382 protein-coding genes, 9 tRNA genes, 3 pseudogenes and 1 riboswitch (2 of these 395 running past the window's edge) are annotated in these 461,373 nt (G+C 63.8%); of the genes and pseudogenes, 148 read left to right on the top strand and 246 right to left on the bottom strand.

Translation table 11 applies throughout. From position 1 onward, the window contains the following. The 4 genes from P3T42_RS07200 to P3T42_RS07185 form a co-directional block, all read left to right on the top strand. Nucleotides 1-466, top strand: partial view of a XylR family transcriptional regulator gene (locus P3T42_RS07200; protein ID WP_074299709.1) — the end only. 758 nt of this gene lie to the left of the window's left edge; 466 of the gene's 1,224 nt are visible here — the last part of the coding sequence; its start codon lies off the left edge, out of view; the stop codon is at nucleotides 464-466. A gap of 64 nt (nucleotides 467-530) precedes the next feature. Next, nucleotides 531-1,610: an aldose epimerase family protein gene (locus tag P3T42_RS07195; protein ID WP_074299711.1), complete on the top strand. Its 1,080-nt coding sequence runs from the start codon at nucleotides 531-533 to the stop codon at nucleotides 1,608-1,610. A gap of 211 nt (nucleotides 1,611-1,821) precedes the next feature. Then, nucleotides 1,822-2,277, top strand: coding sequence for a hypothetical protein (locus P3T42_RS07190; RefSeq protein WP_429305551.1), 456 nt, complete (start codon nucleotides 1,822-1,824; stop codon nucleotides 2,275-2,277). Between the two features lie 215 nt (nucleotides 2,278-2,492). After that, a complete protein-coding gene (locus tag P3T42_RS07185; protein WP_074301661.1) occupies nucleotides 2,493-4,214 on the top strand; it encodes a fibronectin type III domain-containing protein in 1,722 nt (573 codons plus the stop codon). A gap of 119 nt (nucleotides 4,215-4,333) precedes the next feature. Here P3T42_RS07185 and P3T42_RS07180 read toward each other — a convergent pair whose 3' ends face one another. The 11 genes from P3T42_RS07180 to gltX form a co-directional block, all read right to left on the bottom strand. Further along, on the bottom strand, nucleotides 4,334-5,278 hold the full coding sequence (locus tag P3T42_RS07180; protein WP_074299716.1) for an AEC family transporter: 945 nt from the start codon (nucleotides 5,276-5,278) through the stop codon (nucleotides 4,334-4,336). A 128-nt stretch (nucleotides 5,279-5,406) separates the two neighbouring features. Next, a complete protein-coding gene (locus P3T42_RS07175; RefSeq protein WP_074299718.1) occupies nucleotides 5,407-7,125 on the bottom strand; it encodes an NAD-dependent malic enzyme in 1,719 nt (572 codons plus the stop codon). A 282-nt stretch (nucleotides 7,126-7,407) separates the two neighbouring features. Further along, complete coding sequence (locus P3T42_RS07170) at nucleotides 7,408-8,562, bottom strand: GGDEF domain-containing protein (protein WP_143788437.1); 1,155 nt, start codon at nucleotides 8,560-8,562, stop codon at nucleotides 7,408-7,410. Continuing rightward, nucleotides 8,528-9,238, bottom strand: a complete 711-nt coding sequence (locus tag P3T42_RS07165; RefSeq protein ID WP_143788438.1) for a hypothetical protein — start codon at nucleotides 9,236-9,238, stop codon at nucleotides 8,528-8,530. Before P3T42_RS07165 ends, P3T42_RS07170 begins: the two co-directional genes overlap by 35 nt. Nucleotides 9,239-9,473: 235 nt before the next feature. Next, nucleotides 9,474-10,199, bottom strand: coding sequence for a methyltransferase domain-containing protein (locus P3T42_RS07160; RefSeq protein WP_429305550.1), 726 nt, complete (start codon nucleotides 10,197-10,199; stop codon nucleotides 9,474-9,476). Between the two features lie 294 nt (nucleotides 10,200-10,493). Next, nucleotides 10,494-10,570, bottom strand: a tRNA-Asp gene (locus P3T42_RS07155). Between the two features lie 87 nt (nucleotides 10,571-10,657). Next, a tRNA-Glu gene (locus tag P3T42_RS07150) sits at nucleotides 10,658-10,733 on the bottom strand. Nucleotides 10,734-10,793: 60 nt separating this feature from the next. Next, nucleotides 10,794-10,870 (bottom strand) — tRNA-Asp (locus P3T42_RS07145). 90 nt (nucleotides 10,871-10,960) lie between these two features. Further along, a tRNA-Glu gene (locus P3T42_RS07140) sits at nucleotides 10,961-11,036 on the bottom strand. Nucleotides 11,037-11,202: 166 nt separating this feature from the next. Continuing rightward, nucleotides 11,203-11,278: transfer RNA gene (locus P3T42_RS07135), tRNA-Ala, on the bottom strand. A gap of 109 nt (nucleotides 11,279-11,387) precedes the next feature. Then, on the bottom strand, nucleotides 11,388-12,797 hold the full coding sequence (gene gltX, locus P3T42_RS07130; protein WP_429305549.1) for a glutamate--tRNA ligase: 1,410 nt from the start codon (nucleotides 12,795-12,797) through the stop codon (nucleotides 11,388-11,390). Nucleotides 12,798-13,286: 489 nt separating this feature from the next. Between gltX and P3T42_RS07125 the strand changes: the two genes are divergently transcribed. Next, entirely contained in the window at nucleotides 13,287-14,255 is a 969-nt protein-coding gene (locus P3T42_RS07125) for a patatin-like phospholipase family protein (protein WP_429305548.1), read from the top strand. Between the two features lie 116 nt (nucleotides 14,256-14,371). Here P3T42_RS07125 and P3T42_RS07120 read toward each other — a convergent pair whose 3' ends face one another. From P3T42_RS07120 to P3T42_RS07100, 5 genes are all read right to left on the bottom strand, one after another. Continuing rightward, complete coding sequence (locus tag P3T42_RS07120; RefSeq protein WP_074299727.1) at nucleotides 14,372-15,046, bottom strand: C40 family peptidase; 675 nt, start codon at nucleotides 15,044-15,046, stop codon at nucleotides 14,372-14,374. Between the two features lie 128 nt (nucleotides 15,047-15,174). Then, the gene (locus P3T42_RS07115; protein WP_074299729.1) at nucleotides 15,175-16,797 is read right to left on the bottom strand and encodes an ABC transporter ATP-binding protein; all 1,623 of its coding nucleotides are present in this window, start codon (nucleotides 16,795-16,797) and stop codon (nucleotides 15,175-15,177) included. After that, nucleotides 16,794-17,900 (bottom strand): ABC transporter permease, encoded by a 1,107-nt coding sequence (locus P3T42_RS07110; protein WP_429305547.1) that lies wholly within the window; start codon nucleotides 17,898-17,900, stop codon nucleotides 16,794-16,796. The genes P3T42_RS07115 and P3T42_RS07110 overlap by 4 nt, the downstream gene beginning before the upstream one ends. A gap of 1 nt (nucleotide 17,901) precedes the next feature. Beyond that, complete coding sequence (locus P3T42_RS07105) at nucleotides 17,902-18,939, bottom strand: microcin C ABC transporter permease YejB (protein WP_074299733.1); 1,038 nt, start codon at nucleotides 18,937-18,939, stop codon at nucleotides 17,902-17,904. Between the two features lie 73 nt (nucleotides 18,940-19,012). Continuing rightward, on the bottom strand, nucleotides 19,013-20,947 hold the full coding sequence (locus P3T42_RS07100) for an extracellular solute-binding protein (RefSeq protein WP_429305546.1): 1,935 nt from the start codon (nucleotides 20,945-20,947) through the stop codon (nucleotides 19,013-19,015). A gap of 111 nt (nucleotides 20,948-21,058) precedes the next feature. Between P3T42_RS07100 and fabI the strand changes: the two genes are divergently transcribed. Next, on the top strand, nucleotides 21,059-21,850 hold the full coding sequence (fabI, locus tag P3T42_RS07095; protein ID WP_074299737.1) for an enoyl-ACP reductase FabI: 792 nt from the start codon (nucleotides 21,059-21,061) through the stop codon (nucleotides 21,848-21,850). A gap of 120 nt (nucleotides 21,851-21,970) precedes the next feature. On the opposite strand, the gene P3T42_RS07090 is transcribed toward fabI, so the two are convergent. From P3T42_RS07090 to cysS, 7 genes are all read right to left on the bottom strand, one after another. Further along, entirely contained in the window at nucleotides 21,971-22,315 is a 345-nt protein-coding gene (locus tag P3T42_RS07090; protein WP_074299739.1) for a hypothetical protein, read from the bottom strand. 445 nt (nucleotides 22,316-22,760) lie between these two features. Further along, nucleotides 22,761-22,854, bottom strand: a tRNA-Ser gene (locus P3T42_RS07085). Nucleotides 22,855-23,081: 227 nt separating this feature from the next. Continuing rightward, nucleotides 23,082-24,332, bottom strand: coding sequence for an aspartate kinase (locus P3T42_RS07080; protein ID WP_074299741.1), 1,251 nt, complete (start codon nucleotides 24,330-24,332; stop codon nucleotides 23,082-23,084). A gap of 433 nt (nucleotides 24,333-24,765) precedes the next feature. Next, nucleotides 24,766-26,238, bottom strand: a complete 1,473-nt coding sequence (tilS, locus tag P3T42_RS07075; RefSeq protein ID WP_429305545.1) for a tRNA lysidine(34) synthetase TilS — start codon at nucleotides 26,236-26,238, stop codon at nucleotides 24,766-24,768. Nucleotides 26,239-26,282: 44 nt separating this feature from the next. Then, on the bottom strand, nucleotides 26,283-27,254 hold the full coding sequence (locus P3T42_RS07070) for an acetyl-CoA carboxylase carboxyltransferase subunit alpha (protein ID WP_429305544.1): 972 nt from the start codon (nucleotides 27,252-27,254) through the stop codon (nucleotides 26,283-26,285). A gap of 207 nt (nucleotides 27,255-27,461) precedes the next feature. Next, nucleotides 27,462-28,496, bottom strand: a complete 1,035-nt coding sequence (locus tag P3T42_RS07065; RefSeq protein ID WP_074299747.1) for a DNA-3-methyladenine glycosylase family protein — start codon at nucleotides 28,494-28,496, stop codon at nucleotides 27,462-27,464. Between the two features lie 47 nt (nucleotides 28,497-28,543). Continuing rightward, nucleotides 28,544-29,941, bottom strand: a complete 1,398-nt coding sequence (gene cysS, locus P3T42_RS07060; protein ID WP_429305543.1) for a cysteine--tRNA ligase — start codon at nucleotides 29,939-29,941, stop codon at nucleotides 28,544-28,546. A 249-nt stretch (nucleotides 29,942-30,190) separates the two neighbouring features. On the opposite strand from cysS, the gene P3T42_RS07055 reads away from it, so the two are divergent. From P3T42_RS07055 to P3T42_RS07040, 4 genes are all read left to right on the top strand, one after another. Further along, complete coding sequence (locus P3T42_RS07055; protein WP_074299751.1) at nucleotides 30,191-30,919, top strand: tetratricopeptide repeat protein; 729 nt, start codon at nucleotides 30,191-30,193, stop codon at nucleotides 30,917-30,919. 42 nt (nucleotides 30,920-30,961) lie between these two features. Next, on the top strand, nucleotides 30,962-31,543 hold the full coding sequence (locus tag P3T42_RS07050; RefSeq protein ID WP_074299753.1) for a peptidylprolyl isomerase: 582 nt from the start codon (nucleotides 30,962-30,964) through the stop codon (nucleotides 31,541-31,543). Between the two features lie 130 nt (nucleotides 31,544-31,673). Further along, nucleotides 31,674-32,168: a peptidylprolyl isomerase gene (locus tag P3T42_RS07045; RefSeq protein WP_074264214.1), complete on the top strand. Its 495-nt coding sequence runs from the start codon at nucleotides 31,674-31,676 to the stop codon at nucleotides 32,166-32,168. Between the two features lie 186 nt (nucleotides 32,169-32,354). Beyond that, nucleotides 32,355-33,152 (top strand): UDP-2,3-diacylglucosamine diphosphatase, encoded by a 798-nt coding sequence (locus P3T42_RS07040; protein WP_429305542.1) that lies wholly within the window; start codon nucleotides 32,355-32,357, stop codon nucleotides 33,150-33,152. Between the two features lie 58 nt (nucleotides 33,153-33,210). Here P3T42_RS07040 and cysE read toward each other — a convergent pair whose 3' ends face one another. Then, nucleotides 33,211-34,020, bottom strand: a complete 810-nt coding sequence (gene cysE / locus P3T42_RS07035; protein ID WP_074299757.1) for a serine O-acetyltransferase — start codon at nucleotides 34,018-34,020, stop codon at nucleotides 33,211-33,213. Nucleotides 34,021-34,211: 191 nt separating this feature from the next. Next, the gene (locus P3T42_RS07030) at nucleotides 34,212-35,006 is read right to left on the bottom strand and encodes an RNA methyltransferase (RefSeq protein WP_429305627.1); all 795 of its coding nucleotides are present in this window, start codon (nucleotides 35,004-35,006) and stop codon (nucleotides 34,212-34,214) included. Between the two features lie 356 nt (nucleotides 35,007-35,362). Here P3T42_RS07030 and P3T42_RS07025 point away from each other — a divergent pair, with 356 nt between their 5' ends. Continuing rightward, complete coding sequence (locus P3T42_RS07025; protein WP_074299761.1) at nucleotides 35,363-36,166, top strand: inositol monophosphatase family protein; 804 nt, start codon at nucleotides 35,363-35,365, stop codon at nucleotides 36,164-36,166. Nucleotides 36,167-36,427: 261 nt separating this feature from the next. Continuing rightward, the gene (lplT, locus tag P3T42_RS07020) at nucleotides 36,428-37,726 is read left to right on the top strand and encodes a lysophospholipid transporter LplT (protein WP_429305541.1); all 1,299 of its coding nucleotides are present in this window, start codon (nucleotides 36,428-36,430) and stop codon (nucleotides 37,724-37,726) included. A 123-nt stretch (nucleotides 37,727-37,849) separates the two neighbouring features. Here lplT and P3T42_RS07015 read toward each other — a convergent pair whose 3' ends face one another. Next, nucleotides 37,850-38,701: a ketopantoate reductase family protein gene (locus P3T42_RS07015; protein ID WP_429305540.1), complete on the bottom strand. Its 852-nt coding sequence runs from the start codon at nucleotides 38,699-38,701 to the stop codon at nucleotides 37,850-37,852. A 65-nt stretch (nucleotides 38,702-38,766) separates the two neighbouring features. Between P3T42_RS07015 and P3T42_RS07010 the strand changes: the two genes are divergently transcribed. Beyond that, nucleotides 38,767-39,633 carry a LysR family transcriptional regulator gene (locus tag P3T42_RS07010; protein WP_429305539.1) on the top strand — a complete coding sequence of 289 codons (867 nt, stop codon included), beginning with the start codon at nucleotides 38,767-38,769 and terminating at the stop codon, nucleotides 39,631-39,633. Between the two features lie 203 nt (nucleotides 39,634-39,836). On the opposite strand, the gene P3T42_RS07005 is transcribed toward P3T42_RS07010, so the two are convergent. The 4 genes from P3T42_RS07005 to P3T42_RS06990 all read right to left on the bottom strand — a co-directional run bounded on the left by P3T42_RS07005 (nucleotide 39,837) and on the right by P3T42_RS06990 (nucleotide 42,492). After that, nucleotides 39,837-41,228 (bottom strand): FAD-binding oxidoreductase, encoded by a 1,392-nt coding sequence (locus tag P3T42_RS07005; protein ID WP_429305538.1) that lies wholly within the window; start codon nucleotides 41,226-41,228, stop codon nucleotides 39,837-39,839. 95 nt (nucleotides 41,229-41,323) lie between these two features. Next, nucleotides 41,324-41,536, bottom strand: a complete 213-nt coding sequence (locus tag P3T42_RS07000; protein ID WP_074299772.1) for a DUF1059 domain-containing protein — start codon at nucleotides 41,534-41,536, stop codon at nucleotides 41,324-41,326. Between the two features lie 126 nt (nucleotides 41,537-41,662). After that, on the bottom strand, nucleotides 41,663-42,013 hold the full coding sequence (locus tag P3T42_RS06995) for a transposase (protein WP_429305537.1): 351 nt from the start codon (nucleotides 42,011-42,013) through the stop codon (nucleotides 41,663-41,665). 140 nt (nucleotides 42,014-42,153) lie between these two features. Further along, entirely contained in the window at nucleotides 42,154-42,492 is a 339-nt protein-coding gene (locus P3T42_RS06990) for a YciI family protein (RefSeq protein ID WP_429305536.1), read from the bottom strand. A gap of 248 nt (nucleotides 42,493-42,740) precedes the next feature. Here P3T42_RS06990 and mutS point away from each other — a divergent pair, with 248 nt between their 5' ends. Together mutS and P3T42_RS06980 are read left to right on the top strand one after the other, a co-directional pair. Then, nucleotides 42,741-45,425: a DNA mismatch repair protein MutS gene (gene mutS, locus P3T42_RS06985; protein WP_429305535.1), complete on the top strand. Its 2,685-nt coding sequence runs from the start codon at nucleotides 42,741-42,743 to the stop codon at nucleotides 45,423-45,425. Next, nucleotides 45,412-46,749 carry a hypothetical protein gene (locus tag P3T42_RS06980; RefSeq protein ID WP_429305626.1) on the top strand — a complete coding sequence of 446 codons (1,338 nt, stop codon included), beginning with the start codon at nucleotides 45,412-45,414 and terminating at the stop codon, nucleotides 46,747-46,749. Before mutS ends, P3T42_RS06980 begins: the two co-directional genes overlap by 14 nt. Here P3T42_RS06980 and P3T42_RS06975 read toward each other — a convergent pair. Next, on the bottom strand, nucleotides 46,729-47,271 hold the full coding sequence (locus P3T42_RS06975) for an FKBP-type peptidyl-prolyl cis-trans isomerase (protein WP_074299780.1): 543 nt from the start codon (nucleotides 47,269-47,271) through the stop codon (nucleotides 46,729-46,731). The genes P3T42_RS06980 and P3T42_RS06975 overlap by 21 nt on opposite strands. A 32-nt stretch (nucleotides 47,272-47,303) precedes the next feature. On the opposite strand from P3T42_RS06975, the gene P3T42_RS06970 reads away from it, so the two are divergent. After that, entirely contained in the window at nucleotides 47,304-48,542 is a 1,239-nt protein-coding gene (locus P3T42_RS06970; RefSeq protein WP_429305534.1) for a JmjC domain-containing protein, read from the top strand. A gap of 232 nt (nucleotides 48,543-48,774) precedes the next feature. Then, nucleotides 48,775-49,044, top strand: a complete 270-nt coding sequence (locus tag P3T42_RS06965; RefSeq protein WP_074299784.1) for a hypothetical protein — start codon at nucleotides 48,775-48,777, stop codon at nucleotides 49,042-49,044. A 271-nt stretch (nucleotides 49,045-49,315) separates the two neighbouring features. Here P3T42_RS06965 and P3T42_RS06960 read toward each other — a convergent pair whose 3' ends face one another. The 3 genes from P3T42_RS06960 to P3T42_RS06950 form a co-directional block, all read right to left on the bottom strand. Further along, the gene (locus tag P3T42_RS06960; RefSeq protein WP_429305533.1) at nucleotides 49,316-51,574 is read right to left on the bottom strand and encodes an ATP-dependent DNA helicase; all 2,259 of its coding nucleotides are present in this window, start codon (nucleotides 51,572-51,574) and stop codon (nucleotides 49,316-49,318) included. Between the two features lie 63 nt (nucleotides 51,575-51,637). After that, nucleotides 51,638-51,856, bottom strand: coding sequence for a DUF465 domain-containing protein (locus P3T42_RS06955; protein ID WP_074264202.1), 219 nt, complete (start codon nucleotides 51,854-51,856; stop codon nucleotides 51,638-51,640). Nucleotides 51,857-51,935: 79 nt separating this feature from the next. Further along, nucleotides 51,936-52,973, bottom strand: coding sequence for a hypothetical protein (locus tag P3T42_RS06950; RefSeq protein WP_429305532.1), 1,038 nt, complete (start codon nucleotides 52,971-52,973; stop codon nucleotides 51,936-51,938). Nucleotides 52,974-53,118: 145 nt separating this feature from the next. Here P3T42_RS06950 and P3T42_RS06945 point away from each other — a divergent pair, with 145 nt between their 5' ends. Next, nucleotides 53,119-55,467 (top strand): Tex family protein, encoded by a 2,349-nt coding sequence (locus P3T42_RS06945; protein WP_074299787.1) that lies wholly within the window; start codon nucleotides 53,119-53,121, stop codon nucleotides 55,465-55,467. A 155-nt stretch (nucleotides 55,468-55,622) separates the two neighbouring features. Here the strand turns inward: P3T42_RS06945 and P3T42_RS06940 are convergent, their stop codons facing one another. The 17 genes from P3T42_RS06940 to ndk all read right to left on the bottom strand — a co-directional run bounded on the left by P3T42_RS06940 (nucleotide 55,623) and on the right by ndk (nucleotide 74,937). Next, nucleotides 55,623-57,509 (bottom strand): potassium transporter Kup, encoded by a 1,887-nt coding sequence (locus tag P3T42_RS06940; protein WP_429305531.1) that lies wholly within the window; start codon nucleotides 57,507-57,509, stop codon nucleotides 55,623-55,625. Between the two features lie 192 nt (nucleotides 57,510-57,701). After that, the gene (locus P3T42_RS06935; protein WP_074299792.1) at nucleotides 57,702-58,286 is read right to left on the bottom strand and encodes a phosphoribosyltransferase; all 585 of its coding nucleotides are present in this window, start codon (nucleotides 58,284-58,286) and stop codon (nucleotides 57,702-57,704) included. A gap of 3 nt (nucleotides 58,287-58,289) precedes the next feature. Further along, complete coding sequence (locus P3T42_RS06930; protein WP_074299794.1) at nucleotides 58,290-59,636, bottom strand: adenylosuccinate synthase; 1,347 nt, start codon at nucleotides 59,634-59,636, stop codon at nucleotides 58,290-58,292. Between the two features lie 166 nt (nucleotides 59,637-59,802). Continuing rightward, nucleotides 59,803-60,954, bottom strand: a complete 1,152-nt coding sequence (locus tag P3T42_RS06925; protein WP_429305530.1) for an ATP phosphoribosyltransferase regulatory subunit — start codon at nucleotides 60,952-60,954, stop codon at nucleotides 59,803-59,805. A gap of 250 nt (nucleotides 60,955-61,204) precedes the next feature. Further along, nucleotides 61,205-61,396, bottom strand: coding sequence for a DUF2065 domain-containing protein (locus P3T42_RS06920; protein ID WP_074301666.1), 192 nt, complete (start codon nucleotides 61,394-61,396; stop codon nucleotides 61,205-61,207). Nucleotides 61,397-61,440: 44 nt separating this feature from the next. Continuing rightward, a complete protein-coding gene (gene hflC, locus P3T42_RS06915; RefSeq protein ID WP_429305529.1) occupies nucleotides 61,441-62,343 on the bottom strand; it encodes a protease modulator HflC in 903 nt (300 codons plus the stop codon). 11 nt (nucleotides 62,344-62,354) lie between these two features. Further along, a complete protein-coding gene (hflK, locus tag P3T42_RS06910; protein ID WP_429305528.1) occupies nucleotides 62,355-63,737 on the bottom strand; it encodes an FtsH protease activity modulator HflK in 1,383 nt (460 codons plus the stop codon). A gap of 55 nt (nucleotides 63,738-63,792) precedes the next feature. Next, on the bottom strand, nucleotides 63,793-64,998 hold the full coding sequence (hflX, locus tag P3T42_RS06905; protein WP_429305527.1) for a GTPase HflX: 1,206 nt from the start codon (nucleotides 64,996-64,998) through the stop codon (nucleotides 63,793-63,795). Nucleotides 64,999-65,029: 31 nt separating this feature from the next. Next, nucleotides 65,030-65,266, bottom strand: a complete 237-nt coding sequence (gene hfq / locus P3T42_RS06900) for an RNA chaperone Hfq (RefSeq protein WP_006051315.1) — start codon at nucleotides 65,264-65,266, stop codon at nucleotides 65,030-65,032. Between the two features lie 142 nt (nucleotides 65,267-65,408). Continuing rightward, the gene (der, locus tag P3T42_RS06895; RefSeq protein WP_074301667.1) at nucleotides 65,409-66,746 is read right to left on the bottom strand and encodes a ribosome biogenesis GTPase Der; all 1,338 of its coding nucleotides are present in this window, start codon (nucleotides 66,744-66,746) and stop codon (nucleotides 65,409-65,411) included. A 464-nt stretch (nucleotides 66,747-67,210) separates the two neighbouring features. Further along, nucleotides 67,211-68,356: an outer membrane protein assembly factor BamB gene (gene bamB, locus P3T42_RS06890; protein WP_074299802.1), complete on the bottom strand. Its 1,146-nt coding sequence runs from the start codon at nucleotides 68,354-68,356 to the stop codon at nucleotides 67,211-67,213. A 60-nt stretch (nucleotides 68,357-68,416) separates the two neighbouring features. Further along, the gene (locus tag P3T42_RS06885; RefSeq protein WP_074299804.1) at nucleotides 68,417-69,046 is read right to left on the bottom strand and encodes a tetratricopeptide repeat protein; all 630 of its coding nucleotides are present in this window, start codon (nucleotides 69,044-69,046) and stop codon (nucleotides 68,417-68,419) included. Nucleotides 69,047-69,112: 66 nt separating this feature from the next. Continuing rightward, on the bottom strand, nucleotides 69,113-70,453 hold the full coding sequence (gene hisS / locus P3T42_RS06880) for a histidine--tRNA ligase (protein WP_074299805.1): 1,341 nt from the start codon (nucleotides 70,451-70,453) through the stop codon (nucleotides 69,113-69,115). Nucleotides 70,454-70,473: 20 nt separating this feature from the next. Further along, nucleotides 70,474-71,802 (bottom strand): flavodoxin-dependent (E)-4-hydroxy-3-methylbut-2-enyl-diphosphate synthase, encoded by a 1,329-nt coding sequence (gene ispG / locus P3T42_RS06875; protein WP_074299807.1) that lies wholly within the window; start codon nucleotides 71,800-71,802, stop codon nucleotides 70,474-70,476. Between the two features lie 84 nt (nucleotides 71,803-71,886). Continuing rightward, nucleotides 71,887-73,041: a helix-turn-helix domain-containing protein gene (locus P3T42_RS06870; protein WP_429305526.1), complete on the bottom strand. Its 1,155-nt coding sequence runs from the start codon at nucleotides 73,039-73,041 to the stop codon at nucleotides 71,887-71,889. A gap of 207 nt (nucleotides 73,042-73,248) precedes the next feature. After that, nucleotides 73,249-74,400, bottom strand: a complete 1,152-nt coding sequence (gene rlmN, locus P3T42_RS06865; RefSeq protein WP_074301668.1) for a 23S rRNA (adenine(2503)-C(2))-methyltransferase RlmN — start codon at nucleotides 74,398-74,400, stop codon at nucleotides 73,249-73,251. 111 nt (nucleotides 74,401-74,511) lie between these two features. Beyond that, nucleotides 74,512-74,937, bottom strand: coding sequence for a nucleoside-diphosphate kinase (gene ndk, locus P3T42_RS06860; protein WP_074299811.1), 426 nt, complete (start codon nucleotides 74,935-74,937; stop codon nucleotides 74,512-74,514). A 273-nt stretch (nucleotides 74,938-75,210) separates the two neighbouring features. Between ndk and P3T42_RS06855 the strand changes: the two genes are divergently transcribed. Continuing rightward, the gene (locus P3T42_RS06855; protein WP_074299813.1) at nucleotides 75,211-75,909 is read left to right on the top strand and encodes a Bax inhibitor-1/YccA family protein; all 699 of its coding nucleotides are present in this window, start codon (nucleotides 75,211-75,213) and stop codon (nucleotides 75,907-75,909) included. Between the two features lie 189 nt (nucleotides 75,910-76,098). Here the strand turns inward: P3T42_RS06855 and P3T42_RS06850 are convergent, their stop codons facing one another. The 10 genes from P3T42_RS06850 to P3T42_RS06805 form a co-directional block, all read right to left on the bottom strand. Further along, nucleotides 76,099-76,872, bottom strand: a complete 774-nt coding sequence (locus P3T42_RS06850) for an MBL fold metallo-hydrolase (protein ID WP_429305525.1) — start codon at nucleotides 76,870-76,872, stop codon at nucleotides 76,099-76,101. A gap of 8 nt (nucleotides 76,873-76,880) precedes the next feature. Continuing rightward, nucleotides 76,881-78,017: an outer membrane protein assembly factor BamC gene (bamC, locus tag P3T42_RS06845; RefSeq protein ID WP_429305524.1), complete on the bottom strand. Its 1,137-nt coding sequence runs from the start codon at nucleotides 78,015-78,017 to the stop codon at nucleotides 76,881-76,883. Nucleotides 78,018-78,128: 111 nt separating this feature from the next. Further along, complete coding sequence (gene dapA, locus P3T42_RS06840; RefSeq protein WP_074299819.1) at nucleotides 78,129-79,049, bottom strand: 4-hydroxy-tetrahydrodipicolinate synthase; 921 nt, start codon at nucleotides 79,047-79,049, stop codon at nucleotides 78,129-78,131. Nucleotides 79,050-79,091: 42 nt separating this feature from the next. Then, entirely contained in the window at nucleotides 79,092-79,721 is a 630-nt protein-coding gene (locus P3T42_RS06835; RefSeq protein WP_429305523.1) for a class I SAM-dependent methyltransferase, read from the bottom strand. Nucleotides 79,722-79,779: 58 nt separating this feature from the next. Then, on the bottom strand, nucleotides 79,780-80,982 hold the full coding sequence (locus P3T42_RS06830; RefSeq protein WP_074299823.1) for a tryptophan--tRNA ligase: 1,203 nt from the start codon (nucleotides 80,980-80,982) through the stop codon (nucleotides 79,780-79,782). A 4-nt stretch (nucleotides 80,983-80,986) separates the two neighbouring features. Next, complete coding sequence (locus P3T42_RS06825) at nucleotides 80,987-81,652, bottom strand: site-2 protease family protein (RefSeq protein WP_074299825.1); 666 nt, start codon at nucleotides 81,650-81,652, stop codon at nucleotides 80,987-80,989. 86 nt (nucleotides 81,653-81,738) lie between these two features. After that, the gene (locus P3T42_RS06820; protein ID WP_074299827.1) at nucleotides 81,739-82,374 is read right to left on the bottom strand and encodes an L-threonylcarbamoyladenylate synthase; all 636 of its coding nucleotides are present in this window, start codon (nucleotides 82,372-82,374) and stop codon (nucleotides 81,739-81,741) included. Nucleotides 82,375-82,492: 118 nt separating this feature from the next. Further along, nucleotides 82,493-83,323, bottom strand: coding sequence for a 3',5'-nucleoside bisphosphate phosphatase (locus P3T42_RS06815; protein WP_074299829.1), 831 nt, complete (start codon nucleotides 83,321-83,323; stop codon nucleotides 82,493-82,495). Between the two features lie 106 nt (nucleotides 83,324-83,429). After that, on the bottom strand, nucleotides 83,430-84,314 hold the full coding sequence (locus tag P3T42_RS06810; protein ID WP_074299831.1) for an alpha/beta fold hydrolase: 885 nt from the start codon (nucleotides 84,312-84,314) through the stop codon (nucleotides 83,430-83,432). A 153-nt stretch (nucleotides 84,315-84,467) separates the two neighbouring features. Next, nucleotides 84,468-85,364, bottom strand: coding sequence for a ferritin-like domain-containing protein (locus tag P3T42_RS06805; RefSeq protein WP_429305522.1), 897 nt, complete (start codon nucleotides 85,362-85,364; stop codon nucleotides 84,468-84,470). Between the two features lie 205 nt (nucleotides 85,365-85,569). Here P3T42_RS06805 and P3T42_RS06800 point away from each other — a divergent pair, with 205 nt between their 5' ends. The 3 genes from P3T42_RS06800 to P3T42_RS06790 all read left to right on the top strand — a co-directional run bounded on the left by P3T42_RS06800 (nucleotide 85,570) and on the right by P3T42_RS06790 (nucleotide 87,595). Beyond that, a complete protein-coding gene (locus tag P3T42_RS06800; protein ID WP_429305521.1) occupies nucleotides 85,570-86,094 on the top strand; it encodes a gamma carbonic anhydrase family protein in 525 nt (174 codons plus the stop codon). Between the two features lie 50 nt (nucleotides 86,095-86,144). Then, nucleotides 86,145-87,095 carry an Hsp33 family molecular chaperone HslO gene (gene hslO / locus P3T42_RS06795; RefSeq protein ID WP_074299837.1) on the top strand — a complete coding sequence of 317 codons (951 nt, stop codon included), beginning with the start codon at nucleotides 86,145-86,147 and terminating at the stop codon, nucleotides 87,093-87,095. A 113-nt stretch (nucleotides 87,096-87,208) separates the two neighbouring features. Then, nucleotides 87,209-87,595 carry a hypothetical protein gene (locus P3T42_RS06790; RefSeq protein WP_074299840.1) on the top strand — a complete coding sequence of 129 codons (387 nt, stop codon included), beginning with the start codon at nucleotides 87,209-87,211 and terminating at the stop codon, nucleotides 87,593-87,595. A gap of 41 nt (nucleotides 87,596-87,636) precedes the next feature. On the opposite strand, the gene ftsB is transcribed toward P3T42_RS06790, so the two are convergent. The 11 genes from ftsB to P3T42_RS06735 all read right to left on the bottom strand — a co-directional run bounded on the left by ftsB (nucleotide 87,637) and on the right by P3T42_RS06735 (nucleotide 100,059). After that, nucleotides 87,637-88,083, bottom strand: coding sequence for a cell division protein FtsB (ftsB, locus tag P3T42_RS06785; RefSeq protein ID WP_429305520.1), 447 nt, complete (start codon nucleotides 88,081-88,083; stop codon nucleotides 87,637-87,639). Between the two features lie 125 nt (nucleotides 88,084-88,208). Beyond that, entirely contained in the window at nucleotides 88,209-89,492 is a 1,284-nt protein-coding gene (eno, locus tag P3T42_RS06780) for a phosphopyruvate hydratase (RefSeq protein ID WP_074299844.1), read from the bottom strand. 168 nt (nucleotides 89,493-89,660) lie between these two features. Then, complete coding sequence (kdsA, locus tag P3T42_RS06775; RefSeq protein WP_074299846.1) at nucleotides 89,661-90,515, bottom strand: 3-deoxy-8-phosphooctulonate synthase; 855 nt, start codon at nucleotides 90,513-90,515, stop codon at nucleotides 89,661-89,663. After that, a complete protein-coding gene (locus P3T42_RS06770; RefSeq protein WP_074299848.1) occupies nucleotides 90,512-92,173 on the bottom strand; it encodes a CTP synthase in 1,662 nt (553 codons plus the stop codon). Before P3T42_RS06770 ends, kdsA begins: the two co-directional genes overlap by 4 nt. 406 nt (nucleotides 92,174-92,579) lie before the next feature. Further along, nucleotides 92,580-93,383: an alpha/beta fold hydrolase gene (locus P3T42_RS06765; protein ID WP_074299850.1), complete on the bottom strand. Its 804-nt coding sequence runs from the start codon at nucleotides 93,381-93,383 to the stop codon at nucleotides 92,580-92,582. Nucleotides 93,384-93,449: 66 nt separating this feature from the next. Continuing rightward, nucleotides 93,450-96,221 (bottom strand): ComEC/Rec2 family competence protein, encoded by a 2,772-nt coding sequence (locus tag P3T42_RS06760; RefSeq protein WP_429305519.1) that lies wholly within the window; start codon nucleotides 96,219-96,221, stop codon nucleotides 93,450-93,452. A 153-nt stretch (nucleotides 96,222-96,374) separates the two neighbouring features. Further along, on the bottom strand, nucleotides 96,375-97,163 hold the full coding sequence (locus P3T42_RS06755; protein WP_074299854.1) for a TatD family hydrolase: 789 nt from the start codon (nucleotides 97,161-97,163) through the stop codon (nucleotides 96,375-96,377). 26 nt (nucleotides 97,164-97,189) lie between these two features. Then, entirely contained in the window at nucleotides 97,190-97,930 is a 741-nt protein-coding gene (gene lolD / locus P3T42_RS06750; protein ID WP_074299856.1) for a lipoprotein-releasing ABC transporter ATP-binding protein LolD, read from the bottom strand. Continuing rightward, the gene (locus P3T42_RS06745; protein ID WP_074299858.1) at nucleotides 97,923-99,179 is read right to left on the bottom strand and encodes a lipoprotein-releasing ABC transporter permease subunit; all 1,257 of its coding nucleotides are present in this window, start codon (nucleotides 99,177-99,179) and stop codon (nucleotides 97,923-97,925) included. Before P3T42_RS06745 ends, lolD begins: the two co-directional genes overlap by 8 nt. 271 nt (nucleotides 99,180-99,450) lie before the next feature. Next, nucleotides 99,451-99,750 carry an addiction module antidote protein gene (locus P3T42_RS06740; RefSeq protein WP_429305518.1) on the bottom strand — a complete coding sequence of 100 codons (300 nt, stop codon included), beginning with the start codon at nucleotides 99,748-99,750 and terminating at the stop codon, nucleotides 99,451-99,453. A 3-nt stretch (nucleotides 99,751-99,753) separates the two neighbouring features. Beyond that, entirely contained in the window at nucleotides 99,754-100,059 is a 306-nt protein-coding gene (locus P3T42_RS06735) for a type II toxin-antitoxin system RelE/ParE family toxin (RefSeq protein ID WP_429305517.1), read from the bottom strand. 318 nt (nucleotides 100,060-100,377) lie between these two features. Between P3T42_RS06735 and P3T42_RS06730 the strand changes: the two genes are divergently transcribed. From P3T42_RS06730 to P3T42_RS06710, 5 genes are all read left to right on the top strand, one after another. After that, nucleotides 100,378-101,535 (top strand): regulator, encoded by a 1,158-nt coding sequence (locus tag P3T42_RS06730; RefSeq protein ID WP_074299862.1) that lies wholly within the window; start codon nucleotides 100,378-100,380, stop codon nucleotides 101,533-101,535. 75 nt (nucleotides 101,536-101,610) lie between these two features. Next, a complete protein-coding gene (recJ, locus tag P3T42_RS06725) occupies nucleotides 101,611-103,317 on the top strand; it encodes a single-stranded-DNA-specific exonuclease RecJ (RefSeq protein WP_429305516.1) in 1,707 nt (568 codons plus the stop codon). 149 nt (nucleotides 103,318-103,466) lie between these two features. Continuing rightward, nucleotides 103,467-104,571, top strand: a protein-coding gene (gene prfB, locus P3T42_RS06720; protein ID WP_143788440.1) for a peptide chain release factor 2 whose coding sequence is annotated in 2 segments (ribosomal slippage) — nucleotides 103,467-103,547 and nucleotides 103,549-104,571 — 1,104 coding nt in all. Because the reading frame shifts where the segments join, the coding sequence is not laid out codon by codon here. Between the two features lie 140 nt (nucleotides 104,572-104,711). Next, a complete protein-coding gene (lysS, locus tag P3T42_RS06715; protein WP_074299866.1) occupies nucleotides 104,712-106,238 on the top strand; it encodes a lysine--tRNA ligase in 1,527 nt (508 codons plus the stop codon). Between the two features lie 368 nt (nucleotides 106,239-106,606). Continuing rightward, nucleotides 106,607-107,359 carry a glycine zipper 2TM domain-containing protein gene (locus P3T42_RS06710; RefSeq protein WP_429305515.1) on the top strand — a complete coding sequence of 251 codons (753 nt, stop codon included), beginning with the start codon at nucleotides 106,607-106,609 and terminating at the stop codon, nucleotides 107,357-107,359. Between the two features lie 192 nt (nucleotides 107,360-107,551). On the opposite strand, the gene iscX is transcribed toward P3T42_RS06710, so the two are convergent. From iscX to P3T42_RS06650, 12 genes are all read right to left on the bottom strand, one after another. Continuing rightward, nucleotides 107,552-107,749 carry a Fe-S cluster assembly protein IscX gene (gene iscX / locus P3T42_RS06705; RefSeq protein ID WP_074299870.1) on the bottom strand — a complete coding sequence of 66 codons (198 nt, stop codon included), beginning with the start codon at nucleotides 107,747-107,749 and terminating at the stop codon, nucleotides 107,552-107,554. A 15-nt stretch (nucleotides 107,750-107,764) separates the two neighbouring features. Then, nucleotides 107,765-108,106, bottom strand: a complete 342-nt coding sequence (gene fdx, locus P3T42_RS06700; RefSeq protein WP_074299872.1) for an ISC system 2Fe-2S type ferredoxin — start codon at nucleotides 108,104-108,106, stop codon at nucleotides 107,765-107,767. 182 nt (nucleotides 108,107-108,288) lie between these two features. Then, nucleotides 108,289-110,160: a Fe-S protein assembly chaperone HscA gene (gene hscA / locus P3T42_RS06695; RefSeq protein WP_429305514.1), complete on the bottom strand. Its 1,872-nt coding sequence runs from the start codon at nucleotides 110,158-110,160 to the stop codon at nucleotides 108,289-108,291. 87 nt (nucleotides 110,161-110,247) lie between these two features. Then, nucleotides 110,248-110,775 carry a Fe-S protein assembly co-chaperone HscB gene (hscB, locus tag P3T42_RS06690; protein WP_074299876.1) on the bottom strand — a complete coding sequence of 176 codons (528 nt, stop codon included), beginning with the start codon at nucleotides 110,773-110,775 and terminating at the stop codon, nucleotides 110,248-110,250. Between the two features lie 113 nt (nucleotides 110,776-110,888). Beyond that, entirely contained in the window at nucleotides 110,889-111,212 is a 324-nt protein-coding gene (gene iscA / locus P3T42_RS06685) for an iron-sulfur cluster assembly protein IscA (protein WP_074299878.1), read from the bottom strand. A 19-nt stretch (nucleotides 111,213-111,231) separates the two neighbouring features. After that, a complete protein-coding gene (gene iscU / locus P3T42_RS06680; RefSeq protein ID WP_074299881.1) occupies nucleotides 111,232-111,648 on the bottom strand; it encodes a Fe-S cluster assembly scaffold IscU in 417 nt (138 codons plus the stop codon). 74 nt (nucleotides 111,649-111,722) lie between these two features. Next, nucleotides 111,723-112,946 carry an IscS subfamily cysteine desulfurase gene (locus tag P3T42_RS06675; RefSeq protein WP_074299884.1) on the bottom strand — a complete coding sequence of 408 codons (1,224 nt, stop codon included), beginning with the start codon at nucleotides 112,944-112,946 and terminating at the stop codon, nucleotides 111,723-111,725. A gap of 64 nt (nucleotides 112,947-113,010) precedes the next feature. Next, the gene (iscR, locus tag P3T42_RS06670; protein ID WP_074299886.1) at nucleotides 113,011-113,541 is read right to left on the bottom strand and encodes a Fe-S cluster assembly transcriptional regulator IscR; all 531 of its coding nucleotides are present in this window, start codon (nucleotides 113,539-113,541) and stop codon (nucleotides 113,011-113,013) included. 182 nt (nucleotides 113,542-113,723) lie between these two features. Continuing rightward, nucleotides 113,724-114,218, bottom strand: coding sequence for a low molecular weight protein-tyrosine-phosphatase (locus tag P3T42_RS06665; RefSeq protein ID WP_429305513.1), 495 nt, complete (start codon nucleotides 114,216-114,218; stop codon nucleotides 113,724-113,726). A 184-nt stretch (nucleotides 114,219-114,402) separates the two neighbouring features. Continuing rightward, entirely contained in the window at nucleotides 114,403-114,642 is a 240-nt protein-coding gene (locus P3T42_RS06660) for a hypothetical protein (protein WP_074299890.1), read from the bottom strand. Between the two features lie 161 nt (nucleotides 114,643-114,803). Next, nucleotides 114,804-116,216 (bottom strand): lactate utilization protein B, encoded by a 1,413-nt coding sequence (locus P3T42_RS06655; protein WP_429305512.1) that lies wholly within the window; start codon nucleotides 116,214-116,216, stop codon nucleotides 114,804-114,806. A gap of 103 nt (nucleotides 116,217-116,319) precedes the next feature. Then, nucleotides 116,320-117,042: a (Fe-S)-binding protein gene (locus P3T42_RS06650; protein ID WP_074299894.1), complete on the bottom strand. Its 723-nt coding sequence runs from the start codon at nucleotides 117,040-117,042 to the stop codon at nucleotides 116,320-116,322. A gap of 192 nt (nucleotides 117,043-117,234) precedes the next feature. Here P3T42_RS06650 and P3T42_RS06645 point away from each other — a divergent pair, with 192 nt between their 5' ends. After that, nucleotides 117,235-118,041 carry an IclR family transcriptional regulator gene (locus tag P3T42_RS06645; protein ID WP_171991705.1) on the top strand — a complete coding sequence of 269 codons (807 nt, stop codon included), beginning with the start codon at nucleotides 117,235-117,237 and terminating at the stop codon, nucleotides 118,039-118,041. Between the two features lie 147 nt (nucleotides 118,042-118,188). On the opposite strand, the gene pbpG is transcribed toward P3T42_RS06645, so the two are convergent. After that, a complete protein-coding gene (gene pbpG, locus P3T42_RS06640; RefSeq protein WP_074299898.1) occupies nucleotides 118,189-119,370 on the bottom strand; it encodes a D-alanyl-D-alanine endopeptidase in 1,182 nt (393 codons plus the stop codon). Between the two features lie 793 nt (nucleotides 119,371-120,163). On the opposite strand from pbpG, the gene P3T42_RS06635 reads away from it, so the two are divergent. Further along, the gene (locus P3T42_RS06635) at nucleotides 120,164-120,736 is read left to right on the top strand and encodes a phasin family protein (protein ID WP_074299900.1); all 573 of its coding nucleotides are present in this window, start codon (nucleotides 120,164-120,166) and stop codon (nucleotides 120,734-120,736) included. Between the two features lie 224 nt (nucleotides 120,737-120,960). On the opposite strand, the gene lpdA is transcribed toward P3T42_RS06635, so the two are convergent. The 3 genes from lpdA to aceE all read right to left on the bottom strand — a co-directional run bounded on the left by lpdA (nucleotide 120,961) and on the right by aceE (nucleotide 127,511). After that, the gene (gene lpdA / locus P3T42_RS06630) at nucleotides 120,961-122,760 is read right to left on the bottom strand and encodes a dihydrolipoyl dehydrogenase (protein ID WP_429305511.1); all 1,800 of its coding nucleotides are present in this window, start codon (nucleotides 122,758-122,760) and stop codon (nucleotides 120,961-120,963) included. A gap of 276 nt (nucleotides 122,761-123,036) precedes the next feature. Next, nucleotides 123,037-124,728 carry a dihydrolipoyllysine-residue acetyltransferase gene (aceF, locus tag P3T42_RS06625; RefSeq protein ID WP_429305510.1) on the bottom strand — a complete coding sequence of 564 codons (1,692 nt, stop codon included), beginning with the start codon at nucleotides 124,726-124,728 and terminating at the stop codon, nucleotides 123,037-123,039. 86 nt (nucleotides 124,729-124,814) lie between these two features. After that, a complete protein-coding gene (gene aceE / locus P3T42_RS06620) occupies nucleotides 124,815-127,511 on the bottom strand; it encodes a pyruvate dehydrogenase (acetyl-transferring), homodimeric type (RefSeq protein WP_074299906.1) in 2,697 nt (898 codons plus the stop codon). A gap of 275 nt (nucleotides 127,512-127,786) precedes the next feature. Between aceE and fixL the strand changes: the two genes are divergently transcribed. The 3 genes from fixL to folD all read left to right on the top strand — a co-directional run bounded on the left by fixL (nucleotide 127,787) and on the right by folD (nucleotide 132,302). Beyond that, entirely contained in the window at nucleotides 127,787-130,300 is a 2,514-nt protein-coding gene (gene fixL, locus P3T42_RS06615; RefSeq protein ID WP_074299908.1) for an oxygen sensor histidine kinase FixL, read from the top strand. Continuing rightward, entirely contained in the window at nucleotides 130,297-130,941 is a 645-nt protein-coding gene (fixJ, locus tag P3T42_RS06610) for an oxygen response regulator transcription factor FixJ (RefSeq protein WP_074299910.1), read from the top strand. The genes fixL and fixJ overlap by 4 nt, the downstream gene beginning before the upstream one ends. A 503-nt stretch (nucleotides 130,942-131,444) precedes the next feature. Next, nucleotides 131,445-132,302, top strand: a complete 858-nt coding sequence (gene folD / locus P3T42_RS06605) for a bifunctional methylenetetrahydrofolate dehydrogenase/methenyltetrahydrofolate cyclohydrolase FolD (RefSeq protein ID WP_429305509.1) — start codon at nucleotides 131,445-131,447, stop codon at nucleotides 132,300-132,302. A 131-nt stretch (nucleotides 132,303-132,433) separates the two neighbouring features. On the opposite strand, the gene P3T42_RS06600 is transcribed toward folD, so the two are convergent. Then, on the bottom strand, nucleotides 132,434-133,534 hold the full coding sequence (locus P3T42_RS06600; RefSeq protein WP_429305508.1) for an acyltransferase family protein: 1,101 nt from the start codon (nucleotides 133,532-133,534) through the stop codon (nucleotides 132,434-132,436). A 407-nt stretch (nucleotides 133,535-133,941) separates the two neighbouring features. On the opposite strand from P3T42_RS06600, the gene P3T42_RS06595 reads away from it, so the two are divergent. Further along, complete coding sequence (locus tag P3T42_RS06595; protein WP_429305507.1) at nucleotides 133,942-136,044, top strand: M3 family metallopeptidase; 2,103 nt, start codon at nucleotides 133,942-133,944, stop codon at nucleotides 136,042-136,044. A gap of 105 nt (nucleotides 136,045-136,149) precedes the next feature. Here the strand turns inward: P3T42_RS06595 and P3T42_RS06590 are convergent, their stop codons facing one another. Next, a complete protein-coding gene (locus P3T42_RS06590; RefSeq protein ID WP_074299916.1) occupies nucleotides 136,150-137,439 on the bottom strand; it encodes an amidohydrolase family protein in 1,290 nt (429 codons plus the stop codon). A gap of 130 nt (nucleotides 137,440-137,569) precedes the next feature. Then, nucleotides 137,570-138,742: a DNA polymerase IV gene (dinB, locus tag P3T42_RS06585; protein WP_429305506.1), complete on the bottom strand. Its 1,173-nt coding sequence runs from the start codon at nucleotides 138,740-138,742 to the stop codon at nucleotides 137,570-137,572. A gap of 60 nt (nucleotides 138,743-138,802) precedes the next feature. Here dinB and P3T42_RS06580 point away from each other — a divergent pair, with 60 nt between their 5' ends. Continuing rightward, entirely contained in the window at nucleotides 138,803-139,186 is a 384-nt protein-coding gene (locus P3T42_RS06580) for a hypothetical protein (RefSeq protein WP_074299918.1), read from the top strand. Between the two features lie 202 nt (nucleotides 139,187-139,388). Next, complete coding sequence (locus tag P3T42_RS06575) at nucleotides 139,389-140,108, top strand: aspartate/glutamate racemase family protein (RefSeq protein ID WP_429305505.1); 720 nt, start codon at nucleotides 139,389-139,391, stop codon at nucleotides 140,106-140,108. 62 nt (nucleotides 140,109-140,170) lie between these two features. Here the strand turns inward: P3T42_RS06575 and P3T42_RS06570 are convergent, their stop codons facing one another. From P3T42_RS06570 to P3T42_RS06540, 7 genes are all read right to left on the bottom strand, one after another. Then, complete coding sequence (locus P3T42_RS06570; protein WP_429305504.1) at nucleotides 140,171-141,526, bottom strand: AAA-associated domain-containing protein; 1,356 nt, start codon at nucleotides 141,524-141,526, stop codon at nucleotides 140,171-140,173. A gap of 12 nt (nucleotides 141,527-141,538) precedes the next feature. Further along, the gene (locus tag P3T42_RS06565) at nucleotides 141,539-143,293 is read right to left on the bottom strand and encodes an ABC transporter permease (RefSeq protein WP_074299922.1); all 1,755 of its coding nucleotides are present in this window, start codon (nucleotides 143,291-143,293) and stop codon (nucleotides 141,539-141,541) included. Between the two features lie 209 nt (nucleotides 143,294-143,502). After that, on the bottom strand, nucleotides 143,503-143,643 hold the full coding sequence (locus tag P3T42_RS06560; protein WP_429305503.1) for a hypothetical protein: 141 nt from the start codon (nucleotides 143,641-143,643) through the stop codon (nucleotides 143,503-143,505). A gap of 656 nt (nucleotides 143,644-144,299) precedes the next feature. Next, entirely contained in the window at nucleotides 144,300-146,198 is a 1,899-nt protein-coding gene (locus tag P3T42_RS06555; RefSeq protein WP_074299924.1) for a potassium transporter Kup, read from the bottom strand. 517 nt (nucleotides 146,199-146,715) lie between these two features. Then, nucleotides 146,716-146,792: transfer RNA gene (locus P3T42_RS06550), tRNA-Met, on the bottom strand. Between the two features lie 69 nt (nucleotides 146,793-146,861). Next, nucleotides 146,862-147,149: a hypothetical protein gene (locus P3T42_RS06545; RefSeq protein WP_074299926.1), complete on the bottom strand. Its 288-nt coding sequence runs from the start codon at nucleotides 147,147-147,149 to the stop codon at nucleotides 146,862-146,864. Nucleotides 147,150-147,260: 111 nt separating this feature from the next. Beyond that, complete coding sequence (locus tag P3T42_RS06540) at nucleotides 147,261-149,102, bottom strand: diguanylate cyclase domain-containing protein (protein WP_429305502.1); 1,842 nt, start codon at nucleotides 149,100-149,102, stop codon at nucleotides 147,261-147,263. 607 nt (nucleotides 149,103-149,709) lie between these two features. Here P3T42_RS06540 and P3T42_RS06535 point away from each other — a divergent pair. The 4 genes and pseudogenes from P3T42_RS06535 (at nucleotide 149,710) to P3T42_RS06520 (ending at nucleotide 155,480) form a co-directional block, all read left to right on the top strand. Beyond that, nucleotides 149,710-151,419 (top strand): methyl-accepting chemotaxis protein, encoded by a 1,710-nt coding sequence (locus tag P3T42_RS06535; RefSeq protein WP_429305625.1) that lies wholly within the window; start codon nucleotides 149,710-149,712, stop codon nucleotides 151,417-151,419. A gap of 86 nt (nucleotides 151,420-151,505) precedes the next feature. Next, nucleotides 151,506-152,708, top strand: coding sequence for an EAL domain-containing protein (locus P3T42_RS06530; protein WP_429305501.1), 1,203 nt, complete (start codon nucleotides 151,506-151,508; stop codon nucleotides 152,706-152,708). A gap of 1,492 nt (nucleotides 152,709-154,200) precedes the next feature. Then, nucleotides 154,201-154,416, top strand: a pseudogene (locus P3T42_RS06525) (ATP-binding protein); the annotation flags it as partial. 143 nt (nucleotides 154,417-154,559) lie between these two features. Then, nucleotides 154,560-155,480 carry a class I SAM-dependent methyltransferase gene (locus P3T42_RS06520; protein ID WP_429305500.1) on the top strand — a complete coding sequence of 307 codons (921 nt, stop codon included), beginning with the start codon at nucleotides 154,560-154,562 and terminating at the stop codon, nucleotides 155,478-155,480. Nucleotides 155,481-155,508: 28 nt separating this feature from the next. On the opposite strand, the gene P3T42_RS06515 is transcribed toward P3T42_RS06520, so the two are convergent. Both P3T42_RS06515 and P3T42_RS06510 read right to left on the bottom strand, forming a co-directional pair. Next, nucleotides 155,509-156,192 carry a class I SAM-dependent methyltransferase gene (locus tag P3T42_RS06515; RefSeq protein WP_074299937.1) on the bottom strand — a complete coding sequence of 228 codons (684 nt, stop codon included), beginning with the start codon at nucleotides 156,190-156,192 and terminating at the stop codon, nucleotides 155,509-155,511. Between the two features lie 111 nt (nucleotides 156,193-156,303). Further along, a complete protein-coding gene (locus tag P3T42_RS06510; protein ID WP_429305499.1) occupies nucleotides 156,304-157,278 on the bottom strand; it encodes a LysR family transcriptional regulator in 975 nt (324 codons plus the stop codon). 1,087 nt (nucleotides 157,279-158,365) lie between these two features. Here P3T42_RS06510 and xth point away from each other — a divergent pair. Continuing rightward, the gene (xth, locus tag P3T42_RS06505) at nucleotides 158,366-159,142 is read left to right on the top strand and encodes an exodeoxyribonuclease III (protein WP_429305498.1); all 777 of its coding nucleotides are present in this window, start codon (nucleotides 158,366-158,368) and stop codon (nucleotides 159,140-159,142) included. Between the two features lie 23 nt (nucleotides 159,143-159,165). Here xth and P3T42_RS06500 read toward each other — a convergent pair whose 3' ends face one another. From P3T42_RS06500 to glnA, 4 genes are all read right to left on the bottom strand, one after another. Further along, nucleotides 159,166-161,298, bottom strand: a complete 2,133-nt coding sequence (locus P3T42_RS06500) for a prolyl oligopeptidase family serine peptidase (RefSeq protein WP_429305497.1) — start codon at nucleotides 161,296-161,298, stop codon at nucleotides 159,166-159,168. 99 nt (nucleotides 161,299-161,397) lie between these two features. After that, on the bottom strand, nucleotides 161,398-162,909 hold the full coding sequence (gene ntrC / locus P3T42_RS06495) for a nitrogen regulation protein NR(I) (protein WP_429305496.1): 1,512 nt from the start codon (nucleotides 162,907-162,909) through the stop codon (nucleotides 161,398-161,400). Between the two features lie 34 nt (nucleotides 162,910-162,943). Next, nucleotides 162,944-164,086 carry a nitrogen regulation protein NR(II) gene (glnL, locus tag P3T42_RS06490; RefSeq protein WP_074299961.1) on the bottom strand — a complete coding sequence of 381 codons (1,143 nt, stop codon included), beginning with the start codon at nucleotides 164,084-164,086 and terminating at the stop codon, nucleotides 162,944-162,946. Nucleotides 164,087-164,279: 193 nt separating this feature from the next. After that, the gene (gene glnA / locus P3T42_RS06485) at nucleotides 164,280-165,695 is read right to left on the bottom strand and encodes a type I glutamate--ammonia ligase (protein WP_074299962.1); all 1,416 of its coding nucleotides are present in this window, start codon (nucleotides 165,693-165,695) and stop codon (nucleotides 164,280-164,282) included. Nucleotides 165,696-166,152: 457 nt separating this feature from the next. Here glnA and P3T42_RS06480 point away from each other — a divergent pair, with 457 nt between their 5' ends. Further along, entirely contained in the window at nucleotides 166,153-166,617 is a 465-nt protein-coding gene (locus P3T42_RS06480) for a rhodanese-like domain-containing protein (protein ID WP_074299963.1), read from the top strand. A gap of 181 nt (nucleotides 166,618-166,798) precedes the next feature. Here the strand turns inward: P3T42_RS06480 and P3T42_RS06475 are convergent, their stop codons facing one another. The 4 genes from P3T42_RS06475 to P3T42_RS06460 all read right to left on the bottom strand — a co-directional run bounded on the left by P3T42_RS06475 (nucleotide 166,799) and on the right by P3T42_RS06460 (nucleotide 173,054). Then, complete coding sequence (locus P3T42_RS06475) at nucleotides 166,799-169,750, bottom strand: GH92 family glycosyl hydrolase (protein ID WP_429305495.1); 2,952 nt, start codon at nucleotides 169,748-169,750, stop codon at nucleotides 166,799-166,801. Nucleotides 169,751-170,077: 327 nt separating this feature from the next. Then, the gene (locus P3T42_RS06470) at nucleotides 170,078-170,923 is read right to left on the bottom strand and encodes a competence/damage-inducible protein A (RefSeq protein WP_074299965.1); all 846 of its coding nucleotides are present in this window, start codon (nucleotides 170,921-170,923) and stop codon (nucleotides 170,078-170,080) included. A 19-nt stretch (nucleotides 170,924-170,942) separates the two neighbouring features. After that, the gene (locus P3T42_RS06465; protein WP_429305494.1) at nucleotides 170,943-171,776 is read right to left on the bottom strand and encodes an EI24 domain-containing protein; all 834 of its coding nucleotides are present in this window, start codon (nucleotides 171,774-171,776) and stop codon (nucleotides 170,943-170,945) included. 264 nt (nucleotides 171,777-172,040) lie between these two features. After that, nucleotides 172,041-173,054 (bottom strand): beta-propeller fold lactonase family protein, encoded by a 1,014-nt coding sequence (locus P3T42_RS06460; protein WP_429305493.1) that lies wholly within the window; start codon nucleotides 173,052-173,054, stop codon nucleotides 172,041-172,043. 574 nt (nucleotides 173,055-173,628) lie between these two features. On the opposite strand from P3T42_RS06460, the gene P3T42_RS06455 reads away from it, so the two are divergent. After that, nucleotides 173,629-176,349, top strand: a complete 2,721-nt coding sequence (locus P3T42_RS06455; RefSeq protein WP_429305492.1) for a YadA-like family protein — start codon at nucleotides 173,629-173,631, stop codon at nucleotides 176,347-176,349. Nucleotides 176,350-176,478: 129 nt separating this feature from the next. Here P3T42_RS06455 and hrpA read toward each other — a convergent pair whose 3' ends face one another. Next, nucleotides 176,479-180,900, bottom strand: coding sequence for an ATP-dependent RNA helicase HrpA (hrpA, locus tag P3T42_RS06450; protein ID WP_429305491.1), 4,422 nt, complete (start codon nucleotides 180,898-180,900; stop codon nucleotides 176,479-176,481). A gap of 23 nt (nucleotides 180,901-180,923) precedes the next feature. On the opposite strand from hrpA, the gene argA reads away from it, so the two are divergent. The 3 genes from argA (at nucleotide 180,924) to proP (ending at nucleotide 184,881) form a co-directional block, all read left to right on the top strand. Then, nucleotides 180,924-182,312, top strand: coding sequence for an amino-acid N-acetyltransferase (argA, locus tag P3T42_RS06445; protein ID WP_074299970.1), 1,389 nt, complete (start codon nucleotides 180,924-180,926; stop codon nucleotides 182,310-182,312). A 100-nt stretch (nucleotides 182,313-182,412) separates the two neighbouring features. Next, nucleotides 182,413-182,688: an oxidative damage protection protein gene (locus tag P3T42_RS06440; protein WP_074299971.1), complete on the top strand. Its 276-nt coding sequence runs from the start codon at nucleotides 182,413-182,415 to the stop codon at nucleotides 182,686-182,688. Between the two features lie 690 nt (nucleotides 182,689-183,378). After that, nucleotides 183,379-184,881, top strand: a complete 1,503-nt coding sequence (gene proP, locus P3T42_RS06435; protein WP_253190198.1) for a glycine betaine/L-proline transporter ProP — start codon at nucleotides 183,379-183,381, stop codon at nucleotides 184,879-184,881. A gap of 84 nt (nucleotides 184,882-184,965) precedes the next feature. Here the strand turns inward: proP and P3T42_RS06430 are convergent, their stop codons facing one another. From P3T42_RS06430 to P3T42_RS06395, 8 genes are all read right to left on the bottom strand, one after another. Further along, a complete protein-coding gene (locus P3T42_RS06430; protein WP_074299972.1) occupies nucleotides 184,966-185,463 on the bottom strand; it encodes a metallophosphoesterase family protein in 498 nt (165 codons plus the stop codon). Continuing rightward, nucleotides 185,460-185,795: a cupin domain-containing protein gene (locus P3T42_RS06425; protein ID WP_429305624.1), complete on the bottom strand. Its 336-nt coding sequence runs from the start codon at nucleotides 185,793-185,795 to the stop codon at nucleotides 185,460-185,462. The genes P3T42_RS06430 and P3T42_RS06425 overlap by 4 nt, the downstream gene beginning before the upstream one ends. A 66-nt stretch (nucleotides 185,796-185,861) precedes the next feature. Continuing rightward, the gene (locus tag P3T42_RS06420; protein ID WP_429305490.1) at nucleotides 185,862-187,256 is read right to left on the bottom strand and encodes an FAD-containing oxidoreductase; all 1,395 of its coding nucleotides are present in this window, start codon (nucleotides 187,254-187,256) and stop codon (nucleotides 185,862-185,864) included. A gap of 77 nt (nucleotides 187,257-187,333) precedes the next feature. Further along, a complete protein-coding gene (locus P3T42_RS06415; protein WP_429305489.1) occupies nucleotides 187,334-187,522 on the bottom strand; it encodes a hypothetical protein in 189 nt (62 codons plus the stop codon). Nucleotides 187,523-187,726: 204 nt separating this feature from the next. Beyond that, nucleotides 187,727-188,341: a glutathione S-transferase family protein gene (locus P3T42_RS06410; RefSeq protein ID WP_074299975.1), complete on the bottom strand. Its 615-nt coding sequence runs from the start codon at nucleotides 188,339-188,341 to the stop codon at nucleotides 187,727-187,729. A gap of 87 nt (nucleotides 188,342-188,428) precedes the next feature. Then, complete coding sequence (locus tag P3T42_RS06405) at nucleotides 188,429-190,750, bottom strand: putative bifunctional diguanylate cyclase/phosphodiesterase (protein ID WP_429305488.1); 2,322 nt, start codon at nucleotides 190,748-190,750, stop codon at nucleotides 188,429-188,431. 109 nt (nucleotides 190,751-190,859) lie between these two features. Beyond that, the gene (dapD, locus tag P3T42_RS06400; protein ID WP_074299977.1) at nucleotides 190,860-191,846 is read right to left on the bottom strand and encodes a 2,3,4,5-tetrahydropyridine-2,6-dicarboxylate N-succinyltransferase; all 987 of its coding nucleotides are present in this window, start codon (nucleotides 191,844-191,846) and stop codon (nucleotides 190,860-190,862) included. Nucleotides 191,847-191,881: 35 nt separating this feature from the next. Beyond that, a complete protein-coding gene (locus tag P3T42_RS06395) occupies nucleotides 191,882-192,592 on the bottom strand; it encodes an SH3 domain-containing protein (RefSeq protein ID WP_429305487.1) in 711 nt (236 codons plus the stop codon). Nucleotides 192,593-192,826: 234 nt separating this feature from the next. Between P3T42_RS06395 and P3T42_RS06390 the strand changes: the two genes are divergently transcribed. Further along, nucleotides 192,827-193,510 (top strand): lysozyme inhibitor LprI family protein, encoded by a 684-nt coding sequence (locus P3T42_RS06390; protein ID WP_074299979.1) that lies wholly within the window; start codon nucleotides 192,827-192,829, stop codon nucleotides 193,508-193,510. Nucleotides 193,511-193,573: 63 nt separating this feature from the next. On the opposite strand, the gene P3T42_RS06385 is transcribed toward P3T42_RS06390, so the two are convergent. The 11 genes from P3T42_RS06385 to P3T42_RS06335 form a co-directional block, all read right to left on the bottom strand. Continuing rightward, a complete protein-coding gene (locus P3T42_RS06385) occupies nucleotides 193,574-195,067 on the bottom strand; it encodes a chemotaxis protein CheW (RefSeq protein WP_429305486.1) in 1,494 nt (497 codons plus the stop codon). A gap of 14 nt (nucleotides 195,068-195,081) precedes the next feature. Next, nucleotides 195,082-195,561, bottom strand: coding sequence for a chemotaxis protein CheD (locus P3T42_RS06380; RefSeq protein WP_429305485.1), 480 nt, complete (start codon nucleotides 195,559-195,561; stop codon nucleotides 195,082-195,084). Next, on the bottom strand, nucleotides 195,558-196,385 hold the full coding sequence (locus tag P3T42_RS06375) for a CheR family methyltransferase (protein WP_429305484.1): 828 nt from the start codon (nucleotides 196,383-196,385) through the stop codon (nucleotides 195,558-195,560). The genes P3T42_RS06380 and P3T42_RS06375 overlap by 4 nt, the downstream gene beginning before the upstream one ends. A 13-nt stretch (nucleotides 196,386-196,398) precedes the next feature. Further along, complete coding sequence (locus P3T42_RS06370) at nucleotides 196,399-198,096, bottom strand: methyl-accepting chemotaxis protein (RefSeq protein ID WP_429305483.1); 1,698 nt, start codon at nucleotides 198,094-198,096, stop codon at nucleotides 196,399-196,401. A gap of 355 nt (nucleotides 198,097-198,451) precedes the next feature. Then, a complete protein-coding gene (locus P3T42_RS06365; protein WP_429305482.1) occupies nucleotides 198,452-199,552 on the bottom strand; it encodes an aminotransferase class I/II-fold pyridoxal phosphate-dependent enzyme in 1,101 nt (366 codons plus the stop codon). Between the two features lie 83 nt (nucleotides 199,553-199,635). Further along, on the bottom strand, nucleotides 199,636-200,400 hold the full coding sequence (locus tag P3T42_RS06360) for a helix-turn-helix transcriptional regulator (RefSeq protein ID WP_429305481.1): 765 nt from the start codon (nucleotides 200,398-200,400) through the stop codon (nucleotides 199,636-199,638). Nucleotides 200,401-200,471: 71 nt separating this feature from the next. After that, nucleotides 200,472-201,974, bottom strand: coding sequence for a serine hydrolase domain-containing protein (locus P3T42_RS06355; protein ID WP_429305480.1), 1,503 nt, complete (start codon nucleotides 201,972-201,974; stop codon nucleotides 200,472-200,474). Nucleotides 201,975-202,070: 96 nt separating this feature from the next. Next, the gene (locus P3T42_RS06350; RefSeq protein WP_429305479.1) at nucleotides 202,071-203,627 is read right to left on the bottom strand and encodes a methyl-accepting chemotaxis protein; all 1,557 of its coding nucleotides are present in this window, start codon (nucleotides 203,625-203,627) and stop codon (nucleotides 202,071-202,073) included. A 61-nt stretch (nucleotides 203,628-203,688) separates the two neighbouring features. Further along, nucleotides 203,689-204,792 (bottom strand): ornithine cyclodeaminase, encoded by a 1,104-nt coding sequence (locus P3T42_RS06345; RefSeq protein ID WP_074299987.1) that lies wholly within the window; start codon nucleotides 204,790-204,792, stop codon nucleotides 203,689-203,691. A 33-nt stretch (nucleotides 204,793-204,825) separates the two neighbouring features. Beyond that, a complete protein-coding gene (locus P3T42_RS06340; RefSeq protein ID WP_429305478.1) occupies nucleotides 204,826-205,944 on the bottom strand; it encodes a succinylglutamate desuccinylase/aspartoacylase family protein in 1,119 nt (372 codons plus the stop codon). 260 nt (nucleotides 205,945-206,204) lie between these two features. Continuing rightward, nucleotides 206,205-207,128, bottom strand: a complete 924-nt coding sequence (locus P3T42_RS06335; RefSeq protein ID WP_429305477.1) for a LysR family transcriptional regulator — start codon at nucleotides 207,126-207,128, stop codon at nucleotides 206,205-206,207. 237 nt (nucleotides 207,129-207,365) lie between these two features. On the opposite strand from P3T42_RS06335, the gene P3T42_RS06330 reads away from it, so the two are divergent. Then, nucleotides 207,366-208,565 carry a porin gene (locus tag P3T42_RS06330; protein WP_074299990.1) on the top strand — a complete coding sequence of 400 codons (1,200 nt, stop codon included), beginning with the start codon at nucleotides 207,366-207,368 and terminating at the stop codon, nucleotides 208,563-208,565. Between the two features lie 102 nt (nucleotides 208,566-208,667). On the opposite strand, the gene P3T42_RS06325 is transcribed toward P3T42_RS06330, so the two are convergent. The 7 genes from P3T42_RS06325 to acnA form a co-directional block, all read right to left on the bottom strand. Next, nucleotides 208,668-210,584 (bottom strand): dipeptide ABC transporter ATP-binding protein, encoded by a 1,917-nt coding sequence (locus P3T42_RS06325; protein ID WP_429305476.1) that lies wholly within the window; start codon nucleotides 210,582-210,584, stop codon nucleotides 208,668-208,670. After that, nucleotides 210,581-211,411, bottom strand: a complete 831-nt coding sequence (locus tag P3T42_RS06320; protein WP_429305475.1) for an ABC transporter permease — start codon at nucleotides 211,409-211,411, stop codon at nucleotides 210,581-210,583. Before P3T42_RS06320 ends, P3T42_RS06325 begins: the two co-directional genes overlap by 4 nt. Next, nucleotides 211,412-212,353 carry an ABC transporter permease gene (locus P3T42_RS06315; protein ID WP_074299992.1) on the bottom strand — a complete coding sequence of 314 codons (942 nt, stop codon included), beginning with the start codon at nucleotides 212,351-212,353 and terminating at the stop codon, nucleotides 211,412-211,414. 8 nt (nucleotides 212,354-212,361) lie between these two features. Continuing rightward, nucleotides 212,362-213,945 carry an ABC transporter substrate-binding protein gene (locus P3T42_RS06310; protein WP_429305474.1) on the bottom strand — a complete coding sequence of 528 codons (1,584 nt, stop codon included), beginning with the start codon at nucleotides 213,943-213,945 and terminating at the stop codon, nucleotides 212,362-212,364. Nucleotides 213,946-214,219: 274 nt separating this feature from the next. After that, nucleotides 214,220-214,954 carry an ABC transporter substrate-binding protein gene (locus P3T42_RS06305; protein WP_429305473.1) on the bottom strand — a complete coding sequence of 245 codons (735 nt, stop codon included), beginning with the start codon at nucleotides 214,952-214,954 and terminating at the stop codon, nucleotides 214,220-214,222. A gap of 50 nt (nucleotides 214,955-215,004) precedes the next feature. Further along, nucleotides 215,005-215,901, bottom strand: a complete 897-nt coding sequence (locus tag P3T42_RS06300) for an FCD domain-containing protein (RefSeq protein ID WP_429305472.1) — start codon at nucleotides 215,899-215,901, stop codon at nucleotides 215,005-215,007. 29 nt (nucleotides 215,902-215,930) lie between these two features. Next, nucleotides 215,931-218,564 (bottom strand): aconitate hydratase AcnA, encoded by a 2,634-nt coding sequence (acnA, locus tag P3T42_RS06295; protein WP_429305471.1) that lies wholly within the window; start codon nucleotides 218,562-218,564, stop codon nucleotides 215,931-215,933. 393 nt (nucleotides 218,565-218,957) lie between these two features. Here acnA and P3T42_RS06290 point away from each other — a divergent pair, with 393 nt between their 5' ends. The 5 genes from P3T42_RS06290 to P3T42_RS06270 all read left to right on the top strand — a co-directional run bounded on the left by P3T42_RS06290 (nucleotide 218,958) and on the right by P3T42_RS06270 (nucleotide 229,270). Continuing rightward, nucleotides 218,958-220,103 carry a porin gene (locus P3T42_RS06290; protein WP_429305470.1) on the top strand — a complete coding sequence of 382 codons (1,146 nt, stop codon included), beginning with the start codon at nucleotides 218,958-218,960 and terminating at the stop codon, nucleotides 220,101-220,103. A 706-nt stretch (nucleotides 220,104-220,809) separates the two neighbouring features. After that, complete coding sequence (locus P3T42_RS06285; protein WP_429305469.1) at nucleotides 220,810-224,001, top strand: efflux RND transporter permease subunit; 3,192 nt, start codon at nucleotides 220,810-220,812, stop codon at nucleotides 223,999-224,001. After that, on the top strand, nucleotides 223,991-225,178 hold the full coding sequence (locus P3T42_RS06280) for an efflux RND transporter periplasmic adaptor subunit (protein ID WP_429305468.1): 1,188 nt from the start codon (nucleotides 223,991-223,993) through the stop codon (nucleotides 225,176-225,178). Before P3T42_RS06285 ends, P3T42_RS06280 begins: the two co-directional genes overlap by 11 nt. Further along, nucleotides 225,171-226,640 (top strand): efflux transporter outer membrane subunit, encoded by a 1,470-nt coding sequence (locus P3T42_RS06275; protein ID WP_429305467.1) that lies wholly within the window; start codon nucleotides 225,171-225,173, stop codon nucleotides 226,638-226,640. The genes P3T42_RS06280 and P3T42_RS06275 overlap by 8 nt, the downstream gene beginning before the upstream one ends. A gap of 362 nt (nucleotides 226,641-227,002) precedes the next feature. After that, complete coding sequence (locus tag P3T42_RS06270; RefSeq protein ID WP_429305466.1) at nucleotides 227,003-229,270, top strand: TonB-dependent receptor; 2,268 nt, start codon at nucleotides 227,003-227,005, stop codon at nucleotides 229,268-229,270. 114 nt (nucleotides 229,271-229,384) lie between these two features. Here the strand turns inward: P3T42_RS06270 and P3T42_RS06265 are convergent, their stop codons facing one another. The 3 genes from P3T42_RS06265 to P3T42_RS06255 all read right to left on the bottom strand — a co-directional run bounded on the left by P3T42_RS06265 (nucleotide 229,385) and on the right by P3T42_RS06255 (nucleotide 231,737). Further along, complete coding sequence (locus P3T42_RS06265) at nucleotides 229,385-229,546, bottom strand: hypothetical protein (protein WP_253190202.1); 162 nt, start codon at nucleotides 229,544-229,546, stop codon at nucleotides 229,385-229,387. 219 nt (nucleotides 229,547-229,765) lie between these two features. Then, nucleotides 229,766-230,740 carry a 2-dehydropantoate 2-reductase gene (locus P3T42_RS06260; protein WP_074300003.1) on the bottom strand — a complete coding sequence of 325 codons (975 nt, stop codon included), beginning with the start codon at nucleotides 230,738-230,740 and terminating at the stop codon, nucleotides 229,766-229,768. A gap of 28 nt (nucleotides 230,741-230,768) precedes the next feature. Beyond that, nucleotides 230,769-231,737, bottom strand: coding sequence for an AraC family transcriptional regulator (locus P3T42_RS06255; protein ID WP_429305465.1), 969 nt, complete (start codon nucleotides 231,735-231,737; stop codon nucleotides 230,769-230,771). A gap of 323 nt (nucleotides 231,738-232,060) precedes the next feature. Here P3T42_RS06255 and P3T42_RS06250 point away from each other — a divergent pair, with 323 nt between their 5' ends. Then, nucleotides 232,061-232,885, top strand: coding sequence for an alpha/beta fold hydrolase (locus tag P3T42_RS06250; RefSeq protein WP_429305464.1), 825 nt, complete (start codon nucleotides 232,061-232,063; stop codon nucleotides 232,883-232,885). A gap of 204 nt (nucleotides 232,886-233,089) precedes the next feature. Here the strand turns inward: P3T42_RS06250 and P3T42_RS06245 are convergent, their stop codons facing one another. The 9 genes from P3T42_RS06245 to P3T42_RS06205 form a co-directional block, all read right to left on the bottom strand. Next, nucleotides 233,090-234,124: a class 1 fructose-bisphosphatase gene (locus P3T42_RS06245; protein WP_429305463.1), complete on the bottom strand. Its 1,035-nt coding sequence runs from the start codon at nucleotides 234,122-234,124 to the stop codon at nucleotides 233,090-233,092. Nucleotides 234,125-234,267: 143 nt separating this feature from the next. Beyond that, on the bottom strand, nucleotides 234,268-235,320 hold the full coding sequence (fba, locus tag P3T42_RS06240; RefSeq protein WP_074300007.1) for a class II fructose-bisphosphate aldolase: 1,053 nt from the start codon (nucleotides 235,318-235,320) through the stop codon (nucleotides 234,268-234,270). Then, complete coding sequence (gene tkt, locus P3T42_RS06235) at nucleotides 235,311-237,344, bottom strand: transketolase (protein ID WP_429305462.1); 2,034 nt, start codon at nucleotides 237,342-237,344, stop codon at nucleotides 235,311-235,313. The genes fba and tkt overlap by 10 nt, the downstream gene beginning before the upstream one ends. 98 nt (nucleotides 237,345-237,442) lie before the next feature. Further along, nucleotides 237,443-238,114 (bottom strand): dihydroxyacetone kinase subunit DhaL, encoded by a 672-nt coding sequence (gene dhaL, locus P3T42_RS06230; protein WP_074300009.1) that lies wholly within the window; start codon nucleotides 238,112-238,114, stop codon nucleotides 237,443-237,445. Beyond that, nucleotides 238,111-239,118 (bottom strand): dihydroxyacetone kinase subunit DhaK, encoded by a 1,008-nt coding sequence (locus P3T42_RS06225; RefSeq protein WP_429305461.1) that lies wholly within the window; start codon nucleotides 239,116-239,118, stop codon nucleotides 238,111-238,113. Before P3T42_RS06225 ends, dhaL begins: the two co-directional genes overlap by 4 nt. A 26-nt stretch (nucleotides 239,119-239,144) precedes the next feature. Further along, nucleotides 239,145-239,915, bottom strand: coding sequence for a GolD/DthD family dehydrogenase (locus P3T42_RS06220; protein ID WP_429305460.1), 771 nt, complete (start codon nucleotides 239,913-239,915; stop codon nucleotides 239,145-239,147). A 15-nt stretch (nucleotides 239,916-239,930) separates the two neighbouring features. Then, on the bottom strand, nucleotides 239,931-240,932 hold the full coding sequence (locus tag P3T42_RS06215; protein WP_074300012.1) for a substrate-binding domain-containing protein: 1,002 nt from the start codon (nucleotides 240,930-240,932) through the stop codon (nucleotides 239,931-239,933). 44 nt (nucleotides 240,933-240,976) lie between these two features. Beyond that, entirely contained in the window at nucleotides 240,977-241,963 is a 987-nt protein-coding gene (locus tag P3T42_RS06210; protein ID WP_074300013.1) for an ABC transporter permease, read from the bottom strand. After that, nucleotides 241,960-243,471 carry a sugar ABC transporter ATP-binding protein gene (locus P3T42_RS06205; RefSeq protein ID WP_429305459.1) on the bottom strand — a complete coding sequence of 504 codons (1,512 nt, stop codon included), beginning with the start codon at nucleotides 243,469-243,471 and terminating at the stop codon, nucleotides 241,960-241,962. The genes P3T42_RS06210 and P3T42_RS06205 overlap by 4 nt, the downstream gene beginning before the upstream one ends. Before the next feature lie 253 nt (nucleotides 243,472-243,724). Here P3T42_RS06205 and rpiB point away from each other — a divergent pair, with 253 nt between their 5' ends. Both rpiB and P3T42_RS06195 read left to right on the top strand, forming a co-directional pair. Next, on the top strand, nucleotides 243,725-244,195 hold the full coding sequence (rpiB, locus tag P3T42_RS06200) for a ribose 5-phosphate isomerase B (RefSeq protein WP_429305623.1): 471 nt from the start codon (nucleotides 243,725-243,727) through the stop codon (nucleotides 244,193-244,195). An 87-nt stretch (nucleotides 244,196-244,282) separates the two neighbouring features. Further along, nucleotides 244,283-245,269: a sugar-binding transcriptional regulator gene (locus P3T42_RS06195; RefSeq protein ID WP_074300015.1), complete on the top strand. Its 987-nt coding sequence runs from the start codon at nucleotides 244,283-244,285 to the stop codon at nucleotides 245,267-245,269. A 42-nt stretch (nucleotides 245,270-245,311) separates the two neighbouring features. On the opposite strand, the gene P3T42_RS06190 is transcribed toward P3T42_RS06195, so the two are convergent. Further along, on the bottom strand, nucleotides 245,312-246,331 hold the full coding sequence (locus P3T42_RS06190) for a zinc-dependent alcohol dehydrogenase family protein (RefSeq protein ID WP_429305458.1): 1,020 nt from the start codon (nucleotides 246,329-246,331) through the stop codon (nucleotides 245,312-245,314). Further along, complete coding sequence (locus P3T42_RS06185; protein WP_429305622.1) at nucleotides 246,331-247,476, bottom strand: serine hydrolase domain-containing protein; 1,146 nt, start codon at nucleotides 247,474-247,476, stop codon at nucleotides 246,331-246,333. Before P3T42_RS06185 ends, P3T42_RS06190 begins: the two co-directional genes overlap by 1 nt. 256 nt (nucleotides 247,477-247,732) lie before the next feature. On the opposite strand from P3T42_RS06185, the gene P3T42_RS06180 reads away from it, so the two are divergent. From P3T42_RS06180 to P3T42_RS06170, 3 genes are all read left to right on the top strand, one after another. Next, nucleotides 247,733-248,647, top strand: a complete 915-nt coding sequence (locus tag P3T42_RS06180) for a LysR substrate-binding domain-containing protein (RefSeq protein ID WP_429305457.1) — start codon at nucleotides 247,733-247,735, stop codon at nucleotides 248,645-248,647. Nucleotides 248,648-248,825: 178 nt separating this feature from the next. Then, a complete protein-coding gene (locus P3T42_RS06175) occupies nucleotides 248,826-249,968 on the top strand; it encodes a hypothetical protein (protein ID WP_429305456.1) in 1,143 nt (380 codons plus the stop codon). A gap of 221 nt (nucleotides 249,969-250,189) precedes the next feature. Beyond that, a complete protein-coding gene (locus P3T42_RS06170) occupies nucleotides 250,190-251,641 on the top strand; it encodes an aldehyde dehydrogenase family protein (RefSeq protein ID WP_429305455.1) in 1,452 nt (483 codons plus the stop codon). A gap of 178 nt (nucleotides 251,642-251,819) precedes the next feature. On the opposite strand, the gene P3T42_RS06165 is transcribed toward P3T42_RS06170, so the two are convergent. From P3T42_RS06165 to P3T42_RS06140, 6 genes are all read right to left on the bottom strand, one after another. Beyond that, nucleotides 251,820-252,476, bottom strand: a complete 657-nt coding sequence (locus P3T42_RS06165) for a hypothetical protein (protein ID WP_429305454.1) — start codon at nucleotides 252,474-252,476, stop codon at nucleotides 251,820-251,822. An 87-nt stretch (nucleotides 252,477-252,563) separates the two neighbouring features. After that, nucleotides 252,564-252,788 (bottom strand): hypothetical protein, encoded by a 225-nt coding sequence (locus P3T42_RS06160; protein ID WP_074300021.1) that lies wholly within the window; start codon nucleotides 252,786-252,788, stop codon nucleotides 252,564-252,566. Between the two features lie 409 nt (nucleotides 252,789-253,197). Continuing rightward, nucleotides 253,198-253,647 (bottom strand): hypothetical protein, encoded by a 450-nt coding sequence (locus P3T42_RS06155; protein ID WP_143788444.1) that lies wholly within the window; start codon nucleotides 253,645-253,647, stop codon nucleotides 253,198-253,200. Next, nucleotides 253,625-254,089 carry a helix-turn-helix domain-containing protein gene (locus tag P3T42_RS06150; RefSeq protein ID WP_429305453.1) on the bottom strand — a complete coding sequence of 155 codons (465 nt, stop codon included), beginning with the start codon at nucleotides 254,087-254,089 and terminating at the stop codon, nucleotides 253,625-253,627. The genes P3T42_RS06155 and P3T42_RS06150 overlap by 23 nt, the downstream gene beginning before the upstream one ends. Continuing rightward, nucleotides 254,028-254,438, bottom strand: coding sequence for a hypothetical protein (locus P3T42_RS06145; RefSeq protein WP_074300024.1), 411 nt, complete (start codon nucleotides 254,436-254,438; stop codon nucleotides 254,028-254,030). The genes P3T42_RS06150 and P3T42_RS06145 overlap by 62 nt, the downstream gene beginning before the upstream one ends. Before the next feature lie 237 nt (nucleotides 254,439-254,675). Further along, nucleotides 254,676-254,807 carry an ECF-type sigma factor gene (locus P3T42_RS06140; protein WP_429305621.1) on the bottom strand — a complete coding sequence of 44 codons (132 nt, stop codon included), beginning with the start codon at nucleotides 254,805-254,807 and terminating at the stop codon, nucleotides 254,676-254,678. 570 nt (nucleotides 254,808-255,377) lie between these two features. Here P3T42_RS06140 and P3T42_RS06135 point away from each other — a divergent pair. The 6 genes from P3T42_RS06135 (at nucleotide 255,378) to P3T42_RS06110 (ending at nucleotide 261,490) form a co-directional block, all read left to right on the top strand. After that, a complete protein-coding gene (locus P3T42_RS06135; protein ID WP_074300025.1) occupies nucleotides 255,378-256,427 on the top strand; it encodes a LacI family DNA-binding transcriptional regulator in 1,050 nt (349 codons plus the stop codon). Between the two features lie 165 nt (nucleotides 256,428-256,592). Further along, entirely contained in the window at nucleotides 256,593-257,660 is a 1,068-nt protein-coding gene (locus tag P3T42_RS06130; RefSeq protein ID WP_429305620.1) for an ABC transporter substrate-binding protein, read from the top strand. Next, the gene (locus P3T42_RS06125; protein WP_429305452.1) at nucleotides 257,657-258,481 is read left to right on the top strand and encodes an ABC transporter permease; all 825 of its coding nucleotides are present in this window, start codon (nucleotides 257,657-257,659) and stop codon (nucleotides 258,479-258,481) included. Before P3T42_RS06130 ends, P3T42_RS06125 begins: the two co-directional genes overlap by 4 nt. Nucleotides 258,482-258,531: 50 nt before the next feature. Next, a complete protein-coding gene (locus tag P3T42_RS06120) occupies nucleotides 258,532-259,515 on the top strand; it encodes an ABC transporter permease (RefSeq protein WP_429305451.1) in 984 nt (327 codons plus the stop codon). Beyond that, on the top strand, nucleotides 259,512-260,582 hold the full coding sequence (locus P3T42_RS06115; protein ID WP_429305450.1) for an ABC transporter ATP-binding protein: 1,071 nt from the start codon (nucleotides 259,512-259,514) through the stop codon (nucleotides 260,580-260,582). The genes P3T42_RS06120 and P3T42_RS06115 overlap by 4 nt, the downstream gene beginning before the upstream one ends. 80 nt (nucleotides 260,583-260,662) lie before the next feature. Next, on the top strand, nucleotides 260,663-261,490 hold the full coding sequence (locus P3T42_RS06110; protein ID WP_429305449.1) for a phosphodiesterase: 828 nt from the start codon (nucleotides 260,663-260,665) through the stop codon (nucleotides 261,488-261,490). Nucleotides 261,491-261,537: 47 nt separating this feature from the next. Here the strand turns inward: P3T42_RS06110 and P3T42_RS06105 are convergent, their stop codons facing one another. Further along, nucleotides 261,538-262,023, bottom strand: a complete 486-nt coding sequence (locus P3T42_RS06105) for a DUF2569 domain-containing protein (RefSeq protein WP_429305448.1) — start codon at nucleotides 262,021-262,023, stop codon at nucleotides 261,538-261,540. A gap of 247 nt (nucleotides 262,024-262,270) precedes the next feature. Here P3T42_RS06105 and P3T42_RS06100 point away from each other — a divergent pair, with 247 nt between their 5' ends. Beyond that, a complete protein-coding gene (locus tag P3T42_RS06100; protein ID WP_429305447.1) occupies nucleotides 262,271-263,476 on the top strand; it encodes an MFS transporter in 1,206 nt (401 codons plus the stop codon). Nucleotides 263,477-263,542: 66 nt separating this feature from the next. Here P3T42_RS06100 and P3T42_RS06095 read toward each other — a convergent pair whose 3' ends face one another. From P3T42_RS06095 to P3T42_RS06080, 4 genes are all read right to left on the bottom strand, one after another. Continuing rightward, nucleotides 263,543-263,980: a response regulator gene (locus P3T42_RS06095; RefSeq protein WP_074300032.1), complete on the bottom strand. Its 438-nt coding sequence runs from the start codon at nucleotides 263,978-263,980 to the stop codon at nucleotides 263,543-263,545. Nucleotides 263,981-263,997: 17 nt separating this feature from the next. Continuing rightward, nucleotides 263,998-264,630, bottom strand: a complete 633-nt coding sequence (locus P3T42_RS06090; RefSeq protein ID WP_429305446.1) for a response regulator — start codon at nucleotides 264,628-264,630, stop codon at nucleotides 263,998-264,000. 103 nt (nucleotides 264,631-264,733) lie between these two features. Beyond that, the gene (locus P3T42_RS06085; RefSeq protein WP_074300034.1) at nucleotides 264,734-265,291 is read right to left on the bottom strand and encodes a ferritin-like domain-containing protein; all 558 of its coding nucleotides are present in this window, start codon (nucleotides 265,289-265,291) and stop codon (nucleotides 264,734-264,736) included. Between the two features lie 84 nt (nucleotides 265,292-265,375). Further along, nucleotides 265,376-265,537, bottom strand: coding sequence for a DUF1328 domain-containing protein (locus P3T42_RS06080; RefSeq protein ID WP_006052455.1), 162 nt, complete (start codon nucleotides 265,535-265,537; stop codon nucleotides 265,376-265,378). A gap of 230 nt (nucleotides 265,538-265,767) precedes the next feature. Between P3T42_RS06080 and P3T42_RS06075 the strand changes: the two genes are divergently transcribed. Next, nucleotides 265,768-267,213, top strand: coding sequence for a sensor histidine kinase (locus P3T42_RS06075; RefSeq protein WP_429305445.1), 1,446 nt, complete (start codon nucleotides 265,768-265,770; stop codon nucleotides 267,211-267,213). Nucleotides 267,214-267,401: 188 nt separating this feature from the next. Next, on the top strand, nucleotides 267,402-267,536 hold the full coding sequence (locus P3T42_RS06070) for an entericidin A/B family lipoprotein (protein WP_074300036.1): 135 nt from the start codon (nucleotides 267,402-267,404) through the stop codon (nucleotides 267,534-267,536). A gap of 321 nt (nucleotides 267,537-267,857) precedes the next feature. Here P3T42_RS06070 and P3T42_RS06065 read toward each other — a convergent pair whose 3' ends face one another. Further along, nucleotides 267,858-268,649 (bottom strand): DUF4397 domain-containing protein, encoded by a 792-nt coding sequence (locus tag P3T42_RS06065; protein ID WP_074300037.1) that lies wholly within the window; start codon nucleotides 268,647-268,649, stop codon nucleotides 267,858-267,860. A 415-nt stretch (nucleotides 268,650-269,064) separates the two neighbouring features. Between P3T42_RS06065 and P3T42_RS06060 the strand changes: the two genes are divergently transcribed. Beyond that, nucleotides 269,065-271,095: an FAD-dependent oxidoreductase gene (locus tag P3T42_RS06060; protein ID WP_429305444.1), complete on the top strand. Its 2,031-nt coding sequence runs from the start codon at nucleotides 269,065-269,067 to the stop codon at nucleotides 271,093-271,095. A 79-nt stretch (nucleotides 271,096-271,174) separates the two neighbouring features. On the opposite strand, the gene P3T42_RS06055 is transcribed toward P3T42_RS06060, so the two are convergent. The 4 genes from P3T42_RS06055 to P3T42_RS06040 form a co-directional block, all read right to left on the bottom strand. Next, on the bottom strand, nucleotides 271,175-272,092 hold the full coding sequence (locus P3T42_RS06055; RefSeq protein WP_429305443.1) for an EamA family transporter: 918 nt from the start codon (nucleotides 272,090-272,092) through the stop codon (nucleotides 271,175-271,177). Nucleotides 272,093-272,500: 408 nt separating this feature from the next. Beyond that, on the bottom strand, nucleotides 272,501-272,764 hold the full coding sequence (locus P3T42_RS06050; RefSeq protein ID WP_074300040.1) for a pentapeptide MXKDX repeat protein: 264 nt from the start codon (nucleotides 272,762-272,764) through the stop codon (nucleotides 272,501-272,503). A gap of 95 nt (nucleotides 272,765-272,859) precedes the next feature. Next, nucleotides 272,860-273,654 carry a molybdopterin-dependent oxidoreductase gene (locus tag P3T42_RS06045; RefSeq protein ID WP_429305442.1) on the bottom strand — a complete coding sequence of 265 codons (795 nt, stop codon included), beginning with the start codon at nucleotides 273,652-273,654 and terminating at the stop codon, nucleotides 272,860-272,862. A gap of 11 nt (nucleotides 273,655-273,665) precedes the next feature. Next, complete coding sequence (locus P3T42_RS06040) at nucleotides 273,666-274,316, bottom strand: cytochrome b/b6 domain-containing protein (RefSeq protein ID WP_429305441.1); 651 nt, start codon at nucleotides 274,314-274,316, stop codon at nucleotides 273,666-273,668. A gap of 350 nt (nucleotides 274,317-274,666) precedes the next feature. Next, nucleotides 274,667-274,785, top strand: a riboswitch (TPP riboswitch). Nucleotides 274,786-274,875: 90 nt separating this feature from the next. Here P3T42_RS06040 and thiC point away from each other — a divergent pair. The 4 genes from thiC (at nucleotide 274,876) to P3T42_RS06020 (ending at nucleotide 280,795) form a co-directional block, all read left to right on the top strand. Further along, complete coding sequence (thiC, locus tag P3T42_RS06035; protein WP_429305440.1) at nucleotides 274,876-276,807, top strand: phosphomethylpyrimidine synthase ThiC; 1,932 nt, start codon at nucleotides 274,876-274,878, stop codon at nucleotides 276,805-276,807. A gap of 317 nt (nucleotides 276,808-277,124) precedes the next feature. Further along, nucleotides 277,125-277,646, top strand: a complete 522-nt coding sequence (locus P3T42_RS06030; protein ID WP_074300044.1) for a hypothetical protein — start codon at nucleotides 277,125-277,127, stop codon at nucleotides 277,644-277,646. A gap of 349 nt (nucleotides 277,647-277,995) precedes the next feature. Beyond that, the gene (locus P3T42_RS06025; protein WP_074300045.1) at nucleotides 277,996-279,594 is read left to right on the top strand and encodes an L-lactate permease; all 1,599 of its coding nucleotides are present in this window, start codon (nucleotides 277,996-277,998) and stop codon (nucleotides 279,592-279,594) included. Nucleotides 279,595-279,859: 265 nt separating this feature from the next. Further along, entirely contained in the window at nucleotides 279,860-280,795 is a 936-nt protein-coding gene (locus P3T42_RS06020; RefSeq protein WP_429305439.1) for a DMT family transporter, read from the top strand. A gap of 489 nt (nucleotides 280,796-281,284) precedes the next feature. Here P3T42_RS06020 and P3T42_RS06015 read toward each other — a convergent pair whose 3' ends face one another. Beyond that, nucleotides 281,285-281,434 carry a hypothetical protein gene (locus P3T42_RS06015; RefSeq protein ID WP_171991711.1) on the bottom strand — a complete coding sequence of 50 codons (150 nt, stop codon included), beginning with the start codon at nucleotides 281,432-281,434 and terminating at the stop codon, nucleotides 281,285-281,287. 144 nt (nucleotides 281,435-281,578) lie between these two features. Next, a complete protein-coding gene (gene bamC, locus P3T42_RS06010; protein ID WP_429305438.1) occupies nucleotides 281,579-282,811 on the bottom strand; it encodes an outer membrane protein assembly factor BamC in 1,233 nt (410 codons plus the stop codon). Nucleotides 282,812-283,335: 524 nt separating this feature from the next. On the opposite strand from bamC (P3T42_RS06010), the gene P3T42_RS06005 reads away from it, so the two are divergent. The 3 genes from P3T42_RS06005 (at nucleotide 283,336) to P3T42_RS05995 (ending at nucleotide 287,184) form a co-directional block, all read left to right on the top strand. Next, nucleotides 283,336-283,743, top strand: a complete 408-nt coding sequence (locus P3T42_RS06005; protein ID WP_290439578.1) for a DUF2844 domain-containing protein — start codon at nucleotides 283,336-283,338, stop codon at nucleotides 283,741-283,743. 12 nt (nucleotides 283,744-283,755) lie between these two features. Continuing rightward, a complete protein-coding gene (locus tag P3T42_RS06000) occupies nucleotides 283,756-285,030 on the top strand; it encodes a DUF3443 domain-containing protein (RefSeq protein WP_429305437.1) in 1,275 nt (424 codons plus the stop codon). Nucleotides 285,031-285,297: 267 nt separating this feature from the next. Beyond that, a complete protein-coding gene (locus P3T42_RS05995) occupies nucleotides 285,298-287,184 on the top strand; it encodes a glycosyl transferase family 1 (RefSeq protein ID WP_429305436.1) in 1,887 nt (628 codons plus the stop codon). Nucleotides 287,185-287,264: 80 nt separating this feature from the next. Here the strand turns inward: P3T42_RS05995 and P3T42_RS05990 are convergent, their stop codons facing one another. Further along, entirely contained in the window at nucleotides 287,265-287,765 is a 501-nt protein-coding gene (locus P3T42_RS05990) for a hypothetical protein (RefSeq protein ID WP_429305435.1), read from the bottom strand. A 146-nt stretch (nucleotides 287,766-287,911) separates the two neighbouring features. On the opposite strand from P3T42_RS05990, the gene P3T42_RS05985 reads away from it, so the two are divergent. Next, a complete protein-coding gene (locus tag P3T42_RS05985; protein ID WP_429305434.1) occupies nucleotides 287,912-288,520 on the top strand; it encodes a cadmium resistance transporter in 609 nt (202 codons plus the stop codon). A gap of 143 nt (nucleotides 288,521-288,663) precedes the next feature. On the opposite strand, the gene P3T42_RS05980 is transcribed toward P3T42_RS05985, so the two are convergent. Continuing rightward, nucleotides 288,664-288,981, bottom strand: coding sequence for a hypothetical protein (locus P3T42_RS05980; RefSeq protein ID WP_143788448.1), 318 nt, complete (start codon nucleotides 288,979-288,981; stop codon nucleotides 288,664-288,666). Nucleotides 288,982-289,236: 255 nt separating this feature from the next. Further along, complete coding sequence (locus P3T42_RS05975; protein ID WP_074300053.1) at nucleotides 289,237-290,568, bottom strand: LLM class flavin-dependent oxidoreductase; 1,332 nt, start codon at nucleotides 290,566-290,568, stop codon at nucleotides 289,237-289,239. A gap of 287 nt (nucleotides 290,569-290,855) precedes the next feature. On the opposite strand from P3T42_RS05975, the gene P3T42_RS05970 reads away from it, so the two are divergent. The 8 genes from P3T42_RS05970 to P3T42_RS05935 all read left to right on the top strand — a co-directional run bounded on the left by P3T42_RS05970 (nucleotide 290,856) and on the right by P3T42_RS05935 (nucleotide 298,146). After that, nucleotides 290,856-291,704 carry a class I SAM-dependent methyltransferase gene (locus tag P3T42_RS05970; protein ID WP_429305433.1) on the top strand — a complete coding sequence of 283 codons (849 nt, stop codon included), beginning with the start codon at nucleotides 290,856-290,858 and terminating at the stop codon, nucleotides 291,702-291,704. A 182-nt stretch (nucleotides 291,705-291,886) separates the two neighbouring features. Further along, nucleotides 291,887-292,879, top strand: a complete 993-nt coding sequence (locus P3T42_RS05965; RefSeq protein ID WP_429305432.1) for an aliphatic sulfonate ABC transporter substrate-binding protein — start codon at nucleotides 291,887-291,889, stop codon at nucleotides 292,877-292,879. An 8-nt stretch (nucleotides 292,880-292,887) separates the two neighbouring features. Then, nucleotides 292,888-293,829, top strand: a complete 942-nt coding sequence (locus P3T42_RS05960; RefSeq protein WP_429305431.1) for an ABC transporter permease — start codon at nucleotides 292,888-292,890, stop codon at nucleotides 293,827-293,829. Beyond that, nucleotides 293,826-294,575 (top strand): ABC transporter ATP-binding protein, encoded by a 750-nt coding sequence (locus P3T42_RS05955; RefSeq protein WP_429305430.1) that lies wholly within the window; start codon nucleotides 293,826-293,828, stop codon nucleotides 294,573-294,575. Before P3T42_RS05960 ends, P3T42_RS05955 begins: the two co-directional genes overlap by 4 nt. Before the next feature lie 312 nt (nucleotides 294,576-294,887). Next, the gene (locus tag P3T42_RS05950) at nucleotides 294,888-295,763 is read left to right on the top strand and encodes a transporter substrate-binding domain-containing protein (RefSeq protein WP_074300056.1); all 876 of its coding nucleotides are present in this window, start codon (nucleotides 294,888-294,890) and stop codon (nucleotides 295,761-295,763) included. Further along, nucleotides 295,760-296,503 carry an amino acid ABC transporter permease gene (locus P3T42_RS05945; protein WP_429305429.1) on the top strand — a complete coding sequence of 248 codons (744 nt, stop codon included), beginning with the start codon at nucleotides 295,760-295,762 and terminating at the stop codon, nucleotides 296,501-296,503. The genes P3T42_RS05950 and P3T42_RS05945 overlap by 4 nt, the downstream gene beginning before the upstream one ends. Continuing rightward, a complete protein-coding gene (locus P3T42_RS05940) occupies nucleotides 296,493-297,299 on the top strand; it encodes an amino acid ABC transporter permease (protein ID WP_429305428.1) in 807 nt (268 codons plus the stop codon). The genes P3T42_RS05945 and P3T42_RS05940 overlap by 11 nt, the downstream gene beginning before the upstream one ends. After that, a complete protein-coding gene (locus P3T42_RS05935) occupies nucleotides 297,286-298,146 on the top strand; it encodes an amino acid ABC transporter ATP-binding protein (RefSeq protein WP_074300059.1) in 861 nt (286 codons plus the stop codon). The genes P3T42_RS05940 and P3T42_RS05935 overlap by 14 nt, the downstream gene beginning before the upstream one ends. 140 nt (nucleotides 298,147-298,286) lie before the next feature. Here the strand turns inward: P3T42_RS05935 and P3T42_RS05930 are convergent, their stop codons facing one another. Together P3T42_RS05930 and P3T42_RS05925 are read right to left on the bottom strand one after the other, a co-directional pair. Continuing rightward, a complete protein-coding gene (locus tag P3T42_RS05930) occupies nucleotides 298,287-299,627 on the bottom strand; it encodes an LLM class flavin-dependent oxidoreductase (protein ID WP_074300060.1) in 1,341 nt (446 codons plus the stop codon). After that, nucleotides 299,624-300,997: an MmgE/PrpD family protein gene (locus P3T42_RS05925; RefSeq protein ID WP_429305427.1), complete on the bottom strand. Its 1,374-nt coding sequence runs from the start codon at nucleotides 300,995-300,997 to the stop codon at nucleotides 299,624-299,626. The genes P3T42_RS05930 and P3T42_RS05925 overlap by 4 nt, the downstream gene beginning before the upstream one ends. Before the next feature lie 472 nt (nucleotides 300,998-301,469). On the opposite strand from P3T42_RS05925, the gene P3T42_RS05920 reads away from it, so the two are divergent. Continuing rightward, nucleotides 301,470-302,972 (top strand): FAD/NAD(P)-binding protein, encoded by a 1,503-nt coding sequence (locus P3T42_RS05920; RefSeq protein ID WP_429305426.1) that lies wholly within the window; start codon nucleotides 301,470-301,472, stop codon nucleotides 302,970-302,972. A 106-nt stretch (nucleotides 302,973-303,078) separates the two neighbouring features. On the opposite strand, the gene P3T42_RS05915 is transcribed toward P3T42_RS05920, so the two are convergent. The 6 genes from P3T42_RS05915 to P3T42_RS05890 all read right to left on the bottom strand — a co-directional run bounded on the left by P3T42_RS05915 (nucleotide 303,079) and on the right by P3T42_RS05890 (nucleotide 309,455). Further along, on the bottom strand, nucleotides 303,079-305,154 hold the full coding sequence (locus P3T42_RS05915) for a family 2A encapsulin nanocompartment cargo protein cysteine desulfurase (RefSeq protein ID WP_429305425.1): 2,076 nt from the start codon (nucleotides 305,152-305,154) through the stop codon (nucleotides 303,079-303,081). Further along, complete coding sequence (locus P3T42_RS05910) at nucleotides 305,129-306,061, bottom strand: family 2A encapsulin nanocompartment shell protein (protein WP_074300064.1); 933 nt, start codon at nucleotides 306,059-306,061, stop codon at nucleotides 305,129-305,131. The genes P3T42_RS05915 and P3T42_RS05910 overlap by 26 nt, the downstream gene beginning before the upstream one ends. 97 nt (nucleotides 306,062-306,158) lie before the next feature. Next, nucleotides 306,159-306,455, bottom strand: coding sequence for a helix-turn-helix domain-containing protein (locus tag P3T42_RS05905; protein WP_074300065.1), 297 nt, complete (start codon nucleotides 306,453-306,455; stop codon nucleotides 306,159-306,161). Then, complete coding sequence (gene epsC, locus P3T42_RS05900) at nucleotides 306,452-307,492, bottom strand: serine O-acetyltransferase EpsC (protein ID WP_429305424.1); 1,041 nt, start codon at nucleotides 307,490-307,492, stop codon at nucleotides 306,452-306,454. The genes P3T42_RS05905 and epsC overlap by 4 nt, the downstream gene beginning before the upstream one ends. Before the next feature lie 33 nt (nucleotides 307,493-307,525). Then, nucleotides 307,526-307,993 (bottom strand): rhodanese-like domain-containing protein, encoded by a 468-nt coding sequence (locus P3T42_RS05895; protein ID WP_074300066.1) that lies wholly within the window; start codon nucleotides 307,991-307,993, stop codon nucleotides 307,526-307,528. 178 nt (nucleotides 307,994-308,171) lie between these two features. Continuing rightward, a complete protein-coding gene (locus tag P3T42_RS05890) occupies nucleotides 308,172-309,455 on the bottom strand; it encodes an acyl-CoA dehydrogenase family protein (protein WP_429305423.1) in 1,284 nt (427 codons plus the stop codon). A 369-nt stretch (nucleotides 309,456-309,824) separates the two neighbouring features. On the opposite strand from P3T42_RS05890, the gene P3T42_RS05885 reads away from it, so the two are divergent. Genes P3T42_RS05885 through P3T42_RS05865 form a run of 5 tightly spaced genes read left to right on the top strand, consistent with a single transcriptional unit; the run spans nucleotide 309,825 to nucleotide 315,017 of the window. Further along, nucleotides 309,825-310,892, top strand: a complete 1,068-nt coding sequence (locus tag P3T42_RS05885; protein WP_074300068.1) for an ABC transporter substrate-binding protein — start codon at nucleotides 309,825-309,827, stop codon at nucleotides 310,890-310,892. A 15-nt stretch (nucleotides 310,893-310,907) separates the two neighbouring features. Beyond that, the gene (locus tag P3T42_RS05880) at nucleotides 310,908-311,786 is read left to right on the top strand and encodes an ABC transporter permease (protein ID WP_429305422.1); all 879 of its coding nucleotides are present in this window, start codon (nucleotides 310,908-310,910) and stop codon (nucleotides 311,784-311,786) included. A gap of 58 nt (nucleotides 311,787-311,844) precedes the next feature. Then, complete coding sequence (locus P3T42_RS05875; RefSeq protein WP_429305421.1) at nucleotides 311,845-312,735, top strand: ABC transporter permease; 891 nt, start codon at nucleotides 311,845-311,847, stop codon at nucleotides 312,733-312,735. A 34-nt stretch (nucleotides 312,736-312,769) separates the two neighbouring features. Continuing rightward, on the top strand, nucleotides 312,770-313,618 hold the full coding sequence (locus P3T42_RS05870; RefSeq protein WP_429305420.1) for an ABC transporter ATP-binding protein: 849 nt from the start codon (nucleotides 312,770-312,772) through the stop codon (nucleotides 313,616-313,618). 46 nt (nucleotides 313,619-313,664) lie between these two features. Further along, on the top strand, nucleotides 313,665-315,017 hold the full coding sequence (locus P3T42_RS05865) for an LLM class flavin-dependent oxidoreductase (RefSeq protein ID WP_429305419.1): 1,353 nt from the start codon (nucleotides 313,665-313,667) through the stop codon (nucleotides 315,015-315,017). Between the two features lie 34 nt (nucleotides 315,018-315,051). On the opposite strand, the gene P3T42_RS05860 is transcribed toward P3T42_RS05865, so the two are convergent. From P3T42_RS05860 to P3T42_RS05850, 3 genes are read right to left on the bottom strand one after another with little or no spacing between them, the layout of a single operon-like run. Next, nucleotides 315,052-315,819, bottom strand: a complete 768-nt coding sequence (locus P3T42_RS05860; protein WP_429305418.1) for an amino acid ABC transporter ATP-binding protein — start codon at nucleotides 315,817-315,819, stop codon at nucleotides 315,052-315,054. Next, entirely contained in the window at nucleotides 315,819-316,496 is a 678-nt protein-coding gene (locus P3T42_RS05855; RefSeq protein ID WP_074300072.1) for an amino acid ABC transporter permease, read from the bottom strand. The genes P3T42_RS05860 and P3T42_RS05855 overlap by 1 nt, the downstream gene beginning before the upstream one ends. 29 nt (nucleotides 316,497-316,525) lie before the next feature. After that, a complete protein-coding gene (locus tag P3T42_RS05850; RefSeq protein WP_074300073.1) occupies nucleotides 316,526-317,305 on the bottom strand; it encodes an amino acid ABC transporter substrate-binding protein in 780 nt (259 codons plus the stop codon). Nucleotides 317,306-317,541: 236 nt separating this feature from the next. Between P3T42_RS05850 and P3T42_RS05845 the strand changes: the two genes are divergently transcribed. Continuing rightward, complete coding sequence (locus P3T42_RS05845) at nucleotides 317,542-318,738, top strand: mechanosensitive ion channel family protein (RefSeq protein WP_429305417.1); 1,197 nt, start codon at nucleotides 317,542-317,544, stop codon at nucleotides 318,736-318,738. Here the strand turns inward: P3T42_RS05845 and P3T42_RS05840 are convergent. From P3T42_RS05840 to P3T42_RS05815, 6 genes are all read right to left on the bottom strand, one after another. After that, nucleotides 318,735-320,138, bottom strand: a complete 1,404-nt coding sequence (locus P3T42_RS05840) for a dienelactone hydrolase family protein (RefSeq protein WP_429305416.1) — start codon at nucleotides 320,136-320,138, stop codon at nucleotides 318,735-318,737. The genes P3T42_RS05845 and P3T42_RS05840 overlap by 4 nt on opposite strands. A 252-nt stretch (nucleotides 320,139-320,390) precedes the next feature. Beyond that, nucleotides 320,391-321,842, bottom strand: a complete 1,452-nt coding sequence (gene hydA, locus P3T42_RS05835; RefSeq protein WP_074300074.1) for a dihydropyrimidinase — start codon at nucleotides 321,840-321,842, stop codon at nucleotides 320,391-320,393. 92 nt (nucleotides 321,843-321,934) lie between these two features. Next, nucleotides 321,935-323,446 carry an NCS1 family nucleobase:cation symporter-1 gene (locus tag P3T42_RS05830; protein ID WP_074300075.1) on the bottom strand — a complete coding sequence of 504 codons (1,512 nt, stop codon included), beginning with the start codon at nucleotides 323,444-323,446 and terminating at the stop codon, nucleotides 321,935-321,937. A 58-nt stretch (nucleotides 323,447-323,504) separates the two neighbouring features. Continuing rightward, on the bottom strand, nucleotides 323,505-324,812 hold the full coding sequence (gene preA / locus P3T42_RS05825; protein WP_429305415.1) for an NAD-dependent dihydropyrimidine dehydrogenase subunit PreA: 1,308 nt from the start codon (nucleotides 324,810-324,812) through the stop codon (nucleotides 323,505-323,507). Between the two features lie 71 nt (nucleotides 324,813-324,883). Further along, a complete protein-coding gene (locus tag P3T42_RS05820; RefSeq protein ID WP_429305414.1) occupies nucleotides 324,884-326,230 on the bottom strand; it encodes an NAD(P)-dependent oxidoreductase in 1,347 nt (448 codons plus the stop codon). A 190-nt stretch (nucleotides 326,231-326,420) separates the two neighbouring features. Further along, nucleotides 326,421-327,701, bottom strand: a complete 1,281-nt coding sequence (locus P3T42_RS05815; RefSeq protein WP_074300078.1) for a Zn-dependent hydrolase — start codon at nucleotides 327,699-327,701, stop codon at nucleotides 326,421-326,423. A 319-nt stretch (nucleotides 327,702-328,020) separates the two neighbouring features. Between P3T42_RS05815 and P3T42_RS05810 the strand changes: the two are divergent. Both P3T42_RS05810 and P3T42_RS05805 read left to right on the top strand, forming a co-directional pair. Next, a pseudogene (locus tag P3T42_RS05810) lies at nucleotides 328,021-328,750 on the top strand (TetR/AcrR family transcriptional regulator). A gap of 86 nt (nucleotides 328,751-328,836) precedes the next feature. Continuing rightward, the gene (locus P3T42_RS05805; RefSeq protein WP_429305413.1) at nucleotides 328,837-329,706 is read left to right on the top strand and encodes an alpha/beta fold hydrolase; all 870 of its coding nucleotides are present in this window, start codon (nucleotides 328,837-328,839) and stop codon (nucleotides 329,704-329,706) included. Nucleotides 329,707-329,786: 80 nt separating this feature from the next. On the opposite strand, the gene P3T42_RS05800 is transcribed toward P3T42_RS05805, so the two are convergent. From P3T42_RS05800 to P3T42_RS05790, 3 genes are all read right to left on the bottom strand, one after another. Next, nucleotides 329,787-331,154, bottom strand: a complete 1,368-nt coding sequence (locus P3T42_RS05800) for a gluconate:H+ symporter (RefSeq protein WP_074300081.1) — start codon at nucleotides 331,152-331,154, stop codon at nucleotides 329,787-329,789. A 132-nt stretch (nucleotides 331,155-331,286) separates the two neighbouring features. Then, complete coding sequence (locus tag P3T42_RS05795; protein WP_429305412.1) at nucleotides 331,287-332,405, bottom strand: porin; 1,119 nt, start codon at nucleotides 332,403-332,405, stop codon at nucleotides 331,287-331,289. A 147-nt stretch (nucleotides 332,406-332,552) separates the two neighbouring features. Further along, nucleotides 332,553-333,752 carry an aminotransferase class V-fold PLP-dependent enzyme gene (locus P3T42_RS05790; protein WP_429305411.1) on the bottom strand — a complete coding sequence of 400 codons (1,200 nt, stop codon included), beginning with the start codon at nucleotides 333,750-333,752 and terminating at the stop codon, nucleotides 332,553-332,555. A gap of 121 nt (nucleotides 333,753-333,873) precedes the next feature. Between P3T42_RS05790 and P3T42_RS05785 the strand changes: the two genes are divergently transcribed. The 4 genes from P3T42_RS05785 (at nucleotide 333,874) to P3T42_RS05770 (ending at nucleotide 338,072) form a co-directional block, all read left to right on the top strand. Continuing rightward, on the top strand, nucleotides 333,874-334,743 hold the full coding sequence (locus P3T42_RS05785; protein WP_074300084.1) for an IclR family transcriptional regulator: 870 nt from the start codon (nucleotides 333,874-333,876) through the stop codon (nucleotides 334,741-334,743). Between the two features lie 47 nt (nucleotides 334,744-334,790). Then, entirely contained in the window at nucleotides 334,791-335,252 is a 462-nt protein-coding gene (locus P3T42_RS05780) for a RidA family protein (protein WP_074300085.1), read from the top strand. Between the two features lie 317 nt (nucleotides 335,253-335,569). Then, the gene (locus tag P3T42_RS05775; RefSeq protein ID WP_074300086.1) at nucleotides 335,570-335,848 is read left to right on the top strand and encodes a hypothetical protein; all 279 of its coding nucleotides are present in this window, start codon (nucleotides 335,570-335,572) and stop codon (nucleotides 335,846-335,848) included. An 82-nt stretch (nucleotides 335,849-335,930) separates the two neighbouring features. Beyond that, nucleotides 335,931-338,072, top strand: coding sequence for a phosphocholine-specific phospholipase C (locus P3T42_RS05770; protein WP_429305410.1), 2,142 nt, complete (start codon nucleotides 335,931-335,933; stop codon nucleotides 338,070-338,072). A 70-nt stretch (nucleotides 338,073-338,142) separates the two neighbouring features. On the opposite strand, the gene P3T42_RS05765 is transcribed toward P3T42_RS05770, so the two are convergent. The 7 genes from P3T42_RS05765 to P3T42_RS05735 all read right to left on the bottom strand — a co-directional run bounded on the left by P3T42_RS05765 (nucleotide 338,143) and on the right by P3T42_RS05735 (nucleotide 344,194). Then, the gene (locus P3T42_RS05765; RefSeq protein WP_429305409.1) at nucleotides 338,143-339,456 is read right to left on the bottom strand and encodes an MSMEG_0569 family flavin-dependent oxidoreductase; all 1,314 of its coding nucleotides are present in this window, start codon (nucleotides 339,454-339,456) and stop codon (nucleotides 338,143-338,145) included. A gap of 105 nt (nucleotides 339,457-339,561) precedes the next feature. After that, the gene (locus P3T42_RS05760) at nucleotides 339,562-339,846 is read right to left on the bottom strand and encodes an MSMEG_0570 family nitrogen starvation response protein (RefSeq protein ID WP_074300089.1); all 285 of its coding nucleotides are present in this window, start codon (nucleotides 339,844-339,846) and stop codon (nucleotides 339,562-339,564) included. A 143-nt stretch (nucleotides 339,847-339,989) separates the two neighbouring features. Further along, nucleotides 339,990-340,976 carry a sll0787 family AIR synthase-like protein gene (locus P3T42_RS05755; RefSeq protein WP_429305408.1) on the bottom strand — a complete coding sequence of 329 codons (987 nt, stop codon included), beginning with the start codon at nucleotides 340,974-340,976 and terminating at the stop codon, nucleotides 339,990-339,992. Beyond that, nucleotides 340,973-341,548: an MSMEG_0567/Sll0786 family nitrogen starvation N-acetyltransferase gene (locus tag P3T42_RS05750; RefSeq protein WP_074300091.1), complete on the bottom strand. Its 576-nt coding sequence runs from the start codon at nucleotides 341,546-341,548 to the stop codon at nucleotides 340,973-340,975. Before P3T42_RS05750 ends, P3T42_RS05755 begins: the two co-directional genes overlap by 4 nt. A gap of 2 nt (nucleotides 341,549-341,550) precedes the next feature. Further along, a complete protein-coding gene (locus P3T42_RS05745; protein ID WP_429305619.1) occupies nucleotides 341,551-342,621 on the bottom strand; it encodes an MSMEG_0568 family radical SAM protein in 1,071 nt (356 codons plus the stop codon). 10 nt (nucleotides 342,622-342,631) lie between these two features. Continuing rightward, entirely contained in the window at nucleotides 342,632-343,693 is a 1,062-nt protein-coding gene (locus P3T42_RS05740) for a Nit6803 family nitrilase (protein ID WP_074300093.1), read from the bottom strand. 18 nt (nucleotides 343,694-343,711) lie between these two features. Next, the gene (locus P3T42_RS05735) at nucleotides 343,712-344,194 is read right to left on the bottom strand and encodes an MSMEG_0572/Sll0783 family nitrogen starvation response protein (RefSeq protein WP_074300094.1); all 483 of its coding nucleotides are present in this window, start codon (nucleotides 344,192-344,194) and stop codon (nucleotides 343,712-343,714) included. A 390-nt stretch (nucleotides 344,195-344,584) separates the two neighbouring features. Here P3T42_RS05735 and P3T42_RS05730 point away from each other — a divergent pair, with 390 nt between their 5' ends. The 4 genes from P3T42_RS05730 (at nucleotide 344,585) to P3T42_RS05715 (ending at nucleotide 351,629) form a co-directional block, all read left to right on the top strand. Further along, entirely contained in the window at nucleotides 344,585-345,976 is a 1,392-nt protein-coding gene (locus P3T42_RS05730; protein WP_429305407.1) for a PLP-dependent aminotransferase family protein, read from the top strand. 261 nt (nucleotides 345,977-346,237) lie between these two features. Beyond that, a complete protein-coding gene (locus P3T42_RS05725; RefSeq protein ID WP_429305406.1) occupies nucleotides 346,238-348,037 on the top strand; it encodes a methyl-accepting chemotaxis protein in 1,800 nt (599 codons plus the stop codon). Between the two features lie 173 nt (nucleotides 348,038-348,210). After that, a complete protein-coding gene (locus P3T42_RS05720) occupies nucleotides 348,211-349,791 on the top strand; it encodes a methyl-accepting chemotaxis protein (protein ID WP_429305405.1) in 1,581 nt (526 codons plus the stop codon). A 110-nt stretch (nucleotides 349,792-349,901) separates the two neighbouring features. Further along, complete coding sequence (locus P3T42_RS05715) at nucleotides 349,902-351,629, top strand: hypothetical protein (protein ID WP_429305404.1); 1,728 nt, start codon at nucleotides 349,902-349,904, stop codon at nucleotides 351,627-351,629. A gap of 62 nt (nucleotides 351,630-351,691) precedes the next feature. Here the strand turns inward: P3T42_RS05715 and P3T42_RS05710 are convergent, their stop codons facing one another. Beyond that, complete coding sequence (locus P3T42_RS05710; RefSeq protein ID WP_429305403.1) at nucleotides 351,692-353,587, bottom strand: methyl-accepting chemotaxis protein; 1,896 nt, start codon at nucleotides 353,585-353,587, stop codon at nucleotides 351,692-351,694. A 242-nt stretch (nucleotides 353,588-353,829) separates the two neighbouring features. Beyond that, on the bottom strand, nucleotides 353,830-354,210 hold the full coding sequence (locus tag P3T42_RS05705; RefSeq protein ID WP_429305402.1) for a DUF5594 family protein: 381 nt from the start codon (nucleotides 354,208-354,210) through the stop codon (nucleotides 353,830-353,832). 214 nt (nucleotides 354,211-354,424) lie between these two features. On the opposite strand from P3T42_RS05705, the gene P3T42_RS05700 reads away from it, so the two are divergent. Next, nucleotides 354,425-355,606 carry a hypothetical protein gene (locus P3T42_RS05700; RefSeq protein WP_429305401.1) on the top strand — a complete coding sequence of 394 codons (1,182 nt, stop codon included), beginning with the start codon at nucleotides 354,425-354,427 and terminating at the stop codon, nucleotides 355,604-355,606. Between the two features lie 61 nt (nucleotides 355,607-355,667). Here the strand turns inward: P3T42_RS05700 and P3T42_RS05695 are convergent, their stop codons facing one another. After that, the gene (locus P3T42_RS05695; RefSeq protein ID WP_429305400.1) at nucleotides 355,668-356,906 is read right to left on the bottom strand and encodes an alpha/beta hydrolase family protein; all 1,239 of its coding nucleotides are present in this window, start codon (nucleotides 356,904-356,906) and stop codon (nucleotides 355,668-355,670) included. Nucleotides 356,907-357,239: 333 nt separating this feature from the next. After that, nucleotides 357,240-358,409 (bottom strand): porin, encoded by a 1,170-nt coding sequence (locus tag P3T42_RS05690; RefSeq protein WP_429305399.1) that lies wholly within the window; start codon nucleotides 358,407-358,409, stop codon nucleotides 357,240-357,242. Nucleotides 358,410-358,793: 384 nt separating this feature from the next. Here P3T42_RS05690 and P3T42_RS05685 point away from each other — a divergent pair, with 384 nt between their 5' ends. The 4 genes from P3T42_RS05685 to P3T42_RS05670 are packed head-to-tail and all read left to right on the top strand — an operon-like array spanning nucleotide 358,794 to nucleotide 363,706. Then, the gene (locus P3T42_RS05685) at nucleotides 358,794-360,965 is read left to right on the top strand and encodes an FUSC family protein (RefSeq protein WP_429305398.1); all 2,172 of its coding nucleotides are present in this window, start codon (nucleotides 358,794-358,796) and stop codon (nucleotides 360,963-360,965) included. Nucleotides 360,966-360,999: 34 nt separating this feature from the next. Further along, the gene (locus P3T42_RS05680) at nucleotides 361,000-361,209 is read left to right on the top strand and encodes a DUF1656 domain-containing protein (protein ID WP_429305397.1); all 210 of its coding nucleotides are present in this window, start codon (nucleotides 361,000-361,002) and stop codon (nucleotides 361,207-361,209) included. Beyond that, nucleotides 361,206-362,240 (top strand): efflux RND transporter periplasmic adaptor subunit, encoded by a 1,035-nt coding sequence (locus tag P3T42_RS05675; protein ID WP_429305396.1) that lies wholly within the window; start codon nucleotides 361,206-361,208, stop codon nucleotides 362,238-362,240. The genes P3T42_RS05680 and P3T42_RS05675 overlap by 4 nt, the downstream gene beginning before the upstream one ends. Further along, nucleotides 362,237-363,706 carry an efflux transporter outer membrane subunit gene (locus tag P3T42_RS05670; RefSeq protein ID WP_083640612.1) on the top strand — a complete coding sequence of 490 codons (1,470 nt, stop codon included), beginning with the start codon at nucleotides 362,237-362,239 and terminating at the stop codon, nucleotides 363,704-363,706. Before P3T42_RS05675 ends, P3T42_RS05670 begins: the two co-directional genes overlap by 4 nt. Nucleotides 363,707-363,785: 79 nt before the next feature. Here the strand turns inward: P3T42_RS05670 and poxB are convergent, their stop codons facing one another. The 5 genes from poxB to ansP form a co-directional block, all read right to left on the bottom strand. Next, entirely contained in the window at nucleotides 363,786-365,507 is a 1,722-nt protein-coding gene (poxB, locus tag P3T42_RS05665; RefSeq protein ID WP_429305395.1) for a ubiquinone-dependent pyruvate dehydrogenase, read from the bottom strand. Between the two features lie 297 nt (nucleotides 365,508-365,804). Continuing rightward, nucleotides 365,805-366,635 (bottom strand): transglutaminase family protein, encoded by an 831-nt coding sequence (locus tag P3T42_RS05660; RefSeq protein WP_074300104.1) that lies wholly within the window; start codon nucleotides 366,633-366,635, stop codon nucleotides 365,805-365,807. Between the two features lie 8 nt (nucleotides 366,636-366,643). Further along, nucleotides 366,644-367,585, bottom strand: coding sequence for an alpha-E domain-containing protein (locus tag P3T42_RS05655; protein WP_074300105.1), 942 nt, complete (start codon nucleotides 367,583-367,585; stop codon nucleotides 366,644-366,646). Nucleotides 367,586-367,670: 85 nt separating this feature from the next. Then, complete coding sequence (locus P3T42_RS05650) at nucleotides 367,671-369,083, bottom strand: circularly permuted type 2 ATP-grasp protein (RefSeq protein ID WP_429305394.1); 1,413 nt, start codon at nucleotides 369,081-369,083, stop codon at nucleotides 367,671-367,673. Nucleotides 369,084-369,175: 92 nt separating this feature from the next. Beyond that, complete coding sequence (gene ansP, locus P3T42_RS05645) at nucleotides 369,176-370,669, bottom strand: L-asparagine permease (RefSeq protein WP_074300107.1); 1,494 nt, start codon at nucleotides 370,667-370,669, stop codon at nucleotides 369,176-369,178. Nucleotides 370,670-370,885: 216 nt separating this feature from the next. Between ansP and P3T42_RS05640 the strand changes: the two genes are divergently transcribed. Next, nucleotides 370,886-371,839: a LysR substrate-binding domain-containing protein gene (locus P3T42_RS05640; RefSeq protein WP_074300108.1), complete on the top strand. Its 954-nt coding sequence runs from the start codon at nucleotides 370,886-370,888 to the stop codon at nucleotides 371,837-371,839. Between the two features lie 79 nt (nucleotides 371,840-371,918). Then, on the top strand, nucleotides 371,919-372,881 hold the full coding sequence (locus tag P3T42_RS05635; protein ID WP_429305393.1) for a substrate-binding domain-containing protein: 963 nt from the start codon (nucleotides 371,919-371,921) through the stop codon (nucleotides 372,879-372,881). On the opposite strand, the gene P3T42_RS05630 is transcribed toward P3T42_RS05635, so the two are convergent. Together P3T42_RS05630 and P3T42_RS05625 are read right to left on the bottom strand one after the other, a co-directional pair. Next, nucleotides 372,862-375,003 carry an FUSC family protein gene (locus P3T42_RS05630; protein ID WP_429305392.1) on the bottom strand — a complete coding sequence of 714 codons (2,142 nt, stop codon included), beginning with the start codon at nucleotides 375,001-375,003 and terminating at the stop codon, nucleotides 372,862-372,864. The genes P3T42_RS05635 and P3T42_RS05630 overlap by 20 nt on opposite strands. Before the next feature lie 38 nt (nucleotides 375,004-375,041). Further along, entirely contained in the window at nucleotides 375,042-375,272 is a 231-nt protein-coding gene (locus P3T42_RS05625) for a hypothetical protein (protein WP_143788451.1), read from the bottom strand. Nucleotides 375,273-375,359: 87 nt separating this feature from the next. On the opposite strand from P3T42_RS05625, the gene P3T42_RS05620 reads away from it, so the two are divergent. From P3T42_RS05620 to P3T42_RS05610, 3 genes are read left to right on the top strand one after another with little or no spacing between them, the layout of a single operon-like run. Beyond that, on the top strand, nucleotides 375,360-375,878 hold the full coding sequence (locus tag P3T42_RS05620; RefSeq protein WP_429305391.1) for a sugar dehydrogenase complex small subunit: 519 nt from the start codon (nucleotides 375,360-375,362) through the stop codon (nucleotides 375,876-375,878). Between the two features lies 1 nt (nucleotide 375,879). Continuing rightward, a complete protein-coding gene (locus P3T42_RS05615) occupies nucleotides 375,880-377,502 on the top strand; it encodes a GMC family oxidoreductase (protein ID WP_429305390.1) in 1,623 nt (540 codons plus the stop codon). 1 nt (nucleotide 377,503) lies between these two features. Further along, on the top strand, nucleotides 377,504-378,784 hold the full coding sequence (locus P3T42_RS05610) for a c-type cytochrome (RefSeq protein ID WP_429305389.1): 1,281 nt from the start codon (nucleotides 377,504-377,506) through the stop codon (nucleotides 378,782-378,784). A 102-nt stretch (nucleotides 378,785-378,886) separates the two neighbouring features. Here the strand turns inward: P3T42_RS05610 and P3T42_RS05605 are convergent, their stop codons facing one another. Together P3T42_RS05605 and P3T42_RS05600 are read right to left on the bottom strand one after the other, a co-directional pair. Then, on the bottom strand, nucleotides 378,887-379,597 hold the full coding sequence (locus P3T42_RS05605; RefSeq protein ID WP_429305388.1) for an HAD family hydrolase: 711 nt from the start codon (nucleotides 379,595-379,597) through the stop codon (nucleotides 378,887-378,889). A 101-nt stretch (nucleotides 379,598-379,698) separates the two neighbouring features. Then, complete coding sequence (locus P3T42_RS05600; RefSeq protein WP_429305387.1) at nucleotides 379,699-380,511, bottom strand: hypothetical protein; 813 nt, start codon at nucleotides 380,509-380,511, stop codon at nucleotides 379,699-379,701. Nucleotides 380,512-380,621: 110 nt separating this feature from the next. Here P3T42_RS05600 and P3T42_RS05595 point away from each other — a divergent pair, with 110 nt between their 5' ends. After that, nucleotides 380,622-382,313: an ABC transporter substrate-binding protein gene (locus P3T42_RS05595; protein ID WP_429305386.1), complete on the top strand. Its 1,692-nt coding sequence runs from the start codon at nucleotides 380,622-380,624 to the stop codon at nucleotides 382,311-382,313. Between the two features lie 27 nt (nucleotides 382,314-382,340). Here P3T42_RS05595 and catC read toward each other — a convergent pair whose 3' ends face one another. The 3 genes from catC to P3T42_RS05580 form a co-directional block, all read right to left on the bottom strand. Next, nucleotides 382,341-382,631: a muconolactone Delta-isomerase gene (catC, locus tag P3T42_RS05590; RefSeq protein WP_074300117.1), complete on the bottom strand. Its 291-nt coding sequence runs from the start codon at nucleotides 382,629-382,631 to the stop codon at nucleotides 382,341-382,343. A gap of 87 nt (nucleotides 382,632-382,718) precedes the next feature. Continuing rightward, nucleotides 382,719-383,627 carry a catechol 1,2-dioxygenase gene (catA, locus tag P3T42_RS05585; protein ID WP_429305385.1) on the bottom strand — a complete coding sequence of 303 codons (909 nt, stop codon included), beginning with the start codon at nucleotides 383,625-383,627 and terminating at the stop codon, nucleotides 382,719-382,721. A gap of 60 nt (nucleotides 383,628-383,687) precedes the next feature. After that, nucleotides 383,688-384,845: a muconate/chloromuconate family cycloisomerase gene (locus P3T42_RS05580; protein ID WP_429305384.1), complete on the bottom strand. Its 1,158-nt coding sequence runs from the start codon at nucleotides 384,843-384,845 to the stop codon at nucleotides 383,688-383,690. Between the two features lie 103 nt (nucleotides 384,846-384,948). Between P3T42_RS05580 and P3T42_RS05575 the strand changes: the two genes are divergently transcribed. Further along, entirely contained in the window at nucleotides 384,949-385,836 is an 888-nt protein-coding gene (locus tag P3T42_RS05575) for a LysR family transcriptional regulator (RefSeq protein WP_074300120.1), read from the top strand. 85 nt (nucleotides 385,837-385,921) lie between these two features. Here the strand turns inward: P3T42_RS05575 and P3T42_RS05570 are convergent, their stop codons facing one another. Beyond that, on the bottom strand, nucleotides 385,922-387,043 hold the full coding sequence (locus tag P3T42_RS05570; protein WP_429305383.1) for a porin: 1,122 nt from the start codon (nucleotides 387,041-387,043) through the stop codon (nucleotides 385,922-385,924). Between the two features lie 359 nt (nucleotides 387,044-387,402). On the opposite strand from P3T42_RS05570, the gene P3T42_RS05565 reads away from it, so the two are divergent. From P3T42_RS05565 to P3T42_RS05535, 7 genes are all read left to right on the top strand, one after another. Then, a complete protein-coding gene (locus P3T42_RS05565) occupies nucleotides 387,403-388,755 on the top strand; it encodes an MFS transporter (RefSeq protein ID WP_429305618.1) in 1,353 nt (450 codons plus the stop codon). A 59-nt stretch (nucleotides 388,756-388,814) separates the two neighbouring features. After that, on the top strand, nucleotides 388,815-390,032 hold the full coding sequence (locus P3T42_RS05560; protein WP_074300123.1) for an acyl-CoA dehydrogenase family protein: 1,218 nt from the start codon (nucleotides 388,815-388,817) through the stop codon (nucleotides 390,030-390,032). Nucleotides 390,033-390,064: 32 nt separating this feature from the next. Next, a complete protein-coding gene (gene hpaC / locus P3T42_RS05555) occupies nucleotides 390,065-390,601 on the top strand; it encodes a 4-hydroxyphenylacetate 3-monooxygenase, reductase component (RefSeq protein WP_074300124.1) in 537 nt (178 codons plus the stop codon). Nucleotides 390,602-390,603: 2 nt separating this feature from the next. Continuing rightward, complete coding sequence (locus P3T42_RS05550; RefSeq protein WP_429305382.1) at nucleotides 390,604-391,338, top strand: ethyl tert-butyl ether degradation protein EthD; 735 nt, start codon at nucleotides 390,604-390,606, stop codon at nucleotides 391,336-391,338. Then, nucleotides 391,335-392,255: a LysR family transcriptional regulator gene (locus P3T42_RS05545; protein WP_074300126.1), complete on the top strand. Its 921-nt coding sequence runs from the start codon at nucleotides 391,335-391,337 to the stop codon at nucleotides 392,253-392,255. Before P3T42_RS05550 ends, P3T42_RS05545 begins: the two co-directional genes overlap by 4 nt. Nucleotides 392,256-392,389: 134 nt before the next feature. Next, on the top strand, nucleotides 392,390-393,706 hold the full coding sequence (locus P3T42_RS05540) for an MFS transporter (RefSeq protein ID WP_429305381.1): 1,317 nt from the start codon (nucleotides 392,390-392,392) through the stop codon (nucleotides 393,704-393,706). Between the two features lie 55 nt (nucleotides 393,707-393,761). Continuing rightward, nucleotides 393,762-394,742, top strand: coding sequence for a PDR/VanB family oxidoreductase (locus tag P3T42_RS05535; protein ID WP_429305380.1), 981 nt, complete (start codon nucleotides 393,762-393,764; stop codon nucleotides 394,740-394,742). Between the two features lie 28 nt (nucleotides 394,743-394,770). Here P3T42_RS05535 and P3T42_RS05530 read toward each other — a convergent pair whose 3' ends face one another. Next, the gene (locus P3T42_RS05530) at nucleotides 394,771-395,691 is read right to left on the bottom strand and encodes a LysR family transcriptional regulator (RefSeq protein WP_429305379.1); all 921 of its coding nucleotides are present in this window, start codon (nucleotides 395,689-395,691) and stop codon (nucleotides 394,771-394,773) included. A 164-nt stretch (nucleotides 395,692-395,855) separates the two neighbouring features. Between P3T42_RS05530 and P3T42_RS05525 the strand changes: the two genes are divergently transcribed. The 7 genes from P3T42_RS05525 to P3T42_RS05495 all read left to right on the top strand — a co-directional run bounded on the left by P3T42_RS05525 (nucleotide 395,856) and on the right by P3T42_RS05495 (nucleotide 400,948). Continuing rightward, nucleotides 395,856-397,139: an aromatic ring-hydroxylating oxygenase subunit alpha gene (locus tag P3T42_RS05525; RefSeq protein ID WP_074300130.1), complete on the top strand. Its 1,284-nt coding sequence runs from the start codon at nucleotides 395,856-395,858 to the stop codon at nucleotides 397,137-397,139. Then, nucleotides 397,136-397,636: an aromatic-ring-hydroxylating dioxygenase subunit beta gene (locus P3T42_RS05520; protein WP_429305378.1), complete on the top strand. Its 501-nt coding sequence runs from the start codon at nucleotides 397,136-397,138 to the stop codon at nucleotides 397,634-397,636. The genes P3T42_RS05525 and P3T42_RS05520 overlap by 4 nt, the downstream gene beginning before the upstream one ends. Nucleotides 397,637-397,698: 62 nt before the next feature. Further along, nucleotides 397,699-398,085 (top strand): tautomerase family protein, encoded by a 387-nt coding sequence (locus tag P3T42_RS05515; RefSeq protein ID WP_429305377.1) that lies wholly within the window; start codon nucleotides 397,699-397,701, stop codon nucleotides 398,083-398,085. Between the two features lie 11 nt (nucleotides 398,086-398,096). Then, on the top strand, nucleotides 398,097-398,474 hold the full coding sequence (locus P3T42_RS05510; RefSeq protein ID WP_074300133.1) for a hypothetical protein: 378 nt from the start codon (nucleotides 398,097-398,099) through the stop codon (nucleotides 398,472-398,474). Between the two features lie 6 nt (nucleotides 398,475-398,480). Further along, a complete protein-coding gene (locus P3T42_RS05505) occupies nucleotides 398,481-399,014 on the top strand; it encodes a nuclear transport factor 2 family protein (protein ID WP_074300134.1) in 534 nt (177 codons plus the stop codon). Beyond that, nucleotides 399,011-400,147: an amidase gene (locus P3T42_RS05500; RefSeq protein ID WP_429305376.1), complete on the top strand. Its 1,137-nt coding sequence runs from the start codon at nucleotides 399,011-399,013 to the stop codon at nucleotides 400,145-400,147. The genes P3T42_RS05505 and P3T42_RS05500 overlap by 4 nt, the downstream gene beginning before the upstream one ends. 57 nt (nucleotides 400,148-400,204) lie before the next feature. Next, a complete protein-coding gene (locus P3T42_RS05495; RefSeq protein WP_429305375.1) occupies nucleotides 400,205-400,948 on the top strand; it encodes an SDR family NAD(P)-dependent oxidoreductase in 744 nt (247 codons plus the stop codon). Nucleotides 400,949-401,050: 102 nt separating this feature from the next. Here P3T42_RS05495 and P3T42_RS05490 read toward each other — a convergent pair whose 3' ends face one another. Further along, nucleotides 401,051-402,256 (bottom strand): multidrug effflux MFS transporter, encoded by a 1,206-nt coding sequence (locus P3T42_RS05490; protein ID WP_074300136.1) that lies wholly within the window; start codon nucleotides 402,254-402,256, stop codon nucleotides 401,051-401,053. A 363-nt stretch (nucleotides 402,257-402,619) separates the two neighbouring features. On the opposite strand from P3T42_RS05490, the pseudogene P3T42_RS05485 reads away from it, so the two are divergent. Together P3T42_RS05485 and P3T42_RS05480 are read left to right on the top strand one after the other, a co-directional pair. Further along, nucleotides 402,620-402,994: pseudogene (locus P3T42_RS05485) on the top strand (thiamine pyrophosphate-binding protein); the annotation flags it as partial. A 59-nt stretch (nucleotides 402,995-403,053) separates the two neighbouring features. Then, nucleotides 403,054-403,431, top strand: coding sequence for a hypothetical protein (locus P3T42_RS05480; protein ID WP_429305374.1), 378 nt, complete (start codon nucleotides 403,054-403,056; stop codon nucleotides 403,429-403,431). A gap of 70 nt (nucleotides 403,432-403,501) precedes the next feature. Here P3T42_RS05480 and P3T42_RS05475 read toward each other — a convergent pair whose 3' ends face one another. Continuing rightward, nucleotides 403,502-404,401 (bottom strand): hypothetical protein, encoded by a 900-nt coding sequence (locus tag P3T42_RS05475; RefSeq protein ID WP_429305373.1) that lies wholly within the window; start codon nucleotides 404,399-404,401, stop codon nucleotides 403,502-403,504. 153 nt (nucleotides 404,402-404,554) lie between these two features. Between P3T42_RS05475 and P3T42_RS05470 the strand changes: the two genes are divergently transcribed. Then, complete coding sequence (locus tag P3T42_RS05470; RefSeq protein WP_429305372.1) at nucleotides 404,555-405,403, top strand: metallophosphoesterase; 849 nt, start codon at nucleotides 404,555-404,557, stop codon at nucleotides 405,401-405,403. 76 nt (nucleotides 405,404-405,479) lie between these two features. Here the strand turns inward: P3T42_RS05470 and P3T42_RS05465 are convergent. The 15 genes from P3T42_RS05465 to P3T42_RS05395 form a co-directional block, all read right to left on the bottom strand. Continuing rightward, a tRNA-Pro gene (locus P3T42_RS05465) sits at nucleotides 405,480-405,556 on the bottom strand. Between the two features lie 71 nt (nucleotides 405,557-405,627). Beyond that, nucleotides 405,628-406,035: a MerR family transcriptional regulator gene (locus P3T42_RS05460; protein WP_429305371.1), complete on the bottom strand. Its 408-nt coding sequence runs from the start codon at nucleotides 406,033-406,035 to the stop codon at nucleotides 405,628-405,630. A gap of 45 nt (nucleotides 406,036-406,080) precedes the next feature. Beyond that, nucleotides 406,081-406,491, bottom strand: a complete 411-nt coding sequence (locus tag P3T42_RS05455) for an integration host factor subunit alpha (protein WP_074300147.1) — start codon at nucleotides 406,489-406,491, stop codon at nucleotides 406,081-406,083. Nucleotides 406,492-406,560: 69 nt separating this feature from the next. Beyond that, nucleotides 406,561-408,996: a phenylalanine--tRNA ligase subunit beta gene (gene pheT / locus P3T42_RS05450; protein WP_429305370.1), complete on the bottom strand. Its 2,436-nt coding sequence runs from the start codon at nucleotides 408,994-408,996 to the stop codon at nucleotides 406,561-406,563. Between the two features lie 260 nt (nucleotides 408,997-409,256). Beyond that, nucleotides 409,257-410,270 (bottom strand): phenylalanine--tRNA ligase subunit alpha, encoded by a 1,014-nt coding sequence (pheS, locus tag P3T42_RS05445; protein WP_074300149.1) that lies wholly within the window; start codon nucleotides 410,268-410,270, stop codon nucleotides 409,257-409,259. A 157-nt stretch (nucleotides 410,271-410,427) separates the two neighbouring features. Further along, nucleotides 410,428-410,787: a 50S ribosomal protein L20 gene (rplT, locus tag P3T42_RS05440; RefSeq protein WP_006052502.1), complete on the bottom strand. Its 360-nt coding sequence runs from the start codon at nucleotides 410,785-410,787 to the stop codon at nucleotides 410,428-410,430. A 29-nt stretch (nucleotides 410,788-410,816) separates the two neighbouring features. Further along, nucleotides 410,817-411,014: a 50S ribosomal protein L35 gene (gene rpmI / locus P3T42_RS05435; protein WP_074282768.1), complete on the bottom strand. Its 198-nt coding sequence runs from the start codon at nucleotides 411,012-411,014 to the stop codon at nucleotides 410,817-410,819. 282 nt (nucleotides 411,015-411,296) lie between these two features. Next, nucleotides 411,297-411,821 carry a translation initiation factor IF-3 gene (gene infC, locus P3T42_RS05430; RefSeq protein WP_074263967.1) on the bottom strand — a complete coding sequence of 175 codons (525 nt, stop codon included), beginning with the start codon at nucleotides 411,819-411,821 and terminating at the stop codon, nucleotides 411,297-411,299. A gap of 49 nt (nucleotides 411,822-411,870) precedes the next feature. After that, nucleotides 411,871-413,778, bottom strand: coding sequence for a threonine--tRNA ligase (thrS, locus tag P3T42_RS05425; protein ID WP_429305369.1), 1,908 nt, complete (start codon nucleotides 413,776-413,778; stop codon nucleotides 411,871-411,873). Nucleotides 413,779-414,027: 249 nt separating this feature from the next. Further along, a tRNA-Val gene (locus P3T42_RS05420) sits at nucleotides 414,028-414,104 on the bottom strand. Between the two features lie 106 nt (nucleotides 414,105-414,210). Then, entirely contained in the window at nucleotides 414,211-416,454 is a 2,244-nt protein-coding gene (locus P3T42_RS05415) for a RelA/SpoT family protein (RefSeq protein ID WP_074300150.1), read from the bottom strand. A 63-nt stretch (nucleotides 416,455-416,517) separates the two neighbouring features. Continuing rightward, nucleotides 416,518-416,871 (bottom strand): RidA family protein, encoded by a 354-nt coding sequence (locus tag P3T42_RS05410; protein ID WP_074300151.1) that lies wholly within the window; start codon nucleotides 416,869-416,871, stop codon nucleotides 416,518-416,520. A gap of 83 nt (nucleotides 416,872-416,954) precedes the next feature. Beyond that, nucleotides 416,955-417,893 carry an alpha/beta fold hydrolase gene (locus tag P3T42_RS05405; RefSeq protein ID WP_429305368.1) on the bottom strand — a complete coding sequence of 313 codons (939 nt, stop codon included), beginning with the start codon at nucleotides 417,891-417,893 and terminating at the stop codon, nucleotides 416,955-416,957. A gap of 270 nt (nucleotides 417,894-418,163) precedes the next feature. Then, nucleotides 418,164-418,805 carry a CoA transferase subunit B gene (locus P3T42_RS05400; protein ID WP_429305367.1) on the bottom strand — a complete coding sequence of 214 codons (642 nt, stop codon included), beginning with the start codon at nucleotides 418,803-418,805 and terminating at the stop codon, nucleotides 418,164-418,166. 2 nt (nucleotides 418,806-418,807) lie between these two features. Further along, nucleotides 418,808-419,512: a CoA transferase subunit A gene (locus P3T42_RS05395; protein WP_074301697.1), complete on the bottom strand. Its 705-nt coding sequence runs from the start codon at nucleotides 419,510-419,512 to the stop codon at nucleotides 418,808-418,810. Nucleotides 419,513-419,831: 319 nt separating this feature from the next. On the opposite strand from P3T42_RS05395, the gene P3T42_RS05390 reads away from it, so the two are divergent. Further along, nucleotides 419,832-420,377 (top strand): PAS and helix-turn-helix domain-containing protein, encoded by a 546-nt coding sequence (locus tag P3T42_RS05390; protein ID WP_074300154.1) that lies wholly within the window; start codon nucleotides 419,832-419,834, stop codon nucleotides 420,375-420,377. Between the two features lie 24 nt (nucleotides 420,378-420,401). Here P3T42_RS05390 and P3T42_RS05385 read toward each other — a convergent pair whose 3' ends face one another. Then, entirely contained in the window at nucleotides 420,402-420,833 is a 432-nt protein-coding gene (locus tag P3T42_RS05385) for an acyl-CoA thioesterase (RefSeq protein WP_074300155.1), read from the bottom strand. Nucleotides 420,834-420,877: 44 nt separating this feature from the next. After that, nucleotides 420,878-421,654, bottom strand: coding sequence for an SDR family oxidoreductase (locus P3T42_RS05380; RefSeq protein WP_074300156.1), 777 nt, complete (start codon nucleotides 421,652-421,654; stop codon nucleotides 420,878-420,880). A 197-nt stretch (nucleotides 421,655-421,851) separates the two neighbouring features. On the opposite strand from P3T42_RS05380, the gene P3T42_RS05375 reads away from it, so the two are divergent. Then, nucleotides 421,852-423,525, top strand: a complete 1,674-nt coding sequence (locus tag P3T42_RS05375; protein ID WP_429305366.1) for an electron transfer flavoprotein-ubiquinone oxidoreductase — start codon at nucleotides 421,852-421,854, stop codon at nucleotides 423,523-423,525. Here P3T42_RS05375 and P3T42_RS05370 read toward each other — a convergent pair. The 4 genes from P3T42_RS05370 to P3T42_RS05355 form a co-directional block, all read right to left on the bottom strand. After that, nucleotides 423,510-424,988, bottom strand: a complete 1,479-nt coding sequence (locus P3T42_RS05370; RefSeq protein WP_429305365.1) for a tetratricopeptide repeat protein — start codon at nucleotides 424,986-424,988, stop codon at nucleotides 423,510-423,512. The two genes, P3T42_RS05375 and P3T42_RS05370, sit on opposite strands and share 16 nt — an antisense overlap. A 52-nt stretch (nucleotides 424,989-425,040) precedes the next feature. Further along, the gene (aroC, locus tag P3T42_RS05365) at nucleotides 425,041-426,141 is read right to left on the bottom strand and encodes a chorismate synthase (RefSeq protein ID WP_074300159.1); all 1,101 of its coding nucleotides are present in this window, start codon (nucleotides 426,139-426,141) and stop codon (nucleotides 425,041-425,043) included. A gap of 100 nt (nucleotides 426,142-426,241) precedes the next feature. Beyond that, a complete protein-coding gene (locus P3T42_RS05360) occupies nucleotides 426,242-428,179 on the bottom strand; it encodes an MFS transporter (RefSeq protein WP_429305364.1) in 1,938 nt (645 codons plus the stop codon). Between the two features lie 301 nt (nucleotides 428,180-428,480). Next, the gene (locus P3T42_RS05355) at nucleotides 428,481-428,939 is read right to left on the bottom strand and encodes a CBS domain-containing protein (RefSeq protein WP_074300161.1); all 459 of its coding nucleotides are present in this window, start codon (nucleotides 428,937-428,939) and stop codon (nucleotides 428,481-428,483) included. A gap of 261 nt (nucleotides 428,940-429,200) precedes the next feature. On the opposite strand from P3T42_RS05355, the gene P3T42_RS05350 reads away from it, so the two are divergent. The 3 genes from P3T42_RS05350 (at nucleotide 429,201) to P3T42_RS05340 (ending at nucleotide 431,907) form a co-directional block, all read left to right on the top strand. Beyond that, nucleotides 429,201-430,568 carry an O-acetylhomoserine aminocarboxypropyltransferase gene (locus P3T42_RS05350; RefSeq protein ID WP_429305617.1) on the top strand — a complete coding sequence of 456 codons (1,368 nt, stop codon included), beginning with the start codon at nucleotides 429,201-429,203 and terminating at the stop codon, nucleotides 430,566-430,568. Beyond that, nucleotides 430,565-431,386, top strand: coding sequence for an alpha/beta fold hydrolase (locus tag P3T42_RS05345; protein WP_074300163.1), 822 nt, complete (start codon nucleotides 430,565-430,567; stop codon nucleotides 431,384-431,386). Before P3T42_RS05350 ends, P3T42_RS05345 begins: the two co-directional genes overlap by 4 nt. Before the next feature lie 200 nt (nucleotides 431,387-431,586). Further along, the gene (locus P3T42_RS05340) at nucleotides 431,587-431,907 is read left to right on the top strand and encodes an Mpo1-like protein (protein WP_074300164.1); all 321 of its coding nucleotides are present in this window, start codon (nucleotides 431,587-431,589) and stop codon (nucleotides 431,905-431,907) included. Between the two features lie 85 nt (nucleotides 431,908-431,992). Here the strand turns inward: P3T42_RS05340 and P3T42_RS05335 are convergent, their stop codons facing one another. Next, nucleotides 431,993-433,309 carry a YihY family inner membrane protein gene (locus P3T42_RS05335; RefSeq protein ID WP_074300165.1) on the bottom strand — a complete coding sequence of 439 codons (1,317 nt, stop codon included), beginning with the start codon at nucleotides 433,307-433,309 and terminating at the stop codon, nucleotides 431,993-431,995. A 110-nt stretch (nucleotides 433,310-433,419) separates the two neighbouring features. Between P3T42_RS05335 and wrbA the strand changes: the two genes are divergently transcribed. Genes wrbA through P3T42_RS05315 form a run of 4 tightly spaced genes read left to right on the top strand, consistent with a single transcriptional unit; the run spans nucleotide 433,420 to nucleotide 436,920 of the window. Further along, nucleotides 433,420-434,022 (top strand): NAD(P)H:quinone oxidoreductase, encoded by a 603-nt coding sequence (gene wrbA / locus P3T42_RS05330; RefSeq protein ID WP_429305363.1) that lies wholly within the window; start codon nucleotides 433,420-433,422, stop codon nucleotides 434,020-434,022. Next, nucleotides 434,019-434,495 (top strand): DUF2069 domain-containing protein, encoded by a 477-nt coding sequence (locus P3T42_RS05325; RefSeq protein WP_429305362.1) that lies wholly within the window; start codon nucleotides 434,019-434,021, stop codon nucleotides 434,493-434,495. Before wrbA ends, P3T42_RS05325 begins: the two co-directional genes overlap by 4 nt. A 38-nt stretch (nucleotides 434,496-434,533) precedes the next feature. Then, the gene (locus P3T42_RS05320) at nucleotides 434,534-436,042 is read left to right on the top strand and encodes an FAD-binding oxidoreductase (protein WP_429305361.1); all 1,509 of its coding nucleotides are present in this window, start codon (nucleotides 434,534-434,536) and stop codon (nucleotides 436,040-436,042) included. Nucleotides 436,043-436,080: 38 nt separating this feature from the next. Beyond that, complete coding sequence (locus tag P3T42_RS05315; protein ID WP_429305360.1) at nucleotides 436,081-436,920, top strand: metallophosphoesterase; 840 nt, start codon at nucleotides 436,081-436,083, stop codon at nucleotides 436,918-436,920. A 61-nt stretch (nucleotides 436,921-436,981) separates the two neighbouring features. On the opposite strand, the gene P3T42_RS05310 is transcribed toward P3T42_RS05315, so the two are convergent. Then, nucleotides 436,982-437,137 (bottom strand): hypothetical protein, encoded by a 156-nt coding sequence (locus P3T42_RS05310; RefSeq protein ID WP_171991713.1) that lies wholly within the window; start codon nucleotides 437,135-437,137, stop codon nucleotides 436,982-436,984. Nucleotides 437,138-437,288: 151 nt separating this feature from the next. Beyond that, nucleotides 437,289-438,227: a LysR family transcriptional regulator gene (locus tag P3T42_RS05305; RefSeq protein ID WP_074300168.1), complete on the bottom strand. Its 939-nt coding sequence runs from the start codon at nucleotides 438,225-438,227 to the stop codon at nucleotides 437,289-437,291. 155 nt (nucleotides 438,228-438,382) lie between these two features. Between P3T42_RS05305 and P3T42_RS05300 the strand changes: the two genes are divergently transcribed. The 4 genes from P3T42_RS05300 to P3T42_RS05285 are packed head-to-tail and all read left to right on the top strand — an operon-like array spanning nucleotide 438,383 to nucleotide 443,280. Beyond that, nucleotides 438,383-439,990 carry an efflux transporter outer membrane subunit gene (locus P3T42_RS05300; protein WP_429305359.1) on the top strand — a complete coding sequence of 536 codons (1,608 nt, stop codon included), beginning with the start codon at nucleotides 438,383-438,385 and terminating at the stop codon, nucleotides 439,988-439,990. 15 nt (nucleotides 439,991-440,005) lie between these two features. Next, a complete protein-coding gene (locus P3T42_RS05295; RefSeq protein ID WP_429305358.1) occupies nucleotides 440,006-442,216 on the top strand; it encodes an FUSC family protein in 2,211 nt (736 codons plus the stop codon). Then, complete coding sequence (locus tag P3T42_RS05290) at nucleotides 442,206-442,406, top strand: DUF1656 domain-containing protein (RefSeq protein WP_074300171.1); 201 nt, start codon at nucleotides 442,206-442,208, stop codon at nucleotides 442,404-442,406. Before P3T42_RS05295 ends, P3T42_RS05290 begins: the two co-directional genes overlap by 11 nt. 13 nt (nucleotides 442,407-442,419) lie before the next feature. Continuing rightward, nucleotides 442,420-443,280 (top strand): efflux RND transporter periplasmic adaptor subunit, encoded by an 861-nt coding sequence (locus P3T42_RS05285; RefSeq protein WP_074300172.1) that lies wholly within the window; start codon nucleotides 442,420-442,422, stop codon nucleotides 443,278-443,280. A 572-nt stretch (nucleotides 443,281-443,852) separates the two neighbouring features. Here the strand turns inward: P3T42_RS05285 and P3T42_RS05280 are convergent. From P3T42_RS05280 to P3T42_RS05270, 3 genes are all read right to left on the bottom strand, one after another. Next, nucleotides 443,853-444,095 carry a hypothetical protein gene (locus P3T42_RS05280; RefSeq protein ID WP_429305357.1) on the bottom strand — a complete coding sequence of 81 codons (243 nt, stop codon included), beginning with the start codon at nucleotides 444,093-444,095 and terminating at the stop codon, nucleotides 443,853-443,855. A 37-nt stretch (nucleotides 444,096-444,132) separates the two neighbouring features. Beyond that, the gene (locus P3T42_RS05275; RefSeq protein ID WP_429305356.1) at nucleotides 444,133-446,514 is read right to left on the bottom strand and encodes a DUF6531 domain-containing protein; all 2,382 of its coding nucleotides are present in this window, start codon (nucleotides 446,512-446,514) and stop codon (nucleotides 444,133-444,135) included. Between the two features lie 341 nt (nucleotides 446,515-446,855). Continuing rightward, nucleotides 446,856-448,526, bottom strand: coding sequence for a methyl-accepting chemotaxis protein (locus P3T42_RS05270; RefSeq protein WP_074300175.1), 1,671 nt, complete (start codon nucleotides 448,524-448,526; stop codon nucleotides 446,856-446,858). 424 nt (nucleotides 448,527-448,950) lie between these two features. On the opposite strand from P3T42_RS05270, the gene P3T42_RS05265 reads away from it, so the two are divergent. Both P3T42_RS05265 and P3T42_RS05260 read left to right on the top strand, forming a co-directional pair. Continuing rightward, complete coding sequence (locus P3T42_RS05265) at nucleotides 448,951-450,201, top strand: MFS transporter (protein WP_429305355.1); 1,251 nt, start codon at nucleotides 448,951-448,953, stop codon at nucleotides 450,199-450,201. A 290-nt stretch (nucleotides 450,202-450,491) separates the two neighbouring features. Then, entirely contained in the window at nucleotides 450,492-452,396 is a 1,905-nt protein-coding gene (locus tag P3T42_RS05260) for a propionate--CoA ligase (RefSeq protein WP_253190210.1), read from the top strand. On the opposite strand, the gene P3T42_RS05255 is transcribed toward P3T42_RS05260, so the two are convergent. Further along, on the bottom strand, nucleotides 452,393-453,187 hold the full coding sequence (locus P3T42_RS05255; RefSeq protein ID WP_429305354.1) for a 5'-methylthioadenosine/adenosylhomocysteine nucleosidase: 795 nt from the start codon (nucleotides 453,185-453,187) through the stop codon (nucleotides 452,393-452,395). The genes P3T42_RS05260 and P3T42_RS05255 overlap by 4 nt on opposite strands. Further along, nucleotides 453,184-455,535 (bottom strand): UvrD-helicase domain-containing protein, encoded by a 2,352-nt coding sequence (locus tag P3T42_RS05250; protein WP_429305616.1) that lies wholly within the window; start codon nucleotides 455,533-455,535, stop codon nucleotides 453,184-453,186. The genes P3T42_RS05255 and P3T42_RS05250 overlap by 4 nt, the downstream gene beginning before the upstream one ends. 822 nt (nucleotides 455,536-456,357) lie before the next feature. Here P3T42_RS05250 and P3T42_RS05245 point away from each other — a divergent pair. The 3 genes from P3T42_RS05245 to P3T42_RS05235 form a co-directional block, all read left to right on the top strand. After that, on the top strand, nucleotides 456,358-459,237 hold the full coding sequence (locus P3T42_RS05245) for a valine--tRNA ligase (protein WP_429305353.1): 2,880 nt from the start codon (nucleotides 456,358-456,360) through the stop codon (nucleotides 459,235-459,237). 63 nt (nucleotides 459,238-459,300) lie between these two features. Beyond that, on the top strand, nucleotides 459,301-460,182 hold the full coding sequence (gene galU, locus P3T42_RS05240; protein WP_074263933.1) for a UTP--glucose-1-phosphate uridylyltransferase GalU: 882 nt from the start codon (nucleotides 459,301-459,303) through the stop codon (nucleotides 460,180-460,182). 297 nt (nucleotides 460,183-460,479) lie between these two features. Continuing rightward, nucleotides 460,480-461,373: the beginning of a PAS domain S-box protein gene (locus P3T42_RS05235; RefSeq protein WP_429305352.1), read on the top strand. Its footprint extends 1,455 nt past the window's final position; 894 of the gene's 2,349 nt are visible here — the first part of the coding sequence; it begins with the start codon at nucleotides 460,480-460,482; the stop codon falls past the right edge of the window.

Genomic DNA, 461,373 nt, shown 5'->3' with positions numbered 1-461,373 from the left:
GGGCCGCACCGCCGCGCACCTGCTGCATCAGATGCTGCACGGCGCGCGTTTCCCAGGCCGGCGCATTCGCGTGCCGCCGGTCGGCATCAACGTGCTCGAATCGACCCGGCATCAGCCGCTCGCCAGCCCCTATGTGATGCGCGCGCGGCACTTCATCCGCCAGTACGCCTGCCAGGGCATCCGCACCGAACAGGTGGCCGACTACGTCGGCGTGTCGCGTTCGTCGCTGGAAGAATATTTTCGGCGCGAATTGCAATGTACAGTGCATCAGGAGATCCTGCGTCACAAGCTCGATGCGGCCAAAGCGCTGCTCGCGAAACGCGATGCATCGAGTGCGGAGGTCGCCATCCGTTGCGGCTTCACGTCCTTGCAGTACATGTATGCGGTGTTTCGCCGTGAACTCGGCTGCACGCCGCGCGAATATCAGGAACGCACGAAGTCCACGGCCGCACCCGGCCAGGCATGACCGGGCACGGCACAATCCGGCGTATCCCCGGTGCGCTTTGGGAATCCTTTACTCTCCTGCCGATATGATCAGTCACGCGCAATTTTCTTCCGAGCCCTGGGGCGTCGCACCCGGTGGCGACCCGGTCCAGCTTTTCACGTTGCGCAACGCGCATGGCATGAAGGTCGGCATCAGCGATCTGGGCGCCACGCTGGTGTCGTGGCATGCGCCGGATCGCGCCGGCCGGCTCGGCGACATCCTGCTCGGCCACGACACGCCGGCCGACTACCTCGCCGCGACCACCTACATGGGCGGCCTGATCGGGCGCTGGGCCAACCGCATTGCCGGCGCGCGCTTCACACTCGACGGCATCGAGTACACGCTCGATCGCAACGAGGGCAACAATCTGCTGCATGGCGGCAGCATCGGCTTCAACCGCCTGCAGTGGGACGCCGCGGAGGACAACGGCGCACTCGTGATGCGGCTGGAATCGCCCGAAGGCGACGCGGGCTTTCCCGGCCACGTGTCCGTGCAGGTGCGCTACACGCTCGACGACGACGGCACCTTGACGATCGCCTATGAGGCCATCACCGACGCGCCGACACCGCTCAACCTCACGAGTCATCCGTACTTCAACCTGAGCGGACAGGCGGCGAGCGATGTGCGCGGACACGTAGTCTCCATCGACGCGGAGTCGTTCTTCGAAGTCGACGCGGGCATGATTCCCTGCCGGCGCGCGGAGGTCGCGGGCAACGCGTTCGATTTCCGCCAGAGCGCCCCGCTCGGCGCGCGGCTCGACTGGCCGAATGCGCAGCTCGCACTCGCGCAAGGATTCGATCATTGCTATGTGCTGCCCGAGGCGGCGGATGCGGCGGCGGGCGCGCGGCCGGTACGCGAAGTGGCGCGCGTCTACGAACCCGGCAGCGGCCGCGAGCTGAGCGTGCTGACCGATCAATGGGGCCTGCAGTTCTACACGGGCAATCATCTGGAAGGCGAGAAGGGTCGCGGTGGGCTCACGTATGCGAAATACGCCGGGCTGTGCCTCGAGGCAGGCGGCTTTCCCGACCAGATCAATATGGCCGATCACACGCAAGTGGTGCTTCGACCCGGTGAAGAATACAGGCAGGTCACGCAGTATCGCGTCGGGGTAAGAACCGGTGTCTGAGTTCGATCACACGCTTAACGTTTGTCAAGTTTGTCAAAGGAGACATCTCGTCAGCGGCACCTGATTTCAGGCGTAAATCGGCGTGATAGAGTCCTGCGGTGCCGCTCACGAGGCGGCAACCGATCAACGGCCTAACTCACCCTGCCGCGTAAGCCAAAGGAGAAACAAAATTAACAAGACCCTAACCGCCATTGTTGCCGCGACGCTTTCGTTGTCCTCGATCCACGCATTCGCCGGCAACGTCGGGAATGCCGATACCGCCTTGCAATCCGCCAACACCGTGAACGTCACCGGCGCGTCGAATTCGAACAACGGCGGCGCCAGGAAGGACCGTGAGACCCTGGCGATCGCCGTGGTCGATAGCAACGGCCCGGTCGCCGATGCGAAATGCGCATTGACTAACTCCAAGGGCGACTGGTCGCTCACGGCGCCCGATAGCGTCGAAGTGCGCCGCTCGGACTCGGACCTGCAGATCAAATGCGAGAAGGCCGGCTATGACCCGGTGACGACGACGATCAAGGCGTCGAAGACCGAGATTCCGCGTCCGCAATTCCACTTTGCCGCAGGCGGCAGCGATGACGACGATCAGGACGCCATGATCACGGTGCCGCAATATGCGCCGTCCATCACGGTGACCTTCGGCAGCAAGCAAGCCAACGCCAATTAAGTCGTGATTCGCCGGGCATAAGTCTCAGCGGAAGGCGGCCTGGATCGCGTGCGCCAGCGCGCGAATCTGCCGGTGGTCGGTGTTGTCACAACACGGAAAGACAGTTGTGCGAATAATGCAGGCGCGGTTGCGCGCGTCGGGCGGCAGATCGTGCCGGCCCGCCGAGGCAGCCAGCCGTGCGCCTTCTTCCCAACCTTCCGGCCGAGAACACCGATATGTCGAACGAGAACACGCCCGCGTCCGCCTCCGATTCTGCCTCCGCATCTGCGTCCCCTTCCCGCCCCACCGATGTCCTCGCCGCCGTCTCGCGCCGCGGCTTTCTGAAGCTCGCCGGCGTGTCCGGACTGGCCACCGCCGCCGGCAGCCTCGCGGCCGTGAGCAAGGCGGCCACCACCAGCCCCGACGGCACGCCCGAACAGATCCATCTGACATGGGGCGGCGATCCCACCGCCGAGGTGGTGATCTCGTGGGCATCGCTCGCAACCGCCGTCAATCCGCGCGTGCAGTTCAGCACCACGGGCGAACAGCAGCACACGGTGCATGGCGTGCAACGCATCTATACCGACGGCATCAACGGCGCCACGTTGTTCACCTATCACGCGCGCCTGCGCGGCCTGAAGCCGGCGAACACGTATCAGTACACCGTCACGGCCGACAACGACAGCAACGCCGCCCAGCCCTTCAGCTCGAGCTTCCAGACCGCGCCGCGCGGCCGCGCGCCGTTTCGCTGGACCACCTACGGCGATCTGGCCACGCCGAATACCGAGTGGGTACTCTCGTATCCGCAAAGCCGTTTTGCCGTGCAGGCGGTCGAGCGCTTCGAGCCGTTGTTTCATTTGCTGAACGGCGACCTCTGCTACGCGAACCTGAACCCGACGCATCAGCCGGATGTATGGCGCGACTTCGGCAACAACGTGCAGAACTCGGCGGCCAATCGTCCGTGGATGCCGTGTCCCGGCAACCACGAAATCGAATTCAACAACGGGCCGCAAGGTCTCGCGTCCTATCTGACGCGCTACACGCTGCCGGAGAACGGCACGCACTTCTCCGGGCTCTGGTATAGCTTCCGCGTGAGCTCGGTGCTGTTCATTTCGCTCGATGCCGACGACGTGGTCTACCAGGATGCGGCGGCTTTCGTGGCCGGCCCGAGCCCACTGGTCCCGGCGAACAGCACCGGCAATCCGCCGATCGAGCCGGGTACCTCGTTCTATGTGCGCGGCTACAGCGCAGGCCTGCAGACCCGCTGGCTCGAACAGACGCTGCGCCATGCCGCCGACGACCGTGAGATCGACTGGATCGTGGTGCAGATGCACCAGGACGCGCTGACCTCGTCGAAGACCGGCAACGGCTCGGACAAGGGGATTCGCGAGGCGTGGTTGCCGCTCTTCGACCGCTACGGCGTCGACCTCGTGGTGTGCGGGCACGACCACGACTACGAGCGCAGCCATCCGGTGCGCGGCTGCAATCATCATGCGGGCGTGGATGCCGCCACCGGCGCCGTCGTGGATACGCTGCAACCGCGCCCCGTGCTCCCCACCGATCCGGACAGCACCACCTTCGACACCAGCCACGGCACCATCCATCTGATCCTCGGCGGCGGCGGCACGAGCGCACCGCTCGACGTCTACGGCGAAGATCAGAGCACCGGCTTGCCGCAGGCGAAGGTGTTCACCAGACCGAATCGGCCGGTGCCCGGCACGGCGGCGAACACCTTCGTGCGCAATCCTGCCGACGCGCTCGAAGATGCGATCTGGTCGGCGAAGCGCGATACCGGCACCGGCTACGGCATCGCGGTGTTCGATCACGATCCGGGCGAGCATGGCGGCACCACCACCATCACGATGAACTACTATCACGCGCCGGGCGCGGATCAGACGCCCACGTCCAACTACGAGCTGTTCGAAACCATCGTGTTGAGCAAGAAGCGCCGGAGTTAGGCACGTCGCTACGCCGCGCATTCGTTATGCGCCGGCGCAGTTGATGGATGACGGGCGCGCCTGGCCGGAAATCACGGCCGGGCGCCTTGATGAGCGCAAGCTCCAGACTACCCGCGTGATCAGAAGAAATAAGCGATCAGCAGTCCTTCGGTTATCACGCCCAGAATCGTACTGATCAGGATCGTCGCGGTCGCATCGGCCGTGTACGTTTTCGTCTTGAGCGCGAACATCGCCGCCGCGGTCGCCGTCGGCACGGCGCCGGTAATCACGGCCTGGTGCGCGGGCGCCCCCACCACCCCGAACAGAACGGCGCCCAGCGCCATGATCGCCGGCTGCAGGAAGTTCTTGATGGCCAGGTTGGTCAGCACGTTGCTGTTGATCATGAAGCGCTCGCCGTAGAGCATCAGTCCGAGCGCGAACAGCGAAGTGCCGCCCGCGGCTTTGGCGATCAGATCCACGGAGGTGAGCACCGGCTCGGGCAGCGTGACGTGGGCGAAGCTCAGCACCATGCCGGAGATCGGCAGCCAGACGATCGGATTGATCACCGCGCGTGCGACGCTCTGCCCGAAGATGCGCAGGATGTCAGGCCGATCGCTTCCCGGCTGGTCCGTGCCGCCGAGATTGGTCAGCACAATGGTCAGCGGCAACATGAAGATGCTGGTGATGAGATTGCCGACCAGCACCGCCAGAAACCCTTCCGGTCCGAACACCGAGGCGAGGATGGGGGCGCCGAAGTACGCCATATCGGGAAAAGCACACACCAGTGCCTGCATGGTGGCCGTGCGCAGGTCGTGCCGGAATACGAAGCGGCCTACGATAAGCGCAAGCACGTAAGTGCCCATCAGCCCGAGCGTCAGGCACAGCGCGAAACCCACATTGTGCAGCTTGTCCGGCGAGGTCTTGACCGCGCCTTCGAACAGCGCGAAGGGCAGCGCAAAACGGATCACCAGGGTCGCCAGCACGCCGGCATCGTCGTGCTTCAGCAGGCCGATGCGCCCCGAGAGCCAGCCAAGGATGATGACAAACGCGACCGGCAGCAGCCCGTTCAGGATGGTGTTGAGCACAGGAAATCTCCCGTTTTTTTATCGGTCAGCGTGGTGGGCCCGGCTCACGGGCCCACCCGGTCGGTCGGTTTGAACAGCCCGCTTCGGCGGTGCTGCGTCGGTCTGCTTCGTCAATCTGTCTGGCCGGCTTATGAGGTGCTGGCCTCGACCCGTTCGTAGGGTACGTAGTGCGGCGTCCACACCTTGCTGCGAATCAGGCCTTCGATCTGGTCGGTGTCGATCCCCTGGGTCAGACCTTCCTTGTGTGCCTGCAGCGCCACCGCGAGAGCGACCGTGATCGACACCTCGCGCAGGGCCGTGACCGGCGGCAGCAGGTTGCGCGTCACGTCGCCGCGCGCCGGCGACGCCGCGGCAAGCGCTTTCGCGGCCGCCATGAACATCGTGTCGGTCACGCGGGACGCCTTGACCGCGATCGCACCGAGACCCACGCCCGGGAAGATGTAGGAGTTGTTGGTCTGATCGACCTTGAACTTCGCGCCGTTGCGCTCGAGCGCTGGAAACGGACTGCCTGTGCCGATCACCGCCCTGCCCTCGCTCCATGCTTCCAGGTCCGTAGGCGTAGCTTCCGCGCGCGAGGTCGGATTGGAGAGCGGGAAGATCACGGGACGCTTGTTATGCTCGGCCATCGCGCGCACCACCGGTTCGGAGAAAGCACCGGCCTGCCCCGACACGCCGATCAGCACCGTGGGCTTCGCATTGCGGACCACGTCGAGCAGCGCGACCCGGTCCGGATGATCGAGCGTCCAGCCGGCGATCGCCGCCTTGTCCTGCAGGAACGGCTGCTGAAACGACGCGATGCCGTCCATGCCGTCCACCAGCAGCCCGTCGCGATCGACCATGAAAAAGCGTTTGCCCGCCTCGCTATCCGCCAGGCCCGCGTCGGTCATCGCCTTGCGGATCAGGCTCGCGATGCCGCAACCGGCCGAGCCCGCGCCCATCACGGCAATGCGCTGCTCCGTGAGCGGCACGCCCGTCACGTTGATGGCCGACAACAGCGTGCCGGTCGCCACCGCAGCCGTGCCTTGCACGTCGTCGTTGAAGGTACAGAGACGGTCGCGATACCGTTCGAGCATGCGCGTCGCATTGTTCTTGGCGAAGTCCTCCCACTGCAGCAGCACGTGCGGCCAACGCTTCGCGACGGCGCTCACGAAGGCTTCGATGAAGTCGTCGTATTCCTCGCCGCGCACGCGCTCATGACGCCAGCCGATGTACAGCGGATCGCTCAGGCAATCGGGATTGTCGGTACCGACATCGAGCATGATGGGCAGCGTCGTCGCCGGATGCAGGCCGCCACAGCCTGTGTAGAGCGCCAGCTTGCCGATCGGGATGCCCATGCCGCCGGCACCTTGATCGCCCAGCCCGAGGATGCGCTCGCCGTCCGTCACGACGATGGCCTCGACCTTGTCGAAGCGCGGGTGCGCCAGGATCGACTCGATGCGGTTCTTGTGCGGCAGGCTCAGAAACAGGCCGCGCGGCTTGCGGAACAGACGGCTGAACTGCTGGCAGCCGGCGCCGACCGTCGGCGTGTAGACAACCGGCAGCAGCTCTTCGAGATTCTGCACCAGCAAGGCGAAAAACAGCGTCTCGTTGGTGTCCTGCAGATCGCGCAGAAAGGCGTAGCGCTCGATGTCGGTTGCGAAGCTGCGCAGCACCTGAAGACGGCGCGACACCTGTTCCTCGAGGGTGCCGATGTTAGGCGGCAAGAGCCCATGCAGATCGAACGCGTCGCGCTCCGACTCGGCGAACGCGGTTCCCTTGTTCAGCAGCGGGTCGGCGAGCAGTTCATAACCGGACCGCGACGTTTCGATGCACGTCGTGGTCGCCTCGGTCGTCGATACCTGGGACATGGGGACTCTCCTCAAAAGCGAATGGGGGTGATGAGCGACGATCCATCTGCGGTGCATGCCACGTTGCATAGCCAGATGTCGTCTAAGCACGAGGTCGCGATGGGACAGACTCGCCCCTCGCAAGCTTGGCGACCGTAATCAGTCTAGGTGGCAAATTCGCCGGCGTCTGTCAATTTCATGCGGAAATTGTGATTCCGCACGGCCGTCTCGCCGGGCGGCGTTGTCATCGTCTGTACACATTCGCGATGTGGCCGTGCGGTGCGGTCTGCGTCTGCGTCTGCGTCAAGACACGCCCGCTCGCTGAACCGCCGTCGCGAACGCGTAGCCGTTCTTGCCGCTTCGCTTGACCTGGTACATCGTCTCGTCCGCGGCGGCGAGCAAGTGCCGGTAGTCCTCGATGGGGTGCGGAAAGCTGGCGATACCAATGCTGGCGCCGACAAAGCCGACACGCATCTGTTCGCCTGTCTCGACAACACACGCGATCAGACGCTCCGCTATCGTACGGAGTTCGGTATCCATGGAAAATCCGCGCACCAGCACGGCGAACTCGTCCCCGCCGATGCGCGCCACCACATCGACCAGACGCACCGACTCGCGAAAGCGCCGCGCGACGGCGATCAGGAATTCATCGCCGATGCGATGACCGAGCGAATCGTTGACCTGTTTGAAGCCGTCCAGATCGATATACAGAACGGCCAGCGTGTGAGCCAGCGGATCGCCTCGCGCGCCAGGCGGGGTTTGCGCCAGCATGGCAAACAGTTGCCGCCGGTTTGGCAGCCCCGTCAGCGCATCGTGCAACGCGGCGAACTCGAAGCGGTGCGACTCGCGCGCCAGTTGGCGGGTGCGCTTCGCGTACATGCCGAGCGCGGTGACCAGGGCGGTGAAGATCAGCGCCGACAACACCATCAGCGTTTTCGCGACACGCGCGATGCGACTGCGCAGATCCGCACTGACGAGATCGCGCCGCGTGCGCCAATAGGTCGACTCCGAGCGCAGCAACGCATCCGTCTCCTCGAAATCGACCGCGGGCGACAGCGCGCGCTGAGCGATATGGGGTGCTGCTGCGGGATCCGCGTTCACCAGCGCGGCGACGGATGCAAGACGGGCCGCGAGCGCGATGCGCGCACTCCGATAGTCCTGCGGCTCGGCGTCGTTATCTCCGGTTAGAGGCTGGCGGGCGCTGGCCAGATCGCGGGCGCTTTCGGCACGACCGATCGCGTCGAGAACGAGGCCCGTGTATTCCTGCTTCAACTGGTCCGAGAAGATCGCCTTGATCTGCAACGCGAAGACGAGGAGTCCCGCCAGCAGACAGAGCAAGCCCGCTCCAGCCAGCGCGGCCGGTCCCCAGCCGAAGCGCACCGTAAAGGCCGGCTTGCGCGCGGCGTGTGCGGGCCGATGCCGCTCATGAGTGAGCGTAGAGGTCTCGCTGGCTTCCATTGCCATGCTGCCGATAGCTGACGCGATGAAAGAACGATTGCATGCGCGCAAACAGCCCGTTATCGGGCTTGAGGCGCGGTGGCGGATGGTGGCGAGCCTGCTTCGCACTGCCACTCAGCGGCGCGGATTGCGCCGCGCTCGAATGGGCCGCGAATGCATCCGGCGGAGCACCATCCGTCGACTCGGGCTGGGCAAACGAAGCCGAGGTGGTCAGATCCGCATCGGCGAGCGTGGCAGGAGAGGCGGGAGAAGCTGAAGCTGCTGGAGGTGTCTGAGGCGGCGCGGCCGCCGCCACATGACCCGACCACGCTGTCTGTTGCGCCGGCACGGTGGCGACGCCGACCGCCGGCGACGGTTGCTCCGGCACGACGGCAACACCCGCCGAGAGCGTCTGTTGCGCCACGGTCATGGCTTTCGCGTAGGCCCGCTGATCCTGGTCGAACCAGACGCCATACGCGAGCGTGGCCGCGACGCCGACGGTCAGCGCACTCGCCGACGCAACCCAAAGCGCGAGGCGCCCAAACCGCGCAGGCGGTGCGACAGACGCCGGATCGACGTCAGCATCGAAGCCTTGACTGAAATCTTGAGCCGAATCGCTGTGGGGACGATCCGCGGAATGACCCGCAGACGCAGAGTGATCCACCTGCGATTCCGGCGGTCCGGTGTGCTTGGCCATGGCGATATACTCCGAACCCGTCTTATGACATCGCGACAGATTGTGTTCCGACGATCGCGCAACATGGGTACTGTAGACCTTCAGCGCATGAATTTCATCCACTGAGCGGCGGCTGCGTCGGCGATATTCTGTCACGCAGCAGTTTGTGTGCCCGCCAGCGCAGTCCGCGCGGACTCGAACTGGACCCTGGCGTGCGAACCGGGCAACAGCTCGCGGCCCGTTCAACGCGCGCGCCTTATTGCGCCTCGCGCTTCCGGCAAAGCACGATGCGGCGGGAATTGAACCAGCGGGGCAGATGCGGCCGCGGCTGATTCACCGATTGTTCGATCTCAAAGCTTTCAGCCAGCAAGCGGCGAAACGGCTTGAATCTGAAGCGCGCGCCCGTCGCCTCGCGGGACAACTTCGCGACTCTCCCCGAATCCGCCACGCCCTGCTCCACGGCGCGGCTGCGGGCCGGCTCACGCTCACGCTTGCGCGAAACGGTCGCGCGCCCATAGCCAACCGGGACTCGCACGATGAAATGCCCACCCGGCTTCAGCACCCGGTTCGCTTCGGCGAACAGATCGGCGATCTCCCGTTCGGTGAGGTGATCGCAGGTGTCGATCACGGTCAACGTATCGAGCGAGGCGTCCTCGAGCAACTGGCTGGAGCGAACATATCGGCGCCCCGCAAACTCCGGCGAACCATACAGGTCGCGACCGAAGGCGCGCAGGTCCGGCCGCCGCTGCGGGGAGTCGTCCGTATAGCCGAGCTGCTGACCGCAGCCCACCATCATTGCATCGTGACAGTCGAGAAAGCTGGTGATCCGGAGTGCGAAATCGATTCCCCGAAAGACGTAGCCTTCTTCAGTCAACCAGTCATGAAACGTTACCCGCTCACGATCCACGGAGGCCTGCTCGGCCAGATCGATCGACAGCGGTTCCGCCATTGCGTCTTTGAGCACCGTTTGCACTTCCGACATATCGCACGCTCCCTTTCCGGACACAGTCCATACTCGTTCGGGCGCCCGGCTAATGCAACCGTGTACACCAGGCCGTAGCCGTCAAGACGCAGCGCATCTCGACGTAACGGTAATGTGTTCCTGCGATCGCGCAGGGAGGGTAAAAAACGTCGCGCCAATCGGGTGCATGGTTGCGCAAAACACCGGGGCCGGATGGCCCCGGCAAGGCAAGGAAGAAATCGCTATGCAGTGGATAGGCCAGAAAAACAAAAAGCCGTTGAATCCCTATAGATTCAACGGCTGATCGTGCATTTCTGGCGGAGCGGACGGGACTCGAACCCGCGACCCCCGGCGTGACAGGCCGGTATTCTAACCAACTGAACTACCGCTCCAGATTTTTGCACCGCTCACTTGCGAGCGTTGGTCACTCTCACAAGCTGCATCGCCTCATACTGCGTTACCGCGCGATGCCGATGTCTTGGCGTCCCCTAGGGGATTCGAACCCCTGTACTCACCGTGAAAGGGTGATGTCCTAGGCCTCTAGACGAAGGGGACAACGTACGCTTACACCTTTAATGAAAAAGCCCGTTCAAGTTCATATGAACGGGCTTTGTCTGGCGGAGTGGACGGGACTCGAACCCGCGACCCCCGGCGTGACAGGCCGGTATTCTAACCGACTGAACTACCACTCCAGTCTTTACACCCTAGCTTGCGAGCGTCGGTTTTTTCTCTGCAAGCTGCACCGCTTTACTTCTTTCGAAAACTAAAGCGACGCTGATGTTTGGCGTCCCCTAGGGGATTCGAACCCCTGTACTCACCGTGAAAGGGTGATGTCCTAGGCCTCTAGACGAAGGGGACATAATCTTTTCAGATCTGTCTTTATCTTGCTGCTAACTCACGCTAACTTTGACATTAATTCGTTTCGTCAGCAGCGAAGACCAGTATTCTAACTACATTGTTACTGCTTGTGAAGTCTTTTTTGCTACAGGATCCAGACATCGGAAAAGACTTCGTTCTGCTCTGATGGTGGAGGTAAGCGGGATCGAACCGCTGACCTCTTGCATGCCATGCAAGCGCTCTCCCAGCTGAGCTATACCCCCTTGCAGAACAGAAACGAGATTTTAGAGAGCAAACCGCGCTTTGTAAATACCCTTTGAGTGATTACATGCGACTTTTTTTGAGAGCCGCATGCAATCCCTCTCAGAGGTCTCAGGCGAGCCCTTTTTCAAGGCGGCTCACTACGACGTCGCGGCCGAACAGCATCAACACCGCATCGATCGACGGCGTGTGGGTCGTGCCCGCCACCAGCAGACGCACCGGCATCGCGAGCTGCGGCATCTTCAGCTTGTGCGCGCCGAGCGTCGCCTTCAACGCGGCGGAGATGCTTTCCTTGGTCCACTCCGCGCTCTTCAGCGCGCTCGCGAGATCGGCGATGGCCGGGCGCACCGCATCGGTCACGTGTTGCGCGAGCGCGTCTGCTTCCGGCGCCGGCGTGCGGTAGAACATCGCGGCGTTCTCCGCGATCTCCTTGACCGTCGAGGCGCGGTCCTTCAACAGCCCCACCACGGCGACGAGGTCCGCGCCCTGGGCCAGCGTAGCGTCTTCGATGCCCAGTTCCGCGAAGAACGGCCGCGTCAGTTCGGCCAGACGCGCGTTGTCCGCTTCCTTGATGTAGTGCGCGTTGAGCCACGTGAGCTTGTCGTGATCGTACTGAGCCGGCGACTTGCCGAGATGCTCGAGGTCGAACCATTCGACAAACTGCTCGCGCGAGAAAATTTCCGCGTCGCCATGCGACCAGCCCAGACGCGCGAGGTAGTTAAGCACCGCTTCCGGCAGAAAGCCCACGTCGCGATAGCCGGTCACGCTCATCGCGCCATGACGCTTGCTCATCTTTTCGCCCTGCTCGTTGAGCACGGTCGGCAAATGCGCGTAAACCGGCGGCTCGCCACCCAGCGCGCGCAGGATGTTGATCTGACGCGGCGTGTTGTTGACGTGGTCGTCGCCACGGATCACGTGGGTGATCTGCATGTCGAGATCGTCGACCACGACGCAGAAGTTGTAGGTCGGCGTGCCGTCCGGACGCGCGATCACAAGATCGTCCAGCTCTTCGTTCGAGATCTCGATACGGCCCTTCACGGCATCGTCCCACGCCACCACGCCGGAGAGCGGATTGCGAAAGCGCGTGACGGGCTGCACGCCGGCCGGCGGCGTCGGCAGTACCTTGCCGGGTTCCGGGCGCCACGTGCCGTCGTAGCGCGGCTTTTCGCCCGCTTCGCGTTGACGTTCGCGCAGTGCGTCGAGCTCTTCCGTCGACATGTAGCACGGGTACACCAGCCCCTGCTCCTGCATCTGCTTGAGCACTTCGCGATAACGGTCCATGCGCTGCATCTGGTAGAACGGACCCTCGTCGTAATCGAGACCGAGCCACGCCATGCCTTCGAGAATCGCGTCGACGGATTGCGAGGTCGAGCGTTCCACGTCGGTGTCCTCGATCCGCAGCACGAAGGTGCCCTTCATCTTGCGCGCGAACGCCCACGGATACAGCGCAGAACGGATGTTGCCGAGGTGGATGAAGCCGGTGGGACTCGGTGCGAAACGGGTGCGAACGGAGGTGGTCATAAACGGTTACTCGGAAGACAGGCGCCGGCGCGCGGCAATGAAACGCCAGCAAGCGCGGCAGCGGACCGCGTCCATGCGGCAACAGGCGCCGGGCATGGAAGCGAATGGAAAATGCGAGAGTCGAATTATACCTGCCGGCAGCCGCTTGGCTTGCCGCTTGGCTTGCCGCTTGCCTTGCCGCTTGCGTGCCGCTTGCCCAACCGCTTACGTCACCGCGTCATGCAGCGCTTCGGGGCCTCGCACGTCCGCTACGCACGTCCGCCACGCACGCGACTGACAGCACTGCCGCCCACCTGAACGACGGATCTGTAACGTTTCCTCACTCGCACGACGTCCCGGCCAGGCTTTGATTTATGATGTGCGCGCGCCGCCATTCCGCTCGACCGCGGCGCCGTTAGATCGCCGCCGGCGATCCTGTTTGCCTGCTCGCGGCAGCAAGGTCATCCTCGGTCACGCTCGCAGGAACCCGCGCCGTTGTTGGAGAAATCGTTGACACAGTCCACCTCACGTCTGAGCCGCCGCGCCTTCTCGCTGGCTGCGGCGTCCGCTGTTCTCACCGCCTGCACGACCACCGGCAGCCAGTCGGAGAACGCCTCGCGGCCCGCCACCAGCACCGCGGCCACCACGCCGCCACCTGCCGTCACGCCGCCGCTCGACAAGCCGCAGCGCCCCATTCGCGTCGCCCTCGCACTGGGCGGCGGCGCCGCGCGCGGCTTCGCGCATATCGGCGTGATCAAGGCGCTCGAGGCGCGCAACATCCAGATCGACCTGGTCGCCGGCACCAGCGCGGGCTCCGTCGTCGGTGCGCTGTATGCCTCGGGCATGAACGGTTTCGCGCTCAACAAGCTTGCGCTGAACATGGACGAAGCGTCGATCAGCGACTGGGCCATGCCGTTTCGCGCGCGCGGTTTCCTGCAGGGCGTCGCGCTGCAGAACTACCTGAATACGACGCTGAACAATCGTCCGATCGAAAAGATGGTCAAGCCGCTAGGCGTGGTGGCCACCGATCTGAACAGCGGCCAGCCGATCCTGTTCCAGCGCGGCAACACGGGGATCGCCGTGCGCGCGTCGTGCAGCGTGCCGTCGATTTTCGAGCCGGTGAAAATTGGCGGTCACGAGTATGTGGACGGCGGCCTGGTGAGTCCGGTGCCGGCCTCGTTCGCGCGCAAGATGGGCGCGGATTTCGTGATTGCGGTCGACATCTCGCAGCGCCCGGAAGCGGGTGTCACGTCGAGCTCGTTCGACGTGCTGCTGCAGACCTTCACGATCATGGGCCAGACCATCAAGGCCTACGAACTGGACAAGTACGCGGATATCGTGATCCGTCCGAATCTGGCGGCCATGAGCGGCAGCGACTTCTCCCAGCGCAACGCGGCGATCCTTGCCGGCGAGGAAGCGGCGGCCAGGATCATGCCGGAGTTGCAACGCAAGCTGGCGGCGAGCCGCGTCGCGGTGTAACCCGGTTCCACCTGGGTCTTAAACGGTTCCACCTGAGCCGCAAAAAACCCAGGACGAAAAAAAGCCTGCTTCGTATGAAGCAGGCTTTTTTACATCGCGGGCAAAGACCTTGGGGCTTAGTTGTTACCGCCACCGATCGCAGCATTGACGCGCTGCTTCAGATCTTCCGAACCCTGATACGACGTTTCGACCCGGCGTGCACCCGTGAAGCGCTTTTCCCAGTAGCCGTCGTCCAGATCGTCGACGCGGATCGTGCTGCCGGTAGAAGGCGAGTGCACAAACTTGTTGTCGCCGATATAGATGCCAACGTGCGAGAACGTACGGCGCATGGTATTGAAAAAGACCAGATCGCCCGGCTTCAGGTTGCTCATGCTGACCTTTTCGCCGACCCGGCTCATTTCCTCAGCGCGGCGCGGCAGGGCCATGCCCAGCGTGTCCTGGAACACGTAACGGACGAAACCGCTGCAATCGAGGCCCGAGTCCGGCGTATTACCGCCCCAGCGGTAACGCACGCCGATCATATTGAGCGCGCCGACCACCACGTCGCCCGCTTTGCCGGCCATGCCGGACAAAAACGACCGGGCGCTGCTGCCGTTATCGGCTGCAGTACTGGGTGTTTGCGAAGTGGGAGCGGACAGGGGATTCGACCCGTCCTGGGTCGAAAATGAAGCATTCTGATTCAAACTGCTTACTTCGTCGGCGAACGCGCCGGGAGCTGCTGCCATCAGTACGCCAATGAACATCCCGGCGACGACGCGCGTGCAAGCCTGGGTTAAGTTTCGGTGCTGCATTGGTCGGTAGTTTTTGCCTAAAAATCAGTGGGATACGGAAAAAAGTTTGGTCGATACTAGCTAGTAAGTATTCGTGTGTCAAAACAAATAGAAAAATACAATCGGGACACGCACCCAATTGGTGAAAATCAGTCCACGAGCGCAGCTTTCAGAAGCTTTCGAGTGTAAGGATGGGCCGGCGTCGCAAAAATCTTCTCCACCTCGCCGGTTTCCACGATCGAACCGTTCTGCATGACCGCCACCCGGTGCGCCATCGCGCCGATCACGGCCAGGTCGTGACTGATAAAGACGAAGCCGAGGTTGTACTTATGTTGCAACCCGGCCAGCAGTTTGAGCACTTGCTGCTGGATCGACACGTCGAGTGCGCTGGTCGGCTCGTCGAGAATCAGGATGCGCGGTTCGAGCACCAGAGCCCGGGCAATCGCGATCCGCTGCCGCTGCCCGCCGGAAAATTCGTGCGGATAGCGGTACAGCACCGTGCGGTCGAGTCCCACCTCGCGCAGCACGGCAATCACCTTGTCGCGCCGGGCTGCGGCATCGAGTTGCGGACGATGCAGCGCGAGTCCCTCGCCGACGATCCGCTCGATGGTCTGGCGCGGAGACAGCGAGCTGAACGGATCCTGGAAGACCACCTGCATATTCGAGCGCAACACGGTCTGTTCGCGGCCGCGATAGCTCGCGAGCGCCCTGCCCTGAAATTCGATCTCGCCGTGCGCGGTGCCCTGCAGGCCGAGCAGCGCCATGGCGAGCGTCGATTTACCCGAGCCCGATTCGCCGACGATGCCAAGCGTCTCCCCTTGCCGCACCGACACGCTCGCATCGGCGACGGCGCGAAACCGTCCCGAGCGGAACCAGCCGGCGAAACCCGGCAATTTCGTTTTGAATTCGACCGAGACGTCGCGCGCTTCGAGCAGCACCGGTGAGATCGGCAGCACCGGCACCACGGCGCGCTCAGGCCGGCTTTGCAGCAGACGTTGTGTGTAGGGATGCTGCGGCGATGCGAAGACCTGCTCGACGGGTCCGCTTTCGACCAGCACGCCGCGCTCCATCACCGCCACGCGCTGCGCAAAGTGACGCACGAGATTCAGGTCATGCGTAATCAGCAGCACGGCCATACCGCGCTTTTCCGCTTCGTCGCGTTGCAGTTCGAGCAGCAGCTCGACGATCTGCGCGCGGATCGTCACGTCGAGCGCGGTGGTCGGTTCGTCGGCGAGCAACAGACGCGGCCGGCAGGCCAGCGCCATGGCGATCATCGCGCGCTGCCGTTGACCGCCGGAGAGCTGATGCGGATAGCTATTGACCCGTTTGCCCGGCTCCGCGATGCCCGTGCGCGCAAGCAGCGCAACGGCACGCTTGCGCGCTTCCTTGGCGGGCACGCCATCATGCACGACGATCGTTTCGGCAATCTGCTCGCCCACTGTGTAGAGCGGGTTGAGCGCCGACATCGGCTCCTGGAAGATCATCGCGATGGCCGAGCCGCGCAGGCCGCGCATCTCGCGCTCGCTCTTCGCCAGCAGGTCCTCGCCGTTGAAGCGGATCGTGCCGCTCACGTCGGCATCGCTTAACAGGCGCAGGATCGATAACGCGGTCACGCTTTTGCCCGAACCCGATTCGCCCACCAGCGCCACGCGCTCGCCGCGTTGAATCGCGAGCGTGACGTCTTGCACCGCGACGGTCTCGCCGAACGTGACGCGCAGACGATCGAGTTCCAGCAGCGGTCCTGCCGGCGTGTGTTGCATCGGCTCGCTCATTGATTGCCTCCGGCGCGCATGGCATCGGAGATGCGGGTGTCGAGCGCGTTACGCAGCGCATCGCCCATGAAGGTCAGCAGCAACAGCAAGGAGACCAGCACGCCGAACGTGAAGAGCGAGATCCACCAGGCGTCGAGATTGTCCTTGCCCTGCGAGAGCAGCTCGCCGAGGCTCGGCGTCGGCGACGGCACCCCCAGGCTGAGGAAGTCGAGGCTCGTCAGCGCCAGGATCGCCCCGCTCATGCGAAACGGCAGAAACGTGATGACCGGTGTCAAACTGTTCGGCAGGACATGGCGCCACATGATCTGCCAGTTCGACAGCCCCATGGCCCGCGCCGCACGTACGTAGTCCTGCGTACGATTGCGCAGGAACTCCGCGCGCACATAATCGGACAGGCCGATCCAGCCGAACAGCGAGAGCAGCACAATCAAAAGAATGAAACCCGGTTCGAAGATCGAGGCGAAGATGATCAGCAGATACAGCTCCGGCATTGCACTCCAGATTTCGATCAGCCGCTGGCCGATGATGTCGGTCCTGCCGCCGAAGAAGCCCTGCACCGCACCCGCGAAGATGCCGAGCACCGTGCCGATCAGCGTCAACACCAGGGCAAACTCAACCGACACGCGAAAGCCGTAGACCAGCCGCGCAAACAGATCGCGGCCGCGGTCATCGGTGCCGAGCCAGTTGTCGCGCGAAGGCGGTGCGGGATTGGGCACTTTCGAGAAGTAGTTGAGCGTGTCGTAGTAGTACGGATTCGGCGGATAGAGCGCGAAATTGCCCGGCTTGCTGAAACGGTCGCGCACGTAGGGGTCGAGGTAATCGGCCGGCGTTGGAAAATCGCCGCCGAAGGTCGTCTCCGCATACGTCTTGAACAGCGGGAAATACAGTTGCCCGTCGTAGCGGACCACCACCGGCTTGTCGTTCGACCAGAGCGGCGCAGCCACGCTCGCAGCAAACGCGACGATAAAGACGATCAGACTCCAGTAGCCGAGGCGTTGCTTGCGAAAGCGCTGCCAGACGCGGCGGGCTGGCGACGGCGACACAAACGCGCGGACGGGCTCGGTGCTCGGCGTCAGATCGGCTCGGGTGCGGGCTCGACTCAAGTCAGCGCTCCAGTTGTTCGAATTGAATGCGGGGATCGACCCAGACGTAGCACAGGTCGGAGATCAGCTTGGTGGCGAGGCCGATCAGCGTGAACAGATATAGCGTGCCGAGCACTACCGGGTAATCGCGCTGCATGACGGACTGATACGAGAGCAAGCCGAGGCCGTCGAGCGAGAACAGTGTTTCGATCAGCAGACTGCCCGTAAAAAACGCGCCAATGAACGCGCCCGGAAAACCGACGACCAGCGGCAGCGAAGCATTGCGGAACACATGCTTCCAGAGCACGCGCCGCTCGGAGAGTCCCTTGGCCCGCGCAGTCAGCACATATTGCTTGCGGATCTCATCGAGGAAGGCGTTCTTCGTCAGCATCGTGATGACCGCGAAACTGCCCACCACCGACGCCACGATCGGCAAGGTGATGTGCCACAGGTAATCGAGGACCTTGGCGCCGAAACTTAGCTGGGCCCAGTTATCCGAAGTGAGGCCGCGCAGCGGAAACAGTTGCAGGAACGAGCCGCCGCCGAACAGCACAAGCAGCAGCACCCCGAGCACGAAGCCCGGAATGGCATAGCCGATCAGCACGATCAGACTGGTGACGAGATCGAAGTGCGAGCCGTTGCGTATCGCCTTGGCGATGCCGAGCGGCACCGATATCAGATACGTCAGGAAGAAGGTCCACAGGCCGATACTGATCGACACCGGCAATTTGGATAACACCAGCGACCAGACGCTCTGGTGACGGAAATAGCTCTGCCCCAGGTCGAAGGTCGCAAAGCGCTTGAGCATCAGCCCGTAGCGCACCAGCGGCGGCTTGTCGAAGCCATACAGCACCTTGAGCTGCGCAATCTGCTGCGCGTCGACGCCGCTATGCGCGCGCAGCCCGAACGGCACACCGCCTTCGGAGCCTCGGCGCAATTCATGCGCCGCCTGCTCGACCGGGCCGCCGGGCACGAACTGGATCACCGCAAAGGTCAGCGTCAATACGCCGAGCACAGTCGGGATCATCAACAGCAGGCGTTTGAGGATGTAGCTCCACATGGCGGCGTTTCCAATGCACGAGTGCAAAACATTGAGATGACGGACGGGACGGGCAACGAACCGCCACGCGACGTCAGGACTTCCCCGCCTGTGGCGTGAACCACCAGCTCGACGGGATCCAGTCACCCGGGTCATAGTACAGCGGCAAGGTCTTGGGCCAGGCCATGCCGCGCTTGAACGCCACCCGCCACACCGAGCTATACCATTGCGGGACCACATAATAGCCATGCATCAGCACACGGTCGAGCGCGTGGGTCGCATCGGTCAGTTGCTCGAGCGTTTGTGCGCCAACCAGCGCGTGCAAAATGGCGTCGACGGCCGGCGACCTGATTCCCCCCAGATTGCCTGAGCCGGAGATATCCGCTGACTTGCTGCCGAACTGTTCCAGCACGTCGGTGCCAGGCACCTGTGAATCGGGCACCTTGATGATCGTTGCGTCGAACTCAAATGCATCGAGGCGCTTCTGATACACCGCGAAATCCGTGGTGCGGTAGTTCAAGGTAATCCCGAGCTTCGCGAGATTGCGCTGGTAGGTTGCCATCACGGGCGGCCACACCGCGGCACCCGAAGAGTCGTCCAGCATTTCGAACTCGAACTTCTCTCCCTTCGCATTGCGCAGCGCGCCGTCGCGATACACCCAGCCGGCCTCGGCGAGCAGCGCCCGCGCTTGCAGCAGGTTCGCGCGCAGCGAGTTGGGGGGATCGGTGTCGGGCTGTTTCGGCAGCGGACCGAACACCGCCGGGTCAAGCTGTTGGCGCCACGGGTTCAACAAGGCCAGCTCGCCCGCGCTGGGCATGCCGGTGGCCTGCCACTGGGTATTCACGAAATAACTGTCGATCCGCGTGTACTGGTTGTAAAACAGTTGCCGGTCGAGCCACTGGAAGTCCAGCGCGAGATCGAGCGCCTTGCGCACGCGCACATCCTGGAACATCGGCCGGCGCAGGTTCAGCACGAAACCCTGCATGCCGTTGCCGTTGTGCTGCGGAAACTCGCGCTTGATCAGCTCGCCATTGTCGAACGGCTTGCCGACATCGCGCCGTACCCAGTTGCGCGCGACCATTTCCGTCATGGCGTCGTACTCCCCCGCCTTGAAGGCCTCGCGACGCGCGGTGTCGTCGGAGTACAGCTTGTAGGTAATGCGATCGAAGTTGTTCATGCCGACCCGCACCGGCAACGCCGCGCCCCAGTAATTCGGATTGCGCCGGTAAGTGATCGTGCGGCCGTTGCTATAGCTGTCGATCAGATAGGGGCCGCTGCCGATTGGCGGTTCGAACGTGAGTTGATCGAACGGAATACGCGTGCCATCGGGCTTCACACCCCACTTGTGCGAGAACACGGGAATGCCACCCGCCAGCAACGGCAACTCGCGGTTGCGTTGACGAAACTCGAAGCGGATGGTCTGCGCGTCGACCACCACGGCGCGCGTGATATCGGCGAAATACGAGGCGTAGGCCGGCGCGGCCTGCGGACTCTTGAGCGTGTCGAAGGAGAACTTGACGTCGGCGGCGGTCACCGGATCGCCGTTCGAAAAATGCGCGAGCGGATTGATGTGGAAGGTGGTCGAGAGGCCGTCCGGCGCGATGCGGATGTCGTCGGCCAACAGGCCGTACTCGGTGGCGACTTCGTCGGAACTCCCGGTTGCGAGACTCTCGAACAGAAAGTCCATACCCGGCGCCGCGTTGCCGCGCAGCGTGAACGGATTAAATTTGTCGAAGCTCGTTTGCCGGTTTGGATTGGCCAGCACCAGCGTACCGCCCTTCGGTGCATCCGGATTGACGTAATCGAAGTGCTTGAAACCTGGGGGATACTTCGGTTCGCCGTACTGTGCAATGGCATAGCTGGCATTGGCGGATTGCGCCGCCAGCAAGCCCACGCCGGCCCCGAAGAAGACAAGCAGCGTTGCCGCCAGCGAACCCGGCACACCCGGCGAACGGACTCGCGAGATCCTTTCCATCATGATGCGCCAGCCTGCCTGAAGCGCTTGAACCCGTCGCGAGCCAGTTGTCATAGAGGCCTTGTTGGTCAGTGGGCGGTTGCAATGTGAGAGAATTCTACCCAATAATCCCGCGCGATCCCGCACATCTGAGCTCGCGGCGCGTTGACTTCATTAGGAGAATTCATGGGCTTCCTCGCTGGTAAACGAATCTTGCTGACCGGCCTGCTGTCGAACCGTTCGATCGCATACGGCATTGCGCAGGCTTGCAAGCGCGAAGGCGCAGAACTGGCGTTCACGTATGTCGGCGACCGTTTCAAGGACCGCATCACCGAGTTTGCAACGGAATTCGGCAGCGATCTGGTCTTCCCGTGCGACGTCGCTGACGACGCGCAAATCGAAGCGCTGTTTGCTTCGCTGAAGGAACGCTGGGACAGCCTCGACGGCCTCGTCCACTCCATCGGCTTTGCACCGCGTGAAGCGATTGCCGGCGACTTCCTCGACGGCATGACGCGCGAAAATTTCCGCATCGCGCACGACATCTCCGCCTACAGCTTCCCCGCGCTCGCTAAAGCCGCCCTGCCGATGCTGTCGCCGGACGCAGCGCTTCTGACCTTGAGCTACCTCGGCGCCGAACGGGCGATTCCGAACTACAACACCATGGGCCTCGCCAAAGCCTCGCTCGAAGCCAGCGTGCGTTATCTGGCCGTGTCGCTCGGCGCGAAAGGCGTGCGCGTGAATGGCATCTCGGCGGGTCCGATCAAGACGCTGGCGGCAAGCGGCATCAAGGGCTTCGGCAAGATTCTCGATTTCGTCGAAGGCAATGCGCCGCTCAAGCGCAATGTGACGATCGAACAGGTCGGTAATTCGGCAGCGTTCCTGCTGTCCGATCTCGCGGCCGGCGTGACGGCGGAAATTCTGCACGTCGATAGCGGCTTTAACGCGGTGGTCGGCGGCATGGCTGCGGTTGCGGAGTAACGTAACCGCTTTTCGCTGCCCGCGCCTCCGTGCGTGCGTGTTCAACCTGACGCACGACAACAAAAAACCGCCCTTCAGGCGGTTTTTTGCTTTGCGCGCTAGAAACAGGCGCTGTACAGCTTAATTCCAGTGACCATGGTCGTGATAACCGCCGCCGCCATGGTAACCGCCACCATAGCCACCATGATGACGATTCCAGTCGTCACGTGCCCAGTAGCGACGACCGTCCCAGTAGCGGTCACCGTGCCAGCCGATCACGATCGACGGGCCGCCGTAATACACAGGAGCCGGTTGATAGACGACGGGCGGCGGCGGGGGCGGCGGTGCGTAGTACGGAGCAGGCGCGACATACACCGGCGCCGGAATGCCGATATTGACACCCACGCTCACGCCGGCCATTGCTGCACCTGACGCACCCAGCGCGAGGACCCCGATCAGAAGCGGAACAAGACGAGCGGACTTCATGGAATTCACCTTTTAACAAGTGTGTGTTGTTGGCTGAAATATAGCGCAAGGCGAAGGTCTGCGTATTTCAAACTTGTAAGAACTGATGCATAACGTCGTACTCTGAAGCGCTACGTAACGTCTGGTTACAAGGGACCATGTTTCGGTGAAAAGCGCCCTCGCCGGTAACACCTGGGGTGAGGATTTTAGGCGCCGGATCGTGCGCAGCCCCTATGCGACAAGGTTTGCGTCCTCACGGCTGGATGCGTTGCGCAGACCTCCAACCGTTGCTCGCGATGCATTTGCTTCGGCATCCGAAACATATTCGCGCTTACCCTATGCGAAGACATTTCGTCCGCGCCTCAACCTGAATTTAAAGCTGACGCGACTCACCCGAATCAAAAACGGTCGCGGAAAAAACAAAACCCCAAGAGACCGCGATCTCTTGGGGTTCCGCCGCCATTGCTGGCGGAGACGGAGGGATTCGAACCCTCGATCCAGGTTTTGGCCCAGATGCTCCCTTAGCAGGGGAGTGCCTTCGACCTCTCGGCCACGTCTCCCAAACTTTCGGTCGCGCAGGGAGTCAGCGCGACGAAGCCAAGATAATAGCGGCCCGAACCGCGAAGGTCAATGTCTGTGGCACATTTTTTGTGCCAGATTCCTCATCGTCGACGCAATTTGTTCACATACGCCGCAACGAAGGCATGAAGCAGCGCCTGAAGCGCAAACAGGACGGTGTCGTGCACACCGTTGACACCCCGTTATGCGCCCCGCTTTTCAAGGCAAATTACGCGTGATCCAGTTCGAATGCCTTGTGAAGCGCGCGCACGGCGAGCTCCATATACTTCTCGTCGATCAGCACCGAGATCTTGATTTCGGAGGTGGAGATCATCTGGATGTTGATGCCCTCTTCCGACAGCGTGCGGAACATCGTGCTCGCGATGCCCACGTGCGAACGCATGCCGACGCCGACCACCGAGACCTTCGACACCTTCGGATCGCCCAGCACCTGCTCGGCCTTCACATGGTCCTTCACCTGGCCCGAGAGGATATCCATGGCGCGCTGATAGTCACCGCGGCCCACCGTGAACGTGAAGGCCGTCTTGCCCTCGACGCTCTGGTTCTGGATGATCATGTCGACGTCGATGTTCGCATCCGCCACCGGCCCGAGGATCTGGTAGGCGATGCCCGGCTTGTCGGGTACACCCATCACGGCGATACGTGCTTCGTCGCGCTGAAACGCGATGCCCGAGATGACTGCTTTTTCCATGGTCTCGTCTTCTTCAAAAGTAATCAGGGTGCCCGAAGTCATTTCGGCTTCGAGCGGGATCAGCGGATCGGTCAGGCTCGACAGGACACGCGTCTTCACCTGATATTTGCCGGCGAATTCCACCGAGCGGATCTGCAACACTTTCGACCCCAGGCTGGCCATCTCCAGCATTTCTTCGAACGTCACGCGGTCGAGCCGGCGCGCTTCTTCAACCACGCGCGGGTCGGTGGTGTAGACACCGTCCACGTCCGTATAGATCAGGCACTCGTCCGCTTTCAGCGCGGCCGCGACGGCCACTGCCGAAGTGTCCGAACCGCCGCGGCCGAGCGTGGTGATATGGCCTTCCGGGTCGATCCCCTGGAAGCCGGTAATCACCACCACCTTGCCCGCTTCGAGATCGCGCAGTACGCGCTCGCCGTCGATTTCGCTAATGCGTGCCTTGGTGAAGGCGCTGTCGGTTTTGACCGGCACTTGCCAGCCGGCGTAGCTGACCGCGTCGACGCCCGCTTCCTGCAGCGCGATGGCGAGCAGGCCCGAGCTGACCTGCTCGCCGGTGGCGGCAATCATGTCGAGCTCGCGTGGGCTCGGCTGGGCCGAAATGTCTTTCGCGAGGCCGAGCAAGCGGTTGGTTTCGCCGGACATCGCCGAGGGCACGACGACCATCTTGTGACCGGCCTTGTGCCATTTCGCGACCCGCTTCGCGACGTTCTTGATGCGCTCGACCGAGCCCATCGAAGTACCGCCGTATTTATGTACGATGAGTGCCATTGTCGTTCTGAACTGGAGAAGTAACCGCGCTGCCGCGCTGGAGACGACCGCACCAAGGCACAAGAGCTCAACGTTTCAGGAACGACGGCGAAGTGTGAAGGATAGCGGCGTAGATGCAGCGCACGTGCAGCACGCGCGGATTTGCCCGCGAGGAATCGCCAAAGGCCGCTGGCTGGCGGCTCCCCGGTGGCTTATGGTCGCCGGGAAACACAGAAAACGGCCGGAAAACAGCAAAAGCGCATCAAAATGACGGCAATAGCGGCTTCGGGCAAACAAGTTAACGTACCCGATCGGGCGCAAAAAGACAAGCCAAAAACCCGGCAATGAGCGTTGCAAAGGCTTGTGCGCCAAGGGGTTGCGCCCTGCTCCGAGGCACCGTGGATCGTCTTGCGACGCGGTTTCGGAGCTTCGCCGCAAGTGCCCGACCGGTCGGTCAGGCGATCAGCAGATCGTCGCGCCAGTCGATCCGCACGTAGCGTGCTTTCGCATCGGGAGTGCCGGTGCCGGCGTCTGCGCCGGCGGCGTCCGGCGTAGGCCAGGCCGCGCGGTTCACGCCGAGCAGCGGCACGAACAGCAGCGTGTCGCCCGCGAACAGCAGCGGCACGTCGCGCTTCCACGCCGGCACGCCGCGCTCCCGGAACAGGTTCTTGAGCGTGCGGCCCGGGCCCTGCGCACTGCTGCGCATGCGCTCGCCGCCGCTGCGCGAGCGCGCCGTGAGCGGCGCCGCGCTGAGGAGCGCAACTGGCACGGCGTCAGGGTCGTGAGCGGCGGCCTCGGCAAACACGAAGGTGCCGCGCCATTGCGGCAAACGCCAGATTGTTTCGCCCTGCCAGGCAAGCTCGCTCACGGCACGCGCAACGAATGCGGTCTCGTCGGCGGCCTCGGCGCTGTCGCCCGCTTCCCAGTAAATCTGCCCGCGATAGCTGCGCAACGCCTGCCCCGCATGATCGACGCGCAGGCTGTGGCCCTCGCCGGCTTCGCGCAGTTGCCGCAAGGCATCCGTGAGACGCGCGGTGGATGGCGCCGGCAACCCTACTGAGCGCATCCAGAAACGCAGGAGGTTCAGCGCGCGATCGTCGTCGAGTGCGAGCAGTGCGTCGCGTGAAAGCGCGTGGCTCACGTCGTCCGCGACGGTCTGCATGTCGAGACGCGCCAGTTCGTCGAGCAGACGTTGCGCGGACGCCGCATGGCCCGCCGTCCGCGCCAGCGCATCGCGAAAGCCCGGAAAATGGACGGACAGCGTGGGCAGCACGTCATGGCGCAAGGCATTGCGCGCATAGCGGGTATCCGCATTCGATTCGTCGTCGACCCACTTCAGCCCTCGCCCCGCCGCGTACTGCTCTAGTTGCGCGCGCAACAATCGCAGCAGCGGCCGCACGCGCGTCACCGTGGCGCCGGCGGGCAAGTACTCGTGGGCCATCGCGGCAAGACCGGCCAGCCCGGCTCCGCGCAGCAACTGCAGCAGCACCGTTTCGGCCTGATCGTCGGCATGCTGCGCGAGCCACAGCGTGCTCGCGCCGTGCTGCGCACACAGCGCGTCGAGCGCACGATAACGCGCCTCGCGCGCAGCCGCCTCGACGCTCACGCCCGCCTCGCACACAACCTCGACACGCTCTGCCGCAAACGCGATGCCACGCTCGCGCGCGAACGCCTCGCAGTGCGCGAGCCAGTGATCGGCGTGAGGACTGAGACCGTGATGAACATGCAGCGCGATGCAACGCGCCGGGCCGGCGACGCGCACCGCGGCGTCGAGCAATACGCTGGAGTCGATACCGCCGCTGAATGCGATCGCCACGCGTGCGTCTGCCGCATGCCCGGAGCGAGCAGACGGAGACAGCGCAGAAAGCGCTGCGCCGACCGCCTCGAGAACGAGGCGGTCGGCGGGAGAGTCAGCGGGGTGGGTCACGGCGCGGCGGCGCTAAGCGCCCTGGAGTGTGGAGTACGGCCGGCTTATGCGCCCGGCGTCGTTTCCTTGAACTTGCCGTACGACATCAGCCGGTCGAAGCGGCGTTGACGCAGGTCCGGAACGCTCATGCCCTGGAACTGACGCAGCGAATCGGCCAGCGCGCGGCGCAACATGGCGGCCATGCCCTTCGGATCGCGATGCGCGCCGCCGAGCGGCTCGTTGACGATCTTGTCGATCAGGCCGAGCGCCTTCAGACGATGCGCGGTGAGGCCCAGCGCTTCGGCCGCTTCCGGCGCCTTCGCCGCGCTCTTCCACAGAATCGACGCGCAGCCTTCCGGCGAGATCACCGAGTAGGTCGAGAATTGCAGCATCAGCACACTGTCGCCCACGGCGATAGCCAGCGCGCCGCCCGAACCGCCTTCACCGATGATCGTCGAGATGATCGGCGTTTTCAGTTCGGCCATCACGTACAGATTGCGGCCAATGGCTTCCGACTGGCCGCGCTCTTCCGCGCCGATGCCGGGATAAGCGCCCGGCGTGTCGATAAACGTGAAGAGCGGCAAGCCGAATTTTTCGGCGAGACGCATCAAACGTTCGGCCTTGCGATAGCCTTCCGGACGCGGCATGCCGAAGTTGCGCAGCGAGCGCTCCTTGGTGTCGCGCCCCTTCTGGTGGCCGATCACCATGCACGCCTGACCGTTGAAACGCGCAAAGCCGCCGACAATCGCCAGATCGTCCGCGAACGCACGGTCGCCGTGCAGTTCGTGGAAATCGGTGAACAGTTCGGCCACGTAATCGAACGTGTATGGGCGCTGCGGATGACGGGCAATTTGCGAAACCTGCCACGGGGACAGGTTGGCGTAGAGATCCTTGGTGAGCTGCTGACTCTTCTTGGACAGCCGCTCGATTTCTTCCGAAATATCGACGGCCGAATCGTCCTGCACGAAGCGCAATTCTTCGATCTTCGCTTCGAGTTCCGCGATCGGCTGCTCGAAATCCAGAAAAGTGGTCTTCATTGGTTTTAATCCTTGGACTTACCAGGCAGCGCGTATTCTAACCGCGACCGCCGCTGTCAAAACTACCTCGAAACTATCGACTCATAAAAATCGATAGCATAGAGGCAGCATCACATCAAACTAGATTCCGCAAGAAAACACCGGGCCGCCCCAAGTTCGCTTGCCGCCCCCTTGTGGGGCCTGGCGCGAAGCGTCAGGCTTGGGCACTCAATAATCCACCGGCAACGGATCCAGACTACGCCACATATACCAGGTTGCGACCGTACGCCACGGTTCCCAGTTCGCGGCCACCTCACGCGCTTCGCTGCGCGTCACCGGTTCGCCGCTGAAATAGTTGAGGCTGATTGCGCGGATCAGGCCGAGGTCGTCGAGCGGCAGAACGTCCGGGCGCGACAGATTGAAGATCAGAAACATCTCCGCGGTCCAGCGGCCGATGCCGCGGATCTGCGTGAGCTCGGCGATCACCGCCTCGTCTTCCATCGAGGTCCACTTGCCCACGTGCAACGCACCGGAAACGAAGTGCTCGGCCAGATCGAGAATGTATTCCGCCTTGCGCTTCGACAGGCCGCATGCCATCAGCTTGTCCTGGCCGAGCTTGATGAACTGTTGCGGCACGAGCTTCGGACAGGCGCTTTCGACACGCTGCCACGCAGCCTGCGCCGAGGCCACCGAGATTTGCTGCCCCACGACGGAACGCGCGAGCGTGACGAACGGATCACCGCGGCTCAGCAGATGCACCGGACCGAATTTCGGAATCAGTTTCTTGAGGATGCGGTCGCGCTTGACGAGATCGGCGCAGGCCTTGTCCCAGTACGCGGGGCGCGTAACTTCCGGCGTCAGGCCGCCCACCTGCACCGCCACGGCGACATCCGCGTCGTCGAGGACACGCGTCTTGCGGACAACTTCGCCTTCATGCAGGTCGTCGCGCGCGAGTTCCTGCGCGTCGTCGACGCGTTCGGCCGGCACGGCGCCGTTACCGCCATGATGTTTCGCACGCGACACGCGCGGCGCTTTCGCCCCCTTGGCGAGCTTCGGCGCATGCGCAGACGCACCGTTGAGCGCGCGCTTCACGGCGGTCTTTTTTGCGGTACTGCCTGTCTTGCCGGCGACCTTAGCCAATGCCGGCGATGCCGACGCTGCTTTCGCCGCGCTGCCGCTGCGCGTGCGCGTCGATTTCACTGCGGCTGCCGCGCCTGTTTGAGACGCAGCCCGTTTAGCCAGCGTCTTCGTGGCCGTTGCCATCCTGCCTCCTGCCTGGCGAGTCGATCAAAGGGAAGTACGAGGTGCGCTCACACGCGCCGCCACTCGGTCAACCCGCCGGGTTTGTCTTCAAGTGCAACGCCGGCTTCGAGCAATTCGGCCCGAATCCGGTCTGCTGCCGCATAGTCCTTCGCCTGCTTGGCGGCCACGCGCGCGGCGATCTTTGCTTCGATCGCGGCGGCGCCGAGCGCGCCTTCACTCGCGCTGCCCGCAGCCTGCTGCAGGAACGCACGCGGCTCACGGCCGAGCAGTCCGACGATGCGCGCAAGCGCACGCAGTTGTCGGGCCAGCGCGGCATCGCGCGTGCGATTGACCTCACTTGCCAACTCGAACAGCACCGACACTGCCACCGGCGTGTTGAAGTCGTCGTTCATTGCCGCGCGAAAACGCTGCGCGTGCGCTTCGTTCCAGTCGAGTTCGGCCTCGTCCGGCGTCACATGCTTCAACGACGTGTACAGGCGCGTGAGAGCGTTGCGCGCGTCGTCGATATGCGTGTCGCTATAGTTCAGCGACGAACGGTAGTGCGCTCGCGCAATGAAAAAGCGCACGACTTCGGCATCGTACTGCGCCAGCACTTCGCGGATCGTAAAGAAGTTGCCGAGCGACTTCGACATCTTCTCATTGTCGATCTGAACGTAGCCGTTGTGCATCCAGTAATTGACAAACGTTTGACCTGTCGCGCCTTCGCTTTGCGCGATTTCGTTTTCGTGGTGCGGAAACTGCAGGTCCTGCCCGCCGCCATGAATGTCGAAATGGTCGCCGAGCAACGTGCAGCCCATCGCCGAGCATTCAATGTGCCAACCTGGACGGCCGCGCCCGTATTTCGAATCCCAACCCGTGTCCGCCGGCTCCTCGGGCTTGGCCTGTTTCCACAGGACAAAATCCAGCGGGTCCAGCTTCGCGTCGTTAGCCGCGACACGCTCGCCGGCCCGCAGGTCTTCGAGCGATTTGCCCGATAGCTTGCCGTAACCAGAAAATTTGCGCACGGCGTAATTCACGTCGCCGTCACCGGCCTGATACGCGTAGCCGTTGGCCTCGAGCTTTTCAATCATGCCGAGCATCTGCGGAATATAGTCCGTGGCGCGCGGTTCGCGGTCGGGCCGCTCGATGCCGAGTGCGTCCGCATCTTCATGCAGCGCCGCGATGAAGCGATCGGTCAGCGACTTGATCGTCTCGCCGTTCTCGACCGCGCGGCGGATGATCTTGTCGTCGATATCGGTAATATTGCGCACGTAGGTCACGTTGTAGCCGAGCGTACGCAGCCAACGCTGCACGATGTCGAACACAACCATCACGCGTGCGTGACCGATATGACAGTAGTCATACACCGTCATCCCGCAGACGTACATCCGTACGACGCCCTCTTGCAGCGGCACGAAAGTTTGCTTGTCACGCGCGAGCGTGTTGTAGATGCGCAGTGATTCCATAGAGACGATGCGTGGGCCGAAAGAAATCCGCAATGTGTTTCGTGCGCGCCGTGCCCGCTCCAGACAAAACAGGCATGGCGGGTATGGCACATACAACAGCAGCAAAGCAAACCGGTGCACCTAATGCGGCGGTCAGGCTGCGATCAAGGCGGAGACGACCACGAGTGGCGAAAAGACAGTCTGTGGTTCGACGGAACGCGCAGACCTTTTGTTAGAATGGGTCGGAGTATAACATCCAGACCTGAGCCTATGAAACCTTCCAGCGGCCGCGCGCGAAGCGCCGCGACCCTCGCCGCGACGGCCCTGTGCGGCCTCGCCGTCATGCTATTGCCGGGCGCCTCCGCGTATGCGCAGAAGACGCCCGTCACGGCGCAAGGCCCGGCCGTGCGCGACGGCACACCGGAAATCGACACCTCGATCGAGCAAAAAAACTGGAACGCCGCGCTCACGCAACTCGACGCACGCATTGCCTCGAATCCGCGCGACGCACAGGCGCAGTTCAAGCGCGCCACCATCCTGGCTCACCTGAACCGCGACGACGAAGCGATCAACGCTTTCATCGCGCTGACGCAGACTTACCCGGAATTGCCTGAGCCGTACAACAACCTGGCTGCGCTGTACGCGAAGCACGGCCGCTATACGGAAGCCCGCGAAGCACTCGAAACCGCGACCAAGGCAAACCCCAACTACGGTCTCGCCTACGAAAATCTCGGCGACCTGTACCTGCGCCTCGCCGACTCGGCCTACCAGCGCGCGCACGACCTCGGCCAGGCCACCGGTCCGACGCAGCAGCGCCTCGCGGATATCCAGAAGATCATCTCGCCGCCGAAGAGCAGCGAGAAGCCGGTCAAGAAGGTTGCCGCGCCGGACGACTACACGAACCGCGCCACCTCGAACATTACGGAATCGCCGAGCTTCCAGTTCGGCGGCCCGAACGGTTCGCTCGCCCAGCCGCCGTATATGGCGCCGTCGCAATAAGCCCACTGATCGCCAACGTTTTTTTCCACCCTGAGGATCTTCATGAAATGGTTGATGCTGGCGCTCGGTAGCGCCGCCCTGATCGCGAACGCACCCGCTTTTGCCCAGTCCGCTACGCCGGCTGCGCATCCGTCCGTCCTCTTCAAGACCACGGACGGCGACATCCGCGTCGAGCTGTACCCCGAGAAGGCACCGAAGACGGTCGCGAACTTCCTCGACTATGTGAAGGCCGGCCAGTACAGCGGCACGATTTTCCACCGCGTGATTCCCGGCTTCATGATCCAGGGCGGTGGCTTCACGCAGAGCTACGCGGAAAAGCCGACGCGCGCGCCGATCCCGCTTGAGAGCCGCAACGGCCTGAAGAACGCAGTCGGCACGATCGCGATGGCGCGCACCAGCGACCCGGATTCGGCCACGGCGCAATTCTTCATCAACACCGCGGATAACGCCGGCCTCGACTATCCGGGCCAGGACGGCAACGGTTACGCCGTGTTCGGCAAGGTGACCGCCGGCATGGATGTCGTGAAGAAGATCGAAGGCACGCCCACCACCACGCGCGGCCCGATGGCCGACGTGCCGCAAACGCCGATCGTGATCGAATCGGCGACCGTCGTCAGCAAGTAAACTAGCAGGTGCACGCCCCGGCGATCCTGGCGATCGCCGCCCCCTGCGCCATGCATGCCCCGGCGCGGCCCCATCCACTCCATGCGATGCGCCGCGCCTTTCACCCACCTGTTCATCAAAGGATTCCATCATGGTCGAACTGCACACGAATCACGGCGTCATCAAACTCGAACTGGACGCCGAGAAAGCACCGAAGTCGGTTGAGAACTTCCTCAACTACGTGAAGGCCGGTCACTACGACAACACGGTGTTCCACCGCGTGATCGACGGCTTCATGATCCAGGGCGGCGGTTTCGAACCCGGCATGAAGCAAAAGCCGACCGAAGCGCCGATCACCAACGAAGCGAACAACGGTCTGAAGAACGTCAACGGCTCGATCGCGATGGCACGCACCAACGACCCGCATTCGGCGACGGCGCAATTCTTCATCAACGTCAACGACAACGACTTCCTGAACCACTCGTCGCCGACGCCGCAAGGCTGGGGTTACGCGGTGTTCGGCAAGGTGGTGGACGGTCTCGACATCGTCGAAAAGATCAAGAAGGTGAAGACCGGTTCGAAGGGCTTCCATCAGGACGTGCCGGCCGACGACGTGATCATCGAGAAAGCGGTTATCGTCGAGTAAGTCGCGTAGGCATTGGGCTGTGCGCCGGCCGTGCTGTCGGCGCTAAGGCACCGCATGACTCGCTGGGTTGGGTCCGGCGCGAGCCGGGCCAACCTGCGCGTGGTACGGTCTTTTGATCCGGCCGGCGCTTGCCTCGCCGGATCAAAAGACCGCGCACTCACAGCAATTCAAATCAGGCACCCTTCAATGCTGCAAGAAACGCCGCTGCGAAGCGTCGCCGCGGGCGTGCCTGGCGAGGGCAAACGCCCGCATGGCGCACGCCCGCTGTTCTTCATTTCGGATTTGCATCTGAGCGAGGCGATCCCGCACACGGTCGCCGCGTTCGAACACTTCGTGCGCGTCACCGCGGAAGAAGCCGATTCCGTTTTCATTCTCGGCGACCTGTTCGAGTACTGGATCGGCGACGACATGCTGAGCGAGCCGTTCGTCGCGCGCATGGCGGCATTGATGCACACGCTGTCCGAGCGCGGCATCGCGCTCTACATCATGCACGGCAATCGCGATTTCCTGCTCGGCAAGCGCTTCATGAAAGCGGCCGGTGCAATCTGGTTGCCCGATCCGTTCGTGATCACCGCGTTCGGCACGCGCATCACGCTCGCGCACGGCGACGCACTCTGCACGGCGGATCGCGCCTATCTGCGGTTTCGCCGTTTCGCGCGCTGCCGTTTCGCCCAGATGCTGTTTCTCGCCTCGCCGTTCAGATGGCGCCGGGCGCTCGCGGAACGGATGCGTTCGGCGAGCCAGGAAGGCCGCTCGCGGCCGGTGTCGCCCAAGTATGACGTGACGCCCGAAGGCGTGGCCGCGCTGTTCAAGGAGAGCGGGACGACAACCCTCGTGCATGGCCACACGCACCGGCCGGCTCGCCATCGCGAGCCCGGCGGCACGCGCTGGGTGCTGCCCGACTGGGATTTCGACCACGGCGAGCACCGTGGCGGCTATCTGCGCATCGACGCCGACGGACTCCGGGCATTGCCGCTCGATTGACGGCGGCGGCGCGCGTTGACCTGTTCATTGCGCTAACGGACGGGTACCGCCCACGCCCTCAGCGTTCGAGCGCCACACCCTCTGCTTTCCCTGCAATCGCCGCGGACAAACGCCGCAAATCGAGCAGCGCCGCGTCCGCGCCTTGCAGCGCCTCGAGGCGGGTGCCGAGCCGCTCCAGCGCGGCGACGATCTCGTCGATGCGTTGCGACTGGTTCGCTGCCTGATCGATCAGGCCGTGGATGGCGAGCGACACCGGATCGTCCGCGTTCGGCGTGATGCCATACGCGCAGAATGCGGCGCGTTCGGGCGCGGGCTTTGCATCACAGCCGGCCGTGGCCGTCACCGGCACCGCCGCCGGCACGATCACGCGCGCCGGATTGCCCACCGCCGTGCCGCCTGCCGGCACCGGCTTGACGACCACCGCGTTCGAACCGATTTTTGCCTCCGCGCCGATCGTAAAGCCGCCGAGCACCTTGGCGCCCGCACCGACAATCACGCCGCGCTCGAGCGTCGGATGCCGTTTGGCCCCGCGCGTCAGCGAGGTGCCGCCGAGCGTCACGCCCTGATAGATCGTGCAGTCGTCGCCGATTTCCGCCGTCTCGCCGACCACCACGCCCATACCGTGATCGATAAACACGCGGCGGCCGACTGTCGCGCCCGGGTGGATCTCGATGCCCGTCAGAAAACGCGCCGTCTGCGACACGCAGCGCGCCAGCCAGCGGCGTTTGCCCCGCCACAAGGCGTGCGCCAGCCGGTGCAGCACGAGCGCATGCAGGCCCGGATAACACGTGAGCACTTCCCAGGCGCTGCGGGCGGCGGGATCGCGCTCGCGGATCGTGGCAATGTCTTCGCGAAGTCTCGTGAACATGGCAGTGACGCTTTCGTAGGGACGGGAAACCGTCGCCGCCTGACGGCGCACGACGGAACACTGCCGGTTAGCAGACCGGCAGCTTTGCTTATAGGATTTCGAGGATTGTAGGGCGATTGCGCGAAAGCTGCCGGATGCCCCCGTTGCCGGCAAGGTCGGCAACGGCGCATCCGCACGAACCCAAGCCGGCTTCAGGGCGTGCCGTCTTCCGGCTGCTTCACCTTCAGCAGGATGTGCTTGGCGATCCCGCGCACGATGTTGACCTCTTCGCGTTCGAGCCCGGAGCGGGCGAACAGGCGCCGCAGACGCGACATCAGCTTCTTCGGATTGGCCGGATCGAGAAACTCGAGCGCGACGAGTGCGTCTTCCAGGTGCGCGTACATGCCTTCGATGTCGTCGCTCTGCGCGAGCGAAGCGGCCGCCGCGCCCTGCCCTTCAACGCCGCGGCCGTTGCCTGCAGGCGCGCCAGTACCACCGCCCAGACCGAGATACGCGAGGCGCAACTCGTACGCCAGCACCTGCACGGCCTGCGCCAGATTGAGCGAGCTGTAGGCCGGATTGGCCGGAATATGCGCGAGCGCGCTGCACCGCTCGACGTCCTCGTTCGACAAACCGGTCCGCTCATTGCCGAACACCAGCGCAATCTCGCCATGCACCGCGTGCTCGCGCGCGTGCGCGGCGGCCGCGCGCGGCACGAGCTGGGGCGGCCCGTATTCGCGCGAGCGCGCCGTCAGTGCCACCGACCAGGAGACGCCATTGAGCGCATCCGCCAGCGTCGGCACGATATGCGCGCCGGCCAGCACGTCGTCCGCGCCGCTGGCCATGGCGATCGCCTCGGGATCGGACTGCACATGCGGCACGCGCGGCGCGACCAGCACGAGGCGTGAAAAACCCATTGTTTTCAGCGCCCGCGCCGCCGCCCCTACGTTGCCGGGATGGCTGGGCTCGACGAGCACGAAGCGGGTCGAGGTAAAACCGCCGCGCACGGGCGCGGCGCTGTCCGGCGCGCAGAGTTCGGACGAAGGCGGAGTGTGGGGCGTGTGGGTGTTGGCCACGATGAAAATGGGGAGCTAAAGACCGTATGGTAGCGCCAACCGGCTCGCGAACCTACCGGCATCGCGCGGCGTGCTGCCGGAGAACCCCGGAGTCGGGTAAAATCACGGCTATTCGCGCCAGTTTCGTACCAGCGCCTCGTTCTTATCCAATTCGTCTCCGTCGACGGAACGCCTGTCCAGCGGTCGTTCCGTGTTGTTTCAGCTGCGCTGTTTCAACTGATATCCAGTTCATTTTCAGCTCATTACCGGTAAGCAGCCGCGCTGCCCCGGCACAAGGATCCAGGCTCATGCATCCCATGCTCAACATCGCCGTCAAGGCCGCCCGCCGCGCCGCGCAGATCATCAACCGGGCCTCGCTCGATCTCGACCTGGTCCAGGTCAGCAAGAAACAACACAACGATTTCGTCACGGAGGTCGACAAGGCATCGGAAGCGGCAATCATCGACACGCTGAAGACCGCCTACCCCGATCACGCCATCCTCGCCGAAGAATCCGGCAAGTCGGACAACGAGTCCGAGTACCAGTGGATCATCGACCCGCTCGACGGCACCACGAACTTCATCCACGGCTTCCAGTACTACTGCGTGTCGATCGCTCTGGCGCATAAGGGCATCGTGACGCAAGCCGTCGTCTACGATCCGAACCGCAACGACCTGTTCACCGCCTCGCGCGGCCGCGGCGCGTTCCTGAACGACCGCCGCATCCGTGTGGGCCGTCGCGACCGTCTGGCCGACGGCCTGATCGGCACGGGCTTCCCGTTCCGCGAAACCGACGGCCTCGACGCCTACGGCCGCCTCTTCAAGGAAATGACCGAAGCCTGCGCCGGCCTGCGCCGCCCGGGCGCGGCTGCGCTGGATCTGGCGAACGTCGCCGCGGGCCGCCTGGACGGCTTCTTCGAACAGGGCCTGCACGCATGGGACATGGCTGCCGGCAGCCTGCTGATCACCGAAGCGGGCGGTCTGGTGGGTAACTACACGGGCGATTCGGACTTCCTGCACATCGGCGAAATCGTCGCGGGCAATCCGAAGCTGTACGCCCAGATGGTGCCGATCCTCTCGCGCTACAGCCGTACCAGGCAGCAAGCGGCGTAAGGCTGCAACGGGTGCAAAGCGGCTTCGGCCGCTTTTTTGTTGGCGCCTGGCACCGGCGGCCGGTAACCGGTAGCCGGTAGCGCCTGGCAACGGTACCGGCCTAAACCCTTGCATGCAGCGGTGCCTGCGCGGCGCCCCTGCATGCAACGCCGCTTCATGCTACAAAGCCACAGGCCGCGCCGGACTCGATTTTCGTCGCACCGTCGTACACGCTGTCATCCAATCCGGCGCGAGATCCCGCGCAGCATCCCGAACTGCTTAATGAAAAAAGGCTTCTATACGATCATCGCGGCGCAGTTCGTGTCGTCGCTCGCCGACAATGCGCTGCTGATCGCGGCGATTGCACTGCTCTCGGTGATCCGCTCGTCGGCCTGGGTCACGCCCATGCTGCAGATTTTCTTCACAGTGTCGTACGTGCTGCTGGCGCCGTTCGTCGGTGCGTTCGCCGATGCGCTGCAAAAACGCCATGTGATGTTCGTCTCGAACGCGCTCAAGGCGAGCGGCTGCCTGATGATGATCGCCGGCGTGCATCCGATGATCGCCTATGGCGTGGTCGGCTTCGGCGCGGCGGCCTACTCCCCCGCCAAATACGGCATCCTGACTGAATTGCTGCCCGCCGACCGGCTGGTCGCGGCGAACGCGTGGCTCGAGTCCGCCACCGTGCTGTCGACGATCGTCGGCACCATGCTCGGCGGCGCGCTGATCAGCACCTATGCGACTCACTTTGTCGCGCACGCGCACCTGCCGCTGATCCGTTCCGCGGCCGACCTGGCGATGCTCGCCGTCATGCTGACCTATGCGATCGCCGCCGTCATCAACGTGGGCATCCCCGATACGGGCGCGCGCTATCCGAACCGCCTCAAGGAACCGAAGAAGCTGGTCGGCGATTTCACGCACTGCTTCAACGTGCTGTGGGCCGACAAGCTCGCGCAGATCGCGCTGTGGGTGACCACGCTGATGTGGGGCGGCGCGGTGACGCTGCAGTTGCTGGTGCTGAAGTGGGCCGACGTGAACCTTGGGTTGTCGCTCTCGAAGGCGGCCGTCATGCAGGGCATCACGGGACTCGGCATCGCCGTCGGCGCGGTCGCCGCCGCGACGCTGGTGCCGCTGCGCAGTTCGCTGAAGGTGCTGCCGGTCGGCATCATTACCGGCGCGGTCGCAATCGCCATGGCGTTCTACAGCAAGGGACTGTTTCCACCGGGCATGGGCATTCGCGTCGGTCCGTTTGTGGCGCCGATCTATATCGTGCTCGCCTATCCGCTGATGATCCTGCTCGGCGCGCTGTCGGGATTTTTCATTGTGCCGATGAATGCCCTGCTGCAGCATCGCGGCGCGACGTTGCTGTCCGCGGGGCATTCCATCGCCGTGCAGAATTTCAACCAGAATCTGGCGGTGCTGCTAATGCTGGGTCTCTATGCGATTCTGCTCACGGCGAAGCTGCCGGTGCCCTGGATCATCGTGGTGTTCGGCAGCTTCATCACCTTCATGATGTGGATGGCGAAACGCCGTAGCAACACGAATGCGCGCACCGTCGATATGCGGGCGATGCTCGAGGAATGAGGATGCATCGGAGTACGCGCTAACACCTCGCCCTGAACAGCTAGCGCGAGACGACCTTCAAGGGACATTCGCCCACTCCGTTCATCGATGGCGCGTTGAGAATGGCTAGCCGCCCTTCGCAAGCTAAGGTCGAAGCGCCAGCAAGCGCGGGGTTTTGCCGGGCGCGGCTGCCGCCATCGCATCGATCAGCGCGCGCGTCTCCGTTGGGCCGAACTCACCGAGATCCTTGACGGGCCGCGAGCGACTCAGAAGCCACAACACACCCGTGCGCGCGAACGACGGCATATGCAAAAGCGTCGCGAGCAGGCGAGGCTTCGGCGTGTGGCCCAGGCCGCGGACCAGTTCGAAACCTTCCGTCCATGCAACCTCAAGCTGTCTTGCCTCGGACCATGTGAGCTGGGTAGCTCGCCGCCACGTGAGCAATGCCGCGAGAAAAAGCGGCACCACAAGCGCGACGTGACTTCGGAGGAATGCGTCCATGTCTTCCTCCACCTCGCACGGCATCCCGGCCTCCTTGAAGCGTTTCGCCAGCACGGCGTTTGACATCGTCGTCACCATGCCGGGGCCATCCACCCGAAAGCGTAGCCGCTGGTCCACCAGATAAGCCGACATATTCGGGAACCCGAAGGCGAAGCGTTCGGCGCCTACGAGGGTCCGATAGGGTTCGGTGCCTTGAAACGTATTGAACATCAGCAGGATGGTGTTCGCGCGGCTCGCCGATAACGCCGGCAGAAGCGGGGCGAGCTGGTGTTCGGGGACGGTGACGATCGCCAGATCGTAGGGGATGGCCGGATCGAACGCCGCCTCGACCTTGACCGGCATGCGTTGCCCGTCAACGGCGACGATTGCGCCGTCACGACTCAGCGTGGCGAGACGCGCACCTCGCGCCACGACTGCGACGTCATGGCCGGCTTTGGCTAGGCAGAAGGCCACGGCGCTGCCGATCCGCCCCGCACCAATCAGAATGATTTTCATGGGTCGAGTGTGCGCATCCCGGATGTTCCTGTATACGGAATATCACGGTAAGCTGATGCCCATATATGGAAACACTCTCCTGGGACGATCTGCGTATTCTTCTGGCGGTGCATCGAGCCGGGAGCCTGCTCGCCGCGGGCAAGGCGCTAGGCCTTTCGACCTCCACGACCGCACGCCGGCTGGATGCGCTGGAAGCTGCGATGGGCTGCCAGTTGGTGTATCGCAGCCAGTCGGGCACGGAGTTGAAGCCGGAGGCGTTGCGGATGGTGCGGCTCGCCGAAGGGCTGGCGCACGGACTCGATGCGCTGCGCCGCGATCAAACCATGCTGGCCGGGACGCTGCGGATCAGCGTCCCGGATGGCATGGCCCACACGCTCGCCCGCTCGCTGCTCGCGTTCCGCGAGGCGTATCCCCTGGTCGATCTGGAACTGGTGGGAGAGAACCGGATGGCCGATGTGGCCGCGCGTGAGGCCGACATCGCCGTTCGCCTCACGCGCTCCACGTCGAATGTGCTGGTGGAAAAGCACCTGGCCAGTTTCCGGTTCGCGCTGTTCGCGTCCTCAGACTATGTGCGGCGCCATCTGCCTACGCGTCGGCTCGGCAAGGGTGAGGCGTCGGTGCATCCGTTTGTCGGACTCGACGAGCGCTGGAAAGGACTGCCGCACGAGCAATGGATGCGCACGCTTGGCGCGACGCGGTTCGCGTTCCGCTCAGGTTCGATGGAAGCCATCGTGGAAGCGGTTCGTCAAGGCGCGGGCCTTGCTGCATTCCTCGAGAAAGACCCACGAAACACCGACCTCATTCGCGTCGAAACGGATATCGTGGGCCCCACTCAGCCGTTCTATCTGGTCTATCACCGCGATCTGCGCAAGCAGCCGCACGTTCGCGCGGCCGTGACGGCAATCGAGGCCTACATGCGCGCGCATCGCTGATCGGGTTCGCGCAGGCCCGGCGCCCCACGCCCTGGCGCGAGCTGCGATCCCGTTCTGCATGAATAGACGCATTCAATGCGATTTTTCGTTTTCATGGGTAGGCGCATCTTTCCCCGTAACGCCGGCAGGAAACGCGCGCGTTTCGGTGACGACGCGCGCCTGGCATGCCGGATCGGTGACGACGGGTGCGCACCAGGCGCCCGCTATGACGCAGAAGGCTTGATGTTCTGGTTATGACGGAACAGGTTGTGCGGGTCGTACCGGGTCTTCACCGCGACCAGACGGTCGTAGTTCGGACCATAGGCCGCACCGATCCGCTCGCTCTCGTCCTGCGTCAGGAAGTTGACGTACACGCTGCCCAGCGCAAAAGGCGCAGCCGCCTCGAAGAAATCGCGCGCCCAGCCGATACACCGCTCGTCTTCCCTCGCGTCGCTCCAGCGTCCGTGCACGTTCATGACGTATTTCGTGTTACGACTCGGATAGGCCGTGGCCTCAACCGGAACAGAGGCTGTTTGCCCCCCGATCAGACCGAAGAAGATTTCGCATTGCGGCGACGGCAGCTTGCCAATGGCGTCAATCAGCACGTCCAGCAAGCCGTCCGGCAACTCCGCCAGATTGTGCGATTTCCAGTAGTTGCGTGCACCGGGTGTCAGCAGTGGGTCGAATGCCTGCTGCCACATCGCATACGGCATCGGGCCGAGATGCTCGCCGTACGGGGTGCCGAAGCGCCGCACGACCTCGAGCGCGCCAGGACCGTCGGCAACTGCGCCGACGTAGCAGCTTGCAAAAGCGATGATCGGTTTGCCATGGACCTCCGGCGGCAGGAACGGCAGCGGTGGCGCGAGGCGCAGCACCGCCCATACGGAGAGTTCGTCCGGCATATCGGCGGTTGCCGCGCGATATTTCCTGAGCGCCTCTTTCGCCTGTTCCAACGGCAATACGACGAGACCGCCGTACACCTCCGGCCCGACCGGATGCAGTCCGAATTCGAACATCGTGACGACGCCGAAATTGCCGCCGCCGCCGCGAATCGCCCAGAACAGGTCCTCATGCGCATCGGCAGCGGCACGGACCCGTTCCCCGTCCGCCGTGACGACATCCGCCGAGACGAGATTATCGACCGTCATCCCGTATTTGCGGCTGAGCCAACCGAATCCACCGCCGAGCGTCAAGCCCGAGACGCCGGTCGTCGAATTGATCCCGAGCGGTGTCGCCAGACCGAAAGCCTGCGCTTCGTGGTCGAAATCGGCCAGCGTGGCGCCCGGTTCGACATAGGCGCGACGCGCAAGGGGATCGATCCGGACTGATTTCATCGGCGACAGGTCGATCACCAGCCCGTCGTCGCAGACGGCGCTGCCCGCGATGTTATGCGCGCCGCCGCGCACCGCCAGCAGCAGGTCGTTATCGCGCGCGAAGGCCACCGCGCGTCGGACATCGGCCACGCCCGCACAGCGCACGATCATTGCCGGGCAACGATCGATCATCGCATTCCAGATATGGCGTGCTTCGTCGAAACCGGCATCGGCAGGCAGCAGCACCTGCCCTCTCGTCGCAACTTTCAGTTCTTCAATCGCATTGCTGGACAACTTGGCCATGAAACACCTCCTGGTACGCCGCCAATATTTGCTCCAATTCTCAGGGGAATTTCGACATCCTGAAGACTTCGTCTTCGTCCAGGGGGCCGACAAAATTACGCTTGACGGGGTGCGTCCACGGGCGCTGTGCCGTCATGAAATAGCGTCTTCAGTTGTGAACGCAGTTCCGGCGAATCGGCATGCTTGTGAACCGTAACCGCATGCTGTACGGCCGCCTCCAGCAACTCGCTTTCGGAATCCGCGGATAGCGCGATAGAACAGTTCATTTCGCTCGGGAATTCCCGGCAATCGATGTACTTGCGCGTCATGATGTTCTCCTCATACGAAAGTAATCAGGGGTCCTGCGATTGCGCCTCCTTGTCGCTAACGAAATGACTGTGAAAGTATAGGTCGCGTGGCGTGAATGTGAGGTCGCGCAGCGAAATTCGTGACGCTCAGGGGCGAGCGCCCGCGCGGGTGGAAGCGACAGCCGAACAGCCGCTATCGCCTCGGTCGAACCCTTCGGACGAAGCCGGCGATGCATCCTGTTCCGCCGCATCGAGTAAAGCGGCGACCTGAAGCAGGATGCCCAGCTTTTTCCATAAGATGTAACGCTGATAGCAGGTTTGTTGAGGCGGAAAGGTGCCGGGCAGTCGATGCCATTTTTCGCCGGTCTGCTGCAACCATAGAATTGCGTTGAGAATATCGCGCTCATTACGCCTCGGCCGACCACGACCAGCCGATACGTCGGGGAACAGATGTTCGACGCGACTCCATGCGGAGTCGGAAAGCGGAAGAGAGATCATGTTGATTGCGTGGCGGATTCGAACCGGGCGAAGACCAGCGCAATTGTTTCAGGCTTTGCTCGATGCGCTTGACCGTCCGTCTCAGTTTGGCCGTCACTTTCGATGCGGACAGGTGCCGTCTGTCCACAAGCCACTCTCCGTCAGTGAAGCGGGCGTACCTCGACCGACGCCCGACAGGCGACGGCGGCCTTGCGCCCCCAGGCCAGCGCCTCGTCCAGGTCCGCGGCTTCCAGAACCCAAAAACCGCCCACGAGTTCCTTGGTCTCCAGGTACGGGCCGTCGGTGATGCGCAGCTCGCCATCGGGCTGTACGCGCAGCGACCTCGCGCTGCCCGGCGGGCGCAGGCCGCCCACGAAGGTCCTGACACCGGCAGCCTTCATCTCGTCGTTGAGCGCGTCGATCTCGCGGGACATCGCTTCGTCCTCGACGGACGGGTCGTAGTCGTCGGGACGGTAAATCGCAACCAGATACCGTGTCATGACTTCTCTCCTGTAAGGGTCGTTGGGCGGGCCAGCTGGTTGCCCGGTTTTCACCATGTCGACGAACGGTCAAAGCGGAATTCGACAAAACGTCCCAAAAGTTTTGGTTGGGTGGACGCTGAAGTACACAGACGTGCCGAACCGACGGGCGACCGCTCCGCGCCGATTGGCCATCCGGCCAGGGTTCATTCGGCGCGGCAACGGGTTAAACTCACGCCCTGAACAGCTAACGCAAGAAGACACTCAGGATGGGCATTCAAACCGCAGCGGCCAATGACGTCGCACAACATACGCCGATGATGCAGCAATACCTGCGCATCAAGGCGGATCATCCGGGCACGCTCGTGTTCTACCGGATGGGCGATTTCTACGAGCTGTTTTTCGACGATGCGGAGAAAGCCGCACGTCTGCTCGATCTCACGCTGACGCAGCGTGGCGCGTCGGCGGGTAACCCGATCAAGATGGCCGGCGTGCCGCATCACGCCGTCGAACAGTATCTGGCCAAGCTGGTGAAGCTTGGCGAATCGGTCGCCATCTGCGAACAGATCGGCGATCCGGCCACCTCGAAAGGGCCGGTCGAACGTAAAGTCGTGCGCGTCGTCACGCCCGGCACGCTGACCGACGCCGCGCTGCTGTCCGACAAGAACGACGTCTATCTGCTCGCCGTCTGCGTCGGCCACAACCGGCGCGGCGTGGCCACCAACGTGGGCCTCGCGTGGCTGAACCTGGCAAGCGGCGCATTGCGCCTCGCGGAAGTGGCTCCCGACCAGGCCGCCGCCGCGCTCGAACGGATTCGCCCCGCGGAAATTCTGATCGCCGACGTGACGTCCGAAGCCAGCACGTGGTCGCCGCCCACCGGTTCCGGCGCGCTGACTCGCGTACCCGTGTGGCACTTCGACGTCGCCTCGGGTACGCAGCGCCTGTGCGATCAGATGGACGTGGCGAGCCTCGACGGCTTCGGCGCGCACTCGCTGTCGAGCGCCTGCGGCGCCGCCGGCGCCTTGCTGCTCTACGCGGCCGCGACCCAGGGCCAGCAACTGCGCCATGTGCGCAGCCTCAAGGTGGAATACGAGTCCGAATATATTGGGCTCGACCCCGCCACGCGCCGCAACCTCGAACTGACCGAAACGCTGCGCGGCACCGAAAGCCCCACGCTGTGTTCGCTGCTCGACACCTGCTGCACGACAATGGGCAGCCGCCTGCTGCGTCACTGGCTGCATCATCCGCCACGCCAGGCCGCGCTTGCCCAGGCGCGCCAGCAAGCCATCGGCGCGCTGCTCGATGCACCGCCGGCGGCGAGCGTCGACACCTTGCGCAGCGCCCTGCGGCAGATCTCCGATATCGAACGGATCACCGGGCGTCTCGCCTTGCTGTCCGCCCGTCCGCGCGACCTGTCGAGCCTGCGCGATACCTTCATCGCCCTGCCCGAGTTGCGCACGCTGCTGGCCGCCGTGACGGGCGCCGCGGACTCGCTCGCGCGCATCGATGCCGCGCTCGAACCGCCGGCGCCTTGCGTCGACCTGCTGAAGCTGGCGGTCGCGCCGGAACCGGCTGCGATGGTGCGCGACGGCGGCGTGATCGCACGCGGCTACGATGCCGAACTGGACGAACTGCGCGACATCTCCGAGAACTGCGGGCAGTTCCTGATCGACCTCGAGACGCGCGAGCGGGCCCGCACCGGCATCGGCAATCTGCGCGTCGAATACAACAAGGTGCATGGCTTCTACATCGAAGTCACGCGCGGCCAGACCGACAAGGTGCCGGACGACTATCGCCGGCGCCAGACGCTGAAGAACGCCGAACGCTACATCACGCCGGAACTGAAGACCTTCGAGGACAAAGCCCTGTCGGCCCAGGAACGCGCACTCGCACGCGAACGCTCGCTCTACGACGGCTTGCTGCAGGCCCTGCTGCCCTTCATCGCGGATTGCCAGCGGGTCGCCTCGGCGCTCGCGGAGCTGGACCTGCTGGCGGCGTTCGCCGAGCGGGCCCGCGCGCTCGACTGGGTCGCGCCGTCGTTTTCGGCGAATGGCGGCATCGAGATCGAACAGGGGCGGCACCCGGTCGTCGAGGCACAGGTCGAGCAATTCATCGCCAACGACTGCACGCTGAACCCCGAACGCAAGCTGCTGCTGATCACCGGCCCGAACATGGGCGGTAAGTCGACCTTCATGCGCCAGACCGCGCTGATCGCGTTGATGGCTTACGTGGGCAGCTACGTGCCGGCGCGGCGCGCTTCGTTCGGCCCGATCGATCGCATCTTCACGCGTATCGGCGCCGCCGACGACCTGGCCGGCGGCCGCTCCACGTTCATGGTCGAAATGACGGAGGCCGCCGCGATCCTCAACGACGCGACGCCGCAAAGCCTCGTGCTGATGGACGAAATCGGCCGCGGCACCTCGACCTTCGACGGTCTCGCCCTTGCGTGGGCCATCGCCCGGCATCTGCTGGCGCACAACGGCTGCCACACGCTATTCGCCACGCATTACTTTGAGCTGACGCAACTGCCCGCGGAATTTCCGCAAGCGGCCAACGTCCATCTCTCGGCGGTCGAGCATGGCCACGGCATCGTGTTCCTGCATGCGGTAAGCGATGGTCCGGCGAATCAGAGCTACGGTCTGCAGGTGGCCCAACTCGCCGGCGTGCCGGCCGCGGTGATCCGCGCGGCACGCAAGCATCTGGCGCACCTCGAGCAGCAATCGGCGGCACAACCGGCGCCGCAACTGGATCTGTTCTCAGCGCCCCTGATGCTCCAGGACGCCGATGACGATCGCGAAGATGCCGCCCCGCCCGCCCCCGCGCTCACCGCCGCGGAGCAAGCGCTGCTCGCGCGTTTGCGGGCCATCGATCCGAACGAGTTACGCCCGCGCGACGCGTTGGACCTGCTCTATGAACTGTACGACCTGGCCGCTGCGCCGGATGCCGATCATTGATCGGCGCCGCGACCGGCAGCCGCCGCGCACCCTGTGCGCGGCGCTGGCTGTCGCCCTGATCCTGGCGGGCGGCATGTCGCCGCGGGTGCGGGCGGCGCCGGTTCGCTATACCTTCGCCGTCATCGCCGGCACGCTGCAAAGCCCGGCGGACGAAGCGCCGACCCAGCGGCTAATCGACGCAATCGGCCGCGACCGCGACATGTCGTTCATCGTCTACGACGGCAATCTGAAGGGCGCGAAGGAAGCCTGCCGCGACTCGCTATACGAGCGGCGCCAGACCCTGCTGGAAGCGTCACGTCCGGCGCTGATCTTTATTCCGGGCCAGCACGACTGGACCGATTGCGGCACGACTGAGGCGGGTGGGTTCGATCCGGTTGAACGGCTCGACCAGTTGCGCCAGACAGTGTTCGCGGACGCCTCCTCGATGGGGCAGAACCCGCTCGCGCTCACACGCGAGAGCGAAGTCTCGCGCTTTCGGCCCTATCGCGAGAACGTGCGCTGGCAACTCGGCGACACGGTATTCATCGGCCTGAACGCGCCCGATCCGAACAATCACTATCTGACCGCCGGCGGGCGCAATGGCGAGTTCGAAGATCGTGTAGTCGCCAATGCATTCTGGCTGGAGCACGCGGCCGAATATGCGAAACGGCGTGATGCGCGTGCGATCGTGGTGTTCATTCAAGGTGATCTGGACCCCGAACGATATGAGCGGCCGGACCGTTTCGCCTGGTTGCGCTTCGCCCGCAACTCGCATCGCGACGGCTTTCTGGAACTCAAGCGCAGCCTCGTCAAGGCGGCCGAGATTTTCCGCGGGCCTGTCCTGCTGATCCATTGCGACGACCAGCGCGCAGCCGGCGGCTTTGTGATCGACCAGCCGTTACGCAACGACAAAGGGGAGGTGGTGACGAATCTCACGCGCATCGCCATTGCGCCGCGTAACCGTCTTGACCAGTGGATTCAGATTGAAGCCGATATGGCGCGCCGGCCGCCGTTCCGCGTGAGTGTGCGCGACGTGCCGAAAAACCTGCCGCTGCTGCCGGTTCAGTCCACACAGGTGGCACCGGCCGTGCAGCCCGCGCCGCCGGCCGACGAGACCGCGCCCGCCTTGCCCACACCGCCCGCGCTGAATCAGTCGTTGAACCCGGCGTCGAATCTGCCGCCGCTGCTGCCCAGTTCGCCGCCATCGGAGCAGCCTGGTCCGCCGCTTCAAGGCGGCGAGGCGCCGGCCATGAATGGCGCACCCGGCATGCCCGGCACACCCAGCGCGCCCACCAGTCCGGGCGCCCCAGGCATGGCCGCCAGCTCAGTGCAGCGTGGGCCCTGACGGCTCTTCGTCGCCTTCGTCGTCATCCTCGTCGAGTACTTCCAGGCCATCCGCGCCGTGGGCGTGCTCGTGCTGGATTTCGTCTTCGGTTGCAGGGCGCACGTCCTTGACCGTCAGCGCAAAACGCAGCGCCATGCCGGCGAGCGGATGGTTGCCGTCGAGCACCACCTTGTCTTCCGCGACGTCGGTCACGACGTAGACCAGCGAGTCGATATCCTCGTCACCTTCTTCCGGCGTGCCTTCGAATTGCATACCGACTTCGAGCGGTTCGGGGAAGCGATTGCGCGGCTCGATCTTCACCAGATCGGGATCGTATTCGCCAAACGCGTCTTGCGGCTCCAGCTGGATCTGGGTCTCGAAACCAGCCTCATGGCCGTCGAGCTCTTCCTCGATCTTGGGGAACGTGCCATCATAGCCGCCGTGCAGATAGACCATCGGCTCGTCGCTTTCTTCAATCAGGTTGCCCTGCGCATCCGACAGCTTGTAAGCGACCGACACGACGGTGTTCTTTGCAATTTTCATTCGATTCTCCAGAATACAACTCACATTATACGATGCCCAAGCGGCCCCTTGACCACCCGGCGCACGCAGCTTCTACGCGGATTTCTTCGCCGGTTCTGCCGCCCTCGCCCGACCTGCCGACGCCGCTGCTCGGCAATCTCACTCCGTCGCAATTCATGCGCCGGTACTGGCAAAAGAAGCCGCTGCTGATCCGTCAGGCGATCCCGAACGTCGCCGCGCCGCTCTCGCGCGACGAGCTATTCGAGCTGGCCGATCAGGACGAAGTGGAAGCGCGTCTGATCACGCACTTTCGCAACAAATGGCAACTGGAACACGGCCCGTTTGCGGCTGACGAATTGCCTTCGCTCAAGCAGCGCGCATGGACCCTGCTGGTCCAGGGTGTCGACCTGCATGACGACCGCGCCCGCGCCCTGCTCGACCGCTTCCGCTTCGTGCCGGACGCGCGTCTCGACGACCTGATGATTTCGTATGCAAGCGACGGCGGCGGGGTCGGCCCGCACTTCGATTCGTACGACGTATTCCTGCTGCAGGTGCACGGCAAGCGTCGCTGGCGAATCAGCGCGCAGCGCGATCTGTCGTTGCGTCCCGGCGTGCCCTTGAAAGTTTTACAAAACTTCGAGCCGGAAGAGGAATGGGTGCTCGAACCGGGCGACATGCTGTATCTGCCGCCACACATCGCCCATGACGGCGTGGCCGAGGGCGAGTGCATGACCTGCTCGATCGGCTTTCGTGCGCCCTCCTCGAGCGAGCTCACCGCGCAGTTTCTGTATCATCTCGCCGAGCGCGGAGAAAGCGACGACCGCCAGGAGCGCGCGCCGAAGCTGTACCGCGACCCGCAGCAGCCCGCCGTGGCCCATCCGGCCGAGCTTCCTGCCGCGCTGGTCGAACGGGTGGGCGCGATCCTTGCTCAGGTCAGATGGAACGAGAAGGACATCGCGGCGTTCCTCGGCGCCTATCTGAGCGAACCGAAGCCGAGCGTCGTCTTCGATCCGCCCGAACAGCCGCTTAACGAAGCGCGTTTTATTCAACGCGCTTCAAACTTCGGTCTTCGACTCGACCGGAAGTCGGTTTTGCTGTACAACAGCCGCTTTTTCTTCTTGAATGGAGAAGAAAATCGGCTCGCAGGTCTGAAAAAGTGGTTGATTGAATTCGCTGATAGCCGGTGTCTGAGTGCGAAACGCTTTGTAACACTCTCAGACGATTCATCGGTGACAGCATTGCTGCACGAGTGGTATCGTGCGGGCTGGATACAAGTGGACGAGCCTGTCTAAGCTTCGTCTGCCTGTTATGAAGTACTGTGAAATTTTGTATGAGAAAGACAACGTATTGACCCCGGATTTGTCGACGGTCGATACGAAAGTGCATATAATTTCCGCCCAAGCCGTAGGGAAGATTCACGCTCTTGTGAAGTGCGTCTCCACCAGCGGCCCAGGTCGGTGTTGGAGCACATTACCGGTATTATTTTGCGCTGTTGCTTACCTTTAACCATAAAAGGACGTGATCATGAAGAAATCCCTCCTCGTAGCATCCCTGTTGGCAGCTGTGGCACTGGCTGCATGCAACAAGAGCAGCGACCAAGCAGCTGCCCCGGCTAGCGATGCATCGGCTGCTTCGGCACCTGCTGCTGCTTCGGATGCAGGCGCTGCTGCTTCGAGCGCTGCTGCTGCGAGCGACGCTGCTGCTTCGGCTACTACCGCTGCTTCGGACGCAGGCGCTGCAGCTTCGGATGCTGCTGCTTCGGCTGCTGCTCCGGCTTCGGGCGCAAGCCAGTAAGCTGTCGTACAGGGTTCGCCTCTGGGCGAAAACTGCACCGGCGGATCAACCCGATCTGCTGGTGCAGTAAAGCAAAACGCCACGGATTCACATCCGTGGCGTTTTGCCTTTCTGAGGCCCTTTCTGAGGCCGATTCTTTCTAAGTCCGATTCTGTCTGAGGCCGATTATTACAGACTGATTATTGCAAGCCAGCTCTTTCAGTTCAGTTGATTCAGGTCAGCGTTTTCGCGCCGACCTTCTTAACCTGACACATTCCCTTCAATCTGATTTTCAATCCGCAGACGGCGCCGTCCGCTCTTCGAAGAACTCGCGCACCACGTCGATCTCCCGGGTCCGCTTAAAAGGCGGCAGGCTCTGCCATATACGGCGCCCATAGGGTTTGTCGACAAGACGCGTGTCGCAGATCATCAGCACGCCGCGATCGGTCTCTGCGCGAATCAGACGCCCTGCGCCCTGCTTGAGCGTAATCACCGCCTGCGGCAACTGGTGAACCGCAAACGGGCTCAAGCCCTTCTTGGTCAATGCATCGAGCCGGGCGGCCAGCACCGGGTCGTCGGGCGGCGCAAACGGCAGCTTGTCGATCACCACGAGCGACAGCGCGTCGCCACGCACGTCCACGCCTTCCCAGAAGCTCTGGCTGCCCACCAGGATGGCGTTGCCATAGGAGCGGAAACGATCCAGCAATTCCGTGCGGCTCGCGTCGCCCTGCACCAGCAGCGGGTAATTCCAGCCGCGCTTCTCGATCGTATCGCGTAGCTTCGTCGCGATCTTGTCGACGGCGCGCAAGGTCGTGCACAGCATGAACACGCCGCCGCCCGACGCCTCGATAGCCGGCAACGCGGCTTCGAACACCGCGTCGGTGAACATCGGCGAGGACGGCTGCGGCAGATTGCGCGGCACGTACAGCAGACCCTGAGTCGGATAGTCGAAGGGGCTCGGCAGCGTCATCGAGCGGCGCGCGTTCAGGCCCATCTGCGCCGCATAGTGCGTGAAATCGCCGCGCACCGAGAGCGTCGCCGACGTGAAGATCCACGCGCGCGGCACGCCGGCGCGCTGCTTGGCGAAGATCGGCGCCACCGACAGCGGCGTTTCGTGCAACTGCACGGTATGCGCGAACACTTCGATCCAGCGCACCTTTTCGTTCGGATCGGCCGCGGCGGCCTTGGCGTCTGTGGCACCCGCAGCGGCGTCGCGTTCGGTTTCCGTAGGCGGCGTGGTCCAGCCCGCCAGGATGCCCTGCAACTCGCGGGCGCGCCGCAGACAGGCGCCAATCGACTCGGCGCGCTCCGCCTGGCTCGACAGCGCATCGGCGAGCGCGGTCAGTTCCGTCTCAAGCGTTTCGAGCGCGGGGAACAGCGGATGATCGTCGGGCAACTGGCCGATCGAGAGCCGCACCGAGTCCTCCCTGAAAGCCAGGCGCACGTCGCGCGCCGAGCGTTCGAGCGCCGCGCCGAGCTTCACCCAGTCGACCACCTCACGCGCATGGCCGAGACCCTCGGCTACCGAATCGCGGGCGAGTTCGAGAAACTGCGCGGTGGAGAGCGTCTCGCCGAAGAACAGCGTGGCGGTTTCCGGCAATTGATGCGCTTCGTCGAAGACGATGGTATTGGCGGTGGGCAGCAGTTCGGCCATGCCCGTGTCGCGCAACATGATGTCCGCGAAAAACAGGTGGTGGTTGACCACCACGATGTCAGCCTGCTGCGCCTCGCGACGCGCCTGCATCACGAAGCATTCCTTGTAATGCGGGCACTCCTGGCCGAGGCAGTTTTCACGGGTCGAGGTCACCATCGACCAGACCGCGGCCGTCTCCGGCACGCTCGCGAGCTCGGCCTTGTCGCCGGTGCGCGTGATCTTCGCAAAGCGGATGATGTCCTGCAGATACGAGGTTTCCTGGCGCGACGGCAAGCGGCCGTTGTCCGCCGTACGCTGCAGATAGTAGTGGCACAGATAGTTCGCGCGACCCTTGAGCATCGCCACCGTGACCGGCACGGCCAGCGCATCGCGCACAGTCGGGATATCGCGCTGGAACAACTGGTCCTGCAAGTGCTTGGTGCCGGTCGAGACGATCACCTTGCCGCCCCATAGCATGGCCGGCACGAGGTACGCGTAGGTCTTGCCGGTGCCCGTCCCCGCCTCCACGATCAATGTGTTCTCGCTGCCGTCGAGGCCGCCTTCTGCCTCGCTCGTTGCGGTGTCCGAAGCGGCGGCCGCCTGTGCGTCTCCCGTGGGCGCCTGCAGACGCCGCGCGGGCCGCTTCTGCGCCTCGAACATCGCCGGCTCGGGCATGGCGCGGCCCGACGCTTCCATGGCGGCGGCGACCGCGCGCGCCATCTCGATCTGCGAGGCCCGCGAGCGGTAACCGTCGATCTGGCGCGCAAGCAGGCCGTCGGCGGCGAAAATGTCGTCGAGCTCGGTCTTGCGGCGGGGGTTCAGCGAGGACGCGAGCGCGTTCCCGGCGGCGCGTGGCTCGCGTGCGGGCGCTTCGTCGTCCGACGAGCTGCGCGAAGAAGTAACAAGCGGTGAATTCAAGGCAAGCGTTTCCTGCAAAATCCGGTGCGCGCGGGGCGACCCGGCGCCTGCCAGGTCGCGCGCCTAAGCGCGCGTGTCCGGTTCGAGCTGCAACTGCAGCAAGATAATGGTGTCCTTGACCTTGAGCTTGCGCTTTTTAAGGCGCTGCAACTCGAGGTCGTCGAAGCCGGGCTCATCCGACATTTTGTCGATCAGACGATCCAGTCCACTATGTTCCGATTCCAGTTGCAGAATGCGGTCCTGAAGTGCGTTCGCGTCGATGACGTGATGATGGTCGCGCATGCTCGCCTCCTCTTGCTATGCGGCGCCGACTGCCTCGTGCAGCCCAGACGCCTGAGGTTGCTGTCCGGCTAAAAACGCGTTACTGCTGCTGTTGCTGCAGCTTTTGCTGCTCCTGCTGTTGCTGCTGTTCCTGCAACTGCTCCTGCTGTTTTTGCGCCGCCTTGTCGGCAGCCTGCTTCTGGCGGGTCTCGACGTCCTGCCTGTGCTGCGCGGCCGTCTCCTGCTTGCGCTGGTAGCTCTCCTGCTTCTCGACGCGCTCCTGCGCCTTCTGCGCGCCCTGCTGACGGGCCTGCTCGAGTTGGGTCTGGAAGTTCGCCTGCTTCTGGTCGTACGCCTGCTGGTTCGCGGCCGCCTGCGGCACGCTCACGCCACGCTGCGCCTGATCCAGCGCATGCTGCTGCACCTTCTGCTGATAAGACTGCTCGTTGGCCGCGCGCTGCGGCGCCTCGGCCGCACGCTGCGCCTGATCCAGCTGATGCTGGCGCTGCTTGTCCTCGTACGCCGCGGCATTGCGCGCGTCGTCCGCGGCGCGCTGCGGGGCATTGGCCTCGTCCTGCGCGCGCTGCAACGCCGCCTTCTCGTCGCGCTGCTGCGCGCGCGACGTACGCTCTTCCGCATCCAGCGCGAGCTGCTCCTTGCGGATATCGGCCTGCACGGTGCGCATCCGGTCGCGCGCCTTGTCGATACAGTAGTTCACAAAGAACTTGCTGTAGCAGTCATGCTCGGCAACCGCGAAGTTATAGTTGTTTTCCGCGCTGCGGTGGTTCAGCACCGTTTGCCGCGCGTCGAAATCGTTGCCGGGCGCCGCACCCGATGCGGCGTCCGCGCTCGCCGCCCTGGCATCCGAGGCGCCGGCCGGGCCGCCCAGTTGGCCGTCGTCGGCGCGCAGTGCCGTACCCGGGGCTGCGGAGCCGTTCATCCCCGCCGACCCCGCGGACGGCGTGGCCGAACCTGCTAACGCCGGCTGGTCTTGCGCAAACGCCGGTGCGGACACGGCGAAAGAGGCGGCGGCAACGCCAAGTGCTGCGCAGGTGAAAAGCGGCGCGGCACGTGTGGCGAGAAGCGAAGCAAGTGGAAAACGGGAGATCGGCAACGTCGTAGATGGGCAACGGAACATGCCCGAAATTCTATCACCCCGCGGTTGAGCCCTTTGGCATTTATGGCAAAATGCCCCGCTTCAGCAACCCGGTCGCAGCGTGCACGCGTCCCGCGTGCCGCCATGCGCGGCCTTAGATTGAGTCCGGCAGGAACACCTAGACCCTATGACGGAAACCGTAGCACTCAAGATCGTACAGCGCATCGCCAGCGAACTCTCCGTGCAGCCGCGCCAGGTCGCAGCGGCGGTGCAACTCCTCGACGAAGGCGCGACTGTTCCGTTTATCGCGCGTTACCGCAAGGAAGTGACCGACAATCTCGACGACACGCAGTTGCGTAACCTCGAGGAACGGCTCCTGTATCTGCGCGAACTGGAAGACCGCCGCGCGTCGATCGTCGCGAGCATCGACGAACAGGGCAAGATGACCGACGAGTTGCGCGCCGCGATTGAAGGGGCGGACAGCAAGCAGGTGCTGGAAGACCTGTATCTGCCTTACAAACCGAAACGCCGCACGCGCGCGCAGATCGCCCGCGAAGCGGGGCTCCAGCCGCTGGCCGACGCGCTGCTCGGCAATGCCCTGCTCGATCCGCAGACCGAAGCCGCTCAGTACGTGGACGCCGAAAAGGGCGTGGCCGACGTGAAGGCGGCGCTGGACGGCGCGCGCGACATCCTGTCGGAGCAATTCGGCGAAACCGCCGAATTGCTCGGCAAGCTGCGCGAGTACCTGTTCAACCAGGGCGTGGTGTCGTCGAAAGTGGTGGAAGGCAAGGAAAGCGCGGAAGAAGAGAAATTCCGCGATTACTACGACTATTCGGAAACCATCAGGACGGTGCCGTCGCATCGCGCACTCGCCCTGTTCCGCGGCCGCAATGCCGGCGTGCTGCTGGTCAAGCTCGGGCTCGGCGAAGAACTGGACGCGCAGGTGCCGCATCCGGGCGAAGCGCTCATCGCGCGCCACTTCGGCATCGCCAACCAGAACCGTCCGGCCGACAAGTGGCTCGCCGACGTGTGCCGCTGGTGCTGGCGCGTGAAGGTGCAGCCGCACATCGAAAACGAACTGCTCACCAATCTGCGCGAAGAAGCCGAGCATGAGGCGATCCGCGTGTTTGCCCGCAACCTGAAGGATCTGCTGCTGGCCGCGCCGGCGGGACCGAAGGCTGTGATCGGCCTCGATCCGGGGATGCGCACCGGCGTGAAGGTGGCCGTGGTCGATCGGACCGGCAAGGTGCTCACCACCGACGTGATCTACCCGCACGAGCCGCGCCGCGACTGGGACGGCTCGATCGCCAAGCTCGCACGGATCTGCGCGCAGACCCAGGCCGAGCTGATCAGCATTGGCAACGGCACGGCGTCGCGCGAGACCGACAAGCTGGCGAGCGAGCTGATCGCGCGCCATCCGGAGTTCAAGCTGCAGAAGATCGTCGTGTCCGAAGCGGGCGCGTCGGTGTATTCGGCTTCAGAGCTGGCGGCGAAGGAATTCCCCGACATGGACGTGTCGCTGCGCGGCGCGGTGTCGATTGCGCGTCGTCTGCAGGATCCGCTCGCCGAGCTCGTGAAGATCGAGCCGAAGGCGATTGGCGTCGGCCAGTACCAGCACGACGTGAACCAGCGTGAACTGGCGCGTTCGCTCGACGCGGTGGTCGAAGACTGCGTGAACGCCGTGGGCGTGGATGCGAATACGGCGTCCGTGGCGCTGCTCGCGCGCGTCTCCGGACTGAACGCGACGCTCGCGCGCAATATCGTCGACTTCCGCGATGCGAACGGTCCGTTCCCCTCGCGCGAACATCTGCGCAAGGTGCCGCGTCTGGGCGACAAGACTTTCGAACAGGCCGCCGGCTTCCTGCGTATCAACAACGGCGAGAATCCGCTCGACCGCTCGTCGGTGCACCCGGAAGCGTATCCGGTGGTCGAACGCATGCTGGCGAAGATCAACAAGCATGTGGGCGACGTGCTGGGCAATCGGGAGGCGCTGTCGGGCCTGTCGCCGGCTGAGTTCGTCGACGATCGCTTCGGTCTGCCGACCGTGCGCGACATCCTGTCCGAACTCGAAAAGCCGGGCCGCGACCCGCGCCCCGAGTTCAAGACCGCCACCTTCCGCGAAGGCGTCGAGAAGATCTCCGACCTGTCGCCGGGCATGGTGCTCGAAGGCGTCGTGACCAACGTGGCGGCCTTCGGTGCGTTCATCGATATCGGCGTGCATCAGGACGGTCTGGTCCACGTGTCGGCGCTGTCGACGAAGTTCATCAAGGACCCGCACGAAGTCGTCAAGGCCGGTCAGATCGTCAAGGTCAAGGTGCTCGAAGTGGACGTGAAGCGTCAGCGCATTTCGCTGACCATGCGTCTCGCGGATGACTTCGGCGCAGCCGGCGCGGCAAGCTCGGCGCCGCGCAGCGGCGGCCAGCAGGACCGTGGCGGCGCCCGTCCGGGCGGCGCTGGACGTGGCGCACCGCAGCGCTCGCGTGAGCCGGAACCGGCCGGTGCCATGGCGGCGGCGTTCGCCAAGCTCAAGCGTTAAGTTGATTAAGGCGGTAGGTCGGCCAGCCCGGCGCGCCGCACACGCTGCACGACAAAAAGCCCACGCAGTTCACAAGACCGCGTGGGCTTTTTTATTGCCCGCTCCCCGCTCTGCTCCGCCGCCCACACAAGCCGGCCGAGACGCAGCAGCCAACCTCAAATCTCGATCTTCGTCCCCAACTCCACAACGCGATTCGCTGGGATGCTGAAAAAATCGGTCGGCTTGGCCGCGTTCTGATGCATCCACGCAAACACCCGCTCGCGCCACACGGACATGCCGGGCAACTGCGTCGGCACCACCGTTTCGCGCGCGAGGAAGAACGACGTGTCCATCAATTCGAAGGTCATGTCGTGCATGCGGCCCACATCGGTCAGCACCGCCTTCACATCGGGCGTCTCGTTGAAGCCGTAGGCCGCTTTCACCAGAAACAGCCCGCCACCGATCTCCTTGACCGTGACGCGGTCAGCATCGTTCACATACGGAATATCGAGCGTCGAGAAGGTCAGGAAAATGGTGCGCTCGTGCAGCACCTTGTTGTGCTTCAGATTGTGCAGCAGGCTCACCGGCACGAGCGTATCGCTGCCGGTCAGATAGATCGCCGTCCCCGAGACGCGATGCGGCGGATGAGCGAGCAGCCCTTGCAGGAACGGCATCAGCGGAATACCGTCGGCCGCCGTGCGCTCCTTGACGATCATCCTGCCCTTGAACCAGGTCATCAGCAGGAAGAACAGCAGCGCGCCGATCCCGAGCGGCAGCCAGCCGCCCTCCGCGACCTTCAGCAGGTTGGCGCCGAAGAAGCCCAGATCGACCACCATCAAACCACCGATGATCAGCGCAACCAGCAGCTTGTTCCACTTCCACACGTTCACCATCACCACGCAGGCGAGGATCGTGGTGATCACCATGGTGGCCGTCACCGCGATACCGTAGGCCGCGGCGAGGTTGTCCGAACTCTTGAAGGCCACCACGATGCACAGGATGATGAACAGCAGCAGCCAGTTCACCACCGGCACGTAGATCTGCCCGATCGCCAGATCCGAGGTATGCAGGATCTTCATGCGCGGCACGTAGCCGAGCTGGATGGCCTGGCTCGTCAGCGAGTAAGCGCCGGAAATCACCGCTTGCGACGCGATCACAGTGGCCACCGTCGACAGTACGACGAGCGGCAGCAGCGCCCAGTCAGGCGCGAGCAGGAAAAACGGGTTTTCGATCGCCTTCGGGTCGTGCATCAGCAAGGCGCCCTGCCCGAAGTAGTTCATCACCAGCGACGGCATCACGAGCGCGTACCAGGCCACCCGGATGGGCTTGGCGCCGAAGTGGCCCATGTCGGCATACAAGGCTTCCGCGCCGGTCAGCACCAGCACCACCGAGCCGAGCACGACATACGCCTGCAGCACGTGCGCCGCCATGAACGAATAAGCGTAGTAGGGATTGAGCGCGCGAATCACATTGGGCGACTGCACGATATGGGCGAGGCCGAGCAGCCCGATCACCACAAACCAGATCACCATGATCGGTCCGAACAGACGCCCCACCAGCGCGGTGCCGTGCCGCTGGATCCAGAACAGCACGATGAGAATGACGATGGTCAGCGGCAGCACCAGATGCGACAGATTAGGCGCCGCGATCTCCAGCCCTTCGACGGCGGAGATCACCGAGATGGCCGGCGTAATCACCGCGTCGCCGTAGAACATGCAGGCGCCGAAGATGCCCAGCATCATCAGCAAACCGGCCAGCTTCTTCTTCGGATCCACCGAGCGCAGCGCCAGCGCCATCAGCGCGAGCACGCCGCCTTCGCCGTTGTTGTCAGCGCGCATGACGAACATCACATACTTGACCCCGACCACGATCACAATGGCCCAGAACAGCAGCGAGATCACCCCCAGGATGGACTGGTCGGTCAACGGGATACCATGCGCCGGGCTGAACGCCTCTTTCAGCGAATACAACGGGCTCGTGCCGATGTCGCCGAACACCACTCCGATCGCAGCCAGTGCGAGCGTGGGCAGAGGCTGTTTGTGCAAGTGATGGGTATCTGTCATAAACGCAAAGTATCCGTTCCTGATCGGAAAAACGAGCGCTATTCTAAACTGCCTGTAAGGTAGCACTCCGGCCTGTTGTGCTGACACCACTGGTTACGCCACGGCTTGCTTCACCTCAGCAAAAAAAAACGGAGCCCCAAAGGGCCCCGTCCTGGCGGATTCGATGCGACACGCGGAACGTGTCCATTCGCATCACTGATCCGATCGTTCCTGCGCGGTACCGCGCTTGATCCAGGCACCGAGGTTATGCGGACGCACCGTGTCCCACTCCTCGAATGGCTGGTGAATCCACGGATTGGTGGGCAGGAACTGCACGTGATAGTCGGGCTTCACTTTCGAGCAACCCTTGTACCAGAGCACCGCCGAGCGCACCGCCGTGATGGCCGGATAGCGCTCCTTCAGATGCTGCTGCACGCGCGCCAGCGTCACGCCCGAGTCGACCAGGTCGTCGACCAGCAGCACGTTGCCGGACAGTTCGCCGCGCGTCATCGTGATGTATTGTGCGATGTCGAGTTCGCCCTGCTCCGTGCCGGCCGCTTCGCGATACGAACTGGTGGCCAGAATCGCCAGCGGCAGATCGTAGATGCGCGAGAGCTGATCGCCCACGCGCAAGCCGCCGCGCGCGAGGCACAGGATCTTGTCGAACTTCCAGCCCGACTCGTGGACAGCCAGCGCCAGCAGTTCGATCAGGCGGTGATACTCGTCCCAACCGACCCACAGGTTCTTGTCGTCGTTGCGCGGGTCCTTCATCGCAATCATCGGTACACCCTGCGTCATGAGTTAAACCTTGAACGGGTGGCGAAGAAGAATGGTTTCGTCACGATCCGGACCGGTCGAAACCATGTCGATCGGCACGCCGGCCACTTCCTGCACGCGTGTCAGGTAAGCGCGGGCGTTCGCCGGCAGCTTGTCCCATTCCTTGATGCCGACGGTGCTTTCCTTCCAGCCACCGAACGTCTCGTACACCGGTACGCAACGCTCCACTTCCGTCGCACCGCGCGGCAGAATATCGCAGTCCTTGCCATCCACCGTGTAGCCCACGCACAGCTTCACTTCGTCGAGACCGTCGAGCACGTCGAGCTTGGTCATGCACAGGCCCGAGATGCCGTTGATCTGGATCGAACGGCGCAGTGCCGCCGCATCGAGCCAGCCGGTGCGGCGCGGACGGCCGGTGACCGAACCGAATTCCTTGCCGACGGTAGCCAGGTTAAGGCCGACCTGGTCCTGACGATTGGCGTTGTCCGCATCGTACAGTTCGCTCGGGAACGGGCCCGAACCGACGCGCGTGCAGTACGCCTTGGTGATGCCGAGAATGTAGTTCAGCTTTTGCGGACCGACGCCCGCGCCTGCAGCGGCCGCACCGGCCACGCAGTTGCTCGACGTGACATACGGATAGGTACCGTGGTCGATGTCGAGCAGCGTGCCTTGCGCGCCTTCGAACAGCAGGTTGACGCCCCTGGCGTTTTCGTCATACAAGCGGCGCGACACGTCCGTGACCATCGGCTTCAGACGGTCGGCGTAGCTGAGCATCAAGTCGAGCGTCTGCTGGAAGTCGACAGCGTCGACGCCCAGGTATTGCGTCAACACGAAGTTATGGTAGTCGAGGTTTTCACGCAGACGTTCGGCGAAGCTTTCCGGCTCGAACAGGTCCTGCACGCGCAAACCGCGGCGCGCCACCTTGTCTTCGTAAGCTGGCCCGATGCCGCGTCCGGTGGTGCCGATCTTGGCCGCGCCACGGCGCTTTTCGCGGCCCTGGTCGATGGCGATGTGATACGGCAGGATCAGGGTGGTGGCTTCGGAAATGAAGAGGCGATTCTGGACATTCACCCCGGCGGCTTCGAGCTCGCCAATTTCCTTGAACAGCGCTTCCGGCGACAACACGACGCCATTGCCGATGTAGCACGCGACGCCGGGATGCATGATGCCCGACGGAATCAGGCGCAAGATGGTTTTCTTGCCGCCGATGATAAGCGTGTGACCGGCATTGTGACCGCCCTGGAAGCGAACGACGCCTTGAGCGTGGTCCGTCAGCCAGTCGACGATCTTGCCCTTGCCTTCATCACCCCACTGGGTCCCCACGACGACGACGTTACGCCCGGGGTTCACATTCACTGCGCTGGCAGACATGTTGTTTCGTAAGCTGGTTAAAAACGTATTCTACCTATCTTCGCGGAACCTTCCGAATTTTTCCGTTTCCGCTCAACGGTATGGACGTTATCTTGGGTATATCGGAATAGCGCGGCTCAGCACCGCGCCGGTCTTTGCAACGCTCGTTGCAACGTGACTGCAACGCTCAGGAAAGGGGTTCGACAACCCACGCGCCGTTGCGCTCGACCAGCACGCGGTCGCAAGCAAATTCGTCGAGCGCGTGGTCGTGACCGGGCAACGCCTGGATCACCACTTCGCCCGCATCGCGCAACGCGGCCACGCTGGCGCGCAGGGCGTCATCGTGCTGCCACGGTGCGAGAATCGCGCTGCTGCGCGCTTCCACCGGGGAAATGCGCGCCACTTCGCGCAGATCCAGCGAGAAGCCCGTGGCGGCGCGTGCCCGCCCGTAGGCCTGGCCCACGTGGTCGTAACGGCCGCCGCGCGCCACCGCGTTCGGCACGCCGTCCACATAGGCCGAGAACATCACGCCGCTGTGGTACGCATAGCCGCGCAAATCGGCCAGGTCGATCATCACTTCCGCGCCGTCCACCTGGTTCGCGAGGAAGGTCAGGTCGTCGAGCGCGCGGGCAATTTCCGGCGTGTCCGGCAAACGGGCACGGGCCTCCGCGAGGACCGAGGCGTCGCCGTACAGCGACGGCAAGGCGCGCAGCGCGTCGCGGGTCGCCGGCGTGAGATCCGCGGTCAGTTCGGCGAGGCGCGGCACGTCCTTGCCAGCAAGCGCTTCATACAGCGATTCGCCGAGCGCCGCCGCAGCGGGTTCGGCGTCGATCAGGGCCGCCAGCACGCCTGCATGACACAGGTCCAGACGCACCTTGGCGAGACCGGCCAGACGCAGCGCGTCGAGCATCAACTGCTGGATCTCGAGGTCCGCCTCGAGCCCGGCGTGGCCGTAGATTTCGGCGCCGATCTGGATCTGCTCGCGGGTCGCATGCAGGCCGCGCGGACGCGTATGCAGCACGTTGCCGGCGTAGCACAGGCGCGTCACGCCCTGCCGGTTGAGCAAGTGCGCGTCGATGCGCGCCACCTGCGGGGTGATGTCGGCGCGCAGGCCGAGCGTACGGCCCGACAACTGATCGACCAGCTTGAAGGTGCGCAGATTCAGGTCGTGGCCCCCGCCCGTCAGCAGCGACTCGAGGTATTCGAGCAGCGGCGGCATGACCATCTCGTAGCCGTAGACGCGAAAGCGGTCCAGCAGATGGCGCCGCAACTCTTCGATCTTGCGGGCTTCCGACGGCAGCACGTCGGCAATATTCTCGGGAAGTAACCAGGTCGACATCGATACAGTCCTACGATGGTGAACACGGCGCCTGGGCGCGCCGGTAAATGAGAGTGATGGACAGCGTGGGCACGCGCCGGGCCGCTTTGGCCCCGGCTGGGTCCGCTGCGGCCTTGTGAGCCGGATGGGACCGGGTGAATCGCGCCGCGTCGCGGCGTGTATGCCCATGCCTCTCGCAGGCGACGACGCCAGGCGAGACGCCCTACGCTGTGCCCCAGCGCGGCAATCGCGCCTGGGCCCGCTCGCGCCCTTAGGTCGCGATAAACAGCAGCAGCAGCCCGAGCGCCATCACGATCAGCCCGCCAATGCGGATCTGATGAGGCGGCCGTTCCGCTATTTTACGAAACGTATCGCTCCAGGCGCTCGGAAAAACGAAGGGGAACATCCCCTCGATGATCAGCATCAGTGCGATCGCGAGCAACAACGAACCGGCTATATCCATGCGAGTGAGGGTGCCGCGATACATATGCCGCGGCGCTCCGGTAATCAGTGTTTGCGCGGTGCCGCGACGGCGTCCGGTGACGCGTCACCGTTCGGGCTACGCATGAAGCGGAAAAACTCGCTGCTCGAATCGACCACAATCACGTCGTTCGGCTTGAAGGTGTTCCGGTAAGCCAGCATGCTCTGGTAGAACTGGTAGAACTGCGGGTCGCGACCGTACGCGTCGGCGGCGATGGAGGCAGCCTTGCCGTCGCCCTCGCCCTTGATCGTCTGCGCCTGCATGTACGCGTCCGCCAGCAGCGCCTGCTGCTGGGTGGCAGCGTCCGCCTTGATCTGGTCGGCTTCGGCCACGCCCTTGGCGCGCTCGACACTGGCCGCCTGTTCACGCGCCGCGCTCATGCGCTTGTAGACGGAGTCGGCCATCGCGGCCGGGAAATCGACCCGGGCCAGCTGGATGTCGATCACCTCGACACCGAGCGAAGCCGCCGCGGCCGACATCGCGTCGCGCGCCTCATCCGCGAGCGCCTGCTGCTTGCCCAACGCATCGGCCAGCGTGACCTTGGCAAACGCATCGCCCAGCGCACTGCGCGACAGCAAGGCGAGCCGGTCCGGCAAGCTCTGGTCGTCGCCCTTGGTCTGCGCGAACAGCTTGAGCGGATCGGTCACGCGAAACTTGATTACCGGGTCGACCAGCAGGTCGGTTTTGTCGGACGTCACGTAGCGGTCTTCATCCGGCGTATCCAGCGTCTGGATGCGGCTGTCGACCAGCAGCAGATTTTGCAGCGGCGGCGGCAGCTTGGCATGCAGGCCGGGGCCGAGCAGCTCGGGGGCGGCATCGCCGCGACCGGACAGGACCGCCATATGACGTTGGTCCACCACGAACACGGTCGACGACGCCGCAAACAGCAGCAGCACCACAACCACGACGAGCGCAATGATTCGATTCATGTTCGCGCTCCTCATTGAATGTCGTCTTCGCGGCCGCGGCTGCGGAACGCATCGCGCGAACGCAGCGGGTCGCTGGCAGCGTCGGCGTCGCTCGCCGGGCTGGCGGCCGTGGCGGCGGACGCCGCAGCCGATGCCGCGGCACCGCTCGCCGCCGGCGGCACGACACTAGCAGGCGCCGACACCACCGCGCCGCCCGAAGCCGCGCTCGCCGCGGCGGCATCAGCGGCATGCTGGCGGGTCGCCTCGACCAGCTTGTCGAGCGGCAGGTACATCACGTTATTACCGGCCTTGCTGTCGACAAACACCTTCGTCGTATTCGAATAGATATGCTGCATAGTGTCCAGGTACAAGCGCTCGCGGATCACCGCCGGCGCTTTGGAGTACTGCTCGTAGACCTGCTTGAAGCGCTCGGCATCGCCTTGCGCCTGCGCCACCACCTGGTCGCTATAGGTCCTGGCCTCGTCGACGAGGCGCGCCGCGTCGGCCTGGGCGTGCGGCAACAGGTCGTTGGCATACGCCTGGGCGTCGGCCTTGGCGCGTTCGCGATCCTGATGCGCTTTCGCGGCATCGTCGAAGGCGGATTGCACCTGCTCGGGGGCCTGCACGCCCTGCATCGTCACACCCGTGACGACGAGACCGGTCTGCGATTCGTCCAGGGAATGCTGGATCGCATCGGACAGTTGCTGACGGATTGCTTCGCGATCCTGATAGAGGATGTCGTCGGTGCTGCGCGCGCCGACGATATTGCGCACCGCCGCCTGCGCGGCCAGCATCACGCTCTGGTCGGGATCGACGCTGCGGAACAGATAGTCCGTGGCGCTGCGCACCTGGTACTGCACGGCAAAGCGCACGTCGACGATATCCGCGTCGTGCGTGAGCAGCGAGGAATCCTTGACGTTCACCAGACGCACGACATTGTTACGCCCGACTTCCACCTGGCGAACGTCGCCGATATTGACCAGCTCGTGCGCTTCGAACGGATACGGCAGACGCCAATGCACACCCTGCGTCGCGGTATAGCGATACTTGCCGAACTGCGTGACGACGCCGGCCTGGCCGTCCTGCACGACGAACACACCGCTGCCGAGATAGATGGCGATCAGCACGCCGATCACGATGCCCACGCCGATGCGCGCACCGCGCCCGTTGTCCGGACGGCCCGCGCCGCCCCCCGTGCCCTTGCGGCCGAACACGCTGCTCAGGCGGCGATTGAAGTCACGCCACATCTCGTCGAGATCGGGTGGTCCGTCGCCGTCCTTGCCGTTCTGGGGACGCTTGGGTTCGTTCGGCCGTTGTCTGGCGCCATTGCCGTCACCCCGGCCCCAGCGCGGATCGTTCATCGAAAGAATGGCGCGCAGGCGCAGCCAGATACTCCGCTCGTTGTAATCGTTCACCTGTGTTCGTTCACCAGAGTAGACAGCGGGTCAGTGCAATTTGGAACGGGTCAGTTCAATGCCCGAGTTCTGGGACCTTGCGGTCGTCGCGTGATTCGGCCAACCGGAGATCTTCTTCCGGCGCGTCGTCAAGAGGATCGGCAGCCGCGATTTCGGCGATGGCAGCGCGCAGCGTATCCAGCCCTTGCCCGGTGCGCGCGCTCAAAAAGACGCGCGAAATATTACCATACTCATCCCGCTCGACCGCGTCGCCACGGGCCGCCAGCTCAGGCACGGCGTCGATCTTGTTGAACACCAGCACCTGACGGATCGTGTCGGCCCCGATGCCGTGCAACACCTCGTTGACCTGATCGATCTGGTCGAGGCGCACGGCGCTCGACGCATCCACGACGTGCAGCAGCAGGTCGGCGTGAATGGTTTCTTCGAGCGTGGCGCGGAACGCGGCCACCAGTTGGTGAGGCAACTCGCGGATAAAGCCGACCGTGTCGGACACCACCACCTGCCCCACCTCGTCGCCGAGGTAGACGCGCCGCGAGGTCGTGTCGAGCGTCGCGAAGAGCTGGTCGGCGGCATACGCCTGGGCTTTGGTCAGCGCATTGAAGAGCGTCGACTTGCCCGCGTTCGTATAGCCGACCAGCGACACCGACATGGTGCGGTTGCGCTCGCGCGCACGCCGCTGCGTGCCATGCTGGCGCCGCAGTTTTTCGAGCCGCGTCTTGAGCGCCTTGATGCGCTCGCCGATCAGCCGGCGGTCGGTTTCAAGCTGGGTTTCACCCGGACCGCGCAGGCCGATACCGCCTTTTTGCCGTTCCAGGTGGGTCCATGCGCGGATCAGCCGCGTGGACAGGTACTGCAGTTGCGCGAGCTCGACCTGCAGCTTGCCTTCATGGCTGCGGGCGCGTTGCGCAAAGATATCGAGAATCAGACTCGTACGGTCGATCACGCGCCTGTTAAGCGCTTGCTCCAGATTGCGCTGCTGGGCAGGCGCGAGAGCGTGATTGAAGATGACGAGTTCAATGTCGTTGGCCTCGCACGCAAGACGCAGTTCTTCGGCCTTGCCGCTGCCGACGAACATCTTGGCGTCGGGACTGGACCGGCGTCCGGTGAGGGTAACGATGGGATTAGCGCCCGCGCTTTGCGCGAGCAGGCTGAGTTCTTCGAGACTGGCTTCGAAATCGATCTTACCGAAGTCGATGCCGACAAGCGCTGCGTTGGTCAAATTGGAGGGTATCAAAGTGAAGCGGCCGGGAGAGATCGCCAACGGGCGACGCTACGCCGGCCGCGACGAGAGGTTAGGACTGTTCGGAATCCGGGTGGAAATTCACCGGACGGGCAGGCACCACAGTCGAAATGGCGTGCTTGTAGACCATCTGGGTAACCGTATTCCGGAGCAACACGACGTACTGGTCGAACGATTCGATGTTCCCTTGAAGCTTGATGCCGTTGACCAGGTAGATCGACACCGGCACATGCTCTTTACGCAGTGCGTTCAAAAACGGGTCTTGTAACAATTGCCCTTTGTTGCTCATAGCAAACTCCGTATTTTTTTGCAGGTTGACTAAATTGACGACGAAGAAAAAGAAATCCGCCGTCAACCGCTACACTATAGCCGATTTTCGTTTTTGCGCGAGCGGGCCGGCCATCCGGCCAAACCCAACACACACGCGGGTTTCAGCCTTTGTCCGCGTAAGGGTTCGTCGACGATCTGAACTCTATGCGCAATGGAGTCCCGGTCAGGCCGAAAGTTTCCCTAAAGCGGTTTTCGAGGTAGCGTTTGTACGTTTCCGTGATCGCGTCGAGCGCGTTGCCGTGGATCACAATGATCGGTGGGTTCTGCCCCCCCTGGTGGGCGTAACGCAGTTTCGGACGCACCGGACCGCGGCGGCGCGGCTGCTGGAATTCGACCGCCTCGATCAGTGCGCGCGTGAGCTTCGGCGTCGGCAGCTTGGACATCGCAGCCGCATACGCCTCGTCCACCGAGCGCATCAGTGGGCCAATCCCCGTCTTTTCGGCCGCCGAAATAAAGTGAGATTTGGCGAAGTCGAGAAATTTTAGTTTGCGCTCGATATCCGCCTTGGTGCGCTCGCGCACATGCGAGTCGAGCCCGTCCCATTTGTTTACGCCAACCACTAGCGCGCGGCCCTGTTCGACCACGAAACCGGCGATGTGGGCGTCCTGATCGGAAATGTCCTGACGGGCATCGAGCAGCAGGATCACGACGTTCGCATCCGAGATGGACTGCAGCGTTTTCACGACCGAGAACTTCTCGATCGCCTCGAACACTTTGCCGCGGCGGCGCAGGCCGGCCGTGTCGATCAGCGTGTAGGGCTTGCCCTGGCGCTCGAAGTCGACATAGATCGAGTCGCGCGTGGTGCCCGGCATGTCGAACGCGATCACGCGCTCCTCGCCGACCAGCGCGTTGATCAGCGTCGACTTGCCGACGTTCGGACGCCCCACGATGGCGATCTTGATGCCGTGCGCGGCCTTCTCTTCGTCGCTCTCTTCCGGCTGACCGGCATACGCGACTTCCAGCGCCTCGTTGATCATGTCCGTCACGCCGTCGCCGTGCGCCGCCGAAATGGCGCGCGGGTCGCCGAGACCGAGTTCGTAGAAGTCCGCGGCGACCGCGCTGTACTTCATCCCCTCGGCCTTGTTGACGACGAGGAAAATCGGCCGGCCGGTCTTGCGCAGATAATCGGCGATCGACTTGTCTTGCGGTGCGAGACCGTTACGGCCGTCGACGATGAACACGACAATGTCCGACTCCTCGACCGCCTGGCGCGTCTGGCGCGCCATCTCGTGGAGGATGCCGTCTTTGGCGACCGGCTCGAAACCGCCGGTGTCCACGACGAGGTAAGGACGTTCGCCGGCCCGGCCCTCGCCGTAGTGACGATCGCGCGTCAGGCCCGGCAGGTCGGCAACGAGCGCATCACGCGAGCGCGTGAGGCGGTTGAATAGCGTGGATTTCCCCACATTGGGGCGCCCCACAAGGGCAATTACGGGTTTCATCAGATGTTGTTCACGGTGAAACGCGAGGTCGAAATCGACCACCCCGCGCACGACGCCATGCGGCCGCGTCGCGGCTGCGTTTGACGCAAATTATCACGAATTCGGCCGGCCCCGGATGTGCGGCATCTATGCTCATCCAGGCGGACGTTGGGTTGGCTGTATGGGTGGCGCAACGATGCGCCGCCGGGTTGCAGGTTGCGGACGCGCTTCGCTCCCGCCTCTGCGGCAAGCGTGTGCCGCCGCAACGAACCAGGCAGACGGTGACGCGGACCGTCGTGGGTTCAACTGCCGGACCAGCCAGGCCGGCAATCCATGTTGTGTTTCTTCTACTTGACGATGGCCCGGCACCCGGTGGATCGGGCCGCTCGGGCGCTGCAACACCCCCTGCGGAGCGCTGCGGCAAAAACGCGCGCGGCCGGCTAAGCCGGCCTGCGCGTCCTGCAGCGTAAGCCTCTGCGCCGCGCTTAGCGCGGACGGAAGCCGTACAGATCGCCGTCGTGCGTCTGCACCACCAGCGTTTCGCCCGCCAGTACCGGTGCCGCGGTAATCGCGCTGCCGTCGGTCGGCATCCGCGCGACGAACGTGCCGTCGTCACGCGACAGGAAATGCACAAAGCCCTGGTAATCGCCCAACACAGCAGCGTGACCCAGCAGGAACGGCACGCTGACTTCGCGATTCTTCAGCTTGTCGTTGGTCCACAGCGCGTTGCCGTTGGTCGCGTCGAACGCGTTCACCACCGACCAGTCGTCGCCGCCCACCACCGTGTTTTCATCCTGAGCCAGACCCGTCGTGCTCGAGAACGCCTTCTCCCACAGCGGACGGCCCGAGTTCGCATCGAAGCAGCCAAGCTGCCCCTGGAAGGTCACCGCGCAGGTCTCGGCGCCGACCAGCGTCGGCGGGCCGGTCACGTCATTGATCCGCTCGACTTCGGTCACGCCCTTCGGATACGACACCGGGGTTTCCCAGAAGCTGTCGCCGGTCTGCACGTTGATCGCCGCGAAGCTGCCGCCCGGGAAGCCGGCCAGCACCGCCGCCGCGCCCGCGAACGTCATGCCCGACGACACGCGCAGATTCAGCGGCACCGCGCGATTGCGGTACACCCACTTCTGCTCGCCGGTTTGCGCGTTGAAGGCGGTAATCTGACCGTCGACCGTGCGCACGATCACATAGCCGTTACCCACCAGCGGCGGCGAAATGATTTCGCCAGGCGCCGTGTTCTTCCACAGCACCTTGCCGTCCTCACCGAGTACGTAGACCTCGCCCTTGAGGCCGCCGACCGCGGTCAGCGTGCCGTCGCTACCGACGCCGGCGGACAGGTCGCTGCCGACCTTGATGCGCCAGATGTCCTTGCCGGTCTGCGCGTCGATCTTCGCGACCGAGCCGTTCGCGCCCGCGGCGTACACCACATTGCCCACCGCCACCGGCGAGAACAGGTAACGCCCTGCCTTACCGACGCTGGACTTCCAGGCCTGCTGCACGTTCAGCACGGGTTTGAACTCGGTGAGCGGCGTCGGCACGCGGCGCTCGTCCTTCGTGGATGAGCAAGCCGTCAGCACCAGGACGGTCATCGCACAGGCAACGGGCACAGCGTAGCGTTTCAGCAGATTCATCGGTTGACGTTGCATTTAGGGAGATTAATCAAATGGGACGGGTCGGGCGTCGTGCGACGCTCAACCGCCCAGCGCGTCCAGCTTGAACTGGATCAACTGGCGCGTGGATGTATCGGTCTTCGACAGCGAATCGAGCGCGAGCTGATAGGCCGCACGTGCATCGGCACGCTTGCCTTCGGCTGCGAGCAGATCGCCGCGGCCGTTTGCCACTACGCCCTTGAAAGCATCGGATTGCGGCTCGGCCAGCAGCGCGAGACCCTGGTCGTAAGCCTTGTCGTCGAGCAGCAGCGAGGCAAGACGCACCTTCGCGATCTGCTTGAATTCGTCGTCCTTGGCGTGATCGATCGCCCATTGCAACTGGGTCTTCGCACCGGCTTCGTCGCCGGCCGCGTAGAGCGCCTTCGCTGCAAGCAACGCCGTCATCTGCGCATACGCGGTGCCGCCGAACTTGTCTTCCATGTCGCCGGCGACGCGGGCCACCATGGCCTTGTCGTTGCCGTTCACCGACTGCTGCACCTGGTCGAACAGCACGGCGGCTTCTGCCGCCTGGTGCCGCTGCCAGTAATTCCAGCCGTTCCAGCCCGCGGACGCGAGCAGCGCCACCAGCACGATCCACGTCGTGGAATTGCCCCACTGGGCCCACCAGGCCTTCAGACCTTCAATTGATTCTTGTTCGTCGTGGTAACTCATCGCCAGGCGATTCCTTCTCTTTTATTACCTTGTATGGGTCGAACCGCATGGCCGACGCCCGTGCAATCAGTCGTCGCCGTCTTCGGCGGATGCAACCATCGCATTGATTAGAAATTCGGTCAAGTCTTCGGCCGGCACGTTCTGTTGCTCGTTCTTACCACCGTTCTGGCTGGTGTCGCGCAGCGGCTTCACGCCGACCGTACCGTTGGCGATCTCGTCTTCGCCGAGGATCACCGCAAAGGCCGCGCCGCTTGCATCGGCCCGCTTCATCTGCGACTTGAAGCTCGCCGTCTGGCCGTCGGCGCTGCAATGCAGGATCACGTCAAGACCGGTATCGCGCAGACGCTCGCCAATGATGAAGGCCTGCTCGCGCGCCGCGTCGCCCTGGTGAACCAGGTAGACATCGCAACCTTCCTCTTCCGGCACGAGGTTCTCTTCCTTCAGCAGTTCGAGGATGCGCTCGACACCCATCGCCCAGCCGCACGCCGCCGTCGGCTTGCCACCCAGTTGCTCGATCAGCGGGTCGTAACGGCCGCCGGCCGCCACCGTGCCTTGTGCGCCAAGCTTGTCCGTCACCCATTCGAACACAGTCTGATTGTAATAATCGAGACCGCGCACGAGACGCGGATTGATCTTGAACGGCAGGTTGTTCGCCTTCAACAGACGCTGCAATCCTTCGAAATGCGCACGCGATGCTTCGCCCAGGAAATCGATCAGCTTCGGCGCGTTCTGCGCGATCTCCTGCAGTGCCGGGTTCTTCGTATCCAGCACGCGCAGCGGGTTCGTGTAGAGACGGCGCTTCGCGTCTTCGTCGAGCACGTCCATGTGCTTTTCCAGATACGCGATCAGTTCGACCCGGTGCGCCGCGCGTTCTTCCACGAGACCCAGCGAATTGATCTCGAGGCGAATTCCGGTCAAGCCGAGGTCGTCCCACAAACGCTGACACATCATGATGATTTCAGCGTCGGCGTCCGGCCCGGCAAAACCCAGCGCCTCGACACCTACCTGATGGAACTGGCGATAACGGCCGCGCTGCGGGCGCTCGTGACGGAACATCGGACCGATGTACCACAGGCGCTTTGGACCGTCGTACAGCATGTTGTGTTCAATCGAAGCGCGCACCACGGCAGCGGTGTTCTCCGGACGCATGGTCAGGTTTTCGCCGTTCAGCGCGTCGGTAAAGCTGTACATCTCCTTCTCGACGATGTCCGTTACTTCGCCGATACCGCGCGTGAACAGTTGCGTATGCTCGACGATCGGCGTGCGAATGTTCTGGTATCCGTAAGAACGGAGCATCGACTTGACGGTCGCTTCGAAAAACTCCCACAGCCCTGCTTCCTGCGGGAGGATGTCGTTCATGCCCTTCACACCGGACAATTTCTCGAGCTTTTTCTTCTGTTCAGTCATCTGTGTTCGCTTGATACTTCTCAGTTGAGCGCGCTCGCGCGGCCATAAGTGCGCTCGACGTAGTCGCTCACGATTTGCTGGAATTCTTCGGCGATATGCTCACCGCGCAGCGTCTTGACCTTCTCGCCGTCGATGAACACCGGCGCGGCCGGATTCTCGCCGGAACCCGGCAGGCTGATGCCGATGTTGGCCTGCTTCGATTCGCCCGGACCGTTGACGATGCAGCCCATCACGGCGACGTGCATTTTCTCGACGCCGGGATACTGGTCGCGCCACACCGGCATCTGCGTGCGCAGATAGGTCTGGATCTGCGACGCGAGTTCCTGGAACAGCGTGCTGGTGGTGCGGCCGCAACCCGGACAGGCGATCACCATCGGGGTGAACGAACGCAGACCCATGGTCTGCAGGATTTCCTGACCGACGATCACTTCGCCGGTACGCGGGCCACCCGGCTCCGGCGTAAGCGAGATGCGGATCGTGTCGCCGATGCCCTGCTGCAGCAACACGGAGAGCGCCGCCGTCGACGCCACGATGCCCTTCGAACCCATGCCCGCCTCGGTCAGCCCGAGGTGCAGCGCGAATTCGCAGCGGCGCGCGAGTTCGCGGTACACGGCGATCAGGTCCTGCACGCCGCTCACCTTGCACGACAGGATGATCTTGTCGCGGCCGAGGCCCAGTTCCACCGCCCGTTCGGCCGAACCGATCGCCGACTGGATCAGCGCTTCGTACATCACGCTCTGCGCTTCCCACGGCGTGGAACGTGCGGCGTTTTCGTCCATCATCTTCGCGAGCAGATCCTGGTCGAGACTACCCCAGTTGACGCCGATACGCACCGGCTTGTCGTACTGGATCGCGGCTTCGATCATCTGGGCGAACTGCGTGTCGCGCTTGGCGCCATGGCCGACGTTGCCCGGGTTGATCCGGTACTTCGACAGCGCTTCCGCGCACGCGGGGTAGTCGCGCAGCAGCAGGTGGCCGTTGTAGTGAAAATCGCCCACGAGCGGCACCGACACGCCCATGCGATCGAGCTGGTCGCGCACCGCCGGCACGGCCGCCGCGGCCTCCGGCGTGTTGACGGTGATACGCACCAGTTCCGAACCCGCCTGGGCGAGTTCCTTGACCTGGATGGCCGTACCGATCGCATCCGCGGTATCGGTGTTGGTCATCGACTGCACGCGCACCGGCGCGTCGCCGCCGATCGTCACCAGGTTGCCGCCCCAACGGACGTCCACGGCGTGCGAAACACGACGCGGGGCCTGGCCGCCGAAAACCGGCTCGTTCGAACAAATCTGACTGGCAGACTGAATGCTGGATTGGGATTGAGCTTCGGAGTGCATCGAAAAACCCATTTACGCCGCATGCGCCGCGCTACGCGCATGCCGCACGAATTGAAAAAGCGCCGCGCCCCGCCTGGGGCCGCGACGCATACCGTATCAAGGCAGCGTCAAACGCGCCACATTGCCCTTGGCGGACGAATACTTCGCCGGATCGACCGGTTGGCCGTCGAGCGTCATCGATTCGAGTCCAGCCTTGTTGCCCACCGTGACCTTGAAAGGACCGACGCCGGACACTTCCTTGCTGTCGCCTGCATGCACGAGGCCGGAGAACACTTCCTTGCCGTCGCTCTGGCGCACGCTGAACCAGCTATCCTGCGTGACGCGCACCGCCACGATCGACTCGCCCGCCGCAGCCTCGGTTGCGGCCGACGCGCCGTTGGCCGTCGTCGCCACGACCGGCGCACTGGCAGCCTTCGTCGCGGCTGTCTGCGCCGTTGTTTGCGCATTTGCTTGCGCAGTTGCCTGAGACGCTGCCTTCGGCGCAGCCACGACCGGCGCTGCCGAACTCGCCACATCGGCCGTCGGCAACGGAGCCGGCAGTTGTGCAGCCGACGCGGCGTTATCCGTCGCCGCCTGCCCTTCATCCGGCGCCGATGCGGCAGGTGCCGCTTCATCCGCCACGGCTTCGGAGCCGCCCGTCTGTCCCTGCGCCACCGCGCCCGACGCGCCGCTCGCGTTGCCCGCAGCGCCATTGGCGCTTGCCCGCAAACGCGCCAGCCACGCCGACGAATCGCCGCCGTTGGTATGCCACATGCCCAACGCGATCACCGCGACGATCACCGCAGCGATCCCCCACAGCCACGACCGATGCTTCTGACCACCGCTGCCGCCCAGCGACAACGACACACGCCCGCGCGGCAGATCCTTGCCCGACGAAGCCGGCATCGACAGATCCGGTTCCGGCACGCCTTTTTCGCGACGCATGGCCTGGGTAAACGGCGCCGGATCGGCACCGAGCATCTTGGCATAGCTGCGCACCACGCCGAGCGCAAAGGTCGTGTCCGGCAACTGGCTGATGTCGCCCGCCTCGAGCGCACGCAGCTTGGCCGACGACACCTTCAGTCGGGCCGACACGTCGTCGATCGACCAGTTTTTCGATTCGCGGAGTTGCGTCAGTCGCGCCCCCACCGCCATCAGCGAGTCCAACCCCGCCTGCACAGCAGGCTGCACCACAGCCCGTGCGGCTGCCGGCGCCGGATGGCCTGCGTGGGTCCCTGTGTCCTGCGGGTGCGGGTGCTGCGGCTCACTCATCCCAAATCCTTTCGCGTCGATTCTTTTTCACGTGCGAACCACTGAGGCGACATGCCTCGAGTCGGTTACGCAGACCGTTTATAACAAAATGTGCGGCCTCGTGTGCCGCTTCCGATCGCTTCTGCAAACTTTCTTTTCAATACCGTGCTGCACGGCAGGTTTTTTTGCGCTTCGCCACTTCGCGACCCGCACTCCCCGCCACCGTGCTCACACTGCGCGGACCTCGATGACCTTGGCCGCCTTACCCGTGCGCTCAGCCAGACGGGTGCGGTCCTTGACCGCCCCGGCGAGCTGACCGCAAGCCGCGTCGATGTCGTCGCCGCGCGTCTTGCGCACGGTAGTGACGACGCCCGCGTCCATCAACACCTGCGCAAACCGCTTGATCTGCTCGTTCTTCGAGCGGATCAGCCCCGATTCCGGGAACGGGTTGAACGGAATCAGGTTGAATTTGCACGGCACGTCGCGCGTCACGGCGAGCAGTTCGCGCGCCTGCGCCTCGCTGTCGTTGACGCCGTCGAGCATGCAGTATTCAAACGTAATGAAATCGCGCGGCGCGACTTTCAGATAGCGCTGGCACGCCGCCATCAATTCGCGCAGCGGATACTTCTTGTTGAGCGGCACCAGCATGTCGCGCAACGGATCCGTCGGCGCATGCAGCGACACCGCGAGCGCCACCGGCAGATCCGCGCCGAGCCGGTCCATCATCGGCACCACGCCCGAGGTGGAGAGCGTGACGCGCCGGCGCGACAGGCCGTACGCGTTGTCGTCGAGCATCAGGCGCATGGCCGGCACGACTGCGTCGTAATTCAGGAGCGGCTCGCCCATGCCCATCATCACGACGTTCGTGACGACCCGCTCGCCCTTGCCTTCGCCTCCCACTGCCCGGCCGCCCGCCACGCCAAGCGAGGCGCGCAGCGCAAATTCGGCCATGCGCAGCTGGCCGATGATTTCGCCGGTGGTGAGATTGCGTGAGAAACCTTGTTTGCCGGTGGAACAGAACCGGCAGTTGACCGCGCACCCCGCCTGCGACGACACGCACAGCGTGCCCCGCGTTTCTTCCGGGATAAAGACGGTTTCAACCGCGTTGCTGTTGCCGACGTCGATCAGCCACTTGCGTGTGCCGTCGGTAGAGATGTGATCGCTGACGATGCCGGGCATCGTCATGGTTGCACGACCCTTCAACTTTTCGCGCAACGACTTCGCCAGATCGGTCATGCCGTCGAAGTCTGCAGCGTTGTACTGGTGAATCCAGCGCTGCAATTGCTTGGCGCGAAACGGCTTCTCGCCCAGGCTGTCGCAATAGGCGACGAGCCCCTGGGCGTCGAGATCGAGAAGGTTGACGGTTGGACTGCTCGTCATATCGAATCCTGCCATTTCAGTGCGAGACTTTCGTTCATGCAACAAGCTGCATGAACGCTTGTGCCGTTCGCGCCCGTTCCTGCTGCTTTACCTTACTACTTCGCCGAGCGATTAGCGCGAGTAAACGTTGACTTCCGGGAAGAAGAACGCGATCTCGACCTTGGCGGTTTCCGGCGCGTCCGAACCGTGCACGGCGTTCGCGTCGATGCTGTCTGCGAAGTCAGCGCGGATCGTGCCCTTTTCGGCCTTCTTCGGATCCGTTGCGCCCATCAGGTCGCGATGCTTCAGGATAGCGTTTTCGCCTTCGAGCGCTTGCACGATCACCGGACCGGAAATCATGAAGTCGACGAGGTCCTTGAAGAACGGACGTGCAGCGTGCACAGCGTAGAACTTCTCTGCGTCAGCGCGCGACAGATGGACCATGCGAGCTGCGATGATCTTCAGGCCAGCGTTTTCGAAACGGCTGTAGATCTGACCGATCACGTTCTTGGCCACTGCGTCCGGCTTGATAATCGACAGGGTGCGTTCGATCGCCATAAAAACTCCAGAAAATTAAGAGGTTACAGATTCAAATGAATCCGCTATTGTAGCATGTTCCCATGTATGATTGCGATTGAACCCTTACGGCATTGAAAGACTCCAACGATGGGTCTGTATTTGTCTGTAACAGGGCGCCGCCAGGGATTGAAACTCCTTAAGCTAGCTCTAATCTTAGGGTTGTACGGTACAGATCAAGCGACTGGCGGCGAACTTGCTGGCCGGCGCTGCATAAACCACGGCGAGTGACTGCGCCTGACGCAAGGAGAAACCATGAACGACCATCCCTATAGCTTCGGCCGCAACGGTGCGGTCAGCACGGCCGAAACCCGCAACCGCGTGCTACGCAACGTCTACTGGCTGCTGGCGCTGTCCATGGTGCCGACGGTGCTGGGCGCCTGGGTAGGCGTCGCGACGGGCTTCTCGCTGTTCGCGGCCACCAGCCCGGCCATGAGCATGCTGGCGTTCTTCGCCATCGCCTTCGGCTTCATGTTCGCCATCCAGCGCACCAAAGACAGCGCGGTCGGCGTGTTCGTGCTGCTCGGCTTCACGTTCTTCATGGGCCTGATGCTCTCGCGCATGCTGAGCTTCATCCTCGGCTTTTCGAACGGTCCGTCGCTGATCATGATGGCGTTCGGTGGCACGGGTGTGATCTTCGCCGCGATGGCCACCATCGCGACGGTCAGCAAGCGTGACTTCTCGGGCCTCGGCAAGTGGCTGTTCATGGGCGTGATCGTGCTGATCCTCGCCTCGGTCGCCAACATCTTCCTGCATCTGCCCGCGCTGATGCTGACGGTGTCGGTGCTGGCCATCGTGATCTTCTCGGCCTACATGCTGTTCGACGTGCAGCGCGTCGTGAACGGCGGCGAGACGAACTACATCACCGCCACGCTGGCCATCTATCTCGACCTGTATAACGTGTTCGTGAACCTGCTGGCGATCCTCGGCATCTTCGGCGGCAACCGCAACTAAGATTGCCCGCTGACGGCGCGGGCCCGCGTGTACAACGGCCCGCAGATCCGAAGCGGTATTGGCGGTAACAAGCGGTAATCGCTTCACCGCAAGCATTAAAAAACGCCCATGACAGCTTTGTTGTCGTGGGCGTTTTCTTTTGCTCTCGCGGCGGACGCCGCGCGCTCCGGTCAGAAGACGGCAGCTTCCTCAGAGGCTCAGCCAGTCGAAGCCCTCATCCTGCGAAGCCACCACAACCTCGGTGGCCGCTGTCCCCAGCACGCCGGCCATCGCCGCCCGCGCGAGTTCCGGCGAATTGTTCTGCTGGCTCAGATGCGCCGCAACCAGATGACGCAAGCGCGAGCGATCGAGCGAGGCTAGGATTTCCGCGGCCGCTTCGTTGTTCAGGTGACCATGATTGCCGCCGATACGCGCCTTCAGCGATTGCGGGTAACGGCTCGCCGCCAGCATCCGCACATCGTGATTGCATTCGAGCACCAGTGCGTCGCAGCCGCTCAGCACGGCGCTGATGTGCGGCGTAGAGGTGCCGACGTCGGTCAGCACGCCGAGGCGCCCTGCGCCATCCGACAGCACATACTGCAAGGGCTCGCGTGCATCGTGAGGAACGGTGTAGGGCAACACACTGACGTCGCCAATGGCGACCGCCTCGTCACCCCACAGCACATGCAGGTCGACATCGGCCTCGTCGGCGCCCACTGCGCGCGCGGTGCCCCAACTCATGTACAGAGGAATCGACCACTTGCGCGCCAGCGTCAAGGCGCTGCCGATGTGGTCGCTGTGTTCATGGGTGATGAGAATGGCGTCGAGAGCCTCGACGCCCGAGCCGAGACGCGCCAGACGGCGCTCGACTTCCTTCGCCGAGAAGCCGCAGTCGAGCAATACGCGCGTGGTGGTCGCGCCGCTTTGCACCTCAACGAGCAAAGCATTGCCTTCACTGCCGCTTCCCAGGCTGGCGAACCTCACGGTCCGCCTTAGTTCAGTTGCGCGTGCAACAGCGAAACGATGTGCTGCGCATCCGACGAGGTATCCACCTGTCCGTTGGCGTCGACCACCGCCACCTGGGTCAGCGTGTCACCCTTCGGACGCACGTTCACGAGGAACTCCTGCGCCGGCTTCTTCGAGTTGCCGCTGTAGAACAGCTTGCCCAACAGGCCTTCCTTCTTCAGCTCCTGCATCGAATCCGCGTAACGCACGTAGTAGATGCCCTTCTCGCGATCGCGGTTGTCGACGGCGAAGTTGGTGCGGTCGAGCGCAAGGCCCACACGCAGCCAGGCGCGGTCGAACGACTCCCGTAGGTCGAGCGTGGCGGCGCCGCCGGCCACATCGACCGTGACCGGTGCCGTTGCCGGACGGGCGTCCGTGATCAGTTGCTTCGACTGCGCGTCGGTCAGGCCGAACTTCTGCATCAGCTTGTCGAGGAACAGCGCTTCCAGCGCCGGATCGCGCGGACGCTCCACCCAGCGCGACGACGTCTTGTCCTGGCCCGTCAGCATTTCTTCCATCGCGCTATGCGTGATGGAAATGTCGGTGGCCTCGTTCGGGCCGCGCGAGACCAAGGTGCGGAAGCTGTCGCGGGTGCCCGACGAATAGGCAAAATCGACTACCTTGCCGATGGTGCGGCGGAACCAGTCGTCCGGAATATTGGCGCGGTTCTCGGCCCAGTCGGTCGTCATGATGCCGGTGGCCGGCGCATCGGTCTTCAGGGCGAAGCCGTTTTCCTGCCAGAATTCCTGCAACTGCGGCCACAACTGTTCGGGCGTGCGGCCGTCGACCACCAGCCAGCGATGATCGCCGTCGCGTTCGATGTGCATGCCGAGCGGATCTTGCGCATTCGGCACGCCTTCGGTCGCGTTGCCGGCAGCCGTCACCGCGCGCGTCGGCGCGCCGCCAAGGGCCAGGTTGGCCGGCGGCGCCACGTATTTCTCCTGGGTCTGCGTGGTCTGCAGGTCGCTAGGGACGTTCAGTGGCGGCGCAATGCTCGTGGCCTTGTAATTGACGCGATCGGAGGCAAACCAGTCGTTCAGCGTGTCACAGCCGGCGAGCGTCACCAGGGCAAGCGCCAGCGCCGCCATGCGGGTTGCGTGGAGGGGAAGTGCGGAACGTTTCATGAGGTCCTTCGTGAAGCTGGAACGCGGTGCCTGGTTCAATGCCGGGAACGCGGGCGATATCGACGTCGGTTAAGGAAATGCCGGTGACGGGCTGCTCAGTGCCGAAACCACTCAGCCAAGCAGACCCGCTTCGCGCAGCGCCGCACGCACCACTTCGTGGTAGCGCGCATCGAGCGGGGTGAGCGGCAGGCGAATACCGCCTTGCACGCGCCCCAGTTGCTGCAATGCCCACTTCGCGGGAATCGGGTTCGATTCGATGAAGAGGTTTTTATGCAGCGACAGGAGTTTCAGGTGAATCTCACGCGCGGTTTTCGCGTCGGCCGCCAACGCGGCCTTGCACAACTCGCTCATATCGCGCGGCGCAACGTTCGCGGTCACCGAAATATTGCCGTGGCCACCCAGCAGCATCAAGGCGATTGCAGTCGGATCGTCGCCGCTGTAAATGCCGAAGTGCGCCGGTGCCGATTTGATCAGGTGCGCCGCGCGATCAATATTGCCCGTCGCTTCCTTCACGCCCACGATGCCCGGCACCTGCGCGCAACGCAGGATCGTTTCGTTGGACATATCCGCGACCGTACGGCCAGGGACGTTATACAGGATCACCGGCAGGTCGACCGTTTCCGCGATCTTGGCGAAATGGCGGTAGATGCCTTCCTGGGTCGGCTTGTTGTAGTACGGCACCACTTGCAGGGTCGCATCCGCGCCCACGGCCTTGGCCTGCTGGGTCAGCTCGATCGCCTCGGTGGTGGAGTTGCCGCCCGAACCGGCGATCACCGGAATCCGGCCCGCCGTGTGTTCGACGGCGGTCTTGACCATCAGCACATGTTCTTCCACCGACAGCGTAGCCGATTCGCCGCTCGTGCCGACCACGACGAGTGCGTTCGTGCCCTCTTCGATATGCCAGTCGATCAGTTTGCGGAACGCCGGCAGGTCGAGGCTGCCGTCTTCGAGCATCGGGGTGATGATGGCAGGAATGCTGCCGCGAATCTGAGGACCGTCGCCGAGGTTGCCGCTGTGAGTGCCGTTAGCCATGAAACGCCATGAATTTAATCAGTAAACCGCGATTGTAGCGGATTAGCCAGCCAGTTCGTAACAAGGCGGGGGTAGGCCCTGGGTGTCGCCCTGCCTGTCAGCCTGTGTGCCGTCGAAGGCTGGCTCCGCCTCCAGAACTGCGCAGATCCGCTGGACGTAAGCCGGACGCGGCTGCGCGAGAAAACCATCTTGAAACGCGACCACCCGCAAGCGCGGACGGACAACGTCGAGCAACTCGCCCGGCCTCAACAGGAAGGCCGGATTGGACGGCTTGCCGACGCTCTGGTTGCCGTGCGCGAAGGTCTCGTAAATCAGCGCACCGCCGGGCGCAAGCGCCGCAAGCAGGTGTGGGAACAACGGGCGATGCAGGTAGTTCGTCACCACCACCGCAGCGAATTCCGCGCCGTCAGGCAGCGGCCAGGACGCGCCTTCGAGGTCGGCTGCGAGCGTCGTAATCAGCGGCTCGTCGCGCATGGCGGCGAGCGCTGCCGCATCGCGATCGAGCGCGCTGACCGGATGACCGCGGCCAGCGAACCAGCGCGCGTGCCGCCCTGCCCCCGACGCGACATCGAGCACGGCGCCGCCGGGCGCCACGAGGTGCGTCCAGTGACGCACCCAGCGCGACGGCTCGCCGAGCGGCGCGTGAGAAACGGTGATAGCGGGTTCGCTCATGACCTGCAAAAAGCGCTGCGCGCAGTAGGTGCCAGACGCCTCGAGGGCGTCAACAACCTCAATTGTACGAGAGGCCCATTGCCTCACGCACATCGCGCATCGTTTCGGTGGCGAACTTGCGAGCCTTGTCGCAGCCGTCGGCGGCGATGGCGCGCAGCAGCGACGGGTCGTCCATGTACTTCTGGGCGCGCTCGAGCATCGGCTGCTGCTCGCGCAGGATGCCTTCGATCACCGGCTGCTTGCAGTCCAGACAGCCAATCCCGGCTGAACGGCAGCCCTTTTGCACCCACTCGTGGGTGGTTTCGTCCGTGTAGACCTGGTGCAGTTGCCACACCGGGCACTTGTCCGGATCGCCCGGGTCGGTGCGGCGCACGCGCGCCGGGTCGGTGGGCATGGTGCGGACTTTCTTCGCGATGGTCTCGGCGTCTTCGCGCAGACCGATCGTGTTGCCGTAAGACTTCGACATTTTCTGCCCGTCGAGGCCCGGCATGCGCGACGCTTCCGTCAGCATGGCTTGCGGTTCGACGAGAATGATCTTGCGCGAGCCTTCGAGGTAGCCGAAAAGACGCTCACGATCGTTCAGCGACAGGCTTTGCGACTCCTGCAGCATCGCACGCGCCTGTTCGAGGGCTTCGTCGTCGCCTTCCTGCTGATAGGCGTTACGCAGCTCGTGATAGAGCTTCGAGCGCTTGCCGCCCAGCTTCTTCGCCGCTTCGTTGGCCTTCTCTTCGAAGCCCGGTTCGCGGCCGTACAGGTAGTTGAAGCGGCGCGCGATTTCACGCGTCATTTCGACGTGCGGCACCTGGTCTTCACCGACCGGCACGAGCGAGCCGCGATACAGCAGAATGTCCGCCGCCATCAGCACCGGGTAGCCGAGGAAGCCGTAGGTGGACAGGTCCTTGTCCTTCAGCTTTTCCATCTGCTCCTTGTAGGTCGGCACACGTTCGAGCCAGCCGAGCGGCGTGCTCATGCCGAGCAGCAAGGCCAGTTCGGCATGCTCGGGCACCTTGCTCTGGATGAACAGCGTGGCCTGGGCCGGATCGATACCCGAGGCGAGCCAGTCGATCAGCACTTCCCAGACGTTCTTTTCGATGACTTCGGGCGTTTCGTAGTGCGTCGTGAGCGCGTGCCAGTCGACCACGCAGAAAAAGCACGGATATTCGGACTGCAGCCGGACCCAGTTTTTCAGCACACCGTGATAGTGGCCGAGGTGCAGGGAGCCGGTAGGCCGCATGCCGGAGAAGATACGGTCAGGGAACATGGTTTTATTGAAAGAGCGAAGCGATAGGGGTCAGGATGGCGGTCACGGCGTCATAGCCCAGGCTGACCAGCGGCCTCAGCCAGAAGCGGGTCAGGAGGCCGCTCACCACCAGCGCCATCACGATGAAGAAACCATACGGCTCGAGGCGCGCCAGCGCAATGGCCGGGCGCGGCGGCAGCAGCGCGGTCAGGACACGACCGCCGTCGAGCGGCGGCAGCGGAAACAGGTTGATCACACCAAGCACCAGATTGACGCCGACACCGGCCGCCGCCATGCGCGTGAAAAACGGTTCGTCGACGCCGGCCACGCCGAGCGCCACGGCGAACACGCCCCACACCAGCGCCTGCACGAAATTGCACAGCGGCCCGGCCAGCGCGACCCACAGGCTGCCCCAGCGCGGATTGCGCAGATTGCCGAACGCCACCGGCACCGGCTTGGCGTAACCGAACATGAACGCCCCGCTGGTGGCGAAGTACAGCAGGAGCGGAATCGCGATGGTCCCGAGCGGGTCGATGTGACGCATCGGGTTGAACGAAACGCGGCCGAGTGCGTAAGCGGTGTTGTCGCCCAACAGGCGCGCGACGTAGCCGTGGGCGGCTTCGTGCAGCGTAATGGCGAAAATCACCGGCAAGGCGTAGACCGCGACGGTCTGTATCAGGGAGGAGTCCATAGCCGGCTATTGTAACAACGCCATGGCGTGCGTCTGTCCGCTTTCGCTCATGCAGGCAATCGTGCGGCAGGCGACGGTGCAATCGCTCATGCCGGCTGTTCGAGGCCAAAGGGCGCCAGGCTGCCGCGCCCTGCCCGCACCAGCACCGGTTCCGCCCCGGTCAGATCGACGATGGTGGACGGCTCGCATGGGCACGGGCCACCGTCGATCACCAGATCGAGCTGTTTCTCGAGGCGCGCGCGGATCTCTTCGGCGTCGTTCAGCGGCTGGGTCTCGCCCGGCATGATCAGGGTCGTGCCGAGCAGCGGCTGGCCGAGTTCTTCAAGAATCGCCAGCGTGATCGCGTGATCCGGCACCCGCAGCCCGATGGTCTTGCGCGACGGATGCGACAGCCGCCGCGGCACTTCTTTGGTGGCTTCGAGCACGAACACGTACGGCCCCGGCGTAACCGATCTGATCAAGCGGTATTGGCGGTTATCCACCATCGCGAAATTGGCGAGCTCCGACAGGTCGCGCACCAGCAGCGACAGCAACTGACGCTCGTCGAGACCGCGAATCCGCCGTAGGCGCTCCACGGCGGTCTTGTCGTCGAGGTGGCAGGCGAGCGCGTAGCTCGAATCGGTCGGCAAGGCAACCACGCCGCCGTCGTTGATGATCTGCACGGCCTGTTTGATCAGGCGCGGCTGCGGATTGTCGGGATGGAGCCGAAAGAATTGGGACATGGTAGCTATCGTGAGAATCGGACCGGCCGAAGGCGCCCTGACAGCGCGCTCATCAAAGCCGACACATCCTGCTTGCGCGGCGCACGCGCAAGGCGTGCCGCCGCAGTACCGCGCACAGTTAAAGCCAGCGTTGCCAGACGGGTGTCAGGTCGGACGGCAACTGCGGCAGACTGCCCAGTTCGACCCGGCCCTCGCCCGCCGCGTGGAAATCGGAGCCGCGCGAGGCTTCGAAACCGAAGCGGCGCGCGACCTCTGCATATTCGCGATATTGGTCCGGCGTATGACTGCCGGTCACGACTTCGATCGCCTTACCGCCGAGATCGATAAACTCGCCGAACAGCGCATCGAATTCGAGCTGGGTGTACTCGTAGCGACCCGGATGCGCGATCACGGCCTCGCCGCCGGCCGTCTGGATCCAGCGAACCGCATCGGCCAGTTTCGACCAGCGGTGGGCGATATAGCCCGGCTTGCCGTCGCCGAGGAAGCGCGTGAACGCGTCCTGGGTCGATTTCGCGTAACCGCTGTCCACCATGAAGCGCGCGAAGTGAGTGCGCGACATCATGTCGGGGTTGGAGACGTACTTCAGCGCGCCCTCGTAGGCGTTCGGGACGCCCAGCGTGGCGAGTTGCTCGCCGATGGCCTCGGCACGTGCGGCGCGGCCGTTACGGGTGCGCGCAAGGCCGTCTATCAGCGTCTGGTTGGTCGGATCGACATGCAGGCCGACAATGTGCACCGTGCGCGAAGCCCACGTCACCGAAATCTCCACCCCGCTCAGATAGCGCATGCCGAGTTCCTCGGCGACTGCGCGCGCTTCCAGCTGGCCGCCCACTTCGTCGTGGTCGGTGAGCGCCCACAAGGTGACGCCGCCGGCGTGCGCGCGGCGCGCGACGTCGGCGGGGGCAAACTGGCCGTCGGAAACGGTGGAGTGACAGTGGAGGTCGGCGTTCATCTGTGTCTTAAGAAGGTTCTACGTTCATTTTACTGCAACGCAGTAAGCCCAGCAGACGATTCGATGACGCGCAATCCTTTGCGGGATATTCGGCAAGGTAAAAATATTATGCGCAAAATCCCTCGATCAGCGCAGCAACCTGCTCCGGCTGATCGTGGTGGACCATGTGACCCGCGCCCTCGATGATCTTTTCGCGCCAGTTGGGAAACGCGCTGAAACGCGCCTTGAACTCGTCGAGCGGCACGTCGCCGGCAATCTGTGCGAGGGTCGGCGAGCCGGCGGCCTCGACGTGCAGCACCTTGGCACGAACGTTGGCCCAGACCGCCATGATTTCGTCGAGGCGATACAGGAGCGGGCTGCGCAGCTTGTGCGCCGGATCCGCCTGCAACATGAATCCGCCCGCGCCGTCCGGTTTCGACCAGTGCTCGGCCAGAAAGCGTGCGCGCTGCGGCGCGAGGCGCGGGTTGGTCTTCGTCAGACGCGCCGCGACCTCGTCGAGCGAGGCGTACCGCTTCAATTGCGGCGGCTCGCGCAATTCGTCGAGCCAGCTACGCAAACGCTTTGGCGACTGGCTGGCCTTCGCCGCCGCGAGGCCGAAGCCTTCCAGGTCCACCACCCGCCGGACCCGCTCCGGGCGCGCCCCGGCATAGAGGCAAACCACGTTCGCGCCCATGCTGTGCCCCACCAGGTTCACTTCGCCGGACGGCGCGTAGTGGTCGAGCAGCGCGTCGAGATCCGCCACGTAGTCCTGAAACCAGTAGCTGCCGCCGCCGCGCTCCGCCACCGGCCAGTCGGACAGGCCAAAGCCCCGCGCGTCCGGTGCGATCACCTGCCAGTCGCCGCCGAGCGCGTCCACCACGAACTGGAACGACGCCGCGACGTCCATCCAGCCGTGCAGCATGAACAGCGTCGGGGCGCCGGGATTGCCCCAGCGCCGCACGTGCAGACGCACGCCGCGCACGGAGATGAAGTCGGATTCGGGAGTGTTCATGAGCGGGCTGCGCCAGAAAAAAGAATGATCGTTCGATTATAACGAGATAGACGGCGAACGGAAGATGCGACGCAAGTCAGCGGGAAAGCGCCGGGTGGTCGCCGGGTGGTCAAAAGTAGGTACGGGGGAAGGTACGGCCCGTCGGCGGACCGCTTACTCCGCGGCCGGCGGCCGCTCCTCGAGCCCCGCCAGGGCGGCCAGTTCCGCCTCGTCGAAACCGGCGTCGCGGCGCGCCTCAAAATTGAACGGGCCGCGTAATTTCGGTGCGTGATACTGGTCGGCAAGCTGAACGTAGGTGCTGTGCGGATCGAGACCGCCCTGTTCGCACAGGTGGCGAAACCAGCGGTTGCCGATCAGCACGTGGCCGATCTCGTCGCGCAGGATGACATCGAGAATCGCCGCCGATTCGTGATCGCCCGCCTGCTGCAGCCGCGCGCGAATCGGCGGCGAGGCATCGAGGCCGCGCGCTTCGAGCGTGCGCGGCACCAGCGCCATACGCGCCAGGACGTCGCCGCGTGTGCGCTCGCACATATCCCACAGGCCATCGTGGGCGGGAAAATCGCCGTAGGCATGACCGAATTCGGCAAGCCGGGCGACCAGCAGCGAGAAATGGTGGGCCTCTTCGGCCGCCACCTTGAGCCAGTCGGTGTAGAAGGCGGCCGGCATGCCGCCGAAGCGCCAGACGGCGTCAAGGGCGAGATTGATGGCGTTGAACTCGATGTGCGCCAGCGCATGCAGCAGCACGGCGCGCCCCTCGGGCGATTGCATGCTGCGCCGGCCGAGCTTGCGCGGCTCGACCAGTTCGGGGCGTTCCGGCCGTCCGGGCAGGCCGGGCGGCTCATCGAGCGGCGAGGATGGCGAGCAGGCCGCGTCGCCCTGCAGCACGCTGGCGTACAGCGCCCGCACGGCGTCGGCCTTGGCGAGCGGATCGCACTGACGCAGCGCGCGCAGCGCCTCGGTGCGGGCACAGAAGGGTTCAGACGAAGGTTCAGACAAAGGTTCAGACGATGTGCGAGGCATGTCGGAAGCAGCAGAAACGGCGGAATTCATCGTGGCGGACTGGCAGCGTGGCGAGACAGGAAAGCGGCTTGGAAAGGAACGGAAACCGGCCGGAGAACGCCCAGCGACTCGCCGAGCGCCGCGGCCCAACCGGCGGCATCAGGCGGGCCGATCCGCACAACCGTTTACAATACGCCATTCGAGCTTACGGCGCGGCCTTTGCACGGCCGTCACGCCCGCACCGACAGGACACACCATGGCAATTTACAAGCTGGGCGATGCAGCCCCCACCATCCACGAGAGCGTGTTCGTCGCGGATACCGCAACCATCATCGGCAAGGTCTCGCTCGAGGAAAATTCGAGCATCTGGTTCGGCGCGGCGATCCGCGGCGACAACGAACTGATTTCGGTCGGCCGGGGCAGCAACGTCCAGGAAGGCGCCGTGCTGCATACCGATCCCGGCTACCCGCTCACCATCGAAGCCAACGTGACGATCGGCCATCAGGCCATGCTGCACGGCTGCACCATCAAGGAAGGCGCGCTCGTCGGAATTCAGGCGGTGGTCTTGAATGGTGCGGTGATCGGCCGCAACTGTCTGGTCGGAGCAGGCGCCGTCGTCACCGAGGGCAAGGTATTTCCTGACAATTCGCTGATTCTGGGCGCGCCGGCCAAGGTTGTGCGCGAACTGACGGAAGCCGACATCGCCGGCATGCGCCGTAACGCGGCCAATTACGCCGAACGGCGCGCATTTTTCAAGGCGCAGCTCGTGCGTATCGGCTAGGCATGCCGCACGCGCAGCACTGAGCTGTGCCATTCGACCGAGGAAAAGTTGTGAACGACCAGTTGCAAAAATTCATGTTCAGCGCAGCGCCGGTGCGCGGCGAGATCGTTTCGCTGCGCAATACGTGGCAAGAAGTGCTGACCCGCCGCGACTATCCGGCGCCGGTGCGCACGATACTCGGCGAAATGATGGCCGCGTGCGCGCTGCTGTCGGCGAACCTGAAGTTCGACGGTACGCTCATCATGCAGATTTTCGGCGACGGTCCGGTCAAGATGCTGGTGGTGCAATGCAGCTCGGATCTCTCGATGCGCGCCACCGCCAAGTTTTCCGGCGAAGCGGACAGCACCATCGGCGACGACACGACGCTCATCGAACTGGTCAACGCCAGCGGCCACGGCCGCTGCGTGATCACGCTCGACCCGCGCGTCAAGCAGCCGGGCCAGCAGCCCTATCAGGGCATCGTGCCGCTGTCGGGCCTCGACGGTCCGCTCAAGTCGATGTCGGAGGTGCTCGAGCACTACATGCACCACTCCGAGCAGCTCGACACGCGCCTGTGGCTCGCGGCCAATACCGAACGCGCCGTCGGCATGCTGCTGCAGAAGCTGCCCGGCGACGGCGGCATCGTCCCGCATCCGGGCGAGCTCGACGTCGACACCTGGGAGCGCGTCTGCACGCTCGGCGGCACGTTGTCGCAGGACGAACTGCTCAAGGAAGAGCCGGAGACCGTCTTCCGGCGCCTGTTCTGGCAAGAAAACGTTCAGCATTTCGAACCGGCGCCGGCACGCTTCGAATGTAGCTGCTCGCGTGAGAAGGTCGGAGCGATGCTGAAAATGCTAGGCCGCGAAGAGGTGGACAGCGTGATCGAAGAGCGCGGCCACGTCGAGATTCACTGCGAGTTCTGCAACCAGCGCTATGAGTTCGATCCGGTCGATGTGGCGCAACTTTTTGTCGCCAGCGAGCTCTCACAAGGTGTCTCTCCCGCTGCGGACCAGCGGCATTAAGACGGGTCGATCGCGCCGCCTGACAACTGCAAGGCGGCGCGATATCGTGGAACATGGGTGGCGCCCTCTGCTCGCGGTTTGCTTAGGGGTGCGACCGATGGAGGTCAAAAACAATGAACAACCCTACTCCGTTACTGCAAACCCTTCGTGCGTGCGTCGCGCTATCTCTGGTGTCCGGTACGGCGCTGCTGACCGGTTGCGTGATGGACCCGCCGGGTCCGTCGCCGATCTACAGCCGTCTGCCGGCCGACCAGTCCGGCTTGCCTAACGGCACGCGTCCGCTGACTGAAGAAGAACGCCAGCGCTACGACGCCATCGACAAGCAGGTCATGGCCGACCAGAACCAGGCCATCGCGGCCGATAACGCCGCCCAGGCCTGGGCGCGCTACTACACGCCTCCGGTGACGGTCTATGGCGGGTACTACGGCGGCGGCTGGGGCCCCGGCTGGGGTGGTGGCGTGGGCTACGGCTATGCGCCGGGCTGGGGATGGGGCTGGTGATGTGCCACTAAGTGGCGTCGGCGTCATTGAGGCTTGCCGCCTCAATGCGCCGGCTTCTTCTCTTTCGAACTCTTGTCCTTCGCGTCCTTGCCGGCGTGCTTGCGATCCGGCTTCGCCCGCGATTCCGGATTCGGCACCACGCGCACCGGCGCGGCCGAGACCTCGCCACGCGTCGAGGTCGTCACCGAGGCGTTATTCGGCGTCGGCAAAGGTGCGTTGGGCGAGACGAACTGCACGAACACCTCGCCGTCCTTCACCATCCCCATCTCGTAGCGCGCGCGCTCTTCCACCGCCGCAGTACCGTTCTGCAGATCCTGCACTTCGCCCGCAATACGCTCGTTGCGCAGCTTCTCGTCGGCGTTCTTCTGCACCTGCTGCGCCAGTTCGCCTTGCAGTTCATGGACGCGCAGCCAGCCGCCATGCTCCCACCAGAGCGGGTACTGGATCAGCGCCAGCAGTACGATCAGGACAGCAGTGACAAGCCGCATGAAGTAAGCACAATAAATACACGCCGCCCTGCGCTATACGCAGGGCGGCGTGCTGAATCAGAAACGAAAGAGAGCCGGCTCAACGGTCAAAACCCGCGCTCAAGCCTGACGGCTGAGCTTGGCGTTCAACGCAGATTGTAGAACGCCGACTTGCCCGGGTAGCTGGCGATATCGCCCAGGTCCTCTTCAATACGCAGCAACTGGTTGTACTTCGAGATCCGGTCGCTACGCGACAGCGAACCCGTCTTGATCTGGCCGGCGTTCAGGCCCACGGCGATATCGGCAATCGTCGAATCTTCCGTTTCGCCCGAGCGGTGCGAGATCACGGCGGTGTAGCCGGCGCGCTTGGCCATTTCGATCGCGGCGAAGGTCTCCGTCAGCGTACCGATCTGGTTGATCTTGATCAGGATCGAGTTGGCGATGCCCTTGTCGATGCCTTCCTTCAGGATGCGCGTGTTGGTGACGAACAGGTCGTCGCCCACCAGCTGGATCTTCTTGCCGAGCTTGTCGGTCAGGATCTTCCAGCCGGCCCAGTCGCTTTCGTGCATGCCGTCTTCGATCGAGACGATCGGGAACTTGTCGGCCAGATTCGCCAGATAGTCCGCGAATTCCGTCGACGACAGTTGCAGGCCTTCGCCCGCCAACTGGTACTTGCCGTCGTGGTAGAACTCGCTCGCGGCGCAGTCCAGTGCCAGCAGCACGTCTTCACCGGCGCGGTAGCCGGCTTTCTCGATGGCTTGCAGAATCGTGGACAGGCATTCGTCGTTGCTGCCGAAGTTCGGTGCGAAACCGCCTTCGTCGCCCACCGCCGTGCTCATGCCGCGGTCGCTCAGGATCTTCTTCAGCGCGTGGAACACTTCGGCGCCGCAGCGCAGTGCTTCGCGGAAGGTCGGCTGGCTGACCGGCACGATCATGAATTCCTGGATGTCCAGGCTGTTGTTGGCGTGCGCGCCGCCGTTGACGATGTTCATCATCGGCACCGGCAGTTGCATCGCGCCCGAGCCGCCGAAGTAGCGGTACAGCGGCAGGCCGGCTTCTTCGGCGGCAGCCTTGGCGACCGCCATCGACACAGCCAGCATCGCATTGGCGCCGAGGCGCGACTTGTTGTCGGTGCCGTCGAGTTCGAGCAGGGTCTTGTCGAGGAAAGCTTGCTCGGAAGCGTCGAGGCCCATGATCGCTTCGGAGATTTCGGTGTTGATGTGCTCAACAGCCTTCAGCACGCCCTTGCCGCCGTAACGGCCGGCTTCGCCGTCGCGCAGTTCGATCGCTTCGCGCGAACCCGTCGATGCACCCGACGGAACCGCAGCGCGGCCCATCGTGCCCGACTCGAGCAGCACGTCGCATTCGACGGTGGGGTTGCCTCGCGAATCGAGAATCTCTCGACCGATGATATCTACGATAGCACTCATGGTTTCCTCAAGAAATGACGTTGGATTCTTACGGTGAAACGGCGTCTGACGTACGAGGCGCAGCCTCTAAGCAGACACGTTGGACGACCATTGGGTTCAACTCGGGGTGTAAAGCGGATTCAGACGCGCCGCGTCGGCTTAGGGGTCGACACCGCGCGCGGACCTGCATCAGTTGAAATCGCTTTCGAGGAACGGCGTGCGCTTCACGGCCTGATCGAGCGTCAGCAAGGTCTCGAGCAGATCGGCCATGCGATGTAGCGGCACGGCGTTCGGACCGTCCGACATGGCCTTCGCCGGATTCGGATGGGTTTCCATGAAAAGCCCGGCGACGCCGACCGCCACCGCGGCACGCGCCAGCACCGGCACGAACTCGCGCTGGCCGCCCGAGCTGGTGCCCTGCCCGCCCGGCAACTGCACCGAGTGGGTGGCGTCGAACACGACCGGCGCGTGGGTTTCGCGCATGATCGCAAGCGAGCGCATATCCGACACCAGGTTGTTATACCCGAACGACACGCCGCGCTCGCAAGCCATGAAGCGGTCTTCCGACAGACCGGCTTCACGTGCGGCGTCACGCGCCTTGTCGATCACGTTCTTCATGTCGTGCGGCGCGAGAAACTGGCCCTTCTTGATGTTGACCGGTTTGCCCGAACGCGCGCAGGCGTGAATGAAGTCCGTCTGGCGGCACAGGAACGCCGGCGTCTGCAGCACGTCGACCACTGAGGCGACCTGCTCGATCTCGTGTTCCGCGTGCACGTCGGTCAGCACCGGCAGGCCGAGCTGGCGCTTCACTTCCGACAGGATGCGCAGGCCCTCGTCCATGCCCAGACCGCGGAACGACTTGCCGCTGCTGCGATTGGCCTTGTCGTACGACGATTTGTAGATGAACGGGATGTTCAGCTTCGCACAGATTTCCTTCAGCCGGCCGGCCGTGTCGATCGTCATCTGTTCGGATTCGACGACACAGGTGCCCGCGATCAGGAAAAACGGCTTGTCCAGTCCGATTTCGAAATCGCCCAGTTTCATGCTTTCTCCTCGACGAGCGACTGCTGGTGCGCCAGCGCCGCTTCGACGAACGATTTGAACAGCGGATGCCCATCGCGCGGCGTGGACGTGAATTCCGGGTGGAACTGCACACCGACAAACCACGGGTGCATGCTGCGCGGCAATTCCATCATTTCCGGCAGATCTTCGCTCGGAGTACGGGCGCTGATGATAAGGCCGCCGCCTTCGAGCTGGGGCACGAAGCGGTTATTGACTTCATAACGGTGACGGTGACGTTCGTTCACGTCCTTGCCGTAGATCTCTTCGGCCATCGTGCCGGGCTTGATCGGGCAGCGTTGCGAGCCGAGGCGCATCGTGCCGCCGAGGTCCGACTCTTCGGTGCGCTTTTCGACGCGGCCGTCACGGTCATACCATTCGGTGATCAGCGCGACCACGCGGTTCGGCGTGCCCGGATCGAACTCAGTGCTGTTCGCGTCCTTCAGGCCGACCACGTCGCGCGCGAATTCGATCACCGCCAGTTGCATGCCGAGGCAGATGCCGAGGTACGGCACCTTGGCTTCACGCGCATAGCGGATGGCTGCAATCTTGCCTTCGGTACCGCGCCGGCCGAAGCCGCCCGGCACCAGCACGGCGTCCAGATGCTTGAGGCTCTCGACGCCTTGCGTTTCGATCTCTTCCGAGTCGATGTATTCGATGTTGACCTTGGTCGACGTGTGGATCGACGCATGGCGCAGCGCTTCGATCAGCGACTTGTACGACTCCGTCAGGTCCACATACTTGCCGACCATGCCGATCGTGACTTCGTGCTTCGGCTGTTCGAGCTTCTCGACCATGGCCGACCACATGGACAGGTCAGCGGGCTTCGGCGTGAGCTTGAGCTCGTCGCAGACGATCGCGTCCATGCCCTGGTCGTGCAGCATTTGCGGAATCTTGTAGATGCTGTCCGCGTCCCACACGGAGATCACCGCGTCTTCCGGCACGTTGGAGAACATGGAGATCTTCGCGCGCTCGTCGTCCGGGATGGGACGGTCGGCACGGCACAGCAGCACGTGCGGCGAGATACCGATTTCGCGCAGTTTCTGCACGCTATGCTGGGTAGGCTTGGTCTTCAGCTCACCGGCCGTCGCGACCCACGGCACCAGCGTCAGGTGCACGAAGCACGCGCTGTTGCGGCCGAGGCGCAGGCTCATCTGACGCGCGGCTTCGAGGAACGGCAGCGATTCGATATCGCCCACCGTACCGCCGACTTCAACGATGGCGACATCCGGCTCGCCGCACGTCGCAGACGCTGCGCCGCGCTCGATGAAAGCCTGGATTTCGTTCGTGATGTGCGGGATCACCTGGACGGTCTTGCCCAGATAGTCGCCGCGGCGCTCCTTGCGGATCACCGATTCGTAAATCTGGCCCGTGGTGAAGTTATTGGCCTTGCGCATCTTCGTGCTGATGAAGCGCTCATAGTGGCCGAGGTCGAGGTCAGTCTCCGCCCCATCTTCCGTCACGAACACTTCGCCGTGTTGAAACGGACTCATCGTGCCGGGGTCGACATTGATGTAGGGATCGAGCTTGAGGAGGGTGACTTTCAGACCGCGCGATTCGAGGATCGCGGCGAGGGAAGCGGCGGCAATACCCTTGCCGAGGGAAGATACTACGCCGCCGGTGACGAAAACATATTTGGTCATCGCTGGATGCTCGCGGGAAAAACGGATTATACCGTAAAGCAGGGTACCAACCCAGCAAAATGCGCGGCGTCCGCACCGATCCTGCACCGTTTTATGCGCCGCCTGCTCCTGCCTGACGACTCGCGTGCTGCTCGTGCGCTGCTCGCTTGCTGCTCATGTATTGCCCATCCTGCTTCGGCGCGGCATGCATGAATCCATCCGCGCATGTTACCGCCGGTTTCGCGCCATGTGCAGCTTCACACCGTATTTAACACATGGCCGTGACGGGCCTGCGTATCGGTCTCCCGATGGGGCGGCTCGCGCCACCCTCCCCGTCGATTCACGCGCTCGCCGTCGTTGAGAGAGCGGCGGCGTTGGACCCCGCCCGTCTTGAGAGGGCAGCGGCCTCGGAACCGGCCGGCTCACCTCAGGCGCGCCGCTCCAGTTCACGCAACATGCGCTGCACCGCCCGCGCCGTTTCCAGCGGCTTTTCCATGGGATACAGATGGCTGCCCTCGATCCACTCGAGGTGACCGCCGGTTGCACGGCGCGTGGCGTCCAGTCCGGCCTGACGGATTTCCTTCGAATGCGTCCCGGCGATGAACCCGACCGGCACCGGCGCGCCGCGGGCGAGCCGCGAGCCGAGCGTGTGCGGCAAGGTCTTGTAGATCCGGTACTCGGTGCGGCGATCGAACGCGAGCGTGCGCGTGCCGTCCGGCGAACTCTGCGGAATGCCGAAGTCGATATAGTCGGACAGCATCCGCTCGTCCCAGCGTGCAAAGGCGGCCTTCGAATGAAAGTGCCGCCAGGCTTCGTCGCGGCTCGCCCACTGGGTGCGCCGCGCGCGCGTCGCGGCCGCCGGCGAGAGGCGCTCGTCGAGCCCGGTCCATTGCGACACGCGCAGCATGCTGCTGCGCCAGCCGGCGATCACCGGCGAATCGAGCATCACGACACCCTTCACCCACTGCGGTTTCTTCAGCGCGGCCATCAGCGACAGATAACCACCCAGCGAATGGCCGACCAGCCACACCGGCTGCTCATAGGAACGGCTGATGTCGTCGAGCAACTGTTCGACCAGATGCGGCCAGTCCTGCGTCACCGGAAAGCGTGTGTCGTGGCCGATGCGTTCGATGAAACGCACGTCGTAGTCGTCGGCGAGCTCGGCGAAGATGGTCCGGTAGGTCGACGCGGGAAAACCGTTCGCGTGCGAGAAATGGATGATGTTTTTCAAGTGCTGCTGTCTCCGTTCCTGATTCTGTGAGCCTGGGGGCACGGCCGGCTGCGGCGCATGCGGCTTTCATCGATCCATCCAGTACCGGTGATGCGCGCTGCGATAGCGTTCGAGCCAGAGCGTCGCGCGCGGCGCCGGGCTGCCCTGCGCGGGCGGGTCCTGGGCGGAGTCGCTGCCGGCCAGGATTTGCACCGCGCCGTCCTCGTCGCTGCGCGCCAGTTCGATATGCCGCGCCAGATAGCGCTCGAAGACGCCCGGGTTGGGATGGTGAAAACGGTTGCGATAGCCTACCTGAAATACCGCGACCAGCGGCTCGATAGAGTCGAGGAACGGCTCGGTCGAGGAGGTCTTGCTGCCGTGATGCGGCACGAGGAGGATCTGCGCGGACAAGGCTGCACGGTCGCGCGCGAGCAGGATGCGCTCGACCGGGGCTTCGATGTCCGCGGCCAGCAGGGCGGCGAGATGAGGCGTGGGGACGGCGTTGTCCGCGCTGGCTGCCGTGTTGACCGTGTTGGCTGCGGACATCGCGGGGCCACTGGTAGCAAGCGCACCCGCGGTACTGACGCGCAACACGCAGCAATGCGCATTCGGCTTGCCCTCCAACGGCCCCGGATCCGGCCAGAGCATGCTGAACTCGACGCCATCCCACTGCCAGTGCTGACCCGCCGCGCAGCGCACGGTATCGGCGCCAACCGCGCGCGCCTTGTCCCACAGCCCATTCGAAGGCGCGAGCCCAGCCAGCAACTGGCGCACCTCAACACCTTCGAGTACGGCCGGCGCGCCGCCCGAGTGATCGGAATCGGCGTGGCTGATCACCATCGTGTCCAACCTGTACACGCCGTTGGCCTGCAGGTACGGCACGACGACCCGCTCGCCCGCATGCGTCGATTCCGGTCCGGGCCCGGCATCGAATAGCAACGCGTGATGCGCGGTTTCCACGAGGATCGACGAGCCCTGGCCGATGTCGAGCGCAGTCAGCCTGAACGCACCGGGCGGCGGACCGGGCGGAGGCGGCAACAGGAGCGGCAACCAGGTCAGCGGTGCCGCCCAGCGCAACGGCCAGCCGCGCGGCGCGAGGCACCACGCGACGCCGATTGCGGCCGCGGCCAACGCCCAGCCGTTTGGCTGCGGCACACGCCAGAGCGCCCAACTGACGCCCGAGAGCGTCTGCAGACCAGCGGCCAGCAGTTCGAGCAGTGCGTGAGCGGCGTGAAATGCGTAGGCATCGAACGGCATGGGCAAAGCGACCCCCGCCAGTACGGCGGGCGTCACGAAGAGACTCACCCAGGGAATCGCAAACGCGTTGGCGAGCGGCCCAATCAGGGGAATCTGCGAGAACCAGTAAACGGTCAGCGGTGCCAGCGCGACGGTCACCGCGAACTGCACCTGTGCGGCACTGCGCAAGCGTGCCGCAAACGCCCGGGCGCGAACGCGCAATGCGGCGAGCATGCGCGCGGCGAAGCGCCGAAAGGGCACGCGGCTTGATAGCGTAGTCGGAAGCGCGCTCAGGGGTCCGCTCGCCTCCGCGCCAGGGTGTGCAATGGAGTCCACGTTGGGTTGTGCCGTCACTTGCGCGCAGGCAGGTGCATTGAAGCGAGCGCCCGAGTCCGCGCCCGTACCGCCGTGCGCCCCCAACCCAGCCTCAGCATCCTGCTCGTCATGCCCTTCATCATCCCGCACACGCGGCCGCCCCGACATCGCATACACGATCGCCGCCACCGCGCAAAACGACAGCCAGAACCCCGCCGACACCACCGCCCACGGATCGAGCAACAGCACCAGACCCAACGCCCAGCCCAGCACCCACGACGGCGCCACGCTACGCCCGCTGACAAACGCCAGCGCCACGGCACCCGCCATCCACAGCGCGCGCTGCGCCGGCACATTGAACCCGGCGAGCGCGGCGTGCATCGCAGCAAACAGCACCCCCGCACACACCGCGACCTTCTGCGCCGGGATCTTCAGCGGCCAGTTGCGCCCCACGAAACAGGAGCGACGCCACAGCGCGCCGGCGAGCCATCCGGCGAGTCCCGCGACGAAGCCGATATGCAGCCCGGAGATCGCCACCAGATGACTCGTGCCGGTGGCGCGCATCAGCGTCCAGTCGGCGGCACTGACTTCGTCCTGCGCGCCGACCGCCAGCGCCACCACGATGCCGCGATGCGGCGCGTCGGCCAGTACGGTGTCAATGCGCGCACGCAGCGCGGCACGCCAACGGTCCACGCCGACACCCCACCCGTGTGCGAATCCGGCAAGCCTTCGTGCCGTCTCCGGCTGGCTCACGTAACCCATGGCGCGGACATTGCGCGCCAGCAGGCCCGCTTCGGCATCGCGCACGCCGTAATTCGCGTTGCCATGAGGACGCTTGAGCCGCACCGTCAGCCGCCAGCGCGCGCCAGGTTCCAGCACCGGCGGCGGAGGGCCTTGTTCGTCGATCCACGACAGTTGGATCGTGCGGGGAAAATGCGCAATCGGCGCAGCGGCAGAGTCGACGTCGAACAGGAAACGTACGCCCTTGTCGTCGCGATTCGGCAGACCATGAACGGCGCCCTGAACTTCGATGTCACGACCTTCCCACGCACCCGGCAAGCTCACCGCAAGACGCAGGTCGGCGCGCCACGCCGCATAGCCGAAACCGGCGCAAGCGGCAGCTACCCAAACCGCGCACCAACCGCTGCGAATCCGCCAGCGCGCTCGACCACGCATTGCCCAAACGGCCCACACAAACGCGGTGCTCATCACAAGCAACAGCACCAGCCACCCACGCCACTCAGGCAACGCCGCTTGCTGCTGCAAAGCGATCACGCCTAACGCAAACCCACCCCACACTGCCCGCATTCGCCCTCCACCTGCTGACCGTCAACTGCCAAACCGCCACAGCCAGGCGCGCCGCCCGACTGCCGCCGGGCGTCACCATCAGACTCAGGTCAGAAAGCTATTTCAGACGAACTGCCGGGCGCGGGTTCCGCCCGGCGTGAACCACTGGAGAGATTATGCAGACGAAAGCGCGAGCCGCGGCAGCGCGGCGTGAGCGTTAGCCGTTGTGCCTATGGCAAGCTCATCTACACCGATGCCGCGCAGTTGCGCGAGCCCCGCGCCGATGGCGGGAATCTGGTCCGGCGTATTGCGTTGGCGGTATAGCCAGGAGGGGGAAATATCGGGGGCGTCGGTTTCGACGACGAGGGCATCGAGCGGCAATTGCGCCGCGAGACGCCGGATCTGCAACGCACGCTCGAAGGTCAGGTTGCCGCCGAAGCCAAGGTGCATGCCCTGATCGATAAACGCCTGCGCCTGCTGAAAGCTGCCGTTGAACGCATGGGCGATGCCGCCATGCACGCGATGCTTGCGCAGCCCCTTGAGCACCTGATCCTGCGACTTGCGCACATGGCAAATCACCGGCAGAGCGAATTCGTGCGCGAGCTTCAGTTGCTCGTTGTAGAAGAATTGCTGGCGCGCATCGTCGAGGCCCGGCACGAAGTAATCGAGGCCAATCTCGCCAAGACCGACAAACAGCGGATCGTCGAGACTCGCTTCGATCTCCATGCGCAACACGTCGAGATCCGCGTCCTGCGCGCCCGGCGTAAACAGCGGATGAATCCCGAGCGCATAGGCGCCGCCTGCCACGCGATGCGCCAGTTCGCGCACCGTCGCGAAGTTCTCGCGCGCCACGCCCGGAATCACGATGCGCCCCACCCCGGACTCGCGGGCAGCCGCGGCCACCGCGTCGCGATCCGCGTCGAATTCCGACGCATCGAGGTGGCAGTGCGTATCGATCCACATGCTCGCGGCCCCGCGGTGAAAAAGCGTTACGCGGGCACCGGCGGCTCTTCGTGCAGCACGCCGTCGCGCAGACGCATGATGCGGTCGCAGCGCGCCGCCAGATCCGGATCGTGAGTGACGATCACGAAACTGGTGTCGAAGGTTTGCGACAGTTCGAGCATCAGGTTGAACACGGTGTCGGCGGTGCCGCCGTCGAGGTTGCCGGTGGGCTCGTCGGCCAGCACGCAGGCCGGGTTGGTAACCAGCGCCCGCGCAATCGCCACGCGCTGGCGCTCGCCGCCCGACAGTTCGCCGGGACGGTGTTTCGCGCGCTGCGAGAGGCCCACCCGCTCGAGCGTCTGCAGCGCGATGCGGCGTGCTTCCTCGGTCGGCATGCGGCGGATGCGCAGCGGCATCGCGACGTTGTCGAGCGCGGTGAACTCCGCGAGCAAATGGTGGAACTGATAGACGAAACCGAGCGAGCGATTGCGCAGGTCGTTGCGCTCGCGCTCCGAGAGTTTCGTGAACGGCTTGCCGAGCACCGACACCTCGCCGGTGCTCGGATCGTCGAGGCCGCCCAGCACATGCAGCAAGGTGCTCTTGCCCGAACCCGACGCGCCGACGATCGCCAGCTTCTCGCCGCGCCGCACCGACAGTTGCGTGTTGTTCAGCACCTGCACGTTCAGGCCGCCCTGCACGAACGACTTGGAGATGCCGGTGGCTTCGAGGACGTACGGATGCAACGCGCTGTCTGAGGACATAGGGTGAGGAATCGAACGGTCATTCATAGCGCAGCGCCTCCGCAGGACGGACCTTGGCACCACGCCAGCTCGGATACAGCGTGGCCAGCGCGGCCAGCACGAAAGCGATCACGCCGATCCGGGCCACGTCGCCCGGTACCAGCTCCGACGGCAGCTCGCTGATGAAGTACACCGACGGCGGCAGGAACTGCACGCCGAGCAGATGCTCGATCATCGGCACGAGCCATGGAATGCTCCACGCAATCAGGCAGCCCAGCGCCACCCCCGTGGCCGTGCCGATAAAGCCGATCGTCACGCCCTGCACGACGAAGATCTTCATGATCGACCCCGGCTGCGCGCCGAGCGTGCGCAGAATGGCGATGTCCGCCTGCTTGTTGGTCACCGTCATCACCAGCGACGACACCAGATTGAACGCCGCCACCGCGATGATCAGCGTCAGGATAATGAACATCATGCGCTTCTCAATCTGCACGGCCGAGAACCAGGTCTTGTTCTGCTGGGTCCAGTCGCGGATATAGAGGTCGCCCGAGAGGGTGCGCGCCAACTGGTGCGCGACCTCCGGCGCGCGCTGCATGTCTTTCAGGCGCAAGCGCACGCCGGTCGGCGCGGGCACGCGGAACAGCACCTGCGCATCCTGAATGTTGATCAGCGCGAGCGTGCTGTCGTATTCGTAATGCCCCGACTCGAAGATGCCCACCACCGTGAACTGCTTGAGACGCGGCAGCATGCCTGCGGGCGTGATGGTGCCTTCGGGCGCCACCAGCGTGATCTTGTCGCCGATCATCACGCCCAGATTGGCCGCCAGATCGGTGCCGAGCACGATGCCGAAATCGCCCGCCTTCAGGTCCGACAGCTTGCCGCCGCCTTTCATTTCCTTGTAGATATCGGAAACCTGCGGTTCGAGCGTGGGATCGACGCCGCGCAGCGCCACGCCGCTCACCGAGTCCTGACGCGTGAGCAGCGCCTGCGCGTCGACATACGGCGCCGCGCCGATCACTTCCTTGTTCTGACGCGCTTCCTTGGCCGTCAGTTGCCAGTCCGGCATGGAGCCGGTCGGCGAAAAGATTTCGACGTGCGCAAGCACCGACAACATGCGGTCGCGCACCTCTTTCTGGAAGCCGTTCATCACCGACAGCACGACAATCAGCGCCGCGACGCCGAGCGCGATGCCCGACATCGAAACGAGCGCGATGAACGAAATAAAGCCGTTACCGGTCGTGCGTTTGCCGGCGCGGGTGTAGCGCCAGCCAATCTGCCATTCGTAGGGAAATTTCAAGCGAATCCTTTTCTGCGTTCTTCGGCCTCTTGCTGCGGGCTAGTCGCGGCTTTGGGCTTTACCATGGCGCTGCCGTTGCCTGCGGCGGCGCACGACGGCGGCAATCCCGCGCCCCATGCGGCCCGAGGGTCGTGACCGTTGGTGTCGGATCGGAGCGGATGGTTCCGGCGGGGTATCTGCCGCCGCTTCATCTGCTGCCAGTCATCTGCCGCTGATCAAGCGCGAAGTTTGCCATACAACGGGTAGAGCCTTCGCGAACCGGTTCCGGCGCTTACGCGTGCGCCGGGCTGGCGTGCAGTTCGAGACCCAGCGCCCGGATCACCTTGATGATCGTTGCGAAACTCGGGTTACCGTCTTCGGAAAGCGCCTTGTAGAGCCCCTCGCGAGAAATTCCGGTGTCACGGGCGAGCTTCGCCATGCCGCGCGCGCGGGCAATCACTCCAAGCGCATGCGCGAGATAGGCCGGGTCGTCACCCCCTTCCAGCAGGCAGGCTTCGAAATATTCGGCCATGTCCGTCTCGGTCTTCAGGTGTTCGGCCGAATCCCACAGGCGGGTTTTGATCTTTTCCATCAGTTACTCCATATCGAGATTACCGAGCATCTTGTGCGCGGTCCTGATATCCGCCGCCTGGGTCGACTTGTCGCCGCCACACAGCAAAATCGCCAGCATCACCCCACGCTGCACGTAATAGACGCGATAGCCGGGTCCATGGTCAATGCGCATTTCACTAATGGGTACGCCGACGCAACGGGCATCCCCCGGATTGCCCAAGGCCAGCCGGTCGATGCGCGCCTGTATCCGGCGCTTCGCAAGCCGGTCACGAAGGCTGCGGAACCAGTTGTCGAAAACCTCAGATGTTCGGATAGTCAGTATTGGCAAGTGTAATCCATGGTTCACATATCATCAACCATGATTCACGGCCAACGATCGGTTAAGGGTCTGCCTGCGCAACGGTCCTCATTCGCATCCGGACGATGCGCGGTGAGGCGGTGCGTTGGAGGCGCGCAGTGGTAACTCCCGAGATTCGGGAATCCAATTTACCGTCGAAGCCGGAGCGCATGAAGTCGTCCAATCGGCCGATGTGCGACCCCGGACAAAGCTGCTAACCCGGTACCGTCCAGTCGATCCCCGGCCGCGGGCCCTTTCCTCTCGGCGTCCTGCGTCAGGAATCGAAACGCCGGCATCGTTTGCCATACAATGCGCAGCATCATGCACGCCAACCGTCTTCACCTTCTCCTGCCCTTCGCGCTGCCCGCCGCAGCCGATGCCTCCACCGCGCTGTACAACATCCAGAGCCCCGCCCTCGACAAGCTGCTTGCCCGGGCCACGCTGGTCGAGCGGGTGATCGGCGAGGACTTCCAGCGCACGCTGCCGCACGAACGCTGGGTGGCCCGCCGGTTCGGCACGGTCGCGAGCGGCGCGGGAGCCGCGGACGAGGCGCCGCTCGCGCCCTACATGCTGCGCGCCGACGGCGGCGAGCCCGGCACGTCGACCTGGGCCTGCGTGCAACCGGTGCACGTGCGCATCGCGCACGATCATCTGGTGCTGATCGACCCGGCGTCGCTCGCGCTGACCGACGCCGAAGCCAGCACGCTGCTCGACGTGGCCCGGCCGCTGATCGAAGAACTGGGCGTGCGCATCGAGGCGCCGAAACCTACCCGCTGGTATCTCGCGAGCGACGCCTTCGGCACGCTCGCCGGCGCTTCGCCGCTGCGCGCCAGCGGCCGCAACATCGAAATCTGGCTGCCGCACGAGGCCCACACGGGCGAGCGTTCGCGGGCGTGGATGAAGCTGCAGAACGAAGTGCAGATGGCGTGGTTCGAGCATCCGGTGAACGAGGCGCGCGAAGCGCGCGGGCTGCCCTCGGTCAACTCCATCTGGTTTCACGCGCAAGGCGCGGCGCAGCCGGTGACCAGCCCGTTTGCGCGCGTCCTGTCGGATGCGGCCGCCACGCGTGGTCTTGCGCTGACAGCAGGGGTCGAGACCGGGGCGCCGCCGGCTTCGTTTGCGGCCCTCGCTGCGGCTGCGAACGGCGCGACTGATGCGACTGGTGCGGGCCGCGACGCAGGTAGCCGTGCCCATGGCAGCAACGGCGCCGCAGCCACCACGCTGGTCGAGCTCGATCCGTTTTCCGCCCCCTACATCGAGCAGGACTGGGGCCGCTGGAACGAGGCATTCGCCGCACTCGAGACCGAGTGGTTCGCCCCCGCGCTCGCCGCCTTGCAGGCGGGACAACTCGGCGAACTGGGCCTCACGCTGTGCGGCGATACCGGCTCGGTGACGCTCACCATCACGCGCGGCGATCTGCGCAAATTCTGGCGGCGTCGCGTGCTTGCGTCGCTCTTTATCGAATGATGGCGCGATGATCCAGCGACTCATCCCGCCCATCACCCCGCGAATATTTCATCGCATGTTTTCCGGCCTTTCCGCATGACTCGAATCGTTACACGCGCCTGCTCTCCCGTCGACGCCGAAGTATTGACCCGCCACGGCCTGCATCCGGTGCTGGCCCGTCTGTATGCGTCGCGCGGCGTGTGCCAGCCGGATGAAATCGAAACCGGCCTCGCGCGGCTCGTGCCGCCCGCGGGTCTCAAGGGCTGCGAAGAGGCGGCCGCGCTGCTCGCCGATGCAATTCAGGGCAAACGCCGCATGCTGGTGGTGGCCGACTACGACTGCGACGGCGCCACGGCATGCGCCGTCGCCGTACGCGGCCTGCGGATGTTCGGTGGACACATCGAATATCTGGTGCCGAACCGCTTCGAATACGGCTATGGCCTCACGCCCGAGATCGTCGCGCTCGCCGCGCGTAGCGCCTCAGGCAAGCCGGATCTGCTGATCACGGTGGACAACGGCATCGCCAGCGTCGACGGCGTCGAAGCGGCCAACGCGCTCGGCATCGACGTGCTCGTCACGGACCATCACCTGCCGGGCGACGAACTGCCCGCCGCCCGCGCGATCGTCAATCCGAACCAGCCGGGCTGCACCTTCCCGAGCAAGTGCATCGCCGGAGTCGGCGTGATGTTCTACGTGCTGCTCGCGCTGCGCGCCGAGCTGCGCAAGCGCGGCGCGTTCAACGACGCGCTCCCCGAACCGCGTCTGGACGGCCTGCTCGATCTGGTCGCGCTGGGCACCGTGGCGGACGTCGTCAAGCTCGACGGCAACAATCGCGTGCTGGTCGCCCAGGGTCTGCAACGCATCCGCAAAGGCAAGATGCAGCCGGGCATCGCCGCGCTCTTTCGCGCCGCCGCCCGCGATGCCCGCAACGCCTCCGGCTTCGACCTGGGCTTTGCGCTCGGCCCCCGTCTGAACGCGGCGGGGCGGCTCTCGGACATGTCGCTCGGGATCGAATGCCTGACCACCGACGACATCGGCCGCGCGTGGGAACTCGGGCAGCAGCTCGACGCGATCAACCGCGAGCGGCGCGAGATCGAAGCCGGCATGCAGCAGCAGGCGCTCGAAGATCTGTCGACGGTCGATCCGGCCGACTCCGCGACCATCGTGCTCTTCAACCCGGGTTGGCATCAGGGCGTGATCGGCATTGTCGCGGGACGGCTCAAGGAAAAATTCCACCGGCCCGCGTTCACCTTCGCGCCGGCTGATGAGACCGGCGTGCTCGTCAAAGGCTCGGGCCGCTCGATCACGGGTTTCCATCTGCGCGATGCGCTCGACCTGATCTCGAAACGCGAACCCGGCATGATCGTCAAGTTCGGCGGCCACGCCATGGCCGCGGGCATGACGCTCGCCGCGGCGGACGTGCCGCGTTTCACGGCGGCCTTCGAAGCGGTCGGCCGCGAGTGGCTTTCCGCTGACGCGCTGGCGCGCGTCGTCGAAACCGACGGCGATCTCGAAGAGGCCTATTTCACGCCGCAGTTTGTCGAGATGCTCGACGCCGCGGTCTGGGGCCAAGGTTTTCCGGCGCCGGTGTTCTCGGGCGAATTCGAAGTCGCCTCGCAGGCGCTCGTGAAGGACAAGCATCTGAAGCTGCAACTGCTGCGCGGCAGGCAGCGTTTCAACGCCATCTGGTTCAATCACACTGACTCGCTGCCCGCGCGCACCACCATCGCTTACCGGCTTGCAAGCGATACGTGGAACGGCGTCTCGCGCGTGCAGCTGATCGTCGAGCATGCGGTGAGCTAGGGGCGGTTCGCCGCCAGCCGGAACCGCCAAAACCACCCCAAATCCCCCGCAAAACCGCCCCAAACCCCGCCGGAAACGTGCATTAGCCTCCGGCGGGCAGCCTCGATCGGCTATAATTTCCCCTTTTTACGAAGCCACAAAAGATCGACATGGAAGCGGAACGTCTCAACGCGATCGAAGCCTCTCTGGCCGACCTGCGCCGTCGCGCGGGCGAGCTACGGGGGTATCTTTGACTACGACGACAAAGCACTGCGTCTAATCGAAGTCAACCGGGAACTCGAAGACCCGAACGTCTGGAACGACTCGAAGCATGCCCAGGCCCTCGGCCGGGAAAAGAAGCTGCTCGACGACGTCGTCGGCAAACTCACCTCGCTCGACAACGACCTGCGCGACGCGCAGGACCTGTTCGGCATGGCGCGCGAAGAAGCCGACGAGGAAACCCTCCTCGCCTGCGAAAGCGACGCAGCCGGCCTGGAGTCGCGCGTGGGCGATATGGAATTCCGCCGCATGTTCTCGAACGCCGCGGACCCGAACAACGCGTTCCTCGACATCCAGGCAGGCGCCGGCGGCACCGAAGCGTGCGACTGGGCCTCGATGCTGCTGCGCCAGTACCTGCGCTACTGCGAGCGCAAGGGCTTCAAGACCGAAGTGCTGGAACAGACCGACGGCGACGTCGCCGGCATCAAGAACGCCACCATCAAGATCGAAGGTGAATACGCCTATGGCTTCCTGCGTACCGAAACCGGCGTGCACCGCCTCGTGCGCAAGTCGCCGTTCGACTCGTCGGGCGGCCGCCATACGTCGTTCTCGTCGGTGTTCGTGTACCCGGAAATCGACGACTCGATCGAAGTGGACATCAACCCGGCCGATCTGCGCATCGACACGTACCGCGCGTCCGGCGCGGGCGGTCAGCACATCAACAAGACCGATTCCGCAGTGCGGATTACGCACATGCCGTCTGGCATCGTCGTGCAGTGCCAGAACGACCGTTCGCAGCACCGCAACCGCGCCGAAGCCATGGCCATGCTGAAATCGCGCCTGTACGAAGCGGAAATCCGCAAACGTCAGGCCGAGCAGGACAAGCTCGAAGCCGGCAAGACCGATGTGGGCTGGGGTCACCAGATCCGTTCGTACGTGCTGGACAACAGCCGCATCAAGGATCTGCGTACCAACGTCGAAATCAGCAATACCAAGAGCGTGCTCGATGGCGACCTCGACCCGTTCATCAGCGCCAGCCTGAAACAGGGCATCTAAAGGCGACGCAACCTAGCGCATCCGGCGCGGCGAACTTTGCCGCGCCGCATCTTTTGACCGCCTGTTGCAGTCCGATTTACGGCCGGCAGGCAACCTCGTGCGGCCCACCCACACGCAGGCTACTCGAATACCGACCCATCATGACCGAACCGATCCAGACGAACGCCGCGCCCGAGGGGGACGAAAACAAGATCATCGCCGAGCGCCGCGAAAAGCTGCGCGAGCTGCGTGAACACGGCGTCGCTTACCCGAACGATTTCCGCCCCACGCATCACGCCGAAGATCTGCAGGTGCAATACGCCGAGACCGACAAGGAAGCACTCGAAGCGAATCCGCTCGAAGTCGCCGTGGCCGGCCGCATGATGTTGAAGCGCGTGATGGGCAAGGCAAGTTTCGCTACCGTGCGCGACGGTTCGGGTCAGATCCAGTTCTTCATCACACCGGCCGACGTCGGCCAGGAAACCTACGACGCGTTCAAGAAGTGGGACATGGGCGACATCGTCGCCGCGCGCGGCGTGCTGTTCCGTACCAACAAGGGCGAGCTGTCGGTGCGTTGTACCGAACTGCGCCTGCTGTCGAAGTCGCTGCGTCCGCTGCCGGACAAGTTCCACGGCCTCGCCGACCAGGAAATGAAGTACCGTCAGCGTTATGTCGACCTCATCGTCACGCCGGAAACGCGCAAGACTTTCGTGGCGCGCACCAGGGCGATGTCGTCGATCCGCAAGTTCATGGCCGAAGCCGACTTCATGGAAGTCGAAACGCCGATGCTGCACCCGATCCCGGGCGGCGCGGCGGCCAAGCCCTTCGTCACGCATCACAACGCGCTCGACATGCAGATGTTCCTGCGCATCGCACCGGAGCTGTACCTCAAGCGTCTGGTGGTAGGCGGCTTCGAGCGCGTGTTCGAGATCAACCGGAATTTCCGTAACGAGGGTGTCTCGGTGCGCCACAATCCGGAATTCACGATGATCGAGTTCTACGCCGCGTACACCGATTACCAGTGGCTGATGGACTTCACCGAACAACTGATCCGTCAGGCCGCTATCGACGCGCTCGGCACGGCGACGATCAGCTATCAGGGCCGCGAGCTGGATCTGGCGAAGCCGTTCCATCGCCTGACGATCACCCAGGCCATCCAGAAGTACGCCCCGCACTACACCGACGCGCAACTGGCCGACGCCGCATTCCTGCGCCCTGAACTGAAGAAGTTCGGCGTCGATGCCTCGCAGCCGCAGTTCCTGAACGCCGGCGTCGGCGCGCTGCAACTGGCGCTCTTCGAAGAGACGGCCGAATCGCAGCTGTGGGAGCCCACCTACATCATCGACTACCCGGTCGAAGTATCGCCGTTGGCGCGCGCGTCGGACACCATGGCGGGCATCACCGAGCGTTTCGAGCTGTTCATCACCGGCCGCGAAATCGCCAACGGTTTCTCGGAGCTGAACGATCCGGAAGACCAGGCCGCGCGTTTCAAGAAGCAGGTGGACCAGAAGGACGCCGGCGACGAAGAAGCCATGTTCTACGACTCCGACTACATCCGCGCGCTGGAGTACGGCATGCCGCCGGCCGGCGGTTGCGGCATCGGTATCGACCGTCTGATCATGCTGCTGACCGACAGCCCGAGCATCCGCGACGTGATCCTGTTCCCGCATCTGCGCCGCGAAGACTGAGCGCGCTGATCGATCGTAGTGGCCGCAGTGGTACTGGTACACAACGGCTCGACGAGTAAGACCCAACGCCCGGCACATCCTGCCGGGCGTTTTGCATTTCGAGGGCCGCGCTACGGCCTGATGGTCCCGGCGACCTTGATGGTTTGTAACTATCGGTAAAAGCTGCGTGATGCGTTCCGACTCGCGGCGCCGCACCCTCCCCGCCTTCTCCTGAGGAATCAAGCTTTGCCCCCGCTCTGCGGCTGTCTGCGCCCCACACAGCCGCACGCCGGACGCAGATTTGGTTACAACTTGAAACCTTGGCCCAGACGAACTGTCGGACACTGTGTCTCAATAAAAGTCGACTCTGCTTGAGACGGAGGTCCAACATGAACAACCCAAACACCACGCAAACACGTCGTATCCATCCGCTTGTCGCGACCGCGGCCGGCGCAGTCATCATCGCCAGCCTCGCTGCCACGGCGGCCGTAACGGGCCTGTTCCCGAAGGCGTCGAGCAGCGGCGCGCAAAACGATCAGACCCAGGCGGCCCAGGTCTCCGCGCAGGCCGCTTCGCAACCGGTGGTCGATTCGTCGCAGCCGGCCAATCCGGCGACCTACGCGCAGCAGCAACAGGCTCAACCACCGCAGCCGCAACAGCCGGCACAGACCGACGCCCAGGCCGCGCCGGCCCCGGCGCCAGTACCTGCGCCGAACCAACAGCAGTACGCTGCGCAACAGCAGGCACAACCAGCGCCGCAACCGGCACCAGGCCAATACGCGCAGCAACCGGCACCGCAGCCGGCCTATTGCGCTAGCTGCGGCACGGTCGTCGCGATCTCGGAAGTGCGTCAGGAAGGTCACGGCACCGGTATCGGCGCGGTAGGCGGCGCCGTGGTCGGCGGTCTGGTGGGCAACCAGTTCGGCGGCGGCGTAGGCCGTGGCGCGATGACGGTGCTGGGCGCAGTCGGCGGCGGCTTCGCCGGCAACTCGGTGGAAAAACATATCCGCAGCACGACCGCTTACTCGGTCCACGTACGCATGGAAAGCGGCAAGAACCGCTACTTCACATACCACGAAGCGCCGCCGTTCCAGCAAGGCGAGCGCGTGCATCTCGAGAACGGTACGCTCGCCGCGGGTTAAGCGACGACGGACGAGCCGCGCTAACGGACTGGCAGGCCCGGCGCCGCTACAGCCAGCCGGGTACACATGGACCGCCGGCAACAGGCGGCCCTCGTTCCTGCTGCTCCTCGCCGCAAACGCAAAAAGGCGATTCCAATGGAATCGCCTTTTTGTTTGTTCAAGCCGGACAAGCCGCAGCCGGCTCAACTCCGCTCAATAATCCGCGTCCTCGATCCATGCCGCCTGGATCGCTTCGAGTATCTTCTCGTTCGAACGGTTCGGATCGTCGTCGAAGCCTTCGAGTTCCGTCACCCAGCGGTGCAGGTCGGTGAACCGTATCTGCTGCGGGTCCACTTCCGGGTGCTTGTCGGTGAGGGCCATCGCGATGTCTTGCGTGTCGGTCCACTTCATGGCTGCGCGCTCCTGTTAGTGATTTTCCTTCGCGTGGTTGATCGAGTAACGCGGGATTTCAACAACGAGATCCTGGTCGGCCGGCACCATGGCCTGGCACGACAGACGCGACTCGGGTTCGAGACCCCACGCCTTGTCGAGCAGATCGTCTTCGTCCTCTTCCGACGGCGTGAGCGCATTGAAGCCCTCACGCACGACGACGTGACAGGTCGTGCACGCACACGATTTCTCGCAAGCGTGCTCGATTTCAATGCCGTGTTCCAGCAGATTGTCGCAGATGCTCTTGCCCGGTACAGCATCGATTACCGCGCCTTCCGGGCACAGTTCGACGTGGGGCAGCACAACGATTTGAGGCATACGATTTCCGTTTGGTCTGGGGCACGGACGCCGGCGAACTGGCTCCGCACCATTTTACTGGTGACGCGTGCTTTTTTGACACGCGTCACGTGATTCGTCGAGAGGCAAGCGGGGCTGGCGGAGACCGCTCGCCGCATCGTGCGCGGGGCCACCGGCTCCGACTGGCACCCGCTAACGTTCGCTCAGATGTCGTCGAGCTTGCGGCCCGCCAGCGCGCGGCGAATGCCCTTGTTCATGCGGCGGGCAGCGAACTCGTCGGTGCCTTCGGCCACCGTCTTCGTCGCTGCTTCGATCGCGTCGACGTCGTCGCTTTGCGCCACCTTGCGCAAGGCGGTGAGCAGAGCGTCGAGTTCGGCTCGTTCAGCCTCGTCGAGCAATTCGGCATCCGCTGCCAGCGCCGCGTCCGTCGCTTCGATCAGGCGCTGCGCTTCCACCTGCGCCTCGCGCAACGCGCGGGCGCGCATGTCGACTTCGGCGGTGTTGAAGCTGTCTTCGAGCATCTTCGCGATGTCGTCGTCGGCGAGACCGTACGACGGCTTCACGACCACCGACGCCTCCACGCCCGAATGCTGCTCGCGCGCGAACACGGACAGCAGGCCGTCCGCATCGACCTGGTAAGTCACACGAATGCGGGCCGCGCCGGCTGCCATCGGCGGAATGCCGCGCAGCTCGAAACGCGCGAGCGAGCGGCAGTCCGACACCAGCTCACGTTCGCCCTGCACGACGTGAATCGCCATCGCGGTCTGGCCGTCCTTGAAGGTGGTGAAATCCTGCGCACGCGCGACCGGAATCGTCGAATTGCGCGGGATGATCTTCTCGGTCAGGCCACCCATCGTCTCAACGCCAAGCGACAACGGGATGACGTCGAGCAGCAGCCAGTCGTCGCCGTCGGCGCCGCGGTTGCCGGCCAGCAGATCCGCCTGGATCGCCGCGCCGAGCGCGACCACCTGGTCGGGGTTCAGATTGGTCAAAGGCGGCTGGCCGAAGAACGCCTCCACCGCGCGGCGGATCACCGGCATGCGGGTCGCGCCGCCCACCAGCACCACACCCTTGATTTCTTTGGTCGTGACCTTGGCGTCGCGCAGCGCTTTCCTGGTCGGCCCAAGCGTGCGCTGCACCAGCGCCTGCGTGACGGCCTCGAAAGCGGCCTCGTCGATCGTCAGATCGAGCTGGGTGCCGTTCGAGAGCGTCGCCCGCAAGCTTGCCAGGGGCGCGTCCGACAACGCCTCCTTGGCCACGCGTACGCTGTCCAGCAGCATCCGCACGTCTTCGGCGGCGAGCGTCTGCGGCGCGATGCCGGCCTGCTCGAGCACGTGACGGTACAGCGCGTGATCGAAATCGTCGCCGCCGAGGGCGGAATCGCCGCCCGCCGCGAGGACTTCGAAGACGCCCTTGGTGAGCTTGAGGATCGACAGGTCGAAGGTGCCACCGCCGAGGTCATAGACGGCGTAGAGGCCTTCGGAACCGTTGTCGAGGCCGTAGGCGATGGCCGCCGCGGTCGGCTCGTTGAGCAGGCGCAGGACGTTCAGGCCGGCCAGACGCGCAGCGTCCTTGGTGGCCTGGCGCTGCGCTTCGTCGAAATAGGCCGGCACGGTGATCACGGCGCCCACCAGGTCGTCGCCGAGCGAGTCTTCCGCGAGTTGACGCAGCGTCGCCAGAATTTCCGCCGAGACTTCGACGGGGCTCTTCACGCCGTCGACGGTACGGATCTGCACCATGCCCGGTGCGTCGACGAAATCGTAGGGTGCGTTTTCGGCTCCTTCCACTTCCGCCTTGCCGCGCCCCATGAAACGCTTGACCGAGACGATCGTGTTACGCGGATCGCTCGCCGCTTCCGCCTTGGCGGTGCGGCCAATGCGGCGGCCGCCCTTCTCCAGATAGCGGACCACCGACGGCAGCAGCACATGGCCGTCCGCGTCGGGCAACACTTCGGGCATGCCGCTGCGCACCGCTGCGACGAGGGAGTTGGTCGTGCCGAGATCGATACCGACCGCGAGACGCCGCTGATGCGGCGCAGGCGCCATGCCGGGTTCGGAGATTTGCAGTAAAGCCATCTGAGATCTTCTTCGTGGAGCGTTGTGCCCCGTCCTGAATGGTTCGCGTTGCTGGGTTGCTCGGGCCGTGCGCGCGACGATCGCGCGTCAGGTGTCGAGCCGTTCGATCTGCGTGCCGATTTCCGCCGCGACCCGCTCGATAAACATCAACTGCCGCACTGCCTCGCCTGCGCCCTGATTCGCCCCGCTATCGAGCAAGGCGCCGAGTTTCGTGAAACGCACCCGCTCCTCGTCGCGCAGTTCGGCGAGCAAGGCATCGAGCGCGTCGACGTTCTTCGCCGCCGCGGCGTCTTCAATGCCTTCGCGCCACTCCATCTGCTGCATCAGGAACGCCGGCTCCATGGCCGTGTTGTTCTCGGCGCCGACATCGATGCCGCGCAGCGACAGCAGATACGTGGCGCGCTTTAGCGGATCGCGCAGGGTCTGGTACGCCTCGTTGGTGCGCGTCGCCCATTGCATCGCGATCCGTTTTTGCGCTTCGCCGGCTGCGGCGAAGCGGTCGGGATGCACCTGCGACTGCACCGTGCGATACGCATGGTCGAGCGCGTTGGCGTCGAGCGTGTATTGCTCCGGCAGGTCGAACAGGGCGAAGTGGCTATCGTTCAGCGAGGCCATCGAATCAGATGTGGTCCGTTCAAAGCGCGCACGAGGCGTGCAAAACAAGGGGGCAACAAATTAAAAAGGCGGCACGCGCCGCCTTTTTTCCGCTTCACGCGGACTCGTTCCGCTCAGACGCGGAACGATTCGCCGCAGCCGCACTCGTCCTTCACGTTCGGGTTGTTGAACTTGAAGCCTTCGTTCAGCCCTTCGCGTGCGAAGTCGAGTTCCGTGCCGTCGATATAGGCGAGGCTCTTCGGGTCGACAATGATCTTCACGCCATTGCAGTCGAATACCTGATCTTCCGGCGCGAGTTCATCCACGTATTCGAGCTTGTAGGCCAAACCCGAGCATCCGGTCGTGCGCACGCCGAGCCGCAGCCCGACACCTTTGCCGCGTCGGACCAGATACTTCTGGACGTGCTGTGCTGCCTTTTCGGTCAACGTAATTGCCATAGCGTTTCTCGTTGCGGCCTTAAGCAGCCTGCTGCTTTTCGCCCGCTTCTGCGGTTTCGCCGTGACGCTGCTTGTAATCGGCAACCGCGGCCTTGATCGCGTCTTCCGCGAGGATCGAGCAGTGGATCTTGACCGGCGGCAGCGCGAGTTCTTCGGCGATCTGCGTGTTCTTGATCGACATGGCCTGATCGAGCGTCTTACCCTTCACCCATTCGGTGACGAGCGAACTCGAGGCGATCGCCGAGCCGCAGCCGTACGTCTTGAACTTCGCGTCTTCGATGATGCCGTCCGCACCTACGCGGATCTGCAGCTTCATCACGTCGCCGCAAGCCGGCGCGCCGACCATGCCGGTACCCACTGCATCGTCGTCCTTGGCGAAGGAACCCACGTTGCGCGGATTTTCGTAGTGGTCCAGAACCTTGTCGCTATAAGCCATGATTACACTCCTTGATTCGTTTCAACCTGCATTCGGTGCGATGTTTCGCCCAGCGGGTACAGCCATGCGGCAACTTAGTGCGCAGCCCACTGGATCGTCGAAATATCGATCCCGTCCTTATACATTTCCCACAGCGGCGACAGATCGCGCAGCTTCGAAATCTTGGTCTTCAGCAGGTTGATGACGTAATCGACGTCCTGCTCCGTCGTAAAGCGACCCACCGTGAAGCGGATCGAGCTATGCGCCAGTTCGTCGTTGCGGCCAAGCGCGCGCAGCACGTACGACGGTTCCAGCGACGCCGAGGTGCATGCCGAACCCGACGACACGGCCACATCCTTCACGGCCATGATCAGCGATTCGCCTTCGACGAAATTGAAGCTGATGTTCAGATTGTGCGGCACACGCTTTTCCATGTCGCCGTTCACGTAGGTTTCTTCCATGTCCTGCAGGCCGCGCAGCAGACGGTCGCGCAGCATGCGAATGCGCTCGTTTTCCGTGGCCATTTCTTCACGGGCGATACGGAACGCTTCGCCCATGCCGACGATCTGGTGCGTAGCCAGCGTGCCCGAACGCATGCCGCGCTCGTGACCGCCGCCGTGCATCTGCGCTTCGATACGGATACGCGGCTTGCGGCGCACGTACAGCGCGCCGATGCCCTTCGGACCATACGTCTTGTGGGCCGAGAACGACATCAGGTCGACCTTCAGCTTTTGCAGGTCGATCGCGATCTTGCCGGTGGCCTGAGCGGCGTCGACGTGGAAAATGATGCCTTTTTCACGGGTGATCTCACCGATTGCCTCGATGTCCTGGATCACCCCGATCTCGTTGTTCACCGACATCACCGAAACCAGAATCGTGTCCGGACGCAGCGCGGCCTTGAACACCTCGAGATCGATCAGGCCGTCGTCCTTGACATCCAGATACGTGACTTCGAAGCCTTCGCGCTCGAGCTCGCGGCAGGTGTCGAGCACGGCCTTGTGCTCGGTCTTCACCGTGATGATGTGCTTGCCCTTGCTCTTGTAGAAGTGCGCGGCGCCCTTGATGGCCAGGTTGTCCGACTCCGTGGCGCCCGAGGTCCAGATGATTTCGCGCGGATCGGCATTCACCAGCGCAGCGACGTTCTCGCGCGCTTCTTCGACCGCACGTTCCGCATCCCAGCCATACGAGTGGCTGCGCGATGCCGGGTTGCCGAACTGCTCGCGCAGGTACGGAATCATCTTGTCCACCACGCGCGGGTCGACCGGGGTCGTGGCGCTGTAGTCCATGTAAATGGGCAGGTGGGGAATGTCGTTATTCATGAATCGCTCCGGGGACATCATTGCTCTGGCTTTTGGGTTCTGAGTTCGCTGGCTTCGCGGCGCTCTATGACCCGGCCATGTTGAAAACGGAATTCGGTCCGCGCGGCGCGACGCGGGCGGGTTCGACCGCCGGCGCCTCGCTGCGGCGGTCGCGCAGCACGGCCGGCGCGCCTTCGCGCGAGCGTTGCTGATCGACCAGATCTTTCAGGGAGACCGAATCCAGGTACTCGACCATTTTCTGGTTCAGCGTGGACCACAGTTCGTGCGTCATGCAATGGCCGTCGTGCTGCTTGGTGCCTTCGCAGGTGCCCTTGCCGCCGCATTGGGTGGCGTCGAGCGGCTCGTCGACGGCAATGATGATGTCCGCGACGGTCACGTCTTCTGCGCGGCGAGCCAGATTGTAGCCACCACCGGGCCCGCGCACGGACTCGACGATCTCATGGCGACGCAGCTTGCCAAACAGCTGCTCGAGGTAGGACAGGGAAATGTGCTGGCGCTGGCTGATACCCGCAAGCGTCACCGGGCCCTGCTCCTGGCGCAGTGCCAGGTCAATCATCGCCGTGACGGCGAAACGGCCTTTTGTGGTGAGTCTCATGATGTTGGGGATCGCAATTCTCGACAAGTTTGGTCAAGTATAAATACATGAGCAAATTAGTCAAGTATCCCTACCGGGATTTGGGTCATTTGCTTAATAGACGCGGCATGAAACGACGCGTGCGGAAGCCCTTGGGGCGTATGCCGTTTGTTGCTCAGTGCGCCGCTCAGTTCGCCGCGCATTCAGGCCAACTGCGGGTGCAGCGCGGCGATCAGTCCCCGGCAAGCGGCCTCGCACTGGTCAAGCACCTGTTCGAAACCTGCCGCGCCGCCGAAATACGGATCGGCCACTTCCCGTTCGCCCGCCCAACGGCCGTCGGTTGACGGCACGAATTCCATCAGCAGACGAATCTTGTCGCGCTGCGCCGGCGGGCAGATCCGCTGCAAGGCGGCGACATTGGCGTCGTCCATTGCGATCAGCAGATCGAAGCGCTCGAAGTCCGGCGCGCCAATCTGGCGGCCGCGCAGCCCCGACAGATCGTAGCCGCGCTGGGCCGCCGCGTGCTGCGCGCGCTCGTCCGGCGCCGCGCCGATGTGCCAGTTGCCGGTGCCGGCCGAATCGATGGTGATGCGCTCCGCCAGCTTCGCCTCGCCGATCTGATGCCGCATCACCCCTTCCGCGGTCGGGGAACGGCAGATGTTCCCGAGGCAGACAAAGCAGATGGCGATGGTTTTCATCAGGGCGCTGGATGCGATGCATCCGGATCAGGTTAGCGAACGGTGCCGCGATTATACAAACACGGGGAAAATCGCGCCGGGCGCGTGTACGGCGCTGGGCGCTGCGCCGCGGGACGTTGCCGGGCCGGGCACACCGGCCTGTTTGCTTGCGTCGGCTAGCTTGGCGCCCGCGCAACGCAGGCAATCAGGACGCGTCGGACGCCTGCAGCGAAACGACCGCACGGATGGGTTTGACCGGCGAGCCGGTATCGTTGCCCACGAGGCCGTAGGACACGGTGCGCGCCAGTTCCGCCGTGAGCTGATCGGCGCCGAGCGGGGGCTGCGCGATCCGCGAAGCGGTCTCGCCACTTACGTACAGGCAGGCGGCCGCTGCGAGCGGCACAAACATGGCCAACGGCCAGTACATCGATATTGTCTTTTTCATGATGTTCTTCTCTTCCGATTGAGGCACTCGGAGCTTGTGACCCACGATGCCCAGTCGAAATGATATAGAAGAAATCAATCGGGATAAATCAGCTATAGCGACATACAGCGTTGCGCTGGGAAGAACAATCGACCGTGTGGGCGGCGCCGGGAAGGCTCGCCTTATCCAAGATGACTGCGCTGCGCCGCGTACAGCTCCCGGAACGTGCGCCCGACCGGCGCCGGCAGATCCCGGGTGTTGGTCCAGCCCGCCGCGAGCGGCAGACGCGCAATCGCGCGCCGACGGCCGCCCATTCGCTCGAGCACCCGCACCGCCAGCCTGGTGAACAGCGCGTAGGCGTCCGGATGCAGCGCGAGAAAGCCCCACACCGCCAGCCCCGCGCGCTCGCGCCAAGGCCGCAGATGCCGCTCCACCTGCTTTTCGCGCAGCTTGCGCAGCAGGTCGGAGAGCGGAATGCCGACCGGACAGACGCTGTTGCATTCGCCGCACAGCGTGGCGGCCTGCGGCAGATCGAGCGCCTTGTCGAGCCCCACGTAGCTCGGCGTCAGCACCGACCCCATGGGACCGGGATACACCCAGCCGTAAGCGTGACCGCCGACCTTCTGATACACCGGACAGTGATTCATGCAGGCGCCGCACCGGATACAGCGCAGCATCTCCTGAAAGTCCCCGCCGATCAGCCCGGTGCGCCCGCCATCGACGAGTACCACATACATATGCTCCGGGCCGTCCTGATCGCCCGGCCCACGCGGGCCGGTCAGCACCGAAAAGTAGTTCGAAGTCGCCTGGCCGGTCGCCGAGCGCGGCAGCAGCCGCATCGCGGTGGCGAGATCTTCGAGCGTCGGCAGGATTTTCTCGATACCGGTGACCGCCACATGCACGCGCGGCATCACCGTGCACATGCCTTCGTTGCCCTCGTTGGTCACGAGCGCCACCGAGCCGGTCTGCGCCACCAGAAAATTGCCGCCCGTCACGCCCATGTCCGCGGTCATGAAGTGCGGGCGCAGGATTTCGCGGGCCTCGCGCGTCATGTCCGTGATCTCGGTCAGGCGCGGCCGCTGGTGGGTCCTCGCGAACAGGTCGGCGATCTCGTCCTTATCCTTGTGGACCACCGGCGCGATGATGTGGCTCGGCGGCTCGTTGTCGTTGATCTGCAGGATGTACTCGCCGAGATCGGTCTCGATCGACTGCACGCCCATCTGGCCGAGCACTTCGTTCAGGCGCATTTCCTCGGTGACCATCGATTTGGTCTTGATCACCTTTTTCACGTCGTGCCGGCGCGCGATATCCGCGACGAGCCTGGCCGCTTCCTGTGTCGTCTCCGCATACAGGACCGTGACGCCGCGCCGGGTCGCCTCGCGCTCGAAGGTTTCCAGCCAGACATCGAGGTTCTCGAGCGCGCGATTGCGGCGCTCCTTGAGCGCGGCGCGGGTCGCGGCGAAATCGATCGCGGTGATCGCGACCGCCCGCGCCGAGACGAACTTGGTCGACAGCTTGGTAAGGTTCTGCTGCAGGCGCTGATCGGCGAGCTTCTGGCCCGCGCGGGCCTTGAACTGCATCGTTTGAACTTGCATGGCGGCCTTTGGGATTCGCTTCCCGGTTCAATGAGTGAGGGCGCTGCGTGCGGCGGCGCGGCCCTGCTGCCCGATACCTTCCGTACTGCCTGGCAATGACGCCTTATACGTCGCCGGCCAGCACCTGGGCGATGTGCAGCACGCGCGTCGCGGTATCGCCCGTGCGCCGCAGGCGGCCTTCTATATTGAGCATGCAGCCGAGGTCGCCGAGCACCACCGCGCCCGCGCCGCTCGCACCGATGTTGGCGCATTTCTCGTCCACGATGGCCGTCGAGATATCGCCGTACTTCACCGCGAAGGTGCCGCCGAAGCCGCAGCAGTGTTCGCAATCCTTCATTTCCGTGAGCGCCACGCCGGCTTGCGCGAGCAGCGCACGCGGCTGCGTTTTGACACCCAGCTCACGCAGTCCCGAACAGGAATCGTGATACGTGACAGGGCCGCTGAACTCGCCCGGCGCCAGTTCCACCCTGGCGACGTTCACGAGAAAATCGGTCAGCTCGAACACCTTGGGACGCAGCCGGCCGAAGCGGCTCATCATGTCCGGATCGTCGCCGAACAGATCGCCGTAGTGCACGCGGATCATGCCGCCGCACGACCCCGACGGCACGACGATGTAATCGAACTGCTCGAATTCGCGCAGGGTCTTCTCGGCCAGATCGCGCGCCAGGCCGCGTTCGCCTGAGTTGTACGCCGGCTGCCCGCAGCAGGTTTGCGCCGGCGGCACGATGACCTCGAAACCGGCCCGCTCGATCAGCTTGATAACCGAGAAGCCTATTTCGGGACGCATCAGGTCAATCAGGCAGGTGACGAACAATCCGACTCGCATGGGCGCTCCTCCGGGAAAACGTCCCTGATTATCCGCTGTTTGGCGAACAATACCAACGCCGAAGGCACACGGCACGCCCGACGCCGGGCGCGGCGGCGAATTCGAATGCCGCCTCGAACGACGTTCGCTTTTTTCACAATACGATATACAATCAATTCTCCGCTGTTTGACGCGTCAACCGATTTCTCCCCCATGAGCGATACGAACCCGGATCCCAAGACTTCGATCCAGGTGATCGAGCGCATGATGCGGCTGCTCGACGCCCTGGCCGCGCATACCGACCCGGTCAGCCTGAAGGAACTCGCGCTAGGCACTGAGCTGCACCCCTCCACCGCGCACCGCATCCTGAACGACATGGTGACCTGTCGCCTCGTCGACCGTTCAGATCCGGGCACCTATCGTCTCGGCATGCGCCTGCTCGAGCTCGGCAATCTGGTCAAGGCACGCCTGTCGGTACGCGACGCCGCCTTGACGCCGATGCGCGAGCTGCACCGCTCGACCGGCCAGACCGTGAATCTGTCGGTGCGCCAGGGCGACGAGATCGTCTATATCGAACGGGCTTACTCGGAGCGCTCCGGCATGCAGGTGGTGCGGGCCATCGGCGGACGGGCGCCCTTGCATCTGACCTCGGTGGGCAAACTTTTCCTCGCCGCCGATGAATCCACCCGCGTGCGCGCCTATGCGACCCGCACGGGCCTGTCGGGACATACCCAGAACAGCATCACGGATCTCGCCAAGCTCGAGCGCGAACTGTCGATCGTGCGCCAGCAGTCCTGTGCGCGCGATAACGAAGAACTGGAACTCGGCGTGCGCTGCATCGCTGCCGGCATCTACGACGATACCGGCAAGCTGGTCGCGGGTCTGTCGTTGTCGGCGCCGGCCGACCGCCTGCAGGATTCGTGGCTAGGGCAACTCAGCAAGACGGCGCTGGTGATCTCCGCCTCGCTCGGCTATCAGCCCGAAACGCCGCCCGCCAGCGCGCATCATCAACATGCCTGATTGAGCCGCGAGCCGTGCGTCGCGGGCTGCCGCGAAGCGCACAAGCCGGACCGGCCTTCAGATGCAAAAAGCCCCGCAACCGCGGGGCTTTTCGTTGGTGCCGCCGGCAGAACCTGAAGGCAGGTCCTGCAATACGGTGTACCGTGCTCAGGTGCCCGGACCGCCGGCGTCGGCGCTGGTGATGTGCGTATCGCCACCGTTGTCGAGCCAGGTGCGCAGACGCGTCGCATCCGCGAAGCGCGAGTACTTGCCCGACGAATCGAGCAGCACCACGATCATCGGACGGCCGTGAATGGTCGCCTGCATCACGAGGCATTCACCCGCTTCGTTGATGAAGCCGGTCTTCTGCAGACCGATGTCCCACGTCGGGTTACGCACCAGCGCGTTCGTGCTGTTGTACGCGATCGAACGCTTGCCGGTGTACACCTCGTAGCTATGATCGGTCGAGAACTGACGGATCATCGGGTACTGGTAAGCGGCGTTGACCATCTTCACCAGATCGCGCGCGGTCGATACGTTCTCGCTCGTCAGACCCGACGGGCTTTCGAAGTGCGTGTCGGTCATGCCGAGCTGTCTCGCCTTGGCGTTCATCGCTGCGATGAACGCCGGACGGCCGCCCGGGAAATAACGCGACAGCGCGGCGGCGGCACGGTTTTCCGACGCCATCAGCGCGATATGCAGCATGTCTTCACGCGAGAGCACCGAGCCGACAGACAGGCGCGAACCGGTGTTCTTGATGTAGTCGCGGTCTTCGTCCGTGACTTCGATCTGCTCCGTCAGCGGCGCCTTCGAGTCCAGCACCACCATCGCCGTCATCAGCTTGGAGATGGAAGCAATCGGCACCACGGCGCGCGAGTTCTTGTCGAACAGCGACTCGCCGGTGTTCTGGTCGATCACGTAGGCCACGCTCGAGCGCAAGGCGAGCGCGTCCGGCGTGTCGTGCAGGCCGAACGCCTGGCCGACCGTCGGCTGACGCGGTTCGTACGCGACCTGGCGCACCACCGTGTGGCGGCGACCGTTCAACGTATACGACACCCGGCGCCGGCGGGTCTCCACGCGCGGCGCGTCGTCAGTCGCGGCCGCGGTCTTGGCGACCTTGGACGACTTCTTCGCAGCAACGGTAGCGCCCGGCTTTTTGGCCGATTTCGCGGTTTTGAGGGTCTTCTTACTGGTTTTGGCGGGGGCGGCAGCGGCCGTCGCAGTGGCCGCAAAAGCGTCGACAGGCGCGGCAAACGCGGCTGCGATGACCACCGAGGCGGCCACCGACACAGCGGTGCTGAGGGCCACGCCGTGGATCACTTTGAGCGACGAAAACATGTCGGTTTTCATTGGTGTTCTGTCAGGGGCGGCGAGGATTTTACGCAAGTGTAGTAAAACCACGAAAAATTAGCAATATTAAGCACTTATCAGCGCTCCTTAAACCGGCTTGTAAGATCCGATTGCAAGGAGCCTATAGGTTTCGCGAACCAATCGAAAAAAACGATCGGCTTCGCAGACGTTCGTTGGGGCTGTTATGCGCCGGATTTTGGCGATCCTATCAGCATAACGGCAAATTAAAGACAACCTTGATCAGGGGAAATACGGTCGTTCCGAGGGACGCAAAACGCCGCTCACCGTTGCCCAGCGGACGTTCCTCGAGGGCTCCGGCCAATGTGCCGACCGGCAGACAGTTAAGCATCTGCTGCGGATCGAACCATCGCGCATTCGACCGATATGCGAGATTAACGTTCCGTGACAGATTTCGGTTTACACCGACTGTCGCTTAAGCGCATCTGACTGTCGGATTTCCCTCCTGCCCTCCTCCCTCGGCAGACCGTCAAAGCGGCGTCCATTCCTTCGCTCGCGCAGCAAAAACTACCGCTCCAGCACGCACCAGCACTGTGCAGCGGTCAATCCAACATGCTTCATGGCTATGTCATAAGCATTTCATAACGTCTTGTTTTATCGAGAATTTATCGATATGGTGCGGCGCACAAAAAGGCCTTGACATTCATCGCCATCATCCTAAAATAGGTGTCATTGCTGCGATGCACAATACATCGTGGCCTGGTGTGAGATTCAACGTTTAGCCATTAACCCAACACGGTCCGCGCCAGACGGATCGTTATCCAGGAGCGTAAATATGTCCCTGCTGACCCCTGAGCAAATCGCCGCAGCACAGAAAGCCAACCTCGAAACGCTGTTTGGTCTGACGACCAAGGCGTTCGAAGGCGTCGAAAAGCTGGTTGAGCTGAACCTGCAAGTCGTGAAGTCGACCCTTGCGGAAAGCCAGGAAAACGCACAACGCGCGCTGTCCGTGAAGGACGCACAGGAATTTTTCGCGCTGCAGGCTGGCCTCACGCAGCCGATCTCGGAAAAGGCGCTGTCGTATGGCCGTCACGTGTATGAAATCGTGTCCGCTACGCAAGCTGAATTCGCCCGTGTGGCAGAAGCTCAGTATGAAGAGCAAAACCGCAAGGTGCAGTCGCTGGTCGAGAACGTCGCCAAGAATGCACCGGCTGGTTCGGAAACCGCTGTCGCCGTGATCAAGTCGGCCATCACTGCCGCCAACACCACGTACGAAACGGTTCACAAGGCAACCAAGCAAGCCGTTGAAATCGCTGAAAGCAACTTCAACGCAGCCGCTACGGCCGCGTCGAAGGCCGCTTCGCAAGCTGCAGCTCAAGCTTCGCGCTCGGCCAAGAAGGCTGTCTAAGTCGTCATCTCGGGCTTTAACCGAGGTTTCGATTCAGGCTAGTGGGCGAAACGCGTGATCTGAGTATGAGAAGCCGGTGGGGCGAATGCCCTGCCCGGCTGAAACAAAAACGGCGCGCCCCGCAAAGGGCGCGCCGTTTTGTTTTGGCGGCCCTGACTTCCAGAGCGGCCTTGCGGCACTTGTTCGCCCGCGCTGTCGAAGCAGCGCGGGCGTTCCCTACTGCCTTACTTCTTTTTCTGCGGCGGCAGGTCGGTACAGACGCCTTCATACAGCTCGGCGGCCATGCCGACCGATTCGCCGAGCGTCGGATGCGGATGGATGGTCTTGCCGATATCGGTTGCGTCCGCACCCATTTCGACGGCGAGACAGACTTCGCTGATGAGGTCGCCGGCATTCAGACCGACGATGCCGCCGCCGATCACGCGATGGGTTTCTTCGTCGAACAGCAGCTTGGTGAAGCCTTCATCGCGGCCATTGGCGATCGCGCGACCCGAGGCGGCCCATGGGAACACTGCCTTGCCGTACTTGATGCCTTCGGCCTTCAACTGGTCTTCCGTCTTGCCGGCCCAGGCCACTTCCGGATCGGTATAGGCCACGGACGGAATCTGCAGTGCGTCGAAGTAGGCCTTCTCGCCGTGTGCAGCTTCGGCGGCGACGTGGCCTTCGTGGACGGCCTTGTGCGCGAGCATCGGCTGACCGACGATATCGCCGATCGCGAAGATGTGCGGCACGTTGGTGCGCATCTGCTTGTCGACTTCGATGAAGCCGCGCTCCGTCACGGCGACGCCGGCCTTGTCGGCGCCGATCTTCTTGCCGTTCGGGCTGCGGCCCACGGCGACGAGCACGAGATCGTAGCGTTGCGGTTCGGCCGGAGCTTTTTCGCCTTCGAACGTCACGTAGATGCCGTCGTCCTTTGCTTCTGCGGCGGTGGTCTTAGTCTTCAGCATGACGTTGGCGAAACGCTTGCTGTTGTACTTTTCCCAGACCTTGACGAGATCGCGATCGGCGCCGGCCATCAGACCGTCGAGCATTTCGACGACGTCGATTTGCGCGCCGAGGGTCGAGTAGACGGTGGCCATTTCAAGACCGATGATGCCGCCGCCGATCACCAGCATGCGCTGGGGAATCTGACGCAGTTCGAGTGCGCCGGTGGAATCGACGACACGCGGATCTTCCGGGATGAACGGCAGCTTGACCGCTTGCGAGCCGGCCGCAATGATGGCCTGCTTGAACTTGACGACCTTCTTGCCGCTGTCCGTGACGACTTCGAGGTGATTGGGGTCGACGAACGTGCCGGTGCCGGTGACGACTTCGACCTTACGGGCCTTGGCCATGCCGGCGAGACCGCCGGTGAGCTTCTTGACGACGCCGGACTTGAAGTCGCGCAGCTTGTCGAGATCGACCTGCGGCTTACCGAACGTGATGCCGTGATGGCTGAGCGCGGCGGCTTCGTCGATGACGAGTGCGGTATGCAACAGCGCCTTGGACGGAATACAGCCCACATTGAGACAGACCCCACCGAGCGTCGCATAACGTTCGACGAGCACGGTCTTCATACCCAGATCGGCCGAGCGGAACGCGGCGGAGTAGCCACCGGGGCCTGAGCCGAGCACGAGCATTTCGCATTCGATATCGGCGCTGCCGGAGAAGCTACCGGCCAGGGGCGCGGGAGTCGCAGCCTTGGGCGCCGCGGCAGCGGCTTGCGGCTTGGCTTCCGCTTGAGCGGGAGCTTTTTCGGGCTCTTTAGCGGGAGCCTTGGGCGCATCTTTAGCGGGAGCGGCGTCGGCCGATGCTTCGACGAGGGCGATGACGGTCCCTTGGGAGACCTTATCACCTGGTTTGACGCGAACTTCCTTGACGGTGCCGGCGGTATCGCTGGGCACCTCGATGGAGGCCTTATCGGACTCGAGCGTCATGAGCGCTTGCTCGTTCTCGATGATGTCGCCCGGCTTGATATTGACTTCGATGACGTCGACATCCTTGAAATCACCGATGTCCGGCACCTTCACTTCGACGAGACTCATAGTGTCCCCTTCTCTTATTGATCGTTGACGAGGAAGCGCAAAAAGAACAGCTCCAACCGGGCCTAAAAGCTGGCAGCACGCCGGACAGAAACATCCTTTGCAGTCCGCCCAAGGACGCGCCTTTCTTTTGCCTACTTTTCTTTGGAAGACAAAGAAAAGTAGGTGCCGCCCCGCACAGGGGCGACGCTAATAGACCGACGTGAAAACAAGTTCAGCGAGAGACGCGGATCACAGACATAAAACCCACGCCCCTGGCGCTCATACGGCATCAACGAATCAAAGAATCACACGCCGAAAATCGGCAAGAATCGCACCCAGATACGCATTGAAGCGCGCCGCTTCAGCCCCATCGATGACGCGATGGTCATACGACAAAGACAGTGGCATGGTAAGACGCGGAACAAACTGCTTCCCATCCCAAACCGGCTTCATAGCGCTACGCGACAGCCCAAGAATGGCGACTTCAGGCGCATTGATGATCGGCGTGAAATGCGTCCCACCAATCCCACCCAAAGAAGAAATCGAGAAGCACCCACCCTGCATCTGATCCGGCTTCAACTTGCCTTCACGAGCCGCCTTGGACAGATCCGCCATTTCCTTGGCGATATCGACGAGCCCCTTCTTATCCGCATCGCGAATCACAGGCACAACCAACCCGTTAGGCGTATCCGCCGCAAACCCGACGTTGTAATACTGCTTGAAAACAAGCGTATCGCCGTCGAGGCTGGCATTGAACGTCGGGAACTTCTTCAGGGCGGAGACAACGGCCTTGATCACAAAAGCCAGCATGGTGAACTTCACACCCGCCTTCTCGTGTTCCTTGTTCAGTTGCACGCGCAGTGCTTCGAGTTCGGTGATATCCGCTTCGTCGTTGTTGGTGACGTGCGGAATCATGACCCAGTTGCGATGCAGGTTCGCGCCCGAGATCTTCTTGATGCGCGAGAGCGGCTTCGGATCGACCGGACCGAATTTGGTGAAATCGACCTTCGGCCACGGCAGCAGGTTCAGTTCGCCACCACCACCGCCGGCCGCTGCTGGCGCCGCGACCGGAGCCGCACGCTGACCGGTCATCACGCCCTTGACGAACGCGGTGACGTCGTCTTGGGTAATGCGGCCCTTCGGACCGGTACCCTGCACACGCGACACCTCGACGCCCAGTTCGCGCGCGAACTTGCGCACGGACGGCGACGCGTGGCTCGACTTGCGCTCGCCGCCTTCGCCTGCCGGAATGACCGGCGCCTGGGCCAGCGCGGACGGTGCAGCCGGAGCCGGGCTCGGCGTGGCCGGCGCATCGGACGGCTTTTCCGCAGCCGGCTTCGCTGCCGGTGCGGGCGCCGGAGTCGCCGCGCCGCCGTCCGCTTCGATCACCACGATCACCGTGCCTTCCGACACGTTATCGCCGACCTTGACCTTCAGTTCCCTGACGACGCCGGCGGCCGTGCTCGGCACGTCCATGGTCGCCTTGTCGGATTCGAGCGTCACCAGCGACTGCTCTTTCTCGACGCGATCGCCGACCTTCACCGCGACCTCGATCACGGGAATATCTTTGTAGTCGCCGATATCCGGCACCTTCACTTCCTGCACGCCACCACCGCCAGCGGCAGGAGCGGGAGCGGGAGCGGGTGCCGGCGCGGGCGCAGCAGCCGGAGCCGGTGCAGGCGCCGCCGCACCGGCAGCCCCATTAGCCTGCGCAGCAGCAGCCGGCTTAGCCGCAGCCGCACCGCCTTCGGCGCCTTCCAGCACGACGATCAACGAGCCTTCCGACACGTTGTCGCCCACCTTGACCTTCACTTCCTTGACGACGCCGGCAGCCGAGCTCGGCACATCCATGGTCGCCTTGTCGGATTCCAGCGTGACGAGCGACTGCTCTTTCTCGACGGTATCACCCGCCTTCACCAGCACCTCGATCACAGGGATGTCCTTGTAATCGCCGATGTCCGGCACCTTCACTTCGATCGCTTGACTCATTGTGGGTGTCTCCTGGGCCGCGCACGCCGCCTGCCCCTGGTGATCAGGAGCAGGCGCGCACGCCGTGGCACACGGGGAATGATGCCTTAGACGGTCATCGGGTTGGGTTTGGCGGGATCAAGGTTGTACTTCTTGAGCGCCTCGGCGACGACCTTGCGTTCGATCGTGCCTTCATCTGCCAGGGCATTCAACGCGGCAACCGTGACCCAGTAGCGGTCCACTTCGAAGAAGTGACGCAGCTTTTCACGCGTGTCCGAACGGCCATAGCCATCCGTGCCCAGCACGACGAACTTCTGCGGCACGAACGCGCGGATCTGCTCGGTCAAGGCGCGCACGTAGTCGGTCGATGCGATGACCGGACCTTGTGCGTCCTTCAGGAGCTTCTCGACGTGCGAGACCTTCTTCTCTTCGGTCGGATGCAGCAGGTTCCAGCGCTGCACTTCGTGGCCTTCGCGGGCCAGTTCCGTGAAGCTCGGCACGCTCCAGAGGTCGGCAGCGACGCCCCAGTCGTTCTTCAGCAGGTCGGCCGCGGCGATCACTTCATTGAAGATCGTACCCGCACCCATCAGTTGAACGCGCGGCGCCTTCTTGTCGGCTTCAGCCTTGCGGAACGCGTACATGCCCTTGATGATGTCGGCCGCTACAGCATCGCCCTGCGGAATCGCCGGGTGCTCGTAGTTCTCGTTCATCACCGTGATGTAGTAGTACACGTCTTCCTGCTCCGCCACCATGCGGCGCAGACCGTCCTGCATGATGACGGCGAGTTCGTAACCAAAGGTCGGGTCATAGCTGATGCAGTTCGGCACCGAAGCCGCCCACAGCAGCGAGTGGCCGTCTTCGTGCTGCAGGCCTTCGCCGTTCAGCGTCGTACGTCCTGCCGTACCGCCGAGCAGGAAGCCGCGCGAACGCATGTCGCCCGCGGCCCACGCCAGATCGCCGATGCGCTGGAAGCCGAACATCGAATAGAAGATGTAGAACGGGATCATGATCTCGCCGTGCGTCGAGTACGACGTCGCGGCAGCGATCCAGTCCGACATACCGCCGGCTTCGTTGATCCCTTCCTGCAGGATCTGGCCGGTTTCCGATTCGCGGTAGAACATCAGCTGGTCGGAATCTTCCGGCACGTACTTCTGGCCTTGCTGATTCCAGATACCGATCTGACGGAACAGGCCTTCCATACCGAAGGTACGCGACTCGTCCGGCACGATCGGCACGACGCGCTTGCCGAGCGCCTTGTCCTTCAACAGGATGTTGAGAATCCGCACGAACGCCATCGTCGTGGAGATCTCACGGCCTTCGCCCGTGCCCTTCAGCAGCGGCTCGAACGCGCTCAGGTCCGGCACCGGCAGCGACTCGGCCTTCTGACGACGCGCCGGCAGATAACCGCCGAGGTCCTGGCGGCGAGCGCGCATGTACTCGAGTTCCTTCGAACCTTCTTCGAACTTGATGTACGGCACGTTGACGATATCTTCGTCGGAGATCGGCAGACGGAACTGGTCGCGGAATTTCTTCAGCTGATCCACGTGCAGCTTCTTCTGCTGGTGGGTGATGTTCATCGCCTGGCCGGCTTCGCCCATGCCGTAGCCCTTGATCGTCTTCGCGAGGATGACGGTCGGCTGGCCCTGCGAATTCGACGCTTCCTGGAACGCTGCGTAGATCTTGTGCGGATCGTGACCGCCGCGATTCAGGTTCCACACATCTTCATCGGACCAGTCGGCGACCAGCGCCTTCAGTTCCGGCGTATTGAAGAAGTGCTCACGCACGTACGCGCCGGATTCCGACTTGTACGTCTGATATTCGCCGTCCACGACTTCCATCATCCGGCGCATCAGCGCGCCCGACCTGTCGCGTTGGAACAGCGCATCCCAGCGGCTGCCCCAGATCACCTTGATGACGTTCCAGCCCGCGCCGCGGAATTCGCTTTCGAGCTCCTGGATGATCTTGCCGTTACCGCGCACCGGTCCATCGAGGCGCTGCAGGTTGCAGTTGATCACGAACACGAGGTTGTCGAGACGTTCGCGGCCGGCCATACCGATTGCGCCGAGCGATTCCGGTTCATCCGTTTCGCCGTCGCCGAGGAAGGCCCAGACCTTGCGGCCTTCGGTCTTCGTAATGCCGCGCGCCTGCAGGTACTTCATGAAGCGGGCCTGATAGATCGCCATGATCGGGCCGAGGCCCATCGAGACGGTCGGGAACTGCCAGAAGTCCGGCATCAGCCACGGGTGCGGATACGAGGAGATGCCCTCGCCGCCCACTTCCTGACGGAAGTTGTCGAGCTGGTTTTCGGAGAGACGGCCGAGCAGGAACGCGCGCGAATAGACACCCGGCGACGAGTGGCCCTGCACGAACACGAGGTCGCCGCCGTGCTTGTCCGATGCCGCATGCCAGAAATGGTTATAGCCGACGTCGTACAGCGTGGCCGCCGAAGCGAACGACGCAATGTGGCCGCCGACGTTGGTGTCCTTGCCCGCCCGCAGCACCATCGCGATGGCGTTCCAGCGCGTGTACGAGCGAATGCGGTGTTCGATATCCTGGTCGCCGGGAATCGGCGCCTGACGCGAGACAGGAATCGTGTTGATGTAGGGAGTGTTGGCGGAGAACGGCAGGTGTTCGCCGTGTACGCGAGCAAATTCGATTTGCTTTTCGATCAGATAGTGGGCGCGATCGGGGCCCACAGCAGAAATCACGCCATCCAGCGCTTCCAGCCATTCGCCGGTTTCCTGGGGATCGTCGTCTTTCTCGGCGGCGACATATTTCATGACTTCGTCGGGTACAGCGGACATGCTCGTCTCCTGAGGATAAGGAACGCTCTTTGAACAGACGACGCGGACGAGGTCCGGCCGCGGCAGCTTCGGGCCGATTGTAATAAGGCGCTCGCCGTCTGCGCAACAAAATTTTCGAATTACGAGATCGTTTCTCATAATGCGGAAAATTGTTGCGGCGCACCCTGGTTTCGCTGCGGATCAACGGATACGTCGGCTAGTTTGCTCCGATTAGCGGCACTTTCAGCGCTTTTTTGCGCCATTTGCTAGCGACACGCTGCGCTACAATGCCAGCCATGTTGACCGAACGGCTTTTCGCACGCTCGGCGCGGCCCGCCCGTACCACGGCGGATTCGTCGCCGTCCCGCTGGCACCATGGACCATGGTGGTCGAATTCCTATTTGCTGACGCCGCTCCTGTCGATCCTCGTGTTCCTGGTCGTCATGAGCCTGATTCTGTGGAGCCTGAACCGGCGCGAACAGCAGCAGCAGGAAGACACGCTCTACCGCAACGTCGCATGGGCCCAGCAGCAGATTCGCCTGTCCATGACGGGCGCGCAGGAACAGATCCAGGCACTCGGGCGCGACCTCGCCGCCGGCCACGCCGATCCGCATTCGTTCCAGGTGTCTACCACGGACATCATGCAGGGGCATCCCGAAATCCTCTACATGAACTGGTTCACGCCGCAGCAGCAGCCGCGCTGGCCCAATACGGCGCTGCCGGTGTTCGGCCAGCGCCTCGCCAAACCCAGCGACGAACAGATGGACGAAGCCGTGAAAGCCGCGTTCAACGACGCGCGCACCTCGCGCCGCCAGGTGTACTCGCCGCTCATCTATGACGATCTCGGCAACGGCTATCTGACGCTGCAGACTCCGGTGTATCGCGACCGCGAGTTTCTCGGCTCGATCGCCGCGGTGTTCTCGATCGAAGGGGTGCTGAAGCACGACATTCCGCCCGAGCTGTCGGCGAAGTACAAGATCTCGATCATCGACCTGAACAACCGCGAACTCGCCACCACCTCGACGCGTCCGCGCCTGCCGCGCGACATGTTCTACGACCTGCCGCTCGATCCGCCGGGCCAGGGCATCTCGGTGCGGGTCTACGCGTTCCCGCAGATGACCAACTTCACGAACAACACGCTCGTGTGGCTGGTCGCCGGCCTGTCGTGCTTCGTGCTGTGGAGTCTGTGGAGCCTGTGGAAACACACGCGCCAGCGCTTCGAAGCGCAACAGGCGCTGTATGCCGAAGCGTTCTTCCGCCGCGCCATGGAAAACTCCGTGCTGATCGGGATGCGCGTGCTCGACATGCACGGCCGCATCACCCACGTCAATCCGGCCTTTTGTCGCATGACGGGCTGGGACGAGAGCGACCTGGTCGGCAAGAACGCCCCCTTCCCCTACTGGCCGCGCGACGCGTATCCGGAGATGCAGCGCCAGCTCGACATGACGCTGCGCGGCAAGGCGCCCTCGTCCGGTTTTGAACTGCGCGTGCGCCGTAAAGACGGTTCGCTGTTCCACGCGCGGCTTTACGTGTCGCCGCTGATCGACAGCTCGGGCCGCCAGACCGGCTGGATGTCGTCGATGACCGACATCACCGAACCGAAACGCGCGCGCGAAGAACTCGCCGCCGCGCACGAGCGCTTCACCACCGTGCTTGAAAGCCTCGACGCCGCCGTGTCCGTGCTGGCCGCCGACGAAGCCGAACTGCTGTTTGCCAATCGCTATTACCGCCACCTGTTCGGCATCCGTCCGGATGGCCATCTGGAACTGGCGGGCGGCGGCTTCGACAGCGCGCAGGCGTCGTCGGATTCGATCGACATGGTCGACGCCTATGCCGGCCTGCCGGCCGCCGCGCTGACCGAAAGCACCGCCGATGCCCAGGAAGTGTATGTACAGGGCATACAGAAATGGTTCGAAGTGCGCCGCCAGTACATTCAGTGGGTGGACGGCCATCTGGCGCAGATGCAGATCGCAACCGACATCACCACCCGCAAGCAGGCGCAGGAACTGGCGCGCCAGCAGGACGAAAAGCTGCAGTTCACCAGCCGCCTGATGACGATGGGCGAAATGGCCTCGTCGCTCGCTCACGAACTGAACCAGCCGCTCGCCGCCATCAATAACTATTGCTCCGGAACCGTAGCACTGGTTAAATCGGGGCGGACAACGCCTGACAATCTGCTGCCCGTGCTCGAAAAGACCGCACAGCAGGCGGTGCGGGCTGGCATGATCATCAAGCGGATCCGCGAGTTCGTGAAGCGCAGCGAGCCGAAGCGCCAGGCCACCCGTGTCGCCGATATCGTGGCGGACGCAGTGGGCCTGGCCGAGATCGAGGCGAGGAAGCGCCGCATCCGGATCGTCACAGACCTGCGCTCGCGCCTGCCGGTGATCTACGTGGACCCGGTGCTGATCGAGCAGGTGCTGGTGAACCTCTTGAAGAACGCCGCCGAAGCCATGCACGATGCACGGCCCAATGCGGTCGATCCGGTGATCCGCGTGGTCGTGCGGCTGGAGAGCGGCTTCGTGTGCATCAGCGTGGTCGACCAGGGTCCGGGTGTCGACGAAGCCACGGCCGAGCGTCTGTTTGAACCGTTTTACAGCACCAAGTCCGACGGTATGGGCATGGGGCTGAACATCTGCCGTTCGATTATCGAATCGCATCGCGGTCGCCTGTGGGTGGTCAACAACGTCGAGTCCGACGGTCACATCACAGGCGCCACGTTCCATTGCAGTCTGCCTATTGGAGAGCCTGATGGCCCGAGCAACGGCGGGTCAGAGGCGCCGACACCACAAACCGTTACGGGAGAGCTATGAACAGCCCAGTCACCACACAGGAAACAGTCTTTGTCGTCGATGACGACGAGGCCGTGCGAGATTCGCTGCGCTGGCTGCTGGAGGCGAACGGCTACCGCGTGCAGTGCTTCTCCAGCGCCGAGCAGTTCATCGACGCCTGGCAGCCGCACACGCACCCGGGCCAGATCGCCTGTCTGATTCTCGACGTGCGGATGTCCGGCATGAGCGGACTCGAACTGCAGGAACGCCTGATCGCCGACAACGCCTCGCTGCCGATCATCTTCGTGACGGGCCATGGCGACGTGCCGATGGCGGTGTCGACAATGAAAAAAGGCGCGATGGACTTCATCGAAAAGCCGTTTGACGAAGCCGAACTGCGCAAGCTCGTCGAGCGCATGCTCGACAAGGCGCGCAGCGAAAGCACCAACGTGCAGCAGCAGCGCGCCGCGGCCGAGCGTCTCGGCAAGCTGACCGCGCGTGAGCATCAGGTGCTCGAGCGCATCATCGCCGGCCGCCTGAACAAGCAGATCGCCGACGACCTCGGCATCAGCATCAAGACGGTCGAAGCGCACCGCGCGAACATCATGGAAAAGTTGAACGTCAACACGGTCGCCGATCTGCTGCGACTGGCGTTGTCGAACAAGCCGCAACAGGCTCAATAAGGCCTGTCGTTTCAGGGCTTGCTGCAGCGATGCTGGGCAAGCCTCGCAGTCCCCCGCCTGACCGCCGTGCCGGCTGGACCGTTTGGAGTCCCGTCGGCGCGCGCTTTGTACAGTGCTTTGTACCGCGCTTTGTGCCGCACCGCCTGCTGCGCTTCCCTTCGTCCTGCGTGTCTCGCCGCTTTATGTGCCGGCTTCGCGCGCCTGCTTTACGCTCGCCGCATCGATCCTGATCCTGGGTTAGTACGTTCATCCGGCGCGCGAGCCCGCGACGGTATAATGATGTACTTCGCAGCGACGCCTTTTCGGCATCGCGCGCTTTTCGCGATCCGACCGGTTCGTGACGAAAAGCGCCATTGCACGTCGCGAACGCGCGCATCGCTTACGCGCATGTCGCCTACGCGCATGTCGCAAACGCGCATGTCGCCCAAGTGCCGAGTGTGCCGAACGCGCGATCGCGCGCGCCGCCGTGCCCCGCATTCCGAACTGCCCAACCTCGACCGACCATGACAGCCAAACTGATCGACGGCAACGCCCTCTCCAAGACCTTGCGCGCCGACGTCGCCACGCGCGCCGCCGCCCTCACCGCCCGTGGCCACCAACCGGGCCTCGCCGTCGTGCTGGTCGGCGACAACCCCGCCAGCGAAGTGTATGTGCGCAACAAGATCAAGGCCTGTGAAGACAACGGCCTGTTCTCGTCGTATGACCGCTACCCCGCTACGCTGTCGGAAGCCGACCTGCTCGCGCGCATCGACGCGTTGAACCGCGATGAGAAGATCCACGGCATCCTGGTGCAATTGCCGCTGCCGGCGCATATCGACAGCCATAAGGTGATCGAGGCAATCGCCCCGGAGAAGGACGTGGACGGTTTCCACGTAGCCAACGCCGGCGCGCTGATGACCGGCAAGCCGTTGTTCCGCCCGTGCACGCCGTACGGCGTGATGAAAATGTTCGAGGCCTACGGCATCGATCTGAAGGGCGCGAATGCGGTGGTGATCGGCCGCTCGAATATCGTCGGCAAGCCGATGGCCCTGCTGCTGCTCGAAGCCGGCGCGACCGTCACGATCTGCCATAGCAAGACCCGCGATCTGGCCACTCATACGCGCAAAGCCGATGTGGTGGTGGCCGCTACCGGCCTGCGCAATATCCTGACCGCGGAGATGGTGAAGCCGGGCGCGGCCGTGATCGATGTCGGCATGAATCGCGACGAGGCCGGCAAGCTGTGCGGCGACGTCGATTTCGCGGGCGTGAAGGAAGTAGCCGGCTTTATCACGCCGGTGCCGGGCGGCGTCGGCCCGATGACGATCACGATGCTGCTCGTCAACACCCTCGAAGCCGCCGAACGCGCAGCCGGCAACGCGTAACGAAGCATGCGTCCGCGCTTCCGGTGAAACACACAAGGTTTCACCGGACAGCGCAGTCAGGCTACCTTGTCCACCGGCTCAAACTCCCCATCCGTAGCCAAGGCGCAACGACAAATACCGGCGTCGACGCCCTAACCGGCCACCGCCGCACCGAGCGAATCTGGCCTGCGCGCAAGACGCCGCCGGCACCACACCAGCACCGGCCGCTCCACGTAGCGCCACGACAGCGCCGCGCACAGCAGGATGAACGGAGCGCCAATCAGCACCGCCGCCTGATGCCCGAGATGCGGCGCGATACTCGCCACGCATTGCTGCACCATGAAGCCGTAAAGATAGATGCCGTACGAGTAATCGTTGCGCGGTACGAAGCGGCGCAACAGCGGCGTCGTGCCGATCCACAGCACGCCGTACACAAAGGCGAGATAGAACAGCGGCTGCGCGCCGGCCGTATCGCGGAACACCAGAAACACCATCACCAGACCCAGCGCGGCGAGGCCGTAGACTTCGAAGCGCTCGCGCCAGCCGTACAGCAGCATGCCGACAAAGAAGAACGGTTCCGGCCAGAACGAATAGCCGCCGGGCTTTTCGGCGAAGTCGCGCAAGCCGGCCTGCAGGTGCGGCGTCAGATGAACACGCAGCACGAACGCGGCAAGCGCCAGCGCGACGGCAAGCAGCACGCCCCAGCGGTTCGATAGCAATCCCATCATGCCGGTGAGCAGGACGATCAGATAGCAGCGTACTTCGAGCGGCAAGGTCCACAGCGGCGCGCACACATCGTTCACGAAGCGGTTATGTTCGAACACACCAGGCAAGACCCAACCCGCCTTGAGCACGATGGTCGAAAAGTTGTCGAGATTGGCCCAGGTCGCGCCGGAGGCAAAGTACTCGCGCAGCGGCAAGGTCGTGAAGAGCGGGCCGATCAGGAAGATCGCGACGAGCGAGGCGCCCGCCACCGCCGGCCAGATTCGCGCAATACGCAAGGCGACGAAGCGCGACGCCGAGCGCTGCCGGTCGAAACTGGCGGTCACCAGCATCCCGCTCATCAGGAAGAAGGCGTAGACCCCGAGCGCGCCGAAGCCGTCGAAACCGAGCGCGACCTCGACCCAGTCGGTACTGCCGTCCGGCAACTGCACCATGTACGAGTGGCCGTAGACGACGGCGATGGCAGCGAACAGACGCACCAGGTCGAAGTTATTCCCGTTGCGCGATAACGCGTGCGAAAGCGGATTCATCGAGAACTCTCCACGGTAGACAGCGCCGCCGGCCGGACCTGCCCCACCCGCTCGACGACGAAGTATCACCATGCCGCAAGGCAACAAACCTGACCGTTCGCTTTCGCACAAACCTGCGGAGCGCGTGCGCGCGCGTGCCTGTGTCCGTGCCGGGTTGCACAAGCACGGTGTAAGCCGCGGCACAACTCCCCGCACCCCTCCCAGCGCCCCGCGGCAGCGCGAACTGAACCCCCTTCGGTCTGGCACAAATATCGAGGCCAATACGCGTCAGCCGAACTTCTGATAATTTGTGCCGTAGCCCGATTGGAATCGCGGCACTCCGCCCCAATAATGTCGTTATCGGGCGCCGCCACGAGCCACGTCCGCCGATTCACGTCTATTCACTGCGTCAGACAGGAAGCCGCCTCATGTCCACTACTCAATCGACACACGACAACCCGCTCCTCGATTTCTCCGATCTGCCGCGCTTTGGCGACATCCGCCCCGAACACGTGACCCCTGCGCTCGACGTGCTGCTCGCCAACGCGACGGCCGCAGTCGAGCGCGCCGCGGCGCCGATCACCCCCGCCTCCTGGACCGACGTCGTCGAGCCCGTCGAGCGTGTGACGGAACCGCTCTCGCGCGCCTGGGGCGTCATCGGTCACCTGAACGCGGTGGCCGACACGCCCGAGTTGCGTGCCGCCTACGGCGAGAATCTACCGCGCGTGACCGAGTTCTGGTCGAGCGTCGGGCAAAATCTCGCGCTCTACGAAAAGTACAAGGCGCTCGCAGCCAGCAGCGACTTCGGCTCGCTCACGGGCGAACGCAAGAAAATCCTCAGCAATGCCCTGCGCGATTTCCGCCTGTCGGGCGCGGAATTGCCGGAAGACCAGAAGCCGCACTTCGCCGAATTGCAGGAACGTCAGGCGAACCTCTCGAAGGCGTTTTCCGATCACGTGCTGGATGCGACCAACGCCTACACCTACCTCGTCGACGACAAGGCGCAACTGGCCGGCTTGCCGGAAGACGTGATCGAAGCCGCGCAGGAAGCCGCCGAGCGCGACGGCAAGAGCGGCTGGAAATTCACGCTGCATTTCCCGTCGTACTTCCCGGTCATGCAGTACTCGGAAAACCGCGCCATGCGCGAAACGCTGTACCGCGCCTATGTCACGCGGGCGTCGGAACTGGGCGGCACGTACGGCGGCGGCAAGGCCGAGTGGGACAACACCGGCAACATCGCCGAGCAGTTGAAGCTGCGTGCCGAAGAAGCGCACATGCTCGGCTACCAGAACTTCGCCGAAGTCTCGCTTGCGCCGAAGATGGCCGAGTCGCCCGCACAAGTGATGGCCTTCCTCGAAGATCTCGCCACGCGCGCCCGTCCGCACGCCGAGCAGGACTGGAAGGAACTGCGCGAATTCGCCGCCAACGAACTCGGCATGACAGAGCTGCAGCCGTGGGACATGACGTACGCGGCCGAACGTCTGCGCCAGAAGCGCTATTCGTTCTCGGAAAACGAGGTCAAGCAATACTTCCCGGAAGACGTCGTGTTCAAGGGCCTCTTCAAGGTCACGGAAACGCTGTTCGACGTGAAGATCCGCCGCGACGAAGCGGCCGTGTGGCATCCGGACGTGCGCTTTTTCCGCGTCGAGAATCAGGACGGCGGCCTCGTCGCGCAGTTCTACCTCGACCTGTATGCGCGCGAAGGCAAGCGTGGCGGCGCATGGATGGACGACGCGCGGGCTCGTCACAGGCATGCCAACGGCGGCGTGCAAACGCCGGTCGCGTATCTGACCTGCAACTTCTCGGCGCCGGTCGGCGGCAAGCCGGCCTGCTTCACGCACGACGAAGTGATCACGCTGTTCCACGAGTTCGGCCATGGCCTGCATCACATGCTCACACGCGTCGATGAACTCGCGGTGTCGGGCATCAACGGCGTCGAATGGGATGCGGTCGAACTGCCGTCGCAGTTCATGGAAAACTTCTGCTGGGAGTGGGACGTGCTGAGCGACATGACTTCGCATGTCGAAACCGCCAAACCGCTGCCGCGCGACCTGTTCGACAAGATGCTGGCCGCAAAGAACTTCCAGAGCGGCCTGGGCACGCTGCGGCAGATCGTGTTCTCGATGTTCGACATGAAGCTGCACACCGACTTCGACGCGAGCGGCGCAACGAGCGCCAACGACCTCGCCCGCGAGATCAACGAGCGCTTCCATGTGGTGCCGCAAGCGGCATTCTCGCGCTGGCCGAACACCTTCAGCCATATCTTCGCGGGCGGTTACGCGGCGGGCTACTACAGCTACAAGTGGGCCGAAGTGCTGTCCGCCGACGCTTATGCCGCTTTCGAAGAAGCGGCTCAGGCGGCCAGCGGCAGCGTGCTCGATGCGGCCACCGGCACGCGTTATCGCAAGGAGATTCTCGAGGTGGGCGGCAGCCGTCCGGCGATGGAATCGTTCAAGGCGTTCCGCGGCCGTGAGCCGAATATCGACGCGCTGCTGCGTCATAACGGCATGACGCCGGCTTCGACGCATTGAGCTGAGGTCTGGCGGCAAGCGCTGTGCGCTTGCACGCCGCCGGGTAAAAAACCGGTGTCTTGCTCACGCAAGCACCGGTTTTTTTGTGCCTGGATATCCCGGCACCTAACCCCGCTGCAATTTGAAATCCACCTCTGCAGGCCGCCCTTCGAGCGAAAGCGTCGCCCGTGCCGCCGGCGAGCGCGCCACCACCTTGCCGCGCCGGATCACCGCCAACCGCGCGGCGCGCAAGCGGATCGCTTCGACCGGATCGCGGGCGTCCAGCAGCACGCAATTCGCTGCACAGCCCGGCGCGATGCCATACCCCTCAAGCCCGAGGATGTGCGCGGCGTTCACAGTCACCGCGTCGAAGCAGGCATGCATCGCGTCGATGCCGGTCATCTGCGCAACGTGCAACCCCATGTGCGCCACTTCGAGCATGTCGCCCGAGCCGAGGCTGTACCACGGGTCCATCACGCAATCGTGGCCGAACGCGACGTTGATGCCCGCGGCCATCATCTCCGGCACGCGCGTCATGCCGCGCCGCTTCGGGTAGGTGTCGCTGCGGCCCTGCAGCGTGATGTTGATGAGCGGATTCGCAATCGCCGCCACCCCCGACTCGCGCATCAGCGGCAGCAGCTTGCTGACGTAGTAGTTGTCCATCGAATGCATCGAGGTCAGATGCGAGCCGGTGACGCGTCCATGCAAGCCCAGCCGGTGGGTCTGCGCCGCCAGCGTTTCGATGTGGCGCGAGAGCGGGTCGTCCGATTCGTCACAATGCATGTCGACACGCAAGCCCTGCTCCGCAGCGTACTCGCAGAGGATGCGCACCGACTCCGCGCCATCGGCCATGGTCCGTTCGAAATGCGGAATGCCGCCGACCACGTCGACGCCGAGCGCGATCGCCCGCTTCAGGTTGTCGAAGGCGCCGGGGCTGCGCAGCACGCCGTCTTGCGGGAACGCCACCAGTTGCAGGTCGAGGTAAGGCGCCACGCGCCGCTTCACTTCGAGCAGCGCTTCGACGGCCAGCAGGCGCGGGTCGCACACGTCGACGTGGCTGCGAATCGCCAGCAGGCCGCGCGCGACCGCCCAGTCGCAGTACTGCAGTGCGCGCTCGATCAAGGCTTCCTGAGTCAGTTGCGGCTTCAGTTCGCCCCACAGCGCAATGCCTTCCAGCAGCGTGCCGGATGCATTGACGCGCGGCAGACCATAGGACAGCGTCGCGTCCATATGGAAGTGCGGGTCCACGAAGGGCGGTGTGACGAGCGAACCGGCGGCGTCGATTTCTTCGTGGGCGCTTGCCGCCAGATGCGGCTCGACGGCGACGATGCGCCCCGCTTCGATGCCGATATCGACGGGCTCCCGATGCGCGGCGACGCTACGCGGCAGGCTGGCACGGCGGATGATCAGGTCCATGTCTCGCTCCTTTGACTGCCATCGATTCTATCGGCGCCAGAAAGCGTTTGGGGCGACGTGTTGCCGGGTGCTTCTTGCGAGCGCTGTCCGCGACCGCTTCTCATAGCACCCTTGGCGAGCTCGCCAAGGCCTACGCGTCGGGGTCTTCCGTGGAAGCTTGCGGCGGCGCCTCGATCACTTCATCCGCGGGATCGTCGTCGAACAGCGTGAACTGCCCGGGCTGCGCAAGATGCTCCTCTTCGAGCCGCACACCTACGCCCAGCAGCCGCACCGCTTGATTGCGACGCGCGAAGCCCTTCTCCAGCAATGCCAGCAGCGTGGGCAGATGCGGCACCTCGCCCACGCATTCGACCGTGGTGCGCTGAAAATCGGCGAAACGGATCTTCACGAACAGCTTGCGCACCGCCGCGCCCGCTTCGGCGCGCGCAATGCGCCCGTCCAGTTGTTCGGCGAGCCGCCGCAGTTCCGCCGCACATTCTTCGAGCGTGCGCAGATCCGTGACGTAGGTGGTCTCCACGCTCACCGACTTGCGCTCGCGGTCGGCCCGCACGGGCCGCTCGTCGATGCCGCGCGACAACTCGTAGAGCCGCTTGCCGAACACCCCGAACTGACGGTGCAGTTCGACCAGCGGCCAGTCGCGCAACTGTGCGCAGGTGGTAAGGCCGAGCTTTTCGAGCTTCGCCGCCGTCACCTTGCCCACGCCGAAAATCTTGCGCACCGGCAAAGCCGCGACGAACGCATCGACCTCGTGCGGCCGCACGACGTGGAGACCGTCCGGCTTGTTCCAGTCCGAAGCGATCTTGGCGACGAACTTGTTGGGCGCCACGCCCGCCGACACGGTTACACCAACCGTCTCGCGCACCCGCTCGCGAATCTCGTTGGCCATCAGCGTCGCGCTGCCTTTGCAGCGGTCGGTATAGGTGACGTCGAGATAGGCTTCGTCGAGCGACAGCGGCTCGACCTCGGCGGTGTAATCGCCGTAGATCGCCATGATCTGCCGCGAGGCGATGCGGTACTTCTCCATGGACGGCGGAATGATCAGCAGTTCGGGGCACTTGCGCAACGCCAGTGCCGACGACATAGCCGAATGCACGCCGAAGCGCCGCGCCTCGTAATTGCAGGTGGCCACCACGCCGCGGTGATCGGGCCGGCCACCCACGGCCAGCGGCCGCCCGCGCAGCGTTGGGTCGTCACGCATTTCGACCGACGCGTAGAAACAGTCGCAGTCGCAATGGATGATCTTGCGCAAGGAAGGCACGGGCCGCGAAGACGATACGGCGGGAGAGGTGTCGAGCAGATTCACGATACACTACTGTACAAAAATACAGTAGTATTATCAAGAAGCCCACCGATCTTCACGCTCATGCCCTCTTCCATCCGCAACTCGCTCGCCTGGATCTTCGACGTCTTCGAGCGCGAATCCACCTTCCTCAGCAAGCGGATGTTCGGCTCCGACGCGGCCTATCTCGACGGCCTGCTGTGTCTGGTTGCCGCCGATCGCGATCCGCCGTGGAATGGTTTGCTGATCTGCACGTCGCAGGAGCGCCACGCCGCGCTCATCGCCGACGTGCCCGCCTTGCGGCCGCATCCGGTGCTCGGGAAATGGCTGTATGTCCCGCAAGCGGATCCGGCGTTTGAAGACAGTGTCGAACAGGTGACGGCGCTCGTGCTCGCGCGCGATCCGCGCGTGGGTGTCGAGCCGAAGCCGCGCGGGCCGCGTGGGAAATCCAAGCTGCCGAAGGCCTAGAGGCGCCGTTGCTGCCTTCAGGCGTGGCTTGCCTGCAGGCGGCGCACGCTTGACCCGTACGGCGCTGATCGCCGCGCACAGTCCACCACCTTGAGCGAAGCCGTACCGGCGCAATCCCGCCCATCCGTACCGCTTCCCACCGCCCGGCCCGGCCTATACTCGGCAATCGGCCATGGGCCATCAGCATCGGCGGGACAGCGCAATGAAAACGATCGGCATTATTGGCGGCATGAGTTGGGAATCGTCCACTGAGTACTATCAGATCCTCAACCGCCACGCGAAGGCGCGCCTCGGCGGCCATCACAACGCCAGCAGCCTGCTGCTGACGGTGGATTTCGCCACCGTCGAAGCGCACCAGCGCGCGGGCAACTGGGACGCACTCGGCACGCTAATGGCCGGCGCCGCGCGCCAGCTCGAACGCGGCGGCGCGGACCTCGTGATCCTCGCCACCAACACGATGCACCGGGTGTGCGAGTCGATCGAACAGGCCATCGCGATTCCCTTCCTGCACATCGCCGATCCGACCGGCCACGCGCTGCGCGCCGCGGGCATCGAGCGGGTCGGCTTGCTCGGCACACGCTACACCATGGAGCAGACCTTCTACACAGGACGGCTGCGCGAGCGCTACGCGCTCGACACGCTGGTCCCAAACGAAAGCGATCGCGCCGACGTGCATCGCATCATTTACGACGAGTTGTGCCATGGCGCGATCCGCGACGACTCACGGCGCGTCTATCAGCGCGTGATCTCGGATCTTGCGGCGCGCGGGGCGCAGGCGGTAATTCTCGGCTGCACGGAGATCACGCTCCTGATCAAGCCGGAGCATGCCGCGTTGCCGGTGTTCGACACCACAGCGCTGCATGCGCAGGCTGCGGTCGACTGGGCGATCGAGGCGGATCAGCAAGGCGCAGCGGCAGGCTAATGCCGCTGCTCCCGTAACGGCTTAAGCCCAACGAGCCCAAGCCTGGGGCAGGCGCAGGACCGTCAGGCCTCCACGTCCGCCAGGCTGAACAGTTCCGTCTGATCGTTGTACGAGAATATCTCGCCGTAGCGGCCCCAGTTGATCACCGCGTCGAGCGTGTCTTCCGCGGCGCTGTCGGTCAAAAAGTCTTCCAGTTCCTGTTCGAAACGCACGCGCGGCGCGCGATGACCCGGACGCTCGTTGAGCACCGTCTTGATCCGCTTGGCAAGCGGCACATGCCGCAGCAGATGCTCGGCGAACATCATCTTGCGCTCCTGAGTGCCGAACTCGGCAAACACGCGTGCCGGCGGCGTCAGCAGAATGTCGCCTTCGCGCACTTCCGCGAAACCCAGATGCTGGAGCACTTCGGCGACCGGGAACAGATCGTCCACCTCGAGATGCAGCGAACGGGCGATTTCCGGCATGTCCGCACGGCCGTGGTACGGCGCCGCCGCCAGCATTTCGATCAGACCGGCCATCAGGTTGGTCGAAACATGCGGCAGCCAGCTGCCCAACTCCAGGCCCTTCTTCGCCGATTCGTCGTGCTGGCGCGCGGTCATCTTGGCGTAGATTTCGTCCACCAGTTTGCGGAACGCCGGATCGAGACGGTTGCGCGGGTGATTGAACGGCACCTTGATCTCGGCGATCACACGGCCCGGGTTCGACGACAGCACCAGAATCCGGTCGCACATGAACACCGCTTCTTCGATGTTGTGCGTGACGATCAGCACCGACTTGATCGGCATGCGGCCCTGCGTCCACAGATCCAGCAGGTCGGTACGCAGCGTTTCGGCGGTCAGCACGTCGAGCGCGGAGAACGGCTCGTCCATCAGCAACAGCGTCGGGTCGACCACCAGCGCGCGGGCGAAGCCCACACGCTGACGCATGCCGCCCGAGAGCTCGCGCGGATAGGCGTTTTCAAAACCATCCAGACCGATCAGGTCGATGGCCGCGAGCGCGCGTTCGCGGCGCTCGCGCGCGCCCACACCCTGCGCTTCGAGGCCCGCTTCCACGTTCTGCAGAACGGTCAGCCATGGGAACAATGCGAAGGTCTGGAACACCATCGCCACGCCCTTGGCGGGACCGTCGAGCGGCTTGCCGAGGTACGAGACCTCGCCGCCGGTCGGCCCGATCAGGCCGGCGATGATCCGCAGCAGGGTCGACTTGCCCGAACCCGAACGGCCCAGCATGCCGACGATCTCCCCTTCGCGCAGCGACAGGTTCACGCCGTCGAGTACCAGCAGTTCGTCCTGGTTCTTGTCGAAGCCCCGGCTCACATCCGTCACGCGCAGCACTTCTTCCCCGAGGCGCGAACTCGTCGACGGCGTCTGGGACGTCGTCTGGAACAGATCGGCAGAGATAGTTTTTGGATTTAGCATCGTGTTTTACTCTCAATCGAGCCGAAGCTTGGATTCGGCATAGGCGTACATCGGACGCCACAACGTGCGGTTAAACAACGTGACGAACAGGGACATCACGGCAATGCCGAGAATGATCTTCGGGAAGTCACCCGCGGCGGTGGTCTGCGCGATGTAGGAACCCAGACCGTGGGCGACCACCTTGGTATCGCCCCACTGCACGAACTCGGCCACGATGCTCGCGTTCCACGCGCCGCCCGAGGCGGTGATGGCACCTGTCACGTAGTACGGAAAAATGCCCGGCAGCATCACCTTGCGCCACCACTGCCAGCCGCGAATGCGGAAGTTGGTGGCGACTTCGCGATAGTCGTTCGGATAGGCGCTGGCGCCCGCGATCACGTTGAAGAGGATGTACCACTGCGTGCCGAGCACGATCAGCGGCGAGAGCCAGATGTCCGGATTCAGATGGAAGCGCACGATCACGATCACGAACACCGGGAACAGCAGGTTGGCCGGAAACGCCGCGAGGAACTGCGCGAGCGGCTGGATCTTTTCGGCCAACGCCGGACGCAGCCCGATCAATACGCCGAGCGGCACCCAGATCAGCGACGAGATCGCAATCAGCAATGCCACGCGCAGCAGCGTGATCAGGCCCAGCACCAGCACGTGCTCCACTTCGGCCAGATCGACGCCGGTCCGGACATAGCTCACCACGCGATAGACGACATAGACCGTCAGGAGGATCACGAGCGTCCCCCAGATGACGTCGCCCACCAGCGACGACTTCTTTTGCCGGCGCGGCAGACTGAAACTGATGCGGCTCACGCCCGGCAGACGCATCGGCAAGCGCGCCGCGTTGGCGAACAGCTTGCCCATCGGCACGAGACCACGGTGAATCAGCCGCGTGCGACGCACGAGATCGAGCAGCCAGGATTCCGGCGCATCGCCCGAGCTGGTGTTCTCCATGCGGAACTTGTCGGCCCACGCCACCAGCGGACGGAACAGAAGCTGGTCGTACGCAATGATCACGATCGTCATCGCGAGAATCACCCAACCGATGGCGTGCAGGTTCTTGTCGGAGATGGCCTGGGCCAGATACGCGCCTATACCCGGCAGCGTGATCGTGTTGTTGCCCACCGTGATGGCCTCCGAGGCCACCACGAAGAACCAGCCGCCCGACATCGACATCATCATGTTCCAGATGAGGCCCGGCATCGAGAACGGCACCTCGAGCTTCCAGAAACGCTGCCAGCCGGTCAGGTGAAAACCGCGCGAGACCTCATCCAGATCGCGCGGCACCGTGCGCAGCGACTGGTAGAAGCTGAAGGTCATGTTCCACGCCTGGCTCGTGAAGATCGCGAAGATCGCCGCGAGCTCCGCGCCGAGCACGCGCCCAGGGAACAGCGCGAGGAAGAACGTGACCGTAAACGAAATGTAGCCCAGCACCGGCACCGACTGCAGGATGTCGAGAATCGGCACCAGCACGAGGCTCGCGCGACGGCTCTTCGCGGCGAGCGTGCCGTAGGTCAGCGTGAACACCAGCGACGCCACCATTGCCGCGAGCATGCGCAGCGTCGTGCGCAGCGCATATTCGGGCAGGCTCGTTGGGTCGAGCGAGATGACCTGGGTCTTCAGCGTCGACATCGGCGCGAGCGTCTGGTGAAAACCGATCGCTGCGGAAGCGATCACGCAGATGATCAGCGGAAAGGCGACGAAGTCCCAGCCGTTGGGCAGCAGGCGCCACGCGGACGCATTGGCGGTGCGGTTCAGATTGAAATTGAAATTCATCAGGCGTCTCCCCGGTCACGGGTTTTTGAAGCATACGGAGCGACGCTGAGGCAACGCGCGGCAGCGGGGTCAAACACTCGCGGCGAAAAGCTGAAATGACTCATGGCTCAACATGGGCGAACAAGGGAACAGCACACGCCTGCGTCGTCCGCTCACGCATTTCATCGTCAGCGACGATGGCGTGTGCAGACGACACAAGATCAAAGAATTCAGGAGATAAGCGACTTGAAGCTGTGCCAGAGGGCGGCCAGCTTGTGCGGTTCACGGGCTTGCAGCGACAGCATGGCGTCGTAATGGACGCGCGATTCCTGGACGTGCGGCAGTTGCGACAGAAGGAGACCGAAGTTCATGGTGTTTCTCCGAGCGTTTGGCTTAACGCGATTCAATGGAAGCCAGCAGACTCGGAGGGCAACGCGGCATGCGCGCGACGACGGCGATCTACTCGCTTCCTTCAGGCAAAGGGAAGGTACAGCGGCATAAAGGACACGGTGTGGGGTAACTGTCAGGGTCCGGCATGGGACACTCCTTATCGGCGTCGACCGCGCGCACTGCACATGCGCGCCGCGTGTGTTTGTCTACACGCCCGGCGCGCGCCGGAGCATTCCAGCGCGCGCGCAAGCGCAGCCACGAGCGAAGCTCGCGACACGAAGCCACGCGAACACGCTTTCGCTGGGTTCAGGTGGCGCTGATAAAGGTGCACGGAGGAGATTGACTACGGCGCGCACCGTCTGCCTGCTGGCAAGACGGCGGCGTAAAGAATACTGCGCGGGCGTCTTGCCGGTCAGGCGGCGAATCCGATCGAAGATCGACTACTGCTACTGTCCAAGGCATTAGCCCCATTTGTGACGACGCGGAATTCTAGACATTTTGAGAACCAAAAGTCAACTTGATTCGCCGTGCAGAGCCAATTCAATCGGCTTCTGTTGCGTAGTGGCCTGAGCGGCTTACGTCGCGCCTACGGTGGCGAGGGAAGCGGCCGGGCGAGCACCCAGCCGCGAGGCGGAAGCTACAGATTGATCTGGCCGCCCAGTTCGACGACGCGGTTGGCCGGCAAACTATAGTATTCGGCCGCCTGGGCCGCGTTGCGTCCGAGGAACGCGAACAGCTTCTCGCGCCACAGCGCCATGGCCTTGCTCTCTCCCGTGGCCAGCACGGTATCGCGTGCGAGGAAGAAGGACGTGTCCGCCGGCTCGTATTGCCAGTCAGGGATCTTCTTCGCGACCAGCAGCAGGATGGCCGGCACGTTGGGAATCTCCATGAAGCCATTGCGCACGGTGACCGAATAGCAGCCGTAGCCCATGTCTTCCACGGTGACTTTCTGCTCGTCGTGCACGTGCGGCACGTTGTCGGTCATGCCGGCCATGAAGATGTTGATGCCGTGCATCACCCGGTTGTGCTTGAGGTTGTGCATGAACGCGGACGGTGTCATGCCGGCCACGCCGCCCGGAAACACCGCCGTGCCATCGACGCGCGGCGGCGGATGCGAACCGCCGCACAGCGACTTGATCAGTCCCGCGAGCGGAATGTTGTCGGTCTTCATGCGCTCCACGACGACTTCGCGGCCGCGATGCCATGTGGTCATGATCGTGAACAGCACGCCGCCGGCCAGCAGCGGGAACCAGCCGCCGTCGAGCACCTTGCTGACATTGCTCGAGACGAACACCGCGTCGACCAGCGCGAGCGGGCCGATGACCACGAAGGTGGCGAGCGGCTTCCAGTTCCACAGCGAGTGCGTGATGAAATACATCAGCAGCGTGGTGAGCAGCATCGTCGAGGCGACGGCAATGCCATAGGCCGCAGCCAGATTGTCGGAAGACTTGAAGAACACCACCAGAAACACGACCGCCGCGTACAGCGAAACATTGATGAACGGTACGTAGACCTGACCCACCTCATGCGTCGACGTATGGACCACCGGAATGCGCGGCAGAAAGCCGAGCTGGACCGCCTGCTTGGTCATCGAGAACGCGCCGGAAATCACTGCCTGTGAGGCGATGATGGTGGCGGCTGTGGCCAGCAGAACCAGCGGCACCAGGGCCCAGCCGGGCGCCGACTCGAAGAACGGCTGCTCCACCGTGGCGGGCCGCGCCAGCACCAGCGCGCCCTGGCCGAAGTAGTTCAGCACGAGGCTCGGCAGCACCAGCAGCAGCCAGGCGAGACGGATCGGCTTCTTGCCGAAGTGCCCCATGTCCGCGTAAAGCGCTTCGCCCCCCGTCAACGCGAGGAACACCGAACCCAGCACCACGAAGGCCGTACCGGGTGCGTGCGCCACAAAGCGCACCGCATAGAGCGGCGAGACGGCCTCGATGATGGCCGGCCCGGCGACGATATGCAGCAGGCCCAGCGCCGCCAGCGTAATGAACCAGACGATCATCACCGGCCCGAAAACCTTGCCGACCGTCCCCGTGCCGCGCTTCTGCAGCTTGAAGAGGCCAGTGAGAATCACCAGCGAGATGGGGACGATCCACGCCGTCAGTTTCGGGTCGACCAGCGTGACGCCCTCCACCGCCGAGATGACCGAGATGGCCGGCGTAATCATCGAATCGCCGTAGAACATCGCCGCGCCGAATACACCCAATGTGAGCAGCACCTGGGAGAGGCGCGCCGGCGCCACCCGCGAGGCCAATGCAGTGAGCGCGAGGATGCCGCCTTCGCCGTCGTTGTCCGCGCGCATCACGAAGCTCACGTACTTGAGCGTGACCACCACGATGATCGACCAGAGAATCAGCGACACGATACCGAACACGTTGGGCTGGCTGATGCCGCCCGCCGCCTTCAGACATTCGCGCAACGTGTAGAGCGGGCTCGTGCCGATGTCGCCGAACACCACGCCGATCGCCCCCAGCACGAGGCTGGGCGCGGTGTTGGCGGTCTGGCTCGAGGGGCTGGTGACAGATGAGGACATAGGGTGTCGTAAGTTAAATGAAATTAACGGCATGCCTGACCGTATTGGCGCCTGACGCACATACGGCCCTCGCACCAGCGGGATAACTAGCTTGTAGCAGGTTCTTGATACAACGCGATGAAAATGTGTTGCAGCGGTGGGATTGCTTCGCCCGCGCGTGCATGCATGCGGGGCCCGCCCTATCTGAGCTTCCAGATGCCCCAGATGGCGATGGCCAGCGCTATTCCGAAACCACCGCCCAACAGGATGTAGGTGTCCATTTCAACGTCCTTCAAACCAGGATTGCGTCGCGGGTCGTGCACCGTTAGCGGGCGCAGCACCCTCTAGCGCCGAATACTACCTTCGCTTTCTTTCAGATGCCATTGGAGGTTGGCCTGGCATGCAGGCCGCTGATCCCGGCGCACTCATATCCCTCAGTACACCATAATGATTGCAAGGTACGCGGCGATGCCTGAATATGGCCTGCCCACAAATGAAAAAGCCCGCGTGGCGATCGCCAGCGGGCTTTCCATATGCTTGGTTGCGGGGATAGGATTTGAACCTATGACCTTCGGGTTATGAGCCCGACGAGCTGCCAGACTGCTCCACCCCGCGTCAGAGAAAACGGATTGTATAGAGATGTCGGCAAATCGTCAAACAATCAGACGGATTATTTTTTTGGCCTCAAAGATCGGCAACCGATGCGCCTTCCACCTTGCCGTCGATGATGTCCGCGCCGTACTGGCTGGCGCTGCGCTTGGCGATGCCGAAATCGGAAAACGTGGCGGGCCGCACGAGTCGAAACACGCGGCTCGCCTTCGAGCCGCTGATTGCACCTGGACGGCAAACGCGCACGGCGACGTCATAACCCTCGGCGTGCCGCTTGTGGCCGTCGAACTTGTCGAACTCCCGCGAGAACACCAGCGGATGCACTTCGAAGTCCTTATAGATAGCCGGATAGAGTTCAGCCATGGCGATTCCCCGATACGTGAGTATTGGACCCACTATACGCCGGGCGATGAGGCCGCCGACGATTTATTTTGTGCAGACCATTCACGCTGTGAAGCGCGAAGCGCGGTCGCATCACGGAGCGCCCTGATCGGCGCAATCGGTATCCGCTGTGCAGGTCCGGTTCCGCCCCTGTTGTTTGGCGGCATAGAGCGCCCTGTCTGCAGCCGCGACCAGACCGTTGCCGTCGCCGTCTTCACCCGCTCGCTGCACTGCCACGCCGGCGCTGACGGTCACGATCCCGGCACGGGAAGCCGGATGTGGCAGCCGCAGGCTTTCAATGGCGGTCCGGATGCCCTCGGCAACTTTCATCGCGCCCTGCTCATCGGTATCGCGCAAGATCAGCGCGAACTCTTCGCCGCCATACCGCGCCACCATGTCCGTTGGACGCCGGGCGGCAGAGGCAATCGCCTGTGCGACCGTACGCAGGCACTCGTCGCCACCCTGATGCCCAAAGTGATCGTTGTAGTCCTTGTAGGCGTCGATATCGATCATGATCACGGCCACACGGCTCAGGCTGAGCGCCCGTGCTTCCTTGCGCCATTGGCGCTCGAGTTCGCGGTCGAAATATCGCCGGTTAAACAGGCCTGTCAGGCCATCGCGGAAAGCGAGCGCCTGCAGTTCCTTTCGCTCGTCTGCGAGACGCTGCTCGGCGACCTTGCTTTCCGTAATGTCGCGAACTGTCGCCATCAGCGCCTCCGGCTTGCTGGAGAACGGGTCGATGAGCAGTCGCAGACTCGTTTTCATCCACACGACCTGCCCGTCCGGTCGCCGCCAGCGACTGTCCTGAAACGCCTCGATCGCTCCCCTCATCACGCTTTCAACGGCCATGGTCAGCGCAGCGCGGTCGTCCGGTAGAACGAGCTCCGGGTAATACATGCCGATCAGGTCGTCCGGGGCATAGCCCAGCGCCGGCGTCACCCTGGGTGAAACGTAGGTAAGCCGGCCCTCCAACCCCATGCTCATGACGATGTCGCTCGCGTTCTCGGCGAGCACCCGGTAGCGGCGCTCGCCGTCGCCTAGCCGTGCGATGAGACGGTTGCGCTGTGCCTGAGAGGCGCTGATGGGCAGCGCGATAAGTAGCACCGCCATGTAGTAAAGCTGCAAGGCGAAGATGCGGTCCTGCATGCGCGCAAAAGGCTCGATCCAGAAAGGGCCCAAACCGTGCACCGTGAACCACATCGCAATGGCCTGGCACAGCAGGACGCCAAGCAGCACAGCGGCTAGTTCTGCCCGAAATGCCAGTAACGCGATGGGCGGAAGCACCCAGTAGAGCAGATGGAACTGGCGTTGTCCGAATACGCCGATCGTGACGACGCAGACCAGCAGCAACAGAACGCCGTTTTTCCCGCGCTGGTCCACGCGCGCGAGATTGGCAAGCTCGCCGGTCCAGAAGGCCACGGCGGCAGGTGTGAAGATCGCACAACCCAGCGCATGCGCGATGAACCAGGTCGTCATGGACGGCAACCGGGAACTCCCTTCCGGCGCCCCCTGCAAGGTCACCGCAACGAGTCCGGACACGAAGGTTGAAAACACGACGCCACCCACGAGAAACCTGATGAGCGGTTTCGGGCGGATCAGTTCGGCAACCGTTGAGATACGCGGAGCGAACCTCAACGCAATCACAACGCCGACAAGGTCGGCGAACGAAAAGCAGAGCGCTCCCACCAGGTCGTGACTGACAAACAGCCGCGTCGAAAAATTGCCGAGTACGCCGCCAACGAACACCCCGTATCGTTGGTGGGGCCGCGCAACCATCATCTGCGCGAGCAGAACGGCGTCGACCAGCCAGATCGGCGAGATTTCCTGATCCATGCTCTTGAGTGCCAGGCTGACAACGCAAGCGAGCGTTGTTGCGGCAAAGGCGAGCAGTACTGATAGTAGTGGGTTGCTCCAGCGACCTGATGCGATGTCCATCGTTACGTGTTCGGGAAACTTGTATGAATTTAAATGCATGTTGACTCAACACCTGATCATGCTTTGTTCGCGCACGTATTCCACGTTCGAACCCGCTGAACCCTGTCTTCGGAGTCTGCTCTTCAGTACGCTGCGACAGGTCCCGGTTGCACGCCGCGATCTGCTGATGGTCGCCATGAAGACAAATTTCATCCCATGAATGCATCACACAAAATATCGGCCCGAACGCGCCGCGCTTGAGTGAAAAGCGGCATTTGCGGCGGTTTGCCGCAGATGGGCCCGCCTCGCCGCCGCATGCTCTCATACAGCGCGGCTGCGGATACCTCCGGGATGCAGTCCCGTTCAATGTTGCCACCCTTCGTAAATTCATTAGGAATCCGTATTTTACAATTCCGACAGGTTGACCCGCGCACCTCGGTGGTCGATCCGCGCGCTCCTGCAAGCGTTTTGCGCCATGGGTTTCAGTAACACCGCGGCAAACCGCCGCAGTTTTCGCTTTCGGCTCAAGTGGTGTGAACCTTGGCCGATATTTGTGTGAAGCATTATTTATGTCTATCGAGTGCAATTCGCCTGCTCATGGCGTGTTCAACGCAAGGAATCCATACGTATGAAACTGTCCTTTGTACAGAAGCTCTGGTTGCCGCTCATCCTGAGCCTTTTGTGTCTCGCCGGAATATCGGTCTACCACGCTTACCAGACTCGAGAAATGCAAATGGATGAGCGCAAGGCCGATCTGAAACACGCATCTGAGATCGCCCTGACGGTGGTCAAGACTTTCGGTGACCAGGCAGCCACCGGCGCCGTGCCCGTCGCGGAAGCTCAAAAGCGGGCCATGGACAGCATCAGGAACATGCGATACGGCATGGACGGCTATTTTCAGATCGTCAATTCTCATCCGACCGTCCTGATGCACGGAACACGACCGGAGTGGACCGACAAAGACGTCAGCGACTACCAGGATTCGAACGGCGTTTACGTCTTTAAGGATATCGTTGCGCTCATCAAGCGTGACGGCGAAGGCTTTACCGCATATGCCGCTGCGAAGCCGGGTGAAACCGAGGCATCGCCCAAGATTGCTTACAACGTGAGGTACCAGCCATGGGACTGGATTCTCACGACAGGGCTCTATGTGGACGACATCGACGCCGCCTTCCGCTCGACGCTGTACCGGAGCCTCGGAATCCTGCTGATACTGGCCGGCGCCCTTTCGGCCGGCGTGGCACTGCTCAATCGCGGCATCCTCCGCGCATTAGGCGGTGAGCCTTCCTATGCTGCCGAAATCGCCAACCAGATTGCCGGCAACGATCTGACTGCCGTGGTGAAGACGGCGCCAAACGATCGTTCGAGCCTGCTCTTTTCGATGAAGCGCATGCAGGAGCAGCTCACACAGACCATCGGCACCATCAGGGTTTCGGCTGAGTCGATCGCCACCGCCACGCACCAGATCGCGGCGGGCAACCAGGACCTGTCGCAGCGTACTGAAGAGCAGGCCGCTTCGCTCGAGGAGACTGCGTCGAGCATGGAGCAACTGACCTCGACCGTGACCCAGAATGCCGAGAACGCCAGTCAGGCCAACCAGCTTGCCGCGCAGGCCGCCCACGTCGCGGAACAGGGGGGCGCCGTGGTGTCGCGCGTCGTGGACACCATGGAAGGCATCAACGCCAGTTCGGACAGGATCGCCAATATTGTCGGCATCATCGAGGGTATCGCCTTCCAGACCAATATTCTTGCGCTGAATGCGGCCGTCGAAGCGGCGCGTGCAGGTGAACAAGGGCGGGGTTTCGCGGTGGTGGCCTCGGAAGTGCGGTCGCTGGCCCAGCGCTCCTCGGCGGCAGCCAAGGAGATCAAGGAGCTGATCCACGATTCCGTGGAGCGGGTCCGGGCAGGCGCGGAGCATGTGCAGGAAGCCGGCACGAAGATGCGCGAGATCACGCACGAGATCAGGCGTGTGACCGACATCATGGGTGAAATTACCGCCGCCTCGCACGAACAAAGCAAGGGCATCGGCCAGGTCAATCAGGCCGTTACGCAGATGGACGAAGTCACGCAGCAGAATGCGGCCCTTGTCGAACAGGCGGCGGCCGCCGCCAGCTCGCTCGAGTCGCAGGCGGCCGATCTGAAAGCCGCCGCCTCGATATTCAGGCTGAACGCCTCACGCGGCGCCGAGGGCAGCCGCCCTGTCGCGCAAACGCAAACGCCCACGCCGGCGATTCCGGCGCGCGCTTCGGCACCCGCTACAGCAGCCCTAAAGCGGCCGGCGGCGCAGCCCGTTCGGATCGCACAAGCCGCCGCGGCTGGAGAGTGGGACAGCTTCTAGAAGAGGGGGTCCACATCGCGGTCGCCCGTCGGCGCTAGAATCAACGTCGTTGCCCTTTACCGAATTCATCCTGGTGGCGCCATCCTATGAGCGAAGAGACTCCTCGTTGCTTACCGAGCGTGAACAGTGCGTTTCAGCCCATCTTGTCTCTTGCTCATCAAACGCCGGTTGGACACGAGGCATTGCTCCGCTCATCGCTAGACGGCAAGCCTTGTTCGCCTTTGGATGCCTTCAGGCATGCAAGGCTCGCTGGGCGTACCGGCGAATTCGAGCGGGAGTGTGTCCGATGTCATACCGGCCACTTCGTGCGCTTCGCGGACGACAAAAGCATCCTGTTTATCAACGCGCAGCCTGAAGTCCTCACGCATCCGATTCACGGGCCGGGGCTCGTTGCCGATATCCTGGCTTGCGGCATACCGCCGGCGCGGGTCGCGATCGAAATTCTGGAAACGCCTCAGCCGCGAAATGGAGTGCTCGCCGATGCGGTCGCCCAGTTGCGGCTACACGGTTTCCTGATCGCTCTTGATGACTTTGGCGCGGGCGAAACAAATCTAAGCCGTGTCTGGGATCTGCAGCCCGACGTGGTAAAACTCGATCGTGAGCTTATCCGGCAAGCGGCTACGAGTCATCTGAAGGCACGCAGCCTGCTACGCCTGGTAGGACTCCTGCACGAAATTGGCACGCTCGTCGCCGTCGAAGGGGTGGAGACGGAAGCAGAGGCGCTCCTATGCCTCGATTGCGATGCCGATTTCGCACAGGGCTACTACTTTGGCCGCCCATTGGCGCTTGCGGGCAAAAGCGACTTGCAGGTTTACAGCGCCGGATTCCCCCTGCCCCCCCTTCAAAGTGGCAATCGAATCAAACCCATTGCAGACCTGGCCGGTTTGCAACCGTACCGGCAGGCGTTTGAAGACGTCACGCATGCGTTCAAGCCGGGACGGAACTTTCCCGAATGCGCGATGCGCTTTCTCGGCCTCCCCCTCTCGCTTCGCATGTTCCTGCTGGATGAGAGCGGCGCACAGATCGGCGCGCCCGTGGAATCGAAAAATCATCCGATGCGCAGGCAAGCGCGGTTCCCCATGCTAACCAGGAGGGCAGATGCCAACTGGTCGAAACGGCCATACTTCAGAAACGCGGCAAGTCATCCCGGTGCGACCGTCGTCAGCGAACCTTACGTGACATCGGGGTCAATGAATCTATGTGTGACGCTCGCAGTCTGTGTTGAAACCGAGGAGGCCAGGTACGTCATTTGCGGCGACGTACTCTTTGAGGAATTGGGACGATATTGATGCGTGTCCCAACGTCACCGAGTCGAGGCTCTCGCGATTGCTTCTGCAAATAGCAGTGTGGAACTGGTACGCAGCAGAGCGATGAGCACAGCCGTCGAAAAGTATTGGTTCATGGTAGTAGCTCCGGTCATGCGACCCAACGTGTAAGTTGCTACAGTAAAACGAATCTTCGTTCGATGGGTTACAACCGCAGCGCAATCGCATGAAATATTATTCACGCGCAGCGAGTTCAAAAAGCGCTGGGCGTCGACTTCTGCGAAGGCCTTGCAATTTCCCGGCTCCTTGATTTTTATTTAATCAGTATTCCTTTTCTATTGGATGAAGCAGAAATAGTTGCACTGGAATCAACGGCGACCCGTAGTCGAACAGCGATGAGTTGAAGGTCAATGCGGACGATACATGGACGCTTAAGGGTCCCTTCAGGTCCGACCGCTACTATCGTGTCAGGTCACCGCGATAGTGGTGCTATGGGAAAGCAGATATGAACGAACCCGTTGACAAGTCCACTTCGTCGATGCGAGGCTCGACATCGGACAGGCTCAGGGAGGGCTGCTGCAGCGAGGATCGCCAAGGAGACGCTATCGAAGGCGGCGCACAACTCTGCGATTGCACGATTGCGACGTCCGAGCCCCTGCGGCGACTGCAAACCGTTATTGAGGTCATGACATCGATTCATGCAGGGGCGGAGGTGGTGCAGATCGGCCTTGATCACTACTGGGTGACGGCACCGCTTGAGGTCATCCCCCGTCTGGTCAGGGCACGAGACTGCACACTTCACCCCCCGTGCAAAGTCGAGTTTTTCGAGCAATCGCCCTTGAAACATTCTCTTCTTCGCAGGTAGCGGCGCTTGAGACTCGCGTCCGGCCTGTTTTTTTCGACAGACCTGCGTAGGGTGCGTGAGCGCACGACGTTTGGTGCGACGCAGAACGCACGCGGCGGGATGCTGCGAAAACTGCAGGACGAGCGCGGCAGTTTTCGCAGGGACCTTAGCCTCCGGTTAGGTGCGCTCGCACGGATTAGCCTGCTTTTGCCGCTTGCTCCTTTGCCAGAAGCCGCTGTGCCTGGCGATCGCCATGGCCGGCCTCTTGCGCGGTTTGAACAGATGTTTCGGTCGCCTCAGCCAGCGCCGCATGCGCGGCATTGCTAATGCTCACCGTGTACGATGCCTGAGTGGAAGCGCTCGAAGATGATGCGTTGCCGGATGATGAGACTCCGGTTGCAGATTGCGTACCCTGAGGTGTCGTGTTCGACGCCACTGGCTGCGCCGAATGTTGCCCTACTGCCTGTATTGACATAGTGATCTCCAAAGAAATTACGCCGCATTACGGCATCTTTTCTAACGGCAGACGCATGTGGTTGCTTGAGCACTATATTTTTTTGTAACTTGCGTTATCGTTAAGCAATATTTAAGGGATGTTCTGGATAACCTACTTCACTCAATAGTTTGGATAACTAGCCATTATGGAACGACTCCTGTTACGCAGACCATCTCGGCTTCGAAGTGATGGACAACGGACCGGGTATTCCCGCAGAAGAGCTTGACCGGGTACTCGACCGTTTCTATCGTGGCGAACATACCAAGAGAACGGGTAGCGGGTTGGAGTTCTCGATTGTCGTCCGCATCGCGCAGCGGCAACACCTGACACTTTCATTGCGTGGCAACGCGGATGCGCGGTTAGCGGCGCATGGTCCCTTCAGGTTGCCCTAAGGTCTGTCTGCTAGATTCAACTCTGCCAAACGACGCTCGATCAGGCAACGGCGCGCAGCCTCTCCGCACAGAGGCTCAGCCCTTCCGCGCTAGACAGCCTCTCGTGACCTGGCTGCCCACGCTTACCAGTGGACCTGCGATAGATGAACAACGATCAACCCCAGTCACAATCCGATGTGTGGGCGAATTGGCTTCTGCACGAACGATTCGCCGATGACCCGTCGCACGAACGAACATTGCGCGCTGAAATCGCGCAATATGCCGATCGCGTTCTCGACGCTGCACAACTCGCCCCGGGAATGACGCTGGTTGACGTTGGCACAGGCGACGGCCTCGTCGCGTTTCGCGCGATTGATCGCATCGGCCCTTCGCTACGCGTGGTTCTAACCGATATCTCAGCGTCCCTGCTTCAACACTCCGAGTCCATCGCCATTCAACGCGGGGTGCGGGATCAATGTACCTTTCTCCAATGTTCCGCAGAAGCGCTCAACGACATTCCAGGCGAGTCGGTCGATGTCGTCACGACCCGCGCGGTGCTGGCCTATCTTCCCGACAAGATCGCAGTTCTGCGCGAGTTTCGCCGGATCCTCAAACCTGGCGGACGGGTTTCCATTGCGGAACCTATACGGCGCGACGAAGCGTTTGAGGCGAATTCCTTAAAGAAATTTGTCGACGCTCATCCGACGGGATCGGATGACCGCTTTTTCCGGCTTTTGCATCGCTGGAGAGCCACGCAATTTCCCGACACAGAGGAAAGCATTTCGAGCAATCCGATGACCAATTTCAGCGAGCGCGACCTGGTCCGTTACGCCCTGGATACCGGCTTCACCGATATTCACATGGAATTCCACATTGACGTAGGGCGCTCCCAATTGGCCACGTGGAATCTCGTGTTGAAATCGTCGCCCTTTCCCTGGTCCCCATCGCTCGAAAAATTGCTGTCGGAACAGTTCACAGTAGAAGAAAGACAATTCTTTGAGCAGGTGTTCCGTCCACGCGTCGATTCAGGTCAACTCTTCGGTGCCGAGCGCATCGCGTACCTGAGCGCGAGGAAACCGCTCTAGTCCGCGGCTTCCGTTCGGTCCGGCTCCATTACCTCCTGACAAGATACATAGGACGGACACTCGACGAGAGATGACTCGGGAAGTCGCCCAGGTGTTGAATCTGAGCGTGACCGCACCCGGAGAATATTTCCAGGGAATCCTCTGGAAGACACGCTCGCCAGACGAAGTTGACCGCTTCATCGCGATGCGCGAGCTCAACAATCAGAATGGGAATGCGGGCGAGTAGTTCCGCAACCAGCTGCTTGACATAGTCCATACCACGTCGCAACGTGATGTGATGAAGTACGCTAAGAGCGAGAGCCACGTCATATTCGCCAGGCGAGATTGTGCGGACCTTCGTCAAGTCGAGAGGCGCAGTTTCGAACGTGGCGCTCAGCCCGTTGACCCGTTGAGTGGCGCGCGCAACCGCGGTGTTTTCGGGGTTGATGTCGATACCCGTCGTCCTGGCACCGCGGTCCGCAAAGAAAAATGGAAAATACCCGAGCGACGAACCGAAGTCGACAAGGCTAAAGCACGGTCCCAACGAATCGAGCGCCGCCTCGATGACTACGGCTCTATCCCTGCACGAGCGGAGCGGTCCTTCGATGCCGGTGACGCCGTAAAGCGGCTGATAATATTCAACCCGGTTGAAGCATTGTTCAATCAGTTCCGGCGGAGCCTGAACGGGCGACTCTTCTACCAGGATCGGTCCGCGAGAAGCGCTATGACTCATAGGTGACACCCTAATGGGGTTAGAGAGATTATGGGTATGGTCGGCCCTGAAATATCGGCAACGATACTTCGGCCGTTTACATGTCGGGCTTGTCGTGTCGAACTGTAAAATCTAGCCCCACAGCAATTCAGTATTGTTCGCTGGATGTTGTGCGGCAGACACGCGCAAGTCGTCTTGTGCCTTGCTTTCCGGCGGCTTCTGACGATAACGCTCCACGACGAACTCAATGAAGCTGCGCAATGCAACCGCCATGTGCGGCTGCTTCGAATACAGAAGCCACACGGTGCGTTCTTCGTCGGATAGCGGCGCGTCGCCTAGCAATGCACGCAAGCTGCCGTTGGCGAGCTCGTCTCGCACGAGCGAACATGACAAGCGCGCGATACCGAGTCCCGCCTGCACCGCACGCTTGACGACCTGAGGGCTTTGTATGTTCATGATCGGCTGCACGACGACACGTTGCGTGCCGTGAGCGTCGCGAAACTCCCAGTGACGGCTCGGTGCATCCGACGCGACGAGAACGCCGTGCGAGGCCAGTTCATCCGGTGTGCAGGGTGCCGGGTAACGCGCCAGATAGTCAGGGTTCGCAACAATGACGTCGCGTGTTTTCATGAGCGGCCGGCAAACCAACGACGAGTCTCGTAAGCGCCGCTCCGCGCCGAAACAGACGTCGAACTCGTTAACCGCGACGTCGCTCATCGTGTCGAACACGGTCAGCTCGAATTTCATGCGGGGTTCCTGAGCGCGGTAGGCGGCCAGCACTTCCGGGAGATCCGTGGTCGCGTAAAGCGACGACGCGGCAATCCGCAGCATGCCGGATGGCTGTTCCAATGCCGATGCAATGCACTCGTCCATCTCATCGAGATGATGCAGCAGGTCGACGGCACGCTCGCGGTACGATTGACCGATGCGCGTCAGTGTTACCCGTCGCGTCGTGCGGTTGATCAGACGGACGCCAAGGCGCTCTTCGAGCGACGCGACACCGCGCGTAACGACCGAGCTCGAAACACCCAACTGCCTCGCGGCCTCAGCGAAGTTCAGGTACTCGGCAACCTTGACGAAGATGCGGATCGATGAAAGCTGGTTCATGGGAAACTCCGGCATCGAGCGAGTCGCGTCGCGACCGCAAGAGGCGGCGAATTGGGATCGCGCGAAAACATCCGAACGCGCTCCATTGCCGACAAGACTTACATCCAGCCATTCGTTCGCTGAATGCCCTGCGATGAGCTTAGACACTGCCTGCTTACGCGATCTGGTCCATCGCATTACGGTCTTGCAATATTTGATGGCGGTTGATGGCCGTTGTGTTCGAGGTGACGATCATCTTGTCGGCAGTCCGCTTGCACAGAAATCCGTAAAACTGCCGGGGCTGCCTGGCGGATCTTCAATCCTGTTTCCATCGCGGAACACAAATGAAGAGTAGGTCTGCTTCCCACGTGCTCCGCAGGGGAAATGAAAACGTATCGATATTGACCTCCGACATGTCCCTGTCCCGTGCCCGGCAGTACGCTCGTGCGCCATCTCGGCTCGTATCCATCACGGTGCTCCACGACGCGAACGGATTCCTGCTCGTAGCGGTTAAAAGGAATTTCCCATTTTGTGACCGGTCCACCACGGAGACGCTTGTGCAAGCACCGAGCAGTGCAACCCAGGACCATAACAAAAACGTCTTCATCGACTAACCAGGCGTTCGCATGTGTTGATCAATCCGCGTTCAGGGCGGAGTCCCGCTACGATACCGTGAGAGTTTCGGAGCATTGTGAATGCTGTGCTTCGTCACGACCGCTCACTCACGGCGCTGACGATGACACGCTCACCTTCCGCAAGGCTTCCTCGAGTGGATTCGATACTAACGGCAAAATCTGATGGCAACCTTAAGCAGACTGCTGAAGGTCGCTGTAACGAATGATGGCGGCATCGAAACGACTGCCGCAGTCAACCCGACCTGGATTGCCTCATGTTCAGTGCAGGAGATAAGCAGAGCTAACCAGTCGGCAGAGGCGCCCAACCCGTTACACTATCCCCTTGATATCAGGAGCTAGCTCGCGACGGCAGGCTGGCGTGGCATGTGGAACCTGCGCAAACGAACCACCCCACGCGAAATCGCGTACCAATACGTACATTGCCATTCGAATAAAATAACGTATTCTTCCAAGATCAACATCTTATTTCATTCATGAAAATCGCCACCTGGAACGTCAATTCGCTGAAAGTCCGCCAGCAGCACGTCATCGACTGGCTCGAAACGAGCCAGACCGACGTCCTGTGCCTGCAGGAACTCAAACTGACCGACGACAAATTCCCGCGCGCCGAGCTCGCGGAAAAGGGCTATCGGAGCTGGTACGCCGGCCAGAAGACCTATAACGGTGTGGGCATTCTGGTGCGCGAAGGCCTGAACGTCGACGAAAGCACCATCGTGCGCAATATCCCCGGCTTCGAGGATCCGCAGCAACGCGTGATCGCCGCGACAATCGACGGCGTGCGCATCATCTCCGCCTACTTCCCCAACGGCCAGGCACCGGGCACCGACAAGTTCGCCTACAAGCTGCGCTGGCTCGAAGCGCTGCACGATTGGCTGGCGAGCGAACTCGCGCAGTATCCGAAGCTCGCGCTGCTCGGTGACTACAACATCGCCCCGGAAGATCGCGACGTGCACGATCCGAAAGCGTGGGAAGGACAGAACCTCGTGTCGCCCGAAGAGCGCGCCGAATTCGTCCGCCTCGTCGGACTGGGGCTGACCGACGCGTTCCGCAAGTTCGAGCACCCGGAGAAAATCTACTCGTGGTGGGACTACCGGATGATGGCGTTCCGCCGCAATGCGGGTCTGCGCATCGACCACATCCTGTTGTCCGGGCCGCTGGCGGCGGCCTGTACGTCCTGCGACGTCGACAAGGTACCGCGCAAATGGGAGCAGCCGTCGGACCACGCACCGGTGGTCGCGCAGCTTAGCTAGTCCCTGAACCGCTCATGAACCGCTCATGAGCCGTTCAGACAGCGCCACAGAAACTCATACTCCATCGCGTCGTGAACGGCCTGCTCCAGCTCATCGGAGCCGCCGCCATGGCCGCCCTCCGTATTCTCGCGATACCACACGCCCTCAGCCCCCAGCGACTGCATGCGCGCCACCATCTTGCGCGCGTGGCCGGGATGGACGCGATCGTCACTCGTCGAAGTCGTGAACAGCACCGGGGGATACGCCACGCCGGCACGCACCTGATGGTAAGGCGAGTAAGCCGCGAGCACGCGTGCCTCCTCCGGCTCGTCCGGGTCGCCGTACTCGTCGATCCACGACGCGCCGGCATGCAGCAGGTGATAGCGGCTCATATCCAGTAACGGCACCTGGCACACCACCGCGCCGAACAGCTCAGGGCGCTGCACCATGCACGCGGCCACCAGCAGGCCGCCGTTGCTGCCGCCCCTGATGCCCAGTTGCGCGGCGGTGGTCACGCCGTCGTCGATCAGCGCCTGGGCGACCGCGATGAAATCGTCGAAGGAACGCTGACGGTTTTCGCCTTGTGCCGCGAGATGCCACTCGGTGCCGAATTCGCCGCCGCCGCGGATATGCGCGACCGCGAACACGCCGTCCTGCGCAAGCCAGCCGATCCCGGGCCCGGTCAGATAGCTCGGCGTGAGCGGAATCGCGAAACCGCCGTAGCCGGTCAGAAGACACGGGCGCGTGGCCACCGCCCCGCCCGCCTCGTTCGCCTCGCGCCCGGCCTCAAGCAGCGAACGCGGACCGATCACCGTGTACGGTACGCGCGTGCCGTCGGCGGAGCGCGCATGGCCGCGCTTCACCGCATAAGGCGTCGCGTCGAACTGGGTCGGCCAGCGATCGAGCAATTCCCATTCGGCCAGATCGTCATGCGCCAGATCGGCGAGCCAGTACTCGGGCGGCAGCAGGTAATCGTCGACGTCGACAAACACCTCGTCGTTGAGCGTCGGCTCGATGGGCGAGACGTCGACCTGCGAGCTCGCGCGCGCCGGAAAGTCGCGCGACGACCACTGCCACTCGCCGCTCTCGGACTGCTGCGGCTGCCACAGCACCGTCTTGCTCTGCACGTCGTCCAGATACGAGACGATCAGGTGATGGCGCGTGTGGGTCCAGTCGCATGCCGAGGTCTGCGGGTTCGGCGTAAAGAGCGCGACGAAGCGGCGCTCGCCCGCCAGAAACTCGCGCTCGCGGATCGCCAGCAGCGCGCCGCCCGGATAGAGCGCGTCCCCGCATGACCAGTCGAGACGCGGCTCGAACAGCAGCCAGCCTTCCCAGCCGCCTACCGCGACATGCTCGGGCACGTCATAGCGCTGCCACGCGCCGGCGGCGTCCAGGTAGAACGTTTCGGAGTCGAAAAAATCGACGCTGCGCACCACGGTATGACGCAGATCGATCGGATCGTAGTTCGCATCGACGCTGATGTCGTCGAACTCGCCACGGAACACGACCGGGGCATCGGCGAGCGCGGTGCCGCGCGTCCAGCGCCGCACTTCGCGCGGATAGCCCGAGCGCGTCAGCGTCTTGCCACCCTTGTCCCAACCGACGTAAAGCGTATCGCGATCGATCCACGATACCGCATGCTTGCCCGCCTTGGGCACGCTAAAGCCGCCGTCGACGAAGCGTTGCGCGTCGAGGTCGAACTCCCGCACCACCACCGCGTCCGAGCCGCCCGGCGAGAGCGTCACGAGCGCCCGATCGCCGTCCGGATAGAGGATGTCGAGTTCGACGCACACCCACGCCGTGCCCTCCGCCGCGCCGAGCGCATCGAAGTCGAGCAGGGTCTGCCAGACCGGCGTGCCGTTGCGCCAGCTCGCCCATGGGGTGCGCCGCCAGATGCCTTTGGGGTTGTGCTCGTCCTGCCACAGGTCGTAGGCCCAGTCTTGCCAGCGATCGGGAATCACGGGCCGCTCGCGCGGCAGATAGGCCTCGGCGAGGCGTTGCGTCAACGTCTCGAAGCGCGCGCCGCTGCACCATGCGGCGCGCGTGCGGGCGTTCTGCTGTTCGACCCAGGCCATGGCGGCCGGGTCGTCGAGCAACTCGAGCGACAGGAAGGGATCGGGAGAGTGCGGCCAGTGCGGCCCGGAAGACGAAATCGAACGCGAAGCGGAAGCAGGCATGGTAGGCGCCGTAATGGAACAACGACGATTATGCCTTGTGATCCGCCTCGCGCTTGCGATGGGGTGGCGACGCACACCACTCCATCGCTCAAATACCCATCAGGGCTCCAGATTGAGCTCCTGAATCTTGCGCGTGATCGTATTGCGGCCAATGCCCAGCCGCTCGGCGGCCTCGACCTTGCGTCCGCGGGTGAAATCGAGCGCTTCGCGAATCACCGCGGCCTCGAAACGCCGGGCGAGCTCGTCCATCACATCGGGGGCGTTCTCGCGCAACATCCTTGCGACTTCGGTGCGCAGCCCGCTCTCCCACACGGCGGCCGCGGCAAGCGGCATCCCCGGTATGGCCGGCAGATGCGACGACACGGCGGCGCCGTTCGCAGCCGACTGCGCCACGCCACCGCCGCCCGCATCGCCCGTCAGCACGCCACCCGCCGCGATCTCGACCGAACCTGCCTGCGCCGGCACCAGATCGGGCGGCAGATCCTTGATCTCGATGGTCTGCGCCGGCGCCATCACCGTCAGCCAGTTGGCGAGATTCTCGAGCTGCCGCACGTTGCCCTGAAACGGCAGCGACGCCAGATACGTCAGCGCCTCCTCGGACACGCGCTTCGGCTCGACGCCCAGATCGCGGGCGCTCTTCTGCAAAAAGTGGCGCGTCAGCAGCGGAATGTCTTCGCTGCGCTCGCGCAGGGCCGGCAAGCGCAGCCGGATCACGTTGAGGCGGTGATACAAGTCCTCGCGGAACAGCCCCTGACGGACACGCGATTCGAGATTCTGGTGCGTCGCGGCAATCACCCGCACATTGGCGCGCAACGGATTGTGGCCGCCGACCCGATAGAACTGGCCATCCGAGAGCACGCGCAGCAAACGCGTTTGCAGATCGAACGGCATGTCGCCGATTTCGTCGAGAAACAGCGTGCCGTTCTCGGCCTGTTCGAAGCGTCCCTGGCGCATGGCCTGCGCGCCGGTGAAGGCGCCGCGCTCGTGGCCGAATAGTTCGGACTCCAGCAGATCTTTCGGAATCGCCGCGGTGTTCAGCGCGATGAACGGTCCGTTCGCGCGTGGGCTATGTCGGTGCAAGGCGCGCGCCACCAGTTCCTTACCGGTGCCTGATTCGCCGGTAATGAGCACGGTTGCCGCGGAATGGGACAGGCGCCCGATGGCGCGAAACATGTCCTGCATCGCCGGCGCCTGGCCGAGCATTTCCGGTGCATCGGCGACGCGCTCGTCCCACGTCTGCTCGCCGCGCATGCTTTCGTCGACGGCGCGGCGAATCAGTTCGACGGCCTTGTCGACGTCGAACGGCTTGGCGAGGTATTCGAAGGCGCCGCCCTGAAACGCGGCCACGGCGCTGTCGAGATCCGAGAACGCGGTCATGATGATGACGGGCAAGCCCGGCACCTTGTCGCGCACCGTCTGCAGCAATTCGAGGCCCGAACCGCCGGGCATGCGGATGTCCGACACCAGCACCTGCGGGCTGTCGTGATCGAGCGCGACTGCTGCGTCGCGCACGTTCGCGAAACTGCGCGTCGCGAAGTTCTCACGGGCAAGGGCCTTTTCGAGCACCCAGCGTATCGATTGATCGTCGTCTACTATCCAGATCGGCTTCATATGGTCGGTCAGAAGTCTTTAGGTGCGTGTGGTATTAGCAGTCGAGCGGCAGCAGAATCTGAAACTCGGTGTGACCCGGACGGCTTTCCACTTCGATCAGCCCATCGTGCTGCTGCACGAAGGTCTGCGCGAGCGTGAGACCGAGACCGCTGCCATCGTCGCGCCCCGAAACGAGCGGATAAAAAATGCGGTCGCGGATGTCCTCCGGAATGCCAGGTCCGTTGTCGATGATATGCAAGTCCAATGCCAGCTTACATAGACGTTTCGCAATGGTGATCTTGCGCGCCACACGCGTGCGCAATTCAATTCGTGCGTCGCCCTGCGAAATCCGTTCGCGCAGCGCTTCCGCTGCATTACGAACGATATTGAGGACGGCCTGAATCAGTTGTTCCTTGTCGCCGCGCAGATCGGGCACGCTCACGTCATAGTCGCGCTCGATGGTGAGGCCGCGCGGAAATTCCGCCAGAATCACGGCCCGCACGCGCTCGCACACTTCGTGAATATTCACGTCGCCCACGATATGCGGATGACGGTGCGGTTCGAGCAGGCGGTCGACCAGCGTCTGCAGCCGGTCCGATTCCTTGATGATGACCTGGGTGTACTCGCGCAATTCGTCGCGTTCGCGCACGCCCAGTTCGAACTCCAGCAATTGCGCCGCGCCGCGAATGCCGCCGAGCGGATTCTTGATTTCGTGCGCGAGATTGCGGATCAGTTGCTTGTTGACCGCGGTCAGATCGTTGATGCGCTCTTCGCGGTCGGTGCGCATGTGGCGTTCGTTTTCGAACAGCTCGAGCAGCACATAGTCCGGCGCGCCTTCCAGATACCCCACGATCGCATGCACATGCAGCGGCTCGTGGCCCTGACGCTCCAGCACCGCGTCGAGGTGCGTCGCGTGAAAGCGCTGTTCGGCAATCGAGGCGATCGTCGCGATCAGTTCGTCCGAGTTCGCGAAGATGTCCGGCCACGCCATCTGCGTCAGTTGCCGGCGCGAGAGATCGAGCATCGCCTCCGCGGAGGGATTCGCAAACGCAACGCGCAGCGTGCGCTTGTCGAGCACGAGCACGACCGTCGGCAAGGCCTCGAACCCCGTCAACAGACCGGAGTCCACCAGCTGTGCGTTTTCCGACAGCGGCTCGGTATGCCCTTTTCTTGCTTTGATCAGATTCTTCAGAACCATCTTGCAGTCTGGCCGATGAGAGATGGTGATACGACAGACGACGCGCACGTTGGTCTCGTGAACCGCAGCGCAAACGTTGCCTCGTGCTCAACAAAAAAGGGACGGCGCCGCCGTCCCTTTGTGACCCGCATTCGATCAGTCACGAGCGTCGGGCGCGCGCTTCGCCACTTGCGCGGCGAAGCGCCATCGCCGCTTACAGCGAGTAGTACAGTTCGAACTCGACCGGGTGCGTGGTCATACGCACACGTTGCAGTTCCGCTTCCTTCAGGCCCAGGTACGCGTCGATCATGGCGTCCGTGAACACACCGCCGCGCGTCAGGAACTCGCGGTCGCTGTTCAGCGCTTCCAGAGCCTGGTCGAGGCCGGCGCACACGGTCGGGATCTTTGCATCCTCTTCCGGCGGCAGGTCGTACAGGTTCTTGTCAGCAGCTTCGCCCGGGTGGATCTTGTTCTGCACGCCGTCCAGACCTGCCATCATCAGTGCCGAGAAGCACAGGTACGGGTTAGCCATCGGATCCGGGAAGCGCGTTTCGATACGGCGGCCCTTCGGGTTCGACACGTGCGGAATGCGGATCGATGCCGAACGGTTGCGCGCCGAGTAAGCGAGCTTGACCGGTGCTTCGAAGTGCGGCACGAGACGCTTGTACGAGTTCGTCGTCGGGTTCGTGATGGCGTTCAGCGCGCGAGCGTGCTTGATGATGCCGCCAATGTAGAACAGCGCGAATTCCGACAGGCCAGCGTAGCCGTTGCCTGCGAACAGGTTCTGGCCGTCCTTCCAGATCGACTGGTGAACGTGCATGCCCGAACCGTTGTCGCCCACCACCGGCTTCGGCATGAACGTAGCCGTCTTGCCGTACGTGTGCGCAACGTTGTGCACGATGTACTTCAGTTGCTGCGTCCAGTCGGCGCGCTGAACCAGCGTCGAGAACTTCGTGCCGATTTCGTTCTGGCCCTGGCCTGCGACTTCGTGGTGATGCACTTCGACCGGAATGCCGATCTGTTCGAGCAGCAGACACATTTCCGAACGGATGTCCTGGAACGAGTCGACCGGCGCGACCGGGAAGTAGCCGCCCTTGATGCCCGGACGGTGGCCCGTGTTGCCGCCTTCGAATTCCTTGCCTGCCGACCACGGTGCTTCTTCCGAACCGATCTTCACGAAGCAGCCCGACATGTCCGTGTTCCACTGGACCGAGTCGAAAATGAAGAATTCCGGTTCCGGACCGAAGTAGGCCGTGTCGCCGAGACCCGTGCTCTTCAGATACGCTTCAGCGCGCTTTGCCAGCGAGCGCGGATCGCGTTCGTAGCCCTTGCCGTCGGCCGGTTCGACCACGTCGCAAGTCAGTACGAGGGTCGACTCTTCATAGAACGGGTCGATGAAGGCCGTGTCGGCGTCCGGCACGAGCAGCATGTCCGACGCTTCGATGCCCTTCCAGCCGGCAATCGACGAACCGTCAAACGCATGGCCGCTCTCGAACTTGTCTTCGTCGAATGCCGACACCGGCACCGAAACGTGTTGCTCTTTGCCGCGCGTGTCGGTGAAACGGAAGTCGACAAACTTGACGTCCTCGTCCTTGACGATTTGCATGACGTCGGCCACGGATTTACTCATAACCTATCTCCTGATTAACGAATTCGGCGGATTTAGCCGCCGCCCAAATCTAGCTGACCCGTCCCGGCACGTCTACCTCGCATTGCTGCCACGCTGCCTGCAAGCGCGACGCGGACGCCGAAAGCCGGTGATCGAATCGATCGGCACCAAATAAGCAGCTTCTGTGCCATGTATGCGCCAAGCCGGCGCAGAGGCTTATCGCCACGCGCGTTTGCAGGGAATCACCGCACCCTCGCCGGCGTGAACGAGCCCTCTTTCCTGAAACGTCGGCACCATCATAGGGCAATCCGGAAATGCTCACCGGATCGAATCCCTGTTTTGGGGCGTAGATGCCATTTTGCACTGTTTTGGCGCATTCAGTCTGGCGCCGGCCGCCACGTTGCGGTGTAGCGGCGCCGCACGCATGGCGAACCCGCCGCGCTAGAATGGTCATTTGGTCCGAAGGAGACTTGCTGTCATGAGTACGCTCGAACAGTTGTATGCCCAGGCCGAAAAGCGCCGCCTCGACAACCAGTTGCCCTATGCGGGCGCGTTGTCGCCCGCCGAGGCCTTCGAGCTTCTGCAACTCGATCCGCGTACCCGTCTCGTCGACGTGCGCACGCGCGCCGAACTGGACTGGGTCGGCCGGCCGGTGATCGGCGACGGTCAGTACGCGCATGTCGAGTGGACCCGCTATCCGGGCGCCGTGCCGAATCAGGAATTCATCCAGCAACTGGGCCAGAGCGCCGGCGCCGACACACCCGTGCTGTTTCTGTGCCGCAGCGCCGCGCGCTCGAAGCTCGCCGCCATTGCCGCAACCCAGGCTGGCTTCACCAAAGCGTTCGATCTGCTGGAAGGCTTTGAAGGCGACAAGGACGGCCAGGGTCATCGGAAGACAGTCTCGGGCTGGTGTTTTCGGGGCTTGCCGTGGATTGGGGCGTAAGGGCGGGTTGAGGTCGGCTTAAGGCTGGCGCCCCCTTCCTGAAGCACAACGCGCCGGCGACACATTGACTGCATCGTCGGCGCGGCATGTGACACTGCGATGATGCGGCATCGGGCCCGCTCGACTGACGGACAACGACCGCTTCGATCGTCGTCCACCGCCCGAACAGCACCCGACCCGCTTAAGGCGCGGCGGAGATACCGAAGACGTGCAACTTGCCGGCGCTCACCTGTCTGGGCAAGGTGACGCTCGCCACCAGCTTGCCGGGCGTCAGCGGCACCGTGTCCGCAAACAGATAGGTCTTGACGGCGTTGTTGGTGCCGTCGCCGGCATTGCGATACGTGGTTGTCAACGCGATCGGGTCGACCGGCGCCGCACTCCCGCCATTGAGGGTCCAGTCGTCGAAGGCGAGCGTGAACGGCATGGTCGTGCCGTCGGCGTAGGTCACGAGCGCGGCGCCCGAGCCGGGACCGTTATTGGCCGAACCCAGCAGAACCAGCGAACGGCCCGTCGTGCCAGGCGGCATGGCGATGGTCTGCCCCACTGCCACGGCGTTATCCAGCGGGCCGGCGGACAGGATAAAGCTGGCGCCGTTGAAGACGAACGGTTTGCCCGGCGCCGCGCCGGCCGCCGTCAATGCCTGCGACGAGTAGCTGTAGAGCGAGCCGTCGAAGTCCGCACCCAGGCCGTCCGTATCGGTGCTGCCGTCCGCGCCGATGCCGTGGTTGTTGAAGGCATCCGCCACGTTGCGCGCCAGCGGCACGCCATAGGACGGCGGCGCGTCGGCCGGGTCCGTGCCCCACTGCGAAGGCGACGATCCCATCGCGAAGTTCAGCGTCGCGCCGTTCGCCAGCGCGTCGACGTCGAGCCACGCACTATTGTGGGCAGCGCCGTTGACGGTCAGGCTTTGCACATAATTCGCGGTGGGCGCGCCGGGTGCCCTGATGCGCAGCGTCTTGCCATTACCCAGATGAACGGTGATGGACGAAAACTGCGGACTGCCGATCGCAAAGCCGCCGACACCCGGAATCTCCGGATAGAGGCCAAGCGCCCCCCACACATACCATCCCGACACCGCGCCCAGGTCGTCATTGCCGGGCAAACCGTTCGGCCCGGTGCCGAAGGCGCTCGCCATGATCTGCTGGACGACGTTCTGCGTGCCCGACGGCGAACCGGCCCAGTTGTACAGCCAGGGCACCTCGAAGGTCGGCTCGTTGCCCATATAGAAATTGGGCAGGCTCGTCCCCGCGTTCAACACCGTGAAGAACGTGTTCAGCCGCGACACCACCGTCGCATTCCCACCCAGTTGGGCAAACAGTCCGGCCGGGTTGAACGGCACCATCCACGTGTACTGCTCGGCATTGCCTTCCACGTAGTTGTCGGTGCTGCTCGGGGTCTCCGGAATCCAGCTGCCGTCCGAGTTGCGCCCGGCGATCAACGGCGGCGTCAACGAGGTATTGAGCAGGTTCTGCCAGTAGGCCGAGCGGCTACGCAGCATTTTCTGGATGGTGGTATTGCCCAGCTCGCCGGCAAATTGCGAAATGGCGAAATCGCTGCTGCCGTATTCCAGCGTGGACGATGCCTGCCCCCACTCACCGCTCGTGATGTAGCCGAACTGCAGGTAACTGGCGCGCCCGCCGTTGGTCGTCACGCCATTGCACGCGGTGCCGGGAATGTTGGCCATCTGGATCATATGGCTCAGGGCGCCCGCGGTATCGAACGAGCGCGCGCCGAATCCATATGCGCCCGCCAGGATCAGCGAGCCGGCGTCGCCCGGCATCACGCCGTCTTCGACGTTGTCGTTGACCCAGTGGGGAATCGCGCCGCACTGATCCGCATCGTTCACGAGCGACTGCGCCATGTCGCTGGTCTCTTGCGGAAACAGCGTGGCCTTGAGCGGAATCAGCGAGCGGTAGATGTCCCAGCCCGAGAAGCTGGTGTACTGCGCCGCATGGCCGGCGCTGACCGTGTGGACCTTCTGGTCGAAGCCGATATATTGGCCGTTGACGTCGCTGAACACGCTCGGCGCCCACGACGCATGGTAGAACGCCGTATAAAACTTCGTCAGCGCGGTGGTATCGCGGCTACTCACCTGGATGGTATTCAGGCGCTGATTCCATATTGCATCGGCCACCGCCTTTACACCGTCAAAATCCCAGGACGGATTTTCCCGCTCGAGATTAACTTTGGCATTGGCGACGCTCACGTATGAAATACCGATTTTCATCAGGACCGTGCCGGCTTTACCGAAATTCATGACAGCACGGCCATTGGTAAAGGAAGAAGTGGATGCCAATGGCTGATTAAACTCGGCATAAAAGTACACCGGGACATTCGTTGCATTGCCGCAAAAATGGCCGCCGGTGGTACTGCCCGAAATAGTCCGGGCGTCCACCTGGGCGACCGCGCCGGCCACGCTCGTTTCGGTATTGGTATAGGTCGTGTCGAGCACGAGCGTCGACGGCTGCCGGTCCGGATACGTGAAGCGGCCAAAGCCCGTGCGCAGGGTCGCCGTCAGCTCGACCTTGACCTGGTTGTCGAGCAGCACGGAATAGGCGCCCGCTACCGATTTCTCGTTGGCATGGCTAAAGGTTTGGGCCAGTGGCCTGGTGGCATCCAGTGTCGGCATGACGGGGAATTCGCCGTCGTTGCCGGAACATCCCGCGCCGCTCATATGCGTGAGACTGAAGCTCTGGATCGACCCGATGTCGTAGTAGTAACCGGCCGGGGAGCCCGGCTCCGCACTGTTCGACGGCGCCGGCGTGGTGTTCGTGTCGGGCGCCCATTGCACCATGCCGTTCGGCAAGCCGGCGGCCGGCACCACGCTGCCGGCCTGGCCGGCGGGCACCGGATTCGGCGAGTTGCTGGCCAAGGTGCCGATCAGCGGGTTGACGTATTGCGTCAAGCGCATGGCGAAGCGATCGTCGGCGGGGGTTTGCGCGTCGTCATTGGCAACGCTCAGGGCTGAATTGCTGGAACTGGAACTACCGCCTGCGCCGGTCTGCCCTGTGGCGTGAAGCTGGTCTGCCGCCACGACGGCAGAGCCGGACTGACTACCCGGACTATCTCCTCCACACCCTGTCAAAGAACCAATGATGATCAAAGCGGCCGTCAAACGGCGTAAATCTATCATGGCTGTCTCCTGAATTTTGTTTAGTCATCCGAATCATCCATTTAACAATGAAACCAATGACTGAAGCCATGCTATACGAGGCGCTCAAATCGCGTCAACTGATTATCCAATGCCGATTTATGTTTATTGGAATTTACTAAACAGACTAAAATCCCGCCGAAATACTCAATCATTCTCAAGCGGCGATGCCGGATCGGCAGGCGCCATCCGGTTATGCATAATGCATTTGATTTAACGAATTACCGGAATGGCGAGAATGCCGTGGCTGAAGGCGGATGATGGAAAGCCGCATGGATCAGCGGCTATTCCTATGGTGGCTGCGGCCTCTCAACCGCGCGGTTTGCCCGCGGCCGCGGCCACTGCCGCCGCTTCCGGCTCGACGATGTCGCCGCCCAGCAGATGCACGCCCTCGCGCAGTTTCACGAACGCCGCCGCAACGGCTTCCGGCTCGCCCTTCACACCCAGATCGATATGGCGCCGCGCATAGACGCCGCCCCGCTCCGCATCGCCGACGCTCGGCAGACTGAACACTCGCACGCTGGGGAAATCGTGCTCGATCTTTTCCATCAGCGGCGTCAGCGTCGACTCGGGCAGTTCGAACACCAGCAAGGACTTTTCCGCGTGCGGCATGGCGTGATGCAGATGCGCGTACTTCGTGTCCAGCACCCACTCGATCATCGGCCACGCCATCACGGGAAAGCCCGGCACGAAGTGATGGTCGCCCACCGAAAAGCCCGGAATCTTGTTGTAGCCGTTCGGAATGATCGACGCGCCTTGCGGATAGGTCCCCATGTTGAGGCGGTGACGGTTCTCCGGCGAATCGAGATCCACGGGATGGGGCGAATTGGCCGGATGGGTGTCGCGAATCCGCTCGCGGATCAGTTCCGCCGCTTCCGGATGCAAGGCGAGCGGCACGCCGAGCGCGGCGGCCGCGCACTGACGCGTGTGATCGTCCGGCGTCGCGCCGATGCCGCCCGTCGAGAACACGATGTCGCCCGACGCCAGCGTGCGGCGCAGCGTGGCGGTGATGCGCTCCGGCTCGTCGCCGATGTACTCGGCCCAGCCGAGCGACAGACCGCGCGCGGTCAGCAATTCGATGACCTTCGGCAGGTGCTTGTCGACACGCCTGCCCGACAGGATTTCGTCGCCGATGATGATGACGCCAAATGCCATTGCGGCCTCGCAGATAAATTCAGTAGGGAACCACGGGCGCCACCTGACGCGCGCCCTGCTCTTCCGCGCGCATGCGCTGCAGCGCGCGCAGACAGTAATAGCCGAACCATAGCGCCGAGAAGACGAGGATGAACGCATAAATCCAGATCGTCACGGCCGTGATCACGGGGAACAGCACAATCAGCCAGACCGACGTGGCCCAGATCAGCGTCGGCAGCGAACCCAGCAAGCCGCTCGCGACGCCGATCAGCAGCAGCGGCAAGCGGTAGCGCCGCACCAGCGCGCGCCGTTCGTCGCGGCTCGCATGCAAGGCAAGCGCGTCGTAGGTCATCACGCGGTAGGTCAGCCAACCCCACAGCAGCGGCGGAATCAACGCAAAAAACGGCGGAATCAGCCACAGCGGCAACGTAAGGACCAGCAGCACCAGGCAGACGAACGTGGTCCACAGCGCTTGCACGAGACTACCGTACCACGTTCCGCCGCGGCGCATTTCGAGGCCAGCGAACTGCCGCGCGGACAGATGGCGGATCACGCCTGGCATGGAGAGCGTAGCGATCAGCAGCAGGATCGTCACGACGATCAGCGGAATCGCCATGGCGATCACGATAAAAGGCGCGAGCGCGGTGTGCAGTGCGGAAAAACCGAGCCAGTCGAACAGGTGGTAAAGCGTGGTGGTGAACGACCAGCTTTCGAGCCACGCGCGCGTCGTGCCGATCAGCGTTTGCCAGGAAAACCAGAGAATCACGCCCCAGACGACCGTTGCCGCGAGAAACGGCAGGAAGGTCAACCAGAGCATCCGCGGATGGAGCGCGCTTGCGAGCGCGCGCCCAAACGAGCGCAACAGATCATTCATGCGAGCCAGTGCGAGTGAGCGAAACGATAGGACAGCGGGAAGCCGCAAAAAATCCGCCGCGAGCCGCGACGTGCGAAGTCTGCACAGGATAAACCACCGGACGGGGCGCCGGTAGGGGCGCCCGGCGTGCCGCCGGCATGCGCGGCGGCACGGGCGGCGTGGGCGGCGCGTCAAAGATCAGATCGAAGCCGCGCCGTTGTCAGCGCCGCCGTTGTCAGCTCTTTTCTCAGCAGCATTGCGCTGCTTGCAGCCAGATGCCCCCGCTCATGCACCGTTCGGCGCCGTCACCGGCGCGCGATCGTAGAAATAGATGCCGTGCGGCGAGCGGCCCACCGCGATGGTCTGGATCAGCTTGCGTGTGGTCAGGTCGATGATGCCGACGTGCTTCGCAAACCGGAACGTGACCCACAGATAACGCTTGTCTGCCGACAGCTCCATGTCGTCCGGCCCGGGCATCAGGCCGGTGATATCGCCGACGTTGGTGAGCGTGTCTTCGTCGATGATGCTGATGGTGCTCGCGACGCGATTGGACACCGCGACGTGCTTGCCGTCGGCAAGCGAGCGGAAGTTGTGCGCGCCGTTACCGGTCTGGATGGTCTTGACGATTTTCTGGTTACGCCAGTCGACCACCGCGACGTAGTCCGCGCCGGTCATGCCGATCAGCAGATATTTGTCGCCGGGGGTCATCCACAGGCCGGCCGGCACCTTGCCCACCTTCATCTTCCACTTGACCTGCTGGGTGGCGAGATCGACCGCCGCGAGTTCGCCCGACACCTGCAGCGTGACGAACACGGTTTTGCTGTCGTTCGTGAACGCCATATGGCTCGGCATCACGGCCAGCGGCAGACGTTTGGCGAGCGTCATGTCGTGGCCGTCGTAGTGATAGACGTCGAGACGGTCGAGGCGCAAGCCCGTCGTCACGACCCACTTGTTGTCCGGCGAGAAGCCGATCTGATACGGATCTTCAATGTTCTCGACCCAGCGCTGCACCTTGCCGGTTTTCGGATCGACGAACATCAGGTTGTTGGAGACCGAATTGGCGACGATCAGCGAACTGTTGTCCGGCGTCGCCATCAGGTGATGCGGCTCCTTGCCGGTGGGCACCGTGCCGACCACCTGGTGCGTGGCCTCATCGATCAGACTAAGCGTGGCCTCGCCGGAATTGAGCACGATCACGTTGTTGGCGTGGGCGGACGGGGAAAAGAGGCTGCTGGCCAGGACCGTGCCGGCCGCGAAGGCGGCGCCGACGGTGAGGCTGCGAAGAGAAAATTTGCGCATGAAAACTCGCTTCAGAGAACAGCGCGCATTGTAGACCGTTTGTAAGGACGTGCGGTTGATGCAGGTCGGGGTCGGGACGGGGCGAAACGAATGGACGAGGCGAGGTGGAGGCTAAACAACACCTCATCCATTCACCCTGAACAATCAGATAATTTCCATGTCGCACACACATTAACTACAAATCAATCTCCGACCGCATTCTTATTTTCACGCCATATCAATAAGAATTGATACGAATTATCCCTACCAATCCTATTTTAAAACATAAATTGACACATCAGAAATCAAAAACCGTCCCGGCCGAATAATTTAAGAATTCACTGATATCGACTTTGCCCCGCCCAGCCTGACAATCGCGCCGATCATCGCCCGTGCACTTAATTTAGGTGGATAGAAGCGCGCGATGCATTCGAACTGGATGCACGGAAAAATCAATGGGACATGGACAAACGGATAAACCGCGGTCGATATGTCGAATTTCTATGCGAAGCATATAAGGGCGATGACGCCTCTTTCAGATCGACATGCATTGGCTCGCGGTCCACGATCGCAATTCCGCGGAGTTTCTTAAAGCATGAACAAGATTTATAAATCGGTCTGGAATGAAACGACGGGCGCGTGGGTCGCCACGTCGGAAACGGCTCGTTCGAAGACCAGGCGCGGCGTGTCACGCAAGCTGGCGATGGCTCAGGCAGTGCTGGCGGCGGTGGTGATGGTTTCCGGAGGCGCCGCCTATGCGGCCGGTAACGCGGCGACTAACTTTTTCGATGCCAGTAATGGCAGCAATCCGTCAACGGACCACACCGCGGCGGCAGTAGGTGCTGCATCGGTTGCCGCAGGAGCCAGTGCGGCGGCGGCAGGCAACAATGCCACCGCCATCGGCGCCGCGTCGTGGGTATTGACCGATTTCGGCACGGCCATCGGCGACCTTTCCACGGTATATGGCCTCAACGGGACGGCTATCGGCACAGGTGCAACAGCAAACAGCCTCAATTCGGTTGCGATCGGCTATGCCGCGACGGCCACCAGCGCCAACAGCGTCGCACTCGGCGCGAACTCGACCGCGAAGGCCGATCTGACGACCACGGCTTACGCCCCGAACGGCCCCGGCGCTACGCCCATCGCAGCCGGTACGGCGGCAGGCGAAGTCTCCGTCGGCGCATCCGGCAGCGAACGGCGCATCACCAACGTCGCCGCGGGCTCCGCCCCCACCGACGCCGTCAACGTCAGCCAGTTGAGCGCAGTCGACGCCGAAGTCAGCAACGTCAACGGCCAGGTCAGCAATCTCAATAGCCAGGTCAGCACCATCGGCAACCAGGTCACCACCATCAACGGCCAGGTCAACAACCTCAGCAGCCAGGTCACCACGATCGGCGGCGAGGTGAACAACATCAGCACCGAAGTTGACACCATCGCTCAAAGCGGCACCCTGCACTACTTCAAGGCCAATGGTCCAGCCGACGGCTCGGACGACGCCGTCGCCAGCGGCACGAAAGCCGTCGCGGCAGGCGCGAGCGCCGTCGCCAGCGGCAACTACGCGTCAGCGGTCGGCTACGGCGCGTCGGCCAGCGCTGCGGACGGGGTCGCGCTCGGCAAGCTGGCAAATGCGTCCAGCAACATGGCCGTGGCCGTTGGCGCAGGGACCGAGGCCAGCGGCGGCGCGTCGCTCGCGGTGGGCGGCTATGCCCTCGCCGGCGACGACGGCTCAACCGCTCTCGGCTCCTACTCGACCGCGAGCGCCGCCAACGCCACCGCAATCGGCAGCCTCGCCACCGCCAGCGGCGCCAACTCGGTCGCCCTGGGCCAAGGTTCGATCGCCGACCAGGCCAACACCGTGTCGGTCGGCGCGCCGGGCAGCGAACGCCGGATCACCAACGTCGCAGCGGGCATAGACCCCACCGACGCCGTCAACGTGAGCCAGTTGCAAGCCGCTACGGCCGGCAGCGCGGCGGCATCGCACTACTTCAAGGCAAGCGGCCCCGCGGACGGCTCGGACGACGCCAGCGCCACCGGCGAGCACTCCGCCGCGATCGGCAGCGACGCCGGAGCGTCGGGCGACAAGTCGCTGGCAGCCGGCACGTCGTCGTGGGCAGCGGGTACGCAAAGCACTGCGGTGGGCACGCTCTCCACCGCAGCAGGGAACCAGTCGACAGCGCTGGGCGCCACCGCCCTTGCCGGTGAAACCGGCGATACGGCGGTCGGCTTCGGCGCGTCGGCGACGGGTACGGTTTCTACCGCGATTGGCACCAACGCCTCGGCAACGGGCTTTGGCAGTGCGGCACTCGGCAACATGGCCACCGCCAGCGCCGACGGTTCCGTCGCCCTGGGCCAAGGCTCCGTAGCCGACCGCGCCAACAGCGTTTCCGTGGGCGCCGCGGGCAACGAACGCCAGATCACCAACGTCGCCGCCGGCACCGCCGACACCGACGCCGTCAACGTCTCGCAGCTGAACGCGGTCGCGAGCCAGGCCGCCAAGGTCGACGGCGCGGTGATGTACGACACCAACAGCGACGGTTCGGTCAACAAGAACGACGTCACGCTAGGTGGCGACAGCGGCACGGTCATCCACAACGTCGCGGACGGCGTGCTCGACACCGACGCGGTCAACCTCGGCCAGTTGAACGCCGCCATCAACGGCGCGGTGCAAAACATCTCCGGCAACACAGGCAGCGCGTTCTTCAGCGCCGACGGCGACACCAATACCGAAGCCGCGCAATCGTCCGGCAGCCACTCGGTCGCCGCCGGTGCGAACGCCCGGGCAAGCGGTACGAACGCGGTCGCGGTGGGTGCGAACTCGGTGGCCGCCGGCAACAACGCCACGGCACTCGGCGCCGGAGCGAATGCCGGCGCGGACAATTCGGTGGCGTTGGGCCAAGGCTCGGTGGCGGATCGCGCCAACACGGTCTCGGTCGGCGCGGCCGGCAGCGAACGTCAGATCACCAACGTCGCCGCGGGCGTGCAAGGCACGGACGCCGTCAACGTCAATCAGTTGAATTCGGGCATGAGCAGCGCCGTCGGCCAGGCCAACAACTACACCGACGACAAGATCCGCTCGGCCCGTCGCGATTCGTACGGCGGCACGGCGTCCGCTCTGGCCGCCGCCGGTCTGCCGCAAGCCGTCCTGCCGGGTCACGGCATGGTAGCGGTCGCCGGCGGCACCTACGCGGGTCAGTCGGCCGTCGCGCTCGGTGTGTCGCAACTGTCCGAGACCGGCAAGTGGGTCTACAAGGTGCAAGGCACCAGCGACTCGCGCGGCCAGTTCGGCGCGTCGATCGGCGCCGGGATGCACTGGTAAAAGGAGGTCTCGCCTGAACCGATAGAGGAAGCAGCGAGTGGATGCGGGTCCTGGGCGGACCTGCATCTTTTGCGCGACACCGATGCCTCCAGTCGGTGTCGCGCCTTTTTTTGTGCGCCGGTTGCGCGCTCAGCGCTGCATCGACTCCCACACCTTGTAAAGACGCTTCACCGACACCGGTATCGGCGTGCGCAACTCCTGCGCGAATAGCGAAATCCGCAGTTCTTCCAGCATCCAGCGGAATTCGGACAAGCGCGCATCCATCACGCCGCCCCGCTGCGCAAGCGCACGCTGGTAGTTCTGCAGCAAGGGATGAAACTCGGCAAACTGCCGCGCGTCGCGCGCCGAGTCGGCCTTCAGCTTGTCGATGCGTAGCGCGATGCCCTTCAGATAGCGCGGAAAATGCGCGAGCTGCGCATACGGTGTGTCGATCACGAAGCGTTTGCCGACCAGTGCATCGAGCTGGTTCTGCATGTCCGCATAAGCCGCCGCAAACGGCTTCGCCTGCACCAGCTTCTTGTTGACCGTCGCGTATTCGCTGAGGATCTGCCCCACCAGACGCGCAATCTCCTGGGCGAGCAGCGTTAAGCGGCTACGGCCCTCGTCGCGGCGCGTGTGGAACGTGAGGTCGTCGGCCGGCAGCGGATCCTGCAGGCAGGCGCGATCCAGCGCGGTATCGACCAACTGGTCGCGCAACTCTTCCTGGGTGCCGCGCGGCATGAACTGCATCGCCATCTCGCGCAGCCCCGGCAGGTTCTTCTCCAGATACTTGATCGGCTCCTTCAACTGCAGCGCAAACAGCCGCCGCAGTCCCGCACGATGAATGCGCGCGGCTTCGTCCGGCGAGTCGAATACCTCGACATCGCAATGCGTGCCGCGATCGACCAGCGCCGGATAACCAAACAGCGTCTGGCCGCCGCGACGGATTTCCAGCAACTCGGGGAGCTTGCCGAAATTCCACGTCGTCAGTTTCTCGTAGAGCGCGGTTGACGCAGGGGCATCCGGCAACGCAGTCTGCGGCACGGCTACGCCACCCGGCCCGCGCGCGCCACGGCCGGCTCCGCCTGCGCGCGACCCTGCACCCGCAGCCCCCGCCGCAGCGGCCTCGCCACGCAGATCGCCGCCCTGTCCGCGTCCGTCACCAGCCGCACCGTCAGCGCCCGCGCCGCTCACACCTGCCAACGCCACACCCGCCGCGCCTGACGCAATCTTCTGAAAATGCTGCTGCGCCTGGCCGCCCAGTTCCGCTCGCAATTGCGCCAGATTGCGCCCCATCGCGAGTTGCCGCCCATGCTCGTCCACGACCTTGAAGTTCATGAACAGGTGCGCGGCCAGGGTCTCGAGCTTGAAGTCCGACTGCTTCATCGCGACCTGAGTCTGCTCGCGGACATCGGCAATCAGCGACTCGAGCAAACCGCCCGCACCGAAGCGCGGCGCGGCATGGCGGTCCGCAAAACCCGCGGCATATTCCGGCAGCGGCACGCAATGACGCCGCAGTTTCTGCGGCAAGGACTTGAGCAGCAGTTGGGTCTTTTCCTTCAGCATGCCGGGTACAAGCCATTCGCAGCGCCGCGCATCTACCTGGTTCAACGCGTACAGCGGCACAGCCAACGTCACGCCGTCGCGCGGCGAACCCGGCTCGAAGTGATAGGTCAGCGCCATCTCGACGCCGGCCATCGTCATCCGCTTCGGGAACAGGTCTGTGGTAACGCCGGCCGCCTCATGACGCATCAGATCGTCGCGCGACAGATACAGCAAACGCAGCTTGTCTTCCGGCTGACCGCTCTTCTTCACTTCGTCGCGATACCAGCGCTCGAACGACGCGCCCGTATAGATACCCTGCGGCAACGCCTGATCGTAGAAGCCGTAAATCAGTTCGTCGTCGACCAGCACGTCCTGGCGGCGCGATTTGTGTTCGAGCTGCTCGATGTCCGCGAGCAGCTTGCGGTTGTGCGCGAAGAACGCCAGCTTCGTGTCGAACTCGCCCTCCACCAGCGCACCGCGGATGAACAGCTCGCGTGCCCGCGCCGGATCCTGCTTGCCGAAGCTCACACGGCGCCGGTGATAAATCGGCAGACCGTACAGCACCGCCCGTTCGAAAGCCGACACCTGCGCCGCGCGCTTTTCCCAATGCGGCTCGGAGAGCGACTTCTTCAACAGATGCGCGCCGATCTGTTCGATCCACTCCGGCTCGATCTTCGCGATACAGCGCGCGTACAGGCGGCTCGTCTCGACCAGCTCCGCGGCCATCACCCAGCGGCCGGCTTTCTTCACCAGCGCCGAACCCGGCCACAGATAGAACTTGATGGTGCGCGCGCCGAGGTAGTAAGGCTCGTCGTCGGCTTTCAGGCCGATATTGCCGAGCAAGCCGGTCAACAGCGCCAGGTGGATCTGCTCGAAGGTCGCCTCGGCCTCGTTGATGCGCCAGCCGTGCTCGCGCACCACCGTCAGCAATTGCGAATGCACGTCGCGCCATTCGCGCAGGCGCAGTTGCGAGAGGAAATTGGCGCGGCACTCGTCGTGCAGCTGGCGGTTCGACTTCTTGTGCGCGATTGCCTCGTCGAACCAGTTCCAGATCTTGAGCCATTGCAGGAATTCGGAGCGCTCGTCGGCGAAGCGCCGATGCGCCTGATCGGCCTGCTCCTGCGCTTCGATCGGCCGGTCGCGCGGATCCTGCACCGACAGCGCACTCGCGATGATCAACACTTCGCGCAGCGCCTGCTGGTCGCGCGCGGCGAGAATCATGCGGCCGACGCGCGGATCGAGCGGCAGGCGCGCCAGCTCGCGGCCGAGCGGCGTGAGTTCGTTGTCGTCGTCGACGGCGCCGAGCTCGTTCAGCAACTGATAACCGTCGGCAATCGCGCGGCCGGGCGGCGGCTCGATGAACGGGAAGGTTTCGATTGCGGTCAGATGCAGTGACTTCATCCGCAGAATCACGGAAGCCAGCGACGAGCGCAGGATCTCCGGATCGGTGAAGCGCACGCGCGACTGGAAGTCGCTTTCCTCATACAGGCGGATGCACACGCCGTCCGCGACCCGGCCGCAGCGTCCGGCGCGCTGGTTGGCCGCCGCCTGCGAGATGGACTCGACCTGCAACTGCTCGACCTTGTTGCGATACGAGTAGCGCTTCACGCGCGCCAAACCCGTATCGACGACGTAGCGGATCCCCGGCACCGTCAGCGAGGTTTCCGCAACGTTGGTGGCCAGCACGATGCGTCGCGCGTTGGAAGAACGGAACACGCGCTCCTGCTCCGCCGCCGACAGCCGCGCGAACAGCGGCAGAATTTCCGTATGCGGCGGATGGTGCTTGCGCAGCGCCTCGGCGGCATCGCGAATCTCGCGCTCGCCCGGCAGGAACACCAGTACGTCGCCGGGGCCTACGCGGCACAGTTCGTCCACGGCGTCGATGATCGCGTCCATCAGGTCGCGATCGGTCTCGCGCTGGGTTTTGGGCCGCTCGCGCGAGGACGACGAAGACGACCCCTCGGCGGACTTCACCGCCGGACTGTCTTCCGCCACCGGGCGATAGCGCACCTCGACCGGGTACAGGCGGCCGCTCACCTCGATCACCGGCGCAGGCTTCTCTTCCGTGCCGAAGTGGCGCGCGAAACGATCCGCGTCGATGGTCGCCGAGGTCACGATCAGTTTCAGATCGGGACGTTTGGGCAAAACCTCGCGCAGATAGCCGAGCAGGAAATCGATGTTCAGGCTGCGCTCGTGCGCTTCGTCGATGATCAGCGTGTCGTAGGCCTTGAGCAGCGGATCGGTCTGCGTTTCGGCGAGCAGGATGCCGTCCGTCATCAATTTGACCGAGGCGCCCGGCGACAGATTGTCGGTAAAGCGCACCTTGTAGCCGACCACTTCGCCGAACGGCGTGCCGAGTTCTTCGGCGATGCGCCGGCCCGTCGCCGATGCCGCGATCCGCCGTGGCTGCGTGTGGCCGATCAGTCCCGAACCGCCCGCGCCGAGCCCGCGCCCGAGTGCGAGGCAGATTTTCGGCAACTGGGTGGTTTTGCCCGAACCCGTTTCGCCACAGACGATCACCACCTGATTCTCTGCAATCGCCCGGGCGATTTCGTCACGCCGTCCGGAGACCGGCAGCGCTTCGGGGAAGGAGATCGGTGGAATCGGATTGGGTTCGACCGTGCGCACGGGACGTGGTGCGCGAGGCGCGCGCCCGGCGTCGGCGCCGCGCGTCGGGCCGGCCGTGTTGTGCGCGTCGCGAGGCGCATTCCGAGGCGCATTCCGAGGCGCATTCCGCTCCCGTTGATCCGTCCCCTGACCTGCATCCGCCTGACGGCGCGCGTCGTCACGCGCGCGCTGCGGTTGCGCCTGGCTTGTTTTTCCTGGCTGCGCCGGACGCGGCTGCGGCCCCTTCTGAGGAGCCTTCTGAGGAGCCTTCTGTGGAGCCTTCTGCGGCCGCTGTTGCGCGCCGCCGGCCGGCGACGCACGCCGCTCCGCCTCGCCGTGCGACTCGCGCGATGGGTCTGATGCGGCGTCTCGCGCCGTTTTCTCGTTCGCCGGAGCGGGACTTTTGGGTACATTCGACATGGGGGCGCATTATAATCCCGGGCATGAATTCCCAAACCGACCTCGTCCCCACGCCCGCGAGCGCTCCGGCCACGTCCGGCGCTACGGAATCCGACTCGCAACACGCGCAATTCGTCGACTGGATGCGCTCGGTTGCCCCCTATATCCACGCGTTCCGCAACAAGACGTTCGTCGTCGGGTTCGGCGGCGAGGTGGTGCATCAGGGGCTGCTGAATGCGCTCGTCTCAGACATCGCGCTGTTGCAGGCCATGGGCATCCAGATCGTGCTCGTCCACGGCTCGCGACCGCAGGTCGAAGAGCAGATGAGCCTGCACGGCGTGGAGTCCGAGTTTTCGCACGGCATGCGCATCACGGATGCGCGCGCGCTCGAATCCGCGAAAGAAGCGGCGGGCGAAGTGCGTCTCGACATCGAAGCCGCCATCAGCCAGGGTTTGCCGAACACGCCGATGGCGCACGCGCACATCAGCGTGGTGTCCGGCAACTTCGTGACGGCGCGGCCGGTCGGCATTCTGGACGGCGTCGACTTCGCCCACACCGGCGTGGTGCGCAAGATCGACGCGGACTCGATCCGCCATTCGCTCGCGAGCCGCAAGCTCGTGCTGCTGTCGCCGCTCGGTTTCTCGCCTACCGGCGAGGCCTTCAATCTGTCCATGGAAGACGTCGCCTCGGCGGCGGCCATCGCGCTGCGCGCCGACAAGATCGTGTTCCTGACCGAAACGCCCGGCCTGATGCAGGACGGCGAGGACGGTCCCGAACTGATGCGCGAACTGTCGCTGGACGACGCGTACAAGCTGCACGAAAGCGGCGAAGTCACCGGCGACGCCGGCTTCTATCTGAAGCATTCGATCCGCGCCTGCCGCGGCGGCGTGGCACGGGCCCACATCATTCCCTACGCGCTCGACGGCAGCCTGCTGCTCGAACTGTTCCTGCACGATGGCGTCGGCACGATGATCTCGTACGAGAACCTCGAGAGCCTGCGCGAAGCGACACCGGACGACGTCGGCGGCATTCTGGCGCTGATCGAGCCGCTCGAATCGGACGGCACCCTCGTGCGGCGCGGCCGTCACCAGATCGAACGCGACATCGACCATTTCTCGGTGATCGAGCACGATGGCGTGCTGTTCGGCTGCGCGGCGCTCTATCCGTACACGCAGGAACGCATCGGCGAAATGGCGTGCCTCACGGTCGCCCCCGAAGCGCAAGGCACCGGCGACGGCGAGCGGCTGCTCAAGCGCATCGAGCAACGCGCCCGCGCGCGCGGCCTCACGCGCATTTTCGTGCTGACGACGCGCACCGAACACTGGTTCCTGAAACGCGGCTTTGTGAAGGCAACGGTCGACGACCTGCCGGAAGATCGCCGCCGCCTCTATAACTGGCAGCGCAAGTCGCTCGTGCTGATGAAACAGCTCTGAGTGGCCTCATAAAGCGACTGCCCGAGATATAACGCAACCACGCGCAACCGTGCGCACCAGCACGCAACAGCGCCCCCACCGATTACAGGAGAAGCACAGCATGGCTCGTATGGTTCAATGCGCGAAGCTCGGCAAGGAAGCCGAAGGCCTCGATTTCCCGCCGCTGCCGGGCGAACTCGGCAAGCGGATCTACGAAAGCATTTCGAAGGAAGCCTGGCAGGCGTGGCTCAAGCAGCAAACCATGCTGATCAACGAAAACCGCCTGAATATGGCCGATCCGCGCGCGCGCCAGTATCTGATGAAGCAGACCGAGAAGTTCTTCTTCGGCGAAGGCGCCGACCAGGCGTCGGGGTTCGTGCCGCCGTCGGAGAGTTGATCCGATAGGCGCCCGTGAGGGCCGCGCATCGCCGGGTGCATTCGATGCCCGTCCGACGAAAAATCCGCGCCGCGTGCGCGGATTTTTTTCGCCTGTCCGGCTGGGCCTGGACCTCCTGGCGGGTCGTTGCACAGGCCACTTTTAAGCCCCCGTTTCAAATTTTCTCACTCTCCCGGATCCCCCGCCCCGCAAGGGATTCAGCCGCCTCCACCCGCTCCGCCGGGCCGCTGCGTTTGCACGATCCTCCGTCATCGTGCTATCATGTTCTTCGTTCCAACAGCAATTCACCATCATTCGCGTTCAATTCACTGTGCGGCGCCGTGCGCGACTCATAGCGGTTTGAACAGTTTTTATACAAGAAGGCTTGTCGGTTACATCGCGAGATTCTCGCGCTCATCACCGGCCTTTTTCGTGCCAAGCCTTTCAGCGGCGCCCGGGCGGTTTCAGGCTTCCCCAGCGTCCTCATGCAACTGCCCCCCTTCCACGGCCACGCAGTTGCAAACAATCAGCAGCACCTAGAGCAGTGCAATTTTTCGCGACATGCGCGTAGGCGACATGGCGCGGGCATCGGCGTTTCTTTTTTTCACGCCGCCGCCCCGTCAGGTCCATCGAAGCCCGGCATTCGCCCTCGCCCGGTTCGCGAAACTGCACTTTCCCAGCACCCGTGGCGGAACGTTCATGTGCGTTTTCATGAGTTTCGTCGCAGTCATTGGAGTTTTCACCTTGACCGCTTCCAGCAACGGCTTCTGGCGACACAAAAAGCAGGAACAACGCCTCACCCTCGACGACATCACGGTCGTCGACAAATCCCTCCTCAAACGTGCAGTCGGCGCCATGGCGCTCGGCAACGCCATGGAATGGTTCGACTTCGGCGTGTACAGCTACATCGCCGTGACGCTCGGCCGGGTGTTCTTCCCCTCGAGCAGCCCCTCCGCGCAGTTGATCGCCACCTTCGGCACCTTCGCGGCGGCGTTCCTCGTGCGGCCTGTCGGCGGCATGGTGTTCGGGCCGCTCGGCGACCGCATCGGCCGCCAGCGCGTGCTCGCCATGACCATGATCATGATGGCCGCCGGCACCTTCGCGATCGGCCTGATTCCGAGCTATGCGTCGATCGGCATCCTCGCCCCGGCACTGCTGCTCGTGGCGCGTCTGGTGCAGGGCTTTTCGACCGGCGGCGAATACGGCGGCGCGGCGACCTTCATCGCCGAATTCTCGACCGACAAGCGCCGCGGCTTCATGGGCAGCTTCCTCGAATTCGGCACACTGATCGGCTATGTGCTCGGCGCCGGGACCGTCGCCGTGCTGACGGCCACGCTGTCGCACGAAGCGCTGCTGTCGTGGGGCTGGCGCGTGCCGTTCCTGATTGCCGGGCCGCTGGGTCTGGTGGGTCTCTACATCCGCATGAAGCTCGAAGAAACGCCGGCGTTCAAGAAGCAGGCGGAGGAGCGCGAAGCGGAAGACAAGGCGCTGCCCACGCAATCGTTGCGCGATTTGCTGGCGAAGCAATGGAAGCCCTTGCTGCTGTGCGTCGGCCTCGTCCTGATCTTCAACGTGACCGACTACATGGCGCTGTCGTATCTGCCGAGCTATCTGTCGTCGACGCTGCACTTCGACGAAACGCACGGCCTCTTTCTGGTGCTGCTGGTGATGGTGCTGATGATGCCGATGACGCTGTTCGCCGGCCGCCTGTCCGACACGATCGGCCGCAAGCCGGTGATGCTGCTGGGCTGCGTGGGCCTGTTCGCGCTGTCGATTCCGGCCCTCCTGCTGATCCGCACGGGCGCGATGCTGCCGGTGTTCGGCGGCCTGCTGATTCTCGGCGTGCTGCTGTCGTGCTTCACGGGCGTGATGCCGTCGGCGTTGCCGGCGCTCTTTCCCACGCGGATCCGTTATGGCGCGCTGGCGATCGGCTTCAATATCTCCGTCTCGCTGTTCGGCGGCACCACGCCGCTCGTGGCCGCATGGCTCGTCGATCGCACCGGCAATCTGATGATGCCCGCGTACTATCTGATGGGCGCCTCGCTGATCGGTATCGTGTCGGTGCTCGCCTTGCGCGAAACCGCGCGCCAGCCGCTGCTCGGCTCGGGTCCCTGCGTCGCCACGCGTGCTGAAGCGCACGCCGTGCTGCGCGGCGAGCGCGAGGCCGAAGAGATGGATGAGGAGTATGCGTCGGGCGCGACGGCGCGGGCTTAAGCGCGCGGCCTGATCCGACGGCCGGGGCCAACGGCCTCGTGCAGACAAGCGGGTCGCCCATGCCTCGGCATGGGCGACCCGTTTTTACGTCAGCAGCGTATGCAGCGTGGCCGTCGCACGCGCGCCGTCGACGATCAACAGTCCCGCCGACACCGGCAGCCTGAAGCGCCGCGGCCCCGCGCTACCCGGGTTCACGAACAGCACGCCGTCGCGCTCGTCGATCAGCGGCTTGTGCGAGTGCCCGGTGACGACGACGCCGATCCCCTTGCTGCGCGGATCGGCCTCCACCTCGGCGATGTCGTGCACCACCAGAATCGTCACCTGCTGCGCCGTGAGCATCGCCTGCGTGGGGAGTGCGCGGGCCCAGTCGCCGGTGTCGTTGTTGCCGCGCACGGCGGTGACGGGCGCAATCCGTTCGAGCGCATCGAGCACTGCCTGCTCGCAGATATCGCCCGCATGGATAATGGCATCGCAGCCCGCGAGATGCTGCAACGCTTCCGGTCGCACGAGATTGTGCGTGTCGGAAATCAGGCCTATCCGGGCGATCGTTGGATTGAGGTTGGCGCGTGTCGTCAGGGTCATACGCCCGCCTCATGGTGAACCGCCAGCCACACCGTCGGCTCCGTCTCATGCGTCCACGCTACCCGATGCCGGCAATGCGCCTCGATCAGCACATGATCGCCCGCCTGCAGCGCGTGTAGTTGCGGGTCGCCTTCGAACTCGAGGCTCGCCGCGCCCGTCAGCAGCACGACCCATTCGTCGCGCGGGCTGTCGTACCAGAAGCCCGGTGGACTCGCCTGTCCAGTTGAGACGATGCGCTCGATCGTCATGCCGCCCTGCTCGACGAGCGTATCGAAGCGCTCGTCGGCGCCTTGCGTTGAACCGATGTCAAACAGATTGCCGATCGCCGGCATGGCGACTCCCAAGGTCAGCAGTTGCAAAGCGTCTCGTGCACGCGCGCGGGACCGCGGCGCGAAGTTTTACTTCATTGGCTTCAGGCCGTCGAGCAAGGTGGGCACCAGTTCGCTGATGGTCGGATGGACATGCATCGCGTACTGCAGCGTCGGATATGGCGCGCCGGCCGTCATGATGTCGATGAAGGTGTGAATCGCTTCATCGCCCTCAATGCCGAGAATCGCCGCGCCGAGGATCTGCTTGGTTTCCGCGTCGACCAGCACCTTCATGAAGCCGTCGGTCTCGCCGCGTTCGCGCGCGCGGCCGACGCGCGACATCGGCATGGTCGAGATCAGCGCGGCGCGGCCGGAGGCGCGCACCTCGGTCTCGGACAGACCCACGCGGGCCAGCGGCGGATCGACGAAAACCGCGTACGCCATGATGCGGGTATCGGCGCTGCGCGTGCCGCCGTCGACGAGATTCGCCGCCACGATCTGGTAGTCGTCGTAGGACGTATGGGTGAACGCACCACGGCCGTTGACATCGCCGATCGCCCAGATGCCGGGCACGCGCGTGCGCAAGAAACCGTCGACCGGAATCGTGCCGTGCCGGTCCGTTTCAAGGCCGGCGGCGGCCAGGCCCAGGTCGTCGGTATTCGGCCTGCGGCCGGTGGCGAACAGAAGATGCGACGCGTCGACAACTGGCTGCGCGCCTTCGAACGCGATCCGCACGCCCTCGCCGTCAAGCGGCTCGACGCGCTGCGGTTGCACGCCAAAACGAAATTCGATGCCTTCGCGCGTCAGCACCTTCTGCACAGCCAGCGCGAAGTCGGCGTCCTCGCGGGCGAGCACGCGCTCGCCGCGCACGATCACCGTCACCCGGCTGCCGAAGCGGCGGAAGATCTGCGCGAATTCGAGCGCGATATAGCTGCCGCCGACGATCGCCAGATGCTCGGGCAACGCGGTCAGTTCAAGCAGCGTGGAATTGGTGTAGTAGCGGATGCGCTCGATGCCGTCGAGCGGCGGCACGACCGCACGCGTGCCGGTGTTGATGAAGATCTCGTCCGCTTCGAGTGCGTCGACGATCCGGCCGTCGGGTCCGCTGACGCTCAGCGCATGCGGACCGGTAAAACGCGCATGACCCTGCAACACGGTGACATTGGCCGCGCCGCGCAGCCACTTTTCGACGCCGCTGCGCGACTCGCCGATGATCCGGTCCTTGCGCGCCTTGACCTGCGCCAGATCGACGCTCACCGCGCCCGCCACCTGCACGCCGTAGCCGGCCGCATGACGCGCCACGTGCGCGACGCGCGCGCTCGCGACATAACTCTTGGTGGGGGTGCAACCGACGTTCACGCAGGTGCCGCCGAACGCGGCCCGCTCGATCACGGCTGTCTTGCGGCCGCTTGCGCCGAGGCGCACCGCGAGCGGCGAGCCGCCTTGTCCGGTGCCGATCACGACTGCATCGAAATGCTGGGGCATGACATGTCTCCCGAGGGCTGATGGCAGCGTTGTGCCATCTTACGCTAGCGCTCGCGGAGGAGATTGGTACGGCGCGTTCAGCCGTGGCAGTGTGCCGCGCAGATCAGTTGGCGCGAGCGTTGCAGCGCCGCCCGGGCGCCCTTCGTGGCCACCATCAGGCCCACCTGGCTCAGGTTGAAATCCTGCGCCACCATCATTTGCATCAAGGCCACCATCGGCAGGACCACCGATGGGTGATAAAGCTGTCTTTCGATCAATGCTCGCATTTCCCACTCCCGACCGCGTCGGGCCGCTTCGGCGAGACGCTACTTTCGTTTCGATGGTGGGATTCTAGGCATCCGCCGCGCGCGGATAAATAGCCGGAAAGCGAAGGGACTTGTCGAGGAATGTGAACAATCCGCCACCGCGCGCCGAACGGCCCGCTCAGGGCCGGCCGCTGGGGCGCGGCGCGGTTCGGGCAAGAACCCGGGTTACTCGAGCGGCGCGCCGATAAACGCCGGCAGCGCCTCGGCGCGTGCGGAAAACGCCGCCAGCGCCGGATAACGCGCGTCATCGAGCACGCCCGGCAGCATGAACTGCGTGAAGCGCCAGGCGACGGCCACCGTGATATCCGGCTGCATCAGGCGCTCGCCGAACAGCCAGCCCTCGCGGCCCGCCAGACGCGTCTCGAGTTCGCCGAACGCGGCGTGCATCTGCTTCTGGATCCGCTCGACCCACGGCTCGAATTGAAACTCCTGCGGCCGCAGATTGCGCTCGTAGGCCGTCTGCATGGCCTTTTCGGTGGCTGCGAGCGCGAAGCCGATCAGGCTCAGCGCCTGCAGCCGCGCCGCGGGCTCCTCGGGCAGCAGGCGGCGGGCAGGCTCGACCTTATGGTCGAGATGATCGAGGATCAGGCTCGAATCGATCAGCAGGGTGCCGTCGTCCTCGATAAAGGTCGGCGCCTTGACCACCGGGTGGATCTTCGCGAATTCGTCGAACTGGCGAAACACCGACACGCTGCGATGCTCGAAAGGCAGGTCGAGCACGGCCAGCGAAATCGCTACGCGACGCACATAGGGGGAGTCCAGCATGCCGATCAGTTGCATTCGTGACCTCGTTGGTCGAGAGGGGGAGGAATGCATGACTTTAGACGAAGCGGCAGCGCTTGGCGATGCGACGCCGCTCCCGGCACCTTACTCCATCTGCCGCAACACCCCCGCCTCGCCGGCCGGCTGGCCGGTTTCCGCCAGGCTGCGCGCATAGGCGCTCGCCGCCACCGGGCGGCTGAACAGATAGCCCTGCTGCTTGTCACACTCGATCGAGCGCAGAAACGACGCCTGCGCCGCCGTCTCCACCCCTTCGGCCGTGACGTTCATGCCGAGCGAATGCGCCATCGCCACCACGGCCTGGGTGATCGCGATGGAGTCGCGATGGTCCGGCAGACCGGCCACGAACGAGCGGTCGATTTTCAGGTTATGCAGCGGAAAGCGCTTCAGATACGACAGCGACGAATAGCCGGTGCCGAAATCGTCGACGGAGATCCGCACGCCCATGTTGCTGAGCGCGCTCAGGATCGGCAGCACGGTTTCGCTGTCGCTCATCAGCAGGCGCTCGGTAATCTCGAGCTCCAGCGCATCGGGTCCGAGTCCGCAGCGTGCAAGACAGCGCTCGATGCGCTCGACCAGCCCCTCGCTCACCTGGCGCGGCGAGAGATTCACCGCAATCACGAGGTCCGGCGCGAGGGTGCGCCGCCATTCGGCCAGTTGCTCGCAGGCGCGCTCCAGCACCCAGGTGCCGATTGCGACGATCAGCCCCGTGTCCTCCGCGACCGGGATGAACTCCACCGGCGACACGTCGCCCAGTTCGCTGTTGTACCAGCGCAGCAGCGCTTCCGCGCCCACCGTGCGGCCGAGCCGGCTGTCGATGATCGGCTGGTAGACGAGACTCAGCTCGCCCGCCGCCAGCGCGCGGCGCAGGAACTGCTCGATGGCAAAACGCCGTTGCAGATGCTGGTTCAGCTCCGCCGTAAAGAACTGGAAGTTGTTGCGGCCGCGCTGCTTGGCCGAGTACATCGCCGAGTCGGCATTGCGCATCAGGGTGGGCACATCGAGGCCGTCTTCCGGAAACAGGCTGATGCCGATCGACGCGCCCAGGTAGTACTCGTTGTCGGCCACGGCGAACGGCACGCCCACCGTCTCGAGAATCTGCCGCGCCAGCGCGATCAGATCGCCGGTGTCGTTGTAGCCGCTCACGACGATCACGAACTCGTCGCCGCCTACCCGCGCAAGCGTGTCCTCCGGCGCGACGCACGACGCCAGCCGGCGCGCCACGCTGCACAGGAGCGCGTCGCCCGCTTCGTGGCCGGCCGTGTCGTTGACCTTCTTGAAGCCGTCCAGATCGACGAACAGCACGGCGACGCGCGCCAGCTCGGTCTCCAGCCCCGACGGCTCGAACAGGTCGCGCATCCGCTCGGTCAGATAGGCGCGGTTATAGAGGCCGGTGAGCGAATCGCGGGTGGCGAGGTATTTGAGTTGCTGCTGGGCCTGGCGCACCGGGCCGATATCGGTGAACGAGACCAGTACCGAACCCGGCTCGCGCTCGCCGGGCTTCAGGATCGGCACCACGTTCAGGGTGATCCAGATGATCTCGCCGTCGGTGAGTTCGAGCCCGAGCGTCAGGCCGAGCTGCGCTTTGCCGGTGGCGAGCGCGCGCACCGTCGGGCGGTCGGCGTGAGCGATCGGCGTGCCGTCTTCATGATAGGCGCGCACCATCACGGTCAGGATATCGCGGCCGATCAGGTCCGCCCCCGCATGCAGCATGCGCTGCGCGCTCGGATTGCAGGCCAGCACGATGCCGCCGCGCGCCTGCACGACGATGCCCTCATTCAGGTGATCGACCACCAGACGGTGATGCTCTTCGCTTTGTGCGAGGCGTTGCGCAATGGCGTCCTGGTGGACCGCGAGGCCGACACTGCGGCCGATATTGCGCAGCATCGCTTCTTCTTCGAGACCGGGGCGCCGCCGCGTGCGATGGTAGACCGCGAAGGCGCCGAGCACCCTGCCTTCTTCGTTCTCGAACGGAATCGACCAGCAGGCGCGCAGGCCGATCGGCAAGGCGAGCTGCCGGTAGTCCGCCCACAGCGGATCCGTTTCGATGTCCTCGACCACCACCATGCGCCGCAGGTACATCGCCGTGCCGCACGAGCCGACCTGCGGACCGATGACGGCGCCGTCGAGCGCGGCCGTATAGGACTTCGGCAGCGAGGGCGCACCGCCGGCGCGCACATGGACGCCGTCCTCGTCGAGCAGCAGGATTGAACAACTCGCGGCCTCGCCGAGCAGGGCCTCCGCGTAGCGGCACACTTCGTCCAGCAGTTCCGGCAGCGGCGTATTGCGCGTGATCAGCCGCAGTACGCTGCGCTCGGAGGCCAGCAATTGCTCAGCCAGCCCCGATGGATAGCGGGTGCTGTCAGACGCTGCTCCAACCGTGTCACCTGGTGTCACCTGGCAAGTCATATCTGAGCCCCCTATCGCAACATCGGCAGGTTTGGGCCTACGGCACACTGGGGTTTACGCCTGGACGCATCAATTGATCCATCGGGCATGGCGAGGCCATGCCGGCCACCTAGTTGTGCTTGTGCAAATCCGGATTCAGTTGCCCCCATGCTTTGTTGCGCGGAATCGCTTCGACCGCGCCGCTTTGCGAATTGCGCCGGAACAGCCAGTCGGGCTGCCCCGACAGCGTCGCGGCCTTGACCACCGAACCGTCCGGCAAGCTCACCCGTGTGCCCGCCGTGACATAGCAACCGGCCTCGACGACGCAGTCGTCGCCGAGCGAAATGCCGATACCCGCATTCGCGCCCAGCAGGCAGCGCTTGCCTACCGAAACCACCTGCTTGCCGCCGCCCGAGAGCATGCCCATGATCGACGCGCCGCCGCCGATATCGCTGTGGTCGTCGACCACCACGCCTGAACTGATGCGCCCTTCGACCATCGAAACGCCGAGCGTGCCCGCGTTGAAATTGCAGAAGCCCTCGTGCATCACCGTGGTGCCGGGCGCAAGATAGGCGCCGAGGCGCACCCGGTCCACATTGGCGATGCGCACGCCCGACGGTACGACGTAATCGGTCATGCGCGGGAATTTGTCGATGCTGGTGACTTCGAACGAGGTGCGCGCGGCGCGCGCCTTCATCCGGATCTGGGCCACCGCCTCCACGGCGCAGGGGCCGAACGAGGTCCATGCGACGTTGGCAAGCAATCCGAACAATCCGTTCAGATTCGCTTCGTGCGGTTTGATCAGCCGGTGACTGAGCAGATGCAGGCGCAGGTAGACGTCATGCGCATCGAGCGGCGGCTCGGCAAGCGACGCGATCGCGGTCCGCACGCCGACCACCTCGACGCCGCGACGCTCGTCGGGGCCGAGGCAGTTCGCGGCCGCGTCGCCGATCGCCCGCGACACGTCGTCGTGCGACAGACGCACCGTGCCCCCGGCGAGCGGCTCGTCGGCCAGCTCGGGCTCGGGAAACCAGCTATCGAGAATCGTGCCGTCGGCGGCCACGGTCGCGAGACCGACCGCCATCGCGCCGCCCGTCTTGTGTTCACCCAATGCCATTACTCCTGTCTCCAATGAGATGCGGTGAGATCCGCCTAGTTGCCCTGCGGCGGCCTGCCCTGCTTGCCACCCCCGCCACCTCCGCCCGGCCGGCCTCCGCCTCCCGGTGGCCGGCCACCGGAGCCGCCTGAACCGCCCGGGCGCTGCCCGCCTGCGCCGGGACGCTGGCCGCCTGGGGGCTGGCCGCCCGGCGGCCTGCCGCCCGCATTACCCGGCGGCCGTCCACCCGCATTCCCCGGTGGGCGCCCACCTGGCGGCCTGCCGCCTGGACCACCCGGCGGCGGACCGGGCGGACGTCCGGGCGGGCGTCCCGCGCCGGAATGCGGCGGGCGCGGCGGCGGGCGATGCGCCCAACGCGATTGATCGCGATACCACGGCCGCCCACGGTAATAGTTGCCCCAATACGTGCCGATCGAGAACGTGACGATAGGCAAACCGATCACCGTGCCGTAGTTCAGCACCGGCACCGGGTTACCTTGATAAGGGTAGCTGATACGGCCTGCATATACCCAGCCGCGCAGGTTCGGCAGTGCGACATCGCACCAGCTATAACCGGCCACGCAGCCCATCACCGTGACGGGTGCGCCGCCCGGCAATTGCGACACCACCGGATAGTCTCGTGCGGGCCCGGCACGAAGGTTCACCGGACCATTGGTGACGGCCTGGGTCTGCGCAAAGGCGGCAGCGGGCACGAGCAACAGACTGGTCAACCCTGCATAACAGCACTGCACGAACTGTCTTCGCATTGCGGCCTCCTGAGGTCGGGGCGGTTTTCTGATTGTCGCGGTTTGCTGGTCGCTGCGAGACCTAGCGTACCGCATCCCGATGAACGCCGCAGGTCATTCGTGGCCGCGCAGGAAACCGCATGGGAAACATTTGGTAAGCAGATCGCAAACTCGTCCTTTTTTTGAGGTCTGCGCGATTCCAGTTCAGCCGATCATTCATCGCACACCCCGAACCCCTGTTTCGCCGGTACCGCCATGAAGATATTCCGCACTGCCACTCTCGCGAGCTTGCTGCTCATCCACCTGCCGGCCCATGCGACCAGCTTCGATTGCAACAAGGGCCGCTCGGTCCCGGAGCAATTGATCTGCCATCGAGCCGATCTGTCCACCCTCGACGACCTGCTCGGCAAGCTGTACCGTCAGGCGCGCCGCGCCGTCGCCAACCCCAAGGCGTTCCGCGCCGACAGCGACAGCAAATGGGCCTGGCGCGAAGCGAACTGCAGCGACGAAGCCTGCCTGAAAACCTGGTACACCGGGCGCATCGAAGAGTTGCAGCGCCTGCTGGCGAGCCTCCCGCAAGGCGGCCCGGCGGCTCAGCCGGACAAGCCCGACCAGCCGGCACCGGGTTCGCATGAGTTATCCCGCGACCCGGACCGGCGCGCCATCGCGCATGCGCAACCTGACGCGGGCAAGGCAGACACGGCCGACGCCGCGAACGCAGCCAGGGCGGCCACCGCAGCCAACGCAGCCACCGCAACGGTGGCCCTGCAATGCACTTCCGCCGATCCGGGCATCACCTTGCATGACCAGTGCGCGACGGTCCTGAAGCAGGACACGCGCTGGCAATATCCGCCTCACAGCGGCGACTGGTTCTGCGGACTCGCGAACGTGGCGCAGTCGCCGGCGGAACCGGTCGCGGAACCGGTCGCCGAACAGTAGGCGCGGAGCCGCGGCGCAAAAAAAGCGCGGCGGCCGTCTGCCCTCGCACCCACACGCCGGCCGTCAGGCCACCGACTCCACCGCGACGCGTTCGCACAGTGTGGCCAGGTCGATCAGCATCAAGGTGCCGCGTCCCGGCAACTCGACGGCTTCCGTCATGCCGTTGCCCCAGCCGTTGCCGAGCTGGCGCGTCAGCATGGCCGGGACCGGAATCCGGCTGCCGGACTCGATGGTCACGATGTTGTCGACCGCGTCGACCACGAGTCCGTACTTTTCGCCGCGATGTTCGACGATCAGGATCTTCGCGTGCGTCGGGTCTTCGTAGGACGGCATGCCGTACATGGCGCGCACGTCGATCACCGTGAGGAGTTCGCGGCGCAGATGCAGCACGCCGCGCACGAAAGCGGGCGCGCCCGGCGTCGCGACGATCTCGTCCGAGTAGTCGATCACCTCGCGCAACTGGCCGATGCGCACGCCGAGCAGATGTCCGAGGCGGAACGTCACATAGGTCTCGCGCGTGCCGCCGCGCCGGTTCGAAGCCTCCGTCTGGGTTCTGTCGCGGTACAGGTCGCGATGACCCTGAGCCACGGCGGTAATCCGCGGATGCGTGCAGAGCGCATCCGGACTCAGCAGGATGATGCTGTCGCGTCCTTCGTTGCCGAGGCAACCCGCGAACAACGCAACGTGCCGGCGGCTATAGGCGGGCATCACCATCAGTTCGTCGTCGCGGTAGCCGACGATGCTGCGCACCTCGTCGACCATCAGGCCGACATGCACGTCGTACTGGTTGAGCACCACAATGCGCCGTTCATCGGAAGCCGCGGCGTGGCCGGACGCTGCCGCGTCGTCACGTGCAAGGCCCATGAAGCGGGCAAAGTCGATCACCGGCACCGTCGTGCCGCGCAGGTTCAGCATGCCGATGCAGACCTCGTCGGCGAGCGGCGACGGATGCATGGCCGGCACGCGGATGATCTCCTGAATCGCGGCCATCGGCAGCGCGAGATGCGCCCCGGCGACGCGAAACGACACGGTCTGGCGACGCTGTGCCTGCTGCACGCGCCGCTCCGTCGCCGCGGCGCGATGATGCAACTGCGGCACGTCGGGCAAGCCGAGCAGCGCGGCTGCCGAGAGGATCTGCAGGATCCGCTCGCCGCCGTCGAGTTTCAGCGCACCGCAGATGATCGGCGGAGCGTGGTCCGTACGCTCGAACGTAATCTTCTGCGCAGCCGGCACGCGCAGGATTTCGCCGGTCGTATCGAACTGCAGCCCCACGCGCACGTCGCCCAGTTCGACGATGGCGATCTTGCTGGCGGCGCGCGCGGTGTCGTCCGGCAAATGCAGCAACTGGCGCAGGTCGACAATGGGAATCAGCGTGCCGCGCAGATTGAAGAGTCCGAGCAGATGAGTGGGCGCAAGCGGCACCGGCGTGACGGCCGCCGGATAGTTGACCACCTCCTGCAAGGCCGCGACCGGCAGCGCGAGTTCGGTCTCGCCGAGATGGAATGAACCGAACAGTTCGACGGCGGAACTGCTCGCGGACGTAGCGTTGATATCCATGCTGAGGCCCCCGTTCAGAGCGTGCGGGTAAATTTTGTCACAGCGAACGCATGCTGATGGCAATCGATCAGCAGTTGCCTGCCGCATTCGCCACCCACATCCACATGCACCACGCGCACGCCGAGCGCTGCGAGCAACTGCTGCGCGGTGCGGACATTCTGTTCGCCGATCGGCGCGTGCGCCGGCCGGCGTTCGTAATGGACCATATTCGCGCCGCCTGCCAGCACGGCCTCCAGCGCATCGTGCGAAGCCCGTTCGACCTGCATCAAGCGGAGCAGCGAGGGAATGGCCTGGGTCACATATTTGGCGCCGTTGCCCTCGGGCCGGGTGGGTGCGTCGGGCAGCAGGCAATGCGCGAGGCCATAAATTGCGCGCTCGCGCCACAGCAGGCCAATGCCGACGCACGAGCCGAGCGTGGCGCGCAACACGTCGCGCCCCTGGCCGATGCCGATCGCGCACATATGCACCTGAATCTCGCGGACGTCGTCGGTCACGGGCGCCTCCCGTTGCGGTAGATGAGCGGCTGCTCGAACGCGAAACCCATCTCGAAGCGGCTCAACGATTCGGATTCCCCAACGATCAACACGCCCTCGGGGGCCATCGCGCGACGCACGTTTTCGAGTACCGCCTGCTGGCCGTCGGTATCGAAGTAGATCAGCACGTTGCGCAGCAGCGTGACATCCATGGCGCCGATGTCGCGCGGCGGCTCGTGCAGGTTGTGCCTGCGAAAGCTCACATTCGCGCGCAACGCCGGCCCTGCGCTAAAGCCGCCGTCCGCCGCGACGAAGTATTTCGCCAGCAACTCGGGATGCGACTGCTGCAACCCGTCGATGCTGCGGCCCTGGTAGTGCGCAGCCGCTGCCTTGCGCAGGATCGCGTCGCCGATGTCCGTGGCGAGAATGCGGTAGCGGAACGCCGGATGGCGGCTGCGAAACTCCTCGCACAGCATCGCCACCGTATACGCCTCCTCCCCGCTCGACGCCGCCGCCGACCACACCCGCAAGGGCGTGTCGGCATGTGCGTCGAACCAGCGCGGCAGGAATTGCCCGGCGAAGTACTCCCAGATGCGCGGCGTGCGAAAGAACGAGGTCTCGTTGGTGGTGACCAGATCGATGAAATCGCGCACCTCGTCCGGCTTCGCCTCCAGCACGTGCAAGTAGTCCCGGTAGCCGGTGAGCGCCAGCTCGCGCAGACGCCGGCGCAAGCGGCCCTCCAGCAAGGTCCACTTGCGCTCGCTCATGGCGATGCCGGTGTGGCGCCGCACCTGGTCGAAAAACGCCCGGCGGGTCGCCTGATCGACCTCACGCTCCGTATCCACGGCGCCTCCCGCGTTAGACGACAAAGCGCGTGACCGTCTGATCGAGCGTTTCCGCGCCCTGCATCAGCGTGGCGCTGGCGCGCGCAATCGTGTCGCAGGCGCCGGCGGATTTCTCGGTCTCCTCGGCGACCTGCTGGATCGCCGCGCTGACCTCGCGAGCCGCGATGAGCTGCTCGTCCGCGCCGCAGGAAATCTCCGAGATCGCGTGCGTCGTGCGGCTCACGCCGTTGACGATCTTGTCGAACGCCTCGCCCGCCTGCTTCGAAATCTCGCTGCCCTGGGTCACCCGCTTGACCGATTCGTTGATCAGCTTCGAGATTTCCTTGGTCGCCTGCGACGAACGCTCGGCGAGCTTGCGCACTTCGTCGGCCACCACCGAGAAGCCGAGCCCGTGTTCGCCCGCACGCGCCGCCTCGATCGCCGCATTGAACGCCAGCAGGTTGGTCTGGCTGGCAATCTCGCCGATCACCTTGATGATCTCGCTGATATCTTCGGAGGACTTATTGATCAGCTCCATCGCCTCGATCGAACGGGCAATCGCCTTGGCGCCGCGCTCGGCTTCCTGCTGGGTGTCTTTGGCGAGGTTGTCGGCGCTGCGCGAATTGTCGGCAATCGAATTGATCGAAGCGGTCAGTTCCTCGATCGACGCGTTCATTTCTTCGACCGTCGCGCCGAGCAACTGCGCGCCGCTTGCCACCGTGTTGGCGCGCCCGGCGATATCCTGCGACGAAGCCGTGAAACCGCCCGCCGATTCCACCACCTTGCCGATCACGCCGCGCAGATCGTCCATCATCCGCTTGATGCCGGCGGCGAGCTGATCGATCGGCTCGTTGCCGGACACGTTGACCGAGCCGGTCAGATCGCCGGCCGCGGCCTTGCTGACCACGTTCAATAGCGCCGCGACCTTGCGCTGATCGTCGTCCGCGCGGCGGCGCACGCGCTCTTCCAGTTCGACCTGGGCGGTGACGTCGGTGGCGAACTTGATCACCTTATGAAGCCGGCCGCCGACGTCGAAGATCGGGTTGTAGGTGGCCTGAATCCACACGGCGCGGCCGCCTTTGGCGATGCGCTTGTAGCGCCCCGCATCGAATTCGCCGCGATTGAGCTTGGCCCAGAAATCGCGGTATTCCGCGCTGGCCGTATACGCCTCGTCGCAAAACTGGCGGTGATGCTTGCCCTGGATCTCGTCGAGCCGGTAGCCGAGCGTGTCGAGGAAGTTCTGGTTGGCGAACAGCACCGTGCCGGACAGATCGAATTCGATCACGGCCTGGGCGCGGTCGAGCGCGCGCACCTTGCCCTCGTATTCGGCGTTCTGCTGGCGCGTCGCGGTGATGTCGGTGGCGAACTTGATGACCTTGTAAGGCTTGCCGTCGGCGTCGAACACCGGGTTATACGAGGCGTTGATCCAGATCTCGCGGCCGCCCCGGCCGACGCGCTGGTACTCGCCATGATCGAACTCGCCGCGGGCAAGCTTCTCCCAGAACTGGCGATACGCGGCGCTATCGGCGTAAGCGGGTTCGCAAAACATGCGGTGATGCTGGCCGCGGACCTCGTCGAGCGTGTAGCCGAGGGTCTTCAGGAAGTTGTCGTTGGCATGCAGGACGATACCGTGCAGATCGAATTCGATCACGGCCTGAACACGATTTAGCGCAGCGCTGACCGCGCTGAGCTCGGTCATTTCCAGGTGCCGCTCGGGCGTTGAATGTTCCACTTCGTTCTCCTCGTTGAACGCGCGTGAAGAAAACCAAAACACGCCGGCGCCTCACTCGCTACGAGGGGGCCGGATCGTGCTTTCTCTCAGGTTATGTAGTTTGTTTGCCGTGCCAGAGAAGTGCCTCCCTGCGACGATCTTCGCGTCGACGCCCTTGCACTTCACTAGCACTGCATGAGGTATATCGGCGGGCAAAGATGCAATCTTTATACCGGATTAACCCTGAATTTTCGTCATGCCGATTTTTTCTTTCTATTCCTCAGCAATCGTTTGCCAACGATTGTTTATCGAGTGCTGATTCGGCGATTATTATTTCTTGAGGGATGGCTTTTAAACAGGCGATCTGGTATTTGACTCAACCGCGCAGCGCCATGGAGATGCCCGTCAACCCCGCCTCCAGTTCAGTACGCGTCGGCCAGCCGTAGCCCAGCCTGAAATAGGCATCTGACATCTCAAACCAATGACCCGGGCCGACGTAGGTTCCCTGCACGTCGATCAGCCGCCGATAGAACGCGTCGGTGCCGCCGGCCGGCTCCACGCGCATGCGCGGAAAGCAGACCACGCCGCCTGAGGGCGCCACCCACTCCAGGCAGGCCTCATTGGCGATCCACTCCGTGACCAGCGCAAGACGGCTGCGCATTTCCGCGAGGGTCGGCTCCAGAATGGCCGCGCGTCGCGCGAGGATCTGCTCGCCTACCCATTCGTCGATCACGCTGCCGCAAATGCTGACCTGCTCTTTTGCCGCGAGGAAGAGCTGCTGCAAATGCGCATCTTTCGTCACGATCCATCCCAGCCGGATGCCCGGCACGCCATACGCTTTCGATAACGACGACACGCTGATGACATGCGAGCCCAGCGACGCCGCCAACGGCAACGTCCGGCCGAACGACAGATCGCGATAGGTTTCGTCGACCAGCAGATAGCAGCCATGCCTGCGCGCGAGTTCGACGAGCCCGTGCAGTTCGCCCTCGGAATACATGACGCCGGTGGGATTGTGCGGACACGTCACGCTGATGACTTTCGTGGATGGCGTGATCGCGGCGGCAAGCTTGTCGAAGTCGATCGCAAAGCCTTCTTCGAACAGCAGATCGACACAGGTGACCCGGCAGCCGATGGCTTTCGGCGTCTCCAGATTGGTGGCGTAGTTCGGGCGCACGACGACCAGATGGTCGTACGAACTGAGCAGCGCGGTGGCGATGATAAAGAGCGCTCCGGCCGCGCCGGTCGTGACCAGCACATCGTCGACGCTCACGCCGGTGTTGTCGCCGGCGATCAATGCGCGTAGCGACGCGCCGCCACGGTGTTCGCCGTACAGCAGCTTGAGGTCGGGAATCTGCAGATTCAGGCCGGCGAGCGTCTGGTCGGCCACCGAGCTTTCCGACAGGTTATAGCGAATCCGCCCATAACCGTACTCCTCGGGCGATTCGGTTTCGATGGGCATGCGGACGTATTTCATAGGCCTCTCCATAAGATGAAGGGCTTATCGTGCCTGTGCCTGCAATTTGCCACCATCCCTCTCGAGAGGGGGCATGCGCAAACTCAGTGACGCTCGCGATACAGCGCAAACAACTCGGCAAGCGTGCCGATGCCGAGCTTGCGAAAGATCTGTTTGCGATGATCCTTGACGGTGTGGCCGCTGATGCCGAGACGAAGCGCAATCGCTTCGGAACCGCAACCGCTTAGAAGCAGTTCGGTCACTTCAAGCTCGCGGCGTGACAAGCGCGCCCTGGATACCACCGTGCCGCGTAGCGGCGAGCGGTCGAGGAGAACGGACTGGCGCTCGAACGCGGCTGCAATCGGCCCACGCAATGCGGAGAGTTCATGCAGTCTGCCGGCCGACAATCCACGTGCTGCGCGTTCACGGTAGATACCGAACTCCACCACACCCTGGCATGCCTCGAAATACAGGCCGATTTCTTCGAGCCTTTCCGGCCAGCCGATGGTGCGGTAGCCGAGTTCCTCGTCCGGGTTCTCGATCAGATAGCGCCGCAGACCTGCACCGATGTTCTGCGCTCCGATGCGAAAATCGCAGGCGCGAAACACACCGGGCCCATGGGAGAACTGCAGGACCGGATTCAGACGGTACGTCATGGCGACGTAGTTTTGCACGCCCTCTTTGCCGCCTGCCGCGGCAAAATTATCGAACATCAGTACAGGGCCGTTGTCGCGCCGGTGGATCACGACGGTCGCCAGATCGAAGTCCAGCCAGGCGAGCACCGCGCCTGCCGCGCGCGCGGCAAAGTCCGGTTCGCCGATCGCCCCGATGACATGCTCGAGGACAGCCTCCTGCGTGTGCCGTGACATCTGCATACGGCCTCCTGCCCAAGTTGATTTTCACGCCCGACGCGTTCGTGCAACAGGCCAACGGCTTCGATCTATTCCTGCAGCGTTCCGACCACCTCGTCGTAGCGCAGCGCCCCGCTGTTGATATTGACTTCGCGCCTGAAGACAATCTGCTGTCCGGCGAACTCGCATACGACGGTGTCGCGGAAGGCGGTCTCGGCGAATATCCATGTCATCTGCAGACGCGAGGCATCCAGCCAGCACGCTCGCGCAAGCACGGGACTGCCGCGCAAATGATAGCCGTGATGGAGGTCGCTACCCGGCATCTCATTCGGACTCTCGATCCAGCGGTCGAAGCCCGCGACGATGACATGCTGCCCGTCCGCATCGTCGAGAAGCAGTGTGCAGTCGCCGTCTGTGAATGCAAGCTGCAGTGCCCGAATACCCTGCGCGTTCGGCTGCATGACAAAGCGCCTTGTACCCGCGCCTGAACGCGCGGCGCCGCCGTTCGCATCCGACGCTTGCGCCGCCCGCAGATACGGCGCTTTCCACGCAACCGGCGCGTCCTCTTTTTGCCATTCGACAATCCGGGCGCCGAGTCTCGCATCGGCAGCGGGCCCATCCGTCAGCACCGCATCGAACGCCGCTGGAAAGTACCGATCGATGAAGGGCCTGAGCTTCGCACTGCCCTTGATCGCGCCGGTCACGGCCAGCGTCGCACCGTGCGCGGGAAACACCACGGCCATCTGCACAAACTTGCCGATCGCGCTATACGAACCGCCGTCCGGACTCGTCCACCAGTGATATCCGTAGCGTCCCGACTCCACATGCGCGCGGGTCGCCTCCGCCACCCACGCCTCGGGAAGCACGCGCTTGCCCTCCCAGACGCCGTTTTGCGCATGCAGGATGCCGAGCTTGAGCATGTCCGCTGTTTTCGCTATCAGCCCATTGCCGCCCGGATTGATGCCATCGGGACCGATGTCCCACGACTCGCCTTTGATGCCCAAAGGCTCGAGCAGTCGCGGCTTGAGGTAATCGTGCAGGGTCTCTCCCGTCGCGCGGCTCAGGATCGCCGACAACATATAGCTGGCCGCGCTCGTGTACAGAAAGGCGCCTCCCGGTTTATCGACAATAGGAATCCTGAAGAACGCCTCTGTCCAGATCGTGCCCAGCGCGCGCCATTGCGCACCGGATGTCTCGCCGGCGTGACCCACACGCATCGTAAGCAGATCCTCGATCGTCATGGCCGCGAGCCAGTCGCTCACGCCTGCCGGCAGCGCCTCGGGGAAGAACGACACCACCTTGTCGTCGAGGCGAAAGCGTCCTTCCTCGAGCGCGAGGCCGATCGCGCAAGCCGTAAAGCTTTTCGCCACGGAATGCAGATTGCGCGGACGGTCCGCGCGGTACGGCCAACGCCATGCCTCCGCCACCACGTGAGCGTTGCGGTGAATCATCAGCGCATGCAGGTCGAGGTCCGCCGCTTCGACCGCGTCCAGGAAGGCGACGATCGCGTCAGCGTCCACACCCATGGAAGACGGGGTCGCACGCGCCAGGCCATCCAGCGCCGTGCCACTTAAACCGGCTGATGCCTTCACACCACGATCAAGAAAAGAATCTGACATTTTGTCTGGAGATTGAATAACGTTGGACAGCGGTACCCGTGCGCGAACCCGCCATGCGACGGCACATCCCTATGCAAAGGCCTCACCTAACCTGAACACGGAGACCGCCTCTCTTAGCGAGTGTGCCTGATCCGCCATGGCCTGCGCCGCCGCAGCAGCTTCTTCCACCAGCGCGGCGTTACGCTGGGTCACCTCGTCCATCTGCCTCACAGCCTGGTTGACCTGCTCGATACCGCGGCTCTGCTCCACCGAGGCCGAGGAGATCTCGCCCATGATATCGGTCACGCGCCGCACCGAAACGACGATCTCGTCGATCGTCCCGCCGGCCTGACTCACCAGCGTCGAGCCCACCTTGACGCGCCGGACCGACTCGCCGATCAACGCGCCGATCTCTCTCGCGGCAGCCGCGCTACGTTGTGCAAGCGTGCGCACTTCGCCGGCCACCACCGCAAAACCGCGGCCCTGTTCGCCCGCGCGCGCCGCCTCGACGGCGGCGTTCAGCGCCAGAATGTTGGTCTGAAACGCGATGCTCTGGATCACGTCGACGATCGCCGCCACTTGGCCCGAGCTCTCGGAGATACCCTGCATCGTTTCCACGACCTGCACGACAAACTGTCCGCCGCGCGCGGCAGCTTCCGATGCGACCTCGGCCAGCATCACCGCCTGCTTCGCGCTCTCGGCGTTGTGACGCACTGTCGACGTGAGTTCTTCCATGCTGCTGGCGGTTTCTTCAAGCGACGCCGCCTGTTCTTCGGTGCGTCGCGAGAGATCGGTATTGCCTTGCGAGATCTCGTCGGCCGCCACCGAGATCGACTCTCCCGAGGTCTTGATGCCGACGACCGTGTCGCAAAGTTGCCGGTCCATTTTACGCAGCGCGTCGAGAAGCTGGCCGAACTCATCGCGCGATTCCACATGGATCCGGTTATCGAGCCGACCGTCCGCAATGTGATTGGCGACGCTGACCGCGTGCCTTAACGGCGTCGAAATCGCTCTGACCAGGTAGATCGACACGCCGATCGCCGCCGCGACGCCGGCCACGACCAGCGAAATGGCAATCAGGATCTGCGTGCGAAACGTCGCGGCGCTGTCGCTCGCGATCTGTTTCGTCTGCGTCAGGTTCAAGGCGGCGTCTTCATCCAGCGCCTTTTGCAAGGTGTGGGAGATCGGCACCATCCCGTTGATCGATGCCGTCACGTCAGTGAAGTTTTCAGCCTTCGCCGCGTTCAGCGCCGCATCGGTGAGGTGGTTGAACGGTGGTAGCGCGTCGTTGATGCGGTTTGCGATGGCGCGTTCCTTGTCATTGAACGCGCCATGCAGGAAGTACTCGCTCCACGCCGCGGCCATGCGCGCCTGATCGGTGCGGATCTTCGCCATCATCTCCGCTGCGTGCGCGGCGCTGCCGGCGCCCTGCATGGCTCTGAGCTGCAAGCGGATATCGAGTTGCGCGACCCGCACGTCGCACAACTCGGCAATCGGCGTGACCTTGCCGTCATACAGACCGCTCATGTCCGAGGTCAACCGCCACAAGCTCACGACACCGAACGCCCCAATGCCAACCATCAGCGACACGGAGACGCCGAACGCAAGGATGATCCGGAAGCGGATCGTGTGAAAGAACGGATTCACCTGGGTCCTGTCAGGAGGCATTGGGCGGTGGGCAAAGCGCTCGCAGCGCGGCGCGATCCTCTCATGCCGTCAATGCGACCGGCTGCTGCGCCGTAGACGTTGCCACGGACGCTGCGGTCGCGGTTGTGGTCGCGGTTGCCGCAGCCGTTGCGGGCACAACGAACTGATACAGGTTCTTCGGATCCAGCGGCGCCGGAATCAGTTCGATATGCTCACCGATGTTGCGCGCGTCGGTCACGTCGCGCAGATAGCGCAGCGCCGAGAAATCCTCCAGCGCGAAACCGACCGAATCGAACACGGTCACCTGGGCCGCATCCTGCCGCCCCGCCACTTCACCCGACAACACGCGCCACAACTCCACCACCGGAAAATCCGCCGGCAGTTGCTGGATATCGCCCTCGATGCGCGTCTGCGGCTCGAACTCCACAATCACGCGCGCGCCTCTCAACACATCCGCGTGCAGTTCGGTCTTGCCCGGGCAGTCGCCGCCCACGGCGTTGATATGCATGCCCGGTTCGATCATGTCGGGGGTCAGGATGGTCGCGTTGGTCTTGTCGGCGGTGGCCGTCGTGACGATGTCCGCACCGCGTACGGCCTCGGCCGCACTGGCGGCCCGAACGATCTTCAGGTCCTTGAAGCCGGCCAGGTTGCGGATCAGCTTGTCGGTTGCCGCGGGATCAATATCGAACACGCGCACTTCGTTCACGCCGAGTATCGCCTTGAACGCGAGCACCTGGAATTCGCTTTGTGCGCCGTTGCCGATCAGGGCCATCGAGCGTGCATCCGGCCGCGCCAGCGCTTTCGCCACCAATGCCGAAGTCGCCGCCGTGCGCAATGCCGTCATGATGGTGAATTCGCTGAACAGCACCGGGAAACCGGACTCGACTTCCGCCAGCACGCCGAACGCCATCACGGTCAGCATATTGACGTGGGTGTTTTTCGGGTGGCCGTTCACGTACTTGAAGCCATAGAGCGTGCTATCGGACGTGGGCATGAGTTCGATCACACCGCCAGGCACATGATTGGCCACCCGCGCCGACTTCTCGAATTCGTTCCAGCGCAGATAGTCCGCGCGAATGTAATCCGCCATCGTGGTGATGAACGTTTCCGCGCCGATCGACGTCACCAGTTTGCGGACGTCGCTTACATCGATATATCTCGTCATTTTCTATTCAACCTTGTCAACATTCGAAGTCCGTCACGCGCTGAGCAGGTTGCCCGAGCGGATGACTTCGTGGCCCGACACCCGCCCAAGCGGATCGCCCTGCCGCACATATCTCACGTCTCTGCGCATATAGAAGACCCCCGCGGTATGCGAGTGCAGCGCGCGCCGCGTCCCGTCCGTCGTATCGACGATCACGAACATCTGCTGCCCGACACTGACGTGGGCACCGGGCTCCACGCAATGCAGCAGGATGCCCGCAGCCGGGGCATAAAACTGTTCGCTGCCGGCGAGCGGCGTCGCCGGAAAGCTCAAGGGCGGCAACGGCGGCGCCGCTGCATCGATGGCGCCGCAATAGGTCAGGTAATCGACGATGGCCGTCGCATCCTTGTGCGCCAGCTCGTCGCTGACGTCGCGCTGGCCGCGATGTTCGACCGTGACCGCGGTGCTGCCGTACGGAATCGGGAAGCGCTCGCCGAGGCGTTGGCGCAGTTGCCACCATGTGAAGCTGTGCGCTTCGTCGAACGACTGACCGCCCGAATCCACCGCCAGCAACGACGAACGCGCGCCGAGGTAACGTGCGAGCGGCTCCACCTCCGGCCAGATCGCTTCGCCCGTATACACATGCATGGCCGCTTCGCGCGAGCAATGCAGGTCGAGAATGATGTCCGCGTCGACCGAGAGCAGCATCAAGGTGCGCTGCAGATCGTCGAATGCCTGGCGGGGTTGTTGCGCGAGCAACAGGTTGCGCCAGGCCGCGTGAATCGCCTTGCGGTTTGCTTCGGCGTCGGCGGTGAGTGTTCCTTCCACGGCGTCGGCAATCTGCGACGCCAGCAGCGGGAAACCCCGGTTGAAATTCCGCCCGCTCGCCAGTTCGAAGCGTCCAATCGCATAGCCGAGCACGTACTGGCTCAGGCCGATCGGATTAGCCGCGCTCACCAGCACCACTTCGCAGCGCAAGCGTCCCTGTTCTTCGAGCTGTCGCAGCTTGTCCGTCACACTCAGCGCGACCAGCATGCCGGGAATTTCGTCCGCGTGCAGGCCGGCCTGGATATAGATCTTTCTGCCGTAATGCCCGGCGCCGAAGTGATGCGAGATCAACTGATGCGCAGTGCCATCGGAAGCGGCAAGCAGGCGGTGTGTAACGCTGTGCATGAAAAGAAGGGTCCTGTGGTTCGTCAACTGGCCGCGACGGTTGTGGCCGGCGCGCCGGGTCGGTTCACCTCGCGCGCCCTGCGGATTCCAGCCTTGCCCTATGAACGCCAGAAACGTCGAAGCACTGATGGCATGCTAAGCGCCCGCAGGAACGGGCGGAAGCGTGCTCCGGGTTATCGTGATCGGCAATTTAGATCACCCGCGGGGGTCCGCGATAGCACGCGGCGGCCCGATCCGTGGCGCGCGATCCGCGCCTGACTTTAGCCGTTGCGGGCCACGCCGCGCGTCAGTCGCGCATAGGACACCAGCATGCTCGCCAGTTCCTGGGCGATCGATGTCAACGGCGAATTGCTGCGCCGGATCAGGGATACGTCGCGCGGCTGGAAGGTCTCGCGGATCGGCACCCTGACGAGCGAACCCGAAAACAGTTTGAAGTCGGCGAGCACGCCGGGGTCCATCGTCAGGTAGTCCGTTTCGCAGACGAGAAACAGCGACTCCAGCAGCGTCTCGGCGGTAATGACGATTTTCGGCATGCCCAGCCCGTGGGTTGCGAACATCCCCACCAGCCGGTTCGCCGCAATGCCGACCACACCCTCGCGTTTGAAGCCCACCCATTCGGAATCGGCCAGTTCGGCAATCGACGTGGCGTGGGCCTTCGGGTGGCCGGCGCGCGCGAGGATGGCGGGAGAGGAACGGTAGAGCCGGTCGATGTGCAGATCCACATCGTCCAGTTCCGGCGCGAGCGGACACAGCGCGAAATCGAGCCGTCCGTCGCGAATCCGCTCGATCAGCGTTTGCGCCGAGCCGTTCGACAGATGCACGAGCACCCGCGGGAAGCTCGACATGAAGCGCTTCAACACCGGCACCAGCAGCTCGGCCAGCGGCTCGGAGGTCAGGCCGAGCGCAATGCGCCCGGTCGGCTCCCCTTCCAGTTCGCGCATATCCTGGTCGATGCGTTCGCAGTCCTTGAGGATAGACGAGGCCCGCGCCAGCAGCTTCTCCCCGAACGGCGTGAGGCTGATGCCGAGATGCGAGCGCGTCAGCAACGGCACGGCGAGCTCCGCCTCGAGACTCTGGATAGCGTGGGTCAACGCGCTTTGCGCGATGTCCAGCGAGCGCGAAGCCGCGCGAAAACTGCCCTGTTCGACGACCGCGCAAAACACTCTGAGCTGGCTCAACGTCATGTGATCACCTTAAGCGAATCCGATTCCTAAAAAGTCCTAACAGGTCTTGAGCGCGCTGCAAATACGGGTCTTCATTGTGATCGTGCGATTAGATCGCGATGCCAAGGATCGGTCTTCCGAGACAAAAAATGACCACATAGGATTTGACGCAACCCGTGCCTCACGCGCAGGTCCTGCTTCACTGCAGCTCGCTTCAATTCATATCAATTGCATCCGGCTCTGCCGAGGATAACTACGATGAAAAAGACCATACCCATGATTGCCGCGCTCTGCGCCTTCTCGAGCGTCGCGCACGCGCAGAGCAGCGTGACGCTTTACGGCCTGCTCGATACGGGTTTAGCGTTCAACTCGAACTCCAAAGGTGCCTCGCAGTACTCGCTTGCTTCCGGCAACCTGCAGGGCGATCGCTGGGGCTTTCGCGGCGTGGAGGACCTCGGCGGCGGCCTCAGTGCCATCTTCCGGCTCGAAGGCGGCTTTGCCATCAACAACGGCACGCTGGGCCAGGGCGGCGACCTGTTCGGACGTAAAGCCTATGTGGGCCTCGCGAGTCCCTATGGTACCGTCACCCTCGGCCGTCAATACGACACCCTCGGCGACTACGTGGGCAGCTTCGAATCGGCCAACGCCGAAGAACTCGTGACCGCCACGGAATGGGGCAGCATTTACGGCGCGCACCCCGGCGACATGGACAACCTCGACAACTCCGACCGCATCAACAATTCGATCAAGTACGCGAGCCAGAACTACGGCGGCTTTACCTTCGGCGGCATCTACAGCCTCGGCGGCAAAGCCGGTGACTTCACCGAAGACCAGTTGTACGGCCTGGGCGCCGGTTACCACAACGGCACGCTGAGTCTCGGCGTAGCCTATGAAAAAGCCAAAGACCCGAACTACTCGGTGTTCGGCACCAACCCTAACGCCAATACATCGACTTCGACCAGCGCCCTCAACATGTCGAGCCCGGTGTACAGCGGCTTCGCCTCGGCCGGCGCGTGGCAGGTGATCTCGGCAGGCGCCGCTTACCGGATCGGCAATGCGACGATCGGCGGCGTCTATAGCAACGTGGCCTTCCAGAACCTCGGCAGCGAAGCCGGCGCCGGCCTGAACCCGAAACATCTGACCGGCACCGCGTCCTTCAATATCGGCGAACTGAACTTCGCGTACCTGGTCACGCCAGCACTGCAGCTTGGCGTGGCTTATACGTACACGCGCGGCGACTCGGTCGGCAGCATCTCCGGTGCGACGTACAACCAGGTCAACCTCGGCGCCAACTACTTCCTCTCGAAACGCACCGACCTGTATCTGGTCGGCATCTACGAACACGCAAGCGGCGAAGACTCGACCGGCAAGCCGGCGGTGGCGGCGATCGCCAATCTGTCGAACTCGTCGACCGATGTGCAGACCGCAGTCGTAGTCGGGATCCGGCATAGGTTCTGACCGTTTCTCTGTTCAGACGATGTCAAAAAGGTGCCGCGCGGCACCTTTTTTATTGCTTCTGCCTACTGCCGGTACACAGAAACGTAAACTGAAACGCCGCCCTCAGGCTCCGGCCTGCAAGGCAACGCGATGCCCCGCCGCACCTTGAACCACCTCGGCCAGATGCGGCACCGCCGGTTGCCCGCCTTGCTGCGCATCCTGCTGGGCATGGTCCGGATTGAAATACGCCGCATCGCCCAATCGTTGCGCAGGCACTTCGCGCGACAGCACCTTGAAGCCGTCCACACGATTGCCGCGCAACTCCGGGACCGCCTGCAGCAAACGACGTGTATACGGGTGGCACGGATCGTCGAAGACGGCGTCACGTGTGCCCTCCTCCACCACATGTCCGCGCAGCATCACCAGCACCCGGTCCGCGATCTGCTCGACCACGCCGAGGTCATGCGAAATCAGCAGACAGGCGAAACCGTAGCGCGCCTGCAACGACACCAGCATGTCGAGCACCTGCTTCTGGACCGTCACGTCGAGCGCCGACACGGGTTCGTCGGCGATGATCACGGCCGGGCGGCTTGCCAACGCTCTCGCAATGGCCACGCGCTGGCGCTGACCGCCGGACAACTCGTGGACGAAGCGCCGCGCGTGATCGGCCAGCCCGACGTCGGCCAGTGCGGTGCTCACCCGCTCGGTACGTTGCGCGGCACTCAGCGCGCGGTCCGCGCGCAGTCCTTCGGCCACCAGCGCGCCGACCCGCATGCGCGGATCGAGCGACGAATACGGATCCTGGAAGACGATCTGGATCGCACGGCGCGCAGCCTGCAACTGCTTCGCACCGGTACCGAGAAAGCGCTCGCCGTTGAGCAGCACATCGCCCTCGGCGGGCTCGACGAGGCCGAGCACGACCTTCGTCAGACTCGTCTTGCCGCTACCCGACTCGCCGACAATCGCCAGCGTCTCGCCGGCCCGCAAGCTGAACGAGGTGCGATGCACCGCGCGCACGCTGCGCTTGCCGCCAAACCAGGCCGCCATGCCGCTGCGCGCGGCCTGATAGTCGATGACGACGTCACGCACTTCGAGAACAGGCGCAGGAAGCGGCGCAGCGGATGCAGCCGATGCGTCGGACGCTTCAGGCGCTTCAGGCGACACGGCAGGCAAGCGCCGCGGCAAGGCGTCGAGCAACGCCAGCGTGTAGTCATGCGACGGCCGCGACAGCACCTGCGCGGCGGGACCGGTTTCGACGGCCACACCCGCACGCATCACCAGCACCTGCTCTGTGTACGCGGCCACCAGCGCGAGATTGTGGCTGATAAAGATCAGCGCGGTGCCCTCTTCGCGAGTGAGCTCCGTCATCAGATCGAGCACTTCCTTCTGGACCACGCAGTCGAGCGCAGTAGTCGGTTCGTCGGCGATCAACAGTTTGGGCCGCAACAGCATAACGGCCGCGAGCATGATGCGTTGACGCATCCCGCCCGAAAACTCATGCGGATAGCGCTTCATGCAGCCCTGCGGATCGCGCACGCGCACCCGTTCGAGCATCGCAACGGCCTGCGCCCAGGCTTGCGCGCGCGGCACGCCGCGGCGGCGCACGAGCGCTTCGGTCAACTGCTCGCCGATCCGGAACGCCGGATTCAGCGACACCATCGGTTCCTGAAACACCATGCCGATGCCGATACCCCGCGTGGTCCGCCACTGGGCCGGCGTCTGTTCGAGCAACGGCTGGCCCGCAAAACTCACGCTGCCGCCCATGATCTGCGCCGCATCCGGCAGCAAGCCGAGCAGCGTTTTGCCGATCAGGGTCTTGCCGCTGCCCGATTCGCCCACCACCGCCAGCGACTGTCCCGCATCGAGGTCGAAGCTGACCCGTTGCACGACCGGCTTTGCGCCGCCATCGGGCGTGCGGAATCCGAGCGTCAGGTCGCGCACGCTCAGCAGCGGTTGTTTAGTTTGACTAACGGCTGGACCAGACGTATGCGCCTGAGCACTCGCAGAGGAAGTCACAATCACAGAGTGACGCGTCATCATTTGGCCCCTCCGTTCATGCGCGGATCGAGCAGATCGCGCACCGCATCGCCGAGCATGTTGATGCCGAGCAGCGCGAGGGAAATCGACATGCCGGGGAAAATCGCCAGCCAGATGGCGCGGTCGATGGCGTTGCGGCTATCGGCGAGCATGCCGCCCCAGGTCGGCGCGGGCGGCGGCACGCCGAGCCCGAGAAAGCTCAGCGCGCTTTCGGCGAGCAGCGCGGAGCCGAACAGCGAGGTCGAGAAAATCAGCAGCGGCGCGAGACTGTTCGGCAGCACATGCCGGAACAGCGTCCACACGCCACCATTGCCCATCGCCTGCGAGGCGACGACAAAATCGCGGCTGCGCAGCGACAGCGTGCCGCCGCGCGCGAGCCGCGTCACCGACGGCGTGTACGCGAGACCCAGCGCCAGCACCACGGACCACTTCGACGGGCCGAGCACGGTCATGATGCCGAGCGCCAGCAGCAAACCCGGAAAGGCCATCAGGGCATCGACCAGCACGAGCACCACACGGTCCAGCCAGCCGCCGATATAACCCGACACCGTACCCAGTGCGGTACCGAGCGCAAGCGCAAAAAACACCGAGCCGATGCTTACGGTCAGACTCACCGACGCGCCGGCCATGATGCGCGACAGCACATCGCGTCCGAACTCGTCGGTGCCGAGCCAATGCTGGAGGCTCGGCGCCGCGTAGCGCGTCACCAGATCGACGTCGGTCGGGTCATAGGGTGTATAGACGAGGCCGATCATGGCCGTCGCCACCAGCAAGCCGACCAGCACGATGCCGAGCTTCAGATTGAGCCGTTTGAAGGAAAGCAGTTTCATCTAGAGTTTCATGCGCGGATCGAAGACCGGATACAGCAGGTCGACGACGAGATTGACGAGGACGTACAGCAGCGCAATCACCAGCAGGCAGGCCTGCACCACCGGATAGTCGCGCGCATAGATGCTCTCGACCAGCAGGCGCCCCATGCCGGGCAGCGTAAACACCGTTTCGATGACAGCGCCGCCGGCCAGCAGGTGCCCGAGGATCAGGCCGACCACGGTCAACGCCGGACCGAAAGCATTCGGCAGCGCATGGCGCAGCAACACGCGCGGCTCCGAGAGTCCTTTCGCGCGGGCGTGCGAAATGTATTCGAGCCGCAGCACCTCGAGACTGCTCGCGCGCATCATGCGCGTGAGCACGGCGATCTCACCGAGCGCGACCGCAAGCACCGGCAGCACCAGATAGCGCACGGTGCCCCATCCGGCCTCGCTGAAGGTTTCGAAGCCGAAGGTCGGCAACCATTGCAGCTTCACGCCGAAGACCCACATCAGCAGAATGCCGACCCAGAAGCTCGGCAGCGAGACCAGCAGGATGCTGGTAAACACAATCGCCGGATCGGCGCGACGATTCTGCGACCACGCCGCAAACAGACCCGCCGGAATCGCGATCAGGCTTGCGAACAGCGTCGCCGACAGCACGATTTCGGCGGTGACCGGGAACGTAGTGCGGATCAGCTCCGCCACCGGTTGATGACGCGCGATCGACATGCCGAGGTCGCCATGCGCCAGATGCGTCACCCACAGCACGAACTGTTCGGGTACCGAACGATCGAGCCCGAACTGATGACGCAGTTGCGCGAGCAGCGCCGGATCGTTGACGTCGCCGAGCATCAACGAGGCCGGGTCGCCCGGAATCGCGCGCATCATGCCGAAGACGAGCAGGGTCACGATCAGCACAGTCGGCACCGCCATCGCGATGCGTTTGATCATGTAGGAAAGCATCGCGTTCTCTAGTCCTTGCTCACGTTAAACAGGCGGATGCGGCGCATCGGCCACGACGTCAGACCGTGCAGCCGGCTGCTGACCAGAAGCAGATCGGGCGTGTAGTACATGCCGAGCAGCGGCGTGTCGGCGAGCATCATCTGATGCAGGCGCTCGAAGGTGTGCTTGCGGGTCGCGTCGTCGGTCACGCCCTGCAGGCTGTGCAGCAGGTCGAGTGCAGCCGGGTTCTCCCACTGCGCCATCGGCGTTTTCGACTTGTCGCCGAGTACGTCGCCGAACATCAGCGCAGGGTCGATCCGCGCCGAATAGCCGAACGACATCATCTGAAAGCGCCCCGCGCGGAAATCGCTCACCTGCTTGCCCCATTCGACGATGTCCAGTTCCGTGCGAATGCCGGCCTTCGTCAGGAGCGATTGCACGTAGACCGCCAGCGTGTACATATGCTCGAAGCGGCGACTGGTTTCGAGCTTCAGCGTCTGACCGTGATAACCGGCCTGCGCGAGCAGACGCTTCACCTCGGGCAGGTTCTGCGTATAGCCGCTTGCGTCGACGGGCGAGAACAGTTCGTTGGCATCGGGCACGAGCGACGGGTTGTAGCGCGCGTGACCATCCGTCACCGCGTTGACGATGCCGGGCAGATCGAGCGCGAGAGCAATCGCGCGACGCATGTGCACGTCCGAGAGCAACGGGTCGCGGGTTTGCATCAGCAGCACGGCCGGATCGGCGCTCGGACCGTCGACCAGATGCCAGCGCGGATCGGGCGGCAGCAGACTGTTTTCGCTGATCGTCATGGCGTCGATCTGGCCGGCCGCCAGCGCGGATTTCTGCGCGGCTTCGTCGGGGATCACCACGAAGCGCACGTCCGCGTGTGCCACCTTGGCGCCGGCGAGGCCGCTCGGCGGCTCGGTACGCGGGCGGTATTGCGGGAACGGCTTGAGCAGCACGTACTGGCCGCGCTTCCAGTCGGCGAATACAAACGGACCGGTGGCCACCGGCTTCAGCCATTGGCCCGCGCTGTCCACGCTGGACGGATGCAGCACCGCCAGCGGGCAGCGCGGATCGACCATCTGTTTGAGAAAAAGCGCGTACGGACGGTCCAGTTCGAATACGACCGTGTACGGATCGGGCGTGCGCACGGCCAGCACCTTCACGCCGCGATTGCCGTCGAACACGCTGCGGCACTCGAAGCCCGAACTGCGCTTCATCAGATACTGGAAGCTCCATTTGACTTCGGCGGAGGTCACGGGCGCGCCGTTATGAAACAGCACGCCATGGCGCAGATGAAACGTGTAGGTCTTGCCGTCCGCCGTAATGTCCCAACTGTCCGCGAGCATCGGTCCCACGCTCAGATCGGCGCGCAGCGCGACCAGCGATTCGACGACATTGCCGAGAATGTTGTCCGTGGCGGTGTTGCGCGCCACGTTGCCGGGCATCGAGGTGGGTGTGTCCTCGCCCTCGGCCACGCGGATCTCGTGTGCCGCCGCCTGGCCCGACGCAGGTTCAATGGACGACGCAGACGCAAAGGCGGCAGACGCCGCGGCACACGCCATCCCTAACGCGGCGCTCTGGAGCAGACAACGGCAGAAACGCATCCCGCGATCGATCACAAACGGTACTCCGCGAAGATCCGCCCTGAGTGGACTGGCATGAGGTCGAGGCTGAGCGGCGGCGTATTCGGCGCACACGTTCGCGTTAAAGGCTGGGGCGGGAACATCGGGTCTCCGTGCTTGGGGTATCGATCTGTTGGAGTTTCGGAATATCGACCTCTCGGAGCGATCCTAAGCAAGCCACGCCGGCCAAGGAAGTCACGACAAAATATCGTGATCTGCTTTTTAGATCGCCCACCGCTTACCTGCCCCCTGGCGCTCACCCCGCAGGCGCCACCAGCGCCCCTTGAATGGCGTGGCGAGCCAGCGCCGCCGCGACGAACCCCGACGACTTCCTCTCCTCGACAAACTCCCGCAAATACTGCGCGGCGGCCTCGCCCCGGCTGCGGGGCGTCCCCATGGCCTGCTGAATCACCATGAAGCGCTCGTCCAGCAGACGCAAACCGGGGTGAAGCGCGGCGTCCGCCTCGAGCTGCTGCTTCACGCCGGCCGCCACCTCCAGCCCCTCTGCGAGGAAGGTCTGCACGACGGCGGGCGAACTGGGCGCACGCACGATGTGCGCGTGGCGCAGTTCGCGCGTGAGAAACAGGTCGTAGGCGCTGTCCTTGCCCACCGCGACGCGGTGAGCCGCCGTGTCGACCTCCGCGTTGCGGCGAATCGCGGAGGCGTTGCGCACCAGGTAGTAGCCTTCGATCAGCACATAGGGCGCGGTGAACGCAATGCTCGCGCCGCGCGCGGGGTCGATGGCGAAGAAGCCGATGTCGGCCCGCTCGTCCGCGACCGCCTCCACCGATTTACCCGCGGTGTCGAACACGACCAGTTCCACGTCGGCGCCCAGTTGCCGGCCGAATTCGTTGGCGAGGTCGATCGAGACGCCGAACGGCTGCCCCGTGGCGGCGTCCTTGTTCGCGAGGATCGGATTGCCGAGGTTGATCGACGCCCTGAGCTTGCCGGTGGGCGTAAAGGCAGCGCGAATGGAAGGCGTGAGGGTCATCGTCGAGTCTCCAGGCCGCGCCATGGGATGCGCCGCCGTTGTGGTTCAAGCTAGGATTTAAGGATGCCGGCGATCCGCGAAAGCGCATCGAGCGTATGTTTCAGGTGGGCGCGCAAGGCTTCGGCGGCCTCTTCGTTGCGCTCTTTCTCGAGCAGGTTCAGGATCTGGAGATGCTGCTTGCAATGCTTCGTATAGCGTTGCCGATCCTGCATGGAGCGGTACGAGAGTAAACGGCGGACGCGGTTCACCCGTTTGATCGTGTCGATAAAAAACGGGTTGCCGGAGGCTTCGACCAGCGACTCGTGAAACCGCACGCCGCGCTCGTGCAACTGATCAGCCGTATCGGTCTGAATGCCGCCATCGAGCAGGTGCTGCTCCGCCGCGCGGCAGCGCGCGAGCACGCTGGGCTCGAGACGAAAGCCCGGTTCCAGCAACGCCGCCGGCTCCAGCGCGAGCCGCAGGCGATACGATTGCAGCAGACTGTCGGGTGTGGTCAGCATGGTCGAGAATTCCCAGCCATAGCCCGGCTTGCGTTCGGCCCAGCCCTCCTGGGCAATGCGGCCGAGTACGGCGGCCAGTTGCGCGTTGGTCAGGCCGTAGCGCGTGCGGACCATCTGCTCTGAAAATGCCTGCGGCAGGGCGCCCTTGAGCAGATCGTCCGCGATCCGGAAGTAGACGCTCGTCACTACGTCGGCTTGCGCGAGGCCCAATGCGTCGACCACATCCGAAAGCGGGGCTTCGACCGGCCGGGCCAGAAAAAAGCCGCGGTTGCGCTCGCGGCTCAGTACGCCCTTTTCGTGCAGAAGCGAGAGCGCTTCGTTGACCGGCGAGCGCGACACGCGCAGCCGGTCGGCCAGCATCTGGGCGGGCAGATGACTGCCCACCTCCATGCCGTCCGCCTGGATCAATTCGACAATCTTGCTCGCAATGGATCTATCGTGGTTCATGAGCGTGAGGTCGTTAGGAGACCGTGGCATCAACGGGCTTGCCTGGCGATCGTGTTGCGCAGGATGGAAGGAATCACGCCGCCGGCGCGCAACAACTGCACCTCCAGTTGCGTTTCGATGGCGGCGCTGGCTTCGAATGCTTCGATTCTGCCACTGCTGCGCCGAACGCGAATCGCCACCGCACAGCGCGGTGCGAGCGCGTCGGCTTGCGCATCCACTTCAACCGTATCGCCCGGCTGGATCATCAAGGTCGCCGGATTGACGCCCGGCGGCAGGCGCAGCGGCAGAATCCCCATGCCGATCAGGTTGGAGCGGTGAATGCGTTCGAAGCTGACCGCCAGCACCGCGCGAATGCCAAGCAGACGTTGCCCTTTGGCCGCCCAGTCGCGCGAGGAACCCGTGCCGTAGCGTTCGCCCGCGATCAGCACGAGGGCCTCGCCCTGCTGCCGGTAGCGTTCGGCCGCTGCGAAAATCGGCAGCACGTCCCCACTCGGCACGTGCAGCGTGTGGGCGACCGGCACGTCGGGCTTCAGCAGATTGACCAGCGTTTTGCTGTGGAACGCTGCTCGTACCATCACTTCCCAGTTGCCGCGCCGGGACGCAAACACGTTCAGGTCGTTGCGGTCGTCGCCGCGCTCCACCAGATAATCGGCCACCAGGCTGTCTCGCGGAATCGCACTCGCGGGCGAGATATGGTCCGTGGTGATGTCGTCTCCCAGCACCAGCAGCGGGTAGGCCCGGTAACAGCCAAGCTGGCTCGCCTCCGTGACGGCAGCGAACGGCGGCCGGCGCAAGGCAGTCGACTTCGGGTCCCACGGAAAGCGCTGGCTATCCGGTGCAATCAAACCATGCCAGCCCGGATTCCGACTGGCGAGCGCGAATGCACGCGGATAGTCGTCCGGCTCCGCTGCGATGGTGAGGACTGCTGAAATCTCCGCGCGGCTCGGCCACAAATCCCGCAGATGGACCGGCGTGCCGTCCGCCGCAATTTGCACCGGTTCGCGGCTCAGGTCCACTTGCGCGTTACCCGCGAGCGCGAAGGCGATCACCAGCGGCGGTGACATGATGAAGCCGAGATCGAGGTCGGGATGAATGCGTCCGGCAAAATTGCGGTTGCCGGACAACACGGCGACCGGATGAATCGAGCCTGCGGCAAGCGCATTCTGAATGGGTTCGGTCAGCGGACCCGAGTTACCGATGCAGGTCGTGCACCCGTAACCGACGATGTCGAAACCAAGCGCCGCCAGATCTTCGATCAGCCCGGCCCGCTCCAGATACGCGGCTGCGGCGGGCGAACCGGGCGCGAGCGAGGTCTTGACCCAGGCCGGCGTCTTCAGCCCAAGGCGGTGCGCCTTGCGCGCCACGAGACCCGCTGCGATCAGGAGCGCGGGATCCGACGTATTCGTGCAACTCGTAATGGCCGCAATTGCGACTGGATGCTTCGGCATCGCAGCGGGCCCATGTGCCGGCGTGAAAGCGAGCGCGGCGAGTGCCGTTGCGGTGTCGGCATAGCTCAGCAGGTCTTGCGGCCGGCGCGGCCCGGCGACGTGCATGCCGATCGCAGCCAGATCGATGTCGAGCACGCGTGTGTAGCGCGGCTCTGCCTCCGGGTCGAACCATAGGCCGGTGCTTTTCGTGTATGTCTCGACAAGCTTGATCGCGGCCGCCTCGCGATGCGTCGCGTGAAGATAGGCCAGGGTGTGTTCGTCGACCGGGAAGTAGCCCGTTGTTGCGCCGTATTCCGGCGCCATGTTGGCGACCACCGCTCGCTCGCCCGCACTCAGGCTCGCGACGCCGGGTCCGAAGAACTCGACGAACTCTCCCGAGACGCCGATCTGACGCAGGCGTTGCGTCACCGTCAAGGCCAGATCGGTGGCACATGTTCCCGCCGAAAGGGCGCCGGTCAAGCGCACGCCCACTACGTCGGGTATGCGCTGCATGACGGGCAGGCCGAACATCACCGTCTGCGCTTCGAGTCCGCCCACGCCCCAACCGAGTACGCCGATGCCGTTGATCATGGGCGTATGGCTGTCGGTTCCAATCAGCGTATCGGGCACCGCCCACCTGTCGCCGTCCCGGCTTTCGGTCGACACGACGCTCGCGAGTTGTTCGAGGTTGATGGTGTGCATGATGCCCGTGCCGGGAGGATGAATCCGCACGCCCGTGAGCGCTCGCGACGCCCAGCGCAGAAAGCGGTAGCGCTCCTCGTTGCGGCGCAGTTCGAGCTGCAGGTTGTGCGTTGCCGCATCCGCGCGGGCGAAGTGCTCGACTGCGAGCGAATGGTCGACGGATACGTCCACCGGCAGGACCGGATTCAGCGCAGCCGGATCGACACCCGCTTCCGCCAGCGCGTCGCGCATGGCGGCCACATCGACGAGCGCCGGCGTACTGGTGGTGTCGTGCATCAGCACCCGGCCCGGATGAAAGGCGATCTCCGCCTCGCTCGTGCCGTGCGCGAGCCACGCAAAGATGGCCTGCACGGCACTGTCCCGCTCGCTCCCCTCAGTGTTGCGGATCACGTTCTCGAGCAGCAGCCGCAACACGACAGGCAGAGACCGCAGTTGCGCGCCGAACAGCGCCGGCAGATCCACAAACCGGTAGGACGCGCCACCGATACTCAAGCGGGCCTCGGGAGCCAGGGGAAAGGTCGAGAGATTTTCCATCGTGTTACTTTGCACTTTTAATCGTCAAAATGCAATATACACGAAATCCCTGAAGCAGGCCGTGCACGACGAATCGTCAGAAGAACGCACGCATGGTTGCGTATGGCTTCGCGTTGTTTTTGCGCATCATTCGACGTCACAATCCGGCCACACGCAGCGGTCAAGGACCTCGTCCGCATGCCCACGCGCGCCCTGCGCATGCCACCGCTTGCTTCTCCATCAAGGCTTTGCCGTGTGCTCCGCACGCATCGTTTCTGACCCACAAAATCAGTATTGCGAAAAATCGCGGATTCGCTTCTCAGGCGTCTATTTACACTGCACGTGCCCTGAAAACCGTTGTTCCAACGAGGGCTCTACCTATAAACAATGCACCATTGTTCCCGGAGCAAAGACATGAAAAAGACCGTAATGTTAGCTGCCCTGACGGGCGCTTTTGCTAGTGCTGCGCACGCCCAAAGCAGCGTGACGCTGTATGGCTTGATCGACGCGGGCATTACCTACACCAGCAACCAGGCGGGCCACAGCAACTGGCAGGAAACCGACGGCGCGATCAATACGAGCCGCTGGGGTCTGCGTGGATCGGAGGACCTGGGCGGTGGTCTGAACGCCATCTTCACCCTGGAAAACGGCTTTAACGTCACCAACGGCGCACTGCGTCAGGACAGCCGTCTGTTCGGCCGCCAGGCGTTTGTCGGCCTGTCCGGCGACCAGTATGGCGCGGTGACGTTGGGCCGCCAGTACGACAGCGTGGTCGATTATCTCGGTCCGCTGGCGCTGACCGGTACGCAATACGGCGGCACGTTCTTCGCGCATCCGTTCGACAACGACAACCTCGACAACGATTTCCGCGTCGACAACTCGGTCAAGTTCCAGAGCGCCAACTACAACGGTTTCAAGTTCGGCGCGTTGTATGGCTTCTCGAACGAAGCGGGCGCCTTTGCGAACAACCGCGCGTATAGCTTCGGCGCCTCGTATAACTACAGCGGCCTGACCGTTGCGGCCGGCTACCTGCAACTGAACAGCGACGTCACCTCGGTGGCCGTCACGAACACCAACGGCGCACTCGACGGCGACGCCACCTTCTTCGCGGGACGCCAGCGCACCTGGGGCGCCGGTGTCAAATATGTGTTCGGCCCGGCCACGGCAGGCTTCGTGTTTACGCAGACCCTGCTGAACCAGGCCTTCGGGATTTCCGCGAGTCAGGCCGGCGTCAGCGGCGGTATTGCGCTGGATGGCGGCAGCGCCCGCTTCAACAACTATGAAGTGAACGGGCATTACTTCATCACTCCGGCCATCAGCCTGGCCGGCGCCTATACGTACACCGACGCCAGTCTCGATGGCGCCAACCCGAAGTGGAATCAGGTCAATCTTCAGGCCGCGTATCTGCTGTCCAAGCGCACTGAAGTCTATCTGCAAGGCGAATATCAGCACGTGACCGAAGATGGCGCTTCGATCGGCGCGATGATCAACGGCCTGTCGGCGGCATCGGCCACTAACAGCCAGGTCGCCGTGACCGCCGGTATCCGTCACACGTTCTAAGCGCATCCCTGCAGCGCAGCGTTATCGAATGCTGCGAGCAAGGACATGCCGTCCGGTCAAAAGCCGGGCGGCATTTTTCATGGAGCTTGCAAACACCTGGTTCTGCCAAGAAAAACGCCCGCCTCGATGGGCGGGCAAAAAATGCTTCTCGGAGACATCTGCCTTGCGGCAGCACTGCATCGCACACCCTGGACCTCTCGCGTCCGGGGCGCACTGCATGCAGTGTCATGTCGTCGCGACCAGGGGCGGCCGTCCATTGGCGGCCAATGAATTCCTGAAGAGCGACGCGCTGATTCTAGATACTTAAGCGCTCTGCGATAACCCTCGTTTCGCGGTAGATTGTCATGCGTAAAGCGAAACGAATGTCCGCACCATGACAAGCGTTTCGCAAGCCAATCCGCTTTTATCGCGCTCATCCGGTTGCCGTTTTAAATCCCCCTGTTTTTCACACAACAGTATTGTGCGAAAGGTCTCTTTTAAGGCGCGGTATGGCCCGTTACGCTGCGTCGCCGTGATCTCGCCGCTAATCGGCGCTGACCATCTGCATGCTTTGAAAGCCTGGTGAAGACCTTGCCGTACGCGGGACTTTATTTTCCCGTCAGCAGCAATTCCAGGCTTTGTGTACATTTTGCCTTGGCTCAGGCTACGGACGCGCTCCACGCCTGCACCAGCGCAACGACGTCTTCCTCCAAGCCCTGGAAACCACATGCTCGGCCTAGTCCGTATCGCCCTCCGGCGTCCCTATACTTTCGTCGTGCTGGCGATCTTCATCCTCATCATCGGGCCGTTGTCCGCGATGAAGACGCCTACCGACATTTTCCCGGATATCAGGATTCCGGTGATCAGCGTGGTGTGGCAATACACCGGTCTGCCGCCGGACCAGATGGTCGGCCGCATCACCTCGCCGTTCGAACGCACGCTCACCACCACCGTCAACGACGTTGAGCATATCGAGGCGGAATCTGTCGCGGGCTTCGGGATCATCAAGATCTTCTTCCAGCCTGGCGTGAACATCAGCACGGCGAACGCCCAGGTGACGGCAGTTGCGCAAACCCAGTTGCGGCAGTTGCCGCCCGGCACGACCCCGCCGCTGATCCTGAACTACAACGCGTCGACGGTGCCGATCATCCAGTTGGCGCTATCCGGCAAGGGGCTGACCGAACAGAATCTCGGCGACCTGGGCTTGAATGCGGTCCGTCCGGTTCTGGTAACCGTCGCCGGCGCGGCGATTCCCTACCCGTTCGGCGGCAAGACACGCCAGGTACAGATCGACGTGGACCCGGTCGCCATGCAGGCGCGCGGCCTGTCCGCCCAGGACGTCGCCAACGCGCTCGCCGGCCAGAACCTGATCACGCCGGTGGGCACGGAAAAGATCGGCGACTACGAATACACGCTGCAACTGAACGACGCCCCGTCTCAGATCAAGGCGCTCGGCGATCTGCCGATCAAGGCGGCCAACGGCACCACCGTCTATATCCGCGACATTGCCAACGTGCGCGACGGCAGTCCGCCGCAGACCAATATCGTGCACGTGAACGGCAAGCGTTCGGTGCTGATGTCGGTGCTGAAGAACGGTTCGGTCTCCACGCTCGGGATCATCTCCGGCATCAAGGATCAGATCGCCGCGGCGAAAGCCTCGTGGCCCGACAATCTGCAGATCGATCCGATTGGCGACCAGTCGCTGTTCGTGCGCGCGGCCATCACCGGCGTGGCGCGTGAAGGCGTGATCGCAGCCGTGCTGACGAGCCTGATGATCCTGCTGTTCCTCGGTAGCTGGCGCTCGACCATCATCATCGCCACCTCGATCCCGCTCGCCATTCTCGGCTCCATTGCCACGCTGTCCGCGCTCGGCGAGACGCTGAACATCATGACGCTCGGCGGCCTCGCGCTGGCGGTGGGGATTCTGGTTGACGACGCAACGGTCACGATCGAAAACATCAACTGGCACCTCGAGCACGGCAAGGAGGTGGAGACGGCAATTCTCGACGGCGCCGCGCAGATCGTCACACCGGCCTTCGTTTCGCTGCTGTGTATCTGCATCGTGTTCGTGCCGATGTTCTTCCTGAACGGCGTCGCGCGCTTCCTGTTCGTGCCGATGGCCGAAGCGGTGATCTTCGCGATGATCTCGTCGTTCATCCTGTCGAGAACCCTCGTGCCGACCATGGCCAAGTACCTGCTGAAACAGCACGTACCCGGCGATCATGAGCACGAGTCGAAAAGCCCGGGCCCGCTTGGGCGTTTCCAGCGCGGCTTCGAAGCGCGCTTCGAAAAAGTGCGCGCGGGATACCACGGTTTGCTCGAACTGGCGCTGACGCACCGGCGGCCGTTCGTGATCGGCTTCCTCAGCTTCGTCCTCATTTCGTTCGCGCTGGTGCCGTTCCTGGGCCGCAACTTCTTTCCTGCGGTCGATGCCGGCCAGATCCTGATGCACGTGCGCGCGCCGGTTGGGGTTCGGGTCGAGAAGACCGCGCAGATCTTTGCGAATGTGGAAGGGGCGATCCGCGAAATCATTCCGCCGGACGAACTGGGTACCGTGGTCGACAACATGGGCCTGCCGGTGAGCGGCATCAACACCGCGTACAACAACACCGGCACGGTCGGCTCGCAGGACGGCGACATCCAGATTGCGCTGAACGAGGGTCATCATCCGACCGCCGAGTATGTGCGCGAGATGCGTGAACGCCTGCCGCGCGAATTCCCCGGCGTGACGTTCTCGTTCCCGCCCGCCGACATCATCAGCCAGATCCTGAACTTCGGTTCGCCCGCGCCAATCGACCTGCAGATCCGCGGCAACAACCTCGACGCCAACTACGTCTACGCCGACCGTATCCTGCGCGAGGTGCGCGATGTGCCGGGCGTGGTCGATGCGCGGATCGCGCAGTCGCATGCCAATCCCACCTTCAATGTCGACGTCGACCGGACCCGCGCGCAACTGGTGGGCATCACCGAGCGCGACGTCACCAACAGCATGGTGGTCAATCTCGCGGGCTCGAGCCAGGTGGCGCCCACGTTCTGGCTGAACAACGCGAACGGCGTGTCGTATCCGATCGTGATGCAGACGCCGCAATACAGCCTCGATTCGCTCCCGGCGCTGCAAAACCTGCCGATCACCGCAAGCGGCGGCGGCGCCGCGCAGATCCTCGGCGGCCTTGCGACGGTGGAGCGCACCAGCACCAACGAGGTGGTCAGCCAGTACAACATCCAGCCGATGGTCGAGATCTTCGCGACCACCCAGGACCGCGATCTCGGTGCTGTGGCCTCCGATATCCAGCGCATCGTCCACGAGAACGCCCACGCGTTGCCCAAGGGCTCGACCGTCGCGCTGCTGGGTCAGGTGCAGACCATGAACAGCGCCTTCTCCGGCATGTTGTTCGGACTGCTTGGCGCCGTGGTGCTGATCTATCTTTTGATCGTGGTCAACTTCCAGTCGTGGGCCGATCCGTTCGTGATCGTGACGGCCTTGCCGGCGGCGTTGGCGGGCATTGTCTGGATGCTGTTCGCCACTCACACCACCCTCTCGGTGCCCGCGCTGACCGGCGCGATCATGTGCATGGGGGTGGCCACGGCCAATTCGATTCTGGTGGTCAGCTTCTGCCGCGAGCGTCTCGCCGTACACGGCGACCCGTTCAAGGCTGCGCTCGAAGCGGGCTTTACGCGCTTCCGTCCGGTTCTGATGACCGCGCTGTCGATGATCATCGGCATGGCGCCGATGGCGCTCGCGCTCGGCGAAGGCGGTGAGCAGAACGCGCCGCTCGGCCGTGCCGTAATCGGCGGCCTGCTGTTCGCCACCACCGCTTCGCTGTTCCTCGTCCCCGTCATTTTCTGTATCGTCCACGCGCGCCCCGGGCGCGCGGCTACCCCGGCAGCCGTCTCGGGAGGTCCTGCACATGTCGTCTGAATCCACTTTCCCCGCTAACCCGCCATCGCGCCGTCCGCTCAGGATCGCGGGCATTGTCGGCCTGCTGGTCGTGCTCGGCATCGTCGCCGCGGGCCTCACGCTGCGCGCGGAAGACGCCCGCAAGCTGAAGACCTGGACCGATGCCCAGGCGGTGCAGACCGTCAATCTGATCCAGCCCATCCACGATGCCAGCGGTCCGTCGCTGCAACTGCCGGGACGCCTCGAAGCCTATACGCGGGCGCCGATTTTCGCGCAGGTCAGCGGCTATCTGAAGACGTGGAACGTCGATATCGGCGCGCGCGTCAAGGCAGGCCAGGTGCTCGCCGAAATCGACACGCCCGAGCTCGACCAGCAACTGGTGCAGGCCCGTGCCGATCAGCAGAGTGCAGAGGCCAATGCGCTGGTGGCGGGGACCACCGCAAAACGTTGGGAAGCGTTGCGCGGCAGCGATTCCGTCGCCCAGCAGGATGTCGACCAACGCACCGCCGACTACACCGCGCGCGCCGCGACTGCGGCAGCGGCGAAGGCCAATGTCGAGCGTCTGGTGGCCACCAAGGCCTTCGCACACATCGTGGCGCCCTTCGATGGCGTGGTGACGGCCCGCGATACCGACGTCGGCGCGCTGGTGAACGCGGGCAGCGGCGGCGTCGGCCAGGAGCTGTTCGAAGTGTCCGAGGTCAAGCAGTTGCGCGTTTACGTGCAGGTGCCGCAGAACTACTCGCCGGCGATCCACGACGGCACCACCGCCACGCTCAGCGTGCCCGAGTATCCCGATCAGCAATTCACCGCGCGCGTGGTCGCCGCGGCGGATTCGGTCAATTCGAGCTCGGGTACGACGCTCGTGCAATTGCTGGTCGACAATGCCGACGGCAAGCTGCTGCCCGGCGGCTTTGCCAGCCTGAAGTTCACCCTGCCCGTCGCGGCCAATGCGATCCGGGTGCCGGCCAGCGCGCTCGTGTTCGATAGCCGCGGCGTCCAGGTCGCCACATTGGATGCGAACGACCTGGTGCATTTCAGGCATGTGAAGATCGACCGCGACCTCGGCGACTCGGTAGAGATCGGCGCGGGGCTGGCCGCCACCGATCGCGTGATCGATACCCCGCCCGACGGGCTCGTCGACGGCGACCGCGTGCAGGTTGCGACGGCGACCGACAAGAAGGCAGCGGCACATGGTTAAGTACGGACTTCCGGCGCTGCTCGCGGGCGTCGCCGCACTCACCGCCTGCTCGCTCGCACCGGACTATCGGGTGCCGGCGACGCCGGTCGCCGCGCAATACAAAACGCTAGGCCCGTGGACCAGCGCGCAGCCCGCCGACCAGATCGACCGCAACGGCTGGTGGAAAATGTACGGCGACACCCAGCTCGACGATCTCGAGACGCAACTGCTCGCCCACAACACCGATCTGCGCGCGGCCTACGCGCATTATCAGGAGGCCCAGGCATTCGTCGCGCAGGTGGAGTCGGGACTGTATCCGACCATCAGCGCGAGCGCCGTGCCGCTGCGCGAGCGCCAGTCCAATACCGCGCCGTTGCGCGGCAACGGACCGGCCGACTACAACTCCATCACGCTCGGCGCCTCCGTCAAATACGACCTCGACCTCTGGGGCCGCGTGCGCGACTCCGTGGTGGCCGGCAAGGACGAGGCGCAGGCGACCAAGGCCGATCTGGCTTCCGTGCAGTTGAGCCTGCAGGTGGAACTCGCGGACAGCTATATCCAGTTGCGCGGCCTCGACCAGCAGACGGCGCTGTTGAGCGAGACGGAAGTGGCCTACGCAAAAGCGCTGCAGCTGACGCAGACGCTGCACAACAGCGGCATCGTGTCCGGCCTCGATGTCTCGCGCGCGCAAACGCAGCTCTCCTCGGCGAAATCGCAACTGTCGCAGAACCTTGCGCAGCGGGCGCTGCTCGAACATGCGATCGCCGTTCTGGTGGGTGCGTCGGCCTCGGAATTCAGTCTGCCGCAACAGACTGCCGCCATCGCGTTGCCGGCGATTCCCACCGGGGTGCCCTCCACGCTCTTGCAGCGCCGTCCCGATGTCGCCGCAGCCGAGCGCCGCGTCGCGGAGGCCAACGCGCAGATCGGCGTGGCGCGTGCGGCTTACTTCCCGGACATCACGCTCGGTCTGCAAGGGGGCGTGCAGAGCGCCGCGTACGCCGGTCTGGTGAGCGCGCCTAACGCGTTCTGGGCAATCGGTCCGCAACTCGTGCAGTACGTCTTCGACGGCGGCTACCGTCGCGCGAAACTCGATGCCGCCAAGGCGGCCACCGAGGAAGCCGGCGAGCGCTATCGCGGCGTGGTGTTGTCCGCGTTCCAGCAGGTCGAAGACAACCTCGCCCTGCTGTCGTACCTCGGCACCGCGCTCGGCGAGCAACGCGATGCGGCCACCTCGGCGCAGTACACGGTCGATCTCGCCCTGCGCCAATACAAGCAAGGCATCGTGGGCTACCTCGACGTGGTGCAGGCGCAGACCGTGGAACTCGACGCCCAGCGCGGCGTGCTCGACATCCAGACACGCCAGTTGAGCGCGAACGTGCAGCTTCTGCATGCGCTAGGCGGCGGCTGGTCGAGCGACGAACTCGCTCTGGTGGCGGCCACGCCGGCGCTGGTTGCGAACAACGGCGCACACAGCGCGAATTGAAACCGGGCGCAATGCGCCGCGTGGCTGGCTGGCGACGCGGCGTCGCCCCATCGTGCGCCGGCTGGCCGCGCTACAACGACGGCACCTCCCTAACCTGCAACGCGGTCAAGCGGGACGGTTTCTGCGTCCGGCTTGATCGGGTTGCCGGCCACACACTGCCAGCCGCCGCAGTCGGTTGTAATAATTGAAAATTTATTTTCAAACGCAAACAATTCTCATTTACAGGTATGATTCACGTCCGGGCAAACGGGCGTTAGCTGTCATCAGTTCACGGGGTTGATTAGCGAGGATGCGCCCGAAGGCCGCTTTTGCATGGCGCTTCACGCGTTTTTCAGACCTCCTTGACCGATTTCATAACTACGATGACCAGCTCACGCCTGGCGCGCTTTCCCAGACAGCGCGTCGCTCCTCTTGCCGCCGCCGTGCGGCGTGCCTTCCCTCTCATCGCCCTGCCGCTCGCCAGCCTCGCCGTCAACGCCTACGCCGACGGCTCGCCAACGCCCGCCGGCGCCGCCACCGGCACCAGTACCAACACCAGCACGGCCAGTGGCACGGCCGCGGCGGCTAAAGAAGGCGCATTGCCTACGATTGCCGTCAACGCCAGTGCAACTGCCCTGCCCGGCGATCTCTCGCCGGCCTACGCCGGCGGCCAGGTTGCAACGGGTGCGCAGGTGGGTGTGCTGGGCAAGCAAAAGATCATCGACCTGCCGTTCTCCATGACGAGCTACACGTCCAGACTGATCGAAGACCAGCAGGCGCATACGCTTGCCGACGTGGTCGCCAACGATCCGGCGGTCCGCAGCGCATACGGTTTCGGCAACTTTTCGGAGAACTATATTATTCGCGGCTTCGAGGTGGACGCGAACGACGTGGCGCTCAACGGTCTTTACGGCGTGACGCCGCGCCAGCTCGTCGACACCGGCGCACTCGAGCGGGTCGACATCTTCAAGGGCGCCAACGCCTTCGAAAACGGCGCGGCGCCAGGCGGCACCGGGATCGGCGGCAACATCAATCTGGAAACCAAGACCGCCGACGACAAGCCGCTCACGCGCGTGACGGTGGAAGGCAGCGCGTCCGGCCAGCTCGGCACGCACATCGACGTGGGCCGCCGCTTCGGCGACAACGACCAGTTCGGCATCCGCGTCAATCAGACCGTGGAAGGCGGCAGCACCAGCATTCAGGACGAAGATCGCAGCACGCAGCAAACCGCGCTGTCGCTCGATTATCGCGGCAGCAAACTGCGCCTGTACGGCGACTTCATCTATCAGAAGCAGCACGTCACCGATGGCCGGCCGGTGGTCTACGACACCAGCAGCATCATTCCGCCGCTGCCGTCCGCCTCGTATAACTACGGCCAGTCGTGGTCGTATTCCGACATGGAAGACACCATCGGCATGGTGCGCGCCGAATACGACTTCGCGCCCAACTGGACCGTATACGCATCGGGCGGCGTGCGTCACACCGACGAACACGGCGACTACGCCTCACCCACCTACGGCCCCGACGGCGCAACCACTTCGTACCGGATGGGCGTGCCGTACAAGGAAGACGCGCAATCCGCGGAAGTCGGCGTGCGTGGGCAGTTGTGGACCGGCCCCGTCAGCCATGCGATCAATCTCGCTGCGCTGGTCAACAAGATCCAGGCCGACGCGGCCTACGACCTGGGCAGCTCGTTCTCGACCAGCCTCTACAACACGGTACAGGTTCCGCGTCCCGCCACCTATTTCACGAGCGGCGACTTCGCGGCGCCGGGCATCGTGAGCAGCACGCTGATGCGCAGCGTGGCGCTCTCCGACACGCTCGGCTTCTTCGACAACCGCTTCCTGTTCACCGCGGGCGTGCGTCATCAGAACATCCTCGAGAACGGCTACGCGTATGGCACCGGCGTTCAGGACAGCAACTACAACGAGTCCGCGACGACACCGGTGTTCGGCGCCGTCTACAAGATCCTGCCTAACCTTTCGGTCTACGCCAATCGCAGCGAAAGCCTGACCGAGGGCGGCACGGCGCCGAGCGATGCGCTCAACGCCGGCGCCGTACTGGCGCCCTACCGCGCCAAGCAGATCGAAGCGGGGATCAAGTACGACGCCACGAATTACGGCGCGGCGCTGGCGGTCTACGAAATCAAGCAGCCGGTGGCCTACACCGACGCCACGACGATGATCTACGCCACCGACGGCACCCAGCGGCACCGTGGCGTCGAACTGTCGGCGTATGGCGAGCCCATCAAGGGATTGCGTGTACTCGGCGGCGTCTCGTACATCGATGCGCAGCTCCAGAACACCGATGGCGGCACCTACAACGGCAACCGGCCGATCGGCGTGCCGGCGTGGACCTTCAACGCGAACCTCGAATACGACTTGCCCCAGGTGCCGGGCGTGACCTTGATGGCGCGCGCAATCTATACCGGCAAGCAGTATCTCGACGAGGCCAACACCTTGCCGCTTGCCTCGTGGACCCGCTTCGACCTTGGCGCGCGCTACAAGACCCAGGTGTTCCGGCACGACACCACGCTGCGCCTGATGGTGACGAACGTCGCCAATCGTGCGTACTGGTCGTCGGCGCTCGGCGGGTATCTGACCGAAGGCGCGCCGCGCACGGCATGGTTCTCGGTGAGTACGGACTTCTAAGCAAAGCTGGAGCGTTCGCTGCTGGTCGCGGACGCCAGCAGCGAAGCCACGGCAAGACGCCCGCGACACGGCGCCGGCCGTGCCGCGTTGCAGCCCGCTATGCCGGCATGCGGTTCAATGGCAAGCCAGCATGCAGACGGCGCCGCCCGCTACACCGAGAGCCCCGAGGCCCACGCCGAGCCCAAGGGTTTCGAGCGAGGTGGCGCATCCTTGCAGACCGCATACGACGGTCAGGAGCGCAACCAGCAAGAGTTGCCGCACCGCCTTGGACGACATTGCACCGCATCGACTGAGACGCATCACGTTGGTTTCCTTCCGGGTGGGTCGCTACTGCAGGTAGCGGATTGATCTGCAGCGAGTGTAGCCAGCGCGACCCGGCGCGGAAGGGACGAATATGCGGTTCAAGCGCCGACTGCTTACCAGAAATTCCGGACGGCCGAGCGCCGGCCGGCTCAGGCGTCATGGCGGCGCGGCACGGCCCAGCCCAGCCCAGCCTCAATAGAGACCCAGGGTGCGCGCGTGCAAGCGGCTCAAACCCAGCAACGCGTCGATGAACGGCGTGGGCACCTGCGTCATCTGTCCCAGCTCTCGCACGGCACCCACCAGCGCGTCGATTTCAACCGCCTTGCCGGCCTGTACGTCCTGCAGCATGGAGGTTTTCATCGCGCCTAATTTCAGCGTCACCTGATGCCGGTCGCTCGGCGCCTGATCGATGGTGATGCCGAAGCGCGCACCGATCTCCTTCGCTTCCAGCATCGCGCTGGTCACGAAGCCGCGCACCAGGTCGTCGCCGAGAATCTTGTCGGTGGTGGCGCCCGTGATCGCGCTGATCGGGTTCATCGTCATGTTGCCCCACAGTTTGTACCAGACGTCGCGCTGGATCTGCTCCGAAGCGGTTGCGTTGAAGCCGGCTGCCGCCAACGTCTGAACCAGGCGATTGACGCGCTCGCTCGGCTGGCCCGATGCCTCGCCGAGGATGAGCCCGTTGCCGAAGTGATGCCGGATCACACCCGGCGCGTCTTGCAGGCAGCTTGCGTGAACCACGCAGCCGACCGTCTGCGCACTGGGAATCGCCGCGGCGATGGCGCCGTCCGGGTCCACCGAGGTCAGGCGCTTGCCGGCAAAGCCGGCACCGAGGCCGTCGCAGAACCACCACGGGATGCCGTTCATCGCCGTGATCACCGTGGTGTCCTGCGTCAGCAACGGGGCGATGCCGGCCGCCACCGAGGTCATGGCCGGCGCCTTCACAGCGACGATCACAATGTCCTGAGGGCCCAGTTCCGCACTGTTCTCGCTGGCCGCGACCTGCGCCGCGAGGGTCTTGCCGCCCTCCACGAGTTGCAGGCCGTTTGCCCTGAGCGCGGACAGCGTCGCGCCTCGCGCCACCACGCTGATGTCGTGGCCTGCCTGGGCAAGCCGCGCCCCCATCCAACCGCCGATGGAACCGGCGCCATAAATGCAGATCTTCATGCTTCAATCCTTATAAGCGATGGCCGTTTCATACCGCTTCGAGTTGACCGCCGAGGGTTCGGTAGCGTGACGGCGTCACGCCGATCAGCCGCTTGAAAATACGCTGGAATGCCGCGTTGGACTGATAGCCCACCGTTTCGCCAATCTCGGCGACGCCCAGCTTCGACTCGACCAGTTTGCGACCGGCGAGCGTCATGCGAATATCGGTGAGCATGTCGGCTGCGGAGCGTCCAATCACGTCCTGGAACTGTCGCACGAAGGTCGCGCGCGACATATTGCAGAGCCTCGCGAGCTGGTCAAGGGTCCACGGTTTCTCCGGCGCCTCGAACATGGCCGTGACCGCGGGCTGCAGCCGTGGCCGTGCAGCCAGCGCCAGCAAGCCGTGCGGCGGTTGCGCGCCGCCGCTGGCAAAGCGCAACGTCAAGGCGAACAATGCGGCCGACAGATGGCTGACCAGCGCCTCGCTGCCTGGCCCTTCATCGACCGACTCCTCGCGCATCAACGCCACCAGCCGCGCGAGCCGCGTGCCGGCCGGTGCGTCCGCAGCTTCGCTGGTGCCGTTCAAGGTGTCGCCGGTACTCCCGGTGCTGCGCACGACGAGGCGTCCGGGCAAATGCTCGCGCAGCAGCCTGTCAGGCACCGCGCCGATCAGAAACCGGCCGCACAGGATGTCGGCACGCTCGCCCGAGCCTTCGTTCTCCGCGATCGTTAGCGCGAGCTCTTGCCGTTCGACCGGCGGTACCGGCAAGCGGCCGCTGCCGTCGTGAATCCGGTGTGCGCCTCCGGCTGGAAACAGGACGATGTCGCCTGCCGTCAGTGGCTCGGCCGGCGCGTCGCCATACTCCAGCACGGCCTGGCCCGATAGCAGCACATGGTAGGGAATCTCGCGCACGGCCGCGTTGTCGTGGACGATCGCCCACGGCGCGCCGAAATGACAACGCACGTCCAGACGGCCGCTGACGGGGATGAGGGAAAGGACTCGACTGAGCAGATCCATATGAGCCGCCGGAGCAGATTCTTGCGTCGTGTGAGGATGCGAGCCGGGACCGCAGACGGTTGCAGGCACAACCACTGCGGCGCCGACCGCCAAAGCAGCTTGATTCTAACCGAGCGGCCGTCGCCACCATGGGCGCGGCCTCGGAATTGGACGAGGCGATACGCTCATGGCAAGATGCGCCACTTCAGCCATGCCGTCGCACGGTATGAGGTGCGGGAACGAAGCAGAGGAAACACTGCGGCAGCGAACGAAATGCCCGGCGCATCGGCGCTCAACATTTCGAAGCGAAATTTTCACGGTTTCGCGAACACTTGGGATGAACCATGAGCACCCCGTTTCGGATTCATTCGGGCCGCGCCGTGCTGGCGGCGGAAGTGGCCGGTAGCGGCGACCCGGTCGTCTTCCTGCATGCGCGCGTTGCGGATCGCCGCATGTGGCGCGCGCAACTGGATGGCATCGGCGCCAATCATAAGACGATCGCCTACGACCGGCGCGGCTTTGGCGAGACCCACGCCGAAGCGGAGGACTTTTCTGCCGTAGAGGATCTGATGGCGGTGATCGACGCCACCGCGGACGGTATCCCCGCGATCCTTGTTGGATGCTCACAGGGCGGCGCAATCGTGCTCGACGCGGCTCTTCGCTATCCGTCGCGTGTGCGTGCCCTCGTCCTCATTGCGCCCAACGTGACCGGCGCGCCCGAGGCGATCTACCCGCCGGAAGTCGAGCGCCTGCGGCTGCAGTTGATGGAAGCCGAAAAGACCGGTGATGTCGATCGAGCGCTCGCGATCAGAACCCGTCTGTCTCTGGACGGCCCGCTGGAACCGGAAGGTCGCGTCGTGGGCGAGGCTCGCGAGACGTTCGTCGACATGAACCGGGTGGCGCTCAGGTCGCCGCCGGCCGGGGCGAATCTCGATGCCGAGTCCGCCTACCCTCGTTTGGGGGAGATCGCGGTGCCCACGCTGGTGATGTGTGGCGACCTCGATATTCCCAACACCCAGGACCGAAGCCGTTATCTTGCGGCCGCGGTCCCGAATGGGTCGTACCACGAAATATCCGGCGTCGCTCATCTGCCGAGCCTGGAAAGGCCGGCGGAGGTTACGCGGGTGATCGCAGCGTTCATCGAACGCTGCTCTGGCCGCGAGGCATAGCGGTTCGCCGGAGTTCGTCGGGCAGGGCGGTCCGGACTATCTCGGCGAGAAATTCGGCGCCGCGCCGTTGATCTCATCCACAATCTCCGGCGGAACAGGCGGAGGACGAAGATATTTTCATAGAGATCGATAGTGCCAAAAGGCGTCGATATCAGCAGCGTCACTCAAACCGCGGCGAAATTGAGTCCTGCCGGGACAGCAAACTCAAGCAGCCGCGGCCTCGTCGTGGTATCGAAGCAGCCGCTCCACTTCCAGCTTCGACCCGAGGATAACGGGCACGCGCTGATGCACATGCTCCGGCTGGACTTCCATGATCGGGATCTGGCCTGTCGTGCTCATCCCGCCAGCCTGTTCGACGATGAACGACATTGGATTGGCCTCATAGGTCAACCGCAACCGCCCGGCAAGCTGGGGATGCTTGTTGTCCCGCGGATAGAGGAAAACGCCCCCGCGCATCAGGATGCGATGCACCTCCGCGACCATGGAGGCGATCCATCGCATGTTGAAATTGGTCTGCCGTGGCCCCGACTCGCCCGCGACACATTCACGGACATAGCGGCGCACCGGTTCTTCCCAGTAGCGCTCGTTGGACATGTTGATCGCGAATTCGCGGGTATCTTCGGGAATCTGGAGCTGCGGATGGGTCAGCACGAACGATGCCGATTCGCCGTCGAACGTAAACCCATCGACGCCGTGCCCCGTGGTCAGGACGAACATCGTCGTCGCACCGTAGATCGCATACCCGGCGCAGACCTGCTTCACGCCCGGCTGCAGAAAATGGCGCTCGTCGACGACGGCGCCGGACGCCGGAGTGGCCAGCACGGAAAAGATACTTCCGACCACGCCATTGATCTCAAGATTGGAAGACCCGTCGAGCGGATCGAAAAGCAGCAGATATTCGACGGCACCCACGGAATGCTCATGCCCGGTCACCTGAACCGAATCGAGTTCTTCCGACGCCAGTCCGCGCAAACACCTAACCGACCCGACCGCGCCGATCATGATGTCGTTCGAGACGACGTCGAGCTTCTTTTGCGCCTCGCCGTGCACGTTCTCGGAATGGGCGTTACCGGATGCACCGTCGAAGGCACCTCGTTCGACCGCCGTTGCAATGGACGAGCAAGCGTCGGCAACGGCGTCGATGAGCGCGATCAGTCCCGCCGGGACTCGCTCCTCGCGTGCTGCGTCCGCGAGAAACGAGGACAGCGTGATGTGCTCAGTGGTAGCGATGTGGGTCATGTTCGGTGTGCCTGGAAAAAACTGTAGGGCGATCGGTTGAGATCGGCGCGCTCGGGGAGCCTTCGTCGATCTGCATCCAGCACGATTCCTGAGGCCGTTGGACGCAGTTAGACGCATCGCGCGTGCGTGCCGGTGCAATCTCATTACACGGCATACGCGAGGTCATAGCGCCCTGCCATCGCCGGCAGCGCGATCGGCTTGATCTTGTGCGCCTGTCCGGCGCTGCCGAACGCCTCGAAGCGGGAACGGCACAGATCCCGCGCCGCGCCGAGTGCGTCCGCGAAGAAGCGTCGAACGTCGAACTCGGAAGGACGCTGTGCGATTGAACGCCGTATTGCACCCGTCATCGCGAGGCGGATATCCGTATCGATGTTGATCTTGCGTACACCATGGCGAATGCCCTCGCAGATCTCTTCCACGGGGACGCCATACGTTTCGCGGATTTCACCGCCGAACTCGCGGATGATCTCCAGCCACTCCTGAGGTACCGAACTCGATCCGTGCATGACCAGGTGGGTATTGGGCAGGCGGCGATGAATTTCCCGGATCCGGTCGATCGCAAGAATATCGCCCGACGGCTTGCGGGAGAATTTATAGGCGCCGTGCGACGTGCCAATCGCAATGGCCAACGCGTCGACTCCCGTACGCTGCACAAAATCGGCGGCCTGCTCGGGGTCGGTCAGCAGCATGTCATGGGTCAGCACACCTTCGGCGCCGGAACCGTCCTCCTCCCCCGCCATGCCCGATTCGAGCGAACCGAGACATCCGAGCTCGCCCTCGACCGACACGCCAACGGCATGCGCCATCTCCACCACCGTCCGCGTCACTTCAACGTTGTAGTCGTAGGACGCTACGGTTTTCATATCCGGCATGAGCGAGCCGTCCATCATCACGCTGCTGAATCCGCTGCGGATCGCTGCCTGGCACACTGCCGGCGACGCCCCATGGTCCTGATGCATCACGACCGGGATGTCGGGATAAGTCTCGATCGCCGCAACGACCAGATGCCGCAGAAACGCTTCGCCCGCGTATTTCCGCGCACCGGCGGAGGCCTGCATGATGACCGGACTATCGCAGTCGGCGGCCGCCTGCATGATCGCCTGAATCTGCTCGAGGTTATTGACGTTGAAGGCCGGCACGCCATACGCGTGCTCCGCCGCATGGTCCAGCAACTGCCGCAATGAAATCAGTGCCATGTCGTTTCCATCTCTAGTGTGCGGCTGACCGCGTCCACGATCGCGTCCACCGTAATGCCGAACTCTTCGTACAACGTCTCGGCCGGAGCCGACTCGCCAAAGTGCGACAAGCCGATCACGGCGCCGCTCAAGCCGACGTACTTGCGCCAGAAATCGCCGGCGGCCGCTTCAATCGCCACGCGCCGGAGCTTGGGCGGCAGAACCGCATGCTGGTACTCGAGCGACTGTCTGTCGAAGGTCGTGGTCGACGGCATCGATACGACCCGCGCGGCAATGTCCTGCCCGGCGAGCACCGATTGCGCCTTCAGGGCGAGTTCCACTTCCGAACCCGTCGCGATCAGAACGATGTCCGGCTTTCCGCCAGCCGCCTCCGACAACACATAACCGCCTTGCCGGATGTGCGCCTTCGTCTGCGCGCTGCGGGAAAGCGGCGGCAGATTCTGGCGCGAAAGCAGCAGTGCGGTCGGCGCGTCAATGGTCTCCAGTGCCGACGCCCATGCAAACGCTGTTTCGACCGCATCCGCCGGCCGCCATACGCTCATTCCCGGAATCTGGCGCAGCATGGCCGCGTGCTCGACCGGCTGATGGGTAGGCCCGTCCTCGCCGAGACCAATCGAATCGTGGGTGAAGACGTAGACACATTGCAGGTGCATCAGCGCCGCCATGCGCAGCGCGTTCTTCGCGTAGTCGGAAAACACCAGGAAAGTCCCGCCATACGGCAGAAATCCGCCGTGGAGCGCAACGCCGTTCATGATCGCGGTCATGCCGAATTCGCGAACGCCGTAGTGGATATAGTTTCCTGTTGCGTTCGTGCGATCGCGTATGACTGCACGGGAAGCCGGCACCATGGTGAGATTCGACGGCGCCAGGTCTGCCGAGCCGCCCAGCAGTTCAGGGAGTCGACCCACGAGCAGCTCCAGGCATTTCTGCGACGCCTTGCGGGTCGCCATCTTTTGCTCGAACCAGTCGCCGCCCTCCAGCAGGCGTTTGATCACGTCGGCGGAGCGCTCGAGGCGACTGCCGTGCATGCGCGATTCGAAGTAGCCGGCCTTGTCCGGGAAATGGGTACGATAGGCTTCGAACAGCGTGCGCCATGCGATGTTGCGTTCACGGCCCTCTGCTCGCGCATCCCATGCGGCGCGAATCGGTTTGGGAATCTCGAACGGCGCGTAAGGCCAGCCCAGATGCTCGCGAGTAGCCGCGATTTCGGCGTCGCCAAGCGGCGCGCCGTGCACGTCGTGCGTGCCCGCGCGATTGGGCGAGCCGTTGCCGATCACCGTCTTGCAGCAGATCAAGGTCGGCCGGTCGCGTTCCGCGCGTGCGGCCTCGATCGCCTGCTCGATCGAGAGCGGATCATGTCCGTCCACCCCTTCGACGACATGCCAGCCATAGGCACGGAAACGCATCGGAGTATCGTCGGTGAACCAGCCCTCGACGTGGCCGTCGATCGAAATGCCGTTGTCGTCGTAAAACGCGATCAGCTTGCCGAGACGCCATGTGCCGGCGAGCGAGCAGGCTTCATGGGACACCCCTTCCATGAGGCAACCGTCGCCGAGAAACACATAGGTATGGTGATCGACGATGTCGAAGCCCGGCTCGTTGAATTCGGCAGCCAGCAATCGTTCAGCCAGCGCCATGCCTACTGCGTTGGCAAGACCCTGCCCTAACGGGCCGGTGGTCGTTTCGACGCCAGGCGTCAGACCGCGTTCCGGGTGCCCGGGTGTGACCGACTGCCATTTCCGGAAGGCCTTCAGATCGTCGATCGACAGGCCGTAGCCGCTCAGATGCAGCACGGCATAAAGCAGCATCGAACCGTGACCGTTCGACAGCACAAAGCGATCCCGGTTAACCCAGTCCGGAACCGCAGGATCATGCTTCAGGTACTTGCGCCACAGTACTTCGGCGATATCCGCCATGCCCATCGGCATGCCGGGATGTCCGGAGTTCGCAGCCTGGACGGCGTCAATCGCCAGAAACCGCACCGCATTGGCAAGTTCTGTCCGGCTCGGATTAGCATGATCCATGAGTCACCACTATTTCGTATAACTAAATTAATATAGGGAAGCCCCGCGCGTTTTCACGACGAGGCGCCGGCATCCGGTCTTCAGGTACGGTTACGGTTTCAGGCTGCCGAAACCGCCGTTCGGTCCAGCAGATGCGTGATCGATTCGCCCATGCTGCGCAGGATCAGGAAGCAGGAACACGCACCGGCGTCCAGCACGCCGATCGAACGGTCGCCGAGCCGCGCGGCCCGTCCGATCCGGGCGCGCAACTCGCGGGTCGAATTCATGCCGGCTTCCGCTGCCGCCACCATCGCATCGATGCACTCCCGGAAGCTCTTGCCCTCTTCCAGCGCCACCCCATACGCCGCACGCGCAGGAGCCAGCGTGTCGATCAGCGTCTTGTCGCCGACCTTCGCATCGCCGATCTCCTGGACAGAAACAATGCCGGCAACGAGCGCCTCGTAGAACAGCGATTTGTCGAGTTCGGCGTGGTCCGCGAACGTGTCGCTCATGCTGAGGAAGAAGGTGCCGTAGAGCGGCCCCATCGAACCGCCGATGCCGTCCATGAGCGCCGAAGACAGATCGCCCAGGGCCACCGCGAGCGACGGTAGCGTTGCGCGCGACGCGAGGTGTTCTCCACACTGGGTGAAGCCCTTGCTCATGTTGATGCCGTGATCGCCGTCGCCGATCGCGCCGTCGACTTCGCTCAGATACTGGCGATTCGCGTTGATGGTACGAACCAGATCGACGACCACCCCGCCGGCGTCGGCCAATTTAACGATTTCAGTCATCGTGCGTCTCCCACATTGAGTCCGATGCTTTGACATGGATGGGCGAGGCAGGCGCTCAGTTCGTCGTCGAGTTTCGTCAACGTCAGCGTGACCCCCATCATTTCCAGCGACGTAAAAAGATTGCCGACAAACGAGAACTGGATCTCGATTCCCGCTTCGCGCAGATAATCGGCAACCTCGCCATACAGGATGTATTGCTCCATCAGCGGCGTCGCGCCGAGACCGGACAGCAGCACCGACACCTTGTCGCCTCTGGAAAAAGGTAGATCCGGCAACAGCTTGTCGAACATCAGCCGCGCCATGTCCCGCGCGGGAACGGTGGGCTGGACCAGGATACCGGGTTCGCCATGATGGCCGATGCCGACTTCCATTTCGCCGTCCTTGATGACGAAGTTGGCCTTGCCGACCGCCGGGATCGTACAGGCGGACAGGCCGACACCGATCGAGCGGGTCGAATCCACCGCCTTGCGCGCGGTGGCGATCACTTCATCGAGCGTGGCGCCCTGGGCGGCCCGGGCGCCGCCAACCTTCCACATCACGATTTCGCCGGCCACGCCGCGGCGCTTTTCGATTTCGTCTTGCGGCGCCGACGCGGCATCGTCGTTGGCGACGACCGTGCGCACACGAATGCCTTCGCGCTCGGCCAGCTTGATTGCCATCTTCACATTCATGTTGTCGCCGGCGTAATTGCCGTAGAGGCACGCGACGCCGGCGCCGCTATCGGCCGCCTTGAACGCTTCGAAGAACGATTTGGCAGTGGGCGACGAGAAGATTTCTCCGATCGCCACGGCATCCACCAGGTTACGCCCGACATAGCCGATGAACGCCGGTTCGTGCCCTGATCCCCCGCCGGTCACAATACCCACACGGTCCTTCTGGCGGGCATGCGCGTGCGCTACCACGCGAGGATTTTCCGGCGCGGCGCGCAACTCCGGGTGCGCCGCGAGGATGCCGCGCAGCATGTCCTCGACAACAAGATCAGGATTGTTAATGACGCGATTCATACCGTTCCTTTACATCTTGAGTATTGTTACTGGGCGGTGTAGCCGCCATCAATCACGATATTCTCGCCGTTGACCATGGCGGCCGCGTCGCTGACCAGATACAGGATCAACGCCGCGATTTCGTCGGGGCGAGCGAATCGCCCTGCAGGAATTCTGGCCTTCATCGCCTCGCCCACCGCACCGGCCCAGGCCTTCCTGCCGAGCTCGGTGTCCACCACCGTGGGCGAAACCGCGTTGACCGTAATGCCGTGCTTTGCCCATTCGAGCGCGAGTACCTTCGTCATGCCAACGATTGCCGCCTTGCTCGCGCAATACGCCACGTGGCGCTCCAGCGCCACGACGCTCGCCTGCGAAGCCAGATTCACGATCCTGCCGCCCGTGCCGCGGCTCAGCATCTGCTTGCCGACGGCCTGCGCAAGCAGAAACGGAGCCTTGAGGTTGATCGTCATCGTCCGGTCCCAGGCGTCCTCGGACAAGGCTTCCGCGTTCTCCAGCAGAGCGACGCCGGCATTGTTGACCAGGATGTCGACAGGGCCCAGTGCTTCTGTCACGCGCCGCACCAGAGCATCCGAGATCGCTGTGACGGTAATGTCCGCTGCGATACCCACATGCCGCCCGGGGCCACCCGGAAGCGTCGCGGCCACCGCCTCGACGGCCGGGTTGATATCGAGCAGTGCGACACGCGCACCCGCGGCAGCGAGGCATTCGGCAACAGCAAAGCCGATACCGCTAGCCGCACCGGTCACGACCGCAACGCGGTCCGTGATCTGAAAAGGGCTCGTTGAATTGACCGACATCGCTCCACTCCTTGATTAATTGCTCTTGGGAATCTTGTTGAGAATCTCCTGGGCGTTGGCCGGCGTGACCTGCGTCCAAGGCACCGCGTAGGACTTCGCGGTCCCGTCGTCCCACGGCATCTTCGCGCCGTACCCGGCCCAGATATCCGAGCGTGGCTTGTAAGACGGGCCCATCACCGTGCGCAACGCAACATCCAGCGCGCCTTGCGCCTGGGCCTGCGAGTCCTGGAAGAAGGTCGTCATTTCGCCGCGCTTGACGGCGGCAATTCCATCGACAATTCCGTCGATGCCGGCGACCGGCACCTTCTTCGGATCGAGGCCTTTCGATTTCAGGGCCTGGATGGCGCCGAGCGCCATGTCGTCGTTCTCCGCAATGATGCCGGCAATCTGCCCGGGGTGCGCGGTCAGCCAGTTCTCGACCAGCGCCAGCGACTCGGCACGCGACCAGTTCGCCGTCTTGTGCTCAAGCACCTTCACATCCGGATTTTTTGCCAGCACGTCCTGAATGCCCTTCGAACGGTCGATCTGGGCGGACTGGCCGATCGGCCCCTCGATGATCACCACATTACCCTTGCCGCCAATCTCCTTGACGATCGCATCCGCTTCCATCTGTCCCGCCACCACGTCGTTGCTGCCAACATACGACGTCAGCTTGTCGCCGGACACCTGGGTATTCGATCCAATGACCGGAATGTGAGCGGCAGCGGCCTTCGCAACGGCAGCCGCACCGGCCGCCTTGTCGATCGGCACGAAAATGATCGCGTCGTATTTCTGCGTGATCATCGTGTCGAACTGGTTGCTCTGGGTCAGCGCGTCGTAATTGCCGTCGAATACCGTGATCTCCACCGTACCGTCCTTGACAGAGGGATCCGCCTTCAGCGCATTGGTCCACATCTGCATGAACTCACCCTTGAGACCGTACACCGCCGCGCCGATACGAATGGGTTTAGCCTGCGCCGCGCTACAGAACAGGCCCATCACCGCGCAGGCCAGAGCCGCCTTCTTCCACGAATTCATTGAAGTCTCCTGAATTTTTTCAGTGTGTTGCTTTTGGGTTGACGTTATTGCTTCTTGCGCGAAGCATCGAGGAGGACGGCACCGACGATAATGACGCCCTTTACAACTTGCTGGTAATAAGAGGACACGCCCAGCAGATTCAGTCCGTTATTGATGACGCCGATGAGCAGCGCGCCGACCACCGTGCCGCCGAGCGAGCCGGTGCCGCCCGACAGGCTCGTGCCGCCGATCACCACCGCCGCGATCGCATCGAGCTCGTAGGACACGCCGGCCTGCGGCAAAGCCGAGGTTGTACGGGCGGCCAGGATGATGCCGGCAAGGCCCGCCAGCAGCCCGCCGATGACGTACACGGAGAAGATGATCTTGCTGGTGGAAATCCCGCTGGTCTTGGCGCTTTTTGCGTTGCCGCCGACCGCATAGACATAGCGGCCATAGGTCGTATAGCGCAGCACGAACCAGAACAGCAAAGCGACCGCGGCGAACACGATAATCGGCACGGGCACCCCCGCCATCGCCCCGGTTCCGATGTTCAGATATCCATCGGGCAGATCGGTGACGGGCATGCCGTCGTTGTAGATATAGGTGAGCCCGCGCGCCGCGCTCAACATGCCGAGCGTCGCGACGAACGGCGGAATCGACAGCCTTGCCACGAGCAGGCCGTTGATCGCGCCTGCCGCAGCGCCCACGAGCAGCCCCGCAAACAGGCCCAGCGCCGGGTTCAGCGGATGCGCACCGGTCACGAGGCTCGCGCTGACGATGCCGGCAAGCGCAAGCGTCGAACCCACCGACAGGTCGATGCCGGCCGTGAGTACCACGTAGGTCATGCCGATCGCGAGGATGCCGTTGATCGAGGTCTGCCTCAGGATGTCCGCGATATTGCCCAGCGTCAGGAAATACTGGTTTGCAAAGGACAGCACGATGCACAGAACAATTAGTACTGCGACGATGCCGTAGCGGCGGTAGATATCGCGCATGTGGGCGGAACGGCTTTGACTCGCCGGGACTTTCAGGGAGGGGGTATGAGTATTCATGATGCGAGGTGCAGGAGATCTTCCTGAGTGGTGGTATGGCCGTCGATCACGGTGACCAACTGTCCAGACTTGAAAATGGCGATGCGGTCGCTGACATCCAGAATTTCCTGTGCCTCGGATGACACCACCATGGCGGCGCCGCCTTTCGATACGAAGTCGTCGAGCAGCTTGTAGACCTCGCGCTTGGCGCCCTCGTCGATGCCCCGGGTCGGTTCGTCGCACAAGAGGCAGGTGGGTTCGGTCGAAAGGCAGCGTGCGAGCACGACCTTCTGCTGGTTTCCCCCGCTCATCGAGGAAACCGGCAACGAGACGGAACTCGTTTTGATCCGCATGCGCTCGACCATCCTGTCGACGAGGTTCTTCACCTTGCGATGGTTGATCAGCGACAGGCGCGACAGCCGGTTGTAGGCAGAGAACGAAATGTTGTCACGCACGGACGCCGACAGCACAAGCCCGGTCTCCTTGCGGTCCTCGGTCACGAGCGACAGCCCTGCTTCGATGGCCTTGCGCGGGCGGCCAACCGGCAAGGCGCGGCCCTTGAGCCTGACCTGACCGCGATCGGGACGGGTCAGCCCATACATGCAATTGAGGTATTCGCTGCGGCCCGCGCCCATCAGCCCGTAGATGCCGAGGATTTCTCCCTGGTGAACCGTGAGCGAGATGTCGTTGAATTCCGCCTCACGGGAAAGACCCGTCGACTCCAGCACCGGCTCGCCCACCGGCCGGCGAATCTTCTCGGCGGAATGCAGCGTGCGGCCGACGATCGTGCTCACCAGATAGGAGCGGTCGATGTCGGCGATACGGCCGCTGTCGACATACCGTCCGTCGCGAAAGACCGTGTAGTCGTCCGCGATCTGGAATATTTCCGAGAGCCGGTGGCTGACGTAGATGATGCCGGTGCCCTGCGCGGTCAGGTTGCGGATCGCGTTGAACAGCACCTCGGTTTCGCGTTCGCCGATCGCGGAAGTCGGCTCGTCCATGATCATCACGTCGCAGTCGCGGCTGAAGGCCTTGGCGATCTCGACCAACTGGATCTGCGCGAGGCTCAGCGACGACATCCGGGCGCGGGCGTCGACCGGGAAGGCGAGCCGGTCCAGGAGTTCCTGGGCCTGCCTCGCGAGCGCCCCAAACTTGACCAGCACACCGGCGCGGCGAGGTTCGCGGCCGAGATACAGGTTTTCGGCGACGCTCATGCCGGGAATCGGCGAAAGCTCCTGGGTAATGATCGCGATGCGATGCTCGAGCGCTTCGGACGGCGTCTGAAAATTGACGCTTTGTCCCTTGAGCAGGATCTCTCCGGCATCGCGCTGGGTGATACCCATGACGATGCCAAGGAAGGTCGACTTCCCAGCTCCGTTCCCGCCGCATAGCGCATGGACACTCCCGCGCCGCAGCTTCAACCGGCCGTCCTCCAGCGCCCTGACACCATTGAATGCCTTCTGCACACCGCTGGCATCCACAAGAAGGTCGTCCACTTTGTCTCCTAACATTTGCTCGTCGTTGAACATTTGAGCAGTTGAGTGACATCGTAGGTTCGCTCCAATCACCTGTCAATTATTCGAACCACGTGGTTTACCCCTAATGTCGCCTTGCCCTTGGATCTGCTGCATCGCAATGAATACAGCCAACGGCGACCTGAGCCCCTAACATAAAACACTCAGCTACGGCCTTGACATTCATCTGCGCACGATTGAGAATTTGATCATAGGTGGACATTTGTTCATCTATACATTGGGCAATCCCGGACAACAGGAGTTAAATATGAAGCTGGCAATCGGGTGCGATGAAGCCGCATTTGACCTGAAGGAACTGATCAAGCAACATTTGGCCGACAAGGGGCTGGACGTCACCGATTTCGGAACCTTCGAGGCGGAACCGGTCCACTATCCGAACATCGCGTTCGCCGTGGCGGAGAAGGTTGCGCAAGGCGAATTTGATCGTGCTGTCCTGATGTGCGGAACAGGCATCGGTATGGCGATCGCCGCCAACAAGGTACGCGGCATTCGCGCGGCGCAATGTCACGACACGTATTCGGCGGAACGGGCGAGCAAGAGCAACGACGCGCAAATCATTACAATTGGCGCGCGCGTGGTCGGACCCGAACTCGCGAAAGCAATCGTCGATACATGGCTCGGTGCGAGCTTCGATGGCGGACGCTCCGTGCCGAAGGTGAACCGCATCAAGGAATACGAGGATGATCACCAGCTACCCCACAACAACAAGACTGTGTGAACTGGCTGGCCAGGTCATCAGTCGATAGCCCACCGGCTCTGCGGTAAGCCAGGTAATATCCAGCCGAATGGGAATGAGACAAATCATATGACCACCGATGAACTGACTCGTCTGGCGACGCTCTACTACGTCGACGGACTGACACAGGAAGATCTGTCGAAGCAGTTCTCGCTTTCTCGAGCCAAAATAGGCCGTCTTCTGAAGCGTGCGCAGGAAGAAGGCATCGTTGAAATTCGCGTCAGGCACCATCCACGCGATACGCGCGACCTCGAACGTGAGCTGATCGACCGGTTCGGCATCGAAAAAGCGATCGTGTCCGTCAATCACAAAGACCAGGACAAGCAGCGCGAGCTACTTGCCGGATTGGTCGCCAGCCATCTGGATCGCATTCTCACGAATGACATGATTGTTGCCGTGGGGATCGGCCGCAATATCAACGCCATCTCGGAGCATGCGATCTCGTCGACGCAACGCTCCCCGACCTTCGTCTGCGCCATCGGCGGCTTCTACCGCGGCGGCGAGGTGATGAATGCCGACCACATCAGCCGCCGGCTGGCTGCCCGCTTTGGCGGCGGCAGCGAAACGCTTTATGCGCCGGCCCTCGTGGGCGACCCCGACGTGCGCGAGGCGCTGCTTCACAACGACGCGGTCAAACCCACGCTCGACAAGGCGCGCAGAGCACACATCGCGCTGGTTGGCGTCGGCGACATCAATGAAGACAGCATCATGGTCCGCAACGGCTGGTTTTCGCCGGACGAAATCGCCGAGCTGCGCAAGTGCGGCGCCGTCGGAGACCTGATGGGCTACCACTTCATCGATATTGCCGGCCGTCCCGTTGTCACTCCGGTTCGCGACCGGGTCATCGGCCTTGGCATGGACGACCTGAAACGCATTCCGAACGTGATCGCGGTCGCCAGCGAAAACACCAAGACAACCGCTGTCCTGGGCGCGTTGCGCGCGGGCGTCATCACCACGCTCGCAACGACGGAAGCCATCGCTCAGTCGATCGTCAGCCTGGAAGACGCCACCCGCAATCCGCATTCTCCGCAGCAGCCGGAAGTGCTGACCCGGTAAAAGGCAACCGTCTGCGTCGATCGCAGCGCCCGCCGCACCGCGCTAGGCGCGCAGGTCCACCACGACTTTGCCGAAATGCCGCCCTCCGGCGAGATACTCGTAGGCGGCCGGCGCCTCATCGAACGGGAAGACCTTGTCGACAGCAGGCGCGATTGTGTTGACGTCGACGAAACGCACAAGCTGTTCGAGCATCGCACGGCTACCAGCCGTAATGCCGGTGAGGCGTTTGGCTCCGCCGATGAGCGCGCCGGGCTCGATCGAGACCCCTCCGCCGCCGCTGACCCGGCCGATCACGACAATCGCCCCGCCGGGTCCCGCGGCCTTCAGTGAGCGCGCCAACGTGCCCTCGCCGCCAACCTCGACCACGACATCGACCCCGGCGCCCTCCGTGAGCCGCAAGACCTCGTCCTGCCACTCCGGGCTGGTCCGGTAGTTGATGGTCGCATTCGCACCCAGCGCGCAGGCACGTTCAAGCTTTTCGTCCTGCGACGATGTCACGATCGTGAAGACACCCGCCGCTCTCGCAAGCTGCAACCCCCACAGCGAGACACCGCCGGTTCCCAGCAGCAGCACGCTGCCGCCGGGTTTGACCGCGCCTGCGACGAACAACGCATTCCATGCCGTCACACCAGCGCAAGGCAACGTTGCAGCGGCAATGGCATCGAGACTGCGCGGTGCCAGCACGAAGGCGTCCTCGCTTGCCACCAGTTCTTCGGCGAGCGTGCCGTCGAACTGCGCGCCGAAGGACACGGCCGTCTTGCTGGGCGACAGTGCGCCGTCAATCCATCGCGGGTAATAACTTGTGATTACGCGATCGCCCACCTTGAAACGGGTGACCGCCTCCCCGACGGCGATGACCTCCCCGCATCCATCGACGAGCGGAACGATCGGATGACTCGGCGGGTTATAAAACGCGCCCTTCGCGAAACTGAGGTCACGATGATTGAGCGCGGCAGCGTCCACGCGCACTGCGATTTCGTGAGCCGCGGGATCCCGGCTCGGGCGTTCGACACGTTCGAGTCCGGCAACGCCGGCACCGGACTGGATCTGATAAGCGTTCATTAGCTATCCTGATAGACTGCTCGGCGCAGTGCGATTGGAAAATTGCCGGTCATCCCTGCTACGGCTGTGTTCGTCAACGCAACGACGGAAATGCCGGCAGCAGGGTCCACCCAGAAGTTCGTGCCGTACACGCCGGACCAGTTCCAGGCGCCGGCGTTCACCGGCGACTTCGCCGCCGCCGGATCCCTGAGTACGGCCACGCCGAGTCCCCAGCCGAAACCCGGGCCGGCGGCGCCGACCGGCAGGTCGCCGATCGCATTGGACGTCATCGCCACGACGGTTTGCGGGCGGATGATGCCCGCACCGCCGGTGCGGATCGCTTCAGCGAAGCGGAGGTAGTCTTCCGCCGTGCCGACCATGCCGACTCCGCCCGATGGAAAGGCCGTCGCATCGAATGCGCGGGCGGGCGAATACACAATGGCGCTTTGCCCGAATCGAAGCGAAAAGGGATCGGTCATCCGGGTTGGCTGAGGCGACGCATCGCCATACGGCGTCGCCAGCACGGTGTCGGCTGTCGCAACGAAGCGAACGCTGGACATGCCCAACGGGCCCGTCACGATTCGCTGGACCGCATCGGGCAAGGTCATGCCGCTCACGCGTTCGATCACGGCCCCAAGCACATCGATGGCGACGGAATAGTGCCAACCGGTGCCCGGCTCGAAAAGCAGCGGTGCCGAAGCGATTCGCCGCAGGTTCTCGTCAAGCGACAGGCCGGAATGATCGAGTCCGTCAGACACACCCAGCCGGTGATAGGGACCGTCCTCGGCCTCCAGAAATCCATAAGTCAGGCCCGCCGTGTGCGTCAGCAGATGGCGCACGGTGATGACGGGCTCGCGGCCATCGGGCAGCTTCGGCCGGAACTCGGGAAGCCACCGCGTAACGGGGTCCTCGAGACCAAGCCGGCCATCGTCGATGAGCGCCAGCGCCGTCACGCAGACGATCGGTTTGGTCATCGACGCCAGACGGCAGACTTCGTTTTCCGTCATAGGCCGGCGAGTCTCACGGTCGGCAAAGCCGGCCGCGCGCCGGTAGACGATCTCGCCGTCTTTTGCGGCAATCACGGTCGCGCCGACGATGTATCCGCTGTTCACCGCGTCGAGCATGACGGCGTCCAGCGCCTTCGCCCGATTCCAGCGGGGCTCCATAGCCGGCGCGGACGGCGTCGCAGCGGAAGCCGGACGCGTCAGCGCCGCGGCCAGCCCGCCGATCGTGGCGGTGACGCAGAAGTCACGACGGGACACCGTTCGAACCGCAGCGGCCCGACGGGAAGTGGATGCTTTCATTGCTGTTCTTGCCGCTTGCGCGGCTTCTATCACGATACACAGCAATGTACAGTTTCACCTGTGAGGCGATAATATATGCAGCCGTCGATTCAGTTTTTAACCAGAGTGAGAAATCATAATGCTTGATCGCATCACGGGAATGCAGGTCTTCTCGCGTGCAGCAACGGCTGGAAGCCTCTCCGCGGCCGCCCGGCAGCTCGGCCTGTCGCCCGCGATGGCGACCAAGCACCTGGATGCCGTGGAGCAACGGCTGGGTGTGCGCCTGTTTCACCGCAGCACGCGCAAGCTCACCCTCACCGAAGCAGGCCAGCAATATCTGGAGACCTGCGTCCGGGTCCTTCCCGATCTGGAGGAGGCCGAAGCGATGATCGCGTCGCAGCGTGTCGAGGCGAGCGGACTGCTGCGGCTGAATTCGCCGCTTTCGTTTGGCGTCCGATACATCGCACCGCTGATTCCTGCCTTCAATAGCAAGCATCCCGGAGTCACGATCGATCTCGGATTGAACGATCGCGTCGTCGACCTGATGGAAGAGGGTTGGGATCTGACGATCCGGGTTGGGCGTCTGAAGGACAACCGTCTGGTGTCCCGCAGGCTCGCAGAAAGCGCGATGATTGTCTGCGCGGCGCCGGGCTACTGGGAACGGCACGGACGCCCCACGCTCTGGTCCGAACTCGGCGGTCACAATTGCCTGAGCGTCTCTTTTTCCAACATCTCGCGGCCCGACGAATGGCGCTTCGGCAAGGACGGGGACAAGCGCGTGGCCGTCAAGGGAACGCTGCGAACCAACAACGGCGACGCACTCGTCGCTGCGGCCGTTGCCGGTCTCGGCGTTCTTTACGAGCCCGAGTTCATCGTTGCCGATGCCATCCGGCAAGGCGCACTGGAGCAGATTGCGCTCGATATACGCACGGCAGAGCTCGGCGGCATACACCTGGTTCGCGCGCCGGATCGGGCGCCCCCGGCAAAGGTGCGGGTCATGACCGATTTCCTTCTCGCGGCATTCAACCCACATCCGCCGTGGGTCATTCGTTAAGGCATCGGCGACCGCACGCCTCGATCGCCCCGAGGGCAAACGGTCCGACTTCTCACTGCAAGAAAAAACACAATCTCCGGCCAGTCAGATTGTTCCCGTCCGCAGAACCTCTACCATTGAACTCCGTCGGCCAGCATCCAGTCCGCGCAGCGGACTGTGTCTGCCTCAACCCGCGCGAGTGCATCCCATGACCGCTCCCTCCCTTTCCCGTCGTTCATTCGTCGCGGGCGGCCTGGCCATGCTGGCCGATCTGCCAGCCTTTGGTCAGTCGTTCGCTCCCCCGGGTGCGGCTTCGCCGTCCTCGCTTCCGAACCTCGGCGGCGAGGGGCCGTGGGATTACTGGGCATCAGGTCAGGGAGCGGGCGTCGTCCGGATTGCGGCTGCGGCGATCCTTTCCGCGAGTCCTTACGATACCCAGCCCTGGTTGTTCCGGCTGGGCGAAACGCGCATCGAGGTACTGGCCGACAAGGATCGTGCGCTCGGTGAACTCGATCCGTTCCGCCGGGAACTCTACATGGGCCTCGGATGCGCCATTGAGAACGCATGTGTGGCCGCGCCGGCTCAAGGGGTCAACCCTGTCGTCCATCTGTTGCCCGAGTCGTCGGCTGGAAACGACGAACTCGCTGCGGCGATCGAACTGGAGCCGGCCCGGCAAGCGAGGCATCCGTATCAGGATGCGATTGCCCGCAGACACACCAACCGCCTTCCCTACGACACGGGTCGCAAGGTCGATCAGGCCACGCTCGACGCGCTTGCCGGACTGGTGTCCTCGTCGGATACGAAGGTCATTTTCCTGGAGCCGGTCTCAACGGGCGGCACGGTCTTTACGGATCTGATGATGCAGGCAACCCAACGCATCATCGACACGCCGGGTTTGCGCGACGGCCGCTGGACAGGCATGCGCTCGACAGCAGCAAATCCGTCCGCCCTGGACGCCAAAGCCCTGCAACAGGCCGACGCGAACTGGCTGAAGGCAACCCGCACGGTGGCGTGCGCAACGGCATCCGCATTCGGGCTGATCATGGTCCGCGGAACCAGACAGGATCACCGTCTGCACATCGAGGCCGGACGGCTTTGGCAGCGCATCCATCTCGACGGCACCAACCGCAGCGTGGCGATGCAGCCAATGAACCATTTCATCGAAGTGATCGACTACGAGACCCGCACACAAGGCACCTCGCCGGTATCCTCAGCCATGCGGGCCGCGCTGCCGCAAGACTGGAACGGATGGGAGCCTATCTTCGGCTTCCGCCTCGGCTACGCCGATGCCACGGCTCCGCGCAGCCCCCGCCGGCCGCTGGCGTCGATTGTGGTTGCCTGACGGACTCGCTAGCGGTTGGCTATTGCCATTGCTCCCGCTCAACTTGCAAAGGCAGAGGCGTCGAGAGCGGGTCGAGTCGTTCGTGTTACTCATCGTGCACCACAGGCATCCCTGAGCGCCTGCCACTGCCGATTGAAACTGTTTTTCCTTGCGAGCGGCTTATCGGCCGCCGAGCGAAACGGTAGTCTCGGTCGGCTCTCAATGTAGAAACAGGATCTTCCGTGGCACGACAGCAGGCAACACACTGGATCGACGGGCAATGGGCCGCGACGGGCGCCCACCGCGACAGTATCAACCCGGCCAGCGGCCAGGCCTTCGCATCGTATTTCGATGGCGGTCTCGAAGAAGCGCAGCGGGCCGTCGCCGCGGCCCGACGCAGCTTTCGCGAAACCGACTGGAGCGTCGACCCCATGCGCCGCGCGGCGGCCCTGAGCCATCTGGCCGATGCCTACGAACAGCGCGCGCAGGACATCATCGACTGCCTGTCCGAGGAAAACGGCAAGCCCAAGGCCGAGGCCGGCTTCGAAGCGATGCAGATCGTGCGCGCGCTGCGGTTTGCTTCCGGCTTGGCCTTGCACACATTCGGCCGCGTCTCGGAACCGCGGCCGGGCACGCACTCGATGGTCTTGCGCCAGGCAGTCGGCGTGGCAGGCCTGATCGTCCCGTGGAATTCGCCGGCCTACCTGCTGGTTCGCGCGCTCGCACCCGCGCTAGCCGCCGGCTGCACAGCCGTTATCAAACTGCCCGCGCAGGCCGCACAAACGGCGCAACTTTCCGCCGAGATCCTTGCCAGTGTGGCGGAACTGCCGCAAGGGGCGGTGAACCTCTTCGTCGAAAGCGGCTCGGACGGTGCGCGACATCTGGTCGATTCCCCCGAGGTGCCGGTGATCAACTTCACCGGCAGCACCGGGACTGGCCGCGCAATCGCGATGGCGGGCGCCGCAAAATTCAAGCGCGTCGGTCTCGAGTTGGGCGGCAAGACGCCACACCTGGTTTTCGACGATGCGGATCTCGAGGCCGCCCTGCCGACCATCGTGGCCTCGTTGACCGTCTTCGCCGGGCAGTTCTGCGTGACGGGCGGCCGAATCCTGGTTCAACGAAGCATCGCCGCGACCTTCAAGGAACGTCTGGCACAACGGCTCGCGGCCGTGCAGCCTGGTCCGGCTTCCGACCCGTCGAGCCAGATGGGACCGCTGATCGACCGGCAAGCTGTGCAGCGTGTCGACGAGATGGTGAACGCCGCGATCGTGGATGGCGCCAAAGTCGTCGTTCGTGGCGGTCCGGTTGTCGACGGTCCGCTTGCTGCCGGCGCCTTCTATCGTCCGACGCTGCTCGAAGTGCCGGCGTCGGGCATGGCGATTTCTCGCGATGAAGTATTCGGTCCGGTTCAGACGCTGCAGGTATTCGACACCGAGGAGGAAGCGGTCGCCATGGCCAACGACAGCGAATATGGCCTGAGCGCCTGCATCTGGACGCGCGATGCCGACCGGCCGATCCGCGTCGCCCGCCAGCTCGAAGCCGGCCACATCTGCATCAACGAATGGGCCGGCATGCAGGTCGAATTCGAGGAAGGCGGCTTCAAGAACAGCGGTCAGGGCCGGCTTGGCGGTCTCGCGGGTATTGACGACTTCCTGGAGTACAAGCAGATTCTGCAGGTCTTCCGCCGGGGATAAAAAGGCTTCCGATGTCCGTTCCGGGCGCGTATTGACGCGTCGGCGCTTCGCGTGATCGGCACACGTGCGCTGATGGATATCGGCACGCTCGAACGGCCCTAAAAGCGGAGGTGCAAGTCACTCGAGTTGCGGCTGTTGCTGCCGACATCCTGGCTCGCTACGAGGCTAAGCACCTTCGTCACGGTTCAAGCGAATTTGCGATGTTCTCTTCGCAATCCGCCCAGTACCGCAGCGGATCGCGATGCTGTGGATAGCGTGCGTCAAGCCACGCCGACAGTCTGGTCCAATCCGGATGATTAGTACCAGACTGCGCTGACCATGTCGACGACCGCTCAAGGATCTGGCCGCTCTCTCGATCACGGACAAGCAAACTGCCGAGACCATTCGAACTGTTCGCCTGGGACTCCACCAGATACCGCGGCAGAATCCTGAGTTCAGCATCCTCGGCCCACCCGTATAAGGCGCGGACCACGCCGCTCGGATCTCGCAGCTCGATGGGTCCGCTTTCGGGGCGAACGGCTGCCCAGCCCTCGGGAAATTCGGTGACGACCTCGTTCTTGCCTTCCCTCACCCACTTCACCCGCCACGCGCGTTGCATCGCGTCGCGCAGACGAGACATCGATTCATAGCCGCGCGGCAGCTCGATCGCCATAGGCAATGTAACCAGGTTGTCTTTCCAGAGTTTCGATTCTTCGTCGATGCGTTCGACCTTTTCGAACACACCCTCTTCGAACGGATTCGCCGCCCGGTTCGTCGATCCAACGCTCGCTTGAGGCAGGCCTTCGAAAAGGCGCTCGGCATCCTGGCGAGTGCGTTTAGGTTTTCCATTTTTCATCGGTTTTTACGCTTCTAGTTTCATCGTGCGCCAAGCGTCTGTTACTGGCTTGCGCGGGGGTAATGGGGCAGCTCATGCCAGAACCGATCAGAACAGCGGGAATGGCCTGATCTCGTAAGCGGACATGAGCTTTAGACGGACGTCCACCGCGACTCGCTTCGTGCCCACTCCGTGATATTCAATCTCGTAACTTCCGTTCGGAAGACTCGCGCCAAGAGAGAGCCGCATGCCTGGCTGGAAATGCTGGTGCGCCTCAATTTCCGAGTTTGCGAGTTCTATAAAGCGTTCTGGAAGAATCAATTCTTTCGCCATGGCTTGCCCCGTCTACGTTTCCTGTAAGGGATCGTAGCATGGCGAACTATCGAATGATGCGGCCGAGCAAAGGACACAAAGGATCTGTGTATCCCATGTGAAATTGACACGCGTCTGACCATCGTTGACACTCGGCGCCGACCGCTCGGGTTACCATCGCCGAAAATTGCAATTGGTGTCCAGATGAAGTACCCCTACGATTTCATTCTTGCGGCGGCCTTCTTCTTGGGCGCACTATTCTGCATTGTTACGCTAGCCGCTGGATAGCGCTGCGCGAGCCGCCATTTCTTCCGCCGGACACCGGTCGCCGACAATGCGGGCATGCTGGACGTGTGTGCGGAGCGTCTGTTGCAGCATCAATGAAAAGCCCCGCTCGGGGCGGGGCTGCGTAGTTTGATAGTTTGGGTGCTCAACCGGCAGGAGACGGTATCCCCTTCTCGACCACCAAAGAAGGGCCTGGAACAATATCCTGATCGTCGAAGATTGCACGCACCTGAAATTTGGTTCTATCGGCAAATTCAACGTTCTCAAAGATAAACGGCACCATGACGGCGAGAAACTCCTCTGGCTTGCCTTCCCAACTACTTGCCGGCGGATCGATGTGAGCTTCGCTGAAAAGCGCGCCGTCGCGATATACACCCAAGCGGACCCTCTTATAGGGCATTGTTTTAGGACTAAACGGTTGAAGAACAATGCACAGACGCAGCACTCGCGATGGAAAATCCGGCACGATCATGTTTTGCTGGTAAATGCCGATCAGCGACATCTTATTGTGCAACTCAAGACGCACATCGTCGCAATACGTGACAGCTAGATGGCGCACCATGTCGGTAGGTTTAGGCGTGCTCTGCATCATCATCGCTCACCGAATCCAAAATTTCATCCCCAGATACGCCCAGTGCTTCGCGTAGCTTCCTGATTGTCTTGGCGCCAGCGTTTGCGATCGCGCCAGCTTCCAATCGCGCTATCTGTGGCTGCAAAATTCCGGTCTTTTCTGCAAGCTGCGTCTGCGACAGCCCCGCAGCAAGGCGCATTGCGGCAAGCGATCGCCGACCGCCTTTGGCCTCAACGATCTTCTCAGCTAACCTTCCGCGTGCTCGTTGGAGCGCTGCTAATTTCCGCGGATCCGCCTCGTATTTCGCTGTCAGATCAGCGAGTGGGCGCCCATCGCCTCGATGCGCTGGCAACCGAGGTGACGGCACGAAAACAAATTGGAGAATCGACGCCCCGGAGCTTGGGCTACTTGGCTCGATAAAACCCAAGGGCGTCGTAGTCTCCAACGCATCTTCGGACTTTCTCATGAGCTGTGTCATATGAATGTTCTCGCGGCAGAATCGCCAGGATGTGGGTGCAGTCGGTGCGGCCATCGTAGGCGTGAAGCACTCGGTATGGGATGAGTGCCCCGTCAAAATCCCACATTTTCAGTCGATAGATTGTGTAGCCGTCGTTCCAAAGTTCAATGAACCGCTCGTTGTCGAACGCGGGGTCTTCTCGGCGCGCCACTCGATCGCGGCACAGCAGTTCGATCAACTGCTCGTTGCCATATATTTCGTCAAGTAACACGTTGATGGTCGCAGCCGCTTCCTCATCAACCTCATAGAGTTCATCAAGGTCTGCCTCAGCAGAAGGTTGGACGATCAGTCTCGGCATTATAACGCAGATGTTATAAAATGGTCGACGGGCGACTGTAAAAAATTCAAGGGTTCGTTCGGAGCCCGTACGGTGCATCCGGCCATCGCCAGCAGAAAATGAAGCCTTCGCTTGCCGCTCTCTCAACAGGGATTCGAAGATTGGTCGAACCTCCTTCCAGGGATCGAAACGCCGCGTGCGGGGGGCACCCTCAGGCGGCTACCGCAGACCCTTGAATGGGGTGTGCCCCATCCAGTGTCATTCCGCTCGGGTCACGGCGAACACGTTGCGGATCAGGTTGATCTCACGATTGACCGATGACGAACTCGCTGCCAGCGCTTCCGTTCCTTCCGCTTTTGTGTAGCCGGAAAGGCACCTAAGGTTAACCAAGATTGCCCAATTCAAGCGCAAGGCTTTGAATCAGCTGAATTGTTGGCATATCCTGGGAAACGTTGGGAGAACTTCTGGTGCCGGGGACCGGACTTGAACCGGCAAGCTGTTAAGCGGCGGATTTTCGTCACACCACGTCTTTCGACGCCGACGATACCGGGCGGCATCCTCGTTCGTGCGCTGGACTATGCCTTCGCCATCGCGGCTGCTGCGCTGCAAAATCGCCAGCCCACGCCACCTTAGGCGCCCCCCGTCTAGTCTCTACACCTTCCGCACCCTCGCATGCTTGCGACGGCCGGCTTGGCTCGGCGTTGCCTCGATTCCGCTCGTGGCGCAAAACCAGGGGTTTCACCGAATTTGAGGGGTTCTGCACCGGCCGTTTCCGGTCGGGCACTCAATAGTTTAAGTCCGCTATGTTTACCAATTTCATCACCCCGGCAGGGCGGACGCGATTCTACCATTGCGTCGCGGCGGCACCAAACCCGCCCGCGCCGAGTCATCGCGCAGTCACAAAGCATCCCGATAATTCACTCGACGAAAACGTTTACAACCCGAGTGAAAACGACAGCGATGACACCCACCATCAAGGATGTCGCGGCACACGCAGGCTTCTCGATTGCCACGGTTTCGCGCGCGATCAACGCGCCCCACACCGTGAACCCCGTCACCCTCGAAAAGGTGCGCCAGTCGATCGACGCCCTCAACTTTCGCCCGAGCCCGCTCGGCCGCCAGCTACGCGGCGAGCGCACCCGCCTGATCGGTGTGATTCTGCCCACCATCGCCAATCCGGTGTTCGCGGAGTGCCTGCAAGGCATCGACGAACTGGCCGCCGCGCACGGCTACCGTCTGATGCTGATGACCACCCAGTACGACGCCGAGCGCGAACGCCACGCCATCGAGACGCTGCGCGAACAGCGCGTCGAAGGCCTGATCCTCACGGTCGCCGACGCCGACACTCACCCGCTGCTCGACGACCTCGACCGCGCCGGCCTCCTCTACGTGCTGATGCACAACGACACGGTGCGCCGCCCGTCGGTCTCGGTCGACAACCGCCTCGCCGCCCACGACGGCGTGCGCATGCTGATCGCCCACGGCCATCGCCGCATCCTGATGCTGGCGGGTACGCTCGCCGCCTCCGACCGTGCGCGCCTGCGCCATCTCGGCTACGCCCAGGCCATGCAGCAGGCGGGGCTCACGCCCGCCCCGGCGCTTGAAATCGATTTCAATGCCGATGAGCTCGCCCCCTCCGTGCTCGCGCATCTGACCAACGGCCCGAACCGCCCCACCGCGCTCTTCTGCAGCAACGATCTGCTGGCGATGGTGGTGATGCGCGGCCTGCGTCGCGCGCGTCTGCAGATCCCCACGGACATGTCGATCCTCGGCTTCGACGGTCTCGCCATGGGCGAGTTGCTGCAGCCGCCGCTCGCCAGCATCTGCGCGCCGAATCGCGAGATCGGCTGCGCGGCGTGGAAGCGGCTGATGGCGCGCATCGACGGCACCTATACGGATGCCTCGCTCGCGCTCACGCTGCCGCACGCGCTGCGCGAAGGCGCGACGATCGCCGCGATCTCGAACACCAGCGAAGCGCCGCGCATCCGCTCGATGCAGCCGCTCGTGTAAGCACGGACGTCGCCAGCATGCCGCGTCCAGGATAACCGCGCGGCGGGCCGCCTCGCGCGTCCCGCCGCATCACGCCCGTATTACGCATCGCCTCTCGCACCTTTCCTTCCAAGGAGACCCGCTGTGACTCGCCGTTCCACCTGCTTTGGTCCGCTCTTGCGTACCTTGACCGCCACGTTCAAACGCACGGGCGCCAACCTGCTGTCGGCTTCCGCGCTCGCCGCCACCGCCTTCGCCACCGTGGCGGCCGTAACCGCCGTGACGGGCCTCGGTGCCCCGAACGCCGCCTACGCCGACGAAACCGCGATCTGCTACAACTGCCCGCCCGAATGGGCCGACTGGGCGAGCCAGATCAAGGCGATCCAGGCGAAGACCGGCATCCACGTACCGTTCGACAACAAGAACTCCGGCCAGGCGATTGCGCAGATGATGGCCGAGCAGAAAAGCCCGGTGGCGGACGTCGTGTATCTGGGCGTGTCGTCGGCCTTCCAGGCGAAAGACAAGGGCGTGATCCAGCCGTACAAGCCGGCTCACTGGGACGACATCCCCGCCAACCTGAAGGACCCGCAAGGCTACTGGTTCGCGATCCATTCGGGCACGCTGGGCTTTTTCGTCAACAAGGATGCGCTCGAAGGCAAGCCGGTGCCGCGTTCGTGGGCCGACCTGCTCAAGCCTGAGTACAAAGGCATGATCGGCTACCTCGATCCGTCGAGCGCGTTCGTCGGTTATGCGGGCGCCGTGGCGGTCAACCAGGCGCTCGGCGGCAGCTTCGACAACTTCCAGCCGGGTCTCGACTGGTTCCGCAAGCTCAAGGCCAACGCGCCGATCGTGCCGAAGCAGACCGCCTACGCTCGCGTGCTCTCCGGTGAGATTCCCATCCTGCTCGACTACGACTTCGACGCCTACCGCGCCAAGTACAAGGATCAGGCCAACGTCGAATTCGTGATTCCGCAGGAAGGCACGATCTCGGTGCCGTACGTGATGAGCCTCGTCAAGGGTGCGCCGCATGAAGCGAACGGCAAGAAGGTGCTCGACTTCGTGCTGTCGGACGAAGGCCAGAAGCTGTGGGCCAACGCGTATCTGCGTCCGGTGCGCGCCAACGCCATGAGCCCGGAAGCCGCCGCCCGATTCCTGCCGGCGAGCGACTACGCCCGTGCCAAGGCCGTCGATTTCGGCAAGATGGCCGAGAAGCAGCAAAGCTTCGGCGAACAGTATCTTCAGGTGATGCATTGAACGACGTCACGTTCCCGCTGCGCTGGCGCATCGCCTTGATCGCGCCGGCGCTCGCGGTTTTCATCGCCTTCTGGCTGCTGCCGATGGTCGCGCTCGCGCAGTTGAGCGGCAACGGCCACGCGTTCGACACCTACCGCGCGATGCTCACCAACGCGCGCTACATGACGAGCCTCGGCGCAACCGTCCTGCTGTCCGCGGCCGTCACGGCGACCACGCTGGTGCTCTCGGTGATCTCGGGCCTGCTGCTCGCGCGGCGCGAGTTTCCCGGCAAGCGCACCTTGCTCGCACTGCTAACCTTTCCGCTGGCGTTTCCCGGTGTGGTGGTCGGCTTCATGGTCATCATGCTGGCCGGGCGCCAGGGCTTGATCGGCGCGTTGTCGCTGAAACTGACCGGCGACCGCTGGGTCTTCGCCTATTCGATGAGCGGGCTCTTTCTCGGCTATCTGTACTTCTCGATTCCGCGCGTGATCGTCACGGTGATGGCGTCGGCGACCAAGCTCGACGCGTCGCAGGAAGAAGCGGCCCGTTCGCTCGGCGCCTCGCCGTGGCAGATCATGCGCGACATCGTGCTGCCCGCGCTCTCGCCGGGCCTGATTGCGGCGGGCGCGGTGTGCTTCGCCACCGCGATGGGTGCGTTCGGCACCGCCTTCACGCTCGCCACCGATATCGACGTGCTGCCCATGACCATCTACACCGAGTTCACGCTCAACGCGAACATGGTGACGGCCGCGGGTCTGTCCATCGTGCTCGGCCTCGTGACCTGGCTCGTACTGGCGTTGGCGCGCAGCGTCACCGGCTCGGCGGTCGCAGCGAGTGCCTGAATCCCCGACGCGCGCTATCCGATCAAAGACCTGCGAATGAAGATCCATTCATGAACTCCGTGACCCACACCGCCCAGCCGCCGGCCCCGCCGCCCTCCGCACCCGCTGCCCAGCGCCGCGCCCTGCCCCGCCTGTCGTCGCGCACGCTGCTCGCCGCCGGTCAGTGGCTCGTCACGCTGCTGCTGTGCGCGTTTCTGATCGTGCCGGTCGTGATGTCGATCATGGCCGGCCTCACCGTCAACTACTTCAAGGGCGTCTCGAGCGGGCTCACGCTGCGCTGGCTCATCGAAGTGTGGACGCAGTATCACGCCTCGGTGTTCCTCTCGCTCGAAGTGGCGGCGGCCACGCTTGCCATCACGCTCCTGACCGGCGTGCCGGCCGGCTACGTGCTCGCGCGCAGCAAGACGCGCCTGTCGCGCCTCATCGAAGAATTGCTGGTGCTGCCCATCGCGCTGCCCGGTCTCGCCTCCGCGCTCGCGCTGCTGGTGGTCTACGGCGGCATCACCATGTTCCGCATGAGCGTCTGGTTCATCGTGGTCGGCCACGTGGTGTTCACGCTGCCCTTCATGGTGCGCGCGGTCGCCGCCGTGTGTGCGAGCGCCGATCTGCGCACGCTCGAAGAAGGCGCGGCCAGCCTCGGCGCGAGCTTCCTGCAGCGCTTCGTCACCATCGTGCTGCCGAACGTGCGGCCCGGCATCGTGGCGGGCGCGCTGGCGGTGCTGACGCTGTCCATCGGCGAATTCAACCTCACGTGGATGCTGCACACGCCCGATACCAAGACCTTGCCGGTGGGCCTCGCCGATACCTATGCCTCGCTGCGCATCGAGATCGGCAGCGCGTACACGATTCTGTTTTTCATCATGACAATGCCGTTGCTGGTGGCGATGCAATGGCTCGGCGTCGATGCCACCGGCCGGCGCAACGCGTCGGCCAAACGCCTCGCATCACGCCGCCTGTCGCGTACGACACGTCCATCCGATGCATCGCATCCGGCAGCCCCGTCCGATTCAACCCGCTCCAACGACACGCCATGAAACTCGCTCCCGTTCCCATCACGCTCACGCAATGCGCCAAGACGTTTCGCGGCACGCGCGTGCTCGAGCCGCTGGACCTGCAGATCGGCGCCGGCGAAACGCTGGTGCTGCTCGGACCGTCCGGCTGCGGCAAGACCACCACGCTGCGCATGATCGCCGGCCTCGAAACGCCCGATGCGGGCGGCCGGATTGCCTTCGGCGATGAAGACGTCACCGCGCTGCCGATCGAGCGGCGTCAGGTGGGCATGGTGTTCCAGAGCTATGCGCTGTTTCCGAACCTGACGGTGCGCGGCAACATCGGCTATGGGTTGAAAATCAAACGCGTGGCGGCGGAGATTGCACGCCAACGCGTCGACGAACTGCTCGCGATGATGCGCCTCACCGCCCACGCCGACAAACCGATCGACCAGCTCTCCGGCGGCCAGCGTCAGCGGGTCGCATTGGCGCGGGCGCTGGCGATGCAGCCGCGCGTGCTGCTGCTCGACGAGCCGCTCACCGCGCTCGACGCCCGCCTGCGCGACGCCTTGCGCAGCGAAATGAACACACTGCTGCGCGAGCTCGGCATCACCACCGTCTACGTCACGCACGACCAGGCCGAAGCGATGGAACTCGGCGACCGCATCGTCGTGATGAGCGCCGGGCGCATCGAGCAGATCGGCACGCCGCGCGACATCTACTACCGTCCGGCGAACCGGGCGGTCGCGCAGTTCGTCGGCACGATCAATCGTCTCGCCGGCGAGCGGCGCGACGGCGTGCTGGCCACCACCGGCGGCGCCGTCCCGCTGCCTTCGCGAACAGTAGGATCGACCGGCGCGGCAAACGCAACCGTTGCGGAGCACAACGAACTGTTTTTCCGGCCCGAAGACGCCTACCTCGCCGATCCGGCCAACGCCCAGTTGCGCGGCACGATCGAAGCCGCAGCGTTTCTCGGCGAGCGCACGCGGCTGACCATCGGCGGCGCGGCGCCCGACGCGCTGATCGTCGACGTCGCCGGCCGGGTCGAACTCGCGCGCGGCACGCCGGTGGGCATTTCGATCGCCCCGGAAGCGTTGATTGCGCTATCGTGAGCGTGTCGAGCCCGCCGCCCTTCTCTGTCAATTCCTGCGAATTCCCTCGAATTCCCGCGCATCCATAAGGACATGTCCCCATGTTGCTAGCCCAGATCAGCGACCTGCATATCAAACGGCCCGGCGCGCTCGCTTACCAGCGGGTCGATACGGGCGCCGCGCTCGCGCGTTGCGTCGCGGCGCTCAATGCGCTCGAGCCGCGTCCCGACGTCGTGATCATGACCGGCGATCTCGTCGATCAAGGCGACCCGGAGCAATACGCACACCTCAAGACGCTGCTCGCGCCGCTCGAGATTCCGTACTACCTGCTGGTCGGCAATCACGACGACCGCACGGCCCTGCGCGAGGCGTTCAGCGACCGGCCCGAGTTACGCACCGGCGGCGACTTCGTACACTACGCGGTGGATGTCGGCCCGCTGCGCCTGATCGCGCTCGACTCGATCGTGCCGGGCCAAAGCGCCGGCAATCTCTGCGACGCGCGTCTTGCCTGGCTCGAAACACAACTCGACGCCGCACGAGACCAGCCTGTGATCGTCGCCTTGCATCATCCGCCGTTCAAGTGCGGCATCGGACATATGGACGACCTGCGTCTCGACCCGCATGCAGCCGAACGGCTGGCGGCGTTGATCGCGCGCCATCCGAACGTCGAGCGGGTGATCTGCGGTCATGTGCACCGGCCTATGTTCGTGCGCTTCGGCGGGACGATTGCCTCGGCGGTGCCGGCGCCCGCGCATCAGGTGGCGCTCGATCTGCGCGAGGATGCGCCGTCCGCGTTCACGCTGGAGCCGCCCGCCTTCGCCCTGCACTGGTACGACGCCGCGAGCGGCCTCGTGACGCATCATGCGTATGTGGACGGCGCCGACGGCCCGTATCCGTTCTACGACGAGGAAGGCGCGTTGATCGACTGAGGGCGAAGCAGAGAAAGCGTGACCGCATGCGTTGCCACCAGCGGGTGTCAGCGCGAGAGAAAGGTATGACGCACGCGCCGCGATTGCCTGAAATAAGGAATCGCGAGCGCCGCGGCGGCGAGCGCTTCAAGAAGACCCTCGAATGGAACGGCGATGTCGATCCCGATCGCATGGGTCATGTGGTCGCCCAGCAGAAAGGCGATAGTGCGCATCACGACGATGGCGAGCAGCCACGCCTGCACGTGGACCGGAAAGCGCGCCGATCTGCGCCATGCGAGCATCAGCAGCCACCCCGCACCGGCAACGACGAACGCGCCGATGGCGACATCCATGCCGACCATCGCCAGCACCGTCCGATACCAGCCGTGCGTGTCGGGCCGCACGAACACCGCGAACAGTTCCCATTCGAGCATCATCTTGAGCGGATCGCGCATCTCGACGGCCGTGGCAACCACCAGCGCCGCGAGTCCGAGCAGAGCCAGCAGCAGCCAGCCGCCGAAGCCCTTTGGTTCAAGTCCCGCTGCTGTATCCATGATGTTCCGTGTCCAGAATCGTCGATCGCCCCGGAGCGGGGCTGCGCGATTTTACGGACCCAAGGCGAACGACCATCTCATTTTTTGACGCGGCGGCACGCATCGCCCCAGGCGCCGCCCTCGCTGCGAACCGCAAGCCTGAGGCCGCCGGCAAACCGTCACCCCCTCAGCACGATTCGCCATGCTCCGGTATCATCGGCTCGCTTGGAGACCGTCCATTCAGGCGGTCCCTCAAACGACCGCGCTCATGTCCACTTCCGATTCCGCCTCCCCCGCCGCCTCCGAACGCTCACTGCGCGGACTGCTGCTTCTGCTCGCCACCATCGCGGGCGTCTCCGTCGCGAACATCTACTACAACCAGCCGCTGCTCGACAACTTCCGGGCGTCGTTCCCGCAGAGCGCCTCGTGGATCGGCGCGGTGCCGGCCGTCACGCAGCTCGGCTACGCCGCCGGCATGCTGCTGCTCGCGCCGCTCGGCGACCGTTTCGACCGGCGCGGGCTGATCCTGCTGCAGATCGCCGGCCTCTGCGTCGCGCTGGTGGTCGCCGCGATGGCGCCGAGCCTCACGGTCCTGATCGGCGCGAGTCTCGCCATCGGCATCCTCGCCACCATCGCGCAACAGGCCGTGCCGTTCGCCGCCGAACTCGCGCCGCCATCGGGCCGTGGCCATGCGGTCGGCACGGTGATGAGCGGGCTGCTGCTGGGGATTCTGCTGGCGCGGACCGCCGCGGGCTTCGTCGCCGAGTATTTCGGCTGGCGCGCCGTGTTCGGCGCTTCGGTCGTCGCGCTGCTGGTGCTGGCCGTCGTCATCTGGCTGCGCCTGCCCAAAAGCCAGCCGACCTCGACACTGCCATACGGCAAGCTGCTCGCCTCGATGTGGCATCTGATCCTCGAACACCGCGGCTTGCGCGAAGCCTCGCTCACCGGTGCCTGCCTGTTCGCCGGCTTCAGCATTTTCTGGTCGGTGCTGGCGCTGCTGCTGGCGGGCGCGCCGTTCCATCTCGGGCCGCAGGCCACGGGGCTATTCGGTATCGTCGGCGCCGCGGGCGCGCTGGCCGCGCCGCTCGCCGGCAAGTTCTCCGACCGTCGCGGACCGCGCGACATCATCACCGTGGCAATCGCGCTGGTCGCCGTGTCGTTCGTTGTGTTCGGCGTATCGGCCACGAGCATCGCCGGGCTGGTGGTGGGCGTGATCATCCTCGACATTGGCGTGCAAGCCGCACAGATCTCCAACCAGTCGCGCATCTACGCGCTCTCGCCGCACGCGCGCAGCCGCGTGAATACGGTGTACATGGTGACGTATTTCATCGGCGGCGCGGCGGGTTCGGCCGTCGGCGCGATCGTCTGGCCGCTGTTCGGGTGGGTGGGTGTGAGCATCGCCGGGCTGGCGTTCGTGGGGCTTGGCGCCTGGAACCATCTGCGCAGTCCGGCACAGCCGGTGGCGAATGCCTGAGGGAATCACACGCTGCGGAGCGCGTGCTGCAGATATGCCGCTCCGTGAGGCCTCCCATCCGGCGCCTCACGCCCGCGGCGGCTGTCCCTGGCTACGTGCGTATGCGTAGTCGTGCAACGCGTCGATGACGCGATCGAATTCGAACGACTTGTCGTAGAAATGACGCACGCCGTATTGCTCGCAACGTTCGCGATAGGCCGGCAGCGCATGATTGGTCAACACGGCGGCGAAGGTGCGTTCGATCAGCCCTTCGCGCTGCAGGTACGCCAGCACCGGCACGCCGGAGCCGTGCTTGAGCTGCAGGTCGACGATCACCGCGTCGAAGGTCTCGTCCGTCAGCAGCGCGATCGCCTCGTCCGACGAGTCGGCATACGCGGCGACGTGCAATACCCCGGACGCGTCGATCGCTTCGACGAGACTGCGGCGGATTAACGCCGAATCCTCGATCAGCAGCACCCGCAAAGGCGGCTGACCGGCGTTGGAAAGAGAAGTCGAATCGCTCATTGCATTGGTCCGCACGCTTATTCGATCAAGCCGTTCTTGATCGCGTAGTACGTCAGATCCGCATTATTGCCCAGACGCATTTTCTCCAGCACACGCGCCCGGTAGGTACTCACCGTCTTCACCGACAAATGCAGTTCCTCCGCGATATCCGTGGGAATCTGCCCTGCCGCGAGTTTGCAGAAGATCTGGAATTCCCGCTCCGATAAGGCCTCGTGCGGACGGCCCGCCGCGGGCTTGTCGAGATTGTCGGCGAGCGTGTCGGCCACCGCCTCCGACAGATAGCGATGCCCGCGCGCCACCGCGCGGATCGCCCGCACGATTTCGTCGGGCTCGCAATCCTTGTTCAGATAGCCGTTGGCGCCCGCCCGCAGCAGATTGATGGCGTACTGGCTCTCCGGATAGCCGGACAGGATCAGCACGCCCTGCTCCGGGCGCACCTGCTTGATGATACGCAAGGTGTCGATGCCGTTCTTGTCCGGCATCGCGATGTCGAGCAGCACCACGTCGAAAGCCTGCTCGCGCACGAGGCTGATGGTTTCGTCGCCGGTCGCGGCTTCCGCCGCCACGCACATATCCGGCTCGTCGGCGACGAACTGCTTGAAACCGCCTCGGACGATCGCGTGATCGTCGGCTATCAACACTCGAATCATCGGCTTCCCTTCCGTGCAGTGAAGATCGCGCTCCCAGGCAGACATTGTAATGACGTCCCGCCCCGCTGTGAGGCGGAACGTGCGTCCCGCGTGCAAGCCCCCCTCACTCGCGGCCTTCGAGCAGATCGGCCATGTCGTCGGCATGCTCTTCCTCGACCGCCAGCACGTCCTCGAAAATCCGCCGCGTGGTGACGTCGTGATCGCCCAGATAGCGGATGATCTCGCGATAGGTGTCGATCGCGATCCGCTCGGCAATCAGGTTCTCGCGGATCATATCGGTCAGGTTGTTGCCTTCCTTGTACTCCGAGTGCGAGCGGGTCTTCAGGCCGTCAGGCGCGAAGTCCGGCTCGCCGCCCAGTTGCACGATGCGCTCGGCAAAGCGGTCGGCGTGTTCCTGTTCCTCGGTGGCATGCTCGGCGAACTCCGCCGCGACCGCCTCCGAGTTGATGCCCTTGGCCATGAAATGATGGCGCTTATAACGCAGCGTACAGACGATTTCCGTTGCAAGCGCATCGTTCAGCAGCTTGAGAACCGTCTGGCGGTCGGCGCCGTAAGTCTGCGTGACCGGGCCATCGGACATATGCTTGCGGGCGTCTTCGCGGATTTTCTTCACATCCATCACGAAGGCATCGTGGGACTGGCTGGCTGACTTGCTAGACATGGTGTTTCTCCTTGATCCGGTAGGGGGAACTGCGCATCCCGCACGAATCGCGCCTGATGCGCCGGGTGGAGAGACAGGCGCCGTCTAGGTTCGGAACACGCCGAGCAGCAGGGTGACCACGAACACGACGAGGAAAATGTAGAACAGTATCTTGGCGATTTCAGCAGCGCCTGCCGCAATGCCGGTAAAACCGAACACGGCGGCGATGATGGCGATCACGAAGAAAACGATGGCGTAGTGAAGCACGATGGAGTCCTCCTGAAACAAAGCGTGAACTGACACAGTCATCCTAATGATCGGGACGGCGCGCCGCATTCGGGCTCAGGCCGTTTTTCATGTGGGAATCCGCCGACATGGCATTACAGGCGCGTTACAGTCGCGCGGCCATGCCGCGTCGATCGCGCGTCGACAGCCGACCGTTCGGACGCCGCGACCGCTACACTGAGAGCTCGGCGAATCAACCAGGCATACGAAAGGTGCGAGATCCGACTGTGGCAACGAGACTCAACGAATGGATGCGTAACCGGAGCTGGGCGATAGCAATGACGGTCGCGATCGTTATCACCGTGGGCGGCCTCGTGATCCTCGAGACGGCCCGCGAGCGCATCGCCGCCGAGTATGAAAGCGCCCTCGAAGCGCGCGACGTCACGGTGCAGTTGAGCACGCTGGAAAGCCAGCTGGCGCGGCTGCGCGCCTACCAGAGCGACTTTCTTCTGACGAAGCAAACCGCCAGCGCACAGGCCTATTGCGCGAGCGCAGCCCGTTTGCGCCAGACGGCCCAGCAACTGAACCTGTACTACCAACGCCGCGAAGCGGGCAGCGCGGAGCTGGCGAGCTTCACCCAGATCATGGCGCTGATCGACGCGCGCATCGGCGCGGGTGCCGCTGCGCTGCAGCAGGCCGCGCCGCAGCCGCTCGGACTGGCCGCCTGCGGCACGGCGAGCGACGGCCGCCCGGTGGACGCCGCGCTCGTCGACAGCACGCTGTCGCTGCTGCGCGATAACGAGTCGAACCGGGCGCAACATGCGCTCGACGCGAGCCGCGCCGACCAGCGCATCTCGACGCTGTGTGCCGCGGCGCTGTCGGCGCTGAATATCGTGCTGTTCATCCTGCTGTTCCGCAATCTCGGCATTCAGATCGACCGCCAGGCGCGCGTGCAGCGTCAACTGATCACCCAGCAGGAAGAACTCGACCAGCTCGTCACCGAACGCACCCGCCAGCTCGAAGCGCTCGGCTGGCACCTGCAGGCCGTCAGCGAGAACGAGAAGACCCAGCTCGCCCGCGAACTGCACGACGAACTCGGCGCCATTCTGACCGCGAGCAAGATGGATGTCGCGTGGGCCAACCGCAAACTGAAGGACAGCGAACCGGCGATCTCCGAGAAACTCGCGCGCGCACTCGCCAATCTCGATCAGGGCATCGCGCTCAAGCGCCGCATCATCGAAGACATGCGGCCCACCGTGCTGGCGAATTTCGGCCTCGTGACCGCCCTGCGCACGCTCGCCGACGAAGCTGCGCAGCGCAACAACTGGACGCTCGACCTGCAACTGCCCGCGGACGACATCCAGCTCGACGAGCAGACCGAGATTGCGCTCTTCCGCGTCGCGCAGGAATCGTTGACCAATGCGGCGAAGTACGCCCATGCGTCGCGCGTCGCGATCGGCCTGCGGGTCGAGGATACCCAGGTCGCGCTGTCGATCGCCGATAACGGCGTCGGCATCATGCCGGCGGATCTCAAGCGCACCCACACGCATGGTTTGCTCGGCATGCGCCAGCGCGTGGCGGCCCGCGGCGGGCACTTCGATATCCACCGCGGCGTGCCGGACGGCACCGATATCCACGTGGTGATGCCCTGCGTCCGATCGGCCGCGCCCTCAGCCGATGCTCCGCCGCAAACGCCCCTGCGCGACCCAGCGCTGTAGGACTGCGCCGACGCGAACAACGGACCACGCCTACAACAAAATCGCAACCAAGCTGACAGCGGCGCGACGCCCCATTTCTTAAGATGCAATCAGACCGGATCGGCTGGCGTGATGCCCGGTCGGACGACAGGAGCGCGCGCCGGCAGTCGGGCGCGTCTATCGAATGCATTCTTCAAAGGGGAACACTCATGACTCGACTCATCGCTTTGCTTCTCATTGCAGGGACTGCAGCACTCGCCGGTTGCAATACCATGGCGGGCGCCGGTCAGGACATCTCGAACGGCGGTCACGACCTGACCAATTCCGCCGAGCAAGCCAAATAATGCATCCCTTGTAGTGCGGTTTGACGATGCCGCTCAGGCATCGTCAAACTCGCTTCAAACCGATCGGCAAGATGAGCCCGGCGCGTGAACGCGCCGGGCTTTTTTGCGCCTGATGTTCGATGTCCGAGGGTATGAAGACGGCGAAGATACCACTCGCCACTGATCAGCATAGCGAACTGATTTGCCGTTTCACGCACGCGTCTCTTCGCGCCATAAACAAAGCGGCGGCCCACCGCCGGTGGACCGCCGCCCTGCCCCTCCCTGCCATAACTTATCTACGTCACCGTCTCATTGGCCGCTTATCGACCGCTCATTGACCGCTTATTGACCCGTGAGCGTATTCGTCAACTCGATCGCCGGCGTCCCCGTATTGCCGCCCTGCGCCACCAGCAGATGGATCTGCCCCGGCAGCAACTGGCTCAACGCGCCGGCGATCGGCACCGTCGTCACCAGCCAGTCGGCGTTGTTGGCGAGACTGAAGCCCGCGGACTGGAAGATCGGCGTCTTGCTGCCGGCCGCCGTGGCGATCGCGACATAGGTGCCGCCCGATAGATACAGCGAGTCCTGGCCGGTCGCCGGCACGGCATTGCTGAACTGCACGCCGGACATGGTCGGGCTCACGGTGTTGATGTTGGTCCCCGCCGGCACGATGTACAGATCGATGTTGGTCGCGTTCGCCGACGCATTGAACGCGCGCACGCGGGCATCGCTCGAGAGCAGGCCCTTGTCGAACGGATCGTCGATCAGGCCGATGCCAGGCGAGGTCAGCCCAGGCAAGGCGATTACGGTGTACTCGTGACCATTGGCGACATCGGAGAAGTTGCCGCTCGCAAGTGCCGTGGTCGTGCCCGTATCGGCATACGCAACCGTCGTGTTACCCGTGCCGATGTTGGTGAAATTCGTCACGCCCAGATAGTTGATATCGGTTTGTCCACCGGGCGCTTTGCCGTTGACGAGAAAGTCGACGGCGGGCCCGCCTGGAATGGCATGCACGAAATGGATTTCCGGATCGGTGATCCCAAGGGTTTTTGCGGCGTCGCTGCCGCTGCCACCACATGCCGTCAAAACGGCCGCAGCGCCAGCGAGCGCCACCATGGTTCGGATGAGCTTCATGTATCCACCTATATCGATGTCGGGTCTTGACCCATTAGTTATGTGAGCGCCCGATCCACCCGAGACCGCGCGAGCGAACAACTCGCACGGTCCATGACGGGATTGATCTGGCGACGCCCCCCTCCTTATCCCTGGTGCGCATCTCGCGGCCGGACAACACCGGACCGCGCCAGGTTGCTGTCCCCACGGGACCCGGCTTGCAGTGCCAGGTGCCGTGGGAGCGCTCGACATGGGATGCGCGCCTGGTGACGCTCGCATTCAGCAATCGCTGTGCCGCATGCACCAGACCGGCTCCGGCGGCATGAAGAGCGGCATGGCAGTCAATGCATCAGGCGGATTAGAATTTTTCCTCGGAAGACAGACGCGACGCGGGGTGTATCGTTCGTGCGCACCCCACTTTTACAAGGCCCGTTGCATGCCTTACCGACTCTTACTCTCAGAACTCGACCTCGGTTTCACCACCCTGCGCAACCGCGTGGTGATGGGTTCGATGCATACGGGCATGGAAGACCGCTTCTGGAACTATCCGAAGCTCGCCGCCTATTTCCGCGAGCGCGCCAAAGGCGGCGCCGGCCTGATCATCACGGGCGGCATCTCGCCGAACCGGCAAGGCTGGCTGCTGCCGTTCGGCGGCACGCTGAATTCGGTGTTCGACCTGCGCAATCACCGTCTGCTGACCGATGCCGTGCATGCGGAAGGCGGCAAGATCGCGCTGCAGATCCTGCACGCGGGGCGCTATGGCTATCAACCGTTTGTGGTGTCCGCCTCGGCGCTCAAGTCGCCGATTTCGAAATTCAAGCCGCGGGCGTTGACGCTCGCGGGCGTCGCGAAGACGGTGCGCGACTACGCCCGCTGTGCGCGTCTTGCACAACGCGCCGGCTACGACGGCGTGGAGATCATGGGCAGCGAGGGCTATCTGCTCAACCAGTTTCTCTGTCCACGCACCAACCGCCGCACCGATGTCTACGGCGGCAGCCTCGAGAACCGGCTGCGGCTCGCGCGTGAGATTGTCGAAAGCGTGCGCGCCGCGTGCGGTGAGCGCTTCATCGTGGTGTACCGGCTCTCGCTGATCGATCTGGTCGAAGGCGGCAACACGTGGGACGAAACCGTGCAGGTCGCGCAGGCGCTCGAAGCGGCCGGCGTGACCATGTTCAACACCGGCATCGGCTGGCACGAGGCACGTGTGCCGACCATCGTGACCTCGGTGCCGCGTGCCGCCTTCGCACCGCTCAGCGCGCGCCTGAAGGCCGCCGTCAAGGTGCCGGTGATCGTCTCGAACCGCATCAACACGCCGGAAGTCGCCGAAGACCTGCTCGCCCAGGGTGCGGGCGACCTCGTATCGCTCGCGCGGCCGCTGCTCGCCGATCCGGACTTCGTGATCAAAGCCGCCGAGGGCCGCGCGCACGAAATCAACACCTGTATTGCCTGCAACCAGGCCTGTCTCGATCACACGTTCCAGAACCGGCGCGCGAGCTGCCTCGTCAATCCGCGCGCGGGACGTGAAACGGAACTGGTGTACCGGCCGCTTGGCGGCCAGCAGACGCCGCGCGCGATCGCCGTGGTGGGCGCGGGACCGGCGGGATTGTCGGCGGCGACGGTGGCCGCCTCGCGCGGTCATCGCGTCACGCTGTTCGATGCGAGCGCAACCATCGGCGGGCAGTTCAATCTCGCGATGCGCGTGCCCGGCAAGGAAGAATTCAGCGAGACGATCCGCTATTTCCAGAGCCAGTTGCAGCGGCATAGCGTCGACGTGCGGCTCGCCACGCGCGTCGATGCAGCGCTGCTCGCCGCAGGCGGCTATGACGACGTGATCGTCGCCACCGGCATCGTGCCGCGCCGCCCGGCGATTGCCGGCATCGACGGGCCCAATGTGCTGACCTACGTCGACGTGCTGCGCGGTGCGCCGGTGGGACGCAGCGTAGCGGTGATCGGCGCGGGTGGTATCGGCTTCGACGTCAGCGAGTTTCTGTTGCATCACCCCGGCGAACCGCTGCCGCAACCGCGCGATGCGTGGCTCGACGAATGGGGTGTCGACCTGACGGTGCGCGAGCGTGGTGGTCTCAAGGCGCCGGCGCCCGCGCAGCCGGTGCGCGACATCTGGCTATTGCAGCGCAAGGCGGGCAAGCTGGGCGCGGGACTCGGCAAGACCTCAGGCTGGGTCCATCGGGCGACGCTGGCACGCAACGGCGTGCGCATGCTCGACGGCGTGTCGTATCTGGAGATCGGCGCACGCGGTCTGAAGATCGCGCGTGAAGGTACGGAGCAATGGCTCGAGGTGGAGACGATCGTGATCTGCGCCGGGCAGGATTCGTTGCGCGATCTGCAGCCTGCGACACCGCCCGCTGACGGCCCGCGCTATCACGTGATCGGCGGCGCGGCGCTTGCCACCGAACTCGATGCGAAGCGGGCGATTCGCGAAGGCGCGGAACTGGCCGCGCGCTTGTAGCCACGCCGGGACAGTGGGCTTGATACGCGGGACGTGACGTTTTCAGGCCGGGCGCGGACGCAAGGTTCTGCGCCCGCCGTCAAGCCACCCCACGGCGCCGGTAGTCGAACCAGAACGACAAGCCGACGCTCGCGAGAATCACGACCGTCGCGATCACCGTCGCGCTCGTTACCGGCTCGCCTAGCAGCAGCGCGCCGAGTGCGACGGCCACCACCGGATTCACGTACATGCAACTGCTGGCGATGATCGGGCTCGTATGCCGGATCAGGTACCCATACGCAACATAAGCGGCCATGGTGCCCACCAGCATCAGGTAGAGAAACGCCAGCACCGGCAGAAAATGCACGTCGCCCATGCGCTCACCCGAGACCCAGGCGACGACCGTCGACATGGCCCCGCCCAGGCCGATCTGCAACGAGGTGGACAGAAACAGGTCCGACGGCAGTTTCAGGCGGCCAGCGAGATGCGCGCCACCGGCCCAGAACAGCGCGCCGCACAGAATCGCGAGGCTGCCGCCGGCCGAGCCGGTTGCGCCACCGCCATGGCTCAGAATGGCAATGCCGACGAGACCGAGTCCCACCGCAAACCATTCGCCCCGTCCAATCTTGCGCCCCGCGACAGCAGCGATGACAGTGGCGAACAGCGGCACCGTGGCCACCATCACGGCGGCCGTGCCGGTGCCGACGGTGCGCATCCCATAGGCCAGCATGCCGCTCGACAGTCCGACCAGCATGGTGCCGACGAGGCCCGCGTTGCGGATTTCGGCGGCACTCGGCCAGACCGGATCGCGGCGCACGGCGAACACGAAGAGGCCAATCCCGGCAAACAGGTTGCGCAAGCCCGACATCAACAGCGGCGGAAACGAGCCGAGCGCCACGTGCACGGCGAGATACGTGGAGCCCCACACCAGATAGACGACGGCGAGCGCAAGCGCGATGCGTCCGTTACGGGACTGGGGCAGACGGAGTGGAAAACGGCTGGGAAATGACAGCGCCATGCGTTCAACCCGCCTCTACCGTTCGAGGCCTTGCGCCCCCGCTGGTGACCCTAAGGCCGGATGGCGGACGCCGCATCGGAAATGCGGCCTGGCGGGCGAGGCTGAAAGACATGGCGGTAGAACAGGGAGAAGGACGAGGGACGGCAAACACAGGCCCAGCAAGGCGCCCGCGCCGTCACGATGCACCGTGCAAGCGGAGCCGCCCGAGAGCGGCGGGCAACCGCGGACAAGCCGGCCAGCGCCCCGTGCGCCAACCGTTCGGCGCACCGCAGCATTATGCAGGAACGCCGTCGGGCGTCCATGAAAGAATCGTAAATTCTGTATCCGCAAAGCAGCAGGCCGGGGACTGTGCCCCGGCCCGAGCCTGCCGCACCTGGACGGTGCGCGTGAACCCGGATCGAACCGGGATCAGTTGGCCATCGCACCCGATGCGTCGTGCTTCATGCCCATTGCATCGTTGCCCTTCTTCATCGTGTCTTTCGACATGCCGTCCTTCGACATGCTGTCTTTCTTCATGCTGTCCTTGCCCATCGCGTCTTTCGACATGCTGTCCTTCTTCATGGTGTCGTGCGACATCGCGTCGTTCGACATGGCTCCGCTTGCCTGCGCGAAGGCGGCCGTTCCGCTCGTCAGAAACGCTACGGCCAGTGCTGCGATTGCGAACTTCTTCATGGGATAACTCCGTTTGTTGTGGATAGTGAGAGCCGGTCATGCCGGCGTGTTTCCGAAGCTTCTGCCGCTCGAGGGTCGGGCCCAACCCGCGCGCGTCAGGAGCCTCCGAACCAGTTGTAGCCCTGGTCGACCCAATAGCCGCCAGGGAAGGTATTCGTGACGAACATCTCGACGATGTGCTTCGGATTCTTGTAGCCGAGCTTGGTCGGCATGCGCAGCTTCATCGGGAAGCCGTATTTCGTGGGCAAACGCTCGCCGTCGTATTCGAAGGTGAGAAGCGTCTGCGGATGCAGGGCCGTCGCCATGTCGATGCTTTCGTAGTAGTCGTCGGCGCATTTGAAGCCGACGTACTTCGCGCTGGTGTCGGCGCCGACGCGGCGCAGGAAACCGGCGAACGGCGTGCCGCCCCAGCGGCCGATCGCGCTCCAGCCCTCCACGCAGATGTGGCGCGTGATCTGCTCGGCGTGCGGCAGCGCGTACAGCTCGGGCAAGCTCCAGGTGCGCTGGCCGGTGACGAGGCCGCTCACTTTCAGCCGGTAGTCCGTGGGATCGACCACGGGCGCGGAATCGACGTCGTAGAACGCGTTGAACGGGAACGGCCGCGTGATCTGCGCTTCGGTGTAGGTCGGCGCCAGTTGCTGCGGATCGAAGATAAAGGCCTGGGCGCGATCGTTCAGACGCGAGACGGCCGTGAGAAACGCGTTCACCGATTTGTCGTCGGTGAGCGAGCAGCCGGTCAGCATCGACAGGCCGCCGAGCGTCAGCAACTGCCTGCCGAACAGGCGCCGCGACGGCATCGAGAGTTCACGGCGTGCGTCGATCAGGATCGACTCGCGGTCAAGCTGGCTCGAGAGCATGCGCCGGGCCGGTTTTTTGTCTGGGGTGTTCATGTCAGGTTTCCTTAACGACCACGCAGCATCGCGAGCAGCGAGCGCGGGACGAGTGCCACCATCGCCAGGTGCACGACGATAAAAGCCGCCATCAACGACATCGCACAGAAGTGCACGATGCGCGCGTTGTCGTAGCCGCCCATCAGTTCGCGCAGCAGCGGAAACTGCACCGACTTCCAGATCGCAAGACCCGAGAGCACCAGTACGATCAGGTCGCACACCACGAACACGTAGGCGAATCGCTGCACCGCGTTGTAGACGCGCAGATCGGCGTGCGACAACTTGCCGGTCAGCGCGGCGACGAAGTCGTGCAGGATGGCGCGCGGCGACAACGGCAGAAACTTGCGAAAGAAACGCCGGCTCGCCAGGTTGAGGGCGAGATAGACGAGGCCGTTGAAGAACAGCAGCCACATCGCCGCGAAGTGCCATTGCAACGCTCCGCCGAGCCAGCCGCCGAGTGTGAGCGATGGCGGGAAGGTGAAGCCTTTGAAGATCGGCGACGCGTCGTAGATGCGCCAGCCGGAGAGCATCATCGTGATTGCGGCCAGCGCATTGAGCCAGTGCGTGACGCGAACCCACACCGGGTGAATCGGACCGGTGCACGGTGCAGCGGGGGGTGCGGCGGGCGGCGCCGTGCCGGATGAGATGTGAGGGGTAGCCATGTGAAGCTCCGTGAATCAGGAATATGAGGCGCTGCGGGTAGCGGAGCTCAGCGAATGTCGTCGTGACCGGTCAATGGCAGGCTCCATCAGGGAATCTGCACGTTTGTCGGCCCACGCCGGCCGTTATGACAACGGAACCGAAATATTTTTTGGGGAGGGAGAAAAAGACACGCGAAAACCCGTGAGAACATCGCACCGCAGACCAGCCCGCCTCACCTTTCATGCTGCGGCGCATCACGCCGCGTAGCCTAATCGAGACAAGCCTCCCCGGCTGTAAGCTGGCCAGGGATCGCGCAGCGCCGATTTCAAGACCGGTTGCCAAGCACCGCGCGGCCGGTGTATCGTGTGCGCTGCTAACGCGGGGGTCCTGCGTCGCACAGAGGTTGGAGGTCTGTGCTGCGTGGGTGAGAAATACCCTTTGAACCTGATCTGGATAATGCCAGCGCAGGGAAGCGTACGGAATTCGCACCGCAGCACCGCCTCATCCTCTCGCGAATTCCGACAACTTCCGTCTCGTCTCCTGCTTAGCGGCCCCACATAGCTTTGCATGGAGATCCGCATGAACGCCAATCCGAAGTTCCTTTCCGCCGACGCTCACGTCGATGCGGCCGCTGTCGCCCCGCTGCCGAATTCCCGCAAGATCTACGTCACTGGCTCGCGCCCCGACATCCGCGTGCCGATGCGCGAAATCACCCAGTCGGATACACCGGACAGCTTCGGTGGCGAGAAGAATCCGCCCGTCTACGTCTACGACACGTCGGGCCCCTACTCCGATCCGGACGCCACGATCGACATCCGCGCCGGTCTGCCGGCACTGCGCCAGCGCTGGATCGAAGAGCGCGGCGACACCGAAGCGCTGAGCGGCCTCTCCAGCGACTTCAGCCGTGAACGCGCCGCCGATACCGCCACCGCCGATCTGCGCTTCCAGGGCCTGCACCGCACGCCGCGCCGCGCCAAAGCGGGCGCCAATGTCTCGCAGATGCACTACGCGCGCAAAGGCATCGTCACGCCGGAGATGGAGTACATCGCGATCCGCGAAAACCAGCAGCGCGCCGCGTATCTGGAGACCCTGAAGACGAGCGGCCCGAACGGCGAAAAGCTCGCCGCGATGATGGGCCGCCAGCATCCGGGGCAAGCATTCGGCGCGAGCGCATTCGGTCCGAACGGCCTCACGGCCATCACGGCGGAATTCGTGCGCGAAGAAGTCGCGCGTGGCCGCGCGATCATCCCGAACAACATCAATCACCCGGAAAGCGAGCCGATGATCATCGGCCGTAACTTCCTCGTGAAGGTGAATGCGAACATCGGCAACTCGGCGGTGACCTCGTCGATCGGCGAAGAAGTCGACAAGATGACGTGGGCGATCCGCTGGGGCGGCGACACGGTGATGGATCTCTCCACCGGCAAGCACATCCACGAAACGCGCGAGTGGATCATCCGCAATTCGCCGGTGCCGATCGGCACGGTGCCGATCTACCAGGCGCTGGAAAAGGTCAACGGCAAGGCCGAAGACCTGACGTGGGAAATCTTCCGCGACACGCTGATCGAACAGGCCGAGCAAGGCGTCGACTACTTCACGATCCACGCCGGCGTGCGTCTGCAATACGTGCCGCTCACCGCCAAACGCATGACGGGCATCGTCTCGCGCGGCGGCTCGATCATGGCGAAGTGGTGTCTGGCTCATCACAAGGAAAGCTTCCTGTACGAGCACTTCGAAGACATCTGCGAAATCATGAAGGCCTACGACGTGGCGTTCTCGCTCGGCGACGGCCTGCGTCCCGGTTCGATCTACGACGCCAACGACGAAGCGCAGCTCGGCGAGCTGAAGACGCTCGGCGAACTCACGCAGATCGCGTGGAAGCACGACGTGCAGACGATGATCGAAGGCCCCGGCCACGTGCCGATGCAACTGATCAAGGAAAACATGGACCTGCAACTGGAATGGTGCGACGAAGCGCCGTTCTACACGCTGGGACCGTTGACCACCGACATCGCCCCCGGCTACGACCACATCACGTCGGGCATCGGCGCTGCGATGATCGGCTGGTTCGGCACGGCGATGCTCTGCTACGTGACGCCGAAGGAACACCTGGGTCTGCCGAACAAGGACGACGTCAAGACCGGCATCATCACCTACAAGCTCGCGGCCCACGCGGCGGATCTGGCGAAGGGTCATCCGGGTGCGCAGGTGCGGGACAACGCGCTGTCGAAGGCACGCTTCGAGTTCCGCTGGGAAGACCAGTTCAACCTCGGCCTCGACCCGGACAAGGCGCGCGAATTCCACGACGAAACGCTGCCGAAGGACTCGGCCAAGGTCGCGCACTTCTGCTCGATGTGCGGCCCGCACTTCTGCTCGATGAAGATCACCCAGGACGTGCGCGAGTTCGCCGCGCAGCAAGGCGTGACCGACGACGAAGCCTTGAAAAAAGGCATGGAAGTGAAGTCGATCGAGTTCATGAAGAAGGGCGCTGAGATTTATCAGCGGCAGTAAGGGCAGCAGGCGGCGCATGCAGCAGGCGCCGCCCGCCCGCTCGCTTGCCTGCTTGCGATGCAGCGTCGAGCCCGCCACCGGCGGGCTCTTGCATTTGCGGACGGACGGGACGACGCTCACCGCGGTCCGACGAGGCTCGCTGAAGAACGGACGGTGTCGGCAGAGGCAAATCATCCTCAATAAGCCACTGAAATAAGCGGTAACGACTTTGCAACCTGACGCCCGGCCGCACGGCGTAAGCTAAGTGGAGGTGCCGTTTTGCCCATCCAATCATCACTATCAACTGTCGCGGCATCCAGACGCATCAGGAGCGTGCCATGAATCTCCTTTCGGTAACCAGCCGCCTCGCCGCCGCGGCTGCGGTGCTTGCTCTCGCGGGCTGTTACTACCCGTACGGCTACTATCCCTACGGCGCGAACGGCTATTACGCCACCGTGCCGGCTGCGTCCACCCAGACCGCGGTGCCTGTCACGGCCAGCGGCGAGCCGGCGCCGGCATTGAACAACCACGATGCGATCCCGGCTCCGCCGCCGCCGTCGGTCACAACCAGGGGAGCGTACGTGGTGCCGTCCGCGTCGTACGCGCCGACCCAGCAAGCCTATGTGCCGGCTCCGGCGCCGGCTTATTCGACCTATCCGGCCTATCCCGCCACGTACCCCGCTTACTATCCGGCCTATCCGGCCTACCCTGCGTACTACGGCTATGGTTACGGCTACCCGGGTTACTGGGGGCCGTCGGTGTCGGTCGGCTTTGCCGGATTCTGGGGTGGCGGTTGCTGCTGGGGCGGCGGACACTGGGGCGGCGGTTGGGGCGGTGGCTGGCACGGTCACTACCACTAAGCCGGGCCTCGCACGTCGCGCTATGGGTGACGGCGTCCAGCGAATGGACCGCCGCACCCGCTTCATCTGCTTCACCCCTCCCCAATCTGACCGTCCCGCCAACCCCGCGCCACCTGCTCGTCACCTCCCCGCCATCTGCATCGCAGACTGCCGCCTCGCCCGTAGTTTCCCGTCTTGACTGCGTCCATGCGGGCTCTATGCTGCAAACAGCATCCGCACTACCTGTTTAAATACGCGATTCCGGTGCTGTTTCCACACGCAGCCATACCGTCATCCGTCCAGCCCTATCCGACGCGTCACGCAGCACGCAGTCCGTCGCGCCGATTCGAACAACAACGAAGGAGACGTGATGTTTCATCAACTGTTGACCCCCATCGGCAATTCGCTCTTGCCGTCGTTTCTCGTCGCCGCGCTGCCGATCCTGGTCGTGCTGGTGCTCCTCGGCTGGGCTCGCCGCCCCGCCTGGCAGGCTTCGCTCGCCGGGCTGATCGTCGGGCTGCTGGTGGCGATCTTCGGCTGGCAGTATCCGGTCGGGCTCGCCATCGATACGGTGGTCGCGGGCGCCGTGTTCGCGCTCTGGCCGATCATGTGGATCGTGGTCGCCGCCATCCTGCTCTACAACATCGCGCAGCGCTCGGGCCGCTTCACCGCGTTTCGCATGTGGATGATCGACAATCTGCCGAACGACCGGCGCATCGTGCTCGTCGTGGTCGGCTTCTCGTTCGGCGCGCTGCTCGAAGGCATCTCCGGTTTCGGCACGCCGGTCGCCATCACCAGTTCGCTGCTGATCCTGCTCGGCTTCCCGACGCTCGAGGCCCTTACCTTCACGCTGATCTTCGACACCGCGCCGGTCGCCTTCGGCGCGCTCGGCGTGCCGGTCACCGTGCTCGCCGCGGTCACGCACCTGCCCGCCGACAGCCTCGCCCAGATGATCGGCCGCCAGTTGCCGTTCTTCGCGTTCCTGCTGCCGTTCTACGTGATCGCCGTGTATGCGGGCATCCGCAACATGCTGCGCATCTGGCCGGTGCTGCTGGTGGCCGGCGGCAGCTTCGCCGTCACCCAGTTCGTCGTCGCGAACTACATCAACTACAGCCTGACCGACGTGCTCTCGTCGCTGATCTCGCTGATCGCGACGGTGGCCTTCCTGAAGGTCTGGAAGCCCGTGGTGGATCCGAAGTTCGCGGTCAACATCGACCGCATCGGCGAAGTGCGCGGCAAGATCAGCGGCGCGCAGGGCTGGTATCCGTGGATCATCGTCTCGGTGGTCGTGATCGTCTGGACGATCGCCAAGGTGTTTACGATCGGCGACATCAAGGTGCCGTGGCCGGGCCTCGACAAGGCCGTGTTCATCACGCTCTACCACACGCCCTACGCCGCCGTCTGGGACTTCCAGCCGCTCGCCACGGGCACCGCGATTCTGGTCGCGGCGATCATTACGGCGTTCCTCGTGCGCCTCTCCGTGCGCGAATTCGGCGCCGCCATCGTCGACACGTGGGTGCAGACGCGCATCGCCATCCTGACGGTGGCGACCATCGTCGGACTCGCCTATCTGATGAACTACTCGGGACTGACCTACACGCTGGGTCTGGGCGTGGCGTCGGTGGGGGCGTTCTTCCCGCTGGTGTCGGCCTTCCTCGGCTGGATCGCCGTGTTCCTGTCGGGCAGCGATACCTCGGGCAACGCGCTGTTCGGCAACCTGCAGGTGGTGGCGGCCAACCAGCTCAACCTGAACCCGATCCTGATGGCGGCGACCAACTCGTCGGGCGGCGTGATGGGCAAGATGATTTCGCCGCAGAACATCTCCACGGGCGTCGCCACCACCGATCTCAAGGGCAAGGAAGGCGTCGTGTTCGCGAAGACGTTCAAGCACTCGCTGATCCTGACGATCGTGCTCGGCATCATCGTGTGGCTGCAGCAGAACTACCTGCAATGGATGATTCCGCATTGAGCTGAAGACGCGCTCGCGGTCATGCGAAGAGGCACGCCCGAGGGCGTGCTTTTTTTCGCCCCGAGCTTCGGCTTCTGTCAATTTTTCTCACATATCAGTGAGAATTGATCGTTTTACGCCGACCGCCACGGCGCTTACGCTTAAGCCCGTCGAACCGGCCGCAGCAAAGAGAATCTTGCTGTTTCATTCCAGCGTGAAATATCCGCGAAGTCGCGCTGGTACCATCTTTTCGCGTCTCGACTCAACCGCGCGTGACGCGTCTTCCATGAATTCCAAAAACCTGCTCCAGCTTCTCGTCCTCGCCGCCCTGTGGGGCGCGTCGTTTCTCTTCATCCGGGTCGGCGTGACCGACTTCGGCGTTGCACCGCTGATGGCCTTGCGGGTCGGCATCGGCGCGCTGTTCCTCCTGATCGTGCTGTTCGCAAGGCGGCCGGTGCGCCAGTCGCTCGCGACCTTGCGCAGCCGTGCGCTGCCGCTTGTCGTGGTCGGCATCCTGAATTCGGCGGCGCCGTTCTGCCTGTTTGCATACGCGGAGCTGACGCTGTCGGCGGGCGTCACGTCGGTGATCAACGCGACCACGCCGCTGTGGGGCGCGCTGGTCGCCTTCCTGTGGCTCAAGGACCGCCTCAGTGCGCTGCGCAGCGTGGGCCTCGTGATCGGCTTCCTTGGCGTGCTGATGCTCGTGTGGGATCAGATTGCCACGCCGCACGGCGGCGCCGCAACGCCCCTGACCGCCGCGCTGGCCGCCGGCGCCGCGCTCGGCGCCACCCTGCTGTACGGCATTGCCGCCAACTATACGAAGCGCTATCTGACCGGCGTCGATGCGCTCACGGTCGCCGCCGGCACCATGACCGGCGCCACCGTCGTGCTGCTGCCGCTGGCGGTGATCTTCTGGCCGGCCGCCCCCGTCTCGCTGCACGCGTGGGGCGCGGTGATCGCGCTGGGCGTCGCCTGCACCGGCGTCGCCTATATGCTGTTCTTCCATCTGCTCGCCACGATCGGTCCGGCGCGCGCCATTACCGTGACGTTCGTGATCCCGATCTTCGGCATCCTGTGGGGCGCGCTGTTCCTCGGCGAAAGCGTCTCGCCGGGCATGCTCGAAGGCTGCGTGGTGATCCTGATCGGCACCGCGCTCGCCACCGGCGTGATCAAGCGGATTCCGTGGGTGGGGCCGCGCCGGCCTAGCCGCGCGGATACCTGAAAGCGTTGAATGCGGCGCTGGCGCCTTCACCCGGCGCCACCTCCACTCGCAACGCCATCTCCAGCCTTCCCTTTCGCGAATCCCCCGGGCCAAAAAAATAGCCCGCGCTCCATGGGAGCGCGGGCGAAACCGTCGCCCTACGAGGATAGGCGACGGGGCCACCAGGGCCGCGCGCCACGCGCGCAGGCCGTCATCGGGCAAAGCACCGGCTCGTCGGCCGGCGCTAACAATCATCTTGTGTCGAGGCGGGTCGAGGTTCGCGTGAGGCAGTCGCCGGAGCGGCTGCCACGCGGCCATCGGGCCCCATGAGGTAGATAAAAGCAGCTTGCGTGCCAAGCTGAAATGTCGTTGACACACAATGGCAAGCCCTTGATTTTTATGTCTATTTTTTGGGCGCCAAGTAGATAGAGGGGATTTGTGCAGCGCGTTACGCCGTAACGTCACGTTACGTGCGGTCCGCACACGCGGTGACAGAGGCCGCGCGCGGGCTCACCGCAGCCACCGTCTGGCGCGCTGCACCGGATGACGCGCACGCATCAAGGTGCGCTCCGACTCCTGTGCCGATAGCGCCGCGCCGCACACGAGCGCAAGAACGAGCAGGCTGGCTGCCCACATCCAGTAGGGAATGATGTCGAACATGGTGGGTCTCCTTGGTCATGGTTTTAGCCAGACAAGCAAACTCCATGCGAAGGGCATGGCCGCGAGACCGCACCGGTCAGCCGGCCATAAAAAAACCCGCCTGGAAACCATCCCAGGCGGGTTTTTAACCGAGCTGCCGGCAGATCAGCGCAACTGATCGACCACGAGGCTCATGATTTCCTTGGCCGGTTGCGACGCGTCGATATTGCCCTTGTCGTCGACCACCGCAACGCGGGTCTGGTCCGGCGTGACCGCGCGCACGTTCACGAGGTACTGCTTGGCGACCTTCTCGGTCTTGCCGTGGAACACCTGGCTCCAGAAGCCCTGTTCGGCGGAGGCCAGGTCCTTCGGATCCACATAGCGGATCGAATACAGGCCGCGCGTGCGATCGCGGTTGTCCACCGTGAAGTTGCTGCGATCCAGCGCGATGCCCACACGCACCCAGGCGCGGTCATACGGCTCGCCGAGCGTGAGCTCGGTAGACGTGTATTGCGCCGACGTGTTCGACGTCACGTTCTGGTCCGGCATGGGCGGCTGGGTGGACGCGGCGACGTTTTCGGCCGCCGCCTTCGCAGCAGCGGAGTTCGCCCCTGCGGTGGCCGCGCCCGGCGCCGTCTGCGTGCCGGCCGGCGACAGCGCCGTGCCCTGCGTGTCGCCCGCCGCGGCACGTGCGTCGGCCGTTTGCAGCGACGCCATCAGGCGCTTCAGGTACTCCGTTTCGAGACCCGGGTCGTTCGGCTTGGGCTGCCACGTGGTGGAGTCGTTGTTCGCGCCGGTAAGGACCTCCTGCAGGCCCTTCTGGCTGATGAACACGTACGTGCCGCCGTTAGGCGCCGTTTCGAGGCGGGTGCGGTACTTGTTGCGCTCGGAGGCCACGTACGAGTTGCCCATGGCCTTCGACAGCGTATCGCGGATCAGGCCGTCGTTGATCTGCGCATGGGTTTCGTTCCAGTCCGTCTCCATCACGCCCTTGTCGCGCTGATCCACGACCAGCAGGAAGCCCTGCTCCTGCCAGAAGCGGCGGATCTGGGCCCAGGCCTGATCAGGCGTCTTGCCGTCGATCACGAGCCAGCTCTCGCTGCCGTCGCGCTGAATATGCATGCCCTTGACGGCCGGCACGACAGTGAGGTCGGAAACCGGCGCCTGTGCCTGAACCTGCTTGAGCGTGGACAACGAAGTCTCGCCGCCCTGCGGCGGAAGCGAGCGCTGATCGGACGTCTCATCGATCATGTTCGGCGGCACGGCCAGCGACACCTGCTTGGATTTGGAGTCGCTCTTGTAGTCAATCTGGGTCGGCGACGAGGTACCGCAGCCGGCGACCAGCCCGCCTGCCATCAGCAATACTGCATACCGCTTGGTAAGACGAAGATCAGTCATGTTCAGGGAATCCTTCCGCTACGCCACGGCAAGTTTCCGTGGATCAACCCGTTATTTTACCGATCCCGGACCAACATGTGCAAAAAGCCGGTTTGGCGCCCGCCTTACGGCATATCAAAGGCGATTTTGAGCGGTCGTGGCGAGGCTTCGCCAGGTGCGGAAAACGTGCGTCGAAAGCGCTTCGAATCCGACAGAAAATTCGCCGCCGCGAATGCTTTTCTGACCCGTCGCGCACGCTGGATTTAACAGTTCACAACATTCCCCACAGCGACGTCAGAGTGTCCTGACAGACGCGCTATCCCCTTGTTTTATCGAGCTATTCCCAGCCTCCACAACTGCCGTTTTTGAGATCACGGAGGAGCCCGTTCAGTCCTGCCCGCATTGATCAGGAAACCTCAGTGTTATCTTGAATTGAACATCTTGAAAACAATGAAGGGAGGCCGGCCATGCGGGTATCGAGGATGATCACTATCCCTATTTGTGGCGGTGTCGCATTGTCGGCGGCGCTGGCTGTATTACTTCCCATGACAGACGCCCAGGCGGCCCTTGGCGACGCCATGGCCGCCGCGCCAGGGGGCCCGGGCGGCGCGCCGGTCGCCCTGCTGAACGGCGCGGTGCAAAGGCGCACGCACGTCGACGCGGGCGGCACGACGGTCAACGAATACGCCTCCAGCACCGGCCAGATCTTCGCCTACACCTGGCAGGGGCCGACGGTGCCCGACCTGCCGGCGCTGCTCGGCGCCTACGACGCCTCCTACCGGGCCGGCGCGGCCGCGGGGTTCGCCGCCGGCGAGAACCAGGACCTGCACGCATCGCGCGTCGCGCAGCCCGACCTGGTCGTGGAGTCCGGCGGCCAGATGCGCAGCTACGTGGGCCGCGCCTGGCTGCCGGGCGCCCTGCCCGCCGGCGTCACACCTGCCGATCTACCCTGAAGGAGCCCCCTCATGCCGACCCGCATCGTGTCCCTGCTCGTGCTGTGCAGCGTGCTTGGCAGCTTCCTCGCCGCCTGCGGCGGTGGCGGCGGAAGCAGCGCTACCGCCAACACCACCGGCGCAGCCGCCGCGCCGGCCTCCTCCTCCGGTGCGGCAAGCGCGCCGCTTGCCGCCAGCCTGCCCAGCAGTCCCGCGGCGATTCCCCAGTCCAGCACGCCGAACATCCAGCCGGTCGCCGTGGCCGCGGCCCCCGGTCTGACGCGCAACATACTGACCACCAGCGTCACGGTCTGCGAGCCCGGCACCAGCAACTGCGCGACCATCGACGACATTCAGGTCGATACCGGCTCGCAGGGGCTGCGCATTCTCGCCTCGGCGCTGCCAGCCGCCCTGCAGTTGCCGGCGCTGCCGTCGGGCGGCGGCGCGGCCGGCGAATGCGCGGTGTTCGGCGGCGGCTACACGTGGGGGGCGGTGCGTAGCGCGGACGTGCGGATGGCCGGCCAGCTCGCCGCCTCGCTGCCGATCCAGTTGATCGCCGACCCCACCGTGCCCAGCGTGCCGTCCGACTGCGCCGCCTCGGGCCGCGCCATGCAGACCACCGCAGGCTTGCGCAGCAACGGTATCCTGGGTGTCGGCCTGTTCGCGGCGGATTGCGGCAGCGCCTGCGCCAATTCCGCCCTGCCGCGCTGGTACTACAGTTGCCCGGCGAGCGGCGCCTGCCAGTCCAGCATCCAGCCGCTCGCCCAGCAGGTCGCGAATCCGGTCAGCGCATTCGCGCTCGACAACAACGGCGTAGTCATCGACCTGCCCGCCATCGCCGATAGCGGCGCGCCGTCGGTCGAGGGCTCGCTGATCTTCGGCATCGGCACGCAGGCCAACAACGTGCTCGGCGGCGCGACGGTGCTGCGGGCGAATTCGCAGAGCGGCTATGTGACGACGGTCAGCGGCGGACAAACCTACTCGCAAAGCTACCTGGACAGCGGCTCGAATGCGCTCTTCATCGCCAACGCCGCGCTGCCGCAATGCGGACTGTGGTACTGCCCCACCACACCGCTCTCGGCGACCGCCAGCATCGCGGGCACGGACGGCACCAGCTCGACGGTGGCGTATTCCATCGGCAATTCGCGAACGCTGTTCAACAGCGCGAATAACGCCTTCAACAACCTTGCCGGCATCACCAGCAACAGTTTCGGCTGGGGCCTGCCGTTCTTCTACGGACGCCGCATCTACACCGCGATCGAAGCGCGCCTGACCTCGGCGGGCGCCGGTCCGTACTACGCGTTCTAAACACCCGGCGGGTTTATCGGCCCTGGGCGCGCGGCGGCGGGAGGCTGATTCCTGGTCAAGGTCCGACGGCAGACTCTGACCAGGAATCTCCACGCCCCTTCACCTCACCCTCACAGAGTCCCACAAACCTCATCCGACGCCCCTACACAGAAATTTCCCAAATTCCCGGGCCAGGCATATTTGATACGAACCGGCTGTAATAATTCGATTCTGGACCAACGTCATCTCAATATAGTTAGTCCTGCCTATCTTTAAAGAATCGACATCATGGCCTTCACCTTTTCGCTCGACGAGTTCGAGCAGCTCGTCTACACCCGCGCCTACGATCAAGCCGCAAGCCAGTTCATCGCGTTTCTGGTGCTCCTGCACGGCAAACGCGGCGAACTGGATGGCGATTTTCGCGCGTCGGGCATGATCGACCTGCCGCCGGACGAGCAACACGAACGCTTTTGCACGCGCCTCGCGTGTGCGGTCTCGAGCTTGTTCGCCGACCCGGCGTTTCGTCCGTCTACCGAATGCTTCCGGTTGATGCTGACGCTGCACGAGTGGATCGGGGTGCTATTTTCGGCCACGGCGCTCGGCAACGCCGACCCCATCACCCGCCATCTGAATCCGCGCGGTCCGGCCAACCCGGCGTTCCTGCCCGGCGACCGCTTTGTCGAAAAGCTGTGCGCGCTCTATTCGAGCGAGTCCGAACAGGAGCTCGATTTCGCCGCCCTGTGGGCGCACGACAAAACCCTCGCGGCCTGCCTCGCGCTCGTCCTGATGGCGCCGCTCTTCCATGGTTCCGCCAGCGCGCACGGCAAGCGCGAAGCATTGCTGCAATGGCTGCCGGGCAAGCTGCAGCAGATCGACGATCTGGACGACCTGCCCTCGGCCGTCCTGCACAACGCCTATATGTTCTGCAGCTACGCCGACACGCCCGCGCGTCACGCCATCAAGCGGGATATCAACGTCCTCGTGCGCCGCAAGCTGAAGCAACTGGGCCTGACCGACCTGCCCGCGCCCACAGCGGCGCCGGCCGGCGAGCGCGGAAGGCGCCGCAAAAAGCCGTTGATGGTCGTGGTAACGGAATGGTTCAACGGCGCCCACTCGATCTATCGCACGCACTCAAGGACGATCGAGGCTGCGCGCGAGCATTTCGAGGTGGTAGGGTTCGGCTTCGGCTACGCGATCGACGAGGCCGGACGCGCGGTGTTCGACCGCTTTATCGAACTCGAGCGGCCCGAATATATCGGCGAGTGCCTGAAGACCCTCCGCGATTTCGCTGAAGCCGAGCGGCCGGACGTGCTGTATATGCCGAGCGTCGGCATGTTCGTGCTGACCGTATTCCTGTCGAACCTGCGCATCGCGCCGCTGCAGATCGCCGCGCTCGGCCATCCGGCCACGACCCATTCCGACAAGATCGACTACATCAGCGTCGAGGAAGACTACATCGGCGATCCGGCCTGTTTCAGCGAGCGCCTGCTCGCGCTGCCCAAAGACGGCCAGCCGTATCGCGCCTCGCGTGCGCTGCCGGACGTCGCCCCACGCGTGCCGGCGCGGCGCGAGACGATCCAGATCATCGTCACGGCCAGCCCGATGAAGCTCAACCCCGCCTTCCTCGACGCCTGCCGTCAGATTCAGGCGCGCGCGGGCCTGCCCGTGCAGTTCCATTTCATGACCGGCAACAACAACGGCTTGCCGCTCAGGCACATGCAGCGCGTCATCGGCGAGGCCGTTCCGGGCGCCGTGACGCATGGCTTTCATCAGTACAGCGCCTATCTGGCGCGCGTCGACGACTCGGACCTGTTTTTGAGTCCATTTCCGTTCGGCAACACCAATGGGATCGTAGACGCCTTCACGCTCGGCTTGCCGGGCGTCTGCAAGACGGGTCCGGAAGTCTTCGAGCATATCGACGGCGCGCTGTTCACGCGCGCCGGCATGCCCGCCTGGACCACGGCCGATACGGTCGAAAGCTATATCGAAGCTGCCGTGCGCATGATCACCCAGCACGACGAACGCGAGGCGCTGCGCCGCCAGTTGATCGAAACCAGGGCGGTCGAGCGGTTCTTCGAGGGACATCCAGAGGCGTTCGGCGAGCGCGTCTTGCGACTCGTGCGCGACACCGGGGAGCGTCGCGCGCAAGCGGCGCTCGATCTCACCAGCGCTTGAGATTCAGGGGCGAGCGCCCCTGGGCATTCGGCGCAACCGCCGCCAGGCGCGGCGGGGTGCGGTAAAACAAGGCAAGGAAGTTATTCCGCGCTTTCGCTGGCAGCGGTGTCGTCGGTCTGCACGAGCTCCTTCGGCGCCAGCCAACGGAACGACGCCAGGTTCAGACCGGTGAACGTGCATTCGACGGCGACCGCCTTCACCAGCTTCTTGGGTTTGGCGGGTTTCACTTTTGCCACCGTCGCGGAAGCGCCCGACGCAGCCGCGGCCACCGTGGCGGACGCAGCGGAAGCCGCCGCCGGCGCCGACGCCGCCTTGACGGCCGAGGCGGCCGCTTCCGCAGCGGTCTGCATCCGCGACAGCGAAGCTTCGACCACGACCCGCGTGCCGTCGATGGCAGTGCCGCGGTGATCGACGGACAGCTTGCTGGTCTTCGCCTCGGGCAACTGCTCAGGCGACACGTCAGCCAGCTTGCTGCGCATCATCTGTTCACACGCGTCAGGGTTCTTGTAGACGGCCGTGCAGCCCACCAGCAGGACGGCGGCGGTCGTGACGCATGCGAGACATAGAGTGCGGATCTTCATTGATATTCCGTTTTTCAGGCTGTCGGCATTGTAGCGTAAGGGCCAGGACGCGCGCACCGCCGCACCCGCACGCGCAAACCCGCCGGCTGCTGGCAGAATGGCGGCTCGCCCGTCCCGTCACCCCATTCCCGCCCCCATCCGCCCGCATGCTCAGCCTCGTCGCCCTCGCCATCGGCGCCTTCGCCGCCACCAACATCGACAACCTGTTCGTGCTGCTCGCCTTCGTCGCCGAGGCGCACGGCTCGAAACGGCGCGTGATCGCCGGCCAGTACGCGGGCTCGCTGGCGCTGATCGCCATCGCGATCGGCCTCGCCGAGATGCTGCGCAGTCTTCCGCACGGGTACGTCGGCGTGCTGGGCGTGCTGCCGATCGCAGTGGGCCTCGCAAAAGCATGGGCGCGCTTCGGCCCGCGCCGCGCATCCGGGGGCGACACGGCCGAAGCCGCGCAGCCCGTGCAGCCGGGCTCGTCGTGGTGGACCGTGGCCGGCGTCGCCATCGCCAACGGTTCGGACAATATCGCTGTCTATGTGCCGATTTACGCGGCGCACTCGCGGGTCAACGGCGTGTGGGTGTCGCTCGTGTTCGTCGCGATGATCGGTATCTGGTGCGCCGGCGCCATCTGGCTGGTCAACCATCCCCTGCTGGGCGCGCCGATCCGTCGCTACGGCACGGCGCTGCTGCCGTTCATCCTGCTCGTGATCGGCGTCTCGGTGATCGTGCAAAACGAGACGCTGCGCGTCCTGTTCGGGATTTGAGCCGGGCCAACGCCCAGCGACGCTGCCCGACGAAACAATGTATCCGATCGCAGCGCGCGAAGAAGCGAGTCTCGGCGATGTCTGGCCGGCTTGCCGGCATGAAGACGTGCGCGACCGGCTGACCGACAGGCGCGCGGCTTCGGTCAGTTCGACGGGGCCGGTTGCACAGCAGTACGCACGCCCGCGAGCGGCGAACCATAGCCCCCCGCCTCTTCATTGTTCGGCAATCCGTTGACGAGTTGCGCGCGCGGATCGGTTGGGTTGAGGTTCATTTCCCCCGCCTGCTGGTTGCCGTGCGACGGGTATTCACTACCGAGCGCGGCATTCGGCATCAACTGCTTGCCGTTTTGCGGCGCATTCACATCGTCCTGCGGGGAGAGACCCTGCGCCCCCGCGTGAGCGGCAACCGCGAGCGTCGCTGCACACAGGACGGCTTGCCATAGTTTCGATGTTCCCTTCATGTTGCCTCCGACAAAGTGAGTGCGGTCACGCACGATCTGCACCTTTAGCCGACCGGAAATCGGCCGGCTCCTGATTTACCAGCATAGACGAGCAAAGCCGCTCTTGCCGAGCATGACGGCGTTGCTCTCAAAGCCTATACGCGGCGCGACGCCGACTGGTTGCAAAGACTTCGACCGGCAACCGGCTTCCGTTACGAGACACCTCGCGGCTGACGTTTCATCCCCGTTTCAGGGGCGCCATCCACGACGCCGCGCTCATGCGCGGAAAAATCGGTTCTCCGGGCGCGGCAGGCCCAGGTTTTCGCGCAGCGTCGCGCCTTCGTACTCGCGCCGGAAAATCCCTCGGCGCTGCAGCTCGGGCACCACCTTGTCGACGAAGTCATCGAGGCCGCCCGGCAGATACGGGAACATCACGTTGAAGCCATCCGAGCCCTCGCCGACGAGCCACGCTTCCATCTGATCGGCGATCATCGTGGGCGTGCCGACCATTTCCAGTCCCGAGTAACCGCCGATGCGCTGCGCCAGTTGACGAATCGTCAGCTTGTCGCGCTCCGCCCACTCGATCACGCGCTGCCGGCTGGTGCGGCTTGCGTTGCTCTCCGGGATCTCGGGTAGCGGACCGTCCGGGTCGAAGCCCGACACATCGTGTCCGAGCGCGATGGAAAGCGAGGCGATGCCGCTGTCGTAATGCACGAACGTGTCCAGACGGGCGCGCTTTTCCAGCGCTTCATCGAGCGTATCGCCCACCACCACGAACGCAGCCGGCAAGATCTTCATATGGTCGCGCGGGCGTCCGAGTTTTTCCATGCGGCCTTTCACGTCGGCGTAAAAACTTTGGCCTTGCTCTAGCGTAGTCTGCGCAGTGAAAACGGCCTCGGCGGTTTCGGCGGCGATCTGCCTGCCCGCTTCGGACGACCCCGCCTGCACGATCACCGGCCAGCCCTGCACCGGACGCGCGATGTTGAGCGGCCCGCGCACCGAATAATATTTGCCCTTGTGATCGAGCACATGCAGCTTGTCCGGATCGAAGAAGATGCCGGACTCGACGTCGCGGATCAGCGCGTCGTCGGCCCAGCTATCCCACAGGCCGGTGACCACATCGAAGAACTCGCGTGCGCGGCGATATCGTTCGTCATGCTCAACATGTTCTTCGAGGCCGAAGTTAAGCGCGGCATCGGGGTTCGAGGTCGTCACCAGATTCCAGCCCGCGCGGCCGCCGCTAATGTGATCGAGCGAGGCGAAACGGCGCGCGACGTGATACGGCGCGTCGAATGTGGTGGACGCCGTCGCGATCAGGCCGAGGTGTTCGGTCACGGCGGCGAGCGCCGGCAGCAAGGTCATCGGTTCAAACGAGGTGACCGTGTGACTGCGCTTTAACGACGCTACCGGCATGTTGAGCACGGCGAGATGATCGGCCATGAAGAAGGCGTCGAAGCGGCCGCGCTCGAGCGTCTGCGCGAAGCGCTTCATATGCGCGAAATTGAAGTTGGCGTCCGGGTAGGCGCCCGGATAGCGCCATGCGCCGGTGTGAATCGTCACGGGGCGCATGAAAGCGCCGAGGCGCAACTGCCGTGGCTGGGTCGACATAAAGGCAATCTCCACTTGATTCGGCAACCGCGTATCGCCCTGACGGCGACGCGGGATTTGAGAGGGTTCTGCCAGCTCATCTGCACCGCGGGCGTTGGGCCCGCGTGGCTTCTGGTTAGCGGCCGTCAGAGGCGTACAACGAAGCGCAGCGAACTCGCGAAATAACATACGCTGAATCCGCCGCGCCTGCAGGGCGCGTGCAAAGCGCGCCGCAAACGCTTATCGTTAGGCCTGTCGCCGCTTTGGCCGAGCCTCGCCGCGGCCCACTCGAACCCATACCAGGTGCCATGACCCACCACTCCACTCCGCGCTTTCGCACACTGCGTTACACACTCGCCGGCCTAAGCGCCGCGCTGCTGCTGGCGGCCTGCGCCGCGACCCCGTCCGGCCCGGACTCGCTTGCCGCCGCCGTCGCCGGGCCGCAGCGCAGCGACGCCGCGAAGGCCCGCGACGTCTATCGCCATCCACAAGACACGCTGCAGTTCTTCGAGATCGCGCCGACGCAAACCGTGCTGGAAATCGCACCGGGCGGCGGCTGGTACACGGATATTCTGGCGCCCTACCTGCACGATCGCGGCACGCTCTACGAGGCCGAATACGAGAGCCCATCGCCCGCCGCCGCCGCGGAAGAGAAAGCCGGCGACGCCGCGTTTGCCCGCAAGCTCGCGGCAACACCGGCCGTCTACGGCAACGTGGTGGTCGGCACGCTGCAAGCGGGACAGTTCAGCGGCTTCGCGGCGAACGGCAATGTCGATCGCGTCTTCACGTTCCGCAATATCCATAACTGGATCAAGGACGGCCAGCTCGATGCGAACCTGCAGGCGTTCTACCGCGCGCTGAAACCGGGCGGCCTGCTCGGCGTGGAAGAACATCGCGCGGCGCCGGGCACCTCGCTGCAGCAGATGATCGACAGCGGCTATGTGACGGAAGCCTATGTGATCGAGCATGCGCGCGCCGCGGGCTTTGAGCTCGCCGGCAGCAGCGAAGTCAACAGCAACCCGCGCGACACCAGGGACTATCCGCACGGCGTGTGGTCGCTGCCGCCCACGTACGAAGGCGGCAGCGTCGACAAGGCGCGCTTTGCCGCGATTGGCGAATCGGACCGGATGACGTTGCGGTTCGTAAAGCCGCAATGACGAAGACGCGATGACGTCGCGAGCGACGTCATCGCGCCGCCAAACGCCGCTGCCGCTCCGGCACGCATGCAATATCGCTGCCGCGGGTTTCCTTGTGATCTTTCGTTAGTTACCGAACGCAGCGTCTTTCTTTACATTAGCCGGTCTACTCATACCCATCTCTGGACCCTGGGAGACCAACCATGAAGCGGTTCTTCAATCGTGCGCTGGGCCGGCTGGCCGTGCTGGCGGCGGCCCTTGCAACGATGGCGGCGGCGCATGCCGCGACACCGCCCGAGATCCGCGTCGACTACGCGTACTACTCGCCGGAAAGCCTGGTGATCAAACGCTATGGCTGGCTCGAAGACGAATTCAAGCCCGATCATGCGCAGATCAAGTGGGTCCTGAGTCTCGGCAGCAATCGCGCGCTCGAATATCTGAACAGCGGCGCAATCGACATCGGTTCGACCGCGGGCCTCGCCGCGGTGCTCGGCAAGGCGAACGGCAATCCGATCCGAACCGTGTATATCTTCTCGCGTCCCGAATGGACCGCGCTGGTGGTGCGCAAGGATTCGCCCATCAAGACGCTCGCCGATCTGAAGGGCAAGAAAATCGCCGCCACCAAGGGCACCGATCCGTTCCTGTTCACCTTGCGGGCGCTGCATACGGTGGGCCTGACGCGCGACGACGTCGAACTCGTGAATCTGCAGCATCCGGATGGCCGCACGGCGCTCGCCAATGGCCAGGTGGATGCATGGGCGGGTCTCGATCCGCACATGGCCGCCGCGCAGATCGACGACGGCGACCGCCTCCTGTACCGCAACGTCGACTTCAATACCTACGGATTCCTTAACGCCCGCGAAGCGTTTCTCCAGCAATATCCCGAGACGGTGGCGCGCGTGCTGAAGGTCTACGAGAAGGCACGCCTGTGGATCATCGCGCATCCGGACGACGCCGCGAAGATCGTGGCCGAGGAATCGAAGGTCTCGCTGCCGGTCGCGAAGCTGCAATTGCACCGCAACGACTTTAGCCAGCCGGTGCCGGGTGCACAGCAGATTGCCGCGCTCAAAGCCGCCGCGCCGATTCTGGTGCAGGAGCAACTGGTCAAGCCGGGCACCGATCTGCCGCAGGTGATCGACGCGCTGGTCGATTCGCAGGTCGCCCAGCCGGTCGTGACGGCGGCACAAGGCCAGTGAGCGCGGCGATGGCCTCTGCTCCTGACGAGTCGTTACCGTTCGATGTGAGCGAAGCAGCGGCGGATCACACGCTGCATGCGGCGGCAGCGCACGCTGCCCGCCATGCCCACATCAATGCTGACGGCGCCGCCGGCACCTCTGCGCAGCAACCGCATGGCGCCCTGCGCCGCTGGCATATCGCCGGCCTCGCGCTACCCGTTGCACTGCTCGCGCTGATCGAAGTACTGGTGCGCACCAACGTCGTGCCCGATCATCTGCTACCCGCACCCAGCACCATCGCGCAGACGCTCTGGCAAATGGGCGCCACGCGCCTGGGACGCCATATCGCGGCCAGTACGCTGCGGGTGGCGGTGGGCTTCGGCATTGGCGCCGCGCTGGCACTCGTACTGGGCGCCGCGATGGGCCTGAGCCGCCGTCTCGACGCCCTGCTCGAGCCTTGCTTTCAGGCGCTGCGTTCGATTCCCTCGCTTGCATGGGTGCCCGTGCTGCTGCTGTGGATGGGCATCGACGAGGCCCCCAAAATTACGCTGATCGCGATAGGCGCGTTCTTCCCCGTGCATTTGAGCGTCGTGGCCGGGATACGCGGCGTCGACCGCAAGCTGGTCGAACTGGGTGCGATTTACCGGCTCAAACCGGTTGCGCTGTTTACGCGCATCCTCTTGCCCGCCGCGTTGCCGCAGATTTTCACCGGCCTGCGCACAGGACTCAGCCTTGCGTGGATGTTCATGGTCGCGGCGGAACTGATCGCCGCCACGCGCGGCCTCGGCTACATGCTGAGCGACGGGCGCGAAACCGGCCGCCCCGATCTGGTGTTCGGCGCCATCATCCTGCTCGCCGTACTCGGCAAGCTGAGCGACGGCGCCATGCGCTGGCTCGAACACCGCGTGCTGAACTGGCGCGATGCGTTCGATGCGTTCAGCGAGCAATCGCGCACAGGGGAGCAACGATGAGCGCATCCGCTCAAGCGGCACTGCTCGATGTGCACGTCGAGGCCAAGCACTACGCGGCCCGCACCGTACTCGATCACCTGTCGTTGCGTATCGCGCCTGGCGAGATCGTCAGTCTGGTTGGCCCGAGCGGCTGCGGCAAGAGCACGCTATTGCGGATCGTCGCCGGACTGGACCGCCAGTATCACGGCGAAGTACGGGTGAACGGCGTGCCGCAACACGGGCCTTCGCCACGGATCGGCGTGATCTTCCAGGAACCGCGTCTGTTGCCGTGGTTGACGGTGGCCGATAACGTCGGCTTCGAAGCGGGCCGTCACGGCGGGCGCGATCCGCGCGTAGCGCACCTGCTTGCCGAAGTGGGACTGGCAGGCCAGCAGCATGCCTTGCCCAAGGCCCTCTCCGGCGGCATGGCGCAGCGCGTTGCGATCGCCCGTGGACTCTTCTCGCAACCGGATCTGCTGTTGCTCGACGAACCGTTTAGCGCCGTCGACGCAATGACGCGCATGCGCTTGCAGGCCCTGCTGCTGTCGGTGACACGCGCGCACGGCACGGCCGCCCTGCTCGTCACCCACGATCTCGACGAGGCCCTGTATCTGAGCGACCGCGTGCTGCTGATGGCCGCGGCGCCTGGACGCATCGACCGCGAATATCGCGTCGCCCGTCCGCGGCCGCGGGACCGGCGCGATCCTGTACTGGCCGATCTGCGCGTGCAGGTGCTCGAGCGGCTCGACGCGTTCGAAGCGGTGTGAACCAAGGTGTGAACCGGGGCGGGATTCGCTGCTGCGGCATCGAACCTCGCGGCGTCGGCATCACGCTCCACACCCAGACAACGACGCTAAAGCAGCGATATCCACGCCTCAACGCCCACCCCGTCTGCACAAATGCGCGAATCAGATAACGGTATGAAAAAACGTTGGTTCTGGATTGTGCGTCGCTTGCCGAGAATAGCCCATCACCCTGCCCGTTTGCGCGCGTAACGCGTGTCATGCCCAGCGTACGTCCCGCACAAGCAAGCCGCAAATGAGCGTACTGCCATCCACACGATTGACCGACCATCCCTTATGTCTATCCGCCTGACTCGCAACGCCCTTCAACACCGTTCCAAAGGCCACTGGCTCGGCGCGCTCGCAGGTGCCGCGCTAGCACTCGCCACCGCCTTCGCTGCAAGCACCGCTCATGCCGACAGCACGCTCGATCGCATTCACGAGCGCCACAAGCTCGTCGTCGGCGTGATCCTGTCGGGGCCGCCGTTTGGCTCCCTCGATCCGGCCACGCAAAAGCCGGTCGGCTTTAACGTCGACCTCGCCGAAAACCTGGCGAAGCATCTCGGCGTCGACATCGAAATGATCCCCGTGCAGCCGTCCAATCGCGTGCAGTTTCTGCAGCAGGGCAAGGTCGACGCGCTGATCGCCAACATGGAAGTGACCGAGGAACGCGCGCAGATTCTCGCGTACCCGCCGACGCCCTTCGAGGAAATCGGCGGCGCCCTGATCACCCGCAAGGACAGCGGCATCAAGACATGGAACGACGTGCGCGGCAAAGCCGTCTGCGTCTCGCAAGGCAGCAACTACGCGAAGCCGCTCGCCGAACAATACGGCGCACAGGTCAAGGCATTCCGCGGCCAGCCCGAATCGCTGCTGGCATTGCGCGGCAATAATTGCGTCGCCGCCGTGCACGTGGCGCCGACGCTGCGCCTGCTGGTCGCGCGCAATCCGGACTGGAAGGACTACACGATCCCGGTATCGAACGATCTGATTCCCTCGCCTTCGGTGATCTGGGTCCGCAAGGGCGAGACGGATACGCAGAATGCGTTCGAGAAAGTGGTCGAGGACTGGCACCGCTCGGGCTGGCTGATCGACACGGAACGCAAGAACGGCATGCAGCCTTCGCAAGCGGTACTCGACCTGCACGCCAAATTCAAGGCGCAACCGGCATGAGCCAGGGGCTGCCCGAAACGGCGGTGGCCGCGCTCAACAAGCTTGGGCTCGATTACAGCTTCGTGCTCGCCGCCGACGAACGCGCGTCGTTCATCCACGGCATGCTCGTGACCATCGAGCTCTCGGTGGTCACCGCTTTTTTCAGCCTGATTGCCGGCGTGCTGCTGGCCGCCATGCTGACTTCGCCGCGCATGGCACTGGCGCGGCCGGCCCGCGTCTTTGTCGAGATCACCCGCAACACGCCCACGCTGGTGCAACTCTTTTGCGCGTTCCTCGTGCTCAACATGTTGCTTAGCGAGGCGCTGCGCGGACTGGGCGGCAACCCATTGACACCGTTCATCTGGAGCGTGATTGTGATCGCGCTGCACAAGGGCGCGTTTCACGCGGAAGCGTTGCGCGCCGGTATCGAAGCGGTGCCGCGCGCCACGCTCGAAGCCGCGCAATCGCTCGGCTACAGCCGCCAGCAGCGCCTGTGGGGCGTGCAATTGCCGCTCGCGGTGCGCTTTGCGTTGCCGGCGCTCGTCAACAACATGGTCGATCTGGTGAAGATGACCACCATCGCCTCGGCCATCGCGGTGGGCGACGTCACGTATGCATCGATCATGATCTGGACCCAGCGCGACAACGTGCTGGAACTGATGATCCTGATCCTGCTGTTCTTCGGCGCGCTGACCTTCGTGGTCAACCGCGCGGGCCGCTGGCTCGAGAACCGTTTGAGGATGCCCGGCTATGGCCACTGAGCCGCTCTCCTTCACCGCTGCCCAAGCGCGCCGCCGCCAACCGGGCACGGTGATCGCCGTCATCGCGGTGGGCGTCGTGCTGGCGCTGCTCGAACGCGAGATAGCCAGCCACGCGCACAACGTCACGCTCGCCGCGCTGATCACCTGGGCGCCTGCGCTCGGCAAGGCCTTGTGGGTCAACATCGAAATCAGCCTGCTGGCGATTGCGATCGGCACGCTGGCGGGACTCGCGCTCGGGCCGCTGTTGCTCTCGCCGTTGCGGCTCGTGCGCGTGACGACACGTACCTACGTGCAGGTGTTTCGCAACGCGCCGCTGCTCGTGCTGATCTACTTTTCGACGTACGTATTTCCCTTCGAAATTCCGATCGGTCATCACGTGCTGCCCTTTCCCGACTGGTTCAAGGTGACGCTCGGCCTCGCCTTGCCTGCCAGCGCCAACGTCGCCGAGATTTTTCGCGGCGCGATCCAGTCGATTCCGCATGCGCAGTGGGATGCCGCACGTTCGCTCGCGTTCAGCCGCGCCCAGGTGTTTCGCTGGATCATCCTGCCGCAGTGCGTGAAGCGCATGCTGCCGCCGTGGATGAACCTCTACGCGAGCATCACGATGGGCACCGCGCTGGCGTCGCTGGTCGGCGTGCACGATCTGCTCGATACCGCGCAGGTGGCGAGCAACACCGTGGCGCGCGCCGACTTCACGGTCCTCGTCTACTTCACCGTGCTGGGCCTCTTCTTCGTCTACTGCTACCCGATTGCGCGCTTCACGCGACACCTCGAAAAACGCTATGCCTTCAGTTGAACCGCTCCTAGCATCCCACTCCCCCGTGCGTCCGCTCGTGAGCCTGCGCGACGTGCATCTGTCGTTCGGCGCGAACGCCGTGCTCAACGGGATCGACCTCGACGTCTTTCGCGGCCAGGCTGTTTCGATCATCGGCCCGTCGGGGTCCGGCAAGTCGACTATCCTGCGCTGCATCACGGGCCTGCTCAAACCGCAGAGCGGCACCATCGAAGTGGACGGCACCCGGGTCGATCAGCTCACGTCGGAACGCGACGAGATCGAACTGCGCAAGCGCGTCGGTTTCGTGTTTCAGCAATACAACCTGTTTCCGCATCTGAGCGTGCTGGACAATCTGGTGGTGGCGCCCGTGCGCATTCTGGGCCGCGACAAGGAAAGCGCGACACGTACGGCCTATGAACTGCTCAAGAAGGTGCGGCTCGCCGACAAGGCGCACGCGTATCCCGGCGAACTGTCCGGTGGTCAGCAACAACGGGTGGCGATTGCACGGGCGTTAGCCATGCAGCCGGATCTGATCCTGTTCGACGAAGTGACCTCGGCGCTCGATCCGGAAACAGTCGGCGAAGTGCTAACCGTGATCCGCGATCTCGTCAGGGACGGCATGACCTGCGTGCTGGTGACACACGAGATGCGCTTTGCGGAAGAAGTCAGCGACGCGGTGTATTTCACCGAGGCGGGTGTGATCGTGGAGCACGGTCCCGCCGCGCGTCTCTTCCGTGAACCGGCGAGTCCGCGTACGCGGGCATTCCTCACGCGTTCGCTTGCGGCGGCTAACGACGAACGCAACGATGCGCGACACGATGCGGCACGTGTGACGATCCCGCTCGATCTAAGCAAGTTTGCTATCTGAAGGTGAAGGTGAAGAGGTGATGCCGCGCAGAGGGGACGCGGCGCGCATTGCCGGCGCGCGCCGATGTGCCTCAGACCTCACGCTTTACACCTCACACTTCACGCTTTGCGCGCCGTAGCGCGCATTGGCATCAGCGCGCTCTACCGCTCCACGTAACGGCTCGCCGGCCGCGGCAGCCCCAGGTGGTCGCGCAGCGTCGTGCCCGAATATTCCGTGCGGAACAAACCGCGCCGCTGCAACTCCGGCACCACCAGTTCGACGAAGTCATCCAGACCGCCCGGGAAGTACGGCGGCATGATGTTGAACCCGTCCGCGCCCTCACCCACGAACCATTCCTCCAGCGCATCCGCGACCTGGGTCGGCGTGCCCCACACGATCCGATGCCCGCGCGCGCCCGCCACGAGGTGATACAGCTCGCGCAAGGTCAGGTTCTCGCGGCGCGCCAGATCGGTAAGCAGCTTCGCACGGCTTTTCAGTTGCTCCGATTCGGGCAGTTCCGGCAAGGGGCCGTCGAGCGGAAACTTCGATACGTCATGGCCCAAACGATCGGACAGCAGCGTCAAGGCACCCGACGTATCGGTCCACTGCTGCAATTGCGCGTACTTGTCCTTCGCTTCCTGCTCGGTGCGGCCGATCACCGGGAACACGCCCGGCATCACATGCAGTTGCTCGCCGTCACGGCCGAACTTCGCCAGCCGGCCTTTGAGGTCGCGATAGAAGATGCGCGCTTCGTCGAGCGTCTGCTGCGCGGTGAACACCACTTCCGCCGTGCGTGCGGCCAGATCCTGCCCCGGCCCTGACGAACCCGCCTGAATCACCACGGGATGCCCCTGCGGCGGCCGCGACGCGTTCAACGGGCCCTTCACCGAAAAGAAGCGCCCCTCGTGCCCGAGCGTATGCACCTTGGCGGGATCGAAGTAGACGCCGCTTGCCTTGTCGCGCACGAGTGCATCGTCGTCCCAGCTATCCCACAGGCCTTTGACGACATCGACGAACTCCCCCGCCATCTCGTAGCGCAACGCGTGATCCGGATGATTGCCGCGCGTGAAGTTCGCGGCGGTGCGGTCGTAAGAGGTGGTGACGACATTCCATGCGGCACGTCCCTGGCTCAGATGATCGAGCGATGCGAACGCGCGGGCCACGTGATACGGCTCGCTATAGGTCGTCGATGCCGTGGCGGCGAGGCCGATGTGGCGCGTGCCCATCGCGAGCGCCGACAGCAGGCACAGCGGCTCGAGACGCATCGCCATCGACGGATGCGCGTCCGGGCCGCTGGTGAGGCCATCGGCGAGGAACACCATGTCGAACTTCGCGCGCTCGGCGGTCTGGGTGATCCGCTGCATCAGCGCGAGGTTCTCGCTGCCGGCCTGAGCATCGGGATGACGCCAGCCGGCGACGTGATGCCCCGCGCCCTGGATGAACAGCCCGAGGCGCATTTGCCGCGGCGTTTTTTGGCTTGCAGCCGTTTGAACAGTACTCATGCTTTGATCTTTGCGAAGGCTTGGAAAATTAAGGCGAGATCGTCGGCGCTCTCCATCGTGCTGACGACGGCGGGCAAGGTCGCGAAGGCGGCGTCATGCTCGACCGCGTCGGCGAACTTGGCCTGCAGATCGTCGGCGCTATGAAGGCGGTCGGTTTTATGGCTCAGCACAGTGCCGTTTTTCAACGTGATGGCGACGGTGGAGAAGCGCGTCGCCGGATCGGTCGAGGCACGCGGCGCGGTTTCGTCGTGGTCGCGCGACACGCGTGTAGCCAGCGCCGCCAGGTCCGCCCGCACCGGCACGTCGGCGAAGGTGGCGACACCTGCCGCGCCGTCCGTCAAAGCGGCGGCCAGCGCATATTCGACGCTGAAGCGGCCTTCGAGTCCGGTCGCCGGTGCGCGACTCGCGAGCGGCGTATCGCCGCCCGGCGGAAACGTTACGGTTACCTGATCGATATCGTGCGGCGTCAGCCGATGCGCCTGACGCAAGGTCAGCGCCGCATGCACGGCGTAGTGGGTGGCCGTGCAGCACGGCCACGGCTTGAAGTACAGGCCGGGTGTCACGATTTGCCAGGGCGCGCCCCAGCCTTCGAGCACGCGCTCCGGTTGTGCCGCGCCCGCGCCGAATACGGCGAAAAAGCCGGTCGGGCCATCGAGAGCCGCAGGCGAACCCTGTAGGCCGCCTGCCGCGAGTTGCGCGGCCAGCAGTCCGGCGCGCGCAGCCTGCCCGGCGTGAAGCGGCTTGGCTTCGCTGCCGAACTGCAGGCGTAGCCCCGACGATTGCGTTGCTGCGAGGCCCAGTGCGTTTTCGATTGCAGCCGCATCCAGTTTCAGCAGGAATGACGCAGCGGCCGCGGCCCCCAGCGTGCCGAGCGTCGCGGTGTTGTGAAAGCCCTGCTCGTAGTGACGGCTACCCAGTGCAAGACCCAGACGCGCCATGGTCTCGACGCCCACGACATACGCGGCCAGCAATTCGCTCGCGCTACTGCGCTGCGTCTGGGCGAGTGCGAACAGCGCCGGCAACACCACCGTGCTCGGATGACCGCGCACGCTGCTGTGGACATCGTCGTAGTCGAGCGCGTGGCCCGCGTAGCCGTTGAGCAATGCGGCGTCGAGCGCGTTCACGCTACCGGGGTAGCCGATCGCCGCGGCCTCGCCACGGCTGCCCGCGCCGATCACGGCAAGCAGCTTGCGATAACCGGCGTCATCGGCGCCCGCGAAAGATGCGGAAAGGAAATCGAGCACCCCGTCGCGTGCAGCGGCGAGCGCGGCGGCATCGTCGAGCGGCTTCGCGCCGGCGATGGCAAATGCGAGGCGGCGCGTCACGCCGCTCGCGGGTTCGGGAATGGCGGATACGGGCAGGCTGGACATGTCGGGTGATGAAATTCCTGCAGTGCGCGCGAGTTATCCAACGTGGTTTCGGTGGGCGGAAACGTGGCGGGATACGCGCGGCCAGAGATGAACGGTATGCGGGCGCACGGCTTCAGACGCGGCATCCACACGGCTACCTGCCGCATGCTAGCGAAGCGCCGCGCCGCTCACAAACAAGATTTCCCGCTTTCGATATCGCGTTTGCAGCGATGCTGGAACAGAGGCGTCTGCCGCGCCGTGGACCTGCTGCATGCGCGAGCGTCGTGCCGACACGCGGATGCTTTGCGTCGCCTCACAAGGGTTCGCGACGCTCCCGCCATGTGGTGCTACAACATCGAATACGTTGCTAACGCATCCATAAGCAGCGCTACGCAAATGCTTATCACGATTCGTCGCTTCTGCCATATATGCCCGACCACTACCATTTCCGTCGATCCGGCGTACGCCGCCGCAGCTTTCACAGGAGAACAGCATGGTCGCTCATCACGGCGGGCCGCAACAGATCGTCATCGTCGGCGGTGGGCTATCGGGAACCACGCTTGCCATCAAGCTGCTGCGCGAGGCGAAGCAGGCGCTGGCGATCCGCCTCGTCGACCCCGCCGCGCAAGCGGGCCGCGGCCTCGCGTATTCGACCGAGGAGCCCGGCCACCTGCTCAACGGTCCCGCGCTGATGTTTACGCTCTACCCCGAGCAGCCGGACCATTTTGTCGACTGGCTCGCGGCGCAGCCCGAGTTTGCCGGCCAGCCGCGCGACGCCGTCGCGCAGGCCTTCGCCCCGCGCTGGCGCTACGGCGACTACGTCAACGAGGAATTGCGGCGCGCCCAGCTGGCGGCCGCGCGGGGAGTGACGTTCGAACATGTCCGGGCGCGTGTCGAAGACCTCGATGTGGCCGGACGCGGCATCACGCTCGCGCTCGACGCCGGCCGCGTGCTGCTCGCCGATCAGGTGGTGCTCGCACTCGGCGTGTTCCAGTCGCGGCCGCGCTTCGACGCCGACGGCAGTCTCGCGCAGGCGGGCCGGTATGTGGCTAACACATGGGATCGCACGCGGCTTGCGGCGCTCGTCGATGCACAAGAGGTGGTGCTGGTGGGCGCGAGCCTGACCATGATCGATACCGTGGTGTCGCTCGAAAAGCTCGGCTATCGCGGCACCTATCGGGTGTTGGCGCGGCATGGCCTGACACCGGTCGAACGGAGCGACGCCGCGCCGGCGACCGAGCCGTTCGGTAGAGAGGGGCCGCCGGGCACGTTGCGACGCGTGGTGCGTGAACTGCGCGCCAAGGCACGGGCCATCGTCGCGCACGGCGGCGACTGGCAATCGCTGCCGGGCGCGCTCAGGCCATATATGGCCGACTGGTGGCGCAGTGCCGCGTTGACGGACCGGCGCCGCTTCTTCCGTCACGTGCGGCCGCATTGGGACGTGTTCCTGCATCGCGCGCCGCCGGTCAGCGCAGCGCTGGTCGCCGCGCTGCGCGCCAGCGGACGCTTGAGCATCGAGGCAGCCAGCGTCAACGGCCTGGCCGAAGCGCCGGGCGGCCGCGTGAGCGTGAGCTACCGCCCGCGCGGCGGCGACGACGTACGCACGCTCGTCACCGGGGGCGTGGTCAACTGCACCGGGCCGGACTATCGCTGGCATGCCGCCAGTGAGCAGCCTCTGGTGCGCAATCTGTTCGCACGCGGACTCGTGCAAACGGGACCGGTGGGTTTAGGGATCGCGGTCGATCCGTCGCTGGCTGCGGTGGCCGCGAACGGCAGCGTTTTGCCGCAGTTGTCAGTGCTGGGCGCCGCCTTGCGCGGCACGATCATCGAACCCGGCACGATCTCCGAAATCGCCAGCCAGACGAGTGCGTTGAGTACGCGCCTGCTCGAGAAATTACGCGCTTCGCAAGATGCAGCCGCGGCCTCGCTCCCCACGGAGAATCGCAACCACGACGCGGTTCCCTCAGAAGCCCTCGCCGCAACGTCGACCCAATGAAAAAAACCCTCGCGCAGTGGACGTAAAAGTCCATGCGCGAGGGCCCTGCTCCTGCTAGCCGTTTTCCGCAGCGATGCCGGTAAGCCCCGACTAAACCTGGCTCACCTTAACGCCGCGTCGACAAACGCCGCACCACCGACACCAGCGCATCGACTTCATCGCAGGTGTTGTAGAACGCGAGCGACGGCCGCACGGTTGCCTCGACGCCGAAACGCCTCAGGATAGGCTGCGCGCAGTGATGCCCTGAGCGTACCGCAATGCCCTCTTCGTTCAGCGCCTGCCCGACCTCTTCCGTCTCGTAGCCCTTCAGCACGAACGACAACACACTCGCCTTGTCCTTCGCCGTGCCGATCAGCCGCACGCCCGGCACCGGTTGCAGCACGCTCGTCGCATAGGCCAGCAGATCGTGCTCATAGCGCGCAATGTTCTCGATGCCAATGCGCGTCACGTAGTCGAGCGCCGCACCCAGTCCCACCGCATCCGCGATGTTGCCCGTACCCGCTTCGAAACGGTTCGGCGGCGGCTGGAACACGGTGCGCTCGAAGGTCACGTCGGCAATCATGTTGCCGCCGCCCTGCCAGGGCGGCATGTCCTCGAGAATCGCGCGCTTGCCGTACACCACGCCGATCCCCGTCGGCCCGAACACCTTGTGGCCCGAGAACACGAAGAAGTCCGCATCGATCGCCTGCACGTCGACCCGCATGTGCGACACCGACTGCGCGCCGTCGACCAGCGCCTTCGCGCCGGCACGATGCGCCATCTCGACGATCTCCTTGACCGGCACCACCGTGCCGAGCGCATTCGAAACCTGGGTGACCGAAACGATCCTGGTGCGGTCGTTGAGCAACTTGCGATACTCGTCGAGCAGCACCTGGCCGGAATCGTCGACGGGGATCACGCGCAGTTTCGCACCGGTTTGCGCGGCAAGCTGCTGCCACGGCACGATGTTCGCGTGATGCTCGAGGTTCGAGACGATGATTTCGTCGCCTTCGCCGACGTTCTGCACACCCCAGGACTTCGCAATCAGATTGATCGCCTCGGTGGTGCCGCGCACGAAGACGATTTCATCCGGCGAGGCTGCGCCGATAAAACGCTGCACCTTGCTGCGCGCCGCCTCATACGCATCCGTCGCACGCCCCGCCAGTGCATGGGCCGCACGGTGGATGTTCGAGTTCTCGTGCGCGTAGAAGTACGCCAGGCGGTCGATCACGGACTGCGGCTTGTGCGTCGTCGCCGCGTTGTCGAACCATACCAGTTGACGGCCGTTCACCCGCTCCGAGAGGATCGGGAAATCGCGCCGGATAGCGTTGACATCGAACGGCGGGTGCGCCGATGCCGCGGCATTCGGCACAGCGTGCGCGGCTCGCGACGGCCCAGCGGATGCCTGCGCCTCGTCGACGAAATAGCGTGAACCACCGCTACGATCCGTCGTGGCTGCGTCTCGCGACGGCGCATCGTACGGAAAGCGCTGTACCGACAACAACGAGCGCAACTCCGCTTCGCCTGGCAGCCCGAACGATTGCGCGGTGACGGTGTCGCTCGACGGCACGACGATATCCCGGCTACCCGACGGGCCGTTGCCCGGCGTCCCGGCCTGCTCGTTAAGAAAGTAATACGGCGACGCAGCAGCAGGCGCCCCCGAAGCACCACCCGCCGACGGACGTTGCGCGCCCAGTCCCTCCGGCACGCCCAACGCAGCGCCACCGAAACGCGGCTCAAGGGCCGGAGCGATCGTCACCGCACTATCCGGCAAGCCGTTCTGCGCGGCGGCATGCGGCACGAGCGCCGGCGCACGATTACCGAGCGACAGCACATGCGTCGGCGCCGACGGCAGCAGATTTGCGCCCGCCACCTTCCCCTGCGGCAACGCGGCGCCCGGCACGCCTGTGCCGAAGCCACCGGGCCCCGCGAGCGGCGAACCCGGCGGAGCCGGATTGCTGACCGACGACAACCCAGGCGCGGCCACCGGCAAGGCCGAAGCGAACGAGGCCGACGACGCCGCATCCGTCAGGCTACCGCCAGGCGCCGCCGAAGACACCCCACCACCCGGCAAGGCGGCGAAGAATTCCGTCGCGAGCCGCGCAAGCGTCGCCGGATCGGGCAAGCCGGCCGGCAGCGTCTGCGGGACATCGTGCGGCACGCCTCCTGCCAGCGGATTACTTGTAGGTGTCTGGATAGTCATGGTACTTACCGATCTCCACGTCATCGAGAACCGCCAGCGCGTCCGGCGAATGCACCGCCAGCGAGCAGTACAGGGAAATCAGATAGGAGGCGATCGCATGGCTGTTGATGCCCATGAAACGCACCGACAGCCCCGGACCCTGTTCGCCCGCGACACCCGGCTGGAACAGGCCGACTACGCCCTGGCGCTTGTCGCCCACGCGCAGCAGCAGGATCTTGGTCTTGCCGTCGGCCACCGGCACCTTGTCGGACGGCACCAGCGGAATGCCGCGCCACGTCAGGAACTGCGAACCGAACAGGCTGATGGTGGGCGGCGGCACGCCACGACGCGTGCATTCGCGGCCAAACGCGGCAATCGCGGCCGGATGGGTCAGGAAAAACGCCGGCTCTTTCCACACCCGGGTCAGCAACTCATCCAGATCGTCGGGCGTCGGCGCGCCGGTCAGCGGAAACACGCGCTGTTCTTCGGCGACGTTCGCCAGCAGACCGTAATCCGGATTGTTGATCAGTTGGCTCTCCTGCAATTCCTTGATCGTTTCGATCGTCAGGCGCAACTGTTCCTTGATCTGGTCGTGCGGGCTGCTGTACAGATCGGAGATGCGCGTATGCACGTCGAGCACGGTGCTCACGGCATTCAGGAAATATTCGCGCGGCTCTTCTTCGTAGGGCACGAAGGTGCGCGGCAGCACGGTTTCGTCTTCGCGCTGCGTGCAGGCCACCTTCACCGCATCCGGATTCTTGACCTGGTTCAGACGGTAGATACCCGCTTCGACCGGCACCCATTGCAACAGATGCGTCAACCAGCGCGGCGTGATCGTCGCAAGTTGGGGAACGGTCTTGGTGGCATTGGCTAGTTGCCGTGCGGCGTTATCGCTAAGCGCCGTATGGCCGCTCGCTAGGGTCGACATGTGTGGCTCCGGGGTTCTATAGATGAAAAACGGGAAAGCTTATGACGCAGCGTCATTATCAAGACCGAGCCGGACCCTGCTCAACATGCTATAGACGTCAGTTGGACGTCTTCAGCACATTGGACAGGGTGGGCGCAGGCGCAGGCGGTGCGGTCTGCGTCGCAGAAACGACGCTGCCGCTGAACGACGAGCGCAGCAAACTGGAGATCGGCTCGTTGAGCGCACGCGCGAGCTTGTCGACCGTGACGATCGAGGCAATCGCACTGCCGCGTTCGATCTCGCCGACATAGGACCGGTTTAAACCGGCATGCTCGGCGAGCTGTTCCTGCGACCAGGCGCGTGCCTCGCGCAACTCGCGCACCGCGGCGCCGAAGTTTTTCACGAGCGTGCTCATGACGCGGTACTCGCTACGGGGTTAGCGGCATGAAGCGGCTGGGGCGCGTGCGGGGCTTGTGGAAGTTGCGGGGGTTGCGCGACCGGCGTCGCGGCCGGTGGATGCGGCGCCTGCGATGCCGCTGCGGCCTGCCCCTGGGTGGCTTCGTTACGCGAGACGGCCTGCGTCACATGACTGCCCGGCGCCACATCCTGGGTGAGCCACACGTTACCGCCGATCACCGAGCCGCGCCCGAGCGTCACGCGGCCCAGAATGGTTGCGCCCGCATAGATCACCACGTCGTCCTCGACGATCGGATGGCGCGCAAGCCCCTTCTCCAGATGGCCCGCGGCATTGCGCGGAAACCGCTTGGCGCCGAGCGTCACGGCCTGATAGACGCGTACCCGCTGGCCGATCACGGCGGTTTCGCCGATCACCACCCCCGTGCCGTGATCGATAAAGAACCCAGCGCCGATCTGCGCGCCCGGGTGAATGTCGATCCCGGTCGCGGCATGCGCATGTTCGGCGACGATGCGTGCGAGCAGAGGCAATTCGAGCCGGTAGAGCTCATGCGCGAGACGGTGATGAATCATCGCGAGAATGCCGGGATAGCACAGCAGCACTTCGTCGACGCTGCCCGCCGCGGGATCGCCGTGAAAGGCGGCCAGCACGTCGCTGTCGAGCAGGCTGCGAATCTCCGGCAGCCGCGCGGCAAACTGGCGGACCGCGTGACTCGCCTGCGCCTCGATGAACTCGTCGGCGCGCGCATGATGGCGCGCCTTGTAGTTCAACTCGAGACGCGCCTGGCCAAGCAGCGCGTGCAGCGCGGAATCCAGCGCATTCGCCACATAGAAGTTTTCGCTTTCCTGGCGCAGATCGGGCGGCCCAAGGCGCATTGGAAACAGCACGCCCTTGAGCGTATCGACGATCCCGGCTAGCGCCTCGCGCGCCGGCAGGTCGCGCCCGCCGGGTTCGAGGGAGCGCTTTTGCACTTCGCGCCAGCTTTGGCGCACTGTTTGAAGCGATTGAACGATATCGTCAATGTCGAATACAGCCACAGTCAGTGCTCCCCGTCCTGATGATGAAACCAGCTAGTCCTGCTGCCACGGCAAGCCGTGGAAACGCCAGCCGTTCTGGCGGCCGCGCTGTTGCTGCGCGTCCAGTTCGCCTTCGAATCCTTCCAGCACGTTGAAGACCTGCGTGAGACCGGCCTTCGCGGCCGCCTCGGCGGCCAGCGCCGAACGGTTGCCGCTGCGGCACAGCAGCAGCACCACGGCCTCCTTGCCGGTCTTCGCCTCGAGTTCGCGGGCAAAGCGCGGATTGCGGGTCAAGCTCGTGCCGGTCGCCCAGGCCACGTGCAGACTGTCAGGCACATAACCCACGAACTTGCGCTCTTCGGCCGTGCGCACGTCGACCAGCAACGCCTCGCCCGCTGAAAACAACGCCCACGCGTCCTGCGGGGAAATCCCGCCCGCGTAGGGCAAACCCGCCGCTGCCGCGGCTTCGCGCGCCGTTGCCAGCGCCGCGTGTGTGCTTCGTTCTGCCAATGCAACCGTCATGACGTCTCCTTGCTCATCCGTCTTGCCCGTCCGGTTTCCACACCGGACGGAGGGGCTGGCCGGGCACCGCGAACGCTTGAGCGTCGCCGCCTATAGCCATCAAAACGTACTATGCGAGCGCGCCATCGAAAGCAGAACCAATAAAATCTGATTTCTAAAGAAGCACGATGATGGATGCTCAAGCAGCTAAAGGCGTATCCGCACCCTGCCCCTCGATTTCCACGCTGGTGTGCGCGAGGCTGAAACGCTCGTTCGGCGGCGTGCCGTTAAGATGGAAAGCGCCGATCGCGGCTTCGCGCTGAATCGCCGGGTTATGCGAGGCGATCACGCGGGCATTGCGCCAGTGGCGATCGAGCCGCAGCGTCTCGCTGGTGGCCGATGCACCGCCCACTTCGAACAGGAGCGTGGCGGCCTCCAGCGCCTGACCGATCACCACCTGCTGCGCCTGCCACGCTTCGATGTCGAGCGCGAAGTAGTCCTGCGTTTGCGCGCGCCCGGCCAAACGGTCCTGATAGATCCTCTCGAGCGAGCGCGCCACCGCTTCCACGACGCTTTCAGCGGCGTAAGCCAGACTCGCGAGACGGCCTATCACGCGCTGGGTTAACGGGTTGTCGCGCGGGCTCGAACGGCCCGGTACGCCGAAGGTGCGCGTGCGGCCCTGCGCAAACGCCACACCGTCGCGCAATACCGCGCGTGCGACGCCGGCGAGCGTCGCCAGATGCACGGTCTGATAGAACGCGGGTTGCGAAGTATTGCGTTTTGGCTCCGAGCCCTTGTAGCGCAGCAGGAACTGCTCGTCTGGCACCTCGACCTGATCGAAGCGCGTCGTGCCGCTCGCAGTAAGGCGCTGGCCGAAACCGTCCCAGTCGTCCAGACGCGTGACGCCTCGCGCGTCGCCTCGTACCAGCACGCGCACGTCGTCGGTGCCGTCGTGCGCCGCCACGTCGATCCAGTCGGCGTACAGGCTGCCGGTGCTGTAGTACTTCTCGCCATTCAGGCGCCAGCCTTCGGCCGCCCGTTGCAGGGTCACCGAGTTGTGCGTGGCGCCGGTACGCTCCGAGATCGCCGCGCCGACCAGTTCGCCCGCTGCGATCTTCGTGAGCCAGCGTTCGCGCGCGGCTTCGTCGTCGCGTTCGAGACTGCCTTCGATAAAGCCGAAATTCAGCCGCAGGATCTGCGGCAGATTCGAGTCCGCTTCGCCGAGGCGCGTGAGGAGCCGGAAGAACTGCGGCAACGTCGCGCCGCCTCCGCCGTAACGGCGCGGCACACGCAATGCGGTAAAGCCCGCATCCTTTAACCATTGCACCGGCTCGTGCGCCAGTTCGCGCTTCTGCTCGCGCTCGACGCTGCCCGCCGCGATGCGCTCGAACACCGGCGCGAAACGCGCGTCGAGTTCGGCATCCGTAGGTGCCGTGTGCTCCGTGCGCGCCGCGTCGTCGGCTGGGGTGTGCTGGATTGTCATGCGGGTGCTCCACCGGAAACGTAACAGCTCGTCAGCATAGATTTTCTGAACTGCGTCGCACAACAAAGAAAACTAGCTATCGATATGCGGATCGCCTGACCCGTCTTTCTCACGCATCGGCGACATCCTCCACTGCTGCGACACGCAAATACACGTCTAAACGGAATTCGCGTCGCACATTGACGATGTGGCAACACGCCGGCAAAAACACCGCAGGCAATATGCATAGCTCAAATCCTTTCTTGTCCTCACTAGTTTCGTCGACAAGAATGTCTGAGCCTCCCGTTTGCCCGGCAAAACGAAACCGCGCCGACAGCGTCGACCGCGCACCGTTCCGGCGCGCCCTTCTCTTTAGCCCAACTCGAATCGATGCGATATCTTCGTTTGCTCAAGTCAGTCCTGGCGGCCGCCACGTTGTCGATAGCGGCCCTGCATGCGTATGCCGACAAGCCCACTGTCATCCGGATCGGCGTGGCGGAACAGGGCACGGGCGATCCACCGACCTTCGGCGGTTCGCCGGCGGCCACGGTGCAGATCCAGCAACTGCTCGAGAAGGAGTTCGCTGCCGACGGCATCAAGGTCGAGTGGCTGTTCTTCAAAGGTGCGGGACCTGCGGTCAACGAGGCGATCGCCGACAAGTCGCTCGACTTCGCTTTCCAGGGCGATTTGCCCGCCGTGCTGGCACGCGCCAATGGTCTGAAGACACGCATCCTGCTCGAGTCGGGCGTGCGGGTGGGCGTAAAAGTGGCCGTGCCCTCCGACTCCGACATCCACTCGATCAAGGATCTCAAGGACCGCCGCGTTTCGATCTTTCGCGGCACCAATCTGCAACTCGTCGCCGACAACGCGCTCGCCGCCAATCGCCTCGACGAGCGCGACCTGCACGTGATCAACCTCGACACCGCCAGCGCGCTTGCAGCACTCGCCTCCAAAGGCATCGACGCCTCGTTCAGCGACTATCACCTCTACAAGCTGCGCGACCAGGGTCTGGTCAGAATCGTCTACGAATCGCAAAACGACGGACCGCAGTTCACGCGGCAATCGCATCTGCTCGTGGTCGACGATTTCGACCGCGCGCATCCGGACATCGTGCAGCGTGTCGTAACCACCTTCGTCAAAGGCGCGCTGTGGTCCTCCGATGAAGCGAACCGCGACGCCCTGTTCAAGCTGTGGGCGAGGACCGGTGTTCCGTACGCGTCGTGGCAGGCCGAGTTTGCGAATCAGCCGTTGAAATCGCGCAATTCGCCACTCATCGATCCGTTCATCGTCGCCCGCTACAAGACGGTCGCGCAGAATGCGCTCAACCTCAAACTGATCCGCCAGCCCATCGACGTCGACACCTGGTTCGAGCCCAGCTATCTGGACAATGCCCTGCGCACGCTGCAGCTCGATCACTACTGGACGCGCTACGACGCGGCAGGCAAGCCGCTCAGCTAACCACGGAGCGCCATCATGAGCGAAACTGCGATCCCGCTTCACGGCAAAAGCGGTGAATCTGCCGAAGCCGCTGAGCGCGACGGCCACCCTGTCGCCGCACTCGCAGCGCTACGCAGGCGCGAACGTCTGCATGCCGTGGCCTGGCACCTTGCGCCGTGGCTGCTGCCGGCGCTGCTGTTCGGACTATGGAGCATCGGCTGCGAGCGCGGCTGGATCGCACCGCAGATCTTGCCGCCGCCCGAGCGCGTCTACGAGACCTTCGTGGATCTGGCGCGCAGCGGCGACCTCCTGCATAACACGCTGGTCAGCCTGCAACGGGTGCTGGTGGGTTTCGGCATCGGGACAGTACTGGGTTTCGCGATCGGCGCCGCGCTTGGGCTATCGCCCACCCTGGAAGCGTACGTGCTGCCGAGTTTCAACGCGGTCGTCCAGGTCCCTGTGCTGGGCTGGTTGCCGTTTCTGCTCTTGCTGGTGGGCGTCGGCGAGCCGCTCAAGTACATCCTGATCGCGCATGCGGCGCTGGTGCCGGTCACGCTCAGCACGCTACAGGGCTTTCGCCAGACGCCCGCCGCACTCGACGAAGTGGCGCGCGTCTTCGCCTATAACCGCTGGCAACGCATCGCCTATATCGTGCTGCCCGCCGCCGTGCCGACACTTGCCACCGGCGTGCGGCTCGCCTTCACCAAGGCGTGGCTTGCACTGGTGGTGGTGGAGCTGGTGGCGTCGTCGGAAGGACTCGGTTATCTGATCGTCTACGGACGGCAACTGTTCCAGCTCGATCTGGTGATGGCTGCGGTGGTCGTGGTCGGCGCCATCGGTCTGACGATGAACCGGCTGCTCGATGCGCTCGAAGCGCGTCTGCGTCGCGGACAGCCGTCCGCGTTTCGTGAGTGAGTGTGATCCACGCGTGACCCGCGTCCGATCAAGCGGCCGCGATGCCAGGGAGTCCCACATGAGTCGAATTATTCCGTCGTTTCTACAGCGTGCTACCGGCAGCAAACGCCAGGGTCCACCGCCGTGCGACTGCGAAGTGCCGGTCAAACGGGAAACTACGATACGCAAACAGGCCGCCGAACCCGGCAAGCGCCGCTTCGACGCCCGCGGCCTCGTCCTGCCTATTGTGGTCATCGCACTGTGGTGGGCAATCTCCCAGGCGCATCTCGTCAAGAGCGGCCTGCTGGTAAGCCCCGGCCAGGTGCTGCAAACCGCCTGGGAGCAGATCACGAGCGGCGCGTTGCTGCGCGCGCTATCGGCCTCGCTCGCGCGCGAAGCAAGCGGCTTCGTCATCGGCACGGTAGGCGGCCTGTTGCTTGGCAGCGTACTCGGCCTGTCACGCATCGCGACGCGCCTGATCGGCCCAAGCTTCGACACCTTCAAGCAGATCTCGCTGTTCGCGTGGATCCCACTGATCTCCGTGTGGTTCGGCCTCGGCGACGCGGCGAAGATCGTGTTTCTCTCGCTCGCTGCGTTGCTGCCGGTCACCGCGCACACCTTCGACGGCATTCACGCGGTGCCGCGTGCGTATATCGAAGTGGCGCGCGCCTTCCGCTATTCGCGCCTGCAGATGATCGGCTACGTCATTCTGCCCGCCGCGCTGCCTTCGATTTTCACCGGCATCTATCTCGCGTTGATCTATTCATGGCTCGCCACGCTCGGCGCTGAATATTTGCTGGTGGCCGGCAGCGGCATCGGCAATACGCTGATCGACGGCAGCGAGCAGTTCCGCATGGATCTGGTGCTGTTCGGAATCATCGTCATCGGCCTCACGGGCTGGGCGCTCAATGCTTTGGCGCGCGCAGTCGAACGCGCGGTGCTGGCGCGACGCCTGCCGGCTTCGAACTGAGCGCGCTTGCGACGCTAACATCAGGATCTCGTTCATGACCACCCCTCTCCCCGACACCATCGACATTCTGCACGTCAGCAAGCACTACGCCCAGCGCGGTGCGGCCCTGGCGGTTCTCGACGACATTACGCTGCGGGTACGCCCCGGCGAATTCGTCAGCGTGCTCGGCTCGAGCGGTTGCGGCAAGTCCACGCTGCTGCGGCTGATTGCCGGACTCGACACCGACTACGGCGGCGAGATCCGGGTCGCCGGCGAACCGGTGCGCGACACCTCGCTGGAACGCGGCATCGTGTTTCAGGACCACCGGCTGTTTCCGTGGCTGACGGCTTCGCAGAACATCCTCGCCGCGTTGAGGAATGCGCCGCTTTCGGCGAAGGAGAAACGCGAAGCGGTGGCGGAACACATCGATCTGGTGGGCCTCGCCGGCTTCGAGCAGGCCTACCCGCATCAACTCTCAGGCGGGATGGCGCAACGCGTCGCGATTGCCCGCGGCCTCGTCAACCGGCCACGCGTGCTGCTGCTCGACGAACCGTTCGGCGCATTGGATGCACTCACTCGCGGCCGTCTGCAGAACGAATTACAACGCATCTGGGAACGCGAGCGCATCACCATGATTCTGGTCACACACGACGTCGACGAGGCGCTTTATCTCGGCGATCGCGTGGTCACCATGGCGCCGCGTCCAGGACGCATCAAACGCGTCGTCGAGGTCGCGCTGCCGCGACCGCGCGAGCGCAGCGATCCGCGCTTCATCCGTCTGCGCGAAGAAGTCCTGGCCGATTTTGCCGAGGACGGCACGACGGCGCACCACGAAGCGGATGGCCCACCTCCGGGTGGCCACCCGCCCAACCCGCCGATCACCGAATGGCGGCTCGCATGGTGACGCCACGCGTACCGAACCACCCCGCCTCTCATTCACGGAGCAAACGATGAGCGAACACAAGCGGCAAATCAGGCTAGGCGCATTTCTGATGGAAACCGGCCACCACATCGCCGCATGGCGTCATCCGGATACGCACGCGAGCGGCGGCCTCGATTTCGCGCACTATGCGCAACTCGCGCAGATCGCCGAGCGCGCCAGGTTCGATGCGATCTTCTTCGCCGACAGCGTCAGCGTGCGCGACACCAACCTGCCTTCGCTCTCGCGCACCGCCCGCGCCGATCACTTCGAGCCGTTGACGCTGCTGTCGGCGCTCTCGGTGGTGACGCAGCATATCGGCCTGATTGCGACTGTCTCGACCACCTTCAACGAACCCTACAATCTCGCCCGCAAATTCGCCTCGCTCGATCATCTGAGCGGCGGCCGTTCGGGCTGGAATCTCGTCACATCCAGTACGGAATCCGAAGCACACAATTTCAGCTTCGAACAGCACCCGGACCATGCCGTGCGCTATGAACGCGCCCGCGAGTTCTACGACGTCGTGGCCGGCCTCTGGGATAGCTGGGAAGACGATGCGTTTCTGCGCGACAAGGAGAGCGGCGTCTACTTCGATCCGGACAAGCTGCATGTGCTCAATCATCGCGGCAAGCACTTCAAGGTGCGTGGGCCGCTGAACGTCGCGCGTTCGCCGCAGGGCTGGCCAGTGGTCGTGCAGGCCGGGGCTTCCGACGCAGGCAAGGAACTCGCCGCGCAAACCGCCGAAGTCATTTTCGTCGCGCACCAGACGCTCGAAGAAGCGCAGGCGTTCTATCGCGACGTCAAGGGACGACTCGCGAAATATGGGCGCCAGCCCGAGCATCTGAAGATCATGCCGGGCATCTTTCCGGTGATTGGCCGCACCCAGGAAGAAGCGCAGGAAAAGTTCGACGCGCTGCAGGCGTTGATTCACCCCACCGTGGGCCTGTCGCTGCTGTCGAACATGTCCGGCGGTGTCGACCTTTCCCAGTATCCGGTGGACGATCCTTTGCCCGAACTGCCTGAGACCAACGGCGGCAAGAGCCGTCAGCGGCTGCTGTTCGATCTCGCGCGCCGCGAGAACCTGACCATCCGCGACCTGTATCTGCGCATTGCCGGCGCTCGCGGTCATCAACAGGTGGTGGGCACGCCGCAGAGCATTGCGGACCAGTTGCAGCAGTGGTTCGAGGAAGAAGGCGCCGACGGCTTCAACATCATGTCGCCGTGGCTGCCGGGTGGACTGAGCGAGTTTGCCGAGCTCGTCGTGCCCGAACTGCAGCGGCGCGGCCTCTTCAGAACCGAATACGAGGGACGTACGCTGCGTGACAATCTGGGGCTGCCGCGGCCGCAGAATCGTTATACGCAGCAGGCTGCCAAACAGGCCTAGTCAATGGCCTCAGCGCGCTACACCAATTGCAGGCTCATTCGGCCCATGCCTCCGGCAAGGTCTGCGTGAGCGTCGACACGAAACGCGCAGTCTCGGCTTGCCGAGGCTGCGTAAAAATCTGCCGCGAAGCGCCCGCCTCCACCACCACGCCGTTGTTCAGGAACACAACGTCGCGTGCAATCGACGCTGCCAGACGCAGGTCGTGCGTCGCCATCAGCATCGTCATGCCTTCCTTCGCGAGTTGCTTGAGGACTTCCACCACCTCCGCAGCCAGGCCCGGATCGAGCGCCGAGGTTGGCTCGTCGCACAGCAACACCTCCGGCGAAGGCGCCAACGCCCGCGCAATCGCCACCCGCTGTTGCTGGCCGCCGGACAGCGTCGCGGGCCATGCATCCGCCTTGTGCGCGATGCCCACCTTGGTCAGCAATTCATGCGCACGTTCCCGTGCCCGTGCCTTGTCCCACTTCAGAACCGTCAGGAGACCTTCCATCACGTTCTGCTGCACCGTCAGATGCGGGAACAACTGGAAGTTCTGGAACACCATGCCGGTGCGGCGCCGGATCGCGAGCACGGCATCGCGCCCAGGCTGATGCTCGCGGCTGAATTCGAGGCGCTGCTCGCCCAGTTCGAGCGAGCCGCCCTCGGGAATCTCGAGCAGGTTCACGCAGCGCAATAGCGTGCTCTTGCCGCTGCCCGACGGGCCGATCAATGCGGTGACATTGCCCGGGGCCAGCGTGAGGTCCACCGAGCTCAACACCCGATGTTCGCCAAAGAACTTCTCGATGTTTTCCAGTTTGATCATCACTGTCCTGCCTGGAAAAGCGCGTGCCGGCCGAAGCGCTGTTCGAGCTTCACCTGTGCCGACGACAACACGGAACTGAACACCAGATAGACCAGCGCCGCTTCCGAATACAGGATCAGCGGTTCGTACGTCACCGAGGCAATCCGTTGCGCCGCCTGAAACACCTCGGGCACGGTCAGCACCGCGGCGAGCGAGGTGTCCTTGACGAGCGAGATAAACGAGTTGGAAAGCGGCGGCAACGCGACGCGCGCCGCCTGCGGCAGGATCGCGCGGCGCAGTGCCTGGCCGCGCGTCATCCCCATCGAATAGGCGGCTTCCCACTGCCCTTTCGGAATCGACTCGATGACGCCGCGGATCACCTCGGAGTTATACGCGCCGACGTTCAGCGAGAAGCCGATGATGGCCGCCGTCAATGGGTCGAGCACGATCCCCACGTTCGGCAAGCCATAGAAGATCACAAATAGTTGCACCAGTAACGGCGAGCCGCGAATCAGCCAGACGTAGAAGCGGACGATCGCCACCGCCCAGCGGGGACCAAACAGGCGGATCAGCGCGGCGGCGAACGCCAGCGCCAGGCCGAGCGCAAACGACGCGAGCGTGAGCGGCACAGTGAACACGAGCCCCGCGTACAGCAGGGGCCACAGCGACTGCGCCATCAGATGCAACCAGGCTGGCATGATTCAGACCCTTCGGAGCCGAGCGGCGCTTACTGGGAGACGTCCTTGCCGAAATACTTCTGCGAAATCTTTTCGTAGGTGCCGTCCGCCTTGATGTCGGCGAGCGCCTTGTCGACCGCCTCGACCAGCGCCGGGTCGCCCTTGCGCAGCAGCACTGCCGAGTGGTCGCTATCGCTGGAAGCGTCGACCGCGGCAATCTTCACCTGGGCGTCCGGCTTGTGCTTCTTGAAGTCGAGGAACGACAGCGAATCGTTGACCGTCGCATCGACACGCCCCGAGGTCAGCAGGTCGATCGATTCGTTAAAGCCCTGCACGCCCACCACATCCGCCCCGTGGTCTTTCGCAATCCTGCCGAAGTTGCTGGTCAGCGTATTGGCCGACTTCTTGCCCTTCAGGTCGTCGAAGGTCTTGATGGTCGTGTTGTCCGAACGCACGATCAGCACCGCGTGCGAGGTGATGTACGGGGTCGAGAAATCGTATTTGACCTTGCGCGCATCGGTGACGGCGACCTCGTTGATCACGGCGTCGTAGCGGTTCACGTCGAGGCCGGCAATCAGGCCGTCCCACTTGCCTTCGACGAACTCCGGCTTCACGCCGAGACGTTTCGCGATTTCGGTGGCGATCTCCACGTCGAAGCCGGTCAGCTTGCCCGATTCGTCGTGGTAAGTGAACGGTGCATAAGTGCCTTCGGTGCCGACCTTGAAGACACCCGCTGCCTTGATCTGCGCGAGTTCGTCGGCGGCGAATGCCGAGGTTGCGGCCGCCGCCTGCAGCAGCGCAATCAACAGAATGGAACGAATCGATTTCATGAGAGTGTGCTCCGTAGGTATTGGTATGGAGATTCAATGCTGCCCGGCTAGCCGCCCCGGCAGAGTGGGCGGACTGTAGCAAACGGTCTCCGTTTCTACAAAGCATCAAGTTTTCGAAGAATATGCGCGGGGCTGATAAGCCCGCGTGGCGTGGCTTTGCGTGCTATCGGAAAGACTCCCGGGAATGCGGGCGGCTCGCCGTTACAATAGGGCATGAGGCACCGAGGCGAGGCGCTATGTTCGGCGGCATCTTCCACATCGTGACGGACCGCGACGGCAACCGTCATTTCTACGCCTATACCGACAGCGCCGTCGTCGCCACGCTGCTCGTCATCGCGCTGCTGCTGTTCATCCTGCTGACCAGCGCGCTCTGCTACTACCTCACCCGCCTCATCATGCTGTGGATCGTCGGCCGGCTCGCGCGCGGCGAACGCCGCAAGTGGCTGCAGGCCGCCGTGAAGCACAAGGTGTTCGACCGCCTCGCGCCGCTCGTGCCCGCGTACTTCGTGTATCTGTCCGCCCCGCTGCTCTCGGGGCTGTCGTTTCCGGTGATCTACCTGCTGGGGCCGCCGCTCGAAACGCTCGCCGCGTGCTACATGGTGCTGACAACACTGCGCGCGGCCTTCGCGTTCCTCGCCAGCATTGAAGATCGCTACAGCCACTTTCCGCACGCCGCCGAGCGGCCGATCAAAAGCTTCCTGCAGGTCACCACCATCGTCCTGTATCTCGCGGTCCTGATCGCGCTTATCTCCCTGCTGCTGCATCGCTCGCCCGCGTATTTCCTCACCGGCGTGAGCGCGATGACCGCGCTCCTGATCATCATCTTCCGCGATTCGCTGCTGGGCTTTGTCGCCAGCATCCAGCTCGCCGCCTACGACATGCTGCGCGTGGGCGACTGGATCGAAGTGCCGGGCTTCGTCGCGGACGGCACCGTCATCGACATCGCGCTAAACACGATCAAGGTGCGCAATTTCGACAACTCCATTGTCACGATCCCCAGCTACGTATTGCTAAGCAATGGCGTCAAGAACTGGCGGGGCATGGTCGAATCCGGCGGGCGGCGTCTCAAGCATGAGATTCATCTGGATACGGATAGCATCCGCTTCGGCGATGACGAACTGCTCGCGAAACTGCTGACGAGCACGGATTTGCAGACGGCCCCGGGCGCGACGAACGAGGGCCAGCGGTTGACCAATCTCGGCATGTTTCGCCGCTATCTGCTGGCGTATTTTCGTCAGCATCCCGCGATTCGCACCGATATGCCGCTGGTGGTCCGGCTGTTGCAATCGACCGAACGCGGCCTGCCGCTGGAGGTGTTCGTGTTCATCAACGACACCGATTGGGAGTCGTTCGAACACATCCAGTCGGACATGCTGGACCATGTTTATGGCGTTCTGCCGCAGTTCGGATTGCGCGTCTGGCAAAAGCGCTAACGCACCCACACCACGTCGCGGTTCACCGTGTACAGCCGGCAACCGCTATGGCCGCTGCTGCAGGCCACCAGCGCATCGTTGATCGGATCGACGCCCGATCCCGCTCCCCATGCGCCGTCCGGCGCAATCGCAAAGGCACGCGGATAGCGCGTACCCAGGAATCGTGTGTAGGCCTGACGACCTTGCGCATTCAGATAAGGCACGGCCGTGCTGTCGGCCAGCGCGGCGAACTTCGTCGCCGGCGGCTGACCGTCGAGCCGCGGCCAGACGACGGTGTTATCGACCGCATAGAGCTGGCAGTAACGCGTCAGCTTCCAGCAGTGGTCCAGCACGCTCTGCCCCGGATCGAACCCGCCCGAGCTCCAGACAGCACTCGTTGCCCCGATCGCAATCGCACGCGGCAGCGGTGCCGCCAGAAAGCCGCGATAAAGCGTATCGCGCTGCTTGTCGCTCAGGTACGGCACGGCGTCGAGGTCGTTGATATCCGCATAGGCGCTCGCCGCGCGCGCCCGCTGCGGCAGATACTCCGGGTCCACCTCCTGGCTCGGCATGCCGATGCCGGCGAGAAACGTATCGGCTCGCTGCACCCAGAGCGGCAGACCCGCCGCCGAAGCCGTCATCGCGTGGGCGTCCTTCTGGAACACGCCATAGTCGACCAGTTCGGCATGAGCGCCCGCGGCGGTGTACTGCCTGAACATCGCCTGCCAGGTCGGCGCGGCGAAGATCTGATCGTTGTCGCCGAAGAACCAGATCGAGCGCAGCTTCGTATGCGCGCCGAGCTGTTGTGCGCCGCTAATCAGGCTCGCGTCCGGGCTGCGGCAATCGGATTCTTTCACGCCGCCCGCGAAGCTCATGAGTCCCTTGACGTCATCCGGACCGAGCGCGCCGAATGCCAGCGTGTTCCACCCGCCCATGCTCTTGCCGGCCACGACGATACGCGAAGCGTCGATGCCGGGCTGCTGCTTGACGTAATCGAGCACCTTGCGAATGTCGTGGGCCGCATCGAGACCCAGCGCGACGATGTCGCAGCCATGCGGGCGCATCTGCCCGTCCGAGCCGGCGTAGCCGCGCATCATCGGCATGGCGACCGCGTAACCGCGCGAGAGGAAATAGTAGGGAATGAAGTTGTCGCCGACGCGCGGTGCGTTGGCCGGCACCGGCGACGTGCCGTGATTCACGATGACAAGCGGAAACGGTCCGCCGCGCGAGGGCATGAACAACGTCACCTTCAGGCGCACCAGCGGGGCAGTCGCCACAGGTACGTCGAGAACCTGCTCATTGAGCGGCGCGCGCGGCGCGTCCTCGGCGGGAATCGCCGGAGCGGCCAGGCTGGGCCGCGACAACCCGATCAGCGGCACCACGAGAAGAAGCAAAACGATTCGCAAGATCGAGCGCGACATGTGCGGCTTTTTGCGGTTGGCGCGAAGTAGTGTGAAAGGGGGTGGAAGGAATGGAAAGCGGATGCAGGCGGCAGGACACGCCTGCATTCGTTTAACGGCAGGCGGAGCGAAAACTGAAGACTGCCTGGCGTACCGGCGCGCGTCGTTATGGTTCTGTAAGCGCGCTAGCCGCATATGCGTTGACGATGCCGGGCTGGCACGTCAAAAGAAACCGGCCCGTCGACACAACGTCACGGGCCGGTGTCACACTCGTTACCGCTCAACCGCATGCGGCTCCTTGAGCTTGTTGGCCACCCGGATTGCATCGAAGTAAGCCGCGTTCGGCGGACGCTTCAGATACTGACCCGCGCCGCGCACCGCCCGCAGATCGCCGTCCGTCCACGCCAGCGCGCCGCGCGTCAGCGTATGCGTTGCCACACCCTGCACCGTCATGCCCTCGAACACATTGAAGTCCACCTTCTGGTGATGCGTCTTGACCGAGATGGTCTTCGTCGCAGCCGGGTCCCACACGACGATGTCCGCGTCGGCGCCCACTTGTACCGCGCCTTTGCGCGGATACAGGTTGAAGATCTGCGCGGCGTTGGTCGACGTGATGCGCACGAATTCGTTCGGCGTCAGGCGCCCCGAATTCACGCCGTGATGCCAGAGCACCGACATGCGATCCTCGACACCGCCGCAGCCGTTCGGAATCTTCGTGAAGTCCTCGCGTCCCATGGCCTTTTGCGATGCGCAGAACACGCAGTGATCGGTCGCGGTGGTATGCAGTTGGCCCGCCTGCAGTCCGCTCCACAACGCCTCGCGGTGCTCGGCCGAACGGAACGGCGGGCTCATCACGTGGGCCGCCGCACGGGTCCAGTCGGGATCGCGATAGACCGCTTCGTCGATCACCAGGTGCCCCGGCAAGACTTCGCCGAACACCCGCAGGCCCTCGCTGCGCGCCCGCGCAATCGCATCGGCGGCGTCTTTGGACGACACATGCACGATATAGACCGGCACGCCCAGCACCTGCGCAATCCGGATCGCCCGGTTGGCCGCCTCGCCCTCCACTTCGGGCGGCCGCGAGAGCGGATGCGCTTCCGGCCCGGTGATGCCGCGCGCCAGCAATTGCCGCTGCAACTGGAACACCAGTTCGCCGTTTTCCGCATGCACGGTAGGCAACGCGCCGAGTTCGAGCGAACGCGCGAAGCTGTTCACCAGCACTTCGTCGTCGGCCATGATGGCGTTCTTGTAGGCCATGAAGTGCTTGAAGCTCGACACGCCATGTTCATGCACGAGCGTGCCCATGTCGCGATGCACCGATTCGTCCCACCACGTCACCGCGACGTGAAAGCCGTAATCGGCCGAGGCCTTCTCGGCCCAGCCGCGCCACGACTGAAACGCCTCCATCAGCGACTGGCGCGGGCTCGGAATCACGAAGTCGATGATGCTGGTGGTGCCGCCCGAGAGGCCCGCCGCCGTGCCCGTATAGAAATCGTCGCTGGCGGTGGTGCCCATGAAGGGCAACTCCATGTGCGTATGCGGATCGATGCCGCCCGGCATCACGTACTGTCCATGCGCGTCCACCATCGACGCGCCCGCCGGCGCCTCGAGGTCCGGGCCGATCTGCAGGATCGTGCCGCCGTCCTGCGGGTCCGCGCACAACACGTCCGCCCGCCAGCTACGGTCCGCGTCGATTACCGTGCCGCCGCGAATCAGGGTCGTCATCTTGCTGCCTCCTCATTGACTGCTACGTATTCATTGCCGCTGACACTGCATCGAACGGGCGGCGTACCTCACCCGCCCGTTCGACGCGCACCTCATGCGCTGGCAACCCGCGCACTCGGGCCTTTACTGAACTTCATCCAGGCGCTGTAGACAATGGATGCGAGCGCAAGGCCCACGAACCACGCATACGTGTAGAGCGTATTGAAGAATGCCGGCACGTTCGGGAACGCCGCTGGAAACGCGGTATGCAAAAAGCCCGGCAGATTCGGCAACACCCCCACCAGCAACGCCACCACGGCGCCGATATTCCAGCCGCCCGTATAACTGTACTCGCCGTTTTCGTCGAACAGTTCGCGCGGATCGAGCCGCGTGCCGCGAATCAGGAAGTAATCGACCATCAGAATGCCCGCAACGGGGCCAAGCAAGGCCGAATAGCCCACCAGCCACGTGAAGATATAGCCTTGCGTCGTGGCCAGAATCTTCCACGGCATCATCACGATCGCAATGGTCGCGGTGATCATGCCGCCCACGCGATACGAAATCCCCTTCGGCCACAGGCTCGAAAAATCATAAGCAGGCCCGACGAGATTGGCCGCGAGGTTGCAGCACATCGTGTCGAGCGTCAGGATCACCAGGGCGACGCCAACGCCGATGCCGGTCATGCGGCTGGTGAGATCGATAGGATCCCAGATGGCCTTGCCGTAGATCACCACGGTGGCCGAGGTCACCACCACGGAGATCACCGAGAGCAAGGCCATCGGCGCCGGCAGGCCGATCGACTGGCCGATGATCTGATCGCGCTGCGAACGGGCAAAGCGCGTGAAGTCAGGAATGTTCAGCGCGAGCGTGGCCCAGAAGCCGACCATCGCGGTCAGCCCCGGCCAGAAGGTCACCCAGAACAGCCCCTCCTTCTTGCCGCCGGCCACGAACTGCGACGGCGCCGACAGCATCGAACCGATCCCGCCGGCCTTCGAGGTGGCCCACCAGACGAGCGCGATACACATCACCACCTTGATCGGCGCGGACCAGCTTTCGAGCCAGCGGATCGAATCCGTGCCGTGCACGATGAAGTAAATCTGCAGAGCCCAGAAGACGAGAAAGCACGCCAGTTGTCCGAGCGAAATATCGAGGAGCGGTAACGCGTCGCCATGCAGCGCATTGCCGGTGAGGATATTGAGCAGCGTGTAGATGGCGCTGCCGCCGAGCCAGGTTTGAATCCCATACCAGCCGCACGCCACGATCGCCCGCAGCATGGCGGGCAGTTTGGCCCCCTGGGTGCCGAACGAAGAGCGCACCAGCACCGCATACGGAATGCCGTGCTTGGCGCCCGCATGGCCGATCAGCAGCATCGGCACCAGCACGATCAGGTTGCCGAGCAGCACGGTCACCACCGCCTGCCACGGCGACATGCCCTGCTCCGTCAAGCCGGCCGCAAGCATGTACGACGCGATATTCATGACCATCCCCACCCACAGCGCCGCGAAGTGATACCACTTCCACGTGCGCTGCGCGACACCGGTTGGAGCCAGGTCGTCGTTGTAAAGACTACTGCTTTGCGCGCCGGCCGCTAGCTGCGGATCGACGGGTTGCGCGGTCTGCTTCATTGAATGATCTCCAAGTCGTCGTTGCTTCGCTTAGGCCTGCGCATCTTCTGGGAATGCGTCAGGCCGCCTTTGCAGTGGCCTGCGGTGCCGCTTCCGGTGCGCCTGCATCCACGCGCGCCGGGTTGTTCGGATGCGTGGTCCAGTTCGCGTACTCGCCGGCGTCGACACGTTCCATCGTGATGCACTGCTCGACCGGGCAGACGTGCATGCATAAGTTACACCCGACACATTCGGAGTCCACCACTTCAAAATGCCGGACGCCATCCTTTTCGCGCGTAATGGCCTGGTGCGAGGTGTCTTCGCAGGCGATATGGCACAGCCCGCACTGGATGCACTTGTCCTGATCGATGCGCGCCTTGATGTCGTACTTGAGATTCAGGTACTTCCAGTCCGTGACGTTGGGCACGGCGCGGCCGCGAATCTCGTCGAGTGTGGCGTAGCCTTTCTCGTCCATCCAGTTCGACAGGCCGTCGGTCAGATCCGAGACGATCCGAAAGCCGTAGTGCATCGCCGCCGTACAGACCTGCACGCTGCCCGCACCCAGCACGATGAATTCCGCCGCATCGCGCCATGTCGAAATGCCGCCGATGCCGGAGATCGGCAGCCCTGGCGTTTCGATGTCGCGCGCGATTTCCGCCACCATGTTCAGCGCAATCGGCTTGACGGCCGGGCCGCAGTAGCCTCCGTGCGTGCCCTTGCCATCCACGATCGGCATGGGCGCCATCACATCCAGATCCACGCCGACGATCGAGTTGATCGTGTTGATCAGCGACACGCCATCGGCGCCGCCCTTATAGGCCGCGCGCGAGCCTGTGCGGATATCGCTGATGTTGGGCGTGAGCTTGACGAGGCACGGCAGCTTCGTGCCCTCCTTGACCCAGCGCGTGACCATCTCCACGTATTCGGGCACCTGTCCCACTGCGGCGCCCATGCCGCGCTCGCTCATGCCGTGCGGGCAACCGAAGTTCAGTTCCACCGCATCGGCGCCGGTGTCTTCGACGAGCGGCAGGATCCACTTCCAGTCGCGTTCGTTGCACGGCACCATCAGCGAAACGATCAGCGCGCGATCCGGCCAGTCGCGCTTGACCTGGGCGATCTCGCGCAGGTTGACGTCGAGCGGCCGGTCGGTGATCAGCTCGATATTGTTCAGGCCTGCGATACGTTGGCCGTTCCATTGCACCGCGCCGTAGCGCGAGCTGACGTTGACTACATGCGGGTCGAGACCGAGGGTTTTCCACACTACCCCGCCCCAGCCTGCTTCGAAAGCGCGGTTGACGTTATAGGCCTTGTCGGTCGGCGGCGCGGACGCGAGCCAGAAGGGATTCGGCGACGTGATGCCGGCAATCGTACAGCGCAGATCGGCCATGTTCGGCTCCTTGGAGACTCTGTTTTATCGTGATGTCGGATGTTCAGTTTGGGCGTGGCGTCCGTTACGCGTTAAGCGGCCTTGATCGCCGTACGGGCAAAGTGAGCGTCGATGGCGGCGGCGGCCTGCTTGCCGTCCTGCACCGCCTGCACCGTCAGATCGACCCCGCCCGTCGCGGCGCAATCGCCACCCGCCCACACATCCGGCAATGAGGTCTGTCCGTTTGCCTCGACGGCAATCCGGCTGCCGTCGAGCGTCAGCAACTCATGCTCCACGCCCACCGCCACCAACGTCTGGCCAATCGCCTTCAGCACCATGTCCGCCTCCACCACGAAACGTTCCGTGCCCTCCGCCGACGTACGCTCGAATTCGACGCCCGTGACATTGCCGTCACTGCCGGTTAGCCGCAGCGGCTTCGCATGCGTAATCAGCGTGACACCCTGGCTCTGCGCGAACTCGCGTTCGGCCCACGTGGCGCTCATCGTTTCCACGCCGCGGCGATAGACCATCGTCACGCTCGTTGCGCCCAGCTTGTGGCTTTGCACGGCCGCGTCGACGGCCGTATTGCCGCCGCCGATCACGACGACGCGGCGTCCCACCGGCACGGTGGCGAGATCGCTCGCCTGACGCACCTGCTCGATGAAATCCACGGCGTTCAGCACCCCGCCGAGGTCTTCGCCTGCCAGCGCCAGCTCGCGCACACCGGTGAGGCCAAGCGCCAGAAACACCGCGTCATGCTGCTTGCGCAGCGCGTCGAGCGTCACGTCGCGTCCGAGCGCCACACCGTGTTCGATTTCAATGCCGCCCACCGAGCACAGCCACGCCACTTCGCGCTGGGCAAAATCGTCGACGGTCTTGTACGCCGCGATGCCGTATTCGTTAAGGCCTCCTGCCTTCGCGCGAGCGTCGTAGATCGTCACGCGATGACCGGCGAGCGCGAGGCGATGCGCGCATGCCAGACCCGCCGGCCCCGCGCCGACCACCGCAACGCGACGGCCCGTGTCCGCCGCGCGCCTGAACAGCTCGACGCCCTGCGCCATGGCCCAATCCGTCGCATGACGTTGCAGCGCGCCGATTGCCACCGGCTTTTCGTCCTGATGGTTGCGCACGCATGCACCTTCACACAGGATCTCGGTCGGGCAAACGCGCGCGCACATGCCGCCCAGCGGATTCGCCGAGAGAATGTCCACGGCCGCGCCCTTCAGATTACCGTTGCCGATCTTGCGGATGAAACTGGGAATGTCGATCTGCGTCGGGCACGCCTGAATGCACGGCGCGTCGTAGCAGTAATGGCAACGGCTCGCCGCCACCGCTGCGGCGGCTGGGTCGAGCAAGGGCGCGATGTCGGCGAATTCGCAGGAGAGTTGCTCGGGCGACAGGCGCTGCGGGGCAATGTCGCCGGTATGCTTGATGGCCATACACGTTCCTTCCTGAATGTGAGGACGTAGCCGTGCCCGCCGGCTGCGCTCGCGCGCAGTCGGGACGGCTTGTTTTACAGGCAATACGGTCAGGCTTTTTCTAAAGGCACCCGGCTCGGCTCAATACGCGCACTCAACACATAGACCCAGCGCGCGGCCCCGAACAGGCGCCCTTGTCACCCTTGCAAGTTCATGAAGCCGGTTCGCAGGCACGCTCCAGCATGGCGTGCAGCAACACGTTGGCGCCCGCCTCGATCCATTCGAGCGTGGCGTCCTCGATCTCGTTGTGACTGATGCCGTCGACGCACGGCACGAACACCATCGAAGTCGGCGCGACCTGCGACAGATAGCAGGCATCGTGGCCCGCACCCGACACCATGTCGCGATGCGGATAGCCGAAGCGCTGCGCGGCGGCGCGTACCGACTTCACGCAGGCGGCGTCGAAAGCGACCGGGGCGTAATAGAAAATCTGTTCGAGCGCGGTCTCGAGACCAATGCCGCTCGCGATCCGTTCGACGCCTTCGCGCAGCGCCGCGTCCATCTTCGCCAGCACCGCGTCGTCCGGATGACGGAAGTCCACGGTGAAGAACACGCGGCCCGGAATCACGTTGCGTGAGTTCGGGTACACCTGCATCATGCCGACCGTCGCGCAGCCAAACGGCGCGTTGTCGAGCCCGATGCGATTGACCAGATCGACCACCCGCGCCGCGCCGAGCAACGCGTCGCGACGGCGCGGCATGGGCGTGGGGCCCGCGTGCGCTTCCTGGCCGGTCAGCGTGATTTCGTACCAGCGCTGTCCTTGTGCGTCCGTCACGACGCCGATGGTCTTGTGTTCCGCTTCGAGAATCGGCCCCTGTTCGATATGCAGTTCGAACGCGGCATGCAAGGGCCGGCCGCCGCACGGCAGATCGCCCGCATAGCCGATACGCTCGAGTTCCTCGCCGATCGTCTTGCCGTCCACGTCCTTGCGCGACAGGCCGTACTCCAGAGAGAACACGCCCGCGAACACGCCTGAGGCCACCATCGCCGGGGCGAAGCGCGAGCCTTCCTCGTTGGTCCAGATCACCACTTCGACCGGATGCTCGGTCTCGATGTCATGATCGTTCAGACTCCGAATCACTTCGAGCCCGCCCAGCACGCCGTAGATGCCGTCGAAACGGCCGCCGGTGGGCTGCGAATCCGCATGCGAGCCGGTCATCACCGGCAGCGCGTTCGGGTTGCGCCCGGCCCGGCGCATGAAGACATTGCCCATCTGATCCACCGTGACCGTGCAGCCCGCCTCCTTCGCCCAGCTCACGATCAGGTCGCGCCCTTGCTTGTCGAGATCGGTCAGCGCCAGGCGGCAAACGCCGCCCTTAGGGGTTGCGCCGATCCTCGCCATCGTCATCAGGCTGTCCCACAGACGCTTGCCGTCGACCTTGATCGACGTATCGGGTTCAGCATGCTTTAACGCCTCGGATACCGCGTTCATTCGTCTCGCTCCTTTCGATCAATCCAGACGCCCTGCGCGCCCTAAAGAAACTGGTGCATCTCCGGCGGATTCTGGGGCGTTTTCGCACGGCTAAGGTGCACACCCTAAGCCGATTCACGCGCACTCGACAGAGGGCTAACCCTGGGGGGCCGGCCGCTCCTCCAATCCTGTCCAGTTGGACAGGTTGTAGCCGATTAACTCCGCCAAATCAATGCCTTTCGTACGCTGCGATACAGAGCGAGAAACGTGCCATTGCAGCGCAGCATGTCGCTTCAGCGCGATTCGATTGAGCGTGTCCGCAGCGGCGCAAACGACTAGAATGAAGCGCGACGCGGCATGCGCGCCGCGCGAGGCCAACAATGAGACACGACGAAGTGGCAGCCGACATTGCTGAAAACGACGAGACGCCCACGCCTTTGCGGCGGCGCAAGGCGCACATTCGCGAATCGAACGAGGCCCATCTGCTGGCCTGCGCGGAAGCCGTGTTCGCCGAGCGCGGTCTGGAAGGCACCAGCACGGCGATGATCGCCGAACGGGCCGGCTTGCCGAAAGCCAACCTGCATTACTACTTCCCTACGAAGCTCGCGCTGTATCGCCGGGTACTCGAAGACCTGTTCGAGGACTGGCATCGCGCGGCGGATACCTTCGAGGGCAGCGACGATCCGGTGGAAGCGATCAGCGGCTACGTGCGGGCGAAAATGGAATTGTCGCGACGGCGGCCGCTCGGCTCGAAGGTGTGGGCCAACGAGATCATCCACGGCGCGGAGCATATGCAGGACATCCTCACGCAGCGCGTGAAGCCCTGGCTCGACAGCCGCGTCACCGTCATCGACGACTGGATTGCGCGCGGTCTGCTCGCGCCCGTCAACGCGCAGACGCTCATGTACATGATCTGGGCGACCACGCAGCACTACGCGGATTTCGATGCGCAGATTCTCGCGCTGGGCGGCAAGCGTGCGCTGACGCAGAAGGCCTTCGATGCGTCGACTGAAGAAGTGGTGCAACTGGTAATACGCGCGTGCGGTGCGGTGTCGCCGGCGCGCGGTTGAACTGCGGGCCTTGACCCGCGTCGTTTCGATTCGTCTATCGGTACCCTCTTCGCGTTTTCCATCGCGCGAGTCACTCCAGGTGGTCCATGCACAATCCGGCAGCACCCGTAAGCGCCAATGCAGCAATGAACGCAACGACAAGCCAATTCGCCATGCTCGACGCCACCGTTACGCACGACGCCCTGCGGATCGAATACCAGTGGCTCAACGCCGCGCTAAACGCTGCGCCGCTCGCCGTGTTTCTGCACGAGGGGCTAGGCTCGATAGCCATGTGGCGCGAGTGGCCACAACAGCTCTGCGATCAGCTCGGCATGCGCGGCCTCGTTTATTCGCGGCCCGGTTATGGACGTTCGACGCCGCGGCCTCATGACGTTGTCTGGCCGGTCGATTATCTGGCCATTCAGGCGCGCGAGATTTTGCCGGCGCTACTGGACACGCTCGGCGTCGATGCCGTGCAACGCACGCGCATGTGGTTGATCGGCCACAGCGACGGCGGTTCGATCGCGCTGCACTATGCGGCCTTGTTTCCGGATCAACTGGCAGGCGCCGTCGTCGTCGCGCCGCATGTGTTTGTCGAAGACATCTCGTTGCAGGGGATCGCGCAGACCAGGACCGCTTACGAGGAAACCGAATTGCGCGAGCGGCTCAGCCGCTATCACGACGATGTCGATTCGGCGTTTTACGGCTGGAGCGATATCTGGTCAAGCCCTGCGTTCAGGACCTGGAACATGGTCGACGCACTGCGCGCGATTCGCTGCCCCTTGCTCGCCGTGCAGGGCCATGACGATCACTACGGCACCATGGCCCATCTCGACGCCATTGCCGGACAGGTGCCGCACGCGCAGCTTGCGAAGCTCGGTGCGTGCGGACACTCGCCGCATCGCGATGCCCCTGATGCGCTGAACGCGGCGATTACTTCGTTTGTCGCAGCGCGGCGCGCAACGAAGCGCGATTGAGGCGAACGAGCCTAAACACACCGTCTGGGCGGGAACCCCGGAGCGCATCGTCGGCCACCCACCGCATGCGCCCCGCCGGCTCAGATCACCGCCGAGAGTCCCAACGTCAGCACCAGCGCAGTCAACGAGATGATCGTCTCGCAGACCGTCCACGTTTTGAAGGTCTGCGGCACCGTCATACCGAAGTACTCCTTCACAAGCCAGAAGCCGCCGTCGTTCACATGCGAGAGAATCAGCGAACCGGCGCCTGTGGCAAGCACCAGCAATTCTGGACGGACCCCGCCTGTGCTCGCTGCGGCGGCCGCGATCGGAGCAATGATGCCCGCGGCGGTAGCCATCGCCACCGTGGCCGAACCCGTCGCCACACGAATGAGTGCCGCTACCAGCCAAGCCAGAATCAGGAGCGGCACGTGCGCGCCAGTCGCCACATCGACGATCGCCTTCGACGCGCCGCTATCGATCAGGATGCGCCCAAAGCCCGCGCCGGCTCCCACCACCAGCGTGATGCCGGCGGTCGGCGCCAGGCACTCGTTGGTAAACTTCAGGATCTGCTCGCGACCGAAACCGCGCGCCGTCCCGAACGTATAGAAACTCAGCAGCACCGCCAGCAGCAGCGCCATGTCCGGGTGGCCGATCAGATGCAGGACGTTGTTCGCAGTGGACTTGACCGGCACGATCAGGTCGGCCCAACTCCCCACCAGCATCAACAGGACGGGCAGCAGCACCGTCAGTAACGTGATGCCGAAGCCCGGCAGTTGCTGCTGCGCGCGTTTGGCGTCCTGCTCGATGAACTGCTGCGCCATCGGGTTCACCCCTTCGAGCACCACGAAGCGGCTAATCAGCTTCGAAAACAGCGGTCCGGCCAGCGCGGCGGTCGGAATGCCGACAATCAGCGCATAGAAAATCGTGTGGCCGATATCCGCGTTGTACGCGGTCACCGCCAGCAACGCAGCCGGGTGCGGTGGAATCAGGCCGTGCACCACCGACAGTCCCGCCACCATCGGAATGCCGACGCGGATCATCGACGTGCCGGTGCGTTGCGCCACGTTAAAGGCAATCGGAATCAGCAGCACGAAGCCGACTTCGAAGAACACCGGCAGGCCGACGAGGAAAGCGATGCACATCATCGCCCAATGAACGTTCTTCGGTCCGAACAGATCGATCAGCGTACGGGCAATCCGTTCCGCTCCGCCCGATTCGGCCATCATCTTGCCGAGCATCGTGCCCAGACCGACCACGATGGCGATGTGACCGAGGGTGCCGCCCACGCCGGTTTCGAACGACTTGAGAATCGAGGTCATCGGCATGCCGACCGCGAGTGCCAACGCCACCGACACCAGCATCAACGTGATGAACGGATTCATCTTGAAGCGCGCGATCAGCACGACGAGCGCAATGATCGCAATCAATGCGTAGACGAGTAAAAGACTGCCTTGAACGGTCGCCATCTGGGCTCCTGGGGAATAGAATCGGCCACGCGCAATACGCCACGTGCCGCGCGTGCGGCACGCGCCATCGCTACGATGGGCGCGCCGCGTGGACCTGCCACGACAGGCGCGCAACACGGGTTCGCTGGGTGGCTAGAACTTGTGGCGAATGCCGGCGACGGTGGAGAATTGCCCGTTGGTGCTGGACGGGTTCGAGATCCCTTCGATCCACGCTTTCGAGCCGGCGGCATTCTGATAGACGCCGTTCAGGTAGAGGTCGGTGGTCTTCGACAGGAAATACTCGCCGCCCACGGCGACCTGGTTGTAGTGCGCGTTCGCGGCGCTTGCCGCGCTGCTGTTCTGGCTCGTGTAGATATAGCCGAGCGAGAGCAGCGTGGCCGGCGTCAACTGGTAGCGCACGCTCGCTTCATAGTTGGCAAAGCGCAGGCTGCCGCCCGCAATCAGATTGAACTGCGAATTGGTGTACAGCAGCGCGAGCGTAGCCGGTCCGAATGCATAGGAGCCGCCGGCACCCCACACCTGATTGCGCGCAACGTTGCTGATGATCGACGAACTCGTGCCGTAGTAGTTGTCCGAAGGCGCCGCGCCGGCCGTATTGCTGGCCGGCTGATCGACCAGCGAATAGGCCGCATCGAGATGCAGCGGACCATTCACGTAATCCGCACCGGCACTCCATGCGCGGTTGTTGGCAAATTGCCCGGCGGTGTTCGAAAACGCGTACATCGCATTGGCGGTGAAGCCGGCCCAGGTGGGCGTGGTGTATTTGACGGCGTTGTCGGTGCGATAGGTGTTGTTGAGGTCGTCGTTATCGTAGACCGCGTTGGCATACTGGCTCAGCGCACCCACGCCGTTGATCTGCATATTCGACAGGTAGTCCTGCACGCTGTTGTACTGGCGCCCGAGTGTGATCGTACCGGCCCGGTCGTTGCTCAACCCCACCCATGCGCCGCGCCCGAACATCCGGCCACCCCCGCCCAGCGCGCCCGTTTCGAGATTGAAACTGTTTTCCAGCCTGAACAGCACCTTGTTGCCGCCGCCCAGATCTTCGCTGCCCAGCAAGCCCCAGCGTGAACCCTGCACGTTGCCTGGCGTCGCCTGATACGCCGACTGTCCCTTCTGGTTGTTGGTGTACGTAATGCCGGCGTCGACAATGCCATATAGCGTGACGCTGCTTTGCGCATGGGCAGCCGCGCCGGCCAGTCCGGTTGCGGCGACGGCGAGCGTCGCGCGAAGAATCTGCTTGTGCATCATGTGGTGGTTTCCTCAGGTCGAAAGAAAAGCAAACGCCGGTGGTTAGGGATTGTCCCGGCTATATCAGTAGTACTAAGCGTGCAAGGCAAAGCGACACCGGAACGAATCCGGTGTATCGGTCAAACACAGTCTTCGTGGAACGGCGTGTCAGTCGGGCCAGTTGCGACGGGTTGCCCCGCGGCGGGCGTCGCGCTGATGGAACGGCGTCACCCGCGGCTCGTGCGCTTGCTGCGCACGTTCGAGCTCGGCGACAAGGCGCGCCAGCACCACCTGCTCTTCGCCAGGATGCAGATTGCACGGGTCGACGAAAAAGAAATGCTGTTCGGCTTCGTGATCGCGCACGATCACCGGGGCCTCGCCCGCCGGCGGACGCGCCAGCGCATCGGCGAGATCCCAGGCGCTGGTGCGTGCCTCGCGCGGATCGATCTGCAGTTTCAGACGCTCGAGCGGATTGCCGGTCGGGTCGGCGTCGAGTTCGGCGCGCACCCCGGCGAAGCGCTTCAGCGCCTCACGCCAGAACGTCAGATAAGCGTGTTCGCGCGCGCGGACCGCCACGTGATCGCGCTGTTGCCATTGTTCGAGCGCGGCCATCGCCCCGACGATGCCCTCCTTGCCGACCTTCATGCCGCGGCCAATGCCGCCGTTCTGGAAGTAAGCGGCCCGCACCAGCGCTTTACGGCCGGCGACGATGCCGGCGGTCAACCCGCCGAGGAACTTGTGCGCGGAGTAAAGCGCGAGGTCCGCACCTGCCGCGATAAAGCGCTGCAGGTCATATTCGGACGCAGCATCGACGATCACCGGCACGCCCTTCGCGTGTGCCACGGCGACGAATTCTTCGAGCGGGATCATCCCGTACTGCACGGTGTGATGCGACACGACGTAGAGTGCCGCCGTGGTGTGCTCGCCGATGGCGCTCGCCAGTTGATAGCCGTGCGCTTCGGTAGCGGCGCCGACCGGCACGACCCGCGCACCGGCGAGGCGGATCGCCTGATCGATGGGTGCGCCATAATTGACGAGATGACCGGTCTGGATGACGACTTCATGACGCAGGCCGCTCGTATCCGGCAGACGCTCGATCAGGCCCAGGTCGTCGCCCGTCATGGTCGCGGCAATGCTCAAGGTGATGCCCGCCGAGCACGACGCGGTGATATAGCCCGCTTCGCTGCCGCACGCTCGCGCGATGACCGCAGAGGCCTTGCGTTGCAGATCGTCGATCTCGACGAACTGCGGCAAAACCTCCGCCACCGCTTCAATGACCGGAGCGTGGACACTGGAAGCGCCGAGACTCGTCATCGTGCCCGAGGCGTTGATGACAGGCCGTAAACCGTAGCGAGAGCGGATATCCATCGAGAAACGTCTCCAGGCGAGTATTTCTTAATTATGGAATATGTGTTGTAATTGAGGATTAGTCTAGCATACAATGTCCGTGCGTCAACTGGACAAAAACATCCGGCATCCAAGGAGCACAATGGCCCGTACGCCCCGATCCACCGCCGCTGAGGCCGCGGCGGCCTTATCCGCGACGCCCGCCGAGACGCCCGCGGCGCCGGCCTCCCAGGCGCCGCGCACCCGCACCAGCGCGATCGACCGCGCGGTGCAGATTCTCGACGCGCTGCAGGAAGCCAACCGGCCGGCCACGGCCTATGAAGTCGCGCGCATGGTAGGCGCCCCGCTCTCTACGGTCTATTCGATCATCAACGATCTGGTCGAAAAGAACCTGTTGGCCCGGCGTCTGGACGGCACCATCTGGCTCGGCTCGCGGCTCTATGGCTATGGGCTCACCTACGCCAGTTCGCTCGACTACCTCGCGGTGGCGAACGAGGAAATGCAGCGTCTGTCCGCCGAAGTCGAAGAGACGGTCCAGGTGTGCGGACTCGAAGAGGGCATGATGATCGTGCTCCAGATGGCCGAAGGGCCGGGGCATTTCCGTGTCACCTCGCGCGTGGGCAGCCGGGTGCCGCTCAACTGGACCGCGTCGGGGCGCCTGCTGGTCGGTCATCTTCCGGACGCCGAACGGATCGCCTTCTTCGCCGAGCATGCCCAGGCCTCGCCCACCGGCCGCGCCGAAACCCGTCCCAAGGTACTCGCGCAGATTGCGCGAGACGCGCTCGACGCGCGCCTGTCGATCCAGATCGGCGAGTCCGATGCGTCGGTAGCGTGCCTCGCCGCGCCTGTGCTCGATAACACCGGCACCTGCGTGTTTACGATTTCGATTGTGATGCCCGAGGCGAAAGCCGTGCTCGGCACCGAGCGCTATGCCCAGGCCGTGCAAGACGTCGCCGCCCGCATCGAAGCGCGGCTCGGCTGGCGGCATCGCGAGCAGGGCGCCACCGCCTGAAAGTCGTTTGAAATTTTTCAGCCCGATCTCACCCCATTCGATCCCAGATGAACTGTTATGAACGGCTGCATGCACGCGGCCTGAAGCTTCCTCAAGTGCCGACGCCGATCGGCAACTTCCGTCACTGCACACGTGAAGGCAATCTACTGTTCCTCTCGGGTCAGGGCCCCCTGAACGAAGCCGGTTCGCTGATGACCGGCAAGGTGGGCGCCACCGTCAGCACCGAAGAAGCGTATGGACACGCGCAACTGGTCGGGCTGAATCTGCTCGCGGTCCTGCACAATGAACTGGGCGACCTGCAACGCGTGAAGCGGGTCGTCAAGTTACTTGGGATGGTCAACGCTACACCGGAATTCACCGAACATCCGCATGTCATCAACGGTTGCTCGGATCTGTTCGTCGACGTGTTCGGCGAAGCAGGCCGGCACTCGCGCTCGGCTGTGGGCATGGGCTCGCTGCCGGGCAACATCACCGTCGAGATCGAGGCCATCGTCGCCATCTGCGATTGAGTTGCGCAACGCATTTGCGCCGCCAGGCGGCGCCCGTGAGCCGCGCCACTGAGCGAAGCGGGCATTCGCACGTCAAAAACGCACCTTTCACAAATCGCGCAAACCTGCACAATCGCAACTTCTTACCCAAGGTTCATAAATCTTACACAGGTAACTAGTTATGCTTCGGCGGTGATGAGCGAGGGACCCCACACCCTCGCCAGATTCCTTCCCATCGTCAAAGGCCTCCCATGTTCGCCAGGTCTGCGTGTAGCGTTGCGTTCAACGAAAACTCCGTAGGCAAACGTTTGGCGACGCGGCCAGGGGCGTGGTTACGCATGCTCTGGGCAAGCGTATTCGCAGCGTCCCTGGGCCTGTTTCTGAGCGCCTGCGGCAACGACGACACCAAGCCGCCCGCGACGCCCACGACCACCGCCGAACAGATCGACGCCGCCCCGCCCGCTCCCTGGGCCGTGCCGCAAACCGCTTCAACTCATACGGCGCAGGCCGCAGCCTTGCCCGCGCAAACCATCCAGACACCGCCGCCCGCTCCCGCACAGGTTGGCGCAGCCGCATCCGACAGTCTTGCAACACCCGTGATTCACACCGTTGATTGAGTTCGTCTGAGTCCCCGCGCCGGCTGTGCCTGTGCTTGAGTGCCGTCGCGCATATTCCTTCTCCTGAAGATCGAAGCCCAACATGACATCAAAAAATCGCCGTGATTTTCTACGCGCAGCCGCCTCGGCTGCCGGTTCCGCAACCGCGTTAGGCATGCTGCCGCTCGGCATCCGCAACGCGCTCGCGCTGCCTGCCAACAACGCAACCGGCACCATCCAGGACGTTGAGCACGTCATCATCCTGATGCAGGAAAACCGTTCGTTCGATCACTACTTCGGCACGCTGCGCGGCGTGCGCGGTTTCGGCGACACGCGCGCGGTCTCGCTGCCCACGGGCAATCCGGTGTGGTATCAGCCGCTTGCAGAAGGTATCGCCGCGGACGCCGCCTATGTGCTGCCGTTCCGTCCGAGCGCACCGAATCTGGGCCTGCAGTTCCTGCAGGATCTGGCGCACGACTGGAACAGCACGCACACCGCATGGAACGGCGGCCTCTACGACCAGTGGGTGCCGGCCAAGGGCACCACGACGATGGCGTACATGACGCGCGAAGACATTCCGTTCCACTACGCACTCGCCGACGCGTTCACGATCTGCGACGCGTACCACTGCTCGATCATGGGCCCGACCGATCCGAACCGCTACTACATGTGGACCGGCTGGGTGGGCAACGACGGCAACGGCGGTGGCCCGGTGATCGACAACTCCGAACTCGGCTACGGCTGGTCGACCTACCCGGAAGTGCTGCAAAGCGCGGGCATTTCGTGGAAGATCTATCAGGACATGGGCACCGGCCTGAACGCCAACGGCTCGTGGGGCTGGACCTCGAATCCGTATATCGGCAACTACGGCGACAACTCGCTGCTGTACTTCAACCAGTACCGCAACGCGCAACCGGGCAATCCGCTGTACGACAACGCACGCACGGGCACCAACGTGTCGAACGGCGGCACTTACTTCGATGTCCTGAAGCAGGACGTGACCAACAACACGCTGCCGCAGGTCTCGTGGATCGTCGCGCCAGAAGCCTATTCCGAGCACCCGAACTGGCCCGCCAACTACGGCGCGTGGTATGTCGATCAGGTGCTGCAGATCCTGACGTCGAACCCGGAGGTGTGGAGCAAGACGGTGCTGCTCGTCAACTACGACGAGAACGACGGCTTCTTCGATCACATGGCGCCGCCGTTTGCGCCGACCAGCAGCGCCAGCGGCCTGTCGACGGTCGCGCTCACCAACGAAAACTACACGGGCAATGGCCAGTACACGGCCGGCGAATATTCCAACGGCCCGTACGGCCTTGGACCGCGCGTGCCGATGATCGTGGTGTCGCCGTGGACGAAGGGCGGTTATGTGTGCTCGCAACTGTTCGACCACACGTCGGTGATCCGCTTCATCGAAAAGCGCTTCGGTCAAAGCCACAATCTCGCCGAATCGAACATCACGCCGTGGCGCCAGGCGATCTGCGGCGACCTGACGTCGGCCTTCAACTTCGTCAATCCGAACGACGCCACGCCGACGCTGCCGAGCACTTCCAGCTACGTGCCGCCGGACCAGTTGCGTCACCCGGACTATGTGCCGCTGCCGCCGCTCGTGCAGGCCGTGCCGAAACAGGAACCGGGCGTGCGCCCCGCGCGTGCCCTGCCCTACGAACTCTTCGTGCGCCTGCACGACGAGGCTTCGCAAGGCCAGCTGTCGATGCGCTTCCTCAACAGCGGGCAAGCCGGCGCCGTGTTCCTGGTCTATGCAACCAATAGCAGCGCTGCACCGCGCAGCTATACCGTCGAAGCCGGCAAGCGCATTGACGACAACTTCCCGGTCACCGCCAGCGGCACTTACGACTACACCGTGTTCGGCCCGAACGGCTATCTGCGCCGTTTCGCCGGCAAGCCGGCGGTCGCATCGAACTGGTGGAGCCATACGGAAGTGGCCCAACCGGAAGTGGCCGAAGGTTACGACGTCGCCAACGGCAACCTGCAGTTGCGTCTCCAGAACCTCGGCACGGCACGTTGCGAATTCACCATCAGCAATGCGTACGATCCGAGCATGAGCGTCAAGCGCACCGTCGTGGGCGGCAGCACGGAGGAGCTCTACCTCGATCTGCGCGCCGCCTACGGCTGGTACGACCTGACGATAACCGTCAACACGGACGCGACCTACGTGCGGCGTCTCGCCGGTCACGTGGAAACGGGACGCAGCAGCATGAGCGATCCGGCGCTGGGCAGCTAAGCCTCGCTCTGTAAAGACCGTCTCCCGGGCCGCGCGCTGTGCGCGGCCCGGGCGCCTTCACCTTCACTTCTCAAGCCGCCATCGAGGCGCAAGCCGCGGCGCGTTCACGCTGCTTCGCAAGAATCGCCTGCACGACGTGGCCCGCGTCGCGCGCAATCCCCGAGAACCGCCCCGAGCCCCATGTGTGCAACCAGGGCAAGCCGACGAAATACAGGCCCTCGACCGGCGTAATGCCGCGCGTGTGCGCCGGATAGCCTCGTCCATTGAACACGGGTGCGTCGATCCAGCTAAAGTCCGGCGTAAAGCCGATGCACCACACGATCGCCGCGATGCCGCTGTCGGCGAGTGCGAGCGTCGTGCGTTCATGCACGGGCTGCCAGACGGGGGCATAGACGTCGCCGGGCGGCGCGTCGATCGCGTTCTTGCTGATGAAGCCGTCGATGCTGGCATTGATGCGGTTATAGGTGTCGTCCGCATCGTCGAGATTGGCCGTGAGGTTCGGCGCAAAGTGCAGCACGCCGTCGCGCAGGTCTTCGAGCCGTCCGTACAGCTCCATGCCTTCGGCGGCGAACCGGCGCAGGTCGATATCGCGGCCACCGTCGCGACCGGTCACATAGTGATTGGTGTTGTCACGCACGCCTTCGCGCAGCGGATGTTTTTCCACCGGCATATCGTAGTACTGCATGTCCGCGAGCCAATCCACCACATCGCGCCCACGATAGAAACGCGCGCAGCGCGGCGCCTCGCCCACCGCCAGCACCACCTTGCGGCCGGCCAGATGCAGGTCTTCTGCGATCTGCGCGCCGGATTGTCCCGAACCCACCACCAGCACCGCGCCCTCGGGCAACGCCTGCGGATTGCGATACTCGGACGACTGCATCTGCACGATCTGTGCAGGCAGGCGTTCAGCCATGCGCGGCACGATGGGCGTGTGATAACCGCCTGAGGCCACGACCACCTGATCGGCGGTGAAATCGCCCTGGCTGGTCGTCACCGCATAGATGCCGTCATCGCGCCGTTTCACGCGGCTGACCTGGGTATGCTCCAGCACGGGCGCATCCACCATGGCGATGAAGCCGTCGAGGTAGGCGACGATTTCGTCCTTCTTCATGAAGCCATGCGGATCGTCGCCCGCATAGGGGTAGCCCGGCAGCCCGCATTGCCAGTTCGGCGTGACGAGACAGAAGGCGTCCCAGCGCTGCTTGCGCCAGGTATGCGTGAGCGTCTGCTTCTCGAGCACGAGGTGATCGACGCCGGCCTGTTTCAGGTAGTAACTGATCGACAGCCCCGCCTGCCCGCCGCCGACGACGAGCACGCTGTAGCGGCCGTCGCCGTGTCCTTGCTCGCCTGTCCCGCTGTTCACGGAGTGCGCTGTGTTCGACATGATGCGTCCTTGCAAGTGGAAGATCGGCCGGCCGTCGCGGCGATATCGCGCGGCTGGCCCGACGAAACGGTTAGGTCATGTGTGAACCCGTGTGTTGCATCCGGTTCAGACCAACTCGATGACTTTCACGGTGGCGCCCGCCTGCTCGCGAAAGCGCTCCGCGTCGCGCTCGATCTGCGCGAGCTGATCCATCGCGGCCGAGCAGGCAAAACCGTACTTCTGCCGCACGCGCTCCGAGGCGATGTTGAGCGCCTCGCGCGAGCGTTGGACAAAGTCGTCGAGCGGGTAAGCGTGACCCGGCGTAAAGAAATCGCTGACCACCTGCGACGGCGAATAGCAATTCGCTTCGTCGCCATCAGGCCATTGAATCCGAAAGTGCATGACAGGCATGGAGATTCCTTTCTGCTGATGGCTGGTGAACCGCAAGCGGCGTCTATGCGAGCTGAGCGCGCTCGCCAGTTCGAGCGTATGCACGACCCCGCCGCGCGGGTCGACCGAATGCGTGAGCAACGCGATCCGCAATGCATCCTTGTTCATCGCAGCACCTGCTCTGCGGGGACGATAAACGGTTCGCCGCCGAAGTCCCATAACACGGCCGCTTCCTCGCCGCGGTGCACGACCACTTCGCATGACGCATCCACCGTGCCGATCGCCGCGCAGGCGAGCGAACGCGACGCGAATAGCGCCTGCACGCGTTCGACGTGTTCCTCGCGCACTGCCAGCAGATAACCAAAGCTCGGAAATGCCGTGATCCAGTGCGCCAGCGGCACCTCGGCGGGCTTGGGGATGGTGTCGAGGTCGATTCGCGCGCCCACCTGCGAGCATTCGAGCAACATCAACGCCGTCCCGAGGGTGCCCGCCATGCTGATGTCCTTGGCGGCGTCGCACAGGCCGCTTTCCGCCAACTGCGGCAACAACTCCAGGTCGCCGCGCAGACGTTCAGCCGGCGCGCCGACCGACGCATTCCAGAACGGATAGGGTTCTTCGAAACGGCCGCGCAGATCGACCGCCATCAGCAGGCGATCGCCGGGTCGCGCGTTAAAGCTCGACAACAGCGCCTGGGCGCGTCCGAGGATCGATACCGCCAACTGCGCCCGATCGCTGCGTGCGTTGGTGTGTCCGCCGACAATCGGCACGCCGTACGCCACCGATGCCGCCGCCATCCCCGCCAGCACCTCATGCGCCGCGTCGACACCGTCGCTCCATAACGCATCCACCACGGCGAGCGGGCGGCCACCCATCGCGTAGATATCGCTGACGTTGACCATCACGCTGCTATAGCCCGCGAACCACGGCATCGCCTGCACGAAATCGCTCACCATGCCTTCGATGGCAAACAGCAGGTAGCCGTCGCCGTCCGCCAGCGCGGCGCAGTCGTCGCCTAACGCGACAGCCTGGCCGAGATCGCTCGCGCCACGAGGCATGCGCCGCGCCAGCGACGCCACCACCCCGGCAATATCCGTCTTGTGCCGGAAGCCACGACTCTCACGCAGGTCCGCGACCAGGTCCGCCACACTCATGATCCGCTCCGCGCCTGCGTGACGAAGCCGCTGCGCGGCGCCGTGCATGGTGGATAGTGTCCGAGCTGCGCCTGCATCAAATGATGCGAGCGGCCATGCACCATCTCCTGTTCGAGGGCGTCCCAATGCAGCGCTTGAAATAGCGGCACATTCTGGCTCTGCACATGCGCGAGAAACGTCTCGCAGCCAAGCGCATGCGCGCTCGTCACCGCGAGGCGGATCAGCGTCGCGCCAATCTTGCCGTGGCGCCGAAACGCGGCGTGCACCGCCAGCCGCGAGCCGTACCACACGCCCGGCGCTTCCTGATGGATGCGCACCGTGCCCACCACCTGCTCGGGGATGCCGGCAAGACAGCTCACCGCGACCAGTTGCTGCGCACGCTCGTCGATTTCGTCGCGGTCGTCGCCGACGAAAATGCCCTGCTCGATGCAGAACACCGCGCGCCGCAGCTTGTAGGCCTCCTCAGCTTCCCACGGCAGCGTGGTCCATTTGATGCGGTACTCGGTCGGCGTATATAACGCCGGTGTGACATCGAGCGCGTCCGATACCCCTGCGATCGCTTCGCCAAACATGATCACACCTCGTACGAAGACAACGATGAACACGCGCCGCACTTGCCGCAACCGGCCTTGATGTCGCTCGAACGCAGACTTGCTGCCGAGAGCATCGCACCGAGCGGCTGCAGCACCGACTTCATGAAGTCGGGCGTCGGCGCCGGATGATCTTCGAGCGGTGTGCCGCTGATCGGCACGAACGGCACCACGAACGGATACACGCCGAGTTCGATCAGTTCGCGGGACATGCTCAAGATCGCCTCGGCGCTATCGCCCAGTCCCGCGAGAATATAGGTGCTGACCTGGCCGCGTCCGAACACCGCCACCGCCGCCTTGAACGCCTCCAGATAACGTGACAGCGGCACGCTCGACTTGCCCGGCATGATGCGTTCGCGCAAGGCCGGCGTGACCACTTCGAGATGCATGCCGAGCGTATCAATGCCGCTGGCTTTCATGCGTGCGAACCAGCGGTCGTCGTCGGGCGGTTCACACTGCGCCTGGATCGGCAGATCGACGGCGGCGCGGATTGCAAACGCGCTTTCGCAGAGGATCTGCGCACCGCGGTCGCTGGTGGGCGGCGTGCCGGTCGTCAGCACCATATGCTTGACGCCGTCGAGCAGCACCGCCGCGCGCGCCACTTCGGCAAGCTGCTCTGGCGTCTTGCGCGCAATCGTGCGGCCTGCCGCGAGAGACTGGCCGATTGCGCAGAACTTGCAGGTCTTGCGGCGGCTCTCGTAGCGGATGCAGGTCTGCAGCACCGTCGTCGCCAGCACATCCGCACTGTGCAGCGTGGCGATATGCGAGTACGGCACGCCGTCGAGCGTCTGCATGCCGTAAAAACGCGGCGCCTTCGGAAAGCTGATATTGGCAATCGGGATCGTGCCGCGCAGCAGCGCACTCACGCCGCCCGCATCCGCCGGCGCGGCGACGAACGGCGAGTGCCACGCCGTGTTGGTATGCACCGGCACCATGATGGTCACGCCGTCCACCGTCACGGCCTTGTGGTCCGACGGCCCCGCACCGCCGCGGCGGCTGGCGACGCCGGTACCCGGATCGGCAAGCCGCAAGCCCACCGACTGCAACTCCGTCATCAATTGCCGGCTAGCGGCCGGCAAGGTCTCGTTGGCGTTCATCGCGGCATCCCACGGTTGAGTTGAAATCGGGACCGGCGTCGCCGGTTGGAGGTGTGTCAAAGACAGAGGCAGCGGCAGAAGCCGAAGCGCCCCACGGCGGCATCGGCGACACCGTCGTAGCCGGCCGTTCGTTGATCGCAAGACTCAGCAGTTCCGGCCGCGCGTAGTGGCCGACCGAATCCATCATGCGTTTGCGTTTCGTGATCAGCGCCATGTCCAGATCCGCGATCACCATGCCCTCGCCTTCGCGCAGCGGCGCGGCCAGATGCTGGCCTTCAGGCGAGACGATTGCCGTATTGCAGCCGCCGCGCAGCGCCTTCTGCAGATTCGTGTCGCCGGTCACCGAGGCGATCTGCGCTTCGGTCAGCCAACCGGTTGCATTGACAACGAAGCAGCCGGACTCCAGAGCGTGATGACGGATCGTGACTTCGATCTGCTCCGCGAAGATCGGCCCTACCAGCGAACCCGGAAACTGGCTGCAGTGAATCTCCTCGTGCTGCGTCATCAGGGCATAGCGCGCGAGCGGGTTGTAGTGCTCCCAGCAGGCCAGCGCGCCGACCCGCGCGACCGCGGTCTGCACGACCTTCAGCCCCGCCGCGTCGCCTTGCCCCCAGATCATCCGCTCGTGGAAAGTCGGCGTTATCTTGCGGCGCTTGAGCAGCAACTGGCCGTCCACGTCGAAAATCAGTTGCGTGTTGTACAGGCTGCCGTAATCGCGCTCGTTGACCCCGAGCACGACCACCATGCGATGCAGGCGCGCGCGTTCGGCTACGGCCTGCGTCACCGGACCGGGCACCACCACCGCCTCGTCGTAGAGCCGCATATGATCGGCGCCGGAAGCCACCGGCGGCCGCACGAACGAAAAGTACGGGTAATACGGCACGAAGGTCTCGGGAAACACGATCAGTTGCACGCCTTCGCGTGCGGCCTGATCGATGGCTTCGCAGACCTTGTCGAGGGTGCCGTCGCTGCGCTCGAAGTCCGGTGAGATCTGGACCGCGGCGGCACGAACAATGCGTTTTTCAGACATGGTGGGGGCCGCCTGTGCTCAGACCGTCCAGGTGTGGATGATCAGTGCGTTGTCCTTGCGATGCAGAAGCTGAATATCCAGCACGTCGAGCGGACTGATCGGGCGAATGCCTTCGATCAGCGAGGCTTCGCCGTGGCCATACAGCGCCTGCAGCGCGAAGCGGCAGGCATACACCTTGCCGCCCTCCTCCATGAACTTCAGCAACTGCTTGTTGAAGTTCAGATGACCGGGAAACGCTTCATCGCCGAGCGTCGGAAAACCGCGCTGCAAGCCGAGCGTGACACCCGGACCGTACAGGAGTACTGAGGTCTCGAAACCTTTGCGTTGCAGGCGCGTGGCCTGCAACAGATTGACGAAACCGATCGAGCCTTCGAACGCCACCGTATGAAACGTGACGAGCGCCTTTTCGCCCGGCTCGGCCTTCACGTCCTCGAAGACCTTCTCTTCGTAGTCGACGAGGTAATCGCCCTTCTGATGCAGCGGTTTGTTGACGGCTGGCATGGCACTCTCCAAAGTGGTTTGCGTGAACAGGTATGTCGCGTGGTATCCGGTAGCGCTGCATGACTTCTGCGCCGCTCCCACTAACGCAACGCCCGTGCCACTCGACGACGCCGCCCATGCGATCACTTTCCAATCAAACAGACGATCATTCGTTAAGCGCCGCGAAAATTTTTTTGGCCCGAAGGTTGCGTATAGCCCACGCCATCAGGGAATGCGGCCTTGCGGGCCTTGATCGCACCAGCCGGGTGCGATCTTGCTGGTGCTCATGCGCAGGGCCGGTGCAGTCATTCACCAGATACGATCAATCCGATCATTGCAGGCGATCACTTTTCGAAGGCCAAGCGAGGCATCGGCGAGGCTTTTTAACCGTCATTCATTTGCGCAAAAACGATGAGTAGCCCGACACATCACTGGATCAAACGCCTCGCCGAAATCCGCAAACCCGCTTACCTGGCGATTCCCGATCTGATCGAAGAAGACCTCGCCACCGGACGCCTGCGGCCGCGCGACCGCCTGCCGGGTCTGCGCGATCTGGCCGACGAACTGGCGCTCAACTACACCACGGTGGCGCGGGCCTATGCGGAGGCGAAGAAGCGCGGCCTGCTCGATTCGCGGGCCGGCAGCGGGACTTTCGTGCGCGGGCGCACGGCGACGCTACCGCTGTCGGGCGGCAGCAGCATCGAAATGACCATGAATACGCCGCCTGAGCCGGCCGAGTACGCGGCGCGTCTGCGCGAGTCCGCGGCGCGTTTGATGGCGGCGAGCGATCCCTACCAGTTGTTGCGCTACCAGGACTTCGGCGGCACGCCCGCGGACAAGGCAGCCGGCGCCGAATGGCTCAAGCGCCGCTTGCCCAACTGTTCGGCGGACAACGTGCTGGTCTGCCCCGGCATTCATAGCGCACTCGTCGCGCTGGTCTCGCAACTGGCACGGCCGGGAGCGATGATCTGCCTCGACACGCTCGCCTATCCCGGCATCAAGGCGATTGCCGCGCAACTCGGTGTGCGCTTGCAGGCGCTCGCGCGCGACGACGAAGGGCCGCTTGCCCATGCGTTCGAAGCGCTCTGCAAGACCGACAAGCCGAGCGCGTTCTATTGCAATCCCACGCTGCAGAATCCGAGCACCTTGACGCTCACGCACAAGCGGCGCGAAGCGCTCGCGGATGTCGCGCTGCGCTACAACGTGCCCATCATCGAAGACGACGCCTACGCGATGCTGCCGCTGCAAGCGCCGGACGCGCTGGCGAGCTTCGCACCGGAGCTGACCTACTACGTCACCGGCTTGTCGAAGAGTCTCGGCGCCGGCTTGCGGGTCGCCTATCTGCAGGCGCCAACCGCGCGCCAAACACAGCGCCTCGCGGGCGCCCTGCGTGCGACGACGGTGATGGCAAGTCCGTTTACGGTCTCGCTCGCCACCCAGTGGGTCAACGACGGCACGGCGCAGGAGATGCTCAACGCGATTCGCAGCGAGTCGAAGGCGCGTCAGGCGATTGCCGCGCGCGTACTCGGCGACGGCGCTTACGACGCGCACCCGGAAGGCTTTCATCTGTGGCTGCCCATCTCGGGCGTCGGCGGCTGGAGTTCGTCCGAACTGGCGCTGCAGTTGCGCAACCAGGGAATCGCCGCGGTCGCCAGCGCCGCCTTCTCCACCGACGGCAATCCGCCCAACGCATTGCGCGTGTGCCTCGGCGGTTCGAAGAATCGCGAAGAATGCGAAGAGGCGCTGCGCATCATCGCGGAGACGCTCGAACATCCGCACCATCTCCATTCGGCCATCATGTAAGAGCGAAACGACGCGATATCTCCAGACAAATACAACGCGTATTCTTAGGCACGCATTGAATACCGGTCCGCTCGCGGCAAAAATGTCCCGCGCGCCGTCCAACGCCTGAAGTGCCCTGCTACAGGCACTCAAATGCGTTCTGTAACGCGCGGAAAGCACCCTCGCTCACACTCCCGCCTCAAGTCCACTCCAGCGCCGCCGTATACCCGGGCGAGGCGTGTCGCCTTATCGACTCCTGCTCACCACCGAAAGACGCCCACCATGTTCTCATCCATTCGCGCGCGTATTGTCGCCCTGTGCGTCGCCATCGTTGTCGTAGCGCTCGCCGCCAATACGGGGCTCAACTACTTCGTTGCCAACGGATACAACACCGCTTCGATCGACGACAGCCTCACAGCCGTCGAGAGCGGTCACGTGGCAGGCATCAACCAATGGGTTGCCACCAATAGTCAGATGATTGACTCGTTGCAGGGTCCCGCGCTACAGCCCGATCCGATACCGACGTTCAAGCTGATGGCCAGCGCCGGAAACTTCGCTAACGTCTACGCCGGTTACGCCGACAAGACATCGAAGTTCGAGGACCCGACCGGCATCCCGTCCGACTACGATCCGACCGTCCGCCCCTGGTACAAGCAGGCGCTGGCAGCAGGCAAGCCGACCGTGTCGCAACCTTACGTGTCCATCGCCAACGGTCGTCTGGTGGTGTCCTTCGTCTCGCCGATGATTCGCGACGGCGTCGTGAAGGGCGTGGTGGCGGGCACCGTCGAAATGGGCAGCGTGATCGCCAACATCAAGGCGATTCATCCGACACCCTCGAGCTTCGGCATGCTGGTGAACAGCAGCGGCCAGATCGTCGCGCACCCCGACGCGAAGCTGATCCTGAAGCCCGTCACCGATCTCGCGCCGGATCTCACCGCCGACAAACTGGCGACGCTGACGACGCTCGATCATCCGCTGCCGGTCGAGATTGGCGGCAGCACCAAACTGCTGCGCGCGCAACCGATTGCCGGCACCGACTGGATCGCGATCGTCGCGCTCGACAAAGCCGAAGCGACCGCCGGCATGCGTTCGCTGCTGACCACCTCGATCATTGCGCTGATCGTGATTGCCGGCATCGCCGCGGCGATCGTGGCGGCGGTGACCGCCGTGTCGTTCCGGCGCCTCTCGCAGGTGCGCGATGCGATGGATGCAATCGGCTCCGGCGAAGGCGATCTGACCCAGCGCCTGCCCGCGGTCGGCGAGGATGAAGTCGCGCAGATCGCGCGTTCGTTCAACAGCTTCATCGACAAGCTGAGCCGCGTGATGCGGCAGATTCGCGACGCCAGCGAGTCGGTGCGGGTGGCCGCCAACGAGATTGCCGCGGGCAACGTCGACCTGTCGGGCCGCACCGAATCCGCCGCCGCGAGCCTGCAGCAAACCGCGGCGTCGATGGAGGAAATCACGGCGACGGTCGGCCAGTCGGCCAGCTCCGCCAAACAGGCCGACGACACCGCCGCATCGGCTTCGCTCGTCGCCTCGCGCGGCGGCGTCGTGATCTCCGAAGTGATCACGACGATGCGTGAAATCGAAAGCGCCTCGGTGAAGATCGCCGACATCATCGGCGTGATCGACGGCATTGCCTTCCAGACCAATATCCTCGCGCTCAACGCGGCGGTCGAAGCGGCCCGCGCCGGCGAACAGGGCCGCGGCTTCGCGGTGGTGGCCGGCGAAGTGCGCAGCCTCGCGCAGCGCAGCGCGCAAGCCGCCAAGGAAATCAAGGGATTGATCGAGTCGACGGTCTCGAGCGTCACCTCCGGTTCGAACCAGGTGCGCCACGCGGGTGAAACGATGACGGAGATCGTCAGCAACGTGTCGAACGTGACGACGATCATTTCCGAAATCACCCAGGCCGCCACCGAACAGACGCGCGGCATTCAGGAAGTCAATCGCGCGGTGTCCCAGCTTGACGAAATGGTGCAGCAGAACGCGGCGCTGGTGGAGCAATCCACGGCCGCAGCCGCCGCGCTGCAATCGCAAGCCGCCAGTCTCGCGACGGCCGTCACCCAGTTCCGGCTCGATTGATCCGAGGGTTTCATACCCTCAGCAGGTCTAATTATCATTATGGTCTTTCCGGACTTGCGGCGCACCGCACCGTGCCTTAAAGTCCGGCCGGGGTTTCTGCGGCTCCAGCCGCCGCGCCGATGTCACAAGCGTGGGCGCGAGGCGGCGATCCGCATCACGTATCAGGAGTCGGTGTGTCGTTTTATCGAAATATGAAAATCGCCGCCAAGCTGGCGCTGCTTGGGGCTGTGCTGCTGGCGGCAACGATGGTCGTCGGTCTGGAAGGATGGCACGCGCTGTCGAAGACGCACGCGCTGCAGATCGAGTCGGCCCAGACGCTCGAGCAGTACAGCCGTGCGGCCGACACCGCGCGTGTCGCCCAGGTCGAATTCAAGAAGCAGGTCCAGGAATGGAAAGACCTGCTGTTGCGCAGCAGCGATGCCGCGGCGCTCGCCACCCACCAGCAGGCTTTCGTCGCGCAAAGCGACAAGACCACCGCAGCGTTGCAACAGCTCAGAAGTCAGTTGAGCGCGCTGGGTGTCAACCTCGACGGCGTCGACAATGCCATCGCAACGCACGCCTCGCTGCAAACCAGCTACCTCGATGCGCTCAGGCATTTCGATGTCGCCGACGCAAACAGCCCGCACACCGTCGACGCCCTCGTCAAAGGTATCGACCGTCCCCCGACTACCGCGATCGATGCGATCGTCGCCTCCGTCATGCAACAGGCGCAGGCTTCGGACGAGCGCATCCAGCAGACCTCCGAAGACGCCTATCGCCTCGCCTGCACGCTGCTGCTGGTGGTCGTGCTGGGTGCACTGATGCTCGGCGTGGCGGCGATCGGCTTCCTGAGCCGCAGCATCACCGGGCCGGTCCGCCAGGCGGTCGGGGTGGCGCAAGCGGTCGCCGCCGGCGATCTGCGCGCCGACGTCGAAGTGACGGGCACGGACGAAACCGGTCAGTTGCTGGTTGCCTTGAACGATATGAATCATCGCTTGCGTCATATCGTCAGCGAAATCCGCGAAGGCGCCACTACGATTTCCTCCGCCACCCAGCAGATCGCAGCGGGCAATCTCGATCTGTCCGCGCGCACCGAACAGCAAGCCGCGTCGCTCGAAGAAACCGCGGCTTCGATGCAGCACTTCACCGATTCCGTGCAAACGAACGCCGCCCACGCCCGCAATGCGACCGCACTCGCGCAAACCGCGGCGCAGGCGGCGCGCGACGGCGGCGTCGTAATGAGCGATGCCGTGCGTACGATGGAGCAGATCAACGCGGCGTCGAAGCGCATCGTCGACATCATCGCGGTGGTCGAAGCGATTGCCGCGCAGACCAACATCCTCGCGCTCAACGCGGCCGTCGAGGCCGCTCGCGCCGGCACCCAGGGACGCGGCTTCGCGGTGGTCGCCAGCGAAGTGCGCAGTCTCGCGCAGCGCTCGGCGGACGCGGCCCGCGAGGTCAAGGCGTTGATCCGCGAGTCGGTGGCGACCATCGACGCCGGCACGCAACTGATCCAGCGCGCGAGCCATACGATGGATGGCGTGGTGGAAAGCGCGGGCAGCGTCACGCGCATTGTCGAGGCGATTGCCACCGCCACGGTCGATCAGGCCACCGGTATCGCCGAAGTGAACGACGCGGTCAACCAGATGGACCAGGTCACACAGAGCAACGCGGCGCTGGTCGAACAGGCCGCGGCGGCCGCCGATGCGGTGCAGAGCAAAGCCTCGGGCCTGGTGCAGAGCGTCAGCTTCTTCCGCCTCGGCGCCTCTGCCTGACGAAAGTGAAAGCGGCACGTCAATAATCCTTCATGAAGCGCTGCTACGGTAGCGCGGTTGTCCTGCAAGTCCGTCACAACTATTCCCCCAATGCCGTACGGAGACTACAGATGCAAACCGCCACCGGTGCTTGCGCGCCTTCCCGTTTCAATTCGCCCCTCACGTCCCGTCTGACTGCCCGTGCCGCGCTCAAGGCACGCACCCCGCTGCTTGCCTTGACCCTGCTTGCCGCAAGCGTGAGCGCCTACGCACAGCAGTTTCCTTTCGAAGGTGAAAGCCCGTTCTTTCCAGGCTTGCTGGTGGTGAGTCGCAGCGTCTACGACAATCTGTCGGGCAACGTCCAGCCGGGCACGATCCTGCCGCCGAACTGCGCCAACACGACGGGCGGCTGCAGCGCAGCCACCGGCGCCACGAACGACGGCACCTATCCGTACGTGTGGAACAACGTGCTGTACGACGCCAATTTCGGCGTCACCTCGCGGATCTATCTGGATCAGTTGACGCCTTCGGGTGCAATCGTCAGTTCATTGGAAGTGCCAAACAGCCTGCATCAGGGCAATGCGCAGGGCCAACTCGTGACGAGCTTCAGTTCGAAGTCCGAACTGGCCCTGCACCTGTCGACCGATGGCCGGTATCTGAGCTTCGTCGGCTACGTTGCGCCGGTCAATGCGCTCGACGTCTCGAATGCGAACACCCCAGGCGTGGTGGATCCGACCAATCCGGACGGGCAGAACTTCTATCGCGGCATTGCACTCGTCGACCGCGCGGGCCATTTCCGCTTCACCGAAACGAACGCCTATAGCGGCGATAACGGACGCGCTGCGATTCTGAACCCGGGTAACGGTCACGACGGCGTGTTCTACACGACCGGCAACGCCGGCAATGGCGCGAATCCGCAACCCAACGGCATCATCGTCGGCACCGGCGCGCAGATCGTGGACCCGTCGAAGCAGCCCGAGGCCCAGCAGAATCCCGGCACGCCGACGCCGCTCGGCAGCTTCTCGGTCACCGAACTCGGCGCCAAGGCCGACAAGATCGGCAAGGACGACAATTTCCGCGGCATCACGATTTACAACAACGTCCTGTACTACACCAAGGGCAGCGGCAGCAACGGCGTCAACACCGTGTACTTCCTCGACACCACCGGGACGGCCTGCCCGTCGGGTACAGGTGTGCCCGCAGCGAATGCAACGCTGCCCACCACCGCGCTCGCCTACACCGCCGCCACACTGCAAACGAGCGGCCTGCCCAGCAACATGTGCATTCTGGCAGGCTTCCCGTCGACGCCCAACAAGAGCGCCACCACGCTCGCCTACCCGTTCGGCCTGTGGTTCGCCAATGCCACGACGCTTTACGTCGCGGATGAAGGCGACGGCTACACGGGCGGCAGCGATCTCTTCACGCATGCCGCCGCGCAGACGGGCGCCGGTTTGCAGAAGTGGATCTATAACGCTACGGCGAAGAAGTGGACACTGGCCTATACGCTGCAGGCCGGTCTCAATCTCGGCACGCAGTACACGGTGCCGGGTTACCCGACCGGTTCGAATCCGGCCACGGGTCTGCCCTGGGCGCCGGCTACCGACGGGCTGCGCAGCCTGACCGGCCGCGTCGAAGGCGACGGCACGGTGACGCTGTGGGCGATTACGTCGACGGTGAGCGGCGACGGCGACATCGGCGCGGATCCGAACCGGCTGGTGGTCACGCGCGATCTGCTGAAGAACACCACCGCAGCCGCGGCCGCCGGCGAGAAGTTCGTCACGTTGCGCGGTGCGGGCTTCGGCGAGGTGCTGCGCGGCGTGTCGTTCGCGCCGGGCACCGATACGAATGGGCGGTTCTAGGCGCCCCACGGCGCCATGCGGTTGACGGCTGGCGTGGGCGCTGCCCGCGTCAGCCGTACCATTCACTCACGCGCCCGCAGGCGGAACGCGGCGATTGTTTCGTTCAGTTGCCGTCCCTGATCCTCCAGCGAACGGGACGCCGCCGCAGCCTCCTCGACGAGCGCCGCGTTTTGCTGCGTGACGTCGTCCATCTGCGTGATAGCCAGATTGACCTGGGCGATGCCCCGGCTCTGCTCGTCGGATGCGGCCGCGATCTCGCCCATGATGGACGTCACCTGGCCGACGGCATGCGTGACTTCCGACATGGTTTGTCCGGCTTCGCTGGCAAGCGCCGAGCCCTGATGGATCTTGCCGACCGACGCGCCGATCAGTTCCTTGATCTCCTTGGCCGCGCTCGATGAGCGTTGCGCGAGACTGCGCACTTCGCTCGCCACCACCGCGAAGCCGCGGCCATGCTCGCCGGCGCGCGCCGATTCGACCGCCGCATTGAGCGCGAGAATATTGGTCTGAAACGCGATGCCTTCGATGATGCCGGTGATATCCGCGATCCGGCTCGAGCTCTGGCTGATATCGCTCATCGTCACCACGACGCGCTCCACCACGTCGCTGCTGCGGCGCGCCACGTCCGACGCATTCGCCGCCAGCGAACTGGCATGCCGCGCGTTGTCGGCATTCTGTTTGACGGCGGAGGTCAGCTCTTCCATGCTGGCCGCGGTTTCCTCGAGTGCGGCGGCCTGCTGTTCAGTGCGGGCCGACAGATCGGCGTTGCCCGCCGAGATCTCGCCGGTCGCGACGCGCAGCGTCTCGCTGTTGGCGCGAATGTTCAACAGCACGCCATTGAGTTTCTCGACGAAGGCATTGAATTGCGCGGCCAGCACGCCGACCTCGTCGTCGCTCGTCACCGGCAGACGTTGCGTCAGATCGCCGTCGCCCGAAGCGATGTCCTGCATGCCGTTCGATACCTGGCGCAGCGGCGCGGTCAGCTTGCGGCCGAGTGCGGTGGTCAGTGCCAGCGCGGCGGCAAGCGCAATCAGGCCTGCTGCAATCAGGATCGCGCTCAGGCGATTGGCCGACGCCATCATCTCGCGGTGCGGAATCAGGCCGATGTATTTCCAGCCCAGCTCCGGCGACGTATAGATGACGCCGTCGTATTGCGTGCCGTCGATAGCGACCGACTGCGCGCCGTTCGCGATATCCGCGAGTTCGCGATAGCCGTCGCCGAGGTCCTTGAGCGGCTTGAAGTTATGCGACGGCTCGCGCGGATCGACCAGCACCGTGCCGCTGTCTTCGACCACCATCAGATAGCCGGTGTCGCCGAAGCGCACCTGGCCGATCATCTTCGCGAAGCCGTCGAGCGAAATATCCATGCCGAGCACGCCGAGCGCTTTGCCCTGGCTGTCCTGAATGGTGCGCACGAAGCTGATGATGACGTTCTTGTCGCCGCCCGAGTTCGCGTAAGCGGGTGTGCGGCGCACCTCGCCGGCGGCCTGGGTGCCCTGGGTGAACCAGGGGCGTTCGCGCGGATCGTAGTGATCGCTGGTGAATTTGCCCTTCGGCCACTGCACATAGCCGCCCCACTTCGTCCCGATGTAGACGTATTGCAGATCGGGATGGCTGTCGCCGAAGCGCTGCAGCAGATGGAAGATATCGGTCTCGACACCCCCGTTGGTGTCGGGCGTCATCTGGCCGCCATGGGTCAGATAGTTGCTCACCGATTCATTGGCCGACTGGACCAGCGGCGTATCGGACAGAAACACGACGTTGTCGTGAATCCGCTTGAACGTGTCTTTGAGGCTGGCGTCGATCTGGCGAATCTGCCCATTGCTCGCCTCGTTGAAACTGTCGACCGCCTGGCGGCGGACATTGAGCGTGGCGAACAGCGTGATGGCGAGAATCGTGGCCGCGAGCGCCGCGCCGAAAATGAGGCTCAGTTTGACTGCAATGGAGCGCATGCCCATGCGAAGGACTCCGTCCGGAAGGCGGTGAATGAGTGACGGCAAGCGGCCCACACGCGGCAATGCCCCGGACGACCGGGGTTCTTGAGCGCCTCCGTTGCACAACGTGCGCTAAAAGGGCCTACGTGTCGGCGCTGCTTGCGTCTCTCTCGCCTATTACGGCTTCCTTTCGCCCCGACTGAACGGGATTCATTTTTAATAATTGACTGATGCCGCTGCGGCGCGCGTTGGAGCGTCCGCTACCGCTAGGCCTCGAAGTCCAGGCCACCCAGCAGCATTTCGGCTTCGGCCTGCGTATGGGAGCGGAAATCCAGTTCGCGCGCAAAGTGCCAGGCGTCGAGCTTGCGCGGCAGCGCGTTCAGGTAGCGCGAAAAGCGCGTCTCGCCGTCTTCGTCCATCAGGCGCTCGATTTCGTCGCTGTCCCAGGTGAGGTGCAGATTGAGCGCGTGCGGATAATGACGCAGCGCTTCGATGGGCTCGGCCCACACCCTGACCCGCGTAGGGTGGCCGTGGCCCTGATAGGGCAAGACTTCCGCGTGGACGCCGGTGTCGAACAGGCCAGCGAGAGTGGCGGCGATACGGGGGGCAAATTCGTGGTCGAACCTGGCTACGGTCTCCGGATTCATGCGGGTCTCCATCTCGCTCGGCAAATCATCGTAGCACGGGGGCTGGGTGCGGCGGGCCGGGTGGACGGGGTGGGAGTGGTGACTGAGTGGCGACCGGGTTGCAACTGAATTGCGCCGGAGCGGCAACGCGGCAGCTTCATGGTCGAGCTTTCGCTTGTTGCGGTGGCAACGGTTTTCTATAATCCGCGGCTGGATTGAATCTCGAGGACGGTAGATGCTGCAAACACGTTTCGCCATGCTGGCGTTGAGCCTTGGCGCACTTTCGACTCACGCGCAGGCTGACGACCTGATCGCCATGCATCCGGGTGTCATGTGCACCTCCGCCGATGCGCTCTCGCGGCTCACGCTGCCGGGCGGCGACAGCCGCACCCATGCAGCGGCGCCGGAACCTCAGACGCAGAGTCTCGCGGCCTCGGGCGGCTGCATCGATATCAAGCCGGGCATCAAGGTGACGGTGCAAAAAGCCTTTAAAAATACCTCGGTGGTGACCTATCGTGCTCCGGGTGCGCAGACGGATCAAACGTTCGTTATCCCGAACATCGATTTTGCGCCTGCTGCGGGGGATCGTACGCAGACGGCTGCGGCCGGCGTCATGCAAGCTTCGGTTCAGGCGGTCACGCAAGCCGCGCCGCATGCAGCGACTCCGGCGGCAGCGCAACCGTTAACGCTAGCGGCTACACCAACGCCACCGCCAGCCGCGCTGCACACCACCGCAGCCTCCGCCGCGACAACGCCCGCAATCGCACTTGCACAAGGCTATCGCGTCGCGCAGCGCCTGCCGACCGCCGATCGAGCCGGGACGTTCCTCGAGATTCTCGAAGACGCACGCATCACGCCCGAGTTGCACAAGACGCTGTGGCAAAGCGCAGCAAGCGCCGACGCGCTGCCCGAAGGCGTGAGTCACGCCCCGCTGCTGAACGCACAAGTGCAACTCGTCTCGGCGGCGGATACGGTACTCGCCAGCCGAAAACTCGACTATCCGCTCGCCACGCTAGAAGCTGCGCCGCTGCATGGCTTGCCTGCGTCTGCATGGTTCCTGACCATCGACGAAACCGCGCCCATGGGTTCGTACAGCGGGCCGGCCACGGAGATGCTGGTGCCGGCGCATAGCGGGCTCGAACCCGCGCGCTACGAATCGGCGCAAGGCGAGGCCGCTCCGCTTGTCCTCGCACGCACCGGCAAGGCCGACTGGAAAATCGTGCCGCCACGTTCAGGCGCGGGGGCGACCGAAGAGATCGAAGATGTTTTCTGCGCGCCGGCCGTGGATGGAAATAACTTCGTCACCACGTACCGGACGTACCGCTTCGTCGACGGCAAGTGGCAGGCCGCTTCGCGTCAGTTGCAAGGACTGTGGGAAAGCGACCGGCAGTTTCCGGCGCGGCCGGATTTTCCTTGAGTGCTAGCTAGCCGGACCGGCGGGGGTTGCGTGACTATGCCCCTGTCCTCACATGGGCGCACTACTCCGCCACCCCCTGCCCCTGCGCATAAACCTTGCACCCCGACCACTTCCCGTTGCAGTACTCCAGCGCATGCTGCGCCGCCTCTTGCGCCGAACGCTCGATCACGTCGGACGAGCAGTGACCGCCTTCGGCAATCACAAAGGCCTTGCCTTCATTGCGCGACGCGCCGTACGTATCGAAGCGCGTCTGGCAGCCGGGATTCAGACCCGCCGGCGCAGGTAAAGCGGCCAGCGCAGGCAAATCGACCACCACCGCGGTCGGCAGATTCAGGCGCTTCAGGAACGGCTCCACCGCCGGCCACCAGGCTTGCGCCGGCGCATCGTAGAGCAGTTCATGCCCGTCCTCGCCAAACGGTGGCAACACCGCGAGCTGCGCCGGCGCACCATGCGACGTGTAAGCGCTCAGCATCTGCTGGGCCAGCTCAGGGCTGAAATAGTGATCGTTCTCCGACCACACCCACTGGCTCGGAATCTTTGCGGTCGTGCCGTATTGCTCGACGGCGGCAACCAGTCGGTCCTCCTGACACACGTAGTCGGGGCGCAGCGAACCGCGGCCGCCGGCAAAATCCAGCATCCCCACCACGCCCTGCGGATTGCGCGCGGCCGCCGCTAGCACCGCAAAGCCGCCGGTCGACTTGCCGAGCAGGATCACGCGCTCGGGGTCCACCCAAGGTTGCGCATGCAACGTTTCCAGCGCGCCGAGAATGTCGTCGGCGGAGACCTTGCCCGCGCCGGGATAGTCCTCGTTGCGACACGAACCCAGGCCTTCCGCATAGGGTCCATCCGAGTGACCAAAGCCGCGCCGCAACACGATCACCGCCGCGTAGCCGCGCTGCGCGAACGCCACCGCGGCGTTCAGCAGCAGTTCCGGCGCACGGTCCACGACGCCCGCGCCGCCGCTGCGCGGCGTACCCGGCGTCATCAGCACGAGCGGCCAGCGGCCCGGCCGATCCGGCCGCACCACCAGGGCTTCGAGCGTGGGCTTCGCGCCGTCCGGCAAGGTGATCGGCAAGCCCATATGCTCGCGCACCAGACCGGGCAGCAGCGAAGCACCGGCCACCGTCACACCCGCGGCGCCGCTCGACGCCGGTTGCACCGCGGCCACCTGTTGCGCCAGCGCGGGCAGCGGCGCACTCGCCATCACGAGCCATAGCGCGTGAGTACGTAGCCATTGCAGCGCGCGGCGAAGCAGCGTTGCCTCACGCAACCGGATAGCCTGGGCAGTGTTGTTTCTCATTGTTGATTGCCTATGCGGATGTCGAGCCATGCGCCGGCGGCGAGGACCGTCCGTGCGACCTGGTCCGCAGTGTAGTCTGCGAAGCGGCTAGCGGTCTACGGTACGCCACCGCCGGCTGCGCGCGGGCGAGACGCAGCCATGCGCAACACATACGCGCACGTGGACCTGGCCCGACAATGCAGCCCGCCTCGCTCGCGCCCGCAACAAAAAAAGGGCCTACGGTCTGCACCGTAGGCCCGCTTCTCTCTCAGGATTCAGTATCGGCATTCAGCCCTCGGGAACCGCAAGGACCGCAACCGTCCTGCTGATCCAGACGCTTGCGCTCTCCCGTCCTCAGAACTTGTGGCGGATCCCGACCACCGCCACGTCCTGGGAGTTGCTACCCGAGTTCACGCCGAAGTCGCCGATCGACGCGTCCGCGTTCACCGTTGCGCCGCTCGAGTTCAAGGTCTTGCCGCTCGCCTTCTGGTAGCCGAACAGCGCATAGAGGTCGGTGCGCTTGGACACGGCATAGTCGGCGCCCAGGTTGGCCTGGTTATAGTGCGCCGACGACGGTCCCGTCAGCGACGTGTAGTTGTAGCCCACGCCGGCCCGCACGGCTGGCGTGAACTGATAGTTGAAGAACACCGAGCCGTTGTTGAACTTGGCCGTCTCGTGGAACGCGGAGAAGGCATCGCTGCCGTACTGGGTATTCGAGTACGCCGCGCCGATAGTCGCGGCGCCGATCACGTACTGCGCGCCCACCTTGGCAATCTGGATCGAGTTGGCGCTGGCGAAGCCCGAGTTGATCACCGTGTTGAAGAGGCTGTCCGAGCTGCTGGTCCAGGTGCGCAAGCCGTTGGTCAGCGTGTTGCCGCCGTTGGCGTAGAAATAGCCGGCGCCGAGCGACAGCGGCCCGTTCGCATAGGCCGCGCCCAGACTCCAGGTGCGGCCGCTGCCGGTCGAGCCGGCCACACCGCCCAGGCCATACAGCGCTTCGACCTGGAAGCCGCCGAAGATAGGGCTCACGTACTTGACCGAGTTGCTGACGCGCAAGCTGTTGTCGTAGTTGTCGAGGTCGCCCGGCGTGCCGAACACGCCGCCGAAGTAGTTGTCCTCGGTCAGCCCCTGAACCAGATCGACGATCGGATCGTATTGACGGCCGAGCGTGACGGTACCCCACGCGTTGCCGGTCAGGCCCACCACCGCCTTGCGGCCGAACTCGCGGCTGCCCTGGCCGAGCGCGCCGGTGCCGAGGTTAAAGCCGTTTTCCAACTGGAAGATCGCCGCGAGTCCGCCGCCCAGGTCTTCCGTGCCCTTGAGGCCCCAGCGGCTGCCGGAGATGTTGCCGCTCGCGAACTTGACCAGGGTGGACTGGTTCTGCCCGTTGCTGCTCTGCGCGTTATGCACATAGGCGATACCCGCGTCGACAATGCCGTACAGCGTGACGCTGCTTTGCGCCTGAGCGCCGGCGGACAGGACCAGGCCGGCGGGGATGGCCAGCAGAGAAAGGCGCTTCTTCATTGGATGATTTCCCGTAATCAGGTGTTGTTTTGATGACCGGGGTGAACGATAAGAGAAGCAGGCGGCGGCGAGAACAAAGGAATTCTTCGATCTATATGAGGCACGCGGATTCGCCCGCCCAGAAGACCGCGTGTGCTGGTTTCGACGCACGATCGGGGCAGACTCATTTATCATGCAAGCTTGCTGCAAGTCTCACGGTCGCGTCGCTTTTCGGGGTCGCGCCGGATAACAACCGGGCTTAAACTACCGGTGCCTCCCTCTTCACCCGAGCCGATGCGAACCATGTCGAATCCCGCTGCCCACCCCGCCGGCGTCAGCAGCCCCCGTGGACTCGCCCGGGCATGGCGGCGCGCGGACGCCATGCCAGCCGCCGCCTAGCGCCCCATGGTCTACCCCTCACTGCGCGACTGGCTGTTTTCCGTCAAGACCTTTGCGGCAGCGATGCTCGCCCTCTACCTCGGGCTCCTGTTCGAACTGCCGCGTCCCTACTGGGCCATGGCAACGGTCTACATCGTGTCGAATCCGTTTGTCGGCGCGACCCGTTCGAAGGCGCTCTATCGCGCGCTCGGCACGGCCCTCGGCGCCTCGGCGGCGGTTCTGTTCGTGCCGCCCTTCGTCGAGTCGCCGTATCTCTTCAGCGTGGTCGTCGCACTCTGGACCGGCACCCTGCTCTATCTGGCCATCTCCGACCGCACGGCGCGCAGCTACGTCTTCATGCTCGCGGGCTATACGATGCCGCTGATCGCGCTGCCGGCCGTGTTCAATCCGACCAATGTCTTCGACCTCGCCATCACCCGCACCGAGGAGATCCTGCTCGGCATCGTGTGCGCCAGTGTCGTCGGCGGCGCGGTGTTTCCGAACCGGCTCGCGCCGTCCATCGTCGAACGCACCGACGGCTGGTTCCGCGACGCCGTGTTCTATGCCACCGAGACGCTCTCCGGGCACATCGCCGGCGCCTCGATCTCGGCCTGCCGCCAGCGGCTCGCCGCCACCGTCAACGGCCTCGAGCTGCTGCTAAGCCAGCTCGCCTACGACCATACCCGGCCCGACATCCTGAACCGCACCCGCGACCTGCGCGGCCGCATGCAACTGCTGCTGCCCATCATGTCGTCGCTGGCCGATCCGCTGGTGGCCCTGCTCGGCGGCCAGCGGGAGCGTCCCGCCGGACTCGAGCCGCTGCTCGCCGACGTCGTCAAATGGTTCAATATGCCGCTGCGCCCGGCCAGCCAGGGCCGGCGCCCCGACCCCGAAGCCGACGCCCTGCGCGGGCGCATCGCCGCGTTGCAGCCGCCGTCCGCGGCACTCGCCACGTGGGAGGGCGCGCTGCTTTCGAATGCCTTGTGGCGCCTCGCGCAGCTCATCGATGTCTGGCAGGACTGCCGCGCGCTGCGCCACCTCATCACGGCGGAAGACGGCACCTGGAAGCCGCGCTTTCGTCACTGGCGGCTGGGCGGCACGGAACGTTATTTCGATCGCGGCATCATGCTGTTCTCGACCGCCTCGGCGGTCGGCGCCATCATCTTCGCGTGCGTACTCTGGATCAGCTCGGGCTGGAACGACGGCGCCGGCGCGGTCACGCTGGCAGCGGTGGCGTGCTGCTTCTTCGCGGGGCTCGACGACCCCGCGCCGCAAGTGTTCAAGTTCTTCACGGCCACCGCCGCCAGTGTCGCGCTGGCCGGGCTCTATCTGTTCGTCGTGCTGCCGCACGTCCACGACTTCCCGATGCTGGTGATCCTGTTCGCGGGGCCGTTCATTCTGGTCGGCACGCTGATTCCGCGGCCGCAGTTCAATCTCGCCACCATGCTGGTGGCTGTCAACACGGCGACCTTCATCAGCATTCAGGACGCCTACGACGCCGATTTCTTCGTCTTCCTGAACAGTAATCTCGCGGGGCTCGCGGGCCTGCTGTACGCCTTCCTGTGGACCCAGGCGACACGGCCGTTCGGCGCAGAGATCGCCGCGCGCCGGCTGATGCGTTCGAGCTGGGCGGACGTAGCGCTGAGCGCCTCGAAGCAGCCGATCGAAGATCAGCGCAATCTCGCCGCGCGCATGCTCGACCGTCTGATGCAACTGATCCCGCGCCTCGCCGCGACCGACGACCACCGCCATCCGTCCATCGAAAGTTTCCGCGACCTGCGCATCGCCTTCAACGCGCTCGACCTGCGCCGCCTGCGGCCGAAGCTGGGCGGCGAAGCGCCCGCCGCCATCGACGGCGTACTCGACGGTATCCGCGCTCACTTCGAAACCTGCATCTCCCGCCGCGGACGCCAGCAGGTACCCGAGAGCCTGATGTCCGCCATCGACGCGGCGCTCGCACGGATCGTCGCGCTGGGGCTGGCGAATGCGGCCGGTGCGGCGAATGCGCCTGATGCCGCGGGTGCTGCTGGCCCACCCAATGCGGCCGGCACGCCCAGCGCCCCCAGCAGCGCGGCGACCTCGGCGCGGCAACTGCGCGATGCGCTGCATGCGCTGGTCGGCTTGCGCCTGTCGCTGTTTCCGGCCACGATCGCTTCGTTGACGCCACCCGCTCCGCCCACCGAGGAACCTGCCGCCTGATGAGCCCTATGACCTCACCGCCGGGGTGCCGACCATGATCGGCGAAATCGACATCTTCGGCGTGTTCGTGCCGGCCATCCTCGTGCTGATGCTGGTCGCCTATCTGATCAATCTCGTCATCCGCGCGCTGCTGGCGCGCACCGGCTTTTACCGTCTTGTCTGGCACCGTTCCATTTTCGATCTCGGCATCTACGTGCTGGTGCTGGGTCTTGTCGTCATCGTTTCGCACCGGTTCATAACGTGAAAAAAACCTGGTTCTCCATTGGTCAGATCGTGCTGACCCTGATCGTCGTCGTGATCGCGGGCCTTGTGCTGTGGAAGCTGATCGACTACTACATGTTCTCGCCCTGGACGCGCGACGGTCGTATCCGCGCCGACATCATCCAGGTGGCGCCCGACGTGTCCGGTCTGATCACCGAGGTCGACGTCGTCGACAACCAGCAGGTCAAACAGGGCCAAACGCTGTTCCTGATCGACCAGGCGCGTTACACGCTCGCGCTGCAGCAGGCGGAAGCCACGGTGCAGCAACGGCGCGCCACGCTCGATCAGGCGCGTCGCGAAGATGTGCGCAATCATCAACTGGGCGACCTGGTGGCGCGTGAAGTGGCGGAAGAAAGCCGCTCGCGCGTCGAAACGGACGAGGCCGCGCTCGCCGATGCGCTGGTCGCGGTCAATACCGCGCGCCTGAATCTGCAGCGCACCCACATCGTCAGTCCGGTGGACGGCTATCTGAACGACCGCGCGCCGCGCACCGGCGAGTTCGCCTCGGCAGGCCGGGCGGTGCTGTCGGTCGTGGACGTGCATTCGTTCCGCGTGGATGGCTACTTCGAAGAAACCAAGCTCTCCAGCATCGATATCGGCCAGGCCGTGGACATCAAGATCATGGGCGAGCCGGGTGTGCTGCGCGGGCACGTGGCGAGCATCGTGGCCGCCATCGAGGACCGCGATCGCGCCGAAGGTTCGAACCTGCTGCCGAACGTGAACCCGGCCTTTAGCTGGGTGCGCCTCGCACAGCGGATTCCGGTACGCGTCGCGCTGGACGACATACCGAAGGATTTCCGCATGATCGCCGGGCGCACCGCCACGGTGTCGGTACGCGAAGTCGCGCCTGCGTCGGGGAAAGCGGCGAAGGCGGATGGTACGGCGGCGTCGGCTCAGGCGGCTTCGGTTTCGGGGGCTTCGGTTCAGGCCGCTGCCGTGCAACCGGCGGTGCAACCCGCGCTTCAGTCCGCCCCGCAAGCGGCTACGCAACCCGCAGCGAGCGCCGCGAAATGAAGCGCTCGCGTGCCTGCTCTCTTCTGCGGTCGACGCCGTTAGCGTCGCTGGCGCCGCTCGTGCCGCTGGTCCCTCTCGTGCTGGCGCTCGCCGCCTGTACCGTCGGCCCGAATTATTCCTTGCCGAAAGCCGCCGTCGTCAACGCGCCGTTCGCCGACGCGCCGTTGCCGGACGTCGACGGCCATCACGTATCGCAGCAACCGGTGCCGCCCGACTGGTGGCATCTCTATGACGACCCGGTGCTCGAGAAACTGGTAGGCGAGGCCCTGAAATCGAACACCGACCTGCGCGTCGCCGCGGCGAATCTCGCGCGCTCGCAGGAAGCGCTCGGCGTTGCCGAAGCGCAAGGCGGATTCTCCGGCGGCGCGGACGCGGCATTCGCGCGGGCCCAGGAGTCCGGGCAGCAATACCTGATCTTCGGCAAGATTCCGGTGTCGAACGAGGGCGATGCGGGCATCCACGTCTCGTATGAATTCGATCTGTTCGGCAAGCTGCGCCGCGGCGTGGAAGCCGCGAACGCAGAGAGCGAAGCGACCCAGGCGGCCGGCGATCTCGCACGCATCACCGTGGTGGCCGACGTCGTGCGCGCCTACATCGAGAACTGCTCGGCGGCGGAAGAACTGAAGATTGCGCAGCAGTCCCTCGCGCTGCAGAAGGAGCGCGTGGACGTATCGCGCCGCTTGCGCGATGCCGGGCGTGGCAATACGCCGGATGTGACGAGCGGCCAGACCCAGGTCGAATCGTTGACGGCCGACATCCCGCGCTATACGGCGCGGCGCAAGATCGCCCAGTACCAGTTGGCTATGCTGCTGGCGCGCGCGCCGTCGGATCTGCCGCCTGCGGTGCTCTCCTGCAATACGGTGCCGCAGATCAAGCAAGCGCTGCCGGTCGGCGACGGCGCCGCCATGCTCAAACGCCGGCCCGATGTGCGCGAAGCCGAGCGCCAGCTCGCGGCGTCGACCGCGCGGATCGGCGTGGCCACCGGCGCGCTCTATCCCACCGTCAGTTTCGGCGCCTCGGCGGGGACGGTCGGCCTTGCCGAAGATCTCGGTAACGCGCAAACCAATTATTGGAGATTCGGACCCCTGATCAGTTGGACCTTCCCGGCCAACGGGGCACGCGGTCGCGTGCGCGAGGCACAGGATGCGAGCACGGCGGCGCTCGCGCACTTCGACGGCGTGGTCCTCAACGCGCTGCGCGAAACCGAGACGAGTCTCGCCACCTACGTGGCCGATTACACGCGTGCCGATGCCTTGCGTGCCGCACTCAAATCGGCCACCGAGTCGGCCAGCGAAACGCATCGGCTCTACGTGGGCGGACGCGAGTCGTTCATCGCGGATCTGGATGCGACGCGCACGCTGACTTCGATCCGCTCGCAGGTGGCGGCGGCCGAGGGCCAGGTCGCGATCGATCAGGCGAATCTGTTCCTCGCGCTCGGCGGCGGCTGGGAAAGCAAGCCTCAGTAATTGATGAACGCCCGGGCGTGGCCGAACGTGTCTTGCACGCCCGGCCACGTGGCCTGGTTATCCCTCGTTTGCTTCGCGCTCAGCGCAGATTGGTCTTCGCCAGTTCGACGATTTCGTCGCCGCGCCCGCTCAGAATCGCACGCATCATGTAGAGGCTGAAGCCCTTGGCCTGCGCCAGTTCGATAGTGGGCGGCATGGCCAGTTCATGCCTGGACGTAACCACATCCACCAGCGCCGGCCCAGGATGCGCAAAGGCCTGCCGCAGCGCTGCCTCCACGCCTTCCGATTCCTCCACCCGGATGCTGTAGATGCCGGCGCCCTGCGCGATCGCGGCAAAGTCGGTCTTGCTGAGATCGACGTTGGTATCGAGGTAGCCGCCCGCCTTCAACTCCATCGAAACAAAGCCCAGCAGACTATTGTTAAACACCACGACCTTGATCGGCAGATCGAGTTGACGCGCGGTGAGCAGGTCGCCGAGCAGCATCGACAGGCCACCGTCGCCCGACAGCGACACCACCTGCCGCTGCGGATGGCCGGCCTGCGCGCCGAGCGCCTGCGGCATGGCGTTCGCCATCGAGCCATGATTGAACGAGCCGTGCAGTTGCCGCTTGCCGTTCATCGTCAGATAGCGCGCGGCCCAGAGCGTCGGCGTGCCGACGTCGGCGGTGAAGATCGCATCCTCGCTCGCCACCTGATCGATCATGCGGGCCAGATACTGCGGATGAATCGGCCGGCCCGGACCGGCAGGCGTGGCGAGATCGTCGAGACCCTTGCGTGCCGCAGCATAGTGCTTGCGGGCGTTGTCGACGAAGCGGCGCTCGCTCTTGTGCGTGAGCTTCGGCAACAGCGCCGCGACCGTCTCCTTGACCGTACCCACGAGACCGAGCGCCAGCGGCGCACGCTTGCCCAACTGCGAACCCTTGCGATCGATCTGCACGATCTTCGCTTCGGGCGGATAGAACGGCCGATACGGGAAATCGCAGCCGAGCAGAAGCAGTGTCTCGCACGACATCATCGCGTGATAGCCCGAGCTGAAACCGATCAGCCCGGTCATGCCCACGTCATACGGATTGTCGTATTCGATAAACGGCTTGCCGCGCAGCGCATGCACGATCGGCGCACCCAGCGTGTCCGCGAGCGCGACCACCTCATCGTGCGCCCCCGCTACGCCGCTGCCGCACATGATGGTCACCGCGTCGCAACCGTTCAGCATCGCGGCGAGGCGTGTCAGATCGGCGTCGGCCGGCACGATGGTGTGCGGCGAGCTATGGGTCCATTGCGCGGCTTCACTCGGCCCGTCGCTCAATGCGATGTCGCCCGGCAGCACGATCACGGCCACGCCGCGCTCCTCGATGGCCGTGCGCATGGCGCGTTGCAACACCCGTGGAAACTGCGACGCATTGGACACCAGTTCGACGAAGTGACTGCACTCCTTGAACAGTTCCTGAGGATGCGTCTCCTGAAAGTAGCCGAGGCCGATTTCCGTAGACGGAATATGCGCGGCGATCGCGAGCACCGGCTGCTGGTTGCGGTGGCAATCGTAGAGGCCGTTGATCAGATGCAGGTTGCCTGGGCCGCAACTGCCGGCGCACACAGCGAGCTTGCCGGTGGAGGCCGCATCGGCGCCCGCGGCAAAGGCCGCGACCTCTTCGTGACGGGTATGCATCCAGCGTATCGAGCCGAGCTGGTCGAGACTGTAGGCCAGTCCGTTCAGACTGTCGCCGGTGACGCCCCAGATGCGCTCGACACCTGCAGCAGCGAGGGTTTTTGCCAGAAAGTCCGCGATGGTATGCCGGGCCATACATTGCTCCTTGACGACAGCGTCGACCGAACCCTGCGCATAAGCGCGCAGTTCTGGGTTCGGTGAACTTGTTAGGAAAAGGTAAATGGCGGCGCACGCTTGCGCCTAAGAACGTGGCGGCCAGGATCAGGTTCCGGCCTGGGCCGGATGTCGCCGCACGCTTGAGCTTAGTTGATGGAGATGAAACTTAAAAGCGCTGAAACGAAGTGAGCGCCTGGCAAGCGCTGCGGCATGGGTCGCCGCCGCGTCTTGAAGCGGCTTCGCAGGACGGCACGTCTTCGAGCGCCTTTTATTGTTTTAGTTCTGGCTCTGACTTTGGCTCTGGCCCTGCACCTGCGACACGCTGATCTCGACCGTCAGCGTCTCCGCGCCCTGCCCCGTGCGCACGCCGGAGATGGGCATTGCATCGCGGTAATCGAGGCCCATCGCCGTGCGCACATAGCGGTCGTCCGGGCAGTTGTCGTTGGCCGCATCGAAGCCGACCCAACCGAGCCCGTCGACATGCGCCTCGGCCCAGGCGTGGCTCGCGCCCTGTTGTTCGACGTCGTCCATCAGCAGATAGCCCGAGATATAGCGGGCGGGTACGCCGAGCCGGCGCGCCGCGGCGATGAACGCATGAGTGTGGTCCTGGCAAACGCCGGAACCGTCGCGCAAGGCGGTCTCGGCGTCGGTGCCGACGCCGGTGCTGCCGGGCTTGTAGGCGATCAGGCTGTGCACTTCGTTCATCAACCGGTGCAGCGAGTCCAGTTGGCCGCTGCCGGCGCGCACGCTCTCCGCGAGCGCCAGCACACGCTCGCCCGGCTGGGTGAGCAGGGTCTCGCGCTCGTAGATCCACGGCGGTGTCAAATCGTTAGTGAAGCCGTAGACGCCGGCCATATCCACGGTCTCCACCGTGCCGGCCGCGACGATCACGATCTCGCGCTTGTTCTTCTCATGACGCACAAGGTCGGCTCGATTGCCGAAGCCGTCGGTCCAGCTGACGTTCGGCTCGACCCCGTCGACCGTCACGCGCCAGTCGAGCACGTTCTGCCCGGGACCGGACTGGGGACGCAAGCGCAGGCGCTGCAAGGCATAAGGTACCGGTTGCTCGTACTCATAGCGGGACGTGTGGCGAATGGCGATACGCATGGCCGTACTCAATCGAAGTTGTAGGTCTCGGCGATTTCAAAACCAAGCCGGTTGTTCTGCGCGATGAAGCCGGTGAGAAACTCGTGCAGGCCATGGGAAAAAATCTGCTTGACCGTATTGTCTCTCAGCGTGGCGAGCGTCGTGTCCGCGGTCTTCTGGCAATCGTGCATCACGCCGTAATCCTGCGCCAGATAGCGCAGATTCTCGACGATGTTCAGATAGCAGAAGTGCAGCGAGCGCGGCATGCGGCCGTTGAGGATCAGGTAGTCGGCGATATTGACCGGTTTGTACTGGACGTCGTAGACCCAGCGGTAAGAACGGTGCGCGTCGACCGAACGCAGGATCGACTCCCACTGATAGTTGTCGAGCGTCGTGCCGACGTAAGACAGCGCCGGCAGCAGCAGATGATATTTGACGTCGAGAATGCGCGCGGTATTGTCGGCCCGCTCGATGAAGGTACCGATGCGCGAAAAATTGAAGATCTCGTTTCTGAGCATGGTGCCGTGAAACGCGCCGCGAATCTGCGCCGCTTCGCGTTTGATGCGATCGAGCACGGCCGGCAGTTCGCTGGCCGGCACGGGGACGGCCAGCACCCGTCTGATCACCATCCACGCTTCGTTCACGCTCTCCCAGGTCTCGCGCGTGAGCGCGGTGCGCACCATGCGCGCGTTCGAGCGCGCCGCCTCGATGCTGGAGAGCACGCTCGACGGATTGTCGGTGTCGCGCAGCAGATAGTCGGAGACCGTGTCGGCCGTGCAGGCGTCGTGCTTCTGCCTGAAGCCTTCTTCCGTACCCGAGGTCACCACCACCGACGACCATGTGGCCGGTGCGTCGCTGCTTCGTGTCAGCGCCATGCGCAGTCCCGCATCGACCACCCGGGCGATGTTTTCCGCGCGCTCGATATAGCGGTGCATCCAGTAGAGCCCGCTTGCTGTGCGTCCAAGAAGCATGTGCTGTCCTAATCCAGTTTCTGTTTTGCCCGCTTTTTTGCTGCTTTTTCGCTGCTCTTTCGTTAGTGCCGGCTGGCCGGTTGCCTCAGTCGGCCAGCACCCACGTGTCCTTGGTGCCGCCGCCCTGGCTCGAATTGACCACCAGCGAGCCTTCCTTCAGCGCCACCCGCGTCAGGCCGCCTGGCGTAATGCGAATCTGGTCAGAGACCAACACGAAGGGCCGCAGATCCACGTGCCGCGGCGCGAGTCCCTGCTCGGTCAGGATCGGCGTGGTCGAGAGCGCGAGCGTCGGCTGCGCGATGTAGTTGTTCGGACGCGCACGCAACTTGAGCGCGAAGTCCTCGCGTTCCTGCTTCGAGGCCGCCGGTCCGACCAGCATGCCGTAGCCGCCCGAACCGTGCACTTCCTTCACCACCAGTTCCTCGAGATGGTCCAGCACGTACTTCAGGCTGCCCGGCTCGGAACAGCGCCATGTGGGCACGTTTTCCAGAATCGACTTGCGGCCCGTATAGAACTCGACGATTTCCGGCATGTACGAATAGATCGCCTTGTCGTCGGCAATCCCGGTGCCGGGCGCATTGGCGATGGTGATGTTGCCCGCGCGGTAGACGTCCATGATGCCGGGCACGCCCAGCACGGAATCGGGGCGGAACGTCAGCGGGTCGAGGTAGGCGTCGTCGAGACGGCGGTACAGCACGTCGATGGCGCGGAAGCCTTCGGTGGTGCGCATCGCCACGTGGCCGTCCACCACCTGCAGATCGCTGCCTTCCACCAGATGCACGCCCATCTGGTCGGCCAGAAACGCATGCTCGTAGTAGGCGGAATTGTGAATGCCGGGCGTCAGCACCGCGATGGTCGGATTGTCGTGGTTGCCGCCCGGCGGGCAGACGGCCGCGAGAGACTGGCGCAGCAACTCGGGATACGCTTCGACCGGCCGCACCTTGACCTGCTGAAACAGCTCGGGGAACAGCTTCATCATGGTCTCGCGGTTCTCCAGCATGTAGGAGACGCCGGAGGGGGTGCGCGCATTGTCTTCGAGCACGTAGAACTGGTTTTCTGCAGTCCGTACGATATCGACGCCGATGATATGCGTATAGACATTGCCCGGCGGCCGGAAGCCGATCATCTCGGGCAAAAAGGCCTCGTTCTGCGCGATCAGTTGCTTCGGGATGCGGCCCGCGCGCACGATCTCCTGACGGTGATAGATATCGTCGAGAAAGGCATTGAGCGCCATCACGCGCTGCTCGATGCCTTGCGAGAGGCGCGTCCATTCCGGCCCGGAGATGATGCGCGGAATGATGTCGAAAGGAATCAGGCGCTCGGCCGCCTCCTGCTCGCCGTACACGGCGAAGGTAATGCCGGTCTTGCGGAACACGCTCTCCGCGTCCTGGGCCTTTTGCGCAAGGTTCGCAGGATGCTGGGTATCGAGCCATTGCTTGAGCTGTTCATACGGCGCGCGCACTCCATTGGCGGAGAGCATCTCATCGAATGGCGTCACTTCAGTTCTCCGTCGTCGTCACAGGTATTGCAGGTCTTGCTGTCATGGTTGTTGCCGGCTGCCCCGTGGCCCGTTGCATCCTCCCGCCACCCTCACGGGTTGTCCTCCAGCACGCTCTGCGTGAGCGCGACCGACGGGATGGTCGGCTTCATCAGCGTCTGCGCCCGGCGGCGCACGCCGTACCAGCCGGCCACCAGCAACAGGACCACCACCGGGATCGATGCAACCGTCCACGTGCCATTAGGATAGTCGAAAGCCATCAACACGAGCACGCCGATCAAAAATACCAGCGTCAGCCAGGACGTGACCGGCGCACCGGGCATCCTGAAGCTCACCTCCTCCGCCTCGCCGCGCGCCACCGCCTGGCGGAACTTCATCTGGCAGACCACGATGAAGCCCCAGGTGCTCAGAATACCGAGCGACGCCACGTTGAGAACGATTTCGAACACGCTCGACGGCACGAAATAGTTCAGCACCACGCCCACGATGTAGATCGCCACGGTCACCAGAATGCCCGCATACGGCACCGACTGCGAGCTCATGCGCGACAGGAAGTGCGGCGCGGAGCCGCCCATCGACAGCGCGCGCAGCACGCGCCCCGTCGAATACAGGCCGGAGTTCAGGCTCGACAGCGCGGCGGACAGCACCACGATATTCATCACCGATCCTACGCCCGGCACGCCGAGCGCGCCGAAGAAAGTGACGAACGGGCTCTGCCCGGCCTTGTAGGCGCTCCACGGCAGCAGGCAGACCAGCAGCACCACCGCGCCCACATAAAACAGGGCGATACGCCAGATCACGCTATTGATGGCCCGCGGCAAGACCTTGCGCGCGTCCTTGCACTCGCCGGCGGCCGTGCCCACCAGCTCGACGCCGGCAAACGCGAACACCACCCCCTGCACCAGCACCAGCGCCGGCAGCAGGCCATGCGGAAAGAAGCCGCCGTTCTCGCTGATCAGATGCACGCCGGTGGCATTGCCGGCCACGTGCACGCCGGTGCCGAGGATGATCGAGCCGATCACGAGGAACAGCGAAATCGCCGCCACCTTGATGAGTGCAAACCAGAACTCCATCTCGGCGAACCACTTCACGCCGATCAGGTTCATCGCCGCCACGATGCAGAGCGCGATCAGCGCGAACACCCACTGCGGCACCGACGTAAAGGCGCCCCAGTAATGCATGTATAGCGCGACCGCAGTAATGTCGACGATGCCGGTCATCGCCCAGTTCAGGAAGTACATCCAGCCGGCGACGAACGACGCTTTCTCGCCGAGGAATTCGCGCGCATACGACACGAAGCTGCCGCTGCTCGGGCGATGCATCACCAGCTCGCCCAGCGCGCGCAGGATCAGGAACGAGAACACGCCGCACACCAGATAGACGATCGCGAGCGACGGACCGGCAATCTGCAGGCGCGCCCCCGCGCCGAGAAACAGGCCCGTGCCGATGGCGCCGCCGATCGCAATCATCTGAACCTGACGATTGCCCAACGTCTTGTGATATCCCGCCTCATGCGATTCGAGCCAGCTTTGCTTATCCAGTGCGCCGGAACTCGGGGTATGCGCTTGCTTATCCAGTGTGGACATAATCGGCTCCAATTGTTAAAGCGGGTTTCCGCGCAAACTAACGCGCAGGCCAACGGTATGTAGCCCAATTTATGCCGGCAAACCTCATGCATATTTCGACTAACACCCATCGAAAAAAAACATCGGTATGCTGGGAGCGTGAGACGGTAGGCTAGAGTCGCCGGTATCCGAACCCAAGGATGGCGGTTATCGATTGACCCAATACAAGTGATAAATATGGAAGCAAAGTGGTTGGAAGACTTTCTTTCTCTCTCGGATACGAAGAGTTTCTCCCGTTCGGCACGCAGCCGGAATCTCACCCAATCGGCTTTCAGTAGAAGAATCGTGGCGCTCGAAACGTGGATGGGCACGCGCCTCGTCGACCGCAGCGTCAATCCCATCACACTCACGCCGGCGGGCCGGATGTTCCGCAGCCTCGCGGCCGACATCCTGCGCAGCATGCATGCGGCGCGCAATCTGGTGGGCGGCTACGAGCAGTTCGCCGAAAACGATCATGTGGTGCACTTCGCGGTGGCCCACACGCTGGTGTTTACCCTGTTTCCCGACTGGCTCAAGCGGCTGACCAACGAGTTCGGCAACATCATGGCGCGCGTGCAGGCGGTCAATGTGCCGGAGGGCGTGCAGCATCTGGTGGCGGGCGACTGCGACCTGCTGATCGGCTACCACCATCCGCAATTGCCGATCGCGCTCGACCCCAATCACTTCCCGTTCCTGACGCTCGGCGTGGAGCGGATCGTGCCGGTCTCGGCGGCCGGCCCGGACGGCCAGCCGCTCTTCGAGCTGCCGGGCAAGACCGGCCGGCCGCTGCCCTTGCTCGCCTATTCGTCGGGCGCCTTCCTCGGCAACGTGGTCGAGATGCTCCTGATGAACGCGACCGAGCCGTACTCGCTGTACCGCTGCTTCGAGACGCACATGTCGGAGGCCCTGAAGGGCATGGTGGTCGCCGGTCATGGCATCGGCTGGCTGCCCGAGAGCTGCATCGCCAAGGAGCTGCACGAAGGCACGCTGGTTCGCGCCGGCTCGAACGCCTGGGCGACCGAGCTCGAGATCCGCCTGTACCGGCCCGTCAAGCAACGCGGCCAGGCCGCGGAGCAGCTTTGGGCCTACATCAGCAACCAGTCGGTCGAACCGGCAATCGAGGAAATGCCGGAGGTGCTGGCGCCAGGCTAGGCTGTATCATTCCGTTGCGCTAACCATCGATGCCCGCCTGCGAGTATCGATGCGGCCTGCGTAAAAGGAAAGGAAGCCCATGGTACAGAAGACACGCCGGCGCGTGCTCATGGCCGGCGTACTCGCGGCGTCGGGCCTCGCCGTTTCGAAGATTGCCGAGGCCATCCCGGATGGCAAACTGACGATCGCCCTCGTGCTGAAGTCGCTCGCCGATCCGTTCACGCTCGCCCTGTCGAGCGCCGCCGAAAACTATCAGAAGCACTTCGCCTCGCAGTTCGACCTGAACGTCGTCGGCACCTCGACCGAGCTCGACACGCCCAGCCAGATTCGTATCGTCGACGACCTGATCGCCGCGCGCACGAACGCCATCGTGCTCGCGCCGGCCGATTCCAAAGCGCTCGTGCCGGCCGTGATCCGCGCGATCAACGCGGGCGTGATCGTGGTCGCCATCGACAACCCGCTCGACGAAGCCGACCTCGCCGCCGCCCATCTCACGGTGCCGTTCGTGGGCCCGGACAATCGCAAGGGCGCGCTGATGGTGGCCAACTACCTCGCCAGCAAGCTCAGGCGCGGCGACGAAGTGGGCATCGTCGAAGGCGTCACGCGCGACCGCAATGCGCAGCAGCGCACCGAGGGATTCAGGAGCGCTATGGATGCAGCCGGCATGAAGGTCGTCGCCGTCGCGCCGGGCGACTATGCCTACGCCCAGGGCAAGGCCGCCGCCGCGACGATACTGGCGCAGCATCCGCGGCTGCGCGCCCTGCTGTGCGGCAACGACAATATGGCGACCGGCGCGGTGGATGCGGTGCGCAACGCGCATCGCACGGGCAGCGTGTACATCACCGGCTATAACAACAACCCGGCCATCAAGCCGCTGCTCGATACCGGCCGGATCCTCGCCACGGTGGATCAGTTCGCGGCGCGGCAAGCGGTGTTCGGCGTCGACGTGGCGCTCAAGGCGCTCACGGAAATGACGCGGCAAGAGGACATCTCCCCCTTCATCGAAACGCCGTTGCAACTGGTCAAGAGCGGCGATCGTTGAGGTTGGCGGGTTCCTCCACCAGCAGACGGCGCAACTGCGCGATCTGATTGACGGCATCGGCTTCGGCCAGCGACAGGTGTCCACGCGCAAACGCGGCGTAGTTCGCGTCGAGCGTCGTGCCGCGCAGATGCGCGTCGATCTCGCGGTTCACCGCGGCGATCCAGTCGATCAGCGCGCCGTCGGCTCGCGCCTGGTTCGTCGCGAAGCGCATGCGCGTCGCCGTCCCGGCCACGCGGCGCAGCAGTGCGAGCGCGGTGATCGCGGCGCGATCGGCCAGCGAGCTCTCGAGCCGCTCGAGGCGCAGGCGGTTGAAGGCCTCCTCCGCATTGTTGCTCGCGAGGCCGGCGGCGCGGCGCAGCCGTTCCACTTCGATGTCCTCGCCGCCGGCATGCTCGAGCGCGCCCACCAGGTAGTTCAGGTTGGCCGCTACGGCATCGGCGAGCCGGGTACGAAAATCGATCGGCTCGCGGCTCGGCCACAGCACGAAGGTGGCGAGCAAGGCAATCGAACAGCCCAGCACGTTATTGCCCAGCCGGGTCAGCGCATAGATCAGCTCGCTTGCGCCCGGCGTGGCAAAGTCCGCCACCAGCACGAAGGTCGGCGTCAGAAACAGCACGAACAGGCTGTAGCTCACCGGCCGCAGCGCCATGGTCGCGCAGACCAGCGGGAACACGATCAGCGAAATGCCGATCGGCGAATGAATCGCGAAGCCAATCGCGGCCGCCAGCAGGCCACCGGCGATGCTGCCCGCCGCCCGCTCGATGCTGCGCGGCCAGGTGGCGGCGATCGACGGTTGCAGGATCAGCAGGATCGCCATGGTCGCCCAATAGCCGAACGGCAGATGCAGCGCCCGCACGATGATGAACCCCGCCGTCACCGCCACGCCGACGCGCGCCGCATGGCGCAGACCGATTGACTGAAGCGTCGCGTTGGCCTTGAGGGTCATGAAGGCGCGCGCGAGGTTGTCGGCGGCGGCCTGCCACCAGACTGCTTCGCGGCGCGGCGCCGGCTCGAATTCGAGCGCGCCCGTCGCGCGCAACTTGAGCGCGAGCGGCTCGCCGAGCGCCGTTTCCAGCGCGCCGGCCAGTTTTTGCAGACGGCGTTGCAAGACGGCCCGCGTGGTCCCTGGATCGTCGACGACCGGCTTGTCGTTCGGCTCGCTGACGGCGCGGCCGATCCGCAGCATGACCTCGGCCAGCGCCGACAGGATGCGCGCGGCCCGGCGCGGCTCATGCAGCGTGTGATGGCCGCGCTCGCAGGCATCGGTGACGGCGATCAGGTAAGCGAACAGCCGCTCGGTATCCGCCAGCGCGAGCAGCAGGTTCTCATAGGTCTCGCGCTTGCCTGAGCGGGCGTATGGGACTTTCGCCAGCGCCTTGCGAGCGGTCTCGAGCGCCGCGCGGGCCTGGCCGCGATAGGTCGCGGCATGCCGCGCCCAATGGCCGAAGTCGGCCGTCTCCTGGCGCAGCAGACGGGCGCTGTCGAGCGCAATGTCAGCGAGACGCCCATAGACCGCGCGCAGGGCGTTGCGGCTCGGACCGAACGGGTGGATGCGCCACACGGTCAGGCTCAGCACCACCGCAAACAGACAGCCGAACAGGTAGATGGCGAGGAACGCCAGAGCGTCGCGCGCGTCGTGCAGAGGCTTGTCGACCATCACGACGCAGGCGGTGGCCGCGAGAATCCCCACCTGCGAGGCCGCCGCACCCCAGACCCGGGCGAGCGCACCCGCCGTCGAAAACAGCAGGATCGCGACGGTCGCGGCCAGCGCGCCGGCGCCGGAGGCAAACGCGGTGATGCCGCCGCACAGCGTGGACAGCAACGCGAAGCTCAGCATCGAAGCAAAGCGCATGCGATTGGACCCGGCCGCATCGGCGAGGCAGGTCCAGAACGCGCCGATCGCAGCCCACGCGAACAAGGGGTTGTGCAGCAGGTAACCCAGCAACAGCATCGCCGTGGAGGCGCACGCGGCCCGCAGCCCTTCCGACAGATTGGTCTCGTCCATCGCAAACGACACCATCCACACCGGGCGGCGGCGCGACACGTAGTCGGCCAGCGCGTGCAAGGTGTTCAGCCGGCGGTTCGCCGCGTGTTTTGCCCTGCGATGGAAATGACCGAACATTGAGCCTTGGGAATGGGAAAGCTGGGTTAAAACGCGCATCAAAGCGCGTCGGTGGTATCGATTTCTCGCGCCATCGTTACTGAATTCAAGATAATACGGGTAAACCCTAGTGAATAAACATGAGTTCGGTGCATGAGGAGGATGCCTTTTTCCCATTGGCCAATCAATCCGAATCCCGCAGCGCCATGCGCTTCAGCCGCCTCGGCTCGCACCGCCCGCTGGAATGGATTATTGACGGCGGAGTCGTGGCAAGATGGAACCGGTTCCATCTATAATCGGGCGCAAAATCCCCACGTCGGCCCCGAGTCGGCCCTGACGGCGGCCCCACATCGAAAACAAGAGAGAGGAATTGCCAATTGAACCGAGATGACTCGCACGACGCTCGTGCTGCGAGCGAAGCGCCGCCCATGGCGCCGGTGGCGTCCCCACGGCGCCGCCAATGGCTGCAGGGCGCGCTCGCACTGAGCGTGGCCGGCCTTGCCGGCTCGCTGACCTTGAGAGCGCTGGCCGACAACAGCGCGGCCCCGCCGCTCGATGCCTTCATGACGCTGTCGCAGGCGCTGACGGCCAGGTCCGGGCTCGACCGCGACGTCGGCGCACGGCTCCTCGCGGCGCTCGAAAAGTCCGCGCCCGATCTCGCACCGCGTCTGCCGCAACTGGCCGGGGCGCTGGCCGCCGGCTCGTCGAGCGCGCGCGACCAGGCGCTCGCGCTGCGCATCATGGAAGGCTGGTATCTGGGCACCGTCGATAACGTCGTGGTGACCTATGAAGAAGCGCTGATGTACCGCGTCGTCTCCGACACGCTGATCATCCGCTCGTACTGCCCCAACAAGCCCGGCTTCTGGGCCGCCAAACCTGTCGAACAACAATCCTGACATGGCCGATACCCAAACTCAAACCGGGCACGCCGACGTCGTCGTCGTAGGCTCGGGCGTGGCCGGCGCGATCGTCGCGCATCAACTGGCCCTCGCCGGCAAATCCGTGATCCTGCTCGAAGCCGGTCCGCGCATGCCGCGCTGGCAGATCGTCGAGCGCTTTCGCAACCAGCCCGATAAGTCCGATAACTCGGCGCCCTACCCGTCGAGCGCCTGGGCGCCGCATCCCGAGTACGGTCCGCCCAACAACTATCTGATCCTGAAGGGCGAGCACAAATTCAACTCGCAATACATTCGCGCGGTGGGCGGCACGACGTGGCACTGGGCCGCGTCGGCGTGGCGCTTCATGCCGAACGACTTCAAGCTGCAAAGCGTCTATGGCGTGGGCCGCGACTGGCCGATCCAGTACGACGATCTTGAGCACTACTATCAACGCGCCGAGGAAGAACTGGGCGTGTGGGGCCCGTCCGATGAAGAGCTCGGCTCGCCGCGCAGCCAGCCTTATCCGATGCAGCCGCTGCCGCTCTCGTACAACGAGCAGACCATCAAGAGCGCGCTCAACGGCTACGATCCGAGGTTCCATGTGGTGACCGAGCCGGTGGCGCGCAACAGCCGCCCTTACGACGGCCGTCCCACCTGTTGCGGCAACAACAACTGCATGCCGATCTGCCCGATCGGCGCCATGTACAACGGCATTGTGCACGTCGAGAAGGCGGAACAGGCCGGCGCGAAGCTGATCGACAACGCAGTGGTCTACAAGCTGGAAGTGGGCCCGCAGAAGAAGATCACGGCGGCCTTGTACAAGGATCCGCAAGGCAACGAGCATCGTGTCGAAGGCAAGTACTTCGTGCTCGCGGCGAACGGCATCGAAACGCCGAAGATCATGCTGATGTCGACCAGCCACGACTTCCCGAACGGCGTGGGCAACAGCTCGGACATGGTCGGGCGCAACCTGATGGATCACCCCGGCACCGGCGTCACGTTCTACGCGAACGAGAAGCTCTGGCCGGGCCGCGGCCCGCAGGAAATGACCTCGCTGATCGGCTTTCGCGACGGTGCGTTCCGCGCCAATGAAGCGGCCAAGAAGATCCACCTGTCGAACCTGTCGCGCGTCGATCAGGAAACGCAGAAGATTTTCGCGGAAGGCAAAGTGTTGAAGCCCGCTGAACTCGATGCGCGGATTCGCGACCAGTCGGCGCGCTTTGTCGAGTTCGACTGCTTCCACGAAATCCTGCCGGCGCCGGAAAACCGCATCGTGCCGAGCAAGACCGAGACCGACGCGATCGGCATTCCGCGCCCCGAGATCACCTACCGGATCGACGACTACGTGAAGCGCGGCGCCGCGCACACGCGCGAGGTCTATGCGACGGCGGCGAAGGTGCTGGGCGGCACGGACGTGCAGTTCCAGGACGAGTTCGCGCCGAACAATCACATCACCGGTGCGACCATCATGGGCAGCGACCCGCGCAACTCGGTGGTCGATAAGGACTGCCGGACATTCGACCATCCGAACCTGTTCATCTCCAGCAGCGCGACCATGCCGACCGTCGGCACGGTCAACGTGACGCTGACCATCGCGGCGCTCGCGCTGCGCATGTCCGATCAGTTGAAGAAGGAAGTCTGACGTGCTGAAAAAAACCTTTTTCACTTTGCTCGCCGCCGCGCTGGCCTTGCCCGCGCTCGCCCGTGCCGATGCAACCGACGCAGCCAACCAGGCCGCCCTGATCAAGCAAGGCGAGTACCTCGCTGTAGCCGGCGACTGCATGGCCTGTCACAGCACCGTCAAGGGCAAGCCGTTTGCGGGCGGCCTGCCGCTGAAGGTGCCGATGCTCGGGACGATCTATTCGAGCAACATCACACCGGATGCGCAAACGGGCATCGGCACGTGGACCCTCGCCGATTTCGACCGGGCGGTGCGCAAGGGCGTGGCGAAGGACGGCCACAACCTGTATCCCGCGATGCCGTATGTGTCGTACGCGAAGATCGACGATGACGACGTGAAGGCGCTCTACGCGTACTTCAGGTACGGCGTGGCGCCCGTCAATCAGGCGCAGCGTCCCAGCGACATTCCGTGGCCGCTCAACATGCGCTGGCCGCTCACGGTGTGGAACTGGGTGTTCCTGAAGTCAGGCCCATACCAGAACAAGTCTGGTCAGAGCGTGGCGTGGAATCGCGGCGCGTACCTGGTGCAAGGGCTCGCGCACTGCAGCACCTGTCACACGCCGCGTGGTTTCGGCATGCAGGAGAAGGCGCTCGATGAAACCGGCAGCGGTTTCCTCGGCGGCTCGGTGCTGGCCGGCTGGGATGGCTACAACATCACGTCGGATCCGAACAGCGGCATCGGCTCGTGGACTCAGGCGCAACTGGTGCAGTATCTGCAGACCGGCAGCGTGCCCGGCCTCGCGCAAGCCGCCGGTCCGATGGGCGAAGCCGTGCAGCACAGCTTCTCGCATATGACCGACGCGGACATTGCCGCGATTGCGACGTATATCCGCACCGTGCCTGCGGTCAACGACGGCGCCTCGCACTCGCGCGCCTCATGGGGCACGCCCGCAACGGATGTGACACGGCTGCGTGGCGTGGCGCTCAGCGAAGAACTGGATCCGGCGCGACTGTATCTGGGCAATTGCGCGACCTGTCACCAGGCGCACGGCCAGGGCACGCCGGATGGCTACTATCCGCCGCTGTTCCATAACTCGACGGTCGGCGCGTCCAACCCCGGCAATCTCGTGCAGGTGATTCTGCACGGCGTGCATCGCAAGGCGGGGGATAACGATGTCGGCATGCCGGCGTTCGCCACGGAGTTGTCGGATGCGCAGGTCGCCGCTTTGACGAACTATGTAACGAAGCAGTTCGGCAATCCTGCGGCGACCGTCAACGCGAGCGACGTGGCGAAATTGCGCTAGTGGCAATGGCGGCGAACCGGTGGGTTCGTCGCCGTGATTGATGAGGGGCGAGCGGCGGGTTGCACGGCGCGGCCGCCTGTCGCGCTGCTCCGGTGTGACTGTCTATGCGCGGCGCCATTGCGCGAGCAAGGCCGGCAACTGTGCCATGTCCTCGAACACCCGCGCGGCGCCGACTTCGCGCAAGCCATCCGGGGTGCTGTGGCTCAGGCTGGCGGGCGCGTAGCCGAACACCGTCGCCCCCGCCGCCACGCCGGCGGTCGCCCCGGTGACCGTGTCTTCCACAACCGCGCAACGCGTCGGATCCACGCCCAAGGCCTCTGCTGCCGCCAGGTACACATCGGGATGCGGCTTGCTGCGCGGCATTTCATGTCCGCTAAAGATACGGCCTTCGAAGTACTCGAACAGGCCGGTCTTCTTCAACTGCATCTCGACCTTGTGCCGATCCGCACCCGACGCAACGGCAATGCGGCCATCCAGCGCTTCGTAGAGTGCGCGCACGGCGGCGAGCGCGCCGTCGATCCCGACGAGCTCGCGCTCCAGCGCTGCGTTGCGGCGTTCCCTGAACTGCGTCAGCCATTCGTCCGTGATGGCCACACCCGTGTTTGCCTCGATACGTGCCGCCTCGTCCCGCACCGCCTTGCCGATAAACACCCGCATCGTTTCTTCCACGCTAATCGCCCAGCCCAGTTCGCCCAGCATCTGGGAGAGCACGCGGTTGGTGATGCGTTCGGAGTCGACGAGCACGCCGTCGCAATCGAAAATAACGGCGTCGAAGGGTAAGGAAGGTTTTGTGGCGGGCGTTGTAGCAGGCATTCTGGCAATAGGCGGGAGGGTCTCGAAGGGCTTAAGGATACTGTAGGTTGCGATTGCGCGTGTGCCGGCCCGACGCCGGCACACCTGCGCATGCTTCCGCTTTAGTCTTCTTTTGCCAGGTCGATCGACAGGATGTCACGGTAGCTGCCATGCATGGACAGCAGGATCAGCGCGCTGATCAGCGGCGTCAACACCAGACCGCGCACGAGCATCGGCACGGCCTGCGCGAGCAGCGCATCGGCCGCCAGCACCGTTGCGTACACAAGCGCGACCGGGCCGTTGTGGAACACGGCGCGCAGGCTCACGGTCATCGCATCGAGCGGCGACACCCTCCGCAAAACGATCAGCGCCGGCGCGAACCACACCGCCCCAATCGCAATGGCGTAAATGATCGCGTGCAGAACGGGTTCCAGAGAACTCACCCCGCCGTTGGGCTCACCGAAGATGATCGAAAAGCTGTGCGCGCCGCTTGGCATCATCGACGCCGCCAGCTTGACGTGCAGCAGCGCGAACGATAGCAACCGTCCCACGCCAATCAACGCGGCGCACGTCAGCACGACAATCAACAGCGCGTCGCGGTGACGGAAGATGACGCTAAATGTCCCGCTCGCATTCCATTGCTGCGCTTCGCCGCTGCCCACAGGCGCGAGTATCGCGGCACCCGCCAGCACGGACAGAAGCAGTGTCGCAAAGAGCCGGTAAGGGGACACCAGTTCGAGCGCCGTCGCGAGATCGGCACTGGCCAGAATCGCGGCGAGCCACAAACCAGGCTGCGCGCGGGCAATGCTCAAGCCCTCGACAAGCCACGCCTGGATGCGCAGGACACTCACGCTGCGGATCTCGCGATGCGCGAAGCGCTGCCCACCGCGGGCCGGTCCCACTTCCACGTCAATGCACAGGTCTTGCCGATCCATGGCCGTTTCCTTTTTCTTGCGTCAGAGCGAGGGGATGCTCGATGTGGACATCATGCAAGACAAAGAGGAAAATAAAAACGGACGAACTCAATAATTTAATTTCCTCTTTTATGCGCCTCATCGACCAGTTCCACAAGATTCATGCTTTGCTGGAAAAGCAGACGACACAGCCCGGCTTGCCGGCGCTGGCGGAGGCGCTGAATTGCAGCGAGCGTAACGCGCGGCTCCTGCTGCGCAAGATGGAGGAAAAAGGCTGGCTGCGCTGGGAGGCGACGCGCGGCCGCGGTCACTTCTCCCGCTTGACCCTGCTGGCTACGCCGCAGCAAGTGGCTCTGGATCGTCTCTCGGGCCTGCTTGCCGAGGGCGAACTGGAACAGGCGTTTGCCAGCCTTGACGGCGACCAGCGCAAGCTGCTCGCGGCCCGGCTGCCGGACTTCGTGCAGGTGCCGCAGGCGGACGGTTCGCGCGACCGGCTCCGCATCCCGTTACGGCGCGCGGTAACGGAGCTTGATCCGCAAGAGATTCTGTTTGGTCTGGAAGCGCATCTGATCAACCAGATCTTCTCGCGGCTAGTCGAGTTCGACCAGACCACCCGGCAGTTGGTCCCGGCATTGGCCCATTATTGGGAATCCGAGGACAACGGCAAAGTCTGGCATTTCTGGCTCAGACCCGGTCTCACTTTCCACGATGGAAGCGAACTGGAAACGGCAGACGTGCAGCACACCTTGCTGCGGTTGCGCGATACGCCGGGTTGCTACCAATACCTGTATGCGCATCTGGACGCGGTGGAAATTGGCGGTTGCCGCAGAGTGACGTGCCGTCTGAAGACCACGGACTATCTGTGGCCGCGCTACCTCGCCGCGGTCGAAGCGTCGATCATCCCGAGAAAGCGCAACAGCGATTTTGCGCTCATGCCGATCGGCAGCGGCCCGTTCAAACTGACGCGCCGTAGCGAGTACCGTCTGACCTTGTCGGCGTTCGCGGATTACTACCGGGAACGCGCGCTGCTCGACGAAATCGACCTGTGGGTCATCGCCGCAGCCGAGGAAACCTCGGAATTCGACCTGCATTTCGGCTACTGCTGCGACCTCTCCGCCACACAGAGCAGCATTGCGCAGACGCTGTCGGGTTGCACGCATCTTATCTGCAATCCTAACCGGCCTTTCTTCGCCAATACGTCTCAACGCCTGGCGTTGGCCGACTGGCTCGCGCCAAGCGGCTTGATCGGCAAGCGGGATGCGTCGCGCCGGCCCGCTTCCGGCCTATTGCCGACATGGGACCATCGTGTCGCCGCGCCCCGTGTGCGCCGGCCGGCCGTCCCCAGGCAGAAGGAATTGAAGATGGTGACGATACTGAGCCCGGAATGCACATCGATCGCCCATTTGATCAAGCACAGGCTCGAAGCAGCGCAGATTCAGGTCACCCTTGAGGTGATGCCATACGAAGAATATCGTCGCTTCGAGTGGCTGGACTCTGCCGATCTCGTGCTGTCCGCCGGCTTCATGGACCCGGACGAAGACCTGGGCTGCTATGAATTTTTTGCAGGGGATAGCCCGGTGCGCCGCTGGCTGCCGGAAGGCCGCCTCTTGCCCATCGACAAGAAACTGCGGGCCATCCGCGCGACCGCCGACGGCGAGACGCGCATGAACGCCTATGCGGAGATCGGCAAGAAGTTTGTCCAGGAAGGCTGGCTGATCCCGATCTCGCATGAGATCCGCCATGTCCGCGTCGAAGCGCACGTGGGCGGAGTCAAAGACCTCTCGTTCGGGCTCGTGCCGTTTGCCGATCTCTGGCTGCGCTAGTCGCCACGGGGACTTGAGGCCGAAGCCTCAACGATCCCCGTCGCGCACCGACGACGCATGGCGGCATAGCGCCCGCACTTCGAGTTGCATATACGGAAACAGCGGCAACTGGCTCAGCACATCGTGCAGGTGCGACGGGCTTTCGACGTCGAAGATGCTGATATTCGCGTAGCGGCCCGCGATACGCCATAGATGCCGCCATACGCCCTCCTCCTGCAGTTTCTGCGACATCGCCTTCTCATCGGCCTTCAGCCGCGCGGCGCGCTCGGCGTCCATGTCCAGCGGCAGGTTGACCGTCATCTCTACGTGAAACAGCATTGTGTACTCCTTGTTGTGCCTGAAGCCCCGGCTGCGCGGCAAAGCGCGCAGCGAGGCCGCTAACAGTGAACGGAATGGGCAGGCGCCTCAGGCCTCGGCGCGCACACGCTCGACTTCGGCGCCCGGGAGGTTGTCGCGCTCCTTGAACAGCGTGAAGTCGAAATCGATCAGCGCGAAATTGCCGTCGACGTTATAAGGCTTGCCTTCCGCGCCCTCGGCCTGCGTGACGGCCGGCACCAGGCCATCGCGCGTGGCGAAGGCGAAGTCGTCCCACAGATACGGATCGCCGTCGATGTTGATCTGCGTGGTCAGCTTGCGAAAACCGGGCGCCGAGATGAAGAAGTGGATATGCGCCGGACGATGCCCATGACGGCCCAGTTGATCGAGCAAGCGTTGCGTCTGACCTTGCGGCGGCACGCTATAGCCGACCGGTACGACGCTGCGGAAGCTGTAATGACCGTCGGCGTCCGTGCGAATCGAGCGGCGCAGATTGAAGGCCGGTTGCGATTTGTCGAAGTACGAATAGTTGCCGAGATGGTTCGCGTGCCACACTTCGACCAGCGCATGCGCCAGCGGCTTGCCGTCTTCGCCGAGCACGCGCCCGCGCATCACCAGGGTCTGGCCGGGATCGGTACCGTCGTCGAGGCGCGCATGGCCGTCGGACAGCGGTGCGCCGGCCACATACAGCGGGCCTTCGATCGTGCGCGGCGTGCCGCCTTCGATACCGGCCTTCGCCTCCGCTTCGTCGAGACGCAGATCGAGAAAATGCTCGAAGCCGAGGCCCGCGGCCAGCAGGCCCAACTCGCCGCTTTTGCCCGCTTCGGCGAGATAGTTCAGCGCCGTCCAGAATTCGTCCGGCTGCACGTCGAGGTCTTCGATCGTATAGAACAGATCGCGCACGACCCGGTTGACGATCTGCTTTGTACGCGGGTTGCCTTCATTGATGGCGCTGTCGTTGATCTTCTGCAGCAGCGCGTCGATGGTTTGCCTGTTCATGATGGGGTATCTCCTTCGTTAATATAGTATGGATAGCTAATGGTTTAATGGGATTTTCGGTTAGCGCGTGGCGATGCTTGCGCCCTGGTGCGAATCGCGCCGCAAACGCTCGATCTTGCTCCAGTCCAGCGTGATGCCAAGACCCGGGCCCTGCGGAAGCTGCAAGGCAAAATTCTCGTAGCGCAGCGGTTCGGTGAGAATCTCTTCGGTCAGCAGCAACGGGCCGAACAGTTCCGTGCCCCACTTCAGCTCGCCGAAGGTGCTGAAGAGTTGCGCCGAAGCAATCGTACCCACCGCGCCTTCGAGCATCGTGCCGCCGTACAGGTCGAGGTTCGCCGCCGAAGCGATCGCCGCCACCTGCGCGGCGCCGGCAAGGCCACCCGACTGGGCGATCTTCACCGCGAACACATCGGCCGCCCGCGCACTGGCGAGAGCAAAGGCGTCGGCCGGACCATGCAGCGCCTCGTCGGCCATGATCGGCACCAGAGCCAGGTCCGTCAGGCGCTTCAGTCCGGCGCGATTCTCCGCTGCAATCGGCTGTTCGATCAGCGTGACGCCTGCATCGGCGAAGCGCCGCGCGGCCCAGATCGCTTCCGCTTCGCTCCAGGCCTGATTCACGTCAACCCGCACTTCGCCGCGACCTTCCAGCGCCCGCTGGATTGCGACGACGTGCGCGACATCGTCGGCAACAGCGCGCGAGCCGATCTTCAGCTTGAACACGCGATGACGTTTCGCTTCGAATACGCGCTCGGCCTCGTCGATATCGCGCTGCGTGTCGCCGCTCGCGAGGGTCCACGCCACATCCACGGAATCGCGCACGCGGCCGCCGAACAACTCGGACAGCGGCACGCCGAGACGCTGCGCCTGAGCGTCGAACAAGGCCGTTTCGACGGCGGATTTGGCGAAACGGTTGCCCTGAAACAGCGACCGCAGCGTCGCCATGGCGACGCCCGGGCGGGTCGCGTCGAGCCCTTCGAGCAAGGGCGCGAAGTAGGTGTCGATGTTGACCTTGATACTTTCCGGGCTTTCTTCGCCGTACGCGAGGCCGCCAATGGTGGTGCCCTCGCCCACGCCGGTCACGCCGTCGGCGCAGCGAATGCGCACCAGCACGAGCGTCTGGCAATGCATGGTGGCGACCGAAAGCCGATGCGGACGGATCGTCGGTACGTCGACCAGGATCGTCTCCACACGCTCGATCTTCACGGGTGTTGCTATCATTCGTTGCGCTCCTCAACTGCTTTTCCGAGGCCTCCATCTTAGGAACAAAGCCGCGAAGCAGTCCAACACCCATTCCGACTACTTCCATACCTTAGAGGTATGCATGGAACTTCGCCAACTCCGCTACTTCATCGCCGTCGCGGAAGAGATGAACATCACGCGCGCCGCCGATCGCCTGCATATGACCCAGCCGCCGCTCAGCCGGCAGATCCAGCAGATCGAGGAACGCGTCGGGCTCGCGCTGTTCGAGCGCGGCTCGCGGCCGTTGCGGCTGACCGAAGCGGGCCGCATCTTCTACACGCAGGCGAAGCGCCTGATCGGCGAGGCCGACGAACTCGCGCCACTCACGCGGCGCCTGGCGCAACTGGCCGAGCGGATTGTGATCGGCTTCGTGCCGTCGACGCTGTATGGCGCGCTGCCCGCCGTCATTCGCGCATTTCGCGAAGCGGCGCCGCAGATCGAACTGTCGCTGATCGAAATGTTCACCATCGAACAGTTAGGGGCGCTTAAAGGCGGACGTATCGATGTGGGCTTCGGGCGTCTGCGTTTCGATGACGCGCAACTGGCGCGTGAGGTGCTCGTCGAAGAAAAGATGATTGCCGCGCTGCCGCAAGATCATCCGTTAGCGCGGCAGAAGAAGCCGCTGACGCTGGCTGCGCTCGCGCAGGAAACCTTGATCATTTATCCAAGCACGCCGCGGCCGAGCTATGCCGACCAGCAACTCTCGGCAATGCACGATCATGCGCTGGAGCCGAAGGCGATTCATGAAGTGCGGGAATTGCAGACCGCGTTGGGGCTCGTCGCGGCGCAAGTGGGAGTGTGTCTGGTGCCGGAGAGTGTGGAGGGGCTGCGGGCGCATGGGGTGGTGTATCGGGCGATTCCGGCGGCGAATGCGGTGTCGCCCATTATCATGAGCCGGCGCTTGCAGGACGAGTCGCCGGCTACGACGTTGATGTGTTCGTTGGCGCGCGAACTGTTCCGGGGTGGCTGAGGCCGCTGCGGCGGCATGGCATCGCTGACCGCGTCGCCGTCAGCGATGCCATGAACCCCTGGCGCGCCCGCGCTCGCTTACGGGCCTAGAAGCGCTTGCGGATACCAATGCGCAGCGCCACCTGATTCGGCGAACTCGAGGGTTCGAGCACCGGCGCGAGATCGGCGACAGCACCGCCTGCGGCGTGCATGTAGGTTGCGGATGCGTAGACGTCGGTGGTCTTGGAAAGCAGGTAGTCGGCGCTTGCATCGACCTCGTGGTACCGCGGTTCCTGCCCGGTCGCCGAGACACTCCCTTCGGTATAGCTGTACGCGGCGCCCAGTTGCAGCGCCGGCGTCACCATGTAACTGGCCACGACCTCGCCGATATTGAACGTCACGTGTCCGTCGATCTTCGCGCCCAGCGTAGGGTCGAGTCCGCCGAACTGCGTATGCGTCCAGTCGGCGCTGATCTTTGCCGCACCGAACGTGTACGCCGCGGCGAGACCCAGCACCTTGTAGCTGCTGGCAGCGAGACCATAGTTGCCGTCGACGGTATTGGTGGACGTCCACACGCCTTCCGTGACGGCGGTAGCCGGATGGTCGATCGAGGTATAGGCGCCCACCAGTTGCAGGCTGCCGTTCACGTATTGAAGCGCAAAGGATTTCGCGCTGTCCTGAGCAAACTCACCCGCCACGCCACCGAAGCTATAAGTGGCGACACCCGTCAGGCCCGCGATGGTCGGGGACACGTACTTGACCGCGTTGTTGAGGTGAAAGTCGATGCCGTTGTTGTCCAGGTCGCCGGGGTGCGGAAACAGGATGCCGCCAGGCAAGACGCCATTCGCCGATAGCGCGCCGATATAGTCGCCCACTTCTTCGCCCTGCCGCCCCAGGGTGACCGTGCCATAGCGGTTGTTGGACAGGCCCACATAGGCCAGCCGGCCGAACTCCCGGCCGCCCTGACTGAACGCACCCGTATTGACGTTGAAGCCGTTTTCGAGGCGGAAGATCGTCGTCGTGCCGCCGCCAAGATCCTCCACGCCCTTCAGCCCCCAGCGATTGCCCTGCGAAATGCTGCTTTGCATCTGCAACGCACTTTTGCCGCCCTGATTGCTGGACCAGGTCAACCCATCGTCGATGATGCCGTAGATCGTCACGCTGCTCTGAGCCCAGGCCCCAGCGCTAAAGAACGAGATTCCAACCAAAGCGACGAGCAGCTTCTTCACAATGTTTCCTTATGGGGATATTTATCCGGATTTAATTTGTATAACGAATCAATCTGCAACGGGACGGCACGTCGGCATGGCGAAGCCCTGCCCCGTGAAGCGAAATTTAAGTGGGCAGATTCACGGCATCAAATCAGCCAAAAACAGCGTGTCAAATAAGCGTGGCTTATTCGTGGCGCTGTTCGCCAGGTGCCGGGGTACCGACATGAAGCCCGTTCATAGCGTTCATTTTTGTCCTGAATTTGACCGGCCTTTTCGCCGCGCCTATCGTTCGACCATGTTTTCCCGACGTGTCTTCTCTCCCTGCCGACCCCGGTCTCCGGCAAGCAGGAACTCCAACTTCGTGTGTGCCCAAAGCCATGAACCCCGACGCGACAGTGACGCTTGCTTCCCCCTCCCAGGCTCGTCCCATCAGTGCGGTACGTCGTGCCGTCACGACTGCCGTGCTGGGCCAGGTGCTCGAATGGTATGACTTCTTTTTGTACGGCACGGCCGCGGCGCTGGTGTTTGGCCACCTGTTCTTCCCGGTCGGAAACGATCCATTGACGGGCACGATTGCGGCATTCGGCGGCTTTACGGTGGGCTTCATCGCCCGTCCGATCGGCGGCGTGCTGTGCGGCCACATCGGCGACCGCTACGGACGCAAGACGGTCATGATGCTGACCTTGCTGACCATGGGAACGGCGACGGTCGGCATGGGCCTGCTGCCCACCTACCAGCAGATCGGTATTGCGGCTCCGGTGCTGCTCGTCCTGCTGCGCATCCTTCAGGGTCTCGCGGCAGGCGGCGAATGGAGCGGCAGCATCCTGCTGATTCACGAGAGCGCACCGGCGTCGAAGCGCGGTGCACTCGCCGCCTGGAGCCCTGGCGGCGCAGCGTTTGGTTTCGTCCTGTCGACGCTCGCGTTCCTGCTCGCCAAGCACTTGTCTCCCGACGACTTTCAGAGCTGGGGCTGGCGCGTGCCGTTTCTGTGCAGCGCGGTGCTCGTCGCACTCGGACTGTGGATGCGCCGCTCCGTCGAGGAAAGCGCCGAGTTCGCCGAAGTCAAGGCAGCCGGTCGACCCAGCCGTCTTCCGATTGTGGAGGTCCTGCGCCGTTGTCCGCGCCAGGTGCTGACGGTGTTCGGCCTGCGCTTCGGCGAGGGCGCGGCGTCGTATCTCTTCTTCGCCTTCTCGATTGTCTACGGCCAGTTCATCGGCCTCAAATCGTCGTGGCTCCTCGGCGGACTGACGGTCTCCATGCTGCTGATGATTCCGGTCGCACTATTCACAGGACACCTGACCGACAAGGTCGGCCGCAAGCCCGTTTATCTGGTTGGTTCCATTGCGATCGTCCTGGTCGCTTACCCCTACTTCGTGTTGCTGAGCTCAGGCGATTTCGTGAAGGTGATGGCCGCGCTCATTCTCGCCAATAGCGTCACGCTCGGCATACTCGAAGGCGCTCAACCGGCCTTTATCAGCGAACTGTTGCCGGTTCATCTGCGCTTCTCCGGACTCGGCATTGGACGCGAGATTTCATCGGTGCTCGGCGGCGGCCTGTCGCCGATGATCGCCACCGCCCTGCTCGCACATTACCGCAGTGCGACGCCCGTCGCCCTCTACCTCGGCGTGCTGGGCCTGATTACGGTTCTGGCCACCTGCCTCGCACCTGAGACGTTCCCCAAAGCGCTCAGGCTGCAAGCCCGGCAAAGTGCCCAGAACACCGGTCAATGACTTCGCGCCGGCCATCAGCAGCGCTTCAATCGTTTCGTCAATCCATCAAGGTATCGAGTATGCAAAGCCTCCAAAGCGCAAGCGCTTCAACCTATGCCTACCAGGCTCAGCCGGACGGTCCGGGCAGCGACTATCCCGAGTACTCCGGTCCGATCAGCCTGGAGATCCTGCTCGAGGAGATCGAGCGCCGCCGGGACGAATTCGATCAGTTGTCCCACATTCCGCGCGACATGGTCGCAAAGATGAAACGTGCGGGCATCTTCCGCGCGAGTACGCCGCGCCGCTTCGGCGGCGACGCGCTGCCCCCGCCGCGTTTTCTGGAAATGCTGGAACGCATTGCGATCGCCGACGGATCGACTGCATGGGTAGCGGCGTTCGGTTCGGCCAATACCTACCTCGCCTCGCTGCCGCTCGAGACGCAGGCGCACATCTATGCGGCTGGGCCGGACCAGGTCTTCGCCGGCGGCCTCTATCCGCTTCAGAAGGCCGCCCAGGTTGCGGACGGCTTCATGGTTAGCGGGCAATGGCGTTTCGCCAGCGGCTGCAAGGGCGCGGACTGGATCGGGGTGGGCATCGGCGGCGTGCCGGCCAATCCGGGCGAAGCGGGTGCCGGAAAACCGTTCACGGCGGTCTTCCCGGCAAGCGAGGTGGAGATTGTCGAAAACTGGAACGTGGTCGGCATGCAAGGCACCGGTAGCCACGATCTGCGTCTGCAGAACAAATTCGTCGACGCGCAATGGACCTTCGTGCGCGGCGGCGCGGCACTGGTCGACGAGCCGCTCTATCGCTACCCCGCCGTTGCGTATCAGGCTCAGGTGCACGCTGCGGTCAACGTCGGACTGGCACGCGCCGCGCTCGATCTGCTCGCGCAGATGTCCGGCGTCACCCATACCACCACCGGCGCGCCGCGTCTCGCGGACCGTGCGTATTACCGCTCGGGTCTCGCGAAGGCAGAAGCAAACTGGCGCAGCGCGCGGGCGTTCTTCTTCGAGTCCGCGGAAGCCGCATGGGACACGATCCTGGCCGGCGATCCCGTGACGCCGGCCCAGGCGAACATCTTGCGGCTCAGCGCGACGCATGCGGCGCAGGTTGGCGCGGATGTTGTGATGCAGGCTTATCAGATGGCCGGTGTGGCGGCGATCTACCGCGAGAACCGTCTGCAACGGCTGGTGCGCGATTCGATCGTGGTGACCCAGCACGCGTTTCTCGGCGAAGGTACTTACGATGCATCCGGCGCCCTGTTCGTCGGCATCCCGCCCGTCACGCCCTATCCGTGATGCCAACCCTAAGTACGACTGAGGAGGACGCTATGACGAACGACGACACCCGGCGGCAGTTCCGCGAGGCGATGGCGTATCTGCCGGCAGCCGTCAACATCGTCACGACGGACGGCCCACATGGACGCTGCGGGATCACGGCCAGCGCGGTCTGTTCGGTGACCGACTCGCCGCCGACCATGCTGGTGTGCATCAACCAGACCAGTTACGTGCACGATCTGCTGCATCAAAACCGCAGTGTCTGCATCAACGTGCTGGCCGCGGAATGCCAGGATCTTGCGCGCACGTTTGCCGGCATGACGGGCTGCTCGATGGACGAACGCTTCGATCATTGCGGATGGGCGACCGGTTCGTCGTCCGTGCCCGTGCTGTCGGATGCGATCGCGAGGCTCGAAGGGCTCGTTGTCGACAGCAAGACCGTGGGCTCGCACTCGGTTCTGTTCGTACGCATCGAGCACATTTCGCTGCGCGCGGACGGCGATGGTCTGATCTACTTTGGACGGCAGTTCCACCGGCTTGAGCGACCCGCTACGGCGACGCCTTCGGTCAGTGCCGGCGCGGCGAGATAAGCATGGACGTATGTCTCTTTCTGATGGGCAACGCCTGCGACGCGCCTCATACCATCCCCCCGTTCGATGCCGCGTCCCTGCATGCGGCGTCCCTGGCGGTGGAAGGTCTGCGGCGCCTCGTGATTCATTGCCCGGTACAAGCCGCGCACGGCGATCCTCTGCTGAGCGCGCCCGCACAGTATCCGCACTGCGTCCTCCAATGGTATTTCGACGACCTGGGCCAACTCGAAGCGGCGCTCGAACGCGACGGCCGCATCCAGGCCGCGCTCGACATCTCAGGCGCGGCGGGCTGCGATCAGCACCTGTTTGCCCAGCAGGTGATGGCGGTGCGAAAATTCGCTACGCCGGATGCCGGCGTCTCACAAGCAGCCATCGAGCGATGCACCTATCTCGTCAGCTACGAAGGCGAAGCCGCCGACCTCAACGCCTGGCTCACGCATTACCTCACGCACCATCCGCCGCTCATGGCCGAGCTTCCGGGCATACGCGAGCTGGAGATCTACACGCGGGTCGATTACCGCACGGGCCTCGCCTTGCCACGCGCCACCGCGATGCAGCGAAACAAGGTGGTGTTCGACGACCCGCTCGCGCTGTCCACCGCTCTGGCCTCACCGGTTCGCGCCCGGATGAGAGGCGATTTCGAGCGCTTTCCGCCGTATAGCGGCAGTACCCCGCATTACCCGATGCGCAGCATTTACGGTAATCTGCGCAAGGAGCCAAGCGATCGAAGGTCATGACCAAGTCAACCCCGGGCGTTACCGATCTGAATCTGCTGCGTGTGTTCATGGCCATCTGGGATCTGCGCAGTTTGACCGCTGCGGGAGACCGTCTGGACCTGACGCAATCGGCGGTCAGCCATGCGCTGCGCAGACTGCGCACGCTGTTCGACGATCCGTTGTTCGTACGAACGCCCGCGGGCATGGTCCCGACCGACGCGGCAGTCCGCCTGTATCCGCCGCTCACCCAGGCGTTCGGCATCATCAACGTCGCGGTGCAGCAACTCGCCCGGTTCGACCCCGCGACGGCCGAGCGGGTCTTTCGCGTGTCGATGTCCGACATGTCCGAGTTTTATTTCCTGCCGCCGATCCTCGCCATGCTCGAGAACACGGCGCGTGGCATCCGCATCGAAGTCACCAACTTCCCGGTCGAATCGGTGACCGCTGCGATGCGCAGCGGCAAGGTCGATCTGGCGCTAGGCTATGTCCCGGGTCTCGATCCCGGTTGCGTCAGCAAGACGCTGTTCGTCGACGAGCATGTCTGCGTCGTACGGGCCGGCCACCCTCTGCGAACCCTGAAACCCACCAAAGAAGAGCTCGCCGGCCTGCGTTACGTGTACGCCAGTACCAACGCGACCGGTCACAGAATGGTGGAGCAATGGTTGGAGGAATTGAATCTCAAGCGTGACGTCGTGCTGCGCTTGCCGCATTTCGTGGTGGCGCCCGAAATTGTCCGCAACACCGATCTCGCGGTGATTTTCCCGCGCAGCATCGCGCAACGCTTCAACCAGAACGAGGCGTTCCGGATTCTGCCCTTGCCGTTCTCGCTGCCGCCCATCGAGATTCAGGTGCACTCGCATGCGCAGTTCTCCGCCGATCCGGGCATCGCATGGCTGCGCGACGCCATCTACGAGATGTTTCACCAGCCCGGTTTCTAGAAAACATTTGTGGCACTGATAGGCCGCTCCATTTTCGGCGAATTTGACGCAGCGAAACGGCGCGTCGACACTGCTTGCCATGCGGAGCCCTCTCGTCGAGGTCGCGCCGCCCGACTATTTCCTCACGAGCGAACATGGCATCCGTGCAACCATCGACCACCGCCATCGAGACTCCGGCGTTCAATAACAAGGCCCTCATCCGGATTGTCGTCGCATCCGTCGCGGGCAACGCCATGGAGTGGTACGACTTCTTCGTCTACGGAACGGCTGCGGCTCTCGTATTCGGTCAACTGTTCTTTCCCGCTCATGCCGATCCGCTGATTGGCACGCTAGGCGCGTTCGCCGCCTTTGCCATCGGCTTTGTGGCCCGACCGCTCGGCGGCGTTGTGTTCGGCCACATTGGCGACCGCTACGGCCGCAAGGCTTCGCTCGTCTGGACCCTGCTCATCATGGGCGTGGCGACCTTCGGGATCGGGCTCTTGCCGACCTATGGCCAGGCCGGACTCTGGTCGCCCGCGGCGCTCGTCGCACTGCGCCTGCTGCAAGGCGTGGCGTCCGGCGGCGAATGGGGTGGCGGCGTGCTGATGATCAGCGAGAACGCACCGCCCGAAAAGCGCGGCTATTACGCTGCGTGGAGTCAATTGGGCGTGGGCGGCGGCTTCGTTTTGTCTTCCGGCGCCTTTCTCGCCGCGCAGGCGTTACCCCACGCGGCATTCCTCGCCTGGGGCTGGCGCTTGCCGTTCCTCGCAAGCGTCCTGATCTTCGCGCTCGGCGTCTACATCCGCTACAACCTGCCGGAAAGCCGTGATTTCGAAAACGCCGAACATGCGGGCAAGACATCCCACATGCCGGTGCTTGAAGCAATCAAAAGGCATCCTAAGGAGATCCTGGTGGCGATGGGTCTGCGCGTGGCGGAAAACGGCGGCGCGTACATTTTCCTCGCGTTCTCGCTGGTGTACGGCAAGTTCGCCGGCATCGCCAGTTCGACCATGCTCACGGCCGTCATGCTGGCCATGGTCGTCGAAATGGCCGCGATGCTGGCATGGGGCAGGCTCTCGGATAAGCTCGGGCGCAAACCCGTGTATATGATCGGCGCCGTGTCGCTCATGGTGATGGCGTTCCCATTTTTCTGGCTGCTGAACACGCATTCGACACCGCTGATCTACCTCGCCCTCGTACTCGGCACAGCGGTGTGCCATGGTGCGATGATCGGCACGCTCCCCGCCCTCGTCGGCGAACTGTTCAGCACGGAAGTGCGCTATTCCGGCGTTGCACTAGGGCATGAGGTGGCCTCGATATTTGCGGGCGGCATGTCGCCGCTGATTGCGGTGGCGCTGCTTTCGCATTACCACGCGTACTGGCCCATCTCGCTCTTCCTCATGCTGCTCGGCCTGGTGACGGTCGTCACGCTGCGGTTCACGCACGAGACACGCACCCGGTCTTCATCGTAACCCGTGGCGCCGTGGTTCGCTGTTTGCTTTCCGTCACACCCAATCGATCGTCAACATGGAAATCACCCGACTTAAGGTTCGCGTCGACGCGCTGCGCGACGAAGCGCAAGGCATCCGCTCATTCAGCATCTCGCGCCTCGACGGCCAGCCCTTCGACGCCTATGAGCCCGGCGCGCACATCGATGTCACGAGCCCGGCCGGCATCACCCGTCAATACTCGCTGTGCGGCGACCCCGAACGTCTCGACACGCACATCTTCGCGGTAAAAAAGGAACCGGCTTCGCGCGGCGGCTCGCGGTCGCTGCACGACGAAGTGGTGGCCGGCATGGAATTGTCGGTGAGCGCGCCGCGCAATCTGTTTCAACTGGCGAGCGGCGCCAGCGAGCATATTCTGATCGCCGCGGGCATCGGCATTACGCCGCTGCTGTCCATGGCCTATCGGCTTCTCAGGCAGCACGCGCGTTTCAGGCTGCACTATTTCGCCCGCATGCCCGAGCAGGCCGCCTTTCTCGCGCAACTCTGCGCGCCGCCGTTTGCAGAGCATGTCGAAGTCCATCTGCACGTGCCGCGCGAGACACTCGACCAGACCTTGCACGCATGCATCGCAAAGGCCGCGGACGGTGCCCATCTTTATACCTGCGGGCCCGCTCCGTTCATGGAGCGGGTGGTCCATGTGGCGGGCGACTACTTGCGTGACGAGGCGATTCACCTCGAACGGTTCGGCGCGCAACACGACGCGACTGACAGCGAAGCCGCAAACGCTGCGCTCGATCAGTTCGAAGTCCGGCTTGCAAAAACAGGGACGAGCGTCGAGGTCAAAGGCGGACAAAGCATCGTCGACGCGTTGGCCCAGATCGGTATCGAGGTGGATACCTCATGCGGCGAAGGCGTGTGCGGGACGTGCATGGTGCCTGTCGTGGAAGGTGAGCCCGAGCATCGCGACCATTGCCTGAGCAAGGAGGAACGCGCAAGCAATGCGGTCATATGCTGCTGCGTCTCGCGCTCCCGCTCGCCCGTGCTCGTTCTCGATCTGTAGCGCCCGCACGCCTTTCGTTCTCCACGTTTCACAACTGATCGAATTTGCGCACCGAATCGAGCAACAGGTTTCTCATCCACACGATGCCATCCTCGTCATGAAAATGCTCGTGCCAATGCATCGTCACCGATGCAGCCGGCAAGCGGACCGGTAAATCGTAAATCTGAAACGCCTTCGCCTTGTTCAGGATCTGCGCGAGACGCTTGGGAAGCGTTGCGTACAGATCCGTCACCATCAGGATGTTCGGCAACGCCACGAAGTGCGGTAGTTCAAGCGCGATATTGCGGCCGACACCTTGCGCCCGCAACGCGTCGTCCAGCGCATGGTGACTGTGCTCGAGAGAGCGTACCTGGATGTGCGAGGCGCCGAGAAAGTGCTCGAGGCTCAGCTTCTTGCCCGTCGGCAAGCCACGGCGCCGGCGCGTCATACAGACGTAGTCCTCTTCGAACAGCAACTGATGGTGCGTGCGCGCCATCAGGTCGGGAAGATTGCCGATCGCGAAGTCGAGCTTGCTCGAACGCAACGCGTCCTCGATGTCCTCCACGGGCATCGGCTGCACGATGAGCCGGGTACGCGGCGCCTGCTCGTGCAAGGCCTTGCAGATGACGGGCAAATAGGCCATTTCGCCCGCATCGGACAGCGACAATCGAAACGTGCGCGTGCTGAGCGCCGGATCGAACGACTCGGCGTAGCGCAGCGCCTCGCGCACGGTATCCAACGCGCGGCCCACGATCGTCGCGAGTTCCAGTGCGATGGGCGTGGGTTGCATGCCTGAGCGGGTGCGGATGAAAAGCTGATCGTCGAACAGCGTGCGCAGACGGCCGAGCGCATAGCTCACGGCCGGTTGCGATAACGCAAGGCGCTCGCCCGCCTTGGTCAGACTGCGCTCTTCCACGATGGCCTGGAAAACCCGCAGGAGATTGAGATCGATATGGTCAAGCGAAGTCATGGGGCAACCTATTATTTGCGTCACTTATTCGGCAACTCATTTTAGATCGATTTGACCGATATTGGCTACACGCCGACACTAGTAAAACGGTAGCGCGAACCCCACAGCGCCCAGCCTCAATGCGATTTTCAAAGCGACTCGACCGTGACAACCCAGAGACACCGATGAGCGACACCCTTTATCAAACTATCGACACCGGCGCACTGCATCGTCGCGCCCAACCCGACCGTATCGCGCCGTCCATGTACTACGACCCCGCGCTCTTCGAGGCGGAACTCGAACGCATTTTCTACAAGACGTGGATCTGGGTCGCGCACGAGAGCGAGCTGCCGAACCCTGGCGATTTCCGCACGACCACAATTGGACGTCAACCTGTGATCGTCGTGCGCGACAAGAGCGGTGCGGTTCACGTTCTGCAAAACCGCTGCCGCCATCGCGGCGCAACGGTCTGCGAAGAACATAAGGGCAACGCCAAAGGCTTCACGTGTCCCTATCACAGCTGGTCCTACGCGCTCGACGGCACGCTGCGCGCACTGCCCTATGGCGACGGCTACGAAGGCGTCTGCGAGAAAAACGATCTGCCGCTCAAAGCACTGCGCGTGGGCATTTATCAAGGGCTGATCTTCGCCAGCTTCAACGAAGACATCGAACCGCTGGAAGACTTTCTCGGCGGAGCCAAGCCGTGGATCGACCTGTTCATGAAGCAGGGCGCCGGCTACCCGATCAAGGCGAATGGCGAACATAAGTTCCGCTTCAAGGGCAACTGGAAAATCCAGCTGGAAAACACCACGGACCTGTATCACTTCCCGGTTGTGCACAAGTCCTGGATGAAATCGATCGACGACGAAACGGCCGCTGCAATCACCAGTTTCATGACGAGCGACGATGCTTTTTGCCGCTCGCTCGGCAATGGCCATAGCCTTGCGGTGCTGGTGCCGGAGCTGGTGGATCTGGACCATGACGACGGCGCTCCCTTGCCCGAACGCTTCAACGATCTCGCCGCGAAACTGGCCGGGCGTCACTCGCCCGCAGAAGTCCGCCGCATCGTGCGCTCGCTGATGGGCGTCGGCTTCAATCTGAACCTGTTTCCGAACCTGGCGCTATCGATGGCGTTCTTTCGGGTGCTGCGGCCCCTGTCGTCCGAGGAAACGGAGATCCGTCACGTCGCGCTCGCCATGGACGGCGGCCCCGACGAAGCGAACCGCGTACGTCTGCGCATTCATGAGCACTTCCAGGGTCCCTTCGGCTTTGGCAGTCCTGACGATGCGGAGGCATGGGAGCGCGTTCAGCGCGGTTCGCACGCCGGCCCCGACGTGCCGATCCTCGTGAACCGCGGACTCAACCGCGAGACCACCGCCGCCAACGGCGAAAAGACCGCGCACGCCACCGACGAGACCGGCATGCGCGAAGCGTACCGGCAATGGCGCGCCATGATGGAGCAGGCATGATGGATGATCGCAACGCACTCTTCTCACAGCAAAGCTTCGCGCGAGCTGTCGAATTCATCTGGCGCGAAGCCGAGATGCTGGACCGCCGCGACTACCGCGCGTGGCTCGACCTGTGGGATCCCACCGGCTTCTACGTCGTGCCGATCGATCCCGCCACGACCGACTACGCGGCGTCGCTGAACTACGCCTACGACGATCAGGACATGCGCGAGAAACGCGTGCAGCGGATGACGTCGGGGTACTCCGCGTCTGCCTCCGATGCGGCGCGAACCGTGCGCACCGTGTCGCGCTTCACGCTGGAAAGCAATGCGTCGGACGTAGTCGAAATCAAGTCGGCGCAAGTGATCGTCGCCTATAAGCGCAGCGCCACCACGATCTTCGCAGCGGATCTTTCGCACACGATCAGCTTTGCGAGCGGCACGCCGCGCCTCGTCGAAAAGGTCATTCGTCTGATCGATTCAACCGAAGCGCTCAGTGCAATCGGCTTCCTGCTTTGATTCCCTGCTGAAGGCGCCTCGGCCGCCCGCGGCAGCCGAGGCCCACAACCGGTCTTTCTTTCATGCCTACACTCGAAGTTTATCTGGCAGCGGGTCATAGCGAGGCCAGCAAAGCAACGTTGATTGCAGGGCTGACGCAAGCGACAGTCGATGCAATCGATGCGCCCGCCGAAGCCGTCCGCGTTCTGCTCAGCGAGTTGCCGGCCACGCATTTCGGTATCGGCGGCAAGAGCGCGGCGAGCGGTGCGGGGCCGTCACTGCCGGTCATCGTCGCGATCCTGATCGCCGGACGGACCGACGCGCAGAAGCAGGCGCTGATCGCCGCGCTTTCGGCGACGGGCGCCGCGGTACTGGATGCGCCCATCGCGGCGACGCGCGTCATCATCAAGGACATTCCGAACACCGATTTCGGCATTGGCGGCCAGACGGCACGCGCGCTGGGGCGTTGAGGATACATTCAATGATCGATACTTCCTCGTTACCGCTGCGCGTGCTGTTTTGTTGCGGCGTCACGCAGAATTTCTTTGATCTGCCGCGCGACAGGATCGGCGAAGTCTGGCAAGCCTATGGCCAGATGCTCGCCGCAGTCGAAGCCATGGAGAACGTGCGCATACTCGGCATCATGGACGACGACCGCCTCTGTGTCGGCCAGTCGGACGCCGCCCCCTGGACGTTCTACATCATGGCCGACGTGGCCGACCTGGATACGGCGGTCGCTGTGTGCAATCTGTTTCGCAGCACGCCCGTCGGCGACTACAACCTGTGGCGATACGGCAAGATCGAAGCACGGGTCGGCCGGGCGCTTGTCGTGCCGCCCGCGGCGAATGCGAAGGAGTGAGCCTGTATGACTCAGGATGATAACCTTGGGCACAGCGCAATGCTGGAAGCACTTCAGGCGCGCATTGTGGCGCTCGAAGCCGAACGCGCGGTGCGCAAAACGATTACTCGCTATATGGCGCTATGCGATGTGCCGTCAGCCGCCTGCGACGGTGAGTCACTCGCGGCACTGTTCGCGGATGACGCGATCTGGGAAGGTATCGGGTCGCAATACGCGCAAAAATTCGGCCGCTTGCAAGGGCGCGCAGAAATCGTTGCGATGCTGCAGCGCTATCTTCCGCCCACCCCGCACTTCACCACCAACGTGCACTTCCTGACGGCAGAAACTATCGAAGTGACAGGCGCGTCGGCCAAGGGACGCTGGGTGATGCTGCAGGCTTCCGCCTATGTCGACGCTCAGCCGCAACTGATCTCCGCGCGCCTCGAAGCGGATTTCTCGCCCGCGCGCGACGGTGGCGAATGGCTCATCCAGCACTTTCGCACCGAGCGTCTGTTCGATGCCCCTTGGCACGTCAACCCTCGAAACGGCACGACACCATGACAGCTATTATCCGTCAGCTATCCTTATGTTCTAACGACACCAACGACGCGCCGACCATGGCGATCAAGGATACGATCGACATAGCCGGTTATCCCACCACCGCGGCAAGCCGGGCGCTCGCCGATGCGCCACCTGCGGCACGCCATGCCGAGGTGGTACAACACGCGCTCGATGCGGGCTGGCATATCGTCGGCAAGGCCAACATGCATGAACTCGCGTTCGGCATGACAGGTATCAACGATTTCACCGGCACGCCGCCCAATCCGCAAGACGTGACACGCATTCCAGGCGGCTCATCTAGCGGCTCGGCGTCGGCGGTGGGCCTCCATCTCGTGGACGCAGCACTCGGCACCGATACCGGAGGATCGATCCGCGGACCGGCCGCCTGTTGCGGAGTGATCGGGCTCAAGCCGACGTTCGGGCGGGTGTCGCGGACCGGCGTCGCGCCTCGCGAATCGTCGCTCGATTGCGTCGGCCCCTTTGCACGCGACATGCGGACGCTTATCGCGGCGATGGCAGGGATCGAGCCCATGTTCGATACCGATGCAGCAGGCGAATGGCGCACGCCGATCAAGGTCGCATGCGTATCGATCGAAGCCGAATCCGGCATACGCGCGGCGGTGCGGCATGCAATCAATCTGGCGGATGTCGGCGCGCGGTCCATCGAACTTGCACTTCTCTACGACGCGTTCGAAGCAGGACTCGCGGTGATCAACGCGGAAACCTCGCGTGCATTCGGGCACCTGGTGGCAACGGGTCAGCTCGGCGCCGATCTCGAAGCCCGTTTGCGCCTCGCCGCCGCGACGACGTCCGCGCAACTGGAGGCGGCCGAGCAGGTACGCCGTCGTTTCACGGCGGCAGTCGAGCACGCCCTCGCCGACGTCGACGTGCTCGTCATGCCCACTCTGCCTGCCCTGCCCATCACTGTCGAGGCGGCGCGCAACGGGACATCGGTCATCGCGATGTCGTCGCTGATTCGCCCATTCAATCTGAGCGGTCATCCGGCGCTCAGCTTGCCGATACCGGTTGCCGGTTCATCGCTGAAAGCCGGCTTGCAGATCGTCGGACGCAAAGGCGCCGACGAACGGGTGTGCGCGATCGCGGCGCGCTTCGAAGCTGCGCTCGGCACATAATTCATCCAATCTCATGCGCCGCGGGCGAGCGCATGCTTGCGCAGAGAGCGTTTACACATGTCCACAAGAGTCGTACTCGTTACCGGAGCAGCGCGCGGGCTCGGCGCGGCTATTGCGGCGCGTTTTCATGACGCGGGCTATCGCGTCGCGCTTGCCGATCTTGCGATCGATGCAGCGGAAGCATTGTCTGCACAACTCAGCGCCGATGGCAGCAGCGCGTGCGCATTGAACCTCGATGTCACATCGAAAGCCGCTTTCGAGGCGGCGTGTGATGCGCTGGTCACGCGCTGGGGCCATGTCGACGTTCTGGTGAACAACGCAGGCGCATCTGAGGTCGTGCCCGTGATGGAGATCACTGCGGAGCAGTTCGATCGGGCCATCGACGTCAACCTGCGCAGCGTGCTGTTCGGCTGCCAGGTTTTCGGGGAATATTTCGCCGGGCGCGGCGTGGGACGTATCGTCAACGTAGCATCGCTCGCGGGACAGAACGGTGGTTCGGCCACCGGCGCTCACTATGCGGCGGCGAAGGGCGGCGTCATCACGTTGACCAAGGTCTTTGCTCGCGAGTTGGCGGCCCGCGGCGTGACCGTGAATGCGATCGCGCCCGGTCCGCTAGACCTGCCTGTCGTGCATGAGAGTGTGCCTGCGCGCAAGCTCAGCGAGATCATCGAGAACATTCCCGTTGGACGTTTGGGCTCGGCTGCGTTTGTCGCCGAAGCCGCGTTGCTGCTGGCGGCGCCCGATGCCTACTTTGCCAACGGAGCGTGTTGGGATTTGAATGGTGGGTTATATATGCGCTGAACGACGTGGCCTGATCGGAATGACCGAAACCATTGGCCGGTTCAAACCGGCCTTTTTATTCGTGAGCAGGATGATCGCGCAGCCAGCGCGACGGTACAAGGACTACGACTCCTGACCCGAGCGGCGTGCTTCCAGATAATAAACGGTCACAGCCGCCAGCAACGAAAGCAGACACGCGAGCAACATCATTCCAAACGGGGAATACGCGGCGTTGTGGTCGGTCACAACAAATCCCGTTGCAGACGAAAACAGGAAACCGCCCGCTATCGTCATGCACCCTGCCAGACCAGAAGCGCTTCCAACCAATCGAGGATGAACCGAAACTGCTCCGGCATTGGCACATGGACCCGACAATCCATTGCCGACGCCTACCAGCACACAAGGCGCGAGAATCCAGAAGGCTTGCGAGGCGCCAAAAAACCAGAACCCCAAACTGGTCAGTGGTCCGATGCATGCCAGAAACCGGCCGAGGACAATCGTTCTCGGAAGCGACAGTCGACGCGAATAACGTCCGGACAAGAAGCTCCCCACCATGAATCCCAGGGTGATGGTACCGATGTATCCGCCAAGCGCCGCCGGCGACAGATTCAGCAATACTTTTGCGGTCAGCGGAACACCAACAAGGAACGCGTAAAACGCGCCGGTTGAACATGCGAGGCAGGCAGCGTAACTCCAAAAACGCGCAGAACGCAAAAGTATTGGATACGCACTGAACTGATCTTTTGCCGACCTGGAAATGTCTACGTTCGTCTCTTCCAGGTTGATCCAGCAATACACAAACAACATCGCGCCAGCCGACGTCAGCACCCAAAAAATTGCCCGCCAGCCGAACATCCCGTCGAGGGAGCCTCCCACAGCAGGACCCAACATGGGCGCAAGCGCGGCAGCCATCGACGCATAACCGATTTTGCTTGCCGCCGTTTCCTTCCCAAAGGCGTCGCGGACCGCTGCTATCGAGACCGGGTAGCTGGACGTCACGGCAGCCTGGACCAGCCTGAAGGCAAGGAACGACCAGATGCTGCTCGACAACGCGCAGCCAATCGAGCCGATAGTGAACAACGCGAGGCTCAACAAAATGATCGGGCGGCGACCGTAGCGGTCGGATAGCGGCCCCATCAACAACTCGAGAATCGCCGATAGTCCAGCGTACCCTGCAAGTGAAAGGCTCATCACCCCGTAATCCACATGCAGGTCGCTACTGATGCCCGGCAACGACGGTAGAAATATGCTTAACGGAAGAACAGATAACGCGCAAAGAAGAGAGACCGTGACCACGCTCGGAGATGACGTTGACTTTGCAATCTGCATTTTTTCAGTCTTTTAATCGCTTTCAATAAAGCTCGGCCAATGAACGTGGAAGGTCGCCGCTGCCCGTTAGCGAAGCCCGCTTTCACAAAATATTCAATATGAATCGCGATCGCTTCTACCCAACTGTGATGACGCTCCGGGCCGACAAGTCGGATCTCAAGCGGATCGCGTCTTGAACATGTGCGCTGCTTGACCCTACAGCTATACATCCGTAGGATAAACCATTCCACCATCAGTGATGGTCCTTTACAAGGCGAACTTAACAAGCTTCGCCAAAGCACTGGACGCGCCGCTTGAACCCGAGCCACAAGCCCGGCAGAGAGCACCCGATCAATTTTTTGCCGAAAATTCGAAAGGTGAATGATGAATATGCCCAGCGCGGAATTCTCCACGTCGGATACGACTTCCCATCGCGAAACTGACTCTATCGGCGCCACCGTGCTCATACGCGCATTGGCAGATGAAAATGTCGCGTGCATATGGGGCTATCCGGGAGGAACGGTCCTCTACATTTATGACGAGCTCTACAAGCAGAGCGAGATAGAGCACATTCTTGTGCGCCACGAACAAGGTGCGGTTCATGCCGCTGACGCCTATGCGCGCTCAACGGGCAAGGTCGGCGTGTGTCTCGTGACCTCCGGCCCCGGTGTCACCAATGCGATAACCGGTATCGCAACGGCCTATATGGACTCAATTCCGCTAGTCATCATTAGCGGACAGGTATCTATCGCGCCGGTCATATCGATTCGACCGTCATGTGCCTTCGCCCCGGCTTGGTACTTATCAACAGCGCGCGCGTGAATGAGCGCAATTGTCCCGGAATCTTTAAAGCGTGGGACAAGCTCTACTTTGAAGAAGTGGAGCCGATTCCTCAGGCGGAGTTGGAGTTTCACAAGCACGTCAGAGAGCCGGCGGCAATGCAACTGGAGAGCCTTGGCTTCCAAAGCAACCTACGGCAGATGTCCTCTCCCTGGATCGGCATGAACCTGCTGTCGCTCGACCCCTCTACCGTGATAGTCGACGAGCGGCAGACACGCCTGATACGCGAACTGGAACGGCACAAATTCACCGTGATTCCGACCCGGATGCGTCATGCCCATACTCAGTGCGGCGGCATTCACTGCGCGACGCTTGATACGGTTAGAGAAAGCAAGCTGGAAAGTTACTTCGACTAACAGCGGGACTCCCTACGAATACCTCATGTTCATGCACAGCGCCCCGGCGCTCGTTCGGTGACAGGAAAGCCTACATCAGGGCAATTTGGGCGAGTCCGCACAACATGACGGCAGTGCCAAATAACTTGGGCCCGGAAACGCTTTCTTTAAGGAGAAAAATCCCAAACAGAGTCCCGACGGGTATGGAAAGCTGACGCAGTGCGACGATCTGGCGAACGTCTGCGCCGGTCGCCATGGCAATCAGAACAAGGCCGTACGTTAGCGTCATCGCGACACCAGCCAGGACCGCGTTCTGACGCTGCGTTGCCCAGATGGTTTCGACGGCCCGACGTTCGCGCGCGATGTAACGTAACGGCAAGATCGCCCAGATCACGATCGCATAGGCTTGAATAACCGTATAGGTCAGTCCTGCCGTCAATGCATTGAAGCCGTGCTGACGCATAAGATCGAGGGCCGCCTTGTCTGCAATCGAGTATCCGACAGTGCCTGCCACTGCCAGGAGTGCAAAGCCAAAAGCCGGCGTGAGGTACGTAGCGAGCCGCAAAGAGCGCACGTTGTTCAGCGGAAGCACAAACGTTCCCGCTACCACGAGCACTATTCCGATGAAGACGCCTGGGTGAAGCGTGGATCCACCCAACGCTGCATTGGCGACGACGGCAACCAGTGCAACCGGCAGACCTCGCACGAATGGATATAGAACGCTCATGTCGCCATTGGAATACGCCCAGGCGAGTCCGCCGAGATAGATCAACTGAAAGAATCCGGAGACGATCAGGAGCAGCCAAAAGGTGATGGGCAGATACCAAAGATTGGGTAAGCCCCAAAGGAGAACTGGTGAGAACAAAAGACCGCCGCTGCCAACGGCAAACACAAAAAAGGCCAGTGACGGTGACTGCTTCTTTCCGAGTAGATTCCAGCCTGCATGGAGAAACACTGATGTGACGGTGAGTGCCAGTGGGATTGCGTTCAATTTTCCTCCATAGACAACCGGCGCGCCGAAGATGCATGAAACGGTGCCTCGTGGAATCCCATCCCTATGATTACAACTTGATTTGCATAGGTGCACGAAAGTGTTGTGGATTCTTCCTTTGTTCGGTAGAGCGTGCTGGATTCTCGATCTAAAATGCTCGCATGTTCAGTGCCAACATTCAAGCCATATATGCGCATACAAATTGCCTCAGACCTGCATCTTGAATCGCTAAAGCGGCGTTTCCCCGGCTTTCTACCGGTGACGCCGGCACAGGCGGATGTGCTTGTGCTTGCAGGTGACATCGCAGCGGGATGTGAGGGCGTAGAAATGTTCGCCGACTGGCCGGTGCCCGTCATTTACGTGCATGGAAACCACGAGAGTTACGGGACGCCTTATGAGGACCTTTCGCGCAAAATCCGTGCAAGTGCAAAGGGGACGGCGGTAAATTATCTGGAGAACGAAGCACTTGTCATTGATAACGTGAGATTTTTGGGCTGCTGTCTGTGGACTGACTACAACTTGTACGACTCACCCGTTCAAGGCATGGAGACCGCTCTCGAATACATGCACGATTACACAGAAATCGCGACTGAGGCCGGCGGATGGTTCACGCCGGAGCAAGCCCTGGTCGAGCATAAGCGGTCGGTGAGATGGTTGCGCGATCAACTCGCCATACCTTTTTCGGGTAAGACGGTGGTTGTGACTCACCACGGTGTCGCGCCGCTCTCGGTACACCCGCGCTTCAAAGGCAATCCGATCAATGCCGCCTTCGTCAGCGATCTGAGCGCACTCTTGCCTTTGGCGGACATTTTCATACACGGGCACGTTCACGACTCGGTCGACTACCGAATTGGCCGTACCCGGGTGCTGACAAATCCTAGAGGGTATGCGACGAACCTGAATCAGGCGACCTGCCCTCAATCGTTAGCATGGGAGAACAACGCATTCAGGGACGACATGGTTGTGAGGATTGACGATCGGCAGGTGCGGGCGAGCGTGTGAGGACAAACGTTGGACGCAAAATGCGCCCCAAATGAAAAAGGCCTCACAAGCATTGCTTGTAAGGCCTTGATTTCTTTGGTCGGGGCGAGAGGATTTGAACCTCCGACCACCTGCACCCCATGCAGGTACGCTACCAGGCTGCGCTACGCCCCGAACAGCTAAAAATTATAACAGACACTTCAATCGATTAGAACCGCCAGTCACCAACAAAACCGCGAAAGGCCCTACCGGCCCAGCAGATCGATCACCTGCAGCAGTTCCGTGCGCAACTGATCGACATCGACGGTAGCCGTGGTTGCAGACGGCGCCTCCAGAACCTCGCCCTCCTCCCCCGCATCGTCCGGCGACCCACCGTGCACCGCACCATGCGAATCGAGCCGGTTGCGCGCACCGTTGATCGTGAAGCCCTGCTCGTACAGGAGCTCGCGAATCCGCCTGATCAGCAGCACTTCATGATGCTGGTAGTAGCGGCGATTGCCACGCCGCTTCACCGGCCGCAACTGCGTGAACTCCTGCTCCCAATACCGCAACACATGCGGCTTCACTCCGCACAGTTCGCTGACCTCACCTATGGTGAAGTAGCGCTTCGCCGGAATCGGAGGCAAGACGACTTTTTCGATCGTCGCTGTCATCGTCAGTTAGCCGTCGTGGTAGTTGCGCAGGAACGCGCCGGTCGATCAGCGCGCGAAGCTTGCCTCAGCGCCGGTTTCGACCAGCGCCTTCAGCTTTTGACTTGCATGGAACGTCACAACGCGGCGAGCCGCAATCGGAATGGCCTCGCCGGTCTTCGGATTGCGGCCTGGACGCTGGGGCTTGTCGCGCAACTGAAAGTTGCCGAAGCCAGACAGCTTCACGCTATCGCCGCTCTCCAACGCGTCGCGAATCACCTCGAAGAACGCCTCGACCATGTCCTTCGCTTCCCGCTTGTTGAGTCCGACATTGTCGAACAGCAACTCAGCGAGCTCGGCCTTGGTGAGCGTGGGCGTTTCCGCCGAAGCGTTTGCGGGTGATGTCGGAATATCGCGAATCATGGCGCTACGCTGCGCCGTAAGAAGGGCTTCGAAATCACTCGAGTTCATTTCATTCATATCTATCAAATGGCGCGCCAACCAGGAACCGGAGAATGCGAAAACTGCCGCTTAAAGAGTATCCGCGGGTTATCCGCGCAACCGTGCGCCATATACTCGAGCCAGACGATCCACCAGGGTTTGAATGGCCAGATCGACCGTCTCGTCCTGAAGGGTCCCGCCAGTATCTTGCAAGGTCACACGGAACGCAAGGCTTTTCTCATGCGCTGCCAACCCACCGGAAGTGTTTGATTTTGGACGGAATTCGTCGAAAAGCGCAACCCTTCTGACGGTCTTGCAGGCGTCTTCGGAAAGCGCCTTTTGCAGCTCGTCCAGCAATGCCTGAACCTCGATTTTCTGATCGACGACCACCGCGATATCGCGGCGCACCGGCGGAAATTTCGATACTTCCGACGGTACCGGCAATGTACGCTGAATTAATGCATCCGCCTCGATTTCAAACAGAATCGGTGCATGCGGCAAATCATATTTTTGCATCCAGCGCGGATGCAATTCGCCAATCCAGCCCACAGCGCGGCCATTCAATTCAATACGCGCGCTGCGTCCCGGATGCAGCGCGGGATGCTCCGCTTTCACAAAGCGCGCCACCGCCGGCGACAGCAAAGCTTCCAGATCGCCCTTGACGTCGAAGTAGTCGACGACGCGCGTCGCCGCACCCCATTGTTCTTCTTGCGCCGGGCCATAAGCGAGCGCGCCGAACAGCTTCGGCTGCGCGAAGCCTTCGACCTGCAGTTCCCCGGCCTTGATTGCGGCGTCGTGCAGGAACACGCGGCCCACTTCGAACACACGCACGCGATCCGCCGCGCGACGGCTCAGATTGGTACGCAGTACTTCGATCAGGCTGCCGAACAGCGTGGTGCGCATCACCGAAAGCTGGCTGGCGATCGGGTTCAGCAGACGCACCGGCGTGTCGTTGCCCGCGAAATCCTGCTCCCATTGCGCGTCGACGAAACTGAAGTTCACCGTCTCCGCATAGTCGCGCGCGGCGAGCGCGTGACGGATATCGTGGAGGGTGCGCTGCGTTTCGTTGGTCGCACGCATCTCGCTCGTGGCGACCGGCGGACGCGCCGGAATCTTTTCGAAGCCGTAGATACGCGCGACTTCTTCGATCAGGTCTTCTTCGATTTCGATGTCGAAGCGATACGACGGCGGCGTCACGGAGAACACTTCGCCATCCTGCGTGAACGTGAGACCGAGGCGCGTGAAGATCTGCGCGATCTCATCCGCACCGATCTCGATGCCAATGATTCGGTTCGCACGCGCGACGCGCATTTTCACCGGCGCCCGCTGCGGCACGTTGACGATCTGGTCGTCCACCGGGCCGGCTTCGCCGCCGCAGATATCGAGGATCAGTTGCGTGATGCGTTCGATATGTTCAACGGTGGTCGCATAGTCGACCCCGCGCTCGAAGCGATGCCCTGCGTCCGTCGAGAAGTTGTATTTGCGCGAGCGACCGCGAATGCTATCCGGCCACCAGAAGGCGGCTTCCAGATAGATGTGGGTGGTGTCGAGCGTCACGGCCGTGCTGTCGCCGCCCATGATGCCCGCGAGACTTTCGATATGCTGCTCGTCCGCGATCACGCCCACCGTTTCGTCGAGCTCGACGGTATTGCCGTTCAGCAGCTTGAGCGTTTCACCCTTGCGGCCCCAGCGCACGTCCATGCTGCCGTGGATCTTGTCCAGGTCGAACACGTGCGACGGCCGGCCCAGTTCGAGCATCACGTAGTTCGAGATGTCGACCAGCGCGGAAATGCTGCGCTGCCCCGAGCGCTCGAGACGCTCGACCATCCACTTCGGCGACTTCGCGCGTGCATTCACGCCACGAATCACGCGGCCCGAGAAACGACCGCACAAATCCGGCGCCGAAATCTTCACCGGCAAGGTTTCGTTCAGCGTCACGGTGGCCGGCTTGATCTCGAGCGCATGCAAAGGTGCGCCGGTGATGGCCGACGTTTCGCGCGCCACGCCGAATACCGACAGGCAGTCGGCCTTGTTCGGCGTCAGCTTGATTTCGAAGACGGTGTCGTCGAGGTTGAGCGTCTCGCGGATGTCCTGGCCGATCGGCGTATCTTCCGGCAGGATCATCAGGCCGCTATGATCGTCCGAGAGCTTCAGTTCACGTGCCGAGCACAGCATGCCCTGGCTTTCCACGCCGCGCAGCTTCGAGAGCTTGATGGCGAACGGTGCGCCGCCCTCTTCGGACGGCGGCAGTTCTGCACCCACCAGCGCGACCGGCACCTTGATGCCCGGCGCGACATTCGGTGCACCGCAGACGATGTTGAGCGTCGCGCCCGTGCCGGCGTCGACCTGACACACGTTGAGCTTATCCGCGTCCGGGTGCTTGACGACCTCGAGAACCCGGCCGACAACGATCTTCCTGGTCGGCGGCGCAGCGGGCCGCAGGCCCTCGACTTCGAGTCCAGCCATCGTCAGCGCGTGCGACAGCTCGTCCGTCGTCATCTGCGGGTCGACAAAGCTTCTTAGCCAGGATTCCGGGAATTGCATGGTTCTGTGTACGTTCTGATCAGGTTAGTCCACGTCCGGCGAGCCCCTGCTTGCGTTACCCGTTGCCTTGGATAACCAGGCGCCCTGCCGATGGCACTGCTTGCGGCGCGCATCTGCCTATGTTTCTGCATCCGGCAGTATGCGCAGCCGCTCTCGTTACGCGTTGTTGCGTGCTGCTGCGACCCGTCTCGCCAGATTCCGCGCGGCGGCCTTTCGAGCTCGCCTTAGCGTCCTGGCCGACCATCGCCCAGCTTGAAGCGTTAAGCGAATTGCCGCAGGAAGCGCAGGTCGTTTTCAAAGAACAGGCGCAGGTCCTGCACACCGTAGCGCAACATGGCCAGCCGCTCGAGGCCGCTGCCGAAGGCGAAACCGATGTACCGCTCCGGGTCGAGGCCCATGTTGCGGATCACCGTGGGGTGAACCTGGCCGGACCCCGAGATTTCGAGCCACTTGCCGGCGTTCTTGCCCGTTTCGAACAGCATGTCGATTTCGGCCGACGGTTCGGTAAACGGAAAGTACGACGGACGGAAGCGCACGAGGATGTCGTCGCGCTCGAAGAATTTTTTGAGGAAGTCGGTGTAGACGCCCTTCAGGTCGGCGAAGCTGATGTTCTCGTCGATCCACAAGCCTTCGACCTGATTGAACATCGGCGAGTGTGTCGCGTCGCTGTCCACGCGGTAGGTGCGGCCCGGCACGATCACCTTGATCGGCGGCGTGTTGGTGCGCGCGTAGCGCACCTGCATCGGGCTCGTGTGCGTGCGCAGCAGCAACTGACGGCCGTCGGCATCCTTGCCGTCGACGTAAAAGGTGTCCTGCATCGAACGCGCCGGATGGTTTTCCGGGCTGTTCAAGGCAGTGAAGTTGTACCAGTCGGTTTCGATTTCGGGGCCGTCGGCCACGTCGAACCCAATGGTACGGAAAATCTGTTCGACGCGTTCCCACGTGCGCATGACCGGATGCAGGCTGCCTGCTCCGATGCCGCGGCCGGGCAACGTGACGTCAATGGCTTCAGCGGCGAGGCGCTGGTTCAAGAGCGCGTCGGCAAGCGCCTGACGGCGGGCCGTCAAGGCGGCTTCCACCTGCTGCTTGACGACGTTGATCCGCGCGCCTTCGGTCTTGCGCGTCTCGGGATCGAGTTTGCCAAGGCCCTTCAACAGTTCGGTCAGCGCACCCGATTTGCCGAGAAAGCGGGCTTTCTCGTTCTCGAGGGTGGTGACGTCGTTGGCTTCCCCGAAGGCTTTTTGCGCGTCAGCGACAATCTGGTCCAGATCCATTGATCCCATCTTTTCAACGTCAGTGTTCAATCGATGCAAAACTGGTTCGACCAACAAAAAAGGGGCTCGGTGAGGAGCCCCGTTTTTGTTGCAGCGTCACCGAGACAACCGGATCTTCGCTGCAACGAACCACGCAGTTTAATTGCCCAAAGCGCAATCAGGCTGCAACGGCGGCTTTCACCTGCTGAACGATCGCAGCAAAAGCAGCCTTGTCGAACACAGCCATGTCGGCCAGCACCTTGCGGTCGAGTTCGATCGAAGCCTTCTTCAGGCCGTTGATGAACACGCTGTACGTCATGTCGTGCTGACGCACCGCCGCGTTGATACGCGTGATCCACAATGCACGGAACACACGCTTCTTGTTGCGGCGATCGCGGTAGGCGTATTGGCCTGCGCGCATGACCGCCTGCTTGGCGATGCGATAGACGTTATTGCGACGGCCGCGGTAACCCTTGGCCAGCTTGATGATCTTCTTGTGACGGGCCCGTGCGGTAACCCCACGTTTGACTCTAGGCATAATTAGCTCCTGTGAGTTTTAGTTAAGGGTTAAGCGAACGGCAGCATTGCGCGCACGGAGTTCATATCTGACTCATGAACTGACGTGGAACCGCGCAGATGGCGTTTGTTCTTGGTGGTCTTCTTGGTAAGAATGTGGCGCTTGAAGGCTTGACCGCGCTTGACGGTACCGCCCGGACGCACCACGAAGCGCTTCGCAGCACTCTTCTTGGTCTTCATCTTCGGCATGACAACTCCATTATTAGATGGATATGGGTGTGCGGTCGGCCTGATGGCCATTACCCGCCCTTCGAAACCCACTCCACTTGGTATGCAGTCGGCCGTTGTTGCCGGCCGCCGCTTTTCAGAAACGGCGCCCACTTGCATAGGCGCGGTTCCGAAACCTGCTTGTCTTCGCCATGCACGCGCAAACACGCACACGGCGAACAACAACTCAATCTTTTCAACACGACGGCGCGCGCCTCGCGGCGCGCTGCCACACAGCTTGCGCAGACAACCCGCGCGGGCTGCTTACTTCTTTTTCTTCGGAGCGAGCACCATGATCATCTGGCGCCCTTCCATCTTCGGCATTTGCTCGACCTGACCGACTTCGTCCAGATCTGTGCGCAGGCGTTCCAGCATGCGCATACCGATTTCCTGGTGGGCCATTTCGCGGCCACGGAAACGCAACGTGATTTTCGTCTTGTCACCGTCGTCGAGGAAGCGGATGAGGTTGCGCAGCTTGACGTTGTAATCGCCGTCATCCGTGCCCGGCCGGAATTTGACTTCCTTGACCTGGACAATCTTCTGCTTGAGCTTGGCCTCGTGTTGCTTCTTCGCTTCCGAGTACTTGAACTTGCCGTAGTCCATCAAGCGGCAAACCGGCGGCACCGCCTGAGGGGCGATTTCGACCAGATCCACATCTTGCTGTTCCGACATGCGGAACGCATCAGCGAGCTTCACGATGCCGAGCGGTTCGTTCTCGACTCCGACCAGACGCACCTCGGGTGCAGTGATTTCACCGTTGATGCGGTGCGCAGACTTATCAGTAGCGATGTTACGTTTCCTCTAAAAATTAAAAAAACGAGCCGCGCTGCCAGGTGGTTTACCTGAACGACTGCACGTCCTGGCGCAGACGCTCAATGAAGGCGCTGAGGGGCATTACACCCAGATCAACACCGCCACGGGCACGCACGGCTACCGTTTGGGCATCACGCTCTTTATCGCCGACCACAAGGAGGTACGGCACCTTTTCCAGCGTGTGCTCCCGTATTTTATAGCTAATCTTCTCGTTGCGCAAATCGGCCTCCACTCTAACCCCTTGTTTTTGCAACGATTGGGCCAGAGACTGGGCATATTCCGCCTGACTTTCCGCGATATTCATCACCACGACCTGCATCGGCGCCAGCCACGAGGGCATTGCACCAGCATGGTGCTCGATCAGAATGCCGAGGAAACGCTCCATTGATCCGACGATTGCCCGGTGCAGCATGATCGGGCGGCGGCGGCTGTTGTCTTCCGCGACGTATTCGGCGCCGAGGCGCTCCGGCAGCACCATATCGAGCTGGAGCGTCCCGCATTGCCACGAGCGGCCCAGCGCGTCCTTGATGTGGTACTCGACCTTCGGGCCGTAGAACGCGCCCTCGCCCGGCAGCTCTTCCCACGTCACACCGCAGGCCGTCAGCGCGTCGCGCAAGCCCTGTTCGGCGCGATCCCACGTTTCGTCCGTGCCCGCACGGGCGTCCGGGCGCAACGACAGCTTGATTTCGACGTTATCGAAGCCGAAGTCCTTGTACACGCTCATCGCCAGCGTGTTGAAGGCGATCGATTCGCTGATGAACTGGTCTTCGGTACAGAAAATATGCGCGTCGTCCTGCACGAAACCGCGCACGCGCATGAGGCCGTGCAGCGCGCCCGACGATTCGTTGCGGTGGCACGAACCGAACTCCGCATAACGCAGCGGCAGATCCCGGTACGAACGCAGGCCGTGATTGAAGACCTGTACGTGACCCGGGCAGTTCATCGGCTTGATCGCGTAATCGCGCTTTTCCGATTCCGTCGTGAACATGTTTTCACGGTAGTTCTGCCAGTGGCCCGACGCTTCCCACAGCGAGCGGTCCATGATCATCGGCGTCTTGATCTCGAGGTAGCCGGCATCGTTCACGCGGCGACGCATGTACTGCTCGACCTGCTGCCACAGCGTCCAGCCACGCGGATGCCAGAACACCATACCCGGCGATTCGTCCTGCATATGGAACAGGTCGAGTTGCTTGCCGAGCTTGCGGTGATCGCGCTTCTCCGCTTCCTCAAGCATGTGCAGATAGGCTTCCTGGTCTTCCTTCTTCGTCCAGGCCGTACCGTAAATGCGCTGCAATTGTTCGTTCTTCGAATCACCGCGCCAGTAGGCGCCGGCAACCTTCATCAGCTTGAAGACCTTCAGCTTGCCGGTGGACGGCACGTGCGGCCCGCGGCACAGATCCGTGAAGCCGCCATGCGAGTACAGCTTGATGTCGTCCGTTGAAGGAATCGACTCGATGATCTCGGCCTTGTACTTTTCGCCGATACTCTTGAAGTAGTCCACCGCTTCGGCACGCGACACCACGCGGCGCGAAACCGGCTCGTCTTTCTTCGCGAGTTCCTGCATGCGCTTTTCGATCTTCTCGAGATCTTCCGGCGTGAAGGGACGGTTGTACGCGAAGTCGTAGTAAAAGCCGTTGTCGATCACCGGGCCGATCGTCACCTGCGCTTCCGGATACAGGTCTTTCACCGCGTACGCGAGCAAGTGCGCCGTGGAGTGGCGAATGATGTCGAGGCCGTCGGCGTCTTTCTCCGTCACGATCGCGAGCGACACATCGCGATCGATCAGCGCGGACGTATCGACGAGTTCGCCGTCGATCTTGCCGCCGAGTGCGGCCTTCGCGAGGCCGGGGCCGATCGACGCGGCCACTTCGGCGACCGTGACCGGATGCTCGTACTGTCGAACAGAACCGTCAGGCAGACGTATCGAAACCATTGCGTTCTCCGTGGTGCCGACCGGCGGCGGCACATACAACCATCAAATAAGCCAAAAAAAATGCGGCCCCACTTTCGAGGGGCCGCATTCACATTTCCTGCAAACTACATTGGCGAAAGTGGTCCTCGACTAGCGTCGCTCCGAAGTAGTTTCGGTCAACGTTCGCGGTGTCATAACCGTATTCGCCTTTTGCGCCAAGGCGCTTACTGCAGCTTGCGAAACCCCGGCAAACCGGAATTTCTCTTTCGTTGGTAGGCTCGATTGGACTCGAACCAACGACCCCCACCATGTCAAGGTGGTGCTCTAACCAGCTGAGCTACGAGCCTGAAGAAACGAGATTATATGGAGCGCCACATCGCTTGGCAAGTACTTTTGTACACCGACACTGAAAATTCCCGCCGCGCTTTATCGGCACGCGGCTAACCGCAAACGTCACGTCTTGCGCCCTGCCCGCAGCACACCGGTGACCTCGCCGAGCAGCGCGCAGGCCCGCTGAATCTGCGCGGCACTCGACACCTCGACCGTGAACTGCATGAACGCCGCGTTACGACGCGTCTGAGTCTTCACGCCAATCACATTCATCTTTTCGCGCGCGAACACTTCGGAGATATCGCGCAGCAAACCCTGGCGATCCGTCGCGTCGATCGTGAGGTCGACCGGATACACCGAGCGCCCGTTGCCGCTCATCACATCCGCGGACCACGCGGTTTCCAGCACGCGTTCCGGCGCGCGTTCGGCCATGCGCAGAAACGTCGGGCAATCGCTGCGATGGATCGACATGCCCTTACCACGCGTGACGAAACCGCTGATGCCGTCGGGCGGCGCCGGCCGGCAGCAACGCGCGAGTTGCGTCAGCAAGGCATCGACGCCGACCACCAGCACGCCCGTCGACGCACCATGCGCGACACTCGAGCCGCTGCTGCGCTTCTCGAACTGCTCCGGCGCTTCGATGACAGGCTCGGGCGGCGGCGCATCCTGCAGCGCCTGCTCGACCTGCCGCAAGCTGAACTCTTCCTTGCCGACCACCGAGAACAGATCGTCGGTGGTCTTGAAGCCCAGCTTCGCCGCGAGCTGGTCCAGATTGACCGAGGTCTTGCCTTCGCGCTGCAGCGTCTTTTCGACCATCGCCCGGCCTGTGGCGATGTTCTCCTGCAGCTCGACCGCGTTGAACCACGCGCGCACCTTTTGCCGCGCACGCGGACTATGCAGATAACCGAGCTGCGGATTGAGCCAGTCGCGCGACGGCCCACCTTCCTTCACCGAGACGATTTCGACCGTCTGGCCGTTTTGCAACTGCGTGTTGAGCGGCACCATCGCGCCATCCACACGCGCGCCACGGCAACGGTGCCCCAGTTCGCTGTGCAGGTGATACGCGAAGTCCACCGGCGTTGCGCCCTGCGGCAACGGAATCACGCGCGCCTGCGGCGTAAGCACGTAGATGTGGTCGTCGTCGAAAGTGGCCTGACGCAATTGCTCCCATGGCTGCGCGGCACGCTTCTCACCGTGCTCGCCCTCGGACACCTCGTCCTTCCACGCGAGCAACTGACGCAACCAGGCAATCTTCTCGTCGTACTTCTCGCTCGCCGTGACCTGACCGCCGTAGCCGCGCGTGCCGGCTTCCTTGTAGCGCCAGTGGGCCGCCACGCCATACTCGGCGAACTGGTGCATCTCCTGGGTACGGATCTGCACTTCGAAGGCGCGGCCGTCATCGCCGATCACCACCGTATGCAGCGACTTGTAGCCGTTCGGCTTGGGCCGCGAGATGTAGTCGTCGAACTCTTTCGGCACCGGTTGCCACAGGTTGTGCACGATGCCGAGCACCGTGTAGCAATCCTTGATGTCCGGCACGATCACGCGGAATGCGCGCACGTCGTAGAGCTCGGCGAAGTCGAGCTCCTTGCCGCGCATCTTGCGCCAGATGCTGTAAATGTGCTTCGGCCGCCCGCTGACTTCCGCGCGAATATTCGCAGCCGCGAGTTCCTGCTGCAGCCGCGCGATCGCCTGGGCCACATAGGTTTCGCGCTCGACGCGCTTCTCGTCGAGCAGCTTCGCGATGCGCTTGTACGTAGCCGGCTCTTCGAAGCGCAGCGCGAGGTCTTCGAGCTCCCACTTCAGTTGCCAGATGCCGAGACGGTTCGCGAGCGGCGCGTAAATATCGAGCGTTTCGCGCGCCACGTCCGGTGAAGGCGTCAACTTCGCCGCCGCGTAATAACGCATGGATTGAAGCCGCGATGCGAGGCGGATCAACACGACGCGGATGTCTTGCGCAAACGCCAGCAGCATCTTGCGCAGCGCTTCGACCTGCGCGCGGCGCGCCGCCTGGGCATCGCGCCCGGCTTCGGGAATCGCATTCTGCGCGGCCCGCAAACTGACGGTGCCAAGCCGCAGCAGCTTGCGCACGTCGCTGACGAGCTGTGCGACCTCTTCGCCGAAGTTGTCGGCAATCACCTGCTCGGGGTCCTGCAGATGCGGCGTCAGCGCAAACAAGGCCGCCGCCAGCACCGCCGGCGGGTCGACATTGAGCGTGCGCATGATCGCCGCCGTCCCCGCCGCGTGATCCGCCAGCAATTCGCCCGACGACAGCCGCACGTCGCCCGCGTGCTCCCGCACGAACGCCATCGCCTCTTCGAAGGAAGGCAAGGGAACGGGTGCGGTCGTAACGGTATCGGTATTCATGGTGCGACGGCCCGCCGGGCCAGACGGATCAACAGGGATTCAACTACGGATTCGATTGCGGAATTAGCCGCGCTGCGCGGCCACGACCACCACTTCAACCAGACACTTCGGGTTCGCGAGCTTCGCTTCGACGGTGGCGCGCGGCGGCGTGTCGCCCTGCGCAACCCACTCGTCCCACACGGCATTCATACCGGGGAAATGAATCATGTCGGCGATATAAATTTGCACCGACAACAGCAGCGACTTGTCGCTGTTCGCTTCAGCCAGCAGACGGTCGATGTGCCCGAGCACTTCACGCGTCTGGCCGGTGATGTCCTGATCTGCGTCCTCGGCGATCTGGCCGGCGAGATACACGGTGCCGTTGTGCACAGCGATTTCGGAGAGCCGTTTGCCGACGTGGTGACGAATGACTGCCATGACGATTCCTGGTGAGAGTTAAAGTTGTTCGGAGATTCGTTGCGCCTCGCACCCCACTCAGGGACGCGCCGCACAACCCCATATTATGACGCGTCGCCACCCGGTCCTATGAAGAAGCGGCGGGCAATCTCGATCTGCTCGGCGCTGACAAACGCCGGCGCGTGGCCCACACCGGGAATTTCCACGCTCGACACCGCCTTGCCCTGCGCCACCATCTGTTCGACCGTTTCGCGCGACAGCAAGTCGGATTGCGCGCCGCGCACCACCAGCACGGGCGACTGAATCGCCTTCAGCGCGCCCCACAGCGCAGCCTCGCCGGCCGCCGCCTGTTCGTCCGTCGTTGCAGCAAACGGGACGGCGATGCGCGGGTCATAACGGAAATACCACGCGCCCTCGCGTTCATGCAGCAACGGCGTGTTGATCTCGCGCCACTCCTCCGGCGTCAAGGGGCCGAACGATTGCGCCAGCAAGGCGGCATAATCGACGCCCTGCTGCAAGGTTTCGAACTGCACCGGCTTGCCGAGGTACTCGCCGATGCGGGTCACCGCACCTGGTTCGAGGTGTGGGCCGACATCGTTCAGCAGCATCTTCTGGATGGGCGAGTCGGGCAGGCCGGCGAGTCCCAGGCCGATCAGGCCGCCCATTGAGGTACCGAACCAGTCCACTTTTTCGACGTCCAGCCGCGCGATCAGCGTGACCATATCCGCGACGTATTGCGGCACCGTGTAGTAGTTGGGGATGTTCAGCCAGGACGAAAGCCCGCGGCCGACGACATCCGGGCAGACTACCCGGTACGTATCCGCCAGCACCGCCGCCAGCCGGTCGAAGTCGCGCCCCGAACGCGTCAGGCCGTGCACGCAGAGCAGCACGCGCGGGTTTGCCGGGTCGCCCCATTCGGTGTACGCGAGACGATGCAGGCCTGCCGGACTCGCGCATTGCACGAAACGTTGACGGGGTGCAGACGCGACGGCGGTGGCTTGCGCGGCGCTCTGGGCAAGCGGTGCGGAGGACGTAGCGGTCATCGAAATTTCCTTGCGAAAGCACGGATGAAAGGGCATGCAACGTTTAGACGATTGTAAACTGCTTTGCCGCCCGACAAGGATCAGCCAGACGGCCTAGGCAAAAAGCCAGCACCACCCACCCCACGACCGTCCACGCACAAACAAAAGCGGGCGAAGACTCACGTCTCGCCCGCTTCGAATCCGTCCTGCACCGGCCATCGCGCATTGGCTAAGCGTGCAGTGGTCACCAGAAACGCCAACCACCACCGCGCTCGTGCCGCAACCGACAGCTCAGCCCACCGCGCTCACATCCAGCGGCGCCCCGGTCTTGGCCTTGATCTCCTCAACCGTCACGCCCGGCGCCAGTTCGGTCAGCTTCAGGCCGTCCGCCGTCACTTCAATCACGCCAAGGTCCGTGATGATCTGATCGACCACCCCCACGCCCGTCAGCGGCAGCGTGCATTCCTCGAGAATCTTGTGCTTGTCGCCCTTCGCGACATGCTCCATCAGCACGACGACGCGCTTGACGCCCGCCACCAGATCCATGGCGCCGCCCATGCCCTTGATCATCTTGCCCGGGATCATCCAGTTCGCCAGATCGCCCTTCTTGCTGATCTGCATGGCGCCCAGAATGGCGAGGTTGATGTGGCCGCCGCGAATCATCGCGAACGAGTCCGCGGACGAAAAAATCGACGAGCCCGGCAGCGTGGTCACCGTCTGCTTGCCGGCGTTGATCAGGTCTGCGTCCACTTCCTCTTCGGTCGGCGACGGGCCGATGCCGAGCAAGCCGTTTTCCGACTGCAGCCACACCTCGACGCCCGCCGGCACGTGGTTCGCCACCAGCGTCGGCAGCCCGATGCCCAGGTTCACGTAGAAGCCGTCCTGCAGTTCCTTCGCCGCGCGCGCGGCCATTTCGTCACGAGTCCATGCCATGATCAATCTCCTTTCGCGCGGACAATGCGTTGTTCGATGCGTTTCTCCGGATGCGCATTGAGGACGATGCGCTGCACGAAGATGCCCGGCGTATGGATGGCGTCCGGATCGAGTTCGCCCACCTCGACGATTTCCTCGACTTCCGCGACGGTGATCTTGCCCGCCATCGCGCACATCGGGTTGAAGTTGCGCGCGGTGCGGCGATAGATCAGGTTGCCCGACTTGTCGGCCTTCCACGCCTTGACGAGCGCCACGTCGGCCGTCAGCGAATGCTCCAGCACGTAATGGTTCTCGCCGAACTGGCGGGTTTCCTTGCCTTCGGCGATCAGCGTGCCGTAGCCGGTGTTGGTGAAGAAGGCCGGAATGCCCGAACCGCCCGCCCGCAGCTTCTCGGCGAGCGTGCCTTGCGGCGTGAATTCGAGTTCGAGTTCGCCGGCCAGATACTGGCGCTCGAACTCCTTGTTTTCGCCCACATACGACGAGATCATCTTCTTGACCTGCCGCGTTTCGAGCAACAGGCCGAGGCCGAAGCCGTCGACACCCGCGTTGTTGCTGATGCAGGTGATGCCCTGGACGCCGGAATCGCGCAGCGCCGCGATCAGCGCTTCCGGAATGCCGCACAGGCCAAAGCCGCCGACGGCGAATGTCTGCCCGTCCTTGACGATGTCCTTGAGCGCGTCAGCCGCGCCTGGATAGACCTTGTTCATCAGTGTGTCCCTTCCTTTATGGAAACCCGAAATCCGGTACGCCGGCCGCGGGATCGGTGCGATGCGGGGCGACGCCGTTTGTCCCAGCTTGACGCCTGCGCCGCGCGGTGTCACGTGCGCGGCCTGAGCCCAGAACGTCATTCTAGTCATCCATGACCGGCCGTGCGTCGAGATCGCACAGTCACAGCGCACCATGGAGAACCGCGGCCCATCACCAGTCGCCTCGCAGCCTTGTGATTTGTTCGAAAGGGTACGATGCCGGGGCCATACGGCACAATACGCAAAAATACATAAGTGATTTTCCGCTTTCGCACCTTCCATGCCCGCACTGGATTACCAAACCGCCTTCCACCTCGCGCCCATCGGCCTCGTGCTGTCGCGCGAGCGCTTCATTGAAGACTGCAACGACCAGTTGGCGTCGATCTTCGGCTGTCCACGCGAAGCGCTGCTCGGCCAGTCGTTTCAGGTGCTGTATCCGTCAGCGGACGAGTTCGAGCGGATCGGCGCGCGCATTCCGCCCATCATGACCGCGCAAGGCAGCTACGCGGACGACCGGATCATGAAGCGCGCCAATGGGGAACTGTTCTGGTGCCACGTGACAGGCCGCTCGCTCGAGCGCGCCGCCCCGCATGCCGCGGGCGTGTGGACCTTCGAGGACCTGAGCGCGACGCGCCGGGTCGCGGTCGAATTGACGCCGCGCGAGCGGGAAATCGCCGCGCAACTCGTGACGGGCAAAACCAGCAAGCAGATCGGCCGGATCCTCGCGATCAGCTCGCGCACGGTGGACGTCTACCGGGCGCGGCTGATGCGCAAATACGGCACGGGCAATGCGACCGAGCTGCTGCAGCGGCTGCTCGGGCATTGATGGCAGGAGGGTGGCGCGGCCGGCTCAGGCGGTCTTGACGAGCACCGCGTTTTCGATCGTCGAGCGCAGCAGGTCCGGAATCGGCACCGACTTGCCCGCCGCGTAGTCAATCCATACGCAACGTGCCGCGCCACGGGCGTAGACGGTGGCTGGATCGTCGGCGCGCGTCAGTTCGAAAGCGGTGTCGAAGCTGCTGCGGCCAGGCGTGCCGACCGACATCCGGCCAATGATGTCGCCGGGGTAATGGAGCTGCTTGAGGAATTCCATCGACGCATTGACGATCACAGGTCCCTGCCCTTCGCCATTGCCGCCGGCGATGCCAAGTTGCTCGAACCAGGAAATCCGCACCTGCTCCATGTAACGGAAATAGACCGTGTTGTTCACATGGCCGAACGCATCCATGTCGCCCCAACGGATTGGCATGGACATCTCAAAAACTGCGTGGTATTCGCTCATCGTACTTCTTCTACGGGTTAAAACAGGGTGCGGGCCGGCTTCGATCAGGCGAGTCCGAAGCCGTCGTCGGCGGCGATGATCGCGCCGTTGATGAATTGCGATTCGTCGGCGGCGAGCAGCAGCAACAGGCCGTCCAGGTCCTCCGGCTGGCCGACGCGGTGGCGCGGCAGCATCGACACCAGCTTCTGCCCCTGATCGGTGGACCAGTGATGGTGATTGATCTCGGTATCGATATAGCCCGGGCAGATCGCGTTCACGTTGATGCCGTGGCGCCCCCATTCCTGCGCCATGGCTTTCGTCATATGAACCACGGCGGCCTTGCTCATCGAGTACAGGCCGATCTGCGGCAGCACGCGCAAGCCCGCCACGGAGGCAATGTTGATGATCCGGTACGACGGTTTCTGGCCGCCGTTGCCACGCATGATCATGCGCTTGGCGACTTCCTGCGCCACGAAGAAGGCGCCGCGCGTGTTCGTATCGAACACATATTCGAAGTCGGCCGGTGTGACTTCCGAGAGCTTCTGCGTGGTCGACACGCCCGAGTTGTTGACGAGGATATCGATGGTGCCCGCTTCCGTCTCGGCATGCGCCACGGCGGACTTGATGCTCTGGTAATCGGTTACGTCGAGCGAAACGACATGCGCCGCGCCGCCGGAGGCTTCGATTTCGGCCCGCAATTCCTTCAGGCGCTCGGTGCGGCGGCTCGCCAGCACCACCTTCGCGCCGGCCTGCGACAGAACCTGCGCGAAGCGTTTGCCCAGCCCGCTCGAGGCGCCCGTAATCAGCGCGACCTTGCCTTCCAGATTGATCGAACGGCCCATTGTCGTTACCTTGTTCGGTTGGGTTAGAGGCGCGGCGAGGCCGCGAAGGCTCATGATGACCCGGTGATTATCGGGTCAATACCGTATCACAGAAATAGAACGATCGTGCTAATATTTGTTCATTGGGTTGCGGCGCTGGATTCGTTCGCCCACAATACGATCCCGAAAAAAGCATTCTAACGGTAAGAGGAGCATCAATGACCCCCACAAGTCTCATTGAGCAGTACGGCCCGCGCGAGTCGATGGAATACGACGTGGTGGTGGTCGGCGGCGGCCCGGCTGGCCTGTCCGCGGCGATCCGCCTGAAGCAGCTGGCGCAGGAGAAAGGCGTCGAAATCGGCGTCTGCGTCCTGGAAAAGGGCTCGGAGATCGGGGCGCACATCCTCTCCGGCGCGGTCATGGACCCCCGCGCGCTGAATGAACTGATCCCCGACTGGAAGGAAAAAGGCGCGCCTTTGGACGTTGAAGTGACCGAAGACCGCTTCCTGTTCCTCTCCGAAAGCGGTTCGAAGAGCGTGCCGAACTGGGCGCTGCCGGACAACTTCAAGAATCACGGCAACTACGTCATCAGCCTTGCCAACGTCACACGCTGGCTGGGCCAGCAGGCCGAAGCGCTCGGTGTGGAGATTTTCCCGGGCTTCCCCGCTGCCGAGGTTCTGTACAACGGCGACGGCTCGGTGAAGGGTGTCGCCACCGGCAATCTGGGCATCGGCAAGGACGGCCAGCCGACCGAGAACTTCCAGCTCGGCATGGAGCTGCACGCCAAGTACACGCTGTTCTGCGAAGGTGCGCGTGGTCACCTCGGCCGGCAGCTCAACGACAAGTTCAGGCTGCGCGACGGCGTCGATCCGCAGGTCTACGGCATCGGCATCAAGGAACTGTGGGAAATCGATCCGGCGAAGCACAAGCCGGGTCTGGTGATCCACACGGCCGGCTGGCCGCTGGAATCCGATACCTACGGCGGCTCGTTCCTCTATCACATGGACAACAACCAGGTGATGGTCGGCTTCGTGGTGGGCCTCGGCTACTCTAACCCGTACCTCTCGCCGTTCGAGGAATTCCAGCGCTACAAGACGCATCCGTCGATCCGCGCGTTCCTCGAAGGCGGCAAGCGCGTGTCGTACGGTGCGCGCGCGATCACCGCCGGTGGGCTGATGTCGCTGCCGAAGCTGGTGTTCCCCGGCGGCGCGCTGGTGGGCGACGACGCGGGCTTCCTGAACGCCTCGCGCATCAAGGGCTCGCACGCGGCGATCAAGACCGGCATGCTGGCCGCCGAGGCCGCCTTCGATGCCGTCCAGGCTGGGCGTCAGTCGGATGAGCTGGCGGCCTACCCGGAGGCATTCAAGACCTCCTGGCTGCACAATGAGCTGTACCGCGCCCGCAACTTCAAGCAGTGGATGAGCAAGGGCCTGTATCTCGGCACGCTGATGGTGGGCCTCGAGCAGAAGGTGCTGGGCGGCAATGTGCCGTGGACGCTGCATCACCAGCATTCGGACCACGAGATGCTGAAACCGGCCTCGCAGTGCAAGCCGATCGTGTATCCGAAGCCGGACGGCAAGCTCACGTTCGACCGTTTGTCCTCGGTGTTCATCTCGAACACCAATCACGAGGAGAACCAGCCGGCTCACCTGACGCTGAAAGACGCGAGCGTGCCGGTGAACGTCAACCTGCACACCTATGCGGGACCGGAATCGCGCTACTGCCCGGCGGCTGTGTATGAGTTCGTGAAGAACGACGACGGCAGCGAGCGGCTGGTGATCAACGCGCAGAACTGCGTGCACTGCAAGACCTGCGATATCAAGGACCCGACGCAGAATATCGTGTGGGTGACGCCTGAAGGTGGCGGCGGCCCGAACTATCCGAACATGTGACGCAGCGCCACCAGTCTCTCGCGCACGCTCGCCAGCACCGGCGCCCAGGCGCCGATCGCCGGCTGGCGAAACAGCTCGACCGAGTCGTACCACGGCGTGCGCTGCGTTTGATTGCCCCAGAACCACGCCGACACGTGATCGATCATCAGACAGGTCGGCACGCCAAGCGCGCCGGCCAGATGCGCCGGACCGCTGTCGATCGTCACCACCAGATCGAGGTTGACGAGCAGCCCGGCCACATCGTCGAAGCCGGCCGCGAAATGCTGGGTGGGATCGACAATCTGGATGCCGTGCGCGCGCCATTGTTCGACCGTTGCAGAACGCCCCGGCGACAACGCGAAATACGTGATGCCCGGTACAGTAAGGAGCGGTTCGAGCTGATCGACCGGCACTGAGCGCCGCACGTCGCGAATGTGCTGCGGGTTGCCGTTCCACACCAGGCCGACCTTGGGCCCGCGGGTCGCCACCGTCTGTGCGACAAGGGCTCGCCACGCCTCGGCGCGCGCCGGGTCGGCGCTCAGATACGCACGGCCCCACCCTGCCGAATCGAACACGCCAAGCCGCAGCGGCACGCTCATGAGGCCGCAGTGAAAATCCGGCCGTGTCTCAAGGCCGGTTTCGAGCGTCACGTCGGCCGGCAGCATCCGTTCGAACAGGTGCCGCAGCGGACCGTCGTGACCGAAGATCACCCGCCCGCCCTCGCGCCGCGCCCGCTCGGCGAGCAGCGGCAGAAAGCGCACTGCCCACAGGCAATCGCCGTTGCCTTGCTCGCCGTAGACGACCAGCGTTTTGCCGGCGAGCGACTCGCCCTGCCAGTACGCGCTGATCTCGCCGAGAGCCCGGTGTGCGTTGTTAAGGTCATCGCCGAAGACGATGCGCGATTCGTAATGCGCCCAGCCGTCGGCATAGCGCCCGGAGCGGATCTCGAGCTCCGACAGATCGAACATCGCATGGGCGTTGTTCGGCGACAGTTCGAGCACGCGCCGCAACAGCGCTTCGGCTTCGGCAAAGCGCGCCTGTTCCTTGATGCACAGTGCGAGTTTATGCAGCGCGACCGGGTTGCCGGGCACCACACGCACGGCTTCGCGCAACAGGCGCTCGGCTGCGTCGAAATCGTCGCCTTGCTGCACGGCGGCCGCGCGCCAGACGAGCGCGTTGGCGTCCTCGGCGTCGCGCGCCAGCAGCAACGCCGTGGCCGACTCGACCAGAGGCCAGTCGCGCAGCACAAAGCCGGTTTGAGCAAGGGTGTGCAGCAGCGTGGGATCGCAGGATGGATCGAGCTGATAGGCCTGCACCAGCGCAGCAAGCGCTTCGCGCTGCTGCTCGCGGTTGCGCCCGGCCGCCATCTGCAACAAGGCCTGGCCGAGCGCGAGCCAATCAGCGGCGCCAGCCTGTGGCGTGGCCACTCGCGCGCGCAATGGCGCCAGCGCGTCGCCGGTTGCCGGGGTGTTCGGGTCGATCATCGCGACGTTTCGACTGATTGCGACTAAAGCGGAAGCACGCGCGGGACGCGGCTTAAGGCGCGCTCGCCGCGATCTTCGGCGTGCTGACGGTCACGTCGCCGCACTGCGCACGATGCCGCAGCGCGTGGTCGATCAGCACCAGCGCCAGCATCGACTCGGCGATCGGCGTGGCACGAATGCCGACGCACGGATCGTGACGCCCAAACGTCTCGACGACGGCCGGCTGGCCGGCCTTGTCGATCGAACGGCGCGGCGTGCGAATGCTCGATGTCGGCTTGATGGCGATCGACACGGTGATGTCCTGCCCCGTCGAAATGCCGCCGAGTACCCCGCCCGCGTGATTGCCGACAAAACCCTCCGGGGTCAGCTCGTCGCCATGCACCGAGCCGCGTTGCGCGACGCTGGCGAAACCCGCGCCGATTTCGACGCCCTTCACCGCATTGATGCCCATCATGGCGTGCGCGATATCGGCGTCGAGCCGGTCGAACAGCGGCTCGCCAAGGCCAACCGGCACGCCCGAGGCCACCACGTTGATGCGCGCGCCAATCGAGTCGCCGTCCTTGCGCAGCGCGTCCATATACGTTTCGAGCTGCGGCACCACATCCGCATTCGGCGCGAAGAACGGGTTTTCGCGCACGTGCGACCAGTCGACGAACGGCACCTCGATCTCGCCGAGCGCCGCCATATAGCCGCGAATCTCCGTGCCGAAATGCTCGCGCAGCCACTTCTTGGCCACCGCGCCCGCCGCGACCGTGGGCGCCGTCAGACGCGCCGACGAACGGCCGCCGCCACGATAGTCGCGGATGCCGTATTTCTGCCAGTAGGTGTAGTCAGCATGGCCCGGGCGGAACGTTTCCGCGATGTTGCCGTAGTCCTTGCTGCGCTGGTCCGTATTGCGGATCAGCAGCGCAATGGGCGCGCCGGTGGTGACGCCTTCGAACACGCCCGAAAGAATCTCGACCTTGTCCTCTTCCTGACGCTGCGTCACATGACGCGAGGTGCCCGGCTTGCGGCGGTCCAGTTCGATCTGGATGTCGTCTTCAACCAACGCCAAACCCGGCGGGCAACCGTCGATCACACAGCCGATAGCGGGACCGTGCGATTCGCCGAAGGTCGTGACAGTGAAAAGCGTACCAAGCGTATTGCCGGACATGAGCGTCGTCCAAAGAGATGCGGGGAAGACGCTATTATGCCAGCCCGCCCCGCGGCAAGGGCCGCGCTGCGCGGACGTTGGCCGGCCAGGCCCACCGCGTCTACTTCCGCACCCCGCGCAACTCGGTGACGATCTGCTGCAGCCCTTCCGGCGTCACCTGAGCCGGGTCGAGCGGCTCGCCGACGGCCAGCGTCAGCCGGCTCATCACGCCCTTTTGCACCGGCCGCGGCCAGCGTGCCTCGGCGGCGCGCGAAAATACGCTGCCCCACAGGCCGCGCAGCGCCATCGGCACCACCGGCGCCGGCGTGCGGCGGATGATCTCGGTCACGCCGTGACGGAACGGATTCAGCTCGCCCGTCTTCGTCAGCTTGCCTTCCGGGAAAATGCACACCAGATCGCCCTCGGCGAGCGCCCGCGCGCAGGTTTCATAGGCGCGCGTCAGCATCTCCGGATCTTCGTGGGACGGCGCTATCGGAATCGCCTTCGCATGACGGAACACCCAGCCGGCGAACGGCGTTTTGAAAATATGGTGGTCCATCACGAAGCGGATTGGACGCGGACTCTCGGCCATGATGACGATCGCATCCACGTAGCTCACGTGGTTGCACACCAGCACGGCCGCGCCCTCTTCGGGAATACGCTCGGCATGCACGAGGCGGATCCGGTAGAACGTGTGTACCAGCACCCACGCAACAAAGCGCAGCAGGAACTCGGGCACCAGCGAGTAGATGTACGTGGCCACCACGATATTGAGCAGCGCGGTGACGAGGAACAGGCCCGGAATGCTGACGCCTGCCGCCGTCAGCGCCATGGCCATCAGCGACGACACGATCATGAACAGCGAATTGAGAATGTTGTTCGCCGCGATGATGCGCGCACGATGGCTCGGCTGGCTGCGGCTCTGGATCAGCGCGTAGAGCGGCACGCTATAGAAGCCGCCGAACATGGCGAGCAGGAAGAGATCCGCGAGGACGCGCCAGTTGGCCGGCATCACGATAAATTCGCCGACGCTCAGCAGGTGTCCCGCCGTCGGCAGCGCATGACTCGCGAAGAACAGGTCGATGCCGAACACGCTCATGCCGATCGATCCGAGCGGCACCAGGCCGATCTCGATGCGCCGCTTCGAGAGGCGCTCGCACAGCAGCGACCCGAGGCCGATGCCGATCGAAAAGGTACCGAGCAGCACGGTCACCACATCGGGGTTAGCCGACAGCACATTCTTCGCGAAGCTGAAAAACGACGACAGAAAGGTGGCGCCGACGAACCACAGCCACGAGATGCCCAGCAAGCTCAGAAACACGGTGCGATTTTCGCGGGCGATCTTCAGATTGCGCCAGGTTTCGCTGACCGGGTTCCAGTTGATCTGCAGCCCAGGTTGCGGCGCCGGCGTGGACGGCACCCACATGGACACCACACGCCCCACCAGCGCAATCCCGACGCAAGCGCACGCCAGCACCACGGCGCCATGCTCGACAAAACCCGCCGCTTCCCCGCCGATGATGGTCCCCACCAGAATGGCGACAAACGTGCCCATTTCGACCATGCCGTTACCGCCCACCAGCTCGGCTTTCGCCAGATGCTGCGGCAGGTAGGAATACTTCACCGGGCCGAACACGGTGGAATGGACGCCCATCAGAAACGTGCACAGATACAGCAGCGGCGCGCTATGCAGCCAGAAGCCGGCCCCGCCGATCAGCATCACGCCGATTTCAAACGTCTTCACAAAGCGCGTCAGCATCGCCTTGTCGTATTTGTCGGCGATCTGGCCGGAGGTCGCGGAGAGCAGCACGAACGGCAGGATGAAGATCGCCGAGATCAGGAACGCCGCGGTCTTCGCATCGACACCGGAAAAGCGCGCGGTTTGATACGTGACGAGCGACGTGAAGCCGATCTTGAACACGTTGTCGTTCATCGCGCCGAGGAACTGGGTCCAGAAAAACGGCGCAAAACGCCGCTCGCCGAGCAAGCGGAACTGGGACTCGTGTGCGTCGCCACTGCGGGCAGCGCGGCGGGCGGCGGATAACGGACGATCGCTCATGAAGGTCGAAGAATGGGAAAAAGGACCGCAGGGCTGCAGAGAGGGTATGCGACGCCGCCTTCAGCAGCCCCGCGCCGGGTGATAGCCGCACCTCGCGCTCCCCAGCGGCGCCGACACAAAAAAGGCGCACGCTCTCGCGCACGCCCCTGGATCAATACCTCAGGCTTGTGGCAACTTGATGGCCGGCACCCGGCGCCGATACGCGCCAGCGCGAGACCGCCGCACAGCATAACAAGGGCAACCGCATGACCACCGGCATCACCACCGGTCGGACAGCACCGCGGCCAGCCCAAGGCGCCATTTAGCGAGCCTGTTGCGGTTCCTGCTCTTCCGGCCAGTCGCGGATATATGCCTTGAGCATACGATTCTCGAAGCCCTGCTCCTCGACCACCGCCTTCGCCACGTCATAAAACGAGATCACACCCATCAGCGTGCGACTCTCCATGACCGGCAGATAGCGCACGTGATGCTCGAGCATCATGCGCCGCACCTCGTTCACGTCCGTTTCCGGCGTGCAGGTCAGCGGGTGATCGTCCATGACCTTGCGGATGGTGGCCGTGCCGACGCTGCCGTGGTGCTTGCTGAGCGTCAGGATGATTTCACGGAACGTGAGCATGCCGACCAGATCGCCGTATTCCATGACAACCAGCGAGCCGATATCGTGCTCCGCCATGGCATTGACTGCGTCGAGCAGCGGTGTATCCGGCGTGACGGTAAACAGGGTATTGCCCTTGACCTTGAGAATGTCGCTGACTCGCATGATTGTCTCCTCTGTCGACCGCAGTTCGTGCAACGCACTGAATCCGGTCCCATGCAAAAAAAGTTGCGGAAGCCGTTAATACATGACTGACTTTTGATCCTAGCGGAAAGGCCCGTAAAAGGAAAGCGGCCCGCCCACCCAGGCAAGACGGGCGCAGCAGCCCGCCACATGGGGGAAACGGCACTTGAAGCCGGCGGCCCCGGTGATACGATGCCCCCACTTTCACCCTTCGCGGAGCCGTTCGTGGCTCCGCCGCCCAGGATGTCCGCCAACCGTTTCGACACGCTTGCGCTGCATGCAGGCGCAGCCCCCGACCCGACCACCGGCGCACGCGCCACGCCGATTTACCAGACCACGTCCTTCTCGTTTCGCGACACCGACCACGCCGCCGCGCTGTTCAATATGGAACGCGCCGGCCACGTGTATTCGCGCATCTCGAACCCGACCGTCGCCGTCTTCGAAGAGCGCGTTGCCGCGCTGGAGAACGGCGCCGGCGCGATCGGCACCGCCAGCGGCCAGGCCGCGCTGCATCTGGCGATTGCCACGCTGATGGGCGCGGGTTCGCATATCGTCGCCTCAGGCGCGCTGTACGGCGGCTCGCATAACCTGCTGAACTACACGCTGCGCCGCTTCGGTATCGAAACCACCTTCGTCAGGCCCGGCGATCTGGACGCCTGGCGCGCCGCGCTGCGCCCGAACACCCGCCTGCTGTTCGGCGAGACGCTCGGCAATCCGGGCCTCGACGTGCTCGACATCGCCGCGGTTGCGCAGATCGCGCATAGCCACCGCGTGCCGCTGCTGGTCGACTCCACCTTCACCACGCCTTACCTGCTCAAGCCCTTCGAGCACGGCGCCGACTTCATTTACCACTCGGCGACCAAATTCCTCGGCGGTCATGGCACCACGATCGGCGGCGTGCTGGTCGACGGCGGCACGTTCGACTTCGAAGCATCCGGGCGCTTTCCCGAATTCACCGAACCCTATGAGGGTTTCCACGGTATGGTGTTCGCCGAGGAAAGCACCGTGGCGCCTTTCCTGCTGCGCGCCCGGCGCGAAGGCCTGCGCGATTTCGGCGCGTGCCTGCATCCGCAAGCCGCGTGGCAACTGCTGCAGGGCATCGAAACGCTGCCGCTGCGCATGGATCGCCACGTCTCGAACACGCGCAAAGTGGTCGAGTTTCTCGCCGCCCACGCCGCGGTCGAATCCGTCGCCTATCCGGAGCTGGCCTCGCATCCGGATCATGCGCTCGCGAAGCGCCTGCTGCCGCGCGGCGCCGGCGCCGTGTTCAGCTTCAACCTGCGTGGCGACCGTGCCGCCGGACGGCGCTTTATCGAGGCGCTCTCGCTGTTCTCGCATCTGGCCAATGTCGGCGACGCCCGTTCGCTCGTGATCCACCCCGCCTCCACCACGCACTTCCGCATGGACGCTGCGGCACTCGCCGCCGCCGGCATTGCGGAAGGCACGATTCGTCTGTCGATCGGCCTCGAGGACCCCGACGATCTGATCGACGACCTCAAGCGCGCGCTGAAGGCCGCGCAGAAGACGACCGGCGGCAGCGCCGGCGCGGCCAAACCGAAGGACGGCCCCAGCAGTCCCAGGCACGGCAGCGCGCCCAAGGAGTCGGCATGATCCTGGATGTCCAGAACAAGGCGGCCTACGTCTATACCGGCGGCAAGCCGTTCGACCCCAGCCTGCCGACCGCCGTCTTCATCCACGGCGCCGAGCACGACCATAGCGTCTGGGCGCTGCAAACCCGCTACTTCGCGCATCACGGCTTCGGCGTGCTGGCGCTCGACCTGCCCGGCCACCATCGCAGCGCCGGGCCAGCGCTCACCGATATCGCCGCCATGGCCGACTGGCTGGCCGCGCTGCTGGATGCCGCGGGCGTAGCGCGCGCCTGCGTGATCGGCCATAGCATGGGCTCGCTCGCCGCACTCGATTTCGCCGCGCGTTACCCGGAGCGCGCCAGCGCGCTGGCGCTGGTCGCCACCGCCGTGCCGATGACCGTCTCCGACGCGTTACTGGACGCCGCGCTCAACCGCGAGCCCGAAGCCATCGCGATGGTCAACCAGTGGTCGCATTCGACGCTCGCCGCCAAACCGTCTTGCCCGGGCCCCGGGTTCTGGCTGCACGGCATGAACCAGCGGCTGATGGAACGCGTCTCCGCTACCGGTGAAGCGGGCCTGTTCCACACCGACTTCACGGCCTGCAACGCCTACTCGGAGGGCCTCGCACGCGCGGCCCAGGTGCGCTGCCCCGTGCGGCTGATCGTAGGACGGCGCGACGCCATGACACCGCCGCGTGCCGCACAGACGCTCGCCCAGGCACTCGCGCAAGCCAGCCCGCGGGTGGATACCGTCACACTCGACGCCGGCCATGCGCTGATGACCGAGCAGCCGGACGCGACGCTCGATGCGCTGTTCGGCTTCGCTTCGAGCGTTGCGTGAGCCCAGTAAGCTCAACGATAGCGATGTATGCGAACGCGCACCATCGGCCGAATGGCCAGGTTGCGTGCCGTGGCCGATAGCAGCACAATGGCTCAAGCCTGCCCGGTTTCAGGCGCACATTGCGTTGCCGGGCTCGCTGTGCCAGTTGAACCGGCATGGCGGGGGAAAGGGCTACAAAGAGTAGCGAAACGGAGGCCGTGATGGCTCAAACCGCTCATACCGATCACTTCGCGAGTTTCGCGGAGTTTTATCCGTTTTACCTCGAAGAGCATCGCAATGTGGTGTCGCGGCGGCTGCACTTTGTGGGCTCGCTGGGCGTGATCGGCTGTCTGGCCATGGCGCTCGCCACCGGCGACTGGCTATGGCTGCCTGCCGCGCTCGTCAGCGGCTATGGGTGTGCATGGATTGGGCATTTCTTCTTCGAGAAGAACCGCCCCGCCACCTTCCGGCACCCCATCTACAGCCTGATGGGCGACTGGGTGATGTTCAAGGACATCTGCGTCGGGAAGATTTCGCTCTAGCAGGTCTCTGGCCGGCAATTCACGGCGTGCGGTGGAATGCCACCGCCCACACCGCCCGATGCACCAAGAGGTGCAGCGCCGCCGCTCACGCCGTCTGATGCGGCATCGCCGAGCCCCGCGCCTCGGCCTGTGCCGCCGCCCGCTCGGCACGCGCCGAAGCCCGCACCGCGAGCAGCGAGGCGAGCGAGACGCTCAGCTTGTCGTTGTGGAGCGCCGCAAGCAAGGTCGCACCGTCTACCCGCGTGGACTCCAGATTAAGCTGGTATTCGAGTTCCGCGCGATCGATCACGAACAGGTCGAAGAGCCGCTCCACCGTCACCTGGGCCGGATTCGCCAGCAGCAGGAAGTGCGGACGCGAACCGTCTTCGCTCAGACGCGCAATCCATTCGATCTCCTCGAGCTTGTCCAGCAGATAGGTGGTCGTATCCATATCGCGGCGGAGCATGCGCGCCAGATCCTGCAGCGTGTAGCCGCGCTTGCCCGCTTCGCGCGCTTCGGAAAGCCGTGCAAGCAATTCAAGCGCGTCGAACAGATCGCTGCCCGCAAAGCGTGGCCGGTGAAACTGGCCAATGCGGATCGCCGGCAGCGCCGAGGCCACCATCGCTCCAGCCAGCGCGATGAACCAGCTCAGATACATCCAGAGCAGGAACATCGGCACCGTCGCGAACGCGCCGTAGACCGCGGTGTAAGTGGGCACGCGCCGGATGTAATAGCCGAACCCGCGCTTGGCCAGCTCGAACGCAATCGCGGCGCCGACACCGCCCACCACCGCGTCGCGCCACTCCACCCGGCAATTGGGCAGATATACGTAAAGCATCGTGAACGCGAGCGCCGTGAGCGGCAGCGCGGCACCCGTTAGCGCCCAGTCGATCACCGGCGTCATGTGCTGCGCGGCGCTAAACGCCATGGAGCGCGTGAAGAGATAGGAGGAAATCGACAGGCTGACGCCGATCAGGATCGGCCCGAGCGTGATGATCGCCCAGTAGACCAGCACGCGCTGCGCCAGTGGACGCGGCTTGCGCACCCGCCAGATCACATTGAACGCGGATTCGACGGTCATCATGGTCATCACCGAGGTGACGAACAGCACAATCATGCCCATCGTCGTCAGGCCTTTGGCCTTCGAGGCGAACTGGTTCAGGTACTTGAAGATCTGGTCGTTGATCTGTGAGGGCATCAGATGGTCGGCAAGAAAACCCTGCAGCGACATCTGGAACGAACCGAAGATCGGGAACGCGGTAAACAGCGCAAACGCCACCGTTGCCAGCGGCACAAGCGACAGCATGGTGGTGAACGTCAGACTGCCGGCCACCTGCGGAATCCGGTCTTCGCTGCTGCGCTTCGCGGCGAATTGCGCGAGGCGTTTGAGCGTATCGAGGTCGAAACGCACCCTGGACAACAAACCCCACCTCCTTCGCCTTCGTGAACCATCCGCGGCAGGCGCCGGCATGCCGGCGAGCCGCCTGTGCCGTGGACCCAGCCCCTATAATACCCGTTCACTCGATCAGGCCTATGAAAGACATCCTCGTCCTCTACTACAGCCGTTACGGCGCCACGCGCGAACTCGCGCTGTCCATCGCGCACGGCGTCGACAGCGTCCCCGGCATGCAGGCGCGGGTGCGTACCGTGCCCGCCGTCTCGACCGTCTGCGAGGCGACCCAGCCCGACATTCCCGCTGAAGGTCCGCCGTACGTCGAGCTGCGCGATCTGGAAGAATGCGCCGGCCTCGCGCTCGGCTCGCCGACCCGCTTCGGCAACATGGCGGCCGCGCTGAAATACTTTCTCGACGGCACCACGCCGCAATGGCTGTCCGGCGCGCTGGCGGGCAAGCCGGCCTGCGTGTTCACGTCCACCGGCAGCCTGCATGGCGGCCAGGAATCGACCCTGCTGTCGATGATGCTGCCGCTGTTGCACCACGGCATGCTGATCGTCGGCATCCCGTACACCGAAAGCACGCTGACCACCACGCTGACCGGCGGCACCCCGTATGGCGCATCGCATTTCGCGCGGGCCGACTCCGCGGAACACGGCATTTCCGCCGACGAGAAGACGCTTGCCATCGCGCTCGGCGCACGCATCGCACGCACAGCCGCCGTCATGAGCGAACGGCCGTGAGCGTGCCGGATCGGGGGGCGGAAAAGTTCGAGTCGGGGGAGGCGGCTGATGGCGCATCTGCGCCTGCTGATGCGACGCCTACGCTTGCGTCCAACCTTGCCCCACCCACCCGCCACCGCAGCGCCGCACTTGGCGCGGCCGCCGCGCTAATCGCGCTGATCGCCCTCTCGATTGCCTGGGAATGGTGGCTCGCGCCGCTGCGGCCGGGCGGCACCGCGCTCGTCATCAAAGCGGTGCCGCTGCTGCTCGCCCTGCCCGGCGTGCTGCGCCGACGGCTCTATACGTTGCAATGGGCGTCGATGCTGATCCTGCTGTATTTTGCCGAAGGCATCGTGCGCGGCATGAGCGACCGCGGCTTGTCTGCTCAGCTCGGCTGGCTCGAGACCCTGCTTGCGCTGGTGTTCTTCGTCTGCGCGCTGGTTTACGTGGCGCCGTTCAAGCGGGCTGCGCGGCGTGCGAAACGGGCTGCGTGAAAACATGCGCGGCCGCCTCACTTCACTGACCGACCATCATGACCCAACACGCTTCCCAACCGGCATCCCAAAACCCTTCGAACGCAGAGTCAGACGCGGGCTCAAGTGCGGGCTCGAGTGCAGGCTCAAACGCAAGCACCGCCTTCCTCGCCGCCTGCCGTGACGCCATCGGCGCGGCGCACGTCCTCACCGATTCCCACGACACCGCCCCCTACCTCACCGACTGGCGTCGTCGCTACACCGGCGCGGCCCGCGCGGTGTTGTGTCCGTCGACGCCCGCCGAAGTCGCCGCGCTCGTCAAGCTGGCGGTCGAACACCGCGTCGCGCTGGTGCCGCAGGGCGGCAATACCGGGCTCGCCGGCGGCGCCACGCCGGATGCGAGCGGCGCGCAAGCCGTCCTGAGTCTGCGGCGCCTGAACCGGGTGCGTGACATCGACCCGCACAACAACACCATCACCGTCGAAGCCGGCGTCATCCTCGCCGAGGTGCAGGCCCGCGCCGAAGACGCCGGCCGCCTGTTCCCGCTGAGTCTGGCCGCCGAAGGCAGTTGCACGATCGGCGGCAATCTCGCCACCAACGCGGGCGGCACCGGCGTGCTGCGCTACGGCAACACGCGCGAACTGTGCCTCGGCCTCGAAGTGGTCACCGCGCAAGGCGAGGTGTGGGACGGACTGCGCGGACTGCGCAAGGACAACACCGGCTACGATCTGCGCGATCTGTTCATCGGCGCGGAAGGCACGCTCGGCATCATCACCGCGGCCGTGCTGAAGCTCCATCCGCAGCCCGCTGCGCGCGTCACGGCGCTCGCCGCCCTCGCCTCGCCGCATGCCGCGCTCGATTTTCTGGCGCTCACGCAACGCTTCGCCGGGCCGCTCCTGACCGGTTTCGAGTTGATGTCGGATTTCTGTCTGCGGCTCGTCGGCCGGCATTTTCCGCAGATGCGCTATCCGTTCGCTGAGGCGCATGGGCAAGTCGTGCTGCTGGAGCTGTCGGATAGCGAAAGCGAAGAACATGGACGCGCCCTGTTCGAGCGGCTGATGGAAACCGCGCTCGAAGACGGTCTGGTGCAAGACGCGGTGGTCGCGGAAAACCTCGGGCAATCGCAGGCGTTCTGGAATCTGCGCGAACACATTCCGCTCGCGCAAGCCGAAGAGGGTCTCAACATCAAGCACGACATCGCGGTGCCGATCTCGCGCATCGGCCACTTCATCGAAGCCACCGATGCCGCCATCGCCGAAGCCGTTCCAGGCGCGCGGATGGTGACCTTCGGGCACCTCGGCGACGGCAATCTGCACTACAACGTGCAAGCGCCCGAAGGCGTCGATGCGAAGGCGTTTCTCGCCGAATATCAAAGCCCGATCAACCAGATCGTCTACGACAGCGTGCACCGCCATCGCGGCAGCATCAGCGCGGAACATGGACTCGGCCAGTTGAAGATCGACGAAGCGATGCACTACAAAAGCGACGTCGAAGTGCAGTTGATGCGTGCCGTCAAACGCGCACTGGATCCGCTGAACCTGATGAACCCGGGCAAGGTGCTACGCTAAGGGCATGAGCCGATAAGACGAGCGCAGGAGTACCGTCCATGAAGATTCGTGTGCTGTCCGACCTGCATCTGGAGTGCGACGAGCCGGAGGTGATTCCGCATGCTCAGGCGGATCTGATCGTGCTCGCCGGCGACATCCACAATCACGCAGCCGGTCCGCGCTGGGCCGCGGAGACCTTCGACGGCGCCGCGCCCGTCGTCTACGTGCCGGGCAATCACGAATACTACGACGGCGAGTTCGGTGCGCTGGAAGCGGCCATGCACGACGCGGCGGCGTCGGTCGATAACGTCCATCTGCTGAACAACACGGTGCTGGTCGATCCGGCCGGCGCGTGGCGGGTGCTCGGCACCACCTTGTGGACCGACTTCACGCTCTATGGCGCCGACGATGAAGCGCTCGCGACATCGATCGCCGCGGCCCAGCGGGCGATGCTCGATTTCCGCGGCCTGATCCAGGTGATGTGGCCGCATGGCGGCACAGGGACCCACCGCGCCATCCGCGCCGAAGACGCACCGGCAGCGCGCAATTTCACGCCCGCCGACACGCTGGCCCTGCACGCGCGAGCGCGCGCGTGGCTCGAGAGCGAACTGGCCAAACCGTTTGGGGGTAAGACGATTGTCGTCACGCATCATGCGCCGCATCGGCTGAGTCTTGCCGAGCATTATGCGGACGACCGGGTGTCGGCGGGCTTCGTCAACCACCTGCCGACGCTGGTGCGCTCGCCCGTCGCACTATGGATTCACGGGCATACGCACACGTCGTTCGACTATACGGTCGACGGCACACGCGTGGTGTGCAACCCGCGCGGCTATCTCGACCGTCGCACGGGGCTACCTGAAAATCCGCGGTTTGCGTGGGACAAGGTGGTCGAACTCTAGCCGTCAGGACGACGAAGACTGCATGCGCCGCGTTGGGCGCACCGCTCATACGACCCGGCGCTTAACGGCGGCGCGTATAGCCGGCTGCGTCGCGGCGTTCGGCCCGAATGGGGATCAGTTGCGGTTGCGCCCGCAGATTGCGCAGCAGGTCGCGCGACGCGGCAATTCCAATCAGTCCCAGCATGACGGCCACGCCGATCAACAGATGCGTATCCATGAGTCCCTCTTCATTCCAGTAAAGTCCGGTTCCTGACAGCCGGCCAACAGTGGCTGCCAGTGCGTTGACCTCACGTTACCAAATCAAATCGGCGCGAGAAGTAAGGAAATGTTGCGACGCGGCGCTTGTGTAACAGGGCGCCAGTCAGGCCTCACGTCCGCGCGAACTTGCGCAGCTCGGCCTGATCCGCCGCCAGCGTGGCCGGCAACTCGTCGCGCAGGAACTCGACCCAGGTGCGGATCTTCGCGTCGAGATACTGGCGCGACGCATACAGCGCGTACAGATTCATTTCCTGCGACGTGTACTCCGGCATCACCCACACCAGTTGACCGCTGCGCAGGCCGCTGATGGCCGAGTAAATCGGCAGCAGACCGAGCCCCATCCCCTCGCGTACAGCCACCGCCAGCGCTTCGGCCACATTCACCTGGAAGGTCGCCGCCCCGAGTGCAAAGGTTTCCTGACCGTTCGGGCCGTCGAAGGTCCATTCGTCGGTCGGGAACACCGGCGTCACCATTTGCAGGCAGGTGTGGCGGCTCAGGTCCGAGGGCGACTGCGGCACGCCGTTGCGCTCCAGGTAGGCGGGCGAGGCGCAGGCAATACTGAATGCACTGCCCAGACGCTGCGACACCAGCCCCGAATCCGGCAGATCCTGCGCCAGCACGAGTGCGACGTCGTAGCCCTCGTCGAGCAGGTCGGGCACGCGCTGCGCCAGCGTCAATTCAATATGCACTTCCGGATAGCGCTGCTGATAGCGCCCGACGGCCGGCACCACATAGTGCTGGCCGAAACTCGTCATGGCGTGGACCTTGAGCTTGCCGGACGGCCTCGCGTGAGCGTCGCTCGCCTCGGCTTCCGCCTGATCGACGTACGCCAGAATCTGCTCGCAACGCTGCAGATACCGCTCGCCGGCCTCGGTGAGCGCGATACGGCGCGTGGTGCGATTGAGCAGCCGCGTGCGCAGATGCGCTTCGAGATCCGAAACGGCGCGCGAGGCATACGCGGTGGTCGTGTTCAGGTGCTGCGCGGCACCCGTGAAACTGCCCGCTTCGACGACCCGGACAAATACGCGCATGTTTTGAAGCGTATCCATACATATCCTTGGTAAGACAAGGGGATTGTTACATGCTTCGTAAGAGCGATTGTCTCAGATACCGTAAAAATGCCTTGCATCTTTACGGGTTATTCAGGAATAGATCGAAAAATATAATAACGCACAGGGTTCTTTAGTCAATTAAGGGGGAAATCGTGCAGTCTCCGGTACAAAAAGGGATCGCGGCGCTCGTCGTTCTTACGATCTCACTAACAATCGCCGGCTGCGCCAGTACCGGAGGCATCGCCCCGCAAGCCAGCGGAATCGCGCCGTCCGCGCTCGATGCCGGCGCCGCGATCCGGGCCGCCAATGCCGATGCGCAATGGCCGGCGGCCGACTGGTGGCGCGCCTATCGCGATCCGCAGCTCAACGCGTGGATCGACGCCGCCCAGGCCAACAATCCGACGCTCGCGGTTGCACAGGCGCGAGTGCGCGAAGCGCAATCGCTGGCCGGCGTGGCGCACGCGGCGCTGTCGCCGCAGGTCAACGGCAATCTGTCGCTCGAACGTCAACACTGGCCGGACAATATCTATTACGGCCCGGGCTCCCTCGCCGACTCGAACACCTACGACAACACCGGCACGATCGGCCTGTCCTATCACCTCGACCTGTGGGGCAAGGACAAGAACGCCGCCGAACGCGCGCTCGACGCCGCTCATGCCAGCGCCGCCGACGAACGCGCCGCCCAGCTCGAACTCGAAGCGAACGTGGTGCGGGCGTATATCGGCCTGTCGATGAATTACGCGCTGCTCGATATCGCCCAGGCCACGCTCGCGCAGCAGCAGCAGATCGTCGAACTCGCCACGCGGCGCCTGAAAGGTGGCCTCGGCACCCAGCTCGAGGTGAGCCAGGCCGAAACGCCGGTGCCCGAATACGAACGCCAGATCGACGCGCTCGAAGAACAGATCGCGCTCGGCCGCAATCAGCTTGCGGCGCTGGCCGGCAAAGGTCCGGGCGCGGGCGACTCGATCACGCGGCCGACGCTCGCGCTGGACGCGCCTGCCGGCCTGCCGTCCGCGTTGCCTGCCGAGCTGCTGGGCCACCGGCCCGACATCGTCGCGGCGCGCTGGACGGTGGCGGCACAGGCGCGCGGCATCGACGTCGCCAAGGCCAACTTCTATCCGGACGTCAACCTGCTCGCGTCGATTGGCGGTTATGCCGCGGCGGGCCCGCTGTTCCAGTTCCTGCGCTCGGCGAACGGCGGCTGGACGGCGGGCCCGGCGCTGTCGCTGCCGATCTTCGACGGCGGCCGGCTGCGCTCGGAACTGGGCGCCGCGGATGCGGGCTACGACACGGCCGTCGAACAGTACAACCAGACCATCGTCAGCGCGTTGAAGGATGTGGCCGACCAGGTCGTGCGCATTCGCTCGCTGGAAACCCAGGCCGACGATGCGCAGCGCTCGGTGGCCGCCGCGCGCAAGAACTATGACCTGTCGAAGGAAGGCTACCGGCGCGGTCTGACGGATTACCTGAACGTGCTGGTCGCGCAGAACCAGTTGCTGCGTGCCCAGGAAGGGGTTGCTCGCATTCAGGCGCAGCGTCTGGGCGCGCATGCCTCGCTGATGACCGCGCTCGGCGGCGGCCTCGCCGATCCGGCGGACGGTCCGAAGCAGGATGAGACCTTGCCTGCGCATGGCAAGGGCAAGGGAGCGGCGGCAAGCGCGACGCCGGCTTCCGGTGGCGACGCAGCGACGCACACGGTCAACAACGCGAACGCATCGGCCAGCAGCCAAGCCTCCGCTCACGCAACTGCCGCGCAGTAAAAGGCCGCGCTCACCATGTCCGCCTCCCCCTCTTCCGCCCCGCGCCAGCCGCTGACGTTCGCGACGCTCTATGCGGCCACCGCCGACTGGGCGCGCACCGACGGGCTCACGTGGATCTATGTCTTCAAGGCGCTGACCGCTGCGTTTCTCGCGCTCGGCATCGCCATGAAGCTGGACCTGCCGCAGCCGCGTACGGCGATGACCACGGTGTTCATCCTGATGACGCAGCAAAGCGGCCGCGTGCTCGCCAAAAGCTTCTACCGGATCTGCGGCACGCTGGTCGGTCTCGTGGTGATGCTGGTGTTCATCAGCCTGTTTTCTCAGCAGCCCGAACTGTTTATCGGCGCAACGGCGATCTGGGTCGGCATCTGCACCGCGGGCTCCGCGCGCAACCGCAACTTCCGCTCGTATGGTTTCGTGCTGGCCGGCTATACGGCTGCGCTGATCGGCATTCCGGCTTCGCAGAATCCCGACGGCGCCTATATGTCGGCGCTCACGCGAGTGGCCGAGATCACGCTCGGCATCGTCTGTTCGGGCGCGGTCAGCGCGCTGATTTTCCCGCAGCATGTGGGCGAACAGATGCGCACCACCGTGCGGGCCCGCTTCAGCGCATTCGTGGAATACGTGTCGGCGTCGCTCTCGGGACGGTTCGACCGGGCGCAGATCGAAGCCACTAACGCGCGCTTCGTGGCGGACATCGTCGGCTTCGAGACGACCCGCAGCGTCGCCGTGTTCGAAAGCCCCGACTCGCGGATGAGAAGCGGGCGCCTCTCGCGGCTCAACAGCGAGTTCATGACCGCTTCGACGCGTTTTCATGCGCTGCACCAGTTGATGAACCGGCTGCACGATGCGCAGGCGACGACCGTCATCGACGCGTTCGAGCCGTATTTCAGGGAAATCGCCCCGCTGCTCGACAAGTCGGGCGAGCCTGTCCTCACCGCCGCCGACGCCGTGCATGCCGCCGCCCAGCTCGAAGCGTACAAGGCTGAATTGCCGCAGCGGGTGCGCGCGACGCGCGCCGCACTGGAGACGCGAGCCGACGCCGACGTGCCGATGCTCGACTTCGACACGGCCGCGGAACTGCTCTACCGCTTCGTCGACGATCTGCACGCCTACGCAGCCACCTACGCGTCGCTGGCGGTCGATACGCACGAACGCGAGCGCTGGGTCGAGCGCTACACGCCGAAGACCAATGCGCTTGCGGCGGGCATCGGCGGTTTGCGCGCCGCGTTCGTGGTGGCATTGCTGGGCGCCGTGTGGATCGCCACCGCCTGGCCGAGCGGCGTTTCCCTGGTGCTGACGGGGGCGGCCACCTGCGCGCTGGCGTCGTCGTCACCGTATCCGGCCCGCATGGCGTTCCAGATGGCAATGGGCACGACCCTGGCGGCGCTCGTTGGACTGGTGCTGACCTTCGGCGTGTATCCGCACATCGACGGTTTCCCGTTGCTGTGTGTCGTGCTGACGCCGTGCCTCGGACTCGGCGTGTTCATGACGACGCGCCCGAAGCTACTCGGCTACGGCTTTGGCTACTGCGTGTTCTTCTGCACGCTGGCGGGTCCGGACAACCTGTTCCACTACGACCCGACCGCGTTCATGAACGATGCGATGGCGATCGTGCTGTCGATGCTGGTGACGTCTGTTGTATGCGCAACCGTGTTGCCGCCGACGACACCGTGGATGCGTAACCGTCTGCTGATCGACCTGCGCCGCGCGGTGGTGGCGACCTGTCATGCACGCCTGACGCGGCTGCGTTCCCGCTTCGAAAGCGGCGCACGCGATCTGGTGTTCCAGATCAACGGCCTCGCCGAAGGCGAACCGGAATTCAGGCACGACACGTTCCGCTGGCTCTTCGCGGTGCTGGAAGTGGGCAACGCGATGCTCGATTTGCGCCGCGAGATTGCGACGCTGCCGGCCGACCCGCGTTACGCGGCGAAGACCGCGTGGCGCGAAGCCGAACGCAAGACACGCGATGCGGTGGCCGCGCTGTTCGACCGGCCGGGCGCGCAGCGGATGGACGCGGCGCTGGCGGCGACGGCCGCGGCGACTGCCGCCGTGCACGATTTGCTGACGACGTTCGCACCGCCGCGTGAAGAGCGTCATCAACTGCAACGCATTTTGAGTCATCTGCATTTCATTCGTACTGCGCTGCTCGATCCGCAATCGCCGCTGGAAGCGCTGGTGGGCGAGCGGAGCGAGGGGCAAGAAGGAGTTCGCCATGCCACGTGAAGTTGCTGTCCTCGATGCGTACGTACCGGCCATTGTGCTGCTGTTCATTGCCGGCGCGGCGCTGACCTGGGTGCTGGACCGTGCGATTGCCTATACGGGTCTTTATCGCGTGGTGTGGCATCCCAACCTGTTCCGGGCCAGCTTGCTCGTGTGTGTGTGCGGCGTGCTGGGTCTCGCCGTTTATCGTTGATCAGAGTCGAATCATGACCATCCGAAATATTGTGGGTTTTGTCGCGACAGCCGTCGTATTCGTTATCGCGCTCCTGATTGGCCGCGCCTTGTGGGTTCATTACATGGATGAGCCCTGGACGCGCGACGGACGGGTGCGTGCCGACGTCGTCAATATTGCGCCGGACGTGTCGGGCGCGGTGGTGGCGCTGCCGGTGCACGACAACCAGTTGGTGAAGAAAGGCGACCTGCTGATGCAGATCGACCCGTCGCATTACCAGATTGCGGTGGAGCAGGCGCAGGCGGCAGTTGCCGCGCGCAAGGCCGAACTGCAGATGCGCCGCGACGATGCGCAACGACGCGCGGACATGGACAGTCAGGTGGTGTCGAAGGAGAGCCAGGACAACGCGACGCATACGGCATCGGCGGCGGAAGCGGCGTATGAGCAGGCGCAGGCCGCGCTGGATGCGGCGAAGTTGAATCTGGAGCGCACGCGGGTGGTGTCACCGGTGGATGGATACGTGACGAATCTGAGCGTGTTTCAGGGGGACTATGCGACGGCAGGCTCGGCGAAGCTCGCGATTGTGGATAGCCATTCGTTCTGGGTGTATGGGTATTTTGAAGAGACGAAGTTGCCGCACGTCAATGTTGGCGACAAGGCTGAGATGCGGCTGATGAGCGGGGGCGTCTTGCAGGGGCACGTGGAGAGTATTTCGCGGGGGATTTATGATCGGGATAATCCGCAGAGCCGCGAGTTGCTGGCTGATGTGAATCCGACTTTTAACTGGGTCAGGTTGGCACAGCGGGTGCCTGTGAGGATTCAGATTGATCATGTGCCCCAAGGGCTCGTGCTTTCTGCTGGGACTACTTGTACTGTGGTTGTTAAGCCTAGTTGATTGTTTTTTGCCTCCGGCGGCTTGGTTGTGGCTGTGTTCTTGCGGTGTTGGCCTTTTCTTGCTTTCTTAGTGGTCTATTAGCGTTGCCCCTGTGCGGGGCGGCACCTACTTTCTTTGCCGCCGCAAAGAAAGTAGGCAAAGAAAGCGGGCTGCCACCGCTAGCTTGTAGTGCGCCATCTAGGTCTGCTACTGGAAACGGCACAAGACGAGATGCGCCCTCGTAACATAACCGTTAGTGACAAGGCCGTCATCCGTTCCAGCGTTGCGCTGCGCGCCCCGCCGTCGGGCATAACGCCTTCTGCGCGTTCTGTAGGAAACCTATGTTATTGCCTTGGCGTTTCTTCCTGAACGGAGTTGGTCAACGTTCGTGTACGTATCCTAACTGCGGTAGCCCCGTCTTCCCATGCAAACCCGTCCGCGACGCACGCAGTGCGGAGTGGGTGGATGAGCGCTGTGTCACGAGCGGTGGAAGTGCGAGGGCAGGTCTTGTGTTGGGCCGTTTCCGGTTGCAGACCGAGATGGCACAGTCTCGCGCGTTTGGATTTCCTCAAACCACGACCAGACGCGATGCACTATTTCCCTTGTCCACCGTCAAGTGTTTCTCCTTCCGGAATCAGCTCGGGATGGCGTCTGCAGATCGGTACGACGCCCTTCTCGAAGAGCGTGTAGATCACGTCAGCCATTCCTCGCCTGAATGCGACAAACTCGTCCGGTGGACACCTCTCCTGTGCAATCCGAATCGCCTCGTTGACGGCCCCATCCGCCTGATACAACAAGGCGATTAACTCTGTTGCCACATTCTTGTTCTCGATCATTTATTCAAACTCCTAAATTAGCGGCATTCTTCGCTGATTAGATGCGGGAACAGCCGTGCAGCTCTGCACAGTCGTTCACACAGTTCCAGTAAGGGAAACCTCTGCGGGAACCGGTCGGCAATACCGCGTCGCACTTTTCGCGGCACATGGTCCGAACCTGTGCACAGTCTTCCGTGTCCTTGCACTTCACCATGCCACCGGGCTGTGCCGTGTCACTCCCAAACAGTTTCGCATAAAGCATTGTCCGATGCGAAAGATCAGGCGTCAGGATCGAAAAAGGTACCTTGTTTTGCGCAGCAACCTGCAATTCAACCGGACTATCCGTCATGGGCTGAGAGGACTGCGCACTAAAGTAGAGATCATGCAGGAAGTACGGCCATGCGAGACGCGCCTGGATAAAAGCACAATCCACACACACGGCCCGTGTTTGCCTAACAGGATCAGAGACGAGGGACCGCAACCAGCCAGGCACACCCGGCGCAGGACCAACGGGATCGGCACCCGACTCATAGTTATCAAGCCACTTGTCCGTATCACCACTACTGAGGATCTGCGACGCCTGGCCATAGAGCGTAAGCGTACCGTTACGCAACGCCAGAGTACCGTTAAGTGAATAGGCATAATCTACGGTCAGGATCCGACCGGTACGCCCTGTTTTTATTATCGGCTGTTCGTCGTATCTGAATTGCGTTACACGTCCTCTCGTGTCGTACGTTATCCGCGCTTCCCGGTAGTTGCCGGTCTGCCACGTGACCCGATGGGCAGCATCCCTGTCCTGGTTTCCGAAGAGCCATCCGGAAACCAGGTCCTGCGCAGTATTGAGGTTGCCAGTGGCATCATAAAAATATATCCAGTCAGCGGTCTTGACCTTGTTGACATTGACGGTTGCAGCAACCAGTCTGTTTGCAGCGTCGTAACGGGCACCTATCGTTTCCTGTTGCCCCGAAGCTGTCGCATCGAATCCGCTTTCACCCGTCAGATCGTTCGTAGAGAACTCACTGAAACCAGTGACGTTCCCGTTCTGGTCGTATACGTACGCCTGAACTTTCCCCGGCATCGCGATAGTGGAAGGATGCAGACTGTTCGCGTCAGCGTAGCGGACGGATGTAACAGCCACGCCGGTCGCAGTACGGACTATCGCCTTCACTGGACGCCCGGTTGCGTCGTAACTGTAAACGGCGTTGCGCGCCGGTCGTGTAGTCTCCTGTAGCCTGCCCGAGGCATCCCACCTGAACGCGCTCGACATTGAGCCGTTGCTACCACTTGGGAAAACCTTGTCGACTATCGTCGAAAAAGAAAGCGTCCTCGCACCATTGCTATCCGTTACCGTGGTCGCTCCCAATCCGTAGGATAACTGGACGTTCTTTGTGGTGTCAGGATGATTGACAGCAATTGCTCTACCTTGGCTGTCATATTTCCACGTTGCGATACGGGAGCCAGCTTCGTCGATGATGCCGGTCAGCGCGCGTTTAGAATTGATATCGTCATAGACATGCTGGCGCACGCTCCCATCAGGCCACGTGACGGAGGACAGATTGCCCCAGTAATCGTACTTGTATTGTGTGATACCGCCCGCAGGGTCTGTCAGGCGCTGAATGTGACCATTCTGGTTGTATTCGAGCCGAATGGTCAAATCGTTGACAGCGTTGGTTCCGGGACCATGCTGGGTGATCGCGGTAAGGCGTCCCGATCCATCATAGATTAACGTCCTGACGAACCCGGTCCTGGTTGTCTCCGATAACAAGACACCCTGCGCGGAATACGTTTCCACTGCTTCCGTCACGAGGTCGGTGAGCGACCAGCCAGCGTCACTGCGAGCCAATGCCAGGCCGCTGAAGATGGCGGTTCGCCATGTCCCGCTCGTCAGCGTAAAGGTAATGGGCTCGCCGTTTGGCCTGTACGCATTTACCTTTTGAACGCTATCTCCGTCACCAACGATAGCCAGTTTCCGCTGCCAGTTGTGAAACCAGTTTGCGCCGACGTCCTTGGTGTTTAGCGGGTAAGGAACCGAGCGGTACGTACGCGTAAATGCGAACGGTATCTCATCACCGCTGACAAAGTCATTTTCCGTTGTCGTCACGACGCCACTGGCTGCGAGCACAGGATCGGCCACCGGGCAGGTGTCGTCGGACGGTACACCACCCGTCGAACCGGCACAGTAATCCGCTATATAGCTTCCACAGTTGTAGTAGTTCAGCCAGTTGTAGGGGTCTTCGGATCCATCGTCACCGGGCATGGTGCCGCCGGTCTGCACTGCGCAGTTTGGGGTACCTGGGACACCTTGGGACTTGAAGAACAGGCGCATGCACTGGTCTTCCGTCGCCGCATTGGCATAAGCAACAGAAACCAGCAAGCCTGTTGCCAGGATCAACCGGTCAATCCGGCCCGAGAATCTCATGAAGGGTTTTCGCGCTTTCATTTTTCTCCCTAAATGTTTTATTTAGCTAACGCGCGCAGCAACTCTTAATGAGATCGGGATGACTGGATATCAGACCACTCCTAAAGCTCCTACCTCCCTGCGTTCAAACAAACCTCGCTCTGCACTTCCACAAGACGAAAAAAGGGGTGCCGGAAATGGGCACCCCGAGGAGAATGTTGCGTAAGGACGAGCCACGAATTGCATGGCAGTACGAATTGCTATCCAGAAAGACCGACTTGCTGCTTGGTTCGCCAGCTATTCGCACTGATACGCGTGCGCGGCAGTGCGCAGGCAACACCCGCGAGTGCTAAAAACCCCCAAGCCCCCTGCAAGACAAAAAATTACCCCCTTAACCGAAACTTCCCCACCATCCCCTTCAAAGCCTGAGCCTGATCATCCAGAGACCGGGCAGCAGCGGTAGCCTGCTCGACAAGCGCCGCATTCTGCTGAGTCCCAGCATCCATCTGCGTAACCGCGAGGTTAATCTCCTCGATCCCAGAACTCTGCTCGGCAGAAGCAGCCGAAATCTCTCCCATGATGTCCGTGACGCGCTTCACCGCCTTCACGACCTCATCCATGGTATTCCCGGCATCCTGCGCCAACGCAGACCCGTTCCCCACCCGCTCGACCGACGCGCTGATCAACGCCTTGATCTCCTTGGCCGCCCCCGCGCTGCGCTGCGCCAGATTGCGCACCTCGCCCGCCACCACCGAGAAACCACGCCCCTCCTCGCCCGCGCGCGCCGCCTCGACCGCCGCGTTCAGCGCCAGAATGTTGGTCTGGAAAGCAATCCCCTCAATCACGCCAATGATGTCGCCAATGCTCTTCGCGCTGTCATTGATCTCGCTCATCGTCGCCACCACGCGGCTCACCACCGCGCCACCTTTCTCCGCAATCTCCGAGGCGTTGTTGGCCAGTGTGCTCGCCTGCTTCGCGTTGTCGGCGTTCTGCCGCACCGTCGATGTCAACTGCTCCATGCTGCTCGCCGTACGCTCCAGCGCCATCGCCTGCTGCTCAGTCCGCTGCGACAGGTCCAGGTTGCCCATCGAAATCTCGCCCGACGCCGTCGCAATCGCATCCGCACTCGCGGCAATGTCCGATACCGTCGTCGACAGGCCACTCTGCATGTCATGCAGCGCCGACAACATGCTCGACCGGTCGTTGCGCGCCAGCGCAATCCGGTTCGACAGATCGCCCGCCGCAATCCGGCTCGCAATCTCCTTGGCATACACCGGCTCGCCGCCCAGTTGCCGCGCGAGGCGCCGCACCACCCATTCGCTGACGGCAAACGCCAGCACGATCAGGCCGATCGTCATCGCGGCCATCATCACAAACGACGAGTGGTAAATGAAGGCCGACGCCTCGATGGTCGCCTTCGCCGCCACGCTACGTTGCTCGACCAGCGTGTCGACCATCTTCTCGAGCTTTTCCGTCTCCACCAGCAACGACACGTCCTGCATGCCGACCTGCCAGTTCATCTGCGACAGATCCAGCGGCTGCGCCTTCACCAACGTCACGAAATCGCGCAGGTGACCGCTCCAGGTCGCCACCGCGGCGGCGAATTTCTTCTGCTGCTCGACCTGGGCTGCGTCCGAGCTGTCCACGTACTGTTGCAGCGTGCTCATCTGGGTGGAGATACCCGAGAGACCCTTGTCGATGTCCGCGCCCAGTTCGTCGCGCTCCTTGGCCGTCGTCGCGGTCAGCAACATCTTTTGCGCCCGGCTTGCCCGCAGCACATAACCACGCGCTTCCTCAGCCGCCCGGCTCGCCACATGGCCCTGGTCATAGATGGATTGCGCCGACGCGTTGAGCCGGCTGATCTGGGTCAACGAAAACACCCCGATCACGAGCGTGCCGATCAGCAGCACGGCAAACGCCAGTCGCAGCATCGCCTTGACGGACAAGCCCTTGAGCCGCCCAGCCGGCTGATGCGAAGGCGACGCGCCACCCGCCGGCTCGCCGCCCGCCACGAACCCCACGCCCGGCTGGCTGCCTAGCGAAACTGCTTTCATATTTTGGTCCCCACGTATCGCCTGCCGAAACGGTCGGTTCCGGCATTCCTTGTTATCTCACCGGGTCTACGGCATTTCCGGCTGCAATCTTTAATGCCGCCGGCGCGCAGCGCTCCGTCCCCGTAGGCGCATCGCCTAGTAAGCCATGCCCCCGCGACCGCTTTATACACGGCCAAAATTCGCCTCGGCGGCGTCCCCGGCAACTTGCGCACGCAGCTGGCGCGTGGCAGCCACGCGCCGGCTTGCCCCATCGCGGTGCCGTCTTCGACCGGATTGTTGTCCGGTTCGCGACAAAAGTTGTCCGAACATTTCACGCGAGCCACATTACACTTTGTGAAACATCCTAAAGCGCCGGTCGCTGCGTCGAAATGCCGCTGCAAGCGACTCCGGCCCTCGCTCACCTTTCTCACCTTCTCTCAAGCGTATGGAAACGAGCCTCGACAAAACCGCCCTGGCCGGCGCCGCCTCCGGTCCTGCTGCGTCCCCTCTCGCCACCAAAGCCCAGCGCACGGTCTACTCGGTGCTCGGCGCAATCAGCTTCTCGCACCTGATCAACGACATGATCCAGTCGCTGATCCTCGCGATCTATCCGATGCTGAAGGCCAATTTTTCGCTGTCGTTCGGGCAGATCGGCCTGATCACGCTGACCTACCAGATCACCGCATCGCTGCTGCAGCCGCTCATCGGCATCTATACCGACAAGCACCCGAAGCCCTATTCCCTGCCCGTCGGCATGGGTTTTACGCTGGCCGGTTTGCTGCTGATGTCGGTTGCGCCGAGCTTCGGCATTCTGCTGGTCGCGGCGGCCCTGGTCGGCTGCGGCTCGTCGGTGTTCCATCCTGAGTCGTCGCGGGTGGCGCGCATGGCCTCGGGCGGCCAGCACGGCCTCGCCCAGTCGCTGTTCCAGGTGGGCGGCAACGCCGGCTCGTCGCTGGGGCCGTTGCTCGCCGCGCTGATCATCATCCCGCACGGCCAGCGCAGCATTGCGTGGGTGTCGGTGGCGGCGCTGGTGGCGATCTTCGTGCTCACGCAGATCGGCCGCTGGTACAAGCGCCATCCGGCCACCAGTAAGGCGCGCGGGGCGCAGGCCGGCCACGCCACGCTGTCGCGCAGCAAGGTGCTGTTTGCGATGGGCGTGCTGGTGCTGCTGGTGTTCTCGAAGTACTTCTATCTCGCCAGCATCAACAGCTACTTCACCTTCTATCTGATCGCCAAGTTCCATCTGCCGGTGCAAGCCGCGCAGGTCCATCTGTTCGTGTTCCTTGCGGCCGTGGCAGCGGGCACCATCATCGGCGGTCCGATCGGCGACCGCATCGGCCGCAAGTATGTGATCTGGGTGTCGATCCTCGGCGTCGCGCCGTTCACGTTACTGCTGCCGTACGCCAACCTGTTCTGGACCGGCGTGCTGACCGTGGTGATCGGCGTGGTGCTGGCATCGGCCTTCTCGGCGATCCTCGTGTATGCGCAGGAGCTGATTCCGGGCAAGGTCGGGATGGTCGCGGGGCTCTTCTTCGGCTTCGCGTTCGGGCTGGGCGGGATCGGCGCGGCGGTGCTCGGTCAACTGGCGGATGCCACCAGCATCGCCTACGTCTACAAAGTCTGCTCGTTCCTGCCGCTGATCGGGGTGCTGACGGTGTTCCTTCCAAACATTGAGGGTAAGCGCGCGAAGGCCTGAACGGTCTCAAAGCGGGGATGAAGGGAAAAGGCGCTGCGGCGCCTTTTTTCATTGGACGCGGCGAGCGATACAGGTCGTCGCGGCGGCGTTTGGAAATATCCGGCGCAACGAGGCGTCTGCGCCCGCCCCTATGGTGAACCCGCGTTGTCCGCGCTGCCAGGCCTGCTCTATGCTGTGCGCAGAAGCACACCCACGCTGCGATGTTCGAAGCTCGATGCCCTGGATCGCCCAGCGTGCGAGGTCTGCCTCGAACGCCCGCTCACCCCAAGCTGCAGGAAGGATCGCCGCCGATGACCCGTTACCGCGAGTTCCACCGCCGTTCCATCGAAGCCCCCGAAGACTTCTGGCGCGACGAAGCGCGACGCATCCATTGGGAGACGCCGTTCGAGACCGTACTCGACCGTTCGAACCCGCCGTTCGCGCGCTGGTTCGTCGGCGGCCGGACCAATCTGTGCCACAACGCCGTGGACCGCCATCTCGCGGAACGGGCGCAGCAAAACGCGCTGGTGTATGTATCGACGGAAACCGGCATCGAACGACGCTACACCTACGCGGAGCTGTACGCGGAAATCAACCGCATGGCCGCGGTGATGCGCTCGCTCGGCGTCAAGCGCGGCGACCGCGTGCTGGTCTACCTGCCGATGATCCCCGAAGCCGTGTTCACGATGCTCGCCTGCGCGCGGCTCGGTGCGATTCACTCGGTGGTGTTCGGCGGCTTCGCGGCGCCGAGTCTCGCCGCGCGCATCGACGATGCGAAGCCGGCGCTGATCGTCACCGCCGACGCCGGCGCGCGCGGCGGCAAGGTGATCGACTACACGCCGCTCGTCGACGAAGCGCTCGCCCGCGCGCAACACAAGCCGCCGCACGTGCTGCGGATCGACCGGCAGCTCGCGCCCGAGCGCCTGAACGCCAGCTACCTCGTCGACTACGAGCCGCTGCGCGAACAGTTTTTCGACGCCCATGTGCCGTGCGAGTGGCTGGAGTCCAACGAGCCGTCGTATGTGCTCTACACCTCAGGCACGACCGGACGGCCCAAAGGCGTGGTGCGCGACGTGGGCGGCTATGCGGTGGCGCTGGCGGCATCCATGGAGTACATCTTCGAGGGCCGCGCGGGGGACACCATGTTCACCGCGTCGGACATCGGCTGGGTGGTCGGCCATAGCTACATCATCTATGCGCCGTTGATCGCGGGCCTGACCACCGTGATGTACGAAGGCACCCCGATCCGCCCGGACGGCGGCATCTGGTGGCGGCTCGTCGAGCAGCATCGGATCAACCTGATGTTCACCGCGCCGACCGCCTTGCGCGTCCTCAAGAAACAGGACCCGGCGCTGCTGAAGAAATCCAATCTGTCGAGCTTGCGCACCCTGTTCCTCGCCGGTGAGCCTCTTGACGAACCGACCGCCTCATGGATCGCCGACGCGCTCGGCAAACCGGTGGTCGACAACTACTGGCAGACCGAGACCGGCTGGCCGATGCTGGCGATCCAGCGCGGCGTCGAAGCGCTACCGCCGAAGCTGGGTTCGCCGGGCGTGCCGGTCTACGGCTACAACCTGACGCTGCGCAACGAGCAGACCGGCGAAGTCTGCGCGCCGGGCGAGAAAGGCGTGATCACGCTGGGCTATCCGCTGCCGCCGGGCTGCATGTCGACCGTGTGGGGCGACGACCGGCGCTTCGTCAGCACCTACTGGTCGAGCGTGCCGGACCAGCAGCTCTATTCGACCTTCGACTGGGGTATCCAGGATGCCAACGGCTACGTGACGATCCTCGGCCGCACCGACGATGTGATCAACGTGGCGGGCCATCGTCTCGGCACGCGGGAGATCGAGGAAGCGTTGTCGAGCCATACGGCGGTGGCTGAAGTCGCGGTGGTGGGCGTGGCCGATCCGCTGAAGGGCCAGGTGGCGTTGGCGTTCGTCGTGCTGCGCGACGCGGACCGTTATGCGGCTGACGAGGCACGCGCGAAACTGGAGGCCGATCTCATCACCACGGTGGACCGGCAGCTCGGCGCGATTGCGCGGCCGGCGCGGGTGCATATGGTGTCGATGCTGCCGAAGACGCGCTCCGGCAAGCTGCTGCGCCGCGCGATTGCGGCGCTGGCGGAAGGCCGCGATCCAGGCGATCTGCCGACCATCGAAGATGCCGGCGCGTTGCAGCAGGTGCGCGATGCGCTGGCCGCCGGTGGGAAAGCTTAGCCGGCGACAGCGCGCGCCCGCAAAAAGCGCTTCAGGATGCCGTTCGAATACGTCCCGGCGATCTCGGTCAGAAACGACGCGAACGACGTAGGCGCGTGCGCGTCAGCCGTGTCCGAGATCGTGCGCACGATCGCGCACGGCACACCGTATTCATGACACACCTGGGCAATCGCGGCGCCTTCCATTTCGACGGCGAGCGCATCGGGCAAGGCCTCGCGCAGCGCTTCGACGGCCGCCGCACTGGCGACGAACTGATCGCCGCTGATGATGAGCCCCCGATGCACCTGCGGCAGTTGCGTGCCGAAGCGCGCCGCCAGCGCGGGCCCCTCTTCCGCGACAAACTTCCCCGTTGCCGCCGCGAGTTGATCCGCCAGTCCCTGATCCGCGGCGAAGCGTGCGACGCCGAGCAGCGGCACTTCAAAACGCGGAAATAGCGGCGAGGCGTCGAGATCGTGCTGCGTCAGGGAATCGGCCACGACGACGTCGCCAATCCGCACCTCACGTCCCACCCCGCCGGCGACACCCGTGAACACCACCGCCTCGACATCGAACGCATGGATCAGCGCGCTGACCGTCGCGGCCGCCGCCACCTTGCCGATGCGCGCGAGCGTCACGACGCACGGCGCGCCGTGCACGGTGCCGAGGTGATAATCGCGGCGGCCGTGGGTGACCGTGCGCACGCCGGATTCGGCGCGCATGGCCTCGACCAGATCGCCGAGTTCCTGCGGCAAGGCCGCCATGACACCGAGCGGACGACGCCCGCCCGCGGCCCCGGTTTGCGCTGTGCTCATTCGACCGCCTGCAGTTTGGCGACGGCGAGCGCCAGCCACTTCTCGCCATGCCGCTTGAACTTGACCTGTGCCTTGGCATCCGTGCCGCCACCTTCGAGCGCGGTGATCGTGCCTTCGCCGAACTTGGTGTGGAACACTTGCTGACCGACGCGGAAGCCGCTTTCGGCGGCGCGCTGTTCATTGGCGAACGCCGGCAGCGACGCCGGGGTCGACGACGACGGACCGGTGTAACCCGGCCGGGCGAACCAGTCGCGGCCATAGCCGGCGTTGTCGGAACGGCCGCCCCAACGGGCGCCCGCTTCGACCTTGGGCGTGAGCCACTTGAGCGTTTCCTGCGGCAGTTCGTCGAAGAAACGCGAACGGATGTTGTAGCGCGTCTGGCCGTGCAGCATCCGGCTCTGCGCGAAGGAAAGATACAGCCGCTCCTTGGCGCGCGTGATCGCCACATACATCAGACGGCGCTCTTCTTCGAGGCCGTCGGTTTCCATCGCGCTGTTCTCGTGCGGGAAAAGACCTTCTTCGAGACCGGTGATAAACACGGCGGTGAACTCGAGGCCCTTGGCCGCGTGGACCGTCATCAGTTGCACGGCTTCCTGGCCGGCCTGCGCCTGGTTGTCGCCAGCTTCGAGCGAAGCGTGCGAGAGGAAGCCGGCGAGCGGCGTCATCGTATCGGGGTTCTGCGCGGGGTCGGTGAAGTTCGGTGCGTCGAGGACGACGGTGTTGGGGTCGTCGGTCGCGCTCACCAGTTCCGGCGCGGTGGTCGCACCCGGACGCAGCGGGATGGAACGCGCGGGCGTGTCGAGTCCGTAGCCTTCTTCGCTGACGAAAGCGGCCGCCGCGTTGACCAGTTCCTGCAAGTTCTCGAGGCGGTCCTGACCTTCGCGTTCGGTCTGATAAAACTCCGACAGACCGCTGGCGCGCACCACGTACTCGACCGTCTCGGGCAAGCTCATCTGCTGGGTTTCCGCGCGCATCTTGCCGATCAGATTTGCGAAGCCGGCGAGGCTCGAACCCGCCTTGCCGGCGACGTACGGAATCGCCGCCGCCATCGAGCAGTTGTAAAGCCGTGCCGCGTCCGCGAGCTGCTCGATCGAGCGCGCGCCGATTCCTCGAGTCGGGAAATTGACGACGCGCGAAAACGCGGTGTCGTCGTTCGGGTTGTCGATCAGGCGCAGATAGGCGAGCGCGTGCTTGATTTCCTGACGCTCGAAGAAGCGCAGGCCGCCGTACACGCGATAGGCGATACCGGCGTTGACGAGCGTGTGTTCGATGGTGCGCGACTGCGCGTTGCTCCGGTACAGCACGGCGACTTCGCTGCGCGAAGTGCCGGTGCTGATGAGCGCCTTGATTTCCTCGACGATCCAGCCGGCTTCCTGGGTATCGGTGGTGGCTTCGTAGACGCGCACGGGTTCGCCGTGGCCGGCGTCGGTGCGCAGGTTCTTGCCGAGCCGCCGCGAGTTATTGGCGATCAACTGATTGGCCGCATCGAGGATGTGGCCGTGCGAGCGATAGTTCTGCTCGAGCTTGATCAGATGGCGGACATTGAACTCCTGTTCGAAGTCGCGCATGTTGCCGACGTTGGCGCCGCGGAATGCGTAGATGGACTGGTCGTCGTCGCCGACGGCGAAGATGGAGTTGGTCTGCCCGGCGAGCATCTTGAGCCAGGCGTACTGAAGCTTGTTGGTGTCCTGGAACTCGTCGACGAGGATGTGGCGGAAGCGCGCCTGATAGTGAGCACGCAGCGGCGGATTGTGGGCGAGCAGTTCGAAGCAGCGCAGCAGCAGTTCGGGGAAATCGACGACGCCTTCGCGCTGGCACTGCTGGTCGTAGGCTTCGTAGAGTTCGACGAACTTGCGGTTGAAGTTGTCGGTGGCGTCGACGTCTTTGGGGCGCAGGCCCTGCTCTTTGGCGTTGTTGATGAAGTACTGGAGATTTTTCGCCGGGTACTTTTCGTCGTCGATATTCAGGCCCTTCATCAGACGTTTGATCGCGGAGAGCTGGTCGGCGGTATCGAGGATCTGGAAGGTGGCGGGCAGGCCGGCGTCGCGGTGATGGGCGCGCAGCATGCGGTTACAGAGGCCGTGGAAGGTGCCGATCCACATGCCTCGTGTGTCGATGGGGAGGAGCGCTTGCAGGCGCGCCATCATTTCGCGGGCGGCTTTGTTGGTGAAGGTGACCGCGAGGATGGTGGCTGGCGATGCCAGACCTTGCTGGATGAGCCACGCGATGCGGGTGATCAGGACGCGGGTTTTGCCGCTGCCCGCGCCGGCCAGAATCAGCGCCGGTTCGTTCGGGAGCGTTACCGCGGCGTGTTGTTCGGGGTTCAGGTTGTTGAGGAGTTCGGGCATTTTCCAGAGGGTCGGCGGCGGTTCGTTCGTCATTATAAGGTTCGGGGGTGGGTTTGGTTTTTTGGGGTTTTGCCTGCGCGGCGCTTTTGGTGGGTTGCTTACGGGGTTGGCCTTTTTTTGCGTTCCCTCTGGGTCTGCTTGCCTGCGGCGCCTTGGTTTTGGTTGTTTTATCTATGGTGTTGGCCTTTCCTTGCATTCGTATCGGTCTATTTGCGTCGCCCCTGTGCGGGGCGGCACTTACTTTCTTTGCCGCCGCAAAGAAAGTAAGCAAAGAAAGCGGGCTCACACCGCTAGCGTTTAGTGAGCCATCTCGGTCTGCTAGTGGAAACGGCCCAAGATGAGACCCGCCCTCGCATTTCCACCGCTCGTGACACAGCACTCATCCACCCCACTCCGCACTACGTGCGTCGCGGTCGGGTCTGCATGGGAAAGCGAGTTGCTTGCGAGTATCGCGGCGGCGGTGCCGAGTCAGCTTCCGCAGAAGAAGTTGTGCCCCACGGCGGGGCGCGCAGCGCAACGCTGGAACGGATGACGGCCTTGTCACTAACGGCTATGCCGCGAGGGCGCATCTCGTCTTGGGCCGTTCCCACTAGCAGACCTAGATGGCTCACTACGGGCTAGCGGTGGCAGCCCGCTTTCTTTGCTTACTTTCTTTGCGGCGGCAAAGAAAGTAAGTGCCGCCCCGCACAGGGGCGACGCCAATAGACCACTAAGAATGCAAGAAAAGACCAACACCCCAAGAACACAGCCAAAAGCGCAGCGCAAGCCCCCCCCTCCAACCCTTTATAATGAAAGATTCCACCGCATCCCAGACCACGCACAATGAGCGACACCACGCTTGCCAAGAGTTTCGAACCCCACAACATCGAAGCCCAATGGGGCCCGGAGTGGGAAAAACGCGCCTACGCCGCGCCGGCGTTCGCGGAAAACACCAAAAACTTCTCCATCCAGCTCCCGCCGCCCAACGTCACAGGCACCCTCCACATGGGCCACGCCTTCAACCAGACAATCATGGACGGCCTCACCCGCTACCATCGGATGCTCGGCGAAAACACCCTCTGGGTCCCCGGCACCGACCACGCCGGCATCGCCACCCAGATCGTCGTCGAGCGCCAACTGGACGCCCAGAAAGTCTCGCGCCATGACCTCGGCCGCGAAAAGTTCGTCGAACGCGTCTGGGAATGGAAACAGCAGTCCGGCTCCACCATCACCAGCCAGGTCCGCCGTCTCGGCGCCTCCATCGACTGGTCCCGCGAATACTTCACCATGGACGACAAAATGTCCGCCGCCGTGCGCGACGTCTTCGTCCGTCTCTATGAACAGGGCCTGATCTACCGCGGCAAGCGCCTCGTCAACTGGGATCCGGTCCTCATGACCGCCGTCTCCGACCTCGAAGTCGCCAGCGAAGAAGAAAACGGCCATCTCTGGCACATCCAGTACCCCCTCGCCGACGGCTCGGGGCACCTGACAGTCGCCACCACCCGCCCCGAAACCATGCTCGGCGACGTCGCCGTCATGGTTCATCCGGAAGACGAACGCTACGCGCACCTGATCGGCAAGTCCGTCAAGCTGCCGCTCGCCGACCGCGACATCCCCATCATCGCCGACGACTACGTCGACCGCGAATTCGGCACCGGCGTCGTCAAGGTCACCCCCGCGCACGATTTCAACGACTATCAGGTCGGCCAGCGCCACAAGCTGCCGCAAATCGAAATCCTCACGCTCGAAGCGAAGATCAACGACAACGCGCCCGAAAAGTACCGCGGTCTCGATCGCTTCGAAGCACGCAAGCAGGTCGTCGCCGATCTCGAAGCCATCGGTCTGCTCGAATCCGTCAAGCCGCACAAGCTGATGGTGCCGCGCGGCGACCGCACCGGCGTCGTCCTCGAACCGATGCTCACCGACCAATGGTTCGTCGGCATGAGCCGGCCCGCGCCGGAAGGCACCTTCAATCCCGGCAAGTCGATCGCCGAAGCCGCGCTCGACGTCGTACGCAACGGCCAGATCAAGTTCGTGCCGGAAAACTGGACCGCCACGTACTATCAATGGCTCGAAAACATCCAGGACTGGTGTATCTCGCGCCAGCTCTGGTGGGGCCATCAGATTCCCGCCTGGTATGGCGATAACGGCGAAATCTTCGTCGCCAAAACCGAAGAAGAGGCTCACGCGCAAGCCGCCGCCAAGGGTTATACCGGCGCCCTGAAGCGCGACGAAGACGTGCTCGACACGTGGTTCTCGTCGGCGCTGGTGCCGTTCTCGTCGCTCGGCTGGCCGAACCAGACGAAGGAACTGGAAGCCTTCCTGCCGTCATCGGTGCTCGTCACCGGCTTCGACATCATCTTCTTCTGGGTCGCGCGGATGGTCATGATGACCACCCACTTCACCGGCAAGGTGCCTTTCGACACCGTCTACGTGCATGGCCTCGTGCGCGACGCGGAAGGCCAGAAGATGTCGAAGAGCAAGGGCAACACGCTCGACCCGATCGATATCGTCGACGGCATCGGTCTCGACGCCCTCGTCGCCAAGCGCACCACCGGTCTGATGAACCCGAAGCAGGCCGCGTCGATCGAGAAAAAGACCCGCAAGGAATTCCCCGAAGGCATTCCCGCGTTCGGCACCGACGCGCTGCGCTTCACCATGGCGTCGATGGCCACGCTCGGCCGCAACGTCAATTTCGACCTCGCGCGCTGCGAGGGCTACCGCAACTTCTGCAACAAGCTGTGGAACGCCACCCGCTTCGTGCTGATGAACTGCGAAGGCCACGACTGCGGCTTCGGCAAGCCCGCCGACGCGTGCGGCCCGAATGGCGAAGGCAATTGCGGCCCCGGCGCATATCTGGACTTCTCGCAGGCCGATCGCTGGATCGTCTCGCATCTGCAGCGCGTCGAAGCCGAAGTGGCCAAAGGCTTCGCCGACTACCGTTTCGACAATGTGGCCAATGCCCTGTACAAGTTCGTATGGGACGAATACTGTGACTGGTATCTCGAACTCGCCAAGGTGCAGATCCAGAACGGCGCGCCGGAACAGCAGCGCGCCACCCGCCGCACCCTGCTGCGCGTGCTCGAAACCGTGTTGCGCCTGGCACATCCGGTGATTCCGTTCATCACCGAGGCGCTCTGGCAGAAGGTGGCGCCCCTTGCCGACCGTTACCCGCAAGGCAAGGCCGAGGGCGAAGCCTCTATCATGGTGCAGGCTTATCCGCGCCCGGATGCGAGCAAGCTGGACGAAGCCGCCGAGCAATGGGTAGCCGACCTGAAAGCCGTCATCGACGCCTGCCGTAACCTGCGCGGAGAAATGAACCTGTCGCCGGCCACCAAGGTGCCGCTGCTCGCCACCGGCAACGCCGAGCGCCTGCGCACCTTCGCGCCGTACGCCCAGGCGCTGGCCCGGTTGTCGGAAGTGCAGATCATCGCCGACGAGGCCACGCTCGACGCTCAGGCACATGGCGCGCCAATTGCTATCGTAGGCAATGACAAGCTGGTGCTGAAGGTCGAAATCGACGTCGCAGCCGAACGCGAACGCTTGTCGAAAGAGATTGCGCGACTGGGCGCCGAAGTGACGAAATGCAATGCCAAGCTGCAAAATGAGAGCTTCGTCGCCAAGGCCCCGCCCGCAGTCGTTGAGCAAGAGCAGAAAAGGCTGGCAGAATACGAAACGACTATCGGCAAGCTGACCGCGCAACTCGCGCGCCTGCCGGCCTGATTGATGCTCCATGCCTGTGCCTCGGCACAGGCGTAGCCACCAGAGGATTCAGGGGTAAATAACATGCTAAAAGTTACAAAAGCGGTATTTCCGGTAGCAGGTCTTGGCACCCGGTTCCTCCCCGCCACCAAGGCGAGCCCGAAGGAAATGCTGCCCATCGTCGACAAGCCGCTGATCCAGTACGCGGTCGAAGAGGCGATGGCCGCCGGCATCACCGAAATGATCTTCGTCACGGGCCGCAGCAAGCGCGCCATTGAGGACCACTTCGACAAGTCCTACGAAATCGAAGCCGAGCTCGAAGCGCGTGGCAAGGACAAGCTGCTGGAACTGGTGCGCAGCATCAAGCCGAGCCATGTGGACTGCTTCTACGTGCGTCAGCCGGAAGCCCTCGGCCTCGGCCACGCGGTGATGTGCGCCGAAAAGCTGGTGGGCGACAACCCGTTCGCCGTGATCCTCGCGGACGACCTGCTGTACGGCAAGCCCCCCGTGATGGCGCAAATGATCGAGGTGTTCGACCACTATCACAGCTCGGTGATCGGCGTCGAAGAAATCCCGCATTCGGAAACGAAGTCCTACGGTATCGTGGACGGCAAGGAGTGGGAAGACTCGATCATCAAGATGTCGGGCATCGTCGAAAAGCCGGCGCCGGAAGTGGCGCCGTCGAACCTCGGCGTGGTGGGCCGTTACGTGCTCAAGCCGCGGATCTTCGAACATCTGCGCGCGCTGAAGCCAGGTGCCGGCGGCGAACTGCAGTTGACGGATGCGATCCAGTCGCTGCTCGCCGACGAACAGGTCCTCGCCTACAAGTACCACGGCACGCGTTTCGACTGCGGCAGCAAGCTCGGCTATCTGAAGGCGACGGTCGAGTTCGCGCTGCGCCACCCGGAAGTGGCTGCGGACTTCGAAGAGTATCTGCGCACGCGTTCGCCGGTGCTGGAAGGCTGAGCGATCAGTTTGAAGGTTTGCGGTAGACCCGCGGCGAAGGTGCCGGAAGGCGCACCGTAGCACCGAGAAAGGCGCTGTTGTCCTGCATGCCGGGCAACAGCGCCTTTTGTTTTGGGTAAGCACGCAGCGCGGCATGACCATCCCGGCACACGCCTGCGGGATGAGAAAAACGCAGACGATACGTTGTCCGGCGCCCGGTACGGGCAGTTCCTCCACTTTCCCACCCGCCAACGTAGCGCAAAATAGTATATTGACCGGCCGCCTCCGCTTCAAAGACAGTCAAAACGGGAGTCCGACATGCCGCATGAACGGCACTCAAACAATACGATCCAGCACTGGACCGACAAGTGGGTTGCCTCTGTCTCTGACTATTCGATTTTCGCCATTTCGGCGGAGGGCCGGATTCTGAGCTGGAATTCAGGCGCAAGGACGATCCACGGATACGAGGCGGACGAAATCGTCGGCCAGCCGCTAGACCTCCTGTACACCGCCGGAGACCGGCAACGAGGGGTACCTGCAGCCGGCCTCGAGATCGCCCGGCGTAAAGGCCGTCACGACACCGAAGGCTGGCGGATCCGCAAGGACGGCACGACGTTTTGGGCCAGTGTCGTCATTAACGCCCTGCACGCGGAAGATGGGCAACTGGCCGGTTTCGTCAAGATCGTGCGCGACATGACGGATAAAAAAGCCGCCCACGACGCCGTGCTCGAAAGCGAGCGGCGCTTTCGCATTATGGTTCACGGCGTCACCGACTACGCCATCTTCATGCTCTCGCCGGAGGGCCTCGTTACCAACTGGAACTCGGGCGCCCGGCGCATCAAGGGCTACACGGCCGACGAAATCATCGGTTCGCATTTCTCGCGCTTTTACCTGCCCGAGGACGCGGCGGCGGGACTGCCGCAACGCGGGCTCGATGCTGCCGCAAAGGACGGGCGCTTCGAAGCGGAAGGCTGGCGGGTCCGGAAAGACGGTACGCGCTTCTGGGCGCACGTCGTAATAGACGCGATCCGCGAAGACGACGGCACGCTGGCCGGCTTTGCCAAGATCACCCGCGACATTACCGAGCGGATGGAGTCGAACCGGCTGCTCGAAGACGCACGGAAGGCGCTGTTCCAGTCGCAAAAGATGGAGGCGATCGGCAAGCTGACGGGCGGCGTGGCGCACGACTTCAACAATGTCCTGCAGGTCTTG

The sequence above is a fragment of the Paraburkholderia sp. GAS38 genome (assembly GCF_050434965.1).
In the GTDB taxonomy this organism is placed as follows: domain Bacteria; phylum Pseudomonadota; class Gammaproteobacteria; order Burkholderiales; family Burkholderiaceae; genus Paraburkholderia; species Paraburkholderia phenazinium_A.
The sequence above is the reverse complement of the archived record's forward strand: the minus strand, read 5'-3'. Positions and strand labels throughout refer to the sequence as shown.

What these genes read in the sequence shown, in the direction of transcription:
- preA (WP_429305415.1), bottom strand. Translation starts at nt 324,812, where the DNA reads ATGGCCGATCTGCGCTGTACGATTGCCGGCATCACGTCGCCGAATCCC.
- P3T42_RS06970 (WP_429305534.1), top strand. Translation starts at nt 47,304, where the DNA reads ATGCCCAAGCGGCCCCTTGACCACCCGGCGCACGCAGCTTCTACGCGG.
- P3T42_RS06760 (WP_429305519.1), bottom strand. Translation starts at nt 96,221, where the DNA reads ATGCGGGCAGTGTGGGGTGGGTTTGCGTTAGGCGTGATCGCTTTGCAG.
- dapA (WP_074299819.1), bottom strand. Translation starts at nt 79,049, where the DNA reads ATGGCTAACGGCACTCACAGCGGCAACCTCGGCGACGGTCCTCAGATT.
- P3T42_RS07070 (WP_429305544.1), bottom strand. Translation starts at nt 27,254, where the DNA reads ATGAAGACCACTTTTCTGGATTTCGAGCAGCCGATCGCGGAACTCGAA.
- eno (WP_074299844.1), bottom strand. Translation starts at nt 89,492, where the DNA reads ATGAGTGCTATCGTAGATATCATCGGTCGAGAGATTCTCGATTCGCGA.
- P3T42_RS06115 (WP_429305450.1), top strand. Translation starts at nt 259,512, where the DNA reads ATGAAACTCGCTCCCGTTCCCATCACGCTCACGCAATGCGCCAAGACG.
- bamC (WP_429305524.1), bottom strand. Translation starts at nt 78,017, where the DNA reads ATGAAACGTTCCGCACTTCCCCTCCACGCAACCCGCATGGCGGCGCTG.
- ftsB (WP_429305520.1), bottom strand. Translation starts at nt 88,083, where the DNA reads ATGCGGCTTGTCACTGCTGTCCTGATCGTACTGCTGGCGCTGATCCAG.
- P3T42_RS05790 (WP_429305411.1), bottom strand. Translation starts at nt 333,752, where the DNA reads ATGGATATCCGCTCTCGCTACGGTTTACGGCCTGTCATCAACGCCTCG.
- catA (WP_429305385.1), bottom strand. Translation starts at nt 383,627, where the DNA reads ATGAACAGGCAAACCATCGACGCGCTGCTGCAGAAGATCAACGACAGC.
- P3T42_RS06390 (WP_074299979.1), top strand. Translation starts at nt 192,827, where the DNA reads ATGAAGATATTCCGCACTGCCACTCTCGCGAGCTTGCTGCTCATCCAC.
- P3T42_RS06340 (WP_429305478.1), bottom strand. Translation starts at nt 205,944, where the DNA reads ATGCACAGCGTTACACACCGCCTGCTTGCCGCTTCCGATGGCACTGCG.
- P3T42_RS06225 (WP_429305461.1), bottom strand. Translation starts at nt 239,118, where the DNA reads ATGAATCGCGTCATTAACAATCCTGATCTTGTTGTCGAGGACATGCTG.
- P3T42_RS05870 (WP_429305420.1), top strand. Translation starts at nt 312,770, where the DNA reads ATGACCACCCCTCTCCCCGACACCATCGACATTCTGCACGTCAGCAAG.
- P3T42_RS06560 (WP_429305503.1), bottom strand. Translation starts at nt 143,643, where the DNA reads ATGAACTTCGGTCTCCTTCTGTCGCAACTGCCGCACGTCCAGGAATCG.
- P3T42_RS05690 (WP_429305399.1), bottom strand. Translation starts at nt 358,409, where the DNA reads ATGAAGAAGCGCCTTTCTCTGCTGGCCATCCCCGCCGGCCTGGTCCTG.
- P3T42_RS05840 (WP_429305416.1), bottom strand. Translation starts at nt 320,138, where the DNA reads ATGTCGCGCTCGATCTTGCGAATCGTTTTGCTTCTTCTCGTGGTGCCG.
- argA (WP_074299970.1), top strand. Translation starts at nt 180,924, where the DNA reads ATGAATTCCCAAACCGACCTCGTCCCCACGCCCGCGAGCGCTCCGGCC.
- P3T42_RS05670 (WP_083640612.1), top strand. Translation starts at nt 362,237, where the DNA reads ATGAAGCGCTCGCGTGCCTGCTCTCTTCTGCGGTCGACGCCGTTAGCG.
- P3T42_RS05860 (WP_429305418.1), bottom strand. Translation starts at nt 315,819, where the DNA reads ATGATCAAACTGGAAAACATCGAGAAGTTCTTTGGCGAACATCGGGTG.
- P3T42_RS05655 (WP_074300105.1), bottom strand. Translation starts at nt 367,585, where the DNA reads ATGCTTCTTGGACGCACAGCAAGCGGGCTCTACTGGATGCACCGCTAT.
- ispG (WP_074299807.1), bottom strand. Translation starts at nt 71,802, where the DNA reads ATGGGTTTTTCGATGCACTCCGAAGCTCAATCCCAATCCAGCATTCAG.
- P3T42_RS05290 (WP_074300171.1), top strand. Translation starts at nt 442,206, where the DNA reads ATGCCACGTGAAGTTGCTGTCCTCGATGCGTACGTACCGGCCATTGTG.
- P3T42_RS05795 (WP_429305412.1), bottom strand. Translation starts at nt 332,405, where the DNA reads ATGATGCACAAGCAGATTCTTCGCGCGACGCTCGCCGTCGCCGCAACC.
- P3T42_RS06530 (WP_429305501.1), top strand. Translation starts at nt 151,506, where the DNA reads ATGAGCGAAGAGACTCCTCGTTGCTTACCGAGCGTGAACAGTGCGTTT.
- P3T42_RS06345 (WP_074299987.1), bottom strand. Translation starts at nt 204,792, where the DNA reads ATGACGAGATATATCGATGTAAGCGACGTCCGCAAACTGGTGACGTCG.
- P3T42_RS05970 (WP_429305433.1), top strand. Translation starts at nt 290,856, where the DNA reads ATGACCCACCACTCCACTCCGCGCTTTCGCACACTGCGTTACACACTC.
- fdx (WP_074299872.1), bottom strand. Translation starts at nt 108,106, where the DNA reads ATGCCTCAAATCGTTGTGCTGCCCCACGTCGAACTGTGCCCGGAAGGC.
- P3T42_RS06650 (WP_074299894.1), bottom strand. Translation starts at nt 117,042, where the DNA reads ATGCGAGTCGGATTGTTCGTCACCTGCCTGATTGACCTGATGCGTCCC.
- P3T42_RS07055 (WP_074299751.1), top strand. Translation starts at nt 30,191, where the DNA reads ATGAAACCTTCCAGCGGCCGCGCGCGAAGCGCCGCGACCCTCGCCGCG.
- P3T42_RS06520 (WP_429305500.1), top strand. Translation starts at nt 154,560, where the DNA reads ATGAACAACGATCAACCCCAGTCACAATCCGATGTGTGGGCGAATTGG.
- P3T42_RS05355 (WP_074300161.1), bottom strand. Translation starts at nt 428,939, where the DNA reads ATGCGAGTCAGCGACATTCTCAAGGTCAAGGGCAATACCCTGTTTACC.
- P3T42_RS05490 (WP_074300136.1), bottom strand. Translation starts at nt 402,256, where the DNA reads ATGCAGATTGCAAAGTCAACGTCATCTCCGAGCGTGGTCACGGTCTCT.
- P3T42_RS05950 (WP_074300056.1), top strand. Translation starts at nt 294,888, where the DNA reads ATGTCTATCCGCCTGACTCGCAACGCCCTTCAACACCGTTCCAAAGGC.
- P3T42_RS05990 (WP_429305435.1), bottom strand. Translation starts at nt 287,765, where the DNA reads ATGAAGATCCGCACTCTATGTCTCGCATGCGTCACGACCGCCGCCGTC.
- P3T42_RS05580 (WP_429305384.1), bottom strand. Translation starts at nt 384,845, where the DNA reads ATGATAGCAACACCCGTGAAGATCGAGCGTGTGGAGACGATCCTGGTC.
- P3T42_RS06320 (WP_429305475.1), bottom strand. Translation starts at nt 211,411, where the DNA reads ATGAAACTGCTTTCCTTCAAACGGCTCAATCTGAAGCTCGGCATCGTG.
- iscU (WP_074299881.1), bottom strand. Translation starts at nt 111,648, where the DNA reads ATGGCTTATAGCGACAAGGTTCTGGACCACTACGAAAATCCGCGCAAC.
- P3T42_RS05815 (WP_074300078.1), bottom strand. Translation starts at nt 327,701, where the DNA reads ATGAACGCGGTATCCGAGGCGTTAAAGCATGCTGAACCCGATACGTCG.
- P3T42_RS05995 (WP_429305436.1), top strand. Translation starts at nt 285,298, where the DNA reads ATGGCCTTCACCTTTTCGCTCGACGAGTTCGAGCAGCTCGTCTACACC.
- P3T42_RS05405 (WP_429305368.1), bottom strand. Translation starts at nt 417,893, where the DNA reads ATGACCGCTACGTCCTCCGCACCGCTTGCCCAGAGCGCCGCGCAAGCC.
- P3T42_RS06195 (WP_074300015.1), top strand. Translation starts at nt 244,283, where the DNA reads ATGACCACCGATGAACTGACTCGTCTGGCGACGCTCTACTACGTCGAC.
- P3T42_RS05245 (WP_429305353.1), top strand. Translation starts at nt 456,358, where the DNA reads ATGAGCGACACCACGCTTGCCAAGAGTTTCGAACCCCACAACATCGAA.
- P3T42_RS05960 (WP_429305431.1), top strand. Translation starts at nt 292,888, where the DNA reads ATGGCCTCTGCTCCTGACGAGTCGTTACCGTTCGATGTGAGCGAAGCA.
- P3T42_RS05845 (WP_429305417.1), top strand. Translation starts at nt 317,542, where the DNA reads ATGTTCGGCGGCATCTTCCACATCGTGACGGACCGCGACGGCAACCGT.
- P3T42_RS06740 (WP_429305518.1), bottom strand. Translation starts at nt 99,750, where the DNA reads ATGGAAAAGATCAAAACCCGCCTGTGGGATTCGGCCGAACACCTGAAG.
- P3T42_RS06150 (WP_429305453.1), bottom strand. Translation starts at nt 254,089, where the DNA reads ATGAGAAAGTCCGAAGATGCGTTGGAGACTACGACGCCCTTGGGTTTT.
- P3T42_RS06020 (WP_429305439.1), top strand. Translation starts at nt 279,860, where the DNA reads ATGAATTCCAAAAACCTGCTCCAGCTTCTCGTCCTCGCCGCCCTGTGG.
- P3T42_RS05875 (WP_429305421.1), top strand. Translation starts at nt 311,845, where the DNA reads ATGAGTCGAATTATTCCGTCGTTTCTACAGCGTGCTACCGGCAGCAAA.
- rpiB (WP_429305623.1), top strand. Translation starts at nt 243,725, where the DNA reads ATGAAGCTGGCAATCGGGTGCGATGAAGCCGCATTTGACCTGAAGGAA.
- P3T42_RS05705 (WP_429305402.1), bottom strand. Translation starts at nt 354,210, where the DNA reads ATGAATCCGGAGACCGTAGCCAGGTTCGACCACGAATTTGCCCCCCGT.
- P3T42_RS06815 (WP_074299829.1), bottom strand. Translation starts at nt 83,323, where the DNA reads ATGAACGCCGACCTCCACTGTCACTCCACCGTTTCCGACGGCCAGTTT.
- P3T42_RS06920 (WP_074301666.1), bottom strand. Translation starts at nt 61,396, where the DNA reads ATGGATATAGCCGGTTCGTTGTTGCTCGCGATCGCACTGATGCTGATC.
- hflC (WP_429305529.1), bottom strand. Translation starts at nt 62,343, where the DNA reads ATGAATCGAATCATTGCGCTCGTCGTGGTTGTGGTGCTGCTGCTGTTT.
- P3T42_RS05715 (WP_429305404.1), top strand. Translation starts at nt 349,902, where the DNA reads ATGCAAACCGCCACCGGTGCTTGCGCGCCTTCCCGTTTCAATTCGCCC.
- P3T42_RS05750 (WP_074300091.1), bottom strand. Translation starts at nt 341,548, where the DNA reads ATGTTTGGCGAAGCGATCGCAGGGGTATCGGACGCGCTCGATGTCACA.
- P3T42_RS06460 (WP_429305493.1), bottom strand. Translation starts at nt 173,054, where the DNA reads ATGCGCAAATTTTCTCTTCGCAGCCTCACCGTCGGCGCCGCCTTCGCG.
- P3T42_RS05865 (WP_429305419.1), top strand. Translation starts at nt 313,665, where the DNA reads ATGAGCGAACACAAGCGGCAAATCAGGCTAGGCGCATTTCTGATGGAA.
- P3T42_RS06410 (WP_074299975.1), bottom strand. Translation starts at nt 188,341, where the DNA reads ATGCAACTGATCGGCATGCTGGACTCCCCCTATGTGCGTCGCGTAGCG.
- P3T42_RS05785 (WP_074300084.1), top strand. Translation starts at nt 333,874, where the DNA reads ATGGCCCGTACGCCCCGATCCACCGCCGCTGAGGCCGCGGCGGCCTTA.
- P3T42_RS05265 (WP_429305355.1), top strand. Translation starts at nt 448,951, where the DNA reads ATGGAAACGAGCCTCGACAAAACCGCCCTGGCCGGCGCCGCCTCCGGT.
- P3T42_RS05635 (WP_429305393.1), top strand. Translation starts at nt 371,919, where the DNA reads ATGGTACAGAAGACACGCCGGCGCGTGCTCATGGCCGGCGTACTCGCG.
- P3T42_RS05575 (WP_074300120.1), top strand. Translation starts at nt 384,949, where the DNA reads ATGGAACTTCGCCAACTCCGCTACTTCATCGCCGTCGCGGAAGAGATG.
- P3T42_RS06285 (WP_429305469.1), top strand. Translation starts at nt 220,810, where the DNA reads ATGCTCGGCCTAGTCCGTATCGCCCTCCGGCGTCCCTATACTTTCGTC.
- P3T42_RS06565 (WP_074299922.1), bottom strand. Translation starts at nt 143,293, where the DNA reads ATGAATTTCAATTTCAATCTGAACCGCACCGCCAATGCGTCCGCGTGG.
- P3T42_RS05940 (WP_429305428.1), top strand. Translation starts at nt 296,493, where the DNA reads ATGGCCACTGAGCCGCTCTCCTTCACCGCTGCCCAAGCGCGCCGCCGC.
- P3T42_RS05685 (WP_429305398.1), top strand. Translation starts at nt 358,794, where the DNA reads ATGGTCTACCCCTCACTGCGCGACTGGCTGTTTTCCGTCAAGACCTTT.
- P3T42_RS07065 (WP_074299747.1), bottom strand. Translation starts at nt 28,496, where the DNA reads ATGGCAACGGCCACGAAGACGCTGGCTAAACGGGCTGCGTCTCAAACA.
- P3T42_RS06675 (WP_074299884.1), bottom strand. Translation starts at nt 112,946, where the DNA reads ATGAATAACGACATTCCCCACCTGCCCATTTACATGGACTACAGCGCC.
- P3T42_RS06885 (WP_074299804.1), bottom strand. Translation starts at nt 69,046, where the DNA reads ATGAGTTACCACGACGAACAAGAATCAATTGAAGGTCTGAAGGCCTGG.
- P3T42_RS07080 (WP_074299741.1), bottom strand. Translation starts at nt 24,332, where the DNA reads ATGGCACTCATCGTACATAAATACGGCGGTACTTCGATGGGCTCGGTC.
- P3T42_RS06770 (WP_074299848.1), bottom strand. Translation starts at nt 92,173, where the DNA reads ATGACCAAATATGTTTTCGTCACCGGCGGCGTAGTATCTTCCCTCGGC.
- P3T42_RS06805 (WP_429305522.1), bottom strand. Translation starts at nt 85,364, where the DNA reads ATGAATTCCGCCGTTTCTGCTGCTTCCGACATGCCTCGCACATCGTCT.
- P3T42_RS05855 (WP_074300072.1), bottom strand. Translation starts at nt 316,496, where the DNA reads ATGCCAGCCTGGTTGCATCTGATGGCGCAGTCGCTGTGGCCCCTGCTG.
- fba (WP_074300007.1), bottom strand. Translation starts at nt 235,320, where the DNA reads ATGGCACTGATTTCATTGCGGCAGTTGCTGGACCATGCGGCGGAGCAC.
- P3T42_RS05295 (WP_429305358.1), top strand. Translation starts at nt 440,006, where the DNA reads ATGTCCGCCTCCCCCTCTTCCGCCCCGCGCCAGCCGCTGACGTTCGCG.
- rlmN (WP_074301668.1), bottom strand. Translation starts at nt 74,400, where the DNA reads ATGACGAGCAGTCCAACCGTCAACCTTCTCGATCTCGACGCCCAGGGG.
- P3T42_RS06480 (WP_074299963.1), top strand. Translation starts at nt 166,153, where the DNA reads ATGAGTACGCTCGAACAGTTGTATGCCCAGGCCGAAAAGCGCCGCCTC.
- P3T42_RS05850 (WP_074300073.1), bottom strand. Translation starts at nt 317,305, where the DNA reads ATGAAATCGATTCGTTCCATTCTGTTGATTGCGCTGCTGCAGGCGGCG.
- P3T42_RS06470 (WP_074299965.1), bottom strand. Translation starts at nt 170,923, where the DNA reads ATGGCATTTGGCGTCATCATCATCGGCGACGAAATCCTGTCGGGCAGG.
- P3T42_RS06455 (WP_429305492.1), top strand. Translation starts at nt 173,629, where the DNA reads ATGAACAAGATTTATAAATCGGTCTGGAATGAAACGACGGGCGCGTGG.
- glnL (WP_074299961.1), bottom strand. Translation starts at nt 164,086, where the DNA reads ATGGTTCTGAAGAATCTGATCAAAGCAAGAAAAGGGCATACCGAGCCG.
- P3T42_RS05400 (WP_429305367.1), bottom strand. Translation starts at nt 418,805, where the DNA reads ATGGCATGGACTCGTGACGAAATGGCCGCGCGCGCGGCGAAGGAACTG.
- kdsA (WP_074299846.1), bottom strand. Translation starts at nt 90,515, where the DNA reads ATGAAACTGGGCGATTTCGAAATCGGACTGGACAAGCCGTTTTTCCTG.
- P3T42_RS05390 (WP_074300154.1), top strand. Translation starts at nt 419,832, where the DNA reads ATGCCCGCACTGGATTACCAAACCGCCTTCCACCTCGCGCCCATCGGC.
- P3T42_RS06095 (WP_074300032.1), bottom strand. Translation starts at nt 263,980, where the DNA reads ATGAGCGATTCGACTTCTCTTTCCAACGCCGGTCAGCCGCCTTTGCGG.
- P3T42_RS05415 (WP_074300150.1), bottom strand. Translation starts at nt 416,454, where the DNA reads ATGAATACCGATACCGTTACGACCGCACCCGTTCCCTTGCCTTCCTTC.
- P3T42_RS06160 (WP_074300021.1), bottom strand. Translation starts at nt 252,788, where the DNA reads ATGGCGAAAGAATTGATTCTTCCAGAACGCTTTATAGAACTCGCAAAC.
- P3T42_RS06975 (WP_074299780.1), bottom strand. Translation starts at nt 47,271, where the DNA reads ATGAAAATTGCAAAGAACACCGTCGTGTCGGTCGCTTACAAGCTGTCG.
- P3T42_RS06555 (WP_074299924.1), bottom strand. Translation starts at nt 146,198, where the DNA reads ATGTCCTCATCTGTCACCAGCCCCTCGAGCCAGACCGCCAACACCGCG.
- P3T42_RS06280 (WP_429305468.1), top strand. Translation starts at nt 223,991, where the DNA reads ATGTCGTCTGAATCCACTTTCCCCGCTAACCCGCCATCGCGCCGTCCG.
- P3T42_RS05660 (WP_074300104.1), bottom strand. Translation starts at nt 366,635, where the DNA reads ATGCGTATCGCCATTCGCCACACGTCCCGCTATGAGTACGAGCAACCG.
- P3T42_RS06085 (WP_074300034.1), bottom strand. Translation starts at nt 265,291, where the DNA reads ATGTCTAGCAAGTCAGCCAGCCAGTCCCACGATGCCTTCGTGATGGAT.
- thiC (WP_429305440.1), top strand. Translation starts at nt 274,876, where the DNA reads ATGAACGCCAATCCGAAGTTCCTTTCCGCCGACGCTCACGTCGATGCG.
- P3T42_RS05280 (WP_429305357.1), bottom strand. Translation starts at nt 444,095, where the DNA reads ATGATCGAGAACAAGAATGTGGCAACAGAGTTAATCGCCTTGTTGTAT.
- ansP (WP_074300107.1), bottom strand. Translation starts at nt 370,669, where the DNA reads ATGTCCACACTGGATAAGCAAGCGCATACCCCGAGTTCCGGCGCACTG.
- P3T42_RS05395 (WP_074301697.1), bottom strand. Translation starts at nt 419,512, where the DNA reads ATGAACAAGGTCTATCCAGGCGCGGCTGACGCGCTCAAGGACATCGTC.
- P3T42_RS05500 (WP_429305376.1), top strand. Translation starts at nt 399,011, where the DNA reads ATGACAGCTATTATCCGTCAGCTATCCTTATGTTCTAACGACACCAAC.
- P3T42_RS07025 (WP_074299761.1), top strand. Translation starts at nt 35,363, where the DNA reads ATGCATCCCATGCTCAACATCGCCGTCAAGGCCGCCCGCCGCGCCGCG.
- P3T42_RS06105 (WP_429305448.1), bottom strand. Translation starts at nt 262,023, where the DNA reads ATGGATACAGCAGCGGGACTTGAACCAAAGGGCTTCGGCGGCTGGCTG.
- lolD (WP_074299856.1), bottom strand. Translation starts at nt 97,930, where the DNA reads ATGAATGACCGTTCGATTCCTCACCCTATGTCCTCAGACAGCGCGTTG.
- P3T42_RS05780 (WP_074300085.1), top strand. Translation starts at nt 334,791, where the DNA reads ATGAACTGTTATGAACGGCTGCATGCACGCGGCCTGAAGCTTCCTCAA.
- hrpA (WP_429305491.1), bottom strand. Translation starts at nt 180,900, where the DNA reads ATGTCGAATGTACCCAAAAGTCCCGCTCCGGCGAACGAGAAAACGGCG.
- P3T42_RS05920 (WP_429305426.1), top strand. Translation starts at nt 301,470, where the DNA reads ATGGTCGCTCATCACGGCGGGCCGCAACAGATCGTCATCGTCGGCGGT.
- P3T42_RS05615 (WP_429305390.1), top strand. Translation starts at nt 375,880, where the DNA reads ATGGCCGATACCCAAACTCAAACCGGGCACGCCGACGTCGTCGTCGTA.
- P3T42_RS07015 (WP_429305540.1), bottom strand. Translation starts at nt 38,701, where the DNA reads ATGAAAATCATTCTGATTGGTGCGGGGCGGATCGGCAGCGCCGTGGCC.
- P3T42_RS07175 (WP_074299718.1), bottom strand. Translation starts at nt 7,125, where the DNA reads ATGTCCCAGGTATCGACGACCGAGGCGACCACGACGTGCATCGAAACG.
- P3T42_RS06205 (WP_429305459.1), bottom strand. Translation starts at nt 243,471, where the DNA reads ATGTTCAACGACGAGCAAATGTTAGGAGACAAAGTGGACGACCTTCTT.
- P3T42_RS06250 (WP_429305464.1), top strand. Translation starts at nt 232,061, where the DNA reads ATGAGCACCCCGTTTCGGATTCATTCGGGCCGCGCCGTGCTGGCGGCG.
- P3T42_RS05730 (WP_429305407.1), top strand. Translation starts at nt 344,585, where the DNA reads ATGAGTAGCCCGACACATCACTGGATCAAACGCCTCGCCGAAATCCGC.
- P3T42_RS05410 (WP_074300151.1), bottom strand. Translation starts at nt 416,871, where the DNA reads ATGGCAGTCATTCGTCACCACGTCGGCAAACGGCTCTCCGAAATCGCT.
- P3T42_RS06040 (WP_429305441.1), bottom strand. Translation starts at nt 274,316, where the DNA reads ATGGCTACCCCTCACATCTCATCCGGCACGGCGCCGCCCGCCGCACCC.
- P3T42_RS06365 (WP_429305482.1), bottom strand. Translation starts at nt 199,552, where the DNA reads ATGAAATACGTCCGCATGCCCATCGAAACCGAATCGCCCGAGGAGTAC.
- P3T42_RS06000 (WP_429305437.1), top strand. Translation starts at nt 283,756, where the DNA reads ATGCCGACCCGCATCGTGTCCCTGCTCGTGCTGTGCAGCGTGCTTGGC.
- P3T42_RS06950 (WP_429305532.1), bottom strand. Translation starts at nt 52,973, where the DNA reads ATGTTCCGTTGCCCATCTACGACGTTGCCGATCTCCCGTTTTCCACTT.
- P3T42_RS06360 (WP_429305481.1), bottom strand. Translation starts at nt 200,400, where the DNA reads ATGTCACGGCACACGCAGGAGGCTGTCCTCGAGCATGTCATCGGGGCG.
- P3T42_RS05800 (WP_074300081.1), bottom strand. Translation starts at nt 331,154, where the DNA reads ATGGCGACCGTTCAAGGCAGTCTTTTACTCGTCTACGCATTGATTGCG.
- P3T42_RS06790 (WP_074299840.1), top strand. Translation starts at nt 87,209, where the DNA reads ATGAACAACCCTACTCCGTTACTGCAAACCCTTCGTGCGTGCGTCGCG.
- P3T42_RS06090 (WP_429305446.1), bottom strand. Translation starts at nt 264,630, where the DNA reads ATGATTCGAGTGTTGATAGCCGACGATCACGCGATCGTCCGAGGCGGT.
- P3T42_RS06135 (WP_074300025.1), top strand. Translation starts at nt 255,378, where the DNA reads ATGACACCCACCATCAAGGATGTCGCGGCACACGCAGGCTTCTCGATT.
- iscR (WP_074299886.1), bottom strand. Translation starts at nt 113,541, where the DNA reads ATGAGACTCACCACAAAAGGCCGTTTCGCCGTCACGGCGATGATTGAC.
- P3T42_RS05745 (WP_429305619.1), bottom strand. Translation starts at nt 342,621, where the DNA reads ATGACGGAGTTGCAGTCGGTGGGCTTGCGGCTTGCCGATCCGGGTACC.
- P3T42_RS05560 (WP_074300123.1), top strand. Translation starts at nt 388,815, where the DNA reads ATGCAAAGCCTCCAAAGCGCAAGCGCTTCAACCTATGCCTACCAGGCT.
- P3T42_RS06220 (WP_429305460.1), bottom strand. Translation starts at nt 239,915, where the DNA reads ATGTCGGTCAATTCAACGAGCCCTTTTCAGATCACGGACCGCGTTGCG.
- P3T42_RS05470 (WP_429305372.1), top strand. Translation starts at nt 404,555, where the DNA reads ATGCTCGCATGTTCAGTGCCAACATTCAAGCCATATATGCGCATACAA.
- P3T42_RS06300 (WP_429305472.1), bottom strand. Translation starts at nt 215,901, where the DNA reads ATGAACCACGATAGATCCATTGCGAGCAAGATTGTCGAATTGATCCAG.
- P3T42_RS07115 (WP_074299729.1), bottom strand. Translation starts at nt 16,797, where the DNA reads ATGAGCGAGCCGATGCAACACACGCCGGCAGGACCGCTGCTGGAACTC.
- P3T42_RS06635 (WP_074299900.1), top strand. Translation starts at nt 120,164, where the DNA reads ATGTCCCTGCTGACCCCTGAGCAAATCGCCGCAGCACAGAAAGCCAAC.
- hscB (WP_074299876.1), bottom strand. Translation starts at nt 110,775, where the DNA reads ATGGCCTCGCTGAACGATAGCCACTTCGCCCTGTTCGACCTGCCGGAG.
- P3T42_RS06315 (WP_074299992.1), bottom strand. Translation starts at nt 212,353, where the DNA reads ATGCTTTCCTACATGATCAAACGCATCGCGATGGCGGTGCCGACTGTG.
- P3T42_RS06180 (WP_429305457.1), top strand. Translation starts at nt 247,733, where the DNA reads ATGCTTGATCGCATCACGGGAATGCAGGTCTTCTCGCGTGCAGCAACG.
- P3T42_RS05775 (WP_074300086.1), top strand. Translation starts at nt 335,570, where the DNA reads ATGCTCTGGGCAAGCGTATTCGCAGCGTCCCTGGGCCTGTTTCTGAGC.
- P3T42_RS05930 (WP_074300060.1), bottom strand. Translation starts at nt 299,627, where the DNA reads ATGAGTACTGTTCAAACGGCTGCAAGCCAAAAAACGCCGCGGCAAATG.
- P3T42_RS06210 (WP_074300013.1), bottom strand. Translation starts at nt 241,963, where the DNA reads ATGAATACTCATACCCCCTCCCTGAAAGTCCCGGCGAGTCAAAGCCGT.
- P3T42_RS05320 (WP_429305361.1), top strand. Translation starts at nt 434,534, where the DNA reads ATGACCCAACACGCTTCCCAACCGGCATCCCAAAACCCTTCGAACGCA.
- wrbA (WP_429305363.1), top strand. Translation starts at nt 433,420, where the DNA reads ATGAAAGACATCCTCGTCCTCTACTACAGCCGTTACGGCGCCACGCGC.
- P3T42_RS06575 (WP_429305505.1), top strand. Translation starts at nt 139,389, where the DNA reads ATGAAAACGATCGGCATTATTGGCGGCATGAGTTGGGAATCGTCCACT.
- P3T42_RS05385 (WP_074300155.1), bottom strand. Translation starts at nt 420,833, where the DNA reads ATGAGCGAATACCACGCAGTTTTTGAGATGTCCATGCCAATCCGTTGG.
- P3T42_RS06275 (WP_429305467.1), top strand. Translation starts at nt 225,171, where the DNA reads ATGGTTAAGTACGGACTTCCGGCGCTGCTCGCGGGCGTCGCCGCACTC.
- P3T42_RS05535 (WP_429305380.1), top strand. Translation starts at nt 393,762, where the DNA reads ATGGAAATCACCCGACTTAAGGTTCGCGTCGACGCGCTGCGCGACGAA.
- P3T42_RS05925 (WP_429305427.1), bottom strand. Translation starts at nt 300,997, where the DNA reads ATGTCCAGCCTGCCCGTATCCGCCATTCCCGAACCCGCGAGCGGCGTG.
- mutS (WP_429305535.1), top strand. Translation starts at nt 42,741, where the DNA reads ATGGGCATTCAAACCGCAGCGGCCAATGACGTCGCACAACATACGCCG.
- P3T42_RS07050 (WP_074299753.1), top strand. Translation starts at nt 30,962, where the DNA reads ATGAAATGGTTGATGCTGGCGCTCGGTAGCGCCGCCCTGATCGCGAAC.
- P3T42_RS05380 (WP_074300156.1), bottom strand. Translation starts at nt 421,654, where the DNA reads ATGGGCCGTTCGATCAATCTGGAAGGCAAGGTCGCGCTGATTACGGGC.
- P3T42_RS07185 (WP_074301661.1), top strand. Translation starts at nt 2,493, where the DNA reads ATGTCGAACGAGAACACGCCCGCGTCCGCCTCCGATTCTGCCTCCGCA.
- P3T42_RS07100 (WP_429305546.1), bottom strand. Translation starts at nt 20,947, where the DNA reads ATGACAACTGGCTCGCGACGGGTTCAAGCGCTTCAGGCAGGCTGGCGC.
- P3T42_RS05755 (WP_429305408.1), bottom strand. Translation starts at nt 340,976, where the DNA reads ATGAGTGTGGCGGACCTGGTCGCGGACCTGCGTGAGAGTCGTGGCTTC.
- P3T42_RS05345 (WP_074300163.1), top strand. Translation starts at nt 430,565, where the DNA reads ATGATCCTGGATGTCCAGAACAAGGCGGCCTACGTCTATACCGGCGGC.
- gltX (WP_429305549.1), bottom strand. Translation starts at nt 12,797, where the DNA reads ATGACCACCTCCGTTCGCACCCGTTTCGCACCGAGTCCCACCGGCTTC.
- P3T42_RS05640 (WP_074300108.1), top strand. Translation starts at nt 370,886, where the DNA reads ATGGAAGCAAAGTGGTTGGAAGACTTTCTTTCTCTCTCGGATACGAAG.
- P3T42_RS05260 (WP_253190210.1), top strand. Translation starts at nt 450,492, where the DNA reads ATGACCCGTTACCGCGAGTTCCACCGCCGTTCCATCGAAGCCCCCGAA.
- tkt (WP_429305462.1), bottom strand. Translation starts at nt 237,344, where the DNA reads ATGGATCATGCTAATCCGAGCCGGACAGAACTTGCCAATGCGGTGCGG.
- fixL (WP_074299908.1), top strand. Translation starts at nt 127,787, where the DNA reads ATGTTGACCGAACGGCTTTTCGCACGCTCGGCGCGGCCCGCCCGTACC.
- P3T42_RS06655 (WP_429305512.1), bottom strand. Translation starts at nt 116,216, where the DNA reads ATGCAAGTTCAAACGATGCAGTTCAAGGCCCGCGCGGGCCAGAAGCTC.
- P3T42_RS05735 (WP_074300094.1), bottom strand. Translation starts at nt 344,194, where the DNA reads ATGCCAGCCGTCAACAAACCGCTGCATCAGAAGGGCGATTACCTCGTC.
- thrS (WP_429305369.1), bottom strand. Translation starts at nt 413,778, where the DNA reads ATGGTTTCGATACGTCTGCCTGACGGTTCTGTTCGACAGTACGAGCAT.
- P3T42_RS07005 (WP_429305538.1), bottom strand. Translation starts at nt 41,228, where the DNA reads ATGGCCAAGTTGTCCAGCAATGCGATTGAAGAACTGAAAGTTGCGACG.
- P3T42_RS06945 (WP_074299787.1), top strand. Translation starts at nt 53,119, where the DNA reads ATGACGGAAACCGTAGCACTCAAGATCGTACAGCGCATCGCCAGCGAA.
- P3T42_RS06730 (WP_074299862.1), top strand. Translation starts at nt 100,378, where the DNA reads ATGCGCAGCATCATGCACGCCAACCGTCTTCACCTTCTCCTGCCCTTC.
- P3T42_RS05605 (WP_429305388.1), bottom strand. Translation starts at nt 379,597, where the DNA reads ATGCCTGCTACAACGCCCGCCACAAAACCTTCCTTACCCTTCGACGCC.
- P3T42_RS07010 (WP_429305539.1), top strand. Translation starts at nt 38,767, where the DNA reads ATGGAAACACTCTCCTGGGACGATCTGCGTATTCTTCTGGCGGTGCAT.
- P3T42_RS06665 (WP_429305513.1), bottom strand. Translation starts at nt 114,218, where the DNA reads ATGAAAACCATCGCCATCTGCTTTGTCTGCCTCGGGAACATCTGCCGT.
- P3T42_RS06430 (WP_074299972.1), bottom strand. Translation starts at nt 185,463, where the DNA reads ATGACCCTGACGACACGCGCCAACCTCAATCCAACGATCGCCCGGATA.
- P3T42_RS05935 (WP_074300059.1), top strand. Translation starts at nt 297,286, where the DNA reads ATGCCTTCAGTTGAACCGCTCCTAGCATCCCACTCCCCCGTGCGTCCG.
- P3T42_RS06510 (WP_429305499.1), bottom strand. Translation starts at nt 157,278, where the DNA reads ATGAACCAGCTTTCATCGATCCGCATCTTCGTCAAGGTTGCCGAGTAC.
- P3T42_RS05515 (WP_429305377.1), top strand. Translation starts at nt 397,699, where the DNA reads ATGCCTACACTCGAAGTTTATCTGGCAGCGGGTCATAGCGAGGCCAGC.
- P3T42_RS05530 (WP_429305379.1), bottom strand. Translation starts at nt 395,691, where the DNA reads ATGACTTCGCTTGACCATATCGATCTCAATCTCCTGCGGGTTTTCCAG.
- P3T42_RS05255 (WP_429305354.1), bottom strand. Translation starts at nt 453,187, where the DNA reads ATGAGCACAGCGCAAACCGGGGCCGCGGGCGGGCGTCGTCCGCTCGGT.
- P3T42_RS06330 (WP_074299990.1), top strand. Translation starts at nt 207,366, where the DNA reads ATGAAAAAGACCATACCCATGATTGCCGCGCTCTGCGCCTTCTCGAGC.
- P3T42_RS06500 (WP_429305497.1), bottom strand. Translation starts at nt 161,298, where the DNA reads ATGCCTGCTTCCGCTTCGCGTTCGATTTCGTCTTCCGGGCCGCACTGG.
- aroC (WP_074300159.1), bottom strand. Translation starts at nt 426,141, where the DNA reads ATGTCCGGCAATACGCTTGGTACGCTTTTCACTGTCACGACCTTCGGC.
- hydA (WP_074300074.1), bottom strand. Translation starts at nt 321,842, where the DNA reads ATGACGACCCTGATTCGCGGCGGCACGGTAATCGACGCGGACCGTAGC.
- P3T42_RS07090 (WP_074299739.1), bottom strand. Translation starts at nt 22,315, where the DNA reads ATGAAGTCCGCTCGTCTTGTTCCGCTTCTGATCGGGGTCCTCGCGCTG.
- P3T42_RS06580 (WP_074299918.1), top strand. Translation starts at nt 138,803, where the DNA reads ATGCCCTCTTCCATCCGCAACTCGCTCGCCTGGATCTTCGACGTCTTC.
- P3T42_RS05595 (WP_429305386.1), top strand. Translation starts at nt 380,622, where the DNA reads ATGCGCCTCATCGACCAGTTCCACAAGATTCATGCTTTGCTGGAAAAG.
- P3T42_RS06475 (WP_429305495.1), bottom strand. Translation starts at nt 169,750, where the DNA reads ATGATAGATTTACGCCGTTTGACGGCCGCTTTGATCATCATTGGTTCT.
- P3T42_RS07195 (WP_074299711.1), top strand. Translation starts at nt 531, where the DNA reads ATGATCAGTCACGCGCAATTTTCTTCCGAGCCCTGGGGCGTCGCACCC.
- ntrC (WP_429305496.1), bottom strand. Translation starts at nt 162,909, where the DNA reads ATGAAGCCGATCTGGATAGTAGACGACGATCAATCGATACGCTGGGTG.
- glnA (WP_074299962.1), bottom strand. Translation starts at nt 165,695, where the DNA reads ATGAGTAAATCCGTGGCCGACGTCATGCAAATCGTCAAGGACGAGGAC.
- P3T42_RS05275 (WP_429305356.1), bottom strand. Translation starts at nt 446,514, where the DNA reads ATGAAAGCGCGAAAACCCTTCATGAGATTCTCGGGCCGGATTGACCGG.
- P3T42_RS05965 (WP_429305432.1), top strand. Translation starts at nt 291,887, where the DNA reads ATGAAGCGGTTCTTCAATCGTGCGCTGGGCCGGCTGGCCGTGCTGGCG.
- P3T42_RS06215 (WP_074300012.1), bottom strand. Translation starts at nt 240,932, where the DNA reads ATGAATTCGTGGAAGAAGGCGGCTCTGGCCTGCGCGGTGATGGGCCTG.
- P3T42_RS05250 (WP_429305616.1), bottom strand. Translation starts at nt 455,535, where the DNA reads ATGCCCGAACTCCTCAACAACCTGAACCCCGAACAACACGCCGCGGTA.
- P3T42_RS05545 (WP_074300126.1), top strand. Translation starts at nt 391,335, where the DNA reads ATGACCAAGTCAACCCCGGGCGTTACCGATCTGAATCTGCTGCGTGTG.
- P3T42_RS06935 (WP_074299792.1), bottom strand. Translation starts at nt 58,286, where the DNA reads ATGACGCAGGGTGTACCGATGATTGCGATGAAGGACCCGCGCAACGAC.
- P3T42_RS06190 (WP_429305458.1), bottom strand. Translation starts at nt 246,331, where the DNA reads ATGAACGCTTATCAGATCCAGTCCGGTGCCGGCGTTGCCGGACTCGAA.
- P3T42_RS06395 (WP_429305487.1), bottom strand. Translation starts at nt 192,592, where the DNA reads ATGCGAAGACAGTTCGTGCAGTGCTGTTATGCAGGGTTGACCAGTCTG.
- P3T42_RS05340 (WP_074300164.1), top strand. Translation starts at nt 431,587, where the DNA reads ATGGCTCAAACCGCTCATACCGATCACTTCGCGAGTTTCGCGGAGTTT.
- bamC (WP_429305438.1), bottom strand. Translation starts at nt 282,811, where the DNA reads ATGACTGATCTTCGTCTTACCAAGCGGTATGCAGTATTGCTGATGGCA.
- P3T42_RS06290 (WP_429305470.1), top strand. Translation starts at nt 218,958, where the DNA reads ATGAAAAAGACCGTAATGTTAGCTGCCCTGACGGGCGCTTTTGCTAGT.
- P3T42_RS06440 (WP_074299971.1), top strand. Translation starts at nt 182,413, where the DNA reads ATGGCTCGTATGGTTCAATGCGCGAAGCTCGGCAAGGAAGCCGAAGGC.
- proP (WP_253190198.1), top strand. Translation starts at nt 183,379, where the DNA reads ATGAGTTTCGTCGCAGTCATTGGAGTTTTCACCTTGACCGCTTCCAGC.
- P3T42_RS06120 (WP_429305451.1), top strand. Translation starts at nt 258,532, where the DNA reads ATGAACTCCGTGACCCACACCGCCCAGCCGCCGGCCCCGCCGCCCTCC.
- pheT (WP_429305370.1), bottom strand. Translation starts at nt 408,996, where the DNA reads ATGCAATTCCCGGAATCCTGGCTAAGAAGCTTTGTCGACCCGCAGATG.
- P3T42_RS06100 (WP_429305447.1), top strand. Translation starts at nt 262,271, where the DNA reads ATGTCCACTTCCGATTCCGCCTCCCCCGCCGCCTCCGAACGCTCACTG.
- P3T42_RS07165 (WP_143788438.1), bottom strand. Translation starts at nt 9,238, where the DNA reads ATGGCCAAGCACACCGGACCGCCGGAATCGCAGGTGGATCACTCTGCG.
- dapD (WP_074299977.1), bottom strand. Translation starts at nt 191,846, where the DNA reads ATGGCATTGGGTGAACACAAGACGGGCGGCGCGATGGCGGTCGGTCTC.
- lpdA (WP_429305511.1), bottom strand. Translation starts at nt 122,760, where the DNA reads ATGAGTCTCGTCGAAGTGAAGGTGCCGGACATCGGTGATTTCAAGGAT.
- P3T42_RS06990 (WP_429305536.1), bottom strand. Translation starts at nt 42,492, where the DNA reads ATGACACGGTATCTGGTTGCGATTTACCGTCCCGACGACTACGACCCG.
- fixJ (WP_074299910.1), top strand. Translation starts at nt 130,297, where the DNA reads ATGAACAGCCCAGTCACCACACAGGAAACAGTCTTTGTCGTCGATGAC.
- P3T42_RS06590 (WP_074299916.1), bottom strand. Translation starts at nt 137,439, where the DNA reads ATGGACCTGATCATCCGCCGTGCCAGCCTGCCGCGTAGCGTCGCCGCG.
- P3T42_RS06065 (WP_074300037.1), bottom strand. Translation starts at nt 268,649, where the DNA reads ATGAAGCTCATCCGAACCATGGTGGCGCTCGCTGGCGCTGCGGCCGTT.
- acnA (WP_429305471.1), bottom strand. Translation starts at nt 218,564, where the DNA reads ATGGAAAATCTCTCGACCTTTCCCCTGGCTCCCGAGGCCCGCTTGAGT.
- lysS (WP_074299866.1), top strand. Translation starts at nt 104,712, where the DNA reads ATGACCGAACCGATCCAGACGAACGCCGCGCCCGAGGGGGACGAAAAC.
- P3T42_RS05565 (WP_429305618.1), top strand. Translation starts at nt 387,403, where the DNA reads ATGAACCCCGACGCGACAGTGACGCTTGCTTCCCCCTCCCAGGCTCGT.
- P3T42_RS06310 (WP_429305474.1), bottom strand. Translation starts at nt 213,945, where the DNA reads ATGCGTTTCTGCCGTTGTCTGCTCCAGAGCGCCGCGTTAGGGATGGCG.
- bamB (WP_074299802.1), bottom strand. Translation starts at nt 68,356, where the DNA reads ATGAATCTGCTGAAACGCTACGCTGTGCCCGTTGCCTGTGCGATGACC.
- P3T42_RS06060 (WP_429305444.1), top strand. Translation starts at nt 269,065, where the DNA reads ATGCCTTACCGACTCTTACTCTCAGAACTCGACCTCGGTTTCACCACC.
- P3T42_RS05270 (WP_074300175.1), bottom strand. Translation starts at nt 448,526, where the DNA reads ATGAAAGCAGTTTCGCTAGGCAGCCAGCCGGGCGTGGGGTTCGTGGCG.
- P3T42_RS06930 (WP_074299794.1), bottom strand. Translation starts at nt 59,636, where the DNA reads ATGTCTGCCAGCGCAGTGAATGTGAACCCCGGGCGTAACGTCGTCGTC.
- P3T42_RS05830 (WP_074300075.1), bottom strand. Translation starts at nt 323,446, where the DNA reads ATGAAGCAGACCGCGCAACCCGTCGATCCGCAGCTAGCGGCCGGCGCG.
- P3T42_RS05710 (WP_429305403.1), bottom strand. Translation starts at nt 353,587, where the DNA reads ATGGGCATGCGCTCCATTGCAGTCAAACTGAGCCTCATTTTCGGCGCG.
- P3T42_RS06940 (WP_429305531.1), bottom strand. Translation starts at nt 57,509, where the DNA reads ATGACAGATACCCATCACTTGCACAAACAGCCTCTGCCCACGCTCGCA.
- P3T42_RS07120 (WP_074299727.1), bottom strand. Translation starts at nt 15,046, where the DNA reads ATGCAGCACCGAAACTTAACCCAGGCTTGCACGCGCGTCGTCGCCGGG.
- P3T42_RS06030 (WP_074300044.1), top strand. Translation starts at nt 277,125, where the DNA reads ATGAATCTCCTTTCGGTAACCAGCCGCCTCGCCGCCGCGGCTGCGGTG.
- P3T42_RS07105 (WP_074299733.1), bottom strand. Translation starts at nt 18,939, where the DNA reads ATGTGGAGCTACATCCTCAAACGCCTGCTGTTGATGATCCCGACTGTG.
- iscA (WP_074299878.1), bottom strand. Translation starts at nt 111,212, where the DNA reads ATGGCAATTACGTTGACCGAAAAGGCAGCACAGCACGTCCAGAAGTAT.
- P3T42_RS06955 (WP_074264202.1), bottom strand. Translation starts at nt 51,856, where the DNA reads ATGCGCGACCATCATCACGTCATCGACGCGAACGCACTTCAGGACCGC.
- P3T42_RS06660 (WP_074299890.1), bottom strand. Translation starts at nt 114,642, where the DNA reads ATGAAAAAGACAATATCGATGTACTGGCCGTTGGCCATGTTTGTGCCG.
- P3T42_RS07160 (WP_429305550.1), bottom strand. Translation starts at nt 10,199, where the DNA reads ATGTCGGAAGTGCAAACGGTGCTCAAAGACGCAATGGCGGAACCGCTG.
- rpmI (WP_074282768.1), bottom strand. Translation starts at nt 411,014, where the DNA reads ATGCCGAAGATGAAGACCAAGAAGAGTGCTGCGAAGCGCTTCGTGGTG.
- P3T42_RS05505 (WP_074300134.1), top strand. Translation starts at nt 398,481, where the DNA reads ATGACTCAGGATGATAACCTTGGGCACAGCGCAATGCTGGAAGCACTT.
- P3T42_RS05700 (WP_429305401.1), top strand. Translation starts at nt 354,425, where the DNA reads ATGCTGCAAACACGTTTCGCCATGCTGGCGTTGAGCCTTGGCGCACTT.
- P3T42_RS06070 (WP_074300036.1), top strand. Translation starts at nt 267,402, where the DNA reads ATGACTCGACTCATCGCTTTGCTTCTCATTGCAGGGACTGCAGCACTC.
- aceF (WP_429305510.1), bottom strand. Translation starts at nt 124,728, where the DNA reads ATGAGTCAAGCGATCGAAGTGAAGGTGCCGGACATCGGCGATTACAAG.
- P3T42_RS05945 (WP_429305429.1), top strand. Translation starts at nt 295,760, where the DNA reads ATGAGCCAGGGGCTGCCCGAAACGGCGGTGGCCGCGCTCAACAAGCTT.
- pbpG (WP_074299898.1), bottom strand. Translation starts at nt 119,370, where the DNA reads ATGAAAACCGACATGTTTTCGTCGCTCAAAGTGATCCACGGCGTGGCC.
- P3T42_RS06270 (WP_429305466.1), top strand. Translation starts at nt 227,003, where the DNA reads ATGACCAGCTCACGCCTGGCGCGCTTTCCCAGACAGCGCGTCGCTCCT.
- P3T42_RS07045 (WP_074264214.1), top strand. Translation starts at nt 31,674, where the DNA reads ATGGTCGAACTGCACACGAATCACGGCGTCATCAAACTCGAACTGGAC.
- P3T42_RS05350 (WP_429305617.1), top strand. Translation starts at nt 429,201, where the DNA reads ATGTCCGCCAACCGTTTCGACACGCTTGCGCTGCATGCAGGCGCAGCC.
- P3T42_RS06405 (WP_429305488.1), bottom strand. Translation starts at nt 190,750, where the DNA reads ATGACTTGCCAGGTGACACCAGGTGACACGGTTGGAGCAGCGTCTGAC.
- P3T42_RS06050 (WP_074300040.1), bottom strand. Translation starts at nt 272,764, where the DNA reads ATGAAGAAGTTCGCAATCGCAGCACTGGCCGTAGCGTTTCTGACGAGC.
- P3T42_RS06540 (WP_429305502.1), bottom strand. Translation starts at nt 149,102, where the DNA reads ATGGACATCGCATCAGGTCGCTGGAGCAACCCACTACTATCAGTACTG.
- P3T42_RS05510 (WP_074300133.1), top strand. Translation starts at nt 398,097, where the DNA reads ATGATCGATACTTCCTCGTTACCGCTGCGCGTGCTGTTTTGTTGCGGC.
- P3T42_RS06595 (WP_429305507.1), top strand. Translation starts at nt 133,942, where the DNA reads ATGTCCACTACTCAATCGACACACGACAACCCGCTCCTCGATTTCTCC.
- pheS (WP_074300149.1), bottom strand. Translation starts at nt 410,270, where the DNA reads ATGGATCTGGACCAGATTGTCGCTGACGCGCAAAAAGCCTTCGGGGAA.
- P3T42_RS06165 (WP_429305454.1), bottom strand. Translation starts at nt 252,476, where the DNA reads ATGAAAAATGGAAAACCTAAACGCACTCGCCAGGATGCCGAGCGCCTT.
- hpaC (WP_074300124.1), top strand. Translation starts at nt 390,065, where the DNA reads ATGACGAACGACGACACCCGGCGGCAGTTCCGCGAGGCGATGGCGTAT.
- P3T42_RS06570 (WP_429305504.1), bottom strand. Translation starts at nt 141,526, where the DNA reads ATGCTAAATCCAAAAACTATCTCTGCCGATCTGTTCCAGACGACGTCC.
- P3T42_RS05910 (WP_074300064.1), bottom strand. Translation starts at nt 306,061, where the DNA reads ATGTCGACCCTAGCGAGCGGCCATACGGCGCTTAGCGATAACGCCGCA.
- P3T42_RS06415 (WP_429305489.1), bottom strand. Translation starts at nt 187,522, where the DNA reads ATGCGAGCATTGATCGAAAGACAGCTTTATCACCCATCGGTGGTCCTG.
- P3T42_RS05520 (WP_429305378.1), top strand. Translation starts at nt 397,136, where the DNA reads ATGATGGATGATCGCAACGCACTCTTCTCACAGCAAAGCTTCGCGCGA.
- P3T42_RS06425 (WP_429305624.1), bottom strand. Translation starts at nt 185,795, where the DNA reads ATGCCGGCGATCGGCAATCTGTTTGACATCGGTTCAACGCAAGGCGCC.
- P3T42_RS06535 (WP_429305625.1), top strand. Translation starts at nt 149,710, where the DNA reads ATGAAACTGTCCTTTGTACAGAAGCTCTGGTTGCCGCTCATCCTGAGC.
- P3T42_RS05600 (WP_429305387.1), bottom strand. Translation starts at nt 380,511, where the DNA reads ATGGATCGGCAAGACCTGTGCATTGACGTGGAAGTGGGACCGGCCCGC.
- P3T42_RS05805 (WP_429305413.1), top strand. Translation starts at nt 328,837, where the DNA reads ATGCACAATCCGGCAGCACCCGTAAGCGCCAATGCAGCAATGAACGCA.
- hisS (WP_074299805.1), bottom strand. Translation starts at nt 70,453, where the DNA reads ATGACTGAACAGAAGAAAAAGCTCGAGAAATTGTCCGGTGTGAAGGGC.
- aceE (WP_074299906.1), bottom strand. Translation starts at nt 127,511, where the DNA reads ATGTCCGCTGTACCCGACGAAGTCATGAAATATGTCGCCGCCGAGAAA.
- P3T42_RS05370 (WP_429305365.1), bottom strand. Translation starts at nt 424,988, where the DNA reads ATGATCGACCCGAACACCCCGGCAACCGGCGACGCGCTGGCGCCATTG.
- P3T42_RS05740 (WP_074300093.1), bottom strand. Translation starts at nt 343,693, where the DNA reads ATGTCTGAAAAACGCATTGTTCGTGCCGCCGCGGTCCAGATCTCACCG.
- P3T42_RS05880 (WP_429305422.1), top strand. Translation starts at nt 310,908, where the DNA reads ATGAGCGAAACTGCGATCCCGCTTCACGGCAAAAGCGGTGAATCTGCC.
- P3T42_RS06185 (WP_429305622.1), bottom strand. Translation starts at nt 247,476, where the DNA reads ATGGAGCCCCGCTGGAATCGGGCGAAGGCGCTGGACGCCGTCATGCTC.
- P3T42_RS06825 (WP_074299825.1), bottom strand. Translation starts at nt 81,652, where the DNA reads ATGGACTCCTCCCTGATACAGACCGTCGCGGTCTACGCCTTGCCGGTG.
- P3T42_RS07170 (WP_143788437.1), bottom strand. Translation starts at nt 8,562, where the DNA reads ATGGAAGCCAGCGAGACCTCTACGCTCACTCATGAGCGGCATCGGCCC.
- P3T42_RS06110 (WP_429305449.1), top strand. Translation starts at nt 260,663, where the DNA reads ATGTTGCTAGCCCAGATCAGCGACCTGCATATCAAACGGCCCGGCGCG.
- P3T42_RS05975 (WP_074300053.1), bottom strand. Translation starts at nt 290,568, where the DNA reads ATGTCGACCCAGCCACGGCAGTTGCGCCTCGGCGCTTTCATGCGCCCC.
- P3T42_RS06995 (WP_429305537.1), bottom strand. Translation starts at nt 42,013, where the DNA reads ATGATCTCTCTTCCGCTTTCCGACTCCGCATGGAGTCGCGTCGAACAT.
- hfq (WP_006051315.1), bottom strand. Translation starts at nt 65,266, where the DNA reads ATGAGCAACAAAGGGCAATTGTTACAAGACCCGTTTTTGAACGCACTG.
- rplT (WP_006052502.1), bottom strand. Translation starts at nt 410,787, where the DNA reads ATGCCTAGAGTCAAACGTGGGGTTACCGCACGGGCCCGTCACAAGAAG.
- ndk (WP_074299811.1), bottom strand. Translation starts at nt 74,937, where the DNA reads ATGGCGATCGAACGCACCCTGTCGATTATCAAGCCGGACGCAGTGGCC.
- P3T42_RS06980 (WP_429305626.1), top strand. Translation starts at nt 45,412, where the DNA reads ATGCCGATCATTGATCGGCGCCGCGACCGGCAGCCGCCGCGCACCCTG.
- P3T42_RS06260 (WP_074300003.1), bottom strand. Translation starts at nt 230,740, where the DNA reads ATGAAGATCTGCATTTATGGCGCCGGTTCCATCGGCGGTTGGATGGGG.
- P3T42_RS06925 (WP_429305530.1), bottom strand. Translation starts at nt 60,954, where the DNA reads ATGTCGACCTGGTTACTTCCCGAGAATATTGCCGACGTGCTGCCGTCG.
- P3T42_RS06265 (WP_253190202.1), bottom strand. Translation starts at nt 229,546, where the DNA reads ATGTCGTCCAAGGCGGTGCGGCAACTCTTGCTGGTTGCGCTCCTGACC.
- P3T42_RS06515 (WP_074299937.1), bottom strand. Translation starts at nt 156,192, where the DNA reads ATGAGTCATAGCGCTTCTCGCGGACCGATCCTGGTAGAAGAGTCGCCC.
- folD (WP_429305509.1), top strand. Translation starts at nt 131,445, where the DNA reads ATGACAGCCAAACTGATCGACGGCAACGCCCTCTCCAAGACCTTGCGC.
- P3T42_RS05540 (WP_429305381.1), top strand. Translation starts at nt 392,390, where the DNA reads ATGGCATCCGTGCAACCATCGACCACCGCCATCGAGACTCCGGCGTTC.
- P3T42_RS06710 (WP_429305515.1), top strand. Translation starts at nt 106,607, where the DNA reads ATGAACAACCCAAACACCACGCAAACACGTCGTATCCATCCGCTTGTC.
- P3T42_RS05495 (WP_429305375.1), top strand. Translation starts at nt 400,205, where the DNA reads ATGTCCACAAGAGTCGTACTCGTTACCGGAGCAGCGCGCGGGCTCGGC.
- P3T42_RS06045 (WP_429305442.1), bottom strand. Translation starts at nt 273,654, where the DNA reads ATGAACACCCCAGACAAAAAACCGGCCCGGCGCATGCTCTCGAGCCAG.
- P3T42_RS06145 (WP_074300024.1), bottom strand. Translation starts at nt 254,438, where the DNA reads ATGCCGAGACTGATCGTCCAACCTTCTGCTGAGGCAGACCTTGATGAA.
- P3T42_RS06855 (WP_074299813.1), top strand. Translation starts at nt 75,211, where the DNA reads ATGAACGACCATCCCTATAGCTTCGGCCGCAACGGTGCGGTCAGCACG.
- P3T42_RS06155 (WP_143788444.1), bottom strand. Translation starts at nt 253,647, where the DNA reads ATGATGATGCAGAGCACGCCTAAACCTACCGACATGGTGCGCCATCTA.
- fabI (WP_074299737.1), top strand. Translation starts at nt 21,059, where the DNA reads ATGGGCTTCCTCGCTGGTAAACGAATCTTGCTGACCGGCCTGCTGTCG.
- P3T42_RS06835 (WP_429305523.1), bottom strand. Translation starts at nt 79,721, where the DNA reads ATGAGCGAACCCGCTATCACCGTTTCTCACGCGCCGCTCGGCGAGCCG.
- P3T42_RS06965 (WP_074299784.1), top strand. Translation starts at nt 48,775, where the DNA reads ATGAAGAAATCCCTCCTCGTAGCATCCCTGTTGGCAGCTGTGGCACTG.
- P3T42_RS05915 (WP_429305425.1), bottom strand. Translation starts at nt 305,154, where the DNA reads ATGACTATCCAGACACCTACAAGTAATCCGCTGGCAGGAGGCGTGCCG.
- P3T42_RS07000 (WP_074299772.1), bottom strand. Translation starts at nt 41,536, where the DNA reads ATGACGCGCAAGTACATCGATTGCCGGGAATTCCCGAGCGAAATGAAC.
- catC (WP_074300117.1), bottom strand. Translation starts at nt 382,631, where the DNA reads ATGCTGTTTCACGTAGAGATGACGGTCAACCTGCCGCTGGACATGGAC.
- cysE (WP_074299757.1), bottom strand. Translation starts at nt 34,020, where the DNA reads ATGTTCACGAGACTTCGCGAAGACATTGCCACGATCCGCGAGCGCGAT.
- P3T42_RS05625 (WP_143788451.1), bottom strand. Translation starts at nt 375,272, where the DNA reads ATGGAACCGGTTCCATCTTGCCACGACTCCGCCGTCAATAATCCATTC.
- iscX (WP_074299870.1), bottom strand. Translation starts at nt 107,749, where the DNA reads ATGAAGTGGACCGACACGCAAGACATCGCGATGGCCCTCACCGACAAG.
- P3T42_RS06755 (WP_074299854.1), bottom strand. Translation starts at nt 97,163, where the DNA reads ATGTGGATCGATACGCACTGCCACCTCGATGCGTCGGAATTCGACGCG.
- cysS (WP_429305543.1), bottom strand. Translation starts at nt 29,941, where the DNA reads ATGGAATCACTGCGCATCTACAACACGCTCGCGCGTGACAAGCAAACT.
- P3T42_RS05895 (WP_074300066.1), bottom strand. Translation starts at nt 307,993, where the DNA reads ATGACGGTTGCATTGGCAGAACGAAGCACACACGCGGCGCTGGCAACG.
- P3T42_RS05885 (WP_074300068.1), top strand. Translation starts at nt 309,825, where the DNA reads ATGCGATATCTTCGTTTGCTCAAGTCAGTCCTGGCGGCCGCCACGTTG.
- P3T42_RS05305 (WP_074300168.1), bottom strand. Translation starts at nt 438,227, where the DNA reads ATGGATACGCTTCAAAACATGCGCGTATTTGTCCGGGTCGTCGAAGCG.
- xth (WP_429305498.1), top strand. Translation starts at nt 158,366, where the DNA reads ATGAAAATCGCCACCTGGAACGTCAATTCGCTGAAAGTCCGCCAGCAG.
- P3T42_RS05760 (WP_074300089.1), bottom strand. Translation starts at nt 339,846, where the DNA reads ATGCCTGTCATGCACTTTCGGATTCAATGGCCTGATGGCGACGAAGCG.
- P3T42_RS05285 (WP_074300172.1), top strand. Translation starts at nt 442,420, where the DNA reads ATGACCATCCGAAATATTGTGGGTTTTGTCGCGACAGCCGTCGTATTC.
- P3T42_RS06800 (WP_429305521.1), top strand. Translation starts at nt 85,570, where the DNA reads ATGGCAATTTACAAGCTGGGCGATGCAGCCCCCACCATCCACGAGAGC.
- P3T42_RS06545 (WP_074299926.1), bottom strand. Translation starts at nt 147,149, where the DNA reads ATGGCTGAACTCTATCCGGCTATCTATAAGGACTTCGAAGTGCATCCG.
- P3T42_RS05725 (WP_429305406.1), top strand. Translation starts at nt 346,238, where the DNA reads ATGTTCTCATCCATTCGCGCGCGTATTGTCGCCCTGTGCGTCGCCATC.
- P3T42_RS05630 (WP_429305392.1), bottom strand. Translation starts at nt 375,003, where the DNA reads ATGTTCGGTCATTTCCATCGCAGGGCAAAACACGCGGCGAACCGCCGG.
- P3T42_RS05695 (WP_429305400.1), bottom strand. Translation starts at nt 356,906, where the DNA reads ATGAGAAACAACACTGCCCAGGCTATCCGGTTGCGTGAGGCAACGCTG.
- P3T42_RS06465 (WP_429305494.1), bottom strand. Translation starts at nt 171,776, where the DNA reads ATGAATGATCTGTTGCGCTCGTTTGGGCGCGCGCTCGCAAGCGCGCTC.
- poxB (WP_429305395.1), bottom strand. Translation starts at nt 365,507, where the DNA reads ATGGCCCGGCATACCATCGCGGACTTTCTGGCAAAAACCCTCGCTGCT.
- P3T42_RS05375 (WP_429305366.1), top strand. Translation starts at nt 421,852, where the DNA reads ATGACCCCCACAAGTCTCATTGAGCAGTACGGCCCGCGCGAGTCGATG.
- P3T42_RS05770 (WP_429305410.1), top strand. Translation starts at nt 335,931, where the DNA reads ATGACATCAAAAAATCGCCGTGATTTTCTACGCGCAGCCGCCTCGGCT.
- P3T42_RS05765 (WP_429305409.1), bottom strand. Translation starts at nt 339,456, where the DNA reads ATGTCGAACACAGCGCACTCCGTGAACAGCGGGACAGGCGAGCAAGGA.
- P3T42_RS05820 (WP_429305414.1), bottom strand. Translation starts at nt 326,230, where the DNA reads ATGGCCATCAAGCATACCGGCGACATTGCCCCGCAGCGCCTGTCGCCC.
- P3T42_RS05360 (WP_429305364.1), bottom strand. Translation starts at nt 428,179, where the DNA reads ATGAGCGATCGTCCGTTATCCGCCGCCCGCCGCGCTGCCCGCAGTGGC.
- P3T42_RS05455 (WP_074300147.1), bottom strand. Translation starts at nt 406,491, where the DNA reads ATGAATGAAATGAACTCGAGTGATTTCGAAGCCCTTCTTACGGCGCAG.
- P3T42_RS05890 (WP_429305423.1), bottom strand. Translation starts at nt 309,455, where the DNA reads ATGACAATCCAGCACACCCCAGCCGACGACGCGGCGCGCACGGAGCAC.
- P3T42_RS06015 (WP_171991711.1), bottom strand. Translation starts at nt 281,434, where the DNA reads ATGTTCGACATCATTCCCTACTGGATGTGGGCAGCCAGCCTGCTCGTT.
- P3T42_RS06255 (WP_429305465.1), bottom strand. Translation starts at nt 231,737, where the DNA reads ATGGATCTGCTCAGTCGAGTCCTTTCCCTCATCCCCGTCAGCGGCCGT.
- P3T42_RS05460 (WP_429305371.1), bottom strand. Translation starts at nt 406,035, where the DNA reads ATGACAGCGACGATCGAAAAAGTCGTCTTGCCTCCGATTCCGGCGAAG.
- P3T42_RS06025 (WP_074300045.1), top strand. Translation starts at nt 277,996, where the DNA reads ATGTTTCATCAACTGTTGACCCCCATCGGCAATTCGCTCTTGCCGTCG.
- der (WP_074301667.1), bottom strand. Translation starts at nt 66,746, where the DNA reads ATGAAACCCGTAATTGCCCTTGTGGGGCGCCCCAATGTGGGGAAATCC.
- P3T42_RS05550 (WP_429305382.1), top strand. Translation starts at nt 390,604, where the DNA reads ATGGACGTATGTCTCTTTCTGATGGGCAACGCCTGCGACGCGCCTCAT.
- P3T42_RS05680 (WP_429305397.1), top strand. Translation starts at nt 361,000, where the DNA reads ATGATCGGCGAAATCGACATCTTCGGCGTGTTCGTGCCGGCCATCCTC.
- P3T42_RS07040 (WP_429305542.1), top strand. Translation starts at nt 32,355, where the DNA reads ATGCTGCAAGAAACGCCGCTGCGAAGCGTCGCCGCGGGCGTGCCTGGC.
- P3T42_RS05980 (WP_143788448.1), bottom strand. Translation starts at nt 288,981, where the DNA reads ATGAAGGGAACATCGAAACTATGGCAAGCCGTCCTGTGTGCAGCGACG.
- P3T42_RS06870 (WP_429305526.1), bottom strand. Translation starts at nt 73,041, where the DNA reads ATGAGTGAGCCGCAGCACCCGCACCCGCAGGACACAGGGACCCACGCA.
- P3T42_RS06335 (WP_429305477.1), bottom strand. Translation starts at nt 207,128, where the DNA reads ATGACGTTGAGCCAGCTCAGAGTGTTTTGCGCGGTCGTCGAACAGGGC.
- dhaL (WP_074300009.1), bottom strand. Translation starts at nt 238,114, where the DNA reads ATGACTGAAATCGTTAAATTGGCCGACGCCGGCGGGGTGGTCGTCGAT.
- lplT (WP_429305541.1), top strand. Translation starts at nt 36,428, where the DNA reads ATGAAAAAAGGCTTCTATACGATCATCGCGGCGCAGTTCGTGTCGTCG.
- P3T42_RS06810 (WP_074299831.1), bottom strand. Translation starts at nt 84,314, where the DNA reads ATGAACACTCCCGAATCCGACTTCATCTCCGTGCGCGGCGTGCGTCTG.
- P3T42_RS05985 (WP_429305434.1), top strand. Translation starts at nt 287,912, where the DNA reads ATGCTCAGCCTCGTCGCCCTCGCCATCGGCGCCTTCGCCGCCACCAAC.
- P3T42_RS05955 (WP_429305430.1), top strand. Translation starts at nt 293,826, where the DNA reads ATGAGCGCATCCGCTCAAGCGGCACTGCTCGATGTGCACGTCGAGGCC.
- P3T42_RS06005 (WP_290439578.1), top strand. Translation starts at nt 283,336, where the DNA reads ATGACAGACGCCCAGGCGGCCCTTGGCGACGCCATGGCCGCCGCGCCA.
- P3T42_RS06245 (WP_429305463.1), bottom strand. Translation starts at nt 234,124, where the DNA reads ATGACCCACATCGCTACCACTGAGCACATCACGCTGTCCTCGTTTCTC.
- galU (WP_074263933.1), top strand. Translation starts at nt 459,301, where the DNA reads ATGCTAAAAGTTACAAAAGCGGTATTTCCGGTAGCAGGTCTTGGCACC.
- P3T42_RS06305 (WP_429305473.1), bottom strand. Translation starts at nt 214,954, where the DNA reads ATGACCCTCACGCCTTCCATTCGCGCTGCCTTTACGCCCACCGGCAAG.
- recJ (WP_429305516.1), top strand. Translation starts at nt 101,611, where the DNA reads ATGACTCGAATCGTTACACGCGCCTGCTCTCCCGTCGACGCCGAAGTA.
- P3T42_RS06600 (WP_429305508.1), bottom strand. Translation starts at nt 133,534, where the DNA reads ATGAATCCGCTTTCGCACGCGTTATCGCGCAACGGGAATAACTTCGAC.
- P3T42_RS06055 (WP_429305443.1), bottom strand. Translation starts at nt 272,092, where the DNA reads ATGGCGCTGTCATTTCCCAGCCGTTTTCCACTCCGTCTGCCCCAGTCC.
- P3T42_RS05310 (WP_171991713.1), bottom strand. Translation starts at nt 437,137, where the DNA reads ATGGATACGCATCTGTTGATCGGCGTGGCCGTCATGCTGGGACTGATT.
- P3T42_RS06325 (WP_429305476.1), bottom strand. Translation starts at nt 210,584, where the DNA reads ATGATGACGCGTCACTCTGTGATTGTGACTTCCTCTGCGAGTGCTCAG.
- P3T42_RS05525 (WP_074300130.1), top strand. Translation starts at nt 395,856, where the DNA reads ATGAGCGACACCCTTTATCAAACTATCGACACCGGCGCACTGCATCGT.
- P3T42_RS06820 (WP_074299827.1), bottom strand. Translation starts at nt 82,374, where the DNA reads ATGTCCCAATTCTTTCGGCTCCATCCCGACAATCCGCAGCCGCGCCTG.
- P3T42_RS06645 (WP_171991705.1), top strand. Translation starts at nt 117,235, where the DNA reads ATGAGCGATACGAACCCGGATCCCAAGACTTCGATCCAGGTGATCGAG.
- hscA (WP_429305514.1), bottom strand. Translation starts at nt 110,160, where the DNA reads ATGGCTTTACTGCAAATCTCCGAACCCGGCATGGCGCCTGCGCCGCAT.
- P3T42_RS05315 (WP_429305360.1), top strand. Translation starts at nt 436,081, where the DNA reads ATGAAGATTCGTGTGCTGTCCGACCTGCATCTGGAGTGCGACGAGCCG.
- P3T42_RS06385 (WP_429305486.1), bottom strand. Translation starts at nt 195,067, where the DNA reads ATGGATATCAACGCTACGTCCGCGAGCAGTTCCGCCGTCGAACTGTTC.
- P3T42_RS05905 (WP_074300065.1), bottom strand. Translation starts at nt 306,455, where the DNA reads ATGAGCACGCTCGTGAAAAACTTCGGCGCCGCGGTGCGCGAGTTGCGC.
- P3T42_RS06830 (WP_074299823.1), bottom strand. Translation starts at nt 80,982, where the DNA reads ATGTTCCCTGACCGTATCTTCTCCGGCATGCGGCCTACCGGCTCCCTG.
- P3T42_RS06420 (WP_429305490.1), bottom strand. Translation starts at nt 187,256, where the DNA reads ATGCCCCAGCATTTCGATGCAGTCGTGATCGGCACCGGACAAGGCGGC.